We start from the raw sequence: 356,996 nt of genomic DNA on the forward strand, positions 1-356,996 counted from the left end.
CGTAACTTCTTGTTTACCAAGGAGTTTTCAGTTTCGACTGCGCCGGAAGTGGGGCGAATTATAGACAGATATAATTCGCCGTCAACCATTAATTCTTCTTTCCTATCAAACAGTTGCCTTTGTTCAAAAAACAACCAGGCCGCTCCAGCGCCTTCTATATAGAAGACCGCTTTCAGATTACTCCTGCCTCTCTTAAAGCAGCGACACTGGCCGGCATCAATCCCAGAACGTCTTGCAGCACCTTGACGGTATGCTCACCTAATAGAGGAGGCGCACTCCGATACTCCACTGGAGTCTTGGACAACCTGATCGGGCTGGCAACCTGAGGTACCACCCCCGCCAAGCCATGGGGTAGCGTCATCGCCAAGCCACGCGCCCTGACCTGAGGGTCGGCGAACACCTGCGCCAAATCATTGATCGGCCCACACGGCACGCCCACTTGCTCCAACTGTGACACCCACTCAGCCGTCGTCTTGAAGACCGTAGCCTGGCGAATCAACGGAATCAGCTCTGCACGGTTGGCCACTCGCGCCTTATTGGTTGCAAAGCGCGGGTCATCTGCCCACATCGGCCGGCCGGCCACTTCAGCGAACTTACGAAATTGACCGTCGTTACCCACCGTCAATATGAAGTCACCATCAGCCGTGGGGAAATCCTGATAGGGCACGATATTCGGATGCGCATTACCAAGACGCTTTGGCGGCACTCCCGTCGTCAGGTAATTCATGGCTTGGTTAGCCAGACATGCCACCTGCACATCCAACAGAGCCATATCGATATGCTGGCCACCACCATCATGATCCCGATGAGCCAGCGCGGCGAGGATCGCCACGGTCGAGTAAAGCCCCGTCAGGATGTCGGTCAACGCCACGCCAACCTTCACCGGCCCAGCCCCATCATCACCCTCGGGTCGACCGGTCAGACTCATGAGTCCGCCCAGCCCCTGAATCATAAAGTCGTAACCGGGACGCGTCGCATAAGGCCCCGTCTGGCCGAAGCCCGTTATCGAGCAATAGATCAGCTCCGGATTGAGCTCCTTGAGCGACTCATAATCCAGCCCATAGGCTGCCAGCCCACCCACCTTGAAGTTCTCGATCAGGATGTCGGACTTGGCCGCCAGGTCGCGTACCAGTTTCTGCCCCTCTGGCCGCGTGAAATCGATGGTCACCGACTCCTTGTTACGATTCGCCGACAGATAATACGCCGCCTCGCTGGTGCTCTCGCCATCAGCGTCCTTGAGGAACGGCGGACCCCATGCTCGCGTATCGTCGCCCACACCTGGCCGCTCGACCTTGATGACTTCCGCCCCAAGGTCCGCGAGAATCTGCCCGGACCATGGCCCCGCCAATACTCGCGATAAATCCAGCACCCTCAGGTGCGAAAGCGCGCCCATGCCGTGCTCCTATTAATAGAAGGCCTGAAGACCGGTTTGTGCACGCCCCAGGATCAGGGCATGCACGTCATGAGTACCTTCGTAGGTATTCACCACCTCCAGGTTGACCAAGTGACGCGCGACGCCGAACTCATCGGAGATACCGTTACCCCCCAGCATGTCCCGCGCCATACGCGCGATATCCAGGGACTTGCCACACGAGTTGCGCTTCATGATCGAGGTAATCTCAACCGCGGCCGTACCCTCATCCTTCATGCGCCCCAGACGCAGGCAGCCTTGCAGGGCGAGAGTGATCTCGGTTTGCATGTCGGCCAGCTTCTTCTGGATCAGTTGGGTCGCCGCCAAAGGACGGCCGAACTGCTGACGATCGAGGGTGTATTGACGGGCGGTATGCCAGCAAAATTCAGCTGCACCCAACGCCCCCCAGGAAATACCGTAACGCGCAGAGTTGAGGCAGGTGAACGGCCCTTTCAAACCTCGCACATCCGGGAAGATATTCTCTTGCGGCACAAACACGTTATCCATGACGATCTCGCCAGTGATGGAAGCACGCAACCCAACCTTGCCATGAATCGCCGGAGCGCTCAGACCTTTCCAGCCTTTCTCCAAGACAAAACCACGGATATCACCGGCATCGTCCTTGCCCCACACCACAAACACATCGGCGATGGGGCTATTGGTGATCCACATTTTGGCGCCCGTCAGGCTGTAGCCACCCTCCACCTTGCGCGCGCGGGTAATCATTGCGCCCGGGTCAGACCCATGATTGGGTTCGGTCAGGCCAAAACAGCCAATCCATTCGCCAGAGGCCAATTTCGGCAGGTACTTCTGCTTCTGCGCCTCAGTACCAAATTCATTGATCGGCACCATGACCAATGACGACTGCACACTCATCATCGAACGATAGCCGGAATCTACGCGCTCCACTTCACGCGCAATCAGCCCATAGCTGACGTAGTTCAAACCACTGCCACCGTACTGTTCGGGAATCATCGCCCCCAGCAGGCCGGTTTCCCCCATTTCGCGGAAGATCGCAGGGTCGGTTTTTTCATGGCGGAAAGCTTCGAGGACACGCGGCGCCAGCTTGTCCTGGGCAAATTGCTCAGCGCTGTCACGCACCATGCGCTCTTCTTCGGTGAGCTGTTGATCCAACAACAGCGGATCGATCCAGTTGAAGCTTGCCTTGCCAGCCATGAATAAGTCCTCGCGCAAAGAATCAGAAGTCGTGGATGGAGCCTAGGCCGAGCAAACGCAGAGGGCAAACGAGGTTTCCTCATAGGGTTGTGCTAATTTCTCACTTCGAAATCGCCAAGAACCACACACACGCGCTTTATAAGTGAGCACACCGTACATGCGCAGAAAAATCCCCAGTACCACCGCCCTCGTCAGTTTCGAAGCGGCGGCCCGCCACGAGAGCTTTACCAAGGCGGCGCATGAGCTTTCCATTACCCAGGGCGCCATCTGTCGACAGATCGCCAGTCTTGAAGAGTTTTTAAGTGTCGAGCTGTTTCGGCGCTCGCGGCGCGGGGTAAAGCTGACGGAAGCAGGGCTGTCCTATAGCCGTCGCGTCGCCATGCAATTGGATGCCGTGGAACGCGACACCTTGTCGGTCATGGGGCAGCAGGGCACTAATGTCATCGAACTGGCCGTAGTCCCTACTTTCGGCACTCAATGGCTGATCCCACGGCTCAAGGATTTTCAACGCCAGCACCCGGAAGTCACGGTCAACCTGACCAACCGCACGCGCCCCTTTCTGTTCGCCGACACCGAGTTCGATGCCGCAATCTACTTTGGCGATGCCGACTGGTCCGGCACCGAATCCCATCGACTGATGGGTGAAAACCCGGTTCCCGTGTGCAGCCCGCGCTTACTGGGTACCCACACTCACTTCAGCCCTCAGCAGATCGCAGAACTGCCGCTGCTGCAGCAAACCACTCGACCCTATGCCTGGCGCCAATGGTTCAACGCGCAACACTTGAACATACCCCGCGACATGACAGGCCCCCGTTACGAGCTATTCTCGATGCTGTCCCAGGCAGCCATGCATGACATGGGCATCGCCCTGATTCCACCCTTTCTCATCCAACGCGAGCTGGATGAGAGGCAGTTGGTGATTGCCAACGCCAAGGCACTGAGCAGCTCGAAGGCTTACTACCTGATGATTCCCGAGCGAAAAGTCGAATCAGCGTCATTGCACGCATTCAGGGATTGGCTGATCGATCAATCACAACGCTACATCCCAAGCATTTAAAGGGGAAATCCCGGATTATTGACCGTGTAGTCAAATAAATTTTAATCCTACAGATATACGTATATGTCGCATTTAAGCAGACTGTACTGATTGATAAAAAATGAGGCCAAAAGCCACAATCTACATGGCCTGTAGCGACTTAAAACGGCCAATACGCGACCATTCACAGCAACGATGCAAAAAAACCAAAAAAACATCTTAATACCTTTAAACACCTGTATTTAAAGAGGTTATTCCAGTGCATTGCGACAATCAGTCACAGGGTGACTTGTAGTTAATTTTTCGTCACCCGTCATAATCTCTTGAAGGCCGTAAAGTTCGCCTGCAAAATGCCGCGCCCCGCTGTCATTTCAGCGGGATCGTGCTGATCGGCCGCCCCAGATGCGCCACTCGCGGTGCACTGGCCTTTTTACAAAAAGATCAAAAGCAAAAAGATCATGCAGGAGATTTGACGTGCACATTGGTGTTCCTCTCGAAACCCAGACCGGTGAAACGCGGGTGGCTGCCACCCCGGAAACCATCAAGAAGCTGATCGGCCAGGGCCATAAGGTCACTGTGCAAAGCGGAGCGGGCGTCAAAGCCAGCATCGTCGACAGTGCCTATGAAACGGCAGGCGCAACCATTGGCAGTGCCAACGATGCATTGGGTGCCGAGCTGATTCTCAAGGTGGTTGCCCCCAGCGACAGCGAACTGGCGCTGATCAAAAGCGGTACCGTATTGGTGGGCATGCTCAATCCGTTCAGCAACGAAACCATCGCCAAGCTGGCCGAGCACGGCATCACTGCATTCGCACTCGAAGCCGCTCCACGCACGTCGCGGGCCCAGAGCCTGGATGTGCTGTCCTCCCAGGCCAACATTGCCGGCTATAAAGCCGTGTTGCTCGCCGCTCACCACTACCCACGCTTCATGCCGATGCTGATGACCGCCGCAGGCACCGTTAAAGCTGCCCGTGTACTGATCCTGGGTGCCGGGGTTGCCGGTCTCCAGGCTATCGCGACAGCGAAACGTCTGGGTGCAGTGATCGAAGCTTCCGACGTGCGCCCGGCCGTCAAAGAGCAGATCGAATCCCTCGGCGCCAAGTTCGTCGACGTTCCGTACGAAACCGATGAAGAGCGCGAATGCGCCGTCGGTGTCGGTGGTTACGCACGCCCGATGCCGAGCAGCTGGATGCAGCGCCAGGCCCTGGCAGTGCACGAACGCGCCAAGCAGGCTGACATCATCATCACCACGGCGTTGATTCCAGGCCGCAAGGCACCGACTCTGCTGAGCGCAGAAACGGTTGCACAAATGAAGCCGGGGTCAGTGGTCATCGACCTCGCGGCCGCCCAAGGCGGCAACTGCCCGCTGACCGTGGCTGACCAGGTGGTGGTGGAAAACGGCGTCATCATTTGCGGCCCAACCAACCTGGCCGGTGCCGTCGCCGCGGACGCGTCTGCCTTGTATGCGCGCAACCTGCTGGACTTCCTGAAGCTGGTCTTCACCAAGGAAGGGCAGTTTGAAATCAACCTCGAAGACGACATCGTCGCCGCGTGCCTGATGTGCCGCGACGGCCAAGTCATCCGCAAAAACGCCTAAGCAGGGACTCAGACGATGGAAGAGCTTATCTCCCCCGGTATCTACAACCTGATCATCTTTGTGCTGGCCATTTATGTCGGTTATCACGTGGTCTGGAACGTTACCCCCGCACTGCACACGCCATTGATGGCCGTGACCAACGCTATTTCCGCAATTGTCATCGTCGGCGCCATGCTGGCCGCGGCACTCACCGTGACGCCACTGGGCAAGACCATGGGCACCCTGGCTGTCGCCCTGGCGGCGGTCAACGTATTCGGCGGCTTCCTGGTCACTCGCAGGATGCTGGAGATGTTCAAGAAGAAAGCGCCCAAAGTTAAAGAAGAGGTGCAGAAGTAATGAGTATGAACCTGGTAACGACGCTCTACCTGATCGCGTCGATCTGCTTCATCCAGGCCCTCAAAGGCCTGTCGCACCCCACCACCTCGCGACGTGGCAACCTGTTCGGCATGCTCGGCATGGCGCTGGCTGTACTCACCACCGTAGGCCTCATCTATAAGCTCGGCGCGGAGCTGGCCACCGCCGGTATCGGCTACGTGATTGTCGGCCTGCTGATCGGCGGCACGGCCGGCTCGATCATGGCCAAGCGCGTAGAAATGACCAAGATGCCGGAGCTGGTAGCCTTCATGCACAGCATGATCGGCCTGGCAGCCGTGTTCATCGCGATTGCCGCCGTGGTCGAGCCGCAATCCCTGGGTATCGTCAAACACCTGGGCGACTCGATCCCTGCCGGCAACCGCCTGGAGCTGTTCCTCGGTGCCGCCATCGGTGCGATTACCTTCTCAGGCTCAGTGATCGCGTTCGGCAAACTGTCGGGCAAGTACAAGTTCCGCCTGTTCCAGGGCGCACCCGTACAGTTCGGCGGCCAGCACAAGCTGAACCTGGTGCTCGGCCTCGCAACATTGGGCCTGGGCCTGGCGTTCATGTTCACGGGCAACCTCACAGCGTTCGCGCTGATGCTGGCCCTGGCCTTCGTGCTCGGCGTGCTGATCATCATCCCGATTGGCGGCGCCGACATGCCCGTCGTCGTATCGATGCTCAACAGCTATTCCGGCTGGGCGGCGGCGGGTATCGGCTTCTCGCTGAACAACTCGATGCTGATCATTGCCGGCTCCCTGGTAGGCTCCAGCGGCGCGATCCTGTCGTACATCATGTGCAAGGCAATGAACCGCTCCTTCTTTAATGTATTGCTGGGTGGTTTCGGCAATACCTCGGACGCCGGCGCGGCGACCGGTTCCAAGGAAGCGCGCCCAGTGAAGTCGGGCTCGGCCGACGACGCGACGTTCCTGCTGACCAACGCCGACACCGTGATCATCGTGCCGGGCTATGGCCTCGCGGTGGCTCGGGCGCAACACGCGCTCAAGGAGCTGACCGAGAAGCTGACCCACCACGGCGTCACCGTGAAGTACGCGATCCACCCCGTGGCAGGTCGGATGCCAGGGCACATGAACGTGCTGCTCGCCGAGGCCGAAGTGCCTTACGACCAAGTGTTCGAGATGGAAGACATCAACTCTGAATTCGGCCAGGCCGATGTGGTGCTGGTGTTGGGCGCCAACGACGTGGTCAACCCAGCCGCCAAGAACGACCCGAACTCACCGATCGCCGGCATGCCGATCCTCGAAGCGTTCAAGGCCAAGACGATCATCGTCAACAAACGTTCGATGGCCAGCGGTTATGCCGGCCTGGATAACGAGTTGTTCTACCTGGACAAGACCATGATGGTCTTCGGCGACGCCAAGAAGGTCATCGAAGATATGGTCAAGGCCGTCGAATAACACTGCGCCAGCGCAATACCCAAAACCCTGGCCTCCGGTAGGCTGGGGTTTTTTATTGGCCTGATGAAACCCGACCAAAGGCTCTAAATCGCTGCCCGGCATTCGACCATGGTAGCGGGCCGAATTTTTTTGAAATCACTAAACTGCGCACCTTGCTTCCGTAGCCTGAGATAACCATTCATGTACCGTGATCGTATCCGCTTGCCTTCGCTGTTGAATAAGGTCATGAGCCCGGCCGACGCCGCCGCACTGATCGAGGACGGCATGACCGTCGGCATGAGCGGCTTCACCCGTGCCGGTGAAGCCAAGGCCGTTCCGCATGCACTGGCGGAACGCGCCAAGACCTCTCCACTGAAAATCACCCTGATGACCGGCGCCAGCCTGGGCAACGACCTGGACAAACAGCTGACCGAAGCCGGCGTGCTGTCCCGTCGCATGCCATTCCAGGTCGACAGCACCCTACGCAAGGCGATTAACGCCGGCGAAGTGATGTTTATCGACCAGCATTTGTCGGAAACGGTCGAGCAACTGCGCAACAACCAACTCAAGTTGCCGGACATCGCGGTGATCGAAGCCGTGGCGATTACCGAACAAGGGCACATCGTACCGACCACCTCCGTGGGCAACTCGGCCAGCTTTGCGATATTCGCCAAGCAGGTCATCGTCGAGATCAACCTGGCGCACAACCCGAACCTGGAAGGGCTGCACGACATCTATATCCCGACTTACCGGCCGACGCGCACACCGATTCCGCTGGTCAAAGTCGACGACCGCATCGGCAGCACTGCAATTCCGATCCCACCGGAAAAAATCGTCGCCATTGTGATCACCAACCAGGCCGACTCAGCCTCAACCGTGACGCCGCCCGACAGCGACACGCAGGGCATCGCCAATCACCTGATCAACTTCCTCAAGCAGGAAGTGGACGCTGGGCGCATGACCAACAAACTGGGTCCGCTGCAGGCCGGTATCGGCAATATCGCCAACGCAGTGATGTGCGGCCTGATCGAATCGCCGTTCGAAGAACTGACCATGTACTCGGAAGTGTTGCAGGATTCGACGTTCGACCTGATCGACGCCGGCAAGCTGAGTTTTGCATCCGGCAGCTCGATCACGCTGTCGGAACGGCGCAATGCCGATGTATTCGGCAACCTGGAACACTATAAAGACAAGCTGGTACTGCGCCCGCAGGAGATCTCCAACCATCCGGAGGTGGTGCGCCGCCTGGGCATTATCGGTATCAATACCGCGCTGGAATTCGACATCTACGGCAACGTCAACTCCACCCACGTCTGCGGTACGCGGATGATGAACGGCATCGGCGGCTCCGGGGATTTCGCCCGCAACGCACACCTGGCGATCTTTGTGACCAAGTCGATAGCCAAGGGCGGCGCGATTTCCAGCGTGGTACCGATGGTCAGCCATGTGGACCACACCGAACATGATGTCGACATCCTAGTAACCGAAGTCGGCCTGGCCGACCTGCGCGGCCTCGCGCCGCGGGAACGGGCCCGCGTGATCATCGACAACTGCGTGCACCCGGCCTACCGCGATGCGCTCAACCGCTACTTCGACGCGGCCTGTGCAATCGGTGGGCATACTCCACACATCCTGCGCGAAGCACTGAGTTGGCACATCAATCTGGAAGAAACCGGGCATATGCTCAAGGCTTGATTGGTACAGATCCGGGCTGATGCAAATACAGTTTCATCAGCTCGGCAGGTCAAACCACACATCCGTAAAAAACTGTACTGCTGTACCGGTCTTTTCCTACCGAATTATCCTACTCCCTTCACCGAAAATGCCTATTTCGCACCGTTTCAGTGCGGACAGGTACAGTTGCCCCATTTCCGTACAGTACAGCACCTATAAACAGTTAACTGGCCTCTCACAATACAGGTGAACTGTATCTAGAGAGTCTTGCGCGAGAGGAGGATCATTGGCATCAGTTAAACCACTACCTAATCCCGCCACAAGCGGAAGGATGTCATCATGGAACGTACACTCAGTTCCGAACTGTTCTTCGAAGAAAAAGCTGTAAACTCCCAGGCTTCCCTGCCTTTGCGCGTTCTCGCCAACCTGATGTTGTGGCAGCGCCGCATCTCCAGCCGCCACCAACTGGCTCGTCTGGATTCGCGTCTGCTGGCTGACGCCGGTATCAGCGAAGCTCAACGCTACGAAGAGCTGAGCAAGCCGTTCTGGCGCTAATTGGCGCCCGCTGGCCCTGACCCGCCGGGTCCACCGCCAGCACCCTGATTTGTCAAAGCAAAGCCCGCCCCGGGAAACCGGAGGCGGGCTTTGCTGTTTATGGGCGCCGAATCAGCGGCCTGGTTTACGTGGACTAGTACAGTTTTATAAAATCTAAAAACTACCAGTACAATTAAATTGCAGGCTTCCGAACGGACAGACGACGGCTTAATATCCACCACCACGTGGCGAACTTTGTAGAACAGACGTCTGATGCCCAATAGCACCCATGTCCGTTTCACAGTGGCCGCTCTGCGCCGCATTATTTGTCTATCTACAGGAGTTAACCCATGTCCCGTCTCCGCCTGCTGAGTGCTGCTGCCCTGTTGGCCATCACTGCCAACGCCAACGCGAGCAGCCTCATCGTGACCACTGACTCGATCGTCGGTGCGCTCAAAGCCACTTCCGATGCCAGCTCCGATGCAACCTCCTCCTTGCGTGACCACAAGGTGGTACAAGCCGCCCGTGACGACGCCGCCAGCTTCGTCGCCAGCGAAGGCGCCATCCGTGGCGTGAAACTGGAAAGCGCCCTGGCTCACATCCGCCAACAAGCGCCACAGTTGAATACCGCGACTGATGCGCAGTTGGCCCAGGCAATCCTGGCAATCTGATCGCAGATGAAATTCCGGGAGCGCCGCCGCTCCCGGACGCATCGCCGCTGGCTCTCGCCCGGGCATTGCGCTAGCCTTGGCGCTCGCTTTCAGTTGTCGAGACCCATGGCATTTTCATACCGCCTGTTGTTTGTTCCTGTATTGATTTGCGCCTGCTGGTCACCACTGGCATCAGCCTTTGATGTGTCCACCCAGAGCACCGTCATCAGTGCCTATGCCACCAGCAAGGTGACATCAGCGCCCTTTGACAGAAAAAGAATACTGGCCGCCCGGGACGCTGCCGCGTATATAGCCACAGACGGCCAATGGCGGGGCGCCCGACTGGAATCCGCACTGGATTACCTGCGCCGTACCCAGCCAAAACTTAACGCCAGCGACCTTGAACTGGCGCAAGCAATTCTCGTCCAATAGTCATCTTTGTATTCTGGAGTTAGTCCATGCGTAGCCCGCTGATCGCCGCCGCTCTCGGCCTGCTGTTGTTGGCCGATGTCGCCCACGCGCAAACCCTGAAAGCCACCAGTAACATCATCGTACGTGCTTCGGCCCGCACGATTGATTTCACTTCGGACACCACCACCTCCATCCGCGATTCCAAAATCGTGCGTGAAGCCCACGATGATGCAGCCAGTTTCGTCGCCTCCAATGGCGAGATCCGCGGCGCCCAACTGGAAGCTGCTTTCGACACCCTGCGAACTCGCGTACCTGAAGCCCGCGATGCCAGTGACCAGACTCTCGCTGAAGCCATCCTCGCACTGTGAGGCGCGTCGCCGCCTGGCTACTGGCCTGGGCTGTGCTGCTGTGTGCAGGTACCGCCCAGGCCAGCCTGCAACTGCGGCTCATAACCGAGGGTTTGAGCCCGGCCGAACAGCAGGCCAGCCAGGCGTTGCTCGATGAAGCGATGCGCTCCCTGCCGCCGCGCTTTATCGAGCAGTTGGACCGGCGCATCGATGTCGGCTGGACCGACAAGATGCCGGAAAACGCCTACGGCCAGGCTTCTCTGGTGTCCGAGCTGGACCTCAACCGGAACCTGCTCGCCAGCCTGACCGATGGCAGCGCCGCCACCCAGAAAACCAATCGCCCCCACGGCACCGTGCGCCGGGAAATGCTCGCCACTGTGCTGCATGAACTGACCCATATCTACGATCGTGCACGCCTGTGGTCCAAAGACGACCGCGCTCTGATCAATCGCTGCAGCCGCCAGAACAACATCACCGGCCTGATCGGCCTGCCCGATCAATGCCGGGGTCAGAATGACCGCCGCTTTACCCTCAGCGACGACCCACGCCTGCTCGACCTTGCCGGCTGGCCGCAATACGTCGGCCGCCGCGGTGAGCGCGAGCAACACAACCATCAAGTTGCGCGCAGCCCGGATCTCTACGAAACCACCAGCCCACTGGAGTTCGTAGCGGTCAACATGGAGTATTTTCTCCTCGACCCCAGCTACGCCTGCCGCCGCCCTGCGCTGTTTCGCTACTACAAGGAACACTTCGGCTGGGCACCACCTGAGCAGGACACCTGCGCCAAGACCTACGCGTTCCTGAATGCCGGCAACGACTTTGCCAAGACGCCGCTGGGTCAGATCGACCCCGAGCGCGTCTACGAAATCGACTACCTGTTGGCCGAAGCCAACCAGAACCTGGTGAGCCGCTGGGGCCACAGCATGTTGCGCCTGGTGATCTGCGCACCGGGCCGCCCGCGCGGCCCGGACTGTCGCCTGGACCTCGACCAGCACCTGGTGCTGTCGTACCGCGCTTTCGTGGGTGACGTGCAACTGTCGAGCTGGGATGGCCTGGTCGGCAAATACCCGTCGCGATTGTTCGTACTGCCGCTGGCCCAGGTGATCGATGAGTACACCAAGACGGAACTGCGCGGCCTGGCCTCGGTGCCACTGAAGCTCAACCGCCAGGAGATCACCGACACCGTCGAGCACGCCGCCGAAATGCACTGGAGCTACGACGGCAACTACTTCTTCATCTCCAACAACTGCGCGGTGGAAAGTCTGAAACTGTTGCGCAGCGGCAGCGCCAATCCACAACTGACCGGCCTGGATAACATCACCCCCAACGGCTTGCTGGAAGTACTCAGCGCCCGCGGCCTGGCCGATACCAGCGTACTTGACGACAAACGCGAGGCATTGCGCCTGGGCTATCACTTCGACTCGTTCCGCGAACGCTATCAGGCAATGTTTGATGTGCTGCGCAAACGCCTGCCAATCCAGCAGACCCAGGTTGAAGATTGGCTGTCCCTGAGTGCGGCCGAGCGACGACAGTGGTTCAGCCAGGCCGACTTACGCACCAGCGCCGCCCTGCTACTGCTGGAACAAGCCAGCTATCGCAGACAACTGATGCTGGCCCAGGACGAAGTCAAGCAACGCTACCTCAACGCCCGCGAGCTGAAAAACGGTGGCATGGAACAAGCCAACAACACCCTGCAGCAAATCCTCGCCAACAGTGGCTTCCTCAGCCGTCCGGCTGAACTGCTGGGCAGCGGTGGCTACGGCCTGCCGCAACCGTCGGAGTCCAAACGCCTGGAATCGGAAAGCGCCGAGCGCCAGAAGCAATTGCAGTCGTTGACCGGCGATCTGGATAAAGAGGTCAGGGCGCTGCTGGACCCTTCCCGTGCCGACGAGATTGCCGCCTGCGAAGCCAACCTCAAGCAAATGGGCGAGCATCTGCGCCAACTGCACAAGGCCGCCGGCGGCCTCGAACTGCCCTGAAAAATCACTGCCAAACACCGTCCAAATGTGGGATCTACATAAATTCATAGACCGCGCATCTGTCCACCACCACCTGTTTACTCAGCGAAAGCTGGTTGAAAGGTTTCAAGTCTAGGATCGCCCCACTGTCGGCAACAGACCGACTGTTAACAACAACAATGGTGATTCCCGATGTCCGTCCGTACCCGCCTGTTCAGCCCTACTCCCCCCGTACGCCTCGTGCTTTTCGTTCTGCGCTGACCCCACCCGGTTCGCCATTCCCTAGCCGCGCTACGCCTGGAGTTTCCCTATGCTGACTTTCCTTGGCTTTGCCATGGTCATTACGTTCATGTTCCTGATCATGACCAAGCGCCTGTCCGCGCTGATCGCCTTGATCATCGTACCGATCCTGTTCGCCTTGTTTGGTGGCTTTGCACCGGAGATAGGCCCGATGATGCTCGCGGGCATCACCAAGCTTGCGCCGACCGGCGTGATGCTGATGTTCGCCATTCTCTATTTTGCCCTGATGATCGACTCCGGCCTGTTCGACCCGGCCGTGCGCAAGATCCTCAAGATGGTCAAGGGCGACCCACTGAAAGTCTCGGTCGGCACCGCCGTCCTGGCCCTGGTGGTGTCCCTCGATGGTGACGGCGCCACCACTTACATGATTTGCGTGGCCGCCATGCTGCCGTTGTACCAGCGCATCGGCATGAGCCCGCGAATCATGGCCGGCTTGATCATCCTCGCCGGTGGCGTGATGAACATGACGCCTTGGGGCGGCCCGACCGCACGCGCCGCCAGCGCACTGCATGTGGACCCCTCGGACATCTTCGTGCCGATGATCCCGGCCATGGCCGCTGGTGTGGTTGCCATCCTGGTGATTGCCTACCTGTACGGCAAGCGTGAGCGTGCCCGCTTGGGTGAGCTGCACCTGCAGGGCGATGAAATCGACCACAGCGAGATCAGCGTCTCGCAATACCCGGACGCCCGCCGTCCAAAGTTGATCTGGTTCAACGGCGCGCTGACCTTCGCCCTGATGTGCACCCTGATCGCAGGCCTGCTGCCGCTGCCGGTGCTGTTCATGGTGGCGTTCAGTATCGCCATGATCGTCAACTACCCGTGCCTGCAACAGCAGAAGGACCGCGTCGCGGCCCACGCAGGGAGTGTGCTGGCGGTCGTCGGGCTGATCTTCGCCGCCGGTATCTTCACCGGCATCCTGTCCGGCACCGGCATGGTCGACGCCATGTCCAAGAGCCTGCTGGCGGTCATCCCGGATGCGCTGGGCCCTTACCTGGCGGTGATCACCGCTTTGGTGAGCATGCCGTTTACCTTCTTCATGTCCAACGATGCGTTCTACTACGGCGTACTGCCAGTACTCGCCGAAGCCGCCAGCCACTACGGCATCACCGCCGTGGAAATGGCCCGCGCCTCCATCGTTGGCCAACCCGTGCACTTGCTGAGCCCGCTGGTACCCTCGACCTACCTGCTGGTGGCCCTGGCCGGCATCGAGTTTGGCGATCACCAGCGCTTCACCCTCAAGTGGGCAGTGCTGGTGTGCCTGTGCATAATGTTCGCCGCGTTGCTGATGGGGATTTTTCCGCTGTTCAGCACTCTATAACCGTAACAACCCCACCGCGCGGCGCGACAGCCGCGCGGTTTAACACTCGCTCAAAGGAATACACATGGAATGGCTGACCAATCCGGAAATCTGGATTGCCTTCTTCACCCTGACGGCCCTCGAGATCGTCCTGGGTATCGATAACATCATCATGATTTCGATCCTGGTCAGCCGCATGCCCAAGCATATGCAGGCCCGCACCCGGATCTTCGGCCTGGCCCTGGCCATGGTCACGCGAATCCTGTTGCTGCTGTCGATCACCTGGGTGATGCAACTCACCGCCGATCTGTTCGTGGTGTTTGGCCAAGGCATTTCCGGTCGCGACCTGATCCTGTTCTTCGGTGGCTTGTTCCTGTTGTGGAAAAGCTCCCAGGAGATGTACCACGCGCTCGAAGGCGAAGACGAAACTCACGACGAGCCCAAGGGTGCCGGTGGCAAGTTCATCTACACCATTATCCAGATCGCGATCATCGACATCGTGTTCTCCCTGGATTCGGTGATCACCGCCGTCGGCATGGTGTCCCATGTGCCGGTCATGGTGGCCGCGATCATCGTCGCCGTACTGGTGATGATGATGGCCGCCGGCACCATCAGCGAATTCATCGACAAGCACCCGTCGCTGAAAATGCTGGCGCTGTCGTTCCTGCTGGTGGTGGGTACGGTGCTGATCGCCGAATCCTTCGACGTGCACGTGCCAAAAGGCTACGTCTACTTCGCCATGGCGTTCTCGCTCGCGGTGGAAGCGATCAACATCAAGATGCGCACCGCCATCGCGAAAAAGAAGAAACAGCAGGAGCCGGTGAAACTGCGCAAGGACATTCCGGGTCAATAACCCGAGCCAGACAAAAAAAGAGGCTTTTTAAGCCTCTTTTTTTTCATCCACGAAAAGTCGATTTCATGACAGTTTTATTTCAAACCTCACTTTAGCTATGCGATGCTGGCGCAGAGCCCATTCGCCAACTACAGCTTAACTACAAGACGTAGAACGGTACGCGGCAACTTTCCTTCGCTCTTTTTGGAGCGCACCTATACGGGGGGCCGAGCATGCTGACCTTGCTCAATCTGCTTTCCGCCGTGACCCTGCTGATCTGGGGCACGCACATCGTCCGTACCGGCATCTTGCGGGTCTACGGTTCCAACTTGCGCCAAGTCATCGGGCAGAACATGTCCAAACGCTGGTTGGCGTTTGTCGCCGGGATCCTGGTGACGGCCATGGTGCAGAGCAGTAACGCCACGGCCATGCTGGTGACTTCGTTTGTCGGCCAGGGCTTGATGGGGTTGATGCCCGCCCTGGCAACCATGCTCGGCGCCGACGTCGGTACAGCGTTGATGGCGCGGGTGCTGACGTTCGATTTGTCCTGGCTTTCGCCGCTGTTGATTTTTCTCGGGGTGATTTTCTTCCTGTCGCGCAAACAGACGCGGGCAGGGCAGATGGGCCGTGTCGGCATCGGCCTGGGCCTGATCATTCTGGCGCTGCAATTGATTGTCGAAGCCGCCGGGCCGATTACCCATGCCCAGGGCGTCAAAGTCATCTTTGCCTCGCTGACCGGCGATATCTTGCTCGATGCCCTGGTCGGCGCCCTGTTCGCGATGATTTCCTACTCCAGCCTGGCCGCTGTGCTGCTGACCGCGACCCTGGCCGGTGCCGGGGTGATCGGCCTGCACGTGGCCATCGGCCTGGTGATCGGTGCCAACATCGGCAGCGGCGTGCTGGCCTTCCTCAGCACCAACATGCAGAACGCCGCCGGACGCCAGGTGGCCCTGGGCAGCCTGTTGTACAAACTGATCGGCTTGTTGCTGATCATTCCGATACTCGACCCCCTCGTACGCTGGATGGACGGTTTGGACTTCAGCACCCAGGGCATGGTCATCACCTTCCATCTGCTCTACAACGTCAGCCGCTGCTTGATCCTGCTGCCCAGCATCGGCCCGATGGCCCGTCTCTGCGCCTGGCTGCTGCCGGAACAACCGGAGACCAATGGCAAAGCCAAGCCGCGCCATCTGGACCCGGCCGCCCTGGATACACCCAGCCTGGCCCTGGCCAACGCCGCCCGCGAAACCCTGCGCCTGGGCGACCTGATCGACAACATGCTCACCGCCATGCAAGAAGTGCTGCGCGGCAAACAGACCGCCATCACCCAGGAAATGCGCAGCCTCAGCGATGACGTCGAGGCGCTCTACAGCGCAATCAAGCTGTACCTCGCGCAAATGCCCCGCGAAGACCTCAGTGAACACGACAGCCGCCGCTGGGCCGAGATCATCGAGTTGTCGATCAACTTGAAACTGGCCGGCGACCTGATCGAACGCATGCTGCGCAAAGTCCAGCAGCAGAAAACCTCCCAGCGCCGGCAGTTTTCCGAAGTGGGCCTGGAAGAACTCACCGGCCTGCACGGCCAGTTAATCGCCAACCTGCGCCTGGGGCTGTCGGTATTCCTCAGCGCCGACCCGGAAAGTGCCCGGCAATTGCTGCGCGAGAAGCGCCGCTTTCGTGCCCAGGAACGGCGCTTGGCTCACGCCCATGTCAGCCGCCTGCAACGCAAGATCGTACAAAGCCTGGAGACCAGTTCCCTGCACCTGGAACTGATTGCCGACATGAAGCGCCTCAACTCGCTGTTTTGCAGCAGCGCTTATGTGGTGCTGGAAACCTCTGACACCGGTGCGCTCTCCACTGAAGATATTGCCGACATCACCCATTCGCCCTGAACGTACGATGGCGCGTGAAGTCAGTTAACAGTGGACCTCACCCGCCGGGAAGTTTGTTATGCGTCGCCTGTTATTCGCCTGCCTGCTCATGGGTTCGGCATATACCTTTGCCTTTGACCGCCTGCACGTCGAGGGCTACACCTTGCCCAACGGCCTGCAACTGCTGCTCAAGCCGGGCACCGAGCGCGGGCACGTGGCCATCCGCCTGGTGGTCGGTGTCGGCCTGGATGACTTCGGTTGTGAGGACAAAGAACTGCCGCACCTGCTCGAACATGTGCTCTTCAGCGGCATCGACGGCGCAGGCGAGGGTGACCTCGAAGACCGTATGCAAGCCTTGGGCGGCGAATGGAATGCCTATACCAGCAACGCCGACACCACCTTTGTGATCGAGGCGCCGGCACAAAACCAGCGCAAGGTGCTGGACCTGCTGCTGGCCATCATTACCCGCACCGAACTCACCGACGCGCACATCAATGCGGCCAAGCAAGTGGTCGAACGCGAAGACGGAGGCCATTACTCGCACCTGCAACGCTTGCTCGACCGCCAGGACCTGGGCCACAGCGCCAGCAATCAACTGGCTGTCGAACTGGGACTCAAATGCGCCGAACGGGCTCAGGTCAACCACCTGACCCGCAATCAGTTGGAGGCGCTGCGCAAAAATTGGTATGCCCCCAACAACATGACACTGATCGTCGTCGGCGAGCTCGACAAGGTACTGCCGGCTTATCTGGAACGCACCTATGGTCAACTTGAGCCGGTGGAGCCGAGCGAGCATCGGCCGCTGCCGGAGATCCAGCACGCCGCCGCCAGCCACCGTGACTTGATCCACGGCTGGCTCGGTAACGGCGCCAAGTTGCACTGGCTGTTCCCGGAACCGGTGCTGGACGACCAGCACGATGAAACCTACGACCTGCTCAAGGACTACCTCGACTGGGCGTTGTACCGCCAACTGCGCCTCAAGCACGGTTTGTCCTATGGCCCCTGGAGTGAGCGCGAAGTGCTCGGCGGCGTAGGTTTCCTGAGCCTGAATGCCGACCTTGAGCGGGGCGACCTCGGCGAAGCGGAACAGGTACTGCAAGACCTCAAGACGCAATTGCTCAAGAACGGCCTCGACCCGGCCACTTTCAGCCGCCTGCAACAAGCCGCCATCGCGCGCCAAGCCTGGGCCGTGCAGGGCAACAGCGAGTTGGCCGACTATTACTGGCGCGCATCGGGCGACTACGCCGACGGACACTTCAGCGACCCGGTCAAACGCATCAAGGCGGTTAACCTTGAGCAAACCAACCAGGCCATGCGCCAAGTCTTCAACCAGCCGGGCTATTGGCGCATCGAAAAGCCGCTATTGAGCTATGACGCCCTGACGTGGGTCGGTGCCGGCGTGCTGGGACTGATCGCCATGCTATTGATTGGCCTCAGGCTTTATCGCAAACGGATCACGCAATGAAGCACCGCACACCAGGCTAAGACGTTATTCTGTCCGGCGATTTTTCCTACTCCGACTGTGAACCGCCCATGCCAAACCTGCCGCCCCTTATCCAGCGAATCCTGGAGCTGATCAAGCGCTACCCCGGGGTGATCGCACTCGGCGGTTTTATCTCGGGCGTGTGCAGCTTCATTCTGGTGGATCGCCAGCAAGGCATGGCCAGTTGGATCGCGGTGATCATGCTAGTGAGCTGGCTGTGGCTGATGCTGGAGAACAGCTTTACCCAACTGTTTGCCAAAGTCTTCAACCGGGAAATCCCCGAGCCCCTGTTGCGCTACGCCACCCAGATGATCCATCAGGAGAGTCTGTTTTTTGTGTTGCCGTTTTTCTTTGTCACCACCACATGGAACAGCGGCCAATCGATCTTCACCGGTTTACTCGGCGCAGCGGCACTGGTGTCGATCACCGACCCGCTGTACTACAAGTGGCTGGCGCCCAAGCGCTCGCTGTTCCTCGCACTGCACACCTTGACCCTGTTCGCCGCGCTGCTCACTGCGCTGCCAATCATCCTGCACCTGACCACCGCCGAAAGTTACAAATTGGCCCTGGGCGTGGCCATGGCACTGTCGATCCCAAGCCTGGCCGCAAGCCTGCCGCTGCGCAGCGTCAAAGGCTGGGCGATGCTGCTGGGGGTGACGGCGGCCATTGGTTGCGCCGGCTGGTTCCTGCGCACCTGGGTGCCGCCGGCCACGTTGTGGATGACCGAGGTGGCTATCAGCACCCAACTGCAAGATCGCACGCCCGGCGATGACCTCAAGGAGGTCAACGCCGCCCAACTGCGCAGCGACGGGCTATACGCCTATACCGCGATCAACGCGCCGCGCGGCTTGGATGAGCGGATCTATCATGTGTGGAAATTCAATGGCAAAGAGGTTGATCGCATTGCCCTGGATATCCACGGCGGGCGCAAGGAAGGCTATCGCGCCTGGACCCATAAGCAGAACTTCCCGGCGGATTCGGTGGGCCGCTGGCAAGTGCGCGTGCTGACCGAAGACGGGCAAGTCATCGGCGTGTTGCGCTTCAAAGTCACTGACACCGCACAAACGGACAACCCGAAGTAGGGCGGATCGTGCTATTACGTAGCAATTGTGGATAACCAGACAAGCTCGGAGCTTATGACCACCAGTACGACGGCCGGCGCAGCCCACCTCGATACGTCCACCACTCCGCCGTTACTCAGGATTACGGGGGACTGGACGCTTGCCCACTACGCCCACCTGAAAAAGCTGTCGAACACGCTCGACGGCCAATACGACGCCGGTGCCCACATCGACCTCAATGGCCTCGGCACTTTGGATACCGCCGGCGCATCGCTGCTGGTGGAACTGCTGGGCCCGGACCGTATCGAGCACTCCGCCGAGCGAGCCGATTGCAGCCTGTCCGCCGCCGACCGCGCCTTGCTCAAGACCGTCTACCACTCGTTGAATGATTTCTGCGTGCCGCTCAAGGAACCCGAAGAAGCCACCGGCATTCAACTGCTGGCCCGCATCGGCCGAGCGGTAGACACGGTGTGGCAGGACGCGATGAAACTGCTGGGTTTTATCGGCCTGATCCTCGAAACCTTCGCCCGTGGCATTTTGCGCCCCAAACGCTGGCGCCTGACGCCCATGGTGGCGCATATCGAACAAACCGGCCTCGACGCCGCGCCCATTGTGGCCCTGCTGACGTTTCTGGTGGGTGCCGTGGTGGCGTTCCTTGGGGCCACGGTGCTCAAAAGTTTCGGCGCGACGATATTTACCGTGGACCTGGTAGCCTTCTCATTTCTGCGCGAATTCGGCGTACTGCTCACCGCGATCCTGATCGCCGGCCGCACCGCCAGCGCCTTCACCGCGCAAATCGGCTCGATGAAGGCCAACGAAGAAATCGACGCCATCCGCACCCTGGGCCTGGACCCGATGGAACTGCTGGTCCTGCCTCGTGTGTTGGCGCTCTTGGTGGCGCTGCCGATGCTGACCTTTCTGGCGATGCTCTCGGGGATCATCGGTGGCGGCGTCGTGTGTGCGGTGGCGCTGGATATCTCGCCGGCGATGTTTCTCTCGCTGCTGCAATCGGACATCGGTGTGCAGCACTTTCTGGTGGGCATGGTGAAGGCACCGATCTTCGCCTTCCTGATCGCCGCCATCGGTTGCCTGGAAGGCTTCAAGGTCAGTGGCAGCGCCGAGTCGGTCGGCGCCCACACCACCTCCAGCGTGGTGCAATCGATTTTTGTAGTGATCGTGCTGGATGCGGTCGCGGCGATGTTCTTCATGGAGATGGGCTGGTGAGTCGTCTACACCGTGCGCCCACTGAGGCGGTCATTGAAGTACGCGGGCTGTGCAACCGCTTCGGCAGCCAGAGCGTGCACGAGAACCTCGACCTGGATCTGTATAAAGGCGAGATCCTTGCGGTGGTCGGTGGCTCCGGCAGCGGTAAGTCGGTGCTGTTGCGCAGCATCGTCGGCCTGCGCCGGCCCAACGAAGGCGAGGTGCGCGTGTTCGGCAAGAACCTGCCGAACCTGTCGGAACATGAACGCTCGCTGGTGGAACGGCGCTTTGGCGTGCTGTTCCAGAAGGGCGCGCTGTTTTCTTCGCTGACCGTCACCGAAAATGTCGCCCTGCCATTGATCGAACACGCCGGCCTCAGCCGCGCCGACGCCGAGCATCTGGCGGCGGTCAAACTGGCGCTGGCCGGGCTGCCGCTGTCGGCGGCCGACAAGTACCCGGCGTCGCTGTCCGGCGGCATGATCAAGCGCGCAGCCCTGGCCCGAGCGCTGGCGCTGGACCCGGACATCCTGTTTCTCGATGAACCCACCGCCGGCCTCGATCCGATCGGCGCGGCGCAATTCGACCAGTTGATCCTGACCCTGCGCGATGCCCTGGGCTTGAGCGTGTTCCTGGTCACCCACGACCTCGACACGCTATACACCATCACCGACCGCGTCGCGGTGCTGGCTCAGAAAAAAGTGCTGGTGGCGGACGCCATCGATATCGTCTCGGAAACGGACGACGCCTGGATTCACGAATATTTCCACGGCCCCCGTGGCCGCGCGGCGTTGGATGCCGCTCAATCGCTCAACGAGGTATGACATGGAAACCCGAGCCCATCATGTGATGATCGGTCTGTTCAGCGTAATCGTGGTGGTCGGCGCGATGCTATTTGGCCTGTGGCTGGCCAAGTCCAGCGTCGACAGCGCCTTCCAGGATTACGAGGTCGTGTTCAACGAGGCGGTCAGCGGCCTGTCCCAAGGCAGCTCGGTGCAGTACAGCGGGATCAAGGTAGGGGATGTCACCAGCCTGCGCCTGGACCCCAAAGACCCCCGCCGCGTCCTCGCCCGCATCCGCCTGGCCGGGCAGACGCCGATCAAGGAAGACACCCAGGCCAAACTGGCCCTGACCGGTATCACCGGCACCTCGATCATCCAGCTCAGCGGCGGTACACCGCAAAGCCCGGTACTCAAGGGCAAGGACGGTAACCTGCCGGAAATCATCGCCTCACCGTCGCCCATCGCGCGCCTGCTGAACAACAGCAACGACCTGATGACCAGCGTCAACCTGTTGCTGCACAACGCTAATCGCGTCTTCTCCGGCGAGAACGTCGAGCGTTTGAGCAAAACCCTGGACAACTTGCAGCAAACCACCGGTGCCATCGCCGACCAGCGCGGCGATATCAAAGTGGTGATGCAGCAGTTGCTGCAGGTGAGCAAGCAGGCCGGCGCCGCGCTGGAGCAAACCACCACGCTGATGCGTAGCGCCAACGGGCTGCTCAATGAGCAAGGCAAGCAAGCTTTCGGCAGCGCTGAGCAGGCGATGAAATCCCTCGAACAAAGCACCGCGACCCTCAACACCTTGCTGACCGACAACAAGGACTCGGTGAACAGCGGCATGCAGGGCCTCAACGAACTGGCACCGGCGGTGCGTGAACTGCGCGAAACCCTGGGTTCGCTGCGCGCCATCTCCCGTCGCCTGGAAGCCAACCCCAGTGGCTACTTGCTGGGCAGCGACAAGAACAAGGAGTTCACGCCATGAAGCGTGCTTACCAAATGATCGCCCCTCTGGCACTGGTGCTGGTCGGCGCGTGCTCGATCCTGCCCAAGGCCGACCCTTCGGACGTGTACCGTCTGGCCTCGACCCAGACAGCGACCCAAGGCGCACCGGTCAGTTGGTCGCTGCGTATCGCCAAGCCGCAAACCAGCGAATTTCTCGACAGCCCACGCATTGCCGTGGTGCCTGATGGCAACCTGATCAGCAGCTATGCCAACTCACGCTGGAGCGACCCATCGCCCGTCTTGCTGCGCAATCGGTTCATGGACGGCTTCCAACGTGATGGTCGGGTGACGCTGCTGAGTACCGATGAGACCAACTTGCAAGCCGACTATGAGCTGGGCGGGCAGCTGCAGGCGTTTCAGAGCGAATACCGGGGCGGGGCGGTGGAAGTGGTGATCCGCCTGGATGCGCGGCTGGTGCGCGGCAGTGATCAGCGGATCATCGCCAGCCGGCGATTTGAGGTGCACCAGCCGGTAAGTGATACCAAGGTGCCTGCGGTGGTTGCTGCATTCGGGCTGGCGGGAGACCAGTTGAACAGGCAGGTGGTGGATTGGGTGGTGGCGCAGGGCAATGCTACTGCGAAACGCTGAGGGCCTCATCGGGAGCAAGCCCCCACACATTTTGATCTGTGAATACAATCAAACGGTGGGAGGGGGCTTGCTCCCGATAGCGGTCTAAGGGTTAGCCAAAGAACCAGTAGCACACCGCAATAGCCGCCACCACACCGGCAAACTCCGCCAGCAACGCACACCCCACCGCATGCCTGGCTCGCTGGATGCCCACCGAGCCGAAGTACACCGCCAACACATAAAAGGTGGTTTCCGTACTGCCCTGGATCGTCGCCGCCACCAGCGCCGGGAAGCTGTCCACACCCTTGGTCTGCATGGTCTCGATCAACAGCGCCCGCGCCGCGCTGCCGGAAAACGGCTTGACCATTGCGGTCGGCAACGCGTCGACAAAGCGCGTGTCCATGCCCGTCCAGGCCACCACATGACGAATGCCTTCCAGGCCGAAGTCCAACGCTCCGGAGGCGCGCAGCACACCCACGGCGCAAAGCATCGCCACCAGGTACGGCAGCAGGTTCTTGGCCACGTCGAAGCCTTCCTTGGCGCCCTCGACAAACGCTTCGTACACCTTGACCTTGCGCAACGCACCGATTACCAGGAACAGCATGATCAGGCCAAACAGCGTCAGGTTGCCGAGGATCGAAGACAAGCTTGCCAACGCCGTGGCAGACAAGGTAGCCAGCAACGCCATGAAACCACCCAACACCAAGGCGCCGGGAATCAGGTAGGCCAGCACCACCGGGTCCCACAGGCGCAAGCGCTGCATGATCGCCACCGACAGCAGGCCGACGAGGGTCGAGGCGCTGGTGGCCAGCAGGATCGGCAGGAACACCAGCGTCGGGTCGGCGGCGCCTTGCTGGGCGCGGTACATGAAGATGGTCACCGGCAGCAGCGTCAGCGACGAAGCGTTGAGCACCAGGAACAGGATCTGCGCGTTACTTGCGGTGTTGGGGAGGGGGTTGAGTTCTTGCAGTGCCTTCATCGCCTTGAGGCCAATCGGCGTGGCGGCGTTGTCCAGACCCAGGCCGTTGGCGGCGAAGTTCAGGGTGATCAAGCCAATGGCCGGATGGCCGGCGGGCACCTCGGGCATCAGGCGCCGAAACAGCGGGCCGAGGGCCTTGGCCAGCCAGTCGACGATGCCGGCTTTTTCAGCGATGCGCAAAAAACCCAGCCACAGCGTCAAGGTGCCGAACAACAGCACCATCACTTCCACCGACAGTTTGGCCATGGCGAAAATGCTTTCCACCATCGCCGCGAAAATCCCGGCGTTACCGCCGACCAGCCATTGCGCCAGTGCCGACACCATTGCCACGACAAAGAAGCCAAGCCACAGGCCATTGAGCATCAGATGAATCCCCCGAAAGATGGGGCGAATGATAGCGGGGCTGACAGAAACGACAAACCCCGGATTTCCCGGGGTTGGTTCAGATCACATTGCTATCAGCTACGGCTGGTCTCGCCGACCACCGAGGCTGTCTTGCTGCGCCAGTGCGGCAGGGAGTTCCAGTAGCGCTCACCCTTGGCGTCGTCGTACATGCCTTCCCAACGGGAGATGACCAATACGGCCAAGGCGTTGCCAATGACGTTGAGTGCGGTACGCGCCATGTCCATGATGCGGTCGACACCGGCGATGAACGCCAGGCCTTCCAGCGGAATACCCACACTGCCCAGGGTGGCCAACAGCACGACGAAGGACACACCCGGCACGCCGGCGATACCTTTGGAGGTGACCATCAGGGTCAGCACCAGCATCAGTTGCTGGCCGACCGACAGGTCGATGCCGTACAGCTGGGCGATAAAGATCGCCGCGATGCTCTGGTACAGCGTCGAACCGTCGAGGTTGAACGAGTAGCCGGTCGGCACCACAAAGCTGCAGATCGCTTTCGGCGCGCCGTAGGCTTCCATCTTTTCGATCACGCGTGGCAGCACGGTCTCGGAACTGGCAGTGGAGTAGGCCAGTACCAGCTCATCCTTGAAGATGCGGATCAGCTTGAGGATCGAGAAGCCAAACAGACGAGCGATCAGGCCCAGCACCGCAAAGGCGAAGAACAGGATGGCGACGTAGACCAGAATCACCAGCTTGGCCAGCGGCAGCAAGGAAGCAAAGCCGAAGTTCGCGACCGTCACCGCGATCAGTGCAAAGACGCCGATCGGGGCGTACTTCATGATCATGTGGGTGACTTTGAACATGCTCTCGGAGACGCCCTGGAACATTGTCACCAGCGGCTCGCGCAGCTCAGGCTTGAGGCTCGACAAGCCCAGGCCGAACAGCACCGAGAAGAAAATGATCGGCAGCATTTCGCCACGGGCTACGGCGGCAAAGATGTTCGATGGAATCAGGTTGAGAATGGTCTCGATGAACGCATGCTCATGCTGCACTTCAGCAGCCGTGGCGGTGTACTTGGAGATATCGACAGTGCCCAGGGTGCTCATGTCGATACCCGCGCCCGGGTGGAACAGGTTGGCCAACAGCAGGCCGACCACGATGGCAATGGTGGTGACGATTTCGAAGTAAAGGATGGTTTTGACACCAATCCGGCCGAGCTTTTTCGCGTCACCGACCCCGGCAATGCCGACGATCAGAGAGGAAATCACAATCGGGATCACGATCATCTTGATCAGGCGGATAAAGATATCGCCCGCTGGCTGCAACACATTGCTGATCCACCAGGCTTTTTCAGCACTGAAATGGTTGAGCACTGCACCGATTGCGATCCCCAGCACCAAACCGATGAGGATCTGCCAGGCGAGGCTTAGCTTTGCCTTCTTCATGTCATTACCCTTACTTCAAGTGGACTTAAGGCAAATGCGCCAGCTGGAACGCTCGAAAGCGAAAAAGTGTGAGCATCGGCCTCCATGGAAGGTCACCGCAGCGTGGCCGAAATGGCTTACTGGCAGGCGAAAAAAGGCGCAACTATTCCGATGCAAGGGAGCGACGTCTAATGCCGTAAACGCCTACCCTATGCCGAATCGGCATGAGTTTTTTTGATAATAACTGTCCGAATGGTCAGTTCAAATGCGACATATTGTCTGGCAAATATGCCGTGAACCTGCCAAACCCGGCTCGCTCAGAGATGCTGGACGACTTTCAGGCGGTGGCGCAATTGCCCGGAAAATCCATGACCTAGCGCCAGAAGTGTCCTATGGCGCGGCAAAAAATTTCTCGATAGATGGTCACGCCGACATACCCAGTAATGGTTAGTCAGCAGCGAAAGAGAAAATAGTTGCTATGCGCGGTATGCGAAGAGCGGCATGCGAGGCGGATGATGAGAGTCATAAGCTCGCCGCAAGTTCAGCAAGCAAAAAAACACTTGTGAACTTGCGTCGCAGCTTTTCGCCTGACCCGGCCCTCGCGCAGGCACTCCCTGTGCCCGTAGGTCACGCCGATCTCGATCGATCAGAGCAACCCGGCCCCCTGGTCATGCATCGCCCTTGGCGAGCGATGCAGACAGAAAGAAGCGCAGCGGCTTCTTTCTATGGATGCAGGTTTCGTAGACGCGGCAAGCGTCAGACGCAACCTAGTACCAATTCGGATCTTTCTTGAGCTGCTCCATCAGCAGCTTTTGCATGCCTTCGTCCGGCTTGCCAAGGAAACGGTAGTCCGCGTGGCGTGTCGGCGACTTGTCCGCCGGCAACCCGGCCGGTACCTGTACCAACATGGCGTAGGCGTGCTTCTTGTCATAACTGAACGCGACGATCAGACGTTTGCTGCGACAGGTGTCTGCCGTCTCGCAGAGCGGCCCCACCAAGTACTTGTCGCCATCCTCTTCGACGGCATTCATCTGCTCGGCCGCGCCCGACAAGTTCATGACCCATTCCGGCAGGCGCTCTTCTTTCTTCACCACGCCTTGCCAGGTCTCACGAAACTGCGAATCGGAACTCAGCAACTCGTTGGCCCGGGATTGGCCGTCATTGGCGGCCATTGCCCAGCTACTGCCGCCCAGAAGCAGGACGGCAGCCAAGGTTTTAAAGGACGAAGTGGTCATAGTCAGCCTCGGCCGCGACGACCAAAGAAGAACGAAGCGATGAACATCACCAGGAAAACCACGAACAGGATCTTGGCGATACCCGTAGCGGTGCCCGCGATACCACCGAAGCCCAAGACGGCAGCCACAATGGCGATGATCAGAAATGTGATAGCCCAACTCAACATGGTGATTCTCCTTACGCTTCTATAGGGGTAACAGGGGTATTACCGTGCAGCCGCTCAACAAGAACGACCTTTTCTTGCCTAGAACACCCAACGTTCTTGGACGGGCAGTTCGCCCAGGGTGGAATCCTGATCGACCACTCTCAATTGCGGAGCCTTCACGTTGCCAAGAGAACGGCTCTCAAGAGAAGAGAAATGGGTCTGGGTCATGATCGGACGCTCAAACTGAGGGACTTGCTGCTGATGACTCTGCTGCCAAGCCTGCATTTGCTGCCCGACAATCAACGTGACCATCAGCGCCAGGCTGGCAAAAAGACCTTGCTGCAAACGCAGGGACGAAATACGCAGTTGGCTGAGGTGTTGACGAGTCATGCTGTATTTCTCCCGCATTCTGATTATTCGTTCATGACATTGTTGGGAGAGTTATTGCAGAGTGCATGCCAGTTTTTTTAAACAAAAAAACTCAATAAAATCAGAATGTTATGACTTTGCTTTGAAGGCGCCGCCCAGCATCCTGCACGATGCCCTGCCCAGGGCCGTGCGAATTGCACGATAGCCAATGGTCGGGTAAAGGGATCGAAAGCCTTCATCGAGTTGCCGAAGTGGCACGAAGGCATGAATACGCCACTAATCAGCGGGTTTGTAGGAAGGCGCGCAGATAGCTGCACGAAGATGCTTTTTATGAATCAGAATGAACCATGCAACTTGCCCGATTATTCCGGGACTAACCACCATCATTCATAGTTAAGGAGCGCGGGACAGATGGAATCAGCCAAGGAACTTCAAGGCCGCATTCTTTTAGTGGATGACGAATCCGCAATCCTGCGCACGTTCAGATACTGCCTGGAAGACGAGGGCTACACCGTAGCCACAGCCAACAGCGCCGCCCAAGCCGATGCCTTGATGCAACGCCAAGTGTTCGACCTGTGTTTCCTCGACCTGCGTCTGGGCGAGGACAACGGCCTGGACGTACTGGCCCAGATGCGCATCCAGGCACCGTGGATGCGTGTGGTGATCGTCACCGCGCATTCGGCCGTGGATACCGCCGTGGACGCCATCCAGGCCGGTGCCGCCGATTATCTGGTCAAGCCATGCAGTCCCGACCAATTGCGCTTGGCCACGGCCAAGCAGTTGGAAGTGCGCCAATTGTCGGCACGCCTGGAGGCGCTGGAAGGCGAAGTGCGCCAACCCAAGGACGGCCTCGACTCCCACAGCCCCTCCATGATGGTGGTGCTGGAAACCGCACGCCAAGTGGCGGGTACCGACGCCAATATCCTGATCCTGGGCGAGTCCGGTACCGGTAAAGGTGAATTGGCCCGCGCCATTCATGGTTGGAGCAAACGCGCGAAAAAATCCTGCGTCACCATCAATTGCCCTTCGTTGACAGCGGAGTTGATGGAGAGCGAGCTGTTCGGCCACAGCCGCGGTGCGTTTACCGGCGCCAGCGAGAGCACATTGGGCCGGGTCAACCAGGCCGATGGCGGTACGCTTTTTCTCGACGAGATCGGCGACTTTCCACTCACGTTGCAACCCAAGTTATTGCGCTTTATCCAGGACAAAGAGTACGAGCGTGTCGGCGACCCGGTGACCCGACGGGCCGATGTGCGCATCCTCGCAGCCACCAACTTGAACCTGGAAGACATGGTGCGCGACGGCCGCTTCCGGGAAGACTTGCTCTACCGCCTCAACGTCATCACCCTGCACCTGCCGCCGCTGCGCGAACGCAGTGAAGACATCCTGACCCTGGCCGACCGTTTCCTGGCGCGGTTCGTGAAGGAGTACGCACGGCCCGCCCGAGGGTTCAGTGATCAGGCACGCGAAGCGCTGCTCAACTATCGCTGGCCGGGCAATATCCGTGAGCTGCGCAACGTGGTGGAGCGGGCCAGCATCATCTGCCCTCAAGAGAAGGTCGAGATCAGCCATCTCGGCATGGCTGAACAGCCGACCAACAATGCGCCACGCATCGGCGCGGCGCTGAGCCTGGACGAGCTGGAGAAAGCGCATATCGGCGCTGTGCTCGCCACCAGCGACACCCTCGACCAGGCGGCACGCACGCTGGGCATCGACGCGTCGACCCTGTACCGCAAACGCAAACAGTACAACCTGTGAACCCCACCCTATGAAGCTTGCGATGAAACTGCGTACTCGGTTGTTCCTGAGTATCTCAGCGCTGATCAGCGTCGCCCTGCTGGGGTTGATCCTGGGCCTGGTCAGCGTCATGCAAATGGCCAAGACCCAGGAGTCATTGATCCGCAGCAGCTTCATCAACCTGGAACTGGGGCTCAAGCTGCGCCAGAGCCTGGGCGACCAGTTGATCATGATGCTGGAAAAGCCGCCTGACACGCAGGCGTTGCAAGCCTCCAAGCAACACTATTTCGAACTGCTGGACCAGGGCATCGCCCATGAACAGCAAAACGGTCGCGGCAATGGCTTCAGCCAGGCGCGCATCGACTACCAGAACCTGCTGGAAGCGTTTGACAAATCCCAGCAGCCATCGCCGCCGCCCGGCAGCAGAGAACAACTCACCGAAGCCTTCAACGTGTTGCGCAACGGCCTGATTGTCGATCATAAGCAGGCTCTGGAAAACATCAGCAACAGTGAACACGAGTCCCGCGAACGCGCGCTGGTGATCTCCGGCCTGCTCGGACTGGTCGGGCTTGCGGTGTTGATCATCGGTTTCATCACGGCACATGGCATCGCTCGACGCTTCGGCGGGCCCATCGAAGCGCTGGCTAAAGCCGCCGACAGGATCGGGCAGGGCGACTTTGAAGTCACCCTGCCCATCTCCTCGGCAGCAGAGATGAACCAGCTGACGCGCCGCTTCGGCATCATGGCCGAAGCATTGCGCCAGCATCAGGCGACCAATGTCGACGAGCTGCTGGCCGGCCAGCAACGCCTGCAAGCGGTGCTCGACAGTATTGATGACGGCCTGCTGATGATTGACCGCCAAGGCTGCCTGGAACACCTCAACCCCGTGGCACAGCGCCAGTTGGGATGGGACGAGGAACGCCTCGGCCAAGGCCTGGGTGAGGCTCTCGCACGCCCGGAAATGGATGAACAACTGCAACTGGTGTTGCGCGGCGGCAATCTGGAGCGAGCACCGGAAGATCTGGAGGTGGAAGTCGAAGGCGAGTTGCGCCTGCTGACCTACAGCCTGACCCCGGTGAGCCATACCCAGGGGCATATTCTCGGAGCGGTGATGGTGCTGCACGACGTTACGGAGCAGCGCGCCTTTGAGCGGGTGCGCAGCGAGTTCGTCTTGCGCGCCTCCCATGAGTTACGCACGCCGGTGACCGGCATGCACATGGCCTTCGGCTTGTTTCGCGAGCGCGCAAAGTTTCCTGAAGAGTCCCGGGAAGCGGACTTGCTGGATACGGTCAACGAAGAAATGCAGCGCCTGATGCAGTTGATCAACGACTTGCTGAATTTTTCGCGTTACCAGAATGGCCTGCAGAAACTCACTCTGGCGCCGTGCGATATCACGGACTTGCTGGAGCACGCCCAAGCGCGGTTTGCGGAACCGGCGAATGCACAACACATCGAGTTGCTGGTTGAAGCCCAAGCCGATTTGCCGCGACTGCACGCTGACCAGGCCCAACTGGAGCGCGTGCTCGACAATCTGCTGGCCAATGCCCTGCGCCATACCGCCGAAGGCGGGCAGATTCGCCTGCAGGCCCGTCGCCATGGCGAACGAGTGATTATCAGCGTGGAGGATAACGGCGAAGGTATCGCGTACGGCCAACAGGGACGCATCTTCGAACCTTTCGTACAAGTGGGCCGCAAGAAAGGCGGCGCCGGCCTTGGGCTGGCGCTGTGCAAGGAGATCGTGCAATTGCACGGGGGCCGAATGGGTGTGTACTCACGGCCAGGGCAGGGCACGCAGTTCTACATGGCACTGCCCTTGTAAGCGAGCATTTACCCGCCTGGCGATCAGCGATGGTTCAACGCACTCAGGATCGCAGCACTTTCGGCATCCGGCGTGCCGTCAAACAGCGATGGCCTGAAATGCATCTGGAAAGCCGCTATTACATGGCGCGTGGCGACATCCAGCTCGCCGGTTTGAGGCGTCTGGTAGCCCAGGCGCGCCAGCTCTTCCTGGAACCAGGCCACGCTCGGCAACTGCGCTACATACTGCGCCTGGAAACGAGCCACTGCCTGCGCGTCCGGCCAGGCTCCCAACCCTTCAGCCGCCAACCGCTTCCACGGAAACAGTGGGCCTGGATCAAGCTTGCGCAGCGGCGCGATATCGCTGTGACCGATGATGTGCTTAGGGTCAATTCCGTTGCGCTTGCTGATGTCTTTCAACAGCACGATGAGTGACTGTACCTGCGCCTCGGAGTACGGGTACCAGACGCGGCCCGTCGGGGTATCGCGATACCCCGGGTTGACGATTTCGATACCGATGGAACTGGAGTTGAGCCAGGTGCGCCCCAACCACTCGCTCTCGCCTGCATGCCAGGCCCGCTGGCTCTCATCCACCAACTTGTAGATAGTGCCCGAGGCATCGTTACCAATCAGGTAATGGCTGCTGACCTGGCCGTGGGTCAACAGGGCCAAGGAACGCTCAAGGTTGGCGGAGGTGTAATGGACGATGACGAACTGTATGCGGTTGTCGTGGTTCGCCGAAGGGTGGCTGGTATCGAGACGGGGGCCGCTTGCACAGCCGGCGAGTAGAAGAAACACAAAAGCGATGTACAGGGATTTCATGGCAGATCACGTTACACTGAAGACGATAATGCAACAGTGTAACGTATGAAGGGTAGCGCGGCGGTCAAATCACAAAATGGAACATCTTTTAAGCTGCCAGCACCTTGTTACGTCCTGCCGCCTTGGCTCGGTACAACGCCTCGTCGGCACGCTTGAGCGCCAGATCACTACGCTCACCCGGCAGAAACTGCGCCACGCCCATGGACACCGTGATCGTCACCGGCTCGCCTTTGAAGTGGAACGGACACGCTTCAATCGCCGCACGCAGCACCTCACCCACGGCCAAGGCATCGGCCAGCAATGAGTCGGGCATCAGCAACACAAACTCCTCGCCACCAAAACGCGCAATAAAATCGCTTGGCCGCAGGCGCTTGCTCAGCACGTTGGCGATGATCTTCAAGACTTTGTCGCCGGCCAAGTGCCCATAACCGTCGTTGATGCGCTTGAAATGGTCCAGGTCCAGTATCGCCAGCGACAAGCTGTTGCCGCGCTGGTGCCAGGCATTGACCTCCTGGTCCAGGCGCTCACTCCAGGCAGCGCGGTTAGGCAGGCCGGTGAGCGGGTCAATCAAGGCTTTCTGACGCTGCACCTCCAGGTGTTCGCGATAGCCTTGAGCTTCCTGCTCCATGCTCGCAACCCGCTCAGCCAAGCCCTTCAAACGCGCCGCCACTTCCTGTTCACGCTGGTCGCGCTGCTGCTGATGCTCATCCATGGTGCCGAGCAAACCTTCAAGATGGCTTTCCAGCACCTGCTTGAGACTGTTCAGGTCGGACGCTTCCTGTACGCTGCTTTGCAAGCCATCGACCTGTTCACGAATCTGCGTATCCAATTCGCGCGCGGCCGAACGGCTATCGGCGTGGCCGTCACTGGCAACCTGCAAATGGCCTTGAAACGCTTCGAGACGCTCGTTGAGCTGCTTGAGATAAGCCTCGAACTCATGCTGGCCGCTGTCGGTGATCGCCAGCATCAACACCGCCAGGTCATCCAGGATCGGCAGCAGCTCGTACCAGTTCAAACCATTGGCCAGACGCTCGCGCATGGCCTCGGCCTGGGGCCGGTGGCGTTCGGGCAGGTCGAGGTCTTCCAGCAAGCCGAGCAAAGTGCTTTCGATATGTTTGGCGACCGAGCTGTAGGACGGCTCGGGCGAGTCGGGCAGGGCGTAGACGCCGTCCGCTTGCAACGCATCAGGGTCGGGTTCGGCGCTGTCCAGCACAGGCGGGAGCGACAGGCTGCCGATGGTCGTCGCCTCCACTCTGTCGACCTGCACCTCGGGCGCTTCGATAAAAGCGGCGAGCGCACTCTCGGATGCCGGCGCCTCAAGAGTTGGCTCCGGCTCCTCAACGTCAGGGGCTTCGACAGGTGGGGCAGCGGCCACCGACTGCGCAGGGGCTTCGAAGACAAACGTTTCGCTGGCGACCTGGGCCTGCGCAACGGGCACAACGGGTTCAGGCGGCGACGCCGTCGGCGCTGATGGCGCTGGCTCGAATGCCCGCAACGCTTCGGCCAGCACCTCGGACTGCGCCGGCTCCTGAGGCTCGGGCGCAGACTTTGGCGCCACCGGCTGCGGCGTAGCTGTAGGAACCGGTTCGCCGGCTTCGGTTGCAGCATCTTTACTGCCGAACAGGCGCTGCAGCAGACCCGGCCCTGAACGGGGGCTTTCGCTGTCCGGCTCCAGGTTGTCCAGTGCCTGCCCTTGCAGGCTACTGAGCTCACTCAGGAGCAACGGTATCTCCCGCGCCTGCCCGACACGACCATCGAGTTGCTTGGCGAAGGCTTTCAGCGGGCGGGCCACTTCACGGGGCAGCGGTAACTTCTGCAACTGCGCGACCAGTGCCGTGAGCGCAGTGCTGATCTGGTCAACCCGGGTTTCGCGGCGCTGTTCCGAATCCAGCACGGCTTTTTCCAGACGCGGCAGCAAGGCGGCGAGGGCGGCATCCATGTCGTCGCTGCGCACGATGTCGCGCATTTCCTTCATGCATTGATCGACTGCGCGGTCCGTTCCTTCAGCGGCCAGCGTGCTGCGTACCAGCCCCCGGCGCAGCAGGTCGAGGCGGGCAGCCCAGCGGCGTTCGAGCTTGTCTTGTTGCTCGATGCTCTTGAGGTATTTCTCTTTCCAGCGCTGGGCGTCGTCGCTCATGCAAGGGGTCCGCTGGTGCCTGGGCTCAACGCGGGCAATGCATCTGCCGTGAGCGAACCCGGCAGACGAATCTCGACCGCGACCGGCAGGTGGTCGGAAATGGGCTGCGCCAAAACCTGCACACTTTCGAGCGTGAGGGTCGGGCTCAGCAGGATATGATCCAGACAGCGTTGCGGGCGCCAACTGGGGAACGTGGCTTCGACTTGCGGCGCCAGTAACCCAAGGTCACGCAACGGGGAATTCTGCAACAGGTCATTGGCATGGGTGTTCATGTCACCCATCAGCACCTGATGCTTGTAGTTGCCAATCAGCTCACGCACGTAGGCAAGCTGGAGGTTGCGCGTACGCCCTCCGAGCGCCAGGTGCATCATCACCACCACCAGGGCTTCGGGGCCTTCGCCGAAGCGCACCAGAATCGCCCCACGCCCTTTGGGGCCTGGCAATGGATGGTCTTCGATGGCAGTTGGCTTCAGGCGGCTGAGCACACCATTACTGTGCTGTGCCAGGCGCCCGAGGTTGCGATTGAGTTGCTGATACCAGTAGGGGAAGGCCCCCAACTGAGCCAGGTGCTCCACCTGATTGATGTAGCCGGAGCGAATGCTGCCGCCATCGACTTCCTGCAACGCGACCAGATCGAAGTCGTTGAGCAGGTTGCCGATTTTTTGCAGGTTGCCGGCCCGCCCGTTATGCGGCAGCAGATGCTGCCAGCCACGGGTAAGGTAGTGGCGGTACTTCTCGGTACTGATGCCCACCTGAATATTGAAGCTGAGCAGGCGCAAGCGACTGTCAGCCGGCAAGCCTGTGGACTCCAGATGATGCTCGTTGACCCGCGGCTCATGCAGGCCTACGACACGTTCGGTACCCCGGCGGCGCATGGTGAGCCCCCTTACTTGGCGGCGCGCTCTTTGGCGATCAATTGGTCTGCAACGTTGAGAACAGCTTCCGGACCACCGGCAGTGCCGAGGTCGAAACGGTACTTACCGTTGACGATCATGGTCGGTACGCCTTGCACGCCATACTTCTGCGCGAGTTCCTTGGCCTGCTTGATCTGGCCCTGGATAGCGAAAGAGTTGAAGGTGGCGAGGAACTTGTCCTTGTCGACACCCTGGGTGGCGACGAAGTCGGCCATTTCTTCCGGCTTGGTCAGGCGCTTGCCTTGTTTCTGGATCGCGTCGAATACGGCGTTATGGACCTTGTGCTCAACACCCATGGCTTCCAGGGTCAGGAACAATTGGCCGTGGGCATCCCATGGGCCGCCGAACATGGCCGGGATGCGCTTGAAGTTCACGTCGGACGGGAGTTTTTCAACCCATGGATTGATGGTTGGCTCAAAAGCATAGCAATGCGGGCAGCCGTACCAGAACAGCTCCACGACCTCGATCTTGCCAGGCACCGAAACCGGTACAGGGTTAGGCAATTCAACATAGGTTTTACCGGCTTCAAGCGGCACATCGGCAGCTTGTGCCGTCATGCCGAAGAGGCTGGCGGTAACGAGAGCGGCGCTGAGGATCAGATTACGCATGCTTTACTCCTGGACAAATAAAGTCGCCTCACGCGACCTTTGTTATGACAGGTCTACGCGGACATGATTTCGTTAGTGTAACGGCAGCGGCCACAAAAAAGGGCGGCCTAAGCCACCCTTTTTATGCTTGCATCGATGGATTAATCGAGCGTTAACGTCGCCCGCCCTGTCAGTGCAGCCCTTGGATGTAGCTGGATACTGCTTCGATATCTTTATCCGAAAGCTTGGCAGCAATGTCGCCCATCATTTTGTTACCCGCATCGCCATCGATATAACGAACTTTCTCGCGGAAGTCCTTCAATTGCTTGGCGGTGTATTGGGCGTGCTGGCCACTCAGATGAGGGAAGCCTGCAGCGGCGAGACCACCGCCGTCCGGGATGTGGCACGCCTTGCAGGCGGGCATGCCACCAATAGGCTGGTCTTCAGCGAGCTTGCCACCTTGGAACAATGCCTGGCCTTTTTCGACCAATTTCGGATCGGCAGCTCCCACACTGCCTTTCTGGCTGGCAAAATACGCCGCGATATCTGCCAGGTCCTGATCACTGAGGTTGGTCAGCAAGCCGGTCATTTCCAGCACCGTGCGCTTGCCATCCTTGATGTCGTGCATCTGCTTGGTCAGGTAACGCTCACCCTGGCCGGCCAGTTTGGGGAAGTTCGGCGCCGGGCTGTTGCCATCCGGTCCATGGCAAGCACCACACACGGCGGCTTTCGCCTGGCCCGCTGTAGCGTCGCCTGCAGCATGGGCAACACCGGTGATGCCCAAGGTCAACAGCAGACTCACGATCAGTTTGTTCATCAGCTAATCCAACTACGGCTAAGGGTTTAAGAGTTATCTACCGGGTTTACTCGCCATCAATTCAATGACGGCCTGGTAATCCTCAGTACTGCAGTCCATGCACAAACCACGCGGCGGCATTGCCTTGAAACCCTGGGTTACGTGTTGCACCAGCGTATCCATGCCCTGCGCCAGTCTGGGCGCCCACGCTGCCTGATCACCCCGTTCAGGGGCGTTGGGCAGTTGGCCGGCATGGCAAGCCACGCAAACTCGGTTGTACACCGCTTCCGGTTCCTGTGTAGCCTGAGCGCCATAAAGCGGAATCAGGACACCAAAAGCGAGCAACCTGAGGGTCATACATCGACCTTTTCAGGGTTTGAGAGCGTTTTGCGTTCTAATGCGCAATGAAGGTCTTTCGCTCCCGTGAACTTCATCCTTCGCTGGGACAAAGCACACACAAAATCTGCGGCATTATATACTGGCGCTACTGAAACGGAAACGACACCGCTTGCCGCACCCTTTCTCGGCACCGCCCACATCGGAAATCTCATGCAACTCAAGAATCCCATCCTCGGTCTGTGCCAACAGTCCACGTTCATGCTCAGCGCCGCCAAAGTTGACCAATGCCCCGATGACGAAGGTTTTGAAGTCGCCTTTGCCGGTCGCTCCAACGCCGGTAAATCCAGCGCACTGAACACCCTGACCCATGCCAGCCTGGCGCGCACCTCGAAAACCCCGGGCCGCACGCAGCTGCTCAATTTCTTCAAGCTAGACGATGATCGGCGTCTGGTCGACCTGCCGGGCTACGGTTACGCAAAAGTACCTATCCCGTTGAAGCTGCACTGGCAGCGTCACCTGGAGGCTTACCTGGGTGGCCGCGAGAGTTTGAAGGGCCTGATCCTGATGATGGACATCCGTCATCCAATGACCGACTTCGACTTGTTGATGCTCGACTGGGCCGTCGCCAGCGGCATGCCGATGCATATCCTGCTGACCAAGGCCGACAAGCTGACCTACGGCGCAGCCAAGAACACGCTGCTCAAGGTCCAATCGGAAATCCGCAAAGGTTGGGGTGATGCGATCACCATCCAACTGTTCTCGGCACCCAAGCGCATGGGCCTGGAAGAGGCTTACACCGTGCTGGCCGGCTGGATGGAATTGGCGGACAAGGGCACTGAAATCGCGGAATAGCTTTTCTGCGGGCAAAAAAAACCCCGGACTTCGTATGGGGAGGGGAAGTTCGGGGTTCAAGTTCCGGACCGCTAGGGCGGGGTCCAGATATCTGCCAACACTTAACACAACATAGGAGCATTGAAGGGCTTCACCACCCATTCAGTAACTCTGAGTGGCAGTTCACGGGTTAAGTTCCGGCAGATTCAAAAAACTATTGGAAATAACCCGTATCGATTTCTGATCTAAAGCGCCCTGCCATCACGGTTGGTGATGGCAGAGCCGCCAAATCAGTGCGCCTCGTCCCAGTTATCGCCCACTCCCACATCCACCACCAACGGCACATCCAATTGCGCCGCCGCACTCATGTGTTCGCGGATCTTTTCGCTGACTTGCGCCACCAGGTCTTCACGCACCTCAAGCACCAGTTCGTCGTGCACCTGGAGGATAACCTTGGCATCCAGACCCGATTCCGTCAGCCAGTCATCCACCCGCACCATGGCTTTCTTGATGATGTCCGCCGCAGTGCCTTGCATCGGCGCGTTGATCGCCGTGCGCTCGGCGGCTGCGCGGTCCTGGGGTTTATTGGAGTTGATGTCGGGCAAATACAGCCGACGCCCGAAGAAGGTTTCTACATAGCCCTGGTCGGCAGCCTGGGCGCGGGTGCGCTCCATATATTCGCGAACGCCCGGGTAACGTGCGAAGTACACATCGATGTAGGCCTTGGCGGTCTTGGTATCGACTCCAATATCCTTGCCGAGCTTCTGCGCCCCCATCCCGTAGATCAGGCCAAAGTTGATCGCCTTGGCACTGCGACGCTGGTCGGACGTGACCTCGGCCAACTCGACCTTGAACACCTCGGCGGCCGTCGCCGTATGCACGTCCAGGTTGTTGCGGAAGGCGTTCATCAGGCCCTCGTCCTTGGACAAGTGCGCCATGATCCGCAATTCGATCTGGGAATAATCCGCCGCCAGCAGTTTGTAGCCCTTGGGCGCGACGAATGCCTGGCGAATCCGCCGCCCTTCGGCGGTGCGCACCGGTATGTTCTGCAGGTTCGGATCGCTGGAAGACAAACGCCCGGTTGCCGCCACCGCCTGGTGATAAGACGTGTGAATGCGCCCGGTGCGTGGGTTGATCTGCTCCGGCAGCCGGTCGGTATAGGTGCTTTTGAGCTTGCTCATGCTGCGGTACTGCATCAGCACCTTGGGCAACAGGAAGTCATCTTCGGCCAGCTTGGCCAGTACTTCTTCAGCCGTCGACGCCTGGCCTTTGCCGGTCTTCTTCAATACCGGCAGGCCCAGTTTCTCGTAGAGAATCGCCCCTAGCTGCTTGGGCGAACCCAGGTTGAAAGCCTCACCGGCGATCTCGAACGCCTGACGCTCCAGCTCGACCATCTTGTTGCCCAGCTCGATGCTCTGAACGCCCAGCAGATCCTTATCCACCAAGGCCCCCTGACGCTCGATCCGCGCCAACACCGGCACCAGTGGAATCTCGATGTCGGTCAATACGCCGGCCAGGCTTGGAATGGCCGCCAGTTGCGCATGCAGCGCCTGATGCAAACGCAATGTCACATCGGCATCTTCCGCCGCGTAAGGACCGGCTTGTTCAAGCGGGATCTGGTCGAATGTCAGCTGCTTGGCGCCCTTGCCGGCGATGTCCTGGAAACTGACGGTGTCGTAGTCCAGGTACTTCTTGGCCAGGCTGTCCATGTCGTGCCGGGTTGCCGTGGAGTTGAGCACATAGGATTCGAGCATGGTGTCGAAGGCGATACCACGTACGGTAATGCCCTGCGCCGGGTCGCCACCGATGGCGCAGTTGGCCAGGATGTTCATGTCGAACTTGGCGTGCTGGCCGACCTTGAGCTTGGTTGGATCCTCCAGCAATGGTTTCAACGCGAGCAACACGCTGTCGCGATCCAGCTGCGGCGGCGCGCCGATGTAGGAATGCGTCAACGGAATGTACGCGGCTTCATGGGGCTGCACCGCGAATGAAACCCCGACCAACTGCGCCTGCTGGGCGTCGATGCCGGTGGTTTCGGTATCGAACGCGAACAACTTCGCGTCATTGAGCTTCTTCAGCCAGACATCGAAGGTCGCCTGGTCAAGGATTGTGGTGTAACGCGCCTCGACAGGCGCAACCACCACCGCCTCCACAACGGCTTCAGCAACGGGCGCCGTGTTGAGTTCCACGCGCTTGGCATCACGCTGGATCTCGTCGAACCAGCTCTTGAACTCCAGCAGCGTGTACAGCTCCAGCAGCTTTTCACGATCGGGTTCGATCAGGTGCAGGTCTTCCAGGCCGACGTGCAGCGGCACATCACACTTGATCGTCGCCAGTTGGTAAGAAAGGAACGCCATCTCCTTATGCTCTTCCAACTTGGCCGGCAGGGTCTTGGCCCCACGGATCGGCAGGGTCGGCACGATATCCAACTGCTCATACAGCTCTTTGATCCCGCCATTCACGCCCACCAGCAAGCCTGAAGCGGTCTTCGGACCAATACCCGGAACGCCCGGAATGTTGTCAGACGAATCCCCCATCAAAGCCAGATAGTCGATGATCTGCTCCGGAGCGACGCCAAATTTCTCCTTTACGCCTTCGATGTCCATCGAACTACCGGTCATGGTATTGACCAAGGTAATGTGCCCATCGACCAACTGCGCCATGTCTTTGTCACCGGTGGAAATCACCACCGGTCGGTTGGCCGCTGCGCTGCTGCGGGCCAGGGTGCCGATCACGTCATCGGCCTCGACGCCTTCGACGCACAACAGCGGGAAGCCCAGGGCAATCACGCTCTGGTGCAGCGGCTCGATCTGCAGGCGCATGTCATCGGGCATGCTCGGGCGATTGGCCTTGTATTCGGCGTACATGTCATCGCGAAAAGTCCCACCCTTGGCGTCAAACACCACGGCGAAAGGGCTGTCCGGGTACTGCTTGCGCAGGCTTTTGAGCATGTTCAACACGCCCTTGACCGCACCGGTCGGCAGGCCTTTGGAAGTGGTGAGCGGTGGCAGCGCGTGGAACGCGCGATACAGATAAGAAGAACCGTCCACCAGGACGAGGGGGGCTTGGCTCATGAGCAGGATCAACCTTTTCGGCGGGTCAGGCGCTAGAATAGCCGGACCAATGACGACAAAGGGACAAGGTTATCATGCGTACATTCAATCGCCTGCTCCTCACTGGCTTGATTGCACTCGCTCCGATGGCTGCCATGGCGGCAGACAGCGCCCCTTCGGGCGATCCGGAAGTTACCATTCGCACGGAAGGCGACAGAACCATCCAGGAGTACCGCCAAAACGGTTTCCTGTACGCAATCAAGGTCACTGTAAAGGGCGCCCCACCGTATTTCCTGGTGCGCGCGGACGGAACCGACGCGAACTTCATCCGCTCTGACCAGCCGGATATGCTGATCCCGTCATGGAAGATCTTCGAATGGAAATGATTTCTTAACTTCAATTGGCGCCGCACATCGCGGCGCCCGTACTGGCAGTTTTAACCATGTCTGTGTTTACCCCCCTGGCTCGGCCCGAGCTGGAAACCTTTCTCGCCCCTTATGGGCTCGGCCGCCTGCTTGATTTCCAGGGGATTGCCGCTGGCAGCGAAAACACCAATTTCTTTATCAGCCTGGAACAGGGCGAATTCGTCCTGACCCTGGTTGAGCGCGGCCCCGTCGCGGAGATGCCGTTCTTCATCGAGTTGCTCGACGTGCTCCACGACGCTGACCTGCCAGTGCCCTATGCGCTGCGCACCACCGACGGCGTCGCCCTGCGCACGCTGGCCGGCAAACCGGCGCTGCTGCAACCGCGCCTGGCCGGCAAGCACATCAAGGACGCCAACGCCCAGCATTGCGCCCAGGTCGGTGACTTGCTGGGCCACCTGCACCTGGCCACCCAAGGCGAGAAGGTGCTGGAACGCAAGACCGATCGCGGGCTGGAGTGGATGCTCAGTGAAGGGGCACAGCTGATTTCGCACTTGAACGAAGCGCAGCAAAGCTTGCTGCAAGCGGCATTGAGCGAGATCGACGCCCACAAGGCCGAGATCCTGGCCTTGCCACGCGCCAACGTGCACGCCGACCTGTTCCGCGACAATGCGATGTTTGAAGGCACGCATCTCACAGGATTGATCGACTTCTACAACGCCTGCTCCGGCCCGATGCTGTACGACGTGGCGATCGCCCTGAATGACTGGTGCTCGGATGCGCAAGGCGTGATTGATGGGCCGCGTGCCCGCGCACTGCTGGGCGCCTACGCGAGCCTGCGGCCGTTCACGGCGAAGGAGGCCGAATTGTGGCCGACGATGTTACGGGTGGCTTGTGTGCGGTTCTGGCTGTCACGGCTGATCGCCGCTGAGTCGTTTGCCGGGCAGGATGTGCTGATTCACGACCCCGCCGAGTTCGAGCACCGCTTGGCGCAGCGCCAGCAGGTCACGATCCAACTGCCGTTCGCCCTTTAAAAGACCCACTCGGTCAAAAAATGTGGGAGCAAGCCCGCTCCCACATGGGTTTTGCGTCAACCGTCAGAGCGACTCCAGGCACCCAGCCAAATCATTACCCAGCTTCTCCAGCACCTGCTCGTACCCTTGAGCCGTGGCCGGTGTGTAGCCGCCCAATGCATCCAACTCCGCCAACTTCACCGGCAGGCCGGCCACCAGCGTCTCAGCCAAACGCGGACGCAATGGCGGCTCACTGAACACACATGTCTTGCCCACTTCCTGAAGGCGCGTGCGCATCGCCGCGACGTGCTGGGCACCCGGCTGCACTTCGGCAGCCACGCTGAACACACCGGTGTGCTTGAGCCCATAGGCATCTTCGAAGTAATCAAAGGCCTCATGGAACACGAAGTAGGGTTTGTCGCCGATGGTCGCCAGGCGAGCCTTCAATCGTGCGTCCAACGCATCCAGACGCTCATCGAAAGCCTTCACGTTACTCTGATAACGCGCGGCATTGGCCGGGTCGGCAGCGCTGAGATCAGCAGCCATGCGTGCCGCAATCACCCGCGCGTTGACCGTCGATAGCCACAGGTGCGCATCCAGGTTGCCCGGGCGATGATCGTGGTCATGTTCGTCGGCTTCGTCAGCGTGGGAGTGGCTATCTTCGGCGAAACGACGCAGCTTCATGCCTGGAAGATCCTGTACCGCGACGGTCGGCAGGCTACGTCCCTTGAGCACACGCGGCAGGAAGCTCTCCATGTCCGGGCCGATCCAATACAGCAGGTCCACCGACTGTACGCGCCGTACGTCGGATGGGCGCAAGGCATAGTTATGCGGCGATGCACCAGGCGGCAACAAGACCTCCGGGATCGCCACGCCATCCTGCACGGCGGCGGCAATCAACTGCAACGGCTTGATGCTGGTCAACACCTTGACCTCAGCCTGAGCGGCTGCGGTAACGAACAAACTGGTGACAAATACGACAAAAACGGGAAAAAGTCGGAACACGATGACCACTCGATGGCGTAGGAACGGGTAACATAATAACGTCTCTATCAAATGTCTGTCGCCGCTCATGCCTAAAACACCGCTTGCCAGCCGTCCCCACGACCACTCCCACTGCGTGCATACCGCGCTGTCGGAAGCCGACACCCTGTGTACGCAGAAGGGCCTGCGCCTGACCGCATTGCGCCGTCGGGTGCTGGAACTGGTGTGGCAAAGCCACAAGCCGCTGGGCGCCTACGACATTCTTGGCGTGCTCAGCGAGCAGGACGGCCGCCGCGCCGCGCCGCCGACCGTATACCGCGCGCTGGACTTCCTGCTGGAAAACGGCTTGGTGCATCGCATCGCCTCCCTCAACGCCTTTGTCGGCTGCAGCCATCCGGAGCACGCGCATCAAGGCCAGTTCCTGATCTGCCGGGAGTGCCACGCCGCCATCGAGCTTGAACAGAAGAGCATCAGCGACGCCATCATCCAGAGCTCCGCCGACGTCGGCTTCAAGGTTGAAGGGCAAACGGTCGAAGTGGTCGGGCTCTGCTCGGGTTGCCAGGGGGCTTGATGAGCAACGCGTTAATCCGCCTGGAACAGGTCACGGTCACGTTCGCCGGGCAAAACGTACTGGATAACATCCCGCTGAGCGTCGAGCCCGGGCAGATCGTCACGCTGATCGGCCCCAATGGCGCGGGCAAGACCACCCTGGTGCGTGCCGTGCTCGGTTTGCTCAAGCCCGACAGCGGCCGTGTATGGCGCAAACCCAAGCTGCGTGTCGGCTACATGCCGCAGAAGCTGCACGTCGATCCGACGCTGCCCCTGTCGGTACTGCGCTTTCTGCGCCTGGTGCCCGGTGTCGACCGTACCCGCGCGCTGGCCGCGCTCAAGGAGGTCGGCGCCGAGCAGGTCATCGACAGCCCGGTGCAAAGCATCTCCGGCGGCGAAATGCAGCGCGTCTTGCTGGCCCGCGCCCTGTTGCGCGAGCCCGAACTGCTGGTACTGGACGAACCTGTACAAGGCGTCGACGTCGCAGGCCAGGCCGAGCTGTACAGCCTGATCACCCGCCTGCGCGACCGCCATGGCTGCGGCGTGCTGATGGTCTCCCACGACCTGCACCTGGTGATGAGCACCACCGACCAAGTGGTGTGCCTCAACCGCCATGTGTGCTGCTCCGGCCACCCGGAGCAGGTCAGCGGCGACCCGGCCTTCGTCGAGTTGTTCGGCAAGAACGCGCAGAGCCTGGCGATCTACCACCACCATCACGATCATGCCCATGACTTGCATGGCGCCGTCGTGACTGATCCGGCCAAACCTCATACCCACGTTCATGGAGATAGCTGCAAGCATGGCTGATTTTCTGCTCTACGCCCTGCTGGCAGGCTTGGCTTTGGCATTGGTGGCGGGCCCATTGGGCTCGTTCGTGGTCTGGCGGCGCATGGCCTATTTCGGCGACACCCTGTCCCACGCCGCCCTGCTGGGCGTCGCCTTGGGCTTTTTGCTGGATGTGAGCCCGACCCTCGCCGTCACCGTGGGCTGCCTGCTGCTGGCGGTCCTGCTGGTGACGCTGCAACAACGCCAGCCACTGGCCTCCGACACGCTACTGGGCATCCTGGCGCCAAGCACCCTATCCCTGGGCCTGGTGGTACTGAGCTTCATGCACGAAGTACGCATCGACCTGATGGCCTACCTGTTTGGCGATCTGCTGGCGATCAGCCCCGGCGACCTTGCCTGGATACTAGGCGGCAGCGCCGTCGTACTGGTTTTGCTGGTAACCCTGTGGCGCCCGTTACTGGCGATCACAGTGCATGAAGAACTGGCCACGGTGGAAGGTTTGCCGGTGCCAGCCCTGCGCATGGCCCTGATGCTGTTGATCGCGGTGGTGATTGCTGTTGCGATGAAGATAGTCGGCGTATTGTTGATCACGTCGCTGCTGATCATTCCCGCCGCAGCCGCCCAGCGCCATGCCCGCTCCCCCGAGCAGATGGCCATCGGCGCCAGCCTGCTGGGGATGCTGGCAGTGTGCGGGGGCCTGGCGCTGTCCTGGTTCAAGGACACGCCCGCAGGACCGTCGATTGTGGTAACGGCGGCCGCCCTGTTTCTGCTGAGTTTTGTCCTGCCCCGTCGAGGGGTGTAGACTTGCTCGCTTTTTGCGCAATTAGAGAGTCGCAGGAATGAAGCCGTTCAACGCCCGTTATCTGCTCCTTGCCGCATTTTCCCTGCTGCTGGGCGCCTGCCAAAGCACACCGCCGGCCGCTCCCGCAGCCCCGGATGCGCGTGCCGTGGCCATCGCGCAACTGGAGCAAAACCTGGCCAGCAGCGAGCTGGCCACCGCTGAAGATCAACTCGCCGCATTGCAGGCCCAGTCGCCTGACGATCCGGCCCTGGAAACTTACCAACGCCAGCTGGCCGAAGCCTACCTGCAACGCAGCCAGATCGTCTTGCAAAAGGGTGACGTCAACGCCGCCGCCACGGCGCTGAGCCGTGCACGCGCATTGATGCCCAAGGCGCCCGCGCTGACCGGCGGCGTCAACAACGCCATCAGCCACGCCCGCAAAGCCGAGCTGGATAAAGCCGAAGCGGCGTTGAAAGCCGCCGAAACCAAGCCTGTCGCCAAAGTCATCGACCCGGCAGCCGAAAGCACGACCGTGGCGCTGAACCTCACCGACATAGAAGAACTTCGCCATCAACTGGATGCGATTGCCACCGACGTGGTGAATTACCAGTGCGACGTGAGCATTCAAGTGCCGCGCACCCAGGACTACCCATGGCTGTCCACCTTGCTGAGCAAACGGGTGAAGCGAATTGATTCGGGATATGACCTGAAGATCCACCGGCAGATTCTGAAAAGGATCCCGGCGCAGGTTGTGCTGATTCCGCGCAAAACCCAGTAAAAGCATCGGGAGCAAGCCCCCTCCCACACTTGAAAACTTCATCATTCAAGTGTGGGAGGGGGCTTGCTCCCGATAGCGTTCTGCGATCACTTAAGCCGGAATAGCCTTGGCCTTCGGTTCACGCTCCCACACCCGATGCTGGGCAATCGCGGCAAAAAACGCCTTGAATGCTTTTGCATCCGCTCCCACGATCAACCCCGCATCCACCTCAAGCTTGAGCAGCTCCAGCAAGGGCTTGGCATCACCGGCAACGGCAATCGCCTTCAGGTGCTTGTACGCTTCCAACAGGTAGTGCAACGCCACGCCATCCCCGCTCAGCGCCTTGATCGACTCCTTACCGCCCGGTACAAACACCGCATCAAACGCAATGGACGGCATGCCTTCCATCGACGCGTCTACCGCCAGGCTCTTACCATCAGCGGTCTTCACCGGTGCTGAAGTCGGCCCCAGCAACTTGGCGTGCGCACCTTCGGCTTCCAGCGCTGCCTTCAACGCCGCAATCGCCGCACCATCCACACCGTTAGCCGCCAGAATCGCGACTTTGCGCGTCTTGATATCGCCCGACAGCAGGTTCACCTGGCTCAAGGCCGGCGACACTTTCAACGACGCCTTACGTGGCGGCACCGTACCTTTGGTCGGCGCCGGCAAGCCCAGGTTCTGTGCAACGCGCTTGGCCAGTTCCAGGTCGATATTGGCCAGGATCTCATTCACCTGGCGAGCGCGGATAAACTCGCGCTCCACCTTGCCCAACTCGAAGCTGTAGGCCGCGATGATGTGCTCTTTCTCGTGATGGCTCATGCTGTTGAAAAACAGCGTGGCTTGCGAGAAGTGGTCACCAAACGACTCGCTGCGCTCACGTACCTTGTTGGCGTCGACGCGCTCGTAATAGCTTTCGAAACCACCATTCTCGGCAGCCGGAGGCGTTTCTTTCGGCCAACCTCCGTCAATCGAATTCGGTTCGTATGCGGCACGCCCCTTGTCGATCACCGTACGGTGTTGGGCATCGCGCTGGCCGTTATGGAAAGGCACGACCGGACGATTGATCGGCAATTCGTGAAAGTTCGGGCCACCGAGTCGGCTGATCTGAGTATCCGTGTAAGAAAACAGACGGCCTTGCAGCAACGGATCATTGGTGAAGTCGATACCCGGCACGATATGGCCTGGGCAAAAGGCGACCTGCTCGACTTCGGCAAAGAAGTTGTCCGGGTTGCGGTTGAGCACCATCTTGCCCAGCGGTGTCACCGGCACCAGTTCTTCGGGGATGATCTTGGTCGGGTCGAGCAGGTCGAAGTCAAACTTGTGCTCGTCCTCTTCGGCTACGATCTGCACGCCCAATTCCCATTCCGGGTAGTCGCCACTCTCAATCGCTTCCCACAGGTCGCGACGGTGGTAATCGGTATCTTTACCGGCAAGCTTTTGCGCCTCGTCCCACACCAGCGAGCAGGTGCCGACTTTCGGGTGCCAGTGGAACTTCACAAAGCTCGATTGACCTTCGGTGTTGATCATGCGGAAAGTATGAACGCCAAACCCCTGCATGGCGCGTAGGCTTTTCGGGATGGCGCGGTCGGACATGGCCCACAGCACCATGTGCGCCGACTCCGGCTGCAGCGAAACGAAATCCCAGAATGTATCGTGAGCCGAGCCACCGGTAGGAATCTCGTTGTGCGGCTCAGGCTTCACCGCGTGTACGAAGTCAGGAAACTTGATGGCGTCCTGTATGAAAAATACCGGCATGTTGTTGCCAACCAAATCGAAGTTGCCTTCGTCGGTAAAGAACTTCACGGCGAAGCCGCGCACATCGCGCACGGTGTCGCCCGAACCCCGAGGGCCTTGCACAGTGGAGAAGCGCACAAATACCGGGGTTTTATGCTCAGGATTGCGCAAAAACCCGGCCTTGCTCAGCGCCGAGTGGTTCTCATAAGTCTGGAAATAACCATGGGCCGCGGTACCCCGGGCATGCACGATGCGCTCCGGGATGCGTTCATGGTCAAAATGCGTGATCTTTTCACGCATGATGAAGTCTTCCAGCAACGAGGGGCCACGGGCGCCAACTTTCAGGGTGTTCTGGTTGTCGGCAATCTTCACACCCTGGTTGGTGCGCAGGGCCTGGCCGGTAGCATCGGAGCGAAACTCCTCCAGCGCTTGCAGCTTGGCGTTGGTATTGCCACGGTCCAGGGTGTCGGTCCCCGCAAGCTCACTCTTTGGCGGGGTGACTGGCTTTTTAGTACTCATCGGGCAAAAACTCCTTCTTAAGTGGCCAGAGCGATCCCCGGCTCTTCTAGAACAACCCCCAGGCACGGCACCTGGGGATTTCGAATTGCCTAAGTAGTGACTGATCCCTTTATGCACCGTTCCTTTTTTATGACCTTTGATCGCGTTATTGCCAAATCGCTGGTTGAATGCGAAATAAATGCTAAGAAACGCTATACGGACAGGCTAAAATGCGCGCCCGGCTAACCGCTGCTCCCTTTTCCATGCGCCCCACAAGGTTCGCTACGTGATCGAGTTTCATAACGTCCATAAAACCTACCGCGTCGCCGGTAAGGAAATCCCCGCCCTGCACCCCACCAGCCTGCGCGTCGAAAACGGCCAGGTATTCGGCCTGATTGGCCACTCCGGGGCGGGTAAAAGCACACTGCTGCGCCTGATCAACCGCCTGGAGCAACCCAGCGGCGGCCAAATTACTGTCGACGGTGAAGAAGTCACCGCCCTGGATGCCAACGGCCTGCGTCGTTTCCGCCAGCAAGTCGGGATGATCTTCCAACACTTCAACCTGCTGGCCTCCAAGACCGTCGCCGACAACGTGGCGCTGCCGCTGACCCTGGCCGGCGAATTGTCACGCAAGGACATCGACCTGCGCGTGGCCGAACTGCTCGCCCGCGTCGGCCTGTCGGACCACGCCAGGAAGTACCCGGCGCAGTTGTCCGGCGGCCAGAAGCAACGCGTCGGCATCGCCCGTGCCTTGGCGACCAAACCGAAAATCCTGCTGTGCGACGAAGCCACCAGTGCCCTCGACCCACAGACCACCGCTTCGGTGCTGCAACTGCTGGCCGAGATCAACCGCGAGCTGAAGCTGACCATCGTGCTGATCACCCATGAAATGGACGTGATCCGCCGCGTCTGCGACCAGGTGGCCGTGATGGACGCCGGTGTGATCGTCGAGCAAGGCTCGGTCGCCGAAGTGTTCCTGCACCCTCAGCACCCGACCACCAAGCGTTTCGTGCAGGAAGCCGATCAGATCGATGAAAGCGAGCAACGGGATGACTTTGCCCATGTACCGGGTCGAATCATTCGCCTGACGTTCCAGGGCGAAGCGACCTACGCGCCGCTGCTGGGCACCGTCGCTCGTGAAACCGGTGTGGACTACAGCATCCTTGCCGGTCGTATCGACCGCATCAAAGATATTCCCTATGGCCAACTGACCCTCGCCGTTACCGGCGGGGACATGGAAGCCGCTTTCGCCCGCTTTACTGCGGCAGACGTCCACATGGAGGTTCTGCGCTAATGGAAGTCCTGTTGAGTTTCTTCGCCAATATCGACTGGTCCGAAATCTGGCTCGCCACCGGCGACACCATGACCATGCTCTTCGGCTCGCTGTTCTTCACCGTACTGCTCGGCCTGCCGCTGGGCGTGCTGCTGTTCCTGTGCAGCCCGCGCCAACTGTTCGAACAGAAGGGCCTGTACGCGTTGCTGTCGTTGATCGTGAACATCCTGCGCTCGTTGCCGTTCATCATCCTGCTGATCGTGATGATCCCGTTCACGGTCCTGATCACCGGCACTTCGCTGGGTGTGGCCGGCGCGATTCCGCCACTGGTAGTAGGCGCTACGCCGTTCTTCGCACGCCTGGTGGAAACCGCCTTGCGTGAAGTGGACCGCGGCATCATCGAAGCCACCCAATCCATGGGCGCCAGCACACGCCAGATCATCACCAACGCGTTGCTGCCCGAAGCACGCCCCGGCATTTTCGCGGCGATTACGGTGACAGCAATTACACTGGTTTCCTACACCGCCATGGCCGGTGTGGTCGGCGCCGGTGGTTTGGGTGACCTGGCGATCCGCTTCGGCTACCAGCGTTTCCAGACCGATGTGATGGTGGTCACCGTGGTGCTGCTGTTGATCCTGGTGCAAATTCTGCAAACCGTCGGCGACAAGCTGGTGGTGCACTTTTCTCGAAAATAACGGCCATTGCCGGCCCTGCCGGCACATGCCCGAACAAGGAGCTTGCTGGATGAAAAAACTACTGGTTGCTTTCGCCGCCGTTGCCGCGTTTTCCGCCCATGCTGCCGAGACCCTCACGGTCGCCGCATCGCCGGTGCCACACGCAGAGATCCTCGAATTCGTGAAGCCGGCCCTGGCCAAGGAAGGCGTGGACCTGAACGTCAAGGTCTTCACCGACTATGTACAGCCGAACGTACAAGTGGCTGAAAAGCGCCTGGATGCCAACTTCTTCCAGCACCAGCCGTACCTGGACGAGTTCAACAAGGCCAAGGGCACTCACCTGGTGAGCGTCGGCGCGGTGCACCTGGAACCCCTGGGCGCCTACTCCAGCAAGCACAAAAAGCTGGAAGACCTGCCGGACGGTGCCAACGTGGTAATCCCGAACGACGCCACCAACGGCGGCCGCGCACTGTTGCTGCTGGCCAAGCACAACCTGATCACCCTGAAGGACCCGGCCAACATCCTGTCGACCATCAAGGACATCACCGCCAACCCCAAGCACCTGAAATTCCGCGAACTGGAAGCCGCCACCTTGCCGCGCGTGCTGACCCAGGTCGACCTGGCGCTGATCAACACCAACTACGCCCTGGAAGCCAAGCTGGACCCTTCCAAGGATGCGCTGGTGATCGAAGGCAACGACTCGCCTTACGTGAACATCCTGGTGACCCGTGAAGACAACAAGGACTCGGATGCGGTGAAGAAGCTGGTGGCAGCCCTGCACACGCCTGAAGTGAAAGCGTTCATTCTGGAGAAGTACAAGGGCGCGATTCTGCCGGCGTTCTGATCCAACCTAGTGATCGTTCCCACGCTCCGCGTGGGAAAGCAGCCCGGGACGCTCTGCGTCCCGCTTCATTTGCGCTGTAGCAAAACCGGCAACTGCGCCACCAGCTTCTGGTTGTTCAACGGCGCGCGAATAAACCCACGCTGCGTTCCATCCGGCCCGATCAGCGCCAGGTTGCCGCTGTGGTCGACGGTGTAGTTCGGCTTGCTGGTATCAGCCGGAATGAACGGAATGCTCACGGCATTCGAGACCTTCTGCACCTCCTCGACATTCGCGCCGGTCAGGCCTTGGAACTGCGGGTCGAAATAGCCCAGGTACTGTTTGAGCTGGGTCGGCGTATCGCGGTTCGGATCGACACTGACCAGGATCACCTGCAGCTTGTCCAGCGCCTCCTTGGGCAGTTCGCTCTTGATCTGACGCAGCTGCGCAAGGGTCGTCGGGCAGATGTCCGGGCAGAAGGTGTAGCCGAAGAACAGCAGGCTCCACTTGCCTTTCAATTCGTTGACCAGCACGGGCTGGCCGTCCTGATTGGTCATGGTCACCGGCGGCAACTGGCGACTCTGGGGCAGCAAGATGATGCCGGCGTCGATCAGCGCGGTAGGATCGCCCTGCCCCTTGCCCGAAAGCACTTTATTGACGGTCAGGCCCATGATCAACGCGACGATGGCCACCAGGATAAACACGGTTTTTTGAGTTCGGGTCATAGGTTCAACAGTAAGTAGTGGTCTACGAGCAGGGCGATAAACAGCAAAAACAGGTACCCGATAGAGTACTTGAAGGTGCTGATCGCCGCGTGCGGCTTGCTGCCACGGTACAGCACCCAGGCCCATTGCAGAAAGCGCCCGCCCAATACCAGCGCACAGGCCAGGTACAGCAGGCCGCTCATATGAATCACAAACGGCATCAAGCTCACCGCCAGCAAGGCAAAGGTATAGAGCAAGATATGCACCTTGGTGTAATGCTCGCCGTGGGTAACCGGCAGCATCGGGATATCGGCCTTGGCGTATTCCTCCTTGCGGTGAATGGCCAGGGCCCAGAAGTGTGGCGGGGTCCAGGCGAAGATAATCAACACCAGCAACAACGGTTCGGCGCTGACGTGCCCGGTGACGGCAACCCAGCCCAGCAGCGGCGGAGCTGCACCGGCCAGGCCGCCGATAACAATGTTTTGCGGGGTCGCACGCTTGAGAAAACCGGTGTAGATCACCGCGTAACCGAGCAACGAGGCCAACGTCAGCCACGCCGCCAGTGGGTTGGTAAACACCAGCAACAGAACCAGGCCAGCAACCGCCAGAAACAATGCAAAGGCCAACGCGGCCACTGGAGAGACCCGCCCCTCGGCTAATGGCCTTTTATGGGTGCGCGCCATCACCGCATCGATCCGTCGATCAACCACATGGTTGACCGCCGCCGCGCCACCGGCACACAGTGCAATGCCCAGGTTACCGAACACCAGCACCGTCCATGGCACACCCGCCCGGGTGGCGAGGAACATGCCCACCAGAGACGTGATGAGCATCAGCACCACTACCTTAGGCTTGGTCAGCTCCAGGTAGTCACGCCAGATCGCCTTATCGTGACGTGCGCCGATCAAGGCCGCCATGGCATTTCTCCCTTGAGCGTAATGAGGCCCGACACCTGTTTGCGCGCAATGAAGCGCCAACCGAACGGCAACTGATTGCGCACCTGAACCAGGCTGGTACGCGAGTGGTAATTGACCAGCACCAGCGTCAGCAACAACGCCGCGCCCCCTGCGTTATGCGCGACGGCCACCGGCAGCGGCAGATGGAAATACACGTTGCTCAGGCCCAGGCCGATTTGCGCCGCCAGGGCGATCAGCAGCAAGCCCGCCAGCCGGGTCATGCCCACGGCGCGCAACTGCCAGGCCAGACCGAATAACACCACCGCGACGATAACCGCGCCGATACGGTGGGTCAGGTGGATGGCCGTGCGCGCATCGCTATCAAGCTGCCCGCCCAGGTAGTTGGGGCCGATGTGCTGGGTCAGGTGAAAACCATTGGCAAAGTCCGCCGCCGGCCACCACTGGCCGTGGCACGTCGGCAGGTCGATACAGGCCACCGCCGCATAGTTGGAACTGACCCAGCCGCCCAGCGCGATCTGCCCTATCACCAGCACCAACCCTGCCGTTGCCCAATATTGCAGGCGCTTGGGCACGATCAACGCGGGCAACACGCCGGACAAGCGCAGGGTCAGCAGGAACAGCAGGCTCAGGGTCGCAAAGCCGCCCAGCAGATGGCCGGTGACCACCTGCGGCCACAGCTTCAATGTCACTGTCCACATACCGAATGCCGCTTGGGCGAACACCACCGTCAGCAAGAACAGCGGCAATTTTACCGGCTGGCCGGGGTCACGCCGATGGCTCCACGAACGCGCCGCCAACAGCACGATCAGCACGCCCAAGGTGCCGGCAAAGTAGCGATGAGTCATTTCGGCCCAGCCTTTGTCCGCCTCCACCGGCGTGTCGGGAAAATGCAGCTCGGCATGGGCCAACTGGGCTTCGGTCTTGGGCACGCTGATAAAGCCGTAGCAACCGGGCCAGTCCGGGCAACCCAGGCCGGCGTGGGTCAGGCGGGTGTAGGCACCCAACAGCACGACCAGCAGCGCCAGCAAGGTGGCAAACAACGCGAGGCGAAATCCAGGTTTGGCCATGACGATGCCCTTATCCGATGTTCGACAGTTTCAGCAGCAGGCGCAGGTCGTTGAGCAGGTCCTTGCCCTTGACCTTGGCGTCGTAGCGCAACACCAGGTTGCCGTGGGGATCGACGATCCACAGTTGCGCCTCACCCGGTGCGGCAGCATCTTTGGTGAAGGTCGACAGGTCCAGCGCGTAGCGCTGCAGTTGCGGGTACTCGGCCTTGAGTCTGGCCTCGTACTCAGCGCTCACCGGCTGGGCACTGGCCAGTGCGTGGCTGGCCCGGGAAGCATCGCGGCCCAGGCTGATTTGCAGCTGGCGCGCCAGGTAAACCAGTTGCCGGCAATCGTCGGCGCAGGGGGCGGGCGCGGTGACCAGCAGTTGCCAGCGCTCTTCATCCGCCTGCACGCCGATGTCGGCGCGGGTCTGGCCGTTGCCGATCATTTCACCGTGGTAGCTGCGACTGTCCGGCACCCAGAACTGCAACTTGTACATGAAGGTGGCCAGCACCATTGGCCCGATGACCATCATCAGGATCAACATCAGCTGCCAGCGGCCTTTGCGCCGGGCAGGGGCCTCAGACATGCTGGGTGGATTCATGGCCGCTCCCATGGGACTTCTCCTTCTTGTTGTGCCATCCGAGGTAGAGGTAAAGCGCCAGCAACGCCAGTGCCATGGCGAACCACTGCACGGCGTATCCCAAGTGTTTTTCCGGGCCCATGGCGACCACCGCCCAGGTGGTGTCGTACGTACCAGGGCCGGGCTCGGCGCGCAGCTCGTAGGCGAACCCGCTACGGCCCAACTCGGCCCACAACGCGGCGGGGTGCAGGGCGGTGAGCAGGCGCGGCCATCGCCGGGTTGCCGGGTCGGCCTGCAACTGAAAGGTTTCGCCAGGGGCGACGTATACCCAGGCGTCCAGATTCACAGGGTGTTCAGGTGTCGTGAAGACCGGCGGCGTGCGCCGATCCGGCCAGGGCAGCCAACCACGATTGAGCAGCAACCACAGGCCGCTGGCTTGGTCGTGAAACGGCTGCAGCAGTTCCACCCCCGCACGGCCGTCACGCATGCGGTTGTCGAGCAGCACGCTATGTTCGCCGTCGAGCTGACCACGCAAGCGAAAACGGTGGAAAGCGGGATCGGCCATATCACCAAGTTGCACGCCGCTGATCGGATCGGCCACACGCCGCTCGGCATACCGGTCCACCAGCAGCTGTTTTTCATGGCCGCGAGCCAACTGCCAGAACCCCAGGCCCACCATCAACGGCAGCAACACCAGCACCACCAACGTGGGAGCGATACCGGGGCGAAAGCGCGCGATGGCACTGGCTATACTGGTTTTCATCGCCCCTCCCTATAAACGCCCTGGAGCCAGACCATGCTCAAAGCCGCCATTGCCCTGATGCTGATAGCGACTGTCGTGAGCCTATTCAGTGGCTTGTTCTTTCTGGTCAAGGACGAGGGCCACTCCAACCGCCTCGTCACTGCGCTGACCGTGCGTGTCGTCCTGGCCGCAATCACCGTGGGCTTGATCGCCTGGGGCTTTTTCAGCGGCCAGCTGGTTTCTCATGCACCGTGGTAAGGCACCTCACAGCACATAAACGAAGAAAAAAAGGCCGATCCACACCACATCCACGAAATGCCAATACCAACTGGCCGCCTCGAAGCCGAACTGGTGCTCAGCATTGAAATGCCCACGCAAGATGCGCATCAGCATCACAAACAGAATCAGCGTGCCGATGGTCACGTGAGCGCCATGAAAGCCTGTGAGCATGAAGAAAGTTGCTCCATACACCCCCGAACCCAGGGTCAGGCCCAGCTCCTTATAGGCATGCATGTACTCCTCGGCCTGGAAGCCCAGGAACGCCCAACCCAGTAGCACGGTGAGCGCCAGCCACAATTTCAGCGCACCACGATGACCTTTACGCAACGCGTGATGGGCAATGGTGATGGTCACGCTGGAGCTGACCAGCAAGATCGTGTTCACCAGCGGCAAGCCCCACGGACTGATGGTGCCTTCCGGCGGCGGGAAGAGTTTCGGGTCCGGGTTGTTGAGCAGCGGCCAGGTGAATTCGAAATTCGGCCACAACATGTGCGCGATGCCTTTATGACCTTCACCGCCCAGCCATGGGCCGGACATGTGGCGTACATAAAACAGCGCACCGAAGAACGCGATGAAGAACATCACCTCGGAGAAGATGAACCAGGTCATGCCCCAGCGAAACGAACGGTCCATCTGCGGGCTGTACAAACCGGCGCGACTTTCCTTGATCACCGCGCCGAACCAGCCGAACAGCATGTAGGCCAGCAGCAGGCCACCGACGAAAAAGATCCACGGCCCGTGGGATTCCGGGCGCGCCGCCTTCAGGTCGTTGAACCACACGCCCAGGCCGTACACCGTGGTCAACATGCCAAACGTGGCAATTATGGGCCATTTGCTTTGCGCTGGTACGTAGTACGTATCATGAGACGACATGTATTCGCTCTCCTGATTGAGGGGGCAAACAGTAGCTAGCCGCCGCTGCGGACGGCCACCGGCGGCTGGCGCGCAGTGATGTCAAACAGCGTGTACGCCAGGGTCAGATGCTTTACATCCTTGGGCATCGCCCGGTCGACGATGAAGCGCACCGGCATCTCGATACGCTCACCTGGCTGGAGCACCTGCTGGGTAAAGCAAAAGCATTCGGTCTTATGGAAATACATCGCCGCTTCGGCCGGCGAAATGCTCGGCACCGCCTGGGCGGTCATGGCTTTGTCGGTGGGGTTGTAGGCCACGAACAGCATCTCGGTGACCGCTCCAGGGTTGACCACCACCTCGTCAGCCTTGGAGTGAAACTCCCAGACCATATCGATCGCGTTGGTGGACAAGAACTGCACGCGCACTTGGCGCGTCGGATCGACCACCTGCTCGCCCTCGTACTGCCCGGCGGTCTTGCCGTTGATGCCGAACGCCTTGCACATCACGTCGTAAATCGGCACCAGGGCGAAGCCGAAAGCGAACATCGCCACCACCAGGATCAGCAGTCGCGTGACGAGGCGCTTGATTGGTACTGACTCAAGCATGGTGCACACCCAATGTGGGAGACGAGTTGCTCCCGATAGCGGTATCACTGCAAATAATAGTGTCGACTGGCACACCGCCATCGGGAGCAAGCCCCCTCCCACAGGGAGCTGGGTCGCAACACAGACGGGTGTTCATTTGACCTCCGGCGGCGTGGTGAAGGTGTGGTACGGCGCGGGTGAGGGGATACTCCACTCCAGGCCCTCGGCGCCTTCCCACGGCTTGGCCGGCGCAGGGGGGCCGCCGCGGATGCACTTGATCACGATGAACAGGAAGAAGATCTGCGTGGCGCCAAACATGAATGCACCGATGGACGACACCATGTTGAAATCGGCGAACTGCAGGTTGTAGTCCGGCACCCGGCGCGGCATGCCGGCCAGCCCGACGAAGTGCATCGGGAAAAACGCCATGTTCATGCCCACGAAGGACAGCCAGAAGTGCAGCTTGCCCAGGGTTTCGTCATACATGTGGCCGGTCCATTTCGGCAGCCAGTAATAGGCCGAGGCGAAGATGCCGAAGATCGCCCCAGGCACCAGTACGTAATGGAAGTGGGCCACCACAAAGTAGGTGTCGTGGTACTGGAAATCCGCCGGAGCGATTGCCAGCATCAGCCCGGAGAAACCGCCGATGGTGAATAGAATCACGAAGGCCACGGCGAACAGCATCGGCGTCTCGAAGGTCAGCGAGCCTTGCCACATGGTGCTGACCCAGTTGAACACCTTCACCCCCGTCGGCACGGCGATCAGCAGCGTGGCGTACATGAAGAACAACTCGCCCACCAACGGAATGCCGACCACGAACATGTGGTGCGCCCACACGATGAATGACAGGAACGCAATGCTCGCCGTGGCGTACACCATCGAGGTGTAGCCGAACAGCGGCTTGCGCGAGAAGGTCGGGATGATCGAGCTGACGGCGCCAAAGGCCGGCAGGATCATGATGTACACCTCGGGGTGGCCGAAGAACCAGAACACATGCTGGAACAACACCGGATCACCACCACCAGCGGCGCTGAAGAAGCTGGTGCCGAAGTGGATGTCCATCAGCATCATGGTCACGCAACCGGCCAGTACCGGCATCACCGCGATCAACAGGAACGCCGTGATCAGCCAGGTCCACACGAACAGCGGCATCTTCATCAGCGTCATGCCCGGCGCGCGCAGGTTGAGGATGGTGGCGACCACGTTGATCGCGCCCATGATCGAACTGACGCCCATCAGGTGGATGGCAAAAATGAAGAACGTCACGCTTTCCGGCGCGTAGGTGGTGGAGAGCGGGGCGTAGAAGGTCCAGCCGAAGTTCGGCCCGCCGCCCGGGGTGAACAGCGTCGAGACCAGCAGCAGGAACGCCGCCGGCAGCAGCCAGAAGCTGAAGTTGTTCATGCGCGGCAGGGCCATGTCCGGCGCGCCGATCATCAGCGGGATCATCCAGTTGGCCAGGCCGACGAAGGCCGGCATCACCGCGCCGAACACCATGATCAAGCCATGCATGGTGGTCATCTGATTGAAGAACGCCGGTTGCACAATCTGCAGGCCCGGCTGGAACAACTCGGCACGGATCACCATGGCGAACGAGCCGCCGAGCAGGAACATGGTGAAGGCGAACCACAGGTACAAGGTGCCGATGTCTTTGTGGTTGGTGGTCAGCACCCAGCGCATCAGCCCCTTGGCGGGGCCGTGGGCATGGTCGGTATGACCATGGTCGATCACAGTGCTCATGGCCGTTCTCCTGCACGCGAGTGGGCGGATGGGTTCAAGGCATACGCAGTGAGGGCAGTCATTGGCTTTGCGCCTGTTTCAGAGCCAGCACATCTTTGGGCGTGACCATGTCGCCTTTGTTATTGCCCCAGGCGTTGCGTTCGTAGGTCACCACGGCGGCGATATCCACTTCCGACAGCTGCTTGCCAAACGCAGCCATGGCGGTACCGGGCTTGCCGAAGTAGACGCGGTGCAGGTGGTCTTCCTTCGGCCCGGTGGCGATCGGCGAGCCTTTGAGTGCCGGGAACATCGGCGGCAAGCCCTGGCCTTCGGCCTGGTGACAGGCTACGCAAGTGGTGTGGTAGATCTTGTCGCCACGGGCCACCAGTTCGTCGAGCGTCCACTCTTTGGAGGTCAGTTCCTGCAGTTTGGCCGCTTCTGCTTTGCGTTCGCCAAGCCAGGTGTCGTAGTCGGCCTTGGATTTGACATCGACCACGATCGGCATGAAGCCGTGGTCCTTGCCGCACAGCTCAGCGCACTGGCCACGGTAGATGCCGGGCTTCTCGATACGGGTCCAGGCCTCGTTGACGAAGCCGGGGATGGCATCGCGCTTGACCGCAAAGGCCGGCACCCACCAGGAGTGGATCACGTCGGCAGCCGTCACCAGAAAGCGCACCTTGGCCCCCACTGGCAGCACCAGCGGCTGATCGACTTCCAACAGGTAATGCTCGCCCTTGGTGGCCTGGTTATGAATCTGCTCGGCGGGCGTGGCCAGGTTGCTGAAGAACTCCACATCCTGGCCCAGGTATTTGTAGTGCCACTTCCACTGATAGCCGGTGACCTGGATATCGATATCCGACTCACTGCTGTCATAGATGTTGATCAGGGTCTTGGTCGCCGGAATGGCCATGGCCACCAGGATCAGAAAGGGCACCACGGTCCAGAGAATCTCCACGGTCGTACTCTCGTGGAACTTCGCCGCCACCTGGCCGGTAGAGCGACGGTGCAGGATCATCGACCAGAACATCGCGCCAAACACGACGATGCCGATCACCACACAGATCCAGAAAATGGTCATGTGCAGGTCGAACACGGCGTGACTGACTTCAGTCGCCCCTGGCGCCATATTCGTTGTCCAGGCGGCGTGCGCCTGGCCGAATACCGACCACAACAGGAGGCCCATCCAAACATGTGGATGTCGCGTCATTGCGGGTTCCCCTTTATGTTTCTTGTTATCCCGCCGGTTTGCACCTGCGGCGAAGGGAGCGGCTTCCATACTGCTTACAACCGCCAAGCCTTGCCTGCTTCATGCAGTTGGGCGTCATCAGCTAATTGCGTACAAATCCGAGTATAGACAGCACCTGCAACCCCGCAATGTGTAGGGGCAAATCAACAAAAATCGACGGGCGGAGCTAATAAAACAGGGGGCGCAAACGTTTATCCGACGCGAAATGGCAATTCGATATAACCGCTGTGCATAACCATGAAATAATTATGACAAATGCATCTTAGGTGCTCGTATAAACGAGCTACCTTATCCTCTCCCTTTTCCTACGCCTGTTTCACTGGAGTTTTCATGAACACCGCCGCATTGCGCGAGCAGATTTCCCGTGCCCATCAACACGAAGCCACTACGGGCCAGCTTGCCCAGCAGCTGGAAAAACAATTGCCGCACCTGCATTCGGCCATCGCCCTGACTGACGGCGATCGCAACATTGTCATGACTCGCTTCGTGACGGCCTACATCGACCTCGTTCCCGATTTGCTGGAAGCCGCCAATGACGTGGCTCGCGAAGCCGGCATTGAAAGCCAGATCAAGCCGGTGCTGAAGATCGCCGAGCACTTCTTCCTGCAGCCCCCTGCAATACTGGCAGGGCACGAGGGCCTCGACGGCCTGCTGGATGAAGCCTACCTGGCCCATCGCCTGGTGGAGGAGGTCAACGATCTGTATATCAAGCACTTCGGCCAACCGCTGATTCCAACCGATACCACCGTGGCCAATTTGATTGCTCACCAATTGATCGGCGAGCAATTCGCCAATCAGCTGGATGAGGCGGTGCATCTGGCGGTGGATGAAATGCTCAACGAAGAGAACTTTGCGCTGGAGTCGGTAGAGGCCTATCGCGAGACACTCAAGAGCCCGGATACGGAAGCGGCGTGGAAACGCTGGCCGTGCCTGTCGCGGCAGTTGGGGGTTGAGTTGTCGCTGGATCAGCCTGCCTGAATTTTCCGGCCTGCAAAGATCAAGTGTGGGAGGGGGCTTACCCCCGATTGCGATGTATCAGCCAAAGATATCTGGACTGGTGCACCGCTATCGGGAGCAAGCCCCCTCCCACAGTTTCCGGCTGAATCAGGTAGTAGAAGGCGCCGACCCGATCCCCACGGTGGTACGCACCCTACCTTCCAAACGTCGTTTCAACCCACGCGCCTCGATCACCAGCGTCGACCCCTTGGCCGCATTCGCCCGGCCCCATTCCTCCAGCAACTCCAGGCAGGAATGGTCGATATAACTCAGGTTGTTCAGCGGCACATGCACGGTAGTCCCCGCCGGCACTGTCGACAGCACCTGGGTCAGTACCGGCACCTTCAAGAAGGTCGCCGCACCCGTCAGGCGCAACTCCATCTCGCCCTCTTGCGGCAGGTCGATCAGGCTCACCTTCAAGCGTGACGCCTTGAACGCCAGCTTCACCAACGTGAGCCCGAAGCCCACCAGCACGCCCGTCAGCAGATCGGTGAAGATGATCGCCAACGCCGTCGCGGCATAGGTGAACATCGGCATGCGCCCATAGCGTCCCAGCGCCTTGAACGCCTTGATGTCCACCAGTTTGATCCCGGTATACACCAACACACCCGCCAGACTCGCCACCGGAATACTTTGCAGTACGCTCGACAGCAGCAAGACGAAAGCCAACAGCCACAAACCGTGGAACATGGCCGACATGCGGGTGGTGGCGCCGGCTTGCACGTTGGCCGAACTGCGTACGATCACACCCGTCATCGGCAACGCGCCGACCAGGCCACACAGCATGTTGCCCACGCCTTGAGCCGACAACTCCTTATCGAAATCGGAGCGCTGGCCGCTGTGCATCCGATCGACCGCCGCTGCAGAGAGCAAGGTCTCTGCGCTGGCAATAAACGCCACAGCAAACGCGGCGATCAACAACTGTGGATCGGCCAGGTTCAGCAGATCGCTGGGACGCAGCCAGTCGATGGCATCGGCAAGGTTTTCCGGCACTTGCACGCGCTTGACCTGCAAGGCCAGCACCAGGCTGACAACGGTCGTCAGCCCCACACCCAATAGGGCGCCGGGAACGAAACGCAGGCTTTGCGGGCGCAATTTATCCCACCCATACATCACCAACATCGTCGACAAGCCGAGCAGGCCGGCCTGCCAACCAAGGCCACCGCCAAGGGTCGGCATCGCCTCGCCCAGCGCAGCCGGAAAGCCCGCCAGGTTCGCCAGCCCCGAGGGCTGGGGCGCGCCGTCGAGCATCACGTGAATCTGCGACAGCACGATCAGTACGCCGATCCCCGCCAACATGCCGTACACCACTGCCGGCGCCGTCACGCGGAACCAGCAACCCAGGCGCAAGCGACCCGCCACCAGTTGCAGAAACCCCGCCAGCAGCAAGATCGGCCCCAACATCAACATGCCGTGCTGGCGTACCAGTTCAAACACCAACACCGCCAACCCCGCCGCCGGGCCACTGACCTGCAATGGCGATCCCGCCAACCAACCCACCACCAGGCCACCGATGATCCCGGTGATCAGACCCTTGGCCGGCGGCATGCCGGAAGCGATCGCAATGCCCATGCACAGGGGCAGGGCAACCAGAAACACAACCACGGAAGCCAGCAGCTCCCGTGGCAGTACAGCTTTCAATTGAGCAGCACGCATGATGACTCTCCCGAGGCATTCGCCGGGCGCGGCAAAGCCTGGCTGCATCCATGGCAGCCACCGCTCTACCCGGCAGGGAAGTGTTTTAGAAGCGCGCTTTAGGCGTCGCGGAAGGAATCGGCTCGGTGCCGTTCAACGGTCGAAATGCCGCTGTTTCCGCATCGTAGGCCCGGATTTCGCTGGTCTCGATGTTGTAGATCCAGCCATGGATGAACAAGTGACCATTGGCCATGCGCGAAGCCACGGACGGGTGGGTGCGCAAATGTTGCAGTTGGGCGATGACGTTTTCTTCGGTCACCAACTTCATGCTCTCGCCTTCAGTGGCGCAGTCGCAGTTGTCATGGACCATGGTCTTGGCGACCTCGGCATGACGCAACCAGGCTTTGACCGTCGGCATCTTTTCCAGCGTGTGCGGGTTGAGTACCGCACGCATGGCGCCGCAATCGGAATGCCCACACACGATGATGTGCTGCACACCCAGGGCGAGTACCGCGTACTCGATCGCGGTGGAAACACCCCCGTTCATCTGGCCGTAGGGCGGCACTACGTTGCCGACGTTACGGGTCACGAACAGGTCGCCAGGGGAGCTCTGGGTGATCAGTTCGGGCACGATGCGCGAGTCGGCGCAGGTAATGAACATCGCTCGTGGGCTCTGGGCCGTGGCGAGTTTCTTGAAAAGCTCTTCCTGCTGCGGGAAGACGTCGTGATGGAAATGCAAAAAGCCGTCAACGATATGCTTTAGCGCTGCATCGGCGGATTCCGCCACCTGAGGGGCTGAAGCCGACGCAGCCAACGGCTGTTTATCCTTGTCACTCATGATTCATCCTCTTGATTAATGCAGGGGGAGTATTCAGGTCAGATCGACGCCAGCCAGTAAAATTCCTACAGCGGCGACGCAGACTTATCAGTCACTCGCGGAACAAGGTAACCATCGAAACTTAACTCAAACTGAATGAACCGCTCTAGATCGCGGGTTTCAGTGATATCAAAACGCGACTATTCCTACATAAACAGTGCGACATTCCTAGGCAGTTTACAGCAATGCCATTTGTCTGCCCGGTGGGCAGAACGCTGTGCAGTCCAGGTTGAAGCCTTCCCGACGGTTCAGCCCCAGCCGCTTGATCGCCTTGCTGAAGCGCTGCGCCAGCAAATCGGCAAACGGGCCTTCGCCGCGCATGCGCACGCCGAAACGGCTGTCGTACACCTCGCCACCCCGCACCTGGCGCACCAGGCTCATCACATGGGCCGCACGCTGCGGGTAATGCGCCGCCAGCCACTCTTCGAACAGCGGCGCCACTTCCAGCGGCAGGCGCAGCATCATGTACGCCGCGCTTTGCGCGCCGGCCGCGTGAGCTTCAGTGAGCAGGCTTTCGAGTTCGCTGTCGTTGATCATGGGAATCATCGGCGAACACAGCACCCCAACCGGGATGCCCGCCTCACGCATCACCCGAATCGCCCGCAACCGCGCCTTGGGCGCCGCCGTACGCGGCTCCAGGATGCGCTTGAGTTCGTCGTCCAGGCTGGTGAGGCTGATCATCACCGCCACCAGGCGCTGGCGGGCCAGCTCGGCCAGCAGGTCAAGGTCGCGCAATATCAGCGAGCCTTTGGTGATGATCGTCACCGGGTGCCGGTAGCGCAGGAGTACTTCGAGAGTTTGCCGGGTGATCTTGTACTCACGTTCGACAGGCTGGTACGGGTCGGTGTTGGACCCAAGGTTGATCGGCGCGCAGACATAGCCGGGCTTGGACAACTGTTGCTCCAGCACATCGGCGGCATTGGTCTTGGCGATCAGCCGGGTTTCGAAATCCAGCCCTGGCGACATGTCCCAATAGGCATGACTGGGCCGTGCATAGCAGTAGATACAGCCATGCTCGCAGCCGCGATAGGGGTTGATCGAACGATCAAACGGCAAATCCGGCGAGTTGTTGCGGGTGATGATGGACTTGGCCGTTTCGATACGCACTTCGGTGCCTTGGGTCGGCGGGACCTCCTGAAACCAGCCGTCGTCCTCGGCCACGCTGACGGTAGGCGCAAAGCGGTTGTGCAGGTTGGTGGCCGTGCCCCGGCCACGGGGCGGCAGCGCAGTAGACATGAAAACGCCTCGATACTGTTTTTATATACAGTATCGAGGCGCAAGGTTTCTGACCAGTGCCGTTTGGCGGCCAGTGCGGATCAGTGCTTGTTCGTCACTTGCCCAAGGTCATCGCCGGAGGTCGTGCGCATATCACTCTTGCGCAGGTCGGCCACATCGCTGGCCTTCACGGGGGCCCCCTTGTTACCCCAGCTGCCGCGAACGAAACTGACCACATCCGCCACTTCCTGGTCCGACAGACGCCAGGCGAAAGCGGGCATGGTGAAGGTCGACGGTGCGGTGTGGGTCGCCGGCAAGGTACCGCCATTCAACACGATGTTGATCAACGACGTGGCATCCGTCGTCTGCAGTACCGGGTTACCCGCCAACGCCGGGAACACCCGCGTATAACCATGGCCGTCCGTGCGATGGCAGGCCGCGCAATTGTCGATGTAGACCGACGCGCCCGGCTTGCTGTCATCACCTTTCCACAATGCCTCAGCCACCTGTTTGTCGTACTGGTGCGGCAGATCCTGCGGATCGACCGCCGGCAGGCTCTTGAGGTAACGGGCGATCGCCGTCAGGTCATCTTCCGACATGTACTGCATGCTGTGGACTACAACGTCGCTCATGCCACCAAACACGGCACTGCGATCACTGCGGCCGGTCTTGAGGAATTGCACCAGCTGCGCTTCGCTCCAACTGCCAAGGCCGTCCTTGTGGTCGCCACGCAGGCTTTTCGCGATCCAGCCTTCCAGTGGCGCACTGCCGGACAGGAACGCGTTGCCTTCAGTGGCACTCAGGGCTTTTTCCTGCATGGTCAAGGCACGCGGTGTATGGCAAGCGCCGCAATGGCCAAGGCCTTCTACCAGGTAAGCGCCACGGCTGATCACCGGGTCGGCCGCAGCCTGGGCCGGTTGCGCCTGTACAGCCGGGGCAAACATCCAGCGCCACGCCGCCAAGGGCCAGCGCATGCTCAAGGGCCAGGGAATCTCGCTGTCCTTGTTCACTTGGGCGACCGGCTCGACACCCTTCATGAAATACGCGTACAACGCATGCATGTCGCTGTCGCTGACACGTGCATAAGACGGGTAGGGCATCGCCGGGTAAAGCGTACTACCGTTCTTGGCGACGCCATGGCGCACGGCCTTGTCGAAGTCGTCGAAGCTGTAGTCGCCCAGGCCCGTCTTGTCCGGCGTGATGTTGGTGGAATAGATCACGCCGATCGGGGTTTCCATCGGTAGGCCACCGGCAAAGGGCTTGCCCCCCTTGGCGGTGTGACAGGCCACGCAGTCGCCGGCGCGGGCCAGGTATTCGCCCTGTTTGATCAAATCGGTTTCAGCCGCACTGACCGAGCAACTGCTGAATAAACCCAGTGAGGCCGCCAGAGAGGCGATAACGAATGCTTTCATGCTCATCGCTCCTTATGCCTGTACCAGCGGGCCGGGGTTTTTCAGGTACTGCTCGCGGATCGCCCGCGCCGACCAATAGGTCAACGCCGCCACCAGGCCGGTAGGGTTGTAGCCCAAGCCTTGTGGGAATGCGGAAGCGCCCGGGACAAACACGTTGTGTACATCCCAACTCTGCAGATAGCGATTCAACGCACTGGTCTTCGGGTTGGTGCCCATGATCGCGCCGCCGTTGAGGTGGGTGGTCTGGTAGGACGCCGTGTTGAAGTGCTCCCCGACCTTTTTACCGAGTACGGCAATGGCTTTGGGGTTCATCGCTTCGGCGACCTTGCCCATCTTCTCGATCATGAATCGGTTCATCTTGATGTCGTTTTCCTGCCAGTCGAACGTCATCCGCAGCAGCGGTTGGCCGTACGCATCGCGGTACACCGGGTCCAGGTCCAGGTAGTTGCCCCGGTAGGATTGATGAGCGCCGTGGGCATCCATCGATACCTGGTGGGTGTAGTAATCCGCAGTGGCGCGTTTCCAGGCACTGCCCCAGGCCGGGGTGCCCGGTGGGTTGGAGGTACCGGCAATCGGCCGGCTACCCGCCTGGTTGACCCACATCGGCGAGCCGCCCACAAAGCCGTGTGGCCCATGGTCGAAGTTGTCCGCGTTGAAGTCATCGATGGCCACGCCATTGCCGCCCGCACCGATGAAGTTGTTTGTATGAGTGTCCTTGTCGAAGAAGGCTTTGATGGTGCCCATGTTCTGGTAGGCGAAGTTCCTGCCCACCACGCCCTCATTGGTAATCGGGTCGTAGGGTTTGCCGATGCCCGACAGCAGCATCAAGCGCACGTTATGGAACTGGAAGGCACCGAGGATCACCAGATCCGCCGGCTGCTCGCACTCCCGGCCTTGAGCGTCGATGTAGCTCACGCCGGTGGCTTTTTTCCCGGTGCTGTCGAGGTTGACCTTGAGCACGTGGGAATTGGGCCGCAGCTCGAAATTCGGCACTTGGCGCAGAGCCGGCAGAATGTTTACGTTCGGCGAGGCCTTGGAGTACATGTAGCACACGTAACCGCTGCAGAAACCGCAGAAGTTGCACGGCCCCATCTGCGCGCCGTAGGGGTTGGTGTACGGCCCCGACGTATTGGCCGATGGCAGGTTGTAAGGCTTGTAACCGACCTCGGTAGCGGCTTTCTGAAACAGCTGAGCGGAAACGGTATTTTTTTGCGCCTCCAACGGGAACGGGTTGGAGCGGTCCGGCGCATACGGGTTGCCGCCACGGCCTTCACCCACCAACTGGCCTTTGACGGTCCAGGCCTGGCCGGAGGTGCCGAAGACTTTTTCCGCGTAGTCGAAAAACGGCTCCAGTTCTTCATAGCTGACGCCGAAGTCCTGGATGGTCATGTCTTTGGGAATGAAGTTCTTACCGTAGCGCTCTTCATAGTGGCTGCGCATGCGCAGCTCGATCGGGTCGACGCGAAAATGCACCCCCGACCAGTGCAAACCCGCGCCACCTACGCCATTACCCGGCAGGAACGCACCCAGCTGACGGTTAGGCAGGGCTACATCATTCACACTGTGGCGAATGGTCACCGTCTCCTTGGAGATGTCCTGAAAGAGTTTTTTACGCACGCTGTAGGTCAGTTCGTCGATGACCTGGGGATAGTTGCCATCCGGGTAAGTGTCCTGCATCGGGCCGCGCTCCAGCGCTACCACGTTGAGGCCGGCCTCCGTCAGCTCCTTGGCCATGATCGCGCCGGTCCAGCCAAAGCCTACGATCACCGCATCCACTTTCTTCATGATGGTCGCCACGTTTATGCCCTCTCGCCGCGGATGGAAACAGCCGGGAAGGGGTATTGCTCGTTGCGTTCCACCCAATCCATGAAATCGGCGCGGGCGCCGGGGAAGCCGATCATGGTCCAGCCGACCATGCCTTTGTTGCCCCCGTGGATCGGGTCGCAAAAGAAGCCTTCCTTGGTGTTTTGCAGCAGCAGGTTGAAGAACATCTTCGCCGGCACCGCTTCAAAATGTGCACTCACTTCACTGCCGCCCGCCTCAAGACGACGCAACATGTCATCCTGGGTAGCGCTGTCTTGCGCAGCAAAAACTTTACCGTTGAACGCTTTCGACCATGCATCCGTCGCGGCGATACCCAGGCGATAGATCTCCTTGGGCACCAATTTGCTCTGCCAGCCCATCTCGGGAGCTGCATCGGCATTGAACGGGCCTTGCATGAACCACAGCGCGCCACTGGCGTAAGGCGTGTTCATCTGACGGTCGATATATTCCGGCGCCCCCGCTTCCAATGCGCCAGGGCCCTGGGCATCGGCGGGAATCAGTCGGGCGACGGCAGCGTTGATAAACGCCCATTCTTCAGCGGTGAAATAACTCGGCTCGTAGGCTTTATCGCTCGCAGGCACCTTGGCCGGTGCCGCCTGGGCAGGCTCCGGCGTGGCCATCAGCATTGAACCGCCAAGGCTGCTGCTGGCAACCGTGACCACCGGGATCAAGGTCAAGGATTTGCGCAAAAAGTCGCGCCGCGGGTTGTCTTGATCTTGATCAGACATGGGGGCACCTCATCATGGGGTCACGGGTTTGTCCGCCACTTCTGGGAGCAGCGTGAAGGCATGGATTCCCAGGCATGACACATCCTGGCAACCAATAGTTACAAATGATAGCAGCCTAAGGATTTGGAATAGTCAACTGAGCTGCAAAAAAACAGCAGATCAGTACCGACTGTTCACAATTCTTTGACGAGGACCTCACGCCCTGTTGACCGCCTGTAGGCGAATCTATGGCCCATCAGCCATTTCCCTATTCGGTTACAAAGCGCATGTTCAAGATTCGATTGCTGCCCGCCTTCGGCCTGGTGTTCATGGCACTGTTCGCAAGCGTTCACGCTCAAGCCGAGGACGCCCCGTCGACGCGCTCGCCGGAATGGGCACAGCCCGTGGGCGACCAATTCAACCTGCACCAGATGACGCCCACACTCTATCGTAGCGCGTTGCCGGACAGCAGTGCAGTGCCTGTGCTGGAAAAACTCAAGATTGGCACGGTCATCAATTTCCTGCCGGAATCGGACGCCAGCTGGCTGAAATCGACGGATATCAAACAGGTTCAACTGACCTATCGCACCAACCATGTCGACGACACCGACGTGCTCGCGGCGCTGCGCGCCATTCAGCAGGCCCAGGCCAACGGCCCGGTGTTGATGCACTGCAAACACGGCTCTGACCGCACCGGCCTGATGGCAGCGATGTATCGCGTGGTCGTGCAGGGGTGGAGCAAGGAAGATGCGCTGAACGAAATGACCCTGGGCGGCTTCGGCACCAGCAATGGCTTCAAGGACGGCGTTCGCTACATGATGAAAGCCGATATCGACAAGTTGCGCACCGCCTTGGCCAATGGCGATTGCAGCACCAGCGCCTTCGCCCTGTGCTCGATGAAAAGCTGGATTACCACTTCGGCAAGCGACGAGAAAAAGCTGTGACTACACGCCATTGAGTCGCAAAAAAAAGCGGGGCATCCAGTGCCTGATGCCTCTCAGTTAAGCGATAAAGCGGGCGATGGATAAATTGTGGGAGGGGGCTTGCTCCCGATGGACTGCGTAGCAGGCCCATTTTTGAGACCGCTGCGCGGCCTATCGGGAGCAAGCCCCCTCCCACAGGGACCGCGTTAATCCTTAACTGAGAGGCATCAGGCACTGGGTGCCCCGCTTTTTTTTAGTCTTTTTTCAGCTTCGGATTAGGAAAAAACTGTACCGCCTGCACCTTCGGGTCAGGCGCTTTCAACGCCGATGTATTGACCCGCGTGCCCAACTCCCTGGGCACCGACAGCCCTTGATCATTGAGCGTATCGGTATAGCCGCAGGCCACGCATTCACGATGTGGCACGCTGTCCTCGGTCCACATCTTCAACTTGTCCGGCTCGCTGCACGCCGGGCAGACCGCCCCGGCGATAAATTGCTTTTTGGTAATCACAGGCCCTTCACTCATGCTGCCGCGTCCTCACTCAGGCCGCTGTGGCGCAAGAGTGCGTCAATCGACGGCACGCGTCCGCGGAAATCGACGAACAGCACCATCGGTTCCTGGGAACCGCCACGGGCCAGGATCGCCTCACGGAAGGCACGGCCAGTCTCGGGATTGAGCACGCCGTCTTCTTCGAATTTGGAGAAGGCATCCGCCGACAGCACTTCGGCCCACTTGTAGCTGTAATAACCCGCCGCGTAACCACCCGCGAAGATATGCGCGAAGCTGTTGGGGAAGCGGTTGTAGGCCGGCGGGCGCATCACCGAAACTTCATCACGCACGCCCTCGAGCACCTGCGCGACCGTGCGGCCATCGCCGTGAGTGGCGTGCAGTTCGAAGTCAAACAGCGAGAATTCCAACTGGCGCACCATCATCAGGCCCGACTGGAAGTTCTTCGCCGCGAGCATTTTCTCCAGCAAGTCCTGCGGCAGCGGCTCACCGGTTTCATAGTGACCGGAGATCAATGCCAGGCCTTCCGGCTCCCAGCACCAGTTCTCCATGAACTGGCTCGGCAACTCCACCGCATCCCAGGCCACACCGTTGATACCGGACACGCCCGCATGCTCAACGCGGGTCAGCAGGTGGTGCAGGCCGTGGCCGAACTCGTGGAACAAGGTGGTCACTTCGTCGTGGGTCAGCAGCGCAGGCTTGCCGCTGTCGGCCGGGGTGAAATTGCACACCAGATTAGCCACCGGGCTTTGCAGCACGCCGTCGATCGTGCGGCGGCGGTCGCGGGCGCCGTCCATCCAGGCACCGCCACGCTTGTTGGCGCGGGCGTACAGGTCGAAGAAGAAGCGGCCGACATGCTGGCCGTTTTCCTTGATTTCAAACAGACGCACGTCCGGATGCCAAGTATCGAAACCTTTTTGCTCGGCGATCTCGATGCCGTACAGACGCTGCACAATGGCGAACAACCCGCTCAACACTTTGTCGATCGGGAAGTAGGCGCGCAGGGCCTCCTGGGACACGCTGTAGCGCTGCTCTCGGAGTTTTTCACCGTAGAAACCGCTGTCCCAGCTTTGCAAGTCGGCGCAGCCTTGTTCGGCGGCGTAAGCCTTGAGCTGTTGCAGGTCCTGGGCGGCAAACGGCTTGCTGCGCTTGGCCAGGTCACGCAAGAAACTTAGCACCTGGTCACTGGACTCGGCCATCTTGGTGGCCAGGCTCAGTTCCGAGAAAGAGGCGTAGCCCAGCAGTTGAGCAAGCTCCTGACGCAGGTCGAGGATCTGTTCCATCACCGGCCCGTTATCGTTCTGACCGGCATTCGGGCCTTGGTCCGACGCACGTGTGCAATAGGCCGCGTAGACTTCTTCGCGCAGGGCGCGGTCCTGGGCGTAGGTCATCACCGCGTAGTAGCTCGGGAACTCCAGGGTGATCAGCCAACCGTCGAGCCCCTTGGCCTGGGCGGCAGCGGCCATTTGTGCCTTGGCCGAGTCGGTCAGGCCAGCCAGGCGGGCCTCATCGATCACATGCTTGGTCCAGGCCTGGGTGGCGTCCAGCAACTGATTGGAAAATTTGCTGCCCAGCTCCGACAGCTTGCTCTGCACTTCGGCGTAACGTTTTTGCTGCTCAGGCGGCAAATCGATACCCGACAGGCGGAAGTCACGCAGGGCATGTTCCAGGATAGTTTTTTGCGCCACATCGAAGCCGGCCGCTTCCGGGCTGTTGGCCAAGGCTTCGAAAGCCTGGAACAGTGCGCGGTTCTGGCCCATTTCAGTGGAGTAGGCGCTCAACGCGGGCAGACATGCCTCATAGGCTTCGCGCAGTTCGGCGCTGTTGCACACGGCGTTGAGGTGGCTGACCGGGCTCCAGGCAGCGCCCAGGCGGTCGTTCAGTTCGTCCATCGCCAGGACCAGCCCGGCCCATGTCGGATTTTTACCCTGGCTTTGCAGGATGCCTTCGATGGCGACACGGTTGTCGGCGAGGATCTGTTCGATGGCCGGCTGGACGTGCTCGGCACGGATCGCCGAGAACGGCGGCAGGTCGTAGGACTGCAGAAGTGGGTTGTTCGCGCTCACGGTTGGCACCTTGGCTGAGGAAACGGATAAGACAAAGATGGGGCCATCTTAATTACAATCAATGCCCACCGCAGCTATCAGCAAAAGAGAGAGAGGCTATCGTGACCCTTCGCAGCTATCAGAACCACACGCCAACCCTGGGCGCCGGGGCGTTTGTCGATGTTTCGGCGGTGGTGATCGGCGATGTCGAAATTGGCGCCGACAGCTCGGTATGGCCATTGACCGTGATTCGCGGCGACATGCACCGTATCCGCATCGGTGCGCGCACCAGCGTGCAGGACGGCTGCGTGTTGCACATCACCCATGCCGGCCCCTTCAACCCGGACGGTTTTCCACTGCTGATCGGCGATGACGTGACGGTCGCCCATAAAGTCATGCTGCACGGCTGCAGCGTAGGCAGCCGGGTGTTGATCGGCATGGGCAGCATCGTCATGGACGGTGCCGTGGTCGAAGATGACGTGATCATTGGTGCCGGCAGCCTGGTGCCGCCGGGCAAGAAACTCGACAGCGGCTTTCTGTACGTGGGCAGCCCGGTTAAACAGGTTCGCGCACTGACTGACAAGGAGCGCGCCTTTTTCACCTACAGCGCCGCGAACTACGTGAAGCTCAAAGACCTGCACCTGGCCGAAGGATTCGATCAATGACCTTGCATTACCCCACCGTACTGTTCGACCTGGATGGCACCCTCACCGACCCGCGCGAGGGCATCACCCGCTCGATCCAGTACGCCCTCGGCAAGCTCGGCATTGATGAGCCGGACCTGACCAAGCTGGAACACTTCATCGGCCCGCCGCTGCTGCAAGCGTTCATGCAGTACTACGGTTTCGATGAAGCCAAGGCGTGGGAAGCGGTGAACTTCTACCGCGAGCGCTTCAAGGTCACCGGGCTCTATGAGAACCGCGTGTTCGACGGCGTGATGCCCTTGCTTGAAGCGCTGAACGACCAAGGCCGCCAGCTATATGTGGCGACCTCCAAGCCGTGGGTATTTGCCCGCGAGATCGCGCGGCATTTCGACTTTGCCAGGCACTTCAAGGTGATCTACGGCAGCGAGCTGGATGGTACGCGCACCAACAAGGTCGAGCTGATCGCGCACTTGATGCACGAAGAGCAGCTGGACCCTGCCACCACCCTGATGATTGGGGATCGCAAGCATGACCTGATCGCAGCACGAAGCAATGGGTTGGATTCGGCGGCGGTAGGATATGGGTTTGGCAGTTTTGAAGAGCTGAATGCCGAGAAGCCGACTTGGCATTTTGAAACCCTGGATCAGATGCATCAGGCGTTTATGCGGCGCCCTTGAGGGCGCTATCGGGAGCAAGTCGAATCGTCGCACCGCCCCTCCCACATTTTGACCGTGGACGCCGGGCAATTGTGGGAGGGGCGGTGCGACGATTCGACTTGCTCCCGATAGGACCCTAGAGGCCAGCACCTTCCAACTGCTTCAACGCAGCCTTGCGTTGCGCCACCGGCAGCCCACCCAGCTTTTCCACCGCCGCAAAGAACTTCACCCAATCCCCACCTTGCTGCCTGAACAACGCGGCAAACGCAGGCACCCACTGGTCATACAGCCCGAACGGCAATAGCCGCGCGTTGTTCATCGGCTGGTTGATCCACCCGTCATACCGCTTATCGCCACCCCACTGGCTGTCGCGCATCCGCCGGTACTCACTGCGCAAACGCTCGAATTCCGCCGCCTTGGCCTGGCGCATCACGTCCGCGGCCAATGGCTGGGCGTAGAGTTTTTCCAGGCGTTTGCGGGTGTCGAGGATCAGCCGGATAAATTGATCACGTTGCAACAACGCCGCATCACCCAACGGCGCCAGACCGCGTGCCGCGCGCCATTGACGGGTGCCTTCCTGCTCCACGAAGTTGGCGTAGGACTCATTGAACTCAGTATCGTCCTTCACATAAAAGCGCTGGTGCGCCAGCTCATGGAAGATCAGCGTCGCCAAGCGCTCATCACCCCAGTTCATCATGGAGCTCATGATCGGGTCATCGAACCAACCCAGGGTCGAATAGGCTTCTACGCCGCCAATCGACACATCCATGCCACGCTGGCGCAACAACGCCGCTTCACCTCGCGCCGCGCTTTGGTTGTAGTAACCGCGATAAGCCACGCAGCCGGCGATGGGGAAGCAGTGGGTCTCGGGCGAGAGAGAAAATTCCGGCGTGGCGAAGACGTTCCAGACTACATAAGGCCGACCAATGTCGGCATACAGCCGGTAACTCCGGTTGTCAGGCAGGTGCAAGTGTTCGCTGGCAAAGGCCCGCGCCTTCTGCGCTTGCTTGAGGTGATCGCGCAATTCCTGTGGGCGAGACGGATCTGCGATGACCTCGGAAACCGGCTCCCTGGCCCGCAATAGTTGCCACTGGCCGCTGGCCAATTGGCTGTAATAACTCACACTGGAACAGCCGCTGAGCAGCACAACCAGCAACCCTGGAAGAAAACGCCTGACCATGCCCCAATGACTCCTGGGTAAATTGCCCGCCAGACTAGCCTGCCTGCGCGGCATTTTTCCATGGCATGGCATGTTTATACTGGTAGCGAGCCTGCTTGCATCTTTCCCACCGCCTGAGTGCCCGCCATGCGCCAGCTATTGTTTTGCACCACTGCCTTGTTTCTCAGCGCTTGCGCCTCAACCCCGATTCCCCCGGTCGACCCACACCAAGCCTGGATTGATTTCGCCACGCCGACGCCGGGCGCCAAACTGGTCATGGCCCAGCGCCTGGACGGCAAAAACCTCAACGACGGACGCTTCTTCCAGGTGCCACCCGGCAGCCATGAGCTGATGGTGCGATTTGATTTTGAGGTGCCCACGGGCGGTAGCTTCGGTGGCCTTGGGCAGATGACTGACCGTACCTGCTTCATTACCCTGCAGTACGATCATTTCGAGGCTGGCCAACGCTATCGCCTGGAGGGGCGCTCATTGGCCTACACGCCGAATATCCGTTTGTATAACGCCGCCCGCCAATTGCTGGCTGAAGAGCGCAGCGTCAACTGCCTGTGATCAGTCGTTGTTCTTTTGGTAGATGATGCGCTTGGTGCCGTTTTCACAGGAACCGACAATCATGGCGCTGTCATGATTCTTGGCTTCTTCGGCGGTGATGATTTCCAAGGTGTAGGACGGAATCGCCTTGGCCTGGATCTTCACCTCGATCTCTTTCCTGAGCTCTTCACAATCTTTTGGCGCGGCCACAACCGAAGTAGCCAACGCACCGCAAATGATCGCCAAGGCAAAACGTTTCATGTGTGAAGCTCCCTGAATGCCTGCGCACGGGTGTGCGCTCGAGGCTGCATAGCCTATACGACCGCGTCCGGGAAACACGAGTTCTGATTTAACGCAGAACAAAGTGTGGAAGGGGCGTTGCGGCTTGGCCCCTTCCACATTGGATGTGGCTGAATCAGTTGATGAGCGTGGCATCCAGGCTGATTTTCGCATTCAGCACCTTGGATACCGGGCAACCTTCCTTGGCCTTTTTGCTCAGCTCATCGAACTGCGCCTGGCTCGCGCCCGGGATCTTGGCTTTCAAAATCAAATGCACGGCGGTAATCGCAAAACCACCGTCCACTTGGTCCAGGGTGACCTCCGCCTGGGTGTCGATGCTGTCAGCCTTGAGACCTGCATCACCAAGAATCATGGAGAACGCCATGGAGAAACAGCCGGCATGGGCAGCGCCAATCAACTCTTCAGGGTTGGTGCCTTTGCCGCCCTCGAAACGTGCCTTGAAGCCGTAGGGCGCTTCGCGCAACACGCCGGTTTCGGTCGAAATGGACCCCAGGCCTGTCTTCAGATCGCCTTCCCAATGAGCCGATGCTTTTTTCTTGATACTCATAGCTATCTCCTCGAACGGTGGTTTTGCGTCAGTAGGGTTCTGAGGATAGAAGCTTTTGCAAAGTTCACTTTGTCGGAAAAACCTAGTGCGCCAGTAGGAAATTTATGATCACCTATTGAATCTCGGGTATATGCCCTCATTGCATGAACATGCACAGAAGCGGCAGGTTTTGGTTCATCTATTTAAGCCTGCGCACCCAATGGAGAAGCTGGCTTATGAAATCGCTGTCCGACGTGAAGTTCTCGACCCTCGACCTCGTACCTGTACGGGCCAATGGCAGTCCGGCCCAGTCATTGCGCAATTCCCTGGACCTGGCCCAGCACGTAGAAAAATTCGGCTACAACCGTTTCTGGGTGGCTGAGCACCACAACATGGATGGCATCGCCAGCTCGGCCACCTCAGTGCTGTTGGGCTACTTGGCCGGTGGCACCTCGACCATCCGTGTCGGTTCCGGCGGCGTGATGCTGCCCAACCACGCGCCGCTGGTGATCGCCGAGCAGTTCGGTACCCTGGAAAGCCTCTACCCCGGCCGTATCGACCTGGGCCTGGGCCGCGCCCCCGGTTCCGACCAGATGACCGCCCGCGCCCTGCGTCGGGAGCGTTCCGGCAGCGCTGACGACTTCCCGGAAGACGTGGCCGAACTGATGGCCTACCTCGGCCCACGCACGCCTGACCAACGGGTGATCGCCGTGCCGGGCACGGGCACCAACGTACCGGTGTGGCTGCTCGGCTCGAGCCTGTTCAGCGCGCAGCTGGCGGGAGAGCGCGGATTGCCCTACGCCTTCGCCTCGCACTTCGCACCGCGCCTGATGCATGAGGCTATTCGCGTCTACCGCAATCACTTCAAGCCTTCAGCCGTGTTGGATAAGCCCTACGTGATGCTCGGCATTCCGTTGGTAGCGGCCGATACCGACGAACAGGCCGATTACCTGGCCACCTCGGTGTACCAGCGCATCCTCGCACTGATGCGCGGGCAGAGCCTGGTGCAGCGCCCACCGGTGAAAACCATGGATGGCCTGTGGCTGCCGCATGAGAAGGACGCGGTTGGCAGCTTCCTCGGCCTGGCGATGGTGGGCAGCCCGGCGAAAATCCGCGCCAAACTGGAAGTGTTGATCGAGCAGACCGGCGCCGATGAGCTGATCTTTACGTGCGACCTGTACGAACACGCTGATCGCATTCATTCCTACGAGTTATTGGCGCAGTTGATGAAAGGCTGAAGCCCAGGCGAAAAAAAACCGACGCACTCGCGTCGGTTTTTTATGTCTGGAACACGGAATCAACCGCGCTTGTAGACAATTTCCTTGGTGCCGGCTTCGCAGCTGCCGATCACTTTGCCATCGGCGGCAGCGCCTTTAGCGACCACATCCAGCGAGTAATGCTGAACGCCTTTCGCATCGAGCTTGGCCGCGAGTTCGCTTTTCAGCTCTTCACAAGGCTTGCCAGCTGCCATTGCTGTGCCGGCAATGCTCAACAAACTTACCGCTAACAGAAACTTCTTCATCCGTTACTTTCCTTGCGCTGATCGAAAAGAGCGTGCCGACGCACGTTGCATCGGCACCCTAAGGTTGTAGCGCAGGTTATGGCAATCGGCCAGTCAGCAAGTTCAACCGGCGAGATCAACTACTGGCAATTCGGAACCCCACCTTGAGCGTGACCTGGAAGTGCGCGGCCTTGCCGTCCTTGATGTGACCACGGGTTTCAGTCACTTCAAACCATTCCAGATGCTTGATGCTCTTGTTGGCCTCGGCCAGGGCGTTGTTGATGGCGTCTTCGATGCTGGTGGTCGAGGAGCCGACCAGTTCGACTTTCTTGTAGGTGTGATGATCAGACATGGCGTTTCTCCTGAGGGCTTTAGTCAGCGTAGCAGTCAATGTTGGTAATGCTTCTGGCGACTGCTCGTAGGTAAAAGTTCAGATTTACTGCACTTTCTCAAACCGCCGCAGTCGGTATCTACACACGTCACTCAATCACTTCAGGAGAGTCCAAATGGCCAACACTTCTCTACGCAAAGCCTCGCTGGAAAGCATGGAAGCGGAGATTTCCAGCCTGCTCAAATCCCTTGAGAGCCTCAAGGATGATGCATCCGATGAGTCACGCAAAACCCTGAAGGCCCTGAAAAGCAATGCCGAGAATGCCCTCAAGCACTCTCGTCACCTGATCAGCGACGCCTACGAAGAAAGCAAAGTAAAACTGCGTGAAACCGGTGTTGCTACCCGCGACTACGCACAAGAACATCCATGGACCACCGCCGGCGTCGCCGTTGGCGCGCTGGGCCTGCTGGCCGCTTACCTGCTGTGCAAACGCGGCGACTGATTAACCGGCTATCCCGGCTCGCGCAACAGCTCAGCCTTGAGCCACTGCGCCAGCTGCCGAGCGCGCCCGTCCGCGGCGCGCTTGGGTAGCCACAACGCCAAGTGCGCCGGGGTTTCACTGAACCCCCACGGCGCCACCAGGCGCCCCGCACGCAGGTCCTCTGCCACCAGTGGCTGTGGCGCAATCGCCACCCCAAGCCCGGCTACCGCCGCCTCCAGCAAATAATACAAATGCTCGAAACCCTGGCCGTGTTTCAAAGCGCCGGGATCGATGCCGTGGTGCCGCGCCCAACTGGGCCAGGCTTGCGGGCGTGAAGTGGTGTGCAACAGCGCCTGGCCGCACAAGGCTTTTGGCGCAGCCTCCCGCAATTGTTCGAAACCGGCGAAACGCGGGCTCATGACCGGCCCGATACGCTCGCTGGCCAACTCGTACACTTGCATATCCGCCGGCCACGGCGGTTCGGCGAAGACCAGCAGCGCATCCAAGCCTGGCCGGCGCGGGTCAAGGTCGCCTTCACCCGCCGACAGATGCAGACGCAAATCCGGCAGGTCGGCATTCAAACGGCCCAGACGCGGGATAAACCAGCGCGCCAGCAAACTCCCCGACAAACCGAGTACAAAGGGTGCATCCGCGCTGCTTTGAGTGAGCTGCGCGCACACATCCCGCAAGCGCTCGAAGGCCTCGGCACTGGCATCTCGCAGCCGGATGCCCGCATCTGTGAGTTTAAGGCCCCGGCCTTCCTTGCTGAAAAGGCTGGTACCCAAGTGTTCCTCCAGCACTTTCAGCTGGCGGCTGACCGCGCCATGCGTGACATGCAGCTGCTCGGCAGCCAGGCTGACGCTGTTGAGGCGAGCTGTGGCTTCAAAAGCACGCAGGGCGTTAAGGGGCGGGAGGTCTCGGCTCATCTGTGAGTTTTCCTGACAGGTTGCGGCGATCTTATCGGTTTTCAGCGTAGCGTGTGAGGGGGTAGAGTGGCCCTCATTGTTTCTACACCCATTTTTTCCTGGAGCGTCCCATGACTCAGTCCCAGACCGATCTCCGCAACGGCCCAGACGCCAACGGCCTGTTCGGCGCGTTCGGCGGCCGTTATGTCGCTGAAACCCTGATGCCGCTGATCCTCGACGTGGCCCGTGAATACGAAGCGGCCAAGATCGATCCGGCGTTCAATGAAGAACTGGCCTACTTCCAACGCGACTACGTCGGGCGTCCAAGCCCGCTGTATTTCGCCGAGCGCCTGACCGAGTTCTGCGGCGGCGCCAAGATCTACCTCAAGCGCGAAGAGCTGAACCACACCGGCGCGCACAAGATCAACAACTGCATCGGCCAGATCCTGCTGGCACGACGCATGGGCAAAAAACGCATCATTGCCGAGACCGGCGCAGGCATGCACGGCGTGGCCACTGCCACCGTGGCCGCGCGTTTCGGCCTGCAATGCGTGATCTACATGGGCACCACCGACATCGAGCGCCAGCAGGCCAACGTGTTCCGCATGAAGCTGTTGGGTGCCGAAGTGATCCCGGTGGTCGCCGGCACCGGCACCCTCAAGGACGCGATGAACGAAGCCCTGCGTGACTGGGTGACCAACGTCGACAGCACCTTCTACCTGATCGGCACCGTGGCCGGCCCACACCCTTACCCCGCGATGGTGCGCGATTTCCAGGCCGTGATCGGCAAGGAAACCCGCGACCAGTTGCAAGCCCAGGAAGGCCGTCTGCCGGACAGCCTGGTGGCGTGCATCGGCGGTGGCTCCAATGCCATGGGCCTGTTCCATCCGTTCCTGGACGACAAGAGCGTGCAAATCATCGGCGTTGAAGCGGCCGGGCACGGCATCGAAACCGGCAAGCATGCCGCCAGCCTCAACGGCGGCGTACCGGGCGTGCTGCACGGCAACCGTACCTTCCTGCTGCAGGACGACGACGGTCAGATCATCGACGCCCACTCGATTTCCGCCGGCCTCGACTACCCCGGTATCGGCCCTGAACACGCGTGGTTGCACGATATCGGCCGCGTGCAATACACCTCGGTCACCGACGATGAAGCCTTGGATGCGTTCCACAAGTGCTGCCGCCTGGAAGGGATTATTCCTGCCCTGGAAAGCGCCCACGCCTTGGCTGAAGTGTTCAAACGCGCGCCGACCCTGCCGAAGGATCACTTGATGGTGGTCAACCTTTCAGGCCGTGGCGATAAAGACATGCAAACCGTGATGTTCCACATGGAACACTCTCAACAAGAGCAGTCCAAGCAGGAGAAACACTGATGAGCCGCCTGCAAAGCCGCTTCGCGCAACTGAAAGAACAGAACCGCGCCGCCCTGGTCACTTTCGTCACCGCCGGTGACCCGGGCTATGACACTTCGCTGGCGATCCTCAAAGGCTTGCCTGCCGCCGGTGCCGACGTGATCGAGCTGGGCATGCCCTTCACCGACCCGATGGCCGACGGCCCGGCTATTCAGCTGGCCAACATCCGCGCCCTGACCGCCAAGCAGAACCTGGCGAAAACCCTGCAGATGGTTCGTGAATTCCGCAAAGACAATCACGATACGCCGCTGGTGTTGATGGGCTACTTCAACCCGATCCACAAGTACGGTGTGCCGCAGTTCATCGCCGACGCCAAGGCAGCCGGGGTTGATGGCCTCATCGTGGTCGACATGCCGCCTGAGCATAACGCTGAGCTGTGCGACCCGGCCCAGGCTGCTGGTATCGACTTTATCCGCCTGACCACACCCACCACCGATGATGCGCGCCTGCCAACCGTACTCAATGGCAGCTCCGGTTTCGTGTATTACGTATCGGTGGCCGGCGTGACCGGCGCCGGTGCCGCCACCCTGGAGCACGTCGAAGAGGCCGTGACCCGCCTGCGTCGGCATACCGAACTGCCGATCAGCATCGGCTTCGGTATCCGCACGCCGGAACAGGCAGCGGCCATCGCACGCCTGGCGGACGGTGTGGTAGTGGGTTCGGCCCTGATCGATCACATCGCCACGGCCAAGAATGATCAGCAAGCAATCGATGGCGTTTTGAGCCTGTGCGCGGCGCTGTCGGAAGGTGTGCGTAACGCCCGTCAGTAAAGACTCTGTGGCGGTAGGATACGCATGGATCAAACCAGCGGATCAGTACCTCAGGTGACAAGACCAAGGGATTTCGAACCGCGTTCGAAATCCCTTTTTTATTCGTGCAGGACTCAGTTTCGCAGCCGAGGGGGTGCTGATCGCGATGGGGCACGGGCATCGTCGACGACCCGCTGGCCTGAGTTCTTCAGCTAGGCTTGAGAGGGTGACATTCCGTTACCCCCTCAACGCACTTCATGCCTATTGCCGTCTAACCGCCTCGCAAGCCATGTATTACTTGCCCTCCTGGTCGTTAAGTTAGCCGCATCAGAAGTCAGTCTTGGCTCCCAGGAGTACATCATGGCATTTGATCTCATCACCGCTTCAGACCGCCGCCATTCCACGCTGCAGAAAGGTTTCAACCTGCGCTGGCCGTTGGGCAACGTTCAGGGCCAGTCCTCGCCCAATGGGGCCGACCGCATCTACATCTGCCATAGCCCGCAAGGCATCATCGACGCCGCTGCTCAAGCCCTGGCCCAACCCAACGGGCGCATCACCGTGCGCAGCGGCGGCCATTGCTACGAAGGTTTCGTCGCCAACAAGATGCCTGACAGCCCCGATGAAATGCTGTCTATTCTGGACATCAGCCCGATGAACCAAGTGATCTACGATGCCAACGGCCAAATCGGTTCCGCGTTAATACCGACCCAGCCTGAGCGCTACAGCGTTCGCCTGGACGCCGGTAGCCAGAACTGGGACGTCTACGTCGCGCTCTACAAGCTGGCCAACAAGACCTTGCCTGGCGGCTCGTGTTACTCGGTCGGGCTGGGCGGGCATATTTGCGGAGGCGGTTACGGCTTGTTGTCGCGCAAGAATGGCCTGGTGTGCGACTGGCTGCACGGCGTCGACATGCTGGTCGCCAATTCCCTCGGCAGCGGGCTGGTGCCGGTGCATGTATCCCGCGACAGCACCGACCCCGACGAGCTCAGCCTGTTCGCCGCCTGCTGTGGGGCGGGGGGCGGGCAATTCGGCATCATCACCAGCTATTACTTCAAGGCATTGCCGGACGCCCCCAAAGAGGTGCTGTGGCTGGTACTGGAATGGGATTGGTCGGTGCTGACCAAAGCCGCACTCGACAGCCTGTTGACGGCCTACCAATCCTGGTTCACCAACAATCAAGGCAACACCGACACCTGGGGCCTGGCGACCAAACTCGAGATGCGCCACCGGCACACCGGCAATGTGACCTTGGGCATTCACTATGTGGACAAAAATGGGGAGCTGAACGACCGCGCTCCCTTCGACGATTTTGTCAGCAAAATGCTGGCTGCCATTGGCTTGCCTGCAACCGAATCCCTGGTTCCCTTTCATGTGACCCATCTGCCTCGGGGCGGCGCTACCGGGCGTGTCATCAACTCACTGGCAGCCGCCCGGGCAGTCGCGCAGCGCCTGGATTGGCTGGCATGCCAGCAAACCTTGAATGGTTCGGGGGATAACCAGCGGGGGCGCTACAAGTCAGCCTACCAAAAGGGCGTATTCACCCCTCAGGTACTGCAGGCTATCTGGGACACGCTGACGCTGGATGACCCCGATAACCACTTGACCCAAAGCCTGATCCAGATCCAGTCCTTTGGTGGTCGCATCAATCAACCGGACCCGGCAGTACGCCGGGAAACCTCAGCAGCACAGCGCTCTTCCTACTTGAAGTGGCAACCGCAATGTTATTGGCGCGATGCCGGCCAGGCTTCGGACCAGGCACACGCACGCTGGATCCAGGGGCTGTTTTTCAAGGCTTTCGCCAATGATCAGGGGGTGCCGGTGAATGCCGAGTTCGAAGGTTGCTACATCAACTACCCCGACCTCGACATGACGCACCTTGGCGGTGATCCGACCCATGCCAGGAACCCCCAGTGGTACAAGATTTTCTTTCCCGACCTCATTATTGAAAGCCGCCTGCGACGCACCAAACAGCGCTGGGACCCGCTGAATGTATTTCGTAACGAGATGTCGGTGCCGTAACTCATTCCACCGCAAAGGGCGACCTCAAGGTCGCCCTGTCCTACAACTCGATCCGCTCAACCTTACCCACCAGCAACACATAAGAAAGCGCCCCAAGCAATGCCAGCACCGCAATGTAGGTAATCGCCGGCGCAAATGAGTCACCACTGGCCAGGAAGCCAATCACGATCGGCGTGGCGATCGCCGACAGGTTGCCGATGAAGTTGAACACCCCGCCGGTCAAGCCCAGCAGGCGCGCCGGTGCCAGGGTCGAGACCAGCGACCAGGTGATCGACGCCAGGCCATTGCCGAAGAACGCCACCGCCAGGAAGGCGATGACCCACGCGGTGGAGTCGACATAGTTGGCCCCGATGATCGCCGTGGAAATCAACAGCCCGCCAATGATCGGCAACTTGCGCGCAAAACCCACTGACGCGCCCCGGCGAATCAGCCAGTCGGAAAAAATCCCGGAGCACAGTACGCCGACGAAGGCCGCGAGGAAGGGCAACGACGCCAGCAGACCGGACTTGATGAAGTCCATGCCGCGATATTTCACCAGGTAGGTCGGGAACCAGGTCAGGAAGAACCACAGCGTCGAGTTCAGGCAGAACTGCCCCAGGTAGATCCCCCAGAGTTTGCGCTTGCTCAGCACGATGCCCAGGTCGGCCCAACTGAACGGCGCCTTGACGGTTTTCGCCTGCATGTCCACCAGGCCGCCGCCCTCACGGATCAACGCGATTTCAGCCGCATTGGCGCCTTTGAAATCCTTCGGCTCGCGGTACACCGCATACCAGATCACCGCCCAGAGAATGCCCACGCCCCCCGTGACGACAAACACCATGTGCCAGCCGAAGGCGTGTTGCAGCCAGGCCAGTATCGGCGTGAGAAACGCCAGCCCGACAAATTGCCCGGAGGTGTAGACGCCAATGGCGGTCGCCCGCTCACGCTCGGGAAACCAGGTCGTGACCACACGGCTGTTGATCGGATAAGCCGGCGCTTCCAGCGCACCCACCGCCATGCGCAGCACGAACAGCGCGATGAAGCTTGCGGCAAAGCCCAGCATGACAGTGGCGATGGACCACAACAGCAACGCAGCCGTATACAGAATTCGCGGCGGCACCCGGTCCACCAGCCAACCGCCGGGAATCTGCATGGCGGCGTAGGTCCAGCCGAAGGCGGAGAAGATCAGCCCGACATGCACCGGGTCGATACCCAGCTCACTGGTCAGCGCCGGGGCGGCAATCGACAGGTTGCTGCGGTCGAGGTAGTTGATCACCACGGTGATGAACAACAACAGCATGATGAAGAAACGCTTTCTGCTGGGCGTGACTAAAGAAGCCTGTCCAGTAAAGGATTCAGGGTGCATGGGGTGCCTCTTTTTATGTTTGTTGAGGTCTGGCCTGACGGCCTGAAGAAACCGAATCAACTGTGGGAGGGGGCTTGCTCCCGATGGCGGCGCATCAGATTCAGATGTGCTGACTGACTCACCGCCATCGGGAGCAAGCCCCCACCCACATTTAGCTGGAAGTCACCACTCGGCAAAGCTGCCGTCGGCATGGCGCCAGATCGGATTGCGCCAGCGATGGCCGATAGCCGCGCGTTCGACCACATATTCCTCGTTGATCTCGATACCCAGGCCTGGCCCGTTGGGGATCTTCACGAAGCCCTGGTCATAGTCGAACACGCCCGGGTCGCGCACGTAGTCGAGCAGGTCATTGCTCTCGTTGTAGTGAATGCCCAGGCTTTGCTCCTGGATAAACGCGTTGTAGCACGCAGCGTCCAGTTGCAGGCACGCCGCCAGGGCAATCGGGCCCAGCGGGCAGTGCAGGGCAAGGGCCACGTCGTAGGCTTCGGCCATGTTGGCGATCTTGCGGGTTTCGGTGATGCCTCCGGCGTGGGACGCATCCGGCTGGATGATGTCGACATAGCCTTCGCTGAGCACACGCTTGAAGTCCCAGCGCGAGAACAGGCGCTCGCCCAGCGCGATCGGGGTGCTGGTCAGCGGTGCCAGTTCCTTGAGCGCTTCGTAGTTTTCACTGAGCACCGGCTCTTCGATAAACATCAGTTTGTACGGGTCGAGTTCCTTCATCAGCACCTTGGCCATGGGCTTGTGCACGCGGCCATGGAAGTCGACGCCAATGCCCACGTTAGGGCCGACCGCATCCCGCACAGCAGCAACGTTGGCCAAGGCCAGGTCGACTTTTTCGAAGCTGTCGACGAACTGCAACTCCTCGGTGCCGTTCATTTTCACTGCGGTAAAGCCACGCGCCACCGCCTCTTTCGCGGCACGGGCGGTATCGGCCGGGCGGTCGCCGCCGATCCATGAATACACGCGGATCTTGTCGCGCACCTGGCCACCGAGCAGGTCGCTGACGGACACGCCGAGGGCCTTGCCCTTGATGTCCCACAACGCCTGGTCGATACCGGCCAGCGCACTCATGTGCACCGCGCCGCCACGGTAGAAACCGCCGCGATAGAGCACGGTCCAGATGTCTTCGATATTGCGCGGGTCTTTTCCGATCAGGTAGTCGGACAGTTCTTCGACGGCCGCCGCCACGGTATGGGCGCGGCCTTCAACCACAGGCTCGCCCCAGCCGGTCACGCCTTGGTCGGTTTCGACCTTGAGGAAGCACCAGCGCGGCGGAACGATGTAGGTCGTCAGTTTGGTGATTTTCATCTGTTATCTCTCTTATAGATGCAGCGCCCGTGGGCGCGGAACTTGGAGTCAGCTCAGGCTGTTCCAGGCGGCGACATACGCCTGGGCGCGGCTCGCGACCTGATCCACCGTCATACCCGGCTTGAACAACCCGGAACCCAGGCCGAACCCTTTGGCGCCGGCATCGATGAACACCTGCATGTTGTCCGGGGTAATGCCGCCCACCGGCAGCAGCAACGTGCCCGTCGGCAAGACCGCCAGCCACGCCTTGATCACCGACGGGCCCATTTGCTCGGCCGGGAACAGCTTCAACACGTCGGCGCCTTCGGCCAGGGCGGCAAATGCTTCGGTCGGCGTGGCCACACCGGGCGACAGGAACAGGCCCGTCGCTTTCGCTGCGCGCAAGACCTTGGCATCGCTGTGGGGCATCACGATGACCTGGCCACCGGCGGCTTTCACTTGCTCGACCTGCTCCGGGGTCAACACCGTGCCCGCGCCGATCAGGCAATCGGCAGGCAGGCCATCGCGCAGCGTGCGGATGCTGGTGTAGGGGTCGGGCGAATTCAGCGGCACTTCGATGACACGAAACCCCGCCTGGTACAGCACCTGGCCGATCGCCAGGGCTTCGTCCGGTCGTACGCCACGCAGGATTGCGATCAAACCGTTGCGGGCGAGCGCTTGCTTGAGCATGTCAGGTCTCCAATGCAGGTTGAGTGAGCCCGGCGGCCACCGCCAGTTGCCACAGGCCACGCTCGGTGGCTTCCTGCGCCAGGCTGACGTGATCGAAGCCGCACAGGGCGAGGGCGCGTTGGTAGCAGGCGCAGAGGGCGGCGGCGCCGACCAGGATGATGGGTTGGTGTTTGGCGCCGACCGGCAGGCCGGCCAGTTCATGACCGATGAGCAAGCCGGACAGGTAGTCAGGCTGTTGTTCAGGCGACAATTCGCCGGTCAGCCCGAGCGTGCGCGCACTGAACAACGTCGACAGCACACCGCGTTGGCCATCTTTGGAGAGCGCCACCTGCACGCCCCGATCAAAAGCGTCGGCCTGGAAGTATTCGGATATTTGCTGGGTACGCCCAAGCAGGCTGTGTTTGCTCAACACCGCGAACAGCTCGCCGGTCATGAAGGTGTCGAAGTGGGTGATACGCCCCTCGACCACCTCGACCCATTTGGAATGGCTGCCGGGCAGGCCGATCAAAACATCGGCGCCTAGACCCTGCAGCACGCCCAGTACCTGGGTTTCTTCGCCACGCATCACATTGGGCAGACCGACCTGCTCAATCACGCCGGGGACGATATGCACGTCGATTCCACGCAAGCTGCGTACCCGATGCAGAGCATTGCCGAGGCTGGCAACGTCCACTGGCGTATTGCGATAGGCCGCCTCGCTCCAGCCCTGGGCGCTGCCGACCATGCCGCAAGCGATCACGGGCAGGTCGGGCCGGGCATCGAGCCAGTCACCACACGCCGCATCGAATGCCAATTCAAAACCATCACGGCAGTACACACCCGCGATATCCCGGGGCTCGCTGGGCAAATGCATGATGCCCCACGCCAGCGAGCGCTGCTCCAGCACCACGCCTGCGGGGCCGAGTTTATAAGCACGAAGGGAACTGGTGCCCCAATCGAGCGCGATCAATTGCGCCTGCATCGCTTCACCTGAATGAGTGGTGATGAAAAAAGCTGATGGGCGAATATAAACCTATGCTTGCGCACATCTCAATATATAAATATCAATCCCATATAGTGAGACAAGACGAGATAAATCCTACTCCGTTTGCGCTTTTTGCGGGGAGTGGAACAAGACGTTATCTGATAGGGGAAGTTAAAAAGCCGACAAGTCCAGTTCGCGCATCGCCCCCATCCAGATCGCATAGTCGGTGTGATCCTTCAGGTCATCGCCGGTTTCGGGGTGCAGGAACACCACCAGACCCTCGCGGTGCAAGGCCAACCACGGCAGCACCACACCGATGTACTCCGGCTCGAAAGCCAATTGGCAGCTCCAGTCCGGGTGCGGGCCCACCGGCCGTTCGTGCACTCGACCCATGCGTAACGGGAACAGCTTGGCCGCGTCTTCGCACAAGGTGCGCGCCTGCTCGATCGTACTGGCGTCGAAGTAGATATGGGCGTGATAGCCCTTGATACGTTGCATGATGAAATCCGCGTCCACTGTGCGCCGATCCTAGACCGCAATCGACGGCAGGGCCAGCCCGGTCAGGGACTGCGCGCTGCTGGCCTGCTCCGTCAGCAGCCAATCGACAAAGCGCTCGATCAACTGCCCCCGGCGTTTGCGCTGGGGCTGCACGACGTAATAACCGAAACGCGAGATCACCGTGTCGCTGATCGGCCGGCACAGCCAGTTCTGCTGCAATAGGTTATCCACCAAGTGGCGCCAGCCGATGGCTACACCCTGACCGGCAATGGCCGCCTGGATCAGCAGTGTGTAGTTGTCGAAACGCAACTGGCCGGGCGTGGGTGCCGTGGTGATCCCTAACTCGCGAAACACACCGCTCCAGTCGAACCACTGGCTGTTGTTCTCCTGACGCAGGTGCAGCAGGGGAAAATCCTGCAAATTCGCCAGGGTCAGCGCTGTGGTCTGCTCCTTGAGCCACTGCGGGCTACACACCGGGAACACTTCTTCGTTGAACAGCCACAAGCTGTCGCCCTGCTTGAAACGCCCGTCGCCGAACAACACCGCCACATCGATATCACTGCGCAAGGTGGCGTGGTTACGTTCGCTGGTGACCAGGCTGACATCGACCTGCGGGTTGGCCTGGTGGAAGCGGTGCAGGCGCGGCATCAGCCAGTAAGCGGCGAATGCGAAGTCGGTGGCCACTTGCAGCACTTCATGCTGGCCCTGCTGGGTGATCGCGCTCAGACCTTGGTTGATGGCCTGCAAGCCACCCTGGGCATGCTCGAACAGCAGGGCACCCGCGTCGGTCAATTCGATGCCACGGTAGATGCGATCAAACAGGCGAATCGACAGCTGTTCTTCGAGCCGCTTGATCTGCTGGCTGATGGCCGGTTGAGTGGTGCCCAACTCCATGGCGGCCGCCGTGAAGCTGCGATGTCGCGCCGCCGCTTCGAACACGCGCAACAGGTCGAGGGATAGATCACCGAGGGCTTCATACATTAGCTGTACTTATCCTAGACATTGTATTTCATGGGCTTTACCCAATTTTTCATGGGCTGCATGCTCATTCGCATAAACACCGCCTATGGAATGCCGAAGCCCCATGAAGCGCAAGAACATTCTTTTCATCATGGCCGATCAAATGGCCGCGCCACTGTTGCCGTTCTACGCACCGTCCCCGATCAAGCTGCCGAACCTGAGCCGCCTTGCCGCACAGGGTGTGGTGTTCGACGCCGCCTATTGCAACAGCCCGCTGTGTGCACCGTCGCGCTTCACCTTGGTCAGCGGCCAATTGCCGAGCAAGATCGGCGCCTACGACAATGCGGCGGATTTCCCCGCCGATGTACCGACGTATGCCCACTACCTGCGCCGCCTCGGCTACCGCACCGCGCTGTCGGGCAAGATGCATTTCTGTGGCCCCGACCAGTTGCATGGCTACGAAGAGCGCTTGACCAGCGACATCTACCCCGCCGACTACGGCTGGGCGGTGAACTGGGATGAGCCGGACGTGCGCCCCAGCTGGTACCACAACATGTCCTCGGTACTGCAAGCCGGTCCGTGTGTGCGCACCAACCAGCTCGACTTCGACGAAGAGGTGGTGTTCAAAGCCCAGCAATATCTGTACGACCATATCCGTGAGGACGGCGATCAGCCGTTCTGCCTGACGGTATCGATGACTCACCCGCACGACCCGTACACCATTCCCAAGCCGTTCTGGGAGCTGTACGACGATAGCCAAATCCCTTTGCCGACGACCCCGCCCCAGGCCGATCTCGACCCGCACTCCCAACGCCTGCTCAAAGTCTATGACCTGTGGGACAAGCCGCTGCCTGTGGATAAGATCCGCGATGCGCGGCGTGCTTATTTCGGTGCTTGCAGCTATATCGACAGCAATGTCGGCAAGCTCTTGCAGACCCTGGAAGACACCGGCCTGGCCGAGGATACGATCATCATCTTCTCCGGCGACCACGGCGACATGCTCGGCGAGCGCGGCCTCTGGTACAAAATGCATTGGTTTGAAATGGCCGCCCGCGTACCGTTGCTGGTCTGGGCACCGGGGCAATTCGCCGCCGGCCGCGTGGCCCACGCCGTGTCCACCGCCGACCTGCTGCCGACCCTGGTGGAGCTGGCCGGCGGCGAGCTGGACCCACGCCTGCCGCTGGACGGCCGCTCGCTGGTGCCGCATTTGCAAGGGCAGGGCGGGCACGACGAAGTGTTCGGCGAATACATGGCCGAAGGCACCATCAGCCCGCTGATGATGATCCGCCGTGGCGCCTACAAATTCATCTACAGCGAAGACGACCCTTGTCTGCTGTTCGATGTGCACAACGACCCGCACGAGCGGGAGAACCTCAGCCAGTCGCCGGAGCACCGCTCACGGTTCGAGACGTTCTTGAGCGAGGCGCGCGCCAAATGGGACATCCCGGCGATCCACCAACAGGTACTCGCCAGCCAACGCCGCCGTCGTCTGGTGTTTGAAGCCCTGACCCAGGGCAAGCTGAAGAGCTGGGATCACCAGCCACTGGTAGACGCCAGTCAGCAATACATGCGCAACCATATCGACCTCGACGACCTGGAGCGCAAGGCACGTTATCCACAACCCTGCCAAAACCAATAAAGACACAGAGGGAAGGCCATGCAAAAGCTAACGGTAGTACTGGGTATCCTGGCGCTCGCCAGCGCCAATGTATACGCAGACGCCAGTTGTGAAACGGTGAAAATGGCTGATCCCGGCTGGAGCGATATCGCCGCCACCAATGCCATCACCGGTTTTCTACTGACAGGCATGGGCTACAAACCCAAGGTCGACACCCTGGCGGTGCCGATCACGTTTGGCGGGCTCAAGGATGGCCAGGTGGATGTGTTCCTGGGCAACTGGATGCCGGCACAACAGGGCTTCTATGACAAATTCGTGGCCAATGGCGATGTGGTGCAACTGGCGAAAAACCTCGACGGCACCGAGTTCACCCTCGCGGTACCGGACTACGTGTGGGACGCCGGCGTGCATGACTTCAACGACCTGAACAAGTTTGCCGACAAGTTCGACAAGAAGATCTACGGCATCGGCTCCGGCGCGCCGGCGAATATCTCGTTGCAGGAGATCATCAAGAAGAACGACTTTGATCTGGGCCAATGGAAGCTGATCGAGTCCAGCGAACAGGCGATGCTCGCCGAGGTGTCACGCTCGGTCAAAAAACAGAAATTCGTCACCTTCCTCGGCTGGACGCCGCACCCGATGAACGTGCAATTGAAAATGCACTACCTCAAGGGCGGCGAGAAGTATTTTGGTGACACTGGCAGCGTGTATACCTTGACCCGCAAGGGTTACGCACAGGCGTGCCCGAATGTCGGGAAGCTGCTGACCAACCTGAGTTTCACCCAGGAGATGGAGAACAGCATCATGGCCGAGGTCGCCAACAACAAGGTCAGCAATGCCGATGCGGCGAAGGCGTGGATCAAGGCGAATCCAGCGGTGTTGGACAAGTGGCTCGACGGGGTGAAGACCACGGATGGCCAGGAGGCCCTGCCGGCTGTCAAAGCCAGGCTCTGACATCCGACGCGATCCAAGTGTGGGAGGGGCGGTGCGACGATTCGACTTGCTCCCTCCCACAGGGATCGGTGCCTGCTGATATTCTGCGCCAAACCTACAGACCGAGCCTTTCATGCCCCGGCCCAACCGCCACACACTTTTTCCCTTTCTCGCCTGGCTCCCGCGCCAAACCCGCGCCAGCGTGGGGCGAGATGCAGTCGTTGGCCTCAGCGGCGCAATCCTCGCCCTGCCACAGTCGATTGCCTACGCACTGATCGCCGGTCTCCCGCCCGAATATGGCCTGTACGCGGCAATCATCCCGGTACTGATCGCCTGTCTCTGGGGCTCCTCCTGGCACCTGATCTGCGGCCCTACGGCAGCGATTTCCATCGTGCTGTACGCCAGCATCAGCCCCTTGGCGATACCCGGATCGCAGGACTACATCACCTTGATCCTGCTGCTGACATTCCTGGCCGGCGTTTTCCAGTGGCTGCTGGGCATGCTGCGCTTCGGCGCACTGGTGAATTTCGTCTCTCATTCGGTGGTACTGGGTTTCACCCTGGGTGCCGCCGTGGTGATTGCCCTGGGCCAGTTGCCCAATCTGCTGGGCCTGGATTTGCCGAGCCAGGCCACGGCAATCAATAGCCTGCTGGCACTGATCGACCATGGCGGCGAGTGGGACCAGGCGTCACTGGCCCTGGGGCTGGGCACCTTGTTGGTGGGCGCGTTGCTCAAATACTGGGTGCCACGCTGGCCAACGCTGTTGATCGCCTTAGCCCTTGGCAGCCTGGCCGTCTGGCTGTGGCCGGCGATGTTCGGGCATGTGGCGCGGGTCAGTTCGTTTGTCGGCAAACTGCCGCCATTCAGCCCACTGCCGATGGACCTCGATCTGCTGCTGCGCCTGCTGCCCAGTGCCGTGGCGGTGGGCATGCTGGGGCTGGTGACCAGCCTGTCGATAGCCCGCTCCTTGTCGGCTCGTTCACAGCAATTGCTCGACGCCAACCAGGAAGTCCGCGCGCAGGGTTTATCCAACATTGTCGGCGGATTTTTCTCGGGCTACTTGTCAGCCGGTTCCTTTACCCGCTCCGGGCTCAGCTATGAAGCCGGCGCGTGCTCGCCGTTGGCGGGGGTGTTTTCCGCGCTGTGGGTGGCGCTGTTCGCGTTGTTCGGCGCCGCATTGATCGCCCACATCCCCATTCCGAGCATGGCCGCGAGCATTCTGTTGATTTGCTGGGGCCTGGTGGACCATCGCGGCATTCGTGCGTTGTTCCGGGTGAGCCGGGCCGAGTTTGTGGTGATGAGCCTGACCTGCGTCGCCACCTTGCTGCTGGAGCTGCAAACGGCGATTTATGCCGGGGTGCTGGCCTCGCTGTTTTTCTACCTCAAGCGCACCTCGCAACCGCGCGTCCAGCAGTGGCGTGACGGCGACGAAGATGTCCTGCGGGTAGGCGGCTCGATCTTCTTCGGCGCCAGCCATTACCTGCAAGTACGTCTGCAAAGTCTGCACGGCCAGCGGGTGGTCATCGAGGCGCAGCAGATCAACTTTATCGACTATTCCGGCGTGGAGATGCTGCACCAGGAGGCACGGCGATTGCGGGGCTTGGGACGCAGCTTGACCTTGCGCCGGGCCCGGCCGCAGGTGGTGGAAGAGTTGAAGAAACTGGAAGGGGCCGACAACTGCCCCCTCCAGTTCGAAGACTGAACGCAATTAAACATGTGGGAGGGGGCTTGCTCCCGATAGCGGTGGTTCAGCCAAGTCATTCTTGGCTGACACACTGCAATCGGGAGCAAGCCCCCTTCCACAGTAGCGGTGCCCACATCAGATTGGAGCTAGATGAGTTGGCGGCGTAGTTCAGCCAGCACCGGTGCCGAAGCCGGGCGCACACCGCGCCACAGGAAGAACGCTTCCGCCGCCTGCTCCACCAGCATGCCCAGGCCATCCATCGCCACGGCTGCACCTTGTTCAGCGGCCCAGCGACAGAACGCGGTCGGCTCCTTGGCGTACATCATGTCGTAGCAAAAGGTCTTGCCGGGTTCGATCAGGCTGCCGGCAATCGGTGGTACATCGCCTGACAGGCTGGCGGACGTGGCATTGATGATCAGGTCTACCGGCTCACGCAGCCAGTCGAAACCGCTGGCGGATACCGGGCCGAGATCGTCGAACAGCTCCGCGAGCAATTCGGCCTTTTCGACCGTACGGTTGGCGATGATCAACGAGGCCGGTTGTTCCGCCAGCAACGGCTCCAATGCCCCGCGGACTGCACCGCCGGCGCCCAGCAGCAGGACGCGCGCGCCTTTGAGCGTCAACCCGGCGTTTACCGTCAGGTCGCGCACCAAACCCGCGCCGTCGGTGTTGTCGCCCAGCAGGTTGCCGTCGGCCAACTTGCTCAAGGTGTTCACCGCACCGGCGCGTTGGGCGCGCTCGGTCAAGGTATCGGCCAGACGGTAGGCTTCTTCCTTGAACGGCACAGTGACGTTCGCACCCCGTCCTTGCACAAAGAACTCACGGGCACAGCCGGAGAAATCCTCCAGCGGTGCGAGCAAGGTGTTGTAATCCAGTTGCTCGCCGGTCTGCTCGGCAAACATACGGTGGATCAACGGCGATTTACTGTGGCCTATGGGGTTACCGAATACGACATACCGATCCATCAGACAGCCGCCTTGGGCGCAATCAGGCCAAGCCAGTCGCGGTCTTGCAGGAAGTAGTCGGTGAGCCGCGCTTCTTCACTGCCGGCTTCGGCTTTCCAGTCATAGCTCCAGCGCACTTGCGGCGGCAGCGACATCAGGATCGACTCGGTACGCCCACCCGACTGCAGGCCGAACAAGGTGCCACGGTCGTAGACGAGGTTGAATTCCACGTAGCGGCCGCGACGGAATTCCTGGAATTCGCGCTGTTGCTCGGTGTAGGGCATGGCCTTGCGGCGCTGTACGATCGGCAGGTAGGCATCGATGTAGGCATCGCCGATAGCGCGGATGAAGGCGAAGCAGGTGTCGAAGTCCCATTCGTTCAAGTCATCGAAGAACAGCCCGCCGATACCGCGCGGTTCGTTGCGATGCTTGATATGAAAATAGGTGTCGCACCAGGCTTTGTAGCGCGAGTACACCTGCGGGCCGAACGGCGCACAGGCCTGCTCGGCCACGCGATGCCAGTGGATGCAGTCTTCTTCGTTTCCATAGTAGGGCGTGAGGTCGAAGCCGCCACCGAACCACCATACCGGCTCTTCGCCGTCTTTTTCGGCAATGAAAAAGCGCACATTGGCGTGGGACGTCGGCACATGCGGGTTGTGCGGATGGATCACCAGCGACACCCCCAACGCCTCAAAGCCTCGCCCGGCCAGCTCAGGGCGATGGGCACTGGCAGAGGGTGGGAGGCCGCTGCCAAACACGTGGGAAAAGTTAACGCCGCCTTTTTCAATGACCGAACCGTCTGCAATCACACGGGTGCGACCGCCACCGCCGGCAGGCCGGGTCCAGGCGTCTTCGATAAAGCGAGTGTCCGTCTCGAAGGTTTCCAGGGCGCTGCAAATGCGGTCTTGCAGGTCGAGCAGGTAGGCTTTAACAGCCTCAGTGCGAGTAGTCATGGCATCACCTTGAATCGGGCAAAGCTACGCGAGGCCATCGGGCGTCGGCGGCAAATGGGCGCACAGGATAACACCGCACCCACGTGCGTCGCAGTTGACGAAGATCAAGCTTAGGAGTCCGATAGCAGGCCACGCGATTCGATCTCAAGGAGAAGTGCAGATGGCCAAACGTATCCAGTTCAGCGCCCATGGCGGTCCCGAAGTACTTGAATATGTCGACTACACGCCCGCAGAGCCGGGCCCGCAACAGGTTCGCGTGCGTAATGAGGCCATCGGCCTGAACTTCATCGACACCTATTTCCGCAGCGGCCTGTATGCGCCGCCAGCCTTGCCGTCGGGGCTGGGCGCCGAGGGTGCCGGGGTGGTCGACGCGGTCGGCAGTGAAGTCTCTCAATTCAAGGTCGGCGACCGTGTGGCGTATGGCAGCGGCCCATTGGGCGCCTACAGCCAACTGCATGTGTTGCCCGCGGCCAACCTGGTGCACCTGCCGGACGAGATCAGCTTTGAACAGGCTGCCGGTGCGATGCTCAAGGGCCTGACCGTGCAATACCTGCTGCGCCAGACCTATGAACTCAAAGGCGGCGAAACCATTCTGTTCCACGCCGCGGCCGGGGGCGTGGGCTCCCTGGCCTGCCAATGGGCCAAAGCCCTGGGCGTCAAGCTGATCGGTACCGTGAGCTCGCCGGAAAAAGCCGCCCTGGCCAAATCCCTCGGCGCCTGGGAAACCATCGACTACAGCAAGGAAAACGTCGCACAGCGCGTATTGGAATTGACCGACGGCAAGAAAGTACCGGTGGTATACGACGGTGTGGGTAAGGATACCTGGCTGACCTCACTGGACAGCGTGGCACCGCGTGGGTTGGTGGTGAGCTTCGGTAACGCGTCGGGCGCGGTCGATGGGGTGAACCTGGGGATCCTGGCGGCCAAGGGTTCGCTGTATGTGACCCGTCCGACACTGGCGACCTATGCCAACAACCCGGAGAACCTGCAGGCAATGGCCGATGATTTGTTCTCGATGATCAAGAGCGGCAAGGTCCGCATTGATATCAACCAGCGCTATTCGCTGGCTGAGGCGGCGAAAGCGCAAACGGAATTGTCGGGACGTCGCACGACGGGGTCGACCATTCTGTTGCCGTAAGACGATAGATCTGTAGAGGTTGTGAGGGCCTTATCGCGAGCAAGCCCGCTCCCACATTTTGATCGGATTCCAACTGAAGGAACGCGGTCAAGTGTGGGAGCGGGCTTGCTCGCGATGGTCACACCTCGGCCTCAGGACGGCCGCACCACCTCACCCGTCGCCAAATCACGAATCAGGCTCGGGTTCTTGCGCCCACCCAGGGCGCCACCCAGCACCACGTCCAGTTGGCCACGGAAATATTGCTCTACACGCAGCCGCGTGCGCGCCGCCGGGCGCCCCTGAGGGTTGGCCGATGTGGAAATCAACGGCCCCACCAGCGAGCACAAATCCCGCACCAGCGGATGGTCACTCACCCGTACCGCCACCGTGTCATGCACACCGGTCACCCATTCAGGCAGCAAGCCCTGGTGGGGCACCAGCCAGGTATTCGGCCCCGGCCAGGTACTGGCCATGCGTTCGATCCAGGTATCCGGGAAATCTTCAAAGAGAAAATCGAACTGGCGAATATTGTCCGCCACCAGGATCAGGCCCTTATCCACCGAGCGGTTCTTGATCGCCAGCAACCGGTCCACCGCTTCTTCGTTCCACGGGTCGCAGCCCAGGCCCCAGACCGCCTCGGTCGGATAGGCAATCACCGCGCCTGCGCGAATTTCTCGTGCGGCTTCCAGCACACGCCACCTGTTGACCATTGTTCACTCTCCGGATTAAAGCTCTGCGCAGTTTACCGATCTTCGTTACAAAACCTAGGGGCGCGCGAGCCAGCGGCCACTCTCGCAGATCACTTGGCCTTCGAGCTCCAACTCCGTCAGCGTCGCCAGCACTTGGGATAACGGCCGCCCGCTGGCAATCGCCAAGCCTTCGCTGGTATGAGGCGCGGCATGCAGCAACGCCACCAGCGGATGGGTGACCGGCATGGGGGCAGGACGGGACAGGGCCTGCCAACCGCGCAAACCTTCCAGAATATGCTCGATGGTTTCGACCAACACCGCGCCATCGCGGATCAACTGGTGACACCCCTTGGCACCCGGATGATGAATGGAGCCGGGGATCGCATACACCTCGCGTCCTTGCTCGGCCGCCAGCCGTGCGGTAATGAGCGAGCCGCTGGCCATGCTGGCTTCAACCACCAACACGCCCAGCGACAAGCCGCTGATGATCCGGTTGCGCCGGGGAAAATTACCCGCTTGCGGCGCCGCATCCAGCGGAAACTCGGAAATTACGGCACTGCCTTGGTCAATCATTGCCGCCGCGAGCTTTCGATGGCGCTGTGGATAAAAATTTTCCAGGCCCGTGCCCAGCACGCCGATGGTCTGGCCACCCACCTCCAATGCCGCCTGATGCGCCGCGCCGTCTATGCCCAGCGCCAAGCCGCTGGTGATAACAAAGCCCGCACTCGCCAGGCTGCGCGAAAACGCGGCGGCCGTGTCCATGCCGGGACGGGAAGCGCGACGGCTGCCGACCATCGCCAACTGGGGTTTTTCCAGGATTGCAGGGTCACCGGCAACGAACAGCAACGGGGGGGCATCGTCGATCTGGGCGAGTAGCGCGGGATACTCAGGCTGGTCCCACATCAGTAAATGCTGGGCCGGGCGGGCTAGCCAGGCCAAGGCAGCACTCGCGCCATCACGGATTTCAGGGCTGCGTCGAGCCTCGGCACTGATGGCCGGCAACCCGAGGGAACGCCAGGCACTGGCGGGCGCGCTGATGGCCTTTGAAGCGCCGCCGAACGCTTCGATCAAAATGCGAAAACGCTTGGGGCCCAGTTCCGGCAGCCTGTGCAAGCGTAGTCGGGCTTCCAGTTCGGCAGGCGAAATTTCATCACTGTTTATCGGATACATCTGATCATCCTTGACCGGAACAAGCTGTGGATAACTCTGTTGGTAACTTATTTAGCAGGCTATTTATTGCGTTGAATTGGCCGTCACGAAACGGTCCATCACCGCCAGTGAGCGCGAGGCACTCAGTACCAGGCCGTAACTGAGTTTTTCAAAGGTACGAAACACCAGCAGGGTGCCAGCACGCTCGTCAGGAAGTGGCGTCGGGGCGCCGGTGAGGATGTCGCGGACAGTGGAACCGCTCTTGATCACCGTGAGCAATTGGCCTTCGACCATGCCGTCGCGCCGGCCTTTATTCAGGGTGACGGCGTCCAGCACGCCAATCTGAGTGACGCCCTTGGGGATATCAATGATTTGCCCTTCGATAAAAGGCGCGGATACCCCAGCGTCCAGCCCTGCCGGCGCGACGGGGTGCTCAGCGCGTAGCAGACGGTCGCCTGGGCGGACTTCCTGGGTCACGCGCTGCACGGCCAGGGTGGTGAGATCACCGGCCGTCACAAAACGTGCGGTGCCGATGTCGTCGGCATTGATGCCCAGCAGTTCTTGAGTGTGCGGGTCGGTGTAGGTTTTACCGCGCCGGAAAATCCCATAGCTGGCCTGGGACGGGTCGAGAGCACCGCGGGCATGCACACGCTCGCCATGGGCGCCCAACACCCGCCCCGCCTCAGCCGCAACAATGTAGGGCGCCCGGTCCAGATCCTGGGGCGTATCGAGAATGCGGTTATGCAATAAGAAGCGCTGGATAGCCTGTTGCGTCGGTTGATCCAGGCGCTGTACAGGCTGGGGCAGCAGGGCCGTGGCGAACGGGGCCCACAGCAGCAAGACGAGTAGCGATTTCCTCATGGGGTCAATCTCCTTTATTATGTGCGTTCGCGTGAAATGCCATGGCCTGTGCGGCTTTTGAGCGTTTCACACCGGCTGTCTGGGTCCATCCCAACGCCGATTTGCCTCTACCTCACATGTGCAGCAATTACGCTTATGGCTATTTTGAACATCCTCGAATTCCCCGACTCGCGCCTGCGCACGATCGCCAAACCGGTGGCCGTAGTGGACGACAAGGTTCGTCAGTTGGTCGATGACATGTTTGAAACAATGTATGAAGCCCCGGGCATCGGCCTCGCCGCCACCCAGGTCAACGTGCATCAGCGCGTCGTGGTCATGGACCTGTCGGAAGATCGCAGCGAACCCCGGGTGTTCATCAACCCCGAGTTCGAACCCCTGACCGAAGAGATGGGCGAATACCAGGAAGGTTGCCTGTCGGTACCGGAGTTCTACGAAAACGTCGAACGCCCGCTACGCGTGAAGATCAAGGCCCTGGACCGTGATGGCAAGCCCTACGAGTTGATCGCCGATGGCCTGCTGGCGGTATGCATCCAGCATGAGTGCGACCACCTCAACGGCAAGCTGTTTGTCGATTACCTGTCCACGCTCAAGCGCGACCGAATCAAGAAGAAGCTGGAAAAAAAGCATCGCCAGCAAGCTTGATGCCCGTCTTCCAAAGGCTTGCTGCGGCAAGCCTTTTTCTTTTGTGACTGCTTTTAACCGAGAACTCCCATGACCGAGCCACTGCGCATTGTTTTTGCCGGCACTCCCGAATTCGCAGCCGAACACCTCAAGGCGCTGCTTGCCAGCCCTTATGACATCGTCGCGGTGTATACCCAGCCGGATCGTCCGGCCGGGCGCGGGCAAAAACTGATGCCAAGCCCGGTCAAGCAGTTGGCGCTGGAACACAACATCCCTGTGCTGCAACCACCCAGCCTGCGTAATGCCGAGGCTCAGGCCGAGTTGGCCGCACTGCAGCCGGACCTGTTGGTGGTCGTGGCCTATGGCTTGATCCTTCCACAAGCGGTGCTGGACATCCCCCGCCTGGGTTGCATCAACAGTCACGCCTCGTTGCTGCCACGCTGGCGCGGCGCAGCCCCCATCCAGCGGGCGGTTGAGGCGGGTGACCGCGAAAGCGGGGTGACCGTGATGCGCATGGAGGCGGGCCTGGATACCGGCCCGATGCTGCTCAAGGTCACCACCCCGATCACGGGCGAAGACACGGGCGGCAGCCTGCACGACCGTCTCGCCGAGCTGGGCCCGCCGGCGGTGATCCAGGCCATCGCCGGCCTCGCAGCCGGCACACTGCCAGGCGACGTACAGGATGACAGCCTGGCCACCTACGCCCATAAACTGAATAAAGACGAAGCGCGTATCGACTGGAGGCGCCCGGCCGTGGAACTGGAGCGCCTGGTGCGCGCCTTCAACCCGTGGCCGATCTGCCACAGCACGCTCAATGGCGAGGCCTTGAAAGTATTGGCCGCGACCTTGGCCGATGGCAAAGGCGCTCCCGGCGAAATCATCGGGGCCAGCAAAGACGGCCTGGTGGTGGCCTGCGGTGAACAGGCACTGTGCCTGACCCGTCTGCAATTGCCTGGCGGCAAAGCACTGAATTTCAGCGACTTGTTCAACAGCCGTCGTGAGAAATTTGCCCTCGGCACGGTTCTCGGGACGGTCGCCCAATGAACCCGCGTCTGGCCGCCGCCAAGGCCCTCGCCGCCGTTCTCAACGGCAAGGCTTCGTTGAACAGTTCGCTGCCCACTCAGTTGGACAAGGTTGAGGACCGCGATCGCGGTTTCACCCAAGACCTGGCATTTGGCACCGCCCGCTGGCAGCCGCGCTTGTCGGCACTGGCGGCCAAGCTACTGCAAAAGCCGTTCAAGGCCGCCGATGCGGATGTGGAGGCGCTGCTGCTGGTCGGCCTCTATCAGTTGCTCTATACCCGCGTGCCGGCCCATGCCGCCATCGGTGAAACCGTCGGTTGCGCCGACAAGCTGAAAAAGCCCTGGGCCAAGGCCCTGCTCAACGCCGTGCTGCGCCGCGCCCAGCGCGAGAGCGAAGCGCTGCTGGCCGAGCTGGAGCACGACCCGGTGGTGCGCACTGCTCACCCCCGCTGGCTGCAAAAAGCCCTGAAAGCCTTCTGGCCGCAGCAATGGGAAGCCATTTGCGCCGCCAACAATGCGCACCCGCCGATGATCCTGCGGGTCAACCGCCGTCATCACAGCCGTGATGCCTACCTGCAATTGCTGACCACGGCCGGCATCAACGCCACACCGTGCGTGTACAGCGTCGACGGTATCGTGCTGGAAGCCGCCACCGACGTACGCAGCCTGCCGGGCTTTGCCGAAGGCTGGATCAGCGTGCAGGACGAAGCCGCACAACTGGCCGCCGACCTGCTCGACCTGGCCCCCGGCCAACGCGTGCTCGACGCTTGCTGCGCACCGGGCGGCAAGACCTGCCACATCCTGGAAGTCGAAAAGGACCTGGCGGGTGTGGTCGCGGTCGACCTGGAAGCCAAGCGCCTGGTACGTGTGCGTGAAAACCTCGCACGCCTGGGCCTCAACGCCGACCTGATCGCTGCCGACGGCCGCGACACCGCCAGTTGGTGGGACGGCAAACCTTTCCAACGTATCCTGCTGGACGCGCCGTGTTCTGCCACCGGCGTCATCCGCCGTCATCCGGACATCAAGCTGACCCGCCAGCCCGACGACATCGAGGCCCTGGCTGTGCTGCAAGGCGAACTGCTCGACGCCTTGTGGCCGACCCTGGAAGTCGGCGGCATCCTGCTCTACGCCACCTGCTCTACCTTGCCCACCGAGAACACCGAGGTGATCCAGGCCTTCCTCGCCCGCACCAGCGGCGCGCGCGAACTGGACCTCGCCACGGCCGCCGGGATCAAGCAGCCCCACGGCCGCCAACTGCTCGCACAGGAAGGCGGCCACGATGGCTTCTACTACGCCAAACTGATCAAAATCGCCGCCGCACGCGGCTGAATGGTTTTAAGGGAGTGACCGGATGAAAATCATCATCCTTGGGGCAGGGCAGGTTGGCGGTACGCTGGCCGAACATTTGGCCAGCGAAGCCAACGACATCACGGTGGTCGACACCGACAGCGAACGCCTGCGCAACCTCGGCGACCGCCTGGACATCCGCACTGTGCAAGGCCGCGCGTCATTCCCGACGGTACTGCGCCAGGCCGGCGCCGACGATGCCGATATGCTGGTGGCCGTGACCAACAGTGACGAAACCAACATGGTTGCCTGCCAAGTCGCCCACACCCTGTTCCACACCCCGACCAAGATCGCCCGCGTGCGTGAAGCGGCCTACCTGACCCGTGCGGGGCTGTTCGACAACGACGCGATTCCGGTGGACGTGCTGATCAGCCCGGAACAGGTGGTCACCCACTACATCAAGCGCCTGATCGAGATACCCGGCGCCTTGCAGGTGATCGACTTCGCCGAAGGCAAGGCACAATTGGTGGCGGTGAAGGCTTACTACGGTGGCCCGCTGGTCGGCCAGCAACTGCGCCAGTTGCGCGAACACATGCCGAATGTGGAAACCCGCGTAGCGGCTATTTTCCGACGCGACCGGCCGATCCTGCCCCAGGGCGATACGGTGATCGAGGCTGACGACGAGGTATTTTTCATCGCAGCCAAGGCGAATATTCGCGCAGTGATGAGCGAAATGCGCCGGCTCGACGAGAGCTACAAACGCATCGTGATCGCAGGGGGTGGGCAGATTGGCGAACGCTTGGCGGAGGCGATTGAAAGCCGCTACCAAGTGAAGATCATCGAGATGAGCCCGACACGTTGCCGGTATTTGTCCGACACGCTCGACAGTACCGTGGTGCTGCAAGGCAGTGCCTCGGACCGCGACCTGCTGATGGAAGAAAACATTGCCGACGCGGATATCTTCCTGGCCCTGACCAACGATGACGAAGCCAACATCATGTCTTCCCTGCTGGCCAAGCGACTGGGCGCGAAGAAGGTGATGACCATCATCAACAACCCGGCCTATGTCGACCTGATTCAAGGGGGCGATATAGACATCGCCATCAGCCCGCAGCTGGCCACCATTGGCACCTTGCTCGCCCACGTGCGCCGTGGCGATATCGTCAGCGTGCACTCCCTGCGCCGGGGCGCGGCAGAGGCCATCGAGGCGATCGCCCACGGTGATGCGAAATCGAGCAAGGTGATCGGCAAGGCCATCCGCGATATCGGCCTGCCGCCGGGCACCACCATCGGCGCGATCATTCGTGATGAAGAAGTGATCATCGCCCATGACGACACGGTGATCGCCACGGGCGACCATGTGATTTTGTTCCTGGTGGATAAAAAGCATATCCGCGATGTGGAGAAGTTGTTCCACGTGGGGCTGAGCTTCTTCTGACGCAAAAGGAGTACACCGGCATGCTCGAATCCCTGGAGAAAATGCTCGCCAAGGGTGTCGATAATTCCCTGCTGCGCTTTGGCTTGGGCAAGGGTTACCTGGACCTGAAGGACAACGCCAAGGCAGCCGAACATTTACGCAAGTGCGTCGAGTTTGACCCGAAGTATTCGGCGGCGTGGAAGTTGCTGGGCAAGGCGCAGGCGGGATTGGGTGATATCGCTGCGGCGCGGCTGGCGTGGGAGAAAGGGATCGAAGCGGCCCAGACCCATGGCGACAAGCAGGCCGAGAAAGAGATGACGGTGTTCCTGAAGAAACTCGACCGTCAGCCCTGACCGGAATGAAATGTGGGAGGGGGCTTGCTCCCGATAGCAGTGTGTCAGCCAAGAATTCCTTAGCTGAACCACCGCTATCGGGAGCAAGCCCTCTCCCACATTGGGTTTTGTCTGAGTATTGAGCCAGTGGGGCCTAGTACCACCGCGCCTCGCCCGGCGGGCGCTTCTTGAAGCGCTTCATGCTCCACATGTACTGGCTCGGGTACGCGCCGACGTAACGCTCCACCACCTTGCTCATGGCCGCGCAGGACGTGGCGGTGTCGGTGCTGTACATGTCTTCCGGCGCCGCTTCCAGGATCACTTTGTAGCCTGAACCATCCGGCAGCCGCAGCGCATGCAGGAAGACACCTACGGCTTTGTGGCCTGCGAGCATGTTCGGCACAAACTTGCTGGTCAGCGCCTGGGTGGCGAAGAACGGCACGAAGATCCCTGCCGATTCGGCCGGCTCCGGGTCGGCGGGGATGCCGACCTGACCGCCTTTGCGCACTTCCTTGATCACGCTGAGAATGCCTTCCTTGGTCGACGCCGCCACACGGTTACCCAGTTGCACCCGCTGTTTTTGCAGGAGTTCATCCACCGCCTTGAGCTTCGGCGGGCGGTAGAAAATGATCGGTTTGCATTGGTTGCAATAGAAGTGATTGAGCACTTCCCAGTTGCCCAGGTGGCTGGTGATGCCCACCACGCCTTTGCCCGACGCCAGGGCTTGGTGCAGCACTTCCAGGCCTTCGACTTCGCGCACCAGGTCGATGGAGCGCTGGGCCGGCCAGATCCAGGCACAGGCGCTTTCGGTCAGGGACTTGCCGATATCCATCAGGCTCTGGCCGACCAGCCGCTCGCGAGCGGCCGGGTCCATGTCCGGGAAGCACTTGGAGAGGTTGATCCGCACCGTGTCGCGAGAGCGGTTGGGGGTTTTCCACATGATCCAGCCAATCGCCGTGCCGACGGCTTGAACGGCGCGCCAAGGCAGCAGGGCAAACAACCGGAGAGCGCCTACCAGCAAGGCGCCTTTAAACTTTTCCACAGGTCACTCCTGATCGTGTGTGGTGCGCAAAGCGGGCATTCTAACCGGCGTTGGCCAACTGCGCGTAACGGTCACAGTCCTGGGTATGGTCCATGACCATGCCGCTGGCCTGCATGAACGCATAGCAGATGGTCGGCCCGACGAAGGTGAACCCGGCCTTTTTCAGGGCCTTGCTCATGGCTTCGGCCTCGGGGGTAATTGCCGGGACTTCGCTGCGGTCCTTGAAGTGATTGACCTTGGGCACGCCGCCAACGAAGGACCAGAGCCACCCCACCGGGTCTTCCAGGGCCAGCCAGGCAGCGGCATTGCGCCGGGTGGCGTTGAGCTTCAAGCGATTGCGCACGATACCCGGATCGAGCATCAAGGCTTCTATTTCAGCATCGGTCAGTTTCGCCAATCGTTGCGCATCGAAACCGAACAACACCTTCCGATAATGCTCGCGTTTGCGTAAAACAGTGATCCAGGACAGGCCCGCCTGGAACCCTTCGAGCAAAAGCAACTCGAACAAACCCTGCGCATCGCGCAGCGGCGTTCCCCACTCCTGATCGTGATATGCCATGTACAGCGGATCTTCAGAACACCAAAAGCAGCGTGGCATAAGGCTCCAGGGGGTGGTAGCAGGGCCGAATCGGGTATACTCCCGCTCTTTAAATCGCAGCCCAAGTAACAGGTGAATTTCGTGAGCCAGCCTACGCCAGCCGTGCGTACCTTCCAAGACTTGATCCTCGCCCTCCAGCAATACTGGGCCGAGCAAGGTTGTGTGGTACTTCAGCCCTACGATATGGAAGTAGGCGCCGGCACTTTCCACACCGCCACATTCCTGCGGGCCATCGGCCCGGAAACCTGGAACGCCGCTTATGTGCAGCCCAGTCGTCGCCCGACTGACGGCCGCTACGGCGAAAACCCCAACCGCCTGCAGCACTACTACCAGTTCCAGGTGGTCTTGAAGCCGAACCCGGACAATTTCCAGGAGCTGTACCTGGGCTCGTTGAAACATGTCGGCCTGGACCCTCTGGTCCACGATATCCGTTTCGTCGAAGACAACTGGGAGTCGCCGACCCTGGGCGCCTGGGGCCTGGGCTGGGAAGTGTGGCTCAACGGCATGGAAGTGACGCAGTTCACCTACTTCCAGCAAGCGGGCGGCATCGAGTGCTACCCGGTGACCGGCGAAATCACCTACGGCCTTGAGCGCCTGGCCATGTACCTGCAGGGCGTGGACTCGGTCTACGACCTGGTGTGGGCAGACGGCCCGTTCGGCAAAGTGACCTACGGCGATGTGTTCCATCAGAACGAGGTGGAGCAGTCCACCTACAACTTCGAACACGCCAACGTCGACAAGCTGTTCGAACTGTTCGACTTCTATGAAAGCGAAGCCAAGCGCCTGATCGAACTCGACCAGCCGCTGCCGTTGCCAAGCTATGAAATGGTGTTGAAGGCCTCCCATACCTTCAACCTGCTCGACGCCCGCCGTGCCATCTCGGTAACCGCGCGTCAGCAATACATCCTGCGTGTCCGCACCCTGGCGCGTTCCGTCGCCCAAGCCTACCTGCTGGCACGCGCCAAGCTGGGCTTCCCGATGGCAACCCCGGATTTGCGTGATGAAGTGTTGGCTAAGCTGGAGGCTGCACAATGAGTGCTCAAGATTTCCTGGTTGAACTGGGCACCGAAGAGCTGCCACCCAAGGCACTCAATACCCTGGCCGACGCCTTCCTGGCCGGTATCGAAAAAGGCCTGCAAACCGCCGGCCTGAAGTTCGAAGCGAAGAAAGTCTACGCCGCGCCACGCCGCCTGGCCGTGTTGCTGACCGCCCTGGAAACCCAGCAGCCGGACCGCAGCATCAACCTTGACGGCCCACCGCGCCAGGCCGCTTTCGACGCCGAAGGCAACCCGACCCAGGCCGCCCTTGGTTTTGCCAAGAAGTGTGGCGTGGAGCTGAGCGATATCGACCAGAGCGGCCCGAAACTGCGCTTCAGCCAAGTCATCACCGGCAAGCCGACCGCAAGCCTGCTGCCGACCATCGTCGAAGATTCGCTGAACGACCTGCCGATCCCCAAGCGCATGCGCTGGGGTGCGCGCAAAGAAGAATTCGTACGCCCGACCCAGTGGCTGGTCATGCTGCTCGGTGACCAGGTCATCGACTGCACCATCCTCGCCCAGAAAGCGGGCCGCGACTCCCGTGGTCACCGCTTCCACCATCCAGAAGCCGTGCGCATTACGTCGCCGGCCAACTACCTCAACGACCTGCGTGCCGCCTACGTGCTGGCCGATGCCAACGAGCGTCGCGAGCTGATCAGCAAACGCACCGAAGAGCTGGCTCGCCTGCAGGAAGGCACCGCCATCGTGCCGCCAAGCCTGCTCGATGAAGTGACCGCCCTGGTTGAATGGCCGGTGCCGCTGGTGTGCTCGTTCGAGGAACGTTTCCTCGAGGTGCCGCAAGAAGCGCTGATCACCACCATGCAGGACAACCAGAAGTACTTCTGCCTGCTGGACGTGGACGGCAAGTTGCTGCCGCGCTTCATCACCGTGGCCAACATCGAGAGCAAGGACCCGCAGCAGATCATCGCCGGTAACGAAAAAGTCGTTCGCCCGCGCCTGACCGACGCCGAGTTCTTCTTCAAGCAAGACAAGAAGCAGAAGCTCGAAGACTTCAACCTGCGCCTGCAGAACGTGGTGTTCCAGGAAAAACTCGGCAGCGTCTACGACAAGGCCGTACGCGTTTCCAAGCTGGCCGCCTACATTGCGCCACGTATCGGCGGTGATGCTGCACGGGCTGCGCGTGCGGGCCTGCTGTCCAAGTGCGACCTGGCCACCGAGATGGTTGGCGAGTTCCCCGAGATGCAAGGCGTCGCCGGTTACTACTACGCCCTCAACGACGGCGAGCCGGAGGATGTGGCCCTGGCACTGAACGAGCAGTACATGCCGCGCGGTGCCGGTGCCGAGCTGCCAAGCACCCTGACCGGTGCGGCCGTGGCCATCGCCGACAAGCTGGACACCCTCGTCGGTATCTTCGGTATCGGCATGTTGCCCACCGGCAGCAAAGACCCGTATGCCCTGCGCCGTGCGGCCCTGGGCGTGCTGCGTATCCTGATCGACAAGAAGCTGGACCTCGACCTGACCCAGGCCGTGGTGTTCGCGGTCGGCCAGTTCGGTGCCAAGGTCAAGCAAGCCGGCCTGGCCGAGCAAGTGCTGGAGTTTGTGTTCGACCGCCTGCGTGCGCGTTACGAAGACGAAGGCGTGGATGTTTCCGTCTACCTGTCGGTACGTGCCCTGCAACCGGGTTCGGCGCTGGACTTCGACCAACGCGTGCAAGCCGTACAGGCGTTCCGCAAGCTGCCGGAGGCCGATGCCCTGGCCGCCGTGAACAAGCGCGTATCGAACCTGCTGAGCAAGGCCGAAGGCTTGGGCAACGCCGAAGTCGACCCGGGCCTGTTTGCCGATGCCAAGGAGTTCTCGCTGAACTCGGCCATCGCCAAGGCGGAGAACGCGGTGAAGCCGCTGATCGCCGAGCGTAACTACGCCGAAGCGTTGGCGCGCCTGGCGAGCTTGCGTGAGCCGGTGGATGCGTTCTTCGAAGCGGTGATGGTCAATGCCGAAGAGGCCGGCGTGCGGAAAAACCGCTACGCCATGCTGGCGCGCCTGCGCGGCTTGTTCATCGGCATCGCTGATATTTCCACACTGAGCTGACTATGTTGAAACTGCTGATTCTCGATCGGGACGGGGTGATCAACTACGACTCCGACGCTTACATCAAGTCGGTGGAGGAGTGGGTTCCACTGCCCGGCTCGATCGAGGCCATCGCGCAGTTGAGCAAAGCCGGCTGGACGGTGGCCATCGCCACCAACCAGTCCGGCATTGCCCGTGGCTACTACGACATCGCGACCCTGGACGCCATGCATGCGCGCTTGCGCACGTTGGTCGCCGAGCAGGGGGGTGAGGTGGGGCTGGTGGTGTACTGCCCCCACGGGCCGGACGAGGGCTGCGATTGCCGCAAACCCAAGCCTGGCATGTTGAAAACCATTGCAGAACATTACAAGGTGCCCTTGGCTGGGCTATGGTTCGTCGGGGACAGCCTCGGTGACCTGGAGGCGGCCAAAGCCGTCGACTCTCAGCCAGTTTTGGTTAAGACCGGGAAAGGCGAAAAGACCCAGGCGAAAAACCTGCCGGTAGGCACTTTGATTTTTGACGATCTGGCGGCGGTTGCCGCAGAACTTATCAACAACTAGCCGCCCTCGACTTCCTGGCCAAGGACTGTTCGGGAGTGCGCTTTTAACAGGCGGGCCGTGTCCCGCAACGGTAAATGCCGCCATGTCGATCTTGCAGGCCATCAGAACCTTTTTCTTTTACCTGCTGCTGGGCACCAGTTCGTTTCTCTGGTGCACCCTGAGCTTTTTTATTGCGCCTTTCTTGCCGTTCAAGGCGCGTTATCGCTTTATCAACGTCTATTGGTGCCGCTGCGCGTTGTGGCTGACCCGGGTATTCCTCAACATCCGTTTCGAGGTCAAGGGCGCTGAAAACGTCCCGGACCAGCCCTGCGTGATTCTGTCGAACCACCAGAGCACGTGGGAGACGTTCTTCCTGTCAGCCTACTTCTCGCCATTGAGCCAGGTGCTCAAGCGTGAGTTACTGTACGTGCCGTTCTTCGGCTGGGCCATGGCCATGCTGCGGCCCATCGCCATTGACCGTGACAACCCCAAGGCGGCGCTCAAGCACGTGGCCAAAAAAGGCGACGAATTGCTCAAGGACGGCGTCTGGGTGTTGATCTTCCCAGAAGGCACTCGGGTGCCCTACGGCACCGTAGGCAAATTCTCACGAGGTGGTACCGCGCTGGCGGTCAACGCGAACCTGCCGGTTTTGCCAATCGCCCACAACGCCGGCAAGTTCTGGCCAAAGACGGGTTGGGCAAAACGCGAGGGCACCATCACCGTGGTGATTGGTGAGCCGATGTACGCCGAAGGTGAAGGACCGCGTGCCATTGCTGCGCTGAATGATCGCGCTGCCGCGTGGAACGAGGCACAACAGCGAGCCATGGGTTCGCTGCCTCCGGAGCCGGTTGTGGTCGAAACACCGGCGGTGTGAGCTTCTGTGGATAACCTGTGTACGGTTTGTTGGCGAATTGGTGATTTTAAAACCTAACGAACTGATTTTATTACATATTTCTTGATCTTATAAAATCTCGAAAAACGTGCATAAGTTTTTTCAGCCAAAAAAACCGGTCCTTGTGACCGGTTTTTTATGCACAACGTAAAAGTACGTTTTTATTCATCCAAGAGTGGCAGGGAAAGGATGAAGGTAGAGCCTTTTTCCAACTCGCTTTCACACCGGATACGACCACCATGACGCTCGATCACGGCTTTGACCATGGTCAGGCCCAACCCCAACCCTTCGCTGCCCTGGGCCGAATCAAAGCGCCGGTACTGGTTGAACAGCTCGGGTAAGTCTTCAGGCGCAATACCCGGCCCCTGATCGCTGATGCGGCACTCCAGAACACCTTGCCCACTGCTGTGGCTCAACCTGACGGTGGTGCCGGACGGCGAGTACTTGATGGCGTTCTCCAGCACATTAAACAACGCTCGAGTGAGCAGTGATTGATCTGCCGACACCATGGCCTCATCGGCTTCATCCAGGTCGTGGACAAGGTGGATGCCCTTGAGCTGGGCGAGCAACGCCACCTGGTCAAAGGCGTCCATCACCAGCATGGCGAACAGCGTGGGCTGGAACTGATAGCCGTCGGCTTCGGCCTTGGCCAATTGCACAAAGGATTCCGTGAGGCTCAAGGCTCGCTTCACTTGTTGTTCGATTTGAGCAAACACCGGTGACTCGCCGTTGTGCACATCCAGCAGGGCCAATATTGCCGAATGCGGCGCACGCAGGTCGTGGGACAAAAAGCGCAACATCGTCTCGCGGTGTTGCTGGGCCTCGCGCTCCTTGCTCAGGTCGGTCAGGCTCAGCAGCCAGCCGAGGGCGATGTCGCCTTCAGCTGGCAGCAAGGGTGCGAGCTCCATGCGCAAGCTGCGTTGGTGGATGTCACGGAATTCAACAAGCTCCAACGCCGAGAGGGCAGGGCGAACGCCGTTGTGCAGCGGTGGATAACCCAAATCAGCGAGCTGTTCGATCAGATTGGCGCTGACCAGATCGCTACCGAACACCTCACGGGCGATGCGATTGGCCAGCAGTATGGTGCCTTGGGGATCGGTAATCAGCGTTGCCACCGGCAGGCACTCCAGACCATCGGCCATGAAACGGCGCGTATCACGTGTGCGGCTGACCGCCTGCTCCAAGGCAAAGATCCGCGCCTGTAACATATCCCCTTTGCTTGCGGGGGCGCGACGACGTTCGGGGAGAACCTTGGGTTCGTGATCCAGGCGCGCCAGTTCCCAGCCGAAATAAGCGAGGATCACGCTGAGACGACGCCAGTTCCAGATCAGGTAGCTGAGCAGCAAACCGATCAGACACGCCGCCGGCGGCCACCAGTGCCCCATGCGCAGCAGCAGCCATGCCCCCAGCAGAGCGCCAGCCATGCACCCCAGCGTCATCCACAAGGCGTACCGGGGCCGATACAGCAGCAGGCCCAGTAACACGGCCACCAACGAGGTCGCTATCAACGCGGCGAGCCAACCGGGCAGCTCGACAATGCTGCGCTCTTGCAGCAAGCCGTTGAGGACGTTGGCCTGGATCTCCACACCCGCCGTGGTGCCCGCAATCGACGACAGCGGGGTGACAAAACGATCGCCCATTCCAGAGGCGGTGGCCCCCACCAGGATCAGGCGATTGCGCAGCCGTTCAGGGGCAACTTCACCCCGTAACAGGCTGGCGTAGGAGACACTCGGAAAATGGGTATGGGCCGCGATGAACGGGATGCGTATAGCGTAGTCCCGATGCCACTGCGCGCTGGTTTGCGCCAGCGGCTCGCCAGGCATCTCAGACGGTTGGCCGCTTAATGTGTAGGCCAGCCACGCCAATTGCGGTGTGGTAGCACCGGGCGGGCCTTCGCGCAGGTAGAGGCTACGAACCACGCCATCGCTATCCGCTTCAACGTTGATATGCCCAAGGCCCTTGGCGCATTTGAGCAGGGGCAAGAGTTGCGGGTCCGGCTCGCTATAGGTGGCGGCGCCTTCACGCAATAACGGCAATACCACGTTACCTGCGTTGCAAATCGCATCCGCCAGGCGTCGATCATTGGCGGGTACGCCTGGCTCGCTGAAGATCACATCGAACAGGATCGCCGACGGTTGTGCGTCACTCAGGCGGTCGATCAGGTCGGCGTGCAGGCTGCGCGGCCAGGGCCATCGGCCCAGCGCTTTGACGCTCTGATCATCAATCGTCACCAACAAGATGCGCGGGTCCACCGGCAGAGGGGCCAGGCGGCGAAGGCTGTCGTACAACGGGTTGTTCAGCGCCAGCCCCGGGCTGAGGGACAGGTAGGCGGTGATCGGCAATAGCAGCAGACCTATCCACAACCATTCCCGAACCAGGCCGTGGAATAAACGCTGGGCATGGGTAGGCTGGCGTTTCTCGGCCTTGCGCCAGAGCATCATCGGTCAGCCACCGGATGCCTGCGCCTGGGTGGCGGGTGGGTAGTAGAAGATGTCATAAACCCCGGTTTCTCCCTCCAGGCCGTGCTCATCGTAGGCCGACAAACGCACGTGATAGAACGACGCTTTGAGCCCAGTGAAGCTCATTTTCGGCTCGCTGGAAAAGTTTTGCTGCTTGATGTTCAGGAAGGCGCTATCCGTGGCAACTTGCGCACGATAACGCTGCGCCCCCGGTAATGGTCGCAGGTACAAATGCCACACCGGCGCGTCGCCTTTCTGGCCGTCCTGGCCAACCAACACCGGCGCCGGCAGAAGCTCCACCGGCTTGAGTTCACCCTGTCTGGTGAACAACAGTCCCTGACGCGCATCCACCTTCACTTCGCCGTCGACAGGACCGGTGACCCGCTTTGTTTTCACATCACGGTTGACCGCGACCTGACCGTTGAGCACCTCCAATACCGATTGCTCACCTTCATCGCGTACTCGAAAGTGCGTACCGCGTACCCCCAGCACTCCCACGGGAGTCACGATCTGGAACCGATCAGAGGCGCTGTCCCGCTTGATCACATAGGCTTCAGCCTGGCCTTGTTCAAGAACGACCTGGGGAATCGACAGCGGTTGCACCGAGCGCAAATGCACCTGCGAATGGGAAGGCAGCACCACTCTCGAACCGTCGCCGAACAACAGGCTGGTGAACGCCGATTCCGAGGTTCTGACGCCTTCTTGCTCATCGATGGTCATGCCTTCTTGCAGAGGGTGCGCCTTGCCCTGGCTGTCCAGCTTCCAGGCGTCCCCTGTCAAATGCAGGACAACCGCCGGCAGCGGCTGGGCACGACAGACAAAATGATCATCGATGTAGGCGGCACGAGGCGACGCACAAACAGGCAGGGCGACCATGGCCATGACCAGGAACGAGGGGAGTGTCCCGTACCCGCTGCGGGGAGAAAAACTCAGGGTGCTTATCGACATGGGGCTTCCATAGTGCGTCTCACAAAAACGCGCAGGTTTTACGCACGTTACACATGCGTCGGCTGATCCTTTTCCTCAGGAGCAGGAGCCGGTATCTTTCCCACATTGGTACTGAAAATTTTCAATGAGTTAACGGCTCTTTGCTATCAGCGTACCGATTGATCCACAGGGTGTTGCGTCTGGCCACAATTATTCAGATTCAACACCAGGTATTTGCTCTGTACGAAATCGCTGTCGAACAGGCCATCGACGGCCGCTATTTTAGTTGAAAGGACCCACCCATGCGTGTCGCAATACTGGATGACGAGCCTGCCGAACTACGCCGGGTTGAACAGACACTGCGACAGATCCCCAGCACTGCGGAACAGCCGTGGTCCCTGCATTTCTTTGAGCGCGGTGAAGACCTTTTGCGCCAGTTACGCCGGGAAACCTTCGATCTGCTGATACTCGATTGGCAACTGCCTGATATCAGCGGCATCGCCCTGTTGCGCTGGACCCGAGAACACATGGAGGTCCCCCCTGCGGTCATCATGCTGACCAGCCGGGACGCAGAGAGCGACATCGTCACGGCACTCAACAGCGGGGCCGATGACTACGTCAGCAAACCCTTCCGCCCCAATGAGCTCAAAGCACGGGTCAGTGCGGTGCTACGCCGTCATGGTTTGCAAAAGCCCGCCACCAGCGAGCTGCAAAGTTTCAATGACCTGACCTTTGACGATGCCGAGTTGACCGTTACCCGTGCGGGTAAACCGATCAATCTGACCGAGAGGGAGTATCGATTGGCCAGTTGCTTGTTCGCCAACCTGGCGCGGCCGCTGTCTCGCGAGTACCTGTATGAACGGTTCTGGACCCATGAGGAAATGGTGTCCTCCCGCCCGCTGGATACGCATATCTATCGTTTGCGTAACAAGCTGGGGCTGACGGCGGATCGAGGCTGGCAGTTGCTGACAATCTATGGGTATGGGTATCGGTTGGAAAGTGTGGCGACGACCACGTCGGACTAAGACCGGCTATGTTCCACGTGGAGCATTTTAAAAATACATCCCCGCAGCAATAAAAAAGGCCAACGCATAGCGTTGGCCTTTTGCTTTAGCGCGTAGGCTTGATCAGAAGTCCAAGTTGGACACCGCCAAGGCATTGCTCTCGATGAAGTCACGGCGAGGCTCGACCGCATCACCCATGAGGGTGTTGAAGATCTGGTCTGCGCCAATGGCGTCTTCAATGGTCACGCGCAGCATGCGACGCTGGCTTGGGTCCATGGTGGTTTCCCACAGCTGATCCGGGTTCATCTCGCCCAGACCTTTGTATCGCTGGATGGTATGACGCTTGGTGCTTTCAGCCATCAGCCAGTCGAGGGCTTCCTTGAATTCCTTGACGGGCTTCTTGCGTTCGCCACGCTGGATGTAAGCGCCTTCGTCCAACAGAGTGCTCAGTTGAGCGCCCAGGGTAACCACCGTCTTGTAGTCATTGCTGCCGAAGAAGTCGCGGTTGAAGGTGACGTAGTTGGACAGGCCGTGGGAGATCAGTTCGACCTCGGGCAACCACACGCCACGTTCACGATCTTCACGCAGGCTGGCTTTGTAGACCAGGCCGGATTTCTCGACGGTACGCAAGCGCACTTCGTATTGAGCCAACCATTCCTGCATGGCCGCGTGATCACCCAACTGCTCCAGGCTGACCGCCGGCAGGTAGATGAAGTGCTCGGTCAGTTCCTGAGGGTACAGGCGCGACAGACGCTTGAGGGTCTTCATCACCATGCGGAAGTCGTTAACCAGACGCTCCAGTGCCTCACCGGAGATACCCGGCGCCTCGTCGTTCAAGTGCAGGCTGGCATCTTCCAGGGCCGACTGCGTCATGTACTCTTCCATGGCGTCGTCGTCTTTGATGTATTGCTCTTGCTTGCCCTTTTTCACTTTGTACAACGGCGGTTGGGCGATGTAGATGTAGCCGCGCTCGATCAGCTCCGGCAACTGACGGAAGAAGAAAGTCAGCAGCAGGGTACGGATGTGCGAACCGTCGACGTCAGCATCGGTCATGATGATGATGTTGTGGTAGCGCAGCTTGTCGATGTTGTACTCGTCACGACCGATGCCGCAGCCCAGTGCCGTGATCAAGGTGCCGACTTCCTGGGAAGAAATCATCTTGTCGAAACGGGCTTTCTCGACGTTGAGGATCTTGCCCTTCAACGGCAGGATGGCCTGGGTACGACGGTTACGACCCTGCTTGGCGGAGCCGCCAGCAGAGTCACCTTCCACCAGGTACAGTTCGGAGAGGGCAGGGTCCTTCTCCTGGCAGTCCGCGAGTTTGCCTGGCAAGCCGGCAATATCCAGCGCGCCTTTGCGGCGGGTCATCTCACGGGCTTTACGTGCTGCTTCACGGGCACGTGCGGCGTCGATCATCTTGCCGACTACCAGCTTGGCTTCGTTCGGGTTTTCCAACAGGAAGTCGGAGAAGTACTTGCCCATCTCCTGTTCCACTGCGGTCTTCACTTCGGAGGACACCAGTTTGTCTTTGGTCTGGGAGCTGAACTTGGGGTCCGGTACTTTAACCGAGATGATCGCGGTCAAGCCTTCACGCGCATCGTCACCGGTGGTGGCGACTTTGTGCTTCTTCGCCAGGCCCTCGGCCTCGATGTAGGTGTTCAGGTTACGCGTCAGTGCGGAACGGAAACCCACCAGGTGAGTACCGCCATCGCGCTGTGGAATGTTGTTGGTGAAGCACAACAGGTTCTCGTTGAAGCTGTCGTTCCACTGCAGGGCGATTTCCACGCCGATGCCGTCTTCACGCTGGATGTTGAAGTGGAACACCTGGTTGACCGCAGTCTTGTTGGTGTTCAGGTATTCAACGAAGGCACGCAGGCCACCTTCGTACTTGAACAGTTCTTCCTTGCCGCTGCGCTCGTCCTTGAGGACGATACCCACACCGGAGTTAAGGAAGGACAGCTCACGAATACGCTTGGCGAGGATATCCCAGCTGAAGTGGATATTCTTGAACGTCTCGCTGGAAGCCTTGAAGTGAATCTGGGTACCGGTGGTTTCACTGTCACCCACGATCGCCATGGGTGCCTGAGGCACGCCATGCACGTAGGTTTGCTCCCAGATTTTGCCGCTGCGGCGAACGGTCAACACCAGCTCTTCCGAGAGGGCGTTTACTACCGAAACACCTACGCCGTGCAAGCCGCCAGACACTTTATAGGAGTTATCGTCGAACTTACCGCCAGCGTGGAGCACGGTCATGATGACCTCGGCCGCCGAAACGCCCTCTTCTTTATGCACATCAACCGGAATGCCGCGACCATTGTCGCGCACAGTGATGGATTCATCCGGGTGGATGATGATGCTGATGTCGTCGCAGTGACCGGCCAGCGCTTCGTCGATGGAGTTGTCGACCACCTCGAACACCATGTGGTGCAGACCGCTACCATCATCGGTGTCGCCGATGTACATACCGGGACGTTTGCGTACGGCATCCAAACCTTTCAGCACTTTGATGCTGGTCGAGTCGTACGTGTTTTCTTCGCTCATGCCTTCACTCCCGATGGTCGTGGGTCTGGGTGATACGGCCCTGTTCCACGTGGAACAAAGCGACTGGCGTTTCCGTCTGCCAGCCTTCCCTCAATAATTCATGGTCTACACAGGTGATGAACACCTGGCAGCGTAAGTCTTCCAACAAGCGGCATAGCGAACGGCGGTGCTGCTCATCGAGTTCAGACGGCAGGTCATCCACCAGATAAATACACTGACCGCGCCGGGCCTGGCTAACCAAGTGACCCTGGGCGATACGTAAAGCACACACCACCAACTTCTGCTGGCCGCGCGACAAGATATCCGCAGCGTTGTGTGCGCCCAATCTGAGACGCAAATCAGCACGTTGCGGGCCAGCCTGTGTATGGCCAATTTGCTGATCCCGTTGCAGGGACGTGGCGAGCACTGCACTCAGTTCACGCTCTTTGTCCCAGCCACGGTAGTAGCTCAGCGTCAGCCCTTCGAGATCCAACAGTTCTCTTAAGGTCTGCTCAAAGACTGGTTTCAAGGCTTTGATATAAGCACGGCGGTATTCATCTATTTCGTCGCTGGCCAGGCACAGTTCCCGGTCCCAGGCCGCTTGTGAAGCGGCGTCAAGTGTACCATGCCGCAGCCACGAGTTCCGCTGCCGCAGGGCCTTCTGCAGGCGCTGCCAAGTGGCCATGAATCGTGGTTCCACGTGGAACACACCCCAATCGAGGAATTGCCTGCGTATTTTGGGTGCGCCTTCCAGCAAGCGAAAGCTATCAGGGTTGATCAACTGCAACGGCAGAATTTCTGCAAGTTGCGCTGCACTACGAGCGTTTTGCCCATCAATGCGAATTTGAAACTCCCCACTGCGATCCCGAGATATCCCCAGACTGCTATGTCCACCTTCAGCCAGCTCAACCTGACCAAATACCGTGCACGCCAACTGTTCGTACTGGATGACGGGTAACAGCCGAGCACTGCGAAACGAACGGGCGAGCCCCAGCAAATGAATGGCTTCCAGCACGCTGGTTTTGCCACTGCCATTGGCGCCGTGGAGGATGTTGATGCGGGGGGAGGGGGAGAAGGTCACCGGGTGCAGATTGCGCACCGCGGTGACCGAGACGCGACTGAGGGACATCTAGCTTCTGCTGAGCATAATTACAGACGCATCGGCATGACAACGTAAGCCGAGTCGTCGTTATCGGATTCTTGCACCAGGGCGCTGCTGTTGGAGTCCGACAGAATCAGGCGAACCTGTTCGGTAGTCATTACACCCAATACGTCCAGCAGGTAGCTCACGTTGAAGCCGATCTCCAGCGAGCCGCCGTTGTAGTCGACGCCCACTTCTTCTTCCGCTTCTTCCTGCTCCGGGTTGTTGGCCTGGATCTTCAGCTGACCGTTAGCCAGTTGCAGACGGATACCACGGTACTTTTCGTTGGACAGGATCGCAGTACGGCTGAAGGCTTCACGCAACGCCTGACGATCGCCGAGTACCAGCTTGTCACCACCTTTAGGCAGTACGCGCTCGTAATCCGGGAATTTGCCGTCAACCAGCTTGGAAGTGAAGGTGAACTCGCCGGTGGTTGCGCGAATGTGGTGCTGACCCAGGACAATGCTGACGTTACCATCGGGCTCAGTCAGCAGGCGTGCCAGTTCAAGGATACCTTTACGCGGGACGATCACCTGGTGACGATCCGGCTGGCCGATGTCGGCCTTCATCGAGCACATTGCCAAGCGGTGCCCGTCCGTGGCGACAGCACGGATGATGCCTTCCGACACTTCCAACAACATGCCGTTGAGGTAGTAACGCACGTCCTGCTGCGCCATGGCGAAGCTGGTACGCTCGATCAACCGACGCAGCTTGCTCTGTTCCAGGCTGCACGTCAGCGAGCCAGGACCCTCTTCTACAGTCGGGAAATCATTGGCCGGCAAAGTAGACAGGGTGAAGCGGCTGCGGCCGGCCTTGACGACCAACTTGCCCTCATCCACCTTGATGTCGATCAGGGCGTCGTTCGGCAGGCTCTTGCAGATATCCATCAGCTTGCGCGCCGGCACTGTGATCTCGCCAGGCTCGGCGGGCTCTTCCAACTGCACACGACCGACCAGCTCGACTTCAAGGTCGGTACCGGTCAGGGACAATTGCTGGCCTTCGACTACCAGCAATACGTTGGAAAGCACCGGCAAGGTCTGTCGGCGCTCGACGACGCCCGCGACCAGTTGCAGGGGTTTCAACAGGGCTTCGCGTTGAATGGTGAAATGCATGGTCTAGTCCCTTGCCTTAATAAGCTGCGCTGGTGTCATCACGTTGTCAGTGTACGCAGCAGGTTCTTGTAGTCCTCGCGAATATCCGCGTCGGATTCCTTAAGTTCGTTGATTTTGCGGCACGCGTGCAAGACCGTGGTGTGGTCACGACCGCCAAATACATCACCGATTTCCGGCAGGCTGTGGTTGGTCAGCTCCTTGGAGAGGGCCATGGCAACCTGACGGGGACGAGCCACCGAGCGCGAGCGGCGCTTGGACAGCAGGTCGGAAATCTTGATCTTGTAGTACTCGGCAACAGTGCGCTGGATGTTATCCACACTCACCAGCTTGTCTTGCAGTGCCAACAAGTCTTTGAGGGATTCGCGAATCAGCTCGATGGTGATATCGCGCCCCATGAAATGCGAGTGTGCGATAACCCGCTTGAGCGCACCTTCCAGCTCACGCACGTTGGAGCGGATGCGCTGGGCAATAAAGAATGCAGCATCGTGCGGCAGTTCGACCTTGGCCTGGTCGGCCTTTTTCATCAGGATCGCTACCCGGGTTTCCAGCTCCGGCGGCTCGACCGCAACGGTCAGGCCCCAGCCGAAGCGGGACTTCAGGCGTTCTTCGAGGCCCTCGATTTCCTTCGGATAACGGTCACTGGTCAAGATGACCTGCTGGCCGCCTTCGAGCAGGGCATTGAAGGTATGGAAAAACTCTTCCTGAGAACGTTCTTTGCGCGCGAAGAATTGAATGTCATCGATCAGCAAGGCATCCACCGAACGGTAGAAACGCTTGAACTCGTTGATTGCATTGAGCTGAAGGGCCTTGACCATGTCAGCCACGAAACGCTCCGAATGCAGGTACACGACCTTGGCGTTCGGGTTCTTCTTTAATAGGTGGTTACCCACAGCGTGCATCAAGTGAGTCTTACCCAAACCAACGCCACCATAAAGGAAGAGTGGGTTGTAACCATGCTTGGGGTTATCGGCGACCTGCCAGGCCGCTGCACGAGCCAGTTGGTTGGATTTACCTTCGACGAAATTCTCAAAGGTAAAGGTACGGTTCAGGTAACTGGTGTGCTTGAGCGCACCTTCGACCTGCACGGTGCGCTGTTCGGCGCGGACCGGGGCCTGCTGCGAACTCGCACCGGCCATTGGGTCGAAGCTGTCGCGAGACGGCTCTTCATTTTCCGAAACATCTTTTTGCGCGGACGATTTGGCCGGCGCCGGCGTCGGGCTTGGCGTAGCAACAACCGGTGCAACCTGGGCCTGCGACGCGGCAGCGGCCAACGGTGCGTTCGGCGCCGCGCGCGGTGCCGAGCTGCGTTTGCTGCCTATTAATAAGGAAAGCGCAGGTGCAAGGCCGTTGCCATGTTCGTCGAGCAATTCGAGAACGCGGCTCAGGTACTTCTCATTGACCCAGTCGAGAACAAAACGATTCGGCGCGTAGACACGCAACTCGTCGCCTTCGGCTTCGACCTGTAGCGGACGGATCCAGGTGTTGAATTGCTGGGCAGGCAGCTCATCGCGCAATAGCTCCACGCACTGCTGCCAAAGTTCCACTGACACGGATATCCCCTAAGTTGAAAGCCGGTGAGGCAAAAACAGCCGCCATTGTAGCGGTCGGCCGCTCACTTATCCACATGTAGGTTGCCCACAGGGCACCCAAAATCAATGCGTTAACCGCAAAAAAGGCGACCAATGGTCTGTGCATAAGCTCTGTGGATAAACCTGCCTGAGCTCGTTGCAAAAGTGGGGGTGAAAGTCTGTGGGTAACTGGCCTGTGGATAACTAGCTGTTCCACCCACAGCTTATCCGATAGCGCAGCACAGGCAGAGCACCGTTTCTCCCCCGTGTTGTCATTCTCTGTACAGCCCGTGAAATAAGGCCTAAAGGTAGTTATCCACAGATGAAGGGCTGCCTAGCTTTTATAAGCTTTACAGAAAAGCTTTAAATAACTTCCTTCTCTATTTTTATATCTATGACACTCGACATGAAAGCGAGAAGGCAGAAAAGGGCGCTTTGCCTTTATAGAGATCTAATTAAAGGAAAAGCTGGTTGGAAATTGACCTAGAGGCTTGCTTTCTCTAGAATCGCCGGTCTCTTAAAACGGGGGCCATTCCGGCCCGTTGTGGACGAACCAGGTAACAACGCCATGAAACGTACTTTCCAACCCAGCACCATCAAACGCGCCCGTACCCACGGCTTCCGTGCCCGCATGGCCACCAAGAACGGTCGTGCCGTCCTGTCGCGTCGTCGCGCCAAAGGTCGCGCGCGTCTGGCAGTTTGATAATCCGGCACTGGTGGTGAGTCAGGACTTCAGTCGGGAAAAGCGTCTGCTAACTCCCCGGCATTTCAAGGCAGTCTTTGACTCCCCCACCGGCAAGGTTCCGGGGAAAAATCTCCTGCTCCTTGCGCGTAACAACGATCTGGATCACCCCCGTCTCGGGTTGGTGATCGGCAAGAAGAGCGTAAAGCTCTCCGTTGAGCGCAATCGCCTCAAGCGTCTGATGCGCGAATCGTTTCGCCTCCACCAGGACACTCTGGTTGGTTGGGATATTGTTATCGTCGCGCGTAAAGGCTTGGGGGACGTAGAAAACCCCGAATTGATTCAGCATTTCGGCAAGCTCTGGAAACGTTTGGCGCGTACCCACAAGCCAGCACCAGCAGTCAGCACCGAAACTGTAGGGGTAGACAGCCTTGATGCGTAAACTGGCCCTCGTTCCGATCCAGTTTTATCGCTATGCCATTAGTCCTCTGATGGCCAACCACTGTCGTTTCTACCCCAGTTGTTCCTGCTACGCGTTAGAGGCCATAGAAAATCATGGTCTTCTGCGCGGTGGCTGGCTGACCTTTCGTCGTTTAGGTCGCTGTCATCCGTGGAATCCCGGTGGTTATGACCCGGTTCCGCCTATCCCTACCTCCCGTTCTTCTTCGATGGCCGAGTAATCATGGATATTAAACGCACGATCCTGATCGTCGCCCTGGCAATCGTGTCCTACGTTATGGTTCTTAAGTGGAACCAGGACTATGGTCAAGCTGCCCTGCCGACTCAGAATGTTGCTACCAATCAGGCTGCGCCGGCTATTCCGGACACCCCGCTGGGTAACAATGCTTCCGCCAGTGCCGATGTACCCAGCGCGAATGCCGATACCAGCACCCCTGTAGAAACGCCGGTGGTCACCAATAAAGACCTCATCCACGTAAAAACGGATGTGCTCGACCTGGCTATCGATCCACAAGGCGGTGACATCGCGCAGTTGAAACTGCCGCTGTATCCACGTCGTCAAGACCACCCGGATGTTCCGTTCCAACTGTTCGATAACGGTGGCGAGCGTATTTATCTGGCACAAAGTGGCCTGACTGGCCCCAACGGCCCGGATGCACGTGCTACCGGTCGTCCGGTTTATTCGACCGAACAAAAGAATTATCAACTGGCTGATGGCCAGAACCAGTTGAACGTCGACCTGAAGTTCAGCCTCGACGGCGTCAATTACATCAAGCGTTTCAGCTTCACCCGCGGTTTGTACGACTTGAAGGTCACTTACCTGATCGACAACGAAAGCGACAAACCCTGGAACGGCAACCTGTTTGCCCAGCTCAAGCGTGACAACAGCGCCGATCCTTCTTCCAGCACCGCCACCGGCACCGCGACTTACCTGGGCGCCGCCCTGTGGACAAGTAGCGAGCCGTACAAAAAAGTGTCGATGAAAGATATCGACAAGGGCGCTCTGAAAGAAACCGTCCAAGGCGGTTGGGTTGCGTGGTTGCAACACTACTTCGTGACCGCATGGATCCCGAACAAGGGTGAAGCCAACCTGGTTCAAACCCGCAAAGACAGCCAAGGCAACTACATCATCGGTTTCACTGGCCCGTCGTTGACCGTCGCGCCAGGTGCCAAGGCTGAAACCAGCGCTACTCTGTATGCCGGCCCAAAAAGCCAGGCAGTGTTGAAAGAGTTGTCCCCAGGTCTGGAACTGACTGTGGATTACGGCTTCCTGTGGTTCATTGCCCAGCCGATCTTCTGGCTGCTGCAACATATCCACAGCATCGTCGGTAACTGGGGCTGGTCGATCATCTTCCTGACCATGCTGATCAAAGGGCTTTTCTTCCCTCTGTCGGCCGCCAGCTACAAGTCGATGGCGCGCATGCGTGCCGTGGCGCCGAAACTGGCCGCGTTGAAAGAACAGCATGGTGATGACCGGCAGAAAATGTCGCAGGCCATGATGGAGTTGTACAAGAAAGAGAAGATCAACCCGTTGGGTGGATGCTTGCCGATTCTGGTACAGATGCCGGTGTTCCTGTCGCTGTACTGGGTTCTCCTGGAAAGCGTGGAAATGCGCCAGGCTCCGTTCATGCTGTGGATAACTGACCTGTCGATCAAAGACCCGTTCTTTATCCTGCCGATCATCATGGGCGCGACCATGTTCATCCAGCAGCGTCTGAACCCGGCTCCACCGGACCCGATGCAGGCCAAGGTAATGAAAATGATGCCAATCATCTTCACCTTCTTCTTCCTGTGGTTCCCAGCTGGCCTGGTCCTGTACTGGGTAGTCAACAACGTGTTGTCGATCTCCCAACAGTGGTACATCACTCGTAAGATCGAAGCGGCTACCAAAAAAGCCGCGGCGTAACTTACTCTGTGGATAACCACTCAAGACGCCCCCTAGTGGGGCGTTTTGCTTTCCGTCACTTTTGTTCTGGAACCTGATGATGAGCGCTCCTCGTGAAACCATCGCTGCTGTCGCTACCGCTCAAGGTCGCGGTGGTGTCGGCATCGTTCGAATTTCCGGGCCGCTTGCGGGTGTGGCGGCGCGGGCAATCAGTGGTCGAGAGCTGAAGCCGCGTTTTGCTCATTACGGTCCGTTTCTGGATGCCGATGAAGCCGTGCTGGACGAAGGTTTGGCCCTGTATTTTCCGGGCCCCAATTCCTTCACAGGTGAAGACGTGCTGGAACTGCAGGGGCACGGTGGCCCGGTGGTCCTTGATATGTTGCTGCAGCGCTGCCTGCAACTGGGCTGCCGGTTGGCACGCCCAGGCGAGTTCAGTGAGCGGGCATTCCTCAACGACAAGCTTGACCTGGCCCAGGCTGAAGCGATTGCCGACCTGATCGAGGCCAGTTCTGCACAGGCCGCGCGCAATGCTCTGCGCTCGTTGCAGGGCGCCTTTTCCCTGCGTGTGCATAACTTGACCGAGCAACTGATCAGCTTGCGCATTTATGTCGAGGCGGCGATTGATTTTCCGGAGGAAGAAATCGACTTCCTCGCCGATGGCCATGTCTTGGCGATGCTGGATAAGGTTCGTGATGAATTATCCACAGTGCTGCGTGAAGCCGGGCAGGGGGCCTTGCTGCGCGATGGCATGACCGTTGTGATCGCTGGCCGCCCCAATGCTGGCAAATCCAGCTTGCTCAACGCCTTGGCAGGTAGAGAGGCGGCTATCGTCACGGAGATCGCCGGCACCACGCGGGATATCTTGCGCGAACATATCCACATCGATGGCATGCCCCTGCATGTGGTCGACACGGCAGGGTTGCGTGATACCGACGATCAGGTCGAAAAAATCGGCGTGGAACGGGCGCTCAAGGCTATCGGTGAAGCGGACCGGGTACTGCTGGTCGTCGATGCCACGGCACCGGAGGCTGTGGATCCTTTTGCGCTCTGGCCGGAATTCCTTGAGCAACGGCCCGACCCGAGCAAAGTCACCTTGATCCGCAACAAGGCCGACTTGACCGGCGAAGCGATTACCATGGAAACCAGCGAGGATGGCCACGTCACGCTCAGCCTGAGCGCCAAGTCGGCAGGGGATGGCCTGGAACTGCTGCGCGAGCACCTCAAGGCCTGCATGGGCTACGAACAGACCTCGGAAAGCAGCTTCAGTGCGCGCCGCAGGCACTTGGAGGCACTGCGCCATGCCAGCTCAGCGTTGGAACACGGCCGTGCTCAGCTGACTTTGGCGGGTGCGGGCGAACTGCTGGCCGAGGACTTGCGCCAGGCGCAGCAGCTGTTGGGCGAAATCACCGGCGCGTTCAGCTCCGATGATTTACTCGGGCGAATCTTCTCCAGCTTCTGTATCGGCAAATAACCGAGTTATCCACACCGTCACCAGTTGTAGGACACCGTACCCAGCAAGGTACGGCTGTCGCCCCAGTAGCAACGCCCTGCATCGTTGCAACCAGACACATATTCCTTGTCGAACAGGTTCTTGGCATTCAGATCCACCGACCAGTTCTTATCGATCTGATAGCCGACGGATGCATCTACCAACGTCACACTTCCCGCGTCCAATTTCCCGTAGAGCGTAGGTGCCGTGTAGGAAAAAGTGCTGTCGAAATAACGCACGCCGCCGCCCAGGGACAGGCCCTTGAGTTGGCCATCGAAGAAGCGATATTTGCCCCACACCGACGCCTGGTTACGTGGGACGCCGGTCATCTGATGACCTTCCACCAGCGATGTTGCCGAATCCTTGGTGATCCGTGCGTCAGTGTAGGTGTAAGCCGCCGTCACATTCAGATTGGGCGTGATATTGCTGTTGACCTCCACCTCTACGCCCTTGGCCCGGCTTTCACCCACCTGGCGGTAGCTATTGGTGGTGGCATCCAGGTAAGTGTCGTCCTGTTTGCGCAGGTCATACACCGACAGGGTCATCGCGGTATCCCAGCCGATCGGCTCGTACTTCACACCCGCTTCATATTGGCTGCTGGTGATCGGTTTCAGCGGGGAGCCCGCGTTGGAGATCTGCTGCACCGGTACGAACGCGGTGGAATAGCTGACATACGGCGTAAGACCGTTGTCGAACTGATACATCACGCCACCCTGATAGGTGAACTTGCGGTCTTCGGAGCTGGTATTACTGGCCTTGTTCACCTTGTCGCGGAAATCGCTGTCGACCCAGTCCTGTCTGCCACCGAGCAGTAACAGCCAATGGTCGTACTTGCTTTGGAGCTGTGCATAAACCCCTTTCATCCGCTGTTCGAGCAAAGTGTTCTGCACTGCGATTGGGGTGAGCGGATCGCGCAGGTACACCGGGTTGTACACATTGATGGTGCCGGCAAATCCCGCGTCCCAGTCCTGATTGAAGGAGGTGCGGTCGTAGCTGGCACCGAACAGCACGGTATTTTCCAGCCCGCCCACCTGGAATTTGCCTTCGAGCTGGTTATCCAGGGAATAGACCATCGACTTGTTGTAGCGATCGTAGGCGGTCATGTTCAATTGTGTGCCGAAACCACCGTTATTCAAGGCACCAGGCCAGGTCTCATGGCGATTGATGCGTGACTGCATGTAGCGCGAATTCTGACGGAACTGCCAATCGTCATTGAAGCTGTGGCTGAATTCGTAACCGGTACTCCAGGCTTCGCGTTCAAAGGTGTTCCAGTCCGGATCGCCGAGCATGGTGTGCTTGGAGAGCTTGCCGTTGGGATTTTTCAGTAACGTGCCGGCGGCGGGCAGGCCGAGTTCCAGGTTGGTGTGGTCCTTCTGATAGTTAGCCAACAGCGTCAGGGTGTTGTAGTCATCGAAGTTCAGGGTCAGGGACGGCGCCAGGTAGAGGCGATCATCTGGCACGTGGTCGGTCTGGGTGTCGGATTTGCGGCCGAGCAACACAACGCGGCCGAGGATATTGTCGCTGTCATTGAGTGGCCCGGAGATATCCACACCCAATTGGCGCCGATTGTTGGAGCCATAGCCCAGTTGCACTTCGCCTTGCGGAGTGGCGGTCGGGTGTTTGCTGACCAGATTGACCAACCCACCGGGCGCGTTTTCGCCGTAGAGCAGTGAAGAAGGCCCGCGGAAAACTTCAACCCGCTCCAGGCCATACGGCTCGCTGGTAGTGTCGTACCGATTGCCCTGTACACGCAGGCCGTCTCGCAGCAAGCCGTAGCCATAATCTGTGGCGTTGAAACCGCGAATGAAGAACAGGTCACCGGCCAAGCTATCGCCGGCCGCAAAGGGCGGCGCGAAGATACCCGGGACGTAGCCCAGCACTTCAGTCAGCGTCTGTGACTTCTGGTCTTTGATGCGCTGGCCCGTGACCACCGAGACGGAACGCGGGGTTTCCGACAGGGGTGTACTGGTCTTGGTGCCGATACGGCTGTTTTGCGCCTTGTAACCCACGTCCCGGGCGATGTCCTGATTGAACCCATTCTGTTGATAAGTGCTCACCGTAGTCGGGGCGAGGGTGAGTTGGCCGGAGGGCGCCGCTTGCAGTACATAGCTTCCCGGACCCTGGGCTGCCGCTTGCAACTGAGAATTCTGCAGCAATAGCGCAAAACCCTGTTCCACCGAATAGTCGCCCTCAAGGCCTGACGTCGTAAGGCCCGCAGTTTGCTGAGGCGAGAAGGACAGAATCACATTCGCCCTCGCGGCAAACTGGCTCAGAGCAGTGTCCAGGGAGCCGGCAGCAATGGCGTAGTGTTGAACCGAACTGGCAGCCATGGCACCACCGGATAGCATGGTGGCTGCAGTGACGGTGGTGAGCAGCAGACCATAGGTCATGCCATGGCAGGAGAGTCGTTGGCGAAGCGTAGTAGGAAGGCGCATTAGCGGATAAGCCCTGAAGGTAGCGTCGTGATTATCCTTAGGGCCGTGCCAGGTCAAAAAAAGATAACCCTCTTGTGGATTATTTTTTTGATCAAGCGACGCGCTTTACCGAAACCCAATAGCGTGTGAAGTATTTCACCTGAATCGGCAAGGTCGCTTGCAGGTTGGACAGCACGGCATCGGTGGAGTCCAGTCGAAAAGTCCCGGAAACCCGCAGTCGTGCCGAGGCCTGATCGCACTGCAGAACGCCGGGTCGATAGCGCGCCAAATCTTCGAGCAGATCGCCAAGCCGGGTATCCAGTACGATGACTTGCCCATCGACCCAGGCAGCCTGGGTTCCCTGATAGGGCTGGTTGGTCTCCACGGCCTGTCGATTGAAGTCCGCGCTTTCCCCGGCTACGAGCAAGCGAGCCTGATCCGGTTTATCCCCAGGCGACAAACTCACGCGGTCTTCCAGAACTCCGACCCGGGTGGAGTCCGGCAACTGGCGTACCGTGAACCGGGTACCTAATGCCTGTACGCGGCCCTGGCGGGTTTCTACATAGAACGGTGTTTGCCCGCCTGACTTGCCAGTATGGATAAGTACTTCACCTTCGCGCAGGCGGATCAAACGCTGGCGCCCATCAAACACCACATCGATGGCTGTGCGGGTATTCAGGTCTATCCGAGTGCCATCGGCCAGTTCGACGCGGCGGTGCTCGCCCACCCGTGTGCGGTAATCGGCCCACACATTCCCCATCGACGTGTGTTGCTGGACGTTCCAACCCAGATAACCCGTGCCGCCCAGTGCCAGCATCCACTTGAGCACCTGCCGCCTTTGGTGCGTTATGGATAAAGCACGCCGAGTAAAATCCTGCGGCAGGGTGCCAAGGCTGCGTTGCAACTGCTCCATCTGACTCCAGGCGAGCTGGTGGGAGGGATCGTGGTCAAGCCATTGCTGCCAGGCCTGGCGCTCGGCGGCGGTGGGCGGTTGGGATTGAAATTGCACATACCAGGTAGCCGCGGCTTCGAAGGTCTTGCGATCAGGGGCGACCATTACAGGCCTGCCATGATCAGAGTGCATTCAGTCAGGGCGCGGACCATGTGTTTTTTAACGGTGGTCAGCGACACCTGCAATTGATCGGCAATCTGTTGATAAGTCAGGCCTTCTATCTGTGAAAGCATGAAAATCCGCCGAGCCCGTTCACCCAGCCCCGACAGGGCTTTATCCACAGCCACCAACGTTTCAATGATGATTGCCCGATCCTCCTCGCTAATCGCGGTGGCTTCCGGGCGCTCGGCCATGGTCTGCCGATAGGCCTGTTCCACGGCATGCCGGCGATATCGATCAATCACCAACCCCCTGGCAATGGTCGCCAGATAATCCCTGGGTTCCAGGATTTGCGCGGCGTTCCGGCCGCCCAGAATACGCACGAACGTATCGTGTGCGACGTCGGCTGCATCGCAGGCGTTATGCAATCTAGCCTTGAGCCAACCCTGCAACCAGGAATGGTGCTGCTCATAGATGTGCTGGACTGAAACCGTGTGTGGAGGAAGGGACATTAGGCACGACAACACAGGTTAATGATAATCGCTATTATTAACTGCGCCGCTGACTTCTCACAATAGCCCGCTATCTGAAGCGTTACTCCCCGCATCGAAGGATCCGGGGGAGCTCTGCCGTGCTCGAAACTTGAGCATATCGGTACTTTTCTGTGAGTTAAGCCCTGTGAATAACTGCCCTTGTGCCCGGTTGATAACAAGACCTGAAACCTGATTAAAAACCCCTCTGTGGATAACGATGCATTTAATCCACAGGCTTAAAGCAGTTATCCAAGGGGCTCATTGGCACATGACCACAACCTTTTGAATCGCTGTACACCCCATAAATAAAGGGATACAGAGGTTTATCCACAGAAAGGTACCTCAGTAGAAATAAACATAAAAACAAAGATCTTATAAATTTCTTTCTTTTTAATTTCTTTTGCTCGTGACTCATCCACAGCTGGTTAAATTTTGTGCAAAGGGTTCTTTAGGAAGGGCTAAGTCCCTATACTTGCCGGCAAAGCTCTAAAACCAGCTCAACCAATCAATTCCTAATTACCTACATAAGCAGGCACGAGGTGCGTGGTGGATTTCCCTTCCCGTTTTGAAGTGATCGTCATCGGCGGCGGTCATGCCGGTACCGAGGCAGCACTGGCGTCAGCACGCATGGGTGTAAAAACCCTGTTGTTGACGCATAACGTGGAAACCCTCGGTGCCATGAGTTGCAACCCCGCCATTGGTGGGATCGGTAAAAGCCATCTGGTCAAAGAAATCGACGCCCTTGGCGGCGTGATGGCGATGGCTACTGATAAAGGTGGCATTCAATTTCGCGTGCTCAACAGCCGCAAAGGCCCGGCCGTGCGTGCTACGCGGGCACAAGCTGACCGTATCCTGTACAAGGCGGCGGTGCGTGAAACCCTGGAAAACCAGCCGAACCTGTGGATATTTCAACAGGCAGCAGATGACCTGATCGTTGAACAGGACCAGGTACGCGGTGTTGTCACTCAAATGGGCCTGCGTTTCTTCGCAGAATCCGTGGTGTTGACCACCGGTACCTTCCTCGGCGGACTTATCCACATCGGAATGCAAAACTATTCCGGTGGTCGTGCGGGTGACCCACCCTCGATCGCCCTGGCAAAACGCCTGCGTGAATTGCCGCTGCGTGTCGGCCGCCTGAAAACCGGAACCCCGCCACGTATCGACGGGCGTTCTGTGGATTTTTCGGTGATGACCGAACAAGCCGGTGATACGCCAATCCCAGTGATGTCGTTCATGGGGTCCAAAGAGCTGCACCCGAAACAGGTCAGTTGCTGGATTACCCACACCAATGCGCGTACCCACGAAATCATTGCCGCAAACCTCGATCGTTCACCGATGTATTCCGGCGTGATCGAAGGCATCGGCCCGCGTTATTGCCCATCGATTGAAGACAAGATCCACCGCTTTGCCGACAAGGAAAGCCACCAGGTCTTTATCGAACCGGAAGGTTTGACCACTCACGAGCTGTACCCGAACGGGATTTCCACTTCGTTGCCGTTCGACGTGCAAATCCAGATCGTGCAGTCGATTCGCGGCATGGAAAACGCCCACATCGTGCGGCCGGGCTACGCCATCGAGTACGACTACTTCGACCCGCGTGATTTGAAGTACAGCCTGGAAACCAAAGTCATCGGCGGCTTGTTCTTCGCCGGGCAAATCAACGGCACCACCGGCTACGAAGAAGCCGGCGCCCAGGGTTTGCTGGCCGGGACCAACGCAGCACTGCGTGCACAAGGCAAAGACAGCTGGTGCCCGCGTCGCGATGAAGCGTACATCGGCGTATTGGTGGATGACCTGATTACCCTGGGTACTCAGGAGCCCTACCGGATGTTCACTTCCCGGGCGGAATATCGCCTGATCCTGCGCGAAGACAACGCCGACCTGCGCCTGACCGAGAAAGGTCGCGAGCTGGGCTTGGTCGATGACGTGCGTTGGGCGGCATTCTGCAAAAAACGCGAGAGCATCGCGCTGGAAGAGCAGCGTTTGAAAAGCACCTGGGTCCGCCCAGGCACCGAGCAAGGCGATGCGATTGCAGAAAAATTCGGCACGCCGCTGACCCACGAGTACAACTTGCTGAACCTGCTGTCCCGGCCGGAAATCGACTACGCTGGCTTGGTCGAAGTGACCGGACAAGGTGCAGAAGATCCACAAGTGGCCGAGCAGGTCGAAATCAAGACCAAATACGCCGGGTATATTGACCGCCAGCAGGATGAGATCGCCCGCTTGCGCGCCAGTGAAGACACCAAGCTGCCTGTGGATATCGACTACACCGGGATTTCCGGTCTGTCGAAAGAAATTCAAAGCAAGCTGGGGATAACGCGTCCGGAGACCCTGGGCCAGGCTTCACGTATTCCCGGTGTCACTCCGGCAGCGATTTCGCTGTTGATGATTCATTTGAAAAAACGCGGCGCGGGCCGTCAGTTGGAGCAAAGCGCTTGAGTTCGTTGGTCACCGTACAACACGCCGAAGAGTTATCCACAGGTGCACGCCAGTTGGGCGTCGACCTGACCGCCGCCCAGCATGAGTTGCTGCTGGGCTACCTGGCCCTGTTGATCAAATGGAACAAGGCTTACAACCTGACGGCTGTGCGTGATCCCGATGAAATGGTCTCCCGCCACCTGCTCGACAGCTTGAGCGTGATGCCGTTTATCGAAAACGGTCGCTGGCTCGACGTCGGCAGCGGCGGTGGCATGCCCGGTATTCCGCTGGCCATCCTGTTTCCAGAGTCGCAAGTGACGTGCCTGGACAGCAATGGCAAGAAAACCCGCTTCCTGACCCAGGTCAAACTCGAACTCAAATTGGATAACCTGCAAGTTATCCACAGCCGTGTCGAAGCCTTCACACCTGAACAGCCATTCAACGGTATCGTCTCCCGGGCGTTCAGTAGCATGGAGAACTTCAGCAACTGGACCCGCCACCTGGGCGACCGCGATACGCGCTGGCTGGCAATGAAGGGCGTTCATCCAAGCGACGAGCTGTTAGCATTGCCGGCAGACTTCCACCTCGATAGCGAACACGCCTTGGCCGTACCTGGTTGCCAAGGCCAACGCCATCTGCTGATACTGCGCCGCACGGCATGATTGGGAACACAAGCAAGAATGGCTAAGGTATTCGCGATAGCGAACCAGAAAGGTGGCGTGGGCAAAACCACCACCTGCATCAACCTCGCAGCATCCCTGGTCGCTACCAAGCGTCGGGTGCTGTTGATCGATCTTGATCCACAGGGCAACGCCACCATGGGTAGCGGTGTGGATAAACATGGCCTGGAAAACTCGGTCTACGACTTGCTGATTGGTGAGTGCGACCTGACCCAGGCCATGCACTTTTCCGAGCACGGCGGTTATCAACTGCTGCCGGCCAACCGCGATTTGACCGCGGCGGAAGTGGTGCTGCTGGAAATGCAGATGAAAGAAAGCCGTCTGCGCAGCGCACTGGCGCCGATTCGCGAAAACTACGACTACATTTTGATCGACTGCCCGCCGTCGCTGTCGATGTTGACGTTGAACGCGCTGGTGGCCGCCGACGGGGTGATTATCCCCATGCAGTGCGAGTATTACGCACTGGAAGGGTTGAGCGACCTTGTGGATAACATCAAGCGTATCGCCGAGTTGTTGAACCCGAACCTGCAGATCGAAGGTCTGCTGCGGACGATGTTCGACCCACGCCTGAGCCTGATGAACGACGTGTCGGCGCAGCTCAAGGAACACTTCGGCGATCAGTTGTACGACACCGTGATCCCGCGCAACATCCGTTTGGCCGAAGCGCCAAGCTATGGCATGCCCGCGCTGGCGTATGACAAATCCTCACGTGGTGCCATTGCCTACCTGGCATTGGCCGGCGAGATGGTTCGCCGTCAGCGCCGCAACTCACGTACCGCTGCAGCTCAGCCAACTTAAGGAATCCCCATGGCCGTCAAGAAACGAGGTCTCGGACGTGGACTGGATGCACTGTTGAGTGGTCCGACCGTCACATCGCTTGAAGAACAAGCGGTGCAGGCCGATGAGCGCGAGCTGCAACACCTGCCGCTGGACCTGATCCAGCGCGGTAAGTACCAGCCACGTCGGGACATGGACCCCCAGGCGCTGGAGGAACTGGCCAACTCGATCAAGACACAGGGCGTGATGCAGCCCATCGTGGTACGCCCCATTGGTGGTGGCCGTTTTGAAATCATCGCGGGCGAACGTCGCTGGCGTGCCAGCCAGCAGGCCGGCAAGGACACCATCCCGGCGATGGTGCGCGATGTGCCGGATGAAACCGCCATCGCGATGGCGTTGATCGAAAACATCCAGCGTGAAGATCTCAACCCGATCGAAGAAGCGATTGCCTTGCAGCGTTTGCAGCAGGAATTCCAGCTGACCCAGCAACAAGTGGCCGAGGCGGTGGGTAAATCCCGCGTCACCGTTTCCAACTTGCTGCGCCTGATCGCGTTGCCGGAAGTCATCAAGACCATGTTGTCCCATGGCGACCTGGAAATGGGCCACGCTCGTGCTTTGCTCGGATTGCCGGAAAATCAACAGGTTGAAGGGGCGCGACACGTTGTCGCACGCGGCCTCACCGTTCGTCAGACCGAGGCGCTGGTTCGCCAGTGGCTCAGCGGCAAACCTGCACCGGTCGAAGCGGCCAAACCTGATCCGGATATCGCGCGCCTTGAGCAGCGCCTGGCCGAGCGGCTGGGCTCGGCGGTGCAAATTCGCCATGGCAAGAAGGGCAAAGGGCAACTGGTCATCGGATATAACTCCCTCGATGAGCTTCAGGGCGTCCTTGCCCACATCCGCTGAAACATTTGCTTATGTAGCGCGCGATCGGAAAACACTACCCGACAGTTGAATAGGGGCTGAACCGCCCCTATACTCTGCGCGCATTTTGTCGGCACAAATTATGCCAAGTTATTAATTTCCGGCAGCCGACCATTGAGGAGCAAGAGTGATGGAAACCCGCACGCCAAACACGTTGCCGTTCCATCGCTTGGCCGTTTTTCCGGTTTTATTGGCTCAATTTGTCGTTTTGCTGATCGCCGCATTGGCGCTTTGGTACTGGCATGGAGTCGTAGCCGGATATTCAGGACTCTGCGGAGGCCTGATAGCCTTGCTGCCCAATATGTATTTTGCTCACAGGGCCTTTCGGTTTTCCGGCGCCCGAGCAGCCCAGGCTATCGTCCGGTCTTTCTATGCCGGTGAAGCAGGGAAACTGATTTTGACGGCAGTGCTGTTCGCACTGACCTTTGCAGGTGTGAAGCCATTGGCGCCGCTGGCTGTATTCGGCGCCTTCGTGTTGACCCAATTGGTCAGCTGGTTCGCTCCCCTGCTAATGAAAACAAGACTTTCGAAACCTTAGGGCGTTTGAGGCACACATGGCAGAAACAACCGCTTCGGGCTATATCCAGCACCACTTGCAGAACCTGACTTTCGGTCAGCTTCCCAACGGCGGCTGGGGCTTCGCCCATACCGCAGCTGAAGCCAAGGAAATGGGCTTCTGGGCTTTCCACCTGGATACTCTGGGCTGGTCGGTCGCACTGGGCCTGATCTTTGTCCTGATTTTCCGCATGGCGGCGAAGAAGGCGACCTCCGGTCAGCCAGGTGCATTGCAGAACTTCGTTGAAGTACTGGTCGAATTCGTCGATGGCAGCGTGAAAGACAGCTTCCATGGCCGTAGCCCGGTGATCGCACCGCTGGCACTGACCATCTTCGTCTGGGTGTTCCTGATGAACGCCGTCGACCTGGTACCGGTCGACTGGATTCCTCAGCTGGCCATCCTGATCTCCGGCGATCACCACATTCCATTCCGTGCGGTTTCCACCACGGACCCTAACGCCACCCTTGGCATGGCCCTGTCGGTGTTTGCGTTGATCATCTTCTACAGCATCAAGGTCAAGGGCATCGGCGGCTTCATCGGCGAACTCACCCTGCACCCGTTCGGCAGCAAGAACATCTTCGTTCAAGCCCTGCTGATCCCGGTGAACTTCCTGCTGGAATTCGTGACCCTGGTCGCCAAGCCTATCTCCCTGGCCCTGCGACTGTTCGGCAACATGTATGCCGGCGAGCTGGTGTTCATCCTGATCGCTGTGATGTTCGGCAGCGGTCTGCTCTGGCTTAGCGGCCTGGGCGTGGTTCTGCAGTGGGCGTGGGCTGTGTTCCACATCCTGATCATCACCCTGCAGGCCTTCATCTTCATGATGCTGACCATCGTCTACCTGTCGATGGCGCACGAAGAGAACCATTAAGACCAGTCTCGACTAGTCTGATGTCCTTCCCGGTAATACGGGAAGGTGGCCCTAGCGGGCTATGAAACGATTTGTTTTACCGCTTTAAAATCTAAAAACCTAAACCATACGACGTAAAAGTCGGGAGGAAAGATGGAAACTGTAGTTGGTCTAACCGCTATCGCTGTTGCACTGTTGATCGGCCTGGGCGCTCTGGGTACTGCCATTGGTTTCGGCCTGCTGGGCGGCAAATTCCTGGAAGGCGCAGCGCGTCAGCCAGAAATGGTTCCAATGCTGCAAGTTAAAATGTTCATCGTCGCCGGCCTGCTCGACGCCGTGACCATGATCGGCGTTGGTATCGCTCTGTTCTTCACCTTCGCGAACCCCTTCGTTGGTCAACTCGCTGGCTAATCACTCGAATTTTCGAGTGATTAGGGTGATGGACAACGAATGAGCGAGGTGTTGGCGTGAACATTAATGCAACCCTGATTGGCCAATCCGTTGCGTTCTTCATTTTTGTAGTGTTTTGCATGAAGTTCGTGTGGCCTCCGGTCATCGCGGCTTTGCACGAACGTCAGAAGAAGATCGCGGATGGTTTGGACGCTGCCACCCGTGCAGCTCGCGACCTGGAGTTGGCCCAAGAGAAAGCGGGTCATCAACTGCGCGAAGCTAAAGCACAGGCAGCTGAAATCATTGAGCAAGCCAAGAAACGCGGTAACCAGATCGTCGAAGAGGCTGTTGAAAAAGCCCGCGTCGAAGCTGACCGTGTGAAGGCTTCGGCTCATGCCGAGATCGAACAGGAACTGAACGGCGTCAAAGACGCGCTGCGTGCCCAACTGGGTGCCCTGGCGGTCGGCGGCGCTGAGAAGATCCTCGGTGCCACAATCGATCAAAACGCGCACGCGGAGCTGGTTAATAAACTGGCTGCTGAAATTTAAGCGAGGGCGATCATGGCAGAACTGACCACGTTGGCCCGACCTTACGCCAAGGCAGCCTTCGAGCACGCCCAGGCCCACCAGCAGCTGGCCTCTTGGTCAGCCATGCTCGGCCTGGCTGCAGCAGTGTCGCAAGACGACACCATGCAGCGCGTGCTCAAGGCCCCGCGCCTGACGAGCGCAGACAAGGCCGCCACTTTTATTGAAGTGTGCGGCGACAAGTTTGATGTGAAAGTGCAGAACTTCATCCACGTCGTTGCCGAAAACGACCGTCTCCTGCTTTTGCCGGAGATTGCCGCTCTGTTCGACCTGTATAAGGCCGAAGAAGAGAAGTCGGTAGACGTTGAAGTGACCAGTGCTTTTGCATTGAACCAAGAACAGCAAGACAAACTCGCCAAGGTTCTCAGTGCACGACTCAATCGGGAAGTGCGCCTGCAAGCTTCGGAGGACGCATCACTGATCGGTGGTGTTGTTATCCGTGCCGGCGACCTGGTTATCGATGGCTCGATTCGCGGCAAAATCGCGAAACTTGCCGAAGCATTGAAATCTTGAGTTTGAAGGGGCAGCAGAGCAATGCAGCAACTCAATCCTTCCGAAATAAGTGAAATTATCAAGGGCCGCATCGACAAGCTCGATGTGACCTCCCAAGCCCGTAACGAAGGCACTGTCGTCAGCGTATCTGACGGTATCGTGCGGATTCACGGTCTGGCCGACGTCATGTCCGGCGAGATGATCGAGTTTCCGGGCGGCGTCTACGGTATGGCCCTCAACCTGGAGCAGGACTCCGTAGGTGCCGTTATCCTGGGCGCATACCAGTCTCTGGCTGAAGGCATGAGCGCCAAGTGCACAGGCCGCATCCTGGAGGTTCCGGTTGGTAAGGAACTGCTGGGTCGCGTAGTCGACGCACTGGGTAACCCTGTTGACGGCAAAGGTCCACTGGGCAACACCGAGACCGACGCGGTCGAGAAAGTTGCTCCAGGCGTGATCTGGCGTAAGTCGGTAGACCAGCCTGTACAGACTGGCTACAAGGCTGTCGATGCCATGATTCCTGTCGGCCGTGGCCAGCGTGAGCTGATCATCGGCGACCGTCAGATCGGTAAAACCGCTCTGGCCATCGACGCGATCATCAACCAGAAAGACAGCGGCATTTTCTGCGTCTACGTAGCCATTGGTCAGAAGCAATCGACCATCGCCAACGTGGTTCGCAAGCTGGAAGAAAACGGTGCACTGAAAAACACGATCATCGTGGCTGCCAGTGCTTCGGAATCTCCTGCGCTGCAATACCTGGCACCGTACGCCGGTTGCACCATGGGTGAATTCTTCCGCGACCGCGGTGAAGACGCGCTGATCGTTTATGACGATCTGTCCAAGCAAGCAGTGGCTTACCGCCAGATTTCCCTGCTGCTGCGCCGTCCACCAGGCCGTGAAGCTTACCCAGGCGACGTGTTCTATCTCCACTCCCGTCTGCTGGAGCGCGCATCCCGCGTTTCGGAAGAGTACGTAGAGAAGTTCACCAACGGCGCAGTGACCGGCAAAACCGGTTCCCTGACCGCTCTGCCGATCATCGAAACCCAGGCTGGCGACGTTTCCGCGTTCGTTCCGACCAACGTGATTTCCATCACCGACGGTCAGATCTTCCTGGAATCGGCCATGTTCAACTCAGGCATCCGTCCTGCTGTGAACGCCGGTGTTTCGGTATCCCGTGTGGGTGGTGCCGCTCAGACCAAGATCATCAAGAAGCTCTCCGGTGGTATCCGTACCGCTCTGGCTCAGTACCGTGAACTGGCGGCATTCGCCCAGTTCGCTTCTGACCTGGACGAAGCGACCCGTAAGCAACTTGAGCATGGTCAGCGCGTTACCGAGCTGATGAAGCAGAAGCAATACGCCCCTATGTCGATCGCTGACATGGCGTTGTCGCTGTATGCCGCTGAGCGTGGGTTCCTGACTGACGTCGAAATCGCCAAGGTCGGCAGCTTTGAACAAGCGCTGATTGCTTACTTCAACCGCGATCACGCCGACTTGTTGGCCAAGATCAACGTGAAGGGTGACTTCAATGACGAAATCGACGCTGGCCTGAAAGCCGGTATCGAGAAGTTCAAGGCCACCCAAACCTGGTAAGCCGCAGCGGGAGCCGCAAGGCTCCCGCTTGCTAACCTGATAGGTGTTACATGGCAGGCGCAAAAGAGATTCGCAGTAAGATTGCGAGCATCAAAAGCACGCAAAAAATTACCAGCGCCATGGAAAAAGTGGCGGTCAGCAAAATGCGCAAGGCACAAATGCGCATGGCTGCTAGCCGTCCTTATGCGGAGCGTATCCGCCAGGTAATTGGGCATCTGGCCAACGCCAACCCGGAATACCGCCACCCGTTCATGATCGACCGCGAAGTAAAGCGCGTTGGTTATGTGGTTGTGAGCAGTGACCGTGGTTTGTGCGGTGGTTTGAATACCAACCTGTTCAAGGCCCTGGTCAAGGACATGGCGGTAAACCGCGAAAAGGGCGTCGAGATCGATCTGTGTGTTGTTGGTAGCAAGGGTGCGGCCTTTTTCCGTAACTTCGGCGGTAACGTCGTTGCAGCTATCAGCCACCTGGGTGAAGAGCCGTCGATCAATGATTTGATCGGCAGTGTGAAGGTGATGCTGGATGCATACCTGGAAGGCCGGATTGACCGTCTCTCCGTGGTATCCAACAAGTTCATCAACACCATGACCCAGCAGCCAACCGTGGAGCAATTGATTCCACTGGTGGCGACTCCGGATCAGGAACTCAAGCACCACTGGGACTACCTCTACGAACCAGACGCCAAAGAGCTGCTTGACGGCTTGATGGTGCGCTACGTGGAGTCGCAGGTGTACCAGGCGGTGGTCGAGAACAACGCAGCTGAACAAGCGGCGCGGATGATCGCGATGAAAAACGCTACCGATAACGCCGGTGATCTGATCAGCGATTTGCAGCTGATCTACAACAAGGCGCGTCAGGCTGCGATCACCCAAGAGATCTCGGAAATCGTCGGCGGCGCTGCCGCGGTTTAACGGTTCAAATATTCAGAGGATCCAGCTATGAGTAGCGGACGTATCGTTCAAATCATCGGCGCCGTTATCGACGTGGAATTTCCACGCGACAACGTACCGAGCATCTACAACGCGCTGAAAGTACAAGGCGCGGACACTACTCTGGAAGTTCAGCAGCAGCTGGGCGACGGCGTAGTTCGTACCATTGCGATGGGTTCCACCGAAGGCTTGAAGCGCGGTCTGGACGTTGTCGACTCTGGCGCAGCCATCTCCGTACCGGTCGGTAAAGCGACCCTGGGCCGGATCATGGACGTACTGGGCAACCCGATTGACGAAGCTGGCCCGATCGACACCGAAGAGCGCTGGGGCATTCACCGTCCAGCACCTTCGTTCGCCGAGCAAGCTGGCGGCAACGATCTGCTGGAAACCGGCATCAAGGTTATCGACCTGGTTTGCCCGTTCGCCAAAGGCGGTAAAGTAGGTCTGTTCGGTGGTGCCGGTGTAGGCAAGACCGTAAACATGATGGAACTGATCCGTAACATCGCCATCGAGCACAGCGGTTATTCCGTGTTCGCGGGTGTGGGTGAGCGTACTCGTGAGGGTAACGACTTCTACCACGAGATGAAGGACTCCAACGTTCTGGACAAAGTGGCACTGGTTTACGGTCAGATGAACGAGCCGCCGGGAAACCGTCTGCGCGTAGCACTGACTGGCCTGACCATGGCCGAGAAGTTCCGTGACGAAGGTAACGACGTACTGTTGTTCGTCGACAACATCTACCGTTACACCCTGGCCGGTACTGAAGTATCCGCACTGCTGGGCCGTATGCCTTCGGCAGTAGGCTACCAGCCGACCCTGGCTGAAGAGATGGGCGTTCTGCAAGAACGTATCACTTCGACCAAGGAAGGTTCGATCACCTCGATCCAAGCGGTATACGTACCTGCGGATGACTTGACCGACCCGTCGCCTGCGACCACCTTCGCCCACTTGGACGCCACCGTCGTTCTGTCCCGTGACATCGCTTCCCTGGGTATCTACCCAGCGGTCGATCCACTCGACTCGACTTCGCGCCAGCTGGACCCGAACGTGATCGGCCAGGAGCACTACGACACCGCTCGCGGCGTTCAGTACGTGCTGCAGCGTTACAAAGAACTGAAGGACATCATTGCGATCCTGGGTATGGACGAGCTGTCGGAAGCCGACAAGCAGTTGGTAAACCGTGCTCGTAAGATCCAGCGTTTCTTGTCGCAGCCGTTCTTCGTGGCTGAAGTCTTCACCGGTGCTTCGGGTAAATACGTTTCCCTGAAAGACACCATTGCTGGCTTCAAAGGCATCCTCAACGGTGACTACGACCACCTGCCAGAACAAGCGTTCTACATGGTCGGCGGCATCGAAGAAGCGATCGAGAAAGCCAAGAAACTGTAATCCAGGCGCCCGGAAACGGGCGCTCATCAGGTTGAGGCAATCAGATGGCTATGACAGTCCATTGCGATATCGTCAGCGCGGAAGGGGAAATCTTCTCCGGTCTGGTAGAGATGGTGATTGCACACGGCGAACTCGGTGACCTTGGTATTGCCATGGGTCACGCGCCGTTGATCACCAGCTTGAAGCCAGGTCCGATCACTCTGACCAAGCAAGGCGGGGAAAAAGAGGTGTTTTACATCTCTGGTGGTTTCCTCGAGGTTCAGCCGAACATGGTCAAGGTACTTGCCGACACTGTGCAACGTGCTGGCGACCTGGATGAAGCCTCCGCTCAGGAAGCCGTCAAGGCTGCCGAGAAGGCCCTGAACGAAAAGGGTGCGGACTTCGACTACAGCGCTGCTGCTGTACGTCTGGCCGAGGCTGCAGCTCAGCTGCGCACGCTCCAGCAGATCCGCAAGAAGTAAACGGCCATGCCGTCATGCTTCATGCGCGATTGATTAAAAAGGGTAGCCTCGGCTACCCTTTTTCTTTTTTTGTAAAACACTTCTTTGGTCTGAACTCGGACCGCCCAGGATTGGTAGCCATTCATGTCTCTTGAAATCGTCATTCTCGCCGCAGGCCAGGGCACTCGCATGCGTTCGGCCCTGCCCAAGGTGCTGCACCCGGTCGCGGGCAACTCCATGCTCGGCCATGTTATCCACAGCGCTCGGCAGCTGGACCCGCAGCGGATTCACGTGGTGATCGGGCACGGTGCCGATGTGGTACGTGAACGTCTCGCCGCGGATGACTTGAATTTCGTATTGCAAGACAAGCAACTGGGTACTGGCCACGCCACGGCACAAGCCGTGTCGTTCATCAGTGCCGACACGGTGCTGATCCTCTATGGCGATGTGCCGCTGATCGAAGTGGAAACCCTGCAACGCCTGCTCAAACACGTAGTACCCGGCCAGATGGGCCTGCTCACCGTGGAGTTGGACGACCCTACCGGCTACGGGCGCATCGTGCGTGACGCCGACGGCAAGGTTGCGGCCATTGTCGAGCACAAAGACGCCACCGAAGCCCAGCGTGCTATCACCGAAGGCAACACCGGCATTCTGGCGGTCCCGGCCAGTAAGCTTGCTGACTGGATGAGCCGTCTGTCCAACAACAATGCTCAGGGCGAGTATTACCTCACCGACGTGATTGAAATGGCCGTCAGCGATGGCTTGCTGGTCGCTACCGAGCAACCTCACGACCCGATGGAAGTGCAGGGCGCCAACGACCGCAAGCAACTGGCCGAACTGGAACGTCACTACCAACTGCGCGAAGGTCGCCGCCTGATGGCCCAAGGCGTGACCTTGCGCGACCCGGCGCGATTCGACGTGCGCGGTGAAGTCACCGTGGGCCGAGACGTCCTCATCGACATCAACGTGATTCTGGAAGGTCGCGTCGTGATCGAGGACGACGTGGTGATTGGCCCGAACTGCGTGATCAAGGACAGTACCCTGCGCAAAGGTGTGGTGGTCAAGGCTAACAGCCACCTCGATGGCGCGGTGATGGGCGAGGGCAGTGATGCAGGCCCGTTTGCGCGGTTGCGTCCGGGTAGCGTGCTTGAAGCCAAAGCCCATGTGGGTAACTTTGTTGAACTGAAGAACGCCCACCTGGGCCAAGGCGCCAAGGCTGGTCACCTGACCTACTTGGGTGATGCGGTTATCGGTGCACGCACCAACATCGGCGCTGGCACCATCACCTGCAATTATGACGGCGCCAACAAGCACCAGACTGTATTGGGTGAAGATGTGTTTATCGGCTCTAACAATTCACTGGTCGCCCCGGTGAAAGTTGGTAATGGCGCGACCACAGCTGCAGGTTCCACCATCAACCAGGATGTGGATAACTTGCAGCTCGGCGTAGCCCGTGCTCGCCAGCGCAACATCGACGGCTGGAAACGCCCGGTCAAGATCAAAAAGAGCTGAGTTATCCACACTCTCCCCAGCAACAAGACTCCAGTGTGGGAGGGGGCTTGCTCCCGATGGCGGTTTTCAGTCGATGCCTGAGTTGACTGATCTATCGCTATCGGGAGCAAGCCCCCTCCCACATTTCAAGAAATGTTACTTGACGATCTTTCGGTAATAGGTTTTGATTGCGTTCGTTATCTTTCGAAACGAAACTTATCGTCACCATGTCGAAACGAAATACCCCCCAACGACGCCACAACATCCTGACCTTGCTCAATGAGCAGGGAGAAGTCAGCGTGGACGTATTGGCCAAGCATTTCGAAACGTCGGAAGTGACTATCCGCAAGGACCTGGCTGCCCTTGAGAGCAACGGCCTGCTGCTGCGCCGTTACGGTGGCGCTATCACCATGCCGCAGGAGCTGGTCGGCGACGCCGCTCAGCCCATCTCGACCTACAAGCGCGCGATTGCCCGTGCGGCCGTGATGCGTTTGCGTGAACACGCACGCATCATCATCGACAGCGGCAGTACGACCGCCGCGATGATTCCCGAACTGGGCCACCAACCCGGCCTGGTAGTGATGACCAACTCCCTCCACGTGGCCCGTGCGTTGAGTGAGCTGGAACATGAGCCGGTGCTGTTGATGACCGGTGGCACCTGGGACCCGCATTCGGACTCGTTCCAAGGCCAGGTCGCCGAGCAAGTGCTGCGTTCCTACGACTTTGACCAGTTGTTCATCGGTGCCGACGGCATCGATCTGGAACGTGGCACTACCACCTTCAACGAATTGCTCGGCTTGAGCCGCGTAATGGCCGAAGTCGCCCGTGAAGTGGTGGTGATGGTCGAGTCCGACAAGATCGGCCGCAAGATTCCCAACCTGGAACTGCCCTGGAGCAGCGTCCATACCTTAATTACCGATGATCGCCTGCCGCCTGAGGCCCGCGACCAGATCCAAGCCCGCGGCATTACGCTGATATGCGCGGCAGTCATCTAGGAGAAACACCATGTGTGGAATTGTTGGCGCAGTTGCTGAACGTAGTATTACTGCCATCCTGATCGAAGGCCTCAAGCGTCTCGAATATCGCGGCTATGACAGTGCCGGCGTGGCGGTTTTCACCAACGCGGGCAAGCTTGAGCGCATGCGTCGCCCAGGTAAGGTCAGTGAGTTGGACCAGGCATTGGCCGGCGAGCCGCTGGTAGGTCGCCTGGGCATCGCCCACACCCGCTGGGCGACTCATGGCGCGCCGTGTGAGCGCAATGCTCACCCGCATTTCTCCGGTGACCTGGCTGTGGTGCACAACGGCATCATCGAAAACCACGAAGTGCTGCGCGAACAGCTCAAGGGCCTGGGGTATGTGTTCACTTCGGACACCGACACCGAAGTCATCGCGCACTTGCTGAACCACAAACTCAAGGACCACAGCGACCTGACCAATGCCCTCAAGGCCACGGTCAAGGAACTGCACGGTGCCTATGGCTTGGCCGTGATCAGCGCCAGCCAGCCCGACCGTGTGGTTGCCGCCCGTAGTGGCAGTCCGCTGGTGATCGGCCTGGGCCTGGGTGAGAACTTCCTGGCGTCTGACCAACTGGCACTGCGCCAGGTCACTGACCGCTTCATGTACCTGGAAGAAGGCGATATCGCTGATATTCGCCGTGAAAGCGTGCAGATCTGGGATATCAACGGCCAATCTGTCGAGCGCGAGGCCGTGCAATACCGTGATGGCGCCGAGGCAGCTGACAAGGGCGAATTCCGCCACTTCATGCTCAAGGAAATCCACGAGCAACCGTCCGTGGTGCAACGTACCCTGGAAGGTCGCCTGAGCCAGAACCAAGTGCTGGTCAATGCATTCGGCCCGCAGGCCGCCGAACTGTTCGCCAAAGTGCGCAATGTACAGATCGTCGCCTGCGGCACCAGCTACCACGCCGGTATGGTCGCCCGTTACTGGCTGGAAGAACTGGCCGGCATCCCGTGCCAGGTCGAAGTGGCCAGTGAGTTCCGCTACCGCAAGGTGGTGGTGCAGCCTGACACCCTGTTCGTGACCATCTCCCAGTCCGGCGAAACCGCCGACACGCTGGCTGCACTGCGTAACGCCAAGGAGCTGGGCTTCCTCGGCAGCCTGGCGATCTGCAACGTCAGCATCAGCTCCCTGGTGCGTGAATCCGACCTGACCCTGTTGACCCAGGCGGGTCGTGAAATCGGCGTAGCCTCCACCAAAGCCTTCACCACCCAGTTGGTTTCCCTGCTGCTGCTGACCCTGTCCCTGGGCCAGGTGCGCGGTACGCTCGCTGAAGGTCTTGAAGCGACCCTGGTTGAAGAACTGCGCCGCCTGCCAACCCGTCTGGGCGAAGCCCTGGCGATGGATGCCACCGTGGAAAAAGTCGCCGAACTGTTCGCCGACAAGAACCACACCCTGTTCCTCGGCCGTGGCGCGCAGTACCCGGTAGCGATGGAAGGTTCGCTGAAACTCAAGGAAATCTCCTATATTCACGCTGAAGCCTACCCGGCCGGTGAGTTGAAACACGGCCCGCTGGCCCTGGTCGATGACGACATGCCAGTCGTCACCGTGGCGCCGAACAACGAACTGCTGGAGAAGCTCAAATCCAACCTGCAGGAAGTACGCGCTCGCGGTGGCCAGTTGATCGTGTTCGCCGATGAGAAGGCCGGCATGGCCAACGGTGAAGGCACCCACGTCATCAATATGCCGCACATCCACGACACCCTGTCGCCGATCCTCTACACCATCCCGCTGCAGTTGCTGTCGTACTACGTGGCCGTGCTCAAAGGCACCGACGTGGACCAGCCGCGTAACCTGGCGAAGTCGGTGACTGTGGAGTAACCCGCTGCACCTTGGAGACCCGCCCTGGGTCTCCAGGCTTCCCGCGCAAGGATGCCACTTCGATGCAAACCCCTTCCCAGATTCACCAGCGCTTGAACAACCGCCGATTCACCGTCGCCAATAATGCCCACGGGCTATCCGGTGCGGATACGGTGTTTCATTACCAGGTCGAGGGCGAGGCCATTTCCGGCACCTACCAGGGCGGTCGGATTCGGCTGGGCACGCAAGTCGGGCGAGTGACCGGCCCGGACACTATCGAGTTGCTGTATCAGTGCCTGACTGTGGAAGGTGAGCTGCTGTGCGGTTGGTCGCGTGGCACCCTCGGTGTCGACGCCGCCGGATATACCACGCTGCATTTCAAATGGGGCTGGTTATCGGGGGCGACGGGGGGAGGGGAGTCGAGCTATGTGGAGCTTGTTGCATAGGTTTAAATAATCAGAAAATAAATCGGAAAACTCTCTACTAAATAGTTGTATAAAAATGTCGATTCATCCCGTTATTATTGGAGATTAGGGGAAAATAGATCCGAAAAAAAATCGGAATAAGGTGAGAAAAATGGCGCAGCAATTCATATCCGGAAATCACTGGTTGGAGCCTATCTGGCCATCTCCTGGTTTCCCAGCGTCGATTTTACGTACGGCGGAGACGCTGTCGTTCCGTGCAGGAAAACTCACTGGCTTACTCCCCGAAAACACCGCCACGCGTATCGGCGGGCTGATGCGAATCACCAATAGCTATTACAGCAACCTGATCGAAGGCCAGTATACGGAGCCTGTAACCTTGTCTGCGCGAGTGCCGAGGCGTGACTCAAAAGAGTTGCGCGAATTGGCGGAAAGTCATATCGGCGTTCAGGAGTTGCTAGAGCGGGTGGTGCGACGACCAAAAGCAGTTGACGCGCCTTGGAGCGTTTTCTTTGCCCCTGAATTTATGTCTGTGATACATCGCCGGCTTTTTGTAGGTGCCGGCGATAAGGACTTGCGACTCAGTGACGGTCGATTACTCGCGCCCGGCCAATTGCGGGATACAGCAAAACGTAATGTTCTGGTAGGGGACCATGCTGCGCCTGCGTGGGAGTCAGTCACTCCAATGCTCAAGCGCCTACAGCATGTATACGGCGGGCAACCTGACCTGACTTCACGCATTCTCAGCTCTCTTTCTTATCACCATCGTCTCGCGTTTGTTCACCCATTTGAAGATGGGAATGGCCGAGTGGTGCGCATGATTACGCACTTGCAACTGATGCGTCTGGGGCTCGCATCACCCCTTTGGTCGCTTTCCCGAGGATTGGCGAGAAAACAGGAAGAATATTATGGGCGCTTGCGCGCTGCTGATCAGCCTCGTCGAGGGGACCTCGACGGTCGTGGTCAGTTGACTCAAGGAGGGTTGTTCGAGTTTGTAGAGTTCATGTTGCAAGTCTGTATTGATCAGATGGAGTACGTAGAGAAAGCGATGGACCTTGTAACATTACGCCAGAGACTTGAGAGGGTGATCGGGCTTGAAGGGGTATTCGTAGAGTCCGGGGTGAAACAAGAAATGGCCAAGGCCATCCATATCTTGCTGACTCAGGGCGAAATTGCTCGGGCGGACTTTAAGATTTTCTCTGGTTTGCATGACCGTGTAGCGAGTGATCAGCTTAAGAAGTTGATTGATATGGGGGTGGTTGAAGCGCCTTCGGCAAAGTCGCGTTCGATCTATCCTGGGCTTCCCGTCTGGTTTGCACAGATGATATTTCCGGATCTTCACCGGCGGTTTTACTGAGTCAGGTAACAGAGGTGCCGGTTCACGGCACAAACTCCACCCTCAACCCCCGGCTCGCACTGCGTCCCTGATCATCACTGACCCGCAACCGATACTCTCCCGACTTGCCCGGCCGCCAGTTCAGTGTGGTCTGCGGTGAGCCCTGGCCAATCAACGTCTGGTCGGCAAACCAATACAGCGTCATCGCATCGCTGGCTGCGTTGGCGTTCAGTGGGATGCTTTCCTGTGGTTGGGACAGGCGCAGTTGATAACTGACCTGCGTCAGCGGCGAGCGGATCTGCGGCGCTTCGCTTGAATCACTGATGCGGTTGGGTTGGCAGTTTTTCATCACATTGGGCGGTGTGCGTCGGGGCAGGCCGGCGGCGCGGTACAGGCGCTGTACGTCGCTGGGCCAGAACTCGAAGACTTCTTCACGCGTGTATTGCGGATCGAACGGCGGGCACGCCGCCTTGCCGGTGCGGGTGTCGATCAGCACCGGACGGTGCAGGTTGGAGACGCGAATCGGTGACACGCCAGGGATGTACCAGGTCTTGCGGGTTTGCGGGCACCAGCGGTTGGGCAGTTCGCCGGAGGCTGCGCACACATCGATGCGCACCAGCCCGGCGGGCGGTTTGTCGGCTTTGATCACCACGTTGGGCAAAGCCAGTGGCAGGGCGTCGGCAATGCGGAAGAACAGCGGCGCAGCGGTCTTGGCACCAATAAACGCCGGGTTCGGCCGACCGTCGAAGTTACCGACCCACACCACCAGCACATAGGGGCCGACCAGGCCGGCACTCCAGGCATCGTGAAAACCCCAGGACGTGCCGGTTTTCCACGCGGTGCGCCAATGGCGGCCCGGCAAGCCGTCCGGGCGCGGGTTATGGCGCAGCATGTCGCGCACCATGAAGGCGGCCTGAGGCGTCAGCAGTTGTGCGCCGGTGGTTTGCGGTTGTTCCTGCAGATAGCGTAACGGCCGCAGGTGCCCGTCACCCGCGAGCATCACATACAGGCGTGCCAGCTCTTCGGGCGTCATTTCGCCGCCGCCGAGGGCCAAGGCCAAGCCGTAGTGGCTCTCGTTGCGCAGGCCCTTGATCCCGGCTCGTTGCAGCAAACCGTACAGCGAAGGCGATTTGAGCTGGCTGGCCAGCCAAACAGCGGGAATATTACGACTACGGATCAACGCATCGCGTGCCGTCAGTGGGCCGACAAAACTGCCGTCGAAATTTTCTGGTTGGAAGTAGCCGAAGTTACTGGGCAGGTCCTTGAGGATGCTCATGGGATGAATCACCCCTTGATCCAGTGCCAGCCCATACAGAAACGGCTTGAGCGTCGACCCTGGTGAACGCCGTGACAACACGCCGTTGACCTGACCATGAATGCCTGTGGATAAGTAATCGGCCGAGCCCACCAGCGCCTTGACACTCTGGTCGCGGCTGTCGATCAGGATCGCCGTGGCATTTTCCACACCGGTGCTGCGCCGCTCGGCGATAAAGCCGCTGATCAGGCGTTCCAGAAGTTGCTGCAAGGGCAGGCTGAGGGTGGTGTTCAACTCATTGCCGTTTTGGGACGCCAGCAATTGTTCACTCAGGTGTGGCGCCAGAAACGGGATCTGCTGGCGGTTGCGCGCTTCCAGGGGCAACTCCAGCAGACTGTCGTTGCGCGGGTCTTGTGGATAAGTCTCGCGCCAGTCGGCCATCAACCGCAGCCGCGCATTTTGCAATGACGGCCCAAAGCGCGCGCGCCGCCCCGGCTGCTGTGGAATCACCGCCAGCGCCAAGGCCTCGGACAAGGACAACCGGGTCGCCGACTTGCCGAAGTAGATACGGCTGGCCGCCTCGGCGCCCTCGATATTGCCACCCATGGGGGCCAGGTTCAGGTAGGCCTCAAGAATGTCGTGCTTGCTGTAACGTGCTTCCAGCCAAACGGCCAGGGCCATCTGCTGCAATTTGCCGGGCACTTGGCGGGTGTTCAAATCCCACAGGCGTCGCGCCAGTTGCATGCTCAAGGTCGAACCGCCCTGGCGCTGTCCGCCGCTGTAGGTGGCCATGGCCGCGCGCAGCAACGCCGGGGGATTGATCCCCGGGTGCCAATAGAAATTGCGGTCCTCCTTGAGCAACAAGGCTTCGACCAGTGACGGTGACATGCGCTCCAGTGGGAGCCACAGGCGATACTGCCCGTCATCCGCCAGGGTCATGCGCAGCAGCGAACCGTCGTCAGCCAATACCACCCGTGACGACGTAACCGCTTGCTCCAGCGAGGCGTGGGGCCACAACCGCAGCCCCGCCAGCCCTCCCACCAATAACGCCGCCGTTGCCAGCAGCGGCGTCACGCGTTTAAGGCTTGGTAATTTCAAGCTGGCCTACTTTGCCGCGCCCTTGCAGGGTGGTTTCGTACATGCCCTCGGCGTAAGCCGGTGGCGTATTGAAGGTACCCGCGTTGGTGGCGCGTACACGGTAGACGAAGGTCCCTGCGTCGCGCAGCGCGGTGCCGTACAACACCACTCGATCATCGCGCACGTCCACGTAGTCGGGCTGCCAGTTGCTCAGCTCGGTTTCGCCGATCGGCGCTTGCCAGGTATCCGCCGCTTCGTCGCCGTCTGCAGTTTCCACGTACTCGGCGTCGTCGCCTTCACTTTCCTCGGTGCTGGCGGGCTCCGGCTCCGGCGGCAGGTTATACACAGGCTCGACGCCACCTGGCAGCAGGTCGACCACGGCCACTTGTTGCACCTGATCACGGTCGGTAGCGCGCAGACGCAGGCGCACCAGGAACTCATCGCCCACGGCGACCTTGCTCACCGGCTCACCTTTGAGGTCGAGGTATTCGTGGATGATTTCCAGGCCATTGTTGATCGGCTTGAGCTTGGCGCCCTTGTCGAAGCCGGCCTCGCTGAGCATGTAGAACGCGGCCGGGCCGTCGGTTTTCTCCATCACCAGCTTTTGCGTGGTGCGCGGCACGGCAGCGCGGGGCGGCTGGCCGGCCATCTCCAGCAATTGCTGCTGCTTGTCACTCAGCCAGGCGGTGGCCTTGAGGGTCATGTCGCTCTGCGCACGTTGGCCATAGTTATCCAGCGCACGCAACAGCAGTGCCGCCGACAGCGAGTTGTAGCGCTGCTCGTTGAGGCGTTTGCCGAGCTTATCCAGCAAGGCTGTCGGCACCTCGTCCAGCAACTCGGGGAAATGCCGCGCCAGCAGGTGCAGGTGTTCGGCATCGTGTACCAGCGGGTCGTAATACAGGCCGTCGCTGTCCCACTTATCCACAAGCGAGCGCCACGGGATTTTACGGAACAGCGTATCGGCCTGGCGATCCTGCTTGAGCAACTTGTAGCTGGCGGCCAGGTAGGCTGCGCCCAGGTCGTTCTGCCAGCTGTCCTTGAAGTAGCTCTCGTAGCGCTCGCGGATATCGCTCAGGGCGCCGCTTACCAGGATCCCCTGCCGACTGAGCAGGTAACTGGCGTAGGCCCGGTTGCGCAATTCCGACAGACCTTCGCTTGGACCATTGGCCAGGTCGGTCAGGTAAGCGTTGGAACGCACCAACAGATCTTCCGGTACGGGCAGCCCGCGCTCCCTGGCTTCGATCAGGAAATCGGTGGCGTACAGGCTGGTGTACGGCGCCACGTCCGGGTTGGCAGCCCACAGACCGAAGCCGCCGGCCGAGTTCTGGCGCTGGCGCAGCATACGCACCGCGCCGCTGAATGCCTGCTCGGCTTCGGGGGCGGTGCCACCCCAGATCAGTGCCGGCATGGCCTTGGACACCAGTTGTTCGGTGCAGGCGTAGCCGTAGTCATCCAGGTAATGCTTGAGCCCGTTGGCCCACACCAGCGGCGATGCCGCTACGCCCAGTTGCACGTCGCGCAACTGGCTGAACAGCTCGCGGGTCGGCTTGAGCTCTTTGCTGGCGCTGTCGAAACGGCCCAGGCTCAGGGCGACGCGGTGTTCACTCAGTGGGCGGATCGACGTGGTTTCGGCGACCTGGATACGCTTGCCATTGGGCAACACTGCGACAAAACGCAGGTCCGCTGAGCCGAGGGTTTCGCCGACCTTGATCTTGAACTCGGCGGTGCCTTCCTTGCGTGGTTGCAGCGACAGGGTGCTGCCTTTACCGCCCTGCACCGCCAGGCCGTCGCTGGTCTGCACTTCAAACTTCACATCCGCCGCTGCGTCGAGGTTGCTGAACACCCCGGCGCTGACGTTGAACACATCCCCCGGCGCCACGAAGGCGGGCACGTTCGGCGTGATCACAATTGGGCCACGCACTTCGGTATTGGCCTCGCTGACACCGACACTGTCGCTGTCCACCGCCACTGCGAACAGGTGCAGTTTGCCGTTGAAGCTGTCCGGCACCTGGTAATGCAGCACGGTTTCACCGGCCGGCAAGTCCACCAGGCCGGACCACCATGCCACGGGCGGTTGATGTTTGCGCTTGAACGGGTTCAGGTGGTTGGCCAGCGCGCCTTCGGTATCACCGCCGGGCGCCGCCCCACTGAGCAGGCGGCTGAATTCAGGCAGGATCAGGTCAAGAATCTGGCTCGTACCGACCTCCAGCGCACGCTTCTGGAAGAAGAAGCCCAGCGGGTCCGGCGCCTGATAACGCGCTACTTGCAGGATGCCTTCGTCCACCGCGTACACCACCGCACGGCCTGGTCGGTCGGCGGTGACCTTGATGTCCAGGGTCTGCCCCGGCTCGATCTTCTCCTGGCCTTCTACCTTCAGCGCCATGCGTCGCGCATCCAGGTTGATGCTGAACGGCACCACGCCGTAGGACAGCGGGCTCATGTACACCTCAGCCGAACCCATATCGCGCACAAACTGCACGTTGACGTAGGCATTGCCCTCAAGCCCGGCCGGCACGCGGATATGTTGCACGCTGTTGGTGCTATCGGCCTTGAACCACTGCTGGGTGTAGACCTTGTCACGCTCGATGGTAATCAAACCGGCACCGGTATACGGCGCACGCAGGCTGATGGCGATTTCATCGCCCGTGGCATAGCTGCGCTTGTCCAGGCGCAGTTGCAGTTCGGCGTTGCGCTCCAGGGAACGCGAAGTGTTGCCACGCCCGGCCACGCTGTAGTCGATCTGGTTGAGCAGGTTGCCATTGGCGTCTTTCAACTGCAGGGTGAAATCCCCTGGCGTGCCGGTGTTCAGGGCCTGCTTGGCGCCTTCCTTGGTCATCGTCAGTGGTGAGGCCGGCTGGCTGATGTTCTTGATGCGCGACTCGTACTTGTAGGTGCCATTGGACTGTTTCACCAGTACCGACACATAGCGATGCTCGACCACTTCAGTGGTCAGGCCGTCTACCGCCAGTGGCGTCAGGTCTGGCGCCACGGCCAGCCAATGCACTTCACGCGGGGTGTCCTTGGCGACGTATGACAGTGAATCCTGACTTTTCACACCGACCAGGTAAGGCGCGGGCGACACCAGCAATGCGCTTTGCGCCGCGACGTTACGGCCTCCTTCGGCTTCGAATACCTGGGCCATCACTTGCAAGCGATAGGTACTGTTGGCAAAACGCTGTAGGTTGAGGTCGAGCACGGCCTGGCCGTTGTCGTCGACGGTGGTTTCCGCCAGGTCTTCGGTGTTGGTTTCTTCCAGGCCGTTATTGAGGCGGAAACGGTAGTCGGGGTAACGGTCAAATGCCGCGAGCGTCGGGCTCAGGGACATTTTTGCGGTGACCCGCCGGCCGGCTGCCGGGGCGCCGAACAGGTGCATGGCGGTGACCTTGGCCACCACCTGGTCCGGTGGGATCCAGCCCTGTACCGGGGTGTCGTGCAAACTCAGGTTGACCTTCATGCGGTCGGGCTCGAAATCGCGGACCTTGAAGTTCACGCTGCCCAAATCGGTGCGTGTCTGCTTCTGGCCAATCAACTGCAAGGTCGCGGTGTATTCGCCGGCGGGGGCGACTTCACTGCTGGGGAAATCGAAACTTTCAAAACCGCTGGCGGACAGCTTCAACGGCTGGCGAATCACTTCCAGACCACGGGGATCGGTGATTTGCAGCTCCACCGGCAGCCCCAGCAGAGCACCTTTCCAATTGCCGCTGCGCACGATCATGCCCAGGTGCGCGGTTTCGCCTGGGCGATAGAGCCCGCGATCAGTGAACAGGTAGGCGCTGAGGCGATCAATCGCACCGTCTTCTTGCAAGCCGCCGACATCGAAGCGCGATAAATCCAGCTGCTGGGACTGACGGGCAATCGGCAGGAACGACTGATCGTTGCCGCGAGTGACCACATACATCAGTGGCGTTTTCTCACGACGCAATTCATCCAGCTTGGCGAAATGCGCATGGCCTTCACTGTCGGTATGACCGCTGGCGACCGGCAGGCCGTTGCGACCCATGATGTCGACTTGCACATCGGCCACCGGCGAACCATTGCTGATGGACTGCACATACACATCGTGGCTGCCGTCGCTGGAGCGTTTGGCGATGATGCCCAGATCCGTCACTACGATGAAACGCAGGTCGCTGGTACTGCTGCGGTCGTATTCGAACGTGCGCGTGGCCGGGTCATCCTGCGGGCTGAGCTTGAGCACGAAAATGCCGCGCCGGCCGCCATTGGCGGTGAGGTAGGGGCTGAGGTCGACATTGTCGTAGACGGTTTTCGCCGGGTCATTGGATGACAGGGGAATCTCCAATGCCTGGCGCTCGACCATGCGATCAAAATATTCGTTGCTGAAATTCGGCCGGGCGAAGCTGCCACTGCTCTGATCCACCAGGTGTTGCAACTGGTTGGGCAGCAGGCGGGCGATTTCCACATGGGCGCCGGGTACGCCACGGGCCATGAACCCCAGGCGTTTTTCACCGTTGAGACTGAGCAACGCGCCGTCAGACAGGAACTGCAACGTGCGAGGGTACGCCGGCATGCTGATCAGCGATGCCGTAGGGTTTTTCGCCAGATAGCCGCCGATGGCCTCCAGGTTGGCAGGAACGCGCACATACAGTGCGCGACCGGCCGGAGCCTTGAATTTGAACGCGTGCAGCGTGTTCAGGGGTTCGACGCTGGGCACGTGGGTCAGGTTGACCTTGGTGCTGCGGGCAAGCAGGGCGTCGTCGATGTCGTTGGCGGAATAGGGGCGCGTATCGTCCTGGGCTTTTTCCGGCAACAGCCAAGCCTGGACCTTACCGGCGATGGTTTCGTCGGCCACGGCGCTGGAGCTGCTGAACATTAATACCGGTTCGGGTTCGCCGCGTTGGTTGTCGACAAAACTCACTTCGGCGCCGGTGAAGGTCAGGCGGTAGCGACCGGGTACGGTGACTTCCGACACCAGCGGCGCCGTGCTGGCGTTGCCGCCGTCGCGGGCCTTGATGCCCTCGTCGAGCTTGGCGCTGACCGGCGTACTTTCCAGCGGGGTGGCCAAGGCAGCGGAGCGCACGTAGGCGTTGAGTTTCTTCTCGTCGAAGGTGATTTCCGGGCGGTTGGGCAACTGCGCGTCGCGGTAGGCCAAACCTTTGCCGAGGGTGATCGACACGCGCTTGCGCAGGTTTTCTTCATCTACCGGGTGGGAAAAATGGAAAGTCGCCACCAGCTGTTTCAGTGTCGGGTTGGACGGGTCCTGATACAGCTCGTTTTGCGCCAGGGTGGCGCGGAACGGTTGGGTGGAGAACTGAGTGCTGTATTGGTCCAGCAGCACGCCGTCGGCCAGCAGGTTTTTCTTGCCCATATCGAGGGTGTAGTGAGCATCGATGGGCCAGTCTTTTTCCGGCACGAACAGCAACGTACGGTTATCGGACCAGCGCCAGCTACCCGCTACGTTTGGTTTCAGGGTGATGCCATGGGTCACCGGCTTGCCAATTGCTGCCAGTGGGGCGACGGACTCGGCGAAGCGCACCTGCAAGTTATCCACAACCGGTTGTGGTTGGGTGTAATCGGTCAGGTTCGGTTTGTGCAGCGAGTAACCCACGGTATGGGGTTTGGGCAGATGTGAATACCACTGCCAGCCATAGAAACCGGCACCCGCCAACAACGCCAGACCCACAACTGCTGCACCGGATTGGCGTGGATAAGCGCGAGCCTTGCCGCCCAGGTTGGCCAGGCCTTGACCAATGGCGCGTAGCCAGCGCGGCGGATGCCATTGACCGAAAACGGCCCCCACCACGGTCAATAAGGCACCGGCAATACGGCGGCTGATCGCTTTCAACGAATCGAACATGGTGAGCATCCCTGGCAAAGTGCGGCTATCTTACACGCGTCTTTGAGATAAAAGATGACGTGAATACATCACAAAATTCTACTGTGGGAGCGGGCTTGCTCCCACATGCTTGATCTTCATTTTTGGGCTTCTGGAGCCTGGGGATCAGGTCCACCAATAGCGCACCAGATGAAAGAAAATCGGCGCTGCGAAGCACACTGAATCGAGTCGATCCAGCATCCCTCCGTGCCCTTCGATCATATGGCCCCAATCCTTCACCCCTCGATCGCGCTTGATCGCCGACATCACGATGCCGCCGGCAAATCCGAGCAGATTGATCAGCAGCGCAATCAAGAACGACTGCCAGGGGCTGAACGGGGTGGTCCACCACAATGCCGCGCCGATCAGGGACGAGAGCAGGATCCCGCCGACAAACCCCTCCACCGTTTTCGAGGGTGACAGGTTAGGCGCGATCTTGTGTTTGCCGAACAGCTTGCCGCACACGTACTGCAGCACATCCGACAACTGCACCACGATCACCAGATAGGCGATCAGCAACAGGTTGCGACCTTCGTAGCCGGGGATGTCGAGGGTCAGCAGCGCCGGTACGAAGGACACGCAGAACACGGCGATCATCAAACCCCATTGCACCTTGGAGGCGCGCTCCAGGAAGTGTGTGCTGTCGCCCCCCAGTGAAGCGAGGATCGGCAGCAGCAAGAACACGTACACCGGAATGAAGATCGAGAACAGCCCGTACCAATCCGAATAGATGAGCAGGTATTGCAGCGGCAACGCCAGGTAGAACGCGGCCACCAGGGCCGGGTAGTCGCTGCGGCGAGTCGGCGTGAGGGTCAGGAATTCGCGCAGGGCGTAGAACGACACGGCATAGAACAGCAGGATCACCGCGCCGGTGCCGAGCCAGAAGGCGATGCCGATCACGACCACCATCACCCACCACGCATTGATGCGCGCGTTGAGATTGTCGATCACCGCGTTTGGCGTACCGCGCGTGCGCAGCTTGAGGATCAGGCCGATCAGGGAGGCGAGCACCAGGATCGCGCCGATGCCGCCGAATAACATCAGGGTTTGGCTATCCATGTCAGACGTGCTCCGGGGCAAGGGCGAGCAGGGCGTCGCGGCTGCGGGCGAGGAAGGCGGCCTTGTCTTCGCCGTCCTCCAGTTGCAGCGGCGCGCCGAAGCTGGTGGTGCACAGCAATGGCAGCGGCAGTACGCGGCCTTTGGGCATGACCCGGTTGAGGTTGGCAATCCACACCGGGATCAGTTCGGCCTGTGGGTAACTTTTTGCCAAGTGATACAGACCGCTCTTGAACGGCAGCAGGCCGTCTTCCAGATTACGCGTGCCTTCCGGGAAGATGATCAATGAGTCGCCGCCTTCCAGGGCCGTGAGCATGGGTTGCAGTGGGTTATCCACAGGGTCTTTACGGTCGCGGTCGATCAGCACGCCGTTGAACACGCGGTTGATAATGTAGCGGCGCAAGGCACTGGCGTTCCAGTAGTCACTGCCGGCCACCGGGCGCGTGAATTTGCGCAGGTTCTGCGGCAACGAGGCCCATAGCAGTACGAAATCGCCGTGGCTGCTGTGGTTGGCGAAGTAGATGCGCTGCACCGGCACCGGGGCGCAGCCGAGCCACAGGCTGCGGGCACCGGTGACGGTGCGGGCCATCGAAGTAATCAGCGTGGCGACTACGGGTTCGAACATGGGCGTTCCTTATCCGGCGAAAGGCAGCCAAGGGCTGGCGAGAATCACGGCCAGTGTCAGCAGCGCTTGCGCGCCGAGCAACCAGGCTTGTTTGCGCAGCAATTTCAGCGCGCCACGCCGGCGTTCGGTCCAGGGCCGGCCGACGCGCTTGGCCGATTGCAGGCCCAGGGTCAACAGGGCCTGATCGAGGTCCGGGGTGCGTGCGATATCGCGGGCGAGCAGGGCGAACAGGTCGGCGTCAAACGCCACACGCAGTGCCCAGTACTTTTGCAGCAGCCCCAGGATAATCATCCACAAGGCCAGCAACAGGCAGACGGTCGAGATACTGGCCATCAGCAGCTGCGCCAGGCCGAACAAAAAGCCGAGCACCGTCAGACCTGTGGATAACTGATCCAGGGAACGCCCACGACGTAGCAGGCTGGCAGTTACCTGGAGTTCTATATCAGCGGGCATCGGGTAAACCCTCCAAAGCTTCACGGTGAGCGGGGTGCAGGACCACTTCGGACCGCGCTGTACGAATGATAGCCAGCGCTTCATCTACCGTAGTGGCACGCCGGCTATGTAGCAGCCAGGCGGCAACGGCGGTGGCGCTGCGCGAGTAACCGAGGGCACAACACACCAGTAATGGGCCGTTCAAGCGCAATTGCTCGATGGCTTTGGCGGCTTGTCGGCACTCGGCCGGAGTGGGGGCGATCAGGTCCAGCACAGGGATGGATTGATAGGCGCGGCCCTGTGGATTAATCGGCAATTCGGCGCAGAGATCGACGATGGTCTTGAATGAATCTTGCTCCTGGATTGTGGGAATTCGCCCTAGCCAAACGTTATCCACAATAAGGTCAGGTTGTGGATGCTTGCGTGTCCACAGGCGTGAGTTTATCCATGCGCCAGCCAGGTAGGGCGCATAGAGCCAGCGTGCCGCCGGGGTCAGCCGACCATCGGCGCGTTTCTGAAAGCCCGGCGCGCCGAGGACGAAGTAATTCGCCTTGACCAGACCCAGGGCTACCGCTGGCCACAGCAGCCACAACCACGCCCCGCCCAATACAAACGCCAGGATCACCAGCACCACAGCGCCCAGGCCATACCGCACGCCCAGGCGCCAGCGCCGAGGGTCGTGGGTCAGTCGTGCATTCAGCAGCGGGCTGGGATGCTCTACCGGCCATAACCACACACACATCCATCCCGCCAGGGCGCCTGTGGGTAAGTCGATAAAGTGATGTTGATAAGTGGTCAGCACCGAAATGCCGATCAAGGCGAACCAGCCGTGCACCAGCCATCGCCACAGCCCACGGGTATGGCGTTGGTACATGACCCACAAGATCACCAACAAGGCGATATGCAGTGACGGTGCCTGGTTGAACGGCTTGTCGAAGCCGGCGAGCACGGCGAACAGCCAGCCGAATATGCCGTGCAGTTCCGGCCGCTCGAAGGTGAAGCGCAGCGGCCAGATGAGGAAGCAACTGACCGCAATAACCTGGGCGGACAGCAGCCGCAGCGCGTGCTGTTTCAACTCATGCCGACTGTTGGGAAGCAGCAGGGAAAACCCGTAAAGCAGGTCGATCGACCAATACGGCACGATGGTCCAGGCCCAGAATGGCATATGGGTTTCCCAGCCGAACACCAGCGTGCCGACGTCGCTGCGTTGGCTGGTCACCCAAGTGGCGAAGCCATAGGTGCTGAAAAACAGCGGTGCCAACAGCAGCAGCCACAGGACGGCAGGTTTCAGTAAACCGGGCTCGCGCATGTTCAGATCTTCTGTGCCAGGGACACGCTGAAAATGCCCCATTCATCCACGCGTTGGGTGATCTTGCGAAAGCCCGCCGCTTCGACCAACTGATCCATTTCCGCCTGGCTGCGACGGCGCATCACCCAGGCTTGGCCCTGGCGGTGGCTGGTCAGTGCACGCGCGATCAATTCCAGTTGCGGGTGCCACGGTTGGCCGGTGTAGACCAGGTAACCGCCGGGCTCCACCGCTTCGGCAAGGCCGGCCAACGAACCGCCGACCATGGCGTTATCGGCGAACAACTCATACAGCCCCGACACTACCGCCAGGGTTGGCTTGGGGTCCAACGCCGCCAGATCCGCCCGGTCAAAGGCATCGCCTTTGACGAACTGCGCGATATCCCCCAGGCCTTTCTCGCGAATCAGTGCGCCACCATCGCGCACGTTGATGTCGCTGTAGTCACGTAGCAGGATCGATTCCGGCAGCGGCGACACGCCCTGCAAGGCTTCCAGAATATAGCGACCGTGGCCGGCGGCAATGTCCACAATGCGTACTTGGCGATCATCGGCACGCAACTTGGCCATGGCCAAACGCAGCAGTTCCTCGACGTTGAGCTTGCGTTGGCGAATGCCGCGCCAGCCGATGGAGTTGAGGTAGTTGCTGTCGATCATCCGGCCCAGCCCGCCCTTGCCGCTGGGCTTGTTGCGGTACACATAGTCCAGGGTGCTGCCGGAGTCGAAACCGGTGTCGAAGCCCAGTTTCACCCCCTCCGACAGGGTTTTGCCCAGGCCCATGCTGGCGCGGGTCATGCGCCAATACAGGTCGCGCAGGGAATTACGCGGCAGTGGCGCTGCGAGGGCTTCGGACTCGGCGCAGGTGGCGCCCAGCTTATCGGCATCCAGCAATGAGGCGCGGTCCAGCGGCTGGGTGAAGTTTTGCAGGATAAAGCGCTTGGCACTGCTCACAGCCGGCGCACGGTCGCGTTCGCCAAGGGTGTCGTGGAAGAAGCCAGGGAGGATGTGCAGCTCTTTCTTCAGGCTGCCCAGGCGGTCGAAAAATTGCTGCTGGGGTTTGCGGTGCACCACAAAGTCGGAACCGGAGATCAGCAACTGCGTCGGCACCTGGATCGCCTGGGCATCGGCGACCACCCGATCAGCCGCTTCGTACAGGCCCAGCAGTACATTCACCGAGATGGCCTTGGTGATCAGCGGGTCGCTGTCGTAGGACGCCACGCGCTGCGGGTCGTGGCTGAGGAACTTGGCCTTGACGTAACTGTTGACGAAAAAATTGCCGCGAAACCTGCGCATCAGTGCCAGGCCCGGGCGTGCGAAGGGCACGTAGAGCTTGACCTTGAACGCCGGGGAGGCGAGCACCAGTACACGGATTTTCGGCGCGTAATCATGGACCCAGGTCGCCGCGATCACCGCGCCGACGCTTTGCGCGATAACGGCGAAGTTTTCTTCTGCAATGCCGTAGGTGGCGCCAATGTGGTCGCAAAAGGTTTGCACGTCACGGGCGCTGGTGGCGAAGCTGGGGCTGTCGCCACGCTCGCCGGGGGACTGGCCATGGCCACGGGCGTCCCAGGCGAAGAAGTCAAAGTGCGGCAGGTCGAGTTCGTCAACCAGATGGGCAATGCGCCCCGAATGCTCATGCCCGCGATGGAACAACAGGATTGCCTTGCGCGGCTCATCACTCGAAGGTGCGCTGGCCGGCCAGTGGCGGTAGAAAAGCTCGACGCCATCATGGGTCGTGAAGGTGTGCTCTTGTTGTTCGCGCATCGCAAAAATCCTTATGCAATCGGGGAGGTTTGTTCTTCTTTGAGGCCCTGGCGCACACGGTTGACCAGGGTGTAGGCGAGCAGGGCGGCAACCAGCCACATCAGCGTGTCGACCCAACCGGCGCCGAGCCAGCCGAGCGCCACACCGGTGGCCAGCACGCCCAATACAAAGGCACGGTCGCTCTTGCCCATTGGCCCGTCATAGCGGCGTGACGCACCGACCATCGGCCCCAGGACCCCGGCGTATTCGCTGAATACCGCCAACAGCGCTACCAGCACCACCGGTACCAGACTGACGCCGGGAATCAGCGCGAACGGCAGGATTAGTGCGCTGTCGGCGATCACATCACACAATTCGTTGAGGTAGGCACCCAGGCGCGATTGCTGGCCGAACTCGCGGGCGAGCATGCCGTCGATGGCATTGAGGGCCATGCGCAGGATCATCCACACAGGGATCAGCGCAAACAGCCACAGATGTTGGGCAAAGCCTGCGACCAGCAGGCCGACGAGCAAGGAAACGACCCCGGCCAGTACGGTGATCTGGTTGGCGGTGGTGCCATTGTCGTAGAGACGCTGCACGAGGGGGCGCAGCAGGTTTTGAAAGCGTGGCTTGAGTTGGTAGATGGAAATCATGGGGGGTGACGCTTCCTTGTCCGTTAACCCGTGAAAAACTGTGCTGAAGTGTGCCGATTTCTTGCCGCGGACTCTAGTGATGGCTCACCTTGGCCGCGTGTTTCTTGAGTTTTTGCGAAGTAGGACAAATCCTTTCGGACTGGTTGTCCCAAAAGTCGGGCCAGCAAAAAACAAGTGCCCGAGCGTTCCAAACGAGCGGGCACCGTTGAGAGGGCGGAACCTCAGGTTCGGAGCCCTTTACGCATAAATAATTTCGGAGTCGCGCCCGCTATATTCAATGACCATTCGTTTATTGGGCTTTCCGTATTCCGAATTGGTGATTTCTATGACCCGCAGCGAGTGCTCGTAGGTCTCATCTTCGCGTCGCCATGAAGGTTCCTGGCTGAAGACGCTATCGTTGTTTTTTAATTGGGTCCCCATCCTGTTTATTTTTTCAATAGCTTCTTTTTGGGCGGTACTGTCGATGTTGGAAATAGCCGTGTTCCGATGGTTTTCATCAATGATCGAGTTTGCTTGCGCCTTAGCATCTTCATGTGTTTCAACCAGGATCTCGCGCATGGACTTCAGCCCGTAAAAGCTAAGGAGCATGTCAACCGGAACCTTGTCATCTTTGATCGGCCGAAGTTTAATTCCGGTCTGGAAAGGTGCAACGACTTTGGCAACATCATTCAGCGGGTCAAGAGCTCCGGAATAGGCCGGGAATTGTTTGTCGAACTCATCGGCCGTATAACTTTTTGATTCGTTGCCCACCGTGGCATGGAATGTTCTAGTCTCAGGGTCAAAACTGAATTCACGGGCATTATTTTTTTTAGCCCACTCCGTAAGCGCTTTGTTTTCAAAGGCCTGATTGATTACACCGATCCAACGGTAAAACGAGGTGCCTTTTTCAAATGTTATCTCTGGAAGCGGTTTCGTAAATGCTTCTTCTGTCATCGTGGACATTATGTCGCCGATGGATTGGGAGAGCTCATAATCGGCAGGATTTTTGTGTTTAAGGGGCCATGCATTTAGATCCCGGTGGAGTTGGTCGGCAGACGATTCATATTCCACGACATATTTGGGCTGTGTCACAAAGCCTTCGTTGATATTTTGCAACCTGCGTTGCTGGCGTGAGAGTGCCCAGTCATTCTCCGGAAGGTTCAAGGTGTGTTCCGGGAATGCCTTGATTTTCTGCAGTTCTTTGCCCCATGCCGTGGAGGCCTCCTTGGTTTCTGGCGGCTTGATCCCATAGAAATTCTGAATCACATCAAGCGGTGCCTTGCCCTGTGGCCAGGCCGTGAATGCCACATCACTTCCCTCTGGCGCCAGCTTCTTGCAGGCATCGATCACTGGCTCAAGCCCCTGGCGAGCAGTCGGGTATCGCTCATAAAATTGCTCAACCGACATGCTCAAGGTGCTTCCATCATTTCTGACAAATTGAACCTTTTGGTATTTTGAGTCGTAGCTCAAACTGCCGGGAGTAATTTCATTGGTCTCGTACCACTTTTTCAGGATATTACTGGAGAATGCATTTCTTAATTGCTCAAGCCAACCATGAATTGTCGAGTTTTGATTGACGTCAATCATGGGCTGACTGTCAGTGGCCGGATCGTGTTTTAGCATATGCTTGGATACGGTCTGGCTCAGCTTGTAATCGCCCTCTTCATATTTATGTTCTTGTTCATATTCATCCAAGGTCAACGTAAGGCCGTCGGCGGAGTCGTCTTGATCCGCGACTTTTTGACGAACGGGTGGTTTCTCCGGAGGCAGATAACCCCAGAGATTTCCGTAGATTAGATAGTATTGATGCAATGCACCTCCTCCCTGCATGTGAATGACCGGTTGAGAACTCTCCGAAGGGGTGTTGACGGAGCGTGTCTTGCGTTGGGAAATTTGGTTGAAGTTGTCTTGGGCGTTTCTAGCGTCTATTGCCGATTTATCTTTTGAACGGACTTCAGTCTCGTGCTGTGGCACTTCTTGCTTAGGAGGTGTAACTGAATTTGTTGGATAGGAAAAATTTACGTTATGAGATGGATTGAAACTGATGGCCAATTCTCTGCTTCCTGTAGGACTGATAGTTGCGCCTATGTAATAAAATAGACGTGTCTTTGTGTGAAGCAAAGCAAGTGAAGCGTTCCAGCCAACTATTTATCTAAGTGTTTCTTTTACTTGTTTATGCAGTGATCCTGGATTCACAGGGCGGGCTGTGTTGAGAGCCCGTGTTCGATGCCTCATGGCCAAACAGAAATTTCACGTTTTTTGTTATAGGATAACGATCGGTTTTAGGTGGGTGTTGTGAATGCAAGTGGATCTAGAAGCTGACGGCGCTTCGGTTGAGGGCCTGCCGCGTTTTCAACAAGGGTTGTTCCATGCCCGTCGGTTGCGCCAGGCCGGCATCAGCCTGACGACCCTGGCGGTCGCGGGTTGGGTGCTCGCCCTGTTCGTCGCATTGTTCGCCCCGCTATCGATCTGGCCCGTGGTGCTGATCAACTGCTCCTCGGCGTTGCTGGTGCTGGTGGCCGGGTTGCAATCGGCGTGGTGGGTGGCCGATTGGCGCGCCCAGTCGCTGGAAGAGCCGAGCGTCGATGTGCCCGTGGCGGACACGGAAGGTTACACGCGGCTGATCGGGCGTCTGGGTAGTGGCCTGTTGGCGCAGATCGGCACCCCGGTATTGTGGTTATGCGGTTGGTCTCTACTGGTGCTGGTCAGCATCTTCGAGTTCTGGAACCTGGCGTTGCCCGCCGCCGCCGTAGGCCAGTCCGCCAGCATCGGCGCTGCCTTGGCGTTGGCGCTGGCCTTCGGTTTGCTGGTGTTCGAGCGCCGCCTGGCCCAGGAAACGCTGACGCAATGGCCGGAAGCCGCGCAATTGGCGCAATTGAGCCGGGTGGCAATCATCTGCCTGGTGATCAGTGCAATTTGCCTGTTGTTTGCTGGTGCCGAATCGGTCTGGCCGTTGCGGCTGGCGACGCTGATGGGGCTCTTGCCGGCGTTGGTGGCTTTGGAGTTCCTGCTCAGGGGCGTGCTGTCGTTGTTCAGCCCGCGCCAACCGCGCCTCGAACCGCGCTTGATGGCCCAGAGTTTTATTGCCGGGCTGCTGCGCTGGCCGCCGCAACCCCTGCTTGCCTTGCAGCATGAATTGCACAACCGCTTCGGCATCGACCTGCGCCAGATCTGGGCGTTTACCTACATGCGCCGGGCGTTTCTACCAGTGTTGCTGGTGGTTCTCGCCGTGGGCTGGTCGCTGACCGGCGTGCATGAAGTGCCCCTGCAAGGCCGTGGGATTTATGAACGCTTCGGTAAACCTGTTGAAGTCTTCGGCCCTGGCCTGCATGCCGGTTTACCGTGGCCGCTGGGGCGCGTATTGAATGTGGAGAACGGCGTGGTGCATGAGCTGGCAACCAGCGTCAGCGAAGCCGCCACGCCCGAACTGGCTTCTGCCGAAGGCCCGGCGCCGACGATTGCCAACCGGTTGTGGGACGCCAGCCATGTGAATGACAAGTCCCAGGTGATCGCCAGCAGCAGCGGCGACAAGCAGAGCTTTCAGATCGTCAATATGGACGTGCGTTTTGTCTACCGTATCGGCCTGACCGATCAGGCCGCGCTCGCCGCCACTTACAACAGCGCGGATGTGCCGACGCTGATCCGCAGCACCGCCAGCCGTATTCTCGTGCACGACTTTGCTTCACGCACCCTCGACGAACTGCTGGGTGAGCAACGTACCAGCCTCGCCGATGAAGTGGGCCGGGCGGTGCAGGCAGACCTGAACAAGCTCGACAGCGGTGTGGAAATCCTCGCTACGGTGGTGGAGGCCATTCACCCACCGGCCGGTGCGGCCAACGCCTATCACGGCGTGCAGGCGGCGCAGATCGGCGCCCAGGCACTGATCTCCCGTGAGCGCGGAGCCGCCAGCGAGCAAACCAATCAGGCGCTGCTGCAAGCCAGCACGGTACGCGACCAGGCCCAGGCCAGCGCCCGCGAAGTGAACGCCGGCGCCCAAGCCGCCGACCTGCGTTTTGCCGCTGAACAGAAGGCTTACGCCACCGCAGGCAAAGCGTTCGTGTTGGAACAGTACCTTGGCCAACTCAGCCAGGGCCTGGCCAGTGCCAAACTGCTTATTCTGGATCACCGCCTGGGCGCCGATGGCGCGCCGACGATCGATCTGCGTTCTTTTACGTTGCCGGCTGACCCAATGGCGCCGCGCAAAGCCGTTCAATAAGGAGTTTGTCTGTTGAGCGCTCATTCTCACGATCATGACCACGGTCACCACCACCACCATCATCATGGCCACCACCATCACGGTGATGAACACGCCGCTGGCCCCTTCCCCTGGCGGCGAATGGCCTGGGCCGTGTTGCTGGTGCTGTTTGCGGTGGCGGCGGCGAGCCTGGTGCAGGTGCGTTCCGGCGAAGCCACGGTGATAACGCGCTTTGGCAACCCGTCGCGGGTTCTGCTGGAGCCGGGCCTGGGCTGGCGCTGGCCGGCGCCGTTCGAAGCGGCGATCCCCGTGGACCTGCGCCTGCGCACGACCTCCAGCGGCTTGCAGGACGTGGGCACCCGCGATGGCTTGCGCATCATTGTGCAGGCTTACGTGGCGTGGCAGGTGCAGGGCGATGCCGACAATGTGCAGCGTTTTATGCGCGCCGTGCAGAACCAGCCGGATGAAGCGGCGCGGCAGATTCGCACGTTCGTGGGCTCGGCGTTGGAAACCACGGCGGCGAGTTTCGATCTGTCGAGCCTGATCAACACTGACGCCAGCCAGGTGCGCATCGCCGATTTCGAAGCGCAGTTGCGTCAGCAGATTGATCAACAATTGCTCACTACCTATGGCGTGCGCGTAGCGCAAGTGGGCGTGGAGCGTCTGACCTTACCGTCAGTGACCCTCACCGCTACCGTCGACCGCATGCGTGCCGAACGTGAAACCATCGCCACCGAGCGCACTGCCGTGGGCAAGCGTGAAGCCGCGCAGATTCGTTCCGCTGCCGAGCGCGATGCGCGGATCGTGCAGGCTGACGCCACGGTGAAAGCCGCCGATATCGAAGCGCAATCGCGGGTCGAAGCCGCGCAAATTTATGGCCGCGCTTACGCAGGTAATCCGCAGCTGTATAACCTGCTGCGTTCGCTGGATACCTTGGGCACCGTGGTCACGCCAGGCACCAAGATCATCTTGCGCACCGACGCCGCGCCGTTCCGCGCACTGGTCGATGGGCCCAAGGACATCCAGCCATGATCGAGCGTGACAACCCGGACAGCCCATGGATCCAGGCCGGGCGCCTGACCTTCGTGGCGCTGTACGCGGTGACCGTTTTGGCGGCGTTGGCCTGGGCGTTTTCCAACGTACGCCAGATCGACCCGCAGAATCGTGCGGTGGTGTTGCACTTCGGCGCACTGGATCGGATTCAGAATGCCGGGCTGCTGCTGGCCTGGCCGCAGCCGTTCGAGCAAGTGGTGCTGTTGCCGGCGGCGGACCGCGTAATCGAGCGTCGGGTGGAGAATCTGCTGCGCTCCGATGCGGCGACGCAGGCTGATCGCGTGGCCAGTTTCGCCACGCCGTTAAGCGATTCCCTGGCCGGCTCCGGTTACCTGTTGACCGGTGATGCCGGCGTGGTACAGCTGGATGTACGGGTGTTCTACAAGGTCACCGAGCCCTACGCGTTTGTGCTGCAGGGCGAGCATGTGCTGCCGGCCCTGGATCGCCTGGTCACCCGCGGCGCCGTGGCCCTGACCGCCGCGCGCGATCTGGACACGATCCTGGTGGCGCGCCCTGAATTGATAGGCACCGACAACGGCGCCGCCGAGCGCCGCGAGCGACTGCGCGGGGACTTGGTGCAGGGCATCAATAAACGGTTGGCCGAGTTGGCCACTACGGGCTTGGGGTTGGGCATCGAAGTCACTCGCGTCGATGTGCAGTCGAGTCTGCCGGGCCCGGCGGTGAATGCGTTCAACGCGGTACTGACCGCCAGCCAGCAAGCTGATAAAGCGGTGGCCAATGCGCGCACCGACGCGGAAAAACTCACCCAAACCGCCAACCAGACGGCTGACCGCCTGGTGCAGGTCGCCCATGCCCAGGCCAGCGAACGCCTGGCCAATGCCCAGGCGCAAACCGCCACCGTCGCCAGCCTGGCCCAGGTGAAAGACCCCGGCTTGCTGCTGCGTCTGTACCGCGAGCGGTTACCGAAAATTCTCGGCCAGGCCGGCTCCGTGACCACGGTCGATCCTAAAGACGACTCCCGCTTGATTATCCAGGGAGCCGAACAATGAGCGCACCCATGCTGACTTCAGCCGAGCAGCGCAGTGCTGCCCGGCAATTGACCTTGGCCATGCTGGCCCTGGGGTTGTTGATATTGGGCTTGGTGTGGCGCTGGCTGGCGCCGGACCAGACAGGCGTGAGTCAGTTGTTGCTGGGCGTGGCATCGTTGCTGGTGGCCGTACCCGTGATGCGTTCGGCCTGGTACAGCCTGCGTTTTCCCAGCCTGCACGGGATCACCGATCAACTGATCGCCCTGGCGATGCTCGGTGCCTGGGCCACGGGCGATCTGCTGACGGCTGCGTTGCTGCCGATCATCATGATCTTCGGTCATGTGTTGGAGGAGCGCAGCGTGATCGGCTCCCAGGAGGCGATCCATGCCCTGGGCAAACTGACCCGCAGCCATGCGCGGTTGGTGCAGGCCGACGGCAACATTGTCGAAGTGGATAACGGAACGCTGAACACTGGCGATATCGTCGAAGTGCGCGCCGGTGATCGGGTGCCGGCTGATGGCGTGGTGCTGTCGGGGCAGGCGAGCCTGGATACGGCGCCGATCACTGGTGAATCGGTGCCGCTGGAAGCCAGCGTGGGGGTGCAGGTGTTTGGTGGGGCGATCAACCTCGATGGCTTGCTGCGCCTGGAAGTGACCCGCACCGGTAACGAGTCGACCTTGGGCAAGGTGATCGCGCTGATGCAGAACGCCGAACGCTCCAAGCCGCCGATCACGCGGCTGCTGGAGCGTTATGCCGGCAGTTATATGGTGCTGGTGCTGTTGTTGGCGGCGGTGACCTGGTTTGTGACCAATGACGCCCAGGCAATGCTGGCGGTGCTGGTGGCGGCGTGCCCGTGTGCCTTGGTGCTATCAGCACCGGCCACGGCGATTGCCGGGATCGCCGTGGCGGCTCGGCATGGGATCCTGATCCGCAGCTCGGCGTTCCTGGAGGAATTGGCGGACCTGACCTCGTTGGTGGTCGACAAGACCGGGACGCTGACCTTTGGCACGTTGCGTCTGCAATCCATCGAAACCACCGCAACGGATCGGCAGGTGTTGTTGAATCTGGCGGCCAGCCTGGGTTCGGCCAGCAGTCATCCGGTCAGCCGTGCGTTGGCGGGCCTGGCGACCCAGGAGCAAATGCTCACACTGACCGACATCCGCGAACGCCAGGGCCTGGGCGTGGTGGCACAGACCGAACAGGGCGAAGCCGCGCTGGGCCGGCCGGAGTTGTTCGAGCAATTGGGTATCGCGACAACGTCCGTTCCGAACCACGACGGCCCGATTGCCGGGTTGGCGTTGAAGGGGCAGTTCCTGGCCTGGCTGCTGCTGGCCGATAGCGTCAAGCCGGAAGCACGCCAAGCGCTGCAAGAGCTGCGCGAGCTGGGCCTGGGGCGCCAGCTGCTGCTGACCGGCGACCGTCAAAGCGTCGCCGACAGCCTGGCGTTGGACGTGGGCATCAGCGATGTCGAAGCGCAAGCCTTGCCGGAAGACAAGCTCAACCGCGTGCTGGGTGAGATCGGCAGTGGTTTCCGCCCGATGGTGGTGGGCGACGGTATCAACGACTCCCTGGCGCTCAAGGCCGGTGTGGTCGGCGTGGCGATGGGCGCGGGTGGCGCGGACATCGCCCTGGCATCGGCGGATGTGGTGCTGATCGGCAGCGACTTGCGGCGCCTGGGCACCTGTGTGCGCTTAAGCCGCCAGTGTCGACACACTTTGCAGGTCAACGTCGTCATCGGCCTGGGGTGGACCCTGGCGATCGTGGTGTTCGCCGCCTTTGGCTGGCTGGGAGCCGCAGGCGCAATGATTGCAGCGGTATTGCATAACCTCAGTACGTTGTTGGTGCTGGGCAATGCTGGGCGTTTATTGCGTTTCCAGGAGCCGCTTTTGAAGCTCGAGGAATAATTTCCGGAAGTTTTTTCAAAAGGCTGTAACGCCGCCAAGGGACCTCACTCTAGTGGTGTGTCGAGACTGAACAAACCGTTCAGACCGGCACCCACTATCGAACTCTGAGGAACCAAAAATGAACATCAAGAATGCCGTTTCCGGTGCTGCCCTGGCCATCGCTGCCGCCACTATGTTTGCTGGTGTTGCTACCCAGGTACAGGCCGCCGACGCTACTGTTCATTGCTACGGTGTGACTTCTTGCAAAGGCATGAATGACTGCAAAACCGCTGAAAACGCTTGCAAAGGTCAGGCGGTCTGCAAAGGCCACGGCTTCAAGGCCATGAGCAAGGCAGCGTGTGACGCGGCTGGCGGCAAAGTCGGCGAGTAACCGGCAACCGAGTGCAACCGCAGCGGATGCCTTTTCCGCTGCGGACACTTTGCCCAGGAGTGCATCATGTCCGCTTCCTTTCCGAGTCTGGGTTACGGCCTGGGCCTGCGCAGTGAGTACTACCAGCAGATCCTTGAACAATCACCGGCGGTGGATTGGTTCGAGGTCATCTCTGAGAATTATCTGGTCCAGGGCGGTAAAGCCTTGTATTACCTGGAGGCGATAGCCGAGCGCTATCCCCTGGTGATGCATGGCGTGTCCTTGTCCATCGGTGGGCCCCATGCCCTCGATACCGATTACCTGAAGCAAATCAAACAGCTCGCCGTACGTCTGCAATCGGCGTGGGTTTCCGATCATCTGTGCTGGAGCCGCGGCAGCGCGCATCAGTTGCATGATTTGCTGCCGTTGCCCTATACCGAGGAGAGCCTTTACCACGTGGCGGCGCGTGTTCTGCAAGTGCAGGACGTACTGCAGCGTCCACTGGTGCTGGAAAACGTCTCCAGCTATGTGCGTTCCAAGGCAGATGAATTTACCGAATGGGAATTCCTCAATGCCTTGACCCACCTGACGGGCTGCCAGTTGTTGCTGGACGTCAACAACGTCTACGTCAGCTCGCGTAATCACGGCTTCGATGCCTGGACTTTCATCCGCAACCTGCCGCCACACAGCATTCGCCAACTGCATCTGGCCGGGCATATGGACTACGGCGACTATGTCGTCGATACCCATGACCATCCCGTGTGCGATCCGGTGTGGGCGCTGTATCAACAAACCCTGGAACACCTGGGGCCGATCTCGACGCTATTGGAGCGCGACGATCATTTTCCTCCGTTTGAAGAGTTGCTCACCGAGCTGGGCAAGGCTCGTGAACTGGGCGCTGCTGCGCTGGCCAGGAGGTCGCTATGCGCCTGACCGACTGGCAATTGGCCTTTGAGCAGCATCTGTTATCCGCAACCCCGGCGGCCAACAGCGGTTTTGCCGACACGTTGCTGGGGGGGCCGACGCTGGATGTCGACACGGGCCTGGCGATCTATCACAACGCCTACCTGGCGCGGCTGCAGGAAGTGCTGCGGCATGACTTCGGCGCCATCTGGTATTGGCTGGGGGATGAAGAGTTTGCGTCTCTGACCGAAGCCTACGTGCGTCGTTATCCGTCTGCCCATTACAGCTTGCGCTGGCTGGGCGAGCGGTTCCCTGCGTTTATCGTCGAGCATTTGGTGGCTGAACAGAGTGCGCCGCTGGCTGAACTGGCGCGGTTCGAATGGGCCTTTACCCTGGCATTCGATGCGCCACAGGGTGAGCCGCTTGGCTTGGATGACATGGCGCAACTGCCGCCTGCAGACTGGCCGGGTTTGCAGGTCGCCCTGGTACCTTCGGTGCAGCAGATGCCGTGTCATTTCAACAGCGTGGCGATATGGCGTGCAAGCAAGGATCAGTCGGACTTCCCCGGCAGTCACGCACTGGCGCCGGCACACAACTGCCTGGTATGGCGGCACCAGAACGTGTGCCACTACCGCAGCCTTGAACCTGATGAAGCGTTTGCCCTGGCGGGAATGGTGACCACCGGCTGGAATTTTTCAGAACTGTGCGCGCAATTGGTAGTCACCTATGCAGAGGGTGCACCACTGCAGGCGGTTACGTGGCTTAAGCAGTGGGTCCAGGATGGTTTGCTCGAACGTAGAGCCCCATAGAAGAGCACTATCAATTCGATAGCCTCCTACTTTGTCTTCTGATGGTCTACCCTCACTCCAGACGTCTGAAACAAGGGGGGACTACTCATGCTCGCGCAACTTCCACCGGCCTTACAGAATCTTCAGCTACCGCTGCGTCTTCGACTCTGGGACGGCCATGAATTCAACCTGGGCCCTGCGCCCAGTGTGACCATCGTGGTGAAGGACCCCACGGTCGTGTCCCAACTGACCCATCCAACGCTCGATTCACTGGGCGAAGCCTTCGTTGAGGGCAAATTGGAGCTGGAAGGCTCCATTTCCGAGGTCATCCGGGTGTGTGACGAGCTCAGTCATGCCCTGATCGACGACGACGAGGGGAGTCGTCCGGTGCGCTCGATCCACGACAAGGCCACCGACGCTGCGGCAATTTCCTACCATTACGACCTGTCCAACGAGTTCTACCAGCTGTGGCTGGATCAGGACATGGCGTACTCCTGCGGTTATTTCGAAACCGGCAGCGAAACCCTCGACCAGGCCCAACAAGACAAATTTCGCCACCTGTGCCGCAAACTGCGGTTGCAGCCGGGTGAGTATTTGCTCGACGTAGGCTGTGGCTGGGGTGGGCTGGCGCGCTTTGCGGCGCGGGAGTTCGGGGTCAAAGTATTTGGCATCACCTTGAGCAAGGAGCAGTTGGCGCTGGCCCGGGAACGGGTGAAAGCCGAGGGCCTGGAAGACCAGGTGGACCTGCAATTGCTCGACTACCGTGACCTGCCTCAGGATGGCCGGTTCGACAAGGTGGTGAGCGTGGGCATGTTCGAACACGTCGGCCACGCCAACCTGGCGCAGTACTGCCAAACCCTGTTTGGCGCGGTGCGCGAGGGCGGTTTGGTGATGAACCACGGTATTACCGCCAAGCACACTGACGGTCGTCCTGTCGGCCGCGGCGCCGGGGACTTCATCGAGCGTTATGTCTTCCCCAACGGCGAGTTGCCGCACCTGGCGATGATGACCGCCGAGATCAGTGAAGTCGGGCTGGAAGTGGTCGACGTCGAAAGCCTGCGCCTGCATTACGCACGCACCCTGGACCACTGGAGCGAGCGCCTTGAGGACAACCTTGAAGCGGCGGCGCAGATGGTGCCGGAGCAGGCCTTGCGGATTTGGCGGTTGTACCTGGCAGGCTGCGCTTATGCGTTTGCGCGGGGCTGGATCAACCTGCACCAGATCCTGGCGGTGAAACCCCATGCCGATGGCAGCCATGAACTGCCGTGGACACGGGAAGATCTCTACCGCTGACGTTCAAGACACCTGAGTTCAAGTGTGGTGAGGGGTTTGCCCCCCTCCCACATTTAGAGAATCGGGGAGATCAGTCGTGCGACCCGCATGCCCAGTTGTTGCAGGCGGCGGGTCTCGCGGCTTTCTTCCTGGCTGACTTCATGGGCCAGGGCGAAGTCGTCCATTAGCATTTGCTCAACTTCGCCGGCAAACGCCTCATCCACCGTCAGTAACATCACTTCAAAATTCAGTCGGAACGAACGGTTATCCATGTTCGCACTGCCGATCGCGCTGATTTCGCTGTCCACCAACACCACTTTCTGATGCAGAAAGCCCGGCGTGTAGCGGAACACGCGCACCCCGGCGCGTACGGCTTCGATCGCGTAAAGGCTGGACGCAGCGTAGACGATGCGGTGGTCGGGACGTGAAGGCAGCAGTAGGCGTACGTCGACGCCGCGCAGCACGGCCAGGCGCAGCGCGGAGAACACGGCCTCATCGGGGATGAAATACGGGCTGGTGATCCACACTCGCTCGGTTGCCGCGTGGATGGCTTCGACGAAAAACAGTGAGCAGGTTTCATACGAGTCGGCCGGCCCACTGGCGAGCAGTTGGCAGAGTACGCCGTCTTCGGGGTAGGCGTCAGGCAGGATCAGCGGCGGCAACTTGCGCGCGGCCCAGAACCAGTCTTCGGCAAACGACTCTTGCAGGCACGCCACCACCGGGCCGGTCACCTGTACGTGAGTATCGCGCCACGGGGCCAGGGGCGGCTTTTTGCCCAGGTATTCGTCACCGACGTTATGCCCACCGACAAACCCGGTGATGCCGTCCACCACCACGATCTTGCGGTGGTTGCGGAAGTTGACCTGGAAACGGTTGAGCCAGCCGCTGCGCGTTGCGAACGCCTTGACCTGTACGCCTGCGTCGCGCAGCGATTGCACGTAGTGATGGGGCAGGGCATGGCTGCCGATGCGGTCATACAGCATATATACGGCTACGCCCTGAGCAGCCTTTTCCTTCAGCAGGGCATGCAACTGCCTGCCCAGTTCGTCGTCATGAATGATGAAGAACTGGAACAGCACGGCGCTCCTGGCACTGCGGATCGCGTCGAAGATTGCACTGAAGGTGGCATCACCATTGATCAACAAGCGCACTTGGTTGTTGGCCAGGCACGGCATGCGTCCCAGCTTGGGCATTGCGCGCAGCGACGCGTAGGCGCTGGAGTTGCGTGCGGCGAGGGCTTCTTCGACCCAAGGGCGCCAGTTCAGCTCGGCAATGGCGGTGTGCATTTCCTGGTTGGCCTGGCGGCGTGCCTGGATATAAGCGTCGAAGGTGCTGCGGCCGAAGATCAGGTAAGGGATCAACGTGAGGTAGGGCATGAACATCAACGACAACGCCCAGGCGATCGAGCCTTGGGCGGTCCTGACGGTCAGCACAGCGTGGATCGCGGCGAGAGTCCCGAGAAAATGCAGCGTGGCAATGAAGTAGGCGAGCAGGTGCGGGCCAAAAAAATCCATGGACGACATATCTCCAGACAATCGACTGCCTAACAGACCATGAACGGCTGCGAATGTCGCTATTTTATTTGCCGTGCAACACTGGCGCCTTTGCGGCGTCTAACGCCCACAATTACCCAGGAGTTACTCGATGAATGCTCGTCTGCTTGGTTTGGCCATGGTTGTTGGATTGTCGCTGCCCGTGGCGGCTCAGGCGCAGATGCTGGCGCCGGGGTTGTGGGAATTGACTACCAGCAATATGAAAGTTGATAACCAGGACTTGCCGGACCTTTCGCTGATCCTCGGTCAGCTCAAGCAACAGATGACTCCCGAACAACGTGCAATGCTGGAAAAACAGGGCATCACCATGGCCGGCAAAGGCGTGCAGGTGTGCCTCACGCCTGCTCAGGTCGCCTCCGATTCGATCCCGCTGACCGATCCGCAATCGGGCTGCAGGCAGGAAGTGACCGACAAGACCGGCAACCAGTGGAAATTCCGTTTCAGTTGCCCGAAAGCCCAAGGTAGTGGCGTCGCCACCTTCCAGAGCCAGAAGGAATTCACCACCACCGTCAACGGCACCTTCAATGCCACTGGCATCCAGCAGAAGGGCAGCCTCGACACCCATGCCCAGTGGCTGGGCAACGACTGCGGTACGGTCAAACCCCGCGCTTAACGCAAAAAATGCAGGGGCAAGCCCTGGCAACTGTCGACGACCTGGCCGTTGTGCCACGCCAGGTGGCCGGACACCAATGTGGTGCTGACGCTGTGGCGAAAGCTGCGTTCGGCAAACGGTGTCCAGCCGCAGCGTGCCAGGATCGGTTGACTGCTGACGGGTTTGCCTTTGGGCTCGGGTTGGATCAGCACCAGGTCGGCCCAATAGCCTTCGCGTAAGTAGCCGCGTTCGGGAATGGCAAACAGGTCAGCCACTCGGTGGCTGGTCTTCGCCACCAGCGTGGTGAGCGGCAGGTGCCCGTCAGCCACCAACTCCAGCAATGCCGGCAACGCATGCTGCACCAGCGGCAGCCCGGACGGCGCTTCTCGATAGCCCAGCTGTTTCTGCGCCCAGGTATGCGGGGCATGGTCGGTGCCGATGACATCCAGGCGATCACTCAACAAGGCACGGCGCAGAGCGTCGCGGTCGGCGCGGGTCTTGATGGCCGGGTTGCATTTGATCTGGTGGCCGAGACGGTGATAGTCGCGGTCATCGAACAACAGGTGGTGCACGCAGACCTCGGCGGTGATGCGTTTTTCAGACAAGGGTTTGTCTTCGAACAGAGCCAGTTCGAGCGCGCTGGTCAGGTGCAACACATGCAACCGCGTGCCGTGACGTTGGGCCAACTCCACGGCAAACGAAGACGAGCGGTAACAGGCCTCGGCATCGCGGATCAGTGGGTGGGCAACGGCGGGAATCCGTTCGCCGAAGCGCTCGCGCAGACGCTGTTCATTGGCCAGGATGCTGGGCGTGTGTTCACAGTGGGCCAGCAGGAGGGTCGGCACTTCGGCAAACAGTCGCTCCAGAATACGCGGGTCGTCCACCAGCATATTACCGGTGGAGGCCCCCATGAACACTTTGACCCCGGCGACTTCCCGTGGGTCGAGGGCGGCCACGGTATCGAGATTGTCGTTGCTCACACCAAAGTGAAAGCCGTAATTGGCCACCGAATTCAAGGCGGCGCGGCGCTTTTTATCGGCCAGCGCCTCCAGGGTCAGGGTGGCAGGGTGGGTGTTGGGCATGTCCATGAAACTGGTGATGCCGCCGGCCACCGCTGCGCGGGACTCGCTGTAGAAGCTGCCTTTGTCCGGCGCGCCAGGTTCGCGAAAGTGCACCTGGTCGTCGATCATGCCTGGCAGCAGCCATTGACCCTGGGCGTCGATCTCCACCGGCTCGTTGCCGCCTTCGATGCTGCCGGCGATTTTCTCGATACGGCCATTGGCGACCAGCACATCGGCGTCGAACTCCAGGCCTTCATTGACCAGGCGGGCATTGCGGATCAGCAGGCGGCTCATGGCTCAGAACTCGTTTTGCAGGGCTTTGTAACCCCGCACCAGGTCGACGTTGGTGCGGGCCACGTCTTCGGAAAACTCCGAGGCGCTGACACTGACCGGCGGGAACTGCGACAGGTCGGTGTGAGGCCCGATGCGCGTGGTGGACGGCACGTAGAAGGCGGCGGGCAAGTCGCGGCCGTCGACCACCGAGTTGTGGCGCACCACACAACCGTCGCCCACGGCGCAGTTGAACAGCACGCTGTTGAAGCCAATGAACACTCGGTCGCCGACGGTGCAGGGGCCGTGGACGATGGAGCGGTGCGCGATGGAACTGAACTCACCAATCGTCACCGCCGCGCCGGATTTGGAGTGGATGACCACGCCGTCCTGGATGTTGGAGTTGGCGCCGATGGTGATGGGGTCCATGTCGCCGGACGCGTCGACTTCGTCGGCGCGGATCACGGCATAGGGGCCGACGAACACATTCTCGCCGATGATGACTTTGCCGCAGATGATTGCGGTCTTGTCGACGTAGGCCGATTCGGCGATCACTGGGAGATCGCCGGAAGGGTTCTTGCGGATCATGCGTCAGGCTCCGTAATGATAGGGACGTAATTGCCAGGGGCCGTCTTTTCCCGGTCGAGCATGCACAAGGTCATGGTTTGCTCAGGGCGGCGCACAGGGTGTTGAGGTTGTATTCGAACAGCCCGGTGAAGGTGCTGGCCGGGCCCTCTGCGGCGAGGGCGTCGGAGTACAGCGTGCCGCCGATCTGCGCGCCGCTTTCGTCTGCAATCTGCTTGAGCAGGCGCGAGTCCTTGATGTTTTCCATGAACACGGCCTTGACCTTGTCTTTGCGGATCTGGGTGATCAGCGCTGCCACTTCGGCGGCCGAAGGCTCACGTTCCGTCGACAGGCCCTGAGGTGCCAGGAACTGGATGCCGTAGGCCTGGCCCAGGTAGCCGAACGCGTCATGGGAAGTGACGATGCGACGGTTGCCCGCCGGCAGTGCGCCGAATTTGGTTTTGGCTTCGGCCAGCAGGCGGTAGATCTCTTTCAGGTACGCCTGGCTGTTGCGCAGGTAATCGGCCTTGTTGGCCGGGTCGGCTGCCACCAGCGCCTTGGTGATGTTGTTCACGTAGATTTCGGCGTTGGCCAGGTTGTGCCAGGCATGTGGGTCGGGGATGGTTTCACCGTCTTCTTCCATGGTGTGGGAAATCACGCCTTTGCTGGCGGTGACCACGGTTGCCTTGGTTTCGGTGCTGGTCACCAGGCGGTCAAGCCACGGCTCGAAACCCAGGCCGTTCTTGATGATCAGCTTGGCCTTGAGCAGCGCCTTGGCGTCATCCGGGGTGGGCTCGTAGGTATGGGCGTCGGCGTCGGGGCCGACCATGTTGCTGATCTGGATATGATCGCCACCGATCTGGTGGGTGATGTCATCGAGAATACTGAAACTGGTAACCACCTGGAGTTTGTCGGCGGCCTGGACCATCGACAGCGGTAGCAGCAGGCTGAACAGCACGAGTAGAGCGCGCATCGGGAAACACCTCATTGGGATGTAAGCAAAGGCGGGCGGCGCAGCAAGCCGTGCACCGGACCGAAGACCACGGACAGCAGGTACCCGCCGCCAGCCACCAGCACGATGGCCGGGCCGCTGGGTAGCGAGTAGTAGAACGACAACAACAGGCCCAACCACACCGACAGGCATCCCAGCACCGCCGAGACGGCGATCAACACCGGCAGGCGCCGGCTCCAGAAGCGTGAAGCGATGGCCGGCAGCATCATCAAGCCCACCACCATCAATGCGCCGATGGCCTGGAAGCCAATCACCAGGTTCAGCACCACCAGGGTCAGGAACAACCCGTGTGCGAGGGGGCCGAGGCGACTGGCGGTTTGCAGGAACAGCGGGTCGAGGGTGTCCAGCAGCAGCGGCTTATAGATCAGTGCCATGGCGACCAGGCTGAAACCGGACACCCAGAGCATGCCTGTCAAAGTGGTTTCATCCACGGCCAGGGCGGAGCCGAACAGCAGGTGCAAGAGGTCCAGGCGCTTGCCGGCGAGGCCGAGGATCAGCACGCCGGCGGCGAGTGAGATGGGGTAGATGGCGGCGAGGCTGGCATCTTCACGCAGGCCGGTGCGGCGGGTGATCCATGCGGATAAACCCGCCATGCTCAGACCTGCGCCGAGGCCGCCGATGGTCAAGGCAGGCAGGCTGAGGCCGGCGAACCAGAAGCCCAGCGCGGCGCCGGGCAGGATGCCGTGGGCGACGGCGTCGCCGATCAGGCTCATGCGCCGCAGGATCAGGAATACCCCGAGCGGCGCTGTGCTGCAGGCGAGCACCAGGCCGCCGATCAGCGCGCGGCGCATGAAGACGAAGTCATGGAAGGGCATCCACAGGTGGGCGGTGAAATGCATCAAGCCACCTGCATGTGCGGTTGTGGGCGGATCAGTTCCTGGCTCGACCCGAACACGCAGCCAGTGCTTTTGATGTGTACCACTTGCTGGGTGTGATGGCGCACGGAGGCGAGGTCGTGACAAACGATAACCACGGTGCGGCCTTCCTCATGCCAGGCATGTACATGTTTCCAGCACAGCGCCTGGCCTTCTTCATCGAGCGCCGCGTGAGGCTCATCCAGCAGCAAGACTGGCGCCTCAGCCAGGCTCATGCGAGCGAGCAGTGCACGCTGCAATTCGCCACCCGACAACGCCATCAATGGGCGGTGCTCAAGGCCGCTGAGGCACCAGTCTTTCAGTACTGTTTGCAGACGCTGGCTGCGTTGCTGCGGGCTGAGCTGGGTGCCCCAGAAGCCGGCGGCGACCAACTCTTGCAGGCTGATGGGGAACTGGCGATCGAGGTGTTGTTGCTGGGGCAGGAACGACAAGCCGCCGCGGCGTGGCACCTCCACGCTGACTTTGCCGGCCAGCGGCTTTTGCAGGCCGGCGATGACTTTGAGCAGGCTGCTTTTGCCAGTGCCGTTGGCACCAATGATCCCTGTAAGGCTGCCTTTTGCCAGCGTGAGATCCAGGGCGGGCGTCAGTGGCTGGCCGGGAGCGCCCCAGCGTAAGGCGGTGCAGGTGATCATGCAGAGGGTCTCGTCCAGCGGCTTTCAGCCACGGCATCATGCGCGTGCAGGCTTTCGGCGTGGATCACTTTCAGGTGGAAGGCTTTGACGGCATCCGAGCGTTTCAAGGCGAGGTTCAGGCGGCGGGCGGCGTCTTCGCAGAACATCAGGTTCTGCCCGTTGGCCAGGGCGAAGGCTTGTTCGTCCGCTCGTTTCACTGCGGTCTGTACGGCGGTGCCCAGGGCGGCTTCTGCGTCATTGATCAGGTCAGTGAAGGGCAGGTGCTCGCCTTGCAGTTGAACGTGCAATTGAGCGCTGCTGCGTTGGCTATGGGGAGTGGCAACGATGCCGCTGGCGCTGCCGAGCCAGGTCAACACGTCCGCATGCTGCAACTGGGTATTGGCAAAATCCTGGAGAAATTGCTGCTGAATCAACTGCCTGGCGAGGGCTGCCGAGCATGGGCAGGTTGAGGAGTAGGTAACGTCAATTTTTAGTTCCACGTGGAACATCTGGTTTTCCAGACGCGCTTCGATGCTCACCGGGTAGCTTTTCCAGCCGGCCAATGGACTGACGAGTGCCGGGCGTTTCAACAGCAAATCCGTGTGAATACGCAAGTAGGCGTTCTTAGATAATCCTTCATGACTGTCGAGAAAACGTTGAAGTACATTACGCAGAAGTGCAGGCGTCAGAAGCTGCTGATCCAGCATTTCCAGGGCCAAGTACAAGCGTGACATGTGAATGCCACGGGCCGCGCCATCGTCCAGGCTGACGCCGGCGTCGGCAGTGGCGGTCAGGCGTTGGCCGTCGATAAGGATGGGCAGGGCGATACCGCACATGCCCACCCATTCGAGTGGCAAGGCTTGGCGTGAAGCCTGCGCGGCGATATCCGGCAGAGTCAGCGCATTCATGGGCAGGTCCATCGTTGGAAATAAAAAGACATGTTATATTATAACTATTGAGTCGACGATGATTTTTCTGCTTCAGCCTTTCTTCAGTCAAGTCGAGCAGGGACGCTCCTTTATTTGCGGTATTTGCCATGCACAGACGTCAGCTCCTTAACTTGCTGTTGGTCAGTCCCCTGTTCACCTTGCCTTTGGGGGCTTACGCCACGCAGATTCGCAATGCGCGCCTGTGGCGCTCGGATGACAAACTGCGGTTGGTGCTGGATCTCAGCGGTCCGGTGCAATACAAGACCTTTTCCCTGACCGCACCGGAACGGGTGATCATCGACCTGAGCGGTGCCGGGCTCGCGGGGGATTTTTCTCAGCTGGCATTGAAAAACAGTGGGATCACCTCGATCCGCTCCGGGCATTTCGGCAAGAACGATACCCGTATCGTGCTGGACCTGGCCGCGCCGATGCAGCTCAACAGTTTTCTCTTACCGCCGCAGGATGGCCAAGGTCACCGCCTGGTGCTGGATCTGACTAATGCCACCCACGCGCCTCGCCTGATTGCCTCAGAAACGGCGCCCCCAGCAGTTGCATCAGCGGCGACGGTAGATAAAGCGCACCCCAAGCGTGACATCATCGTGGTGGTCGACCCCGGCCACGGCGGCAAGGACCCAGGTGCCGTTGGCTCCAAAGGCCAGCGCGAAAAAGACGTGGTGCTGTCCATCGCGCAGTTGCTGGCTAAACGCTTGAAGCGCGAGAAGGGCTTCGCCGTGAAACTGGTGCGCAATGACGACTTCTTCGTGCCGCTGCGCAAGCGCGTGGACATCGCCCGTCAGCACAAGGCCGATATGTTCATCTCGGTGCATGCCGATGCCGCGCCACGGCTGACGGCCTCCGGGGCGTCGGTGTATGCACTCTCCGAAGGGGGGGCTACCTCTGCCACGGCGCGCTTCATGGCTCAGCGCGAAAACGGCACGGACCTGCTCGGCGCCACCACGTTGCTCAATCTCAAGGACAAGGACCCGATGCTCGCGGGGGTGATTCTTGATATGTCGATGAACGCCACCATCGCGTCCAGTCTGCAATTGGGCAGCTCGGTACTGGGCAGCCTGCAAAACATCACCACGCTGCACCAGAAACGCGTCGAGCAGGCAGGCTTTGCAGTGCTCAAGTCACCGGATGTACCGTCGATCCTGGTGGAAACCGGGTTTATCTCCAACACTCAGGACGCTCAGCGGCTGGTGACGGCGCGTCATCAACAAGCGGTAGCAGATGGCCTGTTCGAAGGCTTGAAAAAATACTTCCAGAAGAACCCGCCGATGAACAGCTATATGGCCTGGGTTCAGGAGCAAAAGAACGGCCAGGTCTAACAACCGGTGATACGGCTGCACGTGAACTTGGCGCTGGCGCCACCTGAACTGGAGAACCGGTTGAGGGTGGTCCAGCCCACGCGCCGGGTGTAGCCGACCCACGCCTCACCATCGGACGCCAAACCGGTAAAGAACGTCAGCTGGCCGTAACGGCTGTTGGTCTGCGCCCAGTAGCGTTTGCCGATCACCTCGAACCCGCGCAAATACGTGGTGCTGCCGACAGTCGCCACGCTATAGGCGTTCCCCAATGGGTCCACACAGGCCAGCAAGTTGGCGCTGCGCGTGCAATTGGCCAGCAGGCTCGGCGCTTGAGCGTGGGCTTGGCCTGCCGCAGCCAACAAGAGCGCGCACAACAGGTATTTCATCGGGGTTCTCGCAACAAGAGAGTGTTCCAGCATTGCGCCCTTCGTCGTAACGAGCAAGGGGGATTGGCTTATTTGTGTTGTTATACTATAACATTAAAAACCGCCTGACCCATGAACCGTTTCCCATGACTGAGCAAGACCTCCTGGCCCAACCGCCCGCCGATTACATGAATGAGGCCCAGCAAGGCTTCTTCCGCGAGCTGTTGCTGGCCCAGCGCAATGAGCTGCAAGCGCGTATCGACGCCGAGTTCCTGGCGTTACGCGAGCAGGAAACCAACAGCGACCCGGCGGATGTCGGCAGCGCCGAAGAACAGCGCCAATGGCAACTGCGCCTGCTGGAGCGCGAAAAGAAGCTGTTGGACAAGATCGACGACGCCTTGGAGCGGCTGGCCCACGGCGAATACGGCTGGTGCCGTGAAACCGGCGAGCCTATCGGCCTGCAACGTCTGCTGCTGCGTCCCACGGCCACCCTGTGTATCGAAGCCAAAGAACGTGAAGAGCTGCGCGAACGCCATAAACGGGCGATTTGACCGGCCCCCCTGATGAGGACTACCTGATGACCCACCGTCTCCCCGTTACTGTGTTGTCCGGCTTTCTCGGCGCCGGTAAAAGCACGCTGCTCAACTACGTCCTGCGCAACCGCGAAAACCTGCGGGTAGCCGTGATCGTCAACGACATGAGCGAAATCAACATTGATGGCAGCGAAGTTCAGCGTGACGTCACGCTCAATCGTGCCGAAGAAAAACTGGTGGAAATGAGCAACGGCTGCATCTGCTGCACCTTGCGTGAAGACTTGCTGGAAGAAGTCGGAAAACTCGCCAAGGAGGGTCGTTTCGATTACCTGCTGATCGAATCCACCGGCATTTCCGAACCGTTGCCCGTGGCTGAAACCTTCACCTTTCGCGATGAAAACGAGCAGAGCCTGGCCGACATTGCCCGCCTGGACACCATGGTCACGGTGGTCGACGGCATGAACTTCCTGCTCGACTACCAGGCCGCCGACAGCCTGGCCTCGCGGGGCGAAACCCTGGGTGAAGAGGATGAGCGCTCCATCACCGACCTGCTGATCGAGCAGATCGAGTTCGCTGACGTGATCCTGATCAGCAAGATCGACTTGATCAGCAGCCGCGAGCGCGAAGAGTTGATGGCCATTCTTGAGCGCCTGAACGCCCACGCGGAAATCATCCCGATGGTCATGGGCGAAGTGCCGCTAGCCAAGATCCTCAACACCGGCCGCTTCGACTTCGAGCGCGCCTCCCAGGCGCCGGGCTGGTTGCAGGAAATGCGCGGTGAGCATGTGCCGGAGACGCAGGAGTACGGCATCGCGTCCACGGCATACCGCGCGCGTCGCCCGTTTCATCCGCAGCGTTTTTTCGACTTTATCGACCGTCCGTGGGTCAACGGCAAGCTGCTGCGTTCCAAGGGTTTTTTCTGGCTGGCCAGCAAACATCAGGATGCAGGCAGTTGGTCTCAGGCGGGAGGGTTGATGCGCCATGGTTTCGCCGGTCGCTGGTGGCGTTTTGTGCCGAAAAGCCAATGGCCTCAAGATGAAGAAAGCATCGCGGCGATCATGGGCAACTGGCAATTGAGCACCGGCGACTGTCGCCAGGAGCTGGTCTTCATCGGCCAGAACATCGACTTCGCCCGGATGCTCGCCGAACTGGACGCGTGCCTGCTCACCGATGAAGAAATGGCCCTGGGCGTCGAAGGATGGCGTCAGTTGGTCGATCCCTTCGGCCCTTGGTATGAAGAGGTTGCAGCCTGATGCTCGCCCCGGTTATCACGCCGTTGCCGGTGATCCGCCAGACATGCGGCGAAACCCCACTGACGCTGGCCGACATTCTTGAAGACGGCGTCAACCTGGCACTCTGGCAGCGCCCATTACCGCTGCATATCGCTGAGTTTGGTGCCTTGCTGGTGGCGCTCAACGAGCCGTTGGCCGAGTCCCTGGTGATCGAGCTTAACCATGAGAATGCCGTACCGGACTTGCAGGGCTTGGCGTCCGGTTGCCGAGATCTGGAAGGCTACGAAGGTTTTATCGCCGATGTGTCGTGGCTGGTCAGCGCCTTTGCGTGTCTGCTGGGCGCCAAGCGGGTGGGGGTGCGCCTGCGGCTGTTGGACAAGGCCATGTGCCCACGTTTTCACGTCGACCATGTGCCGGTGCGATTGATCACCACCTATGCCGGGGTCGGTAGCCAATGGTTGCGCGAAGGCGAGATGGACCGCCGTAAACTGGGGCAGCCGCAGGCCGAACCCGTCGAGCGCATCGAACAGATTCGCTGTGGCGAAGTCGCCCTGCTCAAGGGCACTAAATGGCATGGCAATGAAGGGCATGGTTTGATTCACCGCTCACCAGCGCTCAACGCAGATGAGCGACGGTTGATCCTGACGCTGGATTGGCTTGCATAACCGCGTAGGATCAAGCTTTCTACACGTCCTGAATGATGCCCCTCATGCTGCAGAACATTCCCACCCATGTGATTGCCGGGCCATTAGGGGCCGGCAAGACCAGCTTGATCAAGCATCTGCTTGCCCAGCGCCCGGCCAACGAACGTTGGGCCGTGTTGATCAACGAGTTCGGACAGATCGGCCTGGACGCCGCTTTGCTCACCCAGGAGGACGATGGCATTGCCCTGGGCGAAGTGGCCGGAGGCTGCCTGTGTTGTGTGAACGGTGCACCCTTCCAAGTGGGCCTGGGCCGTTTGCTGCGTAAGGCCAAGCCGGATCGCTTGTTTATAGAGCCCTCGGGCCTGGGCCATCCGGCGCAATTACTCAAGCAACTGCGGGACGCGCCCTGGCAGCAAGTGTTGGCGGTGCAACCCTGTGTGCTGGTGCTGGACGCCCAGGCGTTGTCGGCGGGCAAAGTCTTGCCCGAAGCGCAACGAGAAACACTGGCCCATGCCGGCCTGCTGGTCCTGAACAAGGATGAGTCGCTGGATGCCGCTCAGCGCACGGCTATTGAACGACAACTGCCCGGCTACCCGCTTTACTGGACCCGGCAGGCGCAACTGCCGTTGGCGCAATTGCCAGGCTTGAGTTCAAATGCGACGACGGCTGTGGATAACATCCCAATGCCCACCCGTCTTGCGCAGATGCCGACCGTCTGGGACGACCCCGCGCAGCCTATCTGCCTGAGCCAATCTCAAGAGGGCGGCTGGAGCATCGGATGGCGCTGGCACCCTGGCCAGCAATTCGATACGCGGCGCCTGCATCAATGGCTGGCAAGCCTGGAATGGCGCCGTGCCAAGCTGGTTATCCACAGCGGCGAAGGCTGGGTTTCGGCTAACGCTGTGGATAACAGCCCGCTCATCTGGCAACCCAGCGAATGGCGGCGCGATTCACGCCTGGAATTGATTTTCAGCGAACCACAGGACGTGGCCGCGTTGCAGCATGCGCTGGCCGCCTGCCGTCAGTGACGGTGTTTGGTGGCATGGTCCTGACGCCACTGGCTCAGCTCAATCACCTCGGCGCTGGGCAGGGGAGTCTTGATCTCGAACGGGTAGGGCGCCAGTTCGATCTGGGCGCTGTGGGCGCCAAACTGGGTAATGGTCCCGGGATGACGGGTTTCCCCGGTCACGGTGAACTCGAAGTTATAGATCCGTGCCAGACGCCGCCGTCCGTTGGCATCCTTCACAAAACCGATGCGTTTCAACGCCACCGCGCCATCGAGCAGTTCGATGTCGAGCTTGGCGCAATGCTGTTTGACCCGTTCCAGCGCCCGCTCGCGCAGGCCGTGGTTGTGCCATACCCAGGCGGCACCGGTCGCCAGCAGCATCAACACAAAGATGTTTCCCAGGGTCAGCATGCGATGAACTCCAACAAAGTGAGAGCAGCTTAACTGTGTCGCTGGTCTGTCGTACAGGCTGCGTTTAGTCGCATACTGCCCGGCCAGAATTTCAATGGCTTTACGGAAATCTCCCGCATGAAACGCACACCTCATCTGCTTGCGATCCAGTCTCATGTGGTCTTTGGCCACGCCGGAAACAGCGCCGCCGTGTTCCCCATGCAGCGGGTCGGGGTGAATGTCTGGCCGCTCAACACGGTGCAGTTCTCCAACCACACTCAGTATGGCCAGTGGGCAGGAGAAGTGTTGGCGCCACAGCAAATTCCGGCGCTGGTGGAAGGTATTGCCGCGATTGGTGAGCTGGGTAACTGCGACGCGGTGCTGTCGGGTTACCTGGGCAGCGCCGCTCAGGGGCGTGCGATTCTCACCGGGGTGGCGCGCATCAAGGCCATCAACCCCAGGGCCCTGTACCTGTGCGACCCGGTGATGGGGCATCCGGAAAAAGGCTGCATCGTGCCTCAGGAAGTCAGCGATTTCCTGCTCGATGAAGCCGCTGCCATGGCAGATTTCCTGTGCCCCAACCAACTGGAGCTGGACAGCTTTGCCGGGCGCAAGCCGCAATCGTTGTTCGACTGCCTGGGCATGGCCAAAGCGTTGCTGGCGCGGGGGCCGAAAGCGGTGCTGGTCAAGCACCTGGATTATCCGGGCAAACTCCCGGATGGTTTCGAGATGCTGCTGGTGACGGCGGAAGGTAGCTGGCACCTGCGCCGGCCGTTATTGGCTTTCCCGCGCCAGCCGGTGGGGGTGGGCGATCTGACATCCGGGCTATTCCTGGCGCGGGTGCTGTTGGGCGACAGCCTGTTGGCGGCCTTCGAGTTCACGGCGGCAGCGGTGCATGAAGTCCTGCTGGAAACCCAGGCCTGCGCCAGTTACGAGTTGGAACTGGTGCGAGCCCAGGATCGTATCGCTCATCCACGGGTGCGCTTCGAGGCTACACCGATCGGGCTGTGATCAAGCGTCAGCCTTGATTTCCTGGTAGCGCTTTTCCAGCTCCTGGCGGATCTGCCGGCGCTGCTGGGCCTGCACGAACCGGCGTTTGTCTTCGCTGTTCTGTGGCTGCAGCGGCGGTACGGCGGCAGGTTTGCGCTGGTCGTCCACGGCCACCATGGTGAAGAAGCAGCTGTTGGTGTGACGCACCGAGCGCTCACGGATGTTCTCGGTCACCACTTTGATGCCCACCTCCATTGAGGTGTTGCCGGTGTAGTTGACCGAGGCGAGGAAGGTCACCAGCTCGCCGACATGGATCGGTTCGCGAAAAATCACCTGGTCGACCGACAGCGTGACGACATAGCGCCCGGCATAACGGCTCGCGCAGGCGTAAGCCACTTCGTCGAGGTATTTGAGCAGGGTGCCGCCGTGGACATTGCCTGAGAAGTTGGCCATGTCAGGGGTCATCAATACCGTCATCGACAGCTGGGCGTTTCCGGGTTCCATAGCACACTCACGGGTTGTAGGCATCGGTTGGGGGGCACCTCTGCGGGTGCTGAAATCTTTGCAGCGTTCTCCCTAACGGGACGCCGGTGAGCGGCTTGCCGTCACGCCGGGACCGATCTGTTTCCATATATTGCACCGGCTTTCTGTCGGAAGTCGCGGTGTTAACCTTCAAAAGCCCATCTCAGGGCATTTCTTACGATCAAGGCAGACTTTTCCCTCCGCACTTTGCGACAGTTCAAAGGCGCGGGTGGAAGTGGGAAAAGCGCCGGTACCCTCAAGGAGCCCCTCGCCATGCACGCCATCAGCTTTATCCAGGATCTGGCCGTGATCATGCTGGTGGCAGGGGTTGTTACCATCCTGTTTCATCGCCTCAAGCAGCCGGTGGTGCTGGGTTACATCGTCGCCGGCTTCATCATCGGCCCGCATACCCCGCCGTTCGGCCTGATCCACGACGAAGACACCATCAAGACCCTTGCCGAGCTGGGGGTTATCTTCCTGATGTTCTGCCTGGGCCTGGAGTTCAGCCTGCGCAAGCTGTTCAAGGTGGGTGCCACGGCGTTTATCGCAGCCTTCCTGGAGATCATCCTGATGGTCTGGATCGGCTACGAAATCGGCCGCTGGTTTGACTGGAACACCATGGACTCGCTGTTCCTCGGCGCGATCCGGGCGATCTCCTCGACCACTATCATCGTCAAGGCGCTCAATGACCTGAAGATGAAAAACCAGCGTTTCGCCCAGTTGATCTTCGGTGTGCTGATCGTCGAAGACATTCTTGGCATCGGCATTATCGCCTTGCTGTCGAGCATTGCCGTCAGTGGCACAGTCAGTTCCGGTGAGGTGTTCTCCACCGTGGGCAAGCTTTCACTGTTCATGATTGTGGCGCTGGTCATCGGCATTTTGCTGGTGCCACGCCTGCTGGCCTACGTGGCCCAGTTCGACAGCAACGAAATGCTGCTGATCACAGTGCTGGGCCTGTGTTTCGGCTTTTGCCTGCTGGTGGTCAAGCTCGAATACAGCATGGTGCTGGGGGCGTTCCTGATCGGTGCGATCATGGCCGAATCCAGGCAGTTGCTTAAGATCGAACGCCTGATCGAGCCTGTTCGCGACATGTTCAGCGCGATTTTCTTTGTAGCCATCGGCCTGATGATCGACCCCCAGATCCTGCTGCAGTACGCCTGGCCGATTGCGGTGATCACCGTAGCCGTGGTGCTGGGCAAGATGCTTTCCTGCGGCCTGGGCGCCTTTATCGCCGGCAATGATGGGCGCACTTCCTTGCGGGTGGGCATGGGGCTGTCACAAATTGGCGAGTTTTCCTTCATCATCGCGGCGCTGGGGATGACGCTTCAGGTGACCAGCGATTTCCTGTATCCGGTCGCAGTGGCGGTGTCGGCGATCACCACGCTGCTCACGCCGTACTTGATTCGCGGGGCCGATCCACTGTCGTTGAAGCTTGCTGCGGTGATGCCCAAGCGCCTGGGCCGGGTGTTCGGGATGTATGGCGAATGGTTGCGCAGCATTCAGCCTCAAGGGGAAGGCGCGATGCTGGCGTCGATGATCCGCAAGATCATCCTGCAGGTGGGAGTGAACCTGGCGCTGGTGGTGGCGATCTTCTTCGCCGGCAGCTTTTTTGCGGTACGTATCGGTGGGTATCTGCAGGGTTGGATCAGTGATCCGAGCTGGCAGAAGGCATTGATCTGGGGGGGAGCACTGCTGCTGTCGTTGCCGTTTTTGATTGCGGCGTATCGCAAGCTCAAGGCGCTGTCGATGTTACTGGCGGAGATGAGCGTGAAACCGGAGATGGCCGGGCGGCATACCCAGCGTGTACGACGGGTGATCGCCGAGCTGATCCCGATCCTGTCGTTGCTGGTGATCTTCCTGCTGTTGGCAGCCTTGTCGGCCAGTATCCTGCCGACCAACAAGCTACTGGTATTGATCGCCGTGGTGACTGCGGCGGTGGCGGCGGTGCTCTGGCGGTGGTTCATCCGCGTGCATACGCGGATGCAGGTCGCCTTGCTGGAGACGCTGGATAACCACAAGGATACGCCGGAGCACTAGAGGTCAGGCAACGGGGCTCAGCTTTCCAGCCACACGTCCCGTGCCCAGTGCCACACCGACTCCCAGGTTTCTTCGGTGACGAGTTCTTCTTCGCCGGACCACAGCACCACGGTGCCGTCTTCTTCGACGCAGTAGTAGTCGTCGCCGTCCTGGCAGATCGGAATCAGGCTGCGGTCAACCCCGGCATCCCAGGCGTTTGCGGCCACGTCGGGCAGGTAGGTATGGGATTGCGGGTCAGTCACGGTCACGGGCTCGAGGCTGCCGTACACCACGTCGCTGACGGTCAGCAGGAATTCGCGGAAGACAAACGGGATATCGATGAACAGCTGTTCCTCGATTTCCACCAACAGGTCTTCGTCAGGCAGTTCCAGAGGAACCGGGACCGGTTCATTGGCTTCACGCAATTGTTCGATGATTTCTTCCACGGCCGGGATCCTCTTGCTAGTTGGCGCGGTTTATAGAGGCGTTTTATACAGTAGCTCGCTATAAGTGCAACCGTGAAATAGAAAACCCCGGAACAGGTCCGGGGTTTTATTACCAAGTGCTCAAGCGCGCAGTTATCAGCCGTTCTGGCGGATACCTGCGACCAGCCAAGGCTGGTTGTCGCCTTGGGCGCGTTCCATGTTCCAGCTTTCGCTGAACACTTCGCCCTGGTCGAAACGCGAGGTCTTCGACACGCCGCTGAAGGTCAGGGTGGCGATGGTCTTGTCGGCGCGATCATCCACACCGTCCAACTGGACGCGCAGGTCGTCGATGTAGGTCGACTGGAAGCCGTCGCCCAGATCGGCGCGTTCGCGCTTGAGGAACTCCAGCAACTGCGGGGTCACGAACTCGGCGATCTTGTCCATTTCGTTGGCGTCCCAGTGTTGCTGCAGGGACTGGAAGTGGTTGCGGGCAGCTTCGACGAAGCGTTCTTCGTTGAACCAGGCGGGGGCATTGATGACCGGGCGTGCGGACGCAGGAGCAGCCGAACCACCGAAGATCGAACCCATGGCAGGTTTTTGTTCGAACACCTCACGCTGCATCGGCGCGCCGGCTGGAGCCAGGTGCTCCTGTTGCTTGCGTCGACGAGCGGCGATAAAGCGGAAGATCACAAAGGCGATGACCGTCAGGATCAGGATGTCGAAAATCTGCATGCCCTGGAAGCCGCCACCCATGAACATGGAGGCGAGCAGGCCGCCGGCGGCGATACCGGCCAGAGGGCCCAACCAGCGCGAAGCACCGCCGGCCTTGGCAGCAGCGCCCGCGGCACCGGCTGCACCAGCGGTTGCGGCAGCGCCGCCCATGCCGCCGGCGGACGGAGCCATCTGGCTGGTCTGGTGAGTCGGTGCCGAGCCCATGCTTTTGCCGCCACCGAAGCGTTTGGCGTTGGCGTCGAGGCTCATCGTCAGGCCGATGCACAACGCCATGGCGATGCTAAGAAAACGTTTCATAAAGGGAATTCCCATTTGTGGATTGCACGCGCGCCATGTTGCACAGGTGTCGTGACAGTGGCTAGCGACATAATGTTTCGGGCTTTTGCGTAAGACCGATTCCGAAGGGTCTGTAGGACTAGTTACAGATATTGGCCCGCAACGCCGAAAAACAAGAGAAGGCCAGGACTCTTCACACCGATCGTTCCCACGCTCCGCGTGGGAATGCCTCATGTGACGCTCCGCGTCATGACCTGAACGGTGGACGCAGAGCGTCCAGGGCTGCATTCCCACACAGAGCGTGGGAACGATCAGACGGCTTCGAGCTTCGCGTAACCCATCATCAGCCACTTGCTGCCTTCGGCGAAATTCACCTGTACCCGTGCCTGGGCGCCGGCGCCTTCGAAGTTGAGGATCACGCCTTCACCAAAGATCGCGTGCCTGACCTGCTGGCCAAGGCTGAATGGGGTTTCCGGAATGTCCGAACCGGCAAACATGCTGCTGGAGTTCTGCTGCTGGCCGCCGCCGAACGGGCGGCTGACGCTGTTGGACAGGCGCACTTCCTGAACCAGGCCTTTGGGCACTTCACGTACGAAGCGCGACACCTTGTTGTAGGTCTCGCTACCGTAGAGGCGTCGAGTCTCGGCGTAGGTCATCACCAGGTTCTGCATCGCGCGAGTGATGCCCACGTAGGCCAGCCGGCGTTCTTCCTCAAGGCGACCGGGCTCTTCCAGGCTCATTTTGTGCGGGAACAGGCCTTCTTCCATGCCCACCAGGAACACATAGGGAAACTCCAGGCCCTTGGCGCTGTGCAAGGTCATCAACTGGATACTGTCTTCATGCTCATCGGCCTGGGTATCGCCGGCCTCCAGCGAAGCATGCCCAAGGAAAGCGGCGAGCGGAGTCAGCTCTTCGTCTTCCTCGGTGTTTTCGAAGGCGCGGGCGGCGCTGACCAGTTCCTCAAGGTTTTCTACCCGAGCCTGGCCTTTCTCGCCTTTCTCCGCTTCGTGATAGGCGATCAGCCCGGATTGTTCGATCACGGTCTGGGTCATCAAGTGCAGCGGCATGTCGGCACACTTGGCGGCCAGGTTCTCGATCAGCTCGACAAACACGCCCAACGCGCTGGCGGCGCGGCCGGTGAGGCCTTTATTGGCGATCAGCAGGCGCATGGATTCCCACATCGACACATCGGCATGGCGCGCATGGTCGCGAATTGCTTCGACGGTTTTTTCGCCGATGCCACGGGCCGGGATATTGATCACCCGCTCCAGCGCCGCATCGTTGCCACGACCTTCCAGCAGGCGCAGGTAGGCCATGGCATTCTTGATTTCCGCGCGCTCGAAGAAGCGCTGGCCACCATAGATGCGGTACGGGATACGCTCGCGCAGCAAGGCTTCTTCGAGTACCCGCGATTGGGCGTTGGAGCGATACAGAATCGCGATATCGCTGCGTGCCAGGCCGGTTTTCAGCGCGCTTTCGATGGTTTCTACCACGTAGCGGGCTTCATCGTGCTCGTTGAACGCGGCGTACAGGTTGATCGCCTCGCCTTCGCCGCCATCGGTCCACAGCTCTTTGCCCAGGCGCCCGGTGTTGTTGGCGATCAAGGCGTTGGCGGCCTTGAGGATACCGGCGGTGGAGCGGTAGTTCTGCTCCAGGCGGATGGTGACCGCGTCCGGGAAGTCTTCGGAATACTGGTAGATATTCTCGATTTTCGCGCCACGCCAGCCGTAGATCGACTGGTCGTCGTCACCGACCACCATCAGGCTGTCGCCACCTTTGGCCAGCAGGCGCAACCAGGCGTACTGCACGGCGTTGGTGTCCTGGAACTCGTCCACCAGGATGTGGCGGAAGCGTTTCTGGTAATGGGCCAGCAAGCCTGGGTTGTCACGCCACAGGTCAAGGGCGCGCAGCAGCAGTTCGGAGAAGTCGATGACACCGGCGCGCACGCAGGCCGCCTCGTAGGCTTCATAGATACTGCGCATGGTGGCCAGGAACAAATCGCCGCTGGCCTGGATATGTTGCGGGCGCAAGCCCTCGTCTTTCTGCCCGTTGATGAACCATTGCGCCTGTCGCGCCGGCCAACGCTGTTCATCGAGGCCCAGTTCACGAATCACCCGCTTGACCAGGCGTTGCTGGTCGTCACTGTCGAGGATCTGGAAGGTCTGGCTCAGGCCCGCTTCCTGCCAATGTGCCCGCAACAGGCGGTGCGCCAGGCCGTGGAACGTGCCCACCCACATGCCGGCCGGGCTGATGCCCATCAACTGCTCGATGCGATGACGCATTTCGGCAGCGGCCTTGTTGGTGAACGTCACCGACAGGATGGAATGCGGGGACGCGTTCTCGACCTGGATCAACCAGGCGATACGGTGCACCAGCACTCGGGTTTTACCGGAGCCAGCACCGGCCAGGACCAAGTGACGGCCAACGGGGGCCGCTACGGCCTGGCGTTGGGCATCGTTGAGGGAGTTCAGCAAAAGAGAGAGATCATCGCGCATCGGCGCATTCTAGGGTGCTGGGGGGAGACGGGCAAATCCCAATGCCGGGTGGTCGATGCAATGTGTCAGGCGCGGCGACGACCGGCTGTCATTGCGCCGCTGGTGATGACCGGTTGGTCATGGGCCGCAACCCGCGCAGCGTCTCGCTCAAGCTGTGCGGCCGCGATCTTTGCACACAAATATCGAGCGGCTTTTATGACATGGAGCAGTTTGGCCCACGCGTTTGCTTGTGTATGCTCCGTCGACGTTTCGGGCTCACCATTACAAGAACACTGCCTATGACCCTCAGCACCGACCTGCCTGGCACCTCGGCGGCGCCCGCACAGGTCATCCGTAAAGACTATGCAACCGAGATGGCGGTAGAGCGCACGCGTCTGCTGTATCAGGGCTCGCTGCTGCCCACCTTATTAATGCTGGTCAATGGCCTGGTCTGCGCCTGGCTGTTGTGGAGCCCCAAGCTGTACGTGCTGGACAGCATCTGGCTGGTCTGGTTGCTGGCCCTGGTGGCGATGCGCGTCATTCAGGTGGCGGCCTTCGAGTCAGCCATGCCCAGTCGCCAGGCCCAGCCGATCTGGCAGCGCATGTTCATGCTCGGCTCGACAGTCAGCGGCTTGACCCTGGCCATCGCCGCCATTGCGCTGGTGCCGGCCGACAGCTTTATACAACAGGCCTGGGTGTTCGGCCTGCTGGGGGCCGCAGCGTTGTCGGCCAGCGTGGCCTATGCCGTGAGCCTGCCGGCGTTTCTGTCGTTTGCCATGCCGTGCCTGGTGCCGACCATCCTTTATCTGTTCTGGAGCGGTGGCCCGCAGCAGCAAGGCTGGGGTGTGCTGGGCCTGATCCTGCTGGCGTCCTTGAGCCTGGTCGCCTGGCAGGTCAACCGCCTGATCCAGCGCGGGTTGCTGCGACGCTTCCAGAACCAGGCCCTGATCGAGCATCTGCAGCAGGCACAGCAACGCAGTGAACAGTTGAATCAGGAACTGGTACGCGAAGTCGAACAGCGCCGTCAGGCTGAACAGGAACTGCGCGACGCCCAGACCGGCCTGCAAGATCGTGTGGCACAACGCAGCCAGGAGCTGGACGCCGCCAGCCTTGCCCTGGACAAGAGCGAAGCGCGCCTGGCCATGGCCTTGCAGGCCAGCGAGCTGGGCCTCTGGGACTGGAACCTGCAAACCGACGAAGTCCATCACACCCAGCTCAAAGAGCTGTTCGGGCTGGAGCCGGAGTACGTCACGGCGATGCTCAGCCACCTGAAGCCGCGCCTGCACCCCGAGGATCTGCCGCTGCTCAAGCGTGCCTTGGTCGAACACCTGAAAGGCCGCAGCGAGGACTATCAGGTGGAATATCGCGTGCGTCACGGCGACGGCCATTGGGTGTGGATCGAAGACCGGGGGCGCGCGGTGGAGTGGGCGCCCAGCGGACGGGTAACGCGCATGCTCGGCACTCGTCGTGATATCAGTGCCGGCAAGGCGCTTGAAGAGCAGCAGCGTCTGGCTTCAACGGTATTCGAGGCCGCCAGCGAAGGCATTGTGATTCTCGACCCGGATTATGTATTGATCGCCGTGAACCAGGCGTTCAGCCGTGTCACCGGCTTCGAAATCGACGACATGATCGGCCGTAACGTTGTGGAATTACCCAGCAGCCGCGATGCGCGCCGTCACTTCCCGGTGATCCGCCAGGCCCTGCTCAGCCACGGCACCTGGCAAGGTGAACTGGTGGAAACGCGCAAGAACGGCGAGCTGTATCCGCAGTGGCTACAGCTGAATGTCGTACGTGATGTGCGTGGAAAAGTCAGTCATATCGTGGGCTTTTTCGCCGATTTGTCGGCGCGCCGCGAATCTGAGGAGCGCATGCGCTACCTCACCCATTACGATGAATTGACCGGCCTGGCCAACCGCTCGCTGTTCCGCGAACGCCTGCGTGAGGCCCATGCGCGGGTGCGCCAGGGCGGGCGCAGCCTGGCGCTGCTGCATATCAATCTGGATCGCTTCAAGCTGCTTAACGACAGCCTGGGCCATGAAGTCGCCGACCAATTGCTGCAAAAAATGGCACGCCGCTTGATCAACGCGTTGCCCGAGGCCGATACCATTGCGCGGCTGTCCGGCGACGAGTTTGCAGTGCTGTTCGATGCCTACGGCAACCTGTCGAGCCTGGCGCGGGTGGCCACGCGTCTGCTGGCCAAGCTGCGGGTGCCGGTGACGGTGGAGGGGCACGAGCTTGTGGTGAGTGCCTCGATGGGCGTCAGCCTGTTGCCGGATAACGCGCGGGAAATTTCCGCATTGGTCAGCCAATCGAACATGGCCATGCAGCATGCCAAACACTTGGGCGGCAATAACTTCCAGTTCTATACCGACAGCCTGCAAGCCAGCACCCTGGAGCGATTGCAGCTGGAAAACCAGCTGCGCAAAGCCATCGACGAGCGTCAGCTCACGGTGTTCTACCAGCCGAAACTGTGCCTGGCCACTGGCACCCTGAACGCCGCCGAAGCACTGGTGCGCTGGGAACACCCGCAGTGGGGCATGGTGCCGCCAGGGGACTTTATCGGTTTGGCAGAAGAGACGGGTTTGATCGCACCACTGGGCGAATTCGTGCTGCGCCAGGCGTGCTGGCAAGCGTGTGAGTGGCAGCGCCAGGGCCTGGCGCCGATCCGAGTGTCGGTGAACCTGTCGGTGCACCAGTTGCGCCATGGCAAGCTGGTCAGCCTGGTGCGCCAAGTGCTGGAAGAAACCGGCCTGGACCCGCAATACCTCGAACTGGAACTGACCGAAAGCCAGCTGCTCGACAGCGTCGAGCACATCATCGCGACCTTCCAGCAACTGCGTGACTTGGGGGTGAAACTGGCTATCGATGACTTCGGCACCGGTTATTCGTCCCTTAGCTACCTCAAGCGTATCCCGGTGGACTACGTGAAGATCGACCAGGCATTCATCCGTGGCCTTGGCCAAGGTCGTGAAGACGCCGCGATTACCCGTGCAATCATCGCCATGGCGCACGGGCTGTCGCTCAAAGTGGTGGCGGAGGGTGTGGAAGACCAGCAGCAGCTTGATTTCCTGCGCAGGGAGCGTTGCGATGAAGTGCAGGGCTACCTGATCAGTCGGCCGATGCAGGCGCAGGGGCTGGCGCAATTGTTACGGAAAAATGCAGATTTTCCTTAGCGACCGCGAGAGCGCCTTTGTGGCTACCAAAGTACCTGCCCTTTGATTCAAAGGGCAGCAGGGCGATTTAGTGATGCATCGGACGGGCAAAACGACAATTCTTGTAGTATAACTACAAGCTTGCTACATCCCTGGCGTCTGCCAATAACAAGAGTCCTGCCCTTTGAACCTGTTGCAACATATCGCCCAGTCGCGCCACCTGTTACGCAAATCGGAACTCAAGGTTGCCGATCATGTGCTGCTTGATCCTGCGGCCGTGATGCACAGTTCCATGGCCGACCTGGCCCACAGCGTGGGCATCAGTGAGCCGACCATCGTGCGCTTCTGCCGCGCTATCGGTTGCTCGGGGTTCCAGGACTTGAAACTCAAGCTGGCCCAGAGCCTGGCGGCCGGTGCGAGTTTTGGGCAGTTTGCGATCCATGAAGATGACTCCGTCGCCGACTACAGCCTGAAGATTTTCGACACCACCTTGCACACGTTGATGGAAGTGCGCGAGAAGCTCGACCCGGTAGAGCTGCAAAAGGCGGTGACCGCCATGTCCCAGGCCCAGCGTGTCGAGTTCTATGGTTTCGGTGCATCCGGCGCCGTCGCGGCTGACGCCCAGCACAAATTCTTTCGTCTGCTGCTGACTGCCGCGGCCTACAGCGACCCGCACATGCAGGCAATGTCGGCGGTGACCTTGAAGCCTACCGACGTGGCGATCTGCATCTCCCAGTCGGGCCGTTCCAAAGACCTGCTGATTACCGCCAACCTGGTGCGCGAAAGCGGCGCCTCGCTGATCACCCTGTGCCCTAGCCAGACACCATTGGCGGAGTTGTCCACGGTCAACCTGGCGATCGATGTGCACGAAGACACCGAGATCTACACCCCGCTGACCTCGCGTATTGCTCACCTGGTGGTGATTGACGTGCTGGCGATGGGCGTGGCTATGGCGCGTGGTCCGAGCCTGGTCAACCATCTCAAGAGCGTGAAGCGCAGTTTGCGCAGCCTGCGTCTGTCGCCCAAATCCGTCAAAGCCCTGGACGACTAGAAGCGGTATGCAGATTCAAATGTGGGAGGGGGGCAAGCCCTGATGCCAGTCAGTTAAGCGATTGAGTCGACGACGGATAACCTGTGGGAGGGGGCTTGCTCCCGATGGACTGCGTAACAGGCCCATTTTTGAGGCCGCTGCGCGGCCTATCGGGAGCAAGCCCCCTCCCACATTGGGTTCCTGTGTGTCGAGAATCTTCATCAGGTTGTCATCGCCCCGTCATCCCCCAAGGCCATCCTGAACTCCCCGTACTCGCATTGGGAGACTCCAAATGACCCGGCACTACGAAGACAGCAACAGCACCGTCAAGACCCGTCGCCAACAGGAAGACCAACGCCGCATGGCGTTCCGTCGCGCAATCGAAGACCGCTGCGAAGAGCGTCAACTGCTCCAGAGCTTCAGTGACTACCCGGAGCTCCACTGGCAGGCACCCGTGGCTGCCCAGCGAAGCGCTCAGCCAGCACGCTGATCTGCACCCGCTCGCTGCGGATAAAACCCAGGAACGCATGCGCCACCGGTGACAGGCGTTTGGCCTTGGCCTGCACCAGGCACCAACTGCGGTACAGCGGCAGCTCCTCCACCGGCAACTCCTTGAGCCCGCCGGTGGCCAGCTCCATATTGACGGCGTGGCGCGTGAGCAAGGCCACGCCCAACCCTGCGCTTACGCATTCGCGCTGGGCTTCGGCCGACGCGACTTCCACCGTTTGGGTGAAGTGCACGCGTTTCTCCTTGAAGTATTCCTCGCAGGCCAGTCGCGTGCCGGAACCGGGCTCGCGCAGTAACAGCGTGTAGGGTTCCAGGTCTTGCAGGCGTAGCGGGCCTTGCAGGCTCAAGGGGTGGTCGAGCGGTGCCACGGCGACGATCGGGTTGTTGAGAAACGGCAGGAACTCCAGGCCCATGTCCTGGGGCACCATAGACATGATGACCAGGTCATCGCGGTTGTCCGACAGCCTGCGAATCACCTGGGCGCGGTTGACCACCGTCAGCTGCAATTGCACTTCGGGGTGTTGGCGCTTGAAGGCCGCGAACAGGTGCGGCACGAAATACTTGGCGCTGGACTCCACCGCCAGCTTCAACTGGCCCTGCAGCGAGCCCTGCATGTCCGACAGTTGCATGTCGAGGTTTTCCAGGCGCCCGAAAATATCGCGACTGGCCCGTTGCAGGGCTTCGGCGGCTTCGGTCATGTAGAGTTTTTTGCCGACGTAATCGAACAGCGGCTGGCCGATCAGCTCTTCCAGCTGGCGGATTTGCAGGCTGACCGCCGGTTGCGTGAGAGACATTTCCTCGGCGGCGCGGCTGTAAGAGCGCAAATCACACACTTCATTGAAAATCTGCAGTTGACGCAATGTCATACGCATCAATGACTTACGCATTTTTAATTCCTGTTGGTGCGGCCTGTCCGGCCAACTATAAGTCTTTACTTATGCCTAACCCAATAATTATTGATTTTTGTTAATTCCTTGAGCGGCTTAGTGTGTGTCACGCGACTGGCTTGAAACATTTGGTCACGCGTCGACCCGGGTCTAGCGGGTCGAAGAACGCAGCAATCGGCTCAAGGGAATTTCCAAGTGATAAAAAAGATCCTGATCGCCAACCGTGGTGAAATCGCCGTACGCATCGTGCGAGCCTGCGCCGAGATGGGGATTCGCTCGGTTGCGGTGTTTTCCGATGCCGACCGTCATGCGCTGCACGTCAAGCGTGCCGACGAAGCCCACAGCATTGGCGCCGAGCCTCTGGCCGGTTACCTGAACCCGCGCAAGCTGGTGAACCTGGCGGTGGAAACCGGCTGTGATGCGTTGCACCCGGGCTATGGTTTCCTTTCGGAAAACGCCGAGCTGGCAGACATCTGCGCCGAACGTGGGATCAAGTTCATTGGCCCATCGGCCGAGGTCATCCGCCGCATGGGCGACAAGACCGAAGCGCGCCGCAGCATGATCAAGGCCGGTGTGCCGGTCACTCCCGGCACCGAAGGCAACGTCGCCGATATCCATGAAGCCCTTACCGAAGGTGATCGCATTGGTTACCCGGTGATGCTCAAGGCCACTTCCGGTGGTGGCGGTCGCGGTATCCGTCGCTGCAACAGCCGCGAAGAACTCGAACAAGCCTTCCCGCGCGTCATCTCCGAAGCCACCAAGGCATTCGGTTCGGCGGAAGTGTTCCTGGAAAAATGCATCGTCAACCCCAAGCACATCGAGGCGCAGATCCTCGGTGACAGCTTCGGCAACGTGGTGCATCTGTTCGAGCGCGATTGCTCGATCCAGCGCCGTAACCAGAAGCTCATCGAAATCGCCCCCAGCCCGCAGCTGACACCCGAACAGCGCGCCTACATCGGCGACCTGTCGGTGCGTGCAGCCAAGGCGGTGGGCTACGAGAACGCCGGTACCGTGGAGTTCCTGCTCGCCGAGGGCGAGGTGTACTTCATGGAGATGAATACCCGGGTGCAGGTGGAACACACCATCACCGAAGAAATCACCGGGATCGATATTGTCCGTGAGCAGATCCGCATCGCCTCGGGCCTGCCGCTGTCGGTGAAACAGGAAGACATCCATCACCGCGGTTTCGCGTTGCAGTTCCGTATCAACGCCGAAGACCCGAAGAACAACTTCCTGCCCAGCTTCGGCAAGATCACCCGTTACTACGCGCCCGGCGGTCCCGGCGTGCGCACCGACACGGCGATCTACACCGGCTACACCATTCCGCCGTTCTACGACTCCATGTGCCTGAAACTGGTGGTGTGGGCATTGACCTGGGAAGAAGCCATGGACCGTGGCCTGCGTGCCCTGGACGACATGCGCCTGCAAGGTGTGAAGACCACCGCCGCCTACTACCAGGAAATCCTGCGCAACCCGGAATTCCGCAGCGGCCAGTTCAATACAAGCTTTGTGGAAAGCCACCCTGAGCTGACCAACTACTCGATCAAGCGCAAACCCGAAGAGCTGGCCCTGGCCATCGCCGCCGCCATCGCCGCCCACGCAGGCCTGTGAGGAATACAACAATGACCAAGAAGATTTTCGTAACCGACACCATCCTGCGCGACGCTCACCAATCGCTGCTCGCGACCCGCATGCGTACCGATGACATGCTGCCGATCTGCGACAAGCTCGACAAAGTCGGCTACTGGTCCCTGGAAGTCTGGGGCGGCGCGACCTTTGACGCTTGCGTGCGTTTCCTGAAAGAAGACCCGTGGGAGCGCCTGCGCAAACTGCGCGCCGCGTTACCTAATACCCGCCTGCAAATGCTGCTGCGTGGCCAGAACCTGCTGGGCTACCGCCACTACAGCGACGACGTGGTCAAAGCGTTTGTCGCCAAGGCCGCCGTGAATGGCATCGACGTGTTCCGCATCTTCGACGCGATGAACGATGTGCGTAACCTGCGCGTGGCCATCGAAGCGGTGAAAGCCGCCGGCAAACATGCCCAAGGCACGATCGCCTACACCACCAGCCCCGTGCACACCATCGACGCGTTTGTGGCCCAGGCCAAGCAGATGGAGTCCATGGGTTGCGACTCGGTCGCGATCAAAGACATGGCTGGCCTGCTGACCCCGTATGCCACCGGCGAACTGGTCAAGGCCTTGAAAGCCGAGCAGAGCCTGCCGGTGTTCATTCACTCTCACGACACCGCCGGCCTGGCCGCGATGTGCCAACTCAAGGCCATTGAAAACGGCGCCGATCATATCGATACCGCGATTTCCAGCTTCGCCTGGGGCACCAGCCATCCGGGCACCGAATCGATGGTCGCGGCCCTTAAAGGCAGCGAGTTCGACACCGGCCTCGACCTGGAGCTGCTGCAGGAAATCGGTCTGTACTTCTACGCCGTGCGCAAGAAGTACCACCAGTTCGAAAGCGAATTCACCGCGGTCGACACCCGCGTGCAAGTCAACCAGGTACCGGGCGGGATGATTTCCAACCTGGCCAACCAGTTGAAGGAGCAGGGCGCCCTCAACCGCATGGGCGAAGTACTGGCTGAAATCCCGCGTGTGCGCGAAGACCTCGGTTTCCCGCCGCTGGTCACGCCGACCTCGCAGATCGTCGGCACCCAGGCGTTCTTCAACGTGTTGGCCGGTGAACGCTACAAGACCATCACCAACGAAGTGAAGCTGTACCTGCAGGGTGGCTACGGCAAGGCGCCAGGCACGGTGAACGAGAAATTGCGTCGCCAGGCCATCGGCAGTGAAGACGTGATAGACGTGCGCCCGGCCGACCTGCTCAAGCCGGAAATGACCAAGCTGCGTGGCGAGATCGGCGCGTTGGCCAAGTCCGAAGAAGACGTGCTGACCTACGCCATGTTCCCGGACATCGGCCGCAAGTTCCTCGAAGAACGTGAGGCCGGCACCCTGGCGCCGGAAGTCCTGTTGCCGATCCCAGAAGCCGGCGGCGTGGCCCGCGCCGGGGGCGAAGGTGTACCGACCGAGTTCGTCATCGACGTGCACGGCGAAAGCTACCGCGTGGATATCACCGGTGTCGGTGTGAAGGCTGAAGGCAAACGGCATTTCTACCTGTCCATTGATGGCATGCCGGAAGAGGTGGTGTTCGAACCGCTCAACGAGTTTGTCAGCAGCGGCGGCAGCAAGCGCAAGCACGCCAGCGCGCCGGGTCATGTGAGCACGGCAATGCCGGGCAATATCGTCGATGTGCTGGTCAAGGAAGGCGACGTGGTCAAGGCCGGCCAGGCCGTGCTGATCACCGAGGCCATGAAGATGGAAACCGAAGTACAGGCCGCCATTGCCGGTAAGGTCACTGCGGTGCATGTGGCCAAGGGCGACCGGGTCAACCCGGGTGAAATCCTGATCGAAATCGAAGGCTGATCCACAGCCTTCGACACTACCGCTTAAACCTCGGGGGGCATGTGCCCCCTTTTTTTTGCCTGGCGCTCGGGCGGTCCGGCCTTAGAACGTCATCGCCCACTGCCCCATCAACGCGTGGTTGCGACTGTGGCTGCCGACCTCGGCGGTATAGGCCAGGCCTACGCTATGTTCGGCCGACAGGGCCATGTCCACGCCGGTGCGCAATGCCAGGCTGTCACGGTCCAGGGAGGTGCCGACGATGGTGAATTCACTGTTGAAATCCTCGCGTTTTTCCTGGGCGAAGGACTGGCGCACGCGGCTGTCGACGTTGCCATACAGATGTTTCCAGTGGGTGCTCAGGTGCGGTTTGAGGGCGATGCGGTTACCCAGTGCAAAGTCATGGCTCAAGCGCAGGCCGACGGTGCTACTGAGGTTTTGCTGGGTCTGTGTACCAACGTTCAACGCGCTATAGCCGCCTTTTTCCTGGAAGCGCTCACGTTGGTAGCGCTGTAAACCGATGCCGGCGAAGGGCTCGGCACGTAGGCCGCCAGTGTCCAGTTGATAGCCAAGCTCTGCGAAAGCGTTTTGGCTCTGAGCGGTGTACTTGCCGGTGAGGGACTCGCGGTAGCCGACGAAGTCAAAATCGACCGTGCGTTTGTTTTGCCCGGTATGCCGGCTGTAGAGCGCGCCCAGGCGCAATGCGAACGGGCCGTCTCGGCGCACGGCGTATCCACCCAGGTGCCAACTGTCCAACTCACCCTGGAACCCCTTGGTGCTCAGGTCGCTGTCCGATTTGCCACCCACTACACCGATCCGCCATGCGTGGTCCAGTGACCAGTCGGCACCCAGCAGCACGCCTTGGGTGCTTTGACTCAAGCCGGCGCTACCGTGTTGGGCATTGAGCCGGCCGCCGCTTCCCAGGCCCTGGAGCCAAAAGCGCCCCGTCTCGCGGGTGTCATTATCCAACTGACGTATTGCCGACAACAGGTTGGCGGTCAGGGGCTGCAGGCTGTTTTGAGTCGCGGTGCCCAGATTGGCGTTCTGGCTGCCGGCCAATTGTTCAAGCGTGGCGGCTAACCGGCCCGGTGCCAGGCTGCCCAGGTAATGGCCGTACTCTTCAAGTTGATGCTTTTCCCATTCGCTCAATGTGTCCGATGCCAGCAGTGCGTCGACTGCGGAGTCCAGCACGCGGGCGACGCTCAGGCCGTTACGGCTGCCGGCATGGTCGGCAAAATAAAACTCTTCAGGCGCAGGCTCCACCGGGCCGACGTGCGCTTTTTCGCTGCTCTGCGCGACTGGCGCAAACCACTCGCTGTCAGGCTCCATATCGCCACGTGCCTGAGCGCAGTGAGCGCTGGTGGCTCCCAGCAGCAGGGAGATAGCGAGTGCAAATTGCTTGTGTATAAACGTCATCTAAACCCACCTCTTCATGTATGAGGCGGTGGAATTTAGCGGGGGGCAGAAGGGATAACTGTCAGGCCGGCGACCCCTCGTTTGCGGGAGATGTCTCTAGTCTGCTGCGATTAAAATTGCGCCCAGGCGGCAGGCCGCGGTGTCCCTTTTGGCTTTCATCGCTTGGCATAACCCTTACCGTAGTGCCGCTCCATACGGGCCTGGATCAGTTCCAGCGCCAGCGACATCACCCAGTAGATGATCGCCGCCGTGGTGAGCATCTCGATATAGCGATAGCTTGAACGGCCGTAGGACTGCGCGAGGAACATTACCTCCCACACGCCCATCACCGAGATCAGGGACGAGTCCTTGAGCATGGAGATGAACTGGTTGGTGGCGGGCGGAACAATGGTGCGCATGGCCTGGGGCAGGGTGACGTGCCAGAAGATCGCACTGTCGCGCATGCCCAGGGCCAGGGCGGCTTCGCGTTGGCCATGTGGCACGCCCAGGATACCGGCGCGGAAAATCTCGCTCAGGTAGGCGCCATAGTTCAGCGACAGCGCGATGATGCCGGCTACGATCGCGCCCGGCACCAGGCCCAGTTGTGGCAGGCCCAGGTAGATCAGCAGGATCTGGATAAGCAGCGGCGTACCGCGAAAAAACGAGGCGTAAAAACTGGCAATGCCGAACGCCACGGCACTTTTCGACAGGCGCCCCAGAGCGGTGATAAAGCCCAACACCGATGACGCCAGCATTGAGCACAGGCACAAGAAGAGCGTCAGCGCGGCGCCTTGCAGGAAGCCGTTGGGCGCCAAGTGCAGGCCGACCAGGTTGGGCAACTTGTCGAGGATGATCGAGAATTTCAGGTCAAAACTCAGGAAGAAGCTGGCAAACAGGGCGAACAGCGCCGCCCAAGTGAGGTACAGCCGTGTGCGAAAGCCCAGCAGGCGCTGCAGCAAGGGGGGGCTGGACGGTGTCATCGGCTGATATCGGCGCCAATCCATTTTTGCGACAGCGCGCTCAAGGTGCCGTCCTGTTTGAGCTGGGCAAAGACCTCACGCACCTTGCTGTCCCACGCCGCGTCGCCTTTCTCGATGGCGACCGAGTTGGGCTCCGAGTACAGCGGCTCGCCGGCCAGCTTGAAGCGCTTGTCTTCGGTCAGGCGCGGCTGGGCGGTAACCAGGTTGGTGAGGATGGCATCCAGGCGCACGCCGGCACCCAGGCCGAGGTCCTGGAAGGCGACATTGTCGGTGTCGTACGGGGCGATCTGCACGTCCTCGAACGGGTACTGCAATGGCGTGTCTTCGGCGCCTTCGATCACCAGGTTCTTGTTCAGGTAGCTTTCGTAACTGGAGGCGCTGGTAAGGCCGACTTTCTTGCCGCTCAGGTCCTTGGCCGTGTGGATGCGCTCGTCCTTGGCATTGACCACGATCACCGCCGGCGAGGCGTAGTACTCCACCGGGAAATCAAACACTTCGGCGCGGGCTTTGCTCGGGGTCATCGAGCAGATGCAAATGTCGTAGCGCCCGCTCCAGCGGCCGGCGGCGATCACGTCCCATGAGGGCGTCTCCAGGCGCAGCTTCACGCCCAATTTCTGCGCCACAGCCTTTGCCACGTCAACGTCGAAGCCACTCAGCTGGTTCTGGTCGTTGAGGAACGAAAATGGCGGGTAACTTTCCATCAGCACGCCCACCAGCTCTTTTTTCTGCTCGATGCGATCCAGCGTGGCACCACCGAAGGCTTGAGTGGAAGCAACGAGTGTCATCAGGCCCAAGGCCAACAGGGGTTTAAGTTTCACGAATGACACCTTTAGAAAAAAGAGTTGTTATGCACCAAACTGAGTGTATTAAATAGTTATAAAAACGACTCTCATAGTGAGTTATTTTCATAAGCTTATGAGTAAAAAACATATGGGCGCAGAAACAGTGATTCTCGATGGCGGCATGGGCCGTGAACTGCAACGCCGTGGCGCGCCGTTCCGTCAGCCGGAGTGGTCGGCTTTGGCGTTGAGCGAGGCGCCGCAGGCGGTGGAGGCGGTGCATGCGGCTTATATCGACAGTGGCGCGAACGTGATCACCAGCAATAGCTATGCGGTGGTGCCGTTTCATATTGGTGAGCAGCAGTTTGCGGCGCAAGGCCAGGCCCTGGCGGCCTTGGCGGGTGAGTTGGCGCGGCGGGCGGTAACCGCCTCGGGTAAAAATGTACGGGTGGCCGGTTCGTTGCCGCCGTTGTTTGGCTCATATCGCCCGGATTTATTTGAAGCGCAGCGTGTATCCGAGTTACTCACACCGCTGGTGCAAGGCCTGGCGCCTCACGTTGACCTGTGGCTGGCGGAAACCCAAAGCTCGATTGTCGAAGCGCGGGCGATCAAGGCCGGTCTGCCTCAGGATGGCAAGCCGTTCTGGCTGTCGTTTACCCTGAAGGACGAAGACACCGACGAAGTACCACGGCTGCGCTCCGGCGAGCCGGTGGCGGACGCGGCCGAGGCGGCTGCGCAGTTGGGCGTGCAGGTGCTGCTGTTCAACTGCAGCCAGCCGGAAGTGATCGGCGCGGCGATTGATGCTGCGCGCCAGACCTTTGAGCGACTGGGCGTAGCGATCCAGATCGGTGCCTACGCCAATGCCTTCCCTCCGCAGCCCAAGGAAGCCACGGCCAACGATGGCCTCGACCCGTTGCGTGACGACCTCGACCCACCCGGCTACCTGCACTGGGCCGCTGATTGGCAGGCGCGCGGTGCCAGCCATCTGGGCGGTTGCTGCGGGATCGGGCCTGAGCATATTGCGGTGCTGGCCCAGAAGCTGGGGTAGTTGGCCGGTGCTATTGCAAATGTGGCAGGGAACCCGTTCCCTGCCACAGGCATCATGCATCGTCCGGAAAGGTCAGGCCCGGCACTGCGCCAGGGTTTTCAACTGGCCCGATCCCGTCTGATTGGCTTCTGATAACCATGCCTCAAAGCCTGCGCCAATTGCCGCCCACTCCGCGTCGATGATGGAATACCACGCGGTGTCCCGGTTCTGCCCCTTGACCACCATGTGCTGGCGGAATACGCCTTCAAAGCTGAACCCCAGGCGCTCGGCCGCGTATTTGGAGCGGGCGTTGGCGTTGTTGCACTTCCATTCCAGGCGGCGGTAGCCCTGTTCGAAGGCATACCTGGCCAGCAGGTATACCGCTTCGGTGCTTTTCGGTGAGCGCTGCATCGGCGCCCCGAAGGTGACGTGGCCGATCTCGATACGGCCTTGGGCCGGGACAATGGACATCAGGCTGAGGATGCCTTGGACCTGACCGCTGGCGCGGTCGATCACGCTGAAAAAATACGGGTCGCTGTGAGCTGCGTGATTATTCAACCAGTCATTGAAGGCGCTGCGCTCAGGGAAAGGGCCGTAAGGCAGGTAGTCCCACAATTTCGGGTCGGCACCGGGGCCTTGAAGCGCTTGGAACAGATCGTCGGCATGGCGCGCCGGGTCGAGTTTTTCCAGGCGTATAAAGCGTCCTTCAAGCTGTTGCACGGTAGGCGCCGGGACGCCTTTCCAGTCGGCGGGGGAAATGGACATGCTGCGCTCCTTAAAGACCTTTGCGAAATTGAATGAAACCCGGGCGTTCGGCGATGCGTTCATACAGCTGGATCGCCGTGGCGTTGGTTTCGTGGGTCAGCCAATGGACCTTGCAGCAACCATCAGCCTTGGCGGTGGTGTAGACGAATTCGATCAACTGGCGACCGACGCCGGTGCCGCGTTGAGCGGGGTCCACCAGCAAGTCCTGCAGGTAGCAGGAATTTTCAATGCTCCAGTTGGAGCGGTGGTAGATGAAGTTGACCATGCCCACCGCCTTGCCGTCCTGCCAGGCCAGCGCCGAATGGGTCGGCTCATTGGCGTCGAGCAAACGCTGCCAGGTGCTTTGGCTCACCGCGTCCGGCAGTTCCGTGTTGTAGAACTTCAAATACGCTTGCCACAACGGCAGCCAGGCGGCGTGGTCGGCAGCAGTCACCTGGCGGATGTCGGTCGGTTTCATTCTGAAACTCCTTGGGGAATAAAGCGCGCGAGGGTCTGGTCACGCACGTCCGGGCTTGCGGCCAGGCCTTCGCGAACGCCGGCAACGTCGGCCGCGCTGCGGTTCTGGCTGAGTTTGCGCTTGCCGATCAGGCGGTCGATCGGCAGGGCGAAGCCGACGATGGCCCTGAGCATGCCGTCGATGTAGTCGGCCGGGGCATCGCTGACTTTCCACGGTTGGCTGCGATTGCCTTCATGACGGTCGGTGAGGGCACTGACCAGCTTGAGCAAGCTTGCGGCATCGGTGAACACCTCGGCCTTGCCGTAAGCGTGCACGGCGATGTAGTTCCAGGTGGGCACCACTTTGCCGTGCTCGGCCTTGGCCGGATAAAACGCCGGGCTGATGTAGGCTTCGGCGCCGGCAAAGATCACCAGGGCGTCGCTGCCATTTTGCAGCTCTTGCCACTGTGGGTTGGCCTTGGCCAGGTGCCCATAGAGCGTACCGTTGGGGCCTTCATCGGGGTTGAGCAACAGCGGCAGGTGGCTGGCTTGCAGGCCCTGCTCGCCAAAGGTCACCAACTGCGCCAGGCGGGTGTGCTGGATCAGTTGCTGGATTTCGGGCAAATCATCGAGGGCAAAGGCACGCGGTGTGTACATGGAGATTTTCCTTGGCGAATGCCTGCATCCTAGGCAGGCTATTGGTTCGTTGTAAGAGCCATCTAGGGTCAATTTCATAGGTCCAATATGCCGCCTGTTTTGCCGCCGATGTCATTCAACCCCGCCGGAATCGAGCTGGATCGCTGCCAAGGTCTGACTCGCCAGCTGTATGACGCCTTGCGCCATCGGGTGCTGGACGGGCGGCTGGTCAGCGGCACGCGCTTGCCGGCTAGCCGTGATTTGGCGGCGGCGTTGTCGATTTCGCGCAACAGCGTGGTGCGCGCTTACGACCAGCTCTACGCCGAGGGCTTTATCGAAAGTCGGGTCGGTGATGGCACCTATGTAGCTCAACTGCCCACGGCAAAAAAACTATCCACAAAACTGTCCACAGGGTTTTCAACAGGCTTATCCCCAGCCTTATCCACAAATGCGGCGAATTTGCCGGAGGATCTGGATGACGAAGTTATCCACAGTGCCGGTGTTGCGCGGATAAAAACCAACCACTTGTCTCAGCCTCCATCGGGTCCGCCACGGGCATTTCGCGTGGGCGTACCGGCGTTCGATCTGTTCCCGTTCGAGGTGTGGGCCAAGCTGAATGGGGCGTTCTGGCGCAAGCCGGATCTGGAGCAACTCTGTTACGGGGACCCGGCTGGCGATGCTCGCTTGCGCGGGTTGATTGCTGCTTACCTGCGCAGCTCACGTGGCTTGCAATGCACGGCTGAACAAATAGTGATCACCAGCGGCGCGCAGCAGGCAATCAGCCTTTGTGCACAGTTGCTGGTGGAGCCTGGCGATGCAGTGGCAGTGGAAAACCCCGGTTATCGTGCTGCCGGCCATGCGTTCGCCCTGGCCGGTGGGCGATTGCACGGAGTACCGGTGGACAACGAGGGTATCGACTGCCAGGTACTCAATACCCTTGCCGATTGCCGCGTGGCTTATGTCACGCCTTCCCATCAATACCCGCTGGGTGTGGTGATGAGCCTGGCCCGACGCCTGGAACTGCTGGCCTGGGCCGAGCGTACGGGCGGCTGGATCGTCGAGGACGACTACGATGGCGAGTACCGCTACAGCGGCGCGCCCTTGTCGCCCTTGGCGGCACTGGCTCGCAGTGGGCGGGTGCTGTATGTCGGCACGTTCGGCAAAGTAGCGTTCCCGGCCTTGCGCCTGGGTTATCTGGTATTACCGCCGGGGCTGGTGGACGCCTTCTCCCGGCGCCGTGCCGTCGACATGCGGCACTCGGAAGTCAGCACCCAGGCGGTGATGGCCGAATTCATGGCGGCCGGGCACTTCCAGCGGCATATCCGCCGTATGCGCCGAGCTGCCTTGAGCCGGCGCAACGCGTTGCTCGCGGGTTGGCCGGGCGGGTTGGCGGGTATCGGCGAACTGCCCAGCGTGGCCGCTGGGCTGCACCTGACCGTGCGGGTGGAGACATTGGCGCGCGAACAGCAACTGCTCGCCCAGGCCCGTGAGGTGGGGGTGGAAGTCAACGGTCTGAGCAGTTACTGGCTGCCCCAATCAAGCATGCCGGCTGACCAGCGCGCTGGCCTGGTGATGGGGTTTGCCGCCGTGCCGGAGGTGGAAATTGCACTCGCGCTCAAGCGTCTGCACGCCGCATGGCAGGCCGGGTAATTAACTACCGTCTGGCCTGGTGAAGAGGCCAATACCGTGAGGGCTTCCTGTGTCTTTGCTCTAGGTAGACGATCATGCCCGACCCACTTTCCCCACCCCCCGTTGTCGATGCGCTGCAGTTGCGCACCAGCCAGTTGTTCGCTTTACGCCCCACCCTTGGCACGTTAGGCATTACTCAGGCCCAGCTCGAGGCCGACCCGGAGGCGGTGCTTGAGTATTACGCCGAGCAGTTGATCGAGTTCTTCTGCGCGCCCGGCCCGGCTTCGGAAACTCGCTGGCGCGAGTTAGCGCAGATGCTTGCACAGCGGCTGCGTAAGGTTCTGCGCAAGCAGGCAGATCCCGTCATCCGCAGGCTGCTCCAGGCTGTGCTCGCGTTTCCCGACAGCGGCGAGCGAACCTCCACGATTGAGGTCTATGGCGTTCAACGGCACAACGACCTCGCATTGGCGATCGTGGGGGCCGGTACAACGCTGATCTACTCCGTGAGACATGGCCTTGAGGTTTTTACGTCTGCTCAGCAGGCCGAGGTGTTGGTAGACGCTGAGCGGCTTGAGCATGACGTCTTCGAGGGCTGGGCGCTGTGTGGGCTGGAAGCGGCGTTGCAACGTATCGATGCGATTGACCTCAGTGAAAGCCCGCGCCTTGAGCCTCTGGATCGACAACTGGCCTGGGCGACCCGGTTCCGTGATTTCTTCGAGCAGGACCCCGAGCCGCAGGGGCTGCGTGAATCGTTACCGTCCTGGCTGAAAGAAGCCTCGCGCACGGGGCGATTGGCTTACAGCAGGCTGTTGGTGAGAGCCGCCTGGGCCTATCAGAAATATTGCGTCCGCACCCAGCTCGACGACCTGCCGGAGGACGACGCCGCGCACCAAGCCTGCTTCGCTCGGGAAATGGCCATGGACCTGTGCAAGGTGGCGTTGGAATACAGTCTTCAAGGTCTGGCGGGGGTTACGCTCGAGGGTTATTACCGGCTTCGCGCAGCCGTGAGAACTTACGCGACCCATCGTCACGTGCAGGGCGAGCCGATGGTGTTCAGGCGGTTGGCGGATGAGTCAGGCTACCTGATCGGTGCTGGGAGCGATGAGGTCGGCCCCTGGTTGGTGTTTCGGCCGTGGTTGGCACAGGTCTTCCAACAAGTGATGACTGCCCCTGCATCTGGCGCGGTGTTGTCCCAGCCTTTCGCTGAAATGTTCTTGACCCGCAAGATGCTGCTCGCAAGCCCCTTCAAGACGCAGGTTACGCAAAATGCTCAAGTACCCTGGCGCGACGGCGTTCGCTGGATGCGGCAGGTGGCCCTGCTGCTGGTTTATCCCGCCAGGCCACAAGGCCAGGAACCTGCGTCGCCACACCCGCGCGTCAAGCGGCTGGATGCCGCGTGGGCGGGGGCACGGCAGGTGCTTTCGGCAGTCCAGCAGCATCAATTGGCGGCGATAGCACACCCGTCAAAGGTAGGCGAGATGATTCATGAGGGGGTCCATAAAGGTCTGCACCTCTTCGATAACGGGCTCGTCTACAACAAGGACGAGAACCACTTCTACGTGCTGTCGCACATTCGCATCAGCCCTGTCTTTAATATCAACAGCCCGGTCTACCAGGTGGTCGATCGGCCGCAAAAACCCGCAACCCTGGGGCCCGACATCAGCCGTAATGACCAAGGTCAGTGGGACATCCGCCGGGTGCCGCGGCTCAAGCGTGATGTGCGAGGGCTGAGTGTGCGTGGGCGTAAAGCATTCGATGCAGGCCAAGCCTCACTGGCCCGGGCCAACCAGGCGGGGGCCGAAACCCTGCGCCCCGGCACGCCACCGGTTGCCGCAGAGGAGCAGTTCGAGCAACTGGCGCGGGGGTTGGACGACGCTGCCCGCGTGCTTGCGCAATTCACCCAAAGCCGCAGCAATGAGGACTGCGTTGCCTTGATCAGCCAATTGCGGGTCACTGCCCTTCAGTTGCGCAACAAAGGACATCGCCTGCGTATCGATATGATCCGCACCAGCCAGACCCCAACCGTTGGCGATGTGGAATACCTGCTGGGGCAACGTGCGATTTGTATCCGCCGGATCAATGGCCGGGTGCCGGAAACCATCGACGGCACGGTGGACTATCTGCAGGAATACGAAGTACTGGACGTGATGGGCGGCTATCGGCCCCTGTGGTACGCGCACTTTCATTACCCCTTGCTGCACACACCGCCAGACCAGCCCTCCAAGGCGCACCTGAAGTTAGCCGAGCAGCGCAGAATGGGCCGCGTCTTTGAACAGGCCGAACGCAGCGCCGGGCGCCACTCGCAGGTCTACCGTGGGCCGATCGGCACGCCCTCCGGGCGGCGCATTTTTCTGGATGTGAAGTAACACGCACCGGAGCGAGCGACCTCGCTCCGGTGGGCCTTGCCACTGTGTGATCAAGTACCGGATTTGATCTTGGTCCAGGCGCGCGTCCTGGCGCGTTCGGCATCACGCGCCAGGGGTTTCAAGGTGTAGAGCGTTGCCATGGCCGCCTCGGTCGGGTACAGGTTGGGGTTGTTGCGAATGGCTGGGTCGACGTGTTCGGTCGCGTCCTTGTTCGGGTTGGGGTAGCCGACGAAATCACTGATCGGCGCAATCACCTGGGGTTGCAGCAAGTAGTTGATGAAGGTGTAGGCGTCTTGCGGGTTCTGCGCGCCTTTAGGAATGGCGAGCATGTCGAACCAGATCGGTGCGCCTTCTTTGGGCAGGCGCATGTCCACGGTGACGCCGTTCTTGGCTTCCTTGGCGCGGTTGGCGGCCTGGGAAAAACTGCCCGAGTAACCCACGGCCACGCAAAGGTCGCCGTTGGCGATATCGGCCATGTACTTGGAGGAGTGGAAGTAGGTGATGTACGGACGGATTTTCATCAACAGGGCTTGTGCCTTGTCGTAATCCTTGGGGTTGCTGCTGTTGGGGTCCAGGCCCAGGTGCTGCAGGGCCAGCGGCAGGATTTCCGACGGCGAATCCAGGAAGGCTACCCCACATTGCTTGAGCTTGCTGATGTTCTCTTCCTTGAAGATCAGGTCCCAACTGTCCACCGGCGCATCGGGCCCCAGTGCCGCCTTGACCTTGTCTGGGTTGAAGCCGATCAGGATGGTGCCGTACATGTAGGGCACGGCGAATTTATTGCCGGGGTCATTGGCCTCGATCAGCTTCATCAGCTTGGAGTCGAGGTGGTTCCAGTTGGGAAGCTGGCTGCGATCCAGGGGCTGGAAGACGCCCGCTTCGATCTGCTTGGCCAGGAACACGTTGGACGGCACCACCACGTCATACCCGGAGTTGCCGGTGAGCAGCTTGGCTTCCAGGGCTTCGTTGGTGTCGAAGATGTCGTACACCAGTTTGATCTGGGGGTTTTGTGCCTTGAAGTCCTCAAGGGCCTTGGGCGTGATGTAGTCGAACCAGTTGTAGACCTTGAGGGGTTTTTCTTCGGCCTGCGTCGCGCCGCTCAATACGGCGGCGCACAGGGCCAGAGTGGTGAGCATCTTCATTGGGCGGCTCCTGCTTGTTCGAAACCTTCGAGGACGTTGACGGCGTTGATACCGATTTCTTCGACGGCGTAGCCGCCTTCCATCACGAACAGCGTGGGCCTGCCAAGACGCGCGATGCGCTGACCCATCGCCAGGTAATCCGGGCTGTCGAGTTTGAATTGCGAGATAGGGTCGTCTTTGAACGTGTCCACTCCCAGGGACACCACAATGACGTCGGCATCAAAGCGTTCGGTCTCCTGGCACGCCGCTTCGAGCGCGGCGCTCCAGGTGTCCCAGCCGGAGCCGGCCGGCAGCGGGTAGTTGAAGTTGAAGCCCTCGCCAGGCCCTTCTCCCAGCTCATCGGCATACCCCAGGAAAAACGGGAACTCAGCCTCCGGGTGGCCGTGGATGGAGGTGAAGAGCACATCGCTGCGGTCATAGAAAATCGACTGGGTGCCGTTGCCGTGGTGGTAATCCACGTCGATGATCGCGACTTTTGCATGGCCCTGGTCGAGGAACGCCTGGGCTGCGATGGCGGCGTTGTTCAGGTAGCAATAACCGCCCATCAAATCACTGGCGGCGTGATGCCCGGGTGGGCGGCACAGGGCAAAGGCACTGCGGGCGCCTTGCTGGATCGCCTGCTGCGCGGTGAGCGCTACCTGTGCCGCGCTGTAGGCGGCTTGCCAGGTACCGACGGTAATCGGCGCACCGCCGTCGAAGCTGTAGTAGCCCAGTTGGCCGTGCAAGCTGGTGGGCAACACCCGGCGCAGGGTGCGGGCAGGCCAGGTGTAGGGCAGCAGGTCGCCGTCCTGGCCGTATTCGGTCCAGCGGGCCCAGGCGTTTTTGAAAAATTCCAGATAGTCGCGGCTGTGGATGCGCTGCAGCGGGGCCAGGCCGAAGTCCTGTGGTGCCTGCACCGGTCCCAGGTCACGGTCCTTGACCCGTTGCAGCACATGGTCGGCGCGCGACGGCATTTCGAAGCAGGGCATCAATTGCCCGTCCATCAATTCGCAGCGTCCGTGGTGTAGATGGTGATCGTCTGAATAGATCGTCAGCATGGGGGCTCCCGCAGGCGTGTTGTTGTGCCTTCAAGTGTTGCGGTGCGGGGGCGGCCAAGAGAATGGCAGGAGCGGCCAGAAGGGGATAAATGTGGCCAAAGACTTTGACCGTAATTCGCCCGCTAATGGCGCATCAGGCTGGGCGCGACCCCACTCCAGCGCATAAACGCGTGGCGAAAACTTGCGGTCTCGCTGAAACCCAATTGTTCGGCGATCTTGTAAATGGGCCATTGCCCTTGCGCCAGCCATTGCTTGGCCTGCTCAAAGCGCAGCTCGTCGAGTAATTGCTGGTAGCTGCAACCTAACGCATGCAGATGCCGGCGCAGGGTTCGTGCGGAACAGTTCATCTGCGCCGCCAAGCCGTCCAGGCCGGGCGCGGCGTGCAATTGCTCGGCCAGCAACTGGCGCACGCGGTTGAGCCAGGCCTGGCGCCCGGTGAATTCGGAGTTCTGTTTGCGGCAGCGTTCGGCCATCGCCCGATGGGTGATGGCATCGGCCAGGGGCAAGGGTTGTTGCAACCACTGGGCGTCGAACGCAAAGCCGTTGTGCCGTGCATCGAACTGCAAAGGGCAGTCGAAACGCTCCGCGTATCGCGGGTGGTAGGCGGGTGCCGGGTAGTCGAAACGCGCTTCACGCAACGGCAGCGGGCCGCCGAGCAAGTCATCGCAAATGACTTTCATCGACACCAGGCAAAACTCCACATTGAACGCCGCCAGCGCGGGATTTTCCCGATAGTCGCCGGCGGTCAGCCAAATCTGCTCGCCGTCTTCCACCAGGCTGAGTTCAAAAAGTGTTCCCAACAGCGCCGGGTAGCGCAGCGCCAGACGCAAAGCGTCACCTAAGGTGGCACTCGTCAACAACGCATAGCCGAGCAGACCGTAGGACGACACGTGCATGCGCTGGCCCAGTTCCAGGCCAATGTCCTGGCGCAGGGCTACGGCATTGGCGCATACGCGCATCTCCTGGCAGGTGGTGATGCGCGTGTCGGCGCGGCGCATGTCTGCTGTGCCAATGCCGCTGCCGGCCAGTAATACCTCGGCCGGCTGCCCCTGGTCCTTGAAAGTCGCCAGGACCAGAGATACAGCGTTGAGGGTCGTGAGGTGTGAATGCAGCATGGGGACACCCGCGCGAAGAAGTGGCACTGGTGCAGCAAATTGCATGCCGTGCCCCTGGTATCGATTAACGACTGGACTCGGATTTTGGGCGCTCGAAAAACAGCTCACGGGCTTGCTGCAGGCTGATCTCGCTGCGGTAGTAGGCAACGGCTTGTTGATGGTTCAAGCCTTTGGGCGAGTCGGCGGCGGCGCCCAGGCTGTGCTCGGCTGGAGTCTTCAGGCGGGCAGATAACATGGACTTGTCCGGTGTCCAGTTCGCACTGTAGTGAAAGTGGGCATACCAGAGCACTTCGCGCGTCACGCGGTCGCTGATGGTGTACTCATCCAGATAGTCAGGCGTGTGGGACTTGATTCGACGGCGGTTCACGGTTTTCTTGATGGCGATCGTATTGTGTTGTTTAAGCCACTGCACCGCTGTCACGGTAGGAGGAGACGACCTGAGCGCCCTTTGCACCAGCTGGTTACTTTGCTGATAGAGCTGGGCCAACGCGCTATCAATCGCTTTGGTCACCTCGCTCGCGGGAAGCGCCATGGCGTTGCTCTCTGTGATGTTATGTTGAGTCAGTGCCTGCTCGATGGCATTGCTTGCCTTCTCCAATCGCTGTGCGTGTTTGTGGTACAGATACTCGATCCCAAAGGGCTCACGATCGGCGAGGTTGCTGTGGGCACGGGCACGCGCTTGAAAGGCGGGCAGCCCATCGAGCAATGCCTGGCCCTGATTGATGGTCAACTGCAGATCCACCTCAGCCGGTTCGGCGGAAGGGGATGGGGCTCTTTCGTGAAGTACCCAGACACCCTTGGATTTTTCATGGTAAGTGGCGAGGATCTGATGGGTCAGCGGTGAGCGAATATCCACCAGGCCGGTTTCCAGCCCGACTTCGTTCAAGCGCGGTTCACCGATCAGCAGGCCACCGTAGCGAGTGTGGATAAACTGTTTCAACGGGCGTGGCGGGGTCGAGGGCGGGGTCGGTCGGCTCCTGAGCACTCCGCGCTCGGCACTCAATACCCCGAGGTTCCTCGCGGCGCGCCGCTGGAAGCCACTCAGCTCGCCGCGCAACTCCTGCAACTTGTCGGTGATGGCGTGCGCGGAGTACTCCACGGGAAAATCCTGCAGGCGTTCGTCCAGCAGTTGAAACTGCTCGACCAGGTTGCTCAAGGTGTCAAAGCGTTCATCCAGGCGTCGATCGCTGCGCTCCTCCAATGTATCGCGCAGGCATTGGATTGCGACATCCGCTGTGTCGATGATGTTGTCTATTTCCGACCAGGCCTCGGGAGCTGTCTGCAAGGTGTCCTTGGGCAGGCACAGGTTGCGGCTGAGCGACACGCGAATGGCCTTCAGGTCGTCAACGCTGTAGACCGGCATCGAGCTCTTGAGGGTATCCAGCAAAACGGCACCGTCCCTGGCCAGGCTTTTGAGCTCCCGGAATCGGCCGTGCATGTATTCCAGCTGTACAAGCAATGCGCCGGTCAGCTCGCGCATCTCACGGAAGTCTTCAATCGGGCGCTCCATGGACACCACAGCCTGGCGTTGCAGCTGCTCATGCACGATGCGCCATTTGGGTGTGAAGCGCGAAAGGATTTCGCTCAGCGTAGCCTGGGTCAATCGGGCCTGGGCCTTGATGTAACTCAAGGCTTTTGGCGCGTATTGCGCCGTGGGTTCATGCACGTTCATTTCCTTGAGCATCTGCAACGCCGTCTCGTATTCCGTGCGTTGGGTTTGCAGGGTCTGCAGATAAGCCTGGCGCAATGCTTGCGTTGATGTGGAGGGCTGCGCATCCATCGCCTGGCGCGCGTTCTGCAACGCCTCCTGGTTGGCTTTTTTCTGGCTTTCGAATATTTCCAGCTGCCGACGTAGCTCCTCTGCTTTTTGTCGGGCCAGCGCGCGGGCTTTGGTGCTCATGAGTTTGGGGCTGCCTCCCCGAAGGCGCAGGCGCGTATCGATGAACCATTGACCCTTGCTGTTGTGAACCAGCGGAGGGCCAGTACGCGAAGGGTTTCGAGCGTCGACAATCAGCACGGTTTCGCCTTCATCCACTGTGACCTGAAACCAGCGTTCGCCTACTGGCGCATACCAATGCTGGCCGCCGCGATACAGGTCTTGCCACGGGCCTGCCTCGTGGTGCGCCTCGCCCAGCGTGTCAGGCTTGCTCACCTTGAAACTGTCCAGCACGGTTGCCAGGCGCGGCGGTGCGCGATTGATCGCGCCGCTGACGATCAGGGGCTGGTCATGTACGGCGAGTGCCTCTGCCGAAATCGTCGGCTGCTGGCTGGTTGTCACAGGTTCCGGGGCGGCTGGTGGCCGTGGTGCGGGCGTCGGTTCGTTGCGCACTGAACCCGCAGGGGCGCTGCGGCTGGCACTGTGCAAAGTGATGGCCATGCCGATGTTCTGCAGCAAGTCGGTAAGTGCGGTCCAGGTGGAGTCATGCTCAGGATGGGCGCGGGTCTCCACCACCACTTGTAACTCATCCATGATCTGCCAGATCCAGGCGGCGATGCCCACGGTACGCGCGAGGAATGGCAAGGCCAGATTGAAGGTCATCCAGCCGGTGCGTTTGAACGTGGCCCAGCGGGCTTCGGCATTGGACACCGATTGCCGGTCGGCGAGGGTGACCATGGCATTGGCATTGGCGTGGTAGAGCGTCTTGAACTGGTCATCGGTGATCGTGGCCTGGTCCAGAAGCACCGGCCCGCCCATCGTCCAAACCTTGAAGGGGTCGACCATGAAATCGACCACGGCCCAGGGCGAGGGCAGGTCGCCAGGGAATACATAGCGGGCATAGTCAGTGCTCACCGTATCGGGCAGCCAGGCCAGTACGGACTCGCGCAGGTTTACTGATTGCTGCAGGGCATAGAGCAAGTTGCTGGGCGAAGGGAACTGCGACAGGGGGTTGTCGAGCAACGGCCGATACAACAGGCATGGACCGGCGGCCGGGTCCTGGGGACCGATCACGAACATATTGGCGACCTTATCCGGCGTTTTATCTGCTCGGCGAGTCGGCACAAACGCCAGTGGGCGGATCACGATGGGTTGGCCCTGCACTTGCCGGTCACTGGGCTCGGCGCGCATGACGGCTTTCACGTAGGCGTAGCCTTGCTCATCAATGGCGCTTTCGCCGCGTATCTTGCATTGCAATGCCAGCAACGGCAGTTGAATGCGCAAGTGCTCGGCATAGAGCCGCTGGCGGCGATCCGCCTCCTGTGGGTGCGCCAGCAGTTTTTCCTTGATCAGTGCCGGGTAGGTATTCCCGACATCCACCCGGCTGATCAGGCGTTCCAGGTAGTTGACGGTGAACCATTGCGGCAGCACCAGCGTGATGTGATAACGCAGGGACTTATTCCCTAATGGCAGGGCGATCAAGTTCTGCAGGGCAAGCTCCGGCAGGGTGAATGCTGTGGTCTCTATTTTTCCGGGGACGGTGAACAGGCCCCAGACCACAGGGCTGCGCACCACGATTTCGACGCCATCGAGCCACCGCGCATCAGCGTCGGGGTGATCCTTGAGCATTTCGGCTTTCAGCCGTTCAAGCGTGTACGCGTGAAGAGAGCTGATGCCTTCGTCATAGCTGCGGCCTTCGTTGGCACTGTGCAGGGTTGCCAGGTCCTTGAGGTGTCGGGCATAGGCATCCTGGTCAGAGATGGAGGCGCTGGTCAGCCAGTCGGGCAGGGCGTGTACGTATTCCTGCAAGGGCCGTGCGCTGCGTTTGGAACGCGGTGCCGGCGGCTGCGCGGGGTTGTTGCGAGGTGCATCCGGCGTGTCCAGATCAGAAACGTCGATGGCGCCGATATCCTTGACCTGGATGCTGATCAACGCGCAGGCCAGATAATCGAAAAAATCTCCTTCCGGTTCGACGAGGCGCCACCGCTGCTCTTTATTGGCTACCGTCAGCAGTGGCAGGTCTTGACCCAGTGCTTCCAGTGAATGGTATTTCTTGAAACCCGAAAACAATGACTGGGTGAGGATGACTTCGGCCCCCTGCTGTTTGCCAATCAGGACGCTGATCAAGTAATCATCCACATGGTTGGCCTTGCCCTCGGCATCGACTTCGTCGATATCAATCACATAAGCGCGAGGGGCATCGAAGGTCTCCCGCTTGCGTGTCGCGGCATCCGGCGTCTGGAACAGTTGACGCGCCATGAAGCAATCGTCTTCCGTCAAGCCAGGCACCTGGTTGATGTTCCAGAAGTCGCGCAAGATCATCGACAAGCTGTGCCAACGTGAACCACCGCTGTTCTCGATGCTGTTCCAGTAGTCCAATTGCGCTTGTTGATAAGCCCGCAACATTATCGGGGCCAGGGTGTTCATCACACCGGCAATATCGAGGATACGCACCGGCAGGTGCACCGCAGGCTCAACGATCGGCAACTGGGCCAAAAAATGTTGGCCTTCGAGGTAGAGCATCGGCAGGGCGAATACCGCCTGCACCACGAGAATATCGGTCAGCACCGCATAATCACGGCCAATGGGGATGACCTGGCCATCTTTGACATCCCATGACGGGGTGCCAACCACGATCGTGTTCGGGTCCATATCCCAATCGGGATACAGCGTTTTCAATTGGGCGCGCAGCATTGTCGCGGCCACTTCGCGAAACGCGGGGCCGGTGCACATTTGCGCAATCAGCGCATCAATGAGCTCTGGGTCGGGCTCGGTGGAGAGAGATAGAGGCATGGCGCTTCCTGACAGGCGAGATAATGGCAAACGCTCCGGAAAAACCGGAGCGTTGCCATGCTAGGAAGCATCGCGTCAGGAGCGGTGGTGCTTATATACGATGGGGGCCAGCCCTCAGCGCAACTCGCCGCAGAGGTCCAGTTCCACCAGGCGACGGACTTCGCACGCCTCGAGCCCGGCACCGATCAGTGCATTAAGCTTGCCGAATGCCGCCTCACGGGTCATGCCGCCGCCGGACAACACGCCGACGCCACGCAGGCGGCTGCCGGCTTCGTAGACATCCAGCTCCACGCCGCCTTCATGGCATTGAGTGATGGCAACGACCACGATTGCTTTGTCCTGTGCCCGTTGCAGGCTGGCCAGGAACGCAGGATTGTCACTGGGCCCGGTGCCGCTGCCGAAGCACTCGAGGATCAGTGCCTGGATACCGCTATCGATCAGCGCATCCAGTTGCACGGCCGCGATGCCCGGCACCAGCGGCAACACTCCAATGTTGGCCAGGGCCTTGGGCTGACGAAAATCCAGGGCCGCCGGAATGTCACTGGCCCGGGCCACGCCGCCATTGCGCTGCAACGCGGCAAACGGGTGGCGACCAAAGCTGCGGATCTTCGCGCAACGGGTCGGCGCCATCAGCGCGCCGTGGAAATACAGATGAACGCCGGGCGCCAGGCCTTCGCCCAAGGCTGCCAGCGCACCGCTGACGTTTTCCCAGGCATCGCTGTCCGGCACGCCGGCCGGCAGCATGGAGCCGGTGAACACCACAGGCGCCGGCAGCCCCAGCAGTTGGAAGCTCATCGCCGCCGCGCTGTAGGCCAGGGTGTCGGTGCCGTGCAGGATCAGCACGGCGTCGCAGCCGGCGTCCACTGCCTCGACCACGGCGGTGCGCAGGCGCTGCCAGTAAGCGGGGGTCATATTGGCGCTGTCGATCAGCGGGGACATTTCCCGGAAGCGCCAAGCAGGCAATGGCTGGTTGCAAAGCTGTTCGCGCATGCGCGCTTCGAAACCGGATGCGGGCGCCAGGCCATTGGCGCTGGCCTGCATGCCGATGGTGCCGCCGGTGTAGAGCACCATCACGTTGTTAGCTGATTGCATCAAGAAATCTCCTGAACGAAAAACGCCGCCGGGCCCAGAGCATGCCCAAGGCCGGGCGGCGTGTCATCTGTCGGCTCTTATTACGCTTGGCGCTGCGCTTGAGCATTCAGTTCAGCCGATGGTGCACCGTCCGGTTTTACCGGATTGGCCGGCCAGGCCTGACGGTCCAGATCCAGATCAGGGAACTGGCTGGAGTCGAACACCGGCGTCTTGATACCCGCTGCACGCTGGTTGTCGTAGTCGTTCAGGATGCGCATGGCGATCTTGAACAGGAACGCCAGGGCGAACAGGTTGACGAACGCCAGCAGGGTCATGGTGATGTCGGCGAAGGCGAACACGGTGCTCAGGTTCTCGATCGAGCCCCAGAAAATCAGCGCCAGCACCAGTGCGCGGTAGCCCATCAGCACCTTGCGGTTGTTGCCGACCAGGAAGCGCAGGTTACTTTCGCCGAGGTAGTAGTTGTACATGATCGATGTGAACACGAACAACGCCAGGGCCACCGAGATGAACATGCGACCCCAGTCACCGACTACCGCCGCCAGGGAGTTCTGGGTCAGGGCAATGCCGTCGCCTTCAAAGCCTGGGGTGTAGAAGCCGGAGAGCAGGATCAGCAGCGCAGTGCAGGTGCAGATCACGAACGTGTCGAGGAACACGCTGAACGCCTGGACCACGCCCTGGGCGATCGGGTGTTCTACCGAAGCCACTGCCGCCACGTTAGGCGCGCTGCCCAGACCGGCTTCGTTGGCGAACACGCCGCGCTTCACACCCATGATGATTGCGCTGCCCACCAGGCCGCCGAAGGCTTGGTCGAGGCCGAAGGCGCTCTTGACGATGGTCGCGAGCATGGCCGGCACGTGGTCGAATTGCAGCACGATCACGTACAGGGTTACTGCGATGTAGACCAGAGTCTTGACCGGCACCAGCAGGTCGGCAATCGAGGCGATTCGCTTGATCCCGCCGATGAACACCAGGCCCAGCAATACCGCGAGGGCAAGGCCGGTGTAGGTGGTGTCGAGGCCGAAAGCATTGTTCAGCGAGTGGGTCACGGCATGGGCTTGCAGGCCGTTGAAGGCAAAGCCGAAGGTGACCAGCAGCAGGAACGCCATCAGCATACCCAGCCAGCGTTTCTGCAGGCCGTGCTGGATGTAGTAAGCCGGGCCGCCACGGAAGGTGCCTTCGGCGTCAGTGCGCTTGTACAACTGACCGAGGGAGCACTCGATAAAGCTCGAAGACATGCCCACCAATGCGGTGACCCACATCCAGAACACGGCGCCCGGGCCACCCAGGGTCACGGCAATGCCGACACCGGCGATGTTACCGGCACCGACACGGCCGGCCAGGCTGAGCATCAGCGCCTGGAACGAGCTGAGTTGGTCTGAGCTGTTTTTCAGGCTGTCGCGAAACACCGAAAACATGTGGAAAAAGTGACGTAGTTGAACGAAACGCGAGCGGATCGTGAAATAACCGCCGAGCCCGACAATGAGCACGATCAGTACTTTCCCTGAGAGGAAGTCGTTGATGACTTCGAGCATGGAGTGTTCCTCGCTGATTTTTCTAATGGCAAACGCAGGACGGTCCGGGCCTTCGCATAGCACCAGGCAGTGCGCGACGGTTCGATCCCAATCCTTTTGCGGGTGTTGTTATTCATGCGCTTTCGCGTTGCTTCGGGCCTCGTATCGATGGCCGTAGACGCGAAGAGGGGCGGCACTATACCTAGGCGAGCGGGATCCGTCTGCACGAGACGATTAAAGGTTTCAGCCGCGTGTCGGCTGGCAAGGAGGGTTTACAGGGCGATATTGGAGTTTTTATGGGCATCATTTCACAACCTTGAGACAAAAAAAGGGCCTGAAGAACGAGCCTTCAGGCCCTCAAAAGGTGAGAGGTGTCTAGTCCCTCAGCCTGGTGAGCGGTGCAACAAACGCTTAGGCCTTCAAGGGGACCAAACGTGGAGCGATCATGTTCTCGGGGCGCAGGATGTCGTCGAGCATGGCATCGTCGAGCAAGCCTTCCTCGCGCACCAATTCCAGCACGCCGCGGCCGCTTTCAAGGGCGACACGGGCGATACGGGTGGCGTTTTCGTAGCCGATATACGGGTTCAGCGCGGTGACCAGGCCGATGGAGTGCTCCACCAGCTCGCGGCAACGGGCTTCGTTGGCGGTGATGCCGGTGATGCAGTGTTCGCGCAGCATGTCCATGGCGCGTTGCAGCAGGCGGATCGAGTCGAAGATCTTGAATGCGATCAGCGGCTCCATCACGTTCAGCTGCAGTTGACCGCCTTCGGCTGCCATGGTCAGTGCCAGGTCGTTACCGATCACTTGGAACGCTACCTGGTTCACGGCTTCCGGGATCACCGGGTTGACCTTGCCGGGCATGATCGAGCTGCCTGGCTGGCGTGCCGGCAGGTTGATTTCGTTGATGCCGGTACGCGGGCCGCTGGACAACAGGCGCAGGTCGTTGCAGATCTTCGACAGCTTCACCGCGGTACGCTTGAGCATGCCGGAGAACAGTACGAAGGCGCCCATGTCGGAAGTGGCTTCGATCAGGTCGGCGGCCGGTACGACCGGCTGACCGCTGATCACGGCCAGGCGTTGTACCGCCAGGGCCTGATAGCGTGGGTCGGCGTTGATGCCGGTGCCGATGGCGGTGCCGCCCAGGTTGACTTCGGTGAGCAGTTCCGGCGCCAGGGTTTTCAGGCGGGCCAGGTCTTCACCCAGGGTGGTGGCGAAGGCGCGGAACTCCTGGCCGAGGGTCATCGGCACGGCGTCTTGCAGTTGGGTACGGCCCATTTTCAGGACGTGGCTGAATTCTTCACCCTTGGCGGCGAACGCCTGGATCAGGCTGTCGAGACTGGCCAGCAGCGCATCATGACCCAGCAGCAGACCCAGGCGGATCGCGGTCGGGTAGGCGTCGTTGGTCGACTGCGCCATGTTCACGTCGTTGTTAGGGTGCAGGTACTGGTACTCGCCCTTGTTGTGGCCCATGGCCTCCAACGCGATGTTGGCGATGACTTCGTTGGCATTCATGTTGGTTGAAGTGCCGGCGCCGCCTTGAATCATGTCCACCACGAACTCTTCGTGGAAATCGCCGCGGATCAGACGGGCACAGGCTTCGCTGATGGCAGCGTGCTTGGCTTCGCTGAGCTGACCCAGCTCGCGGTTGGCGTCAGCCGCCGCTTGCTTGACCATTGCCAGACCGACCACCAATTTCGGGTAATGCGAAATCGGAACGCCGGAGAGGCGGAAGTTATTCACCGCTCGCAGGGTCTGGATGCCGTAATACGCTTGGGCGGGTACTTCGAGTACGCCAAGCAGGTCTTTTTCGGTACGGAAAGATGCAGCGGAGGACATGACGGAAATCATCTCGATATGGACCCGGAACTGGCCGGAACGCTGCGAATGCTAGGCTTCCATAAGTTTTTGGGCCAATGCTGTTCAGCACTGACCCATGCACAAACGGCATAATGTGGATGTGACCCAGCTATGATGGCGGGCGTGTGTGCCAAAATGGTGCATACCCGTGGGAGGAAGTGATGAACCTTGAGAGCAAATGGCTGGAAGACTTCAGTGCCCTGGCGGCGACTCGCAGTTTTTCCCAGGCGGCGGAGCGGCGCTTTGTGACCCAGCCGGCGTTCAGTCGCCGTATCCGTAGCTTGGAAGCCGCGCTGGGCCTGACCCTGGTCAATCGCTCGCGTACGCCGGTGGAACTGACGGCGGCGGGGCAGTTGTTCCTGGTCACCGCGCGTACGGTGGTCGAACAGCTCGGGGAAGTGCTGCGCCATCTGCATCACCTGGAAGGCGGGCAGGGTGAGGTCATGCAAGTGGCAGCGGCCCATTCCCTGGCCTTGGGCTTCTTCCCGCGCTGGATTGCGCAATTGCGCAACGAAGGCTTGAACATTGCCACGCGGCTGGTCGCCACCAACGTCGGCGACGCGGTGCACGCCCTGCGCGAAGGTGGCTGCGATCTGATGCTGGCGTTCTACGACCCGGACGCGGCGATGCAGATGGATGCCGAAATCTTCCCCTCGCTGCATCTGGGCAACACCGAAATGCTCCCGGTCTGCGCCGCTGACGCCGAGGGCAAGCCACTGTTCGACCTGGAGGGCGAAGCCAGCGTGCCGTTGCTGGCCTACAGCGCCGGTGCTTTCCTTGGCCGTTCGGTGCACCTGCTGCTGCGCCAGCGTGCGCTGCGCTTTACGACGGTGTATGAAACCGCCATGGCCGATAGCCTCAAGAGCATGGCCCTGGAAGGCTTGGGCATCGCCTGGGTGCCGCAATTGAGCGTACGGGCGGAATTGGCCCGGGGCGAACTGGTCGTGTGCGGCGGCCCGCAATGGCATGTGCCGCTGGAGATCCGTCTGTATCGCTGCGCGTTGGTGCGCAAGGCGAACGTGCGGCTGCTGTGGCGCAAGCTGGAGGGGGGAGCGGCGCAGAATGCCTGAGACCAAAACTGTTCAAATTCGGGAGGGGGCTGGCATGACGGGGTGTCAGGTACTTATTTCTCACTGATACGCCGCTATCGGGAGCAAGCCCCCTCCCACAGGGTTTTGCGGTGTCTTGGACTGACTCGTAAGTCAATAAAACCGCTGGTTTGCGCCGTAAGACAGATGGTCATTCCAGGGGCTGTTTATCTGCATTATTACGGTATACTGCGCGGCCTTCGGCCGGTCCAATCGGCCTGAATTTCGTACAACAAGCCACGCCGGTCTCCCGCGTGGCTTGTTGTTTTTTGACGCGCCCGCGGGCGCCCAGAGAGAAGAGGCACGACGATGAGTGCATTGGTTGGCGTGATCATGGGCTCCAAGTCCGATTGGTCCACCCTTAGCCACACCGCCGATATGCTGGAAAAACTCGGCATTCCCTACGAAGTGAAAGTGGTCTCCGCCCACCGCACTCCGGATTTGCTGTTCCAGTATGCCGATGAAGCAGAATCCCGTGGCATCGAGGTGATCATCGCCGGTGCCGGTGGTGCAGCCCACCTGCCGGGCATGTGTGCGGCCAAGACCCACCTGCCGGTGCTCGGCGTACCGGTGCAGTCGTCGATGCTCTCGGGCGTGGACTCGCTGCTGTCCATCGTACAGATGCCGGCCGGTGTTCCGGTGGCGACCCTGGCGATCGGCAAGGCCGGTGCGATCAACGCAGCCTTGCTGTCCGCCAGCATCCTGGGCGCCAAGCACCCGCAATTCCATGCGGTGCTGAAAAAATTCCGTGCTGAACAGACAGACAGCGTGCTGGACAATCCAGACCCACGTATCGCCTGAGGTTGTTGACGATGAAGATCGGTGTAATCGGTGGCGGCCAATTGGGCCGCATGCTGGCCCTGGCGGGAACGCCGCTGGGAATGGACTTCGCTTTCCTGGACCCGGCGCCGGACGCTTGCGCGGCCGCTCTTGGTGAGCACTTGCGCGCAGACTACAGCGACCCGGACCACCTGCGCCAACTGGCTGACGAAGTCGATCTGGTGACCTTCGAGTTCGAAAGCGTCCCGGCCGAAACCGTGGCCTTCCTGTCGCAGTTCGTACCGGTGTACCCGAGCGCCGAAGCGCTGCGTATCGCTCGCGACCGCTGGTTCGAGAAAAGCATGTTCAAGGACCTGGGCATTCCGACCCCGGCCTTCGCCGACATCCAATCCCAGGCGGACCTGGACGCTGCCGTCGCCAGCATCGGCCTGCCGGCTGTGCTGAAAACCCGTACCCTGGGTTACGACGGCAAGGGCCAGAAAGTCCTGCGTACCGAAGCCGATGTGGTCGGCACCTTTGCCGAGCTGGGCAGCGTTGGCTGTCTGCTGGAAGGCTTCGTGCCGTTCACCGGTGAAGTCTCGCTGATCGCCGTGCGGGCCCGTGATGGTGAAACCCGCTTCTACCCGTTGGTGCACAACACTCACGACAGCGGCATCCTCAAATTGTCAGTGGCCAGCACTGACCACCCGCTGCAAGCCCTGGCCGAAGACTATTCCAGCCGCGTGCTCAAGCAGCTGGACTACGTTGGCGTAATGGCGTTCGAGTTCTTTGAAGTCGACGGTGGCCTCAAGGCCAACGAAATCGCGCCGCGTGTGCACAACTCCGGGCACTGGACCACCGAAGGCGCTGAGTGCAGCCAGTTCGAAAACCACCTGCGGGCGGTCGCCGGCTTGCCGCTGGGGTCTACGGCCAAGGTCGGCGAGAGCGCCATGCTGAACTTCATCGGCACGGTGCCTGCGGTTGAGCGAGTCATCGCTATCGACGACTGCCATCTGCATCACTACGGCAAGGCCTTCAAGGCGGGGCGCAAGGTCGGTCATGCCAACCTGCGCTGCAAGGATCGCGCAACGCTGCAAGCGCAGATCCTCAAGGTTGAAGCGCTGATCGCCGAACAATAAGCCCGGGATCGGCGGGAACCATTTGGGGGTCGCCATCCTCTGATTGCAGGATGCCAAAGCCTGCTAGGCTTTGGCATAGTTCACCTACATTCAGAGGGAAATGCCATGGGTATCATCGGAACCATCTTTATCGGCCTGATCGTCGGTCTGCTGGCGCGTTTCCTCAAGCCTGGCGACGACAGCATGGGTTGGATCATGACGATCCTGCTGGGTATTGCAGGTTCTCTGGTCGCCACCTACGGTGGTCAGGCCCTGGGCATCTACCAGGCGGGCCAAGGCGCAGGCTTCTTCGGTGCGTTGGTTGGCGCTGTCGTGCTGCTGGTTATCTACGGCCTGCTGAAAAAGAAATAATCCACGCGTTGAACCCTCTGCGCTGCGCAGGTGCAGAGGGTTAGAATGCTCGCCACTTTGTACTTGCCGAGCTTCCCCATGCGCCGACTTCTGTTAACGCTTCTCTTGCTGGGCTCCGGCCTGGCGCACGCTGGCGAACTGCCGGAAACCGACTGGCTCGACCTGATGCCGCTCTCGGATCAGAAAGCGCTCGAAGCCATGCCTGAAATCGACCACAACTCTCCCGAAGCACAAGGCACCTTCACCGACAAAGGTGGCTTGAAGCAGAGCAAAGGCTTGCCTGCGGTGATGTATTCGACCAAGACCGTGGCGGCCATGAACGGCAAGAACATCCGTATCGGCGGCTACCCCGTCCCGTTGGAAACCGACGCGAAGGGCCGCAGCACGTTGTTCTTCCTAGTGCCGTACCCGGGCGCCTGCATCCATGTGCCGCCACCACCGCCTAACCAGCTGGTGCTGGTGCGTTATCCCAAGGGGCTGAAGCTGGAGGATATCTACACGCCGCTATGGGTCACGGGCATGCTGAAGGTGGAGAAGGTGAATAACGACTTGGCGGATGCCGCCTATGCGCTGGATGCGGCGAAGGTGCGGGTCGTGAAGGAGTCGGATCTCTAAGCCACAACGCCTATCCCTGTGGGAGGGAGCAAGCCCCTCTCACATGTTTTGTTTACAGGGTGATAGCGCTGAGGCTCACGCCCAAGGTGTGGCTTTCGCCGGGCGCCAGCTTCACCACATCATCCAGCACGTTGGCCGTCTCGATGCACAGCATGCCCGGCCAGCCATCGTCGGCCATGTCGTCCAGCGCTTTGGCGCGCTCGGTCCACGGGTTCCAGATCACCGTGGACCTGGAGCCCTCGGCGGTCAGCTGGATGCGGCGTTGCCAGTCTTTATCGACAATATTCAGCTGCGTCGGGGTCTCGAGGTAGATGCGATCCGTCTCTGCAGTGAAGTGCAGCAGGCCGGATTGGGTTTTCTCGGCCCAACCGTCGGCAGTATCGATATACGCCAGGCCATCCAGGCCCTCGACCTGTACGTTTCGCACATCGCTGACAGCGAAGTAGGTGTGCAGTGCCTGGCTGAGGGTCACGGTGTCGGTGCCACGGTTATGGCTGGTCAGGCGGATATGCAGTTGGTCGTCCAGCAGCAGGCTCAGCTTGAGGTCGACCTGATGGGGCCAGCCAGGGAAACCACCTGCCGGCGCCGGTAACACGAAGTCGACGCGCAGTGCATTGCCTTCGGGCTCGGCTGCGGCCAAGGTCCAGAGTGCGGTGCGCACAAAACCGTGAGCGCCAGCCGGCTGCTCGCTTTGACGCATCGCCTTTACGCTCTGCGGGTTACGGTCGAATACGCCAAACCACGGCCAGCACACCGGCACGCCGGTACGAATGCCTTTGCCTGTCTTGAACACCGCCTCAGGGTTCTGCCAGATCAGCGGCTGCTCGCCCTGACGCTGATAACTGAAGATGTGCGCGCCCTGTTGGGCCACCATCAGTTCGGCGTCGTTGTGGCGGATGCGCCAGCAATCCAGCTCGTCCTGTTTCACGGCTTCAACGTGGGGCGTAGTCATGGCAGTACTCTCAATGGGCAGGCAATGGGGCAATTGACCGTCAAAAACCGGCGAGGTTTAACGCGCGCGCGACGGCACCGAACGAGTACGGCCGCTGCCATCGATGGCGACGAAGACAAACACCGCCTCGGTGACCTTGCGCCATTCGCTGGACAGCGGGTCGTCGCTCCACACTTCGACCATCATCTGGATCGAGCTGCGGCCGATTTCCAGGGCCTGGGTATAGAAGGACAATTGCGCGCCCACGGCCACCGGCACCAGGAACGCCATGCGATCAATCGCTACGGTGGCCACGCGCCCACCTGCGACCTTGCTGGCCATGGCGGTGCCGGCCAAATCCATCTGTGCGACCAGCCAGCCGCCAAAGATGTCGCCAAAACCGTTGGTTTCACGCGGGAGCGCAGTGATTTGCAGAGCGAGATCGCCTTGCGGGATAGGATCTTCTTGTTCGAGTTCGATCATGCCGAGGGTGCCTCTGACCCGTGACGCTTCATGGGTATTTCAAGTGGATAGCCGTCTTCAAAAAACGTTTCAGCACCAACATACACCGCTCAATGCGTTTCTCGTAAGGCGGACTAAAGGGAAACTCTGCCAAATCGGCTGGATGGCACCCAACAACGTTTTGGCACAGCAGCCCCTCAAGACAGCGGGTCTGGCGCTTGCAAGGGCCGAGTATATCGGGACGATTGCGCCGCGACGACCACCCGACGCTCATTTGGTCGGCAATTAGCGTCTGTAATGCGGCTTTTTCCGGCAACTGTGCTTCTTATTGCGGTTAAAGCGTATGAACAAGGAATATTTCGCCCATTGAAGTGTTATTCGGCGGACGCTGTGCTTTTCCAAGCGATTTGCTATCTTGCCAAACCCGATGCAAGTCCCGGGCTTGCCGTTCTGATTACTATAAGAGAAGCCTTGCCATGTCCTCCGTGCCCGCAAGCAGTGCGCAACCTTCGCGCCCGCTGACCCGCAACGACTATAAAACGCTGTCGCTGTCTGCCTTGGGCGGGGCGCTGGAGTTCTACGACTTCATCATTTTCGTGTTTTTCGCCACCGTGGTTGGAAAACTGTTCTTCCCCGTCGACATGCCTGAATGGCTGCGCATGCTGCAGACTTTCGGCATCTTCGCCGCAGGCTACCTGGCACGCCCGCTGGGCGGCATCATCATGGCGCACTTCGGCGATTTGCTGGGCCGCAAGAAGATGTTCACCTTGAGTATCTTCATGATGGCCGTGCCGACCCTGATCATGGGTCTGCTGCCGACCTACGCGCAGATCGGCCTGTGGGCGCCGCTGCTGCTACTGCTGATGCGGATCATCCAGGGCGCCGCGATCGGTGGCGAAGTACCGGGCGCCTGGGTGTTCGTCTCCGAGCACGTTCCGTCCCGGCATATCGGCTACGCCTGCGGCACCCTGACCAGCGGCCTCACCGCCGGTATCCTGCTGGGCTCGCTGGTGGCCACGGCCATCAACACGATCTACAGCCCGGAGCAGGTCGCGGATTACGCCTGGCGCATCCCGTTCCTGCTCGGGGGTGTGTTCGGGCTGCTGTCGGTATACCTGCGTCGTTGGCTGCATGAAACGCCGATCTTCGCCGAGATGCAGCAGCGCAAGGCCCTGGCCGCCGAGTTGCCATTACGCGCAGTACTGCGCGATCACCGTGGCGCCATCGTGCTGTCGATGCTGTTGACCTGGTTGCTGTCGGCCGGCGTTGTCGTGGTGATCCTGATGACCCCGACCGTGCTGCAAACCCTCTATCACTTCAGCCCGACCGTGGCCCTGCAGGCCAACAGCCTGGCCATCGTCACCCTGAGCCTGGGTTGCATCGCCTCCGGCGCCCTGGCCGACCGCTTCGGCGCCGGCCGCGTGTTGGTCAGCGGTTGTGCACTGCTGCTGGCGACCTCATGGACGCTGTATCACAGCCTGCTTGCCCATCCCGACTGGTTGTTCCCGCTGTATGCCTTGACCGGTCTGTTTGTCGGCACCATCGGCGTGGTGCCTTACGTGATGGTAAAAGCCTTCCCGCCAGTGGTGCGCTTTAGTGGGTTGTCATTTTCCTACAATGTCGCCTATGCCGTATTCGGTGGCCTGACGCCATTGGCGGTGTCGTTGCTGATGAAGGAAAGCCCGATGGGCCCGGCCTATTACGTTGCTGTCCTGTGTGTGATGGGAATGGCCGTGGGCGGATACCTGTGGAAGCGCGGGCGCTGAGCCATCGCTGAGCCGGTGGCGAGCAGGCTCGCTCGCCACCGGTGTTCGAGCAACGATTACAGAGTGTTTCTGAAACAATTCCCCAAACGCTTCAACCTGCCTCGCAAACCCCGTATTTGTTGAGTTTCTCCTTCCTGTCAGATTTTTCATGAATGCTGGCCTTTCATCTAATTGTCATATTCCAGACATAGAGTGTTCACACGGCCTACTGATACTTGGCCCCGATCCAACTATCCCTATCTGCTAGGAGCAAGGCATGAAACTGAAACGTTTGATGGCGGCAATGACTTTTGTCGCTGCTGGCGTTGCGACCGCCAACGCGGTGGCCGCTGGTGTTGATCCGGCAATTCCGGCGTACGTCAAGACCACTGGTGTGTCGGGCAACTTGTCCAGCGTCGGTTCCGATACCTTGGCTAACCTGATGACCCTGTGGGCCGAGGGTTACAAAAAGGAATACCCGAACGTCAACATCCAGATTCAAGCCGCCGGTTCCGCCACCGCGCCACCTGCGCTGACTGAAGGCACCTCCAACCTGGGCCCGATGAGCCGCAAGATGAAGGACACCGAACTGGCTGCCTTCGAGCAGAAGTACGGCTACAAGCCAACCGCTATCCCGGTTGCCGTGGATGCCCTGGCGGTCTTCGTACACAAGGACAACCCGATCCAGCACCTGACCATGGAACAAGTCGACGCGATCTTCTCCTCGACTCGTCTGTGCGGCGCTAAAGCCGACGTAAAAACCTGGGGTGACCTGGGCGTGACCGGCGACCTGGCCAACAAGCCAGTGCAACTGTTCGGTCGTAACTCGGTATCCGGCACTTACGGCTACTTCAAAGAAGAAGCGCTGTGCAAAGGCGACTACAAGCCAAACGTGAACGAACAACCAGGCTCGGCTTCGGTCGTGCAGTCGATCAGCTCCTCGCTGAACGGCATCGGTTACTCGGGCATCGGCTACAAGACTGCAAGCGTGAAGACTGTTGCCCTGGCCAAGAAAGGCAGCACCGACTTCATCGAAGACAGCGAAGAAAACGCCCTGAACGGCAAATACCCGCTGTCGCGCTTCCTCTACGTCTATGTCAACAAAGCCCCGAACAAGCCTCTGGCACCGCTGGAAGCCGAGTTCGTGAAGCTTGTGTTGTCCAAGCAAGGCCAGGAAGTTGTCGTCAAGGACGGCTACATCCCACTGCCAGCCAAAGTTGCCGCCAAGGCCCTGGCTGACCTGGGCCTGAAAGAAGGCGCCAAGTAAGCCTTCGGTAAAGCCGCCTTGAACCGGGTTCGCTCCACGGTTCAAGGCCCAGGCGGGGTCGATAAGACCTGGACCTCGCCTCTTAATTTCTGATCCGCTGCGAGCCCTGCTAGCGGCGGATTTCTTGCGTCACTGCATTGTCATCTTTCTGTCATACAGGATCGCTAGGGTGTGCGCATGAATGATCTGGCCAATTCCACCATGACGACGACTTCTCCCCCCAAGCGCATTGATTTCAATACGCCTGAACTGCAACGCAAGCGCCGCCTTCGCGCGCTCAAGGATCGCCTGACCCGTTGGTACGTACTGGTCGGCGGCCTCGCCGTCCTCGGCGCCATTACCCTGATTTTCTTCTTCCTTGCCTACGTTGTCGCGCCGCTGTTCCAAGGGGCTTCGCTGACCAAGGAAGATGCGTTGACGCCTGCATGGATGCAGGACGCCGGCAAGCCGCTGATGATCGCCATCGAAGAACAGAACCAAGTTGCCCTGCGGGTTTCCGACAAGGGCCAGGCGCTGTTCTTTGATGTACAGACCGGCGCCGAGCTCAAGCGTATCGACCTGCCGCTGCCGGCCGGCAGCCAAGTGGTGTCTATCGGTCGAGACCAGCCAGGCAGCCCGTTGGTGATCCTCGGCTTGTCCAATGGCCAGGCCCTCGTCTTCCGCCACACCTATAAGGTGTCTTACCCGGACGGCAAGAAAACTATCAACCCAGCCGTGGAATACCCCTACGGTGAAACGCCGATTGTCCTCGACGATCAAGGCCGCCCGCTGGAACACGTCGCTCTCAACGCTACCGACTCTTCGCTGGTGGTGGCCGGTTCCGCCGGTTCGTATTTGAACGTGCTGGGCCTGAGCCGCGAAGAAAACATGATGACCGGCGAAGTGACCAGCGAGCAGAAGCGCATCGAGCTGCCGCAAATGACTGAGCCGGTGAAGGCGATCTTCATCGACCCGCGCCAGCAATGGTTGTATGTGGTCAACGGTCGTGCCCTGGCCGACGTGTTCAGCCTGCGCGACAAGAGCCTCAATGGGCGCTATAAGCTGCTCGAAGACGGCACCGCCGAAATCACCGCCAGCACGCAATTGGTCGGTGGCATCTCGCTGATCGTCGGTGACTCGAAGGGCGGCCTGGCCCAGTGGTTCATGGCCCGCGACCCGGATGGCGAACAGCGCCTGAAACAGATCCGCACCTTCCAGATGGGCACTGCGCCGATCGTGGAAATCACTGCTGAAGAGCGTCGCAAAGGCTTCACCGCCCTCGACGCCTCCGGCAAGTTCGGCGTGTTCCACAGCACCGCGCACCGCACCCTGCTGGTGGACCCGGTGGTGGATGGGCAAGGCCTGTTCGGCCTGTCGCCGCGCGCCAATCAAGTGATCGTCGAAGCCGGCGGCAAGCTGCAGCCGCTGTTGCTGGACAACCCGCACCCGGAAGTGTCGTGGAGCGCGTTGTGGAGCAAAGTCTGGTACGAAAACTACGACGAGCCTAAATACGTCTGGCAATCGACCGCCGCCAACACCGACTTCGAACCCAAGATGAGCCTGGCTCCGTTGACGTTCGGCACGCTGAAAGCCGCGTTCTACGCCATGTTGCTGGCCGCACCCCTGGCGGTTGCCGCAGCGATCTACACCGCTTACTTCATGGCCCCGAGCCTGCGCCGCAAGGTCAAGCCGGTGATCGAATTGATGGAAGCGATGCCGACGGTGATCCTCGGCTTCTTCGCCGGCCTGTTCCTGGCGCCGTATGTCGAAGGGCATCTGCCGGGGATTTTCAGCCTGCTGATGCTGCTGCCGATTGGCATCCTGGTTGCCGGTTTCATCTTCAGCCGCTTGCCTGAGTCGCTGCGCCTGCGGGTGCCGGATGGCTGGGAAAGCGCGATCCTGATCCCGGTGATCCTGTTCGTGGGCTGGCTCTCGCTGTATATGAGCCCATACCTGGAGACCTGGTTCTTCGGCGGCGACATGCGCATGTGGATCTCCCACGACCTGGGCATCACCTATGACCAGCGCAACGCCCTGGTCGTCGGCCTGGCCATGGGTTTTGCAGTGATCCCGAACATCTACTCCATCGCCGAAGATGCCGTATTCAGCGTGCCGCGCGGCCTGACCCTGGGCTCACTGGCCCTGGGCGCCACACCGTGGCAGACCATGACCCGCGTGGTCATCCTGACCGCAAGCCCGGGTATCTTCTCGGCGCTGATGATCGGCATGGGCCGTGCCGTCGGCGAGACCATGATCGTACTGATGGCCACTGGTAACACTCCGGTGATGGAAATGAACCTGTTCGAAGGCCTGCGCACCCTGGCAGCCAACGTCGCGGTGGAAATGCCGGAATCGGAAGTAGGCGGCAGCCACTACCGCGTGCTGTTCCTCTCGGCGCTGGTGCTACTGCTGTTCACCTTCATCATGAACACCCTCGCCGAGCTGATCCGTCAGCGTCTGCGCAAGAAATACTCGTCGCTTTAAGAAAGGTAGAAGTCTGTGAAACAGAACTCCCTGAATGGATGGTTCAAGAGCGGCGCCCCCGGCGTCTGGATCAGCGGTGGCGCGGTGTCCATCGCGGTCATCATGACCATTGGCTTGCTGGCCGTGATTGCGGTGCGCGGCCTGGGTCATTTCTGGCCGGCTGACCTGATCCAGGCCAACTACAGCGTGCCCGGCCAGGAAAACCACATCGTCATCGGCGAAGTGGTGCAGAAGGAAGAAGTGCCCCGCGAGCGCCTGAAAAGCGCCGGCTTGCCGGTGCCTGACCAGGGCCCGGAATTCATGACCCGCGAGCTGATCAAGGTCGGCAACCGTGACCTGAACGGCAACGATTTCACCTGGATCGTCGGCGAGTGGTTGAAAGACCAGACCAAACCGGTCGAGCTGATGGCCATCGAGCGTCGTGAGTGGGGCAACTTCTACGGCACCCTGATCAACGTCAAACAGGATGGCAAGGTTGTCGCCGAAGGCGAGGCTGCGTGGCCTGAGCTGCAAGCCCGTGTCGAGCGCGTCAACAAGCTGGCTGCCCAGCTCAAGACCCTGGAGAAATCCGATATCGGCGCGATCAACGCCGGGTTGGAGCGCATCCGCCTGCACGGTCGCAAGCTGGAGCTGGAAGGCAAGCTCGACGCCACGGCCCAGGCCGATATGGAAGCGGGCCGTGCCGAGCTGAATAATCGCTATAAGGAGGTCGAGGCACGCCTGGCTGACCTGCACACCCAGTTCAACCGCGACAGCCTGACGGCTCGCGACGCCAACGGCAAGGAAGTGGAAATCGGCATTGGTAAAGTGGTACACGCCTACCAGCCGAACGCCATGGGTACCCTGACCAAGATCGGTTTCTACTTCAGCAAGGTCTGGGAATTCCTCAGCGACGACCCACGGGAAGCCAACACCGAAGGCGGGATTTTCCCGGCGATCTTCGGCACCGTGATGATGACCCTGATCATGGCGATGATCGTGACGCCGTTCGGTGTACTGGCGGCGGTTTACCTGCGTGAGTACGCCAAGCAGAACACTCTGACTCGCGTGATCCGCATCGCCGTGAACAACCTGGCGGGCGTCCCGGCCATCGTTTACGGCGTGTTCGGTCTCGGTTTCTTTGTGTACGTCCTGGGTGGCTCGGTCGACCGTCTGTTCTTCGCCGAAGCCCTGCCGGCCCCGACCTTCGGTACGCCGGGCCTGCTGTGGGCCTCGCTGACCCTGGCGCTGCTGGCCGTGCCGGTGGTGATCGTAGCCACCGAAGAAGGCTTGGCGCGGATCCCCCGCACCGTGCGTGAAGGTTCCCTGGCACTAGGCGCGACCAAGGCGGAAACGCTGTGGAAGATCGTGCTGCCGATGGCCAGCCCGGCGATGATGACCGGCATGATTCTCGCCGTGGCCCGTGCCGCTGGTGAGGTGGCTCCGCTGATGCTGGTGGGTGTGGTGAAACTGGCACCGTCGCTGCCGCTGGACGGCAACTACCCGTACCTGCACCTGGACCAGAAGATCATGCACCTGGGCTTCCATATCTATGACGTCGGCTTCCAGAGCCCCAACGTCGAGGCCGCGCGGCCACTGGTGTACGCCACGGCCCTGCTGCTGGTGCTGGTGATCGCCACGCTCAACCTGTCGGCAGTGTGGATTCGTAACCACCTGCGCGAAAAATACAAAGCACTGGATAGCTGATCCGAATTGACGCGGACTCAATGTGGGGGCGAGCAAGCCGCTTCCACACAACGAATTGGTAGCACAGGGAGCATCCCATGCAACACGAAACCCACACCCACGGCATCAACATGTCGGCCCTGGGTCGCGACAAGCAGAGCCTGAGCCTGGCCCAGGAAACCGTGGCCATCGAAGTGCCGGGCCTGAGCCTGTACTACGGCGAGAAACAGGCGCTGTTCGACGTCAGCATGAACATCCCCAAGCAACGCGTGACGGCTTTTATCGGCCCGTCCGGCTGCGGCAAGTCCACGCTGCTGCGTACGTTCAACCGCATGAACGACCTGGTGGACGGTTGCCGTGTGGACGGCGCCATCAACCTTTACGGCAGCAACATCTATCGTAAGGGCGAAGATGTGGCCGAGTTGCGTCGCCGCGTGGGCATGGTGTTCCAGAAGCCGAACCCGTTCCCCAAGACCATCTACGAAAACGTGGTCTACGGCCTGCGCATTCAGGGCATCAACAAAAAGCGCATCCTCGACGAAGCGGTGGAGTGGGCCTTGAAAGGCGCTGCGCTGTGGGATGAGGTCAAAGACCGCCTGCACGACTCGGCACTCGGCCTGTCCGGCGGCCAGCAGCAGCGTCTGGTGATCGCCCGTACCATCGCCGTGGAGCCGGAAGTGTTGCTGCTCGACGAACCTTGCTCGGCGCTCGACCCGATCTCGACCTTGAAGGTCGAAGAGCTGATCTACGAGCTCAAGTCCAAGTTCACCATCGTTATCGTGACTCACAACATGCAACAGGCGGCGCGGGTTTCCGACTACACCGCGTTCATGTACATGGGCAAGCTGGTGGAATTCGGCGACACCGATACGCTGTTCACCAATCCGGCGAAGAAGCAGACCGAAGACTACATCACCGGTCGCTACGGCTAGTATCCGGTGGTTTCGATTGCACTGAATGCTGCGGCTCTCCGCACCTTACCGGACGTTCCAAGGACGCCAACATGATTAGCAAAGAAGGTCTTACCCATCACATCTCCGCGCAGTTCAACGCCGAGCTTGAGGAAGTGCGCAGCCACCTCCTGGCGATGGGCGGGTTGGTGGAGAAGCAAGTCAACGACGCCGTCACCGCGCTGATCGAGGCCGACTCGGGCCTGGCCCAGCAAGTGCGCGAGATCGATGAACAGATCAACCAGATGGAACGCAATATCGACGAAGAATGCCTGCGGATCCTGGCGCGTCGCCAGCCGGCGGCATCCGACCTGCGTTTGATCATCAGCATTTCCAAGTCAGTGATTGACCTGGAGCGCATCGGAGACGAATCCACCAAGATCGCCCGTCGTGCCATTCAATTGTGTGAAGAAGGCGAAGCGCCGCGCGGTTACGTGGAAGTGCGCCATATCGGCGACCAGGTGCGCAACATGGTGCGCGATGCGCTCGACGCGTTTGCCCGCTTCGATGCCGAGTTGGCGTTGTCGGTGGCCCAGTACGACAAGGTCATCGACCGCGAGTACAAGACGGCGCTGCGCGAGCTGGCCACTTACATGATGGAAGATCCACGCTCTATCTCGCGGGTCTTGAACATCATTTGGGTGCTACGCTCCCTGGAGCGTATCGGCGACCACGCGCGCAATATCTCGGAACTGGTGATTTACCTGGTTCGCGGCACCGACGTGCGGCACATGGGCCTCAAGCGCATGAAAGCCGAAGTTGAAGGTACCGTTGATCAAAACCCTAATGTTCCCGGCGAACCTGACGATAAATAAGGTTGCCCGAGAAATTAACGCCCGGCCTTTGGTCGGGCGTTTTTGTTTGTGGCTACAATTTTTCTTGCACAGCAGGAGCAATAAAGTCCTTCTGTGACCCGCGAGTTTTGGCAAAATGCTATCAGTCAGGCGTTTTGCGTGCCGAAGTTTCTATAGGATGAAGGGTCGATGAGTAAAGTCAGTGTATTGGTGGTGGACGACGCCTCGTTTATCCGCGACTTGGTGAAGAAGTGCCTGCGTAACTACTTCCCCGGGATCAAGATCGAAGACGCGGTAAACGGTAAAAAGGCGCAATCCATCCTGATGCGCGAGAGCTTCGACCTGGTGCTGTGCGACTGGGAAATGCCCGAGATGTCCGGCCTGGAGCTGCTGACCTGGTGCCGTGAGCAAGCGCACCTCAAGGCCATGCCGTTCGTGATGGTGACCAGCCGTGGCGACAAGGAGAACGTGGTTCAGGCGATCCAGGCAGGCGTTTCCGGCTACGTCAGCAAGCCCTTCACCAACGAACAGTTGTTGAACAAGGTCAAACAGGCTTTGCACAAGGTCGGCCGTCTCGACGCCTTGGTCGCCAGTGCGCCGACCAAGGTGAACTCGGCTTTTGGCAACGACTCCCTGAGCGCCCTGACCGGTGGCAAGCCTGAGGCCGTGCGCGCAGCCCCTGTCGCGGCGGCTGCGCCCGCGCCAAATAAGGGCTTGCTCAACAGCCCTCCGGTACAGGCGCCGTCAGCAGCGCCGACCGGTAACCGCGGCCAAGGCCAGCTGCGACTGTCCAGCGGCAGCCAGCAATGTGTGATCAAGGCGCTGAGCATCAAGGAAGCGCTGCTGGTGGTGCGTCGCGGCGAAATCCTGCCTCAGGTACTGGAAAGTGCGGTACTCGACCTTGAGCAAGGCGAAAACGCCGAAGTCGCCCGTTTGAACGGCTACCTGCACGCTATCGTCGCCTACGAGCCCAAGCCCGACAGCGACTGGCTGCAACTGACCTTCCGGTTTATCGACCAGGATGCGCAGAAACTCGATTACATCTCGCGCTTGATCGCACGGGGTACGGCGCAGAAGCACTTCGTCCCGGGTGCGTGATTGTAGTGAGCGGGCTTGCCCCCCAGCGCGGGGCAAGCCCGCTCACTACAGGGTTTCTGGTGTGCAGGGGTTAATCCAGCAGCAGGACCTTGGCCAATACGATCTTCGGCCCCTTCATCTTCTTGATGATGATCCGCAAGCCTTCCACCTCCAGCACTTCTTCCTCTTCGGGCACCCGTTTCAGGGTGTCGTAGATCAGGCCGGCCAGGGTTTCGGCTTCGATGTGGTCCAGGTCCACACCCAGCAGGCGTTCCACCTTGAACAGCGGGGTATCGCCGCGCACCAGCAGTTTGCCGGGCTGATAGGCGAGAATGCCGCGTTCAGCCTTGCGGTGTTCGTCCTGGATATCGCCCACCAGCACTTCGAGCACGTCTTCCATGGTCAGGTAGCCGATGACTTTGCCGTCGGCTTCTTCCACCAGGGCAAAGTGTGCGGCGCCTTTGCGGAACTGCTCCAGCAACTGCGACAGCGGCATGTGCCGCGACACACGTTCCAGCGGCCGGGTCAGTTCGGCCAGGTTGAACGACTCGGGGATGTGGTCCAGGGCCGCCAACTCCAGCAGCAGGTCCTTGATGTGCAGCAGGCCGACAAATTCGTTGCGCACCGCGTCGTACACCGGGTAGCGGCTGAATTTGTGGCGGCGGAACAAAGCGAGGATTTCCTTGAGCGGGGCATTGAAGTCCAGGGTGACCATGTCTTCCCGGGAGTTGGCCCAGTCCACCACTTCCAGCTCGCCCATTTCCACGGCGGAGGCCAGTACCCGCATGCCTTGGTCGCTCGGGTCCTGGCCACGGCTGGAGTGCAGGATCAGCTTGAGTTCTTCGCGGCTGTAATGGTGCTCATGATGCGGGCCGGGCTCACCTTGGCCTGCAATGCGCAGGATGGCGTTGGCGCTGGCGTTGAGCAGGTAGATCGCCGGGTACATCGCCCAGTAGAACAGGTACAGCGGCACCGCCGTCCACAGCGACAGCAGCTCCGGTTTACGGATGGCCCAGGATTTGGGGGCCAGTTCGCCGACCACGATGTGCAGGTAGGAAATCACGAAGAAGGCGGCAAAGAACGATACGCCCTTGATCACCTCTGGCGATTGCACGCCTACGGCTTCCAGCAACGGCTCTAGGATATGTGCAAAGGCGGGCTCACCCACCCAGCCCAGGCCCAGGGAGGCGAGGGTGATACCCAGCTGGCAGGCCGACAGGTAAGCGTCGAGCTGGCTGTGCACGGTGCGCAGGATCTGCCCGCGCCAGCCGTTCTGGTGGGCGATGGCCTCGACCCGGGTGGCGCGCAGTTTGACCATGGCAAACTCCGCCGCAACGAAGAAGCCGTTGAGCAGTACCAGGATCAGTGCGAAAAGAATCATGCCGAAGTCGGCGAAGAGTGTAGCGAGGGTGATACCAGGGGAAGGGTCCATGATGGGGTTTTGCAGGTTCCGTGTGTTCAATAAGGGGTGGCAGGTGGGCCGCAAAGGCGCGTGCAAGTCGGCCAATGTAGCGGCTGGCGGGGCGCTTGCCTAGTGCCCACTGCCGGGTGGAGCCTGGAATGGCGCCTTCGAAACAGCACAATTGCAATGGTGGGAGGGGGCTTGCTCCCGATAGCCGTGAGTCAGTCGGTACATCTGAGGCTGATACACCGCTATCGGGAGCAAGGCCCCTCTCACATTGAGATTGGTGTCGGGTTTGGGTTATTCGTCATTTCCGACGAGCCGCGAGTGGGTCACCTGCGCTGGCGGGAAGTGGCAGGTGAAGGTGCTGCCATGCCCCAGCACACTGCTGATTTCCAGTCGTGCGCGGTGGCGCAGCAGCACATGTTTGACAATCGCCAGGCCCAGCCCGGTGCCGCCCGTGTTGGAGTTGCGGCTGGAGTCGACACGGTAGAAGCGTTCGGTCAGGCGCGGCAGGTGCTTGGCGTCGATGCCGATGCCGGAGTCCTGCACGCTCAAATGTGCGCCGTGTTCGTCGGCCCACCAGCGAATACGGATATTGCCTCCGTCCGGGGTGTACTTGACGGCGTTGAACACCAGGTTGGAGAACGCACTGCGCAATTCGCCTTCGCTGCCTTTGAGCAGCACCAGCGGGTCGGCTTCCAGGGTGATTTGCTGGCCGCGCTCGCCGGACAGGGCCTGGGCATCATTCTTGATGGTCTTGAGCAGGCTTTGCACGGTGACCGGGTGGTTGTCCGACGGGTAATCGGTCGCCTCAAGCTTGGCCAGCAACAGCAGGTCGTTGAGCAGGGTCTGCATGCGTGAGCCTTGCTGCTGCATCTGCTGCAGGGCACGGTTCCAGCGTGGGTTGATCTCGTCGACATTGTCCAGCAACGTCTCCAGATAACCGCAGATCACCGTCAACGGCGTGCGCAGCTCATGGGAAACGTTGGCGACGAAGTCTTTGCGCATCTGTTCCAGCTGGTGGATGCGTGTCACGTCGCGCACCAGCATCAGGTGTTCGTTGTTGCCGTAGCGGGTCAAGTACAGCTGGATGCGCACGCGATCGTTGGTGGGCGAGGGGATTTCCAGGGCTTCTTCGTAATTGTCCTGCTCAAAGTACTCCTTGAAGCGTGGATGACGCACCAGGTTGGTCACCGGCTGGCCGCTGTCCTGAGGCGTCTTGAGGCCCAGCAGGGTCTCGGCGGCGCGGTTCCACCACTCCAGGTTGCCATCGCTGTCGAGCATGATCACCGCGTCCTTGAGCGCGGCGGTGGATTCCTGCACCCGGTCGATCACCGCTTGCAGGCGCCCACGCACCCGTTGGTCGCGGCGTTGCAGGTGGTAGATGCTGTCGAACACCTCGCCCCACAGGCCATAGCCGTCGGGTGGTGCTTCATCGGGTTTGTGTTGGCGCAGCCATTCATGCAGGCGTAGCAGTTGTTTGAGGGTCCAGCCCAGGTACAAGGCCAGGCCGACGGCCAGGCTCCAGCCGTAATAGCCGCTGATCAGGCCTACCAGCAGGCAGCCGGTGATCAGCAAAAGCATGTGGCGGATCAGGGTGCCATGCCAGTTCTGGTTCACTTTGAATCCTTCAAAGCAGCTGCAAGTTTCAAGCTGCAAGCTTCAAGTTAGAGCGGTGCGGCTGTTAGCTTGCCGCTTATAGCTGAGGGCTCGCAGCTCAACCTTTGGTTGAAAACCGATAGCCAGTGCCGCGCACGGTTTGTACCAGATTCTCGTAGGCATCGCCCAAGGCTTTGCGCAGGCGGCGGATATGCACGTCGACGGTACGTTCTTCCACATACACATTGCCGCCCCATACCTGGTCCAGCAATTGCCCACGGGTGTAGGCGCGTTCCTGGTGGGTCATGAAAAACTGCAGCAGGCGGTACTCGGTCGGGCCCATTTCGGCAGGCTTGCCGTCAATGGTCACGCGGTGGCTGATCGGGTCCAGCAGCAGGCCGCCGACTTCAATCGGCGCTTCGCCATCGGTCGGGCCGGCTCGGCGCAGTACGGCCTTCAGGCGCGCGACCAGTTCCCGTGGGGAAAAGGGTTTGGTGATGTAGTCATCAGCGCCTACTTCCAGGCCCTGGATCTTGTTGTCTTCTTCGCCCTTGGCGGTGAGCATGATGATCGGGATATCCCCGGTCAGTTCATCCCGCTTGAGGCGGCGGGCCAGCTCGATGCCGGAGGTGCCGGGCAGCATCCAGTCCAGCAGGATCAGGTCTGGCTTGCGGTCGACGATAATGGCATGGGCCTGCTGGGAATTCTCCGCCTCCAGGCAGTCATAGCCGGCCATTTCCAACGCAACGGCGATCATCTCGCGGATGGGCGCTTCGTCGTCGACGATCAGAATGCTCCTGCCAACCATGCCTAAATCCTCTTGTCATTTAACTGTCTTGCGCCGCATTAGATAACGGAATTATTGCAGTCGTGTGACAGTAATTTAGACGCTTGGGCAATTTGCGTCGCTCTGGGCTACGCTTTGGGACCGAATCCTGACAACCACAAAAGGAAGGTTCCGATGACTCAAAGTACGTTTTCCTGGAAGGCCCTGCTGGTCACGGCGGCGTTGACGCTGCCGACGCTGGCATTCGCAATGGACCCGGCGATGACCAAGGATGGGGTCTTGGTGGATCACAAGGGGATGACGCTGTACACCTTTGCCAAGGATGCAGACGGTAAATCCATGTGCAATGACAAATGCGCCGCCAACTGGCCGCCATTGATGGCTGAGTCCACCGACAAGCCTATGGGCAAGTGGACTGTGATCACCCGTGATGATCAAAAGAGCCAATGGGCCTATGCCGGCAAACCCCTCTACACCTTTGTGATGGACAAGAAGGCTGGAGACATGACCGGAGAAGGCAAAATGGACGGGGCCTGGAAGGTTGCCAAGCCTTAAACCTACCGACTAAAGATGAGGGGCCTGGCCCCTCATCGAAACCCATAGTCGGCCACAATCCCGACAAATATCGCCAACCCGGCCCAGTGGTTGTGCAGGAACGCTTTGAAGCACTTCATCCGGTCCCTGTCGCGGGTGTACCAGAACTCCCACGCAAAACAGCCCGCCGCCGCCAGCAAGCCCAGATGGAACCAGCCCCCCAACTCGAACCTGGCGCCTGCCAGCAACAGGCAAGCCAGCGACAGGCCCTGCAATGTGAGGATGATCACGCGGTCGGCATCGCCAAACAAGATGGCCGTGGACTTCACGCCGATCTTCAAGTCGTCGTCGCGGTCGGTCATGGCGTAGTAAGTGTCGTAACCCACCGTCCACAGCAGGTTGGCGATGTACAGCAGCCATGCAGCGGCGGGCAGGTGGCCGGTCTCGGCGGTGAACGCCATCGGCATACCCCAGGAAAACGCCGCGCCCAGCACCACTTGCGGGTAATAGGTGTAGCGCTTCATGAACGGATAGCTTACCGCCAGTGCCAGGCCGCCCAGCGACAACCAGATGGTTGTAGCGTTGGTCAGCAGCACCAGCAGGAAGCTGATCAGCATCAGGACCGCAAAGAACACCAGGGCTTCTTTTGAACTGATCTTGCCGCTGGCCAACGGACGTTGCGCGGTGCGCTTCACATGGCCGTCGACCTTGCGGTCCGCCCAGTCATTGATGACGCAACCGGCAGCGCGAGTCAGGGTCACGCCAAGCACAAAAATCACGATGTTGGCCAGGGACGGCGAGCCCTTGCCGGCGATCCACAATGCCCACAGCGTCGGCCACAGCAGCAGGTAAATGCCGATGGGCTTGTCCATGCGGGTCAATTGAATGAAATCCCAGGCCCTGGGGTTCAGGTGGTTCAAGGATTTGAGCAGACGTTGGTACATCAGCAGTTCTCCGGATGGTCATGCAGCGCATGCCAGAAGCTGGGCAGGAAGACTTCCGCGACCAGCACGCTCAATGGTCCGCGATCGAAGCGCGAGCGGCGGCCCCAAAGGCCATCGGCCTGATCCGCAGTCGGCAGCCACTGGCTGGGGTAGTGGCACACCTCAATGGCCTGGCGGACGAAAGCGTGGTCGCAGAACAGTAATTCCCCCAGCGAGCGGCTGCCCAGCTCATCCATATGCAGGCCGTCGCCTTGCAGGGCACTGCGCGCCGCCACGCTACGGGCGAACACCCACGGCTGACCATGACCGCGCAGATACACCTCGCGCACCCAGCCGACAGTAGCGGCCGGCAAGCCCAGCGCCACGCATTCATCAACACGCAATGGCTGCCAGCCCTCGAACAACGGCGTCACGCTGAAACCGTCGTTTGACAGCCGCGTCAGCCGCCGCGTCAGCGAATCTTCATTGAACAGCCAGTTGAGGGTCAGGGGCGCGGGCACTGGGCTCAGAAGGCTCTGGGGCAGCCATTGGCAAGCATCGGAAGGGGCGATTGAGTGCGGCACGGTGGGTCAGTATTGGCAGCAAAAGAGGCGGCGAGCTTACCATGGCGTCCTGCACTTTTGCCGGGGTGAACCGGCCCCATGCGTCGATCATGCTTGCATCTGCCGGCCCCGATCAGTACAAAACGCCCTGAGCCGCACGGCAACGTGGGTCTATCGACCGTCGGCCAAGATGCCTGGACCCTGAGGAAGCAAGTGATGAAGAAGTGGCAATGTATAGTTTGCGGCCTGATTTATGATGAAAAAGACGGCTGGCCGGATGACGGAATTGTGCCGGGTACCCGTTGGGAAGATGTCCCGGAAGACTGGCTGTGCCCAGACTGTGGCGTAGGCAAAATGGATTTCGAAATGATCGAGATCGGTTAATTCTCAGTTTCAAGAAACCTACTGCAAGGAGAAGGGAATGAACGCACCTGTCGTGATCATCGGCACAGGATTGGCCGGTTACAACGTGGCCCGGGAGTTTCGCAAGCTCGACAGCGAGACCCCATTGCTGCTGATCACTGCGGATGACGGGCGCTCCTACTCCAAGCCCATGCTCTCCACCGGCTTTGGCAAGAACAAGGAAGCCGATGGCCTGAGCATGGCTGAACCCGGCGCCATGGCCGAGCAACTCAAGGCCGAGGTGCGTACCCACACCCGCGTCAGCGGCATCGATCCGGGCCACCGACGGCTGTGGATCGGCGAGGAAGCGGTAGCGTATCGCGACTTGATCCTGGCCTGGGGCGCAGAGACGGTGCGGGTGCCGGTAGAAGGCGATGCGGCTGAGCTGATTTTCCCGATCAACGACCTTGAAGACTACGCACGCTTTCGCGCCGCAGCCGCCGGCAAGCGCCGTGTGTTGCTGTTGGGCGCCGGTCTGATCGGCTGCGAATTCGCCAATGACCTGATCCTCGGCGGCTATGAAATCGACCTGGTGGCGCCGTGTGAACAAGTCATGCCGACCCTGTTGCACCCGGCGGCGGCCGCAGCGGTGCAGGCTGGGCTGGAAGGTCTCGGCGCACGCTTCCACCTGGGCCCGGTGCTCAACCGCTTGCAGCGCACGGCAGATGGCCTGCAGGCTCATCTGTCGGACGGGGAAGTGATTCACTGCGACCTGGTGGTTTCGGCCGTCGGCCTGCGCCCGCGTGTCGACCTGGCCGCCGCCGCCGGCTTGCAGACCAACCGCGGGATCATGGTCGATCGCTATCTCAAGACCTCTCACGCCAACATCTATGCCCTGGGCGACTGCGCCGAGGTCGATGGGCTGAACCTGCTGTACGTGATGCCGTTGATGAGCTGCGCCCGCGCCCTGGCCCAGACCCTGGCCGGTAACGCCACCGCTGTCAGCTACGGGCCGATGCCGATCACCGTGAAAACCCCGATCTGTCCGTTGGTGGTGTCACCTCCGCCAAGGGGCACGGAAGGCGTGTGGAACGTTGAAGGCCAGGGTGCCGACATCAAGGCATTGTGCCGCGACGCCGACGGCCGCCTGCTGGGTTACGCGCTGACCGGCAGCGCCGTCATGGAAAAACTGGCCCTCAATAAAGAGCTTCCGCCGTTGTTGGCGTAAATAGCGGTCGTTCTGTCGGAATCAGCACGTTCCTACCCTCAGAAAGGTCGTCGCGAGGCTGGCGGAGCGTGCGAGGGCATGCCATCCTCACTCCCGTCTGCCGCAGAGTAGAGCCTGCGGCGCCTTGGGCGCTGCTCCGTAAGAGAGCAGCACGGACATAACAACAAAAAACCGTCAAAGAGGCTTCACATATGCGTAAACCAGAACTCGCAGCCGCCATCGCTGAAAAAGCGGATCTCACCAAAGAACAGGCCAACCGCGTCCTCAACGCCGTTCTCGAAGAAATCACCGGCGCCCTGCACCGCAAGGACAGCGTCACCCTGGTTGGTTTCGGCACCTTCCTGCAACGCCACCGCGGCGCCCGCACTGGCAAAAATCCACAGACCGGCGAGCCGGTGAAAATCAAGGCGAGCAACACCGTTGCGTTCAAGCCGGGTAAATCGTTGAAAGATACTGTTAACGAGTAATACGCCGTACCGGCTCGCAAGGGGCGGGGTGGTACAAAATGGGCATACCGACTGGGTTGGGTGCCCATTTTTTGTGGGGCGTATAATCAATTGAAGCGCGCAGATACTGGTAACTTACTTTTCTGCACTGTTAAGCGTTTTGGAGGAGTGAAATGAAGCGTGCGGTAAACTCCTCGCCCTCATAATCTTCGAGGTTCTTAATATTGAAAATTGCGCCACGTTGAGTGGTGAGTTTTAGCAGTCGTCGCTTCAGAATTTTATTGATTTGGCTTTCAGGTTCAGCAGATATGGCAGTTAAAGCTTTTTTTGCGCGGGCAGCCACGTCTTTAAAGAATAAATGTTTGGTCTCGGTAGAGGGTATAATGTTTTCCAGGTCACAGTTTTCAAAGGTGACATAATCGAGTTTGCAATGTTCAAAGTCGGCAGAAAGCGGAGTGTTGGGTTGGTCTGATATAAAACTGACTTCCTGAAGTTTTCCAGTGAACTTGATGTTGAATATCTTGCTGGCGTTAAACACGTTGTCGATGATTTTGCATTGGGAGAATGTACAGTTGGCAAAGGAGCAATCCTTCAGCGACGCTTCCCGGAAGTTGCATTTTATAAATGAGCAGTTTTCAAACTTGCTATTGCTAAAGCCCGATGCTTGAAAATCGACGCTGTTGAATGAGCATTCAGTTATAGATGTTTTGTTGAAGAATCTCGAACCGGAAAAATCAGTTTTCTCAAATTTGCAGTTTTCCAAAACACATTGATCAAAAATCGGATCGCATAGGTTTGCATTTTTTAGCGTGCAGCCACTGATCAGCTCGTTTTCAAAACGCGTTTTTTTAGGCAGAACGAGTCCGTCCTGCTCAATGCCGAACAGTACTTTTGACGGAGTTTTGTCAGTCACCATAGTATTCCTTCATAACCATTGCCCCAGTCCCCATAACGTCGCTGATGCGTACCTCTTTTCCAATCAGCCTTAGTCGTGAGATCCCACCAGGTTTTAGTTTTAGTTTCATATACGTCGGGAAGCTTTTGTCCTGACTTTGATACCTCTAAATGGCCCAGTGATGGGTCGTTTTTCACTCTGGTTTTGAAATCAGCATCAATCCTCTGCCCTACGTACCGACGATAGCGTGAACGTGCTTGTCCGAGATCTCCCCGATCATAAGCCCGTTTTACTGCTGCTCTTTGTTTCGGGGTCAATGACCTTTGAGGGTTACTGTAAACGGCCTTTCTGGCGGCGTTGGCGTGTGCCTGAAGCTTGGCAGTTGTCGAGCCGCAAGGCGCCCACCCCAATGGGTCGATCCATCCCGAAGGATTAGGAGAGTACTGATAAAGGTTAAACCCTCCTGCCAGGCCTATCGGGTCCGGTGTTGTAAAACGCCCAATATCAGGATCATAAAAGCGAAATGTATTGAAATGCAGCCCCGTCTCCCGGTCGAGATACTGCCCCTGAAAGCGCAGGTTCTGGTCCTCAATATAGGAAGACTCGCGATCTTCCGTCAGTGTGTTACCCCACACCTGATAAGTTGCGCGCCATACATCTTGACCATCGAGATCGGTTAGCTGCTCCGGCAGACCACTTAGGTCATTGTGGTAGTAGCGCATTTTTTGCAGCGACCCGGTACCGTCTATTCGGGCCAGCGGCTCGTAGCTTTCCCCGTCATAAACATAAAGGCTGGTCTGACTGTGTTTGTGCTCCTGCAACAGACGTAAACCATCCCAAGTAAAACGCGTCTGCCCCCGCGAATAGCCATCTTCGTCAAGCTCGTTTTTTTCGACGCGTCGTCCCAGTGGGTCATAGCTCATCCTGACCACGCTGCCGCTGCCATTTCGCACTTCAACCAGCCGATTTTCAGCGTCGTAGGCAAAGCGCTGAAGACCACGGACGCCGCTGCGCTTTTCGATCACCCGACCCAAGGCATCGTATCTATAGCGTTTGTCTTGATAGGTAAGCAGCCGATTATGTCGTACAAGCCCTCCTTGGAGCGGGCTATTCAGCAGGTTAGCCGCGGCATCGTAAGCGTAGGTTTCACTTCTCTCCACTTGATAGCAGACAAGAATACGGTCAGTACTGTCGTAACCCAACTGCTCTTGAGTGTCACGCTGGCGGTCAATCCGCCGACGCCCTATCAGGTTGTCGCTGGGGTCGTAGCTATAGCTGGTCTCAACCAATGGCGGCAACTGCCACGGCTGATCAATACTGCGGCGTTGTCGTGAGCGAACCCTGCCGCAGCGGTCGTACGCGGTACTTGTTTTGAGTTGGCCTTGAGTGCGTTGCACCTCACGGTGCAAGCGATCACGCTCGAAGTCGCTGATGACCTTTCCATCGAGATTGAGCTGATGCAGGTGACCACTGCCGTAGTAGAGTCGGTTCAGCCATCGACCGTCGGGCAATTGGGTCTGAATCAGGTTTCCTAATTCGTCGTAGTGATGTTGCAAGGATCCGGCTGCGCTTTGCTCCTGCAGTAGCTGCCCCATCGCGTCGTAGCTGAAACTCAGTCGTTGCTGCAGACCGTCAATCGCCGTGAAAGTAACCCCGACCAATTGATCGTTCAGGTCATGTTCGTAAACGGTGGTGCCGTCTGCAGTGACTTTGCTGACCAGGCGCCCAACGGGATCTCGCTGAAACTGGTGCGAGATTGGAGCTACCGGTTCACCTTCCGCCCCTGGTAGATGGTCCACGGCTATCACATCATCCAGCGAATCGTAAGCGTAGCAACGCCGACTCTGGTCGAGGTCTTGCTGTTGCACCATTCGGTCGGCCGCATCCCACTCAAAGCGATAACTTTCGCCGTTCTCATTGGTCAGCTTGCGCAGGCGCCCATAGGCGTCATGGTCGAACATGACCGTGCGGTTGTGCGCATCCCACCGCTGTTTGACCAAGCCGCGAATATCATAGGCATAGCGTGTGGTGCTCCCGGCGGGGTCAACATGGGCTGTCAGATAACCGCTAGCATTGCGCTGGAACTGTTCCACGCGACCATCAGGTAGCTGGCATTCCAGCAATAGCCCTTGGGGGCCGTAGCGGTAGCGCACCGACTCACCTTCCGCGTTGGTCTGCATCACCAGGTTGCCGAACGCGTCGTAGTGATAGCGGGTGGGATAACCCGAGCAATCCACGGCTTCAACCAATTGGCTCCATTCGTTCCAATGCAGCGTTTTAGTCTTTTCGGTGGCGTCGATGATCTGCACCGGTTGGCCGAAACCGTCATAGATATAGCGCGTACGGTTGCCCAAAGGGTCGACTTCCTCAACGCAGTTGCCGCGTTGATCGTACCGATAATGCCAACTGTTGCCTGCTGGGTCGGTTTCGACTTCGGGCAATGCCCAATGCGCCAGCCACTGTGTGCCGCTGGTTCTCGTCAGAGGGTCGGTTACTACGCTCAGGTTGCCCGATTCGTCATAGCTGAAGCGCCATTGGCCCTGTTGTGGGTCAATCGCACCCGTCAATTGCCGGTCTTCATTCCATTCGAACTGCCAGGTATGGCCCAGGTTGTCTATGTAGGAAGTGATCTGGTATTGGGGGTTCCAATGCCGTGTGCTGACGCGCATCAGGCCATCGGTTACGCGAGTAATGCCGGCGTCGAGATCGTAGTCGAAAGCGTATTCATCACCCGCATCTGTCCAGTGCTGACTGACGCGCCACTCCGGGCCGCCTGTTCCTGTAAATTCTGCCCATTGATAGAAACAGCGCAAACCACTTGGTAATTGGTGCTCGGTCATACGCCGGCTGGAGTCGTAAGCGAAGCGTCGTTGAGTCGCGCCTTGTGCGTCCAAAACCTCGGCAAGATCGCCGTTGCTGTCATAGCGATAACTGACGAGCACATCGCTGCGCCCATCGAAATGGTCCTGGCGCAGGTAACGCCGTTCGATGTGGCTCACGCGCCGAGGATGTGCTGCTGTGTAACTCAGTTCGACGTGCATCAAGTCATGGGTGTCACGCAAGCGGTACAGCCGTCCCTGGGCATCGTAATCGAGGAATATCCGCCCCTCATTGCGATCACCCAACAGTTGCAAGCGCATCCGCGAGTTGTTCAGCGGGTCGGGTTCAAACAGGCGATACAGACCGTCGATACTCTCGATCAGCACCGCACCATCGTGGTTGCGCCTGACCGCCAGGCCTTCGCCCGGATCGAACGCTCCGCCGGACAACGGGATGTAGCCGATCTCCAGGCGGCGCCCTTGCTCATCGATGTAGAACAGGTTTTCGTCAGCGCCTATCTCGACCGACACTTCATAGTCGACGCTCCAGCCGGCACCAAAGAGGCCATCACGACGTGGGTCGAGACTGCTGTAGAAACGTTTCCAATCAATCGGCAGCAGGCCCGGCAGCACAAAGTCCAGCTCTTCCTCGTCACCCAGGATCTTCGCCCCGGTTGCACTGTGCACCGGGTTGGGCGAGCCGTTTATGGCGCTCTTGAGCGCAGAGGTGACCTTGCTGGTTGCGTAAGAGACGGCGCCTCCCACCAGCAAGCTACCGACCAGGCACGGCAGCTTGGTCCAGAAACATTTCACGTTGCCCCGCAACGCCATTACCACAGCAATGGCTAGGCCTACACCCGGTGTTTTCCCGCTGCGAATCTCCTGCACCACAATGGTTTCGCCGCCGATGCGTACGTCCGGCGAGATCAACCCCTCGGCCGTGCCTATCTTCGCGTCACAAGTACTGCGATCACCACTGCGTGCTGCTGGTTGTCCATTGATGAAGACCGAACTGGAGCCCTCAGCGATAAATTGCTCGGGCATGGGTGGATGCTTGTTGCACCCTACGGTATCCAGCTTGCAAGGCTTGGTGCCGGGGGCCGGGGTGGCGACGGTCGGGCGCCAGATCTGCGAGAAAAACTCGCCTGCCATGTCGAGGAAGCTGGGCTCGGCCGGTTCGCTTGGGGCGACCGGCACGGCCGTCATCTTGCCAGCGGCACGGGCGGCCTTTTTGCCGTTGATGAACACGTTGTCCGAGCCGCTGGTGATGAAGGCATCGATCACCGGCGGAAAGACCCAGTTGGCGGCGGTCTCGCACCAACTAGATATCTTCAGGTCGGCCCCCGTAAGCCCTGCGGTAATTCCGACGACCGCACCGACCACCAGCACCAAAGCAACGCCACCGGTGGCGATGGTTGCACCGGTAGTAATGGCAACCGCCGCCGCGACAGCGAGGCAGCCTACGTAAGTGATTGCCGCGTAGGCGGCCACTTCCAGTACACCGCCGAGAATATCGGCCATCACCGAGGTGTGTAGCAGCGCATCCCCTTCGCGGGCGGCCCAGAGGTCTTCACTCATGGCTCAGCTCGACTCAGGGCGTGGTGAGAAAGTTGAGTGTGCTTTTGAGCGTTGCCCAGTGGGCAGCCTCGGCCGCTCCCAGGGGCTGGGTCTTGACGTAACTCAGGGCGATCAGCCGGCGGGTGCCGGGTATTTGCATCGCCAACTGGTACTGGTAAATGTTGTCGCTGCCTTTGTTGAAACGGTTTTGCACCTCATAAGCATCGATATCCTGCGCTGGTCCAACCTTGACGGCTTGTGCCGGCGAATAACGAAGATCCTTGACCTGCTGCTCAAGCTTTTTCAGCTGGTTCTCGAAGTTGCTATGCAAGGTCTCGCCATCCGCCAGTGGGCTACGGCTGACCACCAGCGTAGTGCCCAGGTTGGCGAACTTGAGAATATTGATCGAAGTGTCCTGTACCTCGGCATCTGGCAAGGTGAATTGGGCTTCGTTAATCAGGTAATTCATGGCGAAGAAATCTCGTTATTGATCAGCGCCGGGCTTGCCGGAAAATTTCGATTCGACGGCGGACTTGATCGTGCCTTGCACACCCTGGGCGCCGGGCGATGTGCCCTTGTCACTGCCTAGGTTGATGTCCAGTTTGCCTTTTGTCTGGATCTTGCTGCTGCCGGTGGAAAACAGATTGAACGAGCCGCAGGTGAGGTTGATGTCGCCGCCAGCTTTGAGTTCTATCACGCTCTTACCGCACACCAGGCGGATACTTTCTCCAGCCTCAATGGTGTAGTGCGTAGCGGCACTGTCAGACTTGGCACCGCCTACGATAACGGTGTCGTTACTGCGTACTACACGCAGGCGGTTATTGCCGATGGTCACCGTCTCGTTATGGCCGATGCTCTTATTCCGGTCATGCCCCACCGAATGGCTCTCATCCACCTCCACCACGATGTCTTGATTGCGCTCGGCATGGATATACAACTGCTCCAGCCCCTTCTTGTCTTCCATGCGGATTTCATTGAAGTTGGCCGGCGTGCCGCCCTTGCTCGAACGACTCTTCATGCCGCTTTGTGTGGCATTTTCCGGCAGGTCGTAGGGCACCGTCTGCTCGGCGTTGTAGACCCTTCCGGTGATGATCGGCCGGTCGGGGTCACCCTCCAGAAAGCTCACAATCACTTCCTGGCCGATCCGTGGAATCTGCATCGAGCCCCAGTTCTTGCCGGCCCAGGACTGTGACACACGAATCCAGCACGAGCTGTTCTCGTTGGATTGGTCATGACGGTCCCAGTAGAAGTGCACCTTCACGCGGCCGTACTGGTCGGTCCAGATCTCCTCGCCTTTGGGGCCGACCACCAGTGCGGTCTGCGGGCCTTTGACGATGGGTCGATGGGTGTTGGCCATTGGGCGGAAACTTTGCTGGGCGTCGATGCAGGTCAGGCTGCTTTCGAACTGCGCCGAACCCGAGCCGCCGCCGCTTTCCAGACTTTCCTGATTGATGTAATAGCGGCAACCGACGATCAGGTATTCACGGTTCTGGTCCTGGCGGCTGAAGCCGGTGAGGCTGAACAGGTGGCCCGAACCCAGGCCCCGCGCATTGCCGGCAAACTCGATCTGCTCGTGCAGGGTTTGCAGGGCTTCGATGCGGGTGCGTGCATAGTGTTCGCCGTCTTCGCTTTGCACGTAGGTGCCGGGGTAGTCGTACAACGGGTAGTCGCCGGCGGTGTGCGGACGTGGCATCGCCGAGCGCACGTCGATGCGGGCGCTGGGGCGCTGGAAGTCATAGTCGTTGAGTTCCAGCGAGCCCGGCTGCACTTCCTGCGCCAGATGCCAGTTGTGCATATGGTCGCGTTCGCGCTGTTGTTCGTCCTTGGGGTAATACGGCACCGAGGCGTAGCCGGGCACCGTGGTGTGGGCGCCATAGGCGTCGGCCAAGACCAGCACATGGCGGTCCTGCTCGTGGCGGAAGAAGTAGTAGATACCTTCCTGTTCCATCAAGCGGCTGACGAAATCGAAGCTGGTCTCGCGGTACTGCACGCAGTATTCCCACTCGCGATACGGCCGGCTCAGGGCGTCCTCGAAGTCGGAAAAACCCAGGTCGCGAAACACCTGCTTGATGATCTGCGGGATGCTCAGGTTCTGGAAAATCCGGCAGTCCGACGTACGGCTGAGCAGCCACAGCCACGGGCGCAGCGTCACCTGGTAACTGGCGAACTGGCCCTGGTCGATGTTCTGGCTGCAACGGGCAACGATGCCGTGGAAGTGTCGTTCGCCACCATCGGCCAGTTGCAGGCCCACGCTCATCGGCTTGCCGAGCAACTGGTTAAGGTCGATGTTGGCGTCCAGCGACGTCAGTTGCAGCTCGTAGTTGAACAGCCTGCCCAGCTCTTCGCCGCCGCCCATTTCATTGAGCAGCAGGACATCCGGCCCGAGGGGGCTGGTGATCTTGGCCAGGCGTGAGGCTTGGTTAAAAAGCATCGGTAGTCCCGTAAATACCTTGATAACTGAAGAAACCGGTTCAACGGTGGGAGGGGGCTTGCTCCCGATAGCCGTGTGTCAGTTGATGCATAGGGGCCTGATGCACCGCTATCGGGAGCAAGCCCCCTCCCACCGTTTGATTGTGTTCCTTCAGGTCAATCGTTGAACTCGTAGTGCAATTCGTTATCCCGGCTGCTGATGCGCACACCCGCCAACGCCTTGCCTTCGAGCATGCGCGTGAGGAACTCACGGCTCATGTCCGGCAGCAAGCTGTTGGTGAGGATGGTGTCGATCATACGGCCACCGCTTTCGGTTTCGGTGCAGCGCGAGACGATCAGGTCGATCACCGCGTCGTCGTAGTCGAAGGCCACCTTGTGCGTACTCTCCACGCGTTTTTTGATGCGGTTGAGCTGCAGGCGGGTGATCGCCTTGAGCATCTCGTCGCTGAGCGGGTAGTACGGAATGGTCACCAGGCGACCCAGCAACGCCGGCGGGAAGATTTCCAGCAGCGGTTGGCGCAGGGCCTTGGCGATCTCTTCCGGCTCCGGCACGTTCGCCGGGTCTTTGCAAACGTGGGAGATCAGCTCGGTGCCGGCGTTGGTGGTCAACAGGATCAGGGTGTTCTTGAAGTCGATCACCCGGCCTTCACCGTCTTCCATCACGCCCTTGTCGAACACCTGGAAGAAGATCTCGTGCACGTCCGGGTGGGCTTTTTCCACCTCGTCCAGCAGCACCACGCTGTAGGGTTTGCGTCGCACTGCTTCGGTCAGCACGCCGCCTTCGCCGTAACCGATGTAACCCGGTGGTGCGCCCTTGAGGGTGGACACGGTGTGGGCTTCCTGGAACTCGCTCATGTTGATGGTGATGACGTTCTGCTCGCCGCCGTACATGGCTTCGGCCAGGGCCAGGGCGGTTTCGGTCTTGCCCACGCCCGAGGTGCCGGCCAGCATGAACACGCCAATCGGCTTGCTCGGGTTGTCGAGGCCGGCGCGGGAGGTCTGGATGCGTTTGGCGATCATCTGCAGGGCGTGATCCTGGCCGATGATGCGCTTCTTCAGGTGCTGGTCGAGGTTGAGCACGGTCTCCAGCTCGTTGCGGGCCATACGGCCCACCGGGATACCGGTCCAGTCGGCGACCACCGAGGCCACGGCCTGGTAATCCACGGTCGGCAGGATCAGCGGGGTTTCGCCTTGCAGGGCGCTGAGGCGCTGTTGCAGATCGACCAGCTGCGTGCGCAATTCATCGTTGCCGCTGTCCACCGCGCCAACCTTTTCACGCAGGGTGGCACGGGTGGCAAGCAACTCATCGACCAGTGCTTTCTCTTCGGCCCAGCGGCTCTCCAGCGTTGCAAGACGTTCACGCTCGGCACTCAATAGCGCTTCGGTGTTGCTTTGACGGGCCCCAATCGCAATGCCGATGGCATGCTCGCGGGCGATGATTTGCAGCTCGGTTTCCAGGGCTTCGATACGACGGCGGCTGTCGTCCACTTCGGCCGGTACCGCGTGCAGGCTGATGGCCACGCGGGCGCAGGCGGTGTCCAGCAGGCTTACGGATTTATCCGGCAACTGGCGCGCCGGGATATAGCGGTGGGACAGCTTCACCGAGGCTTCCAGGGCTTCATCGAGGATCTGCACCTGGTGGTGCTGTTCCATGGTCGAGGCCACGCCGCGCATCATCAGCAGCGCCTTGTCTTCCGACGGCTCGGCCACTTGCACCACCTGAAAACGGCGGGTCAGGGCCGGGTCTTTTTCAATGTGCTTCTTGTACTCGGCCCACGTGGTCGCGGCCACGGTGCGCAAGGTGCCACGGGCCAATGCCGGTTTGAGCAGGTTGGCGGCGTCGCCCGTGCCGGCGGCGCCACCAGCACCGACCAGGGTGTGAGCTTCGTCGATAAACAGGATGATCGGCTTGGGCGACGCCTGGACGTCTTCGATCACTTGGCGCAGGCGCTGCTCGAACTCGCCTTTCATGCTGGCGCCGGCTTGCAGCAGGCCCACATCGAGGCTGCGCAATTCCACATCCTTGAGCGCAGGCGGCACGTCACCGGCGACGATGCGCAGGGCGAAACCTTCGACCACGGCGGTTTTGCCCACACCGGCTTCACCGGTGAGAATCGGGTTGTTCTGGCGACGGCGCATCAGGATGTCGACCAGTTGGCGGATCTCTTCATCGCGGCCGACGATGGGGTCGAGCTTGCCGCTACGGGCCTGCTCGGTCAGGTCGACGGTAAAGCGCTTGAGGGCTTCCTGCTTGCCCATGGCACTTGGCGCCATGGCGCCGCTGGCTTCGCCCGGCACGGCGCCGGCGTTGAAACCGTCACTGGCGCTCAGGGCATTCTCCGGCGAGTCACCGACGTATTCATCAAAGCGCTCGCTCAGGGCCTCGGCCTTGATTTTGTCGAACTCGGAAGACAGACCCAGCAGCGCATGGCGCAGGCTCGGCGTCTTGAGGATGCCCAACACCAGGTAACCGGTGCGCACCTGGCTTTCGCCGAACATCAGGCTGCCGTAGACCCAACCGCGTTCCACGGCCTCTTCCACATGGGAGGACAGGTCGGTGATCGAGGTCGAGCCACGGGGCAAGCGGTCCAGCGCTTCAGTCAGGTCGCGGGCCAGGCGCGCCGGCTCCACGTTGAACTGGCGAATGATGCGGTGCAGGTCCGAGTCCTGCAGTTGCAGCAGTTGGTGAAACCAGTGGGCCAGTTCCACATACGGGTTGCCCCGCAGCTTGCAGAATACGGTGGCGGCTTCGATGGCCTTGTAGGCCACGCTGTTGAGTTTGCCGAACAATGCGGCGCGACTGATTTCACCCATGCTCTGGATTCCTTGAGGTGGTGGCCTGATCGGCGTAATGCCGGGCCAGGATTAGGTCGTTGGCGTCGTGCGCGGGTTGGCCGAGCCAGGTGTTGAAGCCCAGGCGGAACTGGCCATTGAGTTGCAGCGCCGGTACTTCAGGTTGTTGCAGAACCAGGTTCAAGTCCCAGTCCAGTTCATGACCCAGGTACTCGGCCACCCACGCGACCAGCTCATTGAATGACGGGTGGCCGGGCAGCATGCCCATGTAGTCATCGAGCTTGAGCGGCCCCAGGCGGATACGGAATTTGTGCTGGCGGTCCCAGACATGGCTGCCCAGGCAAAAGTCCACGCCCAACTGGTTGGCGCTGACACCCACGCGGCTGCGTTCAGGCAGTTCCAGCCATTGGCCGACGTACTCTTCGATCTCCACCGGGAGGCCGAAGTACTCGCTGAGGATCGCCTTTAAACCATCCGGGTAGCGGGTCTGCGCCGATAAGTGGCCGCTGTAATGCAGCTTCGCGGCGTCGGCAATCAGCCCCTGGTTGAGCAGGCTTGGCATGCCACGGCCACTCAGGGCGGCGAGGCGGGCGGACCAGTAGTCATCATCCGGGCGGTCATGGCTGACGGTGGGCCGCGCCTCGGCCCAGGCCCGGTAGAACAGGCTGAGCAAGCGATGGTGGAACACGTCCAGGAACTGCTTGCTGGTGCTGTCGGCGTTGTTGCGCTGGCGCTCACGGACGTACTCGGTGATATGCAGCGGCAGCGGGCCATTGGGGCCGCCGAGGCCGAAGAAGAATTGCTCCAGGCGCGCCGGCTTGCCGTCACCACCGGGGTCGACCGAGGCCAGGGTGGCCGGGGCGAACGTGCAATCGGCCTGTTGCCCCAGGCGCAGTGGGTCATCCGCCAGGCGCAGGGAATGGCCCAGGCGCGGCAGGTCGGGCGATTCGCACTCGATACGCCGCAGCGCCTGGAAGAAATCGTATTCCCAGGGTTCCTGATGCATCGCATCCAGTGTATTCACAGGGTCGGACGCCGCCCGGGCTTGGCTTTCCATCGCATGATCTCGCCGCGTTCGGTGGTACGGATCACCGTCTCGGTAAAACTGTTGATCGACACGTAGCGTGCCAGGAAGCGCTCCAGCACCGCACCGAGCAGGAACACCCCGGTGCCGCGAAACGCGTTTTCATCGAATTCCAGGGTGATCTCCAGGCCACGGCCAAACACGATCGGGCCAGGCATCGGCAGGCGCCGGGTCACGGCTTTGCTGCTGACTTCACGCAGGCCCTCGATCTGCAATTGCAGGGCGGCGTCGTTGCTGTCGCCATACAGGCGCAGCAGTTCACGCAAGGCGCCCGCGCCCTGGCCCTGCTCGCTGAGCGACAGATAGTTGAGCGACAACTGGCTGATCAGGCGCCAGGCCTTGGCATCATGCGCATGGCTTGCCCGCGGGCGGCTCGGGCCGGCCACGCAACGCACGGCCAACACCGGCGCACTGTCGGCCAGGGTGAAATCGGTCTTGCCGTTGCCCACGCTCATGAACAACGGCAAATCGCGGTTGGTGCACAGCGCGGTCACGCCGAGTTGGCGCAGGTCGTGGCGGTAGGGCGCTTGCCGGCTGTCGACCAGGCTGACAAAGGTTTCGCTGCCCACATATGTGGAGCGCGGGCCGTTGCGACGCTGGTCGCTGGACAACACACGCGGCTCGCGGCGCACCATGTAATAGGCCAGGTCGCGGCCATAGCGCGAGGGGTCGCGCACCGCATAAAACGGCAGGAATGGCTGCTCCGGCCCAGTGCCGTGGCCGGTGATACCGCTGAGCGAATGAATCTCGAAATCCATCGGCCGGGTGCGGTCGGCGATCACATGGTGCTCGTTGACCCGGTCGGACAGGTGGATACGATCGAGGCGTTTGGGAAACAGGTTGATCGCCGGCGTGCAGAACGGCAGGAACTGCGCCGCGCCGACGCTGCCTTCCAGGCTCGGTTCATGCCGGTCGAACAGCACGATCAGCTCCAGTTCCTGGCCGTCGCAGCGCTTGATCGCACGGCGCAGTTCGGCAAATTCGACAAACAGGAAGCGATGGGGCAGCGCGAAGTATTCCTGCAACAGGCGATAGCCCTGGAAGGCGCGCGCCACCACCGGCATGGCGGCGTCGGCGTCGTCGAAGCCGCGTGAGCGCAGCGCGTCCTGGGGCAGGCGCTCGACCCAATCACCGCCAGGCTTGCGCGCAAACACCGCGCAGGCGTTGCCGAGCAGTTGCTCGTAAAGGCGGAACGGTTGCTCGTCGGCACCGCTGAGGTACAGCGGCAGGCTGTCCAGGTCGAGGCTGTTGAATGGCAACTCGGCGCCGGTGCGCAGGGTCAGGCGCAAACCCGCCTTGGCCTTCGGCTCGCTGGCGGCCAGGCGGCCAAGCACGGCGGCGGGGTTGCCGAAGTATTCCGCGTTGGCTACCTGCAACGGCCACAGCGTCACCGGGTGCGCGGTGCGGTACTCGCAGCAGGTCTGGGTTTCACGGCCCAATGCCGCACGCAACACCGTGTCGCGGGGCAGCGAAAAACCGCTGGCCAGGGAGCCTTCGTCGGGGTCGGTCTGCAGCTGCACCACGGTCATCGACGGGGTTGGCGCGAGGTAGTGCGGGTACGCGATTTCCAGCAGGTTGTGGGTGAAGGTCGGGTACTCGGCGTCGAGCTTGAGCTGCACGCGGGCCGTCAGGTAGGCAAAACCTTCAAGCAAGCGTTCGACGTACGGGTCGGCGCAGTCCATACCGGACAGGGTCAGCCGACTGGCGATCTTCGGGTATTCCTTGGCGAACTCGGCGGCGCTTTCGCGCACGTGATGCAGTTCCTGGTTATACAGCTCCAGCAGGCGCGGGTTCATGCTCGTCTCCGCTGGTCGGCGTTGACGACACGCACATGGCCGGATTCCAGATCGAGGTCGGTTTGCAATAACAGGCGCAGAGGCACCGGCTGTGCCCACAGGTCGCCTTCGATCTCGAAGCTCAACGCGTTGTGGTTCATCTCGCCCTGGCTGAGGCGGGCTTTGACGCGCAGGGTGTGGCGCAGGATGCGCGGCTCAAAGGTGGCAATGGCCTGGTAGATCAGGGCTTCCAGCGCTTTGATATCGACACTGGAGGCACTGTTTCCCGCCAATGCCGGCAGGCCGTAATTGACCACCGAAGTACCGGCCGGGGTGTGCAACGTGGCATCGGCATCGAGCAACGACGTGGTGTTGAGCAGCCACGCCAGGTCGCGCAGCACCGAGGCTTTCAATTGGGTCAGGGACAGCACGCGTTTGTCGGCGCTTTCCTTGGGGTTGGTCGGGTCGTCGTCGGTCAACCGGTCCAGCAGGGACGGTTGCAGACGGTCGCGGGAAGCGATTTCAGTTACCACCAAAGCAGCTCCACGGACGGGGTGTGAGGAGGACAAAGTTTCTGGGGCCGTGGCGCTGGGCCACGGCCACCAGAGCTATCAGCGCTTGGTGTTGGAACGGATGTTCCAGCCAAACTTGATCGCGCCGCCGTCTTTGGTGCCGTCGGCTTTCTGCGGCTGGTAGTCGACCATCACTTGGGCAAAGTTCAGGGTGACGTTCTCGGTCAGGCGGTCATCAGTGCCCGAACCGCCGGTGCTCAGGGACGTTACCAGCACTTCTTCCAGGTTGATCACCATGTACTCGACCTGGCTTTCACCACCGGCCTTGCGCACGGTCAGCTTGACCTTGTCGATGTGCTTGCCGCTGGCGCAGTGCATCATCAGGTTAGGCGACGCCTTGTCGACGTACTTGGTCAGCGACAGGTCTTGGATATTCACCTTGCCGGCGCCACCGCCACCGCCGACGTGCATGTTGCCGGACTGGGACATGCCCCAGCTCCAGTTCAGTACGTCGATTTCGTCCTTGTGGGCCTTGTCCATGGACTCGCCCTTGATGTCGCCGATCTTGATGAAAATATCAACAGCCATGTTTTCTCCCTGTGTGGCCCCTGCCACTGAATTTGGTTATGCCCCAGAAGGGGCAATGCTTTTGTGTGGGAGGGGGCTTGCTCCCGATGGCATCACCTCGGTCCGACTGAGAGACCGAGTTGCCTGCATCGGGAGCAAGCCCCTCCCACAGAAGAGCTAGCTCATCTGTGTGTTAAGCGCCTTTTGCCGAAGGCAGCTTCGATACCAGGCGCAACGACACGGTCAGCCCTTCGAGCTGGTAGTGCGGGCGCAGGTAGAACTTGGAGTTGTAGTAACCCGGGTTGCCTTCCACTTCTTCCACGATCACTTCAGCGGCAGCCAATGGGTGCTGGGCCTTGGTGGTTTCGGTGGAGTGGGCCGGGTCGCCGTCGACGTAGTTGAGGATCCAGTCCTGCAACCAGCGCTGCATCTCGTCCTTCTCTTTGAAGGAACCGATCTTGTCGCGCACGATGCACTTCAAGTAGTGAGCGAAACGGCAGGTGGCGAACAGGTACGGCAAGCGCGCAGCCAGGTTGGCGTTGGCGGTGGCGTCCGGGTCATCGTATTCGGCCGGTTTCTGCAACGACTGGGCACCGATGAAGGCGGCGAAGTCGGTGTTTTTCTTGTGCAGCAGCGGCATGAAACCGTTCTTCGCCAGTTCCGCTTCACGGCGGTCGCTGATGGCGATTTCGGTCGGGCACTTCATGTCCACACCACCGTCATCGGTAGGGAACGTGTGGGCCGGCAGGTTTTCCACTTCACCACCGGACTCCACGCCACGGATGCGCGAGCACCAGCCGTAGTGCTTGAACGAGCGGTTGATGTTCACGGCCATCGCGTAGGCGGCGTTGGCCCAGGTGTACTTGGAGCTGTCGGCGCCGTCGGTGTTTTCTTCGAAGGCGAAGGCTTCCACCGGGTCGGTCTTGGCGCCATACGGCAGGCGAGCCAGGAAGCGCGGCATGGTCAGGCCGATGTAGCGCGAGTCTTCCGATTCACGCAGCGAGCGCCAGCCGGCGTATTCCGGGGTGGTGAAGATCTTGGTCAGGTCGCGCGGGTTCGACAGTTCCTGCCACGAGCCCATGCCCATCACGGTCGGCGAAGCGGCAGCGATGAACGGGGAGTGCATGGCGGCGCAGACTTTCGACAGCTCGCCCAGCAGCTCCACGTCGGGTGGCGACTGATCGAAGTAGTAGTCGCCCACCAGGCAGCCGTACGGCTCACCGCCGAACTGGCCGTATTCTTCTTCGTACATCTTCTTGAAGATCGGGCTCTGGTCCCATGCGGTGCCCTTGAATTTCTTCAGGGTCTTGTGCAGTTCGGGCTTGGAGATGTTGAGCACGCGGATCTTGAGCTGCTCATCGCTCTCGGTGTTGTTGACGAGGTAATGCAGGCCACGCCAGGCGCTTTCCAACTGCTGGAAATCCTGGTGGTGAATGATCTGGTTGACCTGGGCGGTGAGCTTGGCGTCGATGGCCGCGATGATCGATTCGATCGACTTGATCGCGTCATTGGACACCAGGTCGGTTTGCGCCAGGGCCTGTTCGGCCAGGGTGCGCACTGCGGTTTCCACGGCTTCGCGGGCACGCTCGGTCTTTGGCTTGAATTCCTGCAGCAGCAGGTTGGCGAACTCGCTGGCTTCTTCGGTCTGGGTGCCGAGGATCTGGCTGCCTTCGCGGGCGGTATTGTCGGTCATGATTACTGGTCCCCTGCAGGCTTAGGCGCGCTGGCAAGTGCCTGAAGCAGTGCCGGGTCCTTGATTGCCTTCATGATGATTTCTTCAGCGCCGGTCTTGCCGTCCATGTAGGTCAGCAGGTTGGCCAGCTGGGTGCGGGCTTCGAGCAGCTGGTTCAGCGAATCGACCTTGCGCGCCACGGCGGCCGGGCTGAAGTCGTCCATGCTCTCGAAGGTGATGTCCAGGCTCAGGTTGCCTTCGCCGGTCAGTTCGTTGGGGACGTGGAAGGCCACGCGCGGTTGCATGGCCTTGAGGCGCGAGTCGAAGTTGTCGACGTCCACTTCAAGGAATTTGCGGTCGGCCACGGCGGCGAGCGGCTCGGCAGGTTTGCCGGCGAGGTCGGCCATCACACCCATTACGAAGGGCAGTTGGACCTTCTTCTCGGCGCCGTAGAGCTCGACGTCGTACTCGATCTGCACTCGAGGCGCACGGTTGCGCGCAATGAATTTCTGAGAACTTTGCTTCGCCACGTTGCTGCTCCTGGTCGCTTGAGCGACGGTGTTGTTACTGCATAGCCCGGTGGCTTACTCGCTGTCCGGGCCGCGCAGGTTTTCAAATTGGGACATGCCGTCGGGAATCAGATTGCGCACGATGGCCGCGAAGTCGGCGTGCACCAGGTTCTTGGCCCGATTCAACAGCACCGGCAGCGGGCTCGAAGGCTCATGCCGGGTGTAGTACGCAAGGATCTTGTCGAGGCTGCGCAGCACGTCGTCGCGGCTGGCGATATCGCCGGCCGGGCGCACTGCCACAGGCGCAGCGGCGAAGTCGACCGAGGGGGCATTGTCGTCACTGACGGCCTCGGGTTCGCCACTGTTGTCGGTGCCTGGCACCGCTTGATTGAGTATCTGCAGCGCCTGCTTGAGCGGTTGCTTCAAGGCGCTCAAGTCCACGCCCCGGGCGGAACCGACCTGGTCATTGACCTGCTCCTCGATGGCCTCACACGCCGCACGCGCTGCGCTCAAGGCGTCACGGGTGGCTTGCAGGTGCTCGGGGTCACTGTCGAGGAACGCGGCGTGGAGTTGCTGGGCACCGAGCTGCTCGTCGGCAAAAATCTGCAAGCCGCTGGCATTGAGCGCCGCCCGCAGGCTGACCGGGCCGAAGGTGCGCGAGCGCGTGAGGATGCTTTCGCGCAGCAGGCGGATGGTCGTGTCACCGGTCAGGCCGGACAGGGCGTTGACGCGCACGGTGGGGTCGTTATCGTCGTCGGCATCCAGGCGCGGGTGCAGGTCGACCCAATAGTCGCGCAGCAAGGCGTTGATCAACGAAAGAACTTCAGCCAACCCGGCCACGCCTTGCAGGGCAAGGGTGCTTTGCAGCAGAAAATGGGTGATGCGCAGGTCTTTACTGCGTTGCAGCAAATCGAGGCTTTGCTGCTGGATGCTGCGCCATTCCGGCGGTTCGGCGGGCAGGATCGAGTCGCCCATGCTGCGCTCGGGTTGGCCCTTGGCATCACGCTCCAGCTGGAGAAATTGCGCGTCATATTCCATGTCTTCGCCACAGGGCGAAGTCGGGGAAACGGCGGCGAGCAGCAACGGCACATCCACTGAGTTTGATCTCCTTATCAGCCCGATAGACGGCGGGCAATGCATGCATTAGTTGTCTGAGGAACTTTGCATGTTTTCTTGGTCATATAGTCAGAGTGCCACTACTGTGACATCAGTGATGTTCAAGAAGTTGTGCATTTTTGGTGTAGTACTTATGCCTTGTCAAGGTAAGCTATTCGTCCTCTGTGACAGATGTGCGGTGTTTAACAACCTGCGCGACTGGTGGGTCGAACGGCGCCCGCCAAGCAGGATTTTTGTCATGCAAGCCAGCTAAGATCAGCGATCTTGCGGGTTTAGGTAGATTCAGGGTCATTTTGTGTGACCTGGCGGGCATGTCCCGGGAAGCGTAGCCCCGGGAATCGACCGCGCGCGATGTAATCAGCAAGGAGGCAAGATGTCGCTGTGTTTGACTATCACTAGTTATCACAAGATTACCCCTGGGCAGTGCTCGGAAAAGTCCATGGACCAGGGCGTGATGGCTATTGGCCGCAGTTCGGATAATGACTGGGTCTTGCCTGATCCGGAGCGTCTCGTCTCTTCACAGCATTGCGTTATTCAATACAAAGATGGCCGTTATTATTTAACCGATAACAGTACAAACGGGGTGGAGTTGGTTCGCGCCGGTATCCGCATGCGCCGTGGCAATAGCGAGCCGCTGCAAGATGGTGAACTGATCCGCATCGGCGACTACGAGATCCAGGCGCGTATCGATTTCAACGTGCAAGCCGTTGATAGCCAGCCGTTTGCCGGTAATTCGCCGAACAGCTTCGAGGCGTTGATGGGCGCCGTGGCAAAGCCACCAACGCCGACCCCGGTGATCGCGCCGCAGTTCCAGGGCGCCTCGGCAATGGACACCTTGCCGGACCTGTTCGACTTCCTCAGCCCCACTGCTGTGCCGCCGCCGACCGTGGCGGATCATGTGCCGCCCGAGCAGCACGACTTCCGCCCGCCGACGCCGGTGGCGGTCGAAAAACCCGTGGTCGCAGGCTCGCTGATTCCCGATGACTGGGACCTGTTTGCCGATACCCCGGCACCGGTCGTTCCGGTTGCACCGCCACCGCCGGTCGCCCCGGTGATTCAGCCGCCGCCCGTGGTCGAGTCGGTACGCCCCGTGGCCGAGCCCCAGCAATCCCCCGACTTGTTGCAAGCGTTCCTGCGTGGCGCCGGGCTGGAGCAGTTGCGTCTGGACAAGGCCGATGCCTGCGCCCAGATGGAAAACATCGGCCGCAGCTACCGACTGATGGTCGAGGGCCTGATCGATGTATTGCGTGCCCGCGCCAGCCTCAAAGGCGAGTTCCGCATGCAGCAGACCATGATCCGGCCCGCCGAGAACAACCCGTTGAAATTCGCGCCGAATGCCGACGAAGCCTTGCTGCTGCTGCTTCGCCACGGCAACCAGGCGTTTATGGCACCGGACGCGGCCGTGCGCGACAGTTTCGATGACCTGCGTGCTCACCAACTGGCCGTGATGGCCGGCGTGGAGGCCGCGATCAAGCACCTGCTCACCCGCTTTGAACCCTCGCAGTTGGAGGAACGCATGGGCAAACCCGGCGGCTTATCGAGCCTGTTCAACGGTTCGCGCCAGGCGCAGTACTGGCAGCAGTTCACTGAGCTTTACAGCAATATTTCCCGCGAGGCCCAGGAAGATTTCCAGGACCTGTTCGGCCGCGAATTCAGCCGAGCCTACGAAGAACACAGCGCACGACAGCGGCGCTGAACACGCAGTACACGGATTTAACGGATAGCTAAGAACGTCATTGAGGACGCAGGATGATTCCCAGGTTTTTACTCGCAGCCGCTACTGTGCTGCTGCTGACGGCGTGTGCCAAGGACGCGGCCAAGCCCGAAGTGGCGGGCGAAACTGAAGCGGACACCGCCGCGGTCGAGTTGCACTTTCATGCCATTGCCGGGCTCAACCCGGGCGCCAACGGCCAGGCCGCACCCGTGCGTGTGCGCATCTTCGAGCTGAAAAATGCCGCTACCTTCGGGCGCTCCGACTACTTCGCCCTGGCGGATCGCGCGCAATCGACCCTCGGCCTGGACCTGCTGGACCAGGATGAAGTGATGGTGCAACCCGGCCAGCAACTGAGCATCCAGCGCGACCTCGACCCTGCCACGCGCCAGATCGGCTTGCTGGTGGGCTATCGCGAGCTGGACCGTGCGCAATGGCGCACGGTGATCAACGTGCCACCGCGCCAATACACCGAATATCAGATCAGCCTCGATGTACGCGCCGTACGTGCCGATGTCGTGGTTACCCCATCCAGCCCTGCCCAATAAGAAACCCTCGGAGCCCCCATGTCCTGGAACAATCGCGTGGTCTGGTCGGAAGGCATGTTCATCGGAACGCAGCACTTCCAGCAGCATGACCGTTACCTGGAGAACCTGATCGACGCCCGCAGCCGCCCGTTGTCTGCCGGTGCCTGGGGCTTTTCCGAGTTGCTGATCGACCAGGGGCTGCTGGCCCAGGGCAAGCTGGCGATCGTTTCGGCGCGCGGTCTGTTGCCGGATGGCACGCCGTTCAATATCCCTCAGGACGACCTCGCGCCGAGCCCGTTGAATATCGACGACAACCTGCGCGACGGCCTGGTGTACCTGGCCTTGCCGCTCAAGCGCGCCGGTGCCCGCGATACCGTGGAAGCGGGCGAAGCCCTGGAAGCTGCGCGGTATGTCAGCCAGGTGCGCGAAGTGCGCGATGACAATGCCCCGTTCGAGAACCGTGCGCCCGTGGCTGTCGGCTCGCGCGCACTGCGCCTGCTGACGGCCCAGGATGGCATCAGCGATTACGCCGCCGTGGGCCTTGTGCGCATCAAGGAAAAACGCGCCGACCGCGCACTGGTGCTGGATGACACTTACATCCCGCCGGTGCTCGACGTCGCCGCGAGCAAACCGTTGACGGCCTTTCGCAGTGAGCTGCTCGGCCTGCTGCACCAGCGCGGCGAAGCCCTGGCTGGCCGCGTGGTCGCCTCGGGGGCCGGTGGTGCGTCGGAGATTGCCGACTTCATGCTGCTGCAATTGGTCAACCGCGCCCAGCCGCTGCTCCAGCATTTCAGCCAGTTGAGCCCGCTGCACCCGGAGCGCTTCTTCAGTGAACTGGTGAGCCTGGCCGGCGAGTTCTCGACCTTTTCGACCTCGGGCCGGCGCCCTCAGGAATACCCGCAATACCAGCATGACGACCTGGCGCTGAGTTTCGCCCCGGTCATGCAGGCGCTGCGTGAAGCGCTGTCGATGCTGATCGACAGCAAGGCCACGCCGATCCCGATTGTCGAAAAAGCCTATGGCATCCACGTGGCCATGCTTGCCGACAAAACCCTGCTCGAGAGCGCCAGCTTCATCCTGGTGGTGCGCGCCGACGTGCCCGGCGAAACCCTGCGGGCGCGCTTCGGCCAACAGAGCAAGGTCGGCTCGGTGGAGCACATCCGTGACATGGTCAACCTGCAACTGCCGGGCATCGGCCTGCTGCCGTTGCCGGTGGCGCCACGGCAGATTCCGTATCACGCAGGCAGTACCTATTACGAGTTGGACCGGGGCAGCGAGCACTGGCAGCAACTGCACAACTCCGGCGGATTTGCCTTCCATATCGCCGGGCAGTTCCCGGGCTTGAACCTGGCCTTCTGGGCGATTCGAGGATAATTCGCGATGCATCCCAATGATGATGACCGCACCCAGTTCATGCCGCGCCCGGGTGGCCGGGCGCCAGAACCTGCGCGTGCAGAGCCGGCCCCGCTGTCGATGCCGGCCGCGCCGATGCTCACCGGCAAAAGCCAGGGCCTGAACCCGCTGGAAAGCGCCGCCGGCCCGTTGTTGGCGTTGCTCACACGCCTGCGCAACACCATCGCCCATCCGGCGCCGGCCAGCCTGCGCGCGCAGCTGCTGGCTTATTTGCGCCAGTTCGAAGAGCGTGCTGAAGCCGCCGGCATCCCGCGTAACGAAGTGCTGCTGGCCCGTTACGCGCTATGCACCGCCCTGGATGAAGCCGTGCTGAGCACGCCGTGGGGCAGCACCAGCGACTGGGGCAAGCAGAGCCTGTTGATCACGGTGCACAACGAAGCCTGGGGCGGTGAAAAAGTCTTCCAACTGCTCGACCACTGCCTGCAAAGCCCACGGGAACGCTTGTACCTGCTGGAGTTGTTGTACCTGTGCATGTGCCTGGGTTTCGAAGGCCGTTACCGTGTGATGAACGACGGGCGCAGCCAGTTGGATGCCCTGCGTGAGCGCACGGCGGCGACGATTCGCAGTGCCCGTGGTGAACACGAGCGCGAGCTGTCGCCGCACTGGCGCGGTGTGACGGTGGCGCGTGATCGCCTGGCGCAATTCATGCCGCCGTGGATCGCCGTGGCCATCGGCCTGGCGCTGCTGCTGGCGCTGTTGTTCGGCTTGCGCCTGAAACTGGCGTCGGATGCCGAGCCGGTGTTCAAGAATATCCATGCCTTGGGCGAGATCCCGGTGCAGTCGATCGACCGTCCGGTGGCACAACCCAAAATCATCGAACGCCCACGCCTGGCCGGCTTCCTGGTGGAAGACATCAAGGCTGGTCGTGTTGCCGTGGAGGATGCGGTCGACCGTTCCGTGGTGACCATTCGTGGTGATGAACTGTTCGCCTCGGCCAGTTCCAGCATCGTCGATGACTACCAGCCACTGATGCTGCGCATTGCCGACGCCATTCGCAAAGTCAAAGGCCAGGTGCGTGTCACCGGGCACAGCGACAACCGCCCGATTGCCACGCTGCGTTTCCCGTCCAACTGGGCGTTGTCCGAAGCGCGGGCCAAGTCGGTGCTGGAGATCCTGGCGGCCAAGACCGGCCAGGCCGAGCGCTTCAGCGCCGAGGGCAGAAGCGACACCGAGCCGGTGGCTACCAATGCCACCGCCGAAGGCCGTGCCCGTAATCGTCGGGTTGAAATCACCGTATTGGCGGAGGGCGTCGAGTGAAGGCGTTTTTCAGTTTCATGATTCGCTGGGTGATCCCGGTACTGGGCCTGATCGCCCTGAGCCTGATCATCTGGTTTGTCGGGCCGCTGCTCGACCTGTTGATGCCGGAAGGGCGCCGCTGGGCGCTGATCATCCTGGTGTTTGCGGTGTGGATCGCCTACCGCGTGTTCCGCATCATCCAGGCGCGTCGGCAGGCCGCCGAAGTGATGCGCAGCCTGGCGGCGCAAACCCCGGTCGACCCCAACAGTGTCGCCACCGCCGAAGAACTCAGCACCCTGCGCCAGCGCATGGACGAGGCCCTGGCGCTGCTGAAGAAAGCCAAGCTCGGTGGTGATGAGCGGCGCAACCTCTACGAATTGCCGTGGTACGTGATCATCGGCCCGCCGGGTTCGGGCAAGACCACCGCGCTGGTCAACTCCGGGCTGCATTTCCCGCTGGCGGCCCAATTGGGCGCCGGGGCCGTGCGCGGTGTCGGCGGTACGCGCAACTGCGACTGGTGGTTTACCGACCAGGCCGTGCTGCTCGATACCGCTGGCCGCTACACCACTCAAGACAGCAACTCCACGGTCGATAAAGCCGCGTGGCTGGGTTTCCTCGACCTGCTGAAAAAGCAACGCTCACGCCGCCCGATCGACGGTGCGTTCATTGCGATCAGCCTGTCGGATCTGTTGCTCGGGACTGAAGCCGAGCGCGCTGCCCACGCGGCGGCGATTCGCTTGCGTATCCAGGAGCTGTATACCCAGCTGGGCGTGCGTTTCCCCATCTACCTGATGCTGACCAAGCTCGACTTGGTGCCCGGCTTCATGGAGTTCTTCGACAACCTGAGCAAGGAAGACCGCGCCCAGGTATGGGGCATGACCTTTGCCCTGGACGACGGCAAGCACAGCGACGGCCCGCTGGCGCATCTGCAAAGCGAATTCGCAGGGCTGGAACAACGCCTCAACGAGCGCCTGGTGGAACGCCTGCAACAGGAACGCGACCCGGCGCGACGCGACCTGATCTACGGCTTCCCGCAGCAGTTCGGGGCCTTGAAGGACTGCCTGCAAAGCTTCCTCGACGGTGTGTTCAAACCCAATGCCTTCGAAGAACGCGTGCTGCTGCGCGGCGTGTACTTCACCAGCGGTACTCAGGAAGGCAGCCCGATTGATCGTTTGATCGGCGCCATGGCCCAGAGCATGAACCTGGATCGCCAGCACCTGGCCCGCCAGAGCGGCACCGGGCGCAGTTACTTCATCGAAAAACTGTTCAGCGCCGTGGCGTTTGCCGAGCGTGGGCTGGTCGGGGTGAACCCGAAGGTCGAACGTCGGCGCAAGTGGATTGCACGCGGCGTCCTGGCGGCCACCGTGGCCTTGGTGGTGGTGGTCAGCAGTTTGTGGTGGGTGAGTTATCGTGCCAACCAGGCGTATATCGCCCAGGTCGACCAGAAGGTTGCGCCATTGGGCCAGGCGGTGCAGAACCTGAGCCCGGCCCAGCGTGAAGTGCTCGTCGTGCTGCCGTTGCTCAACGCCACGAAAAACCTTGCCGGCGATCCGCCTGGCTGGGCCGAAGGCTTGGGCCTGTACCAGGGCGATATGCTCGAAGCCGAATCCGGCAGCGTGTACCGCAAACTGCTGATCGCGGTATTTGCGCCGCGTCTGGTGACGCGTATCGAAGAGCAACTGCGCGGCGGTGGCAACTCCGACTTCCTGTACGAAGGGCTCAAGGCTTACCTGATGCTTGCCGAAAGCGAGCACTACGACCCGGACTTCATCAAAGCCTGGATCGCCCTGGATTGGGACCGCAACCTGCCCCGCGATTTGCCGGCCGATCAGCGCCAGGCCTTGAGTGGGCATTTGCAGGCCCTGTTTGACCGCCATCCACCGAATGCGCGCCTCGATCCGCGGCTGATCGACGACCTGCGTCGCCAGTTGCAACAGCTGCCGGTGGCCCAGCGTGTCTACGACCGGGTCAAGCGCCAGAAATTGCCCGACGGCATCCCGGACTTTCGCATCAATGAAGCCGCCGGCCGCGATGCCGCACTGGTCTTCAGTCGCAAGAGCGGCAAGCCGCTGGGTGAGCCACTCAGTGGTTTCTTCACCGCCAAGGGCTACCGCCAGGCGTTTTTGCTGAGCAGCCTGAACCAGACCGGCACGCTCGCCGAAGAGCAATGGGTGCTGGGCCGCGAGCAGGCCGATCAACAGAACGTGGTGAGCCTGGCCGGTGACGTGCGCCGCCTGTATTTCCAGGACTACCAGCGCCAATGGGACGCGCTGTTGGCAGACATCGACTTCGTACCGATCACCAGCGTGGCCCAGGCGGCCGATGTGCTGCGGGTGATTTCCGGGCCGACCTCACCGCTGAAAAAACTGTTGGTGGCGGTGGCCAAGGAAACCGACCTGCAAGCCGAGGAACGCCAGCTGGCGGCCAAAGGCGTGCCAGTGGAAGGTGGCGTCGACAAGCTTAAGGAACGCCTGGGCAGCCTGCTCGGCCAGGAGCAACAGGCGGCCAGCCAGCCGCAGGTGGCGGACGATCCGGTGACCGCACACTTTGCCGAACTCAACGGCATCGTCAGCAAGAATGAAGGCGAGCCGGCGGCCATCGACGGCCTGCTCGCGGACATGAATGCGCTGTATGTGCAGGTCAGCGCCATGGTCGGCGCCAGTGGCGATGCCTTGCTCGGCGAGGCGAAGAACCAGGCGGCGGCTGCGGCCACGCGGGTCAGCCTGAATGCCGAGCGCCAGCCACCCTTGGTGCAGGGCATGGTCAAGTCGGTGGTCAACTCCACCACCAACAGCATGATGGGCGGGGTGCGCAACCAACTGAACGCGGCCTGGGTCAGCGAAGTGGTCAACGTGTATCGCCAGTCCCTGGTCGGGCGCTACCCGATGTCGCCGGGCAGTGCGCGGGACGCGACCCTGGATGACTTTGGCCAGTTTTTCGGCGTGGGCGGGGTCATGGACAACTACTTCCGCAAGTACCTGCAGCCGTATGTGGACACCTCCACCCCAACCTGGCGCTGGCAGCCGGGCGCGGCACAAAAGCTCGGGATCGCGCCGGGTGTGCTGCAGACTTTCCAGCGCGCGGCGGCCATTCGTGATGCGTTCTTCCGCGCCGGGGGCACCCAGCCCATCGTACGGTTCGAACTCAAGCCGGTGTCGATGGACCCGACCATCACCCAGTTCCTGCTCGACCTCGATGGCCAGCAATTGAGCTATGACCACGGCCCCAGCCGCCCGGTTGCGATGCAATGGCCGAACCCCGGCAGCATTGGCGTGGTGCGTATTTCGATCATGCCGCCGTCGGCCAGTGGGCGCTCCGGTGTGACCCTGGATGGGCCGTGGGCCTGGTTCCGCCTGCTGGAGCAGTCGGACCTCACGGCCGGTAACTCGCCGGATCGCTTCAACCTGCGCCTGCGGGTCGACGGCGCAAGCATTGCCTACGAGTTACGCGCCAACAGCGCCTTCAACCCGTTCAAGAGCCGCGTGCTCAGCGGTTTCAGTCTGCCGGAGCGGTTATGACCACGCTGGGTTTCTACGGCAAGTTGGCCAGCCGCGGTGACTTCGTCAGCCGCGCCTTGCCCCAGAGTTTTATCGGCCCGTGGGACAGCTGGTTGGCGGCAGGTCTGCTCGCCAGCCAAAACAGCCTGGGCGGCGAATGGCTCAACGTGTACCTGGTCAGCCCGTTGTGGCGCTTTGTGCTGGCGCCGGGCGTGTGCGGGCCGGATGCGGCGGCGGGTGTGGTGATGCCGAGTATCGATCGGGTCGGGCGGTATTTTCCGTTGGCGGTGGTGATCCTGCTGGACCAGGACACCAATCCTGCGTCACTCGTGGGGGGGCCGGATACCTGGTTTGAGCAGGCCGAAGAGCTGTTGCTCAGTACCCTGGACGCCGATGCCACGTTCGAAAGCTTCAACGCTGGCGTCGACAAGCTGGGCATTCCAGCCAGCGAGCTGCGAGTGGTCGACAGTCGTTTCGCCGGTTTGCAACGGATGAACGCCACGCTGCCTCACGACCGGATGACCGCGCTGGCGGAACAAGCCTGCGCCGGTGCCAGCCTCTGGTGGGGCCGCGGCTCGCAACGTATTTCCCCTGGTTTATTGCGGTGTCAGGGCTTGCCTGCCGCCGACGATTTTGCGCAGTTTTTGCTCGGACAAGAAGGTGTGGTGTAGATGGGGTCGACGTTCAAATCCGCGAGCAAAAGCCATGTGGGCATGGTGCGCCAGGTCAATGAAGACGCCTGCCTGGACCTGCCGGAAAACCGCCTGTGGGTGGTGGCCGACGGCATGGGCGGGCATGCGGCGGGTGACTATGTCAGCAGCCTGATTGTCGACAGTCTGCGTCAGGTGCCGGTAGGGCGCTCCCTCGATGAATACTCGGCGGCGCTGCGCAATGACCTGATCCGCATCAATGCGATCGTGCGTGAAGAAACCGCCAACCGTGGCGTGACCATGATGGGCAGCACCGTGGTGGTGCTGGCCGCGCGCGGCTTGCGCGGGGTGTGCCTGTGGGCCGGTGACAGTCGCCTGTACCGTCTGCGCGACGGTGCGTTGGAAAGTATTTCCCGCGACCACAGCTACGTGCAGGACCTGCAAGACAGCGGCCTGCTCAGCGAAGCCGACGCCCGCGTGCACCCACGCGCCAATATCGTCACCCGCGCGGTGGGGGTGGAAGCCCAGCTGGAGGTGGCCGTCGTCGACCTGCTGATCGCCCCCGGTGACAGCTACCTGCTGTGCAGCGACGGTCTGAACAAGACCGTCGAAGATCATGAGATCCGCGAGGTGCTGGGGCATGACGCGCCGGATGAAATCGTGCGCAGCCTGGTGCACCTGGGGCTTAACCGGGGTGCACCGGACAACATCACCACCATTGTCGTGAAGGTGTCGCCATGAACATCGTGATCCCGGGCTATGACATCGAAGGCGAGATCGGTGAAGGCGCCATGGCCAGCGTGTACCTGGCGACCCAACGCTCGCTGGAACGCAAGGTGGCGTTGAAGGTGATGGCGGCGGCACTGGCGGCCGACCCGACCTTCTGCGAGCGTTTCCTGCGCGAGGGCAAGACCCTGGCGCGGCTGTCGCATCCGCACACCGTGACCATCCATGACATCGGCAACGTCGGTGAGCTGTATTACATGGCCATGGAATACCTGCCCAATGGCACGCTCAAGGAGCGCATTGCCGCCGGCCTGACGCCGGAGCAAGGGGTCACGCTGATCCGCCAGATCGCCTCGGCGTTGGGCTATGCGCATGCCCAGGGCCTGGTCCACCGTGACGTCAAGCCTGCCAACATCCTGTTCCGCGCCGATGGCACGGCGGTGTTGTCGGACTTCGGCATCGCCAAGTCCCTGGATGATCGTACCCAGTTCACCCAAGCCGGGTTTGCCGTGGGCACGCCCAGCTACATGAGCCCGGAGCAGGCGCGGGGCCAGGAAATTGATGGTCGCGCCGACCTGTACGCGCTCGGTGTGGTGCTCTATGAAATCCTTGTCGGCAAGCTGCCGTACAACGGCACCGATGCGCTTTCCACGGCGCTGGCGCACCTGACCGAGCCGTTGCCGGAACTGCCGGTGCACCATGGCCGTTACCAAGGGGTGCTGCGCAAGTTGTTGGCCAAGGACCCGGCTGATCGGTTCCCCGATGCGGCGGCGTTGCTGCTGGCGCTCGATCAACTGCCGGCGGACTCGTTGGAAGCCACTCTGGTGCGGCCGTTGCCGGTCCCGATGAGCTTTGATCTGGGCGGCATCACCCCTGAATCCATTGAGATCCCGAGCGCACCGCCTGAGCCTGTGCGCCAACCGGTGGTGCCACCGGCGGCGTCCCAGCATAACGAGCAGCGTCGCGGGCCGGTATTGGCGTTGGCGGCGGTGGCCGTGGCGGTGGCGCTGGCCATCGGCGGCGCCAGTTATTGGTGGTTGAGCGGCACTGATAAGCCTGCCGCGCCGCCGGCCGCCGTCGTTCCCAAAACGCCGCCGCCTGAGTTGAAACCTGTGGTCGCTGACGCGGATGGCGGTCAGCACCCCTTGCTGATGGCGGGCAAAAAGACCTTGTTCCAGCGCGTGCTCAGCAAGCCTGGCGCCAAGCTTTCCAGCGATGCCGGGGCTGCGCCCGGCAAAGCCCTGCCGGCGTTCTCCGTACTGTATGTGTACCAACGCAAAGAGGTCGATGGCAGCCCTTGGGTACGCGTCGGCGCCGCTACCGATGGCCGCAGTGACGGCTGGTTGCCCGCCGCCCAGGTCAGCGATTGGAAGCAGAGCCTGGTGCTCAAGTTTACCGAGCGCTCGGGCCGGGCACCGGTGATGTTCCTGCGCCAACCCGGCGAAGTGGAAAAGTTGCTGGCCGACCCCGCAGCGGCCAAAAACGTCTTGGCCAAGGCGCAGAAAAACAGCGAAGACAATCAGCAAGTGCTGGCGCTCGAACCGACCGCCAGCGCCGTGCCGCAGAACCAGTTTTACCTGTTGCCGATCTTCGACTCCAAAGAGAGCTTCGACGAAAATGGCCAGCCGGTGCAGTTGCTCAACGTGGCGTCCATCGATCCTGGCAGCAGCGTTGCCAAGCCGGCTGTACCCTCGGTCAGTGCCGATGCGTTCCGTACCGCTGTGGTGCTGGTGGTCGACACCACCGTATCGATGCAGCCCTACATCGACCAGGTACGTGACGTGGTGCATGAGTTGCAAACCCGTATCGCCGAACGCGGTGAGCTGGACAGCGTCAGCTTCGGCCTGGTGGGTTTTCGCAACAGCATCAAGAAAACCCCGGGCCTGGAATACGTGGCCAAGACCTTGATCACCCTGGATCAGGGTCGCGACCCGCAGCGCTTTCTCGACATGGCGCGGCAAGTCAAAGCGTCCACGGTGTCCAGCCATTCGTTCAACGAAGACGCTTTTGCTGGGGTGATGCAGGCCGTGGATGGCATGGATTGGTCCGGCTATGGCGGGCGCATTATCCTGCTGGTCACTGACGCCGGCGCGTTGCGCAAGAACGACCCGTTCGCCGCCACCCAGATGAACGAAGCCGAAGTGCGCCAGGCCGCATTGGGTAAGCAGATCAAGATCTACGCGTTGCACCTGCGTACCGATGCCGGCAAGAAAACCCACGCCGGTGCCGAGAGCCAGTACCGCATCCTCACGGCTGACGCCAACCCGCAGATCGGCGACCTGTACACGCCAGTGCCGGGCGGCGATGTGCGCAAACTGGGCGAGCGTGTCGATGAGATCGGCACGGTGTTCGCCAACCTCGTCCACCAAGTGCGCAGCAACACACCGCAGCCGGTGCCGTTGCTGAGCAGCGCGCCGAGCCTGGCGGACAAATCCGCTGCCGTCGGCTATGCCATGCACATGGATTTCCTCGGGCGCAAAACCGCCAGCCAGGCACCGCAACTGGTCAGCGCCTGGACCGCCGACCGCGACCTGACCAACCCGGCGCTGCCGGCGTTCCAGGTGTGCGTGATGCTGACCAAGTTGCAGCTCAACGATTTGCAGCAATCGCTGAAACTGATCGTCGACGCGGCGCGCAAAACCCAAAGCTCACCCAAGGACTTCTTCCAGGAAATCGCCAGTGCCTCGGCCTACATGAGCCGCGACCCGCAGGCGTTGCGCAAGGGCGGCAATCTGGCCGATGGCGGCCTCCTCGGCGAATACCTGGAAGGCCTGCCGTACCGCAGCAAGTCGCTGAACATGACCCAGGACTTGTGGTTGTCGTTGAGCGTGGCCGAACAGGAAGACTTTATCGACGAGCTGGATTCGAAAATCCGCCTTTACGAAACCTTCCACAATGACCTGGCCAACTGGGTTCGTTTCGGCGATGCCGAGCCGGGCGATGCGTTGTACCGCGTGCCGTTGTCGACGTTGCCGTAATGCTGAACCTGAGCGCAATGCACAAGAGCCGGGGCGTGGGTAGCCAGCGTTACAGCCTGGTGATCCCGGCGCTGCACCTGCGCGCGGGTGAGCAACTGGCGATCGTCGGGCCCAGCGGTTGTGGCAAGAGCACCTTGCTGGATCTATTGGCGTTAGTGCTGGCGCCGGATCAGGTGGGGCAGTTCGAGTTCAATCAGCAGGACATCGGCGGGCTGTGGCGAGCGGATCGGCAATCGACGTTGGCCGAGCTGCGCAGCCGGCATCTGGGCTACGTGCTGCAAACCGGCGGATTGTTGGGGTTTCTCGATGTGCGCGGCAATATCGCCTTGTCGCGCAAACTGCTCGGTTTGCCGGATGACGGCAGCGTGACACGGCTGGCCGCGCAGTTGGAGATCAGTGACCAGTTGGCCAAGAAACCCGCTGCATTGTCGGTAGGCCAGCGTCAGCGCGTCAGTTGTGCACGCGCCTTGGCCCACGGGCCGCAACTGGTGTTGGCGGATGAGCCGACCGCGTCGCTGGACCCACTGAATGCCGAACGGGTCATGCAGGCGCTGCTGGCACAGGCTCGCGAACACCGTGCCGCCTGTGTGATCGCCACCCATGACGAGCCTTTGGCCCGTGCCAGTGGCTTGCAGGTGCGGCGCATCAGTTGCCGTCGCGACACGGATGGCGGCGTCACCGCCACCCTCGGGGAGGCCTGTTGATGCGCATCGGCTTGGTGGCGTCCCTGGCCTGGCAGGATTACCGCAATGATGCCTGGCTGTCGGCCTGCTCAGTGTTGGCGTTGGTGGCGGTGATCGCGCCGTTGCTGGTGTTATTTGGCTTGAAATTTGGACTGGTTGGCAGTTTGACCGAACGTTTGGAGACCGACCCCGCCACCCGTGAAATTATTCCGTTGGGCGGTGGTCGATTCAGCGCTGCGTTTGTCGAGCAACTGGGACAACGTAGCGACGTGGCGTTTGCCGTGCCGCGTACACGGCAGATTGCAGCGACGGCGCAGGTCGGCACGCTGACCCTGGAAATGCTGCCGACCGCGCCGGATGACCCGTTGCTGGCCGGTTTGCCGATGCCCAAGGGCATGGACCAGATCGTGCTGAGCCACACCGCCGCCGAAAAGCTTGCGGCACGCCCCGGCGATTGGCTGGACACCCGCTTTGCGCGGCAAGTGGCCGGGCGTGTCGAAGCCCGGGGCATGCGTGTGCAGGTGCTGGCAGTGCTGCCGTTGGAGGCGTTTGCCCGTGATGGGCTGTTTGCCGACCTGGGCCTGCTGGAAGCAGCCGAAGATTATCGCGACGGCCGTGCGGTGCCGGCGCTGGGGTGGGAAGGTGACGCGGTCGGTGCGAGTGAGCAGCGGGTGTACCCGGCATTTCGCCTGTACGCACGCCGTCTCAGCGATGTAGAAGTGTTACGTGTGTATTTCGCCGGGCAGAACCTGTTGGTATCGACCCAGGCGAACACTATCGCGCAGGTGCAGTCGTTGAGCCGCAACCTGTCGATCGTATTCTGGGTCATCGCCGGGTTGGCCTTGGCGGGCGCATTCGCGGCCATCTTCGCCGGGGCCTTGGCCGCCGTGGCGCGCAAGCGCCGGGAATTGTCGGTGTTACGCCTGTTGGGCTTTTCAACCGTTGGGCTGTTGTGGTTTGTGGTGGTGCAGGCGTTGTACAGCGCAGGTGCTGCCGCCGTGCTCAGTGCAGGGTTGTATGGCCTGGCCGAGGCAGGGTTGAATAAGCTATTTGTGCAGGTTCCGGGCGAATACGCCAGCCACCTGCTGGCGCGTCATTACGGCCTGGCCCTGGTTGCAGTCCTCGGCGTCAGCGCCGTGGCGGCGGCCTGTGGTGGTTGGCGTGTGGCGCGGATCCAGGCTTCTGAAGGAATCAGAGATGTATAAGTTACTGGGTGCCTGTGTGGTGCTGAGCCTGGCCTCGCTGGCCTGGGCTGATGAGGCGAGCGACAAGCTCGACAATCCCAAACCGCTGCCGGACGACGTGAGCCTGCCGCTGCCGTGCGAAGGCAACATGGTGTTCCGTTACGCCTACGTACTGGCCCAGGGCACCCTGGATGATCGCGAAATCAGCCTCGGCTACCCCTTCGCCGAAGGCGAGGCGGGTTACCAGCAATCGTTTATTTCCGGCTACCGGCGCGACTTCATCAACGGCCAGTTCACCCTCAAGGATCTGCCCAAGGATTGGAACAACGTCATTGCGCCCTTGATGCCGAAGACCGACGCCAAGACCCCGCTCAAGCCCATGCTGTACTTCATCGGCAAGTACGAAGTGACCGCGCGCCAATACGCTGCGGTGATGGCCCAGGCGCAGTCCCTGGCCAGCGGCGAGCCGGCGCCGGCCTGCGACATTCCCACCGGCATGGCGGCGCGGCTGCCCAAGGTGAAGCTGTCACGCTTTGAAGCCGAACGCTTCTCGGCGGTGTACAGCGCCTGGTTGATGAAATACCACCGTGATTTGCTGCCGGTCAGCGGTCGCGGCTCTTCGGCGGAAGACGGTGGCCTGGGGTTTGTGCGCCTGCCCACCGAAGTGGAATGGGAATACGCCGCACGCGGCGGGCAGGCGGTGAGCCGCCAGGAGTTGGAGGGGCGGCTGTTCCCTCGGCGTGTCGAAGGCCATGAAGGCGAAGGCCCGCTGGCGGATTACGCGGTGTTCAACCAGGTGGCCGGCGGCACCGGCCAGGCTGCACGCCTGATGCCCATCGGCACCAAGTTGCCCAACCCGATCGGCCTGTTCGATGTGATCGGCAACGCTGCGGAGATGGTCCAGGAGTCCTTCCAGTTGGTGCACGCCGGGCGACGCCAGGGCACCTACGGCGGCTTTGTGGTCAAGGGCGGCAATTACCTCGAAGGCGAGGGCACGCTGTTTACCGGCATGCGCCGTGAGTACCCGCTGTTCGCCGCCGACGGCACCGAGCAAAGCAATGAGACCACCGGTTTCCGTGTGGCGATCGGCGCGCTGTCGGCGCCGCGTTCACGCTACAAGGAGCTGTTTGCCCAATGGCAGAAAGAAGGGCGCCTGGCCGCACTGACCGATGCCATCGACGAAGCCCAGGACCCGACCAAGCGCCTGGACACCATCATTGCCGCCAGTGTCGACCCCAAGCTGCAAGCCGAGCTGGGGCTGGTCAACGAAGAGCTCAAGCGCAACGTCTCGCTGATCGCCCAGCAACGCGAAGAGGCGGCGGGCAACCTGATTCAGTCCGCTGCGTTGGTGGCCGAGACCATCAGCAACTACAACATCCGCCTGATCAACCTGCAGAAGAGCCGCGATCAGGCGGTCGCCAACAAGGACGAAGCCAGTGCGACGCTGTTCGCTACGGCCATCGACAATGGCCGCAGCGCCCTCGACGGCGCGGTGGCGATCTATATCGACAACCTGGCCACCGGCACGCGCTATACCGATGCGGTGATCCAGGCTCAGTTTCAACGGATCAAGGAAGAGTTGGATCGCAAACCTGTGCTCGGCAAGAGCTTGGTGACGCGCGCGACACTGTTCGTTCGCCATGTCGGCAACTACCGCAAGCAACAGCGGGCCGACCCGGCAACGATCTTGAAGGAACTGCTCGCAGCGAGCGGTCAGCGGTCTTGACCGTTGGTTGTGCGGCGAGCTTGGAAGGGACTCAGGCGGCGGTGGGCCGTGCTGGGCAAGTCAAACTTAACAGAGATCACACCTATGCTTTTTTCCCGTAAGGCGGTTTCCAAGCGTCACCTGCTGCTGATCGCAGCCGGTTTCAGTACCGTATTGACTGGTTGCGCCACGTCACCGGCCTCCAAGGTCGCGTCGAGCACCAAGGTCGAGTACTACCCGAACTGCTACGAGCCGGTGCAGCACCTGCGCGCCACCGATTCGAACATGACCAAGTCGGTGGTGACCGGTGCGGCCCTCGGCGCGGCCGGTGGTGCATTGCTGGGTGCCCTGACCGGCGACGCCGACAAGCGCGGTCGTAACGCGGCCATTGGTGCTGCGGGCGGGGCACTGGCTGGCGGCGCGGCGGGTTACTACACCGAGCGTCAAAAGCAGATCGCCGATGACAAGCAGCGCATCGCGTCCTACTCCACCGACTTCAATAAAAGCGCGTCCGACATCGACCGCAGCACCGCTTACGCCAAAGCGTCCCAGCAGTGCTATCAGAGCGCGTTCACCCAGCTGGTGAACGACCGCAAGGCCAAGACCGTCAACGACACCGAAGGCCGCAAGCGCCTGGCGGAAATCGTCGCGGGCCTGAAGGAGTCCAACGACCTGATCGTCGCGGTCAACGGCAAGGCCAGTGAAGACCTGAACAACTACACCCAGGCTTATGAGAAAGACCTGCAACAGGTTGGCGTGCAACGCACCGACGTGGTCACCGTGGCCACCGCCGACACCACGCCTGTGGTAGCGCCGACCAAGGGTAAGAAAGCCGTAAAACCTGCGAAAAAGCCGGTGCTGCCAACCGTGCCTAAAGAAGCGGTCACTACCGAGAAGAGCATCCAGACCGTGCAGGCCAAGCAAGCTGAAAGCAAGCAGGTTGCCAGCGCCGGCAAGGCCCAGATCGAAGGCACTTGCCGCGATCCGAACCTGGCCGATTGGGCGCCTGTGCCTTGCCCTAACGTTTAAGCAAGATGTTGCTATAAGCGTTAAACGCCTGCCGATCTCCCGCTAAAGCGCGAGATCGGTGGCGTTCTGCCTGCAAATCGTTACACTGCTGCGGCCACTTAACAAATACACCGAGGCCGTGTGCATGAAATTTCGTCTTCTGCTGTGGGTGCTGGGCCTGATGATGGGCAAAGCCAGCCGCACCAATCCTGCCTTCCAGCAACAGTTGGGTGATAAAGACCTGGCGTTCCAGTTGCAGACCCTCGACGGCAAGGTTGCCCGTCACTTCATCGTCAAAGACCAGCGCATCACCAGCCGTTCGGGTGTACACCCGTCACCGGCATTTGCCATCGCCTTCAAAGACGCTGCCTACGGCTTCGCCACGATGCAGGCGAAGAACAAGCAACTGGCGTTCATGACGGGGATTCAGGACAAGTCGATCCAGATCAAGGGAAACCCGGCGCTGGTAATCTGGTTCCAGGGCTTGACCAAGTATTTGAAGCCGAAGAAAAAGAAAGCCTGACACCGCTTTGTAGTGAACGGGCTTGCCCCGCGCTGGGTGGCGTAGCCGCCCTAAACCCAGGCACCTCGGTCTCTCTGAAACACCGCGGCGTTCCTGTTGGGGCGGCTTTGCCACCCAGCGCGGGGCAAGCCCGCTCACTACACAAGCTGAGCGTCAGCCCTGGTTGAACTGCGACGCCAACTCGCGCAACAACACCTCGGCATCCAGCACTTTACCCACCACGTCCTCTGCCTTGTCACGGCTTAACCCGAGGCGCTCGAGCAGCGCCTCCGGGATCGCTTCATCCGGCCCGGAACCGATGCCACGGCTGCGCAGCAAACGTACGGCCAGGCACACCAGGTTCGGGTACTCGGCGTATTGGCCATCGTAGGTCGGGTCGTGCTGGAAGCGCAGGGCGGTGGACAGTTCGTCCGGCATGTCCCAGTAGCGCATCAGCCAGGCGCCGATCTGCTCGCGGCTGATGCCCAGCAGGTGCTGTTCGACATAGCTGTGGCACAGGTGCGGGTTGACCTCCAGGTGGCGGCAGATCAACGAGAAATGTGGCGGGAATACGTGAGCCAGCAGCAGGTAACCGAAGTTGTGCAGCAGGCCGGCCAGGTAGGTCAGGCCGGCTTCCGGGCGCTGGGCGCGCGGCATGGCGCGGGTCAGGCCCTCGATCACGGCGGCGGTGTAGATCGATTGGTGCCAGTACGGGGTGGCCTGGTGCGGATGGTCTTTGGGCAGGCTCAGGGTCTTGCCCAGGGCCAGGCCAAGTGCCAGGTTGATCACCAGGTCAAAGCCCAGCACACGCACGATGGCGTCTTCCACTGAGCGAATCTTGCCTGGCGAGGCGTAGTACGGCGACGCTGCCCAGCTCACCACTTGGGCAGCCAGGGCCGGGTCGGTTTCGACCACGCCGGTAATGTCATCGATGGTGGCGTTGGGGTCGACGCGCAACTTGATGATTTTTTGCGCGGTATCGGCCAGCGGCGGAATTTCGATGGTCGCTTCCAGGCGTTGCTGGATACGACGGGCGGTAAACGCCTGCATCGCCTGGGTAATTTCCTCGCGGTCATCATTGGGACGATCGAGGTTAGGGCGGATGTTGCTCAACGGCTCGCCGAAGTGCCCGGCGCTGGCCTTGGTGAGCATGGTCTTGAACATGTCGCTGGCAATTTCCAGCAGCAGCCCGGCTTCGCCCGAATGCACCAGCAGGCTCGGTTCGTTGAGCAAGCTGCCTTCGTACAGGCATGGCGAGCTGGTGAGCGCGGGCAGCCCGGGTAGCAGGCTCAATTCATGCTTGCCCAGCATGCGTTCGATGCGCTCCGGCGCTACGGCCGTCAGGCGGCGCCCGGTCAGTTCGGCCAAGCGGTTGAGGTCAAGCAACTGGTTCTGGGGGAACAGCACCATGAGAGCGCCAACGGCATCTTCCAGCAGTACCGCCTGGACCTTTCGCACGGGATTCAGGCCAGGTTGTTCGGCAACTTCCGTGTAGGGGATGGCGAGCTTTGCGAGCAGAGCCCGAATGACCGGCGGAGCGGTCAGTGGGGCTGTGGCGAGGGCTACTTCTGACATGGCCTGATCCAAATTCGTACAGTCCAAGAAGTATAACCAGCTTGATACAGGTGTTGGTCGGAAAGTGAGGCAGGCGTCACACTTGGCCGTATTGCTGTCCATGTCGTAGCCAACGATTCAGCAATGGGCTGACATGCTCCGGCCAGCGCTCCAGTAGCGCTTGTGCCGCGTCACGCACGGCGGGCAACAGGTCGGCGTCGCGCATCAGGTCGGCGACCTTGAATTGCAGCAGGCCGGTCTGGCGGGTGCCGAGCATTTCGCCGGGGCCGCGCAGTTCGAGGTCTTTCTCGGCGATGACAAAACCGTCGTTGGTTTCACGCATGATGCCCAGGCGCTGACGACCGATTTGCGACAGCGGCGGGTGATACAGCAGCACGCAATGGCTGGCCGCGCTGCCCCGGCCGACACGGCCGCGCAGCTGGTGCAGTTGCGCCAAGCCCAGGCGCTCGGGGTTTTCGATGATCATCAGGCTGGCGTTGGGTACGTCCACACCCACCTCGATTACCGTGGTGGCCACCAGCAGTTGCAGGTTGCCGGCCTTGAATTCGGCCATCACCGCGGCTTTTTCCGCAGGCTTCATGCGGCCATGGATCAACCCGACCTTCAATTCGCCCAAGGCGCTGCTGAGGTCTTCGTACGTGGTTTCGGCGGCCTGGCAGGTCAGTTCTTCGGACTCTTCGATCAGCGTGCACACCCAATAGGCCTGACGACCTTCGGCGCAGGCCCCGCGTACGCGCTCGATCACTTCCACGCGGCGGGTGTCGGTGACCAGGACGGTATTGACGGGGGTACGGCCGGGAGGCAGTTCGTCGAGGATCGAGGTGTCGAGGTCGGCATAGGCGCTCATGGCCAGGGTGCGCGGGATCGGGGTGGCGGTCATGATCAACTGGTGCGGGTTCATGCGCCCGCCCACGCCTTTCTGGCGCAGGGCCAGGCGCTGCTGCACGCCGAAGCGGTGTTGCTCGTCGATGATCACCAGTGCCAGGTTCTTGAACTGCACTTCGTCCTGGAACAATGCGTGGGTGCCGACCACCATCGGCGCACCTGCGGCGATCTGTTCCAGCGCCGCCGCACGGTTCTTGCCCTTGAGCTTGCCGGCCAGCCACGCGACTTCCAGGCCCAAGGGTTCGAGCCAGCGTTTGAAGGTAATGAAATGCTGTTCGGCAAGGATTTCTGTAGGCGCCATCAGCGCGACCTGGTAACCGGCCTCCAGTGCTTGCAGGGCGGCGAGGGCGGCGACCACGGTCTTGCCGGCGCCTACGTCGCCCTGGATCAGACGCAGCATCGGTTCCTGCTGGCTCAAGTCGTAGGCGATTTCATTGCCGACGCGCTGTTGTGCTCCGGTCGGGGTAAAGCCGAGGTTGGCCAAGTAGAGTGCGGGCAAACGCGTGGCCTTGGGCATCGCCGGCGCGCGCAGCGAACGCATGCTCTCGCGCAGGCGTTGCTGGGACAGTTGGTGGGTCAGCAGTTCTTCGAAGGCCAGGCGGTGCTGGGCCCAGTGATGACCCAGGGCCAGTTCGTCGACATCGGCGTCGGCGGGTGGGTGATGCAGGTAGCGGATCGCATCGTCCAGGGGCGCCAATTGGTAATCGCGGGCAAGCTCCAGGGGCAGCCAGTCGGGCAGGCTCTTCGGGCCGAGCATCGTCAGGGTCTGCATGCACAGCTGGCGCAGGCGTTGTTGAGTCAAGCCTTCGGTGAGCGGGTAGATGGGCGTCAGCGTGGTATCTACCGGCGGCGGCTCGTCGCCAGTGATGGCGCGGTATTCCGGATGGTAGATCTCCAGGCCCGAGGCGCCGGGGCGCGCCTCACCGTAGCAGCGTACGCGGGTGCCCCGCTTGAGGCCCTCTTTCTGTGCGTTGCTGAAGTGGTAGAAGCGCAGGCTCAGCCCGCCGGTGCCGTCCTGCAGGCGTATCACCAGGCTGCGGCGCTTGCCCATGACCACGTCGGCACCGCTGACGGTGCCTTCGATCACCGCATCCTGCCCAGGCCGCAACTGGCCGATAGGCACCACGCGGGTGCGGTCCTGATAGCGCAGCGGCAGATGGAACAGCACGTCCTGGAGGTTTTCCAGGCCGACCTTGGCCAGTTTTTCGGCCATGGCTTCACCGACACCCTTGAGTGCCGTCACCGACACCTGCGACAGTTCAGTCATACGACGTGTCAGCTCGCAGCCGTCGGCTTGGCCACCGAGCACAGGCGGATCGAGTCGGCGAGGATCTCAATGGCCTTGGGCCGCGGGAAACTGGCGCGCCAGGCAATGGCCACGGTACGGAACGGCACGGGTGGCGTGAGCGGGCGCACTTCGATCACGCCGGGGGCGTAGTGATGGCTGTCCACTGCCGACAGCGGCAGGATCGAAATGCCCAGGCCGGAGGCGACCATGTGGCGAATCGTCTCCAGGGAGCTGGACTCCACGGTGGTGTGCTTGGCGCCGTCGTTGCCCTTGGTCAGGGTCGGGCAGGCTTCGAGCACCTGGTCGCGGAAGCAGTGGCCTTCGCCGAGCAGCAACAGGCTCTTGTCGTTGAGCAGGCCGGCGTCGATCGTGTCTTTCTGCGTCCACGGATGCGAGGCCGGCATCAGCACATAGAACGGCTCGTCATAGAGCGGCAGGGTCAGCACGTCTGCTTCGGTGAACGGCAGGGCAATGATGATCGCGTCCAGCTCACCGTTGCGCAGCTTGTCGCGCAGCACATGAGTGAAGTTTTCTTCGATGTACAACGGCATCTGCGGTGCAACGCGGTGCAGTTGCGGAATCAGGTGCGGGAACAGGTAGGGACCAACGGTATAAATGGCGCCAACCTTCAGAGGCGCGGTCAGCTGGTTCTTGCCGGCCTGGGCCAACTCGCGAATGCTCTGCGCCTGCTCCAGGACTTTCTGGGCCTGGGCCACAATGCCTTCACCCACCGGGGTGAGGCGCACGGCGCTTTTGCTGCGCTCGAAGATCAGCACACCGAGTTCGTCTTCAAGCTTTTTCACGCCCACCGACAGGGTCGGTTGGCTGACATGGCAACGCTCGGCCGCATGGCCGAAGTGCTGCTCTTGGGCGAGGGTCACGATGTAGCGTAATTCTGTAAGAGTCATAGCGGGCGTCCATGAGGTACAGCCCAAGCATACCGGCTGCAATCGATAGACGCACGTTATCAGAACTTTGGTGGGGATTGAGTGGGGATTTTGCTGAAGGTGGTGAGAGTTGCCCCTCACCACGCTCAGCGTTACCGGCGGCGCTTTTCGATGTTGTAGACGAAGGGCGCAACGATTTCGATGCTGCCACCTTTCAACATGTCGGCCGGCGGCTTGGGCAGTGGCTGGGCACGACGGATCATGTCCAGGGTCGCACGGTCCAGGTCGGCGTTGCCGGAGCGGCCTACCAACTCATAGGACAGCACATTGCCCTCTCCATCGACCACGAAGCGCAAGCGGTTCAGGCCTTCCTTGCCGCTGCGCTGGGCGCTTGGCGGGTACTTCTTGTACTTCTGCAAATGCGCCAGCAGGGCACCTTCCCAGGATGCTTTGGCGGCGACCTGTTGGGGGGACGGGCCAGGCACCGGCTGGGCCGACTTTTCTGCAGGCGCGTTGGTCGGTGGTGTTTCACTCGGCGGCTCTTCGGAAGGTTTCTCCTTGGGCGGCTCGGGCTTCTTCTCTACCGGTTTGGGCGGCGCAGGCTTGGGCTTGGGTTTGACCGGCTTGGGCACCTGGATCGTTGGCTTGGGCGCCTCGGCCAGTTTCGGCAGGGGCAGCTCTTCCACCGGGGCGGGCGGTTGCGGCGGCGTGATGACCTTGGGCGGCGCCGGCGGTGGTGGTGCCGGCATTGGCGCCAGGTCGATGACCATGGCCGCCGGCGGCAGCTGCACCGGATGCGGCGCGGACCATTGGAGCGCGATGAGGATCGCGACGGCATGCACGCCCAGCACGACGGCAAGGCTGGTGCCATAACGCGTCAGTTTGTGGCGCGTCGTGATCATTTCTTGGCTGCCGTCTCAAGTCCGACCAGGCCCACCTTGAGGTAGCCGGCTGCCCGCAGGGCATCCATCACGCTCATCAGGTCGCCGTAGTCCACGCCCTTGTCGGCCTGGAAGAAGATCGTCGTGTCTTTCTTGCCTTGGGTCTTGGCGTCGAGCACCGGGCCCAGGGTTTCAGCCTTGACTTCTTCTTCACCCAGGAACAGGCGTTGGTCCGCCTTGACGCTGAGGAAGATCGGTTTCTCCGGCCGCGGCGCGGGCTTGGCGCTGGACGCGGGCAGGTCGACCTTGATGTCTACAGTCGCCAGTGGAGCCGCCACCATGAAGATGATCAGCAGCACCAGCATCACGTCGATAAACGGCGTGACATTGATCTCGTGGTTCTCGACGAGCTCGTCGTCGCCTTGATTCAAATGCAGGCCCATGGCCGATTACCCCACTTTCACCATGTGCGGTTGCGAGCTGCGCTCGGTAGGCAGGTGATCGAGGTCACGGCTGACCAGCAACAGGACTTCTGCCGACGCATCCGACACCTGCGCCTTGTAGCCGGCAATCGAACGGGCGAACACGTTGTAGATCACCACCGCAGGAATCGCCGCAACCAGGCCCAGGGCGGTAGCCAGCAAGGCTTCTGCGATACCGGGGGCAACGACGGCGAGGTTGGTGGTCTGGGTTTTGGCGATACCGATGAAGCTGTTCATGATGCCCCATACGGTGCCGAACAGGCCGACGAATGGCGCGGTAGAGCCGATGGTCGCGAGTACACCGGTGCCGCTGCTCATGTTGCGACCGCAGGCGGCCACCAGGCGCTCCAGGCGGAAGCTGACGCGTTCCTTGATGCCTTCTTTTTCACGCGTGTTGGCCGACAGGCGCATTTCTTCCAGTGCGTCGTGCACCAGCAGGTTGGCCAGGGTGCCCTTCTTGGTCGCGGTGTCGCTCGCTTCCTTGAGGGTGGTGGCCTTTTTCAGGTGGGCGATTTCACTGCGCAGACGACGCTTGGCGCCCAGCAGTTCAAAGCCTTTGGCGATCCAGATGGTCCAGGTAATGATCGAGGCGATGGCCAGGCCGATCATCACGGCTTTTACCACCACGTCAGCGTTCTGGTACATGCCCCACGGCGACAGGTCATGGGCCATGCCCAGGGTGTTGTCTTCTTCCAGCACAACGCCGGGTTCGGCGGCAGGCGCTGGAGTGGCGGCCTGGGATGGGTCAGTGGCAACCGGTGCGGCGGCAGGAGCCGCCGGGGCTGCAGCGCTGTGCTCGGCAGTGGCCGGAGTGGCTGGGGCAGTGGCGTCAGCGAATGCGGCGGTCGGCGCCAGCAGTACGCTGAACAGCATCGCAGCCACCGCACGCCAGGCGCGGGAGGGACTGTGAAGCAGGGTTGGCGAAGCGGGGTTGATATTACGTGTCATGCTGGCCGGACCTGAGAGAAGAAAATGGGTGATCGCCCTTCCAGACCCTTTGGGCCGAGGACAAATGGGCGGACATTATTGCAAGTAATTCTTGTTAACTAAAGTAATACAGTTACTTTATTTGTCCTTTTGCTGGCCGCTGGTCATCTTCGGCGGCTAATCTGCGCCTTTAAGAACGGAGTTTTGAAATGTCTGCGCCTTCTGTTGTGATTGCCGGTTGCGGTGATGTGGGTAGTCGGTTGGCTAGCCAATTGCTGGCCTCGGAATGGGAGGTACACGGCTTGCGTCGCGATATTTCGCGTCTGCCCGACGGCGTAATCGGCATTGCCGGTGACCTGTTCAACAAGGACTGCCCTGACACCTGGCCGATCGGCGGGGTGGATTACCTGGTGTATTGCGCTGCCGCAACGGACCACGATGAAGCCGGCTACCGCGCCGCTTATGTGCAAGGCTTGCAGCATGTGCTGGAGTGGCTGCAGGACTACGGCCAGGCGCCGAAGCACCTGCTGTTTGTGTCCAGCAGCAGCGTGTATGGACAGCAGAATGGTGAGTGGGTCGATGAAACCTCCGACACTCAGGCCAAAGGTTACTCCGGCCAAGTGATGCTGGAGGCTGAGCAAGTCGCCCTCAACAGCGGTATTCCCGCGACCGTCGTGCGCTTGACCGGTATTTACGGCCCGGGCCGTGAGTGGCTGTTGACCCAGGTTCGCCAAGGTTATCGCGTGGCGATCGAGCCACCTTTGTATGGCAACCGGATCCATGCGGATGATGCGGCAGGCCTGCTGGCGTTTTTGTTGCGCCATGTGGAGCAGGGTGGTTCGCTGGACAAGATCTATATCGGTGTCGACGATGCGCCTGCGCCGCTGGCTGAAGTGGTGGCTTGGCTACGCGAGTATCTGGGGGTGACCGAATGGGCCGAAGACGCCAGTGTGCGGCGTGCCGGCAGCAAGCAATGCAGTAATGCTCGAGCTAAAGCACTGGGTTGGCGCCCGGCCTATCCGAGTTACCGCGAAGGGTATGCGGCGATTCTTGAGGGTAAGTGCTGAATAAAACAGCTAATTTGTAGTGAGCGGGCTTGCCCCGCGCTGGGTGGCGCAGCCGCCCCATCAGGGACGCTGTGGTGTTTCAGAAAAACCGAGGTGCCTAGGTTTGGGGCGGCTGCGCCGCCCAGCGCGGGGCAAGCCCGCTCACTACAGAGCTGCGTGCGTCATTGCTTTTCCAGTAGCCATTGACGCGGCCCCGGCGTAAACGAAGGTACTTCGTCCGCCTGAGCAGTGTTCACCGCCTGGAATATTTCCAGTTGCTTGCCCTTGCGGGCGAAGATCCACGGGTTACCCTTGCCGTTCAGTTGCAGCCAGATGCTGTCGTAGCCGCCGCTCATGGAGGCGCAGTCGCCGGCCAGGCACAGCGAGTAGTGATCGACCCCAGGCAGGCCGGCGACCTTGCCGTTGGCCTGGAACTGCACCGTGGAGCCGTCACCGTTGCCGTCGGTGATCTTCCAGTCGCCGCCCATGTAAGCTGCATACAGTGCCCGCTCGAAGTTGGCACCCAGCGGTGCGCCTTCCGGGGCCGGGTCTTTGGCGCGGGCGAACAACTGTTCAGGCTCGTTGTCGTTGGCCACTTGCAGCAGTTGTTTGCCTTTGCGCTTGAGTTCGGTGGCTGCGCTGCCGTAGAAGTCGACGCTCCAGGCACCTGGTTTCTCGCCGATCAACTTGCCTTCGGCGACTTCAAAACCGTTGTAGTAGCGCGCCTGCAGCGCTTTGGTATTGACCTCCCATTCGAGGTTCGGCCCATTGCTCTGCAGTGCTTCACGCAAAGGGCCGCCCTTGGCTGCTGCGTCGATGGCGGCCTGGTTGATCCAGGTGCCACTCACATCCAGGTCTGCAGGGTTGCTGGCGCAGCCGCCCAGCAGCAGGGCGAGCAACGAAGAGGCTACAAGCGCTTTGCGCATACGAAATCCTTTTAAAACAAAGTCGGCGCGGCCTGTGGAGGCTGCGCCGGGTGTTTTTACTCGATGACCAGAATCGCGTCCATCTCAACCTGCGCGCCCTTTGGCAGAGCGGCCACGCCAATCGCGGCGCGGGCTGGGTAGGGTTGTTCGAAGTACTTGCCCATGATCTCGTTGACCTTGGCGAAGTGGCTCAGGTCAGTCAGGAAGATGTTCAGTTTGACGATGTCCTTGAACGAACCACCAGCAGCTTCGGCGACGGACTTGAGGTTTTCGAAGACCTGTACGGTCTGTGCTTCGAAGCCTTCAACCAGTTCCATGGTCTTTGGGTCCAGCGGGATCTGGCCGGACATGTAGACGGTATTGCCTGCCTTGATCGCCTGGGAATAAGTACCGATGGCGGCCGGGGCCTTGTCGCTGTTGATAACAGTCTTGGTCATTTGTGACTCCTTGTAAGAGAAGATGACTTATTTGATGCGCTAAGCACGCATGCGGGTGATGCGGATCACCCCGGTCAGGGCGCGCAGTTTCTTGATCACGCGGGCCAGGTGCACGCGGTCGTGGACGCTGACCACCAACTGGACCACGCTGATGCGGCCGTCGCGTTCATCCATGCTGATTTTTTCGATATTGCCATCGGCTGCGTTGACGCTGCTGGCCAACAGGGCGATCAAGCCGCGCTGGTGTTCCAACTCCACTCGCAACTCGACGTTGAATTCGCCGGTGACATCCTTGGCCCACGAGAGCTGGATGCATTTTTCCGGGTTGTGGCGGATTTCGCTGATGTTTCGGCAGTTGTCCAGGTGCACCACCATGCCTTTGCCGGCGGACAGATGGCCGACAATCGGGTCGCCCGGGATCGGCGTGCAGCACTTGGCGTAGCTGAGCACCAGGCCCTCGGTACCGCGAATCGCCAGCGGGCCTTCGGGGCTTGGCAACTGCTCGCCTTCGCCCAACAAGCGACGGGCGACCACGTAGGCCATGCGGTTTCCCAGGCCGATATCTTCCAGCAGGTCTTCGATGTTTTGCTGGTGGTACTCGTTGAGTATCGCCTGCACACGCTCGTGCGGGATCTTGTCGAGGGCGCTGTCGAAACCGTTGAGCACCTTGTTCAGCAGGCGTTCGCCCAGGCTGATGGACTCGGAACGGCGTTGCAGTTTCAGGGCGTGGCGGATGTGCGTGCGTGCCTTGCCGGTGACGACGAAATTGAGCCACGCCGGGTTCGGGCGTGCGCCCGGGGCGCTGACGATCTCGACCGTGGAACCGCTTTGCAGGGGCTCGGACAGCGGCGCGAGGCGACGGTTGATCCGGCAGGCAATGCAGCTGTTACCCACGTCGGTATGCACGGCGTAGGCAAAGTCGACCGCCGTGGAGCCTTTGGGCAACTCCATGATGCGGCCTTTGGGCGTGAAGACGTAGACCTCGTCCGGGAACAGGTCGATCTTCACGCTTTCGATGAATTCCAGGGAGTTACCGGCACGTTGCTGCATTTCCAGCACGCCTTTTACCCATTGGCGGGCGCGGGCATGGGTGCCTTTGGGTTGCTCGTCGCCGCTGGACTTGTAGAGCCAGTGGGCAGCGATGCCATTGTTGGCCATTTCTTCCATTTCCCGAGTGCGGATCTGGATCTCGATCGGCACCCCGTGCATACCGAACAACGTGGTATGCAGCGATTGATAGCCGTTGGCCTTGGGAATGGCGATGTAGTCCTTGAAGCGACCCGGCAGCGGCTTGTACAAATTATGTACGGCGCCCAGCACGCGGTAGCAGGTGTCGACCTTGTCGACGATGATCCGGAACGCATAAACGTCCATGATCTCGTTGAAGGCCCGACGCTTGCCGCGCATCTTTTTATAGATGCCGTAGATGTGTTTCTGCCGGCCGCTGACTTCGCCTTCGATCTCGTCGATCGCCAGGCAATGGCTCAGGGACTCTTCGATCTTGTTGACGATTTCCTTGCGATTGCCACGGGCGCGCTTGACGGCCTGGTAGATGCGCGCCGAGCGCATCGGATGCATCGCTTTGAAGCCGAGGTCTTCGAATTCGATACGAATGGCATGCATGCCCAGCCGGTTGGCGATGGGCGCATAGATTTCCAGGGTTTCCTTGGCAATGCGCCGACGCTTTTCGCCGGACAGCACTTCCAGTGTGCGCATGTTGTGCAGCCGGTCGGCCAGCTTGACCAGGATCACCCGGATATCGCGGGCCATGGCCATGGCCATCTTCTGGAAGTTTTCCGCCTGGGCTTCGGCCTTGGTCTCGAAGTTCATCTGGGTCAGTTTGCTGACCCCGTCGACCAGTTCGGCCACGGTTTCGCCAAATTGCGCGCTCAGCGCTTCCTTGGCGATGCCGGTGTCTTCGATCACGTCATGCAGCATCGCGGCCATCAGGCTTTGATGGTCCATGTGCATGTCGGCAAGAATATTTGCCACCGCAAGAGGATGGGTGACATACGCCTCGCCACTGCGGCGGCGTTGGCCGTCGTGGGCTTGTTCGGCGTAGAAATACGCTCGGCGGACCAGGTTGACCTGGTCTGGGCCGAGGTAGGCCGATAAGCGATCGGCGAGGGCGTCTATGCTCGGCAAAGTGCGAACTCCTGCCGTTGGCTGTGACCCTGCGCCGTGCTACGTCGACCAGGCATAGGCTTAGACGGCCTCGTTGGACTCGTCCTCGAACGCTGCAAACAGCGGTTCGTCCTGAACGATTTCCTGCTCGGCGATGAACTCGTAGCTCATCAGGCCTTCAGCGATTTCACGCAGGGCTACAACGGTAGGCTTGTCGTTTTCCCACTGGACCAGAGGCTCTTTGCCACCGGTGGCCAATTGACGGGCACGCTTGGTAGAGAGCATGACCAGCTCAAAGCGGTTATCCACGTGTTCTAGGCAGTCTTCAACGGTTACGCGGGCCATGGTATTCCTCGGAGCGAATGCAAGATGCGCGCTGCCCGGTTGGGCGAGCGGACTAAACAGTTTAAAAAATCACCAGCGTTTAGGGAAGCGCTGATTTTCCGCAGGCCCTCGCAAAACCGCTACAGGCACCAATGTAAAGCCCTTGCGGCGGTTTTGGGAAGAGCCAATCAACCAAGCAGTTCGGCGAGCAATTTGCCGAAACGCTGCTGTTGGCGCTTTTGCTGCAGCTGATTGGTGCGGAAAATGGCCTTCAGATCATCCAGTGCGTGGGCAAAGTCGTCATTGATGATCAGGTAATCGTAATCGACGTAGTGGCTCATTTCACTGACGGCTTCGCGCATGCGACCTTCGATGATCTCGTTGCTGTCCTGGCCGCGATTGGTCAGACGCTGGTGCAAGGCTTCCAGGGACGGCGGCAGGATAAAGATCGAGCGCGCCTGGGGCATCAGCTTGCGTACCTGTTCGGCGCCCTGCCAGTCGATTTCCAGGATCAGGTCGTGGCCTTCGTCCAGGGTCTGCTGCAAGTGGCTCTGCGAGGTGCCGTAGAGGTTGCCGAAGACTTCGGCACGCTCCAGGAAGTCGCCGTGCTCGATCATCTTGACGAACTCGGTGCGCTCGACGAAATGGTAGTGCTCGCCGTTGACCTCGCCCGGGCGCATGGCGCGGGTGGTGTGGGAAACCGAGATGCGGATGTGCTCGTCAGCGTCGGTCAGGGCCTTGACCAAGCTGCTCTTGCCCGCGCCCGAAGGGGCGGAAATGATGTAAAGGGTGCCGGTGCTGTGGGTCATGGAAGTTGCCTTACTCAATATTCTGTACTTGTTCGCGCATCTGCTCGATCAACACTTTGAGGTTGACCGCCGCTTGTGTGCTGCGTGGGTCAAACGCCTTGGAACCCAGTGTATTGGCTTCGCGGTTGAGTTCCTGCATCAGGAAGTCCAGGCGCCGACCGGCGGCACCGGCGGACTTGAGTACGCGGCGCACTTCGAGGATATGGGTGCTGAGGCGGTCGAGTTCTTCCGCAACGTCGCTCTTCTGGGCCAGCAGGACCATTTCCTGCTCCAGGCGTGTCGGGTCCAGGTCAGCCTTCATGTCGGCAAAGCGATCGAGGACCTTCTGGCGCTGGGTGGCGAGCATTTGCGGCACCAGTTCGCGCAGGATGACCACGTCTTCTTCGATTGACGTCAGGCGTTCGTTGATCAGGCGGGCCAGTTCGGCGCCTTCGCGCTCGCGGCCGGCCTTGAGCTCCTTCAAGCCCTGATTGAACAGGGCCAGGGCTTCGGCGTTGAGCGCTTGCGGGTCGGTAGCGTCGGCCACCAGTACGCCGGGCCAGGCCAGCACTTCCAGTGGGTTAAGCGCGGCGGGCTGTTGGATCAGGCCGGCGATGGTTTCTGCCGCAGCGACCAGTTGCGCGGCGCGGTCGCGATCGACCTGCAAGGGCTTGCCGGTGGTTTCTTCGGTAAAGCGCAGGGTGCATTCCAGCTTGCCGCGCGAGATACCTTGGCGCAGCGCTTCACGCACGGCGCCTTCGAGGTCACGGAAAGACTCCGGCAGGCGCAGGTGCGGCTCCAGGTAGCGGCTGTTGACCGAGCGCAGTTCCCAGCTCAGGGTGCCTTGGGCGCCGGCTTTTTCGACGCGGGCGAAGGCGGTCATGCTGTGCACCATGGAGGTACCTCGCGTTGCAGCCCAGCAAATACGGGCTGATGGTTAGGAAGGCGCAGGATTGTAGCGTAGTGGGGCGGGCACGCCCAAACCCGAGCATTCGTAACCGAATTTTTTAGCAGTGCCCCGAATCGGCTCGCGGCTCTATAATGCTCGGCAGTTTTTCGTCCTCAGTACAGGTGTCTCCCTATGAAACGTCCAAGTGGTCGCGTTGCCGATCAGCTCCGCTCGATCCGCATCACCCGCAACTACACCAAACACGCCGAGGGATCTGTACTGGTCGAGTTTGGCGATACCAAAGTCATCTGTACGGTCAGCGTCGAAAATGGCGTACCACGCTTCCTCAAGGGCCAGGGCCAGGGCTGGTTGACCGCCGAATACGGCATGTTGCCGCGTGCGACCGGCGAGCGGAACCAGCGTGAAGCCAGCCGTGGCAAGCAAGGTGGCCGTACCCTGGAAATCCAACGCCTGATTGGTCGTTCCCTGCGCGCCGCGCTGGATATGTCCAAGCTGGGAGACGTGACCCTGTATGTCGACTGCGACGTGATCCAGGCTGACGGCGGCACCCGCACGGCGTCTATCACCGGCGCCATGGTGGCCCTGGTCGACGCGTTGAAAGTGATCAAGAAACGTGGCGGCCTGAAGGGCGGTGACCCGCTCAAGCAAATGATCGCCGCCGTCTCGGTGGGCATGTACCAGGGCGAGCCTGTGCTGGACCTGGACTATCTGGAAGACTCGGCTGCCGAGACCGACCTGAACGTGGTGATGACCAGCACCGGTGGTTTCATCGAAGTGCAGGGCACCGCTGAGGGCGCACCGTTCCAGCCGGCTGAGCTGAATGCCATGCTGGCCTTGGCCCAGAAGGGCATGACCGAAATCTTCGCACTGCAGACCGCCGCACTGGCTGACTGAACCCGCCTCAAGGAGAAGCGCCATGAATGACAACAGCCAAATGCCTGTCCCTACGCCTTCCTACGAAGTGCGCCAGGGCGCGATGTTGTGCCATCTCGCGGCGTTCCTGGGGTTTGTGTTCCCCTTCGGCAGCGTCGTGGGGCCGCTGATCCTGTGGCAGATGAAGAAGGAAGTGGACCCGTTCATTGATGACCAGGGCAAGGAAGCCTTGAATTTCCAGATCACCGTGGCCATTGCCTGGATCGCTTGCATCGTGCTGGCCTTTGCGGTGATTGGCTTTTTCCTGATGTTCGCCCTGGCGATCGCCACGGTGGTGCTGACCATCATTGGCAGTATCAAGGCCAACAAGGGGATCGCCTACCGCTATCCCTTGACCTGGCGTGTGATCAAGTAACGCGCACCCAGCTGACCGGCAGGCACAAAAAAACCGACAGCGATGTCGGTTTTTTTGTGCCTGGAAAAAGACCTCAGATGGTCAGTGTCCAGTCGTAATCCACGATCAGCGGCGCGTGCTGCGAGAAGCGTGGCTGGCGTGGCAGGCGTGCGCTGCGTACAAACCGGCGCAGACCAGGGGTCAGCAACTGGTAGTCGAAACGCCAGCCCAGGTTGAGCATCTCAGCCTGTTCGTTATCCGGCCACCAGCTGTACTGGTCGCCTTCACGGCTGACTTCGCGCAGGGCATCGACATAACCCATGTTGCCGACAATCTCGTCCATCCAGGCCCGTTCCGGCGCCAGGAAACCCGGGGATTGCTGGCTGTCGCGCCAGTTCTTGATATCCAGCTTCTGTTGCGCCACGTACAGCGAGCCACAATAAATGTACTCGCGACGTTTGCGCCGCTGTTTATCCAGATAACGGGCGAAATCGTCCATTAGCTTGAACTTCTGGTTCAAGTCTTCATCGCCGTTCTGCCCCGAAGGGAGCAGCAAGGTCGCGATGCTGACCTTGTCGAAATCGGCTTGCAGGTAGCGCCCGTAGCGGTCGGCTGTCTCGAAGCCGAGGCCGCTGATGACCGCCTTGGGTTGCAACCGCGAGTACAAAGCCACGCCACCTTGGGTGGGCACTTCGGCATCGCAGGCATAAAGGAAGTAGCCATCCAGTTGGAAGGCTGGGTCGTCCAGTTCAAAGGCGGAGGCGCGGGTGTCCTGCAGGCAGATGACGTCGGCATTCTGTGCTTGCAGCCAACTGAGCAAACCACGCTCGACTGCAGCCTGAATACCATTAACGTTCACACTGATGATCCGCATAAATGGCCCCAAAAATCGCGTGCGTGTATGATACACGCCGTCTACCTAATTAGCTAAATCCGTGGTATCTGAGGCTTTTTTCATGCAGGCGTATCAACGCGATTTCATTCGTTTTGCCATCGATCGCGGCGTTTTGCGCTTCGGTGAGTTCACTCTCAAGTCCGGGCGCACCAGCCCGTACTTCTTCAATGCGGGCTTGTTCAACTCGGGTTCGGCCCTGGCCCAGCTGGGTCGTTTCTACGCGGCGGCCATCGTTGAAAGCGGTATTTCGTTCGACGTGTTGTTCGGTCCAGCCTACAAGGGTATCCCCCTGGCGGCGGCTACTGCTGTGGCCCTGGCTGAACATCATGGCCAGGACCTGCCATGGTGCTTCAACCGCAAAGAGGCCAAGGCCCACGGCGAAGGCGGTAGCCTGGTCGGGGCACCGCTCAAGGGCGAAGTGCTGATCATCGACGACGTGATCACCGCCGGTACTGCGATCCGCGAAGTGATGCAGATCATTGCATCCCAGGAAGGCGCCAAGGCTGCCGGCGTACTGATCGCGCTGAACCGTCAGGAGCGTGGCAATGGTGAATTGTCGGCGATTCAGGAAGTCGAGCGCGATTTCGGCATTCCCGTAGTGAGCATCGTATCGCTGAACCAGGTGTTGCAGTTCCTGGAAGATGATCCGCAGCTCAAGCAGCACCTGCCGGCGGTGAAGGCGTACCGCGAGCAGTTCGGCGTCCAGTAAGCGCCGCACAACAAAAAGCCCCACCTCCTGCAGGAGGTGGGGCTTTTTAGTGCCTATTGATCAAGGACGCTTGCGGTTACTGATCAACGTACCCATGCCGGTATCCGTGAAGATTTCCAGCAGTACCGCGTTCGGTACACGCCCATCGATGATCAGCGAGCTGCCGACGCCGCCTTGCACCGCTTCCAGCGCGCAACGGATTTTTGGCAGCATGCCGCCATAGATGGTCCCGTCGGCGATCAGGTCGTCCACTTGCTGAGTGGTCAGGCCGGTGAGGACCTTGCCTTGCTTGTCCATCAGGCCGGCAATGTTGGTCAGCAGCATGAGCTTTTCAGCTTTCAGCGCTTCAGCCACCTTGCCCGCCACAAGGTCGGCGTTGATGTTGTAGGACTCACCGTTGGCACCTACGCCGATGGGTGCGATTACCGGGATGAAATCACCCTTGACCAGCAGGTTCAGCAGGTCGGTATTCACGCCAACCACTTCGCCCACCTGGCCGATATCGATGATTTCCGGCTGGGTCATTTCCGGCGTCTGACGGGTTACCGTCAGTTTTTTCGCACGGATCAGTTCGGCGTCCTTACCGGTCAGGCCGATGGCGCTGCCGCCATGGCGGTTGATCAGGTTGACAATGTCTTTGTTCACCTGGCCGCCGAGGACCATCTCCACCACGTCCATAGTCTGTGCGTCAGTCACACGCATACCATCGATGAAATGACTCTCGATCGACAAGCGCTTGAGCAGGTCGCCGATTTGCGGGCCGCCACCGTGAACCACCACCGGGTTGATGCCCACCGCTTTCATCATCACGATATCGCGGGCAAAGCCGGTCTTGAGCTCATCGCTTTCCATGGCATTGCCGCCGTACTTGATCACCAGCGTCTTGCCGACGTAGCGTCGGATATAAGGCAACGCTTCGGACAGGACCTTGGCGGTGTTGGCGGCGGCTTCGCGTTCGAGGGTCATTCAGGGCTCCGGTAAAAAATCAGAACGGTAATTGGAGATCAGGGGCAACACGTTTCAACTGGGCGTGGAACACGTCCTTGATGCGCTGCAACTCAGCCTCGGTATCCGCCTCGAAACGCAGCACCAGCACCGGTGTGGTGTTGGATGCGCGAACCAGGCCCCAGCCTTTGGCGTAATCGACTCGCACACCATCAATGATGGTCAGGTTGGCGCCTTCACCCCATTGTGCATCGTGCAGTGCATCAATGATGCTGAATTTGCTCTCCTCGGTCACATGGATATTGATCTCTGGAGTAGAAATATCATTCGGGAAGGTCTGAAACAGTTCTTCGGCGGAGGATTTTTCCTTGCTGAGGATCTCCAGCAGGCGGGCGGCGCTGTAAATACCGTCGTCAAACCCGAACCAACGCTCCTTGAAGAACACGTGGCCGCTCATTTCGCCGGCCAATAACGCACCGGTTTCCTTCATTTTCTTTTTGATCAACGAGTGACCGGTCTTCCACATTAGCGGGCGACCGCCGTACTCCTTGATCAGCGGGGTGAGGCGGCGGGTGCATTTCACGTCGAAGATGATCTCGGCGTTGGGATTGCGGGCCACCACATCACGGGCGAAAAGCATCAACAGGCGATCCGGGAACACGATCTCACCGGTTTCAGTCACCACGCCCACGCGGTCGCCGTCGCCGTCGAAGGCCAGCCCCACATCGGCGCCCACTTCCTTGACCTTGGCGATCAGGTCCACCAGGTTTTCAGGCTTGCCTGGGTCCGGGTGGTGGTTGGGGAAGTTGCCGTCGACTTCGCAGAACAGCGGGATGACTTCACAGTTCAGGGCTTCGAGCAGTTGCGGCGCAATTACGCCGGCCGCGCCGTTGCCACAGTCCACCACCACTTTCAGGCGGCGTGCGAGTTTGACGTCGCGGGTGATTTCGTCAGAGTAGCGCTGCAGGATGTCGACTTTGGTGATGCTGCCCTTGCCGCTGGTCAGGTCGTTGGTTTTCAGGCGGTGGTGCAGGGCCTGGATCTGTTCATTGGCCAGGGTGTCGCCCGCGATGACGATCTTGAAGCCGTTGTAGTCCGACGGATTATGACTGCCGGTGAGCATCACCCCGGACTTGCCTGCCAGCACATTGGCTGCGTAGTACAGCGCCGGCGTCGGCACCAGGCCGACGTCGCTCACATGGCAACCGCTATCGGCCAGGCCCTGGATCAGTTGTTCCACCAACTCCGGGCCGGACAGGCGACCGTCACGGCCGACCGAAACGTTGGGCTCATTCTGCGCCAGGCTTTGGGAGCCGATGGCGCGGCCAATCCAGTAAGCGGTTTCAGCGGTCAGGGTCTTGGGCACCACGCCACGGATGTCGTAGGCGCGGAAGATGCTGTCGGGGAAGGTCGGGGCTACTCGGGCTGCGGTACTCATCGCGGTGGGAACTCCATCTGAAGGGGGCAAAGCTGGCCTTAATGTGGCTGACCGGCAGGCTCAAACTGAAGGGTAAGACGACGTTTTCGGCAGAGAGTTCGTGGTGCAAAAATGCCATCGGCGTGCTGGCTTTGCTATGGCAATCGCGTAATCCATTGATTTCTTTAGGGAAATATCGCTGGTTAAATCCGCGCATTCTTCATCCTGAAAAGCCGTGCGGTGGTATCAGGCCGGACAGCAGCATCCGGCCTGATTCAGCTTAGTCAGTGGCTGCCGGAATGCCCAAAACCACCTGCGCCGCGCTGGGTTTCGTCGAACTCCTGTACCAGTTCGAAGTGCGCCTGTACCACCGGTACCAATACCAACTGGGCGATGCGTTCGCCGACGGCAATGTTGAAGGCCGTCTGGCCACGGTTCCAGCAGGACACCATCAGTTCGCCCTGATAGTCAGAGTCGATCAGGCCCACGAGGTTGCCCAGCACAATCCCGTGTTTGTGGCCCAGGCCGGAACGCGGCAGGATCAATGCCGCCAGGCCTGGGTCACCCACATAGATCGATAGCCCAGTGGGGATCAGGATCGTCTGGCCTGGTTCGAGGACCGTGTCCTCTTTGAGCATGGCGCGCAGGTCCAGCCCGGCGGAGCCCGGTGTGGCGTAGGCCGGCAGTGGGAATTCGTTGCCGATGCGTGGGTCGAGGATCTTGGCTTGCAAAGCGTGCATGGAAATTAAACCTGGTTCAGCCGTTGGGCGATAAAGGAGATCAGTTGGCGGGCAATCTTGCCCTTGCTGGTCTGGGCGAAAAGGGTGGCGTGCAGTTCGCGGTCGATCACGCTGCAGGCATTTTCCTCGCTGTTGAAGCCGATGCTCGGGTTGGCGACATCATTGGCAACGATCAGGTCGAGGTTTTTGTCTTTCAATTTACGTGCGGCATAGTCCAGCAGATGCTCGGTCTCGGCTGCAAAGCCGACGCTGAAGGGGCGATCCGGGCGCGTTGCGATGCTGGCAAGAATGTCCGGGTTGCGCACCATTTGCAGGAGCAGGCCGTCACCGTTTGTAGGGTCTTTCTTGAGCTTTTGCGGGGCTACGACTTCCGGGCGGTAATCCGCTACCGCTGCCGAGGCGATAAACAGGTCGCACGGAATGGCTGCTTCGCAAGCCGCCAGCATGTCGCGGGCGCTCACTACGTCGATTCGCGTGACGCGATCAGGGGTCGGCAAATGAACCGGGCCGGTGATCAGGGTGACGCGTGCGCCTGCCTCAACCGCAGCCTCTGCCAAGGCAAAGCCCATTTTTCCTGAGCTATGGTTGGTGATGTAGCGCACCGGGTCGATGTTTTCCTGGGTGGGGCCGGCAGTAATCAATACGTGCTTGCCGGTCAGGGCCAGGTGCTGGAAGCACTCTGCGGCACACAGTGCCAGGTCCGTGGCTTCGAGCATGCGGCCCATGCCGACGTCGCCGCAGGCCTGGCTGCCGGATGCCGGGCCGAACACCTTGAGGCCACGGCTTTGCAGGAGCTGGGTGTTGGCCTGGGTGGCCGGGTCGCGCCACATGGCCTGGTTCATGGCCGGTGCAATGGCAACGGTGGCGTCGGTAGCCAGTACCAGCGTGGTCAGCAGGTCATCGGCGATGCCTTGGGCCAGGCGGGCGATCAGGTCTGCGGTGGCCGGGGCGATCAGTACCAGGTCGGCCCATTTGGCCAGTTCGATATGGCCCATGGCGGCTTCTGCCGCCGGGTCGAGCAAGTCCAGGTGAACCGGGTGGCCGGACAGGGCCTGCATGGTCAGCGGGGTGATGAACTCACTGCCGCCGCGGGTCATGACCACCCGTACTTCGGCGCCTTGGTCCAGGAGCCTGCGAACCAGCTCTGCGCTCTTATAGGCGGCAATGCCGCCGCCGACGCCGAGAACGATGCGTTTCCGATACAGACGCTGCATTGGTTTGCCTTTCCAGTTCAGTGTTGCCAGTTCAGTGACGCCTGCGATGCCCCCTCCCCAGGTGAAATCGCACGCAAAAAAGAGGGCCTACGATAACACAGCGTCCGCCAGGCAACAGCGACGCACATGCCATGGGGCGTATGGAGAGGGAGGTGGGATGAGTATTCGTGATTGGCCCGTGGCGGAACGTCCGCGGGAGAAACTTCTGGAGTGGGGTGCGGCAAGCCTGTCCGATGCCGAGTTGCTGGCAATTTTCCTGCGCACTGGGGTTTCCGGCAGAAGCGCGGTCGACCTGGCGCGCCATCTGTTGGTGCAATTTGGTGGGCTTCGTCAGCTTCTGGAGGCCAGCCAGACACTGTTCAGCCAGCATTTGGGGCTGGGGCCGGCGAAGTTCGCACAGTTGCAGGCGGTATTGGAAATGTCCCGGCGTCACCTGGCCGAACGGCTGCGCACAGACTCCGTACTGGAAAGCCCGGTAGCCGTGCGCGAATACCTCAAGGCATTGTTGCGCCATGAATCCCACGAAACCTTCGGCTGCCTGTTTCTCGACTCGAAACACCGGGTGCTGGGGTTTGAAGTGTTGTCCCAGGGCACCATCGATGCGGCGATAGTCTACCCCCGGCAAGTGGTCAAGCGTGCGCTGTCGTACAACGCAGCAGCCTTGATCCTGTGCCACAACCACCCCTCTGGAAGTCTTGAACCGAGCGCGGCTGATCGGAAATTGACCAAGTTGCTGCAGAAGACGCTGGAGTTGGTGGATGTACGGGTGCTGGATCACATCATCGTGGGGGATGGAGACCCGTTATCGATGGCGGAATATGGGTGGATGTAAGCCCGCCCCGGTGGGGCGGGCCTGGTTTTCAGGGCTTGACGCTGACCTTTGAAAAGTCCTGGCGACCAAACGGGCTCACCTGATACCCCTCGACATGCTTGCGCGTCAGGGCAAACGCCGTCGGATGCGCCAACGGCAGCCACAGCGCCTGTTGCTGGATCTGTGCCTGGGCCTGTTGATACAGCTTGCTGCGCACGCCTTGCTCGCTGGTGGTCTTGCCGGCGCTGATCAGTTTGTCCAGCGTCGGGTCGCAGTAGCGGGCGAAATTCGTTCCGGATTTCACCGCGGCACACGAGAATTGCGGGGTCAGGAAGTTATCCGGGTCGCCGTTGTCGCCAGCCCACCCCATGAATAGCAGGTCATGCTCGCCCGCCTTGGCACGGCGAATCAGCTCACCCCACTCGATCACCCGGATCTCGGCCTGGATGCCTACCTTGGCCAGGTCCGCTTGCAGCAGCTGCGCGCCGAGGTTTGGGTTGGGGTTCAGCAGGCTGCCCGTGGGACGCGTCCAAATGGTGGTCTTGAAGCCGTCCTTGAGCCCGGCACGCTCCAGAAGCGTCTTGGCCTTGGCGAGGTCCTGCGGGTAACCCGGCAAGTCCTTGGCGTAGCTCCAGGTGTTGGGCGGGTAGGGTCCATTGGCGGCTTCGGCGGTCCCTTCGAACACAGCCTTGAGGTAACTGCTCTTATCGAAGGCGAGGTTGATTGCCTGACGCACTTCCGGCTTGTCCAGAGGTGGGTGCTGGCTATTGATGGCCACGAAGGCCGTCATGAAGGCGGCCGTTTTTTCCACCTTGAGCGCTGGGTCCTTTTCGGCTTCGCCGACGTCCAATGGCTTGGGCGAAAGAGCGATCTGGCATTCGTCGCGATGCAGTTTCTGCAAGCGCACATTGGCATCCGGGGTGATGGCGAAGATCAGGTTGTCCACAGCCGGTTTGCCGGCGAAGTAGTCCGGGTTGGCCTTGTAGCGAACCACGGCATCTTTTTGAAAACGCACAAACACGAACGGGCCAGTTCCTATCGGTTGGCTGTTGAGCTTCTCCGGTGTGCCGGCCTTGAGCAGTTTGTCGGCATATTCCGCTGAATAGATCGATGCGAATCCCATGCTCAACGCCGCGAGGAAAGTGGAGTCGGCGTGATCGAGGGTGAAACGCACGGTGAGCGGGTCAAGGGCGTCGATTTTTTTGACCAGCGTGGGCAGTTGCAGCGACTGCGCATGGGGGAAGCCGCTTTGGGCGATCTGGTGCCATGGGTTGGCCGGGTCGAGCATGCGCTCGAAGCTGAAACGCACGTCTTCGGCGGTCAAGGTGCGGCTTGGGGTGAAATATTCGGTGCGATGAAACTTCACATTCGGGCGCAGCTTGAAGGTATACGTCAGGCCGTCCGGGGACACTTCCCAGCTGTCTGCCAGGCTGGGTACCAGCTTGCCGCTGGTTACGTCGTAGTCCACCAGGCGATTCATCAGTACGTCGGCCGAGGCGTTGGTGGTGGTCAGCGAGTTGTATTGCACCACATCGAACCCTTCGGGGCTGGCTTCGGTGCAAACACTCAAGCTGGTGGCGGCAACGGCCAGCGGCGCGATAAATAGAGGGGCTAGCAGTAGCGGTAGGGCTGCGAGGCGCATATTCGGTTTCCTGTGCAGATCGAAGGCCCATCTGCGAGTGCAGTCTGGAAAAAAGCCTACCGTAGTGGTCTGCCGGATAAATGACTAGCCCATTTTTGCCTGTGCTTTTGCCTCAAATGCTGTTTTGATGGCGGCCTGGTGCATTTCGCTGTGCGCTTCATCCGCGCGCGCAGGCTGTGCCAATCATTCTGTGCGACGAGCGGTCGGCTGTTCAGCGGGCCCTGCCGGCAATGGTTCGGGCGTCCGGAGCCGAGATTTAAGTCGGTAAAAACGCACGGGCTGTTGTTGCACCGGGGTCTTTCTGGTATAAAGCAGCGCTCTTTTCTAGGGGCCCGGTTCCTTCGCTTGTAGGTGTAGCCGGTAAGACCCTAAAGAAACGCGGCGCCTGGCGCCAAATGACTGAGAGATTAAGCGGCCAACCCATGCCGGGTTGGGCATGTGGTTTTAGAGGGCTGAGGCATGTCGAGAGTCTGTCAAGTTACCGGTAAGGGTCCGGTGACTGGGAATAACATTTCCCACGCAAATAACAAAACCCGTCGTCGTTTCCTGCCGAACCTGCAGCATCACCGCTTCTGGGTTGAAGAAGAGAAACGTTTCGTCCGTCTGCGCGTATCTGCCAAAGGCATGCGCATCATCGACAAGCGTGGCATCACTGTCGTGCTGGCTGAATTGCGCCGCGCTGGCACAATCTAAGGAGCTATATCATGCGTGAATTGATTCGAATGATCTCTAGCGCCGGTACTGGTCACTTCTACACTACCGACAAGAACAAGCGTACTACCCCGGACAAGCTCGAAAAGAAAATGTTCGACCCGCGCGTTCGCAAGCACGTGATCTACAAAGAAGGCAAAATCAAGTAATTGGTTGCCTTTCTTGTGAAAAAAAGCCCGTATCTCACGATCCGGGCTTTTTTTTGCCTGAAATTTGCGGTTCAGGCTTTCTGTTCGAACACCACGTAGATCTTGCGACACGCCTCCAGCACTTCCCAGGTGCCGCTGAAGCCTGCGGGGATCACGAAGCGGTCGCCGGCGCGTAAGGTTTTGGCATTGCCGTCGACATCCCGCAATACAGAAACACCCTGCACAATCTCGCAGTACTCGTGTTCGGTGTAATTGACCTTCCAGTGCCCGACCTCGCCTTCCCACACTCCGGCGCTCATCTGTCCGCACGGACTGTTGTAGTGGTTGTAGAGCGTTTGTTCGGGATCGCCCTTGAGGATTTTTTCGGCGGCAGGGCGGTAGCGCTCGGGAGCGGTGTTGGCTTGGCTGAAGTCGACGATGTCCTGGATGCTCATGTGCGTGTCCCGTCTGGCCTGGGGTTGGAGAGACCAAAGTCTATGTTTATTAAAATGAACATCGCAAGGGCGTTTGCCGGGGTTGTGTCAAATATATTGAAACATCCCCAGCCGCTGGTTTAGGGTGGCAGCTGCCTTGAGCCGAACAGCAGGCTGGCCGGGCAAGAATTCTTTGAGGATGCCGTGGGACATCACCCGGGCCTTGTATTCAATAAGAGGAGGACACTCGAATGACCACCCTGACCCGTGCCGACTGGGAACAACGCGCCAAGGATCTGAAGATCGAAGGCCGCGCCTACATCAATGGCGAGTACACCGCCGCTGCTTCCGGCGACACTTTCGAATGCATCAGCCCGGTCGATGGCCGCGTACTGGCCACCATTGTCAGCTGCGACGCCGCTGACGCCCAGCGTGCCGTGGAAAATGCCCGTGCCACGTTCAATTCCGGTGTCTGGTCGCGCCTGGCGCCGGCCAAGCGAAAGTCCGCCATGCTGCGTTTCGCCGCGTTGCTCAAGGCCAACGCCGAAGAACTGGCACTGCTTGAAACCCTGGACATGGGTAAGCCGATCAGCGACTCCTTGAATATCGACGTACCCGGCGCGGCGGGTGCCCTGAGCTGGAGCGGCGAAGCGATCGACAAGATCTATGACGAAGTGGCTGCCACCCCTCACGATCAGCTGGGTCTGGTGACCCGCGAGCCGGTGGGCGTCGTAGGCGCCATTGTGCCGTGGAACTTCCCCTTGATGATGGCTTGTTGGAAGCTCGGCCCGGCCCTGTCCACCGGTAACTCGGTGATCCTGAAGCCGTCCGAAAAATCGCCACTGACGGCCATACGCATCGCGGCCCTGGCCGTTGAGGCCGGTATTCCAAAAGGTGTGTTTAACGTGCTGCCGGGTTACGGCCACACCGTGGGTAACGCACTGGCGCTGCACATGGACGTCGACACGCTGGTGTTCACCGGCTCCACCAAGATCGCCAAGCAACTGTTGATCCGCTCCGGCGAGTCGAACATGAAGCGCGTGTGGCTGGAAGCGGGCGGCAAGAGCCCGAACATCGTGTTTGCCGATGCGCCGGACCTGCAGGCCGCTGCCGAATCCGCTGCCAGCGCGATCGCCTTCAACCAGGGCGAAGTCTGCACCGCAGGTTCGCGCCTGCTCGTCGAACGTTCCATCAAGGACACCTTCCTGCCGCTGGTGATCGAGGCCCTCAAAGGCTGGAAGCCGGGCAACCCACTGGACCCGGCGACCAACGTCGGCGCGCTGGTGGACACCCAACAGATGAACAATGTGCTGTCCTACATCGAGGCTGGCCATGCCGACGGCGCCAAGCTGGTGGTCGGTGGCAAGCGTACGCTGGAAGAAACCGGCGGCACTTATGTCGAGCCGACCATCTTCGACGGTGTGACCAATGCCATGAAGATCGCGCAGGAAGAGATCTTTGGCCCGGTTCTGTCGGTGATCACCTTCGACAGTGCCGAGGAAGCGGTCAAGATTGCCAACGATACCGTCTATGGCCTGGCCGCAGCCGTATGGACATCTGATATCTCCAAGGCGCACCTGACTGCCAAGGCCTTGCGCGCCGGTAGCGTGTGGGTCAACCAGTACGACGGTGGCGACATGACTGCACCGTTTGGTGGTTTCAAGCAGTCGGGCAACGGTCGCGACAAATCGCTGCATGCGTTCGACAAGTACACCGAGCTTAAGGCCACCTGGATCAAGCTCTAAGCAACACCGCAGGTCAGATGTGGGAGGGGGCTGGCCCCCGATAGCGGTGTATCAGTCACCCCATGCAGTGACTGGCACTCTGCTATCGGGAGCAAGCCCCCTCCCACTTTCATTTTGTGTGTTTTGATAATTCCCCACAGGAGCGTGGACATGCGTTGGGCGACTTATTTCGCCGTGCTGGCTTCGGTGCTGAGTGTGGGCCTGGCCTTGGGCGTCAGCATGCCGCTGGTGTCGCTGCGCCTGGAGGGCTGGGGCTACGGCAGCTTCGCCATTGGGGTGATGGCTGCGATGCCGGCCTTTGGCGTGCTGCTCGGCGCCAAGGTTTCCAGCCGCATGGCCTCCTGGTTGGGCACCGCCAACCTGATGCGCTTGTGCCTGTGGGCCGGGGCGGTCTCCATAGGGTTGCTGGCGATCCTGCCGAGTTACCCGGTTTGGCTGGTGCTGCGCCTGATGATCGGGGTGATCCTGACCATCGTATTCATCCTCGGTGAAAGCTGGATCAACCAGTTGGTGGTGGAGCAATGGCGTGGCCGCCTGGTGGCGCTGTATGGCTGCAGCTATGCCTTGAGCCAACTCTCGGGGCCGCTGCTGCTGGGCCTACTGGGCACCGATCAGGATTATGGCTTTTGGGTTGGCGTGGGTCTGTTGATGGTTGCACCGCTGCTGCTGTTGGGGCGGTCCGGCGCACCCACTGCCGAATCTTTCAGCGTGACTTTCGGCGACCTGTGGCGCTTCTGTCGCAGCTTGCCGGCGATTGCGTGGGCGGTGGCGTTATTTGCGGCGTTCGAAGCGATGATTCTGACGCTGCTGCCGGTGTATTGCCTGCAGCAAGGCTTCACTGCCGAGATCGCCCTGGCGATGGTCAGCACCGTGGTGGTCGGTGATGCTCTGTTGCAATTGCCGATCGGCGCCTTGGCCGACTACCTGCCGCGGCGTACGTTGTTCTTGAGTTGTGCGGTGCTGTTGCTGGCCTCAAGCCTGGCGATTCCGGTGCTGATGCACACCTTGCTGATCTGGCCGGTATCGGTGATCTTCGGCGCCAGTGCCGGCGGGTTGTTCACGCTGTCGTTGATCCTGATCGGCGAGCGCTACCGCGATGACGCGCTGGTACGCGCCAATGCCCATGTGGCGCAGCTATGGGGCATCGGTTGCCTGATCGGTCCGTTGGTGGCTGGCGCGGGCGGTCAGTGGATCAGCGGGCATGCATTGCCATTGCTGATGGCCGCCGGCGCGTTGGGCCTGGTGCTGTTGTTAATGCGCCAGGGCGCATTTGGCGTCGCGCAACCGGCCTGAATTCGATCAACTGTGGGAGGGGGCTTGCTCCCGATAGCGGTCCACCAGTGACCCATGCACTGACTGATCCACCGTTATCGGGAGCAAGCCCCCTCCCACCCTAAAGCATGCGCTCCAGCCCAACACTCGTAGCGAACCAGGCATTGAACCGCCGCCACCAGTTGCCTGGTTCGCGAGTCAGCGTGTGCATCTGGCCGTTGTCCTCGGTGACCCACACCAGCTGGCCGTCCTGCAATTTCGCCTGGTAGCTCAAGGCCGGTGACATACCTTCCAGCGCCAGGTTGCGCACGTGTTCCGCCAGCTCGGGACTGTCCACCAGCACGCCGACTTCGGTGTTCCACAGCACCGAGCGTGGGTCGAAGTTGAACGAACCGATAAACGATTTTTCCCGGTCGAAGATCATGGCTTTGCTGTGCAGGCTGGAGTCCGAGCCGTGAAAAGCTCCCCGGCGAAACAGGTGCGCGCCACTGCCGCTGCCGCCTGCGCCCGGCTGACGGCGCAACTCGTAGAGTTTCACTCCATGTTCGAGCAGCGCCTTGCGATAAGGTGCGTAGCCGCCATGGACCGCCGGTACATCGGTGGCTTCCAGGGAATTGGTGAGCAGGCTCACCGACACGCCGGCATCGGCGCGGCCGGTCAGGTAAACCAGCCCGGGCTGCCCCGGCACAAAATACGCCGAGATCATCATCAGTTCATGGCTGACGCTGTTCAGCTCCGGCGCCAGTTGGGTGGTGAGCAGCAAGCGCGGGTCCGGGTCGGCTTTGGCCAGCACCTTGCTCGGCGCGTCCCACAGCGCCTGGTTCCAGGCCCAGATCAGCTCGCGTCGCCAGATGTCCATGCGCGGTTGGGTCTGGTAAGTACGCAGCCGGTTATACAGGACGTGATGCTGCTGACGGTATTCGGCCAGCGAGTCTTGCAGGCGTAAGCGGGCTGCGGTCAGGTCGTCTTTGGACGGGCTGCTTGAGACAAAGTCGTCGATGGGCTTGCTCAGTGCGCTGTTCCAGTACTGATCAAAGCTATGCCCGAGCTGCTCAGCCACCGGCCCCACGCTGAGCATGTCGATATCGGTGAAGTTCAGGTTCGGCTCGGCGTCAAAGTACTCATCGCCCAGGTTGCGTCCGCCGACGATGGCCACGCTGTTATCCGCCAGCCACAGTTTGTTGTGCATGCGCCGATGTTGCAGCGACAGGTTGAACAAGCGCCCCATGGCCCGCGTCACGCCGGTGCTGCGTCCGAGGTGCAGTGGGTTGAACAGGCGAATCTGGATCTGCGGGTGGGTGGCGAGGGTGGCGATGACCTGGTCGAGACCGTCGCTGGTGGTGTCATCCAGCAAAATGCGGATACGTACGCCACGATCCGCCGCCTTGAGCAGTTCGTCCACCAGCATGCGCGTGCTGAGGCCGTCGTGGACGATGTAGTACTGCAGGTCGAGGCTGCTCTGGGCATTGCGGATCAGTTCGGCGCGCGCCATGAACGCTTCGCTGCTGTTGGGGAGCAGGCGAAAGCCGGAGCGGCCCTGGTAGGGCGCGGCCTGGGCCTGGATCGAGCGGCCGAACGACGATTGCGCGGCGGGCAGCGCGTCGCTGGGAATGCGCGGGGCGTCCACCGTGGCGCAGCCACTCAGGGCTAGGGCGCCCAGCAGGAAAAAAGGTAAAAGCCGTCGAGTCATCAAAGGCGCTGCATTCCGATCAGGGCGGTTGTGGGCATATGACGGTTAATTTTGAGGAAAGGTCAGTCTTCGGCCTCGGCCAGTAACTTGATCGCGGCTGCGCCGATCTTGCGTACCGCTTCTTCGATCTGCGGGGTTGGCTTGGCAGAGTAATTCATGCGCAGGCAGTTCCGGTATTTGCCCGATGCGGAAAAGATACTGCCCACAGCCACCTGTACGCCTTGTTCCATCAGCACGCGATTGAGCTTGAGGGTGTCGAAACCTTCCGGTAGTTCGACCCACAGCATGAAGCTGCCCTGGGGTCGGCTGGCGCGGGTGCCGGCCGGGAAGTAGCGGCTGACCCAGTCGAGGATCAGGTCGCGATTGCGCTGGTATTGGGTGCGCATCCGCCGCAAATGCGGTTCGAAATGACCGTTCTTGAGGAATTCGGCAATGGCAATCTGCGGCTGCGTCGCCGTGGAGCCGGTGCTGATGTATTTCATGTGCAGCACCCGCTCCAGATACCGGCCCGGAGCCACCCAGCCGATACGCAGGCCCGGTGCCAGGGTTTTCGAAAAGGAGCTGCAGAGCAAGACACGGCCATCTTCGTCGAAGGACTTGATGGTGCGCGGGCGTGGGTAGCTGTAGGCCAGGTCGCCATATACGTCGTCTTCGATGATCGCAACATCAAAGCGTTGGGCCAGCGTCAGCAGCGCACGTTTGCGGGCCTCGGGCATGATGTAGCCCAGCGGATTATTGCAGTTGGGGGTCAGTTGGATGACCTTGATGGGCCACTGCTCCAGTGCCAGCTCCAGGGCTTCCAGGCTGATGCCGGTGATGGGGTCGGTGGGGATTTCCAGGGCTTTCATGCCCAGGCCCTTGAGGGTTTGCATGGCGCCGTGGAAGCTCGGCGAGTCCACCGCAACGATGTCGCCCGGCTCGCAGATGGCATGAATGCTGGCCGACAGTGCCTCATGGCAACCGGTGGTGATAACGATATCTTCGGCGGTGAGTTGGCATCCGGAATCCAGCGACAGCCGGGCAATCTGTTCACGTAACTCCATACAGCCGAGGATGTTGTCGTAATACAGCCCAGGCAGATCCTGGCGACGACTCACGCGGGCCAGGCTGCGCAGCAAAGGCTTGATGGTGGGTGACAATACATCCGGCATACCGCGGCCCATCTGTATGACATCTTTGCGTGGCACCGCGCGAATCAGTTCCAGGACTTGGTCCCACTGGGAAATCTCGACCGGCCGTTGGGCCGGGCGACCCACCTCGGGGAGGGCTGGCAGCTCGCGGCCGACGGGCACGAAGTAGCCGGACTTGGGCTTGGGCATGGCCAGGCCATTGTCTTCCAGCACGCGATACGCCTGTTGCACGGTACTCAGGCTGACCCCGTGTTCCACGCTCAGCGCCCGCACGGAGGGCAGGCGATCACCGGGGCGATAGAAGCCTTGCTCGATGCGCGTGCCCAGTAGTTCGGCAAGGTTGACGTAAAGGGTCATGGTGGCCGCTCCTGAGGGACCAGTACAGATGCAAGGAAAATACAGGATTCAAGGGACTAAAGGCAGTATCTGTATGGATTTAATAAAGCTGAGTTGAATCTGTAATGGTTTCATCCGCTCGGTGATCCTAGTCACTCATGGCAACAGGCAAATGAGGGGCGGCAAAATGAGAGGCATGAGCGATGTGCGGTTGGTGTTACACGGTCAGGAACTGGAAGCGGGGCAGGCACGCACGCTGTCGATGTCGACCCGCTGCCGCTGGAACCTGTTCTGGCACCGTCGTCACACGCGCAAGGCTCTGCTGGCGCTTACCCCGGAGCAATTGCGCGATGTGGGGCTGACCGCTGAGCAGGCCCGCGAGGAAGGTTTGAAACCCTTCTGGCGCGGCTGAATCAGACCCACTCCCTGAAACGGTGCCAGAGCATTCCCAATGCCAACAGCGGCGAGCGCAAATGCTTGCCGCCGGGGAAAGTGATGTGCGGCACTCGGGCGAACAGGTCGAAGCGGCCCTGTTGCTGGCCGCTGATGGCTTCGGCCAGCAGTTTGCCGGCCAGGTGCGTGGCATTGAGGCCGTGGCCTGCATAGGCTTGGGCGTAATACACATTGGGTTGCTCCGCCAACCGGCCGATCTGCGGCAGGCGGTTGGCGCCGATGCCGATCATGCCGCCCCACTGGTAATCGATTTTTGCGTCAGCCAATTGTGGGAACACCTTGAGCATCTTCGGTCGCATATAGGCAGCGATGTCCTGGGGATCCCGGCCGGAGTAATGGCAGGCACCGCCGAACAGCAGGCGGCGGTCGGCGGACAGGCGGAAGTAATCCACCGTCACCCGTTGGTCACACACCGCCATGTTCTGCGGCAGCAGGTTGGCGGCCTGGGCTTCGCTCAACGGCTCGGTGGCGATGATGTAGCTGCCGGCGGGCAGCACCTTGCCGCTCAACTGCGGGTTCAGGCCATTGAGATAAGCGTTGCAGGCCAGCACCAGCGTCTTGGCGCGTACGTTGCCTTGAGCCGTGTGTACGTTGACCTCAGGGCCATAGTCGATGCGTGTGACGGCCGATTGTTCGAACAGCTTCACCCCCAATTGCTGCGCAACGGCGGCCTCGCCGAGGGCCAGGTTCAGCGGGTGCAGGTGGCCGGAGCCCATGTCGATCATGCCGCCGGCATAACGCTCGGAGCCGATCACGCTGCTCATTTCGCTGGCTTGCAGCAGGCGCACTTCATGCCGGTAGCCGAGGCTGCGCAGTTCTTCGGCGTCTTCTGCCAGGCCCTGCAGGTGCTGAGGTTTGTTCGCCAGGTCGCAATAACCCCAGGTCAGGTCACAGGGGATCTGATAGCGCTCGATGCGCTCGCGCACGATTTGCACCGCCTCCAGGCCCATCAACTTCATCTGGCGCACGCCGTCGGTGCCGATAACGTTGGCGAACTGGTCCAGGCCGTGACCGACGCCCCGAATCAACTGGCCGCCGTTACGCCCGCTGGCGCCCCAACCGATCTTGCGGGCTTCCAGCAGCACTACGCTGAAGCCGCGCTCGGCCAGTTCCAGCGCGGTATTGAGCCCGGAATAACCACCGCCGATCACGCACACATCCGCACGCATTTCACCGGCCAGCGCCGGGTAGTCGGGTTGCAGAACGCTGCTGGCAGCGTAGTAAGACGTGGTGTGCCGGGCGCTGGCAGTCATGGGCGCATCCCTGTTTGGAAAATTTGACGCAGGATACAGCGGTCGGATGAAGCTGTCTGCGCAGGGCGTTTTGTGTCAGAATTCATGCCTATTCGCCGTTCGGTAACTGTGTTGATGAGTTGCAACAGTCAGAAAATCAGCGCGCTGCGCCGACAGATTCCCTCGTTCGAGTGCGTTCCCGGTTGCCACGACTGCTGTGGGCCAGTGACCACGTCACCTGAAGAAATGTCGCGCCTGCCACGCAAGACTGCCGCCGAACAGGAGGCGGCCATGGACGAGCTGAACTGCGTGCACCTGGGCCCCAACGGTTGCACGGTGTATGACGAACGCCCGTTGATCTGTCGGTTGTTCGGTACCACCAAGACCTTGCCGTGCCCCAATGGGCGGCGCCCGGTGGAGCTGATTCACCCACGGGTGGAGAAGCAGATCCACGAATACATGGCGAGTACGCGGCAGGTACTGGTCTGACGGATATAGGCAGTCAAAAAATGTGGGAGGGGACGTGCTCCCGATTGCAGTGTGTCAGGCAGCAGAAGTGCTGAGTGATCCACCGCTATCGGGGGCAAGCCCCCTCCCACAGTTGATCCGGGTGGGCCAGTCAATCCGGGATCGGCAGGTTCAGGCTCTCTTTGACTTCTTCCATCACGATATAACTCTTGGACTCCCGCACATGGGGCAGCTTGAGCAGGATATCGCCAAGCAATTTGCGGTAGGAGGCCATCTCCGAAATCCGCGCTTTCACCAGGTAGTCAAAGTCCCCCGACACCAGGTGGCACTCCAGCACATGGGGCAGTTTCAGTACGGCGCGGCGGAATTCTTCAAAGGTGTCGCCGGACTTGTAATCGAGGCTGATCTCGACAAATACCAGCAAGCTACCCTTCAAGTGCTGCGGGTTCAGCCGCGCGTTGTAGCCCATGATGATCCCTTCGCGCTCCAGCCGACGCACGCGCTCGGTGCATGGCGTGGTCGACAGCCCCACCTTTTCGCCAAGCTCCGTGAATGAAATGCGTCCGTCGGTTTGCAGGATGCGCAGGATATTGCGGTCGATCTTATCCAGCTCCCGCTTGGTCTGAGTGTTGGTACGCATAGGGGATACGCCTCTGTGAAAAGGGTTACTGCCGAGAATTGTCGCCAAATATAGGCAGTTATATAGTGAAATGCACTGGCGATTGCTTTTTATACTGCGCGCATCATTGCTCGAACAACACACGTCAGCGGCCAAGCCGTGATGAGGATATAAAAATGCGCGTTCTGGTCTTGGGTAGCGGCGTCATTGGCGTGACCAGTGCCTACTATTTGGCTCGGGCCGGCTTTGAAGTCGTGGTGGTCGACCGTCAGCCTGCCGCTGCCATGGAAACCAGTTTCGCCAACGCAGGCCAGGTTTCCCCTGGTTATGCCTCGCCCTGGGCCGCGCCGGGCGTGCCGCTCAAGGCCATCAAGTGGCTGTTGCAGCGTCATGCACCGCTGGCGATCAAAGCCACCGCCGATATCGATCAATACCTGTGGATGGCGCAGATGCTGCGCAACTGCACCGCCAGCCGTTATGCGGTGAACAAGGAGCGCATGGTCCGCCTGTCCGAGTACAGCCGCGACTGCCTCGATGAGTTGCGCGCCGAGACCGGCATTGCCTACGAGGGCCGCAGCCTGGGCACAACCCAACTGTTCCGTACCCAGGCCCAGCTCGATGGCGCCGCCAAGGATATTGCCGTGCTGGAAGAGTCTGGCGTGCCGTTCGAGCTGCTTGATCGCGCTGGAATTGCCCGCGTGGAGCCGGCGTTGGCCAGTGTTACGGATATTTTAGCCGGCGCCCTGCGCCTGCCCAACGACCAGACCGGTGATTGCCAGATGTTCACCACGCGTTTGGTCGAAATGTGCAAGCAACTGGGCGTCGAGTTCCGTTTCGGACAAGACATCCAGCGCCTGGATTATGCCGGCGACCGCATCAATGGCGTGTGGGTCGACGGCAAGCTGGAAGTTGCCGACCGCTACGTGCTGGCCCTGGGCAGCTACTCGCCGAAATTGCTCAAGCCCCTGGGGATCAAGGCGCCGGTATACCCGCTCAAGGGTTACTCGTTGACCGTACCGATCACCAACCCGGCGATGGCGCCGACGTCGACCATTCTCGACGAGACCTACAAGGTCGCCATCACCCGTTTCGACAACCGCATCCGGGTCGGCGGCATGGCTGAAATAGCCGGTTTTGACCTGTCGCTCAACCCGCGTCGGCGGGAAACCCTGGAGATGATCGTCAACGACCTTTATCCTCAGGGCGGCAATTTGGCCGAAGCCACGTTCTGGACCGGCCTGCGCCCGACCACCCCCGACGGTACACCGATTGTCGGTGCAACCCCGTTCAAGAACCTGTTCCTGAACACCGGCCATGGCACGCTCGGCTGGACCATGGCCTGCGGCTCCGGTCGTTTGTTGGCCGACCTGATGGCCAAGAAAACCCCGCAGATCAGTGCCGAAGGTCTCGATATTTCCCGTTATGGCAACCACCAGGAGTCCGCAAAACATGTCAATCCAGCGCCAGCTCACCAATGAGCGCATGAGCCAGATCGTCGTTCACAGCGGTACCGTGTATCTGGCCGGTCAAGTCGGCGACGACATGAGTGCCGGGATTGAACAGCAGACCCGTGAAACCCTGGCCAATATCGAGCGCTTGCTCGACCTGGCCGGCACCGACAAAACCAGACTGCTGTCGGTGACGATCTACTTGAAAGACATCGACGCCGATTTCGCCGGTATGAACGCGGTATGGGACAAATGGCTGCCCAAAGGCGTCGCTCCGGCGCGTGCCACGGTTGAAGCCAAACTGTGCGAGCCGCAAATTCTGGTAGAGCTGTCCGTCGTGGCCGCGCTGCCTTAAACCCGGATTCCTCCCCGGTGCCGACGTTATGGGTCGGTACCGGTTTTTCTTCACTTTGCCGCCTAGAAGCCTGCCGCCATGCGTCCTGCCCGTGCCCTGATCGACCTCCAAGCCCTGCGCCACAATTACCAATTGGCCCGTGAAGTCACGGGGGCCAAGGCCCTCGCCGTGATTAAGGCCGATGCCTACGGCCATGGCGCCGTGCGTGTGGCACAGGCGCTGGAAACCGAGGCGGACGGGTTTGCCGTGGCGTGTATCGAAGAGGCGCTGGAACTGCGCGCCGCCGGTATTCGTGCGCCGGTACTGCTGCTGGAAGGTTTTTTCGAAGCCAGCGAGCTGCCGCTGATCATCGAGCATGATTTCTGGTGCGTGGTGCATTCGTTATGGCAACTGGAGGCCATCGAGCAGGCCCGCTTGAGCAAACCGCTGACGGTCTGGCTCAAGCTGGATTCGGGCATGCACCGCGTGGGCCTGCACCCCAAGGACTATCACGAGGCTTACCAGCGCCTGCTGGCCAGCGGCAAAGTCGCCAAGATCGTGTTGATGAGCCACTTCGCCCGCGCGGATGAGCTGGATTGCGTAAGCAGTGATGAGCAGGTAGCGGTGTTTGACGCGGCGCGCCAAGGCTTGTCGGCCGAGGTGAGCCTGCGCAATTCGCCTTCGGTGATGGGTTGGCCGGCGGTGGGCAGCGACTGGGTACGCCCGGGCATCATGCTGTATGGCGCCACGCCGTTTGGTGAAGACCAGGCCATTGCCGCGCGTTTGCAGCCGGTGATGACCCTGGAGTCCAAAGTCATCTGTGTGCGTGAGTTGCCGGCCGGCGAGCCGGTGGGCTACGGCGCAAAATTCGTCACACCCAAGCCGATGCGCATCGGTGTGGTTGCCATGGGCTATGCGGACGGTTATCCACGTCACGCGCCTACCGGCACACCCGTGCTGGTGGCCGGCCAGCGCAGCCAATTGCTGGGCCGTGTTTCCATGGACATGCTGTGTATCGACCTGACGGACGTACCGCAGGCCGGTCTCGGTTCGACGGTGGAGCTATGGGGTAAAAATATCCTGGCCAGTGACGTCGCCGCCGCTGCCGAGACGATTCCCTACCAGATCTTCTGCAACCTGCGCCGTGTGCCAAGGCTCTATTGCGGCGCTTGAGCGCCAGGTACGAACACAGCTGCCCGGGATTTAGGCCCAAGTGTTGTAAATACTGAACGCTGTCGCCATGATAACGCTCAAATACAACAACGCCTGAATCCTAGGAGGCTCCTGCATTGGACGTCGGCGAACGACTGCAATCCATCCGTAAGCTCAAAGGTCTTTCCCAGCGTGAGCTCGCCAAGCGTGCGGGCGTCACCAACAGCACCATTTCGATGATCGAAAAAAACAGCGTCAGCCCCTCGATCAGCTCCTTGCGCAAGGTGCTGGGCGGCATCCCCATGTCCATGGTCGAGTTTTTTTCCGAGGAGATCCTCCAGGAAATACCGACGCAGATCGTCTATAAAGCCAATGAGCTGATCGACATCTCGGACGGTGCCGTCACCATGAAGCTGGTGGGCCGTGCACACCCCAGCCGGGCGATTGCGTTTCTCAACGAAATCTACCCGCCGGGTGCCGACACCGGCGAAGAGATGCTCACTCACGAAGGCGAGGAAACCGGGATTCTGGTGGAGGGGCGGCTGGAGTTGGTGGTCGGTCTTGAAACTTTTGTGCTCGAAGCCGGCGATAGCTACTACTTTGAAAGCACCAAGCCGCACCGTTTTCGCAATCCGTTCGACGTGCCGGCGCGACTAATCAGCGCAGCCACACCCGCGAACTTTTAAAGAAGAGGCGCCCTGCCAGCGTTGCAGAGGCATCCGTCGCTGTATTCCGTGAGGTCGAATCTCCCTTTATTTAATAGGGTTGTTTCGGCCCAACGGGCTAACCGTTATACTTTCGCCGCCTGCGAAACCGTGGCCGCAGGCGTGAATAGCCACCATTGAGGGTGAACGCGTGAACCTAATTATGAAAATGCTGGCTGCACCAGCAACCGTATTGGCCCTATGGGCTGTCAGCGCTCAAGCTGCGACCAATGATGAGATTGCCAAACGCTTGGAGCCTGTCGGCCAAGTCTGTGTTCAGGGCCAGGAATGCAAGGGAATGGAGGTTGCCGTGGCGGCGGCCGGCGGTGGCGCGGCTAAAACGCCGGATGATGTGATTGCCAAGCATTGCAACGCGTGCCATGGCACCGGACTGCTGAACGCGCCGAAAATTGGTGATACGGCCGCCTGGAAAGAACGGCTTGGCCATGTCGATTCCGTACTGGCAGAACTCAAGATCGAGGCTCCCGAAAAAGGTACCAAAGGTTTGGCGCAGGTCGCCAAGCATGGCTTGAACGCAATGCCGCCGATGGGCACCTGTGCTGATTGCAGCCTTGAAGACCTTGAAGGCGCAATCAAGAAGATGTCTGGCCTGTAATCCGCCGAACTTCGCCAAAAAGCCGCTGACCAGCGGCTTTTTTGTGCCCGTTGTTTATGATTCGCAGCTGTTCATTGCAGCAAAGACCCGGCAAGCTCGGTCCAACCCCTAATCACGGAATGTTCAGGAGTGTCGGATGGTGCAGTTGTGTTCAATCGAGCAAGCAGTTGACGACGTGCTGGCGCGCTTGCCGGCGCATATCCACATGGGCATGCCGCTGGGGCTGGGCAAGCCCAACCTGTTCGCCAACGCGCTGTATCGGCGTATCGCCAAGCTGCCGGAGCGGTCGCTGACGATCTACACCGCACTGAGCCTGGGCCGTCCCACCTTGGGTGATGGTTTGCAGAAGCGCTTTCTCGAACCCTTTATCGAACGGGTATTCGGCGATTACCCGGAACTGGATTTTCTCGCCGACCTGCACAAGGACAGCTTGCCCAGCAATATCCGCGTACAACAGTTCTTCATGCAGCCTGGCAGCCTGCTCCACAGTGCGTCGGCCCAGCAGGACTACGTCAGCAGCAACTACAGCCACGCCGCTCGCGACATCAACTCAGCCGGCCTGAACCTGGTGGCGCAGTTGGTGGCCAGCAGCGCCGAACACCCTGACCGCCTGAGCCTGAGCTGCAACCCGGATATCACCCTTGACCTGTTGCCGCTGATCGCCAAGCGCCGCGAGGCGGGTGAGACCATCCTGATCGTCGGCCAGGTCCACAGCGATTTGCCTTACATGCCTGGCGATGCCGAGCTGGGCATGGACGCATTCGACTACCTGCTCGACGAAAAGGACAGCACCACGCTGTTCTCCACACCGAATATGCCGGTGGGTTTCCAGGATCATTTTATCGGCCTGCATGCCAGCACCTTGGTGCGCGATGGCGGCACCCTGCAGATCGGTATCGGCTCCATGGGCGATGCGCTGACCGCCGCTCTGCTGGCGCGCCAGGCGGATAACGAAGCCTACCGGCTACTGTTGACGGACCTGGATGTGTACCAGTGGGCACCGCTGATCAGCCGTGAAGGCGGCGTCGCGCCCTTTGCGCGGGGCCTCTATGGCTGCAGCGAAATGTTCGTCAATGGCCTGCTGGTGCTGGCCGATGCCGGCATTGTGCGGCGTAAGGTCTACCCGGACGTGGCGACCCAGGTGCAAGCCAACGCCGGCACCCTGGATGATGCAGCGCAGCCCGACGGCGTATCGATCCATGGCGGTTTCTTCCTCGGGCCACGCAGTTTTTACCAGCGCTTGCAGGAAATGACCCACGGCAAGCGTCTTGAATTCAACATGACCCGCATCAGCTACATCAACGAGCTGTATGGCCAGGAAGAACTCAAGCGTTTGCAGCGCCAGGATGCCCGCTTTATCAACAGCGCGATCATGGTGACGTTGCTCGGTGCGGGTGTGGCCGACCAGTTGGAAGACGGTCGCGTGCTCAGCGGCGTGGGCGGGCAGTACAACTTTGTCGCCCAAGGCCATGCGCTGGAGGGCGCGCGTTCGATCCTGATTCTGCGCAGTTGGCGCGAGTCGGCAGGGGAGGTCAGTTCCAATCTCGTCTGGGAGTATGGCCACCGCACTATCCCACGGCACCTGCGGGACATCGTCATCACCGAATACGGCATTGCCGACCTGCGTGGGCAGACGGACGCCAAGGTGATCGAGGCGCTGCTCAATATTACCGACTCCCGTTTCCAGGACGACTTGATCAAACAGGCACAGAAGGCCGGCAAGCTGCCCGAGGATTTCCAGCTGGACCCGCGTTTTACCGACAATACGCCGCAGCGGCTACAGGCGCTTCAGGCTCGGCATCGGCGGTTGTTTCCCGAGTATCCACTGGGCACTGATTTCACTGATGAAGAAAAAGATCTGTTGCGCGCATTGAACTGGCTCAAGAGCAAATTCAAGCTGACGGAGATTCTGGAGTTGGGCAAGGCTGCGCTGGATGCGCCGGAGCCGGGGGCATTTCCTCAGCACCTCAAGCGGATGCGGTTGGATAAGCCCGAGGGGCTGAAAGAGGACCTGTATCAGCGCCTGCTACTGGCCGGCCTGCAGGCCACCGCGCACTGACAGCTAACCTGAATAAAATGTGGGAGGGGGCTTGCCCCCGATAGCGGTGCGCCAGTCACCGAATGTGTTAGCGGACCCACTGCCATCGGGAGCAAGCCCCACATTTTGATCTGTATTCACCGGGTATTTGCTGTGCAGCAAATCACTCGATGAAAGTGACAACACCACCGGCCAGCGATTTAACCCGCGCCAGCGACTCAACCCGATAACCCTGCGCGTCCAGCTCCGCACGGCCACCCTGGAAGGATTTCTCGATCACGATGCCCAGGCCCGCGACGGTTGCGCCGGCTTGCTTGATGATCGAAATCAGCGCCTGCGATGCCTTGCCGTTGGCCAGGAAGTCGTCGATGACCAACACGCGGTCGCTGCTGGTCAGGTGGCGCGGGGAAATGGCCACGGTGCTTTCGGTTTTCTTGGTGAAGGAGTACACCGTGGCCGACAGCAGGTTTTCAGTCAGGGTCAGGGACTGTTGTTTGCGGGCGAAGATTACCGGCACGCCGAGGTTCAGACCGGTCATGATCGCTGGTGCGATGCCCGAAGCTTCGATGGTGACGATCTTGGTGATGCCTGAATCCTTGAACAGCGCGGCGAATTCGTCGCCGATCAGCTTCATCAGTGCCGGGTCGATCTGGTGGTTCAGAAAGGCATCGACCTTGAGTACCTGATCGGAAAGCACGATGCCTTCTTCGCGAATTTTCTTGTGCAGTGCTTCCACGGAAAGCTTCCTCTGTTGACGCAGCGTGCGTCGAAAGTAGATTAAAAAGTAGTCGATTCTAGCGCTTTAACATCGCGCGTATATCTGCCAAGGCGGTGTTGCCGCGAACGGCCTTCACCTCGGTGGGGGTGTCGTCATTGCCTTCCCAGGCCAGATCATCCGGCGGGAGTTCGTCGAGGAACCGGCTGGGGGCACAATCGATGATTTCGCCATATTGCTTGCGCTTGGCAGCAAAGGTGAAGGCCAGGGTCTGGCGCGCGCGGGTAATACCCACGTAGGCCAGTCGCCGTTCTTCTTCAATGGTGTCGGCTTCGATACTGGAGCGGTGCGGGAGAATTTCCTCCTCCATGCCCATGATGAACACGTAGGGGAACTCCAGGCCCTTGGAGGCATGCAAGGTCATCATTTGCACACCTTCGGCGCCGTCTTCCTCTTCCTGCTGGCGTTCGAGCATGTCGCGCAGCACCAGCTTGCCGATGGCGTCCTCGACGGTCATCTCGCCGTCTTCGTCTTTTTCCAGGGTGTTCTTCAGCGCTTCGATCAGGAACCAGACGTTACCCATGCGGTAATCCGCGGCCTTGTCGCTGGAGCTGTTGGTGCGCAGCCAGTTCTCATAGTCGATGTCCATGACCATGCTGCGCAGCGCGCTGATCGGATCTTCGCCGGCGCACTGCTCGCGCACCTTGTCCATGAAGCGCTTGAAGCGCGACAGACGGTCGGTGAAGCGGGTATCCAGATGCTCGCCCAGGCCGATTTCATCGGTGGCCGCGTACATCGAGATCTTGCGTTCGGTGGCATAGTTGCCGAGCTTTTCCAGGGTGGTGGAACCGATTTCCCGACGTGGCACGTTGATCACGCGCAGGAAGGCGTTGTCGTCGTCCGGGTTCACGATCAACCGGAAGTAGGCCATCAGGTCCTTTACTTCCTGGCGTCCGAAGAAGCTGTTGCCGCCCGACAGGCGATACGGCACCTGGTGGTGCTGCAATTTCAGTTCGATCAGTTTGGCCTGGTAGTTGCCTCGGTACAGAATCGCGAAATCGCTGTAGGGCCGGTCGGTACGCAGGTGCAGGCTGAGGATTTCCACGGCCACGCGCTCGGCTTCGGCGTCTTCGTTACGGCAGCGGATCACGCGGATCTCATCACCATGCCCCATCTCACTCCACAGTTGCTTTTCGAACTCGTGGGGGTTGTTGGAGATCAGCACGTTGGCGCAGCGCAGGATACGGCTGGTGGAGCGGTAGTTCTGCTCCAGCATCACCACTTTCAGGGACGGGTAGTCCTCCTTGAGCAGCATCAGGTTTTCCGGGCGGGCGCCACGCCAGGCGTAGATCGACTGGTCGTCGTCGCCTACCACGGTGAACTGGTTGCGCTTGCCGATCAGCATTTTCACCAGCAGGTATTGGCTGGCGTTGGTGTCCTGGTATTCGTCCACCAGCAGGTAGCGCACTTTGTTCTGCCATTTTTCGAGGATGTCGGCGTGTTCCTCGAACAACTTCACCGGCAGCAGGATCAGGTCGTCGAAGTCCACCGCGTTGAACGCCTTGAGCGTGCGTTGATAGTGGGTGTAGACGATGGCGGCGGTCTGTTCCTTGGGGTTGCGCGCATTTTCCAGGGCCTGGGCCGGCAGGATCAGGTCGTTTTTCCAGGCGCCGATCATGTTCTTGATCTCATCCACGCCGTCGTCGCCTGCGTATTCCTTCTGCATGATGTCGGTCATCAGCGACTTCACATCGGTTTCGTCGAAGATCGAGAAACCTGGCTTATAGCCCAGCCGCACATGCTCCTTGCGGATGATGTTCAGGCCCAGGTTGTGGAAGGTGCACACAGTCAGGCCACGGCCTTCGCCGCTCTTGAGCAGCGTGCCGACACGCTCTTTCATTTCGCGCGCCGCCTTGTTGGTAAAGGTCATGGCGACGATGTACTGGGCGCGGATGCCGCAGTTCTGGATCAGGTGCGCAATCTTGCGGGTGATCACGCTGGTCTTGCCGGAGCCGGCGCCGGCGAGCACCAATAGAGGGCCGCCGACGTAGTTCACGGCTTCTTGCTGCCGGGGATTGAGTCGGGACATACGGAATTCAGGGGGTCGTTGTTCAAAAGGGCGGGCATTTTAACAGGCTGGCAGGATTCTGCTCTCACAGAACGACGGTGTGACGTACCACTCGATCTAAATTTGCCGGTTTTGATACTTTGTCGCAGGATGTGGGAGCTTTTTGCAGCGGATGTGTGCAGCCTGTGCCTCTGATAAGCCTTATCATGGGTGATTCTCAGGCCGCACGTCATACTGCCCGCCGCCATTGAAATCTTGCAGAGTCTAGGGAGCTAGCTTGTCTACGCCTGTCGAACCCTTGCGTTTGCTGCTTCTGGCCGATCCGCCTGAGTGGGCAGCGTTGTTGCGCGAGTGCCTGGTGCCGATGGGCGATGGGGCTGTGCTGATCAGTGCGCCCAACTGGGACTCGGTGAGTCGTCTGTTCGATGACGACCACAGTGCCGTGCTATTGACCACGCCCAGCCTGCAACCCGGCCCTGGCCGTTGCAGCCTGCCGTGCGTCTTGCTGTTGGAGCAGGAACCACTGGTTTCGCCGCTGGGTGTCAGCGACTGGCTGGTGCGCAGTGTATTGGATGCCGATACGTTGCGCCGCTGCCTGCGCCATGTCCGTGAGCGCGGTGTGTTGGAGAACACCTTGCAGCGCCTGGCCGAGCAGGATCCGCTCACCGGTATTGCCAACCGCCAGGGTTTCCAGACCCTGCTGGCCGCACGACTGGCGGAAAACGAAGGGCGAGGCCTGGCGCTCGGCCATCTGGACCTCGATAACTTCCGTCATGCCAACGATGCCCTGGGCCACCAGGCCGGCGACCGGTTGATCCTGCAAGTGGTCTCACGGCTCAAGAGCCAGCTTGAAGCCGGGGACCAGTTGGCGCGCCTGGGCAGTGATGAGTTCGCCCTGCTGATCGATACCCGGCGTGCGCCCCAGCGTGCCGAATGGATGGCCGAGCGCATCACCGAAGTGATGGCCGAGCCGTACTGGGTCGACGGCGAAAGCTTGTTGATCGGTTGCAGCCTCGGTGTGGCGCATGCCCGCGCACGCGCCGGTGCCGATCCGTTGATGTGGCACGCCCATATCGCCATGCAGCAGGCCAAGAGCACCCAGGGCTGTACCTTTCACATCTTCAACGAACGCATCAACCGTAACGCCCGCAGCCTGGCCGACCTGGAAAGCGAGCTGCGCCGCGCGTTGCGCCGTGACGAGCTGGAATTGCATTACCAGCCGCGCCTGGACCTGGACGACGGGCATATCGTTGGCCTGGAAGCCCTGGTGCGCTGGCGCCATGGTGAACGGGGCCTGTTGCCGCCCAGTGAGTTCGTACCCCTGGCCGAACAGAGCGGTTTGATCGTGCCGCTGGGTTATTGGGTGATCTCTCGAGCCTTGCGCGACATGCAAGACCTGCGCGAGCGCGATCTGCCGCGGCTGCACATGGCCGTCAACCTGTCGTTTCGCCAGTTCCAGGACAGCCAGTTGCTCTCCACTCTCAGTCGGTTGATCGCCGAGCGTGGCGTGGAGGCCAAGTGGCTGGAGTTCGAGTTGACCGAGACCGCCGTGATGCGTCGCAGCGATCTGGTCAAGCAGACCATGGATGCCTTGGGGCGCCTCGGTGTGCGGTTCTCCCTGGATGACTTCGGCACCGGTTTCTCATCGTTCGTGCACCTCAACAGCTTGCCGATTGCCTTGTTGAAGATCGACAAGAGTTTCGTGGGGGGCATGGAAGAGCGCGAAGAGAACCGCAAATTAGTCCACGCGATGATCAACCTGGCCCACAACCTCAACCTCGAAGTGGTGGCCGAAGGCGTGGAAACCCCTGAGCAGCTGGCGTTGTTGCGTCTGTTTGGCTGCGACCAGGCCCAGGGTTACCTGATCAGCAAGCCGCTGCCCTTGCCGGAGCTGGTGGAGTACCTGACGTTCGGCAAGAGCCAGGAGGCGCTGTTGGGCTAGTGGCTTGCAGACCCTAGTCCGGCAGCATGGCCTGAAATTCAGTGCGAATTTCAGGCTCCTGGCGAATCATCCGCTTCATCTTCGCTTCAAACGCCCAGGTCAGGGCGATGGCCGCGCACGCCAACCCCAGCGCCAGGCCCCACCACACCCCGGTCGGTCCCCAGCCCAGGGTAAAGGCCATCAACCACGCCGAGGGTGCGCCGATCAGCCAATAGCAACCCAAGCCCACCAGAAAAGTGGTCTTGGCGTCCTTCAGTCCGCGGATGCAGCCCATGGCGATGGTCTGCACGCCGTCGAACAGCTCAAACCAGGCGGCCACGGCCAGCAGGCTGACGGCCAGGACGATGACATCGTGGAAGGCGGGGTCGTCATGGTCCAGGAAAAGTCCGATCAGCGGGTCGGAAAACAACCAGAGTACTGCCGCAAACCCTAGCATTATCATCGCGCCAAAGCCGATGCCGACTCGCCCGGCCAAGCGCGCCTGCAGCAGCTGCCCGGCACCGTAATGCTGGCCGATGCGCATGGTTACCGCGTATGACATGCCCGCCGGCACCATGAACGCGACCGAAACAATTTGCAGCGCGATCTGGTGCGCCGCCAGCTGCGTGCTGCCCATGGTGCCCATGCACAACGCCGCGAAGGCGAACAGCCCGACTTCCACCGCATAGGTGCCACCAATCGGCAGGCCCAGGCGCCACAGCTCGCGCAGGTATTGGGTGTTGAGGCGTAGCAGGCCCGAACCCAGCGGGTAGGCCCCGTAGGCCCGGTTGCTGCGGATGTACCACATCAGTGCCAGGGCCATGCTGGTGGCTACGATGGCCGTCACCAGGCCGATGCCCATCAAGCCCAGTTTCGGCAGGCCGAACATGCCTTCGATCAACGCATGGTTGAGCAGGTAGTTGAGCACGGTGCCGCACAGGCTGATCACCATGACCGGCGTCGCCTTGCCGATGGCGCTGGTAAAGCCGCGCAGGGCCATGAAGCTCAGGTAGCCGGGCAGGGCGAACGGCAGGATCGTCAGGAATTGCCCTGCCGCGTGCACGTTGGATTCGGTTTGGCCGAACATCAATAGCACTGGCTTGAGGTTCCACAGCAGCAGCGCCGCCGCCAGGGCCATCAGCCAGGCGAGCCACAGCCCGGCCTGGGTCAGACGGGTGGCGCCTTCGATATCGCCCGCGCCGTGACGAATGGCAACCAGGGTGCCCACGGCGGCAATCACGCCAATGCAGAAAATCGCCACGAATGAGTAACTCGCCGCACCCAGGCCACCACCGGCCAGGGCTTCGGGGCTCAGGCGGGCCATCATCAGGGTGTCGGTCAGCACCATCAGCATGTGGGCCAACTGTGAGGCAATCAACGGCCCCGACAGCCGCAGAATGGCCCAGAGTTCGGTACGCGCCGGATGTTGCATGATCATCACGCTCGAAAAGTCAGAGGGTTGGGGAAGGGTTGATTCTCGACGCTCTGGGTTCAATGCACAAAACGATAAATGCGATCATCAGCATGATTAAAACTCATGCCTGAGGGATTCTGGTAGGGTTTGGGGATTGCCCCGTAGGAGCTTCTCAATGTCTCGTCGTATGCCTGCGCTTTATGCCTTGCGCGCCTTTGAAGCCGCTTCCCGGCATAACTCCTTCACCCGTGCGGCGCAGGAGCTGTCGATTACCCAGAGTGCAGTGAGCCGGCACATTCGCACGCTGGAGGAGCATTTTGCCTGCCGCCTGTTCCAGCGCAGCGGTCGGACCTTGCAGCTCACTGAAGCCGCGCGCCTGTTGTTGCCCGGCGTGCGCGAAGGTTTCGCTGCCCTCGAGCGGGCCTGCGAGACCTTGAACGCCGAAGATGACATTGTGCGCATGAAGGCACCGCCCACGTTGACCATGCGTTGGCTGCTGGCGCGGCTCAGTCGCTTCCGGGCCCTGCAGCCGGGCAATGAGGTGCAGCTGACCAGCGCGTGGATGAGCGTGGATGAGGTCGACTTCAACCAGGAGCCCTTCGACTGCGCGGTGCTGCTCAGCTACGGGCATTTTCCGGCGGATCTGGAGGCCGTTTACCTGTTCCCCGAGTTGCTGGTTCCAGTGGGGGCGCCGAACCTGCTGGAGGATGGGCCTTGGGACGTCGCGCGCCTGGCCGGCGCCGAATTGTTGCATCCCACGCCCGACCGCCGCGATTGGCGAAACTGGCTGGAGCGCATGGGGCTGTCATCCCAGGTGTCGCTCAAGGGCGGGCAGGTGCTCGACACCCTTGAGTTGGGCATGATCGCTGCCGCGAGAGGTTACGGGGTCTCCATGGGCGATCTGTTGATGGTGGCCGAGGATGTGGCCCAGGGGCGCTTGAGCCTGCCCTGGCCGACAGCGGTCGCCAGTGGGGAAAATTACTACCTGGTATGGCCGAAAACCCGCCCCGGTGGTGAGCGCTTGCGGCGGTTGGCGGAGTTTCTTCAAGGGGAAGTCCGTGCGATGGAATTGCCACAGGTTGAGCGCCTGGATTGAGCGTAGATTGCAATCGTTTGCGCGATACCTCTGCACAGCACTCAAGTATTGCCAACACCCGCCGAAGAAGGGGTGTGGAACCATCGTGCACCCTTGCTACCCACTAGATAATTTGCCGAGCAACGCTATGAGATCAGGATGATCCTGGCCTCGGCCAGGAGCTGTCATGTCTCAACCTCGCGCTCGGATCGCCTCCCAATTAGGTCTCGCCTTGGCCGTGATTCTGGCTGTCGCCATCAGCGGCAGTACGGTTTTCGCCCTGCGTTCCCTCGACTCCGCCAACCTCGACACCCGCGAGGAACACCTGGCCAGCGAGGCACGCCTGCTCGCCGATCAACTCAATACCTTCCACGGCACCTTGCGCGAAAGTACCCAGCGTTTGAGCGGGCTGTTTGAAAAGCGCTTCGGCGCCGGGTTGAGCGTGCGGGCGGACCAGCCGGTTAGCGTGGCCGGTGTGCAAACGCCGAGCTTGTACCTGGGCGATGTGGTGTTGAACAACAACTTCGGGGAAGTGGACGCTTTCAAGCAAATGTCCGGCGGTGTGGCGACGGTATTCGTACGCAGCGGTGAAGACTTTGTCCGCGTCAGCACCTCCTTGACCAAGCAGGACGGCAACCGCGCCATCGGCACCGTGCTCGATCACCAGCACCCGGCGTACCAGCGCCTGCTGGCTGGGCAGGGTTATGTCGGCCGTGCGGTGTTGTTCGACCGGGCCTATATGACCCAGTACACCCCGGTGCGTGACGCTGGCGGCAAAGTGATCGCCGTGTTGTTCATCGGTTTTGACTACACCGATGAGCAGAAGGCCCAGTTCGACAATCTCAAGCGTTTCCGTATCGGCCAGACCGGTTCCCTGGCCTTGCTCGATGAACAGAAACACTGGCTGGTACCACCCGCTGGCGTGCAGGCACCGGACCAGGCCATCCCAGTGATGCTCGAACTGGCGAAAGCGCCGGGCGAAGGGCAATTCTGGAGTGACAAGAACGAAGACTTCTATAGCGTCGCGGTGCCCTTTGAGGGCGGCCCGTGGTCGGTTGTGGCGAGCATGCCGAAGTCCGAGATTCGCTCGGTGACCTGGGCGGTGGGGATCCGCCTGGTGATCGGCAGCGTGTTGGCGATGTTGCTGGCGGTGGGCGCAGTGGTGTGGTTGCTGCGCCGCAAACTGCAGCCCCTGAGTGACCTGGTGCGCCAGGCCGAAGCCCTGGGTGCCGGCGATTTGAGCGCACGCTTGAACGTGTCCAGCCATGATGAAATCGGCCAGTTGGCGCGCGCCTTCAACCAGATGGGCGAAGCGCTGTCGACCATGGTGTCGCACATCCGCAAGGCAGCCGAAGAGGTCAATAGCCGGGCGCAGGCATTGTCCGGTCTGTCCGGCGGCGCGTATGAAGGCATGGAGCAACAGTCCGGCGAGATCACCAGCATGGCCGGTGCGGTGGAAGAATTCAGCGCCACGTCGTTGAACATTGCCGACAACATGGGCAATACCGAACGCCTGGCCCAGGAAAACGCCCAGCAAACCCGCATTGGTCGTACCTCGATGCAAGAGGCGTCGTCGTCCCTGGAACACATCGCCGCCGCGCTGAACAGCACGGCCACGGTGATCAACACCTTGGGCCAGCGTTCCCAGGAAATCGGCGGGATTGTGGGGGTGATCACCTCGATCGCCGAACAGACCAACCTGTTGGCGCTCAACGCCGCGATCGAGGCCGCCCGTGCCGGTGAGCAGGGGCGTGGCTTTGCCGTGGTTGCTGACGAAGTGCGCAACTTGGCGTCGCGTACCCGCCAAGCCACTGACGAAATTTCCGGGATGATCCAGAGCATCCAACAGGAAACCGGCAACGCCATCAGCACCATGGAACACGGCAATGTGCTGATGCAGGAAGGCTTGTCGCGTAACGCCGACGTGGCCTCGGCCCTGGCACGTATCGACGAACAAAGCCGCTCGGCCGGGCAGCAGTTCGCGGCGATCACCACGGCGACCCAGGAGCAGAGCAGCACCGCAAATGTGCTCAGCAGCAATCTGCAGAGCATTGCGTTGGCCAACAGCGAGCAGCGTGAAGTGGTGTCGAACCTGGCGATTACCGCCAAGGAGTTGGAAACCCTGGCGGCGGGCTTGCGCCATGAAGTAGATCGGTTTCGTTGATCGTCTTGGCCTGAGTGGCGGCGCTGGCTTCGAACGGTTCATCGTTGATCGGCCGGGCTGGACGCCGCAGGCCGGTACTGCAGCGCTTCGGCAATGTGGTCTCGACCTATTTTGGTCGAGCACTCCAGATCTGCGAGAGTGCGCGCAACTTTCAGCAGCCGGTGGGCTGCTCGAAGGGATAGGGTGAGCCGCTCGCACGCACTCTCCAGCCAGGCCTCATCCGGTTTGGACAGCGCGCAATGCTGGCGTAACCCCGGTAGGTCGAGAAACGCATTGGCGCAGCCCTGACGCGTTCGCTGGCGCTCCCGAGCCTCGGCTACGCGTGCTGAAGCCTTCTGCGTGTTATCGCCAGGCTGCGGCGTCGGATTAAGTGCGGTTGTTTCCCGGGCGACGGTCAGGTGCAGGTCGATGCGATCCAGCAATGGCCCCGAGAGTTTGTTGCGGTAGCGCTGGACCTGCTCCGGTGTACAGCGGCAGCGTCCACTGGGTTCGCCCATGTAGCCGCAAGGGCAGGGGTTCATGGCGGCGACCAACTGGAAGCGGGCCGGGAAACTGACGCGATCACGGGCGCGGGAGATGACGATATGCCCTGATTCCAGCGGTTCGCGCAGCACCTCCAGTACCTTGCGATCAAACTCTGGCAACTCATCCAGAAACAACACGCCGTGATGGGCCAGGGTAATTTCGCCCGGCTGTGGTTTTGAACCGCCGCCTACCAGCGCCGGCCCGGAAGCCGAGTGGTGCGGCTGGCGAAAGGGCCGGTGCGGCCAATGGCTCAGCGGCGCCTCGCTGACCACCGATTGAATCGCCGCGACTTCCAACGCTTCCTGCTCACTCAACGGTGGCAATAACCCGGGCAGCCGGCTGGCGAGCAAGGTCTTGCCGGTGCCGGGCGGCCCGCTGAGCAGCAGGTTATGCGCGCCCGCAGCGGCAATCAGCAGCGCGCGCTTGGCTGCAAGCTGACCCTGTACTTCGCTCAGGTCCGGGTAAGGTTTGTTCAGGCACAGCAAACCGTCGGACTTGTAGGGCTCGATCGGTACATGCCCGTTCAAGTGCGCCACCACCTGCAACAGGTGATCCACCGCAATTACCTTCAACCCCGACGCCAGGCAGGCTTCTTCGGCATTCGCCCGAGGCACTATTACAGTGCGCCCGGCCTTGCGCGCTGCCAGCGCCGCCGGCAGCACCCCTTTGACTGCCCGTACCTCGCCGGACAGTGCCAACTCTCCCAGGCATTCCACATCATCGAGCATCAATGCCGGCACCTGCACACTGGCCGCCAGGATCCCCAAGGCAATCGCCAGATCAAAACGCCCGCCGTCCTTGGGCAGGTCGGCGGGCGCGAGGTTGAGGGTGATGCGGCGGGACGGGTATTGCAGTGCGCAGTTGAGGATCGCACTGCGCACGCGGTCCTTGCTTTCCTTCACAGCCGTTTCCGGCAGACCCACCAATGTGAGCGAAGGCAGACCATTGGCCATGTGCACTTCGACGGTCACTGCGGGGGCTTCGACGCCAACCTGGGCGCGGCTGTGGACGATGGCGAGGGACATGCGCGTTCCTTGAAAAGGGTGCCGCTTCTTGCGGTTTTTCAAGGGTAGACGAGGCGGGGAAGAGCGAAGCGGGGGAGGTTTTACAGAACGTATCCGGCGCAGGCAGCAGCGCTTTATGTGGGCTCTGCCGGGCTAACGCTCGACAGCGCCCACACTGACCGTGCTCATTCGGCGGGTGGCGTCAGCCTGGCTTCCAGTTCCGCCACCTTCGCCTCCAGGCTCTCGAGTCGCGCTCGCGTGCGGGCAAGCACGACCATCTGGCTGTCAAATTCTTCCCGGCTCACCAGGTCGAGCTTGCTGAAGCCGCTTTGCAACAGCGCCTTGAATTGGCTTTCGATTTCAGTGCGAGGCAGCGGGGTTTCGCCGCTGAACAAGCGAGAGGCGTGGCCGCTGAGGGCGTCGAGGAAGTCTTTGGGCGCGAGCATGGGAAATATTCCGGAAAACTGTTGGGCGCCAGTGTATCACGCAGCGTCTATAGTCTTTTTCACGGCCGCGAGCGCACGCTTTTCGCGCAGGAGGTCTGGCGGTAGCGCACTGTTTTTGTGCGCATTGGCGTCGTCAAAACGCCCCGCGGGTGGGCACAAGTGGGCAATGGACTGATTTCAATGATTTTTACGGAGCTGGCAAGGTTTCTGCTTAGACGATCATGACCCATGCACTGATGCAGTCGCTGTGACGAATGCAGTGCGCCGACGGATCAGGGGTACAGGTTTCGTCACCAGTGGTTCGCTGGCGTCGCCACGGTAATTGTCGAGGCGACGATGCGTTACAAAGCCAGGCACTGCGCTTAGACTTGAGACGGGTTTGTTTTCCTGGGGCAAGTCCACCAATTCGGGAGAGAGTTTTCATGAAGCTAGTCACTGCCATCATCAAGCCGTTCAAGTTGGACGATGTACGCGAGTCACTGTCCGAGATCGGCGTGCAGGGCATTACCGTTACTGAGGTCAAAGGCTTCGGTCGGCAGAAGGGTCATACCGAGCTGTATCGCGGCGCGGAATACGTGGTCGATTTCCTGCCGAAGGTGAAGATTGATGTCGCCATTGACGACAAGGATCTTGACCGGGTTATCGAGGCGATAACCAAGGCGGCCAACACCGGCAAGATCGGTGACGGCAAGATCTTCGTGGTCAATCTGGAACAGGCTATTCGCATCCGTACCGGCGAAACCGATACCGACGCAATCTAAGCCGCCAAACCCCTTAACGCCCCAGGAGAAAACAATATGACTCTGCGTAAATTCGCAGGGCTAGGAGCCCTGTTGTCCCTCGTAATGCCCGCCCTGGCATTGGCGGCGGACCCAGCACCTGCTCCAGTCCTCAATTCCGGCGACACGGCATGGATGCTCACCTCCACCGCGCTGGTGCTGTTCATGACCATTCCGGGTCTGGCGCTGTTTTACGGCGGCATGGTGCGCTCTAAAAACATTCTTTCCGTGATGATGCAGTGCTTCGCCATCACTGGCCTGATCACCATCCTGTGGTTTGTCTACGGCTACAGCATGGCGTTCGATACCACCGGTATGGAAGCGGGCGTCGTCAACTTCAACTCCTTCGTGGGCGGCCTGTCCAAGTTGTTCCTGTCGGGCGTGACCCCAGCGAGCATCACGGGCCCTGCGGCGCTGTTTCCCGAGGCGGTGTTCGTCACCTTCCAGATGACTTTCGCCATCATTACTCCTGCGCTGATCGTCGGTGCTTTTGCCGAGCGTATGAAGTTCTCCGCGATGCTGATCTTCATGGGCGTCTGGTTCACCCTGGTCTACGCACCGATTGCCCACATGGTATGGGGCGGTCCGGGTTCGTTGCTGGGCGACTGGGGCGTGCTGGACTTCGCCGGTGGCACCGTGGTGCACATCAACGCGGGTGTGGCTGGCCTGGTGGCGTGCCTGGTACTCGGCAAGCGTAAAGGCTTCCCGACCACCCCGATGGCACCGCACAACCTGGGTTACACCCTGGTCGGCGCGGCCATGCTGTGGGTGGGTTGGTTCGGCTTCAACGCCGGCTCCGCGGCGGCTGCCAACGGTACTGCCGGTATGGCAATGCTGGTGACCCAGATCGCTACCGCTGCTGCGGCACTGGGCTGGATGTTCGCCGAGTGGATCACCCACGGTAAGCCGAGCGCACTGGGCATCGCCTCGGGCGTGGTGGCTGGCCTGGTGGCAATCACTCCAGCCGCCGGCACCGTGGGCCCGATGGGCGCACTGGTGATCGGCCTGGCCGCCGGTGTGGTGTGTTTCTTCTGCGCCACTACCCTGAAACGCAAGCTCGGTTACGACGACTCCCTGGATGCCTTCGGCGTGCACGGTATCGGCGGTATCCTGGGTGCGATCCTGACTGGTGTGTTCGCGGCGCCTTCGCTGGGCGGCTTCAACGCAGCCACCACTGATATCGCGGCGCAAGTCTGGATTCAGTGCAAAGGCGTCGGCTTCACCGTGATCTACACGGCCATCGTGACCTTCATCATCCTCAAGGTGCTGGATGTGGTGATGGGCCTGCGGGTTACCGACGAAGAAGAGGCGGTCGGCCTCGATCTGGCGCAACACAACGAACGCGGTTACAACTTGTAAATCCGCGAAAAAAAGATGCCCGGCTTGCCGGGCATTTTTTTGTCTGGCGTTTGTCAGTTCCAAAAGGCTGTAACGGTTTTTGTGCGGACTTTGTGATGGGCCGCACACGGCACTTTTTACTGTGCGAATGTCTTACAGGCATGTAGGCGTATTCGGCACTTTGTTTTTTTCCAGAGCACGCTAGAATGCGCGCCGATAGGCGGAGAACTGTATGTGGCAACAGACCCTGATTACTCTGCGGGCCAAGCCCCGGGGCTTTCACTTGGTAACCGATGAGTTGCTCGCCGGCTTGCCTGAATTGAAGGCATGTCGCGTGGGCCTGTTGCATCTGTGGCTGCAGCACACCTCGGCCTCGTTGACGGTCAACGAGAACGCCGATCCGGCGGTTCGCCGTGACTTCGAACGTTATTTCAACTCACTGGTGCCGCAGGGCCGTGCGGGGTTTGAACACAACGACGAGGGGCCGGATGATCTGCCGGCGCACTTCAAGGCCAGTCTCCTGGGCTGCCAGCTGAGTCTGCCGGTCAAGGCCGGCCGCTTGGCGATGGGGACCTGGCAAGGTGTTTATCTGGGCGAGCACCGTGATCATGGCGGTGCTCGTAAAGTCCTCGCCACCTTGCACGGTGATGAGGCATAAGCCACTGGTTATCCGGTGGATGTTGATTTTTTTCCGGCGACCTTCGACAGAAGGCGAAGCTGGGCTATAACTAATCTGCTTTTCGCAAGTCATGAGGTAGAACATGAGCGACGATGATCTGGAAAACGACGACCTCGAAGTCGGTGACGACGACGACACCGAAGAAGGTCTTGAAGCCGCGGCGGAAGACGTTGCTGAAGACGACGGTGGCGATGATGTACCTGTTCCTGCGGCCAAAGGCAAAGCCAAGGCTGCGGTTTCGGTAGACGAACTGCCGAGTGTTGAAGCCAAGAACAAAGAGCGCGACGCGCTGGCCCGTGCGATGGAAGAGTTCCTCGCCAAAGGTGGCAAAGTGCAGGAAGTCGAGGCTAACGTGGTGGCAGACCCACCGAAGAAGCCGGATAACAAGTACGGCAGCCGACCTATCTGAGGTCAGTCACCTGCTTGTAAGAAAAAGCCCGCCGTCGCTGCGGGCTTTTTCATGCCCTGGTCATTGTAGTGAGCGGGCTTGCCCCGCGCTGGGGGGGCAAAGCCGCCCTAAACCCAGGCGCCTCGGTCTTTCTGAAATACCGCGATGTCCTTGTTGGGGCGGCTTCGCCCCCCGGCGCGGGTGTAGAACCGTAGACAGGTCATTGCCAGCTGGCGAGCAGTGGCGGTAACTCGGTCAGGCTGCGGATCTCCGCGTCCGGACGCTTGTCCGCTTCCCACGCCTTGCCCGTCGGGTTGAACCACACCGCCCGAAGGCCCGCCTGTTGCGCCCCAGCGATGTCATCCCCCGGATGATCGCCAATATGCACCGCCTGGTCGGCATCCACGCCACCCCGCTGCAATGCCTCTTGAAACAGTCGCGCATCCGGCTTGGCAATGCCGATATCTTCAGCGCGCAGGGCGAAGTGAAAGTAGTCCGCCAGCCCCACACGTTGCACATCGGCATTGCCATTGGTGATCACCCCCAGCAGGAAGTGCTGGCGCAAGGCTTGAAGCATGGGCTCGGCCTCGGGAAAAGGGGTGAGTTGATGACGCGCATGGATGAAGGCTTCGAAGCATATGTCCGCCATCTGTGCGGCTTCAGGCGGTGGATAGCCGGCCTCTTCAAATGCGTGCAGCAGTATCCGGTGACGCAGGATGCTGATGCGATGCTTCAACTCGGGATGGCGCTCCAGCACTTGCTGGCGCAGGCTGGCGAAATGCTCAAGCGGCAGGTCGCCGACCTTGGCGGCATGGGTCGCCAGCCATTCGCGCATCGACGCTTCGGCACTGATAATGACGGGGACGTTGTCCCACAGGGTGTCGTCCAGGTCGAAAGTGATCAGCTTGATACTCATGAGTCGCCGCCCTTGATACGTTTGGCCCGAGGATGGGCGCTGTCGTATACCGTTGCCAGGTGTTGGAAATCGAGGTGGGTGTAGATCTGCGTGGTCTTGATATCGGAGTGGCCGAGCAGCTCCTGTACCGCACGCAGGTCCTGGGAGGATTCGAGCAGATGGCTGGCAAAGGAGTGGCGCAGCATGTGTGGGTGCAGGTTCTGCCCCAATTCTCGCTCTCCGGCCGCCTTGACCCGCAGTTGGATTGCTCGTGGTCCGAGGCGCCGCCCTTGTTGGCTGATAAACACGGCATCGTCCACCGGATTGGCCAGGGCGCGCAGCGGCAGCCACAGTTGCAACGCTTCCCGGGCTTTGCGGCCCACCGGCAGCACGCGGGTCTTGCTGCCCTTGCCGAGCACTTGCACCAGGCCGTCGGCCAGGTCCAGTTGGTCAAGGTTCAGGCCGGTCAGCTCCGACAGCCGCAGGCCAGAAGAGTAGAACAGCTCAAGGATCGCCTGGTCGCGATGGGCGAGGAAGTCGTCTTCAACGGCGCCATCGAGCAATTGCAGGGCGCGATCGGTATCCAGCGTCTTCGGCAGGCGTCGTTCGCCCTTCGGCGGAGAGAGGCCATTGGCCGGGTCGTGGTCGCACAGACCCTCGCGGTTCAGAAAGTGATACAGGCCACGCACCGCTGATAGCAGGCGTGACAGGCTGCGCGAAGATTGGCCGGCCTGGTGCAGGCGGGCGATCAGGCTGCGCAGGCTCTGGATATCCAGGGCTTTCCAGCTGGTGATCTGCTGTTTTTTACAGTGTGCCAGGACCTTGTCCAGGTCCCGCCGATAGGCTTGCAGGGTATGGGGCGACACCTGGCGCTCGTTGCGCAGGTGAGCGCAATAAGCGTCCAGTTGCCGTTCCATGGCTAGCGCACCGCGCGCAAGGTGCTGGTGAAGCGCGGTAATACGCGGCCAAGCACTTCGGCGATGTAGGTCAGGAACAACGTGCCCACCGAGCTCTTGTAGTGCGCAGGATCCCGACTGGCGATGGCCAATACGCCATGCAGGCCCTGGTGGCTGAGGGCGACCACGGCGGTGGAGCCGATCTGCTTGCGTTGTTCGGCACCAAACAGGAAGTCCAGCTCGTGTTCGCGCAAGGTGCCGCTGATGGTCTTGCCTTCGGACAGCAGGCCACCGATAGCGGTCTGTGCCTCGCCACCGCTGACCCAGCGACCCACCGGCATCGGGTTGTCGCTGAACAGGATCAGGCTGACAAACGGGACCTGGAAGTCCTGGCGCAGGCTGTCTTCCACGGCGATCACCGTCTCTTCCAGGCTGTTGGCGTCCATCAGGGTCAGGATCAGGCGGCGTGTCTTGTCGAACAGGCGGTCATTGTCGCGGGCCACGTCCATCAGATGGGAGAGCCGATGGCGCATTTCGATATTGCGCTCGCGCAGGATGTTCATCTGGCGCTCAACCAGCGAAACGGTGTCGCCGCGCCGGTGAGGAATGCGCAGGGCCGGCAGCAGTTCTTCGTGATCGACGAAAAAGTCCGGATGAGCCTCAAGGTACGCCGCGACGGCAGCGGCCTCCAGACTGTCGGTTGGGGATGCTTGTGCGGGTACTTGAGGCTTATCGGTCATTGGTTTGGCTCACTCATAGACGGACCTGTCCTTCGTATACGCGCGAGGCCGGCCCGGTCATCATCACCGGGTGGCCAGGGCCTGCCCATTCGATGGACAAGCGTCCGCCGGGCAGGTCGATCAGCAACGGCGAATCCATCCACCCCTGGCTGATCGCGGCCACGGCAGCGGCGCAAGCGCCGGTACCGCAAGCCTGGGTTTCGCCGGCGCCGCGTTCCCATACACGCAATTGCGCGCGGGAACGGTCGATCACCTGCAGGAAGCCCACATTGACCCGTGCCGGAAAGCGCGGGTGATGTTCGATTTTCGGCCCCAATTCATGCACAGGAGCGTTGTTGATGTCATTGACCCGCAGCACGGCATGCGGGTTGCCCATGGAGACGGCAGCGATGTCGACGTTTTTGCCGTCAACCTCCAGCGCGTAGCTTGCGGCCTGCTCGGTAGCCTGGAACGGAATGTCTGCCGGCACTAGGCGGGGCTCGCCCATGTTGACGCTGATCTGGCCGTCGTTGCGGACATCCAGTTCAATCACGCCGCCCTTGGTCTCGACGCGAATCTGGCGTTTGGCGGTCAGGCGCTTGTCCAGCACGAAGCGCGCAAAGCAACGTGCACCGTTGCCGCACTGTTCCACTTCGGAACCGTCGGAGTTGAAGATCCGATAACGGAAATCCACCTCCGGGTTGCTTGGCGCCTCGACGATCAGCAGCTGGTCGAAGCCAATGCCGGTGTGACGGTCGCCCCACTGTTTGGCGTGTTTGGGCTGGATGTGCGCGTGCTGGCTGACCAGGTCGAGGACCATGAAGTCATTGCCCAGCCCGTGCATCTTGGTAAAACGCAGCAGCATGGCTTACTCCGGCAGCAGGCTTTCGCCAGCATACAACTCGGCTACCGTCTCGCGGCGACGCACTTCGAACGCTTGATCACCGTCCACCAGCACCTCGGCGGTACGGCCGCGGGTGTTGTAGTTGGAACTCATGACAAACCCATAGGCACCCGCCGAATGTACGGCCAGCAGGTCGCCTTCTTCCAGGGCCAACTGACGATCCTTGGCCAGGAAATCGCCGGTCTCGCAGATCGGGCCGACGATGTCGTAGGCGCGTGCAACACCTTCGCGTGGTGTTACAGCGGTGACGTTCATCCAGGCCTGGTACAGCGCCGGGCGGATCAGGTCGTTCATCGCCGCGTCGACGATGGCGAAATCCTTGTGCTCGGTGTGCTTGAGGTACTCGACCTGGGTCAGCAGCACGCCGGCATTGGCAACGATGTAGCGGCCCGGCTCGAACATCAGCGTCAGGCCGCGGCCCTCGATGCGCTGGAGTGCTGCCTTGATGTAGTCGGCCACCAGCGGCGGCTCTTCGTCGCGATAACGCACGCCCACACCACCACCGAGGTCGATGTGGTGCAGGTAGATACCACATTCGCCGAGACGGTCGACCAGTGCCAGCAGGCGGTCGAGGGCGTCCAGGAACGGTGGCAGCGTGGTCAGTTGCGAGCCGATGTGGCAGTCAACACCCAGCACTTCCAGGTTGGGCAGTTGGGCGGCGCGGATGTACACGTCTTCGGCGTCGGCAATGGCGATGCCGAACTTGTTCTCTTTGAGACCGGTGGAAATGTACGGGTGGGTGCCGGCATCGACGTCCGGGTTGACGCGCAGGGAGATCGGCGCACGAACACCCATCTCGGCGGCGACCACTTGCAGGCGCTCAAGCTCGTCGGTGGATTCGACGTTGAAGCAATGCACGCCGACTTCCAGCGCACGGCGCATGTCTTCGCGGGTTTTGCCGACGCCGGAAAACACGATCTTGTCCGCTTTGCCACCGGCTGCCAGCACGCGTTCCAGCTCGCCACGGGAGACGATGTCGAAACCGGCGCCCAGGCGCGCCAGGACATTCAGTACACCCAGGTTGGAATTGGCCTTGACCGCGTAGCACACCAGGCTTGGTGTGCCTTCCAGCGCGTCGGCAAAGCTGCGGTATTGGGCTTCGATATGCGCACGGGAGTACACATAGGTCGGGGTGCCAAAGCGCTCGGCAATCGCGGACAACGCCACGCCTTCCGCGAACAGCTCGCCGTCCCGGTAGTTAAAAGCGTCCATGGAGTTCCCTTATTCGTAGGTGTCGTGCTTATGCGCTTTGGATGGCTTTTGCGACGATTGTGCCTGGTCGTTCGGGTCTTTGCTGTCATCCGGCAGGTACAGCGGGCCTTTTTGACCACAGGCACTAACGAGGCAAGCGACCGCGACGAGCGCAGCAAGGGAAGAGATCAGGCGCTTCATGGCGAAATCCTTGAATATGCATTAATTGCGCCCGAGTATACCGACCACCCGCCAGCTTGCCTATGCGCTGAAATACCCGTCCGGCGGGGGTTTGCCGAGACGGCCGGGAAGCGTACTACGCTGCTTGAGGATATTTCACGCCGCCAATCGTGTTGAAATCGGTATCCTTTGCAATCGGCGAAGCTCGCCCGTATGGTGCGGCGCTTGAGCAGAACCAGACACTTTTGAGGTTGCCACAATGAGTTTGACCGAAGCCCGTTTTCACGACTTGGTGGATTCGACCCAGCAGGCGCTGGAAGATATTTTCGACGACAGCGGCCTGGACGTGGATCTGGAAAATTCGGCTGGCGTGCTGACGGTCAAGTTCGAGAGCGGCCAGCAGCTGATCTTCAGTCGTCAGGAGCCGCTGCGTCAGCTCTGGCTGGCGGCGCGTTCTGGTGGTGTTCACTTCGACTACGACGAAGAAAGCGGCAAATGGCAGTGCGACAAGAGTGAAGAGCTGCTGAGCGAGATGCTCACGCGCCTGGTCAACGACTACACCGGCGTCGAGCTGGACTTCGACGAGATCTGACGGTGACCCAGCCCGCACCTGCACGCCCGCCAAAGCCACTGTTCAGTAATGTTAGCCCGGCGGTGCCGTCACCTTGTATCAGTTTGTGTCGACTGGATGAGCAGAAAGTCTGCCTTGGCTGCTTTCGTCACGTGGAAGACATCCGTGAATGGCGCTCTGCCGACGATTCCCGGCGCCGGGTGATTTGTGCCGAAGCCGAGCAGCGCAGGGCGCGCGTCTGAGGCCGTCTTGTTTATTTGTGACGCTGTGGTAGTGTCCGGATACACCTCAACTCATCGAGGTCCGCGAGAACCCCGCCTTTTTTTGGCGGGGTTTTGCTTTTTTGTGCAGAAAAAAGGAGTCTGCCTGAATCATGACCACCGCACCTTCCATCATCCTCACCCGTCTTGACGTGCAGCGCCTGGAGCAATTGATCGACCGCTTGGGCGACGAGTCTCCCGGCGTCGAAGCGTTGCAAGCCGAACTCGACCGCGCCGAAGACGTGGTTGGTCACGATGAAGTGCCTGCGGGTGTCGTGACCATGAACTCCAGCGTGCATTGTCGCGAGCAAGGCAGCGGCAAGGACTACCACCTGACCCTGGTCTACCCGAAACACGCGAACGCCGATGAAGGCAAAATCTCGATCCTGGCACCGGTGGGCAGTGCGTTGCTCGGCCTGCAGATAGGCCAGCACATCGACTGGCCGGCACCGGGCGGCAAGACCCTCAAGCTGGAGTTGCTCAGCGTTGAAGGCCAGCCCAAGGATGGCGGCGCCTTTCCTCTCTAAACCTGGTTCAGCGCCTTGTTGAGCGAGAGTTCGAGCTCGGCCTTGTAGCGCAGATACAGGTTGCTTGGGCTTTGCACGTCACCGAGCAGGCCCGAGAGGTCCAGGTCGGTGATGTAGCAGCGGTAGCGCTCGGCTTCGCGGCGTTGCCCGACGATCTCCTGGGCGACCACGGCAAACAGTTGGTCGCCAAATTCCAGTTCGGAAAACTCGCGCTGATTGCAGTACAGCGTGATGCCCACTCGGCCGTGAGCGGCTTTGCCGATAATCGCCTGTACCTCATAAAACGCTTTGTCGGCCGGGGTCGAAGGTGCCGGCCGAGGCTCGATGCCGCGTGCACGGGTGCTGCCGGACGGCAATAGCTGGTAATACAGGGTTCGCACTTCGCCCAGCGGTTGTTGCGTGTCCAGGGACGACAGGGCTTCGCGGCGATAGATGATCGATTGAAGGAAACGTTGCAACGGTGCCAACAGGCTCTGTTCGTCATGAAAGGGCAGGCGTTGCTGCCAGAGCGCATTGAACTCATCCAGTACGTACAACTCGGCATGACCTTCATTGACCCGGTAGAACACCTGCACGCAATCGGCCAGGCCCATGGGCAGCAGCAACGCCAAGTCGTGGTCTTCCAGGGCCATGGCGTCCAGGTGCAGCGGGCTGTAGCTGGCGAGTTCTTCGCTGAGGTAGGCGATCAGTGCGTCCTGGGTTGGCAGCGACACATGGTTGGCCTGCCCCGGCACCAGTTCCATCACGTGATAATGCTGCTGCACCTGGAGCAGGTAACGGTGATTGCCTTGGCCGATCAGCAGGTTTTGTGCGGTATCGAAGATTTCTTCGACGCGCTGGGCAATGAACTGCGCACGGTTGTGGCAGAAGCAGCGTACCCGCAACCTGGGCAAGTGATTCGGCGGCAGTTGGTTGAGGTAGTCACGCAAGCATTCGAGCAGCGCGTGGGGGCCGTCGTAACGGCTGACCATCACCTCGTTCCAGCTATTGAGCGTGACCTGATCCAGGGTCAGCACGAGGTTGTCGCGTACACCGGCATAGCTGAGCGAGTCGGTGCGCTCGGTGGTCATCAGGATGTTCAGGTCGCGGTGATGTTTGAGCGGGTCGACGCCGACATTGATAAGCAACAACACTTCTTCCGGAACCGCCGAACGCAGCAGGCGTTCTTCATCGACGCTGACCAAGGGCAGGGCGATGGTCTGCTGCAGGCTGCCCAGCAGGTTGAACAGCTCGAACTCCGTCATGTCACTGGTGCCCGGGTGCAGCGCCAGGCGGGTGCTGCTGTCGATCACACCGTTGCGATGGCACCAGGTGAGCATTTCCAGCAGGTCGCGGCTGCGCTTGATCGGCGCGAAGTGCTCCCATTCCAAGGCCGTAAGGTTACCGTTATACAGGCCCCAGTAATGCCGGCCGGGTTCTTTGCGGTTGGGCGATTGCACCAGGGTCAGGGTGTCTTCGGCCAGGTCCGGGGCGATGCCGGGGTTGATGAACTCGACCTTGCCGGCCTTGCGTTCAAAGGCTGCATATAAGCGTCGACCCAGCACATTGAGGTCACGCCGGTTGATCGGGCTGACGGTCTTCTCGGTGCGGGCGAACTGGGTCAGGAAGCGGTAGCTGTAATTGAGCTCATTGACCAACGCCCGGCGTTCCAGCGCGACCTGGCGCACTTTCCACTGGCTGCGGCTGTCCAGCAGGGTCAGCTGACGCGGGTCCCAGCCCCACTCGTGGGCCAGCCGTTCCAGCAGCAGGCGTTGCCAACTGGTGGTGCGCTGGCCGGCGCTGAGTTTGCGGTTGACCTTCAAATACAGCGCGCGCCGCACCAGCTCAAGGCGCTCCGGCTCGTTGCGGGCCTTGAGGTACTCCTCGATCCGCCGATAGACCACGATGTACGGGTCCAACTCATCCAGGTCCAACTGGTTGGCGAACACCGCCCGTTTGAAGCGCAGGCTCAGGCACTGCACGTTCGGGTGTTCGCTGGCGTAGACCTCGGTCAGCAGCAACTTGAGCACCGACTTGTAGGGCGACTCGATGCCTTTGAACAGTTGCCAGAGGCCGGCGCCAATGAACTCGCCTGGAGGAATGTACGCCAGGTGGCCCAGATCGAGGGTTTCGTCGGCGCGGATAAAGCGCTTGGAAATCAGCGCATGGGTGAACTCGGCATAGCGGGTTTCTTCATACACCGGCACCAGCCACCAGATCGGCGTGCGCCCGGCCAGCCAGATCGCGGTGCGGTAGAACTCATCCAGCAGCAGGTAATGCTGGGTGGTCCCGCAGTCGTCGGAGCTGAGCTGCGTATCACGCTCACCCAGTACAAAGCGCGTCGGTTCGATCAGGAAGAAGTGCGCCTCGGTGCCCATGGTCAGGGCCCAGGCTTCCAGTAGCTGGCACTTTTTACGTAGCTCGGCCAGTTCGTTGTCGTTGAGGTCCGGGGCGTGGCACACCCACACGTCCATATCGCTTTGATCCGCCTGGGCCAGGGTGCCGAGGCTGCCCATCAGGAACAGGCCGTGGATCGGCCTGGGCTGATTGACCGGGCGTGGCTTGTAGGAGAACGAGCGAGTCAGGCGTTGGGCTTCATTGAGGGCTTGGGCGTCGGGCTCGAAGTTGGACAGGCCGGCCGGGGTGCTGCCGGACACGTAGCCAGGCAACAGCGGGTGATTGACGTGGAAAAACAGCGGCAACATCGCCAAGACGCTCTGCTGGCGTGGTGTCAGCCCTTCGACGGCGCGGGCCATGCGGCCCTCGTTCAGGGTCATGAAGCGTGCGCGCAACTGGGCCAGCACCTTGCGGTCGATGCCTTCATCCAGATCGGGACGGATTTCGTGGGTGCGGGTCATTTCGCAGGCGTTGGCTCGAAGAGCCCGACATGGGCGGCCGTGTAGGAGTTTACAGTCAGAAGGGTAGGAGGTTTAGAGGGGAAAAGGCTTATTGGCGCCAGATTTTTCACTATTACACAGCAATGCCCACGGAATCCGCAGCCAGCAGACTCCGTGGGCGGTATCAGGTCTCAGGCGGCTTCTTTTTTCGTGGTGCTCAGAATCCTCAGCAGGCCTTGGGCGTGCTCGGCTGCATCCCGACCGAGGCTTGTCAGGTAGCCACCGTCGGGTTGGGTGATCAGCTCTTTTTCAAACAGGCGCCTGGCAGCGGCGATGGCAGTGGGGGCAGCGGTCTGGTGGACTTTAAGACCTTCCTGGGAGCTGTCCAGGCTGAAGAGTGCAAGGATTTCCAGTTCGGCAACCAACTCAGGGGTATACGACATAAGGACTCCAGACTTTCTAGAATTTATTAGAGGCTAGCAGGACATAAGGTGAACGCACTTTGCCGGGCTGTCCAGTCACAAACTCCTGGGTCTTGATATGGCGCAAGTTTGTGGCGAGGAAGCGGGCTTCCCTGCCACCAATATCCCTGGATTCAGGCGTTTTCCGGAGGCAGGTCGGGCAATGCACGCAGCGCGGTTTCGTACCATTGGGTATCGAATGCGCGGTCTTCTTCGAGCATCTTGTCGATTTCGACAGCCAATACATGGGCCATGAGATTCAGAATGTCTTCGCGCTCGTAACCCACCAGCGTCAGCTTGTTGAAGGTGGCCTTGGCGGCAGGCGGGTTGTCGCTCTCGATCTGGTTTTCAATCGCCTGGGTCAGCGTGCTCTCGGTGAACTCTTCTTCGTCGTTGTCGATATCGGTCGGCTCGCTCATGGCAGGCTCCTCAAGGAAAGGACGCCAGTCTACGCCCATTCAGGCAAGTGATGCTGCTGGCAAGGTCGGGTTCGGGAGGCTATAACGCTTGCAGCCAACCCCACACATGGCATGGAGGCACGCGCAATGCTCAAGCTTTACGGTTTTTCGGTCAGTAACTACTACAACATGGTCAAACTGGCGCTGATGGAGAAAGGACTGCCGTTTGAGGAAGTGCTGTTTTTCCCAAGTCAGACTCCAGAGGCACTGGCGGTAAGCCCGCGTGGCAAAGTGCCGGTGCTGGGCGTGAAGCAGGGTTTCATCAATGAGACCAGCGTGATCCTTGAATATATCGAGCAAACCCAGGAAGGCCCTGCCCTGTTGCCGGGCGAGCCGTTTCAGCGCGCCCAGGTGTTGGCGCTGTGCCGGGAAATTGAACTGTATATCGAGTTACCGGCCCGCGCGTGTTTTGCCGAGGCATTTTTCGGTATGCCGGTGCCGGACGCAATCAAGGAGAAATCCAAGGCTGATTTGCTGTTGGGGATCGCATCATTAGGGCGCCACGGCAAATTTGCACCGTATGTGGCGGGTGAGAGTTTGACGATTGCCGACCTCTATTTCATGTACAGCGTGAACCTTGCCTGTGCGGTAGGCGAAAAGCTGTTCGGGCTGGATTTTCTGGAAGGTCTGGAGAAGGCCAAGGCGTTGCTGGAGCGACTGCACGCCATGCCTAATGCCCAGAAGGTGGCGGCGGACAGGGAAGCGGCGATGCCAGCATTTTTGGCGATGATCGCTGCCAAGAAATAGTCAGCATGGGTGCTGTTCAAAATGTGGGAGGGAGCAAGCCCCCTCCCACAAGCATGCATCAGCGGCTGGCGAGCAGTGCCTGGCCGCGCGCGACGGCTGCCTTGACCTGCGCCGGCGCAGTGCCGCCCACGTGGTTGCGGGCGTTGACCGAGCCTTCCAGGGTCAGCACGGCAAACACGTCCTGCTCGATCTGGTCGCTGAACTGGCGCAGCTCTTCCAGGCTCATTTCCGCCAAGTCCTTGCCGGTATCCACGCCGTATTTGACGGCATGCCCGACGATTTCATGGCAGTCACGGAACGGCAGGCCACGGCGCACCAGGTAGTCCGCCAGGTCGGTCGCGGTGGAGAACCCACGCAGGGCCGCTTCACGCATGATTGCGTGCTTGGGCTTGATCGCCGGGATCATGTCGGCAAAGGCGCGCAGCGAGTCGCGCAGGGTATCGGCCGCGTCGAACAGCGGCTCCTTGTCTTCCTGGTTGTCCTTGTTGTAGGCCAGCGGCTGGCCTTTCATCAGGGTCAGCAGGCCCATCAGTGCACCGAACACGCGACCGCTCTTGCCGCGCACCAGCTCGGGCACATCGGGGTTTTTCTTTTGCGGCATGATCGAGCTGCCGGTGCAGAAGCGGTCTGGCAGGTCGATGAATTGAAATTGCGCGCTGGTCCACAGCACCAGCTCTTCGGAAAAGCGCGACAGGTGCATCATCGCGATGCTGGCTGCGGCGCAGAATTCGATGGCGAAGTCACGGTCCGACACGCCGTCCAGGGAGTTGCCGCCAACGGCGTCAAAACCTAGCAGTTGTGCGGTGTACTCACGATCGATCGGGTACGTGGTACCGGCCAGCGCGGCGCTGCCCAGCGGCATGCGGTTGGCACGTTTGCGGCAATCCACCAGGCGCTCGTAGTCGCGGCTGAGCATTTCGAACCAGGCCAGCAGGTGGTGGCCGAAGGTTACAGGCTGTGCAGTCTGCAGATGGGTGAAGCCGGGCATGATGGTGTCCGATTCGCGCTCGGCCTGCTCCAGCAAACCTTTTTGCAGGCGGGTGATCTCGGACAGGATCAGGTCGATTTCGTCGCGCAGCCACAGGCGGATATCGGTGGCCACCTGGTCGTTACGGCTGCGACCGGTATGCAGCTTCTTGCCGGTCACACCGATGCGATCAGTGAGGCGCGCTTCGATATTCATGTGCACGTCTTCCAGGTCGACGCGCCAGTCGAACGTACCGGCTTCGATCTCACCGCGAATGGTGGTCAGGCCGTCGATGATGCTGTCGCGCTCGGCGTCGGTCAGCACGCCCACCTTGGCCAGCATCGTGGCGTGGGCGATCGAGCCCATGATGTCGTGGCGGTACAGGCGCTGGTCGAAGGTGACGGAGGCGGTGAAGCGGGCGACGAAGGCGTCGACGGGTTCACTGAAGCGGCCGCCCCAGGACTGGTTGGTCTTGTCGGTGCTCATGGATTCGCTCGTGATCTGCTTAAAAGAGGCATGGAGGTGTACCGGCGATAATAACAGGGTTGCCTGGGGAGGCGGTGCTGCGGGTGGTCGGCATTTTTATTTGTACAAAGGGTGGCTAAGTGCCTTGCCGCCGAACGCGTCCGGGAAGAGACTGGAGCCAGATGTTTATTGAAACGATATTTGACGATTGAGCAATGTGGTCTCAGTGAGCGTCTACAGTTGCACTGATAGAGCGTGAATGCACCAAAGTCGGGTGATGCGGTCGAAGCCCTGACTATCCATTAGAAAAGGGGGGTATTCGGATTGTGTATCAGTAAACCCTACGACGATGCCCTGAGGCAGGCGGTCTTGGGCGCAATTGAACAGGTCCGGGTAAATATGGGTGCCACTCTTGGGGCACTTTTTGCCGCTCGCGCTAGTCTTAGCGTGGATCGCTGTGACGCAAGTCACCGCACCTGTCTACGCTATCCTTGTGCGAGACTCACGCAGGAATCCAGCGCAATATGAATGTCCTGATCGTTGATGACGAACCCCAAGCCCGCGAGCGACTGAGCCGTTTGGTCAGTGAACTCGAGGGTTATACAGTCCTTGAACCGAGCGCCACCAACGGCGAGGAGGCGTTGACGCTGATCGACAGCCTCAAGCCGGATGTGGTGTTGCTCGATATCCGCATGCCAGGCCTGGATGGCCTGCAAGTCGCGGCTCGCTTGAGCGAGCGAGAGTCGCCACCCGCAGTGGTGTTGTGCGCCGCTCACGAAGAGTTCGCCGCACCCACGCTTGAGGCCAGTGGCGTCAGCTTCCTGGTCAAGCCGGTGACTGGCGAAGCCTTGCTCAAGGCCCTGAAAAAGGCCGAGCGCCCAAACCGCGTCCAACTCGGTGCCCTGACGCTGCCCGCCGCCCAAAGTGGCAACGGGCCGCGCAGCCATATCAGTGCGCGCACCCGCAAGGGTATCGAGCTGATCCCCTTGGACCAGGTGGTCTACTTTATTGCCGACCACAAATACGTGACCCTGCGGCACGAGGCGGGCGAGGTGTTGCTTGATGAGCCCCTCAAGGCCCTCGAGGATGAGTTCGGCGACCGCTTCGTGCGTATCCATCGCAACGCGTTGGTGGCCCGTGAGCGAATAGAGCGCCTGCAGCGCACCCCCCTTGGGCACTTTCAGCTGTTTTTGAAAGGGCTTAACGGTGATGCCCTGATCGTCAGCCGACGCCATGTCGCGGGTGTGCGCAAGATGATGCAGCAGCTTTAGCCCAAAGGCTGCGGCGAGGTTTTCAGCCCCGATCCCGGTGCGATGCGGCCAGGGAGGCCCCGCACTTGCTGATTCAAATCAAAGCGTGTCTGCCTGAGCTGTTATTATCTGCCGTATCTATTCAGTACGGATTGATCCATGTCCTCTCGCGAAATCCGCATCGCCACCCGTAAAAGCGCCTTGGCCTTGTGGCAGGCCGAATACGTCAAAGCACGTCTTGAACAGGCCCATCCGGGTCTCAAGGTGACCCTGGTGCCCATGGTCAGTCGCGGCGACAAACTGCTGGATTCGCCCCTGTCGAAGATCGGCGGCAAGGGTTTGTTCGTCAAGGAACTGGAAACCGCACTGCTGGAAAACGAAGCCGATATCGCCGTGCACTCGATGAAAGACGTGCCCATGGACTTCCCCGAAGGCCTGGGCCTGTATTGCATCTGCGAACGCGAAGACCCGCGTGATGCGTTTGTTTCCAATACCTACAAGTCTCTGGACGAACTGCCGTTGGGCAGTATCGTCGGCACCTCCAGCCTGCGTCGCCAGGCGCAGTTGCTCACCCGTCGCCCGGACCTGCAGATCCGCTTCCTGCGTGGCAATGTCAATACCCGCCTGGCCAAGCTGGACGCCGGAGAGTACGACGCGATCATTCTCGCGTCCGCCGGTTTGATCCGCCTGGGCTTCGAAGACCGCATCACTTCGCCGATCAGCGTCGAAGACAGCTTGCCCGCAGGCGGGCAGGGCGCCGTGGGCATCGAATGCCGTACCGCCGACAGTGAAATTCACGCCCTGCTCAAGCCCCTTGATCATCCGGATACTGAAGTCCGTGTCACCGCCGAGCGCGCCCTGAACAAGCATCTTAACGGGGGGTGCCAGGTGCCGATTGCCTGTTATGCCGTGCTTGAAGGTGAAAACCTTTGGCTGCGTGGCTTGGTAGGCGACCCGGACGGCGGCACGTTGCTCACCGCTCAAGTGCGTGGGGCACAGCGTGACGCCACAGCCTTGGGCATCCAGGTGGCTGAGGAACTGTTGGCCAAGGGTGCCGGCGCCATTCTGCAAAAGGTCTACGGTGAGGCGGGTCCGCAGTGACCCAGTGGCGTGTGCTGCTGACGCGGCCAGCCGAAGAGTCGATGGCGCTGGCGGCGTCATTGTCCGAGGCCGGCATTTTCAGCAGCAGCCTGCCCTTGCTGGATATCGAAGCTTTGCCGGTCACGGCTGAGCAACAAGCTGTGTTTAGTGGCCTGGGCCGCTATTGTGCGGTGATTGTGGTGAGCAAGCCTGCCGCACGCCTGGCCTTGCAGCAGTTGGATCGAGTCTGGCCGCAACTGTCCTGGTTCAGTGTCGGCGCGGCCACCGCACAGGTACTGGCCGATCACGGCCTCAACGTTCAATATCCGCAAACCGGCGACGACAGCGAGGCCTTGCTTGCATTGCCGACCCTGCGTGAGGCTATCGCAGGCCCAGGCGCCCGTGTATTGATCCTGCGGGGTGAGGGCGGCCGAGAGCTGCTGGCTGAGCGTTTGCGCGAACAAGGTGCTAGTGTCGACTATCTGGAGTTGTATCGCCGTTTCTTGCCGGCTTATGACACTGGGGTGCTGATGCAACGCATCCAGTTGGAACGCTTGAACGGCGTGGTGGTCAGCAGTGGGCAGGGTTTGCTGCACCTGCAAGCCCTGGCTGGGCCGGACTGGCCACAGGTGGCACGGCTGCCATTGTTCGTGCCCAGCCCGCGAGTCTTTGAGATGGCGCGGGCTGCGGGCGCAGAAAAAGTTGTGGATTGTCGCGGTGCGAGTGCCGCGGCTTTGTTAGTGGCGTTACGGAGCTTTCCCGTTCCCACTCTCTGATACGCAAAGGACGGATACGTGAGCGAAACAGCCTTGCCTAAAGATGAAGCTCAGCCCGCGCTCGATGCGCCGGTTGCACCGGTCACCGAACCACGCCGTGGCAATGGCCTGGCGATCCTCGCCCTGCTGCTGGGCGCCGCAGGTGTTGCCGCCGGCGGCTGGGGAATCTGGCAGGTGCGCAGCCTGCAGGCCAGTAACCAGCAGCAGTTGAGCCAAGTGCAAAGCCTCGACGACCAATCCCAATCCTTCAAGCAGAGCCAGCAACAGCTGACGGCGCGGCTGGCGCAGTTGCCCAGTGCTGACGAGCTGGAGGAGCGCCGCCGCCTGGTGGCCCAGTTGCAGGGCGACCAGCAACGTTTGAGCCAGCGCCTGGAAACGGTGCTGGGCGCCAGCCGCAAGGATTGGCGTCTGGCCGAGGCCGAGCACTTGATTCGTCTGGCCAGTTTGCGTTTGTCCGCCCTGCAGGACATCAACAGCGCTCAGTCGCTGGTCCAGGGCGCCGACGAAATTATTCGCGAACAGAGCGATCCCGGCTCCTTCGCCGCCCGCGAGCAGTTGGCCAAGAGCCTTGCCGCGCTGCGTAGCACCGAGCAGCCGGACCGCACCGGGCTGTACTTGCAATTGGCCGCGCTGCGTGACCAGATTGTGCAACTGGCGGCTGTCGCACCTGAATACCAGCTCACCGAGCCTGCCTCCCAAGGGCGTCCGACCACCGATACAGACAACCGCTTGAGCGAATGGTGGGAGCAGATTTCCCGCTACTTCCGCATCGACTTCAACCCCGACGATAATATTCGCCCACTGCTGGCCGGCCAGGGCTTGAACCAGGTACGCCTGGCCCTGAGCCTGGCTCTGGAGCAAGCCCAATGGGCGGCGCTCAACGGTGAGGCGGCGGTGTACAGCCGCTCTCTGGCTGAGGCGCGCAGCGTGCTGCAGGACAACTTCAACCAGGACAACCCGCAGAGCAAAGCGATGCTGGCGCGTATCGCTGAACTGGAGCCCAAGGCAGTTTCGGTGGTGACGCCGGACCTGGCGGCAAGTCTCGCGGCAGTGCAGGCGTATCTTGAGCGTCGTCACCTGTCTGCCGATGAAGCCAAAGCATCGGCGGGCACGCCGGCGACCCAGGAGTAGAGCCGATGAAACGTTTCTATGTGGTCCTGGTGCTGGCGATTGCAATCGCTCTGGCATTGGCAGTGGGCATTTCGAAACACACCGGCTACGTGCTGATTACCTATCCCCATGTGCTGCATTACGAGTCGAGCTTGTGGGCCACGTTGGTGGCGGTGTGTGCCATTGGCCTGGCGATCTACCTGGCCCGCGTTTTATTGAGCCTGATCACCACCTCCGGGGGGGTGGTCAACCCATGGTCGCGGCGCAATCGCAGTCGTCGGGTACAGATTGCGATCGAGCAGGGCCAGATGGACCTTGCCGAGGGCCGCTGGGCCAGCGCCGAGCGCCATCTGCATCGCGCCGCCGAGGCGGAGCGTCAACCCTTGCTGTATTACCTTGGCGCAGCACGTGCGGCCAATGAGCAGGGGCGTTACGAAGAGTCCGACGGTTTGTTGGAACGCGCTTTGGAGCGCCAGCCCCAGGCGGAACTGGCCATTGCCTTGAGCCATGCGCAATTGCAGATGGACCGTGGCGATACCGACGGCGCCCTGGTCACTCTGCAGGCCATGCACGAGCGCCACCCGCATAACGCTCAGGTATTGCGCCAGTTGCAGCGCCTGCATCAGCAGCGAGGTGATTGGGCGTCGGTCATTCGCTTGTTACCGGAGCTGCGCAAGGACAAGGTGCTTCCTGCCAGCGAGCTGGCTGAATTGGAGCGTCGCGCCTGGGGTGAAAACCTGGGCGTGGCGGCCCAGCGTGAAGAGCATGGCGAAGCCGGCTTGCAGTCGCTTGAACGGGCCTGGGAGCAACTGACTTCCGCCCAGCGCCAGGAGCCGCAACTGGTGTTGGCCTACGCCGACCAACTGCGTCGACTGGGCGCTGATGCCAAGGCCGAAGAAGTGCTGCGCGGTGCGATCAAGCGCGGCTACGACAGTCATCTCATGCGGCTTTATGGGTTGTTGCGCGGCAGCGACCCGGCCCGTCAGCTCAAGTTTGCCGAAAGCTGGCTCAAGGATCATTCGGGTGACGCCAGCCTGCTTCTGACGTTGGGTCGCCTATGCCTGCAAAATAGTTTGTGGGGCAAAGCGCGGGATTACCTGGAGAGCAGCCTGCAGGTACAGCGCAACCCAGAGGCTTGCGCCGAGCTGGCCCGCCTGCTGGCCCAATTGGGTGATACCGAGCGCAGCAACCAGCTGTTCCAGGAGGGCCTGGGGTTGCTCGACAACCGTCTGTTGGCCGCTCCATTACCCGTGCCCGCGCGGGTTTGAGGTCGAAAAGGGGGAAGGGTTGGTGCGGAGCTATCTGACAGCCAGCCCTGAACTTTGCACAAACCCTTGTTGTAAATGTCCTGCTCTTCAATTCCTACGTGCAATTGCGGAGTTTCCTCCCGATTCTGGCGGGATGTCTCTACGGTTTCGCGGAATTGTCTGCTCTAGCGCGTATTGAAAGGGGTCGGGCCTTTCCTCTACCGTAGCGACCTATCTTTCGTGGTACGGATAAACAATGTCTTTGGCCCCCTTACGCTCTATGTTTTTCCTGGCGTTCATGGTTGGTGGGCTGACGTTGGGCGCGTCTTTCTACCTGGAATACGGCGCGCTGTTACAGCCTTGCTTCCTGTGCCAGGTACAGCGGCTGTTTCTCGCTGCCTATGCGCTGATCAACCTGATCGCGGCCCTTCATAACCCAGCGCGGCCGGGCCTCTACCTGTACGGGCTGGCGAGCATGGCGTGCTCATGCTTCGGCGCCATCACCGCAGTACGTCAGGTATTACTGCAGAACGCGGCATCGGACCAGATTTAAGATTGTTGGCCGAGCCTCCAGTACATGATTGAAAACCTTTCCTTTTGGCAGGCGGTACGGTCGGTTTTCAACGGCACGGTCGATTGCGTCGAGATCAACTGGACGCTGTTCGACCTGAGCTTGCCTGAATGGAGTCTGTTGTTCTTTTTAGCGATGCTTATTTTGGGAATCATGCAGTTTTCGCGGCTGTTGTTCAGCCAACGTTTGCGCATTGCACTGCCATGAATATGAGGTTCAAGTTGTAGGATGGGATTAAACACTTGTATGAACTTTCTCTCCTGCGTACCTTGAAGCCATAGTCATGCGGGCATAATCTGGCCCGCACGCGTTATCAAATCTGTTTATCGGACGCGGCCTTGTCCGGCTGCTGCTTTATCCTTGAATGTTGCGCGGGCACAAGGCAGCAGCGCCCCTATAGGGAAGAGAGATCATCATGCTGGAAAGTTGTCAGAATGCTCAGGAACGCTGGGGTGGGGTGCACAAGCTGATCGATAGCTGGCTGAAGGCACGTCACGAACTGGTTCGGGCCTTTGATGCTCTCGGTGCCAAGCCCGAAGCTCTGGCTGAGAACCGCGAACCGTTGCAGGACTTCTGTGGTGTGTTGGTGGACTATGTGTCTGCTGGCCATTTTGGTGTCTACGAGCAACTGACCGAGGAGGCGCAAGCCTTTGACGATCAGCGTGGGCTGGAACTGGCCGAGACGATCTACCCGCGGATCGATGCCATCACTGAGAAACTGCTGGCGTTCACTGACCTGTGCGATGCAGGACAATGTGTTGCGGAAAAATTCAAAGAACTGGGCGCGCTGTTGCATGAGCGTTTCGAGCTGGAAGACTGCTTGATCGAAGTGCTGCACAACGCTCACAAGGAAGAACCTGTTACTCAGGCTTGACCCTTGATCGCCGTACAAAAAACGGTGCGCATGGCGCACCGTTTTTTATTGGGTCAGTGGCGCGTACCCAGCAGTTCGATCTCGAATACCAACGGTGTATACGGCGGTATCAACTCGCCCGCGCCGTCTGCGCCATAGGCCTGTGCAGATGGAATGACCAGACGCCATTTCGCGCCTACCGGCATCTGTTGTAACGCTGAATGCCAGCCGCTGATCACGCTGTCCAGGCGGAACCACTGCGGTTGCGTGCTCTGATCGAAAACCGTCCCGTCGGGCAACCGCCCTACATATTTCACCTGCACCTCATCAGTTGCTGACGGCTTGTTGCCCGTGCCTGGCATCAACTCGGTGAGCAGGATGCCATCCGCCAATTCGCGCACGCCCTTGGCTGATTTTTCCTGGGCCAGGAATTGCTGTTCGGCGGCGAGGGCTTTTTCGCTCTGCGGAGCTTGGGCGTCGGCTTCGCTCTGTGCCTCATGCTGGGCGAGGATCTGTTCGATACGCGTGTTATCCAGCGCCAGCGGCTTGCCTTGATAAGCCTGCTTGAGGCCGTCGACGAGCGCCTGGATCTGCAGGTCCGGGACTTCCTGGCGCAGTCGTTCGCCGAGGCTCGCACCCAGGCTGTATGCGAGGTCGTGCGGGTCGGGCGCGGTGGTTTTGGAGGCGGATTGCTCGTTCGCGTTGGCCACGCAAATCCCCAAGCCAAGCACTAGAAAAAGGTAACGCGACATGGGCATTCTCCCGGCGAAAGTGCGACGGATTATGCCAGTGTGAGTCGGTAAAAAGTGCCGTGGTTTTTCGTTATATCGATAAGAATTTTCTCACGTTGCAACGCGAGGCAAATGATACTGTCAACATGCCCTAGCGGCGGTAAGAGCAGAGGGCTAGTATGAGCCGCACCCACGTCAGCCAGGAGGTAAACCATGTCGGCCAAACAGAAGCCTGTAAATACCCCGTTGCACTTGCTCCAACAACTTTCGGGCAGCTTGCTCGAACATCTTGAAAGCGCGTGTTCCCAAGCCTTGGCCGATGCAGAAAAGCTGCTCGCCAAACTGGAAAAACAACGCGGTAAAGCGCAAGAGAAACTGCACAAATCCCGCACCAAACTGCAAGACGCCGCTACTGCCGGCAAGGCCAAGGCTCAAGCCAAAGCTAAAGACGCTGTCAAAGAACTTGAGGACTTGCTCGACGCCCTCAAGGATCGCCAAGCTGAAACCCGCACCTACATTTCCCAACTCAAAAAAGATGCTCAGGAAAGCCTGAAATTGGCACAGGGCGTGGGGCGTGTGAAGGAAGCCGTCGCTAAAGTACTGGGCTCTCGTACCCCTGCAAAAGCGGTAGCCAAGCCAGTGACAAAACCAGTTGCTAAAACTGCTGCTGCGAAACCAGCCGCCAAGCCAGCTGCCAAAACCGCTGCTGCGAAACCAGCCGCCAAGCCAGCTGC

Annotated in this window: 321 protein-coding genes and 4 pseudogenes; 170 read left to right on the forward strand and 155 right to left on the reverse strand. The window is 60.5% G+C overall.

The features are described from left to right. Window positions 1-172: 172 nt before the first annotated feature. Window positions 173-1,393 (reverse strand): CaiB/BaiF CoA-transferase family protein, encoded by a 1,221-nt coding sequence (locus DK870_RS09115; protein ID WP_090367684.1) that lies wholly within the window; start codon window positions 1,391-1,393, stop codon window positions 173-175. 12 nt (window positions 1,394-1,405) lie between these two features. Continuing rightward, entirely contained in the window at window positions 1,406-2,587 is a 1,182-nt protein-coding gene (locus tag DK870_RS09120; protein WP_090367687.1) for an acyl-CoA dehydrogenase, read from the reverse strand. A 157-nt stretch (window positions 2,588-2,744) separates the two neighbouring features. Between DK870_RS09120 and DK870_RS09125 the strand changes: the two genes are divergently transcribed. From DK870_RS09125 to DK870_RS09215, 19 genes are all read left to right on the forward strand, one after another. After that, window positions 2,745-3,644, forward strand: a complete 900-nt coding sequence (locus DK870_RS09125) for a LysR family transcriptional regulator (RefSeq protein ID WP_060756463.1) — start codon at window positions 2,745-2,747, stop codon at window positions 3,642-3,644. A gap of 453 nt (window positions 3,645-4,097) precedes the next feature. Further along, on the forward strand, window positions 4,098-5,219 hold the full coding sequence (locus DK870_RS09130) for a Re/Si-specific NAD(P)(+) transhydrogenase subunit alpha (protein ID WP_060756464.1): 1,122 nt from the start codon (window positions 4,098-4,100) through the stop codon (window positions 5,217-5,219). 15 nt (window positions 5,220-5,234) lie between these two features. Further along, entirely contained in the window at window positions 5,235-5,555 is a 321-nt protein-coding gene (locus DK870_RS09135) for an NAD(P) transhydrogenase subunit alpha (RefSeq protein ID WP_025854291.1), read from the forward strand. Next, window positions 5,555-6,991 (forward strand): NAD(P)(+) transhydrogenase (Re/Si-specific) subunit beta, encoded by a 1,437-nt coding sequence (locus DK870_RS09140; protein WP_060756465.1) that lies wholly within the window; start codon window positions 5,555-5,557, stop codon window positions 6,989-6,991. Before DK870_RS09135 ends, DK870_RS09140 begins: the two co-directional genes overlap by 1 nt. A gap of 180 nt (window positions 6,992-7,171) precedes the next feature. Beyond that, window positions 7,172-8,665: an acetyl-CoA hydrolase/transferase family protein gene (locus DK870_RS09145; protein WP_060756466.1), complete on the forward strand. Its 1,494-nt coding sequence runs from the start codon at window positions 7,172-7,174 to the stop codon at window positions 8,663-8,665. A 318-nt stretch (window positions 8,666-8,983) separates the two neighbouring features. After that, on the forward strand, window positions 8,984-9,199 hold the full coding sequence (locus DK870_RS09150) for a DUF1127 domain-containing protein (RefSeq protein ID WP_003170833.1): 216 nt from the start codon (window positions 8,984-8,986) through the stop codon (window positions 9,197-9,199). A 329-nt stretch (window positions 9,200-9,528) separates the two neighbouring features. After that, window positions 9,529-9,849 carry a DUF2388 domain-containing protein gene (locus tag DK870_RS09155; protein WP_060756467.1) on the forward strand — a complete coding sequence of 107 codons (321 nt, stop codon included), beginning with the start codon at window positions 9,529-9,531 and terminating at the stop codon, window positions 9,847-9,849. A 105-nt stretch (window positions 9,850-9,954) separates the two neighbouring features. After that, window positions 9,955-10,260, forward strand: a complete 306-nt coding sequence (locus DK870_RS09160) for a DUF2388 domain-containing protein (protein ID WP_161548489.1) — start codon at window positions 9,955-9,957, stop codon at window positions 10,258-10,260. Window positions 10,261-10,286: 26 nt separating this feature from the next. Beyond that, window positions 10,287-10,607: a DUF2388 domain-containing protein gene (locus tag DK870_RS09165; RefSeq protein ID WP_060756468.1), complete on the forward strand. Its 321-nt coding sequence runs from the start codon at window positions 10,287-10,289 to the stop codon at window positions 10,605-10,607. Then, a complete protein-coding gene (locus tag DK870_RS09170) occupies window positions 10,604-12,565 on the forward strand; it encodes a DUF4105 domain-containing protein (RefSeq protein ID WP_161548490.1) in 1,962 nt (653 codons plus the stop codon). The genes DK870_RS09165 and DK870_RS09170 overlap by 4 nt, the downstream gene beginning before the upstream one ends. Before the next feature lie 289 nt (window positions 12,566-12,854). Further along, window positions 12,855-14,162: a CitMHS family transporter gene (locus tag DK870_RS09175; protein ID WP_060756470.1), complete on the forward strand. Its 1,308-nt coding sequence runs from the start codon at window positions 12,855-12,857 to the stop codon at window positions 14,160-14,162. Between the two features lie 64 nt (window positions 14,163-14,226). Beyond that, window positions 14,227-14,994 carry a TerC family protein gene (locus DK870_RS09180; protein WP_060756471.1) on the forward strand — a complete coding sequence of 256 codons (768 nt, stop codon included), beginning with the start codon at window positions 14,227-14,229 and terminating at the stop codon, window positions 14,992-14,994. A gap of 212 nt (window positions 14,995-15,206) precedes the next feature. Next, window positions 15,207-16,865, forward strand: coding sequence for a Na/Pi cotransporter family protein (locus DK870_RS09185; RefSeq protein WP_060756472.1), 1,659 nt, complete (start codon window positions 15,207-15,209; stop codon window positions 16,863-16,865). 58 nt (window positions 16,866-16,923) lie between these two features. Beyond that, window positions 16,924-18,309 carry a pitrilysin family protein gene (locus DK870_RS09190; RefSeq protein ID WP_161548491.1) on the forward strand — a complete coding sequence of 462 codons (1,386 nt, stop codon included), beginning with the start codon at window positions 16,924-16,926 and terminating at the stop codon, window positions 18,307-18,309. Window positions 18,310-18,377: 68 nt separating this feature from the next. Beyond that, the gene (locus DK870_RS09195) at window positions 18,378-19,409 is read left to right on the forward strand and encodes a DUF5924 family protein (RefSeq protein WP_060756474.1); all 1,032 of its coding nucleotides are present in this window, start codon (window positions 18,378-18,380) and stop codon (window positions 19,407-19,409) included. Window positions 19,410-19,463: 54 nt separating this feature from the next. Next, entirely contained in the window at window positions 19,464-20,612 is a 1,149-nt protein-coding gene (locus DK870_RS09200; protein ID WP_060756475.1) for an ABC transporter permease, read from the forward strand. Then, entirely contained in the window at window positions 20,609-21,412 is an 804-nt protein-coding gene (locus tag DK870_RS09205) for an ABC transporter ATP-binding protein (RefSeq protein ID WP_060756476.1), read from the forward strand. Before DK870_RS09200 ends, DK870_RS09205 begins: the two co-directional genes overlap by 4 nt. A 1-nt stretch (window position 21,413) precedes the next feature. Beyond that, window positions 21,414-22,352 (forward strand): MlaD family protein, encoded by a 939-nt coding sequence (locus DK870_RS09210; RefSeq protein WP_060756477.1) that lies wholly within the window; start codon window positions 21,414-21,416, stop codon window positions 22,350-22,352. Beyond that, window positions 22,349-22,960: an ABC-type transport auxiliary lipoprotein family protein gene (locus tag DK870_RS09215; RefSeq protein WP_060756478.1), complete on the forward strand. Its 612-nt coding sequence runs from the start codon at window positions 22,349-22,351 to the stop codon at window positions 22,958-22,960. The genes DK870_RS09210 and DK870_RS09215 overlap by 4 nt, the downstream gene beginning before the upstream one ends. Window positions 22,961-23,051: 91 nt before the next feature. Here the strand turns inward: DK870_RS09215 and DK870_RS09220 are convergent, their stop codons facing one another. The 5 genes from DK870_RS09220 to DK870_RS09240 all read right to left on the reverse strand — a co-directional run bounded on the left by DK870_RS09220 (window position 23,052) and on the right by DK870_RS09240 (window position 27,458). Next, on the reverse strand, window positions 23,052-24,281 hold the full coding sequence (locus tag DK870_RS09220; RefSeq protein ID WP_060756479.1) for a nucleoside recognition domain-containing protein: 1,230 nt from the start codon (window positions 24,279-24,281) through the stop codon (window positions 23,052-23,054). 95 nt (window positions 24,282-24,376) lie between these two features. Then, entirely contained in the window at window positions 24,377-25,708 is a 1,332-nt protein-coding gene (gene gltP / locus DK870_RS09225) for a glutamate/aspartate:proton symporter GltP (RefSeq protein WP_161548492.1), read from the reverse strand. 746 nt (window positions 25,709-26,454) lie between these two features. Beyond that, on the reverse strand, window positions 26,455-26,922 hold the full coding sequence (locus DK870_RS09230; protein WP_060756481.1) for an inhibitor of vertebrate lysozyme family protein: 468 nt from the start codon (window positions 26,920-26,922) through the stop codon (window positions 26,455-26,457). Window positions 26,923-26,924: 2 nt separating this feature from the next. After that, window positions 26,925-27,089, reverse strand: coding sequence for a DUF1328 domain-containing protein (locus tag DK870_RS09235; protein WP_003170804.1), 165 nt, complete (start codon window positions 27,087-27,089; stop codon window positions 26,925-26,927). A gap of 78 nt (window positions 27,090-27,167) precedes the next feature. Continuing rightward, window positions 27,168-27,458 carry a hypothetical protein gene (locus DK870_RS09240; protein WP_161548493.1) on the reverse strand — a complete coding sequence of 97 codons (291 nt, stop codon included), beginning with the start codon at window positions 27,456-27,458 and terminating at the stop codon, window positions 27,168-27,170. Window positions 27,459-27,848: 390 nt separating this feature from the next. On the opposite strand from DK870_RS09240, the gene algB reads away from it, so the two are divergent. Then, the gene (gene algB, locus DK870_RS09245; RefSeq protein WP_060756483.1) at window positions 27,849-29,195 is read left to right on the forward strand and encodes a sigma-54-dependent response regulator transcription factor AlgB; all 1,347 of its coding nucleotides are present in this window, start codon (window positions 27,849-27,851) and stop codon (window positions 29,193-29,195) included. Between the two features lie 10 nt (window positions 29,196-29,205). After that, window positions 29,206-30,993, forward strand: coding sequence for an ATP-binding protein (locus DK870_RS09250; protein ID WP_090367699.1), 1,788 nt, complete (start codon window positions 29,206-29,208; stop codon window positions 30,991-30,993). Window positions 30,994-31,016: 23 nt separating this feature from the next. On the opposite strand, the gene DK870_RS09255 is transcribed toward DK870_RS09250, so the two are convergent. From DK870_RS09255 to DK870_RS09280, 6 genes are all read right to left on the reverse strand, one after another. Then, entirely contained in the window at window positions 31,017-31,793 is a 777-nt protein-coding gene (locus DK870_RS09255; RefSeq protein WP_161548494.1) for an N-acetylmuramoyl-L-alanine amidase, read from the reverse strand. 88 nt (window positions 31,794-31,881) lie between these two features. Further along, entirely contained in the window at window positions 31,882-33,930 is a 2,049-nt protein-coding gene (locus DK870_RS09260; protein ID WP_161548495.1) for a GGDEF domain-containing protein, read from the reverse strand. Further along, window positions 33,927-34,805, reverse strand: a complete 879-nt coding sequence (locus DK870_RS09265) for an endonuclease/exonuclease/phosphatase family protein (protein WP_090367703.1) — start codon at window positions 34,803-34,805, stop codon at window positions 33,927-33,929. The genes DK870_RS09260 and DK870_RS09265 overlap by 4 nt, the downstream gene beginning before the upstream one ends. An 11-nt stretch (window positions 34,806-34,816) precedes the next feature. Then, a complete protein-coding gene (dsbA, locus tag DK870_RS09270; RefSeq protein ID WP_060756488.1) occupies window positions 34,817-35,452 on the reverse strand; it encodes a thiol:disulfide interchange protein DsbA in 636 nt (211 codons plus the stop codon). Window positions 35,453-35,621: 169 nt separating this feature from the next. After that, entirely contained in the window at window positions 35,622-36,248 is a 627-nt protein-coding gene (locus tag DK870_RS09275) for a cytochrome c (protein ID WP_104995116.1), read from the reverse strand. 33 nt (window positions 36,249-36,281) lie between these two features. Then, on the reverse strand, window positions 36,282-36,584 hold the full coding sequence (locus DK870_RS09280) for a cytochrome c5 family protein (protein WP_104995115.1): 303 nt from the start codon (window positions 36,582-36,584) through the stop codon (window positions 36,282-36,284). 192 nt (window positions 36,585-36,776) lie between these two features. Between DK870_RS09280 and yihA the strand changes: the two genes are divergently transcribed. Beyond that, on the forward strand, window positions 36,777-37,418 hold the full coding sequence (yihA, locus tag DK870_RS09285; RefSeq protein ID WP_104995114.1) for a ribosome biogenesis GTP-binding protein YihA/YsxC: 642 nt from the start codon (window positions 36,777-36,779) through the stop codon (window positions 37,416-37,418). A 269-nt stretch (window positions 37,419-37,687) separates the two neighbouring features. On the opposite strand, the gene polA is transcribed toward yihA, so the two are convergent. Then, a complete protein-coding gene (gene polA / locus DK870_RS09290) occupies window positions 37,688-40,471 on the reverse strand; it encodes a DNA polymerase I (RefSeq protein WP_161548496.1) in 2,784 nt (927 codons plus the stop codon). Between the two features lie 74 nt (window positions 40,472-40,545). Here polA and DK870_RS09295 point away from each other — a divergent pair, with 74 nt between their 5' ends. Continuing rightward, a complete protein-coding gene (locus DK870_RS09295; RefSeq protein ID WP_060756492.1) occupies window positions 40,546-40,836 on the forward strand; it encodes a DUF2782 domain-containing protein in 291 nt (96 codons plus the stop codon). Between the two features lie 56 nt (window positions 40,837-40,892). Next, complete coding sequence (locus DK870_RS09300; protein WP_161548497.1) at window positions 40,893-41,846, forward strand: homoserine kinase; 954 nt, start codon at window positions 40,893-40,895, stop codon at window positions 41,844-41,846. Between the two features lie 63 nt (window positions 41,847-41,909). On the opposite strand, the gene DK870_RS09305 is transcribed toward DK870_RS09300, so the two are convergent. Then, entirely contained in the window at window positions 41,910-42,830 is a 921-nt protein-coding gene (locus DK870_RS09305; protein WP_372241669.1) for a zinc ABC transporter substrate-binding protein, read from the reverse strand. A 67-nt stretch (window positions 42,831-42,897) separates the two neighbouring features. On the opposite strand from DK870_RS09305, the gene DK870_RS09310 reads away from it, so the two are divergent. The 4 genes from DK870_RS09310 to DK870_RS09325 are packed head-to-tail and all read left to right on the forward strand — an operon-like array spanning window position 42,898 to window position 45,703. After that, window positions 42,898-43,380, forward strand: a complete 483-nt coding sequence (locus DK870_RS09310; RefSeq protein ID WP_060756495.1) for a Fur family transcriptional regulator — start codon at window positions 42,898-42,900, stop codon at window positions 43,378-43,380. Continuing rightward, entirely contained in the window at window positions 43,380-44,165 is a 786-nt protein-coding gene (znuC, locus tag DK870_RS09315; protein WP_161548498.1) for a zinc ABC transporter ATP-binding protein ZnuC, read from the forward strand. The genes DK870_RS09310 and znuC overlap by 1 nt, the downstream gene beginning before the upstream one ends. Beyond that, window positions 44,158-44,946, forward strand: coding sequence for a zinc ABC transporter permease subunit ZnuB (gene znuB / locus DK870_RS09320; RefSeq protein ID WP_060756497.1), 789 nt, complete (start codon window positions 44,158-44,160; stop codon window positions 44,944-44,946). The genes znuC and znuB overlap by 8 nt, the downstream gene beginning before the upstream one ends. Before the next feature lie 37 nt (window positions 44,947-44,983). Continuing rightward, window positions 44,984-45,703 (forward strand): PA5502 family lipoprotein, encoded by a 720-nt coding sequence (locus DK870_RS09325; protein ID WP_161548499.1) that lies wholly within the window; start codon window positions 44,984-44,986, stop codon window positions 45,701-45,703. A gap of 90 nt (window positions 45,704-45,793) precedes the next feature. Here the strand turns inward: DK870_RS09325 and katE are convergent, their stop codons facing one another. Continuing rightward, window positions 45,794-47,935 carry a catalase HPII gene (katE, locus tag DK870_RS09330; protein WP_104995109.1) on the reverse strand — a complete coding sequence of 714 codons (2,142 nt, stop codon included), beginning with the start codon at window positions 47,933-47,935 and terminating at the stop codon, window positions 45,794-45,796. Window positions 47,936-48,200: 265 nt separating this feature from the next. Between katE and DK870_RS09335 the strand changes: the two genes are divergently transcribed. Genes DK870_RS09335 through DK870_RS09345 form a run of 3 tightly spaced genes read left to right on the forward strand, consistent with a single transcriptional unit; the run spans window position 48,201 to window position 50,705 of the window. Beyond that, entirely contained in the window at window positions 48,201-49,208 is a 1,008-nt protein-coding gene (locus DK870_RS09335; RefSeq protein ID WP_161548500.1) for a methionine ABC transporter ATP-binding protein, read from the forward strand. Next, the gene (locus tag DK870_RS09340) at window positions 49,208-49,882 is read left to right on the forward strand and encodes a methionine ABC transporter permease (RefSeq protein WP_060756501.1); all 675 of its coding nucleotides are present in this window, start codon (window positions 49,208-49,210) and stop codon (window positions 49,880-49,882) included. Before DK870_RS09335 ends, DK870_RS09340 begins: the two co-directional genes overlap by 1 nt. 49 nt (window positions 49,883-49,931) lie before the next feature. Further along, entirely contained in the window at window positions 49,932-50,705 is a 774-nt protein-coding gene (locus DK870_RS09345) for a MetQ/NlpA family ABC transporter substrate-binding protein (protein ID WP_161548501.1), read from the forward strand. 65 nt (window positions 50,706-50,770) lie between these two features. Here DK870_RS09345 and DK870_RS09350 read toward each other — a convergent pair whose 3' ends face one another. From DK870_RS09350 to DK870_RS09370, 5 genes are read right to left on the reverse strand one after another with little or no spacing between them, the layout of a single operon-like run. Further along, the gene (locus DK870_RS09350) at window positions 50,771-51,406 is read right to left on the reverse strand and encodes an SCO family protein (protein ID WP_090367723.1); all 636 of its coding nucleotides are present in this window, start codon (window positions 51,404-51,406) and stop codon (window positions 50,771-50,773) included. After that, the gene (gene cyoE, locus DK870_RS09355) at window positions 51,403-52,302 is read right to left on the reverse strand and encodes a heme o synthase (protein WP_161548502.1); all 900 of its coding nucleotides are present in this window, start codon (window positions 52,300-52,302) and stop codon (window positions 51,403-51,405) included. Before cyoE ends, DK870_RS09350 begins: the two co-directional genes overlap by 4 nt. After that, complete coding sequence (locus tag DK870_RS09360) at window positions 52,290-53,369, reverse strand: heme A synthase (protein ID WP_161548503.1); 1,080 nt, start codon at window positions 53,367-53,369, stop codon at window positions 52,290-52,292. Before DK870_RS09360 ends, cyoE begins: the two co-directional genes overlap by 13 nt. A 10-nt stretch (window positions 53,370-53,379) precedes the next feature. Further along, the gene (locus DK870_RS09365; protein WP_060756506.1) at window positions 53,380-53,964 is read right to left on the reverse strand and encodes a hypothetical protein; all 585 of its coding nucleotides are present in this window, start codon (window positions 53,962-53,964) and stop codon (window positions 53,380-53,382) included. Further along, window positions 53,930-54,694 (reverse strand): SURF1 family protein, encoded by a 765-nt coding sequence (locus DK870_RS09370; protein WP_104996190.1) that lies wholly within the window; start codon window positions 54,692-54,694, stop codon window positions 53,930-53,932. Before DK870_RS09370 ends, DK870_RS09365 begins: the two co-directional genes overlap by 35 nt. Window positions 54,695-54,727: 33 nt before the next feature. Between DK870_RS09370 and DK870_RS09375 the strand changes: the two genes are divergently transcribed. Beyond that, window positions 54,728-54,931 (forward strand): twin transmembrane helix small protein, encoded by a 204-nt coding sequence (locus DK870_RS09375; RefSeq protein ID WP_060756508.1) that lies wholly within the window; start codon window positions 54,728-54,730, stop codon window positions 54,929-54,931. A gap of 6 nt (window positions 54,932-54,937) precedes the next feature. On the opposite strand, the gene DK870_RS09380 is transcribed toward DK870_RS09375, so the two are convergent. The 4 genes from DK870_RS09380 to coxB form a co-directional block, all read right to left on the reverse strand. Continuing rightward, a complete protein-coding gene (locus DK870_RS09380; RefSeq protein WP_060756509.1) occupies window positions 54,938-55,825 on the reverse strand; it encodes a cytochrome c oxidase subunit 3 in 888 nt (295 codons plus the stop codon). Between the two features lie 35 nt (window positions 55,826-55,860). After that, complete coding sequence (locus tag DK870_RS09385) at window positions 55,861-56,412, reverse strand: cytochrome c oxidase assembly protein (protein WP_060756510.1); 552 nt, start codon at window positions 56,410-56,412, stop codon at window positions 55,861-55,863. Window positions 56,413-56,544: 132 nt separating this feature from the next. Continuing rightward, window positions 56,545-58,128 (reverse strand): cytochrome c oxidase subunit I, encoded by a 1,584-nt coding sequence (ctaD, locus tag DK870_RS09390; RefSeq protein WP_060756511.1) that lies wholly within the window; start codon window positions 58,126-58,128, stop codon window positions 56,545-56,547. A gap of 58 nt (window positions 58,129-58,186) precedes the next feature. Then, complete coding sequence (gene coxB / locus DK870_RS09395) at window positions 58,187-59,314, reverse strand: cytochrome c oxidase subunit II (protein ID WP_060756512.1); 1,128 nt, start codon at window positions 59,312-59,314, stop codon at window positions 58,187-58,189. Window positions 59,315-59,683: 369 nt separating this feature from the next. Between coxB and DK870_RS09400 the strand changes: the two genes are divergently transcribed. Further along, window positions 59,684-60,331, forward strand: coding sequence for a hypothetical protein (locus tag DK870_RS09400; protein ID WP_060756513.1), 648 nt, complete (start codon window positions 59,684-59,686; stop codon window positions 60,329-60,331). 126 nt (window positions 60,332-60,457) lie between these two features. Here the strand turns inward: DK870_RS09400 and DK870_RS09405 are convergent, their stop codons facing one another. The 6 genes from DK870_RS09405 to DK870_RS09430 form a co-directional block, all read right to left on the reverse strand. Further along, window positions 60,458-62,005, reverse strand: coding sequence for a SulP family inorganic anion transporter (locus DK870_RS09405; RefSeq protein WP_104995105.1), 1,548 nt, complete (start codon window positions 62,003-62,005; stop codon window positions 60,458-60,460). An 85-nt stretch (window positions 62,006-62,090) separates the two neighbouring features. After that, window positions 62,091-62,822 carry a carbonic anhydrase gene (locus tag DK870_RS09410; protein WP_060756515.1) on the reverse strand — a complete coding sequence of 244 codons (732 nt, stop codon included), beginning with the start codon at window positions 62,820-62,822 and terminating at the stop codon, window positions 62,091-62,093. Window positions 62,823-63,038: 216 nt separating this feature from the next. Continuing rightward, window positions 63,039-64,097, reverse strand: coding sequence for a PA0069 family radical SAM protein (locus tag DK870_RS09415; RefSeq protein WP_060756516.1), 1,059 nt, complete (start codon window positions 64,095-64,097; stop codon window positions 63,039-63,041). 80 nt (window positions 64,098-64,177) lie between these two features. Further along, the gene (locus DK870_RS09420) at window positions 64,178-65,488 is read right to left on the reverse strand and encodes a cytochrome c (RefSeq protein ID WP_161548504.1); all 1,311 of its coding nucleotides are present in this window, start codon (window positions 65,486-65,488) and stop codon (window positions 64,178-64,180) included. Between the two features lie 12 nt (window positions 65,489-65,500). Next, the gene (locus tag DK870_RS09425) at window positions 65,501-67,285 is read right to left on the reverse strand and encodes a GMC family oxidoreductase (protein WP_060756518.1); all 1,785 of its coding nucleotides are present in this window, start codon (window positions 67,283-67,285) and stop codon (window positions 65,501-65,503) included. Window positions 67,286-67,287: 2 nt separating this feature from the next. Then, window positions 67,288-68,040: a gluconate 2-dehydrogenase subunit 3 family protein gene (locus DK870_RS09430; protein WP_161548505.1), complete on the reverse strand. Its 753-nt coding sequence runs from the start codon at window positions 68,038-68,040 to the stop codon at window positions 67,288-67,290. A gap of 266 nt (window positions 68,041-68,306) precedes the next feature. Between DK870_RS09430 and DK870_RS09435 the strand changes: the two genes are divergently transcribed. Then, the gene (locus DK870_RS09435; RefSeq protein ID WP_104995102.1) at window positions 68,307-68,963 is read left to right on the forward strand and encodes a dual specificity protein phosphatase family protein; all 657 of its coding nucleotides are present in this window, start codon (window positions 68,307-68,309) and stop codon (window positions 68,961-68,963) included. A 232-nt stretch (window positions 68,964-69,195) separates the two neighbouring features. Here the strand turns inward: DK870_RS09435 and DK870_RS09440 are convergent, their stop codons facing one another. Continuing rightward, a complete protein-coding gene (locus DK870_RS09440; RefSeq protein ID WP_060756521.1) occupies window positions 69,196-69,468 on the reverse strand; it encodes a YheV family putative zinc ribbon protein in 273 nt (90 codons plus the stop codon). Next, window positions 69,465-71,516 carry an oligopeptidase A gene (prlC, locus tag DK870_RS09445; RefSeq protein ID WP_104995101.1) on the reverse strand — a complete coding sequence of 684 codons (2,052 nt, stop codon included), beginning with the start codon at window positions 71,514-71,516 and terminating at the stop codon, window positions 69,465-69,467. Before prlC ends, DK870_RS09440 begins: the two co-directional genes overlap by 4 nt. Before the next feature lie 101 nt (window positions 71,517-71,617). Between prlC and DK870_RS09450 the strand changes: the two genes are divergently transcribed. Together DK870_RS09450 and DK870_RS09455 are read left to right on the forward strand one after the other, a co-directional pair. Next, window positions 71,618-72,160 (forward strand): gamma carbonic anhydrase family protein, encoded by a 543-nt coding sequence (locus DK870_RS09450; RefSeq protein WP_060756523.1) that lies wholly within the window; start codon window positions 71,618-71,620, stop codon window positions 72,158-72,160. Continuing rightward, on the forward strand, window positions 72,157-72,816 hold the full coding sequence (locus DK870_RS09455; protein WP_161548506.1) for an HAD family hydrolase: 660 nt from the start codon (window positions 72,157-72,159) through the stop codon (window positions 72,814-72,816). The genes DK870_RS09450 and DK870_RS09455 overlap by 4 nt, the downstream gene beginning before the upstream one ends. A gap of 115 nt (window positions 72,817-72,931) precedes the next feature. On the opposite strand, the gene DK870_RS09460 is transcribed toward DK870_RS09455, so the two are convergent. Then, entirely contained in the window at window positions 72,932-73,975 is a 1,044-nt protein-coding gene (locus DK870_RS09460) for an aminopeptidase (RefSeq protein WP_161548507.1), read from the reverse strand. 126 nt (window positions 73,976-74,101) lie between these two features. On the opposite strand from DK870_RS09460, the gene DK870_RS09465 reads away from it, so the two are divergent. After that, the gene (locus DK870_RS09465) at window positions 74,102-74,524 is read left to right on the forward strand and encodes a hypothetical protein (protein WP_060756526.1); all 423 of its coding nucleotides are present in this window, start codon (window positions 74,102-74,104) and stop codon (window positions 74,522-74,524) included. Here DK870_RS09465 and DK870_RS09470 read toward each other — a convergent pair whose 3' ends face one another. Next, window positions 74,525-74,764: a DUF1161 domain-containing protein gene (locus DK870_RS09470; protein ID WP_060756527.1), complete on the reverse strand. Its 240-nt coding sequence runs from the start codon at window positions 74,762-74,764 to the stop codon at window positions 74,525-74,527. It lies immediately after the preceding gene. Between the two features lie 154 nt (window positions 74,765-74,918). Further along, on the reverse strand, window positions 74,919-75,350 hold the full coding sequence (locus DK870_RS09475) for an OsmC family protein (RefSeq protein ID WP_161548508.1): 432 nt from the start codon (window positions 75,348-75,350) through the stop codon (window positions 74,919-74,921). A 215-nt stretch (window positions 75,351-75,565) separates the two neighbouring features. On the opposite strand from DK870_RS09475, the gene DK870_RS09480 reads away from it, so the two are divergent. Further along, a complete protein-coding gene (locus tag DK870_RS09480) occupies window positions 75,566-76,567 on the forward strand; it encodes an LLM class flavin-dependent oxidoreductase (RefSeq protein ID WP_021491416.1) in 1,002 nt (333 codons plus the stop codon). A 59-nt stretch (window positions 76,568-76,626) separates the two neighbouring features. Here DK870_RS09480 and DK870_RS09485 read toward each other — a convergent pair whose 3' ends face one another. Beyond that, on the reverse strand, window positions 76,627-76,851 hold the full coding sequence (locus DK870_RS09485; protein ID WP_060756530.1) for a DUF1161 domain-containing protein: 225 nt from the start codon (window positions 76,849-76,851) through the stop codon (window positions 76,627-76,629). A gap of 115 nt (window positions 76,852-76,966) precedes the next feature. Next, window positions 76,967-77,182: a dodecin gene (locus tag DK870_RS09490; RefSeq protein WP_005783406.1), complete on the reverse strand. Its 216-nt coding sequence runs from the start codon at window positions 77,180-77,182 to the stop codon at window positions 76,967-76,969. Between the two features lie 154 nt (window positions 77,183-77,336). Between DK870_RS09490 and DK870_RS09495 the strand changes: the two genes are divergently transcribed. Further along, window positions 77,337-77,663 (forward strand): YqjD family protein, encoded by a 327-nt coding sequence (locus DK870_RS09495; protein WP_003233664.1) that lies wholly within the window; start codon window positions 77,337-77,339, stop codon window positions 77,661-77,663. 8 nt (window positions 77,664-77,671) lie between these two features. Here the strand turns inward: DK870_RS09495 and DK870_RS09500 are convergent, their stop codons facing one another. After that, on the reverse strand, window positions 77,672-78,568 hold the full coding sequence (locus tag DK870_RS09500) for a LysR family transcriptional regulator (protein WP_104995097.1): 897 nt from the start codon (window positions 78,566-78,568) through the stop codon (window positions 77,672-77,674). A gap of 110 nt (window positions 78,569-78,678) precedes the next feature. Here DK870_RS09500 and trpB point away from each other — a divergent pair, with 110 nt between their 5' ends. From trpB to DK870_RS09515, 3 genes are all read left to right on the forward strand, one after another. Beyond that, window positions 78,679-79,920: a tryptophan synthase subunit beta gene (gene trpB, locus DK870_RS09505; protein WP_161548509.1), complete on the forward strand. Its 1,242-nt coding sequence runs from the start codon at window positions 78,679-78,681 to the stop codon at window positions 79,918-79,920. Beyond that, a complete protein-coding gene (gene trpA / locus DK870_RS09510; RefSeq protein WP_161548510.1) occupies window positions 79,920-80,729 on the forward strand; it encodes a tryptophan synthase subunit alpha in 810 nt (269 codons plus the stop codon). The genes trpB and trpA overlap by 1 nt, the downstream gene beginning before the upstream one ends. A gap of 339 nt (window positions 80,730-81,068) precedes the next feature. Beyond that, window positions 81,069-82,727 carry a BBE domain-containing protein gene (locus DK870_RS09515; RefSeq protein WP_161548511.1) on the forward strand — a complete coding sequence of 553 codons (1,659 nt, stop codon included), beginning with the start codon at window positions 81,069-81,071 and terminating at the stop codon, window positions 82,725-82,727. Between the two features lie 40 nt (window positions 82,728-82,767). Here DK870_RS09515 and DK870_RS09520 read toward each other — a convergent pair whose 3' ends face one another. The 6 genes from DK870_RS09520 to DK870_RS09545 form a co-directional block, all read right to left on the reverse strand. Next, on the reverse strand, window positions 82,768-84,072 hold the full coding sequence (locus DK870_RS09520; RefSeq protein ID WP_161548512.1) for an MFS transporter: 1,305 nt from the start codon (window positions 84,070-84,072) through the stop codon (window positions 82,768-82,770). Between the two features lie 162 nt (window positions 84,073-84,234). After that, a complete protein-coding gene (gene dgoD / locus DK870_RS09525; RefSeq protein ID WP_161548513.1) occupies window positions 84,235-85,383 on the reverse strand; it encodes a galactonate dehydratase in 1,149 nt (382 codons plus the stop codon). 48 nt (window positions 85,384-85,431) lie between these two features. Next, on the reverse strand, window positions 85,432-86,052 hold the full coding sequence (locus tag DK870_RS09530; RefSeq protein WP_161548514.1) for a 2-dehydro-3-deoxy-6-phosphogalactonate aldolase: 621 nt from the start codon (window positions 86,050-86,052) through the stop codon (window positions 85,432-85,434). A gap of 1 nt (window position 86,053) precedes the next feature. After that, a complete protein-coding gene (locus tag DK870_RS09535; RefSeq protein ID WP_161548515.1) occupies window positions 86,054-87,013 on the reverse strand; it encodes a 2-dehydro-3-deoxygalactonokinase in 960 nt (319 codons plus the stop codon). A gap of 174 nt (window positions 87,014-87,187) precedes the next feature. Then, a complete protein-coding gene (locus DK870_RS09540; RefSeq protein WP_060756682.1) occupies window positions 87,188-87,514 on the reverse strand; it encodes a DOPA 4,5-dioxygenase family protein in 327 nt (108 codons plus the stop codon). Window positions 87,515-87,544: 30 nt separating this feature from the next. Beyond that, a complete protein-coding gene (locus DK870_RS09545) occupies window positions 87,545-88,495 on the reverse strand; it encodes a LysR family transcriptional regulator (protein WP_161548516.1) in 951 nt (316 codons plus the stop codon). 103 nt (window positions 88,496-88,598) lie between these two features. Between DK870_RS09545 and betC the strand changes: the two genes are divergently transcribed. The 3 genes from betC (at window position 88,599) to DK870_RS09560 (ending at window position 92,727) form a co-directional block, all read left to right on the forward strand. Then, the gene (betC, locus tag DK870_RS09550; protein ID WP_161548517.1) at window positions 88,599-90,113 is read left to right on the forward strand and encodes a choline-sulfatase; all 1,515 of its coding nucleotides are present in this window, start codon (window positions 88,599-88,601) and stop codon (window positions 90,111-90,113) included. An 18-nt stretch (window positions 90,114-90,131) separates the two neighbouring features. Further along, on the forward strand, window positions 90,132-91,046 hold the full coding sequence (choX, locus tag DK870_RS09555; protein ID WP_060756541.1) for a choline ABC transporter substrate-binding protein: 915 nt from the start codon (window positions 90,132-90,134) through the stop codon (window positions 91,044-91,046). Window positions 91,047-91,158: 112 nt separating this feature from the next. Then, a complete protein-coding gene (locus DK870_RS09560; protein ID WP_161548518.1) occupies window positions 91,159-92,727 on the forward strand; it encodes a SulP family inorganic anion transporter in 1,569 nt (522 codons plus the stop codon). A gap of 128 nt (window positions 92,728-92,855) precedes the next feature. Here DK870_RS09560 and aroE read toward each other — a convergent pair whose 3' ends face one another. Both aroE and hemF read right to left on the reverse strand, forming a co-directional pair. Next, on the reverse strand, window positions 92,856-93,674 hold the full coding sequence (gene aroE / locus DK870_RS09565) for a shikimate dehydrogenase (protein ID WP_161548519.1): 819 nt from the start codon (window positions 93,672-93,674) through the stop codon (window positions 92,856-92,858). Next, on the reverse strand, window positions 93,674-94,606 hold the full coding sequence (hemF, locus tag DK870_RS09570; protein ID WP_060756544.1) for an oxygen-dependent coproporphyrinogen oxidase: 933 nt from the start codon (window positions 94,604-94,606) through the stop codon (window positions 93,674-93,676). The genes aroE and hemF overlap by 1 nt, the downstream gene beginning before the upstream one ends. A 160-nt stretch (window positions 94,607-94,766) precedes the next feature. Between hemF and DK870_RS09575 the strand changes: the two genes are divergently transcribed. Then, window positions 94,767-95,744, forward strand: a complete 978-nt coding sequence (locus DK870_RS09575) for a quinone oxidoreductase (protein ID WP_060756545.1) — start codon at window positions 94,767-94,769, stop codon at window positions 95,742-95,744. Window positions 95,745-95,875: 131 nt separating this feature from the next. Here DK870_RS09575 and DK870_RS09580 read toward each other — a convergent pair whose 3' ends face one another. From DK870_RS09580 to DK870_RS09590, 3 genes are all read right to left on the reverse strand, one after another. After that, the gene (locus tag DK870_RS09580; protein ID WP_060756546.1) at window positions 95,876-96,433 is read right to left on the reverse strand and encodes an L-threonylcarbamoyladenylate synthase; all 558 of its coding nucleotides are present in this window, start codon (window positions 96,431-96,433) and stop codon (window positions 95,876-95,878) included. Window positions 96,434-96,487: 54 nt separating this feature from the next. Continuing rightward, the gene (gene dprA / locus DK870_RS09585) at window positions 96,488-97,582 is read right to left on the reverse strand and encodes a DNA-processing protein DprA (RefSeq protein WP_104995089.1); all 1,095 of its coding nucleotides are present in this window, start codon (window positions 97,580-97,582) and stop codon (window positions 96,488-96,490) included. A 63-nt stretch (window positions 97,583-97,645) separates the two neighbouring features. Next, window positions 97,646-98,422: a peptidoglycan-binding protein gene (locus DK870_RS09590; protein ID WP_161548520.1), complete on the reverse strand. Its 777-nt coding sequence runs from the start codon at window positions 98,420-98,422 to the stop codon at window positions 97,646-97,648. A gap of 135 nt (window positions 98,423-98,557) precedes the next feature. On the opposite strand from DK870_RS09590, the gene def reads away from it, so the two are divergent. The 5 genes from def (at window position 98,558) to DK870_RS09615 (ending at window position 103,122) form a co-directional block, all read left to right on the forward strand. Then, window positions 98,558-99,064: a peptide deformylase gene (gene def / locus DK870_RS09595; protein ID WP_016970668.1), complete on the forward strand. Its 507-nt coding sequence runs from the start codon at window positions 98,558-98,560 to the stop codon at window positions 99,062-99,064. A 69-nt stretch (window positions 99,065-99,133) separates the two neighbouring features. Next, window positions 99,134-100,087: a methionyl-tRNA formyltransferase gene (gene fmt / locus DK870_RS09600; RefSeq protein WP_161548521.1), complete on the forward strand. Its 954-nt coding sequence runs from the start codon at window positions 99,134-99,136 to the stop codon at window positions 100,085-100,087. After that, a complete protein-coding gene (gene rsmB, locus DK870_RS09605) occupies window positions 100,084-101,394 on the forward strand; it encodes a 16S rRNA (cytosine(967)-C(5))-methyltransferase RsmB (protein ID WP_060756550.1) in 1,311 nt (436 codons plus the stop codon). The genes fmt and rsmB overlap by 4 nt, the downstream gene beginning before the upstream one ends. Before the next feature lie 22 nt (window positions 101,395-101,416). Continuing rightward, window positions 101,417-102,790 (forward strand): Trk system potassium transporter TrkA, encoded by a 1,374-nt coding sequence (trkA, locus tag DK870_RS09610; RefSeq protein ID WP_060756551.1) that lies wholly within the window; start codon window positions 101,417-101,419, stop codon window positions 102,788-102,790. 20 nt (window positions 102,791-102,810) lie between these two features. Beyond that, window positions 102,811-103,122 (forward strand): hypothetical protein, encoded by a 312-nt coding sequence (locus tag DK870_RS09615; protein WP_104995085.1) that lies wholly within the window; start codon window positions 102,811-102,813, stop codon window positions 103,120-103,122. A gap of 133 nt (window positions 103,123-103,255) precedes the next feature. Here DK870_RS09615 and DK870_RS09620 read toward each other — a convergent pair whose 3' ends face one another. Both DK870_RS09620 and DK870_RS09625 read right to left on the reverse strand, forming a co-directional pair. Continuing rightward, window positions 103,256-104,143: a lysophospholipid acyltransferase gene (locus tag DK870_RS09620; RefSeq protein WP_060756553.1), complete on the reverse strand. Its 888-nt coding sequence runs from the start codon at window positions 104,141-104,143 to the stop codon at window positions 103,256-103,258. A gap of 40 nt (window positions 104,144-104,183) precedes the next feature. After that, window positions 104,184-104,741, reverse strand: coding sequence for a DNA-3-methyladenine glycosylase I (locus tag DK870_RS09625; RefSeq protein WP_161548522.1), 558 nt, complete (start codon window positions 104,739-104,741; stop codon window positions 104,184-104,186). Between the two features lie 81 nt (window positions 104,742-104,822). On the opposite strand from DK870_RS09625, the gene glyQ reads away from it, so the two are divergent. From glyQ to DK870_RS09645, 4 genes are all read left to right on the forward strand, one after another. Further along, window positions 104,823-105,776 carry a glycine--tRNA ligase subunit alpha gene (gene glyQ, locus DK870_RS09630; protein WP_003187265.1) on the forward strand — a complete coding sequence of 318 codons (954 nt, stop codon included), beginning with the start codon at window positions 104,823-104,825 and terminating at the stop codon, window positions 105,774-105,776. Then, the gene (gene glyS, locus DK870_RS09635) at window positions 105,773-107,827 is read left to right on the forward strand and encodes a glycine--tRNA ligase subunit beta (protein ID WP_104995083.1); all 2,055 of its coding nucleotides are present in this window, start codon (window positions 105,773-105,775) and stop codon (window positions 107,825-107,827) included. Before glyQ ends, glyS begins: the two co-directional genes overlap by 4 nt. Window positions 107,828-107,829: 2 nt before the next feature. Further along, entirely contained in the window at window positions 107,830-108,366 is a 537-nt protein-coding gene (gene gmhB, locus DK870_RS09640) for a D-glycero-beta-D-manno-heptose 1,7-bisphosphate 7-phosphatase (RefSeq protein ID WP_161548523.1), read from the forward strand. A gap of 82 nt (window positions 108,367-108,448) precedes the next feature. Then, on the forward strand, window positions 108,449-109,219 hold the full coding sequence (locus DK870_RS09645) for a 1-acyl-sn-glycerol-3-phosphate acyltransferase (protein WP_060756556.1): 771 nt from the start codon (window positions 108,449-108,451) through the stop codon (window positions 109,217-109,219). Between the two features lie 179 nt (window positions 109,220-109,398). Here the strand turns inward: DK870_RS09645 and DK870_RS09650 are convergent, their stop codons facing one another. Continuing rightward, on the reverse strand, window positions 109,399-111,678 hold the full coding sequence (locus tag DK870_RS09650; RefSeq protein WP_161548524.1) for a CHASE2 domain-containing protein: 2,280 nt from the start codon (window positions 111,676-111,678) through the stop codon (window positions 109,399-109,401). A gap of 3 nt (window positions 111,679-111,681) precedes the next feature. Next, window positions 111,682-112,644 carry a FecR domain-containing protein gene (locus tag DK870_RS09655; RefSeq protein WP_161548525.1) on the reverse strand — a complete coding sequence of 321 codons (963 nt, stop codon included), beginning with the start codon at window positions 112,642-112,644 and terminating at the stop codon, window positions 111,682-111,684. A gap of 281 nt (window positions 112,645-112,925) precedes the next feature. Between DK870_RS09655 and DK870_RS09660 the strand changes: the two genes are divergently transcribed. After that, window positions 112,926-113,648, forward strand: coding sequence for a response regulator transcription factor (locus tag DK870_RS09660; protein ID WP_060756559.1), 723 nt, complete (start codon window positions 112,926-112,928; stop codon window positions 113,646-113,648). Between the two features lie 102 nt (window positions 113,649-113,750). Here the strand turns inward: DK870_RS09660 and gyrB are convergent, their stop codons facing one another. From gyrB to dnaA, 4 genes are read right to left on the reverse strand one after another with little or no spacing between them, the layout of a single operon-like run. Further along, complete coding sequence (gyrB, locus tag DK870_RS09665) at window positions 113,751-116,168, reverse strand: DNA topoisomerase (ATP-hydrolyzing) subunit B (RefSeq protein ID WP_060756560.1); 2,418 nt, start codon at window positions 116,166-116,168, stop codon at window positions 113,751-113,753. A 4-nt stretch (window positions 116,169-116,172) separates the two neighbouring features. Continuing rightward, window positions 116,173-117,276, reverse strand: coding sequence for a DNA replication/repair protein RecF (recF, locus tag DK870_RS09670; RefSeq protein ID WP_060756561.1), 1,104 nt, complete (start codon window positions 117,274-117,276; stop codon window positions 116,173-116,175). Window positions 117,277-117,296: 20 nt separating this feature from the next. Next, a complete protein-coding gene (gene dnaN / locus DK870_RS09675) occupies window positions 117,297-118,400 on the reverse strand; it encodes a DNA polymerase III subunit beta (protein ID WP_060756562.1) in 1,104 nt (367 codons plus the stop codon). Window positions 118,401-118,438: 38 nt separating this feature from the next. After that, window positions 118,439-119,950, reverse strand: a complete 1,512-nt coding sequence (gene dnaA / locus DK870_RS09680) for a chromosomal replication initiator protein DnaA (RefSeq protein WP_060756563.1) — start codon at window positions 119,948-119,950, stop codon at window positions 118,439-118,441. Window positions 119,951-120,536: 586 nt separating this feature from the next. On the opposite strand from dnaA, the gene rpmH reads away from it, so the two are divergent. The 5 genes from rpmH to mnmE all read left to right on the forward strand — a co-directional run bounded on the left by rpmH (window position 120,537) and on the right by mnmE (window position 124,465). Continuing rightward, entirely contained in the window at window positions 120,537-120,671 is a 135-nt protein-coding gene (gene rpmH / locus DK870_RS09685) for a 50S ribosomal protein L34 (protein WP_003213577.1), read from the forward strand. A gap of 13 nt (window positions 120,672-120,684) precedes the next feature. Continuing rightward, entirely contained in the window at window positions 120,685-121,092 is a 408-nt protein-coding gene (gene rnpA, locus DK870_RS09690) for a ribonuclease P protein component (RefSeq protein ID WP_020302575.1), read from the forward strand. After that, window positions 121,085-121,330, forward strand: coding sequence for a membrane protein insertion efficiency factor YidD (yidD, locus tag DK870_RS09695; protein ID WP_003213574.1), 246 nt, complete (start codon window positions 121,085-121,087; stop codon window positions 121,328-121,330). The genes rnpA and yidD overlap by 8 nt, the downstream gene beginning before the upstream one ends. 2 nt (window positions 121,331-121,332) lie before the next feature. Continuing rightward, window positions 121,333-123,015, forward strand: coding sequence for a membrane protein insertase YidC (gene yidC / locus DK870_RS09700; RefSeq protein ID WP_060756565.1), 1,683 nt, complete (start codon window positions 121,333-121,335; stop codon window positions 123,013-123,015). A gap of 79 nt (window positions 123,016-123,094) precedes the next feature. Further along, complete coding sequence (gene mnmE / locus DK870_RS09705) at window positions 123,095-124,465, forward strand: tRNA uridine-5-carboxymethylaminomethyl(34) synthesis GTPase MnmE (protein ID WP_060756566.1); 1,371 nt, start codon at window positions 123,095-123,097, stop codon at window positions 124,463-124,465. Between the two features lie 17 nt (window positions 124,466-124,482). Here the strand turns inward: mnmE and DK870_RS09710 are convergent, their stop codons facing one another. From DK870_RS09710 to DK870_RS09720, 3 genes are all read right to left on the reverse strand, one after another. Beyond that, window positions 124,483-126,918: a TonB-dependent siderophore receptor gene (locus DK870_RS09710; protein WP_161548526.1), complete on the reverse strand. Its 2,436-nt coding sequence runs from the start codon at window positions 126,916-126,918 to the stop codon at window positions 124,483-124,485. A 91-nt stretch (window positions 126,919-127,009) separates the two neighbouring features. Next, entirely contained in the window at window positions 127,010-127,954 is a 945-nt protein-coding gene (locus DK870_RS09715) for a FecR domain-containing protein (protein WP_161548527.1), read from the reverse strand. Further along, window positions 127,954-128,460: a sigma-70 family RNA polymerase sigma factor gene (locus tag DK870_RS09720; RefSeq protein ID WP_161548528.1), complete on the reverse strand. Its 507-nt coding sequence runs from the start codon at window positions 128,458-128,460 to the stop codon at window positions 127,954-127,956. The genes DK870_RS09715 and DK870_RS09720 overlap by 1 nt, the downstream gene beginning before the upstream one ends. A 567-nt stretch (window positions 128,461-129,027) precedes the next feature. On the opposite strand from DK870_RS09720, the gene mnmG reads away from it, so the two are divergent. From mnmG to DK870_RS09810, 18 genes are all read left to right on the forward strand, one after another. After that, the gene (gene mnmG / locus DK870_RS09725; protein ID WP_060756570.1) at window positions 129,028-130,920 is read left to right on the forward strand and encodes a tRNA uridine-5-carboxymethylaminomethyl(34) synthesis enzyme MnmG; all 1,893 of its coding nucleotides are present in this window, start codon (window positions 129,028-129,030) and stop codon (window positions 130,918-130,920) included. Further along, window positions 130,917-131,561 carry a 16S rRNA (guanine(527)-N(7))-methyltransferase RsmG gene (gene rsmG, locus DK870_RS09730; protein ID WP_060756571.1) on the forward strand — a complete coding sequence of 215 codons (645 nt, stop codon included), beginning with the start codon at window positions 130,917-130,919 and terminating at the stop codon, window positions 131,559-131,561. The genes mnmG and rsmG overlap by 4 nt, the downstream gene beginning before the upstream one ends. Window positions 131,562-131,579: 18 nt before the next feature. Continuing rightward, window positions 131,580-132,377, forward strand: a complete 798-nt coding sequence (locus DK870_RS09735) for a ParA family protein (protein ID WP_060756572.1) — start codon at window positions 131,580-131,582, stop codon at window positions 132,375-132,377. A 9-nt stretch (window positions 132,378-132,386) separates the two neighbouring features. Continuing rightward, window positions 132,387-133,259, forward strand: coding sequence for a ParB/RepB/Spo0J family partition protein (locus DK870_RS09740; RefSeq protein ID WP_060756573.1), 873 nt, complete (start codon window positions 132,387-132,389; stop codon window positions 133,257-133,259). A gap of 148 nt (window positions 133,260-133,407) precedes the next feature. Continuing rightward, window positions 133,408-133,815: a F0F1 ATP synthase subunit I gene (locus DK870_RS09745; protein WP_090367811.1), complete on the forward strand. Its 408-nt coding sequence runs from the start codon at window positions 133,408-133,410 to the stop codon at window positions 133,813-133,815. 16 nt (window positions 133,816-133,831) lie between these two features. Continuing rightward, window positions 133,832-134,701, forward strand: coding sequence for a F0F1 ATP synthase subunit A (gene atpB, locus DK870_RS09750; protein WP_024078254.1), 870 nt, complete (start codon window positions 133,832-133,834; stop codon window positions 134,699-134,701). Window positions 134,702-134,833: 132 nt separating this feature from the next. Next, window positions 134,834-135,091 (forward strand): F0F1 ATP synthase subunit C, encoded by a 258-nt coding sequence (atpE, locus tag DK870_RS09755; protein WP_002555987.1) that lies wholly within the window; start codon window positions 134,834-134,836, stop codon window positions 135,089-135,091. Between the two features lie 56 nt (window positions 135,092-135,147). Continuing rightward, window positions 135,148-135,618, forward strand: coding sequence for a F0F1 ATP synthase subunit B (locus DK870_RS09760; RefSeq protein WP_060756576.1), 471 nt, complete (start codon window positions 135,148-135,150; stop codon window positions 135,616-135,618). 12 nt (window positions 135,619-135,630) lie between these two features. Next, the gene (locus DK870_RS09765) at window positions 135,631-136,167 is read left to right on the forward strand and encodes a F0F1 ATP synthase subunit delta (RefSeq protein WP_060756577.1); all 537 of its coding nucleotides are present in this window, start codon (window positions 135,631-135,633) and stop codon (window positions 136,165-136,167) included. A 21-nt stretch (window positions 136,168-136,188) separates the two neighbouring features. Further along, window positions 136,189-137,733 (forward strand): F0F1 ATP synthase subunit alpha, encoded by a 1,545-nt coding sequence (atpA, locus tag DK870_RS09770; protein ID WP_060756578.1) that lies wholly within the window; start codon window positions 136,189-136,191, stop codon window positions 137,731-137,733. 50 nt (window positions 137,734-137,783) lie between these two features. Then, complete coding sequence (gene atpG / locus DK870_RS09775; RefSeq protein ID WP_010207685.1) at window positions 137,784-138,644, forward strand: F0F1 ATP synthase subunit gamma; 861 nt, start codon at window positions 137,784-137,786, stop codon at window positions 138,642-138,644. 27 nt (window positions 138,645-138,671) lie between these two features. Beyond that, the gene (gene atpD / locus DK870_RS09780) at window positions 138,672-140,048 is read left to right on the forward strand and encodes a F0F1 ATP synthase subunit beta (protein WP_060756579.1); all 1,377 of its coding nucleotides are present in this window, start codon (window positions 138,672-138,674) and stop codon (window positions 140,046-140,048) included. Between the two features lie 44 nt (window positions 140,049-140,092). Further along, window positions 140,093-140,509, forward strand: coding sequence for a F0F1 ATP synthase subunit epsilon (locus DK870_RS09785; RefSeq protein ID WP_003177061.1), 417 nt, complete (start codon window positions 140,093-140,095; stop codon window positions 140,507-140,509). A gap of 123 nt (window positions 140,510-140,632) precedes the next feature. Beyond that, on the forward strand, window positions 140,633-142,000 hold the full coding sequence (gene glmU / locus DK870_RS09790) for a bifunctional UDP-N-acetylglucosamine diphosphorylase/glucosamine-1-phosphate N-acetyltransferase GlmU (protein ID WP_161548529.1): 1,368 nt from the start codon (window positions 140,633-140,635) through the stop codon (window positions 141,998-142,000). A 206-nt stretch (window positions 142,001-142,206) separates the two neighbouring features. After that, window positions 142,207-142,974 (forward strand): DeoR/GlpR family DNA-binding transcription regulator, encoded by a 768-nt coding sequence (locus tag DK870_RS09795; RefSeq protein WP_090367817.1) that lies wholly within the window; start codon window positions 142,207-142,209, stop codon window positions 142,972-142,974. A 10-nt stretch (window positions 142,975-142,984) separates the two neighbouring features. After that, window positions 142,985-144,817, forward strand: coding sequence for a glutamine--fructose-6-phosphate transaminase (isomerizing) (gene glmS / locus DK870_RS09800; protein ID WP_090367819.1), 1,833 nt, complete (start codon window positions 142,985-142,987; stop codon window positions 144,815-144,817). 62 nt (window positions 144,818-144,879) lie between these two features. After that, on the forward strand, window positions 144,880-145,242 hold the full coding sequence (locus DK870_RS09805; protein ID WP_104995072.1) for a hypothetical protein: 363 nt from the start codon (window positions 144,880-144,882) through the stop codon (window positions 145,240-145,242). Window positions 145,243-145,372: 130 nt separating this feature from the next. Further along, window positions 145,373-146,575 carry a Fic family protein gene (locus DK870_RS09810; protein ID WP_081087084.1) on the forward strand — a complete coding sequence of 401 codons (1,203 nt, stop codon included), beginning with the start codon at window positions 145,373-145,375 and terminating at the stop codon, window positions 146,573-146,575. Window positions 146,576-146,597: 22 nt separating this feature from the next. On the opposite strand, the gene pbpC is transcribed toward DK870_RS09810, so the two are convergent. The 9 genes from pbpC to DK870_RS09855 all read right to left on the reverse strand — a co-directional run bounded on the left by pbpC (window position 146,598) and on the right by DK870_RS09855 (window position 162,558). After that, the gene (gene pbpC / locus DK870_RS09815) at window positions 146,598-148,907 is read right to left on the reverse strand and encodes a penicillin-binding protein 1C (protein ID WP_161548530.1); all 2,310 of its coding nucleotides are present in this window, start codon (window positions 148,905-148,907) and stop codon (window positions 146,598-146,600) included. Next, a complete protein-coding gene (locus DK870_RS09820; RefSeq protein WP_161548531.1) occupies window positions 148,888-154,698 on the reverse strand; it encodes an alpha-2-macroglobulin in 5,811 nt (1,936 codons plus the stop codon). The genes pbpC and DK870_RS09820 overlap by 20 nt, the downstream gene beginning before the upstream one ends. A gap of 144 nt (window positions 154,699-154,842) precedes the next feature. Then, complete coding sequence (locus DK870_RS09825) at window positions 154,843-155,775, reverse strand: phosphatidate cytidylyltransferase (protein ID WP_060756585.1); 933 nt, start codon at window positions 155,773-155,775, stop codon at window positions 154,843-154,845. Window position 155,776: 1 nt separating this feature from the next. Further along, window positions 155,777-156,397, reverse strand: coding sequence for a 1-acyl-sn-glycerol-3-phosphate acyltransferase (locus DK870_RS09830; protein ID WP_161548533.1), 621 nt, complete (start codon window positions 156,395-156,397; stop codon window positions 155,777-155,779). 9 nt (window positions 156,398-156,406) lie between these two features. Then, window positions 156,407-156,850 carry a hypothetical protein gene (locus DK870_RS09835; protein WP_060756587.1) on the reverse strand — a complete coding sequence of 148 codons (444 nt, stop codon included), beginning with the start codon at window positions 156,848-156,850 and terminating at the stop codon, window positions 156,407-156,409. Further along, entirely contained in the window at window positions 156,840-158,138 is a 1,299-nt protein-coding gene (locus DK870_RS09840; protein ID WP_161548535.1) for a phosphatase PAP2/dual specificity phosphatase family protein, read from the reverse strand. Before DK870_RS09840 ends, DK870_RS09835 begins: the two co-directional genes overlap by 11 nt. 2 nt (window positions 158,139-158,140) lie before the next feature. After that, entirely contained in the window at window positions 158,141-159,895 is a 1,755-nt protein-coding gene (locus DK870_RS09845) for a bifunctional alpha/beta hydrolase/class I SAM-dependent methyltransferase (RefSeq protein WP_161548536.1), read from the reverse strand. Between the two features lie 11 nt (window positions 159,896-159,906). After that, window positions 159,907-160,527: a CDP-alcohol phosphatidyltransferase family protein gene (locus tag DK870_RS09850; protein WP_060756590.1), complete on the reverse strand. Its 621-nt coding sequence runs from the start codon at window positions 160,525-160,527 to the stop codon at window positions 159,907-159,909. Window positions 160,528-160,764: 237 nt separating this feature from the next. Continuing rightward, a complete protein-coding gene (locus DK870_RS09855; RefSeq protein WP_161548538.1) occupies window positions 160,765-162,558 on the reverse strand; it encodes a hypothetical protein in 1,794 nt (597 codons plus the stop codon). Window positions 162,559-162,805: 247 nt separating this feature from the next. Between DK870_RS09855 and hflK (DK870_RS09860) the strand changes: the two genes are divergently transcribed. The 8 genes from hflK (DK870_RS09860) to cfaB all read left to right on the forward strand — a co-directional run bounded on the left by hflK (DK870_RS09860) (window position 162,806) and on the right by cfaB (window position 171,980). After that, the gene (gene hflK, locus DK870_RS09860; protein WP_161548539.1) at window positions 162,806-164,722 is read left to right on the forward strand and encodes a protease modulator HflK; all 1,917 of its coding nucleotides are present in this window, start codon (window positions 162,806-162,808) and stop codon (window positions 164,720-164,722) included. A 9-nt stretch (window positions 164,723-164,731) separates the two neighbouring features. Beyond that, window positions 164,732-165,733, forward strand: a complete 1,002-nt coding sequence (gene hflC, locus DK870_RS09865) for a protease modulator HflC (RefSeq protein WP_161548619.1) — start codon at window positions 164,732-164,734, stop codon at window positions 165,731-165,733. Then, window positions 165,730-166,764: a protease modulator HflK gene (hflK, locus tag DK870_RS09870; protein WP_161548541.1), complete on the forward strand. Its 1,035-nt coding sequence runs from the start codon at window positions 165,730-165,732 to the stop codon at window positions 166,762-166,764. The genes hflC and hflK (DK870_RS09870) overlap by 4 nt, the downstream gene beginning before the upstream one ends. Next, complete coding sequence (locus DK870_RS09875; protein WP_161548543.1) at window positions 166,761-168,647, forward strand: cation-translocating P-type ATPase; 1,887 nt, start codon at window positions 166,761-166,763, stop codon at window positions 168,645-168,647. Before hflK (DK870_RS09870) ends, DK870_RS09875 begins: the two co-directional genes overlap by 4 nt. Before the next feature lie 118 nt (window positions 168,648-168,765). After that, entirely contained in the window at window positions 168,766-169,017 is a 252-nt protein-coding gene (locus DK870_RS09880; RefSeq protein ID WP_060756595.1) for a hypothetical protein, read from the forward strand. A 66-nt stretch (window positions 169,018-169,083) separates the two neighbouring features. Beyond that, a complete protein-coding gene (locus DK870_RS09885) occupies window positions 169,084-169,929 on the forward strand; it encodes a DUF692 domain-containing protein (protein WP_161548545.1) in 846 nt (281 codons plus the stop codon). Further along, a complete protein-coding gene (locus DK870_RS09890) occupies window positions 169,920-170,708 on the forward strand; it encodes a DNA-binding domain-containing protein (RefSeq protein ID WP_161548546.1) in 789 nt (262 codons plus the stop codon). Before DK870_RS09885 ends, DK870_RS09890 begins: the two co-directional genes overlap by 10 nt. A gap of 87 nt (window positions 170,709-170,795) precedes the next feature. Next, window positions 170,796-171,980 (forward strand): C17 cyclopropane fatty acid synthase CfaB, encoded by a 1,185-nt coding sequence (gene cfaB, locus DK870_RS09895; protein ID WP_060756598.1) that lies wholly within the window; start codon window positions 170,796-170,798, stop codon window positions 171,978-171,980. A 53-nt stretch (window positions 171,981-172,033) separates the two neighbouring features. Here the strand turns inward: cfaB and cls are convergent, their stop codons facing one another. Next, window positions 172,034-173,473: a cardiolipin synthase gene (gene cls / locus DK870_RS09900; protein ID WP_060756599.1), complete on the reverse strand. Its 1,440-nt coding sequence runs from the start codon at window positions 173,471-173,473 to the stop codon at window positions 172,034-172,036. Between the two features lie 130 nt (window positions 173,474-173,603). Here cls and DK870_RS09905 point away from each other — a divergent pair, with 130 nt between their 5' ends. After that, the gene (locus tag DK870_RS09905; RefSeq protein WP_161548549.1) at window positions 173,604-174,125 is read left to right on the forward strand and encodes a DUF3617 domain-containing protein; all 522 of its coding nucleotides are present in this window, start codon (window positions 173,604-173,606) and stop codon (window positions 174,123-174,125) included. Here DK870_RS09905 and DK870_RS09910 read toward each other — a convergent pair. From DK870_RS09910 to folE2, 6 genes are all read right to left on the reverse strand, one after another. After that, the gene (locus DK870_RS09910) at window positions 174,122-175,459 is read right to left on the reverse strand and encodes a dihydroorotase (RefSeq protein WP_161548550.1); all 1,338 of its coding nucleotides are present in this window, start codon (window positions 175,457-175,459) and stop codon (window positions 174,122-174,124) included. The two genes, DK870_RS09905 and DK870_RS09910, sit on opposite strands and share 4 nt — an antisense overlap. 3 nt (window positions 175,460-175,462) lie before the next feature. Further along, window positions 175,463-176,023: a DapH/DapD/GlmU-related protein gene (locus DK870_RS09915; protein ID WP_060756602.1), complete on the reverse strand. Its 561-nt coding sequence runs from the start codon at window positions 176,021-176,023 to the stop codon at window positions 175,463-175,465. A gap of 70 nt (window positions 176,024-176,093) precedes the next feature. Beyond that, window positions 176,094-176,972, reverse strand: coding sequence for a metal ABC transporter substrate-binding protein (locus DK870_RS09920; protein ID WP_060756603.1), 879 nt, complete (start codon window positions 176,970-176,972; stop codon window positions 176,094-176,096). Between the two features lie 11 nt (window positions 176,973-176,983). Continuing rightward, entirely contained in the window at window positions 176,984-177,850 is an 867-nt protein-coding gene (locus DK870_RS09925) for a metal ABC transporter permease (RefSeq protein ID WP_161548552.1), read from the reverse strand. Continuing rightward, window positions 177,850-178,518, reverse strand: coding sequence for a metal ABC transporter ATP-binding protein (locus DK870_RS09930; RefSeq protein WP_161548554.1), 669 nt, complete (start codon window positions 178,516-178,518; stop codon window positions 177,850-177,852). Before DK870_RS09930 ends, DK870_RS09925 begins: the two co-directional genes overlap by 1 nt. Next, window positions 178,515-179,405, reverse strand: a complete 891-nt coding sequence (folE2, locus tag DK870_RS09935) for a GTP cyclohydrolase FolE2 (RefSeq protein WP_161548556.1) — start codon at window positions 179,403-179,405, stop codon at window positions 178,515-178,517. Before folE2 ends, DK870_RS09930 begins: the two co-directional genes overlap by 4 nt. Before the next feature lie 128 nt (window positions 179,406-179,533). Between folE2 and DK870_RS09940 the strand changes: the two genes are divergently transcribed. Beyond that, the gene (locus tag DK870_RS09940) at window positions 179,534-180,757 is read left to right on the forward strand and encodes an N-acetylmuramoyl-L-alanine amidase (RefSeq protein WP_161548558.1); all 1,224 of its coding nucleotides are present in this window, start codon (window positions 179,534-179,536) and stop codon (window positions 180,755-180,757) included. Here the strand turns inward: DK870_RS09940 and DK870_RS09945 are convergent. Then, entirely contained in the window at window positions 180,754-181,122 is a 369-nt protein-coding gene (locus DK870_RS09945) for a hypothetical protein (protein ID WP_060756608.1), read from the reverse strand. The two genes, DK870_RS09940 and DK870_RS09945, sit on opposite strands and share 4 nt — an antisense overlap. 125 nt (window positions 181,123-181,247) lie before the next feature. Between DK870_RS09945 and dksA the strand changes: the two genes are divergently transcribed. Genes dksA through DK870_RS09965 form a run of 4 tightly spaced genes read left to right on the forward strand, consistent with a single transcriptional unit; the run spans window position 181,248 to window position 184,538 of the window. After that, the gene (gene dksA, locus DK870_RS09950) at window positions 181,248-181,652 is read left to right on the forward strand and encodes an RNA polymerase-binding protein DksA (RefSeq protein WP_161548560.1); all 405 of its coding nucleotides are present in this window, start codon (window positions 181,248-181,250) and stop codon (window positions 181,650-181,652) included. A 26-nt stretch (window positions 181,653-181,678) separates the two neighbouring features. Beyond that, complete coding sequence (zigA, locus tag DK870_RS09955; RefSeq protein WP_161548562.1) at window positions 181,679-182,887, forward strand: zinc metallochaperone GTPase ZigA; 1,209 nt, start codon at window positions 181,679-181,681, stop codon at window positions 182,885-182,887. Next, window positions 182,887-183,531, forward strand: coding sequence for a DUF1826 domain-containing protein (locus DK870_RS09960; RefSeq protein WP_090367874.1), 645 nt, complete (start codon window positions 182,887-182,889; stop codon window positions 183,529-183,531). Before zigA ends, DK870_RS09960 begins: the two co-directional genes overlap by 1 nt. Before the next feature lie 44 nt (window positions 183,532-183,575). Next, window positions 183,576-184,538, forward strand: a complete 963-nt coding sequence (locus DK870_RS09965; RefSeq protein ID WP_161548564.1) for a GTP-binding protein — start codon at window positions 183,576-183,578, stop codon at window positions 184,536-184,538. Here DK870_RS09965 and DK870_RS09970 read toward each other — a convergent pair. Then, window positions 184,532-184,927: a DUF3301 domain-containing protein gene (locus tag DK870_RS09970; protein ID WP_060756613.1), complete on the reverse strand. Its 396-nt coding sequence runs from the start codon at window positions 184,925-184,927 to the stop codon at window positions 184,532-184,534. The two genes, DK870_RS09965 and DK870_RS09970, sit on opposite strands and share 7 nt — an antisense overlap. A 117-nt stretch (window positions 184,928-185,044) precedes the next feature. On the opposite strand from DK870_RS09970, the gene pdxY reads away from it, so the two are divergent. Further along, on the forward strand, window positions 185,045-185,917 hold the full coding sequence (gene pdxY / locus DK870_RS09975) for a pyridoxal kinase PdxY (RefSeq protein ID WP_104995055.1): 873 nt from the start codon (window positions 185,045-185,047) through the stop codon (window positions 185,915-185,917). On the opposite strand, the gene DK870_RS09980 is transcribed toward pdxY, so the two are convergent. Continuing rightward, on the reverse strand, window positions 185,918-186,400 hold the full coding sequence (locus DK870_RS09980) for an acyl-CoA thioesterase (protein WP_016978672.1): 483 nt from the start codon (window positions 186,398-186,400) through the stop codon (window positions 185,918-185,920). It lies immediately after the preceding gene. Window positions 186,401-186,691: 291 nt separating this feature from the next. On the opposite strand from DK870_RS09980, the gene DK870_RS09985 reads away from it, so the two are divergent. Next, window positions 186,692-188,455, forward strand: coding sequence for a cation:proton antiporter (locus tag DK870_RS09985; RefSeq protein WP_161548565.1), 1,764 nt, complete (start codon window positions 186,692-186,694; stop codon window positions 188,453-188,455). A 17-nt stretch (window positions 188,456-188,472) separates the two neighbouring features. On the opposite strand, the gene DK870_RS09990 is transcribed toward DK870_RS09985, so the two are convergent. The 3 genes from DK870_RS09990 to uvrD all read right to left on the reverse strand — a co-directional run bounded on the left by DK870_RS09990 (window position 188,473) and on the right by uvrD (window position 192,362). Then, window positions 188,473-188,880: an SMI1/KNR4 family protein gene (locus tag DK870_RS09990; protein WP_034129154.1), complete on the reverse strand. Its 408-nt coding sequence runs from the start codon at window positions 188,878-188,880 to the stop codon at window positions 188,473-188,475. A 135-nt stretch (window positions 188,881-189,015) separates the two neighbouring features. Next, a complete protein-coding gene (locus DK870_RS09995) occupies window positions 189,016-189,888 on the reverse strand; it encodes a Tim44 domain-containing protein (RefSeq protein WP_161548567.1) in 873 nt (290 codons plus the stop codon). A 290-nt stretch (window positions 189,889-190,178) separates the two neighbouring features. Next, entirely contained in the window at window positions 190,179-192,362 is a 2,184-nt protein-coding gene (gene uvrD / locus DK870_RS10000; RefSeq protein ID WP_161548569.1) for a DNA helicase II, read from the reverse strand. A 278-nt stretch (window positions 192,363-192,640) separates the two neighbouring features. Between uvrD and DK870_RS10005 the strand changes: the two genes are divergently transcribed. The 3 genes from DK870_RS10005 (at window position 192,641) to DK870_RS10015 (ending at window position 197,013) form a co-directional block, all read left to right on the forward strand. Continuing rightward, window positions 192,641-195,514 (forward strand): EAL domain-containing protein, encoded by a 2,874-nt coding sequence (locus tag DK870_RS10005; RefSeq protein ID WP_060756619.1) that lies wholly within the window; start codon window positions 192,641-192,643, stop codon window positions 195,512-195,514. Between the two features lie 163 nt (window positions 195,515-195,677). Continuing rightward, complete coding sequence (hexR, locus tag DK870_RS10010) at window positions 195,678-196,544, forward strand: transcriptional regulator HexR (RefSeq protein ID WP_003177007.1); 867 nt, start codon at window positions 195,678-195,680, stop codon at window positions 196,542-196,544. A gap of 271 nt (window positions 196,545-196,815) precedes the next feature. Further along, window positions 196,816-197,013 (forward strand): PA3496 family putative envelope integrity protein, encoded by a 198-nt coding sequence (locus DK870_RS10015; RefSeq protein WP_081087085.1) that lies wholly within the window; start codon window positions 196,816-196,818, stop codon window positions 197,011-197,013. Here the strand turns inward: DK870_RS10015 and DK870_RS10020 are convergent. Beyond that, complete coding sequence (locus DK870_RS10020) at window positions 196,943-197,917, reverse strand: LysR family transcriptional regulator (RefSeq protein ID WP_060756620.1); 975 nt, start codon at window positions 197,915-197,917, stop codon at window positions 196,943-196,945. The two genes, DK870_RS10015 and DK870_RS10020, sit on opposite strands and share 71 nt — an antisense overlap. 195 nt (window positions 197,918-198,112) lie before the next feature. Here DK870_RS10020 and DK870_RS10025 point away from each other — a divergent pair, with 195 nt between their 5' ends. Both DK870_RS10025 and oadA read left to right on the forward strand, forming a co-directional pair. Continuing rightward, window positions 198,113-199,528 (forward strand): acetyl-CoA carboxylase biotin carboxylase subunit, encoded by a 1,416-nt coding sequence (locus tag DK870_RS10025; RefSeq protein ID WP_060756621.1) that lies wholly within the window; start codon window positions 198,113-198,115, stop codon window positions 199,526-199,528. 11 nt (window positions 199,529-199,539) lie between these two features. Further along, complete coding sequence (gene oadA, locus DK870_RS10030; protein ID WP_060756622.1) at window positions 199,540-201,348, forward strand: sodium-extruding oxaloacetate decarboxylase subunit alpha; 1,809 nt, start codon at window positions 199,540-199,542, stop codon at window positions 201,346-201,348. Window positions 201,349-201,429: 81 nt separating this feature from the next. On the opposite strand, the gene DK870_RS10035 is transcribed toward oadA, so the two are convergent. From DK870_RS10035 to DK870_RS10045, 3 genes are all read right to left on the reverse strand, one after another. Further along, window positions 201,430-202,740, reverse strand: coding sequence for an autotransporter domain-containing protein (locus DK870_RS10035; RefSeq protein WP_161548571.1), 1,311 nt, complete (start codon window positions 202,738-202,740; stop codon window positions 201,430-201,432). A 155-nt stretch (window positions 202,741-202,895) separates the two neighbouring features. After that, window positions 202,896-203,663: an amino acid ABC transporter permease gene (locus DK870_RS10040; RefSeq protein ID WP_161548620.1), complete on the reverse strand. Its 768-nt coding sequence runs from the start codon at window positions 203,661-203,663 to the stop codon at window positions 202,896-202,898. A 32-nt stretch (window positions 203,664-203,695) separates the two neighbouring features. Next, window positions 203,696-204,517 carry an ABC transporter substrate-binding protein gene (locus DK870_RS10045; RefSeq protein WP_161548573.1) on the reverse strand — a complete coding sequence of 274 codons (822 nt, stop codon included), beginning with the start codon at window positions 204,515-204,517 and terminating at the stop codon, window positions 203,696-203,698. Window positions 204,518-204,629: 112 nt separating this feature from the next. On the opposite strand from DK870_RS10045, the gene DK870_RS10050 reads away from it, so the two are divergent. Continuing rightward, on the forward strand, window positions 204,630-205,526 hold the full coding sequence (locus tag DK870_RS10050) for a homocysteine S-methyltransferase family protein (protein ID WP_161548574.1): 897 nt from the start codon (window positions 204,630-204,632) through the stop codon (window positions 205,524-205,526). A gap of 72 nt (window positions 205,527-205,598) precedes the next feature. Here DK870_RS10050 and DK870_RS10055 read toward each other — a convergent pair whose 3' ends face one another. Genes DK870_RS10055 through DK870_RS10065 form a run of 3 tightly spaced genes read right to left on the reverse strand, consistent with a single transcriptional unit; the run spans window position 205,599 to window position 207,362 of the window. After that, a complete protein-coding gene (locus tag DK870_RS10055; RefSeq protein ID WP_161548575.1) occupies window positions 205,599-206,270 on the reverse strand; it encodes a GNAT family N-acetyltransferase in 672 nt (223 codons plus the stop codon). Between the two features lie 10 nt (window positions 206,271-206,280). Then, the gene (locus DK870_RS10060; protein WP_161548576.1) at window positions 206,281-206,727 is read right to left on the reverse strand and encodes a GNAT family N-acetyltransferase; all 447 of its coding nucleotides are present in this window, start codon (window positions 206,725-206,727) and stop codon (window positions 206,281-206,283) included. Beyond that, complete coding sequence (locus tag DK870_RS10065) at window positions 206,724-207,362, reverse strand: FMN-binding negative transcriptional regulator (protein WP_161548577.1); 639 nt, start codon at window positions 207,360-207,362, stop codon at window positions 206,724-206,726. Before DK870_RS10065 ends, DK870_RS10060 begins: the two co-directional genes overlap by 4 nt. Before the next feature lie 87 nt (window positions 207,363-207,449). Between DK870_RS10065 and DK870_RS10070 the strand changes: the two genes are divergently transcribed. Both DK870_RS10070 and DK870_RS10075 read left to right on the forward strand, forming a co-directional pair. Then, the gene (locus DK870_RS10070) at window positions 207,450-208,991 is read left to right on the forward strand and encodes a PLP-dependent aminotransferase family protein (protein ID WP_161548578.1); all 1,542 of its coding nucleotides are present in this window, start codon (window positions 207,450-207,452) and stop codon (window positions 208,989-208,991) included. A gap of 74 nt (window positions 208,992-209,065) precedes the next feature. Beyond that, complete coding sequence (locus DK870_RS10075; protein ID WP_161548579.1) at window positions 209,066-211,336, forward strand: hypothetical protein; 2,271 nt, start codon at window positions 209,066-209,068, stop codon at window positions 211,334-211,336. A 50-nt stretch (window positions 211,337-211,386) separates the two neighbouring features. Here the strand turns inward: DK870_RS10075 and DK870_RS10080 are convergent, their stop codons facing one another. The 7 genes from DK870_RS10080 to aspA all read right to left on the reverse strand — a co-directional run bounded on the left by DK870_RS10080 (window position 211,387) and on the right by aspA (window position 223,738). After that, window positions 211,387-212,478, reverse strand: coding sequence for a polyamine ABC transporter substrate-binding protein (locus DK870_RS10080; protein ID WP_060756631.1), 1,092 nt, complete (start codon window positions 212,476-212,478; stop codon window positions 211,387-211,389). Next, on the reverse strand, window positions 212,475-213,515 hold the full coding sequence (locus DK870_RS10085; protein WP_161548580.1) for a histone deacetylase family protein: 1,041 nt from the start codon (window positions 213,513-213,515) through the stop codon (window positions 212,475-212,477). Before DK870_RS10085 ends, DK870_RS10080 begins: the two co-directional genes overlap by 4 nt. A 122-nt stretch (window positions 213,516-213,637) precedes the next feature. Next, window positions 213,638-214,630 (reverse strand): AraC family transcriptional regulator, encoded by a 993-nt coding sequence (locus DK870_RS10090; RefSeq protein WP_161548581.1) that lies wholly within the window; start codon window positions 214,628-214,630, stop codon window positions 213,638-213,640. Between the two features lie 64 nt (window positions 214,631-214,694). Further along, a complete protein-coding gene (locus DK870_RS10095) occupies window positions 214,695-219,299 on the reverse strand; it encodes a hypothetical protein (protein ID WP_161548582.1) in 4,605 nt (1,534 codons plus the stop codon). Between the two features lie 114 nt (window positions 219,300-219,413). Then, the gene (locus DK870_RS10100) at window positions 219,414-220,391 is read right to left on the reverse strand and encodes an asparaginase (protein ID WP_104995044.1); all 978 of its coding nucleotides are present in this window, start codon (window positions 220,389-220,391) and stop codon (window positions 219,414-219,416) included. A gap of 80 nt (window positions 220,392-220,471) precedes the next feature. Then, on the reverse strand, window positions 220,472-221,923 hold the full coding sequence (locus DK870_RS10105; protein ID WP_161548583.1) for a sodium:alanine symporter family protein: 1,452 nt from the start codon (window positions 221,921-221,923) through the stop codon (window positions 220,472-220,474). 390 nt (window positions 221,924-222,313) lie between these two features. Next, window positions 222,314-223,738, reverse strand: a complete 1,425-nt coding sequence (gene aspA / locus DK870_RS10110; protein ID WP_060756637.1) for an aspartate ammonia-lyase — start codon at window positions 223,736-223,738, stop codon at window positions 222,314-222,316. A 182-nt stretch (window positions 223,739-223,920) separates the two neighbouring features. Between aspA and DK870_RS10115 the strand changes: the two genes are divergently transcribed. The 5 genes from DK870_RS10115 (at window position 223,921) to DK870_RS10135 (ending at window position 227,711) form a co-directional block, all read left to right on the forward strand. Further along, window positions 223,921-224,829, forward strand: a complete 909-nt coding sequence (locus DK870_RS10115; protein WP_060756638.1) for a LysR substrate-binding domain-containing protein — start codon at window positions 223,921-223,923, stop codon at window positions 224,827-224,829. A 327-nt stretch (window positions 224,830-225,156) separates the two neighbouring features. Continuing rightward, window positions 225,157-225,648 carry a 5-(carboxyamino)imidazole ribonucleotide mutase gene (gene purE / locus DK870_RS10120; RefSeq protein ID WP_060756639.1) on the forward strand — a complete coding sequence of 164 codons (492 nt, stop codon included), beginning with the start codon at window positions 225,157-225,159 and terminating at the stop codon, window positions 225,646-225,648. 11 nt (window positions 225,649-225,659) lie between these two features. After that, window positions 225,660-226,745 carry a 5-(carboxyamino)imidazole ribonucleotide synthase gene (locus DK870_RS10125; RefSeq protein WP_060756640.1) on the forward strand — a complete coding sequence of 362 codons (1,086 nt, stop codon included), beginning with the start codon at window positions 225,660-225,662 and terminating at the stop codon, window positions 226,743-226,745. A 105-nt stretch (window positions 226,746-226,850) separates the two neighbouring features. After that, the gene (locus tag DK870_RS10130) at window positions 226,851-227,096 is read left to right on the forward strand and encodes a GlsB/YeaQ/YmgE family stress response membrane protein (RefSeq protein WP_060756641.1); all 246 of its coding nucleotides are present in this window, start codon (window positions 226,851-226,853) and stop codon (window positions 227,094-227,096) included. Window positions 227,097-227,174: 78 nt separating this feature from the next. Continuing rightward, window positions 227,175-227,711 (forward strand): DUF3299 domain-containing protein, encoded by a 537-nt coding sequence (locus DK870_RS10135; RefSeq protein WP_060756686.1) that lies wholly within the window; start codon window positions 227,175-227,177, stop codon window positions 227,709-227,711. A gap of 52 nt (window positions 227,712-227,763) precedes the next feature. Here the strand turns inward: DK870_RS10135 and DK870_RS10140 are convergent, their stop codons facing one another. After that, on the reverse strand, window positions 227,764-228,663 hold the full coding sequence (locus DK870_RS10140; protein WP_161548584.1) for a D-hexose-6-phosphate mutarotase: 900 nt from the start codon (window positions 228,661-228,663) through the stop codon (window positions 227,764-227,766). 57 nt (window positions 228,664-228,720) lie between these two features. Then, entirely contained in the window at window positions 228,721-229,125 is a 405-nt protein-coding gene (locus DK870_RS10145) for an acyl-CoA thioesterase (RefSeq protein WP_003176975.1), read from the reverse strand. 455 nt (window positions 229,126-229,580) lie between these two features. Between DK870_RS10145 and DK870_RS10150 the strand changes: the two genes are divergently transcribed. From DK870_RS10150 to DK870_RS10180, 7 genes are all read left to right on the forward strand, one after another. Beyond that, window positions 229,581-230,870, forward strand: coding sequence for an MFS transporter (locus tag DK870_RS10150; RefSeq protein WP_060756643.1), 1,290 nt, complete (start codon window positions 229,581-229,583; stop codon window positions 230,868-230,870). Window positions 230,871-231,126: 256 nt separating this feature from the next. Further along, window positions 231,127-232,116 carry a phosphate ABC transporter substrate-binding protein PstS gene (locus tag DK870_RS10155; RefSeq protein ID WP_060756644.1) on the forward strand — a complete coding sequence of 330 codons (990 nt, stop codon included), beginning with the start codon at window positions 231,127-231,129 and terminating at the stop codon, window positions 232,114-232,116. A gap of 429 nt (window positions 232,117-232,545) precedes the next feature. Continuing rightward, window positions 232,546-234,579 (forward strand): ABC transporter permease subunit, encoded by a 2,034-nt coding sequence (locus tag DK870_RS10160; protein ID WP_174554052.1) that lies wholly within the window; start codon window positions 232,546-232,548, stop codon window positions 234,577-234,579. Window positions 234,580-234,594: 15 nt separating this feature from the next. Further along, window positions 234,595-236,265, forward strand: coding sequence for a phosphate ABC transporter permease PstA (gene pstA, locus DK870_RS10165; protein ID WP_060756646.1), 1,671 nt, complete (start codon window positions 234,595-234,597; stop codon window positions 236,263-236,265). Window positions 236,266-236,342: 77 nt separating this feature from the next. Then, a complete protein-coding gene (gene pstB / locus DK870_RS10170) occupies window positions 236,343-237,176 on the forward strand; it encodes a phosphate ABC transporter ATP-binding protein PstB (protein ID WP_060756647.1) in 834 nt (277 codons plus the stop codon). A 71-nt stretch (window positions 237,177-237,247) separates the two neighbouring features. Next, the gene (gene phoU, locus DK870_RS10175) at window positions 237,248-238,009 is read left to right on the forward strand and encodes a phosphate signaling complex protein PhoU (RefSeq protein ID WP_060756648.1); all 762 of its coding nucleotides are present in this window, start codon (window positions 237,248-237,250) and stop codon (window positions 238,007-238,009) included. A 168-nt stretch (window positions 238,010-238,177) separates the two neighbouring features. Continuing rightward, the gene (locus tag DK870_RS10180; RefSeq protein WP_060756649.1) at window positions 238,178-239,086 is read left to right on the forward strand and encodes a response regulator; all 909 of its coding nucleotides are present in this window, start codon (window positions 238,178-238,180) and stop codon (window positions 239,084-239,086) included. 70 nt (window positions 239,087-239,156) lie between these two features. Here DK870_RS10180 and DK870_RS10185 read toward each other — a convergent pair whose 3' ends face one another. The 3 genes from DK870_RS10185 to phoB all read right to left on the reverse strand — a co-directional run bounded on the left by DK870_RS10185 (window position 239,157) and on the right by phoB (window position 242,877). Continuing rightward, complete coding sequence (locus tag DK870_RS10185) at window positions 239,157-240,497, reverse strand: hemolysin family protein (RefSeq protein ID WP_060756650.1); 1,341 nt, start codon at window positions 240,495-240,497, stop codon at window positions 239,157-239,159. Between the two features lie 270 nt (window positions 240,498-240,767). After that, the gene (gene phoR / locus DK870_RS10190) at window positions 240,768-242,054 is read right to left on the reverse strand and encodes a phosphate regulon sensor histidine kinase PhoR (protein ID WP_218580481.1); all 1,287 of its coding nucleotides are present in this window, start codon (window positions 242,052-242,054) and stop codon (window positions 240,768-240,770) included. 133 nt (window positions 242,055-242,187) lie between these two features. Further along, window positions 242,188-242,877 carry a phosphate regulon transcriptional regulator PhoB gene (gene phoB / locus DK870_RS10195; RefSeq protein ID WP_003176964.1) on the reverse strand — a complete coding sequence of 230 codons (690 nt, stop codon included), beginning with the start codon at window positions 242,875-242,877 and terminating at the stop codon, window positions 242,188-242,190. A gap of 153 nt (window positions 242,878-243,030) precedes the next feature. Here phoB and DK870_RS10200 point away from each other — a divergent pair, with 153 nt between their 5' ends. Beyond that, entirely contained in the window at window positions 243,031-243,411 is a 381-nt protein-coding gene (locus DK870_RS10200) for a hypothetical protein (RefSeq protein WP_060756652.1), read from the forward strand. Window positions 243,412-243,443: 32 nt separating this feature from the next. On the opposite strand, the gene ubiA is transcribed toward DK870_RS10200, so the two are convergent. Continuing rightward, the gene (gene ubiA / locus DK870_RS10205) at window positions 243,444-244,334 is read right to left on the reverse strand and encodes a 4-hydroxybenzoate octaprenyltransferase (RefSeq protein WP_161548585.1); all 891 of its coding nucleotides are present in this window, start codon (window positions 244,332-244,334) and stop codon (window positions 243,444-243,446) included. Continuing rightward, a complete protein-coding gene (locus DK870_RS10210) occupies window positions 244,334-244,897 on the reverse strand; it encodes a chorismate lyase (RefSeq protein WP_161548586.1) in 564 nt (187 codons plus the stop codon). Before DK870_RS10210 ends, ubiA begins: the two co-directional genes overlap by 1 nt. A gap of 195 nt (window positions 244,898-245,092) precedes the next feature. Here DK870_RS10210 and DK870_RS10215 point away from each other — a divergent pair, with 195 nt between their 5' ends. From DK870_RS10215 to DK870_RS10225, 3 genes are all read left to right on the forward strand, one after another. Then, window positions 245,093-245,260, forward strand: coding sequence for a rubredoxin (locus tag DK870_RS10215; protein WP_060756655.1), 168 nt, complete (start codon window positions 245,093-245,095; stop codon window positions 245,258-245,260). A gap of 37 nt (window positions 245,261-245,297) precedes the next feature. Beyond that, the gene (locus DK870_RS10220; RefSeq protein WP_161548587.1) at window positions 245,298-246,446 is read left to right on the forward strand and encodes an NAD(P)/FAD-dependent oxidoreductase; all 1,149 of its coding nucleotides are present in this window, start codon (window positions 245,298-245,300) and stop codon (window positions 246,444-246,446) included. A 191-nt stretch (window positions 246,447-246,637) separates the two neighbouring features. Continuing rightward, window positions 246,638-246,913 carry an HU family DNA-binding protein gene (locus DK870_RS10225; protein ID WP_095014020.1) on the forward strand — a complete coding sequence of 92 codons (276 nt, stop codon included), beginning with the start codon at window positions 246,638-246,640 and terminating at the stop codon, window positions 246,911-246,913. A 130-nt stretch (window positions 246,914-247,043) separates the two neighbouring features. Here the strand turns inward: DK870_RS10225 and DK870_RS10230 are convergent, their stop codons facing one another. The 12 genes from DK870_RS10230 to tssA all read right to left on the reverse strand — a co-directional run bounded on the left by DK870_RS10230 (window position 247,044) and on the right by tssA (window position 264,600). Then, window positions 247,044-247,805 (reverse strand): pentapeptide repeat-containing protein, encoded by a 762-nt coding sequence (locus tag DK870_RS10230; RefSeq protein ID WP_178126864.1) that lies wholly within the window; start codon window positions 247,803-247,805, stop codon window positions 247,044-247,046. Then, window positions 247,802-252,184 carry an RHS repeat-associated core domain-containing protein gene (locus DK870_RS10235; RefSeq protein WP_161548589.1) on the reverse strand — a complete coding sequence of 1,461 codons (4,383 nt, stop codon included), beginning with the start codon at window positions 252,182-252,184 and terminating at the stop codon, window positions 247,802-247,804. The genes DK870_RS10230 and DK870_RS10235 overlap by 4 nt, the downstream gene beginning before the upstream one ends. A 13-nt stretch (window positions 252,185-252,197) precedes the next feature. After that, a complete protein-coding gene (locus DK870_RS10240; RefSeq protein ID WP_161548590.1) occupies window positions 252,198-252,632 on the reverse strand; it encodes a DcrB-related protein in 435 nt (144 codons plus the stop codon). Window positions 252,633-252,647: 15 nt separating this feature from the next. Continuing rightward, window positions 252,648-254,594, reverse strand: coding sequence for a type VI secretion system Vgr family protein (locus DK870_RS10245; protein WP_161548591.1), 1,947 nt, complete (start codon window positions 254,592-254,594; stop codon window positions 252,648-252,650). A gap of 155 nt (window positions 254,595-254,749) precedes the next feature. Further along, window positions 254,750-257,407 carry a type VI secretion system ATPase TssH gene (tssH, locus tag DK870_RS10250; RefSeq protein WP_161548592.1) on the reverse strand — a complete coding sequence of 886 codons (2,658 nt, stop codon included), beginning with the start codon at window positions 257,405-257,407 and terminating at the stop codon, window positions 254,750-254,752. After that, complete coding sequence (gene tssG / locus DK870_RS10255; RefSeq protein ID WP_161548593.1) at window positions 257,400-258,443, reverse strand: type VI secretion system baseplate subunit TssG; 1,044 nt, start codon at window positions 258,441-258,443, stop codon at window positions 257,400-257,402. The genes tssH and tssG overlap by 8 nt, the downstream gene beginning before the upstream one ends. Beyond that, entirely contained in the window at window positions 258,407-260,266 is a 1,860-nt protein-coding gene (gene tssF, locus DK870_RS10260) for a type VI secretion system baseplate subunit TssF (RefSeq protein ID WP_060756661.1), read from the reverse strand. The genes tssG and tssF overlap by 37 nt, the downstream gene beginning before the upstream one ends. Then, window positions 260,263-260,778: a type VI secretion system baseplate subunit TssE gene (gene tssE / locus DK870_RS10265; protein WP_060756687.1), complete on the reverse strand. Its 516-nt coding sequence runs from the start codon at window positions 260,776-260,778 to the stop codon at window positions 260,263-260,265. Before tssE ends, tssF begins: the two co-directional genes overlap by 4 nt. Before the next feature lie 78 nt (window positions 260,779-260,856). Next, window positions 260,857-261,345 (reverse strand): type VI secretion system tube protein Hcp, encoded by a 489-nt coding sequence (locus DK870_RS10270; protein WP_060756662.1) that lies wholly within the window; start codon window positions 261,343-261,345, stop codon window positions 260,857-260,859. Between the two features lie 172 nt (window positions 261,346-261,517). Continuing rightward, a complete protein-coding gene (gene tssC, locus DK870_RS10275; RefSeq protein ID WP_060756663.1) occupies window positions 261,518-263,017 on the reverse strand; it encodes a type VI secretion system contractile sheath large subunit in 1,500 nt (499 codons plus the stop codon). Between the two features lie 2 nt (window positions 263,018-263,019). Further along, window positions 263,020-263,526 carry a type VI secretion system contractile sheath small subunit gene (gene tssB, locus DK870_RS10280; protein WP_003231688.1) on the reverse strand — a complete coding sequence of 169 codons (507 nt, stop codon included), beginning with the start codon at window positions 263,524-263,526 and terminating at the stop codon, window positions 263,020-263,022. A gap of 54 nt (window positions 263,527-263,580) precedes the next feature. Continuing rightward, window positions 263,581-264,600, reverse strand: coding sequence for a type VI secretion system protein TssA (gene tssA / locus DK870_RS10285; RefSeq protein ID WP_060756664.1), 1,020 nt, complete (start codon window positions 264,598-264,600; stop codon window positions 263,581-263,583). A gap of 394 nt (window positions 264,601-264,994) precedes the next feature. Between tssA and tagH the strand changes: the two genes are divergently transcribed. From tagH to DK870_RS10350, 13 genes are all read left to right on the forward strand, one after another. Beyond that, window positions 264,995-266,317, forward strand: a complete 1,323-nt coding sequence (gene tagH / locus DK870_RS10290; RefSeq protein ID WP_161548594.1) for a type VI secretion system-associated FHA domain protein TagH — start codon at window positions 264,995-264,997, stop codon at window positions 266,315-266,317. Window positions 266,318-266,370: 53 nt separating this feature from the next. Further along, a complete protein-coding gene (gene tssJ / locus DK870_RS10295) occupies window positions 266,371-266,880 on the forward strand; it encodes a type VI secretion system lipoprotein TssJ (protein WP_060756666.1) in 510 nt (169 codons plus the stop codon). Window positions 266,881-266,898: 18 nt separating this feature from the next. Then, window positions 266,899-268,233, forward strand: coding sequence for a type VI secretion system baseplate subunit TssK (gene tssK / locus DK870_RS10300; RefSeq protein ID WP_161548595.1), 1,335 nt, complete (start codon window positions 266,899-266,901; stop codon window positions 268,231-268,233). A gap of 6 nt (window positions 268,234-268,239) precedes the next feature. Further along, a complete protein-coding gene (locus DK870_RS10305; protein WP_060756668.1) occupies window positions 268,240-269,529 on the forward strand; it encodes a DotU family type VI secretion system protein in 1,290 nt (429 codons plus the stop codon). Then, on the forward strand, window positions 269,526-273,026 hold the full coding sequence (tssM, locus tag DK870_RS10310) for a type VI secretion system membrane subunit TssM (RefSeq protein ID WP_161548596.1): 3,501 nt from the start codon (window positions 269,526-269,528) through the stop codon (window positions 273,024-273,026). The genes DK870_RS10305 and tssM overlap by 4 nt, the downstream gene beginning before the upstream one ends. Continuing rightward, window positions 273,023-273,676 (forward strand): type VI secretion system-associated protein TagF, encoded by a 654-nt coding sequence (tagF, locus tag DK870_RS10315; protein ID WP_161548597.1) that lies wholly within the window; start codon window positions 273,023-273,025, stop codon window positions 273,674-273,676. Before tssM ends, tagF begins: the two co-directional genes overlap by 4 nt. After that, on the forward strand, window positions 273,677-274,396 hold the full coding sequence (locus DK870_RS10320; RefSeq protein WP_090367946.1) for a PP2C family serine/threonine-protein phosphatase: 720 nt from the start codon (window positions 273,677-273,679) through the stop codon (window positions 274,394-274,396). Further along, window positions 274,393-277,359, forward strand: a complete 2,967-nt coding sequence (locus tag DK870_RS10325) for a serine/threonine-protein kinase (protein ID WP_161548598.1) — start codon at window positions 274,393-274,395, stop codon at window positions 277,357-277,359. Before DK870_RS10320 ends, DK870_RS10325 begins: the two co-directional genes overlap by 4 nt. Further along, window positions 277,359-278,063, forward strand: a complete 705-nt coding sequence (locus DK870_RS10330) for an ABC transporter ATP-binding protein (RefSeq protein WP_060756673.1) — start codon at window positions 277,359-277,361, stop codon at window positions 278,061-278,063. Before DK870_RS10325 ends, DK870_RS10330 begins: the two co-directional genes overlap by 1 nt. Next, window positions 278,063-279,247: an ABC transporter permease gene (locus tag DK870_RS10335; RefSeq protein ID WP_161548599.1), complete on the forward strand. Its 1,185-nt coding sequence runs from the start codon at window positions 278,063-278,065 to the stop codon at window positions 279,245-279,247. Before DK870_RS10330 ends, DK870_RS10335 begins: the two co-directional genes overlap by 1 nt. Beyond that, window positions 279,240-280,952 carry an SUMF1/EgtB/PvdO family nonheme iron enzyme gene (locus DK870_RS10340; RefSeq protein ID WP_104995026.1) on the forward strand — a complete coding sequence of 571 codons (1,713 nt, stop codon included), beginning with the start codon at window positions 279,240-279,242 and terminating at the stop codon, window positions 280,950-280,952. Before DK870_RS10335 ends, DK870_RS10340 begins: the two co-directional genes overlap by 8 nt. An 84-nt stretch (window positions 280,953-281,036) precedes the next feature. After that, window positions 281,037-281,960, forward strand: coding sequence for a type VI secretion system-associated lipoprotein TagQ (gene tagQ / locus DK870_RS10345; protein WP_161548600.1), 924 nt, complete (start codon window positions 281,037-281,039; stop codon window positions 281,958-281,960). Between the two features lie 124 nt (window positions 281,961-282,084). Further along, window positions 282,085-282,462: a helicase gene (locus DK870_RS10350; RefSeq protein ID WP_104995025.1), complete on the forward strand. Its 378-nt coding sequence runs from the start codon at window positions 282,085-282,087 to the stop codon at window positions 282,460-282,462. Window positions 282,463-282,615: 153 nt separating this feature from the next. On the opposite strand, the gene DK870_RS10355 is transcribed toward DK870_RS10350, so the two are convergent. From DK870_RS10355 to exbB, 6 genes are all read right to left on the reverse strand, one after another. Continuing rightward, window positions 282,616-284,016, reverse strand: a complete 1,401-nt coding sequence (locus DK870_RS10355) for an aminoacyl-tRNA deacylase and HDOD domain-containing protein (RefSeq protein ID WP_161548601.1) — start codon at window positions 284,014-284,016, stop codon at window positions 282,616-282,618. Between the two features lie 76 nt (window positions 284,017-284,092). Next, the gene (gene recG / locus DK870_RS10360) at window positions 284,093-286,168 is read right to left on the reverse strand and encodes an ATP-dependent DNA helicase RecG (protein WP_161548602.1); all 2,076 of its coding nucleotides are present in this window, start codon (window positions 286,166-286,168) and stop codon (window positions 284,093-284,095) included. A gap of 8 nt (window positions 286,169-286,176) precedes the next feature. Next, on the reverse strand, window positions 286,177-287,097 hold the full coding sequence (locus DK870_RS10365) for a hydrogen peroxide-inducible genes activator (protein ID WP_090367959.1): 921 nt from the start codon (window positions 287,095-287,097) through the stop codon (window positions 286,177-286,179). 131 nt (window positions 287,098-287,228) lie between these two features. Further along, window positions 287,229-287,978 (reverse strand): energy transducer TonB, encoded by a 750-nt coding sequence (locus DK870_RS10370; RefSeq protein ID WP_060756678.1) that lies wholly within the window; start codon window positions 287,976-287,978, stop codon window positions 287,229-287,231. Further along, on the reverse strand, window positions 287,975-288,400 hold the full coding sequence (gene exbD, locus DK870_RS10375) for a TonB system transport protein ExbD (protein WP_003195519.1): 426 nt from the start codon (window positions 288,398-288,400) through the stop codon (window positions 287,975-287,977). The genes DK870_RS10370 and exbD overlap by 4 nt, the downstream gene beginning before the upstream one ends. A 6-nt stretch (window positions 288,401-288,406) precedes the next feature. Next, window positions 288,407-289,387: a tonB-system energizer ExbB gene (gene exbB, locus DK870_RS10380; protein WP_060756680.1), complete on the reverse strand. Its 981-nt coding sequence runs from the start codon at window positions 289,385-289,387 to the stop codon at window positions 288,407-288,409. A 188-nt stretch (window positions 289,388-289,575) separates the two neighbouring features. Between exbB and DK870_RS10385 the strand changes: the two genes are divergently transcribed. After that, the gene (locus tag DK870_RS10385) at window positions 289,576-290,433 is read left to right on the forward strand and encodes an SDR family oxidoreductase (protein ID WP_161548603.1); all 858 of its coding nucleotides are present in this window, start codon (window positions 289,576-289,578) and stop codon (window positions 290,431-290,433) included. Window positions 290,434-290,594: 161 nt separating this feature from the next. On the opposite strand, the gene DK870_RS10390 is transcribed toward DK870_RS10385, so the two are convergent. The 6 genes from DK870_RS10390 to DK870_RS10415 all read right to left on the reverse strand — a co-directional run bounded on the left by DK870_RS10390 (window position 290,595) and on the right by DK870_RS10415 (window position 295,906). Further along, window positions 290,595-291,338: a hypothetical protein gene (locus tag DK870_RS10390; protein ID WP_060753674.1), complete on the reverse strand. Its 744-nt coding sequence runs from the start codon at window positions 291,336-291,338 to the stop codon at window positions 290,595-290,597. 56 nt (window positions 291,339-291,394) lie between these two features. Beyond that, on the reverse strand, window positions 291,395-291,775 hold the full coding sequence (locus DK870_RS10395; protein WP_060753673.1) for a RidA family protein: 381 nt from the start codon (window positions 291,773-291,775) through the stop codon (window positions 291,395-291,397). Between the two features lie 39 nt (window positions 291,776-291,814). After that, complete coding sequence (gene spoT, locus DK870_RS10400) at window positions 291,815-293,920, reverse strand: bifunctional GTP diphosphokinase/guanosine-3',5'-bis pyrophosphate 3'-pyrophosphohydrolase (RefSeq protein WP_060753672.1); 2,106 nt, start codon at window positions 293,918-293,920, stop codon at window positions 291,815-291,817. Window positions 293,921-293,980: 60 nt separating this feature from the next. Further along, entirely contained in the window at window positions 293,981-294,244 is a 264-nt protein-coding gene (rpoZ, locus tag DK870_RS10405) for a DNA-directed RNA polymerase subunit omega (protein WP_060753671.1), read from the reverse strand. 167 nt (window positions 294,245-294,411) lie between these two features. Further along, window positions 294,412-295,032, reverse strand: coding sequence for a guanylate kinase (gmk, locus tag DK870_RS10410; protein ID WP_060753670.1), 621 nt, complete (start codon window positions 295,030-295,032; stop codon window positions 294,412-294,414). A gap of 10 nt (window positions 295,033-295,042) precedes the next feature. Continuing rightward, window positions 295,043-295,906, reverse strand: coding sequence for a YicC/YloC family endoribonuclease (locus tag DK870_RS10415; RefSeq protein WP_090367966.1), 864 nt, complete (start codon window positions 295,904-295,906; stop codon window positions 295,043-295,045). A 186-nt stretch (window positions 295,907-296,092) separates the two neighbouring features. On the opposite strand from DK870_RS10415, the gene rph reads away from it, so the two are divergent. Further along, complete coding sequence (gene rph / locus DK870_RS10420; RefSeq protein WP_161548604.1) at window positions 296,093-296,815, forward strand: ribonuclease PH; 723 nt, start codon at window positions 296,093-296,095, stop codon at window positions 296,813-296,815. A gap of 22 nt (window positions 296,816-296,837) precedes the next feature. Then, complete coding sequence (locus DK870_RS10425; RefSeq protein WP_060753667.1) at window positions 296,838-297,209, forward strand: DUF4870 domain-containing protein; 372 nt, start codon at window positions 296,838-296,840, stop codon at window positions 297,207-297,209. Between the two features lie 73 nt (window positions 297,210-297,282). Here DK870_RS10425 and DK870_RS10430 read toward each other — a convergent pair whose 3' ends face one another. After that, window positions 297,283-298,062 carry an exodeoxyribonuclease III gene (locus DK870_RS10430; protein WP_003195493.1) on the reverse strand — a complete coding sequence of 260 codons (780 nt, stop codon included), beginning with the start codon at window positions 298,060-298,062 and terminating at the stop codon, window positions 297,283-297,285. Window positions 298,063-298,144: 82 nt separating this feature from the next. On the opposite strand from DK870_RS10430, the gene pyrE reads away from it, so the two are divergent. Continuing rightward, window positions 298,145-298,792: an orotate phosphoribosyltransferase gene (gene pyrE, locus DK870_RS10435; protein WP_104995021.1), complete on the forward strand. Its 648-nt coding sequence runs from the start codon at window positions 298,145-298,147 to the stop codon at window positions 298,790-298,792. Window positions 298,793-298,852: 60 nt separating this feature from the next. Here the strand turns inward: pyrE and argB are convergent, their stop codons facing one another. Both argB and DK870_RS10445 read right to left on the reverse strand, forming a co-directional pair. Continuing rightward, on the reverse strand, window positions 298,853-299,758 hold the full coding sequence (gene argB, locus DK870_RS10440) for an acetylglutamate kinase (RefSeq protein ID WP_060753665.1): 906 nt from the start codon (window positions 299,756-299,758) through the stop codon (window positions 298,853-298,855). Between the two features lie 19 nt (window positions 299,759-299,777). Next, window positions 299,778-301,175, reverse strand: a pseudogene (locus DK870_RS10445) (phosphomannomutase/phosphoglucomutase); the annotation flags it as partial. 41 nt (window positions 301,176-301,216) lie between these two features. On the opposite strand from DK870_RS10445, the gene DK870_RS10450 reads away from it, so the two are divergent. Next, complete coding sequence (locus DK870_RS10450) at window positions 301,217-301,438, forward strand: hypothetical protein (protein ID WP_158510683.1); 222 nt, start codon at window positions 301,217-301,219, stop codon at window positions 301,436-301,438. On the opposite strand, the gene dut is transcribed toward DK870_RS10450, so the two are convergent. Both dut and coaBC read right to left on the reverse strand, forming a co-directional pair. Then, a complete protein-coding gene (gene dut, locus DK870_RS10455; RefSeq protein WP_016975923.1) occupies window positions 301,439-301,894 on the reverse strand; it encodes a dUTP diphosphatase in 456 nt (151 codons plus the stop codon). It abuts the gene before it with no gap. 5 nt (window positions 301,895-301,899) lie between these two features. Continuing rightward, on the reverse strand, window positions 301,900-303,108 hold the full coding sequence (coaBC, locus tag DK870_RS10460; protein WP_060753663.1) for a bifunctional phosphopantothenoylcysteine decarboxylase/phosphopantothenate--cysteine ligase CoaBC: 1,209 nt from the start codon (window positions 303,106-303,108) through the stop codon (window positions 301,900-301,902). A gap of 157 nt (window positions 303,109-303,265) precedes the next feature. Between coaBC and radC the strand changes: the two genes are divergently transcribed. Then, window positions 303,266-303,940 carry a DNA repair protein RadC gene (gene radC, locus DK870_RS10465; RefSeq protein ID WP_060753662.1) on the forward strand — a complete coding sequence of 225 codons (675 nt, stop codon included), beginning with the start codon at window positions 303,266-303,268 and terminating at the stop codon, window positions 303,938-303,940. 28 nt (window positions 303,941-303,968) lie between these two features. Here the strand turns inward: radC and DK870_RS10470 are convergent, their stop codons facing one another. Next, on the reverse strand, window positions 303,969-305,561 hold the full coding sequence (locus tag DK870_RS10470) for an ABC transporter substrate-binding protein (protein ID WP_161548606.1): 1,593 nt from the start codon (window positions 305,559-305,561) through the stop codon (window positions 303,969-303,971). 459 nt (window positions 305,562-306,020) lie between these two features. On the opposite strand from DK870_RS10470, the gene rpmB reads away from it, so the two are divergent. Both rpmB and rpmG read left to right on the forward strand, forming a co-directional pair. Next, window positions 306,021-306,254, forward strand: a complete 234-nt coding sequence (gene rpmB, locus DK870_RS10475) for a 50S ribosomal protein L28 (RefSeq protein WP_010207494.1) — start codon at window positions 306,021-306,023, stop codon at window positions 306,252-306,254. Between the two features lie 11 nt (window positions 306,255-306,265). Beyond that, the gene (gene rpmG, locus DK870_RS10480) at window positions 306,266-306,421 is read left to right on the forward strand and encodes a 50S ribosomal protein L33 (RefSeq protein ID WP_003176906.1); all 156 of its coding nucleotides are present in this window, start codon (window positions 306,266-306,268) and stop codon (window positions 306,419-306,421) included. Window positions 306,422-306,492: 71 nt separating this feature from the next. Here the strand turns inward: rpmG and DK870_RS10485 are convergent, their stop codons facing one another. Then, window positions 306,493-306,855 carry a cupin domain-containing protein gene (locus DK870_RS10485; RefSeq protein ID WP_060753660.1) on the reverse strand — a complete coding sequence of 121 codons (363 nt, stop codon included), beginning with the start codon at window positions 306,853-306,855 and terminating at the stop codon, window positions 306,493-306,495. 230 nt (window positions 306,856-307,085) lie between these two features. Between DK870_RS10485 and DK870_RS10490 the strand changes: the two genes are divergently transcribed. Both DK870_RS10490 and DK870_RS10495 read left to right on the forward strand, forming a co-directional pair. Next, window positions 307,086-308,579 (forward strand): aldehyde dehydrogenase, encoded by a 1,494-nt coding sequence (locus tag DK870_RS10490; RefSeq protein WP_161548607.1) that lies wholly within the window; start codon window positions 307,086-307,088, stop codon window positions 308,577-308,579. Between the two features lie 150 nt (window positions 308,580-308,729). Then, complete coding sequence (locus DK870_RS10495) at window positions 308,730-309,872, forward strand: MFS transporter (RefSeq protein ID WP_161548608.1); 1,143 nt, start codon at window positions 308,730-308,732, stop codon at window positions 309,870-309,872. 100 nt (window positions 309,873-309,972) lie between these two features. Here the strand turns inward: DK870_RS10495 and DK870_RS10500 are convergent, their stop codons facing one another. Continuing rightward, the gene (locus DK870_RS10500; protein ID WP_161548609.1) at window positions 309,973-311,541 is read right to left on the reverse strand and encodes a phospholipase D family protein; all 1,569 of its coding nucleotides are present in this window, start codon (window positions 311,539-311,541) and stop codon (window positions 309,973-309,975) included. Between the two features lie 62 nt (window positions 311,542-311,603). Beyond that, the gene (locus tag DK870_RS10505; RefSeq protein WP_060753657.1) at window positions 311,604-313,028 is read right to left on the reverse strand and encodes a PLP-dependent aminotransferase family protein; all 1,425 of its coding nucleotides are present in this window, start codon (window positions 313,026-313,028) and stop codon (window positions 311,604-311,606) included. A 166-nt stretch (window positions 313,029-313,194) separates the two neighbouring features. On the opposite strand from DK870_RS10505, the gene DK870_RS10510 reads away from it, so the two are divergent. Beyond that, the gene (locus DK870_RS10510) at window positions 313,195-313,419 is read left to right on the forward strand and encodes a DUF1127 domain-containing protein (RefSeq protein ID WP_060753656.1); all 225 of its coding nucleotides are present in this window, start codon (window positions 313,195-313,197) and stop codon (window positions 313,417-313,419) included. Window position 313,420: 1 nt separating this feature from the next. Here the strand turns inward: DK870_RS10510 and DK870_RS10515 are convergent, their stop codons facing one another. Then, window positions 313,421-314,713: an FAD-binding oxidoreductase gene (locus DK870_RS10515; protein WP_060753655.1), complete on the reverse strand. Its 1,293-nt coding sequence runs from the start codon at window positions 314,711-314,713 to the stop codon at window positions 313,421-313,423. 114 nt (window positions 314,714-314,827) lie between these two features. Here DK870_RS10515 and DK870_RS10520 point away from each other — a divergent pair, with 114 nt between their 5' ends. After that, a complete protein-coding gene (locus tag DK870_RS10520) occupies window positions 314,828-315,181 on the forward strand; it encodes a YkgJ family cysteine cluster protein (protein WP_017135860.1) in 354 nt (117 codons plus the stop codon). A 130-nt stretch (window positions 315,182-315,311) separates the two neighbouring features. Here the strand turns inward: DK870_RS10520 and DK870_RS10525 are convergent, their stop codons facing one another. Continuing rightward, complete coding sequence (locus tag DK870_RS10525; RefSeq protein ID WP_003176896.1) at window positions 315,312-315,800, reverse strand: Lrp/AsnC ligand binding domain-containing protein; 489 nt, start codon at window positions 315,798-315,800, stop codon at window positions 315,312-315,314. A 155-nt stretch (window positions 315,801-315,955) separates the two neighbouring features. Here DK870_RS10525 and dadA point away from each other — a divergent pair, with 155 nt between their 5' ends. The 7 genes and pseudogenes from dadA (at window position 315,956) to DK870_RS10555 (ending at window position 322,092) form a co-directional block, all read left to right on the forward strand. Further along, window positions 315,956-317,257 (forward strand): D-amino acid dehydrogenase, encoded by a 1,302-nt coding sequence (gene dadA / locus DK870_RS10530; RefSeq protein WP_161548610.1) that lies wholly within the window; start codon window positions 315,956-315,958, stop codon window positions 317,255-317,257. Beyond that, on the forward strand, window positions 317,229-317,582 hold the full coding sequence (locus DK870_RS10535; RefSeq protein WP_060753653.1) for a RidA family protein: 354 nt from the start codon (window positions 317,229-317,231) through the stop codon (window positions 317,580-317,582). Before dadA ends, DK870_RS10535 begins: the two co-directional genes overlap by 29 nt. 78 nt (window positions 317,583-317,660) lie before the next feature. Next, window positions 317,661-318,734, forward strand: coding sequence for an alanine racemase (gene alr / locus DK870_RS10540; RefSeq protein WP_060753652.1), 1,074 nt, complete (start codon window positions 317,661-317,663; stop codon window positions 318,732-318,734). 116 nt (window positions 318,735-318,850) lie between these two features. After that, window positions 318,851-319,399 carry a cupin domain-containing protein gene (locus tag DK870_RS10545; RefSeq protein ID WP_003176893.1) on the forward strand — a complete coding sequence of 183 codons (549 nt, stop codon included), beginning with the start codon at window positions 318,851-318,853 and terminating at the stop codon, window positions 319,397-319,399. A gap of 316 nt (window positions 319,400-319,715) precedes the next feature. Continuing rightward, window positions 319,716-319,952, forward strand: a pseudogene (locus DK870_RS29975) (hypothetical protein); the annotation flags it as partial. Then, window positions 319,941-320,033 (forward strand): annotated as a pseudogene (locus DK870_RS29980) (cytochrome c5 family protein); the annotation flags it as partial. The pseudogenes DK870_RS29975 and DK870_RS29980, both read left to right, overlap by 12 nt. Window positions 320,034-320,169: 136 nt before the next feature. Further along, a complete protein-coding gene (locus tag DK870_RS10555) occupies window positions 320,170-322,092 on the forward strand; it encodes an acetyl-CoA hydrolase/transferase family protein (protein ID WP_161548611.1) in 1,923 nt (640 codons plus the stop codon). A 142-nt stretch (window positions 322,093-322,234) separates the two neighbouring features. Here the strand turns inward: DK870_RS10555 and DK870_RS10560 are convergent, their stop codons facing one another. Continuing rightward, window positions 322,235-322,807, reverse strand: a complete 573-nt coding sequence (locus DK870_RS10560) for a xanthine phosphoribosyltransferase (RefSeq protein WP_003195447.1) — start codon at window positions 322,805-322,807, stop codon at window positions 322,235-322,237. A 58-nt stretch (window positions 322,808-322,865) separates the two neighbouring features. Then, window positions 322,866-324,875: a DNA helicase Rep gene (rep, locus tag DK870_RS10565; protein WP_060753649.1), complete on the reverse strand. Its 2,010-nt coding sequence runs from the start codon at window positions 324,873-324,875 to the stop codon at window positions 322,866-322,868. A gap of 256 nt (window positions 324,876-325,131) precedes the next feature. Here rep and DK870_RS10570 point away from each other — a divergent pair, with 256 nt between their 5' ends. After that, window positions 325,132-326,796: a bifunctional diguanylate cyclase/phosphodiesterase gene (locus DK870_RS10570; RefSeq protein WP_060753648.1), complete on the forward strand. Its 1,665-nt coding sequence runs from the start codon at window positions 325,132-325,134 to the stop codon at window positions 326,794-326,796. Window positions 326,797-326,809: 13 nt separating this feature from the next. On the opposite strand, the gene DK870_RS10575 is transcribed toward DK870_RS10570, so the two are convergent. Next, window positions 326,810-328,213 carry a NorM family multidrug efflux MATE transporter gene (locus tag DK870_RS10575; protein ID WP_161548612.1) on the reverse strand — a complete coding sequence of 468 codons (1,404 nt, stop codon included), beginning with the start codon at window positions 328,211-328,213 and terminating at the stop codon, window positions 326,810-326,812. A 151-nt stretch (window positions 328,214-328,364) separates the two neighbouring features. Here DK870_RS10575 and DK870_RS10580 point away from each other — a divergent pair, with 151 nt between their 5' ends. Continuing rightward, window positions 328,365-329,285 (forward strand): LysR substrate-binding domain-containing protein, encoded by a 921-nt coding sequence (locus tag DK870_RS10580; RefSeq protein ID WP_161548613.1) that lies wholly within the window; start codon window positions 328,365-328,367, stop codon window positions 329,283-329,285. 166 nt (window positions 329,286-329,451) lie between these two features. Beyond that, window positions 329,452-331,428, forward strand: a complete 1,977-nt coding sequence (locus DK870_RS10585; RefSeq protein ID WP_104995012.1) for a methyl-accepting chemotaxis protein — start codon at window positions 329,452-329,454, stop codon at window positions 331,426-331,428. Window positions 331,429-331,466: 38 nt separating this feature from the next. Here DK870_RS10585 and DK870_RS10590 read toward each other — a convergent pair whose 3' ends face one another. Continuing rightward, on the reverse strand, window positions 331,467-332,978 hold the full coding sequence (locus tag DK870_RS10590) for a YifB family Mg chelatase-like AAA ATPase (RefSeq protein WP_161548614.1): 1,512 nt from the start codon (window positions 332,976-332,978) through the stop codon (window positions 331,467-331,469). A 164-nt stretch (window positions 332,979-333,142) separates the two neighbouring features. Beyond that, window positions 333,143-333,403, reverse strand: coding sequence for an accessory factor UbiK family protein (locus tag DK870_RS10595; protein ID WP_060753624.1), 261 nt, complete (start codon window positions 333,401-333,403; stop codon window positions 333,143-333,145). A gap of 422 nt (window positions 333,404-333,825) precedes the next feature. Here DK870_RS10595 and glnK point away from each other — a divergent pair, with 422 nt between their 5' ends. From glnK to sutA, 4 genes are all read left to right on the forward strand, one after another. Beyond that, entirely contained in the window at window positions 333,826-334,164 is a 339-nt protein-coding gene (glnK, locus tag DK870_RS10600; RefSeq protein WP_002555808.1) for a P-II family nitrogen regulator, read from the forward strand. A gap of 36 nt (window positions 334,165-334,200) precedes the next feature. Beyond that, complete coding sequence (locus tag DK870_RS10605; RefSeq protein ID WP_104995009.1) at window positions 334,201-335,541, forward strand: ammonium transporter; 1,341 nt, start codon at window positions 334,201-334,203, stop codon at window positions 335,539-335,541. A gap of 211 nt (window positions 335,542-335,752) precedes the next feature. After that, the gene (locus tag DK870_RS10610; RefSeq protein ID WP_060753622.1) at window positions 335,753-336,178 is read left to right on the forward strand and encodes a secondary thiamine-phosphate synthase enzyme YjbQ; all 426 of its coding nucleotides are present in this window, start codon (window positions 335,753-335,755) and stop codon (window positions 336,176-336,178) included. Window positions 336,179-336,281: 103 nt separating this feature from the next. Further along, window positions 336,282-336,608: a transcriptional regulator SutA gene (sutA, locus tag DK870_RS10615; protein ID WP_060753621.1), complete on the forward strand. Its 327-nt coding sequence runs from the start codon at window positions 336,282-336,284 to the stop codon at window positions 336,606-336,608. 199 nt (window positions 336,609-336,807) lie between these two features. Here the strand turns inward: sutA and DK870_RS10620 are convergent, their stop codons facing one another. The 6 genes from DK870_RS10620 to DK870_RS10645 are packed head-to-tail and all read right to left on the reverse strand — an operon-like array spanning window position 336,808 to window position 341,393. Next, window positions 336,808-337,503 carry an HAD family hydrolase gene (locus DK870_RS10620; RefSeq protein WP_060753620.1) on the reverse strand — a complete coding sequence of 232 codons (696 nt, stop codon included), beginning with the start codon at window positions 337,501-337,503 and terminating at the stop codon, window positions 336,808-336,810. After that, a complete protein-coding gene (xerC, locus tag DK870_RS10625) occupies window positions 337,500-338,399 on the reverse strand; it encodes a tyrosine recombinase XerC (protein ID WP_060753619.1) in 900 nt (299 codons plus the stop codon). Before xerC ends, DK870_RS10620 begins: the two co-directional genes overlap by 4 nt. A 2-nt stretch (window positions 338,400-338,401) precedes the next feature. After that, a complete protein-coding gene (locus DK870_RS10630) occupies window positions 338,402-339,118 on the reverse strand; it encodes a DUF484 family protein (protein WP_060753618.1) in 717 nt (238 codons plus the stop codon). 13 nt (window positions 339,119-339,131) lie between these two features. Beyond that, window positions 339,132-339,962 carry a diaminopimelate epimerase gene (gene dapF, locus DK870_RS10635; RefSeq protein WP_090368005.1) on the reverse strand — a complete coding sequence of 277 codons (831 nt, stop codon included), beginning with the start codon at window positions 339,960-339,962 and terminating at the stop codon, window positions 339,132-339,134. 3 nt (window positions 339,963-339,965) lie between these two features. Further along, on the reverse strand, window positions 339,966-341,213 hold the full coding sequence (gene lysA / locus DK870_RS10640) for a diaminopimelate decarboxylase (protein WP_104995005.1): 1,248 nt from the start codon (window positions 341,211-341,213) through the stop codon (window positions 339,966-339,968). A gap of 9 nt (window positions 341,214-341,222) precedes the next feature. Further along, window positions 341,223-341,393, reverse strand: a complete 171-nt coding sequence (locus tag DK870_RS10645; RefSeq protein WP_078739734.1) for a lipoprotein — start codon at window positions 341,391-341,393, stop codon at window positions 341,223-341,225. 238 nt (window positions 341,394-341,631) lie between these two features. Between DK870_RS10645 and cyaY the strand changes: the two genes are divergently transcribed. The 3 genes from cyaY (at window position 341,632) to rnk (ending at window position 342,730) form a co-directional block, all read left to right on the forward strand. After that, on the forward strand, window positions 341,632-341,964 hold the full coding sequence (gene cyaY / locus DK870_RS10650; RefSeq protein WP_060753615.1) for an iron donor protein CyaY: 333 nt from the start codon (window positions 341,632-341,634) through the stop codon (window positions 341,962-341,964). Window positions 341,965-341,966: 2 nt separating this feature from the next. Further along, window positions 341,967-342,185, forward strand: coding sequence for a DUF1289 domain-containing protein (locus tag DK870_RS10655; protein WP_081086974.1), 219 nt, complete (start codon window positions 341,967-341,969; stop codon window positions 342,183-342,185). A 131-nt stretch (window positions 342,186-342,316) separates the two neighbouring features. Continuing rightward, window positions 342,317-342,730, forward strand: coding sequence for a nucleoside diphosphate kinase regulator (gene rnk / locus DK870_RS10660; protein ID WP_060753614.1), 414 nt, complete (start codon window positions 342,317-342,319; stop codon window positions 342,728-342,730). On the opposite strand, the gene DK870_RS10665 is transcribed toward rnk, so the two are convergent. The 3 genes from DK870_RS10665 to DK870_RS10675 all read right to left on the reverse strand — a co-directional run bounded on the left by DK870_RS10665 (window position 342,727) and on the right by DK870_RS10675 (window position 346,426). Continuing rightward, complete coding sequence (locus DK870_RS10665; protein ID WP_161548615.1) at window positions 342,727-345,567, reverse strand: class I adenylate cyclase; 2,841 nt, start codon at window positions 345,565-345,567, stop codon at window positions 342,727-342,729. The two genes, rnk and DK870_RS10665, sit on opposite strands and share 4 nt — an antisense overlap. Window positions 345,568-345,737: 170 nt before the next feature. Next, window positions 345,738-345,989 (reverse strand): TIGR02647 family protein, encoded by a 252-nt coding sequence (locus tag DK870_RS10670; RefSeq protein WP_161548616.1) that lies wholly within the window; start codon window positions 345,987-345,989, stop codon window positions 345,738-345,740. Window positions 345,990-346,141: 152 nt separating this feature from the next. Beyond that, on the reverse strand, window positions 346,142-346,426 hold the full coding sequence (locus tag DK870_RS10675; protein WP_060753611.1) for a hypothetical protein: 285 nt from the start codon (window positions 346,424-346,426) through the stop codon (window positions 346,142-346,144). A 126-nt stretch (window positions 346,427-346,552) separates the two neighbouring features. On the opposite strand from DK870_RS10675, the gene DK870_RS10680 reads away from it, so the two are divergent. Beyond that, complete coding sequence (locus DK870_RS10680; RefSeq protein WP_060753610.1) at window positions 346,553-347,212, forward strand: glutathione S-transferase family protein; 660 nt, start codon at window positions 346,553-346,555, stop codon at window positions 347,210-347,212. A gap of 58 nt (window positions 347,213-347,270) precedes the next feature. Here DK870_RS10680 and argH read toward each other — a convergent pair whose 3' ends face one another. Then, window positions 347,271-348,665 carry an argininosuccinate lyase gene (gene argH / locus DK870_RS10685; RefSeq protein WP_034110688.1) on the reverse strand — a complete coding sequence of 465 codons (1,395 nt, stop codon included), beginning with the start codon at window positions 348,663-348,665 and terminating at the stop codon, window positions 347,271-347,273. A 503-nt stretch (window positions 348,666-349,168) separates the two neighbouring features. On the opposite strand from argH, the gene DK870_RS10690 reads away from it, so the two are divergent. From DK870_RS10690 to DK870_RS10720, 7 genes and pseudogenes are all read left to right on the forward strand, one after another. Beyond that, window positions 349,169-349,915 carry a LytTR family DNA-binding domain-containing protein gene (locus DK870_RS10690; protein WP_060753609.1) on the forward strand — a complete coding sequence of 249 codons (747 nt, stop codon included), beginning with the start codon at window positions 349,169-349,171 and terminating at the stop codon, window positions 349,913-349,915. A 138-nt stretch (window positions 349,916-350,053) separates the two neighbouring features. Continuing rightward, window positions 350,054-350,995, forward strand: a complete 942-nt coding sequence (gene hemC / locus DK870_RS10695) for a hydroxymethylbilane synthase (protein WP_104995002.1) — start codon at window positions 350,054-350,056, stop codon at window positions 350,993-350,995. Next, window positions 350,992-351,750, forward strand: coding sequence for a uroporphyrinogen-III synthase (locus DK870_RS10700; protein ID WP_161548617.1), 759 nt, complete (start codon window positions 350,992-350,994; stop codon window positions 351,748-351,750). The genes hemC and DK870_RS10700 overlap by 4 nt, the downstream gene beginning before the upstream one ends. Before the next feature lie 18 nt (window positions 351,751-351,768). Then, window positions 351,769-352,881: a uroporphyrinogen-III C-methyltransferase gene (locus DK870_RS10705; RefSeq protein ID WP_090368016.1), complete on the forward strand. Its 1,113-nt coding sequence runs from the start codon at window positions 351,769-351,771 to the stop codon at window positions 352,879-352,881. A 5-nt stretch (window positions 352,882-352,886) separates the two neighbouring features. Further along, the gene (locus tag DK870_RS10710) at window positions 352,887-354,128 is read left to right on the forward strand and encodes a heme biosynthesis protein HemY (RefSeq protein WP_090368018.1); all 1,242 of its coding nucleotides are present in this window, start codon (window positions 352,887-352,889) and stop codon (window positions 354,126-354,128) included. A gap of 235 nt (window positions 354,129-354,363) precedes the next feature. Then, window positions 354,364-354,885, forward strand: a pseudogene (locus DK870_RS10715) (disulfide bond formation protein B). A 208-nt stretch (window positions 354,886-355,093) separates the two neighbouring features. Then, complete coding sequence (locus DK870_RS10720) at window positions 355,094-355,552, forward strand: Rsd/AlgQ family anti-sigma factor (protein ID WP_060753603.1); 459 nt, start codon at window positions 355,094-355,096, stop codon at window positions 355,550-355,552. A 53-nt stretch (window positions 355,553-355,605) separates the two neighbouring features. Here DK870_RS10720 and DK870_RS10725 read toward each other — a convergent pair whose 3' ends face one another. After that, a complete protein-coding gene (locus DK870_RS10725; protein WP_104995000.1) occupies window positions 355,606-356,283 on the reverse strand; it encodes an FKBP-type peptidyl-prolyl cis-trans isomerase in 678 nt (225 codons plus the stop codon). 192 nt (window positions 356,284-356,475) lie between these two features. Here DK870_RS10725 and DK870_RS10730 point away from each other — a divergent pair. Then, on the forward strand, window positions 356,476-356,996 hold a 521-nt coding region (locus tag DK870_RS10730), incomplete at its 3' end, for an AlgP family protein (RefSeq protein WP_218580469.1).

It is taken from the genome of Pseudomonas sp. Q1, from assembly GCF_009935975.1.
Taxonomy (GTDB): Bacteria; Pseudomonadota; Gammaproteobacteria; order Pseudomonadales; family Pseudomonadaceae; genus Aquipseudomonas; species Aquipseudomonas palleroniana.

What these genes read in the sequence shown, in the direction of transcription:
- DK870_RS09745 (WP_090367811.1), top strand. Translation starts at nt 133,408, where the DNA reads ATGGAAACCCGCACGCCAAACACGTTGCCGTTCCATCGCTTGGCCGTT.
- DK870_RS09155 (WP_060756467.1), top strand. Translation starts at nt 9,529, where the DNA reads ATGTCCCGTCTCCGCCTGCTGAGTGCTGCTGCCCTGTTGGCCATCACT.
- DK870_RS09410 (WP_060756515.1), bottom strand. Translation starts at nt 62,822, where the DNA reads ATGAGTGACAAGGATAAACAGCCGTTGGCTGCGTCGGCTTCAGCCCCT.
- glnK (WP_002555808.1), top strand. Translation starts at nt 333,826, where the DNA reads ATGAAGCTAGTCACTGCCATCATCAAGCCGTTCAAGTTGGACGATGTA.
- DK870_RS10005 (WP_060756619.1), top strand. Translation starts at nt 192,641, where the DNA reads ATGACCCTCAGCACCGACCTGCCTGGCACCTCGGCGGCGCCCGCACAG.
- DK870_RS09905 (WP_161548549.1), top strand. Translation starts at nt 173,604, where the DNA reads ATGAATGCTCGTCTGCTTGGTTTGGCCATGGTTGTTGGATTGTCGCTG.
- DK870_RS10325 (WP_161548598.1), top strand. Translation starts at nt 274,393, where the DNA reads ATGAACATCGTGATCCCGGGCTATGACATCGAAGGCGAGATCGGTGAA.
- DK870_RS10060 (WP_161548576.1), bottom strand. Translation starts at nt 206,727, where the DNA reads ATGAAACCGACCGACATCCGCCAGGTGACTGCTGCCGACCACGCCGCC.
- DK870_RS10390 (WP_060753674.1), bottom strand. Translation starts at nt 291,338, where the DNA reads ATGCGCAAAGCGCTTGTAGCCTCTTCGTTGCTCGCCCTGCTGCTGGGC.
- DK870_RS10080 (WP_060756631.1), bottom strand. Translation starts at nt 212,478, where the DNA reads ATGAAGATGCTCACCACTCTGGCCCTGTGCGCCGCCGTATTGAGCGGC.
- DK870_RS10070 (WP_161548578.1), top strand. Translation starts at nt 207,450, where the DNA reads ATGCCGCCTGTTTTGCCGCCGATGTCATTCAACCCCGCCGGAATCGAG.
- DK870_RS09795 (WP_090367817.1), top strand. Translation starts at nt 142,207, where the DNA reads ATGTCGAAACGAAATACCCCCCAACGACGCCACAACATCCTGACCTTG.
- DK870_RS09820 (WP_161548531.1), bottom strand. Translation starts at nt 154,698, where the DNA reads ATGTTCGATTCGTTGAAAGCGATCAGCCGCCGTATTGCCGGTGCCTTA.
- DK870_RS09420 (WP_161548504.1), bottom strand. Translation starts at nt 65,488, where the DNA reads ATGAAAGCATTCGTTATCGCCTCTCTGGCGGCCTCACTGGGTTTATTC.
- DK870_RS10090 (WP_161548581.1), bottom strand. Translation starts at nt 214,630, where the DNA reads ATGCTGCATTCACACCTCACGACCCTCAACGCTGTATCTCTGGTCCTG.
- DK870_RS10180 (WP_060756649.1), top strand. Translation starts at nt 238,178, where the DNA reads ATGAGTAAAGTCAGTGTATTGGTGGTGGACGACGCCTCGTTTATCCGC.
- polA (WP_161548496.1), bottom strand. Translation starts at nt 40,471, where the DNA reads ATGAGCCAAGCCCCCCTCGTCCTGGTGGACGGTTCTTCTTATCTGTAT.
- DK870_RS10095 (WP_161548582.1), bottom strand. Translation starts at nt 219,299, where the DNA reads ATGCCTCTATCTCTCTCCACCGAGCCCGACCCAGAGCTCATTGATGCG.
- DK870_RS09560 (WP_161548518.1), top strand. Translation starts at nt 91,159, where the DNA reads ATGCCCCGGCCCAACCGCCACACACTTTTTCCCTTTCTCGCCTGGCTC.
- pstB (WP_060756647.1), top strand. Translation starts at nt 236,343, where the DNA reads ATGCAACACGAAACCCACACCCACGGCATCAACATGTCGGCCCTGGGT.
- DK870_RS09515 (WP_161548511.1), top strand. Translation starts at nt 81,069, where the DNA reads ATGGCATTTGATCTCATCACCGCTTCAGACCGCCGCCATTCCACGCTG.
- DK870_RS10515 (WP_060753655.1), bottom strand. Translation starts at nt 314,713, where the DNA reads ATGACTGCCAGCGCCCGGCACACCACGTCTTACTACGCTGCCAGCAGC.
- DK870_RS10370 (WP_060756678.1), bottom strand. Translation starts at nt 287,978, where the DNA reads ATGATCACGACGCGCCACAAACTGACGCGTTATGGCACCAGCCTTGCC.
- coaBC (WP_060753663.1), bottom strand. Translation starts at nt 303,108, where the DNA reads ATGCAGCGTCTGTATCGGAAACGCATCGTTCTCGGCGTCGGCGGCGGC.
- DK870_RS09500 (WP_104995097.1), bottom strand. Translation starts at nt 78,568, where the DNA reads ATGAGCCGAGACCTCCCGCCCCTTAACGCCCTGCGTGCTTTTGAAGCC.
- atpD (WP_060756579.1), top strand. Translation starts at nt 138,672, where the DNA reads ATGAGTAGCGGACGTATCGTTCAAATCATCGGCGCCGTTATCGACGTG.
- DK870_RS09810 (WP_081087084.1), top strand. Translation starts at nt 145,373, where the DNA reads ATGGCGCAGCAATTCATATCCGGAAATCACTGGTTGGAGCCTATCTGG.
- yidD (WP_003213574.1), top strand. Translation starts at nt 121,085, where the DNA reads ATGCGTAAACTGGCCCTCGTTCCGATCCAGTTTTATCGCTATGCCATT.
- lysA (WP_104995005.1), bottom strand. Translation starts at nt 341,213, where the DNA reads ATGGACGCTTTTAACTACCGGGACGGCGAGCTGTTCGCGGAAGGCGTG.
- DK870_RS09535 (WP_161548515.1), bottom strand. Translation starts at nt 87,013, where the DNA reads ATGCAGGCGCAATTGATCGCGCTCGATTGGGGCACCAGTTCCCTTCGT.
- dnaN (WP_060756562.1), bottom strand. Translation starts at nt 118,400, where the DNA reads ATGCATTTCACCATTCAACGCGAAGCCCTGTTGAAACCCCTGCAACTG.
- DK870_RS09360 (WP_161548503.1), bottom strand. Translation starts at nt 53,369, where the DNA reads ATGGCCAAACCTGGATTTCGCCTCGCGTTGTTTGCCACCTTGCTGGCG.
- trkA (WP_060756551.1), top strand. Translation starts at nt 101,417, where the DNA reads ATGAAAATCATCATCCTTGGGGCAGGGCAGGTTGGCGGTACGCTGGCC.
- sutA (WP_060753621.1), top strand. Translation starts at nt 336,282, where the DNA reads ATGAGCGACGATGATCTGGAAAACGACGACCTCGAAGTCGGTGACGAC.
- DK870_RS10150 (WP_060756643.1), top strand. Translation starts at nt 229,581, where the DNA reads ATGTCCTCCGTGCCCGCAAGCAGTGCGCAACCTTCGCGCCCGCTGACC.
- DK870_RS10520 (WP_017135860.1), top strand. Translation starts at nt 314,828, where the DNA reads ATGAGTTGCAACAGTCAGAAAATCAGCGCGCTGCGCCGACAGATTCCC.
- znuC (WP_161548498.1), top strand. Translation starts at nt 43,380, where the DNA reads ATGAGCAACGCGTTAATCCGCCTGGAACAGGTCACGGTCACGTTCGCC.
- DK870_RS09275 (WP_104995116.1), bottom strand. Translation starts at nt 36,248, where the DNA reads ATGAACAAACTGATCGTGAGTCTGCTGTTGACCTTGGGCATCACCGGT.
- DK870_RS10270 (WP_060756662.1), bottom strand. Translation starts at nt 261,345, where the DNA reads ATGGCTGTTGATATTTTCATCAAGATCGGCGACATCAAGGGCGAGTCC.
- DK870_RS09115 (WP_090367684.1), bottom strand. Translation starts at nt 1,393, where the DNA reads ATGGGCGCGCTTTCGCACCTGAGGGTGCTGGATTTATCGCGAGTATTG.
- DK870_RS09475 (WP_161548508.1), bottom strand. Translation starts at nt 75,350, where the DNA reads ATGAGTATCAAGAAAAAAGCATCGGCTCATTGGGAAGGCGATCTGAAG.
- DK870_RS09455 (WP_161548506.1), top strand. Translation starts at nt 72,157, where the DNA reads ATGACCTTGCATTACCCCACCGTACTGTTCGACCTGGATGGCACCCTC.
- DK870_RS10595 (WP_060753624.1), bottom strand. Translation starts at nt 333,403, where the DNA reads ATGCTCGCGCCCAAAGACTTCCTCGACGCCCTCAGCGGCCACGCCTCT.
- DK870_RS10585 (WP_104995012.1), top strand. Translation starts at nt 329,452, where the DNA reads ATGTCTCAACCTCGCGCTCGGATCGCCTCCCAATTAGGTCTCGCCTTG.
- DK870_RS10470 (WP_161548606.1), bottom strand. Translation starts at nt 305,561, where the DNA reads ATGCGCCTCGCAGCCCTACCGCTACTGCTAGCCCCTCTATTTATCGCG.
- DK870_RS09915 (WP_060756602.1), bottom strand. Translation starts at nt 176,023, where the DNA reads ATGATCCGCAAGAACCCTTCCGGCGATCTCCCAGTGATCGCCGAATCG.
- DK870_RS10725 (WP_104995000.1), bottom strand. Translation starts at nt 356,283, where the DNA reads ATGTCGCGTTACCTTTTTCTAGTGCTTGGCTTGGGGATTTGCGTGGCC.
- DK870_RS09805 (WP_104995072.1), top strand. Translation starts at nt 144,880, where the DNA reads ATGCAAACCCCTTCCCAGATTCACCAGCGCTTGAACAACCGCCGATTC.
- rph (WP_161548604.1), top strand. Translation starts at nt 296,093, where the DNA reads ATGAAACGTCCAAGTGGTCGCGTTGCCGATCAGCTCCGCTCGATCCGC.
- DK870_RS09195 (WP_060756474.1), top strand. Translation starts at nt 18,378, where the DNA reads ATGCCAAACCTGCCGCCCCTTATCCAGCGAATCCTGGAGCTGATCAAG.
- DK870_RS10555 (WP_161548611.1), top strand. Translation starts at nt 320,170, where the DNA reads ATGGTGCAGTTGTGTTCAATCGAGCAAGCAGTTGACGACGTGCTGGCG.
- DK870_RS10340 (WP_104995026.1), top strand. Translation starts at nt 279,240, where the DNA reads ATGTATAAGTTACTGGGTGCCTGTGTGGTGCTGAGCCTGGCCTCGCTG.
- DK870_RS10495 (WP_161548608.1), top strand. Translation starts at nt 308,730, where the DNA reads ATGCGTTGGGCGACTTATTTCGCCGTGCTGGCTTCGGTGCTGAGTGTG.
- DK870_RS09230 (WP_060756481.1), bottom strand. Translation starts at nt 26,922, where the DNA reads ATGACCACTTCGTCCTTTAAAACCTTGGCTGCCGTCCTGCTTCTGGGC.
- katE (WP_104995109.1), bottom strand. Translation starts at nt 47,935, where the DNA reads ATGAGTACTAAAAAGCCAGTCACCCCGCCAAAGAGTGAGCTTGCGGGG.
- DK870_RS09415 (WP_060756516.1), bottom strand. Translation starts at nt 64,097, where the DNA reads ATGTCTACTGCGCTGCCGCCCCGTGGCCGGGGCACGGCCACCAACCTG.
- DK870_RS10605 (WP_104995009.1), top strand. Translation starts at nt 334,201, where the DNA reads ATGACTCTGCGTAAATTCGCAGGGCTAGGAGCCCTGTTGTCCCTCGTA.
- DK870_RS09125 (WP_060756463.1), top strand. Translation starts at nt 2,745, where the DNA reads ATGCGCAGAAAAATCCCCAGTACCACCGCCCTCGTCAGTTTCGAAGCG.
- rsmB (WP_060756550.1), top strand. Translation starts at nt 100,084, where the DNA reads ATGAACCCGCGTCTGGCCGCCGCCAAGGCCCTCGCCGCCGTTCTCAAC.
- DK870_RS10215 (WP_060756655.1), top strand. Translation starts at nt 245,093, where the DNA reads ATGAAGAAGTGGCAATGTATAGTTTGCGGCCTGATTTATGATGAAAAA.
- DK870_RS10575 (WP_161548612.1), bottom strand. Translation starts at nt 328,213, where the DNA reads ATGATCATGCAACATCCGGCGCGTACCGAACTCTGGGCCATTCTGCGG.
- DK870_RS10130 (WP_060756641.1), top strand. Translation starts at nt 226,851, where the DNA reads ATGGGTATCATCGGAACCATCTTTATCGGCCTGATCGTCGGTCTGCTG.
- DK870_RS10125 (WP_060756640.1), top strand. Translation starts at nt 225,660, where the DNA reads ATGAAGATCGGTGTAATCGGTGGCGGCCAATTGGGCCGCATGCTGGCC.
- DK870_RS09240 (WP_161548493.1), bottom strand. Translation starts at nt 27,458, where the DNA reads ATGACTCGTCAACACCTCAGCCAACTGCGTATTTCGTCCCTGCGTTTG.
- DK870_RS09430 (WP_161548505.1), bottom strand. Translation starts at nt 68,040, where the DNA reads ATGTCTGATCAAGATCAAGACAACCCGCGGCGCGACTTTTTGCGCAAA.
- hemF (WP_060756544.1), bottom strand. Translation starts at nt 94,606, where the DNA reads ATGACTACTCGCACTGAGGCTGTTAAAGCCTACCTGCTCGACCTGCAA.
- DK870_RS09465 (WP_060756526.1), top strand. Translation starts at nt 74,102, where the DNA reads ATGCGCCAGCTATTGTTTTGCACCACTGCCTTGTTTCTCAGCGCTTGC.
- DK870_RS09530 (WP_161548514.1), bottom strand. Translation starts at nt 86,052, where the DNA reads ATGCTCAAGCAAGCGCTCGCCCGCAACGGTTTGATCGCAATCCTGCGT.
- znuB (WP_060756497.1), top strand. Translation starts at nt 44,158, where the DNA reads ATGGCTGATTTTCTGCTCTACGCCCTGCTGGCAGGCTTGGCTTTGGCA.
- DK870_RS10535 (WP_060753653.1), top strand. Translation starts at nt 317,229, where the DNA reads ATGTCAATCCAGCGCCAGCTCACCAATGAGCGCATGAGCCAGATCGTC.
- atpE (WP_002555987.1), top strand. Translation starts at nt 134,834, where the DNA reads ATGGAAACTGTAGTTGGTCTAACCGCTATCGCTGTTGCACTGTTGATC.
- DK870_RS10510 (WP_060753656.1), top strand. Translation starts at nt 313,195, where the DNA reads ATGAGAGGCATGAGCGATGTGCGGTTGGTGTTACACGGTCAGGAACTG.
- DK870_RS10385 (WP_161548603.1), top strand. Translation starts at nt 289,576, where the DNA reads ATGTCTGCGCCTTCTGTTGTGATTGCCGGTTGCGGTGATGTGGGTAGT.
- DK870_RS09830 (WP_161548533.1), bottom strand. Translation starts at nt 156,397, where the DNA reads ATGTTCGAACCCGTAGTCGCCACGCTGATTACTTCGATGGCCCGCACC.
- folE2 (WP_161548556.1), bottom strand. Translation starts at nt 179,405, where the DNA reads ATGAATGCGCTGACTCTGCCGGATATCGCCGCGCAGGCTTCACGCCAA.
- zigA (WP_161548562.1), top strand. Translation starts at nt 181,679, where the DNA reads ATGACCCACCGTCTCCCCGTTACTGTGTTGTCCGGCTTTCTCGGCGCC.
- DK870_RS09625 (WP_161548522.1), bottom strand. Translation starts at nt 104,741, where the DNA reads ATGCCACGCTGCTTTTGGTGTTCTGAAGATCCGCTGTACATGGCATAT.
- dut (WP_016975923.1), bottom strand. Translation starts at nt 301,894, where the DNA reads ATGCACGCTTTGCAAGCCAAGATCCTCGACCCACGCATCGGCAACGAA.
- DK870_RS09850 (WP_060756590.1), bottom strand. Translation starts at nt 160,527, where the DNA reads ATGATTTCCATCTACCAACTCAAGCCACGCTTTCAAAACCTGCTGCGC.
- DK870_RS10185 (WP_060756650.1), bottom strand. Translation starts at nt 240,497, where the DNA reads ATGGACCCTTCCCCTGGTATCACCCTCGCTACACTCTTCGCCGACTTC.
- DK870_RS09845 (WP_161548536.1), bottom strand. Translation starts at nt 159,895, where the DNA reads ATGCGCGAACAACAAGAGCACACCTTCACGACCCATGATGGCGTCGAG.
- def (WP_016970668.1), top strand. Translation starts at nt 98,558, where the DNA reads ATGGCTATTTTGAACATCCTCGAATTCCCCGACTCGCGCCTGCGCACG.
- DK870_RS09135 (WP_025854291.1), top strand. Translation starts at nt 5,235, where the DNA reads ATGGAAGAGCTTATCTCCCCCGGTATCTACAACCTGATCATCTTTGTG.
- DK870_RS09575 (WP_060756545.1), top strand. Translation starts at nt 94,767, where the DNA reads ATGGCCAAACGTATCCAGTTCAGCGCCCATGGCGGTCCCGAAGTACTT.
- DK870_RS09720 (WP_161548528.1), bottom strand. Translation starts at nt 128,460, where the DNA reads ATGTCCCTTCCTCCACACACGGTTTCAGTCCAGCACATCTATGAGCAG.
- DK870_RS09280 (WP_104995115.1), bottom strand. Translation starts at nt 36,584, where the DNA reads ATGACCCTCAGGTTGCTCGCTTTTGGTGTCCTGATTCCGCTTTATGGC.
- argH (WP_034110688.1), bottom strand. Translation starts at nt 348,665, where the DNA reads ATGAGCACCGACAAGACCAACCAGTCCTGGGGCGGCCGCTTCAGTGAA.
- DK870_RS09765 (WP_060756577.1), top strand. Translation starts at nt 135,631, where the DNA reads ATGGCAGAACTGACCACGTTGGCCCGACCTTACGCCAAGGCAGCCTTC.
- DK870_RS09220 (WP_060756479.1), bottom strand. Translation starts at nt 24,281, where the DNA reads ATGCTCAATGGCCTGTGGCTTGGCTTCTTTGTCGTGGCAATGGTGTCG.
- yihA (WP_104995114.1), top strand. Translation starts at nt 36,777, where the DNA reads ATGCAACTCAAGAATCCCATCCTCGGTCTGTGCCAACAGTCCACGTTC.
- DK870_RS10450 (WP_158510683.1), top strand. Translation starts at nt 301,217, where the DNA reads ATGTGGCTGACCGGCAGGCTCAAACTGAAGGGTAAGACGACGTTTTCG.
- rpmG (WP_003176906.1), top strand. Translation starts at nt 306,266, where the DNA reads ATGCGTGAATTGATTCGAATGATCTCTAGCGCCGGTACTGGTCACTTC.
- DK870_RS10350 (WP_104995025.1), top strand. Translation starts at nt 282,085, where the DNA reads ATGAAATTTCGTCTTCTGCTGTGGGTGCTGGGCCTGATGATGGGCAAA.
- DK870_RS09980 (WP_016978672.1), bottom strand. Translation starts at nt 186,400, where the DNA reads ATGGAACCCGGAAACGCCCAGCTGTCGATGACGGTATTGATGACCCCT.
- DK870_RS09920 (WP_060756603.1), bottom strand. Translation starts at nt 176,972, where the DNA reads ATGCGCGCTCTACTCGTGCTGTTCAGCCTGCTGCTACCGCTGTCGATG.
- alr (WP_060753652.1), top strand. Translation starts at nt 317,661, where the DNA reads ATGCGTCCTGCCCGTGCCCTGATCGACCTCCAAGCCCTGCGCCACAAT.
- DK870_RS10670 (WP_161548616.1), bottom strand. Translation starts at nt 345,989, where the DNA reads ATGTCGTATACCCCTGAGTTGGTTGCCGAACTGGAAATCCTTGCACTC.
- DK870_RS09200 (WP_060756475.1), top strand. Translation starts at nt 19,464, where the DNA reads ATGACCACCAGTACGACGGCCGGCGCAGCCCACCTCGATACGTCCACC.
- dprA (WP_104995089.1), bottom strand. Translation starts at nt 97,582, where the DNA reads ATGTATCCGATAAACAGTGATGAAATTTCGCCTGCCGAACTGGAAGCC.
- DK870_RS09405 (WP_104995105.1), bottom strand. Translation starts at nt 62,005, where the DNA reads ATGCGTGCTGCTCAATTGAAAGCTGTACTGCCACGGGAGCTGCTGGCT.
- DK870_RS09365 (WP_060756506.1), bottom strand. Translation starts at nt 53,964, where the DNA reads ATGGGAGCGGCCATGAATCCACCCAGCATGTCTGAGGCCCCTGCCCGG.
- DK870_RS10505 (WP_060753657.1), bottom strand. Translation starts at nt 313,028, where the DNA reads ATGACCCTTTACGTCAACCTTGCCGAACTACTGGGCACGCGCATCGAG.
- DK870_RS10305 (WP_060756668.1), top strand. Translation starts at nt 268,240, where the DNA reads ATGCATCCCAATGATGATGACCGCACCCAGTTCATGCCGCGCCCGGGT.
- DK870_RS09890 (WP_161548546.1), top strand. Translation starts at nt 169,920, where the DNA reads ATGCGCCTGACCGACTGGCAATTGGCCTTTGAGCAGCATCTGTTATCC.
- cfaB (WP_060756598.1), top strand. Translation starts at nt 170,796, where the DNA reads ATGCTCGCGCAACTTCCACCGGCCTTACAGAATCTTCAGCTACCGCTG.
- DK870_RS10220 (WP_161548587.1), top strand. Translation starts at nt 245,298, where the DNA reads ATGAACGCACCTGTCGTGATCATCGGCACAGGATTGGCCGGTTACAAC.
- recG (WP_161548602.1), bottom strand. Translation starts at nt 286,168, where the DNA reads ATGACTGAACTGTCGCAGGTGTCGGTGACGGCACTCAAGGGTGTCGGT.
- phoR (WP_218580481.1), bottom strand. Translation starts at nt 242,054, where the DNA reads ATGCTTTTGCTGATCACCGGCTGCCTGCTGGTAGGCCTGATCAGCGGC.
- DK870_RS09945 (WP_060756608.1), bottom strand. Translation starts at nt 181,122, where the DNA reads ATGAAATACCTGTTGTGCGCGCTCTTGTTGGCTGCGGCAGGCCAAGCC.
- DK870_RS10100 (WP_104995044.1), bottom strand. Translation starts at nt 220,391, where the DNA reads ATGCAATCAGCTAACAACGTGATGGTGCTCTACACCGGCGGCACCATC.
- DK870_RS10050 (WP_161548574.1), top strand. Translation starts at nt 204,630, where the DNA reads ATGGGCGCAGAAACAGTGATTCTCGATGGCGGCATGGGCCGTGAACTG.
- DK870_RS10680 (WP_060753610.1), top strand. Translation starts at nt 346,553, where the DNA reads ATGCTCAAGCTTTACGGTTTTTCGGTCAGTAACTACTACAACATGGTC.
- DK870_RS10620 (WP_060753620.1), bottom strand. Translation starts at nt 337,503, where the DNA reads ATGAGTATCAAGCTGATCACTTTCGACCTGGACGACACCCTGTGGGAC.
- DK870_RS09215 (WP_060756478.1), top strand. Translation starts at nt 22,349, where the DNA reads ATGAAGCGTGCTTACCAAATGATCGCCCCTCTGGCACTGGTGCTGGTC.
- DK870_RS10500 (WP_161548609.1), bottom strand. Translation starts at nt 311,541, where the DNA reads ATGACTCGACGGCTTTTACCTTTTTTCCTGCTGGGCGCCCTAGCCCTG.
- DK870_RS09710 (WP_161548526.1), bottom strand. Translation starts at nt 126,918, where the DNA reads ATGCGCCTTCCTACTACGCTTCGCCAACGACTCTCCTGCCATGGCATG.
- oadA (WP_060756622.1), top strand. Translation starts at nt 199,540, where the DNA reads ATGACCAAGAAGATTTTCGTAACCGACACCATCCTGCGCGACGCTCAC.
- glmU (WP_161548529.1), top strand. Translation starts at nt 140,633, where the DNA reads ATGTCTCTTGAAATCGTCATTCTCGCCGCAGGCCAGGGCACTCGCATG.
- DK870_RS09400 (WP_060756513.1), top strand. Translation starts at nt 59,684, where the DNA reads ATGAACACCGCCGCATTGCGCGAGCAGATTTCCCGTGCCCATCAACAC.
- DK870_RS09440 (WP_060756521.1), bottom strand. Translation starts at nt 69,468, where the DNA reads ATGAGTGAAGGGCCTGTGATTACCAAAAAGCAATTTATCGCCGGGGCG.
- DK870_RS09260 (WP_161548495.1), bottom strand. Translation starts at nt 33,930, where the DNA reads ATGAGCGACGACGCCCAGCGCTGGAAAGAGAAATACCTCAAGAGCATC.
- DK870_RS10395 (WP_060753673.1), bottom strand. Translation starts at nt 291,775, where the DNA reads ATGACCAAGACTGTTATCAACAGCGACAAGGCCCCGGCCGCCATCGGT.
- DK870_RS09310 (WP_060756495.1), top strand. Translation starts at nt 42,898, where the DNA reads ATGCCTAAAACACCGCTTGCCAGCCGTCCCCACGACCACTCCCACTGC.
- DK870_RS09885 (WP_161548545.1), top strand. Translation starts at nt 169,084, where the DNA reads ATGTCCGCTTCCTTTCCGAGTCTGGGTTACGGCCTGGGCCTGCGCAGT.
- tssC (WP_060756663.1), bottom strand. Translation starts at nt 263,017, where the DNA reads ATGACCGACAATACCGCCCGCGAAGGCAGCCAGATCCTCGGCACCCAG.
- DK870_RS09580 (WP_060756546.1), bottom strand. Translation starts at nt 96,433, where the DNA reads ATGGTCAACAGGTGGCGTGTGCTGGAAGCCGCACGAGAAATTCGCGCA.
- DK870_RS09480 (WP_021491416.1), top strand. Translation starts at nt 75,566, where the DNA reads ATGAAATCGCTGTCCGACGTGAAGTTCTCGACCCTCGACCTCGTACCT.
- DK870_RS09345 (WP_161548501.1), top strand. Translation starts at nt 49,932, where the DNA reads ATGAAAAAACTACTGGTTGCTTTCGCCGCCGTTGCCGCGTTTTCCGCC.
- DK870_RS10430 (WP_003195493.1), bottom strand. Translation starts at nt 298,062, where the DNA reads ATGCGGATCATCAGTGTGAACGTTAATGGTATTCAGGCTGCAGTCGAG.
- DK870_RS09265 (WP_090367703.1), bottom strand. Translation starts at nt 34,805, where the DNA reads ATGCGCCGCCGGGGTACCGAACGTGTCGTAGGCCTGCATGAGCCGCGG.
- DK870_RS09490 (WP_005783406.1), bottom strand. Translation starts at nt 77,182, where the DNA reads ATGTCTGATCATCACACCTACAAGAAAGTCGAACTGGTCGGCTCCTCG.
- DK870_RS10415 (WP_090367966.1), bottom strand. Translation starts at nt 295,906, where the DNA reads ATGGTGCACAGCATGACCGCCTTCGCCCGCGTCGAAAAAGCCGGCGCC.
- tagF (WP_161548597.1), top strand. Translation starts at nt 273,023, where the DNA reads ATGACCACGCTGGGTTTCTACGGCAAGTTGGCCAGCCGCGGTGACTTC.
- DK870_RS10145 (WP_003176975.1), bottom strand. Translation starts at nt 229,125, where the DNA reads ATGATCGAACTCGAACAAGAAGATCCTATCCCGCAAGGCGATCTCGCT.
- DK870_RS10355 (WP_161548601.1), bottom strand. Translation starts at nt 284,016, where the DNA reads ATGTCAGAAGTAGCCCTCGCCACAGCCCCACTGACCGCTCCGCCGGTC.
- DK870_RS10525 (WP_003176896.1), bottom strand. Translation starts at nt 315,800, where the DNA reads ATGCGTACCAACACTCAGACCAAGCGGGAGCTGGATAAGATCGACCGC.
- algB (WP_060756483.1), top strand. Translation starts at nt 27,849, where the DNA reads ATGGAATCAGCCAAGGAACTTCAAGGCCGCATTCTTTTAGTGGATGAC.
- DK870_RS10225 (WP_095014020.1), top strand. Translation starts at nt 246,638, where the DNA reads ATGCGTAAACCAGAACTCGCAGCCGCCATCGCTGAAAAAGCGGATCTC.
- DK870_RS10645 (WP_078739734.1), bottom strand. Translation starts at nt 341,393, where the DNA reads ATGAAGCGCCTGATCTCTTCCCTTGCTGCGCTCGTCGCGGTCGCTTGC.
- DK870_RS10720 (WP_060753603.1), top strand. Translation starts at nt 355,094, where the DNA reads ATGCTGGAAAGTTGTCAGAATGCTCAGGAACGCTGGGGTGGGGTGCAC.
- DK870_RS10140 (WP_161548584.1), bottom strand. Translation starts at nt 228,663, where the DNA reads ATGACTACGCCCCACGTTGAAGCCGTGAAACAGGACGAGCTGGATTGC.
- DK870_RS09140 (WP_060756465.1), top strand. Translation starts at nt 5,555, where the DNA reads ATGAGTATGAACCTGGTAACGACGCTCTACCTGATCGCGTCGATCTGC.
- rep (WP_060753649.1), bottom strand. Translation starts at nt 324,875, where the DNA reads ATGTCCCGACTCAATCCCCGGCAGCAAGAAGCCGTGAACTACGTCGGC.
- pyrE (WP_104995021.1), top strand. Translation starts at nt 298,145, where the DNA reads ATGCAGGCGTATCAACGCGATTTCATTCGTTTTGCCATCGATCGCGGC.
- DK870_RS10335 (WP_161548599.1), top strand. Translation starts at nt 278,063, where the DNA reads ATGCGCATCGGCTTGGTGGCGTCCCTGGCCTGGCAGGATTACCGCAAT.
- DK870_RS09825 (WP_060756585.1), bottom strand. Translation starts at nt 155,775, where the DNA reads ATGGATAGCCAAACCCTGATGTTATTCGGCGGCATCGGCGCGATCCTG.
- DK870_RS09385 (WP_060756510.1), bottom strand. Translation starts at nt 56,412, where the DNA reads ATGCTTGAGTCAGTACCAATCAAGCGCCTCGTCACGCGACTGCTGATC.
- DK870_RS10035 (WP_161548571.1), bottom strand. Translation starts at nt 202,740, where the DNA reads ATGACGTTTATACACAAGCAATTTGCACTCGCTATCTCCCTGCTGCTG.
- cls (WP_060756599.1), bottom strand. Translation starts at nt 173,473, where the DNA reads ATGGATTTTTTTGGCCCGCACCTGCTCGCCTACTTCATTGCCACGCTG.
- DK870_RS10200 (WP_060756652.1), top strand. Translation starts at nt 243,031, where the DNA reads ATGACTCAAAGTACGTTTTCCTGGAAGGCCCTGCTGGTCACGGCGGCG.
- DK870_RS09930 (WP_161548554.1), bottom strand. Translation starts at nt 178,518, where the DNA reads ATGATCACCTGCACCGCCTTACGCTGGGGCGCTCCCGGCCAGCCACTG.
- DK870_RS09960 (WP_090367874.1), top strand. Translation starts at nt 182,887, where the DNA reads ATGCTCGCCCCGGTTATCACGCCGTTGCCGGTGATCCGCCAGACATGC.
- glmS (WP_090367819.1), top strand. Translation starts at nt 142,985, where the DNA reads ATGTGTGGAATTGTTGGCGCAGTTGCTGAACGTAGTATTACTGCCATC.
- gltP (WP_161548492.1), bottom strand. Translation starts at nt 25,708, where the DNA reads ATGAAGAAGGCAAAGCTAAGCCTCGCCTGGCAGATCCTCATCGGTTTG.
- dapF (WP_090368005.1), bottom strand. Translation starts at nt 339,962, where the DNA reads ATGCTGCTGCGTTTTACCAAGATGCACGGGCTGGGCAATGACTTCATG.
- DK870_RS10665 (WP_161548615.1), bottom strand. Translation starts at nt 345,567, where the DNA reads ATGACCCGCACCCACGAAATCCGTCCCGATCTGGATGAAGGCATCGAC.
- atpB (WP_024078254.1), top strand. Translation starts at nt 133,832, where the DNA reads ATGGCAGAAACAACCGCTTCGGGCTATATCCAGCACCACTTGCAGAAC.
- DK870_RS09370 (WP_104996190.1), bottom strand. Translation starts at nt 54,694, where the DNA reads ATGAAAACCAGTATAGCCAGTGCCATCGCGCGCTTTCGCCCCGGTATC.
- DK870_RS09970 (WP_060756613.1), bottom strand. Translation starts at nt 184,927, where the DNA reads ATGCTGACCCTGGGAAACATCTTTGTGTTGATGCTGCTGGCGACCGGT.
- DK870_RS09380 (WP_060756509.1), bottom strand. Translation starts at nt 55,825, where the DNA reads ATGTCGTCTCATGATACGTACTACGTACCAGCGCAAAGCAAATGGCCC.
- DK870_RS10365 (WP_090367959.1), bottom strand. Translation starts at nt 287,097, where the DNA reads ATGACTCTTACAGAATTACGCTACATCGTGACCCTCGCCCAAGAGCAG.
- DK870_RS09175 (WP_060756470.1), top strand. Translation starts at nt 12,855, where the DNA reads ATGCTGACTTTCCTTGGCTTTGCCATGGTCATTACGTTCATGTTCCTG.
- DK870_RS09190 (WP_161548491.1), top strand. Translation starts at nt 16,924, where the DNA reads ATGCGTCGCCTGTTATTCGCCTGCCTGCTCATGGGTTCGGCATATACC.
- DK870_RS10135 (WP_060756686.1), top strand. Translation starts at nt 227,175, where the DNA reads ATGCGCCGACTTCTGTTAACGCTTCTCTTGCTGGGCTCCGGCCTGGCG.
- DK870_RS09485 (WP_060756530.1), bottom strand. Translation starts at nt 76,851, where the DNA reads ATGAAGAAGTTTCTGTTAGCGGTAAGTTTGTTGAGCATTGCCGGCACA.
- DK870_RS10075 (WP_161548579.1), top strand. Translation starts at nt 209,066, where the DNA reads ATGCCCGACCCACTTTCCCCACCCCCCGTTGTCGATGCGCTGCAGTTG.
- trpB (WP_161548509.1), top strand. Translation starts at nt 78,679, where the DNA reads ATGACTCAGTCCCAGACCGATCTCCGCAACGGCCCAGACGCCAACGGC.
- uvrD (WP_161548569.1), bottom strand. Translation starts at nt 192,362, where the DNA reads ATGCGCGATGATCTCTCTCTTTTGCTGAACTCCCTCAACGATGCCCAA.
- DK870_RS09165 (WP_060756468.1), top strand. Translation starts at nt 10,287, where the DNA reads ATGCGTAGCCCGCTGATCGCCGCCGCTCTCGGCCTGCTGTTGTTGGCC.
- DK870_RS09590 (WP_161548520.1), bottom strand. Translation starts at nt 98,422, where the DNA reads ATGAGGAAATCGCTACTCGTCTTGCTGCTGTGGGCCCCGTTCGCCACG.
- DK870_RS09965 (WP_161548564.1), top strand. Translation starts at nt 183,576, where the DNA reads ATGCTGCAGAACATTCCCACCCATGTGATTGCCGGGCCATTAGGGGCC.
- DK870_RS09880 (WP_060756595.1), top strand. Translation starts at nt 168,766, where the DNA reads ATGAACATCAAGAATGCCGTTTCCGGTGCTGCCCTGGCCATCGCTGCC.
- DK870_RS09910 (WP_161548550.1), bottom strand. Translation starts at nt 175,459, where the DNA reads ATGAGCCGCCTGCTGATCCGCAATGCCCGCCTGGTCAATGAAGGCCTG.
- glyS (WP_104995083.1), top strand. Translation starts at nt 105,773, where the DNA reads ATGAGTGCTCAAGATTTCCTGGTTGAACTGGGCACCGAAGAGCTGCCA.
- DK870_RS10320 (WP_090367946.1), top strand. Translation starts at nt 273,677, where the DNA reads ATGGGGTCGACGTTCAAATCCGCGAGCAAAAGCCATGTGGGCATGGTG.
- recF (WP_060756561.1), bottom strand. Translation starts at nt 117,276, where the DNA reads ATGTCCCTCAGTCGCGTCTCGGTCACCGCGGTGCGCAATCTGCACCCG.
- DK870_RS10610 (WP_060753622.1), top strand. Translation starts at nt 335,753, where the DNA reads ATGTGGCAACAGACCCTGATTACTCTGCGGGCCAAGCCCCGGGGCTTT.
- DK870_RS10590 (WP_161548614.1), bottom strand. Translation starts at nt 332,978, where the DNA reads ATGTCCCTCGCCATCGTCCACAGCCGCGCCCAGGTTGGCGTCGAAGCC.
- DK870_RS09735 (WP_060756572.1), top strand. Translation starts at nt 131,580, where the DNA reads ATGGCTAAGGTATTCGCGATAGCGAACCAGAAAGGTGGCGTGGGCAAA.
- DK870_RS09145 (WP_060756466.1), top strand. Translation starts at nt 7,172, where the DNA reads ATGTACCGTGATCGTATCCGCTTGCCTTCGCTGTTGAATAAGGTCATG.
- DK870_RS09840 (WP_161548535.1), bottom strand. Translation starts at nt 158,138, where the DNA reads ATGCGCGAGCCCGGTTTACTGAAACCTGCCGTCCTGTGGCTGCTGCTG.
- dsbA (WP_060756488.1), bottom strand. Translation starts at nt 35,452, where the DNA reads ATGCGTAATCTGATCCTCAGCGCCGCTCTCGTTACCGCCAGCCTCTTC.
- DK870_RS10690 (WP_060753609.1), top strand. Translation starts at nt 349,169, where the DNA reads ATGAATGTCCTGATCGTTGATGACGAACCCCAAGCCCGCGAGCGACTG.
- DK870_RS09185 (WP_060756472.1), top strand. Translation starts at nt 15,207, where the DNA reads ATGCTGACCTTGCTCAATCTGCTTTCCGCCGTGACCCTGCTGATCTGG.
- aroE (WP_161548519.1), bottom strand. Translation starts at nt 93,674, where the DNA reads ATGGATCGGTATGTCGTATTCGGTAACCCCATAGGCCACAGTAAATCG.
- DK870_RS09925 (WP_161548552.1), bottom strand. Translation starts at nt 177,850, where the DNA reads ATGCATTTCACCGCCCACCTGTGGATGCCCTTCCATGACTTCGTCTTC.
- DK870_RS09660 (WP_060756559.1), top strand. Translation starts at nt 112,926, where the DNA reads ATGCGTGTCGCAATACTGGATGACGAGCCTGCCGAACTACGCCGGGTT.
- hflK (WP_161548541.1), top strand. Translation starts at nt 165,730, where the DNA reads ATGATCGAGCGTGACAACCCGGACAGCCCATGGATCCAGGCCGGGCGC.
- DK870_RS09835 (WP_060756587.1), bottom strand. Translation starts at nt 156,850, where the DNA reads ATGCCCGCTGATATAGAACTCCAGGTAACTGCCAGCCTGCTACGTCGT.
- DK870_RS09160 (WP_161548489.1), top strand. Translation starts at nt 9,955, where the DNA reads ATGGCATTTTCATACCGCCTGTTGTTTGTTCCTGTATTGATTTGCGCC.
- atpG (WP_010207685.1), top strand. Translation starts at nt 137,784, where the DNA reads ATGGCAGGCGCAAAAGAGATTCGCAGTAAGATTGCGAGCATCAAAAGC.
- exbB (WP_060756680.1), bottom strand. Translation starts at nt 289,387, where the DNA reads ATGACACGTAATATCAACCCCGCTTCGCCAACCCTGCTTCACAGTCCC.
- betC (WP_161548517.1), top strand. Translation starts at nt 88,599, where the DNA reads ATGAAGCGCAAGAACATTCTTTTCATCATGGCCGATCAAATGGCCGCG.
- DK870_RS10155 (WP_060756644.1), top strand. Translation starts at nt 231,127, where the DNA reads ATGAAACTGAAACGTTTGATGGCGGCAATGACTTTTGTCGCTGCTGGC.
- DK870_RS10015 (WP_081087085.1), top strand. Translation starts at nt 196,816, where the DNA reads ATGACCCGGCACTACGAAGACAGCAACAGCACCGTCAAGACCCGTCGC.
- DK870_RS09545 (WP_161548516.1), bottom strand. Translation starts at nt 88,495, where the DNA reads ATGTATGAAGCCCTCGGTGATCTATCCCTCGACCTGTTGCGCGTGTTC.
- argB (WP_060753665.1), bottom strand. Translation starts at nt 299,758, where the DNA reads ATGACCCTCGAACGCGAAGCCGCCGCCAACACCGCCAAGGTCCTGTCC.
- phoB (WP_003176964.1), bottom strand. Translation starts at nt 242,877, where the DNA reads ATGGTTGGCAGGAGCATTCTGATCGTCGACGACGAAGCGCCCATCCGC.
- dadA (WP_161548610.1), top strand. Translation starts at nt 315,956, where the DNA reads ATGCGCGTTCTGGTCTTGGGTAGCGGCGTCATTGGCGTGACCAGTGCC.
- DK870_RS09235 (WP_003170804.1), bottom strand. Translation starts at nt 27,089, where the DNA reads ATGTTGAGTTGGGCTATCACATTTCTGATCATCGCCATTGTGGCTGCC.
- DK870_RS09540 (WP_060756682.1), bottom strand. Translation starts at nt 87,514, where the DNA reads ATGCAACGTATCAAGGGCTATCACGCCCATATCTACTTCGACGCCAGT.
- DK870_RS09295 (WP_060756492.1), top strand. Translation starts at nt 40,546, where the DNA reads ATGCGTACATTCAATCGCCTGCTCCTCACTGGCTTGATTGCACTCGCT.
- DK870_RS09340 (WP_060756501.1), top strand. Translation starts at nt 49,208, where the DNA reads ATGGAAGTCCTGTTGAGTTTCTTCGCCAATATCGACTGGTCCGAAATC.
- rpmB (WP_010207494.1), top strand. Translation starts at nt 306,021, where the DNA reads ATGTCGAGAGTCTGTCAAGTTACCGGTAAGGGTCCGGTGACTGGGAAT.
- DK870_RS10675 (WP_060753611.1), bottom strand. Translation starts at nt 346,426, where the DNA reads ATGAGCGAGCCGACCGATATCGACAACGACGAAGAAGAGTTCACCGAG.
- yidC (WP_060756565.1), top strand. Translation starts at nt 121,333, where the DNA reads ATGGATATTAAACGCACGATCCTGATCGTCGCCCTGGCAATCGTGTCC.
- DK870_RS10105 (WP_161548583.1), bottom strand. Translation starts at nt 221,923, where the DNA reads ATGCTCGAAGTCATCAACGACTTCCTCTCAGGGAAAGTACTGATCGTG.
- ubiA (WP_161548585.1), bottom strand. Translation starts at nt 244,334, where the DNA reads ATGTACCAACGTCTGCTCAAATCCTTGAACCACCTGAACCCCAGGGCC.
- DK870_RS09655 (WP_161548525.1), bottom strand. Translation starts at nt 112,644, where the DNA reads ATGTCGATAAGCACCCTGAGTTTTTCTCCCCGCAGCGGGTACGGGACA.
- DK870_RS10055 (WP_161548575.1), bottom strand. Translation starts at nt 206,270, where the DNA reads ATGTCCATTTCCCCCGCCGACTGGAAAGGCGTCCCGGCGCCTACCGTG.
- radC (WP_060753662.1), top strand. Translation starts at nt 303,266, where the DNA reads ATGAGTATTCGTGATTGGCCCGTGGCGGAACGTCCGCGGGAGAAACTT.
- DK870_RS09785 (WP_003177061.1), top strand. Translation starts at nt 140,093, where the DNA reads ATGGCTATGACAGTCCATTGCGATATCGTCAGCGCGGAAGGGGAAATC.
- xerC (WP_060753619.1), bottom strand. Translation starts at nt 338,399, where the DNA reads ATGGAACGGCAACTGGACGCTTATTGCGCTCACCTGCGCAACGAGCGC.
- DK870_RS09875 (WP_161548543.1), top strand. Translation starts at nt 166,761, where the DNA reads ATGAGCGCACCCATGCTGACTTCAGCCGAGCAGCGCAGTGCTGCCCGG.
- DK870_RS09325 (WP_161548499.1), top strand. Translation starts at nt 44,984, where the DNA reads ATGAAGCCGTTCAACGCCCGTTATCTGCTCCTTGCCGCATTTTCCCTG.
- choX (WP_060756541.1), top strand. Translation starts at nt 90,132, where the DNA reads ATGCAAAAGCTAACGGTAGTACTGGGTATCCTGGCGCTCGCCAGCGCC.
- DK870_RS10020 (WP_060756620.1), bottom strand. Translation starts at nt 197,917, where the DNA reads ATGCGTAAGTCATTGATGCGTATGACATTGCGTCAACTGCAGATTTTC.
- DK870_RS10245 (WP_161548591.1), bottom strand. Translation starts at nt 254,594, where the DNA reads ATGCTTTTTAACCAAGCCTCACGCCTGGCCAAGATCACCAGCCCCCTC.
- DK870_RS09150 (WP_003170833.1), top strand. Translation starts at nt 8,984, where the DNA reads ATGGAACGTACACTCAGTTCCGAACTGTTCTTCGAAGAAAAAGCTGTA.
- DK870_RS09740 (WP_060756573.1), top strand. Translation starts at nt 132,387, where the DNA reads ATGGCCGTCAAGAAACGAGGTCTCGGACGTGGACTGGATGCACTGTTG.
- DK870_RS09520 (WP_161548512.1), bottom strand. Translation starts at nt 84,072, where the DNA reads ATGCACCCTGAATCCTTTACTGGACAGGCTTCTTTAGTCACGCCCAGC.
- purE (WP_060756639.1), top strand. Translation starts at nt 225,157, where the DNA reads ATGAGTGCATTGGTTGGCGTGATCATGGGCTCCAAGTCCGATTGGTCC.
- tssK (WP_161548595.1), top strand. Translation starts at nt 266,899, where the DNA reads ATGTCCTGGAACAATCGCGTGGTCTGGTCGGAAGGCATGTTCATCGGA.
- DK870_RS10240 (WP_161548590.1), bottom strand. Translation starts at nt 252,632, where the DNA reads ATGAATTACCTGATTAACGAAGCCCAATTCACCTTGCCAGATGCCGAG.
- DK870_RS09940 (WP_161548558.1), top strand. Translation starts at nt 179,534, where the DNA reads ATGCACAGACGTCAGCTCCTTAACTTGCTGTTGGTCAGTCCCCTGTTC.
- DK870_RS09495 (WP_003233664.1), top strand. Translation starts at nt 77,337, where the DNA reads ATGGCCAACACTTCTCTACGCAAAGCCTCGCTGGAAAGCATGGAAGCG.
- tssH (WP_161548592.1), bottom strand. Translation starts at nt 257,407, where the DNA reads ATGGGTGAAATCAGTCGCGCCGCATTGTTCGGCAAACTCAACAGCGTG.
- DK870_RS09210 (WP_060756477.1), top strand. Translation starts at nt 21,414, where the DNA reads ATGGAAACCCGAGCCCATCATGTGATGATCGGTCTGTTCAGCGTAATC.
- dgoD (WP_161548513.1), bottom strand. Translation starts at nt 85,383, where the DNA reads ATGAAAATCACCAAACTGACGACCTACATCGTTCCGCCGCGCTGGTGC.
- tagQ (WP_161548600.1), top strand. Translation starts at nt 281,037, where the DNA reads ATGCTTTTTTCCCGTAAGGCGGTTTCCAAGCGTCACCTGCTGCTGATC.
- DK870_RS10085 (WP_161548580.1), bottom strand. Translation starts at nt 213,515, where the DNA reads ATGCTGACGATCTATTCAGACGATCACCATCTACACCACGGACGCTGC.
- fmt (WP_161548521.1), top strand. Translation starts at nt 99,134, where the DNA reads ATGACCGAGCCACTGCGCATTGTTTTTGCCGGCACTCCCGAATTCGCA.
- DK870_RS09985 (WP_161548565.1), top strand. Translation starts at nt 186,692, where the DNA reads ATGCACGCCATCAGCTTTATCCAGGATCTGGCCGTGATCATGCTGGTG.
- DK870_RS09615 (WP_104995085.1), top strand. Translation starts at nt 102,811, where the DNA reads ATGCTCGAATCCCTGGAGAAAATGCTCGCCAAGGGTGTCGATAATTCC.
- aspA (WP_060756637.1), bottom strand. Translation starts at nt 223,738, where the DNA reads ATGTCCTCCGCTGCATCTTTCCGTACCGAAAAAGACCTGCTTGGCGTA.
- DK870_RS09375 (WP_060756508.1), top strand. Translation starts at nt 54,728, where the DNA reads ATGCTCAAAGCCGCCATTGCCCTGATGCTGATAGCGACTGTCGTGAGC.
- hflK (WP_161548539.1), top strand. Translation starts at nt 162,806, where the DNA reads ATGCAAGTGGATCTAGAAGCTGACGGCGCTTCGGTTGAGGGCCTGCCG.
- coxB (WP_060756512.1), bottom strand. Translation starts at nt 59,314, where the DNA reads ATGACGCGACATCCACATGTTTGGATGGGCCTCCTGTTGTGGTCGGTA.
- DK870_RS10630 (WP_060753618.1), bottom strand. Translation starts at nt 339,118, where the DNA reads ATGACCGATAAGCCTCAAGTACCCGCACAAGCATCCCCAACCGACAGT.
- DK870_RS09435 (WP_104995102.1), top strand. Translation starts at nt 68,307, where the DNA reads ATGTTCAAGATTCGATTGCTGCCCGCCTTCGGCCTGGTGTTCATGGCA.
- trpA (WP_161548510.1), top strand. Translation starts at nt 79,920, where the DNA reads ATGAGCCGCCTGCAAAGCCGCTTCGCGCAACTGAAAGAACAGAACCGC.
- DK870_RS10425 (WP_060753667.1), top strand. Translation starts at nt 296,838, where the DNA reads ATGAATGACAACAGCCAAATGCCTGTCCCTACGCCTTCCTACGAAGTG.
- DK870_RS10065 (WP_161548577.1), bottom strand. Translation starts at nt 207,362, where the DNA reads ATGTACACACCGCGTGCCTTTGCCCTCGATGATTTGCCCGAAATCCAG.
- gyrB (WP_060756560.1), bottom strand. Translation starts at nt 116,168, where the DNA reads ATGAGCGAAGAAAACACGTACGACTCGACCAGCATCAAAGTGCTGAAA.
- tssG (WP_161548593.1), bottom strand. Translation starts at nt 258,443, where the DNA reads ATGGAAAGCCAAGCCCGGGCGGCGTCCGACCCTGTGAATACACTGGAT.
- pdxY (WP_104995055.1), top strand. Translation starts at nt 185,045, where the DNA reads ATGAAACGCACACCTCATCTGCTTGCGATCCAGTCTCATGTGGTCTTT.
- DK870_RS10710 (WP_090368018.1), top strand. Translation starts at nt 352,887, where the DNA reads ATGAAACGTTTCTATGTGGTCCTGGTGCTGGCGATTGCAATCGCTCTG.
- DK870_RS10330 (WP_060756673.1), top strand. Translation starts at nt 277,359, where the DNA reads ATGCTGAACCTGAGCGCAATGCACAAGAGCCGGGGCGTGGGTAGCCAG.
- DK870_RS10235 (WP_161548589.1), bottom strand. Translation starts at nt 252,184, where the DNA reads ATGAGTGAAGACCTCTGGGCCGCCCGCGAAGGGGATGCGCTGCTACAC.
- DK870_RS09995 (WP_161548567.1), bottom strand. Translation starts at nt 189,888, where the DNA reads ATGAAACGTTTTCTTAGCATCGCCATGGCGTTGTGCATCGGCCTGACG.
- DK870_RS09120 (WP_090367687.1), bottom strand. Translation starts at nt 2,587, where the DNA reads ATGGCTGGCAAGGCAAGCTTCAACTGGATCGATCCGCTGTTGTTGGAT.
- cyoE (WP_161548502.1), bottom strand. Translation starts at nt 52,302, where the DNA reads ATGGCGGCCTTGATCGGCGCACGTCACGATAAGGCGATCTGGCGTGAC.
- DK870_RS10580 (WP_161548613.1), top strand. Translation starts at nt 328,365, where the DNA reads ATGTCTCGTCGTATGCCTGCGCTTTATGCCTTGCGCGCCTTTGAAGCC.
- rpmH (WP_003213577.1), top strand. Translation starts at nt 120,537, where the DNA reads ATGAAACGTACTTTCCAACCCAGCACCATCAAACGCGCCCGTACCCAC.
- atpA (WP_060756578.1), top strand. Translation starts at nt 136,189, where the DNA reads ATGCAGCAACTCAATCCTTCCGAAATAAGTGAAATTATCAAGGGCCGC.
- tssF (WP_060756661.1), bottom strand. Translation starts at nt 260,266, where the DNA reads ATGAACCCGCGCCTGCTGGAGCTGTATAACCAGGAACTGCATCACGTG.
- DK870_RS09460 (WP_161548507.1), bottom strand. Translation starts at nt 73,975, where the DNA reads ATGGTCAGGCGTTTTCTTCCAGGGTTGCTGGTTGTGCTGCTCAGCGGC.
- tagH (WP_161548594.1), top strand. Translation starts at nt 264,995, where the DNA reads ATGTCGCTGTGTTTGACTATCACTAGTTATCACAAGATTACCCCTGGG.
- rpoZ (WP_060753671.1), bottom strand. Translation starts at nt 294,244, where the DNA reads ATGGCCCGCGTAACCGTTGAAGACTGCCTAGAACACGTGGATAACCGC.
- phoU (WP_060756648.1), top strand. Translation starts at nt 237,248, where the DNA reads ATGATTAGCAAAGAAGGTCTTACCCATCACATCTCCGCGCAGTTCAAC.
- DK870_RS10485 (WP_060753660.1), bottom strand. Translation starts at nt 306,855, where the DNA reads ATGAGCATCCAGGACATCGTCGACTTCAGCCAAGCCAACACCGCTCCC.
- DK870_RS10490 (WP_161548607.1), top strand. Translation starts at nt 307,086, where the DNA reads ATGACCACCCTGACCCGTGCCGACTGGGAACAACGCGCCAAGGATCTG.
- exbD (WP_003195519.1), bottom strand. Translation starts at nt 288,400, where the DNA reads ATGGGCCTGCATTTGAATCAAGGCGACGACGAGCTCGTCGAGAACCAC.
- ctaD (WP_060756511.1), bottom strand. Translation starts at nt 58,128, where the DNA reads ATGAGCACTGTGATCGACCATGGTCATACCGACCATGCCCACGGCCCC.
- hemC (WP_104995002.1), top strand. Translation starts at nt 350,054, where the DNA reads ATGTCCTCTCGCGAAATCCGCATCGCCACCCGTAAAAGCGCCTTGGCC.
- DK870_RS09255 (WP_161548494.1), bottom strand. Translation starts at nt 31,793, where the DNA reads ATGAAATCCCTGTACATCGCTTTTGTGTTTCTTCTACTCGCCGGCTGT.
- DK870_RS09250 (WP_090367699.1), top strand. Translation starts at nt 29,206, where the DNA reads ATGAAGCTTGCGATGAAACTGCGTACTCGGTTGTTCCTGAGTATCTCA.
- gmhB (WP_161548523.1), top strand. Translation starts at nt 107,830, where the DNA reads ATGTTGAAACTGCTGATTCTCGATCGGGACGGGGTGATCAACTACGAC.
- gmk (WP_060753670.1), bottom strand. Translation starts at nt 295,032, where the DNA reads ATGACCCACAGCACCGGCACCCTTTACATCATTTCCGCCCCTTCGGGC.
- DK870_RS10115 (WP_060756638.1), top strand. Translation starts at nt 223,921, where the DNA reads ATGAACCTTGAGAGCAAATGGCTGGAAGACTTCAGTGCCCTGGCGGCG.
- DK870_RS09715 (WP_161548527.1), bottom strand. Translation starts at nt 127,954, where the DNA reads ATGGTCGCCCCTGATCGCAAGACCTTCGAAGCCGCGGCTACCTGGTAT.
- mnmE (WP_060756566.1), top strand. Translation starts at nt 123,095, where the DNA reads ATGAGCGCTCCTCGTGAAACCATCGCTGCTGTCGCTACCGCTCAAGGT.
- cyaY (WP_060753615.1), top strand. Translation starts at nt 341,632, where the DNA reads ATGAGTTTGACCGAAGCCCGTTTTCACGACTTGGTGGATTCGACCCAG.
- rnk (WP_060753614.1), top strand. Translation starts at nt 342,317, where the DNA reads ATGACCACCGCACCTTCCATCATCCTCACCCGTCTTGACGTGCAGCGC.
- DK870_RS09300 (WP_161548497.1), top strand. Translation starts at nt 40,893, where the DNA reads ATGTCTGTGTTTACCCCCCTGGCTCGGCCCGAGCTGGAAACCTTTCTC.
- DK870_RS09650 (WP_161548524.1), bottom strand. Translation starts at nt 111,678, where the DNA reads ATGATGCTCTGGCGCAAGGCCGAGAAACGCCAGCCTACCCATGCCCAG.
- tssJ (WP_060756666.1), top strand. Translation starts at nt 266,371, where the DNA reads ATGATTCCCAGGTTTTTACTCGCAGCCGCTACTGTGCTGCTGCTGACG.
- DK870_RS09470 (WP_060756527.1), bottom strand. Translation starts at nt 74,764, where the DNA reads ATGAAACGTTTTGCCTTGGCGATCATTTGCGGTGCGTTGGCTACTTCG.
- DK870_RS09350 (WP_090367723.1), bottom strand. Translation starts at nt 51,406, where the DNA reads ATGACCCGAACTCAAAAAACCGTGTTTATCCTGGTGGCCATCGTCGCG.
- DK870_RS10160 (WP_174554052.1), top strand. Translation starts at nt 232,546, where the DNA reads ATGCAGGACGCCGGCAAGCCGCTGATGATCGCCATCGAAGAACAGAAC.
- dksA (WP_161548560.1), top strand. Translation starts at nt 181,248, where the DNA reads ATGACTGAGCAAGACCTCCTGGCCCAACCGCCCGCCGATTACATGAAT.
- DK870_RS09645 (WP_060756556.1), top strand. Translation starts at nt 108,449, where the DNA reads ATGTCGATCTTGCAGGCCATCAGAACCTTTTTCTTTTACCTGCTGCTG.
- DK870_RS09180 (WP_060756471.1), top strand. Translation starts at nt 14,227, where the DNA reads ATGGAATGGCTGACCAATCCGGAAATCTGGATTGCCTTCTTCACCCTG.